This is a genomic window from Aestuariibaculum sp. YM273, assembly GCF_030908365.1.
GTDB classification, from domain to species: Bacteria; Bacteroidota; Bacteroidia; order Flavobacteriales; family Flavobacteriaceae; genus Aestuariibaculum; species Aestuariibaculum marinum.
In genome coordinates this window covers 2265344-2726716 of record NZ_CP133090.1, presented here as the reverse complement: position 1 = coordinate 2726716, position 461373 = coordinate 2265344, and the positions used below count along the sequence as shown (strand labels likewise).

The 461373-nt window shown below is 35.7% G+C and carries 414 protein-coding genes, 7 tRNA genes and 1 riboswitch (2 of these 422 only partly in view); of the genes, 230 read left to right on the top strand and 191 right to left on the bottom strand.

All coding sequences use genetic code 11. The features are described from left to right. On the top strand, nucleotides 1–756 hold the 3' portion of the coding sequence (locus RBH94_RS11740) for a hypothetical protein (RefSeq protein WP_307881067.1). Its footprint begins 366 nt before the window's first position; only the last 756 of its 1122 coding nucleotides appear in the window; the start codon falls outside the window, past its left edge; the stop codon is at nucleotides 754–756. Nucleotides 757–833: 77 nt separating this feature from the next. Here the strand turns inward: RBH94_RS11740 and RBH94_RS11735 are convergent, their stop codons facing one another. Genes RBH94_RS11735 through RBH94_RS11720 form a run of 4 tightly spaced genes read right to left on the bottom strand, consistent with a single transcriptional unit; the run spans nucleotide 834 to nucleotide 6318 of the window. Further along, nucleotides 834–2291 (bottom strand): lipopolysaccharide biosynthesis protein, encoded by a 1458-nt coding sequence (locus RBH94_RS11735; protein WP_307881066.1) that lies wholly within the window; start codon nucleotides 2289–2291, stop codon nucleotides 834–836. Then, nucleotides 2292–3569, bottom strand: a complete 1278-nt coding sequence (locus RBH94_RS11730; protein WP_307881065.1) for a glycosyltransferase family 4 protein — start codon at nucleotides 3567–3569, stop codon at nucleotides 2292–2294. It lies immediately after the preceding gene. Further along, on the bottom strand, nucleotides 3562–6003 hold the full coding sequence (locus tag RBH94_RS11725) for a YfhO family protein (RefSeq protein ID WP_307881064.1): 2442 nt from the start codon (nucleotides 6001–6003) through the stop codon (nucleotides 3562–3564). The genes RBH94_RS11730 and RBH94_RS11725 overlap by 8 nt, the downstream gene beginning before the upstream one ends. Before the next feature lie 30 nt (nucleotides 6004–6033). Next, nucleotides 6034–6318 (bottom strand): DUF4834 family protein, encoded by a 285-nt coding sequence (locus RBH94_RS11720; RefSeq protein ID WP_307881063.1) that lies wholly within the window; start codon nucleotides 6316–6318, stop codon nucleotides 6034–6036. A gap of 155 nt (nucleotides 6319–6473) precedes the next feature. Here RBH94_RS11720 and RBH94_RS11715 point away from each other — a divergent pair, with 155 nt between their 5' ends. Next, nucleotides 6474–7475, top strand: coding sequence for a transporter (locus RBH94_RS11715; protein WP_307881062.1), 1002 nt, complete (start codon nucleotides 6474–6476; stop codon nucleotides 7473–7475). Nucleotides 7476–7497: 22 nt separating this feature from the next. Continuing rightward, nucleotides 7498–8616, top strand: a complete 1119-nt coding sequence (locus RBH94_RS11710; RefSeq protein WP_307881061.1) for a GNAT family N-acetyltransferase — start codon at nucleotides 7498–7500, stop codon at nucleotides 8614–8616. Nucleotides 8617–8675: 59 nt separating this feature from the next. Here RBH94_RS11710 and RBH94_RS11705 read toward each other — a convergent pair whose 3' ends face one another. The 3 genes from RBH94_RS11705 to RBH94_RS11695 all read right to left on the bottom strand — a co-directional run bounded on the left by RBH94_RS11705 (nucleotide 8676) and on the right by RBH94_RS11695 (nucleotide 13385). After that, nucleotides 8676–9935: an aminotransferase class I/II-fold pyridoxal phosphate-dependent enzyme gene (locus RBH94_RS11705; protein WP_188224657.1), complete on the bottom strand. Its 1260-nt coding sequence runs from the start codon at nucleotides 9933–9935 to the stop codon at nucleotides 8676–8678. 258 nt (nucleotides 9936–10193) lie between these two features. After that, on the bottom strand, nucleotides 10194–11234 hold the full coding sequence (locus RBH94_RS11700) for a PLP-dependent cysteine synthase family protein (protein WP_307881060.1): 1041 nt from the start codon (nucleotides 11232–11234) through the stop codon (nucleotides 10194–10196). Between the two features lie 78 nt (nucleotides 11235–11312). Continuing rightward, entirely contained in the window at nucleotides 11313–13385 is a 2073-nt protein-coding gene (locus tag RBH94_RS11695; protein ID WP_307881059.1) for a S9 family peptidase, read from the bottom strand. Nucleotides 13386–13519: 134 nt separating this feature from the next. Between RBH94_RS11695 and RBH94_RS11690 the strand changes: the two genes are divergently transcribed. Then, the gene (locus RBH94_RS11690) at nucleotides 13520–13843 is read left to right on the top strand and encodes a YbaB/EbfC family nucleoid-associated protein (RefSeq protein WP_307881058.1); all 324 of its coding nucleotides are present in this window, start codon (nucleotides 13520–13522) and stop codon (nucleotides 13841–13843) included. A gap of 2 nt (nucleotides 13844–13845) precedes the next feature. On the opposite strand, the gene RBH94_RS11685 is transcribed toward RBH94_RS11690, so the two are convergent. Further along, entirely contained in the window at nucleotides 13846–14862 is a 1017-nt protein-coding gene (locus tag RBH94_RS11685) for a low specificity L-threonine aldolase (RefSeq protein WP_307881057.1), read from the bottom strand. 136 nt (nucleotides 14863–14998) lie between these two features. On the opposite strand from RBH94_RS11685, the gene prfB reads away from it, so the two are divergent. The 5 genes from prfB to RBH94_RS11660 all read left to right on the top strand — a co-directional run bounded on the left by prfB (nucleotide 14999) and on the right by RBH94_RS11660 (nucleotide 21329). Next, a protein-coding gene (gene prfB, locus RBH94_RS11680) for a peptide chain release factor 2 (protein ID WP_307881056.1) occupies nucleotides 14999–16109 on the top strand; the annotation gives its coding sequence in 2 pieces (ribosomal slippage) (nucleotides 14999–15061 and nucleotides 15063–16109; 1110 coding nt in all). Further along, nucleotides 16106–16720 (top strand): HAD family phosphatase, encoded by a 615-nt coding sequence (locus RBH94_RS11675; protein WP_307881055.1) that lies wholly within the window; start codon nucleotides 16106–16108, stop codon nucleotides 16718–16720. The genes prfB and RBH94_RS11675 overlap by 4 nt, the downstream gene beginning before the upstream one ends. Further along, nucleotides 16717–17058: an arsenate reductase (glutaredoxin) gene (gene arsC, locus RBH94_RS11670; protein WP_307881054.1), complete on the top strand. Its 342-nt coding sequence runs from the start codon at nucleotides 16717–16719 to the stop codon at nucleotides 17056–17058. Before RBH94_RS11675 ends, arsC begins: the two co-directional genes overlap by 4 nt. A 66-nt stretch (nucleotides 17059–17124) precedes the next feature. After that, on the top strand, nucleotides 17125–18681 hold the full coding sequence (locus RBH94_RS11665; protein WP_307881053.1) for a VCBS repeat-containing protein: 1557 nt from the start codon (nucleotides 17125–17127) through the stop codon (nucleotides 18679–18681). Nucleotides 18682–18782: 101 nt separating this feature from the next. Beyond that, nucleotides 18783–21329, top strand: coding sequence for an outer membrane beta-barrel protein (locus RBH94_RS11660; protein WP_307881052.1), 2547 nt, complete (start codon nucleotides 18783–18785; stop codon nucleotides 21327–21329). 78 nt (nucleotides 21330–21407) lie between these two features. Here RBH94_RS11660 and RBH94_RS11655 read toward each other — a convergent pair whose 3' ends face one another. The 3 genes from RBH94_RS11655 to RBH94_RS11645 all read right to left on the bottom strand — a co-directional run bounded on the left by RBH94_RS11655 (nucleotide 21408) and on the right by RBH94_RS11645 (nucleotide 22887). After that, on the bottom strand, nucleotides 21408–21584 hold the full coding sequence (locus RBH94_RS11655) for a hypothetical protein (protein ID WP_188215779.1): 177 nt from the start codon (nucleotides 21582–21584) through the stop codon (nucleotides 21408–21410). Between the two features lie 123 nt (nucleotides 21585–21707). Beyond that, nucleotides 21708–22151: an SRPBCC domain-containing protein gene (locus RBH94_RS11650; RefSeq protein ID WP_307881051.1), complete on the bottom strand. Its 444-nt coding sequence runs from the start codon at nucleotides 22149–22151 to the stop codon at nucleotides 21708–21710. Nucleotides 22152–22245: 94 nt separating this feature from the next. Further along, nucleotides 22246–22887: a peroxiredoxin gene (locus RBH94_RS11645; protein ID WP_307881050.1), complete on the bottom strand. Its 642-nt coding sequence runs from the start codon at nucleotides 22885–22887 to the stop codon at nucleotides 22246–22248. Between the two features lie 176 nt (nucleotides 22888–23063). Between RBH94_RS11645 and fumC the strand changes: the two genes are divergently transcribed. Then, complete coding sequence (fumC, locus tag RBH94_RS11640; RefSeq protein ID WP_307881049.1) at nucleotides 23064–24461, top strand: class II fumarate hydratase; 1398 nt, start codon at nucleotides 23064–23066, stop codon at nucleotides 24459–24461. 165 nt (nucleotides 24462–24626) lie between these two features. Here the strand turns inward: fumC and RBH94_RS11635 are convergent, their stop codons facing one another. Both RBH94_RS11635 and RBH94_RS11630 read right to left on the bottom strand, forming a co-directional pair. Then, a complete protein-coding gene (locus RBH94_RS11635) occupies nucleotides 24627–25202 on the bottom strand; it encodes a Crp/Fnr family transcriptional regulator (RefSeq protein ID WP_307881048.1) in 576 nt (191 codons plus the stop codon). Between the two features lie 274 nt (nucleotides 25203–25476). Continuing rightward, nucleotides 25477–26361, bottom strand: a complete 885-nt coding sequence (locus RBH94_RS11630) for a chromosome partitioning protein ParA (RefSeq protein ID WP_307881047.1) — start codon at nucleotides 26359–26361, stop codon at nucleotides 25477–25479. Between the two features lie 107 nt (nucleotides 26362–26468). Here RBH94_RS11630 and RBH94_RS11625 point away from each other — a divergent pair, with 107 nt between their 5' ends. Next, the gene (locus RBH94_RS11625) at nucleotides 26469–27491 is read left to right on the top strand and encodes a formimidoylglutamase (RefSeq protein ID WP_307881046.1); all 1023 of its coding nucleotides are present in this window, start codon (nucleotides 26469–26471) and stop codon (nucleotides 27489–27491) included. On the opposite strand, the gene RBH94_RS11620 is transcribed toward RBH94_RS11625, so the two are convergent. Further along, nucleotides 27488–28075: an NUDIX domain-containing protein gene (locus RBH94_RS11620; RefSeq protein ID WP_307881045.1), complete on the bottom strand. Its 588-nt coding sequence runs from the start codon at nucleotides 28073–28075 to the stop codon at nucleotides 27488–27490. The two genes, RBH94_RS11625 and RBH94_RS11620, sit on opposite strands and share 4 nt — an antisense overlap. A gap of 238 nt (nucleotides 28076–28313) precedes the next feature. On the opposite strand from RBH94_RS11620, the gene RBH94_RS11615 reads away from it, so the two are divergent. Continuing rightward, nucleotides 28314–28544, top strand: a complete 231-nt coding sequence (locus RBH94_RS11615; RefSeq protein WP_307881044.1) for a hypothetical protein — start codon at nucleotides 28314–28316, stop codon at nucleotides 28542–28544. A gap of 64 nt (nucleotides 28545–28608) precedes the next feature. Here RBH94_RS11615 and ettA read toward each other — a convergent pair whose 3' ends face one another. Further along, nucleotides 28609–30300 carry an energy-dependent translational throttle protein EttA gene (ettA, locus tag RBH94_RS11610; RefSeq protein WP_307881043.1) on the bottom strand — a complete coding sequence of 564 codons (1692 nt, stop codon included), beginning with the start codon at nucleotides 30298–30300 and terminating at the stop codon, nucleotides 28609–28611. 1 nt (nucleotide 30301) lies between these two features. Beyond that, nucleotides 30302–30484, bottom strand: coding sequence for a CAL67264 family membrane protein (locus RBH94_RS11605; protein ID WP_188215789.1), 183 nt, complete (start codon nucleotides 30482–30484; stop codon nucleotides 30302–30304). A gap of 487 nt (nucleotides 30485–30971) precedes the next feature. Between RBH94_RS11605 and RBH94_RS11600 the strand changes: the two genes are divergently transcribed. Then, on the top strand, nucleotides 30972–32156 hold the full coding sequence (locus RBH94_RS11600) for an MFS transporter (protein WP_307881042.1): 1185 nt from the start codon (nucleotides 30972–30974) through the stop codon (nucleotides 32154–32156). A gap of 66 nt (nucleotides 32157–32222) precedes the next feature. Here the strand turns inward: RBH94_RS11600 and RBH94_RS11595 are convergent, their stop codons facing one another. Genes RBH94_RS11595 through RBH94_RS11585 form a run of 3 tightly spaced genes read right to left on the bottom strand, consistent with a single transcriptional unit; the run spans nucleotide 32223 to nucleotide 33972 of the window. Next, the gene (locus RBH94_RS11595) at nucleotides 32223–32945 is read right to left on the bottom strand and encodes a pirin family protein (RefSeq protein WP_307881041.1); all 723 of its coding nucleotides are present in this window, start codon (nucleotides 32943–32945) and stop codon (nucleotides 32223–32225) included. Between the two features lie 19 nt (nucleotides 32946–32964). Then, the gene (locus tag RBH94_RS11590; RefSeq protein ID WP_307881040.1) at nucleotides 32965–33402 is read right to left on the bottom strand and encodes a MarR family winged helix-turn-helix transcriptional regulator; all 438 of its coding nucleotides are present in this window, start codon (nucleotides 33400–33402) and stop codon (nucleotides 32965–32967) included. Between the two features lie 24 nt (nucleotides 33403–33426). Beyond that, on the bottom strand, nucleotides 33427–33972 hold the full coding sequence (locus tag RBH94_RS11585) for an NADPH-dependent FMN reductase (RefSeq protein WP_307881039.1): 546 nt from the start codon (nucleotides 33970–33972) through the stop codon (nucleotides 33427–33429). A 155-nt stretch (nucleotides 33973–34127) separates the two neighbouring features. Here RBH94_RS11585 and RBH94_RS11580 point away from each other — a divergent pair, with 155 nt between their 5' ends. Then, nucleotides 34128–35756, top strand: coding sequence for an acyl-CoA carboxylase subunit beta (locus RBH94_RS11580; RefSeq protein ID WP_307881038.1), 1629 nt, complete (start codon nucleotides 34128–34130; stop codon nucleotides 35754–35756). 58 nt (nucleotides 35757–35814) lie between these two features. After that, on the top strand, nucleotides 35815–36237 hold the full coding sequence (locus RBH94_RS11575) for a DoxX family protein (protein WP_307881037.1): 423 nt from the start codon (nucleotides 35815–35817) through the stop codon (nucleotides 36235–36237). 52 nt (nucleotides 36238–36289) lie between these two features. Here the strand turns inward: RBH94_RS11575 and RBH94_RS11570 are convergent, their stop codons facing one another. The 9 genes from RBH94_RS11570 to ung all read right to left on the bottom strand — a co-directional run bounded on the left by RBH94_RS11570 (nucleotide 36290) and on the right by ung (nucleotide 45671). After that, entirely contained in the window at nucleotides 36290–36652 is a 363-nt protein-coding gene (locus RBH94_RS11570) for a hypothetical protein (protein WP_307881036.1), read from the bottom strand. 8 nt (nucleotides 36653–36660) lie between these two features. After that, nucleotides 36661–38424 (bottom strand): signal peptide peptidase SppA, encoded by a 1764-nt coding sequence (gene sppA / locus RBH94_RS11565; RefSeq protein WP_307881035.1) that lies wholly within the window; start codon nucleotides 38422–38424, stop codon nucleotides 36661–36663. A gap of 99 nt (nucleotides 38425–38523) precedes the next feature. Further along, complete coding sequence (locus RBH94_RS11560; protein WP_307881034.1) at nucleotides 38524–39588, bottom strand: AMP-binding protein; 1065 nt, start codon at nucleotides 39586–39588, stop codon at nucleotides 38524–38526. Next, nucleotides 39572–40756 (bottom strand): type II CAAX prenyl endopeptidase Rce1 family protein, encoded by a 1185-nt coding sequence (locus RBH94_RS11555; RefSeq protein ID WP_307881033.1) that lies wholly within the window; start codon nucleotides 40754–40756, stop codon nucleotides 39572–39574. Before RBH94_RS11555 ends, RBH94_RS11560 begins: the two co-directional genes overlap by 17 nt. A 3-nt stretch (nucleotides 40757–40759) precedes the next feature. Then, a complete protein-coding gene (locus tag RBH94_RS11550; RefSeq protein WP_307881032.1) occupies nucleotides 40760–41797 on the bottom strand; it encodes an o-succinylbenzoate synthase in 1038 nt (345 codons plus the stop codon). Continuing rightward, nucleotides 41798–42475 carry a metal-dependent hydrolase gene (locus RBH94_RS11545; protein ID WP_188223834.1) on the bottom strand — a complete coding sequence of 226 codons (678 nt, stop codon included), beginning with the start codon at nucleotides 42473–42475 and terminating at the stop codon, nucleotides 41798–41800. A gap of 43 nt (nucleotides 42476–42518) precedes the next feature. Further along, complete coding sequence (gene menA / locus RBH94_RS11540; protein WP_307881031.1) at nucleotides 42519–43421, bottom strand: 1,4-dihydroxy-2-naphthoate octaprenyltransferase; 903 nt, start codon at nucleotides 43419–43421, stop codon at nucleotides 42519–42521. A 1-nt stretch (nucleotide 43422) separates the two neighbouring features. Further along, entirely contained in the window at nucleotides 43423–44262 is an 840-nt protein-coding gene (locus tag RBH94_RS11535) for a 1,4-dihydroxy-2-naphthoyl-CoA synthase (RefSeq protein WP_307883161.1), read from the bottom strand. A gap of 740 nt (nucleotides 44263–45002) precedes the next feature. Continuing rightward, nucleotides 45003–45671 (bottom strand): uracil-DNA glycosylase, encoded by a 669-nt coding sequence (ung, locus tag RBH94_RS11530; RefSeq protein ID WP_307881030.1) that lies wholly within the window; start codon nucleotides 45669–45671, stop codon nucleotides 45003–45005. Nucleotides 45672–45761: 90 nt separating this feature from the next. Between ung and RBH94_RS11525 the strand changes: the two genes are divergently transcribed. Next, nucleotides 45762–47255, top strand: a complete 1494-nt coding sequence (locus tag RBH94_RS11525) for a YfcC family protein (protein WP_307881029.1) — start codon at nucleotides 45762–45764, stop codon at nucleotides 47253–47255. Here RBH94_RS11525 and holA read toward each other — a convergent pair. Next, nucleotides 47252–48256, bottom strand: a complete 1005-nt coding sequence (holA, locus tag RBH94_RS11520) for a DNA polymerase III subunit delta (protein WP_307881028.1) — start codon at nucleotides 48254–48256, stop codon at nucleotides 47252–47254. The genes RBH94_RS11525 and holA overlap by 4 nt on opposite strands. Nucleotides 48257–48359: 103 nt before the next feature. Here holA and RBH94_RS11515 point away from each other — a divergent pair, with 103 nt between their 5' ends. From RBH94_RS11515 to RBH94_RS11500, 4 genes are all read left to right on the top strand, one after another. Next, nucleotides 48360–48806: a type I restriction enzyme HsdR N-terminal domain-containing protein gene (locus RBH94_RS11515; protein WP_307881027.1), complete on the top strand. Its 447-nt coding sequence runs from the start codon at nucleotides 48360–48362 to the stop codon at nucleotides 48804–48806. Then, nucleotides 48803–49798, top strand: coding sequence for a glycosyltransferase family 2 protein (locus RBH94_RS11510; protein WP_307881026.1), 996 nt, complete (start codon nucleotides 48803–48805; stop codon nucleotides 49796–49798). The genes RBH94_RS11515 and RBH94_RS11510 overlap by 4 nt, the downstream gene beginning before the upstream one ends. Before the next feature lie 88 nt (nucleotides 49799–49886). Next, a complete protein-coding gene (locus RBH94_RS11505; RefSeq protein WP_188223827.1) occupies nucleotides 49887–50726 on the top strand; it encodes a flagellar motor protein MotB in 840 nt (279 codons plus the stop codon). Between the two features lie 135 nt (nucleotides 50727–50861). Next, complete coding sequence (locus RBH94_RS11500) at nucleotides 50862–51308, top strand: SRPBCC domain-containing protein (RefSeq protein ID WP_307881025.1); 447 nt, start codon at nucleotides 50862–50864, stop codon at nucleotides 51306–51308. Between the two features lie 19 nt (nucleotides 51309–51327). Here the strand turns inward: RBH94_RS11500 and RBH94_RS11495 are convergent, their stop codons facing one another. Next, nucleotides 51328–51948: an L-threonylcarbamoyladenylate synthase gene (locus RBH94_RS11495; protein ID WP_188223824.1), complete on the bottom strand. Its 621-nt coding sequence runs from the start codon at nucleotides 51946–51948 to the stop codon at nucleotides 51328–51330. Between the two features lie 257 nt (nucleotides 51949–52205). Next, nucleotides 52206–54569, bottom strand: a complete 2364-nt coding sequence (locus RBH94_RS11490; RefSeq protein WP_307881024.1) for an ATP-dependent helicase — start codon at nucleotides 54567–54569, stop codon at nucleotides 52206–52208. A 141-nt stretch (nucleotides 54570–54710) separates the two neighbouring features. Here RBH94_RS11490 and RBH94_RS11485 point away from each other — a divergent pair, with 141 nt between their 5' ends. The 3 genes from RBH94_RS11485 to RBH94_RS11475 are packed head-to-tail and all read left to right on the top strand — an operon-like array spanning nucleotide 54711 to nucleotide 58076. Next, entirely contained in the window at nucleotides 54711–55979 is a 1269-nt protein-coding gene (locus RBH94_RS11485; protein WP_307881023.1) for an amidohydrolase, read from the top strand. A gap of 13 nt (nucleotides 55980–55992) precedes the next feature. After that, a complete protein-coding gene (locus RBH94_RS11480; protein WP_374047666.1) occupies nucleotides 55993–57537 on the top strand; it encodes an FMN-binding glutamate synthase family protein in 1545 nt (514 codons plus the stop codon). Between the two features lie 17 nt (nucleotides 57538–57554). Continuing rightward, a complete protein-coding gene (locus tag RBH94_RS11475) occupies nucleotides 57555–58076 on the top strand; it encodes a hypothetical protein (RefSeq protein ID WP_307881021.1) in 522 nt (173 codons plus the stop codon). Nucleotides 58077–58132: 56 nt separating this feature from the next. Here RBH94_RS11475 and RBH94_RS11470 read toward each other — a convergent pair whose 3' ends face one another. Genes RBH94_RS11470 through RBH94_RS11460 form a run of 3 tightly spaced genes read right to left on the bottom strand, consistent with a single transcriptional unit; the run spans nucleotide 58133 to nucleotide 61910 of the window. Continuing rightward, nucleotides 58133–59041 (bottom strand): patatin family protein, encoded by a 909-nt coding sequence (locus RBH94_RS11470; protein ID WP_307881020.1) that lies wholly within the window; start codon nucleotides 59039–59041, stop codon nucleotides 58133–58135. A gap of 3 nt (nucleotides 59042–59044) precedes the next feature. Continuing rightward, a complete protein-coding gene (locus RBH94_RS11465) occupies nucleotides 59045–59947 on the bottom strand; it encodes a patatin family protein (RefSeq protein WP_307881019.1) in 903 nt (300 codons plus the stop codon). A 1-nt stretch (nucleotide 59948) separates the two neighbouring features. Next, the gene (locus tag RBH94_RS11460) at nucleotides 59949–61910 is read right to left on the bottom strand and encodes a M1 family metallopeptidase (protein WP_307881018.1); all 1962 of its coding nucleotides are present in this window, start codon (nucleotides 61908–61910) and stop codon (nucleotides 59949–59951) included. A 135-nt stretch (nucleotides 61911–62045) separates the two neighbouring features. On the opposite strand from RBH94_RS11460, the gene recG reads away from it, so the two are divergent. From recG to RBH94_RS11435, 5 genes are all read left to right on the top strand, one after another. Then, a complete protein-coding gene (recG, locus tag RBH94_RS11455; protein WP_307881017.1) occupies nucleotides 62046–64148 on the top strand; it encodes an ATP-dependent DNA helicase RecG in 2103 nt (700 codons plus the stop codon). 80 nt (nucleotides 64149–64228) lie between these two features. After that, nucleotides 64229–64669 (top strand): hypothetical protein, encoded by a 441-nt coding sequence (locus RBH94_RS11450; RefSeq protein ID WP_307881016.1) that lies wholly within the window; start codon nucleotides 64229–64231, stop codon nucleotides 64667–64669. Nucleotides 64670–64713: 44 nt separating this feature from the next. After that, entirely contained in the window at nucleotides 64714–65295 is a 582-nt protein-coding gene (locus RBH94_RS11445) for a tRNA-(ms[2]io[6]A)-hydroxylase (RefSeq protein WP_307881015.1), read from the top strand. Nucleotides 65296–65619: 324 nt separating this feature from the next. Next, nucleotides 65620–67785 carry a DNA mismatch repair protein MutS gene (locus RBH94_RS11440; protein ID WP_307881014.1) on the top strand — a complete coding sequence of 722 codons (2166 nt, stop codon included), beginning with the start codon at nucleotides 65620–65622 and terminating at the stop codon, nucleotides 67783–67785. A gap of 37 nt (nucleotides 67786–67822) precedes the next feature. Beyond that, nucleotides 67823–68242 carry a thiol-disulfide oxidoreductase DCC family protein gene (locus tag RBH94_RS11435; protein ID WP_307881013.1) on the top strand — a complete coding sequence of 140 codons (420 nt, stop codon included), beginning with the start codon at nucleotides 67823–67825 and terminating at the stop codon, nucleotides 68240–68242. Nucleotides 68243–68245: 3 nt separating this feature from the next. Here the strand turns inward: RBH94_RS11435 and RBH94_RS11430 are convergent, their stop codons facing one another. The 4 genes from RBH94_RS11430 to aroC form a co-directional block, all read right to left on the bottom strand. Next, a complete protein-coding gene (locus RBH94_RS11430; protein WP_307881012.1) occupies nucleotides 68246–68860 on the bottom strand; it encodes a YiiX/YebB-like N1pC/P60 family cysteine hydrolase in 615 nt (204 codons plus the stop codon). Between the two features lie 9 nt (nucleotides 68861–68869). Further along, nucleotides 68870–69688 (bottom strand): sulfurtransferase, encoded by an 819-nt coding sequence (locus RBH94_RS11425; RefSeq protein WP_307881011.1) that lies wholly within the window; start codon nucleotides 69686–69688, stop codon nucleotides 68870–68872. Between the two features lie 4 nt (nucleotides 69689–69692). Next, nucleotides 69693–71012, bottom strand: coding sequence for a dicarboxylate/amino acid:cation symporter (locus RBH94_RS11420; protein WP_307881010.1), 1320 nt, complete (start codon nucleotides 71010–71012; stop codon nucleotides 69693–69695). Nucleotides 71013–71157: 145 nt separating this feature from the next. Next, complete coding sequence (gene aroC, locus RBH94_RS11415; protein WP_307881009.1) at nucleotides 71158–72222, bottom strand: chorismate synthase; 1065 nt, start codon at nucleotides 72220–72222, stop codon at nucleotides 71158–71160. A gap of 185 nt (nucleotides 72223–72407) precedes the next feature. On the opposite strand from aroC, the gene RBH94_RS11410 reads away from it, so the two are divergent. After that, nucleotides 72408–73253, top strand: coding sequence for a UDP-2,3-diacylglucosamine diphosphatase (locus RBH94_RS11410; RefSeq protein WP_307881008.1), 846 nt, complete (start codon nucleotides 72408–72410; stop codon nucleotides 73251–73253). A 3-nt stretch (nucleotides 73254–73256) separates the two neighbouring features. Here the strand turns inward: RBH94_RS11410 and RBH94_RS11405 are convergent, their stop codons facing one another. Beyond that, complete coding sequence (locus RBH94_RS11405; protein ID WP_307881007.1) at nucleotides 73257–76184, bottom strand: FAD-binding and (Fe-S)-binding domain-containing protein; 2928 nt, start codon at nucleotides 76182–76184, stop codon at nucleotides 73257–73259. Between the two features lie 145 nt (nucleotides 76185–76329). On the opposite strand from RBH94_RS11405, the gene RBH94_RS11400 reads away from it, so the two are divergent. Both RBH94_RS11400 and RBH94_RS11395 read left to right on the top strand, forming a co-directional pair. Continuing rightward, on the top strand, nucleotides 76330–76821 hold the full coding sequence (locus RBH94_RS11400; protein ID WP_307881006.1) for a hypothetical protein: 492 nt from the start codon (nucleotides 76330–76332) through the stop codon (nucleotides 76819–76821). 121 nt (nucleotides 76822–76942) lie between these two features. Beyond that, nucleotides 76943–77314, top strand: coding sequence for a VOC family protein (locus tag RBH94_RS11395; RefSeq protein ID WP_307881005.1), 372 nt, complete (start codon nucleotides 76943–76945; stop codon nucleotides 77312–77314). Between the two features lies 1 nt (nucleotide 77315). On the opposite strand, the gene bshA is transcribed toward RBH94_RS11395, so the two are convergent. The 8 genes from bshA to RBH94_RS11355 form a co-directional block, all read right to left on the bottom strand. Next, nucleotides 77316–78452 carry an N-acetyl-alpha-D-glucosaminyl L-malate synthase BshA gene (gene bshA / locus RBH94_RS11390; RefSeq protein WP_307881004.1) on the bottom strand — a complete coding sequence of 379 codons (1137 nt, stop codon included), beginning with the start codon at nucleotides 78450–78452 and terminating at the stop codon, nucleotides 77316–77318. A 22-nt stretch (nucleotides 78453–78474) separates the two neighbouring features. Next, complete coding sequence (locus RBH94_RS11385; RefSeq protein ID WP_307881003.1) at nucleotides 78475–81393, bottom strand: glycoside hydrolase family 3 N-terminal domain-containing protein; 2919 nt, start codon at nucleotides 81391–81393, stop codon at nucleotides 78475–78477. A 165-nt stretch (nucleotides 81394–81558) separates the two neighbouring features. After that, nucleotides 81559–82044 carry an ABC transporter ATPase gene (locus tag RBH94_RS11380; protein ID WP_188223802.1) on the bottom strand — a complete coding sequence of 162 codons (486 nt, stop codon included), beginning with the start codon at nucleotides 82042–82044 and terminating at the stop codon, nucleotides 81559–81561. Nucleotides 82045–82087: 43 nt separating this feature from the next. After that, nucleotides 82088–82882, bottom strand: coding sequence for a (Fe-S)-binding protein (locus tag RBH94_RS11375; RefSeq protein ID WP_307881002.1), 795 nt, complete (start codon nucleotides 82880–82882; stop codon nucleotides 82088–82090). 30 nt (nucleotides 82883–82912) lie between these two features. Further along, a complete protein-coding gene (locus RBH94_RS11370; protein WP_307881001.1) occupies nucleotides 82913–83287 on the bottom strand; it encodes a hypothetical protein in 375 nt (124 codons plus the stop codon). A gap of 8 nt (nucleotides 83288–83295) precedes the next feature. Then, nucleotides 83296–84603 (bottom strand): (Fe-S)-binding protein, encoded by a 1308-nt coding sequence (locus RBH94_RS11365; RefSeq protein ID WP_307881000.1) that lies wholly within the window; start codon nucleotides 84601–84603, stop codon nucleotides 83296–83298. Nucleotides 84604–84609: 6 nt separating this feature from the next. After that, nucleotides 84610–85542 carry an MlaD family protein gene (locus tag RBH94_RS11360; RefSeq protein ID WP_307880999.1) on the bottom strand — a complete coding sequence of 311 codons (933 nt, stop codon included), beginning with the start codon at nucleotides 85540–85542 and terminating at the stop codon, nucleotides 84610–84612. A gap of 50 nt (nucleotides 85543–85592) precedes the next feature. Further along, the gene (locus RBH94_RS11355) at nucleotides 85593–86714 is read right to left on the bottom strand and encodes an N-acetylmuramoyl-L-alanine amidase (RefSeq protein ID WP_307880998.1); all 1122 of its coding nucleotides are present in this window, start codon (nucleotides 86712–86714) and stop codon (nucleotides 85593–85595) included. A gap of 197 nt (nucleotides 86715–86911) precedes the next feature. On the opposite strand from RBH94_RS11355, the gene RBH94_RS11350 reads away from it, so the two are divergent. Beyond that, on the top strand, nucleotides 86912–89689 hold the full coding sequence (locus RBH94_RS11350; protein ID WP_307880997.1) for a putative LPS assembly protein LptD: 2778 nt from the start codon (nucleotides 86912–86914) through the stop codon (nucleotides 89687–89689). Nucleotides 89690–89722: 33 nt separating this feature from the next. Beyond that, nucleotides 89723–90103, top strand: a complete 381-nt coding sequence (locus tag RBH94_RS11345) for a RidA family protein (RefSeq protein WP_307880996.1) — start codon at nucleotides 89723–89725, stop codon at nucleotides 90101–90103. Nucleotides 90104–90110: 7 nt separating this feature from the next. Here the strand turns inward: RBH94_RS11345 and RBH94_RS11340 are convergent, their stop codons facing one another. Further along, nucleotides 90111–91526, bottom strand: coding sequence for a hybrid sensor histidine kinase/response regulator (locus tag RBH94_RS11340; protein ID WP_307880995.1), 1416 nt, complete (start codon nucleotides 91524–91526; stop codon nucleotides 90111–90113). 135 nt (nucleotides 91527–91661) lie between these two features. Here RBH94_RS11340 and RBH94_RS11335 point away from each other — a divergent pair, with 135 nt between their 5' ends. The 5 genes from RBH94_RS11335 (at nucleotide 91662) to RBH94_RS11315 (ending at nucleotide 100701) form a co-directional block, all read left to right on the top strand. Then, the gene (locus RBH94_RS11335) at nucleotides 91662–92702 is read left to right on the top strand and encodes a GMP reductase (protein ID WP_307880994.1); all 1041 of its coding nucleotides are present in this window, start codon (nucleotides 91662–91664) and stop codon (nucleotides 92700–92702) included. A gap of 24 nt (nucleotides 92703–92726) precedes the next feature. Continuing rightward, on the top strand, nucleotides 92727–93731 hold the full coding sequence (locus RBH94_RS11330; protein WP_307880993.1) for a sugar kinase: 1005 nt from the start codon (nucleotides 92727–92729) through the stop codon (nucleotides 93729–93731). A gap of 172 nt (nucleotides 93732–93903) precedes the next feature. Then, on the top strand, nucleotides 93904–97227 hold the full coding sequence (locus RBH94_RS11325) for a DUF2126 domain-containing protein (protein WP_307880991.1): 3324 nt from the start codon (nucleotides 93904–93906) through the stop codon (nucleotides 97225–97227). A 13-nt stretch (nucleotides 97228–97240) separates the two neighbouring features. Then, on the top strand, nucleotides 97241–99796 hold the full coding sequence (locus RBH94_RS11320; RefSeq protein WP_307880990.1) for a circularly permuted type 2 ATP-grasp protein: 2556 nt from the start codon (nucleotides 97241–97243) through the stop codon (nucleotides 99794–99796). Between the two features lie 2 nt (nucleotides 99797–99798). Beyond that, complete coding sequence (locus RBH94_RS11315; protein WP_307880989.1) at nucleotides 99799–100701, top strand: transglutaminase family protein; 903 nt, start codon at nucleotides 99799–99801, stop codon at nucleotides 100699–100701. Here the strand turns inward: RBH94_RS11315 and RBH94_RS11310 are convergent. The 5 genes from RBH94_RS11310 to RBH94_RS11290 form a co-directional block, all read right to left on the bottom strand. Beyond that, nucleotides 100698–101918, bottom strand: a complete 1221-nt coding sequence (locus RBH94_RS11310; protein WP_307880988.1) for an ATP-binding cassette domain-containing protein — start codon at nucleotides 101916–101918, stop codon at nucleotides 100698–100700. The genes RBH94_RS11315 and RBH94_RS11310 overlap by 4 nt on opposite strands. Before the next feature lie 22 nt (nucleotides 101919–101940). Then, complete coding sequence (locus RBH94_RS11305; RefSeq protein WP_307880987.1) at nucleotides 101941–102804, bottom strand: N-acetylglucosamine kinase; 864 nt, start codon at nucleotides 102802–102804, stop codon at nucleotides 101941–101943. A gap of 90 nt (nucleotides 102805–102894) precedes the next feature. Continuing rightward, nucleotides 102895–103896 (bottom strand): type I glyceraldehyde-3-phosphate dehydrogenase, encoded by a 1002-nt coding sequence (gene gap / locus RBH94_RS11300; protein ID WP_188223787.1) that lies wholly within the window; start codon nucleotides 103894–103896, stop codon nucleotides 102895–102897. Between the two features lie 17 nt (nucleotides 103897–103913). After that, on the bottom strand, nucleotides 103914–104900 hold the full coding sequence (gene pfkA / locus RBH94_RS11295; RefSeq protein WP_188223786.1) for a 6-phosphofructokinase: 987 nt from the start codon (nucleotides 104898–104900) through the stop codon (nucleotides 103914–103916). Nucleotides 104901–105065: 165 nt separating this feature from the next. After that, a complete protein-coding gene (locus RBH94_RS11290; RefSeq protein WP_307880986.1) occupies nucleotides 105066–109451 on the bottom strand; it encodes a translocation/assembly module TamB domain-containing protein in 4386 nt (1461 codons plus the stop codon). A 259-nt stretch (nucleotides 109452–109710) separates the two neighbouring features. On the opposite strand from RBH94_RS11290, the gene tsaD reads away from it, so the two are divergent. The 10 genes from tsaD (at nucleotide 109711) to RBH94_RS11240 (ending at nucleotide 119691) form a co-directional block, all read left to right on the top strand. Further along, nucleotides 109711–110733 carry a tRNA (adenosine(37)-N6)-threonylcarbamoyltransferase complex transferase subunit TsaD gene (gene tsaD, locus RBH94_RS11285; RefSeq protein WP_307880985.1) on the top strand — a complete coding sequence of 341 codons (1023 nt, stop codon included), beginning with the start codon at nucleotides 109711–109713 and terminating at the stop codon, nucleotides 110731–110733. Between the two features lie 28 nt (nucleotides 110734–110761). Further along, a complete protein-coding gene (locus RBH94_RS11280; protein ID WP_307880984.1) occupies nucleotides 110762–111400 on the top strand; it encodes a peptidylprolyl isomerase in 639 nt (212 codons plus the stop codon). Then, nucleotides 111400–112116 (top strand): 16S rRNA (uracil(1498)-N(3))-methyltransferase, encoded by a 717-nt coding sequence (locus RBH94_RS11275; RefSeq protein WP_307880983.1) that lies wholly within the window; start codon nucleotides 111400–111402, stop codon nucleotides 112114–112116. The genes RBH94_RS11280 and RBH94_RS11275 overlap by 1 nt, the downstream gene beginning before the upstream one ends. Before the next feature lie 6 nt (nucleotides 112117–112122). Further along, nucleotides 112123–112764, top strand: coding sequence for a DUF4159 domain-containing protein (locus tag RBH94_RS11270; protein WP_307880982.1), 642 nt, complete (start codon nucleotides 112123–112125; stop codon nucleotides 112762–112764). Between the two features lie 11 nt (nucleotides 112765–112775). Then, nucleotides 112776–113270, top strand: a complete 495-nt coding sequence (locus tag RBH94_RS11265) for a hypothetical protein (protein WP_307880981.1) — start codon at nucleotides 112776–112778, stop codon at nucleotides 113268–113270. A 36-nt stretch (nucleotides 113271–113306) separates the two neighbouring features. Further along, entirely contained in the window at nucleotides 113307–113804 is a 498-nt protein-coding gene (locus RBH94_RS11260) for a TrmH family RNA methyltransferase (RefSeq protein WP_307880980.1), read from the top strand. A gap of 84 nt (nucleotides 113805–113888) precedes the next feature. Continuing rightward, nucleotides 113889–116240: a glycoside hydrolase family 95 protein gene (locus tag RBH94_RS11255; RefSeq protein ID WP_307880978.1), complete on the top strand. Its 2352-nt coding sequence runs from the start codon at nucleotides 113889–113891 to the stop codon at nucleotides 116238–116240. 14 nt (nucleotides 116241–116254) lie between these two features. Beyond that, nucleotides 116255–117340: a glycoside hydrolase family protein gene (locus RBH94_RS11250; RefSeq protein WP_307880977.1), complete on the top strand. Its 1086-nt coding sequence runs from the start codon at nucleotides 116255–116257 to the stop codon at nucleotides 117338–117340. A gap of 77 nt (nucleotides 117341–117417) precedes the next feature. Beyond that, nucleotides 117418–118506, top strand: a complete 1089-nt coding sequence (locus RBH94_RS11245) for an AI-2E family transporter (RefSeq protein WP_307880976.1) — start codon at nucleotides 117418–117420, stop codon at nucleotides 118504–118506. Nucleotides 118507–118512: 6 nt separating this feature from the next. Then, a complete protein-coding gene (locus tag RBH94_RS11240; protein ID WP_307880975.1) occupies nucleotides 118513–119691 on the top strand; it encodes a class I SAM-dependent methyltransferase in 1179 nt (392 codons plus the stop codon). A 6-nt stretch (nucleotides 119692–119697) separates the two neighbouring features. Here RBH94_RS11240 and RBH94_RS11235 read toward each other — a convergent pair whose 3' ends face one another. Next, the gene (locus RBH94_RS11235; protein ID WP_188223777.1) at nucleotides 119698–120153 is read right to left on the bottom strand and encodes an RNA methyltransferase; all 456 of its coding nucleotides are present in this window, start codon (nucleotides 120151–120153) and stop codon (nucleotides 119698–119700) included. Between the two features lie 88 nt (nucleotides 120154–120241). Continuing rightward, entirely contained in the window at nucleotides 120242–121735 is a 1494-nt protein-coding gene (locus RBH94_RS11230) for an aspartyl protease family protein (protein ID WP_307880974.1), read from the bottom strand. A gap of 268 nt (nucleotides 121736–122003) precedes the next feature. Here RBH94_RS11230 and RBH94_RS11225 point away from each other — a divergent pair, with 268 nt between their 5' ends. Beyond that, complete coding sequence (locus RBH94_RS11225; RefSeq protein ID WP_307880973.1) at nucleotides 122004–122750, top strand: GDSL-type esterase/lipase family protein; 747 nt, start codon at nucleotides 122004–122006, stop codon at nucleotides 122748–122750. Between the two features lie 73 nt (nucleotides 122751–122823). On the opposite strand, the gene RBH94_RS11220 is transcribed toward RBH94_RS11225, so the two are convergent. From RBH94_RS11220 to RBH94_RS11170, 11 genes are all read right to left on the bottom strand, one after another. Further along, nucleotides 122824–124575: a RagB/SusD family nutrient uptake outer membrane protein gene (locus RBH94_RS11220; RefSeq protein ID WP_307880972.1), complete on the bottom strand. Its 1752-nt coding sequence runs from the start codon at nucleotides 124573–124575 to the stop codon at nucleotides 122824–122826. A 32-nt stretch (nucleotides 124576–124607) separates the two neighbouring features. Beyond that, nucleotides 124608–127766: a SusC/RagA family TonB-linked outer membrane protein gene (locus RBH94_RS11215; RefSeq protein WP_307880971.1), complete on the bottom strand. Its 3159-nt coding sequence runs from the start codon at nucleotides 127764–127766 to the stop codon at nucleotides 124608–124610. A 20-nt stretch (nucleotides 127767–127786) separates the two neighbouring features. Then, nucleotides 127787–129247, bottom strand: coding sequence for a fasciclin domain-containing protein (locus RBH94_RS11210; protein ID WP_307880970.1), 1461 nt, complete (start codon nucleotides 129245–129247; stop codon nucleotides 127787–127789). Nucleotides 129248–129282: 35 nt separating this feature from the next. Beyond that, nucleotides 129283–130962, bottom strand: coding sequence for a fasciclin domain-containing protein (locus RBH94_RS11205; protein WP_307880969.1), 1680 nt, complete (start codon nucleotides 130960–130962; stop codon nucleotides 129283–129285). An 11-nt stretch (nucleotides 130963–130973) separates the two neighbouring features. Further along, a complete protein-coding gene (locus RBH94_RS11200) occupies nucleotides 130974–132464 on the bottom strand; it encodes a RagB/SusD family nutrient uptake outer membrane protein (RefSeq protein ID WP_307880968.1) in 1491 nt (496 codons plus the stop codon). A gap of 12 nt (nucleotides 132465–132476) precedes the next feature. After that, nucleotides 132477–135755 carry a SusC/RagA family TonB-linked outer membrane protein gene (locus tag RBH94_RS11195; RefSeq protein WP_188223769.1) on the bottom strand — a complete coding sequence of 1093 codons (3279 nt, stop codon included), beginning with the start codon at nucleotides 135753–135755 and terminating at the stop codon, nucleotides 132477–132479. Nucleotide 135756: 1 nt separating this feature from the next. Continuing rightward, the gene (locus RBH94_RS11190; protein ID WP_307880967.1) at nucleotides 135757–137991 is read right to left on the bottom strand and encodes a fasciclin domain-containing protein; all 2235 of its coding nucleotides are present in this window, start codon (nucleotides 137989–137991) and stop codon (nucleotides 135757–135759) included. 336 nt (nucleotides 137992–138327) lie between these two features. Further along, on the bottom strand, nucleotides 138328–139500 hold the full coding sequence (locus tag RBH94_RS11185; RefSeq protein WP_307880966.1) for a DUF4998 domain-containing protein: 1173 nt from the start codon (nucleotides 139498–139500) through the stop codon (nucleotides 138328–138330). 326 nt (nucleotides 139501–139826) lie between these two features. After that, nucleotides 139827–140003, bottom strand: a complete 177-nt coding sequence (locus RBH94_RS11180; protein WP_188223766.1) for a histone H1 — start codon at nucleotides 140001–140003, stop codon at nucleotides 139827–139829. Between the two features lie 136 nt (nucleotides 140004–140139). Next, a tRNA-Arg gene (locus RBH94_RS11175) sits at nucleotides 140140–140213 on the bottom strand. Between the two features lie 73 nt (nucleotides 140214–140286). Continuing rightward, nucleotides 140287–140360, bottom strand: a tRNA-Arg gene (locus RBH94_RS11170). Nucleotides 140361–140556: 196 nt separating this feature from the next. On the opposite strand from RBH94_RS11170, the gene RBH94_RS11165 reads away from it, so the two are divergent. Further along, on the top strand, nucleotides 140557–141114 hold the full coding sequence (locus RBH94_RS11165; RefSeq protein ID WP_307880965.1) for a YeeE/YedE family protein: 558 nt from the start codon (nucleotides 140557–140559) through the stop codon (nucleotides 141112–141114). Between the two features lie 3 nt (nucleotides 141115–141117). Then, nucleotides 141118–141531: a DUF6691 family protein gene (locus RBH94_RS11160; protein WP_188223714.1), complete on the top strand. Its 414-nt coding sequence runs from the start codon at nucleotides 141118–141120 to the stop codon at nucleotides 141529–141531. A 61-nt stretch (nucleotides 141532–141592) separates the two neighbouring features. On the opposite strand, the gene RBH94_RS11155 is transcribed toward RBH94_RS11160, so the two are convergent. The 7 genes from RBH94_RS11155 to RBH94_RS11125 all read right to left on the bottom strand — a co-directional run bounded on the left by RBH94_RS11155 (nucleotide 141593) and on the right by RBH94_RS11125 (nucleotide 147176). Further along, the gene (locus RBH94_RS11155; protein ID WP_188223713.1) at nucleotides 141593–141868 is read right to left on the bottom strand and encodes an ATP-dependent Clp protease adaptor ClpS; all 276 of its coding nucleotides are present in this window, start codon (nucleotides 141866–141868) and stop codon (nucleotides 141593–141595) included. A 103-nt stretch (nucleotides 141869–141971) separates the two neighbouring features. After that, nucleotides 141972–142808, bottom strand: a complete 837-nt coding sequence (prmA, locus tag RBH94_RS11150) for a 50S ribosomal protein L11 methyltransferase (RefSeq protein WP_307880964.1) — start codon at nucleotides 142806–142808, stop codon at nucleotides 141972–141974. A gap of 126 nt (nucleotides 142809–142934) precedes the next feature. After that, nucleotides 142935–143684 (bottom strand): triose-phosphate isomerase, encoded by a 750-nt coding sequence (gene tpiA, locus RBH94_RS11145; protein WP_307880963.1) that lies wholly within the window; start codon nucleotides 143682–143684, stop codon nucleotides 142935–142937. Nucleotides 143685–143732: 48 nt separating this feature from the next. Then, entirely contained in the window at nucleotides 143733–144221 is a 489-nt protein-coding gene (locus RBH94_RS11140; protein ID WP_307880962.1) for a TlpA disulfide reductase family protein, read from the bottom strand. A 19-nt stretch (nucleotides 144222–144240) separates the two neighbouring features. Next, nucleotides 144241–145317 (bottom strand): ABC transporter permease, encoded by a 1077-nt coding sequence (locus tag RBH94_RS11135; RefSeq protein ID WP_307883160.1) that lies wholly within the window; start codon nucleotides 145315–145317, stop codon nucleotides 144241–144243. Between the two features lies 1 nt (nucleotide 145318). Then, nucleotides 145319–146638, bottom strand: a complete 1320-nt coding sequence (locus tag RBH94_RS11130) for a BT_3928 family protein (protein WP_307880961.1) — start codon at nucleotides 146636–146638, stop codon at nucleotides 145319–145321. Nucleotide 146639: 1 nt separating this feature from the next. Further along, on the bottom strand, nucleotides 146640–147176 hold the full coding sequence (locus tag RBH94_RS11125) for a DUF1599 domain-containing protein (protein WP_188223708.1): 537 nt from the start codon (nucleotides 147174–147176) through the stop codon (nucleotides 146640–146642). 195 nt (nucleotides 147177–147371) lie between these two features. Between RBH94_RS11125 and folP the strand changes: the two genes are divergently transcribed. The 3 genes from folP to RBH94_RS11110 are packed head-to-tail and all read left to right on the top strand — an operon-like array spanning nucleotide 147372 to nucleotide 149701. Next, nucleotides 147372–148199 carry a dihydropteroate synthase gene (gene folP / locus RBH94_RS11120; protein WP_307880960.1) on the top strand — a complete coding sequence of 276 codons (828 nt, stop codon included), beginning with the start codon at nucleotides 147372–147374 and terminating at the stop codon, nucleotides 148197–148199. 5 nt (nucleotides 148200–148204) lie between these two features. Then, entirely contained in the window at nucleotides 148205–148879 is a 675-nt protein-coding gene (locus RBH94_RS11115) for a hypothetical protein (RefSeq protein WP_307880959.1), read from the top strand. Between the two features lie 36 nt (nucleotides 148880–148915). Then, nucleotides 148916–149701, top strand: coding sequence for a diadenylate cyclase (locus RBH94_RS11110; protein ID WP_307880958.1), 786 nt, complete (start codon nucleotides 148916–148918; stop codon nucleotides 149699–149701). On the opposite strand, the gene RBH94_RS11105 is transcribed toward RBH94_RS11110, so the two are convergent. The 3 genes from RBH94_RS11105 to RBH94_RS11095 form a co-directional block, all read right to left on the bottom strand. Further along, nucleotides 149698–151467 (bottom strand): ABC transporter ATP-binding protein, encoded by a 1770-nt coding sequence (locus RBH94_RS11105; RefSeq protein ID WP_307880957.1) that lies wholly within the window; start codon nucleotides 151465–151467, stop codon nucleotides 149698–149700. The two genes, RBH94_RS11110 and RBH94_RS11105, sit on opposite strands and share 4 nt — an antisense overlap. Beyond that, on the bottom strand, nucleotides 151467–152210 hold the full coding sequence (truA, locus tag RBH94_RS11100) for a tRNA pseudouridine(38-40) synthase TruA (protein WP_307880956.1): 744 nt from the start codon (nucleotides 152208–152210) through the stop codon (nucleotides 151467–151469). Before truA ends, RBH94_RS11105 begins: the two co-directional genes overlap by 1 nt. Before the next feature lie 188 nt (nucleotides 152211–152398). Then, nucleotides 152399–153412: an FRG domain-containing protein gene (locus RBH94_RS11095; RefSeq protein ID WP_307880955.1), complete on the bottom strand. Its 1014-nt coding sequence runs from the start codon at nucleotides 153410–153412 to the stop codon at nucleotides 152399–152401. Between the two features lie 133 nt (nucleotides 153413–153545). On the opposite strand from RBH94_RS11095, the gene RBH94_RS11090 reads away from it, so the two are divergent. Continuing rightward, nucleotides 153546–154043, top strand: a complete 498-nt coding sequence (locus tag RBH94_RS11090; protein ID WP_307880954.1) for a metallophosphoesterase — start codon at nucleotides 153546–153548, stop codon at nucleotides 154041–154043. Nucleotides 154044–154209: 166 nt separating this feature from the next. On the opposite strand, the gene RBH94_RS11085 is transcribed toward RBH94_RS11090, so the two are convergent. Then, entirely contained in the window at nucleotides 154210–154620 is a 411-nt protein-coding gene (locus tag RBH94_RS11085) for a DUF4293 domain-containing protein (RefSeq protein ID WP_307880953.1), read from the bottom strand. Between the two features lie 198 nt (nucleotides 154621–154818). On the opposite strand from RBH94_RS11085, the gene rho reads away from it, so the two are divergent. Continuing rightward, nucleotides 154819–156510 carry a transcription termination factor Rho gene (gene rho, locus RBH94_RS11080; RefSeq protein WP_307880952.1) on the top strand — a complete coding sequence of 564 codons (1692 nt, stop codon included), beginning with the start codon at nucleotides 154819–154821 and terminating at the stop codon, nucleotides 156508–156510. 79 nt (nucleotides 156511–156589) lie between these two features. On the opposite strand, the gene RBH94_RS11075 is transcribed toward rho, so the two are convergent. The 5 genes from RBH94_RS11075 to proS all read right to left on the bottom strand — a co-directional run bounded on the left by RBH94_RS11075 (nucleotide 156590) and on the right by proS (nucleotide 159292). Further along, the gene (locus RBH94_RS11075) at nucleotides 156590–156946 is read right to left on the bottom strand and encodes a hypothetical protein (protein WP_307880951.1); all 357 of its coding nucleotides are present in this window, start codon (nucleotides 156944–156946) and stop codon (nucleotides 156590–156592) included. A gap of 196 nt (nucleotides 156947–157142) precedes the next feature. Continuing rightward, the gene (rpsT, locus tag RBH94_RS11070) at nucleotides 157143–157394 is read right to left on the bottom strand and encodes a 30S ribosomal protein S20 (RefSeq protein ID WP_188223696.1); all 252 of its coding nucleotides are present in this window, start codon (nucleotides 157392–157394) and stop codon (nucleotides 157143–157145) included. Nucleotides 157395–157421: 27 nt separating this feature from the next. Then, a tRNA-Glu gene (locus tag RBH94_RS11065) sits at nucleotides 157422–157493 on the bottom strand. Nucleotides 157494–157592: 99 nt separating this feature from the next. Then, a tRNA-Glu gene (locus RBH94_RS11060) sits at nucleotides 157593–157664 on the bottom strand. A gap of 149 nt (nucleotides 157665–157813) precedes the next feature. Continuing rightward, nucleotides 157814–159292 (bottom strand): proline--tRNA ligase, encoded by a 1479-nt coding sequence (gene proS / locus RBH94_RS11055; protein ID WP_307880950.1) that lies wholly within the window; start codon nucleotides 159290–159292, stop codon nucleotides 157814–157816. 99 nt (nucleotides 159293–159391) lie between these two features. On the opposite strand from proS, the gene RBH94_RS11050 reads away from it, so the two are divergent. From RBH94_RS11050 to yidD, 5 genes are all read left to right on the top strand, one after another. Continuing rightward, nucleotides 159392–160546 carry a hypothetical protein gene (locus RBH94_RS11050; RefSeq protein WP_307880949.1) on the top strand — a complete coding sequence of 385 codons (1155 nt, stop codon included), beginning with the start codon at nucleotides 159392–159394 and terminating at the stop codon, nucleotides 160544–160546. A gap of 26 nt (nucleotides 160547–160572) precedes the next feature. Continuing rightward, a complete protein-coding gene (locus RBH94_RS11045) occupies nucleotides 160573–162090 on the top strand; it encodes an OmpP1/FadL family transporter (RefSeq protein WP_307880948.1) in 1518 nt (505 codons plus the stop codon). A 222-nt stretch (nucleotides 162091–162312) separates the two neighbouring features. Continuing rightward, nucleotides 162313–162990, top strand: coding sequence for a GTP cyclohydrolase I FolE (gene folE, locus RBH94_RS11040; RefSeq protein ID WP_240571338.1), 678 nt, complete (start codon nucleotides 162313–162315; stop codon nucleotides 162988–162990). A gap of 31 nt (nucleotides 162991–163021) precedes the next feature. Further along, nucleotides 163022–164503, top strand: a complete 1482-nt coding sequence (gene cysS, locus RBH94_RS11035) for a cysteine--tRNA ligase (protein WP_307880947.1) — start codon at nucleotides 163022–163024, stop codon at nucleotides 164501–164503. Nucleotides 164504–164605: 102 nt separating this feature from the next. Continuing rightward, a complete protein-coding gene (gene yidD, locus RBH94_RS11030) occupies nucleotides 164606–164827 on the top strand; it encodes a membrane protein insertion efficiency factor YidD (RefSeq protein ID WP_188223689.1) in 222 nt (73 codons plus the stop codon). 158 nt (nucleotides 164828–164985) lie between these two features. Here the strand turns inward: yidD and RBH94_RS11025 are convergent, their stop codons facing one another. Next, nucleotides 164986–166449 carry an aminoacyl-histidine dipeptidase gene (locus RBH94_RS11025; protein WP_307880946.1) on the bottom strand — a complete coding sequence of 488 codons (1464 nt, stop codon included), beginning with the start codon at nucleotides 166447–166449 and terminating at the stop codon, nucleotides 164986–164988. Nucleotides 166450–166628: 179 nt separating this feature from the next. Here RBH94_RS11025 and RBH94_RS11020 point away from each other — a divergent pair, with 179 nt between their 5' ends. The 5 genes from RBH94_RS11020 to RBH94_RS11000 all read left to right on the top strand — a co-directional run bounded on the left by RBH94_RS11020 (nucleotide 166629) and on the right by RBH94_RS11000 (nucleotide 174160). Continuing rightward, on the top strand, nucleotides 166629–167696 hold the full coding sequence (locus tag RBH94_RS11020) for a DUF3810 domain-containing protein (protein WP_307880945.1): 1068 nt from the start codon (nucleotides 166629–166631) through the stop codon (nucleotides 167694–167696). A gap of 76 nt (nucleotides 167697–167772) precedes the next feature. Further along, nucleotides 167773–170739: an amidohydrolase family protein gene (locus RBH94_RS11015; protein WP_307880944.1), complete on the top strand. Its 2967-nt coding sequence runs from the start codon at nucleotides 167773–167775 to the stop codon at nucleotides 170737–170739. 10 nt (nucleotides 170740–170749) lie between these two features. Beyond that, nucleotides 170750–172048 (top strand): amidohydrolase family protein, encoded by a 1299-nt coding sequence (locus RBH94_RS11010; protein ID WP_307880943.1) that lies wholly within the window; start codon nucleotides 170750–170752, stop codon nucleotides 172046–172048. Nucleotides 172049–172124: 76 nt separating this feature from the next. Continuing rightward, entirely contained in the window at nucleotides 172125–172922 is a 798-nt protein-coding gene (locus RBH94_RS11005) for an RNA methyltransferase (protein ID WP_307880942.1), read from the top strand. A gap of 5 nt (nucleotides 172923–172927) precedes the next feature. Continuing rightward, nucleotides 172928–174160, top strand: coding sequence for a M48 family metallopeptidase (locus tag RBH94_RS11000; protein ID WP_307880941.1), 1233 nt, complete (start codon nucleotides 172928–172930; stop codon nucleotides 174158–174160). 102 nt (nucleotides 174161–174262) lie between these two features. Here RBH94_RS11000 and hutI read toward each other — a convergent pair whose 3' ends face one another. Genes hutI through hutH form a run of 3 tightly spaced genes read right to left on the bottom strand, consistent with a single transcriptional unit; the run spans nucleotide 174263 to nucleotide 178996 of the window. Continuing rightward, on the bottom strand, nucleotides 174263–175501 hold the full coding sequence (hutI, locus tag RBH94_RS10995; RefSeq protein WP_307880940.1) for an imidazolonepropionase: 1239 nt from the start codon (nucleotides 175499–175501) through the stop codon (nucleotides 174263–174265). Beyond that, nucleotides 175501–177498, bottom strand: a complete 1998-nt coding sequence (locus tag RBH94_RS10990; protein WP_307880939.1) for a urocanate hydratase — start codon at nucleotides 177496–177498, stop codon at nucleotides 175501–175503. Before RBH94_RS10990 ends, hutI begins: the two co-directional genes overlap by 1 nt. A 7-nt stretch (nucleotides 177499–177505) precedes the next feature. Then, complete coding sequence (gene hutH / locus RBH94_RS10985) at nucleotides 177506–178996, bottom strand: histidine ammonia-lyase (RefSeq protein ID WP_307880938.1); 1491 nt, start codon at nucleotides 178994–178996, stop codon at nucleotides 177506–177508. Between the two features lie 93 nt (nucleotides 178997–179089). Between hutH and RBH94_RS10980 the strand changes: the two genes are divergently transcribed. From RBH94_RS10980 to RBH94_RS10965, 4 genes are all read left to right on the top strand, one after another. Further along, on the top strand, nucleotides 179090–179983 hold the full coding sequence (locus RBH94_RS10980) for a LysR family transcriptional regulator (protein ID WP_307880937.1): 894 nt from the start codon (nucleotides 179090–179092) through the stop codon (nucleotides 179981–179983). A gap of 224 nt (nucleotides 179984–180207) precedes the next feature. Then, nucleotides 180208–182016 carry a DEAD/DEAH box helicase gene (locus tag RBH94_RS10975; RefSeq protein ID WP_307880936.1) on the top strand — a complete coding sequence of 603 codons (1809 nt, stop codon included), beginning with the start codon at nucleotides 180208–180210 and terminating at the stop codon, nucleotides 182014–182016. A 100-nt stretch (nucleotides 182017–182116) separates the two neighbouring features. Further along, entirely contained in the window at nucleotides 182117–182881 is a 765-nt protein-coding gene (locus RBH94_RS10970) for a carboxypeptidase-like regulatory domain-containing protein (protein ID WP_188223677.1), read from the top strand. A 158-nt stretch (nucleotides 182882–183039) separates the two neighbouring features. Further along, complete coding sequence (locus tag RBH94_RS10965; protein ID WP_307880935.1) at nucleotides 183040–183786, top strand: hypothetical protein; 747 nt, start codon at nucleotides 183040–183042, stop codon at nucleotides 183784–183786. On the opposite strand, the gene RBH94_RS10960 is transcribed toward RBH94_RS10965, so the two are convergent. Continuing rightward, nucleotides 183783–184442 carry an RNA methyltransferase gene (locus RBH94_RS10960; protein WP_307880934.1) on the bottom strand — a complete coding sequence of 220 codons (660 nt, stop codon included), beginning with the start codon at nucleotides 184440–184442 and terminating at the stop codon, nucleotides 183783–183785. The two genes, RBH94_RS10965 and RBH94_RS10960, sit on opposite strands and share 4 nt — an antisense overlap. Before the next feature lie 61 nt (nucleotides 184443–184503). Here RBH94_RS10960 and RBH94_RS10955 point away from each other — a divergent pair, with 61 nt between their 5' ends. Both RBH94_RS10955 and RBH94_RS10950 read left to right on the top strand, forming a co-directional pair. Further along, nucleotides 184504–185178: an NAD-dependent deacylase gene (locus RBH94_RS10955; RefSeq protein WP_307880933.1), complete on the top strand. Its 675-nt coding sequence runs from the start codon at nucleotides 184504–184506 to the stop codon at nucleotides 185176–185178. A gap of 213 nt (nucleotides 185179–185391) precedes the next feature. Further along, nucleotides 185392–185796 (top strand): Hsp20/alpha crystallin family protein, encoded by a 405-nt coding sequence (locus RBH94_RS10950; RefSeq protein ID WP_307880932.1) that lies wholly within the window; start codon nucleotides 185392–185394, stop codon nucleotides 185794–185796. 1 nt (nucleotide 185797) lies between these two features. Here the strand turns inward: RBH94_RS10950 and RBH94_RS10945 are convergent, their stop codons facing one another. From RBH94_RS10945 to RBH94_RS10930, 4 genes are all read right to left on the bottom strand, one after another. Continuing rightward, nucleotides 185798–186181: a DUF3037 domain-containing protein gene (locus RBH94_RS10945; protein WP_307880931.1), complete on the bottom strand. Its 384-nt coding sequence runs from the start codon at nucleotides 186179–186181 to the stop codon at nucleotides 185798–185800. Then, nucleotides 186171–186953: a HipA family kinase gene (locus tag RBH94_RS10940; protein ID WP_307880930.1), complete on the bottom strand. Its 783-nt coding sequence runs from the start codon at nucleotides 186951–186953 to the stop codon at nucleotides 186171–186173. Before RBH94_RS10940 ends, RBH94_RS10945 begins: the two co-directional genes overlap by 11 nt. Before the next feature lie 82 nt (nucleotides 186954–187035). Beyond that, nucleotides 187036–188484 carry a sulfatase gene (locus tag RBH94_RS10935; RefSeq protein WP_307880929.1) on the bottom strand — a complete coding sequence of 483 codons (1449 nt, stop codon included), beginning with the start codon at nucleotides 188482–188484 and terminating at the stop codon, nucleotides 187036–187038. 89 nt (nucleotides 188485–188573) lie between these two features. Beyond that, a complete protein-coding gene (locus RBH94_RS10930) occupies nucleotides 188574–190211 on the bottom strand; it encodes an ABC-F family ATP-binding cassette domain-containing protein (RefSeq protein ID WP_307880928.1) in 1638 nt (545 codons plus the stop codon). A 184-nt stretch (nucleotides 190212–190395) separates the two neighbouring features. Between RBH94_RS10930 and RBH94_RS10925 the strand changes: the two genes are divergently transcribed. Together RBH94_RS10925 and RBH94_RS10920 are read left to right on the top strand one after the other, a co-directional pair. Then, entirely contained in the window at nucleotides 190396–190983 is a 588-nt protein-coding gene (locus RBH94_RS10925) for a hypothetical protein (protein WP_307880927.1), read from the top strand. Nucleotides 190984–191081: 98 nt separating this feature from the next. After that, a complete protein-coding gene (locus RBH94_RS10920; RefSeq protein ID WP_307880926.1) occupies nucleotides 191082–191684 on the top strand; it encodes a hypothetical protein in 603 nt (200 codons plus the stop codon). 3 nt (nucleotides 191685–191687) lie between these two features. Here the strand turns inward: RBH94_RS10920 and RBH94_RS10915 are convergent, their stop codons facing one another. Both RBH94_RS10915 and RBH94_RS10910 read right to left on the bottom strand, forming a co-directional pair. After that, nucleotides 191688–192920, bottom strand: a complete 1233-nt coding sequence (locus RBH94_RS10915) for a glycosyltransferase (protein WP_307880925.1) — start codon at nucleotides 192918–192920, stop codon at nucleotides 191688–191690. A gap of 49 nt (nucleotides 192921–192969) precedes the next feature. Then, nucleotides 192970–193443: a heme-binding domain-containing protein gene (locus RBH94_RS10910; RefSeq protein ID WP_307880924.1), complete on the bottom strand. Its 474-nt coding sequence runs from the start codon at nucleotides 193441–193443 to the stop codon at nucleotides 192970–192972. Between the two features lie 53 nt (nucleotides 193444–193496). On the opposite strand from RBH94_RS10910, the gene RBH94_RS10905 reads away from it, so the two are divergent. The 3 genes from RBH94_RS10905 (at nucleotide 193497) to RBH94_RS10895 (ending at nucleotide 195680) form a co-directional block, all read left to right on the top strand. Further along, the gene (locus tag RBH94_RS10905; RefSeq protein WP_307880923.1) at nucleotides 193497–194072 is read left to right on the top strand and encodes an adenylosuccinate lyase; all 576 of its coding nucleotides are present in this window, start codon (nucleotides 193497–193499) and stop codon (nucleotides 194070–194072) included. 64 nt (nucleotides 194073–194136) lie between these two features. Further along, nucleotides 194137–195480, top strand: coding sequence for an adenylosuccinate lyase (gene purB, locus RBH94_RS10900; protein ID WP_307880922.1), 1344 nt, complete (start codon nucleotides 194137–194139; stop codon nucleotides 195478–195480). Between the two features lie 5 nt (nucleotides 195481–195485). Beyond that, on the top strand, nucleotides 195486–195680 hold the full coding sequence (locus tag RBH94_RS10895) for a hypothetical protein (protein WP_307880921.1): 195 nt from the start codon (nucleotides 195486–195488) through the stop codon (nucleotides 195678–195680). A gap of 55 nt (nucleotides 195681–195735) precedes the next feature. Here RBH94_RS10895 and RBH94_RS10890 read toward each other — a convergent pair whose 3' ends face one another. The 4 genes from RBH94_RS10890 to RBH94_RS10875 form a co-directional block, all read right to left on the bottom strand. After that, nucleotides 195736–196278 (bottom strand): DUF4252 domain-containing protein, encoded by a 543-nt coding sequence (locus RBH94_RS10890; protein WP_307880920.1) that lies wholly within the window; start codon nucleotides 196276–196278, stop codon nucleotides 195736–195738. Between the two features lie 19 nt (nucleotides 196279–196297). Beyond that, a complete protein-coding gene (locus RBH94_RS10885) occupies nucleotides 196298–196888 on the bottom strand; it encodes a DUF4252 domain-containing protein (RefSeq protein WP_307880919.1) in 591 nt (196 codons plus the stop codon). Nucleotides 196889–196989: 101 nt separating this feature from the next. Continuing rightward, nucleotides 196990–197472: a hypothetical protein gene (locus RBH94_RS10880; RefSeq protein ID WP_307880918.1), complete on the bottom strand. Its 483-nt coding sequence runs from the start codon at nucleotides 197470–197472 to the stop codon at nucleotides 196990–196992. Continuing rightward, nucleotides 197459–197968: an RNA polymerase sigma factor gene (locus tag RBH94_RS10875; protein ID WP_188223659.1), complete on the bottom strand. Its 510-nt coding sequence runs from the start codon at nucleotides 197966–197968 to the stop codon at nucleotides 197459–197461. The genes RBH94_RS10880 and RBH94_RS10875 overlap by 14 nt, the downstream gene beginning before the upstream one ends. 145 nt (nucleotides 197969–198113) lie before the next feature. Between RBH94_RS10875 and RBH94_RS10870 the strand changes: the two genes are divergently transcribed. From RBH94_RS10870 to RBH94_RS10860, 3 genes are read left to right on the top strand one after another with little or no spacing between them, the layout of a single operon-like run. Further along, on the top strand, nucleotides 198114–199634 hold the full coding sequence (locus tag RBH94_RS10870) for a S41 family peptidase (RefSeq protein WP_307880917.1): 1521 nt from the start codon (nucleotides 198114–198116) through the stop codon (nucleotides 199632–199634). Between the two features lie 56 nt (nucleotides 199635–199690). Next, the gene (locus RBH94_RS10865) at nucleotides 199691–201181 is read left to right on the top strand and encodes a S41 family peptidase (protein WP_307880916.1); all 1491 of its coding nucleotides are present in this window, start codon (nucleotides 199691–199693) and stop codon (nucleotides 201179–201181) included. Next, the gene (locus RBH94_RS10860) at nucleotides 201174–201890 is read left to right on the top strand and encodes an ATP-binding protein (protein WP_307880915.1); all 717 of its coding nucleotides are present in this window, start codon (nucleotides 201174–201176) and stop codon (nucleotides 201888–201890) included. Before RBH94_RS10865 ends, RBH94_RS10860 begins: the two co-directional genes overlap by 8 nt. Nucleotides 201891–201980: 90 nt before the next feature. Here the strand turns inward: RBH94_RS10860 and RBH94_RS10855 are convergent, their stop codons facing one another. Then, on the bottom strand, nucleotides 201981–203852 hold the full coding sequence (locus RBH94_RS10855) for a TonB-dependent siderophore receptor (RefSeq protein WP_307880914.1): 1872 nt from the start codon (nucleotides 203850–203852) through the stop codon (nucleotides 201981–201983). Nucleotides 203853–203919: 67 nt separating this feature from the next. Then, nucleotides 203920–204106: riboswitch (cobalamin riboswitch) on the bottom strand. Between the two features lie 57 nt (nucleotides 204107–204163). Here RBH94_RS10855 and RBH94_RS10850 point away from each other — a divergent pair. The 14 genes from RBH94_RS10850 (at nucleotide 204164) to RBH94_RS10785 (ending at nucleotide 216010) form a co-directional block, all read left to right on the top strand. Next, the gene (locus RBH94_RS10850; RefSeq protein ID WP_307880913.1) at nucleotides 204164–205330 is read left to right on the top strand and encodes an ABC transporter substrate-binding protein; all 1167 of its coding nucleotides are present in this window, start codon (nucleotides 204164–204166) and stop codon (nucleotides 205328–205330) included. Further along, nucleotides 205331–206362 (top strand): iron ABC transporter permease, encoded by a 1032-nt coding sequence (locus RBH94_RS10845; RefSeq protein ID WP_307880912.1) that lies wholly within the window; start codon nucleotides 205331–205333, stop codon nucleotides 206360–206362. A gap of 14 nt (nucleotides 206363–206376) precedes the next feature. Beyond that, nucleotides 206377–207171: an ABC transporter ATP-binding protein gene (locus RBH94_RS10840; RefSeq protein WP_307880911.1), complete on the top strand. Its 795-nt coding sequence runs from the start codon at nucleotides 206377–206379 to the stop codon at nucleotides 207169–207171. A 116-nt stretch (nucleotides 207172–207287) separates the two neighbouring features. Then, nucleotides 207288–209012 (top strand): hypothetical protein, encoded by a 1725-nt coding sequence (locus RBH94_RS10835; RefSeq protein ID WP_307880910.1) that lies wholly within the window; start codon nucleotides 207288–207290, stop codon nucleotides 209010–209012. Nucleotides 209013–209080: 68 nt separating this feature from the next. Beyond that, the gene (gene rmuC, locus RBH94_RS10830) at nucleotides 209081–210460 is read left to right on the top strand and encodes a DNA recombination protein RmuC (RefSeq protein ID WP_307880909.1); all 1380 of its coding nucleotides are present in this window, start codon (nucleotides 209081–209083) and stop codon (nucleotides 210458–210460) included. 249 nt (nucleotides 210461–210709) lie between these two features. Continuing rightward, entirely contained in the window at nucleotides 210710–211246 is a 537-nt protein-coding gene (locus RBH94_RS10825) for an acyl-CoA thioesterase (protein WP_188224370.1), read from the top strand. A gap of 133 nt (nucleotides 211247–211379) precedes the next feature. Beyond that, nucleotides 211380–212213, top strand: coding sequence for a DUF4382 domain-containing protein (locus RBH94_RS10820; protein WP_307880908.1), 834 nt, complete (start codon nucleotides 211380–211382; stop codon nucleotides 212211–212213). Between the two features lie 173 nt (nucleotides 212214–212386). Then, nucleotides 212387–212776, top strand: coding sequence for a hypothetical protein (locus RBH94_RS10815; RefSeq protein WP_307880907.1), 390 nt, complete (start codon nucleotides 212387–212389; stop codon nucleotides 212774–212776). A gap of 16 nt (nucleotides 212777–212792) precedes the next feature. Continuing rightward, nucleotides 212793–213365: a T9SS type A sorting domain-containing protein gene (locus RBH94_RS10810; protein ID WP_307880906.1), complete on the top strand. Its 573-nt coding sequence runs from the start codon at nucleotides 212793–212795 to the stop codon at nucleotides 213363–213365. A gap of 34 nt (nucleotides 213366–213399) precedes the next feature. After that, a complete protein-coding gene (locus RBH94_RS10805; RefSeq protein WP_307880905.1) occupies nucleotides 213400–214245 on the top strand; it encodes a DUF5777 family beta-barrel protein in 846 nt (281 codons plus the stop codon). Between the two features lie 11 nt (nucleotides 214246–214256). After that, the gene (locus RBH94_RS10800; protein ID WP_307880904.1) at nucleotides 214257–214619 is read left to right on the top strand and encodes a hypothetical protein; all 363 of its coding nucleotides are present in this window, start codon (nucleotides 214257–214259) and stop codon (nucleotides 214617–214619) included. A 20-nt stretch (nucleotides 214620–214639) separates the two neighbouring features. After that, nucleotides 214640–215011: a hypothetical protein gene (locus RBH94_RS10795; RefSeq protein WP_307880903.1), complete on the top strand. Its 372-nt coding sequence runs from the start codon at nucleotides 214640–214642 to the stop codon at nucleotides 215009–215011. A gap of 44 nt (nucleotides 215012–215055) precedes the next feature. Continuing rightward, nucleotides 215056–215598 carry a YceI family protein gene (locus tag RBH94_RS10790; protein ID WP_307880902.1) on the top strand — a complete coding sequence of 181 codons (543 nt, stop codon included), beginning with the start codon at nucleotides 215056–215058 and terminating at the stop codon, nucleotides 215596–215598. 40 nt (nucleotides 215599–215638) lie between these two features. Next, a complete protein-coding gene (locus tag RBH94_RS10785; RefSeq protein ID WP_307880901.1) occupies nucleotides 215639–216010 on the top strand; it encodes a 6-phosphogluconate dehydrogenase in 372 nt (123 codons plus the stop codon). Between the two features lie 46 nt (nucleotides 216011–216056). On the opposite strand, the gene carB is transcribed toward RBH94_RS10785, so the two are convergent. Further along, nucleotides 216057–218909 (bottom strand): carbamoyl-phosphate synthase large subunit, encoded by a 2853-nt coding sequence (carB, locus tag RBH94_RS10780; protein ID WP_307880900.1) that lies wholly within the window; start codon nucleotides 218907–218909, stop codon nucleotides 216057–216059. Between the two features lie 112 nt (nucleotides 218910–219021). Further along, nucleotides 219022–219183: a 50S ribosomal protein L34 gene (rpmH, locus tag RBH94_RS10775; protein ID WP_042495769.1), complete on the bottom strand. Its 162-nt coding sequence runs from the start codon at nucleotides 219181–219183 to the stop codon at nucleotides 219022–219024. A gap of 296 nt (nucleotides 219184–219479) precedes the next feature. On the opposite strand from rpmH, the gene RBH94_RS10770 reads away from it, so the two are divergent. After that, complete coding sequence (locus RBH94_RS10770; RefSeq protein WP_307880899.1) at nucleotides 219480–220055, top strand: DUF2892 domain-containing protein; 576 nt, start codon at nucleotides 219480–219482, stop codon at nucleotides 220053–220055. A 76-nt stretch (nucleotides 220056–220131) separates the two neighbouring features. On the opposite strand, the gene RBH94_RS10765 is transcribed toward RBH94_RS10770, so the two are convergent. Together RBH94_RS10765 and RBH94_RS10760 are read right to left on the bottom strand one after the other, a co-directional pair. Then, nucleotides 220132–221052, bottom strand: a complete 921-nt coding sequence (locus RBH94_RS10765; RefSeq protein ID WP_188224381.1) for a lytic transglycosylase domain-containing protein — start codon at nucleotides 221050–221052, stop codon at nucleotides 220132–220134. A gap of 36 nt (nucleotides 221053–221088) precedes the next feature. After that, nucleotides 221089–221754, bottom strand: a complete 666-nt coding sequence (locus RBH94_RS10760) for an alpha/beta hydrolase (RefSeq protein ID WP_307880898.1) — start codon at nucleotides 221752–221754, stop codon at nucleotides 221089–221091. A 180-nt stretch (nucleotides 221755–221934) separates the two neighbouring features. Here RBH94_RS10760 and RBH94_RS10755 point away from each other — a divergent pair, with 180 nt between their 5' ends. Further along, the gene (locus RBH94_RS10755; RefSeq protein ID WP_188224382.1) at nucleotides 221935–222231 is read left to right on the top strand and encodes an N-acetyltransferase; all 297 of its coding nucleotides are present in this window, start codon (nucleotides 221935–221937) and stop codon (nucleotides 222229–222231) included. A gap of 74 nt (nucleotides 222232–222305) precedes the next feature. On the opposite strand, the gene RBH94_RS10750 is transcribed toward RBH94_RS10755, so the two are convergent. Continuing rightward, entirely contained in the window at nucleotides 222306–222812 is a 507-nt protein-coding gene (locus RBH94_RS10750; protein ID WP_307880897.1) for a hypothetical protein, read from the bottom strand. A 95-nt stretch (nucleotides 222813–222907) separates the two neighbouring features. Beyond that, nucleotides 222908–224239: a tRNA (N(6)-L-threonylcarbamoyladenosine(37)-C(2))-methylthiotransferase MtaB gene (gene mtaB, locus RBH94_RS10745; protein ID WP_307880896.1), complete on the bottom strand. Its 1332-nt coding sequence runs from the start codon at nucleotides 224237–224239 to the stop codon at nucleotides 222908–222910. 310 nt (nucleotides 224240–224549) lie between these two features. Here mtaB and RBH94_RS10740 point away from each other — a divergent pair, with 310 nt between their 5' ends. Then, nucleotides 224550–226118 (top strand): ABC transporter substrate-binding protein, encoded by a 1569-nt coding sequence (locus RBH94_RS10740; RefSeq protein ID WP_307883159.1) that lies wholly within the window; start codon nucleotides 224550–224552, stop codon nucleotides 226116–226118. A 30-nt stretch (nucleotides 226119–226148) separates the two neighbouring features. Here the strand turns inward: RBH94_RS10740 and RBH94_RS10735 are convergent, their stop codons facing one another. The 3 genes from RBH94_RS10735 to RBH94_RS10725 form a co-directional block, all read right to left on the bottom strand. Next, complete coding sequence (locus RBH94_RS10735; RefSeq protein WP_307880895.1) at nucleotides 226149–227063, bottom strand: hypothetical protein; 915 nt, start codon at nucleotides 227061–227063, stop codon at nucleotides 226149–226151. A 65-nt stretch (nucleotides 227064–227128) separates the two neighbouring features. Beyond that, complete coding sequence (locus RBH94_RS10730) at nucleotides 227129–228304, bottom strand: GlmU family protein (protein WP_307880894.1); 1176 nt, start codon at nucleotides 228302–228304, stop codon at nucleotides 227129–227131. 128 nt (nucleotides 228305–228432) lie between these two features. Continuing rightward, on the bottom strand, nucleotides 228433–228684 hold the full coding sequence (locus tag RBH94_RS10725) for a type B 50S ribosomal protein L31 (protein ID WP_188224387.1): 252 nt from the start codon (nucleotides 228682–228684) through the stop codon (nucleotides 228433–228435). Nucleotides 228685–228840: 156 nt separating this feature from the next. On the opposite strand from RBH94_RS10725, the gene RBH94_RS10720 reads away from it, so the two are divergent. From RBH94_RS10720 to RBH94_RS10690, 7 genes are all read left to right on the top strand, one after another. Then, nucleotides 228841–229371: a DUF4199 domain-containing protein gene (locus RBH94_RS10720; protein ID WP_307880893.1), complete on the top strand. Its 531-nt coding sequence runs from the start codon at nucleotides 228841–228843 to the stop codon at nucleotides 229369–229371. 41 nt (nucleotides 229372–229412) lie between these two features. Next, the gene (locus RBH94_RS10715; RefSeq protein ID WP_307880892.1) at nucleotides 229413–230363 is read left to right on the top strand and encodes a glycosyltransferase family 2 protein; all 951 of its coding nucleotides are present in this window, start codon (nucleotides 229413–229415) and stop codon (nucleotides 230361–230363) included. Nucleotides 230364–230540: 177 nt separating this feature from the next. Continuing rightward, nucleotides 230541–232271 (top strand): phospho-sugar mutase, encoded by a 1731-nt coding sequence (locus tag RBH94_RS10710; protein WP_307880891.1) that lies wholly within the window; start codon nucleotides 230541–230543, stop codon nucleotides 232269–232271. 177 nt (nucleotides 232272–232448) lie between these two features. Next, nucleotides 232449–234275 (top strand): ABC transporter ATP-binding protein, encoded by a 1827-nt coding sequence (locus tag RBH94_RS10705; RefSeq protein WP_307880890.1) that lies wholly within the window; start codon nucleotides 232449–232451, stop codon nucleotides 234273–234275. A 160-nt stretch (nucleotides 234276–234435) separates the two neighbouring features. Next, nucleotides 234436–234987 (top strand): RNA polymerase sigma factor, encoded by a 552-nt coding sequence (locus tag RBH94_RS10700; protein ID WP_307880889.1) that lies wholly within the window; start codon nucleotides 234436–234438, stop codon nucleotides 234985–234987. A gap of 30 nt (nucleotides 234988–235017) precedes the next feature. Continuing rightward, entirely contained in the window at nucleotides 235018–235515 is a 498-nt protein-coding gene (locus RBH94_RS10695) for a hypothetical protein (RefSeq protein WP_307880888.1), read from the top strand. Between the two features lie 9 nt (nucleotides 235516–235524). Further along, entirely contained in the window at nucleotides 235525–235971 is a 447-nt protein-coding gene (locus RBH94_RS10690) for a hypothetical protein (RefSeq protein WP_188224393.1), read from the top strand. A 33-nt stretch (nucleotides 235972–236004) separates the two neighbouring features. Here the strand turns inward: RBH94_RS10690 and RBH94_RS10685 are convergent, their stop codons facing one another. After that, on the bottom strand, nucleotides 236005–237051 hold the full coding sequence (locus RBH94_RS10685) for an oxidoreductase (RefSeq protein WP_307880887.1): 1047 nt from the start codon (nucleotides 237049–237051) through the stop codon (nucleotides 236005–236007). Nucleotides 237052–237157: 106 nt separating this feature from the next. On the opposite strand from RBH94_RS10685, the gene RBH94_RS10680 reads away from it, so the two are divergent. The 4 genes from RBH94_RS10680 (at nucleotide 237158) to purL (ending at nucleotide 244115) form a co-directional block, all read left to right on the top strand. Then, nucleotides 237158–238372, top strand: a complete 1215-nt coding sequence (locus tag RBH94_RS10680) for an RsmB/NOP family class I SAM-dependent RNA methyltransferase (protein WP_188224395.1) — start codon at nucleotides 237158–237160, stop codon at nucleotides 238370–238372. A 53-nt stretch (nucleotides 238373–238425) separates the two neighbouring features. Beyond that, nucleotides 238426–239415, top strand: a complete 990-nt coding sequence (locus RBH94_RS10675) for an endonuclease (protein WP_307880886.1) — start codon at nucleotides 238426–238428, stop codon at nucleotides 239413–239415. Nucleotides 239416–239475: 60 nt separating this feature from the next. Further along, the gene (locus RBH94_RS10670; RefSeq protein ID WP_307880885.1) at nucleotides 239476–240336 is read left to right on the top strand and encodes a fructosamine kinase family protein; all 861 of its coding nucleotides are present in this window, start codon (nucleotides 239476–239478) and stop codon (nucleotides 240334–240336) included. A gap of 116 nt (nucleotides 240337–240452) precedes the next feature. After that, a complete protein-coding gene (gene purL, locus RBH94_RS10665; protein ID WP_307883158.1) occupies nucleotides 240453–244115 on the top strand; it encodes a phosphoribosylformylglycinamidine synthase in 3663 nt (1220 codons plus the stop codon). A gap of 67 nt (nucleotides 244116–244182) precedes the next feature. Here the strand turns inward: purL and RBH94_RS10660 are convergent, their stop codons facing one another. The 4 genes from RBH94_RS10660 to pflB form a co-directional block, all read right to left on the bottom strand. Beyond that, on the bottom strand, nucleotides 244183–245439 hold the full coding sequence (locus RBH94_RS10660) for an OFA family MFS transporter (RefSeq protein WP_307880884.1): 1257 nt from the start codon (nucleotides 245437–245439) through the stop codon (nucleotides 244183–244185). A gap of 38 nt (nucleotides 245440–245477) precedes the next feature. Beyond that, nucleotides 245478–246980 carry a DUF3360 family protein gene (locus tag RBH94_RS10655; RefSeq protein WP_307880883.1) on the bottom strand — a complete coding sequence of 501 codons (1503 nt, stop codon included), beginning with the start codon at nucleotides 246978–246980 and terminating at the stop codon, nucleotides 245478–245480. 69 nt (nucleotides 246981–247049) lie between these two features. After that, nucleotides 247050–247805, bottom strand: coding sequence for a pyruvate formate-lyase-activating protein (gene pflA / locus RBH94_RS10650; protein ID WP_307880882.1), 756 nt, complete (start codon nucleotides 247803–247805; stop codon nucleotides 247050–247052). Between the two features lie 84 nt (nucleotides 247806–247889). Beyond that, nucleotides 247890–250115, bottom strand: a complete 2226-nt coding sequence (gene pflB / locus RBH94_RS10645) for a formate C-acetyltransferase (RefSeq protein ID WP_307880881.1) — start codon at nucleotides 250113–250115, stop codon at nucleotides 247890–247892. A gap of 417 nt (nucleotides 250116–250532) precedes the next feature. On the opposite strand from pflB, the gene RBH94_RS10640 reads away from it, so the two are divergent. Together RBH94_RS10640 and RBH94_RS10635 are read left to right on the top strand one after the other, a co-directional pair. Continuing rightward, a complete protein-coding gene (locus RBH94_RS10640) occupies nucleotides 250533–252380 on the top strand; it encodes a sulfatase-like hydrolase/transferase (RefSeq protein ID WP_307880880.1) in 1848 nt (615 codons plus the stop codon). Nucleotides 252381–252382: 2 nt separating this feature from the next. After that, complete coding sequence (locus tag RBH94_RS10635) at nucleotides 252383–253966, top strand: sulfatase (RefSeq protein WP_307880879.1); 1584 nt, start codon at nucleotides 252383–252385, stop codon at nucleotides 253964–253966. A gap of 91 nt (nucleotides 253967–254057) precedes the next feature. Here the strand turns inward: RBH94_RS10635 and ppdK are convergent, their stop codons facing one another. Further along, the gene (gene ppdK / locus RBH94_RS10630) at nucleotides 254058–256793 is read right to left on the bottom strand and encodes a pyruvate, phosphate dikinase (protein WP_307880878.1); all 2736 of its coding nucleotides are present in this window, start codon (nucleotides 256791–256793) and stop codon (nucleotides 254058–254060) included. A 229-nt stretch (nucleotides 256794–257022) separates the two neighbouring features. Between ppdK and RBH94_RS10625 the strand changes: the two genes are divergently transcribed. The 8 genes from RBH94_RS10625 to RBH94_RS10590 all read left to right on the top strand — a co-directional run bounded on the left by RBH94_RS10625 (nucleotide 257023) and on the right by RBH94_RS10590 (nucleotide 268623). Beyond that, a complete protein-coding gene (locus tag RBH94_RS10625; RefSeq protein ID WP_307880877.1) occupies nucleotides 257023–258792 on the top strand; it encodes a long-chain fatty acid--CoA ligase in 1770 nt (589 codons plus the stop codon). A 208-nt stretch (nucleotides 258793–259000) separates the two neighbouring features. Continuing rightward, the gene (locus tag RBH94_RS10620) at nucleotides 259001–259459 is read left to right on the top strand and encodes a MarR family winged helix-turn-helix transcriptional regulator (RefSeq protein WP_188224404.1); all 459 of its coding nucleotides are present in this window, start codon (nucleotides 259001–259003) and stop codon (nucleotides 259457–259459) included. A 14-nt stretch (nucleotides 259460–259473) separates the two neighbouring features. Continuing rightward, the gene (locus RBH94_RS10615) at nucleotides 259474–261882 is read left to right on the top strand and encodes a 3-hydroxyacyl-CoA dehydrogenase/enoyl-CoA hydratase family protein (protein WP_307880876.1); all 2409 of its coding nucleotides are present in this window, start codon (nucleotides 259474–259476) and stop codon (nucleotides 261880–261882) included. A gap of 6 nt (nucleotides 261883–261888) precedes the next feature. Then, nucleotides 261889–263079: an acetyl-CoA C-acyltransferase gene (locus tag RBH94_RS10610; RefSeq protein WP_307880875.1), complete on the top strand. Its 1191-nt coding sequence runs from the start codon at nucleotides 261889–261891 to the stop codon at nucleotides 263077–263079. Between the two features lie 22 nt (nucleotides 263080–263101). After that, nucleotides 263102–264913, top strand: coding sequence for an acyl-CoA dehydrogenase family protein (locus RBH94_RS10605; protein WP_307880874.1), 1812 nt, complete (start codon nucleotides 263102–263104; stop codon nucleotides 264911–264913). A 96-nt stretch (nucleotides 264914–265009) separates the two neighbouring features. Next, a complete protein-coding gene (locus RBH94_RS10600; protein ID WP_307880873.1) occupies nucleotides 265010–266344 on the top strand; it encodes a M28 family metallopeptidase in 1335 nt (444 codons plus the stop codon). A gap of 60 nt (nucleotides 266345–266404) precedes the next feature. Next, entirely contained in the window at nucleotides 266405–268048 is a 1644-nt protein-coding gene (locus tag RBH94_RS10595; RefSeq protein WP_307880872.1) for a M1 family metallopeptidase, read from the top strand. A 5-nt stretch (nucleotides 268049–268053) separates the two neighbouring features. Further along, nucleotides 268054–268623, top strand: coding sequence for a YdeI family protein (locus RBH94_RS10590; RefSeq protein ID WP_307880871.1), 570 nt, complete (start codon nucleotides 268054–268056; stop codon nucleotides 268621–268623). 10 nt (nucleotides 268624–268633) lie between these two features. Here the strand turns inward: RBH94_RS10590 and RBH94_RS10585 are convergent, their stop codons facing one another. The 5 genes from RBH94_RS10585 to RBH94_RS10565 all read right to left on the bottom strand — a co-directional run bounded on the left by RBH94_RS10585 (nucleotide 268634) and on the right by RBH94_RS10565 (nucleotide 275595). Further along, nucleotides 268634–269911, bottom strand: a complete 1278-nt coding sequence (locus RBH94_RS10585) for a glycosyltransferase (protein ID WP_307880870.1) — start codon at nucleotides 269909–269911, stop codon at nucleotides 268634–268636. Nucleotides 269912–269929: 18 nt separating this feature from the next. After that, a complete protein-coding gene (locus tag RBH94_RS10580; RefSeq protein ID WP_188224413.1) occupies nucleotides 269930–272005 on the bottom strand; it encodes an HAD-IIB family hydrolase in 2076 nt (691 codons plus the stop codon). 226 nt (nucleotides 272006–272231) lie between these two features. After that, nucleotides 272232–273698 carry a sigma 54-interacting transcriptional regulator gene (locus tag RBH94_RS10575; RefSeq protein ID WP_307880869.1) on the bottom strand — a complete coding sequence of 489 codons (1467 nt, stop codon included), beginning with the start codon at nucleotides 273696–273698 and terminating at the stop codon, nucleotides 272232–272234. 3 nt (nucleotides 273699–273701) lie between these two features. Next, nucleotides 273702–274829 carry a VWA domain-containing protein gene (locus tag RBH94_RS10570; RefSeq protein WP_188224415.1) on the bottom strand — a complete coding sequence of 376 codons (1128 nt, stop codon included), beginning with the start codon at nucleotides 274827–274829 and terminating at the stop codon, nucleotides 273702–273704. 88 nt (nucleotides 274830–274917) lie between these two features. Beyond that, the gene (locus RBH94_RS10565) at nucleotides 274918–275595 is read right to left on the bottom strand and encodes a Crp/Fnr family transcriptional regulator (RefSeq protein WP_307880868.1); all 678 of its coding nucleotides are present in this window, start codon (nucleotides 275593–275595) and stop codon (nucleotides 274918–274920) included. A gap of 109 nt (nucleotides 275596–275704) precedes the next feature. On the opposite strand from RBH94_RS10565, the gene RBH94_RS10560 reads away from it, so the two are divergent. The 9 genes from RBH94_RS10560 to RBH94_RS10520 all read left to right on the top strand — a co-directional run bounded on the left by RBH94_RS10560 (nucleotide 275705) and on the right by RBH94_RS10520 (nucleotide 284953). Continuing rightward, a complete protein-coding gene (locus tag RBH94_RS10560; RefSeq protein WP_307880867.1) occupies nucleotides 275705–278074 on the top strand; it encodes a heavy metal translocating P-type ATPase metal-binding domain-containing protein in 2370 nt (789 codons plus the stop codon). A gap of 81 nt (nucleotides 278075–278155) precedes the next feature. After that, nucleotides 278156–278344 (top strand): cbb3-type cytochrome oxidase assembly protein CcoS, encoded by a 189-nt coding sequence (gene ccoS / locus RBH94_RS10555; RefSeq protein ID WP_307880866.1) that lies wholly within the window; start codon nucleotides 278156–278158, stop codon nucleotides 278342–278344. A gap of 5 nt (nucleotides 278345–278349) precedes the next feature. Further along, nucleotides 278350–280542: a cytochrome-c oxidase, cbb3-type subunit I gene (ccoN, locus tag RBH94_RS10550; RefSeq protein ID WP_307880865.1), complete on the top strand. Its 2193-nt coding sequence runs from the start codon at nucleotides 278350–278352 to the stop codon at nucleotides 280540–280542. 5 nt (nucleotides 280543–280547) lie between these two features. Then, nucleotides 280548–280733: a CcoQ/FixQ family Cbb3-type cytochrome c oxidase assembly chaperone gene (locus RBH94_RS10545; protein ID WP_307880864.1), complete on the top strand. Its 186-nt coding sequence runs from the start codon at nucleotides 280548–280550 to the stop codon at nucleotides 280731–280733. Continuing rightward, nucleotides 280730–281614 carry a cbb3-type cytochrome c oxidase N-terminal domain-containing protein gene (locus tag RBH94_RS10540; protein WP_307880863.1) on the top strand — a complete coding sequence of 295 codons (885 nt, stop codon included), beginning with the start codon at nucleotides 280730–280732 and terminating at the stop codon, nucleotides 281612–281614. The genes RBH94_RS10545 and RBH94_RS10540 overlap by 4 nt, the downstream gene beginning before the upstream one ends. A 40-nt stretch (nucleotides 281615–281654) precedes the next feature. Then, a complete protein-coding gene (gene ccoG, locus RBH94_RS10535) occupies nucleotides 281655–283079 on the top strand; it encodes a cytochrome c oxidase accessory protein CcoG (RefSeq protein WP_307880862.1) in 1425 nt (474 codons plus the stop codon). A gap of 13 nt (nucleotides 283080–283092) precedes the next feature. Continuing rightward, nucleotides 283093–283539, top strand: coding sequence for a FixH family protein (locus RBH94_RS10530; RefSeq protein ID WP_307880861.1), 447 nt, complete (start codon nucleotides 283093–283095; stop codon nucleotides 283537–283539). After that, nucleotides 283539–284240, top strand: a complete 702-nt coding sequence (locus RBH94_RS10525) for a sulfite exporter TauE/SafE family protein (RefSeq protein ID WP_307880860.1) — start codon at nucleotides 283539–283541, stop codon at nucleotides 284238–284240. The genes RBH94_RS10530 and RBH94_RS10525 overlap by 1 nt, the downstream gene beginning before the upstream one ends. Before the next feature lie 269 nt (nucleotides 284241–284509). Next, nucleotides 284510–284953 carry a pyridoxamine 5'-phosphate oxidase family protein gene (locus tag RBH94_RS10520; protein ID WP_241739554.1) on the top strand — a complete coding sequence of 148 codons (444 nt, stop codon included), beginning with the start codon at nucleotides 284510–284512 and terminating at the stop codon, nucleotides 284951–284953. Between the two features lie 23 nt (nucleotides 284954–284976). On the opposite strand, the gene hemN is transcribed toward RBH94_RS10520, so the two are convergent. Beyond that, nucleotides 284977–286341 carry an oxygen-independent coproporphyrinogen III oxidase gene (hemN, locus tag RBH94_RS10515; protein WP_307880859.1) on the bottom strand — a complete coding sequence of 455 codons (1365 nt, stop codon included), beginning with the start codon at nucleotides 286339–286341 and terminating at the stop codon, nucleotides 284977–284979. 122 nt (nucleotides 286342–286463) lie between these two features. Between hemN and RBH94_RS10510 the strand changes: the two genes are divergently transcribed. The 10 genes from RBH94_RS10510 to arsB all read left to right on the top strand — a co-directional run bounded on the left by RBH94_RS10510 (nucleotide 286464) and on the right by arsB (nucleotide 294688). Beyond that, nucleotides 286464–287087, top strand: coding sequence for a YceI family protein (locus RBH94_RS10510; protein ID WP_307880858.1), 624 nt, complete (start codon nucleotides 286464–286466; stop codon nucleotides 287085–287087). A 93-nt stretch (nucleotides 287088–287180) separates the two neighbouring features. Beyond that, entirely contained in the window at nucleotides 287181–287711 is a 531-nt protein-coding gene (locus RBH94_RS10505; protein ID WP_307880857.1) for an RNA polymerase sigma factor, read from the top strand. A 1-nt stretch (nucleotide 287712) separates the two neighbouring features. Next, the gene (locus tag RBH94_RS10500; protein WP_307880856.1) at nucleotides 287713–288513 is read left to right on the top strand and encodes an anti-sigma factor; all 801 of its coding nucleotides are present in this window, start codon (nucleotides 287713–287715) and stop codon (nucleotides 288511–288513) included. 375 nt (nucleotides 288514–288888) lie between these two features. Further along, on the top strand, nucleotides 288889–289314 hold the full coding sequence (locus tag RBH94_RS10495; protein ID WP_307880855.1) for a hypothetical protein: 426 nt from the start codon (nucleotides 288889–288891) through the stop codon (nucleotides 289312–289314). 140 nt (nucleotides 289315–289454) lie between these two features. After that, nucleotides 289455–290369, top strand: coding sequence for a hypothetical protein (locus RBH94_RS10490; protein ID WP_307880854.1), 915 nt, complete (start codon nucleotides 289455–289457; stop codon nucleotides 290367–290369). Nucleotides 290370–290503: 134 nt separating this feature from the next. Beyond that, nucleotides 290504–292027, top strand: a complete 1524-nt coding sequence (locus RBH94_RS10485; protein ID WP_307880853.1) for a sulfatase — start codon at nucleotides 290504–290506, stop codon at nucleotides 292025–292027. Nucleotides 292028–292161: 134 nt separating this feature from the next. After that, nucleotides 292162–292491, top strand: coding sequence for a helix-turn-helix transcriptional regulator (locus tag RBH94_RS10480; protein WP_307880852.1), 330 nt, complete (start codon nucleotides 292162–292164; stop codon nucleotides 292489–292491). A gap of 31 nt (nucleotides 292492–292522) precedes the next feature. Then, nucleotides 292523–292990, top strand: a complete 468-nt coding sequence (locus tag RBH94_RS10475) for a DUF6428 family protein (protein WP_307880851.1) — start codon at nucleotides 292523–292525, stop codon at nucleotides 292988–292990. 31 nt (nucleotides 292991–293021) lie between these two features. Next, a complete protein-coding gene (locus RBH94_RS10470; RefSeq protein WP_307880850.1) occupies nucleotides 293022–293639 on the top strand; it encodes a low molecular weight phosphatase family protein in 618 nt (205 codons plus the stop codon). Nucleotides 293640–293641: 2 nt separating this feature from the next. Next, complete coding sequence (gene arsB, locus RBH94_RS10465) at nucleotides 293642–294688, top strand: ACR3 family arsenite efflux transporter (protein WP_307880849.1); 1047 nt, start codon at nucleotides 293642–293644, stop codon at nucleotides 294686–294688. A gap of 349 nt (nucleotides 294689–295037) precedes the next feature. On the opposite strand, the gene RBH94_RS10460 is transcribed toward arsB, so the two are convergent. From RBH94_RS10460 to RBH94_RS10445, 4 genes are all read right to left on the bottom strand, one after another. Further along, entirely contained in the window at nucleotides 295038–297272 is a 2235-nt protein-coding gene (locus RBH94_RS10460; RefSeq protein ID WP_307880848.1) for a TonB-dependent receptor domain-containing protein, read from the bottom strand. Nucleotides 297273–297285: 13 nt separating this feature from the next. Next, on the bottom strand, nucleotides 297286–298575 hold the full coding sequence (locus tag RBH94_RS10455; protein WP_307880847.1) for a lipopolysaccharide assembly protein LapB: 1290 nt from the start codon (nucleotides 298573–298575) through the stop codon (nucleotides 297286–297288). 84 nt (nucleotides 298576–298659) lie between these two features. After that, nucleotides 298660–299214 carry a DUF4331 family protein gene (locus RBH94_RS10450; protein ID WP_307880846.1) on the bottom strand — a complete coding sequence of 185 codons (555 nt, stop codon included), beginning with the start codon at nucleotides 299212–299214 and terminating at the stop codon, nucleotides 298660–298662. A 29-nt stretch (nucleotides 299215–299243) separates the two neighbouring features. Continuing rightward, the gene (locus RBH94_RS10445; RefSeq protein WP_188224439.1) at nucleotides 299244–299930 is read right to left on the bottom strand and encodes a DUF4331 family protein; all 687 of its coding nucleotides are present in this window, start codon (nucleotides 299928–299930) and stop codon (nucleotides 299244–299246) included. Between the two features lie 144 nt (nucleotides 299931–300074). Between RBH94_RS10445 and RBH94_RS10440 the strand changes: the two genes are divergently transcribed. Beyond that, a complete protein-coding gene (locus tag RBH94_RS10440; RefSeq protein WP_307880845.1) occupies nucleotides 300075–301250 on the top strand; it encodes an LETM1-related biofilm-associated protein in 1176 nt (391 codons plus the stop codon). 3 nt (nucleotides 301251–301253) lie between these two features. On the opposite strand, the gene RBH94_RS10435 is transcribed toward RBH94_RS10440, so the two are convergent. From RBH94_RS10435 to RBH94_RS10410, 6 genes are all read right to left on the bottom strand, one after another. After that, nucleotides 301254–302012: a LytTR family DNA-binding domain-containing protein gene (locus RBH94_RS10435; protein WP_307880844.1), complete on the bottom strand. Its 759-nt coding sequence runs from the start codon at nucleotides 302010–302012 to the stop codon at nucleotides 301254–301256. A gap of 57 nt (nucleotides 302013–302069) precedes the next feature. Further along, nucleotides 302070–302384 (bottom strand): 2TM domain-containing protein, encoded by a 315-nt coding sequence (locus RBH94_RS10430; RefSeq protein WP_307880843.1) that lies wholly within the window; start codon nucleotides 302382–302384, stop codon nucleotides 302070–302072. Continuing rightward, nucleotides 302371–302733: a 2TM domain-containing protein gene (locus RBH94_RS10425; protein ID WP_307880842.1), complete on the bottom strand. Its 363-nt coding sequence runs from the start codon at nucleotides 302731–302733 to the stop codon at nucleotides 302371–302373. Before RBH94_RS10425 ends, RBH94_RS10430 begins: the two co-directional genes overlap by 14 nt. Before the next feature lie 17 nt (nucleotides 302734–302750). Continuing rightward, nucleotides 302751–304091 carry a 2TM domain-containing protein gene (locus tag RBH94_RS10420; protein WP_307880841.1) on the bottom strand — a complete coding sequence of 447 codons (1341 nt, stop codon included), beginning with the start codon at nucleotides 304089–304091 and terminating at the stop codon, nucleotides 302751–302753. Between the two features lie 273 nt (nucleotides 304092–304364). Continuing rightward, nucleotides 304365–305111 carry an energy transducer TonB gene (locus RBH94_RS10415; RefSeq protein ID WP_307880840.1) on the bottom strand — a complete coding sequence of 249 codons (747 nt, stop codon included), beginning with the start codon at nucleotides 305109–305111 and terminating at the stop codon, nucleotides 304365–304367. A 100-nt stretch (nucleotides 305112–305211) separates the two neighbouring features. Further along, nucleotides 305212–306219 carry a DUF6340 family protein gene (locus RBH94_RS10410; RefSeq protein ID WP_307880839.1) on the bottom strand — a complete coding sequence of 336 codons (1008 nt, stop codon included), beginning with the start codon at nucleotides 306217–306219 and terminating at the stop codon, nucleotides 305212–305214. 216 nt (nucleotides 306220–306435) lie between these two features. On the opposite strand from RBH94_RS10410, the gene RBH94_RS10405 reads away from it, so the two are divergent. Then, on the top strand, nucleotides 306436–306930 hold the full coding sequence (locus RBH94_RS10405; protein ID WP_188224528.1) for an RNA polymerase sigma factor: 495 nt from the start codon (nucleotides 306436–306438) through the stop codon (nucleotides 306928–306930). Between the two features lie 3 nt (nucleotides 306931–306933). Next, nucleotides 306934–307566, top strand: coding sequence for a hypothetical protein (locus tag RBH94_RS10400; RefSeq protein ID WP_307880838.1), 633 nt, complete (start codon nucleotides 306934–306936; stop codon nucleotides 307564–307566). Nucleotides 307567–307707: 141 nt separating this feature from the next. Here RBH94_RS10400 and RBH94_RS10395 read toward each other — a convergent pair whose 3' ends face one another. The 10 genes from RBH94_RS10395 to RBH94_RS10350 all read right to left on the bottom strand — a co-directional run bounded on the left by RBH94_RS10395 (nucleotide 307708) and on the right by RBH94_RS10350 (nucleotide 319034). Then, nucleotides 307708–308286 (bottom strand): pseudouridine synthase, encoded by a 579-nt coding sequence (locus RBH94_RS10395; protein WP_307880837.1) that lies wholly within the window; start codon nucleotides 308284–308286, stop codon nucleotides 307708–307710. A 1-nt stretch (nucleotide 308287) separates the two neighbouring features. Beyond that, on the bottom strand, nucleotides 308288–310615 hold the full coding sequence (locus RBH94_RS10390) for a type IA DNA topoisomerase (protein WP_307880836.1): 2328 nt from the start codon (nucleotides 310613–310615) through the stop codon (nucleotides 308288–308290). An 82-nt stretch (nucleotides 310616–310697) separates the two neighbouring features. Then, nucleotides 310698–311702 (bottom strand): glycoside hydrolase family 43 protein, encoded by a 1005-nt coding sequence (locus RBH94_RS10385; protein ID WP_307880835.1) that lies wholly within the window; start codon nucleotides 311700–311702, stop codon nucleotides 310698–310700. A 72-nt stretch (nucleotides 311703–311774) separates the two neighbouring features. Next, complete coding sequence (locus RBH94_RS10380; protein WP_307880834.1) at nucleotides 311775–312383, bottom strand: hypothetical protein; 609 nt, start codon at nucleotides 312381–312383, stop codon at nucleotides 311775–311777. 63 nt (nucleotides 312384–312446) lie between these two features. Then, on the bottom strand, nucleotides 312447–313685 hold the full coding sequence (locus RBH94_RS10375) for a multidrug effflux MFS transporter (protein WP_307880833.1): 1239 nt from the start codon (nucleotides 313683–313685) through the stop codon (nucleotides 312447–312449). Nucleotides 313686–313771: 86 nt separating this feature from the next. Beyond that, nucleotides 313772–314647, bottom strand: a complete 876-nt coding sequence (locus RBH94_RS10370) for an AraC family transcriptional regulator (RefSeq protein ID WP_307880832.1) — start codon at nucleotides 314645–314647, stop codon at nucleotides 313772–313774. A gap of 6 nt (nucleotides 314648–314653) precedes the next feature. Further along, nucleotides 314654–315220 (bottom strand): pentapeptide repeat-containing protein, encoded by a 567-nt coding sequence (locus RBH94_RS10365; protein WP_307880831.1) that lies wholly within the window; start codon nucleotides 315218–315220, stop codon nucleotides 314654–314656. A 165-nt stretch (nucleotides 315221–315385) separates the two neighbouring features. Continuing rightward, nucleotides 315386–317497: a DNA helicase RecQ gene (gene recQ / locus RBH94_RS10360; protein WP_307880830.1), complete on the bottom strand. Its 2112-nt coding sequence runs from the start codon at nucleotides 317495–317497 to the stop codon at nucleotides 315386–315388. Nucleotides 317498–317536: 39 nt separating this feature from the next. Next, complete coding sequence (locus tag RBH94_RS10355; RefSeq protein ID WP_307883157.1) at nucleotides 317537–318334, bottom strand: 1-acyl-sn-glycerol-3-phosphate acyltransferase; 798 nt, start codon at nucleotides 318332–318334, stop codon at nucleotides 317537–317539. Between the two features lie 52 nt (nucleotides 318335–318386). Further along, entirely contained in the window at nucleotides 318387–319034 is a 648-nt protein-coding gene (locus RBH94_RS10350; RefSeq protein ID WP_307880829.1) for a CoA pyrophosphatase, read from the bottom strand. Between the two features lie 5 nt (nucleotides 319035–319039). Between RBH94_RS10350 and RBH94_RS10345 the strand changes: the two genes are divergently transcribed. The 3 genes from RBH94_RS10345 to RBH94_RS10335 all read left to right on the top strand — a co-directional run bounded on the left by RBH94_RS10345 (nucleotide 319040) and on the right by RBH94_RS10335 (nucleotide 322610). After that, the gene (locus RBH94_RS10345) at nucleotides 319040–319738 is read left to right on the top strand and encodes a peptidylprolyl isomerase (RefSeq protein ID WP_188224517.1); all 699 of its coding nucleotides are present in this window, start codon (nucleotides 319040–319042) and stop codon (nucleotides 319736–319738) included. Nucleotides 319739–320782: 1044 nt separating this feature from the next. Next, a complete protein-coding gene (locus tag RBH94_RS10340; protein WP_307880828.1) occupies nucleotides 320783–321778 on the top strand; it encodes a hypothetical protein in 996 nt (331 codons plus the stop codon). Between the two features lie 250 nt (nucleotides 321779–322028). Then, nucleotides 322029–322610 carry a hypothetical protein gene (locus tag RBH94_RS10335; RefSeq protein ID WP_307880827.1) on the top strand — a complete coding sequence of 194 codons (582 nt, stop codon included), beginning with the start codon at nucleotides 322029–322031 and terminating at the stop codon, nucleotides 322608–322610. Nucleotides 322611–322756: 146 nt separating this feature from the next. Here the strand turns inward: RBH94_RS10335 and RBH94_RS10330 are convergent, their stop codons facing one another. After that, nucleotides 322757–323362, bottom strand: a complete 606-nt coding sequence (locus tag RBH94_RS10330) for a trimeric intracellular cation channel family protein (protein ID WP_307880826.1) — start codon at nucleotides 323360–323362, stop codon at nucleotides 322757–322759. Continuing rightward, nucleotides 323362–324081, bottom strand: coding sequence for an RDD family protein (locus RBH94_RS10325; RefSeq protein WP_307880825.1), 720 nt, complete (start codon nucleotides 324079–324081; stop codon nucleotides 323362–323364). Before RBH94_RS10325 ends, RBH94_RS10330 begins: the two co-directional genes overlap by 1 nt. A 24-nt stretch (nucleotides 324082–324105) precedes the next feature. Between RBH94_RS10325 and RBH94_RS10320 the strand changes: the two genes are divergently transcribed. The 7 genes from RBH94_RS10320 to RBH94_RS10290 all read left to right on the top strand — a co-directional run bounded on the left by RBH94_RS10320 (nucleotide 324106) and on the right by RBH94_RS10290 (nucleotide 330338). Further along, nucleotides 324106–325089 carry a stage II sporulation protein M gene (locus RBH94_RS10320; RefSeq protein WP_307880824.1) on the top strand — a complete coding sequence of 328 codons (984 nt, stop codon included), beginning with the start codon at nucleotides 324106–324108 and terminating at the stop codon, nucleotides 325087–325089. Nucleotides 325090–325127: 38 nt separating this feature from the next. Beyond that, entirely contained in the window at nucleotides 325128–325808 is a 681-nt protein-coding gene (locus RBH94_RS10315) for a hypothetical protein (RefSeq protein ID WP_307880823.1), read from the top strand. Beyond that, nucleotides 325808–327013, top strand: coding sequence for a DUF4350 domain-containing protein (locus tag RBH94_RS10310; RefSeq protein WP_307880822.1), 1206 nt, complete (start codon nucleotides 325808–325810; stop codon nucleotides 327011–327013). The genes RBH94_RS10315 and RBH94_RS10310 overlap by 1 nt, the downstream gene beginning before the upstream one ends. A gap of 2 nt (nucleotides 327014–327015) precedes the next feature. After that, complete coding sequence (locus RBH94_RS10305) at nucleotides 327016–328083, top strand: MoxR family ATPase (RefSeq protein ID WP_307880821.1); 1068 nt, start codon at nucleotides 327016–327018, stop codon at nucleotides 328081–328083. A 22-nt stretch (nucleotides 328084–328105) separates the two neighbouring features. After that, on the top strand, nucleotides 328106–328465 hold the full coding sequence (locus RBH94_RS10300) for a DUF805 domain-containing protein (RefSeq protein WP_307880820.1): 360 nt from the start codon (nucleotides 328106–328108) through the stop codon (nucleotides 328463–328465). Nucleotides 328466–328474: 9 nt separating this feature from the next. Further along, the gene (locus tag RBH94_RS10295; RefSeq protein WP_307880819.1) at nucleotides 328475–329806 is read left to right on the top strand and encodes a DUF58 domain-containing protein; all 1332 of its coding nucleotides are present in this window, start codon (nucleotides 328475–328477) and stop codon (nucleotides 329804–329806) included. Nucleotides 329807–329915: 109 nt separating this feature from the next. After that, nucleotides 329916–330338 carry a DUF2141 domain-containing protein gene (locus RBH94_RS10290; RefSeq protein ID WP_307880818.1) on the top strand — a complete coding sequence of 141 codons (423 nt, stop codon included), beginning with the start codon at nucleotides 329916–329918 and terminating at the stop codon, nucleotides 330336–330338. A gap of 67 nt (nucleotides 330339–330405) precedes the next feature. On the opposite strand, the gene RBH94_RS10285 is transcribed toward RBH94_RS10290, so the two are convergent. Further along, nucleotides 330406–330876, bottom strand: coding sequence for a Dps family protein (locus RBH94_RS10285; protein ID WP_307880817.1), 471 nt, complete (start codon nucleotides 330874–330876; stop codon nucleotides 330406–330408). Between the two features lie 119 nt (nucleotides 330877–330995). Here RBH94_RS10285 and RBH94_RS10280 point away from each other — a divergent pair, with 119 nt between their 5' ends. After that, on the top strand, nucleotides 330996–331943 hold the full coding sequence (locus RBH94_RS10280; RefSeq protein ID WP_307880816.1) for a hydrogen peroxide-inducible genes activator: 948 nt from the start codon (nucleotides 330996–330998) through the stop codon (nucleotides 331941–331943). A gap of 30 nt (nucleotides 331944–331973) precedes the next feature. Here the strand turns inward: RBH94_RS10280 and RBH94_RS10275 are convergent, their stop codons facing one another. Then, a complete protein-coding gene (locus RBH94_RS10275) occupies nucleotides 331974–332171 on the bottom strand; it encodes a hypothetical protein (RefSeq protein ID WP_188224504.1) in 198 nt (65 codons plus the stop codon). Nucleotides 332172–332626: 455 nt separating this feature from the next. Between RBH94_RS10275 and RBH94_RS10270 the strand changes: the two genes are divergently transcribed. Next, the gene (locus RBH94_RS10270; RefSeq protein WP_307880815.1) at nucleotides 332627–335617 is read left to right on the top strand and encodes a T9SS type A sorting domain-containing protein; all 2991 of its coding nucleotides are present in this window, start codon (nucleotides 332627–332629) and stop codon (nucleotides 335615–335617) included. Nucleotides 335618–335679: 62 nt separating this feature from the next. Here RBH94_RS10270 and RBH94_RS10265 read toward each other — a convergent pair whose 3' ends face one another. After that, nucleotides 335680–336480: a TIGR00266 family protein gene (locus RBH94_RS10265; protein ID WP_307880814.1), complete on the bottom strand. Its 801-nt coding sequence runs from the start codon at nucleotides 336478–336480 to the stop codon at nucleotides 335680–335682. Between the two features lie 72 nt (nucleotides 336481–336552). Continuing rightward, a complete protein-coding gene (locus tag RBH94_RS10260) occupies nucleotides 336553–337008 on the bottom strand; it encodes a DUF4442 domain-containing protein (protein ID WP_307880813.1) in 456 nt (151 codons plus the stop codon). Nucleotides 337009–337154: 146 nt separating this feature from the next. On the opposite strand from RBH94_RS10260, the gene RBH94_RS10255 reads away from it, so the two are divergent. The 4 genes from RBH94_RS10255 to RBH94_RS10240 all read left to right on the top strand — a co-directional run bounded on the left by RBH94_RS10255 (nucleotide 337155) and on the right by RBH94_RS10240 (nucleotide 340698). Continuing rightward, complete coding sequence (locus RBH94_RS10255; protein ID WP_307880812.1) at nucleotides 337155–337592, top strand: DUF4870 domain-containing protein; 438 nt, start codon at nucleotides 337155–337157, stop codon at nucleotides 337590–337592. Between the two features lie 111 nt (nucleotides 337593–337703). Continuing rightward, nucleotides 337704–338048: a PadR family transcriptional regulator gene (locus RBH94_RS10250; protein WP_188224499.1), complete on the top strand. Its 345-nt coding sequence runs from the start codon at nucleotides 337704–337706 to the stop codon at nucleotides 338046–338048. Further along, nucleotides 338041–339867, top strand: coding sequence for a PspC domain-containing protein (locus RBH94_RS10245; protein WP_307880811.1), 1827 nt, complete (start codon nucleotides 338041–338043; stop codon nucleotides 339865–339867). The genes RBH94_RS10250 and RBH94_RS10245 overlap by 8 nt, the downstream gene beginning before the upstream one ends. A 102-nt stretch (nucleotides 339868–339969) precedes the next feature. Next, on the top strand, nucleotides 339970–340698 hold the full coding sequence (locus RBH94_RS10240) for a head GIN domain-containing protein (protein ID WP_307880810.1): 729 nt from the start codon (nucleotides 339970–339972) through the stop codon (nucleotides 340696–340698). Between the two features lie 81 nt (nucleotides 340699–340779). On the opposite strand, the gene RBH94_RS10235 is transcribed toward RBH94_RS10240, so the two are convergent. From RBH94_RS10235 to RBH94_RS10215, 5 genes are all read right to left on the bottom strand, one after another. After that, complete coding sequence (locus tag RBH94_RS10235) at nucleotides 340780–342210, bottom strand: alpha-L-fucosidase (protein WP_307880809.1); 1431 nt, start codon at nucleotides 342208–342210, stop codon at nucleotides 340780–340782. 12 nt (nucleotides 342211–342222) lie between these two features. Continuing rightward, nucleotides 342223–344337, bottom strand: coding sequence for a glycoside hydrolase family 2 protein (locus RBH94_RS10230; RefSeq protein WP_307880808.1), 2115 nt, complete (start codon nucleotides 344335–344337; stop codon nucleotides 342223–342225). Between the two features lie 250 nt (nucleotides 344338–344587). Next, nucleotides 344588–345163: a YceI family protein gene (locus RBH94_RS10225; protein WP_307880807.1), complete on the bottom strand. Its 576-nt coding sequence runs from the start codon at nucleotides 345161–345163 to the stop codon at nucleotides 344588–344590. A gap of 141 nt (nucleotides 345164–345304) precedes the next feature. Then, nucleotides 345305–346576, bottom strand: coding sequence for a hypothetical protein (locus RBH94_RS10220; protein WP_307880806.1), 1272 nt, complete (start codon nucleotides 346574–346576; stop codon nucleotides 345305–345307). Nucleotides 346577–346616: 40 nt separating this feature from the next. After that, entirely contained in the window at nucleotides 346617–347201 is a 585-nt protein-coding gene (locus RBH94_RS10215; RefSeq protein WP_307880805.1) for a YceI family protein, read from the bottom strand. 385 nt (nucleotides 347202–347586) lie between these two features. Here RBH94_RS10215 and RBH94_RS10210 point away from each other — a divergent pair, with 385 nt between their 5' ends. Continuing rightward, on the top strand, nucleotides 347587–348063 hold the full coding sequence (locus RBH94_RS10210; protein WP_307880804.1) for a hypothetical protein: 477 nt from the start codon (nucleotides 347587–347589) through the stop codon (nucleotides 348061–348063). A gap of 11 nt (nucleotides 348064–348074) precedes the next feature. Next, nucleotides 348075–348200 carry a hypothetical protein gene (locus RBH94_RS10205; protein WP_307880803.1) on the top strand — a complete coding sequence of 42 codons (126 nt, stop codon included), beginning with the start codon at nucleotides 348075–348077 and terminating at the stop codon, nucleotides 348198–348200. A gap of 3 nt (nucleotides 348201–348203) precedes the next feature. Here RBH94_RS10205 and RBH94_RS10200 read toward each other — a convergent pair. After that, nucleotides 348204–348278: transfer RNA gene (locus tag RBH94_RS10200), tRNA-Pro, on the bottom strand. A gap of 113 nt (nucleotides 348279–348391) precedes the next feature. Then, nucleotides 348392–349366, bottom strand: a complete 975-nt coding sequence (gene trxB, locus RBH94_RS10195) for a thioredoxin-disulfide reductase (protein ID WP_307880802.1) — start codon at nucleotides 349364–349366, stop codon at nucleotides 348392–348394. Between the two features lie 167 nt (nucleotides 349367–349533). Here trxB and RBH94_RS10190 point away from each other — a divergent pair, with 167 nt between their 5' ends. Next, a complete protein-coding gene (locus tag RBH94_RS10190) occupies nucleotides 349534–349980 on the top strand; it encodes a hypothetical protein (protein WP_307880801.1) in 447 nt (148 codons plus the stop codon). 47 nt (nucleotides 349981–350027) lie between these two features. Here RBH94_RS10190 and RBH94_RS10185 read toward each other — a convergent pair whose 3' ends face one another. Both RBH94_RS10185 and RBH94_RS10180 read right to left on the bottom strand, forming a co-directional pair. After that, nucleotides 350028–350696: a bifunctional 4-hydroxy-2-oxoglutarate aldolase/2-dehydro-3-deoxy-phosphogluconate aldolase gene (locus RBH94_RS10185; protein WP_307880800.1), complete on the bottom strand. Its 669-nt coding sequence runs from the start codon at nucleotides 350694–350696 to the stop codon at nucleotides 350028–350030. Nucleotides 350697–350707: 11 nt separating this feature from the next. After that, complete coding sequence (locus RBH94_RS10180) at nucleotides 350708–351754, bottom strand: sugar kinase (protein WP_188224455.1); 1047 nt, start codon at nucleotides 351752–351754, stop codon at nucleotides 350708–350710. A gap of 153 nt (nucleotides 351755–351907) precedes the next feature. Here RBH94_RS10180 and RBH94_RS10175 point away from each other — a divergent pair, with 153 nt between their 5' ends. Then, nucleotides 351908–352936, top strand: coding sequence for a LacI family DNA-binding transcriptional regulator (locus RBH94_RS10175; RefSeq protein ID WP_307880799.1), 1029 nt, complete (start codon nucleotides 351908–351910; stop codon nucleotides 352934–352936). Between the two features lie 67 nt (nucleotides 352937–353003). On the opposite strand, the gene RBH94_RS10170 is transcribed toward RBH94_RS10175, so the two are convergent. Then, complete coding sequence (locus tag RBH94_RS10170; protein WP_307880798.1) at nucleotides 353004–353351, bottom strand: cupin domain-containing protein; 348 nt, start codon at nucleotides 353349–353351, stop codon at nucleotides 353004–353006. Between the two features lie 180 nt (nucleotides 353352–353531). On the opposite strand from RBH94_RS10170, the gene RBH94_RS10165 reads away from it, so the two are divergent. Beyond that, nucleotides 353532–355049, top strand: a complete 1518-nt coding sequence (locus RBH94_RS10165; protein WP_307880797.1) for a T9SS type A sorting domain-containing protein — start codon at nucleotides 353532–353534, stop codon at nucleotides 355047–355049. Between the two features lie 117 nt (nucleotides 355050–355166). On the opposite strand, the gene RBH94_RS10160 is transcribed toward RBH94_RS10165, so the two are convergent. Then, nucleotides 355167–355241: transfer RNA gene (locus RBH94_RS10160), tRNA-Pro, on the bottom strand. 226 nt (nucleotides 355242–355467) lie between these two features. On the opposite strand from RBH94_RS10160, the gene RBH94_RS10155 reads away from it, so the two are divergent. From RBH94_RS10155 to RBH94_RS10085, 15 genes are all read left to right on the top strand, one after another. Next, nucleotides 355468–357666, top strand: coding sequence for a TonB-dependent receptor domain-containing protein (locus tag RBH94_RS10155; RefSeq protein WP_307883156.1), 2199 nt, complete (start codon nucleotides 355468–355470; stop codon nucleotides 357664–357666). A 6-nt stretch (nucleotides 357667–357672) separates the two neighbouring features. Then, a complete protein-coding gene (locus RBH94_RS10150; RefSeq protein ID WP_307880796.1) occupies nucleotides 357673–358794 on the top strand; it encodes a PQQ-dependent sugar dehydrogenase in 1122 nt (373 codons plus the stop codon). Between the two features lie 8 nt (nucleotides 358795–358802). Further along, the gene (locus RBH94_RS10145) at nucleotides 358803–359201 is read left to right on the top strand and encodes a cytochrome c (RefSeq protein ID WP_188224264.1); all 399 of its coding nucleotides are present in this window, start codon (nucleotides 358803–358805) and stop codon (nucleotides 359199–359201) included. A gap of 67 nt (nucleotides 359202–359268) precedes the next feature. Next, on the top strand, nucleotides 359269–359874 hold the full coding sequence (udk, locus tag RBH94_RS10140; protein WP_188224265.1) for a uridine kinase: 606 nt from the start codon (nucleotides 359269–359271) through the stop codon (nucleotides 359872–359874). A 2-nt stretch (nucleotides 359875–359876) separates the two neighbouring features. Further along, nucleotides 359877–360200: a septum formation initiator family protein gene (locus RBH94_RS10135; protein WP_307880795.1), complete on the top strand. Its 324-nt coding sequence runs from the start codon at nucleotides 359877–359879 to the stop codon at nucleotides 360198–360200. Then, entirely contained in the window at nucleotides 360193–361563 is a 1371-nt protein-coding gene (locus RBH94_RS10130; protein ID WP_307880794.1) for a methylmalonyl-CoA mutase subunit beta, read from the top strand. The genes RBH94_RS10135 and RBH94_RS10130 overlap by 8 nt, the downstream gene beginning before the upstream one ends. Before the next feature lies 1 nt (nucleotide 361564). Next, on the top strand, nucleotides 361565–362155 hold the full coding sequence (locus tag RBH94_RS10125) for a hypothetical protein (protein WP_307880793.1): 591 nt from the start codon (nucleotides 361565–361567) through the stop codon (nucleotides 362153–362155). A gap of 3 nt (nucleotides 362156–362158) precedes the next feature. After that, nucleotides 362159–364279: a methylmalonyl-CoA mutase gene (gene scpA / locus RBH94_RS10120; RefSeq protein ID WP_307880792.1), complete on the top strand. Its 2121-nt coding sequence runs from the start codon at nucleotides 362159–362161 to the stop codon at nucleotides 364277–364279. Nucleotides 364280–364398: 119 nt separating this feature from the next. Further along, entirely contained in the window at nucleotides 364399–365163 is a 765-nt protein-coding gene (locus RBH94_RS10115; protein WP_188224270.1) for a ParA family protein, read from the top strand. A 2-nt stretch (nucleotides 365164–365165) separates the two neighbouring features. After that, on the top strand, nucleotides 365166–366074 hold the full coding sequence (locus RBH94_RS10110) for a ParB/RepB/Spo0J family partition protein (protein ID WP_188224271.1): 909 nt from the start codon (nucleotides 365166–365168) through the stop codon (nucleotides 366072–366074). After that, nucleotides 366064–366678, top strand: coding sequence for a DUF5683 domain-containing protein (locus RBH94_RS10105; RefSeq protein ID WP_188224272.1), 615 nt, complete (start codon nucleotides 366064–366066; stop codon nucleotides 366676–366678). Before RBH94_RS10110 ends, RBH94_RS10105 begins: the two co-directional genes overlap by 11 nt. 2 nt (nucleotides 366679–366680) lie before the next feature. Beyond that, complete coding sequence (dapB, locus tag RBH94_RS10100; RefSeq protein ID WP_188224273.1) at nucleotides 366681–367385, top strand: 4-hydroxy-tetrahydrodipicolinate reductase; 705 nt, start codon at nucleotides 366681–366683, stop codon at nucleotides 367383–367385. Between the two features lie 67 nt (nucleotides 367386–367452). Further along, nucleotides 367453–369033 (top strand): signal peptidase I, encoded by a 1581-nt coding sequence (gene lepB / locus RBH94_RS10095; protein WP_307880791.1) that lies wholly within the window; start codon nucleotides 367453–367455, stop codon nucleotides 369031–369033. 15 nt (nucleotides 369034–369048) lie between these two features. Then, the gene (locus tag RBH94_RS10090) at nucleotides 369049–369675 is read left to right on the top strand and encodes a WbqC family protein (RefSeq protein WP_307880790.1); all 627 of its coding nucleotides are present in this window, start codon (nucleotides 369049–369051) and stop codon (nucleotides 369673–369675) included. Next, nucleotides 369675–369983, top strand: a complete 309-nt coding sequence (locus tag RBH94_RS10085; RefSeq protein WP_307880789.1) for a DUF6122 family protein — start codon at nucleotides 369675–369677, stop codon at nucleotides 369981–369983. The genes RBH94_RS10090 and RBH94_RS10085 overlap by 1 nt, the downstream gene beginning before the upstream one ends. On the opposite strand, the gene RBH94_RS10080 is transcribed toward RBH94_RS10085, so the two are convergent. The 8 genes from RBH94_RS10080 to RBH94_RS10045 form a co-directional block, all read right to left on the bottom strand. Further along, the gene (locus tag RBH94_RS10080; protein ID WP_307880788.1) at nucleotides 369984–371012 is read right to left on the bottom strand and encodes an endonuclease/exonuclease/phosphatase family protein; all 1029 of its coding nucleotides are present in this window, start codon (nucleotides 371010–371012) and stop codon (nucleotides 369984–369986) included. It abuts the gene before it with no gap. 29 nt (nucleotides 371013–371041) lie between these two features. After that, nucleotides 371042–371884 (bottom strand): rhomboid family intramembrane serine protease, encoded by an 843-nt coding sequence (locus RBH94_RS10075; protein ID WP_307880787.1) that lies wholly within the window; start codon nucleotides 371882–371884, stop codon nucleotides 371042–371044. Then, on the bottom strand, nucleotides 371884–372630 hold the full coding sequence (locus tag RBH94_RS10070) for a rhomboid family intramembrane serine protease (protein ID WP_307880786.1): 747 nt from the start codon (nucleotides 372628–372630) through the stop codon (nucleotides 371884–371886). Before RBH94_RS10070 ends, RBH94_RS10075 begins: the two co-directional genes overlap by 1 nt. A gap of 3 nt (nucleotides 372631–372633) precedes the next feature. Beyond that, entirely contained in the window at nucleotides 372634–374640 is a 2007-nt protein-coding gene (mutL, locus tag RBH94_RS10065) for a DNA mismatch repair endonuclease MutL (protein WP_307880785.1), read from the bottom strand. Between the two features lie 3 nt (nucleotides 374641–374643). Beyond that, a complete protein-coding gene (locus tag RBH94_RS10060) occupies nucleotides 374644–374928 on the bottom strand; it encodes a riboflavin synthase subunit beta (protein ID WP_307880784.1) in 285 nt (94 codons plus the stop codon). Nucleotides 374929–374945: 17 nt separating this feature from the next. Continuing rightward, a complete protein-coding gene (locus RBH94_RS10055) occupies nucleotides 374946–375200 on the bottom strand; it encodes a hypothetical protein (RefSeq protein WP_307880783.1) in 255 nt (84 codons plus the stop codon). 161 nt (nucleotides 375201–375361) lie between these two features. Continuing rightward, nucleotides 375362–375847 (bottom strand): 6,7-dimethyl-8-ribityllumazine synthase, encoded by a 486-nt coding sequence (gene ribH, locus RBH94_RS10050; RefSeq protein ID WP_188224283.1) that lies wholly within the window; start codon nucleotides 375845–375847, stop codon nucleotides 375362–375364. 3 nt (nucleotides 375848–375850) lie between these two features. Beyond that, nucleotides 375851–376630 carry a tetratricopeptide repeat protein gene (locus RBH94_RS10045; protein WP_307880782.1) on the bottom strand — a complete coding sequence of 260 codons (780 nt, stop codon included), beginning with the start codon at nucleotides 376628–376630 and terminating at the stop codon, nucleotides 375851–375853. Nucleotides 376631–376771: 141 nt separating this feature from the next. Here RBH94_RS10045 and recF point away from each other — a divergent pair, with 141 nt between their 5' ends. From recF to RBH94_RS10020, 5 genes are all read left to right on the top strand, one after another. Next, nucleotides 376772–377851, top strand: coding sequence for a DNA replication/repair protein RecF (gene recF, locus RBH94_RS10040; RefSeq protein ID WP_307880781.1), 1080 nt, complete (start codon nucleotides 376772–376774; stop codon nucleotides 377849–377851). Between the two features lie 5 nt (nucleotides 377852–377856). Next, nucleotides 377857–378537, top strand: a complete 681-nt coding sequence (locus RBH94_RS10035) for a 2'-5' RNA ligase family protein (RefSeq protein ID WP_307880780.1) — start codon at nucleotides 377857–377859, stop codon at nucleotides 378535–378537. Nucleotides 378538–378575: 38 nt separating this feature from the next. Then, on the top strand, nucleotides 378576–378872 hold the full coding sequence (locus tag RBH94_RS10030; protein WP_240574914.1) for a DUF721 domain-containing protein: 297 nt from the start codon (nucleotides 378576–378578) through the stop codon (nucleotides 378870–378872). Between the two features lie 98 nt (nucleotides 378873–378970). Further along, nucleotides 378971–379162, top strand: a complete 192-nt coding sequence (locus tag RBH94_RS10025; protein WP_240574913.1) for a cold-shock protein — start codon at nucleotides 378971–378973, stop codon at nucleotides 379160–379162. A 155-nt stretch (nucleotides 379163–379317) separates the two neighbouring features. After that, entirely contained in the window at nucleotides 379318–379509 is a 192-nt protein-coding gene (locus RBH94_RS10020) for a cold-shock protein (protein ID WP_188216976.1), read from the top strand. 77 nt (nucleotides 379510–379586) lie between these two features. Here the strand turns inward: RBH94_RS10020 and RBH94_RS10015 are convergent, their stop codons facing one another. Beyond that, nucleotides 379587–380006 (bottom strand): nucleoside-diphosphate kinase, encoded by a 420-nt coding sequence (locus RBH94_RS10015; protein WP_188224288.1) that lies wholly within the window; start codon nucleotides 380004–380006, stop codon nucleotides 379587–379589. Between the two features lie 170 nt (nucleotides 380007–380176). Here RBH94_RS10015 and RBH94_RS10010 point away from each other — a divergent pair, with 170 nt between their 5' ends. The 5 genes from RBH94_RS10010 to RBH94_RS09990 are packed head-to-tail and all read left to right on the top strand — an operon-like array spanning nucleotide 380177 to nucleotide 384379. After that, nucleotides 380177–381196, top strand: coding sequence for a bifunctional oligoribonuclease/PAP phosphatase NrnA (locus RBH94_RS10010; protein ID WP_307880779.1), 1020 nt, complete (start codon nucleotides 380177–380179; stop codon nucleotides 381194–381196). Further along, complete coding sequence (gene gldI / locus RBH94_RS10005; protein WP_307880778.1) at nucleotides 381189–381734, top strand: gliding motility-associated peptidyl-prolyl isomerase GldI; 546 nt, start codon at nucleotides 381189–381191, stop codon at nucleotides 381732–381734. The genes RBH94_RS10010 and gldI overlap by 8 nt, the downstream gene beginning before the upstream one ends. Before the next feature lie 49 nt (nucleotides 381735–381783). Continuing rightward, nucleotides 381784–382911: a peptidylprolyl isomerase gene (locus RBH94_RS10000; RefSeq protein WP_307880777.1), complete on the top strand. Its 1128-nt coding sequence runs from the start codon at nucleotides 381784–381786 to the stop codon at nucleotides 382909–382911. Nucleotides 382912–382953: 42 nt separating this feature from the next. Next, nucleotides 382954–383883, top strand: coding sequence for a prolipoprotein diacylglyceryl transferase (gene lgt / locus RBH94_RS09995; RefSeq protein WP_307880776.1), 930 nt, complete (start codon nucleotides 382954–382956; stop codon nucleotides 383881–383883). A gap of 1 nt (nucleotide 383884) precedes the next feature. Next, a complete protein-coding gene (locus RBH94_RS09990) occupies nucleotides 383885–384379 on the top strand; it encodes a DUF192 domain-containing protein (RefSeq protein ID WP_307880775.1) in 495 nt (164 codons plus the stop codon). Here the strand turns inward: RBH94_RS09990 and RBH94_RS09985 are convergent. The 5 genes from RBH94_RS09985 to RBH94_RS09965 form a co-directional block, all read right to left on the bottom strand. Further along, on the bottom strand, nucleotides 384376–386748 hold the full coding sequence (locus RBH94_RS09985; RefSeq protein ID WP_307880774.1) for an outer membrane beta-barrel family protein: 2373 nt from the start codon (nucleotides 386746–386748) through the stop codon (nucleotides 384376–384378). The two genes, RBH94_RS09990 and RBH94_RS09985, sit on opposite strands and share 4 nt — an antisense overlap. 136 nt (nucleotides 386749–386884) lie before the next feature. Beyond that, entirely contained in the window at nucleotides 386885–389878 is a 2994-nt protein-coding gene (gene secDF / locus RBH94_RS09980) for a protein translocase subunit SecDF (RefSeq protein ID WP_307880773.1), read from the bottom strand. 215 nt (nucleotides 389879–390093) lie between these two features. Then, complete coding sequence (locus tag RBH94_RS09975) at nucleotides 390094–390711, bottom strand: hypothetical protein (protein ID WP_307880772.1); 618 nt, start codon at nucleotides 390709–390711, stop codon at nucleotides 390094–390096. Between the two features lie 72 nt (nucleotides 390712–390783). Further along, nucleotides 390784–391710: a malate dehydrogenase gene (locus RBH94_RS09970; RefSeq protein WP_307880771.1), complete on the bottom strand. Its 927-nt coding sequence runs from the start codon at nucleotides 391708–391710 to the stop codon at nucleotides 390784–390786. A 204-nt stretch (nucleotides 391711–391914) separates the two neighbouring features. Then, nucleotides 391915–392931, bottom strand: a complete 1017-nt coding sequence (locus RBH94_RS09965) for a DUF6588 family protein (RefSeq protein ID WP_307880770.1) — start codon at nucleotides 392929–392931, stop codon at nucleotides 391915–391917. Nucleotides 392932–393258: 327 nt separating this feature from the next. Between RBH94_RS09965 and RBH94_RS09960 the strand changes: the two genes are divergently transcribed. Together RBH94_RS09960 and RBH94_RS09955 are read left to right on the top strand one after the other, a co-directional pair. Further along, the gene (locus tag RBH94_RS09960) at nucleotides 393259–394023 is read left to right on the top strand and encodes a membrane metalloprotease (protein ID WP_307880769.1); all 765 of its coding nucleotides are present in this window, start codon (nucleotides 393259–393261) and stop codon (nucleotides 394021–394023) included. 28 nt (nucleotides 394024–394051) lie between these two features. Next, complete coding sequence (locus RBH94_RS09955; RefSeq protein ID WP_307880768.1) at nucleotides 394052–394621, top strand: porin family protein; 570 nt, start codon at nucleotides 394052–394054, stop codon at nucleotides 394619–394621. Nucleotides 394622–394691: 70 nt separating this feature from the next. Here the strand turns inward: RBH94_RS09955 and gyrB are convergent, their stop codons facing one another. After that, nucleotides 394692–396641 carry a DNA topoisomerase (ATP-hydrolyzing) subunit B gene (gene gyrB, locus RBH94_RS09950; RefSeq protein ID WP_307880767.1) on the bottom strand — a complete coding sequence of 650 codons (1950 nt, stop codon included), beginning with the start codon at nucleotides 396639–396641 and terminating at the stop codon, nucleotides 394692–394694. A gap of 426 nt (nucleotides 396642–397067) precedes the next feature. Between gyrB and RBH94_RS09945 the strand changes: the two genes are divergently transcribed. The 5 genes from RBH94_RS09945 to RBH94_RS09925 all read left to right on the top strand — a co-directional run bounded on the left by RBH94_RS09945 (nucleotide 397068) and on the right by RBH94_RS09925 (nucleotide 404332). Then, nucleotides 397068–398333: a porin gene (locus tag RBH94_RS09945; protein WP_307880766.1), complete on the top strand. Its 1266-nt coding sequence runs from the start codon at nucleotides 397068–397070 to the stop codon at nucleotides 398331–398333. 287 nt (nucleotides 398334–398620) lie between these two features. Beyond that, nucleotides 398621–398890, top strand: coding sequence for a hypothetical protein (locus RBH94_RS09940; protein WP_307880765.1), 270 nt, complete (start codon nucleotides 398621–398623; stop codon nucleotides 398888–398890). Between the two features lie 3 nt (nucleotides 398891–398893). Further along, the gene (locus RBH94_RS09935) at nucleotides 398894–400294 is read left to right on the top strand and encodes an amidase family protein (protein ID WP_307880764.1); all 1401 of its coding nucleotides are present in this window, start codon (nucleotides 398894–398896) and stop codon (nucleotides 400292–400294) included. After that, complete coding sequence (gene gatB/aspS, locus RBH94_RS09930; protein ID WP_307880763.1) at nucleotides 400294–403626, top strand: bifunctional amidotransferase subunit GatB/aspartate--tRNA ligase AspS; 3333 nt, start codon at nucleotides 400294–400296, stop codon at nucleotides 403624–403626. The genes RBH94_RS09935 and gatB/aspS overlap by 1 nt, the downstream gene beginning before the upstream one ends. A gap of 178 nt (nucleotides 403627–403804) precedes the next feature. After that, nucleotides 403805–404332, top strand: coding sequence for a DUF2911 domain-containing protein (locus tag RBH94_RS09925; RefSeq protein ID WP_307880762.1), 528 nt, complete (start codon nucleotides 403805–403807; stop codon nucleotides 404330–404332). Nucleotides 404333–404382: 50 nt separating this feature from the next. On the opposite strand, the gene RBH94_RS09920 is transcribed toward RBH94_RS09925, so the two are convergent. After that, nucleotides 404383–404709 carry a DUF202 domain-containing protein gene (locus RBH94_RS09920; RefSeq protein ID WP_307880761.1) on the bottom strand — a complete coding sequence of 109 codons (327 nt, stop codon included), beginning with the start codon at nucleotides 404707–404709 and terminating at the stop codon, nucleotides 404383–404385. A gap of 47 nt (nucleotides 404710–404756) precedes the next feature. Then, nucleotides 404757–405386 carry a 7-carboxy-7-deazaguanine synthase QueE gene (locus RBH94_RS09915; protein ID WP_188224313.1) on the bottom strand — a complete coding sequence of 210 codons (630 nt, stop codon included), beginning with the start codon at nucleotides 405384–405386 and terminating at the stop codon, nucleotides 404757–404759. 188 nt (nucleotides 405387–405574) lie between these two features. On the opposite strand from RBH94_RS09915, the gene RBH94_RS09910 reads away from it, so the two are divergent. The 7 genes from RBH94_RS09910 (at nucleotide 405575) to RBH94_RS09880 (ending at nucleotide 412119) form a co-directional block, all read left to right on the top strand. Continuing rightward, on the top strand, nucleotides 405575–407107 hold the full coding sequence (locus RBH94_RS09910; protein WP_307880760.1) for a helicase HerA-like domain-containing protein: 1533 nt from the start codon (nucleotides 405575–405577) through the stop codon (nucleotides 407105–407107). A 48-nt stretch (nucleotides 407108–407155) separates the two neighbouring features. Next, nucleotides 407156–407707, top strand: a complete 552-nt coding sequence (locus RBH94_RS09905; RefSeq protein WP_188224315.1) for a hypothetical protein — start codon at nucleotides 407156–407158, stop codon at nucleotides 407705–407707. A 5-nt stretch (nucleotides 407708–407712) separates the two neighbouring features. After that, entirely contained in the window at nucleotides 407713–408687 is a 975-nt protein-coding gene (locus tag RBH94_RS09900; RefSeq protein ID WP_307880759.1) for a YitT family protein, read from the top strand. A gap of 18 nt (nucleotides 408688–408705) precedes the next feature. Next, nucleotides 408706–409077 carry a cupin domain-containing protein gene (locus RBH94_RS09895; RefSeq protein WP_307880758.1) on the top strand — a complete coding sequence of 124 codons (372 nt, stop codon included), beginning with the start codon at nucleotides 408706–408708 and terminating at the stop codon, nucleotides 409075–409077. Beyond that, nucleotides 409078–409902 carry an alpha/beta hydrolase gene (locus RBH94_RS09890; RefSeq protein WP_307880757.1) on the top strand — a complete coding sequence of 275 codons (825 nt, stop codon included), beginning with the start codon at nucleotides 409078–409080 and terminating at the stop codon, nucleotides 409900–409902. Nucleotides 409903–409941: 39 nt separating this feature from the next. Next, nucleotides 409942–410757 (top strand): 23S rRNA pseudouridine(2604) synthase RluF, encoded by an 816-nt coding sequence (gene rluF, locus RBH94_RS09885; protein ID WP_307880756.1) that lies wholly within the window; start codon nucleotides 409942–409944, stop codon nucleotides 410755–410757. A gap of 357 nt (nucleotides 410758–411114) precedes the next feature. Beyond that, entirely contained in the window at nucleotides 411115–412119 is a 1005-nt protein-coding gene (locus RBH94_RS09880; protein WP_307880755.1) for a MauE/DoxX family redox-associated membrane protein, read from the top strand. Nucleotides 412120–412206: 87 nt separating this feature from the next. On the opposite strand, the gene folD is transcribed toward RBH94_RS09880, so the two are convergent. The 3 genes from folD to RBH94_RS09865 all read right to left on the bottom strand — a co-directional run bounded on the left by folD (nucleotide 412207) and on the right by RBH94_RS09865 (nucleotide 416409). Next, entirely contained in the window at nucleotides 412207–413082 is an 876-nt protein-coding gene (gene folD / locus RBH94_RS09875; RefSeq protein WP_307880754.1) for a bifunctional methylenetetrahydrofolate dehydrogenase/methenyltetrahydrofolate cyclohydrolase FolD, read from the bottom strand. A gap of 46 nt (nucleotides 413083–413128) precedes the next feature. Beyond that, complete coding sequence (gene ffh / locus RBH94_RS09870) at nucleotides 413129–414457, bottom strand: signal recognition particle protein (RefSeq protein WP_307880753.1); 1329 nt, start codon at nucleotides 414455–414457, stop codon at nucleotides 413129–413131. A 200-nt stretch (nucleotides 414458–414657) separates the two neighbouring features. Continuing rightward, nucleotides 414658–416409, bottom strand: coding sequence for a hypothetical protein (locus RBH94_RS09865; protein WP_307880752.1), 1752 nt, complete (start codon nucleotides 416407–416409; stop codon nucleotides 414658–414660). A 113-nt stretch (nucleotides 416410–416522) separates the two neighbouring features. Between RBH94_RS09865 and RBH94_RS09860 the strand changes: the two genes are divergently transcribed. The 3 genes from RBH94_RS09860 to RBH94_RS09850 all read left to right on the top strand — a co-directional run bounded on the left by RBH94_RS09860 (nucleotide 416523) and on the right by RBH94_RS09850 (nucleotide 420343). Further along, nucleotides 416523–417038, top strand: coding sequence for an RNA polymerase sigma factor (locus tag RBH94_RS09860; protein WP_307880751.1), 516 nt, complete (start codon nucleotides 416523–416525; stop codon nucleotides 417036–417038). Between the two features lie 67 nt (nucleotides 417039–417105). Beyond that, on the top strand, nucleotides 417106–417999 hold the full coding sequence (locus RBH94_RS09855) for a FecR family protein (RefSeq protein ID WP_307880750.1): 894 nt from the start codon (nucleotides 417106–417108) through the stop codon (nucleotides 417997–417999). Nucleotides 418000–418039: 40 nt separating this feature from the next. Next, on the top strand, nucleotides 418040–420343 hold the full coding sequence (locus tag RBH94_RS09850) for a TonB-dependent receptor plug domain-containing protein (RefSeq protein ID WP_307880749.1): 2304 nt from the start codon (nucleotides 418040–418042) through the stop codon (nucleotides 420341–420343). A gap of 56 nt (nucleotides 420344–420399) precedes the next feature. Here the strand turns inward: RBH94_RS09850 and RBH94_RS09845 are convergent, their stop codons facing one another. After that, nucleotides 420400–423036, bottom strand: coding sequence for a valine--tRNA ligase (locus RBH94_RS09845; protein WP_307880748.1), 2637 nt, complete (start codon nucleotides 423034–423036; stop codon nucleotides 420400–420402). 309 nt (nucleotides 423037–423345) lie between these two features. Here RBH94_RS09845 and RBH94_RS09840 point away from each other — a divergent pair, with 309 nt between their 5' ends. Beyond that, a complete protein-coding gene (locus RBH94_RS09840) occupies nucleotides 423346–423771 on the top strand; it encodes a DUF1573 domain-containing protein (protein ID WP_188224327.1) in 426 nt (141 codons plus the stop codon). 48 nt (nucleotides 423772–423819) lie between these two features. On the opposite strand, the gene RBH94_RS09835 is transcribed toward RBH94_RS09840, so the two are convergent. Further along, nucleotides 423820–425160, bottom strand: a complete 1341-nt coding sequence (locus RBH94_RS09835; RefSeq protein WP_307880747.1) for an aspartyl protease family protein — start codon at nucleotides 425158–425160, stop codon at nucleotides 423820–423822. Nucleotides 425161–425286: 126 nt separating this feature from the next. On the opposite strand from RBH94_RS09835, the gene RBH94_RS09830 reads away from it, so the two are divergent. The 4 genes from RBH94_RS09830 to RBH94_RS09815 all read left to right on the top strand — a co-directional run bounded on the left by RBH94_RS09830 (nucleotide 425287) and on the right by RBH94_RS09815 (nucleotide 428890). Beyond that, a complete protein-coding gene (locus RBH94_RS09830; protein ID WP_307880746.1) occupies nucleotides 425287–426477 on the top strand; it encodes a pyridoxal phosphate-dependent aminotransferase in 1191 nt (396 codons plus the stop codon). Continuing rightward, nucleotides 426477–427490, top strand: coding sequence for a UDP-N-acetylmuramate dehydrogenase (gene murB, locus RBH94_RS09825; RefSeq protein WP_307880745.1), 1014 nt, complete (start codon nucleotides 426477–426479; stop codon nucleotides 427488–427490). The genes RBH94_RS09830 and murB overlap by 1 nt, the downstream gene beginning before the upstream one ends. A gap of 65 nt (nucleotides 427491–427555) precedes the next feature. Then, nucleotides 427556–428086 carry an RNA polymerase sigma factor gene (locus tag RBH94_RS09820; RefSeq protein ID WP_188224331.1) on the top strand — a complete coding sequence of 177 codons (531 nt, stop codon included), beginning with the start codon at nucleotides 427556–427558 and terminating at the stop codon, nucleotides 428084–428086. 12 nt (nucleotides 428087–428098) lie between these two features. Further along, nucleotides 428099–428890 (top strand): anti-sigma factor, encoded by a 792-nt coding sequence (locus tag RBH94_RS09815; protein WP_307880744.1) that lies wholly within the window; start codon nucleotides 428099–428101, stop codon nucleotides 428888–428890. A 94-nt stretch (nucleotides 428891–428984) separates the two neighbouring features. Here RBH94_RS09815 and aqpZ read toward each other — a convergent pair whose 3' ends face one another. Then, nucleotides 428985–429674: an aquaporin Z gene (gene aqpZ / locus RBH94_RS09810; protein WP_307880743.1), complete on the bottom strand. Its 690-nt coding sequence runs from the start codon at nucleotides 429672–429674 to the stop codon at nucleotides 428985–428987. Nucleotides 429675–429823: 149 nt separating this feature from the next. Between aqpZ and RBH94_RS09805 the strand changes: the two genes are divergently transcribed. The 7 genes from RBH94_RS09805 to RBH94_RS09775 all read left to right on the top strand — a co-directional run bounded on the left by RBH94_RS09805 (nucleotide 429824) and on the right by RBH94_RS09775 (nucleotide 437139). Then, nucleotides 429824–430027, top strand: a complete 204-nt coding sequence (locus tag RBH94_RS09805) for a membrane or secreted protein (RefSeq protein ID WP_188224334.1) — start codon at nucleotides 429824–429826, stop codon at nucleotides 430025–430027. Between the two features lie 6 nt (nucleotides 430028–430033). Beyond that, nucleotides 430034–431146, top strand: coding sequence for a glycosyltransferase (locus RBH94_RS09800; protein ID WP_307880742.1), 1113 nt, complete (start codon nucleotides 430034–430036; stop codon nucleotides 431144–431146). Next, nucleotides 431137–431682, top strand: coding sequence for an RNA polymerase sigma factor (locus tag RBH94_RS09795; protein WP_307880741.1), 546 nt, complete (start codon nucleotides 431137–431139; stop codon nucleotides 431680–431682). The genes RBH94_RS09800 and RBH94_RS09795 overlap by 10 nt, the downstream gene beginning before the upstream one ends. Nucleotides 431683–431684: 2 nt before the next feature. Next, the gene (locus RBH94_RS09790; protein WP_307880740.1) at nucleotides 431685–432929 is read left to right on the top strand and encodes an NRAMP family divalent metal transporter; all 1245 of its coding nucleotides are present in this window, start codon (nucleotides 431685–431687) and stop codon (nucleotides 432927–432929) included. Between the two features lie 47 nt (nucleotides 432930–432976). Then, nucleotides 432977–433855, top strand: coding sequence for a lipoyl synthase (gene lipA / locus RBH94_RS09785; RefSeq protein WP_307880739.1), 879 nt, complete (start codon nucleotides 432977–432979; stop codon nucleotides 433853–433855). 3 nt (nucleotides 433856–433858) lie between these two features. Continuing rightward, nucleotides 433859–434869 (top strand): type I glyceraldehyde-3-phosphate dehydrogenase, encoded by a 1011-nt coding sequence (gap, locus tag RBH94_RS09780; protein WP_307880738.1) that lies wholly within the window; start codon nucleotides 433859–433861, stop codon nucleotides 434867–434869. Between the two features lie 80 nt (nucleotides 434870–434949). Then, a complete protein-coding gene (locus tag RBH94_RS09775; RefSeq protein ID WP_307880737.1) occupies nucleotides 434950–437139 on the top strand; it encodes an ATP-binding protein in 2190 nt (729 codons plus the stop codon). On the opposite strand, the gene lpxK is transcribed toward RBH94_RS09775, so the two are convergent. Then, nucleotides 437140–438165, bottom strand: coding sequence for a tetraacyldisaccharide 4'-kinase (lpxK, locus tag RBH94_RS09770; protein ID WP_307880736.1), 1026 nt, complete (start codon nucleotides 438163–438165; stop codon nucleotides 437140–437142). Nucleotides 438166–438286: 121 nt separating this feature from the next. On the opposite strand from lpxK, the gene RBH94_RS09765 reads away from it, so the two are divergent. The 3 genes from RBH94_RS09765 to msrA all read left to right on the top strand — a co-directional run bounded on the left by RBH94_RS09765 (nucleotide 438287) and on the right by msrA (nucleotide 440947). Continuing rightward, nucleotides 438287–439381 (top strand): Nif3-like dinuclear metal center hexameric protein, encoded by a 1095-nt coding sequence (locus RBH94_RS09765; RefSeq protein ID WP_307880735.1) that lies wholly within the window; start codon nucleotides 438287–438289, stop codon nucleotides 439379–439381. A gap of 3 nt (nucleotides 439382–439384) precedes the next feature. Next, nucleotides 439385–440167: a zinc ribbon domain-containing protein gene (locus RBH94_RS09760; protein ID WP_188224343.1), complete on the top strand. Its 783-nt coding sequence runs from the start codon at nucleotides 439385–439387 to the stop codon at nucleotides 440165–440167. Between the two features lie 123 nt (nucleotides 440168–440290). Then, entirely contained in the window at nucleotides 440291–440947 is a 657-nt protein-coding gene (msrA, locus tag RBH94_RS09755) for a peptide-methionine (S)-S-oxide reductase MsrA (protein ID WP_307880734.1), read from the top strand. 128 nt (nucleotides 440948–441075) lie between these two features. Here the strand turns inward: msrA and RBH94_RS09750 are convergent, their stop codons facing one another. Further along, nucleotides 441076–441495, bottom strand: coding sequence for a (4Fe-4S)-binding protein (locus RBH94_RS09750; RefSeq protein WP_307880733.1), 420 nt, complete (start codon nucleotides 441493–441495; stop codon nucleotides 441076–441078). A 114-nt stretch (nucleotides 441496–441609) separates the two neighbouring features. Between RBH94_RS09750 and kynU the strand changes: the two genes are divergently transcribed. The 7 genes from kynU (at nucleotide 441610) to RBH94_RS09715 (ending at nucleotide 448718) form a co-directional block, all read left to right on the top strand. Then, nucleotides 441610–442881, top strand: coding sequence for a kynureninase (gene kynU, locus RBH94_RS09745; RefSeq protein ID WP_307880732.1), 1272 nt, complete (start codon nucleotides 441610–441612; stop codon nucleotides 442879–442881). Then, nucleotides 442874–444295 carry an NAD(P)/FAD-dependent oxidoreductase gene (locus RBH94_RS09740; protein WP_307880731.1) on the top strand — a complete coding sequence of 474 codons (1422 nt, stop codon included), beginning with the start codon at nucleotides 442874–442876 and terminating at the stop codon, nucleotides 444293–444295. The genes kynU and RBH94_RS09740 overlap by 8 nt, the downstream gene beginning before the upstream one ends. 10 nt (nucleotides 444296–444305) lie before the next feature. Next, nucleotides 444306–444710, top strand: a complete 405-nt coding sequence (locus tag RBH94_RS09735) for a RidA family protein (protein ID WP_307880730.1) — start codon at nucleotides 444306–444308, stop codon at nucleotides 444708–444710. After that, nucleotides 444710–446149, top strand: coding sequence for an aldehyde dehydrogenase (locus tag RBH94_RS09730; protein ID WP_307880729.1), 1440 nt, complete (start codon nucleotides 444710–444712; stop codon nucleotides 446147–446149). The genes RBH94_RS09735 and RBH94_RS09730 overlap by 1 nt, the downstream gene beginning before the upstream one ends. A 36-nt stretch (nucleotides 446150–446185) precedes the next feature. Beyond that, nucleotides 446186–446968: an SDR family oxidoreductase gene (locus tag RBH94_RS09725; protein WP_307880728.1), complete on the top strand. Its 783-nt coding sequence runs from the start codon at nucleotides 446186–446188 to the stop codon at nucleotides 446966–446968. 93 nt (nucleotides 446969–447061) lie between these two features. Then, the gene (locus RBH94_RS09720; RefSeq protein ID WP_307880727.1) at nucleotides 447062–447598 is read left to right on the top strand and encodes a 3-hydroxyanthranilate 3,4-dioxygenase; all 537 of its coding nucleotides are present in this window, start codon (nucleotides 447062–447064) and stop codon (nucleotides 447596–447598) included. 34 nt (nucleotides 447599–447632) lie between these two features. Further along, on the top strand, nucleotides 447633–448718 hold the full coding sequence (locus RBH94_RS09715; RefSeq protein ID WP_307880726.1) for an amidohydrolase family protein: 1086 nt from the start codon (nucleotides 447633–447635) through the stop codon (nucleotides 448716–448718). Nucleotides 448719–448756: 38 nt separating this feature from the next. Here the strand turns inward: RBH94_RS09715 and RBH94_RS09710 are convergent, their stop codons facing one another. Genes RBH94_RS09710 through RBH94_RS09700 form a run of 3 tightly spaced genes read right to left on the bottom strand, consistent with a single transcriptional unit; the run spans nucleotide 448757 to nucleotide 451513 of the window. After that, entirely contained in the window at nucleotides 448757–449512 is a 756-nt protein-coding gene (locus tag RBH94_RS09710) for a LytTR family DNA-binding domain-containing protein (protein WP_307880725.1), read from the bottom strand. A 13-nt stretch (nucleotides 449513–449525) separates the two neighbouring features. Then, nucleotides 449526–451043, bottom strand: a complete 1518-nt coding sequence (locus RBH94_RS09705) for a sensor histidine kinase (RefSeq protein ID WP_307880724.1) — start codon at nucleotides 451041–451043, stop codon at nucleotides 449526–449528. Nucleotides 451044–451093: 50 nt separating this feature from the next. Continuing rightward, nucleotides 451094–451513, bottom strand: coding sequence for a hypothetical protein (locus RBH94_RS09700; protein ID WP_307880723.1), 420 nt, complete (start codon nucleotides 451511–451513; stop codon nucleotides 451094–451096). 316 nt (nucleotides 451514–451829) lie between these two features. Here RBH94_RS09700 and RBH94_RS09695 point away from each other — a divergent pair, with 316 nt between their 5' ends. Next, nucleotides 451830–452471, top strand: coding sequence for an O-methyltransferase (locus RBH94_RS09695; RefSeq protein WP_307880722.1), 642 nt, complete (start codon nucleotides 451830–451832; stop codon nucleotides 452469–452471). Between the two features lie 143 nt (nucleotides 452472–452614). Here RBH94_RS09695 and RBH94_RS09690 read toward each other — a convergent pair whose 3' ends face one another. From RBH94_RS09690 to RBH94_RS09670, 5 genes are all read right to left on the bottom strand, one after another. After that, nucleotides 452615–452902: a twin-arginine translocase TatA/TatE family subunit gene (locus RBH94_RS09690; protein WP_188224357.1), complete on the bottom strand. Its 288-nt coding sequence runs from the start codon at nucleotides 452900–452902 to the stop codon at nucleotides 452615–452617. Between the two features lie 114 nt (nucleotides 452903–453016). Beyond that, entirely contained in the window at nucleotides 453017–455323 is a 2307-nt protein-coding gene (locus RBH94_RS09685; protein ID WP_307880721.1) for a M1 family metallopeptidase, read from the bottom strand. A 108-nt stretch (nucleotides 455324–455431) separates the two neighbouring features. Beyond that, on the bottom strand, nucleotides 455432–455935 hold the full coding sequence (locus tag RBH94_RS09680) for a DUF6702 family protein (protein ID WP_307880720.1): 504 nt from the start codon (nucleotides 455933–455935) through the stop codon (nucleotides 455432–455434). A gap of 72 nt (nucleotides 455936–456007) precedes the next feature. Continuing rightward, nucleotides 456008–456808, bottom strand: coding sequence for a carboxypeptidase-like regulatory domain-containing protein (locus RBH94_RS09675; RefSeq protein ID WP_307880719.1), 801 nt, complete (start codon nucleotides 456806–456808; stop codon nucleotides 456008–456010). 88 nt (nucleotides 456809–456896) lie between these two features. After that, nucleotides 456897–457694, bottom strand: coding sequence for a hypothetical protein (locus RBH94_RS09670; protein WP_307880718.1), 798 nt, complete (start codon nucleotides 457692–457694; stop codon nucleotides 456897–456899). Nucleotides 457695–457867: 173 nt separating this feature from the next. On the opposite strand from RBH94_RS09670, the gene pepE reads away from it, so the two are divergent. Then, nucleotides 457868–458575 carry a dipeptidase PepE gene (gene pepE / locus RBH94_RS09665; RefSeq protein ID WP_307880717.1) on the top strand — a complete coding sequence of 236 codons (708 nt, stop codon included), beginning with the start codon at nucleotides 457868–457870 and terminating at the stop codon, nucleotides 458573–458575. Between the two features lie 136 nt (nucleotides 458576–458711). On the opposite strand, the gene RBH94_RS09660 is transcribed toward pepE, so the two are convergent. Then, a tRNA-Gly gene (locus tag RBH94_RS09660) sits at nucleotides 458712–458784 on the bottom strand. Between the two features lie 322 nt (nucleotides 458785–459106). Here RBH94_RS09660 and RBH94_RS09655 point away from each other — a divergent pair. Both RBH94_RS09655 and RBH94_RS09650 read left to right on the top strand, forming a co-directional pair. Next, nucleotides 459107–459562, top strand: coding sequence for a GNAT family N-acetyltransferase (locus RBH94_RS09655; protein WP_307880716.1), 456 nt, complete (start codon nucleotides 459107–459109; stop codon nucleotides 459560–459562). A gap of 42 nt (nucleotides 459563–459604) precedes the next feature. Further along, nucleotides 459605–460372, top strand: a complete 768-nt coding sequence (locus RBH94_RS09650) for a M48 family metalloprotease (RefSeq protein WP_307880715.1) — start codon at nucleotides 459605–459607, stop codon at nucleotides 460370–460372. A gap of 64 nt (nucleotides 460373–460436) precedes the next feature. On the opposite strand, the gene RBH94_RS09645 is transcribed toward RBH94_RS09650, so the two are convergent. Next, nucleotides 460437–460823, bottom strand: coding sequence for an ankyrin repeat domain-containing protein (locus RBH94_RS09645; RefSeq protein WP_307880714.1), 387 nt, complete (start codon nucleotides 460821–460823; stop codon nucleotides 460437–460439). A 252-nt stretch (nucleotides 460824–461075) separates the two neighbouring features. Here RBH94_RS09645 and gpmI point away from each other — a divergent pair, with 252 nt between their 5' ends. Then, nucleotides 461076–461373, top strand: the start of a protein-coding gene (gene gpmI / locus RBH94_RS09640) for a 2,3-bisphosphoglycerate-independent phosphoglycerate mutase (protein WP_307880713.1). 1220 nt of this gene lie beyond the right edge of the window; 298 of the gene's 1518 nt are visible here — the first part of the coding sequence; the start codon lies at nucleotides 461076–461078; the stop codon falls past the right edge of the window.

Sequence of the window (461373 nt, the reverse complement as noted above, 5' to 3'; positions counted from 1 at the left end):
GTAAATATTAATTATAACAATTATGGTTACGTAACTCGAGTTGGAGGATTATATGTACATTATAACAGATACAATGTATTTTCACACTGTACCGGGTATATTAATGTGTATAACAGGCGTTATGTTTACAGACCTTGGCACCGTTATTACAGTGTTCCGGCTCGTAATTACTGTGTAGTCTACAACAGACCTTACAGACAATATTATAAGCCTGTACGTTACAAATACCACAGACCGTATTACAATAATTATAGACCAAGAACTGCTGTTGCTAACAGACATGGAAACACTATTAAACGCAACAGAAGTTATGCAACTGTAAATAGAAGCCCTAAAAATGTAACACATGTTAACAGAAATGCCGGCTCAAATCGTTATATTGCAGATAACAGAAATTATGGCAACAAAACAGTAAATAGAAGCTCTAATAGGACTTATCGTCCGGAAGGAAATCGCAATAATAATGTTTCCAGAGGTAACCAGGCGGTTAGAAATAATACTTCTAGAAATTACAAGCAAAATCGAGTAGCTGAAAAACCAAACAGGAATAATACTCGTATATATAACAAAAGTAAAACAAATACTAGAAAACCATCTCAAGTAGTAAATAGAACAGTTAGTAAATCGAAAACAACAAATAATCGAAAAGCTAACGTTTACAAAGGTTCTAGAAATAAGCCGATGGCTTCAAACACGAGAGGTAGTAGTAATAGAAATAATAACAGATCGACTAATTCTCATAACAGACGATCTTAAAAATTTTGGTTGGTTAGTTTAGAAATCCCTTCGATATGTTCGCCCTAAAGCAACTTCGAGGGGGTTTCTTTTTTGTATTACTTTAGTTTAATAAATCGATCCAGAAGCGACGAAATGTTCTCCGATAGTTTAAACTTATGAATTACATAAATATAACTCACTCCAATTAGTGTAGATTTTAAGCCAATATTTACAATAGGATGAAAATTAAAATCCCAAAAATAAAATAAAAGTACTCCCGATACTATTACCAATCCAGTTTTTAAAGTATTAGCTGTAAAAGGTAATATCCTGAACTTCTTATAAACAAATAATAGTTTAATGGTATTGTATAAAAACATTGCTAAAAACGTTGCTAAAGCAGCTCCGTTAATCCCTAATAACGGAATAAAAATTACATTCAGCAACACCATCAAAACTACCAGAATAACACCAAGAATAAGTACCATTCTGTAATAATCACTATTAAATAAAATGGCATTATTGCTTCCTAAAAGGGCATCATACAATTTAGCCAAACTAATAATAATGATAACAAACAAAGCATCGCTAAACTCCTCTGGAATGATATGATACAACTGCTTTATATTTAAAACTATCAGTAAAAATATTAATCCGCTCACTACAAATAAGGTTAAAGAGCTACGCTTAGATAAATCGTCGAGCGATTTGATATCTTTTTCATTAATGTATTTAGCTGAAAGCGGCAACAAAATTTGATGCATAGAGCGCTGTGGTACAGCAATAACTGCCGCTATAAAAATCGCTACGTTATAATAGGCAATCTCTTCAATAGGAATGTATTGCCCTAACATCACCTTATCAACATCTAACAATACAGTTGCAATAGAACCTGCTATAATAATAAGAAAAGAATACTTTAAAATATTACTTAAATTATTCACCTTCCTAAAGGTTAACACAGGCCATTTAATAGTAAATGCATAAATCTTCATAACAAGCATACGCAAAATGTAAACGAGAACAATACCTTGCATAAACTGCTCAATATCTATCACTTCAAAATGTAGCAAAAACAAAAGTACCATGGCTCCTACTCTGTGAAACACTTCTTTCATAAAATTACCAAACACGGTTTGCATCTGTACTTTTGCCCATGCAAAAAACACTTCGAAATATGCTAATGCAACAGCAATAATAAACGTATGCCAAAGGTAATTTTTAATAATACTATTCTCCTGAGATAAAAAACCGGAAATGGTATCATAGCTAAATATGCCTAAAACAGTTAAGGGTATGATAACTACTATAGGTAAAAAAAGCATTAAAGTTAAAAAGCTATTAAGAGATACTCTTGTCTTAAAAGACGAATAAAACTTTACAATCGTATTATGCACCCCAAAAGCCATGACAGGCATAATGACATAAGCCAGTGATAACATATAACCGACCATACCGTAGTATTCGTCGCTCATAAACTTAGTATACAGAAACAAGGTATTAATAGCCCCTATAAAAAAACCCAAGTAGGTAGAAATAATGTTTTTTACAGATTGTGAAGCAACAATACCCATTTAAATCAATTTAGATAAAGATTTGGTTAACGCCTTCCGACTATACTTTTGCAGCCCAATGGCATGCACTTGTAATTCGTTATTTTTAAAAGCCTGATAATGCTCTAAAATAACTGATTTTAATGAATTGTAATTGTTATAATAAAAGTAGTTGCCTGTATTGGTTTCTTTTAAAATTTTCTCGACATCGGAATCTTTAGGTCCTAAAGCAATAATCGGGCGATTGGAAACCATATACTCGAAAAGCTTTCCGGGAATAATACACTTTGTCTCTTCTGAATCTATTTCGATTAATAGCAATAACTGTGATTGCTTCTGATGTTTTACCGCCTTGCTGTGCGACACATAACCAATATTCTTGATACAATTATCCAATCCGTATTTGTACATGCTTCGCAGCACATCTTCACTTACAGCTCCTATTAAATTCAGCTGAAAATCTCGAGCAAAACTATCACTCGTATTTCGTAAATCGCGTAACACTCGCCACAATACTTCCGGATTACGTTTCGATAATAACGAACCTATATGGGCTAAAGAAAACTTAGAATCCATGGTAAACTCTTGCTGGGCCTCGTAATCATAACCATTCGTGATCACATGAATAGGCTTTCTTGTAATGGTTTCAAACTCTGTTTTCGTTGTAAAACTCGTTACAATAACGTCATCGGCAGAATTTAAAACTTCACGCTCCAAATCCTTATGTTTTTTAGCTGAAGACGACATTAACTTTAGTTGTTTATGATACCCGATTGTTGTCCATGGGTCTCTAAAATCAACTAACCATTTTACACCCAACTTAACTTTTAACTGCAAACCAATTAGATGCATGCTGTGAGGAGGACCTGTTGTTATGATGGTCTCAATACCTTCCTTTGCAATATATGCCGAAAGAAACTTAACCGAAGGTGTTACCCAACCCGTTCTGGCATCAGGAATAAAAAAGTTTCCTCGAACAAACAGCATCAGTTTTTCTACAAAACTTTGCTTTTTTTGTTCAGGAATAATGCCTTTACTAATGGCTTTAGAAGACTTTTTCGAAAAAACCCCTGCTAACTTATAAGGTTCTTTAATTGGTTGTTTAAGGATGGTTGCATTATTAGGAACTTCTTCTAATAAACTTTCATCAAGAAGTGGATAATTCGGATTTTCAGGAACATAAACTATAGGCTCAACATCAAACTCAGGTAAGTATTTCACAAACTTTAACCAGCGTTGAACACCTGGTCCTCCTGCAGGAGGCCAGTAATAGCTTATTATGAGTACTTTTTTAGGCACTAATTTCCTGTTTCTTTTTAAACTCGTAAAATAATCCTCCAATCAATAGCAAGGCAAAAAGTAATGAACCTGCTAAAGTAATAGTACTTCCCGTTTTCACCACATCTGGGTCGAACTTAAACTCAATCGAGTGTTTTCCTTTAGGAATTTCCATACCTCGTAAGGTATAATCTACGCGAATATGAGATACCTCTTTACCATCAATAAATGTTTTCCATCCGTTTCCATAATAGATCTCTGAAAAGACCGCAAAACCATCATGATTGTTATCAGATTGATATTTTAAATAATTCGGTTGGTGTTCAACTAAAGTAATTGTAGCTGTCGAATCTACAGTAAACTTAGGAATCGTTCCCGAAGTAAAAGCATCACCATGATCATTTATATTTAAAACGGCTTGTTTTTTATTATCCAGTTTATCTAAAGCAAGAATTTCGTCATTAGGATTATCAACGGTTTTAAAGCTTTCTATAAACCAGGCATTACCGTTAGCTTCGTCGTTTACATAAGGAAACATCTGCCCCTCTTTATCTTGAGCAATAATGTATTTTGTATTTAATAAGTTCAATACTTTCATGTTGTTTTTCGCAACATAAAACTCAAACACATCATTATATCGGCGCAACTCAGCGGCATTATATCCGGTTAAGGAATTATGAAAATACGAAGGCTTTGATGGGCCTGATACTAAATCGTAAACCCTGAAATGTCCTTCATCTTTTAAAATTTCCTTATCAATAGCATTAGCTGTAAACGGCTTATCAACTTCTCTCGCAGATACGAAATCCTCATTGTTTACATAACGTCTGTCTACGCCAACTAAATCAAATAAAATCAATGCCGTAAAAATTATGATTACAGATTGCTGTTTTAATTTTTCTTTTAAGAACATATATACGGCTCCAGCCGATAACAATACCAAAATTAAGGTTCTGATGGTGTCATTAGTAAACAAGGTTTTTCTATCAGCTTTTAGAGCATCAACAAAATCTTGTCCGTAATTCTGACGGTAAAAACCATCATTTACACCAACAAAATCGAATAATGTAGATTTGAATATCAAGAAAATTAAGGCTAAACCAGTGGTAATTCCTGCAGTATACTTTAAAGCCTTTAGCTTTTCTTCTTTAGTATGTTCATCTTTAAATAACTTTACCAATCCAAAAACAGCCATAACCGGAACACATAGTTCTAATATTACCTGTATAGATGTAACCGCTCTAAACTTATTGTACAACGGTACATAATCGATAAAGAAATCGGTTAGAAACCCTAAATTCTTTCCATAAGACAAAAATAATGAGAACACCGTTCCACCAACAAGCCACCATTTTAAACGGCCTTTGACTAAAAACAAAGCCAAGACAAATAAAAACAGAACGACAGCTCCAATATAAGCTGGGGCCTCAACAATAGGTTGCTCGCCCCAATACATTGGTGCACGTTTAGCTTCTTGCGCTGCTTGTGTAGTGGTTGCTCCTAGTTTTCTAAAAGCATCATAGGTTGCAGAATCTTTACCGACATCTTCTCCGTTACCTCCTCCCATAAATCTTGGAATATACAGATTGAAGGTTTCGGCAATACCATAGCTAAACTGCGTAATATAATCTTTATCTAATCCAGTGGTTGCTACTTTTGGTGAACCATCAGGATTAATAGTTAATTCACTTTTTCCGCGTTTACTTTCCTTTACATATTCCTGAGTTGCTAAAATGTTTGTAGCATTTAATGCTATTGATAACACAACTGCGCCAACTAGAACGGCAATAGCCTTAAAAAAGGCTGGTAAGGTTTTCTTTTTATAAGCATCAACCAAGTAAGCGATTCCTAAAATAATGACTAAAAACAGCAAGTAATACGTCATTTGAAAATGATTTGACACTAACTCCAGCCCCATAGCCACGGTGGTTAGTAAAAATCCTCCTATATATTTTCGTTGAAAGGTTAAAATAATGCCACTTAGCACCAACGGCATATATGCGATGGCATGAGCCTTACTGTTATGTCCAACCCCAAGAATAATAATTAAATAGGTAGAAAAGCCAAAAGCTAAGGCGCCCAAAGCGGCTAGTTTAAAATCGACTTTAAGTACAAGAAGTAATATGTAAAATCCTAAAAAATATAGAAATAAATAATCGGCAGGGCGCGGAATAAAACGTAAAGCTAAATCTAATCGTTTAATATAATTATGAGGATATTTTGCCCCTAACTGATAGGTTGGCATCCCGGCAAAAGCACTGTCTGTCCAGTACGTTTCATTACCCGTGGCCTCCCTAAAATCATTTTGTTGCTTACTCATGCCAATATACTGCATGATATCGCTTTGAAAAATTTTCTTTCCTTTTAATACCGGGTTAAAATAGGCTAATGCTACAATAACAAACCCTATAACAACTAATAAATGTGGAAGTACTTTTTTTAATGAAAATTGCATGAAAATGGTTTAAATCAATGAGTGCGAAAATTAGTCAATTTCTTCGTAATCCACATATTCACCAACCTCTTTATTTGAAGATTTTCTATTAGGCATTTTATCTATGGTAACTTCACCTTCCTTTTTAGATGGTTCTTTACGGCTTTGTTGTTGAAAATTACCAAATTGCCCTCCAAATCGTTCTTCAGCTTTTTTCGAAACGTATTTTAAAAGAAACGGTGTTAATAGCCTGGAAATAATTTTTATCCCGTAATACACAAGGATAATTATCAAAATCATTCGTATCAATCCGTTCACCGATGCTTGCTGTGTCATAAAATTATTTTTAACAAAAATACAATTCTGTATGCTTAAAAAACGTTCAAAAATGATAAAAAATCTATAAAATCTCTATATTTGGAATGCCTAAAGCGGTATGAATACAGCATTCGTTTTATCCTTTTGATACTGCGAAAATTAAACATTTTATTATGAAGCTAATCAAATCTACTCTGTTTATTTCACTTAGTTTAATCGCCGCCAAAGGCTTTGCTCAATACACCGATGTTATAAATTCTAACCGGCCAGGAGCCTCCAGAAGTGCCTTTTCTGTTGGAACAAATGTGGTACAATTTGAAGCTGGACCTTATTTTATAAATGAAAAAAGAACACCGGCACCTAGTTACGAAGTTGAAGGTTTTGGTGTTGATTTTGCTGCACGCTATGGTTTATTATGGGAACAACTAGAGTTAAATCTGGAAGGTACATTTCAAAGTGACACCAAAACATATACGTCGACAATAGATTCTGAAGACAAACGCGCCAACTTCAAATACCTAACCATTGGTGCCAAATATTTGGTTTACGATCCATATAAAAATGCAGACGACAAACCCAATTTATACAGTTGGAAAGCTAACCATGGCTTTAAATGGAGTTCTCTTATTCCTGCAGTTTCAGTTTATGCAGGCGTAAATTATGATACCGACAAAAACCCGTATACCGATGTAGGTATCGAAGGTTTCAGTCCTAAGGTCATGATTGCAACACAAAATAATTTCGCCGGAGGTTTTGTATTTATCATGAACTTCATAAAAGACCGTATTGGTACCGACCAGTCCGACTTTCAATATATTTTAACCTTAACCCATTCCTTTAGTCCAAAATGGGTTATTTTTGCAGAGACGCAAGGCATAAAAAGTGATTTCTATGCCGATAACCTATTTAGATTTGGTGGTGCTTACCTATTGAGTGAAAACTTTCAGTTGGATACCGCCGTAACGCTAAATACAAAAGATACACCGTCTGTTTTTGGGGTTAATTTTGGCATGTCGTACCGTTTAGATTTTCATCAAGATCCTTACAAGGATATCGATAATGGTACATCAGCCGAAGATGAGGGCAAACGCAGATCTCGAAGAAACAAGAACAAGAAGGGTGATGCCGACTTGATTAAAACAAAACAAAAACGCGAAACCGTAGACTTTAACTAACACTTCGGTTTTAAACCACTTTATGATTACACTAAAAGAAGTTAAAACTAAAAAAGATTTAAAAAACTTTGTAAAGTTTCCTTTCAAGCTATACAAAGATTCCAAATACTGGGTACCACCAATTATAACTGAAGAAATGAAGACTTTCGATGTTAACGAAAACCCAGTTTTTAATGATGCCGAGGCTACCCTTTTTCTGGCTTACAAAAATAATGAAGTTGTTGGTCGTGTAGCCGCTATGATAAACTGGCTTGAAGTTAACGGACAAAACATCAAAAAAATGCGCTTTGGCTGGTTTGATTTTATTGACGATTTGGAGGTCTCTAAAACCCTATTAGAAAAAGTAGAGGAAATTGGTCGTGAACACAATTTAGACTACACCGAGGGCCCTGTTGGGTTTTCTAATTTAGATAAAGTTGGGGTGATGTATGACGGGTTTGAAACAAGAGCGACTATGGTAACCTGGTATAACCACTCATACTACATTAAACATTATGAAGCTTTAGGTTATAATATTGAAAAATCGTATTCCGAAAGTAGTTTTTCATTTAGTAATGTTGACCCAAAGGTATTTGTAAAACTTAACGACATTGTAACGAGGCGTTACCAGTTAAAAGCTTTGAACTTCACAAAAACATCTGAAGTTATGCCTTATGTAGATCGCATGTTCGATTTATTTAATGACACTTATGCTAAACTATCGTCGTTTGTTGCAGTTACCGATATTCAAAAAGAATATTTCAAAAAGAAATTTATCGGATTTGTTAATCCTGAATACATTAAATTTATAGTAGACAAAGATGATAATTTAGTAGCATTTGCTGTTGTTCTTCCTTCATTTGCAGAGGCTTTACAGAAAGCTAAAGGAAAATTATTCCCGTTTGGGTTCGCTCATATTTTACGAGCCAAAAAGAATAGTAAAAGTGCTATTTTCTATTTAATTGGTGTTCACCCAGAGTATCAAAACAAAGGCGTTCATGCCCTAATTTTTAATGAATTCTACGATACATTTAAAGAAAAAGGCGTTGAAACCTGCGTGAGAACACCAGAGTTAGACGATAACATAGCTATAAAACAAATATGGAAGCATTTCGATGCTACGGTTTACGCTAAACGACGAACCTACAGAAAAAATTTATAAGCATAAAAAAAGCGCCGTTATTTCTAACGGCGCTTTTTTATTATTTAATAACCGGACTACTACTCACCCATAGCTGCAACTACCCCTGCAGATAAACGCTTATACGTTCCGTTTTCTAATCTCTCTCTAATACCATCAAAAGCATCTAAAGTAACTCTAACATCTTCTAATGTATGTGTCGCTGTAGGTATTAATCGTAATAAAATTAATCCTTTAGGAATTACAGGATACACTACTATAGAACAGAAAATACCATAGTTCTCACGTAAATCCTTAACTAAAGCCATCGCTTCAGGAATACTTCCTTTTAAGTACACTGGTGTTACGCAACTTTGTGTTGTTCCGATATCGAAACCTCTTTCTTTTAAACCAGATTGTAATGCATTTACATTTTCCCAAAGTTTATCTTTTAACTCTGGCATGGTTTTAAGCATTTCTAAACGCTTTCTTGCCCCTACAACTAATTGCATTTGTAATGACTTAGCAAACATTTGAGAACGTAAGTTGTACTTTAAATAATCTATGATTTCCTGATCTGCTGCAATAAATGCACCCGTACCAGCCATAGACTTAGCAAATGTTGCGAAGTACACGTCAATATCATCCTGAACTCCTTGCTCTTCACCTGCTCCTGCACCGGTTTTACCTAAAGTACCGAAACCATGTGCATCATCAACTAAGAACCTGAAGTTATATTTCTTTTTAAGCGCCGCAATTTCTTTTAATTTACCTTGCTCACCACGCATACCAAACACACCTTCTGAAATCACTAAAATTCCACCTCCGGTTTGTTCAGCCATTTTTGTAGCACGCTCTAAGTTTTTCTCTAAACTTTCAACATCATTGTGCTTATAAGTAAAACGTTTACCCATGTGTAAACGAACACCGTCAATAATACATGCATGTGCATCTACATCGTAAACAATGATATCATCTTTAGAAACCAATGCATCGATAGTCGATACCATTCCTTGGTAACCAAAGTTTAATAAATATGCTGCTTCTTTATTTACAAATTCTGCTAACTCTTTTTGAAGTAACTCATGAAGGTCTGTATGACCAGACATCATTCTTGCTCCCATTGGATACGCCGATCCGTATTCTACACCAGCTTCTCCATCTACTTTACGAATTTCAGGGTGATTAGCTAAACCTAAGTAATCGTTTATACTCCAGGTAATCACTTCTTTCCCTTGAAACTTCATTCGGTTAGAAATCTGACCTTCTAATTTTGGGAATACAAAATAGCCTTCAGCTTGAGATGCCCATTTACCTAACGGACCTTTGTCTTTATAAATTTTTTCAAATAAATCCTTCATTTATTATAAATCTTATTGCTATTAAATTTAAGCTTTAACTATTAACTTGAAGTGGCTTTTATTTAGGAAACACGAGGCTTACCCCTTGTTTTAGCCTGTTAAAAGAAAGCTTTATAGTTCTTAGTTAGCTGCTGCAAAATTAAATATTTAAATTCTTTGTACATAATTTTTAGGGTTCAATTATTTACAAAAAAAATAAAGAGATGATTTCTTGTTTTTGAAACAATTATCATCTCTTTATATATATTGTTTTTGCACTTATTTTACGTACTGAATATTTTCTGCAGTAACCTCATTTTGAGCGTCGAAAAAGCCTTGATCCTGCATCCATTTATCACTGTATACTTTACTCATATATCGCGATCCATGATCTGGAAATATAACAACTACCTGATCTCCTTCTTTAAACTCTCCTCTTTCGTCTAGTTGCTTTATGGCTTGCATAGCCGCTCCTGAAGTATAACCTGAAAACAACCCTTCGGTTCTTGCCAGTTCTCTCGCGGTATGAGCACTTTCCTCATCGGTTACTTTTACAAAATCATCGATAATATCGAAATCTGTAGCACCAGGAATTAAATTTTTACCTAAACCTTCTATACGGTACGGGTAAATTTCATTTTTATCAAACTCTCTAGTTTCGTGGTATTTTTTAATTACAGACCCAAAAGCATCAACACCAATTATCTTAACGTTTGGATTTTGCTCTTTTAAGTATCTTGCCGTTCCTGAAATTGTTCCTCCGGTACCACTACAAGCTACTAAATGCGTGATTTTACCTTCGGTTTGATTCCAGATTTCCGGACCTGTTGAATCGTAATGCGCATCAATATTTAATTCATTAAAATACTGATTGATGTAAATCGATCCAGGAGTCTCCTCATGGATACGTTTTGCTACTTCGTAATACGATCTTGGGTCATCTGCAGGAACATGAGCAGGGCAAACATATACTTTTGCTCCCATGGTTTTTAACATGTCTATTTTATCTGGTGAAGATTTAGAACTTACTGCTAAAATACACTCATAACCTTTAATGATACTTACCATGGCTATACTGAAACCAGTATTTCCTGATGTTGTTTCAATAATGGTATCGCCTGGTTTTAAAATACCTTTCTTTTCTGCTTGCTCGATAATGTAAAGTGCTGTTCTGTCTTTAGAAGAGTGCCCAGGGTTAAAAGACTCTACTTTTGCGTAGAAGTTACCTTTAAAATTTGAGACCATTCTATTAAGCTTGATTAGCGGGGTGTTCCCCACTAAATCTAATACATTGTCGAAAACCTGTTTTTTGTTTTTCATAAATGCTTTTTATAAGCTACGGTAATATTACTGAAAATATTTGCAACCTAAAACCTGACAAAAATAAGTTTTTTTTTTTTACTGACCATAACTTGCCTCTAAATCTAATAAAAAGGCATATTCTAAGGCCACTTCTTTTAGACTTTCAAAGCGTCCTGAAGCACCACCGTGACCAGAATCCATATCGGTGTGTAATAACAATTTATTAGAATCGGTTTTTAATTCTCGTAACTTCGCTACCCATTTTGCCGGCTCCCAGTATTGCACCTGTGAATCATGAAGTCCAGTTGTTACTAAAGTATTTGGGTAAGCCTTAGCGTCTACATTATCGTATGGTGAATATGATTTCATATAATGATAGTATTCCTCTTCATTCGGATTTCCCCATTCGTCATATTCTCCTGTTGTTAACGGTATAGAATCATCCAGCATGGTTGTTACCACATCTACAAAAGGTACTGCTGCAATAATCCCATGATATAATTCGGGATTCATATTCATTACAGCTCCCATCAACAAACCTCCGGCTGAACCTCCGTAGGCATACAAATGGTCTGCCGACGTATAATTTTCTTCTATTAAATATTTCGAACAATCGATAAAATCGTTGAAAGTATTCAGCTTGGTTAACAGTTTTCCTGTTTCATACCAGTCGCGTCCTAAATACTCGCCTCCGCGAATATGAGCAATCGCATAAATAAACCCACGATCTAATAAACTTAAACGTACCGATGAGAATGACGGATCGATAGTGTGACCATAAGAACCATAAGCATATTGTAACAACGGACTTGTGCCATCTAGCTTGGTACCTTTTTTATAGACTAAGGAGATTGGCACTTTTGCACCATCACGAGCTGTTGCCCAAACACGTTTAGATTCGTAATTATTCTTATCGAATTTACCTCCTAAAACTTCTTGTTCCTTCTTAATCTCTTTGGTTTTGGTTTTGAAATTATAATCCACCACAGAACTTGGTGATGTTAGCGAATTATATCCGTAACGCAACACATCACTATCAAAATCCGGATTATTACCAATATATGTCGTGTAAGTCTCACTTTCAAACGGTAAATAATAATCTTCCTTACCGTCCCAACTCATAATTCTAAGATTATTCAATCCGTTTTCACGTTCGTTAACGACTAAATAATCTTTGAAAATTTCAATATCTTCTAGTAGAACATCTTTACGATGCGGAATAACTTCTTGCCAGTTTTCAATACTTGTAGCATTTTCATGCGTTTTTAAAAGTTGAAAATTGGTAGCGCCATCATTATTTGCGATAATATAAAACTGATCATTATAATGTGCTATGCTGTATTCTAAATCACGTTGACGCTCCTGAAACATTCTAAATTCACCATCCGGAGTATCGGCATTTAAAATACGGTATTCGGTAGTTAACGTGCTTGAAGATCCTATAACGATGTATTTCTTAGATTTCGTTTTATACACAAACGTGTTAAAGGTATCATCGGTTTCATGAAACACCTCAACATCATCTTTAGCCTCTGATCCTAATTTATGCTTCATTATTTTACTAGAACGAAGGGTTACTTCATCTTTTATACAGTAAAACAAAGTTTTATTATCACTTGCCCAGGTGCTGCTACTGGTTGTGTTCTCGATTTTATCAGGGTAAATTTCACCAGTTACCAAATTCTTAACTTGAATAGTGTACTGGCGTCTTCCAACGGTATCTAATGAAAAACTTGCCATGGTGTTATCCGGGCTGATAGAAATACTTCCTAAATTGAAAAACGAATGCCCTTCCGCCATAACGTTACAATCGAACAAAATTTCTTCAGGAGCATCTAAGGTTTCCTTCTTTCTGGCATAAACGGGGTAATCCTTCCCTTTTTCGTAACGTGTAATGTACCAATAGCCATTTAACTTGTAAGGAACTGTAGTGTCGTCTTCCTTAATTCGGCCTTTCATCTCTTCAAATAACTCCTTTTGAAATCCTTCGGTATGAGACATGACTGCTTTGGTATAGTCATTCTCTGCATTCAAATAATCAATCACTTCCGGATTTTCTCTTTCATTTAACCAATAGTAATTATCTATCCTTACGTCGCCATGCATTGTAAGTTCTTTTGGTTTTATGGTAGCTTTTGGTGGAGTTGCTAAAACTTTACTTTCTGTCATTTTCGCTTCTTTTTTACACGAGTTCGCAAAAATAATGCTAATGATTAATATAATGTTGAAGTTTTTCATTTTTCAAGGAATTTAATTTCAATTTAGTCTTGAATCCCTAAATTTGTCACAAAAAATCACACACTATGTTTGGAGATATGATGAATATGATGGGAAAACTTAAAGAAACCCAGCAAAAAGTTGAAGATACAAAAAAACGTTTGGACACTGTTTTAATTGATGAGTCTAGTAATGACAACAAATTAAAAATTACATTAACAGCAAACCGAACTATTAAATCTATTGACATTGACGATGAGCTTCTAGAAGATAAAGAGCAACTTGAAGACTATTTAATTCTAACTTTAAACAAGGCTATTGAAAAAGCGACTAAAGTAAACGAAGCTGAATTAGCTGCCGTTGCTAAAGAAGGTATGCCAAACATACCCGGTATGGATTTGTTTAAGTAAATCTAAAAAGTTTGGAGACACTCCAAAACTTTTTCATGCATACTATTGGTATAATCGAGGTGAGTTACCATGCGTAGCTTACCTCCACCCATACCAATAATATGAATGTTATTTTCTTCTAATTTGTTTAGGAAAGCATTCTCATCAACATCGGCGTGCAATTCAAAAATAACAATGTTTGTTTCGATCGCCTCTACAGATTTTACCGCTGATAATTTACCAAGCGCTTCTCCTAACTCTTTAGCCTTTTTGTGATCTTCTGCTAAACGATTAATGTTGTTATCTAAAGCATACAACCCGGCAGCCGCCAGATACCCCACCTGACGCATATTGCCACCAAATATTTTACGGACTCTTAAAGCCTCCTTCATTATATCGGCATCTCCTACTAAAACCGACCCCACAGGGCACCCCAAACCTTTACTTAAGCACACCGAAATCGTATCGAATACATCGCCATATTGTTTGGGTGTTTCATTTTTTGCAACCAACGCATGCCATAATCGCGCACCGTCTAAATGAAATCCGAAATTATGGGTATTGCATACTTCCTTTATCTTTAATAATTCTTGGTAATCCCAGCACGCACCACCGCCCTTATTAGTCGTGTTTTCAACTTCTACCAAACTGGTTTTTGCATAATAATAAGCATCCGGATTTATAGCTTCTACAACCTGATCTGCAGTAAACATACCTCGATTGCCATCTATCAATTTACAGGACACGCCACTATTAAAAGACGCTCCGCCCGATTCATAATTATAAATGTGAGCATACTTATCACAAATCACCTGTTCTCCCGGATTGGTATGTAATTTTATAGCCGTTTGGTTAGCCATCGTACCACTCGGAAAAAACAGCGCCTGCTCTTTTCCGAACATGTCAGCAATTCGTTTTTCAAGGATATTCATGGTTTCATCCTCGCGGAAGACATCATCCCCAACTTGTGCTTGCATCATAGCTTCAAGCATGTCTTTACTTGGTTTTGTAACGGTATCGCTGCGTAAATCTATTTTCATCTAAAAAAGAAATTAAAAGCTAAATTGTCGAGTAAAACTATAAAATTATCTCAACAATACTTTTCTGCTCTTCCTTTAAATTTTATTTTTGTTGAAAATAAAAGCCAATACTTGGCGAATACTATAAAATTGACATATGATAACTTCCGATCAAATTAAAGATCTTAACACCCGCCTTGATAAACTAAGGCACTATCTTTGACTTAGATAGAAAACTTATTGAAATACAAAACGAAGAAGAAAAAACCTTTGACCCCGATTTCTGGAACGATCCAAAAGCTGCCGAAGCTATTATGAAATCGCTTCGTGTGAAAAAAAAATGGGTTGAAGATTACAATACCATAAAAACACTTATTGAAGATTTAGATGTTCTTTATGAGTTTTATAAAGAAGGTGAATCTACCGAAGAAGATGTACAAAACCAGTACGATAAAGCTTCTGTGCTTTTAGAAGATACTGAGTTTAAAAACATGCTTTCAGATGAAGGTGACAGCCTGAGTGCCGTATTGCAAATTACCGCTGGTGCCGGTGGCACTGAAAGCTGCGACTGGGCAAGTATGTTGATGCGCATGTACCTAATGTACGCCGAAAAAAGCGGATTTAAAGTTAAAGAATTAAACTTTCAGGAAGGTGATGTTGCCGGGATAAAAACCGTAACTCTAGAAATCGAAGGCGACTTCGCGTTCGGTTGGCTTAAAGGTGAAAATGGTGTGCATCGCTTAGTGCGTATTTCTCCATTTGACAGCAACGCTAAACGTCACACCAGTTTTGCTTCGGTTTACGTGTATCCTTTAGTTGACGACACTATTGAAATTGAAATCAACCCTGCTGATATTGAAATTACAACTGCCAGATCAAGTGGTGCCGGTGGACAAAACGTGAATAAGGTAGAAACTAAAGTTCAGTTAACGCATAAACCTACAGGTATTCAAATTTCATGTTCCGAAACCCGTTCGCAACATGATAACCGTGCACGTGCCATGCAAATGCTTAAATCTCAACTTTATGAAATTGAACTGCAAAAGCAAATGGCGCAGCGTGAAGATATTGAGGCTAGTAAAATGAAAATTGAGTGGGGAAGCCAGATTCGTAACTACGTCATGCAACCCTATAAATTGGTTAAGGATGTTAGAACAAGTCATGAAACAAGTAATGTAGATGCCGTTATGGATGGAAATATTGGTCCGTTTTTAAAAGCCTATCTCATGATGATGGGACAAAAAGTTGAAGACGATAACACACTATGATAGATACTATAATTTTCGATTTAGGCGGCGTACTAATTGACTGGAACCCTGAGTATGTGTTTTTAGAAGCCTTTAATGGCGACAAAGAAAAAACGAAATGGTTTTTACAAAACATTTGCACTGGCGACTGGAATGAAAATCAGGACGCTGGCTATCCACTAGCTCAGGCCACCGAAGATTTAGTTAATAAACACCCTGAATACGAATCTTATATACGTATGTTTTACGGTGATTGGGAAAAAATGCTAGGAGGAGCCATCGAAGGCACAGTAGCTATCTTAGACAAGTTCATTCAGTCTAACAACTATAAAGTGGTCGCTTTAACCAATTGGAGTAACGAAACCTTCCCTATCGCCCAAAGACGATTTGAATTTTTAAAGTGGTTTGATGGTATTGTGGTTTCTGGAGATGAAAACACCAGAAAACCTTTTAAAGACATTTACGACATTACGTTAAACCGTTTCAATATAAATCCTGAAAACGCGCTTTTTATTGATGACAACCTCCGAAATATCGAGGCTGCAAAAGCATTAAAAATAAACGGAATTCACTTTAAAAATCCTGAACAATTAATTGACGAATTAAAATCTTATAATATTCATATCTCATGATTAAAATATATCACAACAACCGATGCAGTAAATCTCGTTTAGGTGTACAATTTTTAGAAGATGCTGGTAAAGACTTCGAAATTGTAAAATATCTTGAAAACGTTCCTACCGAAGCCGAATTAACGGAAATTATTAAACTTCTGGGAATTACTCCAATGGAATTAGTTAGAAAAAATGAAGCCGTTTGGAAATCCGATTACAAAGGAAAAGACTTGAGTGATTCACAAATCATTAAAGCTATGGTTGAAAATCCGAAATTAATAGAGCGCCCTATAGTCATAAATGGCGATAAAGGCGTGGTTGGAAGACCAACAGAAAAAATTGCTGAAATTTTTTAAATTCTGAAATCATATTTAGGAAGGTTTTTATTTATATTTAATTTTTTAAAACTGACCTTCCTAAGTATGAAAAAAGTATTGGCTTATGTCCTTCCCTTGGTAATGCTATCGGCATTACTTTTTTTTACCCTTAAATCATATTCTAAAACAACTACAGTACCGGTAACTAAATTAGAAAACACCGAACAATTGAGCGGACGGGAATTAGCGAAAAGATACTGTACCATGTGTCACCTTTTTCCAGAACCAAATTTATTAGACAAAACCACCTGGACAGATAAAGTTTTGCCAAACATGGGACTTCGTTTAGGGGTTAAAGATTCAAAAACAGACCCTTATAAAGATTTAGATCCCAAAGAAATTCAAATTATAAAAAGCCTGAATATCTTTCCGAATAATCAAATTATTCTGGATGATGACTGGGAAAAAATTGTAAAATACTATAAAAGCGAAGCACCCTCAAAACTTCCGGTTGCTAAAAACAATACGCCTGTTAACAACAATTTAATGCCTTTCGAAGCCCAATATATCACCGTAGGCGATAACAAAATGCCAATGGTTACCATGTTGGAATACAATAAAAAAACTTCAGAATTATATATTGGAGATTTCAACAACCTCTATGCCGTAAAAAACACAGGAGAATTAACGGGCCATTGGAAATTAAACAGCCCCGCCACTCATGCTGAATTTCGAGATAATAAATCGCCTTTAATTTTAGGTATAGGTCATTTTGCGCCGTCAGACCAAGAAAAAGGTGTGCTAGCGAGCCTCTATCCTTCTCAAAACAGTAACGATAATATTTTTATTCAAAACTTAAAACGGCCTGTACATTTTGTTACTGGCGATTTAAATAATGACAATAAAAAAGATGTAGTTGTTTGTAATTTTGGAAATTATACGGGTAAACTAGCCTGGTACGAGGATTTTGATGTTAATAAGGAACATGTACTAAGTTACCTTCCCGGAGCTCGTGTAGCCTATATAAAAGACATGAACAACGACGGTAAACCAGATGTAGTTGCTCTAATGGCTCAGGCTTTTGAGCGCGTTTCCATTTTTTACAATCAGGGTAATGGTATTTTTGAAGAAGATAAAGTGGTTGAATTTCCACCTGTATACGGTGTTAGCTATCTGGAACTGGTAGATATAAATAAAGACGGATTTAGCGACCTTATTGTAAGTAACGGGGATAATTGGGATTTATCTCCTATAGAAAAACCCTATCACGGATTTAGAATTTACCTAAATGATGGTAAAAACCATTTTAAAGAAAGCTACTTCTACTCTTTTAGTGGATGTAGTAAAGTTATGACCGGAGATTTTGATAGCGATAACGATTTAGACATTGTAGCCATTTCATTTTATTCACAATTAGATAAACCTAATGAAAGTTTTGTTTATCTGCAAAATGATGGCAACATGAATTTTACGGCATCGCATTTACCTCAGGCAAAAGATGGAAAATGGCTAACTATGGAAATTGCCGATTTTAACAACGACAAAAAAGATGATGTTCTCTTAGGGTCGTTCATCTATAATATATCAGAAATGGGGAAAGCAGCGACTTCTGCTGGTCACGCTAACTTCTCGCAGGTGCTTTTACTAACGCAAAAAAAATAACTACTTGGTAACCTCTGGTTAACTTGCTAATTAACTTTATTTTAACAAAACCCTACTAAACTTATATGTTTTTTTGAAGTCTAATACTTTAAAAAACAACTATGACCAAATATCTACTAACTGTCTTTTCAATTTTTGGCTTGACATTTTCACTTATTGCCCAACCCAAAAGCACAGATCCTGTCGCTGAAAAAAATATCATTATTACAGGACGTGTAATTGATAAAGACCTTAAAATGCCTTTAGAATATGCAACTGTTGCCTTTTTCAGTAAATCTGAAAATAAAATTGTAGACGGCTGTATAACAGACACCAATGGTAATTTTAGTATCCCTGTTGCTAAAGGTATTTATGATATTACTATCGAATACATATCTTACAAAAAAGTTACGCTTAGCAATAAAAACCTAACTAAAAACGAAGATTTAGGAACTATTGGCCTTATTGAAAACTTGTCTGCTTTAGACGAGGTTGAAATTATTGCTGAAAAAACTACGGTTGAAATAAAACTCGACAAAAAAATATATAACATTGGTAAAGATTTAACCACTGCCGGAGGAACGGTTAGCGACGCTTTAAACAATGTACCGTCTGTATCTGTTGATGTTGAAGGCGCCATTAGTTTAAGAGGAAATGAAAATGTTAGAATTTTAATTAACGGAAAACCTTCTGCTATGGCAGGATTTGGCGACACTAATATATTCAGTCAGTTACCGGCTGAAGCTATCGAGCGTGTTGAAGTGATAACATCGCCTTCTGCAAGATACGACGCCGAAGGTACTGCGGGTATTTTAAATATCATTTTAAGACAAAAGGAAACATTAGGGTTTAACGGATCTTTTAACTTAACGCTGGGAAATCCAGATAATGTAGGAGTATCTGCTAATTTAAATTACCGTACAGAAAAATTCAACCTGTTCTCTAATTTAGGGTTCCGTTATTCGGCACCTCCAAGAATCAGCTTTAACGATAGTAAATACTCGGCAACAACCGTAGACGGTGTAACTACTAATCCGGAATACGAAAGAATCATTGAAGATCAAAAGGTCGATCGCCTTAATAGAAATTACAATGCCAATACAGGAATTGAATATTTCTTAAGTGATAAAACTTCTGTAACGGCTAGTTTATTCTATAATTTTGGTAACGACGACGATTTATCGCTTAATACCAGTGATCGTTACAACGGCGGAAGTATCGTTGAAAAAACCTTAAGAAGTGAGCAGGAAAGTGAAGATGATAATAAATACCAGGTTGCGTTAAACTACATTACAAAGTTTAACGATGACGGACACCAATTAACGGCCGACTTTCAATATGAAAATGGTTCAGAAGATAAATTGACAGTTATTAACGAAGATTATATTGACACTGACAAAACAAACCCTGATTCTTTCCAAAATGAGAATGTTTTCACTGTTGAAGATGAAAAAGAGTATTTATTACAAGCCGATTATGTGTTACCTATAAATGATAAATCGCGTTTTGAAGCTGGTTATCGGGGAAATTTCAGAAATAAATTAACCGATTACGTGCTACAACAAGAAGACATAAGCGATGGTAGCTACTTTGTTAACGACACATTAACGAACATTTTTGATTATACCCAGAATGTAAATGCCCTGTATACGCAATACGGAACCAAATTTGGAGAGTTCTCTTTCTTATTGGGTTTACGCCTGGAAAACACACAGCTTAAAGGCGATATTGACTCTCGTTTAACAGAAGAAGAGCTGCAAACAGCCTTTGGATATCCTATTGATACTTCATTTGATAATAATTATTTAGGACTGTTCCCTACAGTGAATTTGATATATAATTTAGCTGGAGGTAGTGAAGATTCAGAAGAAAATATTTCATTTGGTTATAACAGACGTATTAACAGACCTAATAGCTGGTTTATAAATCCGTTCCCATCGCGTTCAAGCCGAACAACGGTATTTCAAGGTAATCCTAACCTAGAGCCTGCCTTTGCAAGCGCCTTTGATATTGGATACTTAAAACGCTGGGATAAATTAACTTTAACCTCTTCTATCTACTACCAATACGAAACAGACTCGTTTGAATTTATTCAGGAAAACACCGGATATTATACTTCTGATGGTATTCAAATTACTCGAAGAATCCCTATAAACCTATCGAACAATACCAGAACGGGTGGTGAAGTTGGTGTTATGTATAACCCTGAAAAATGGTTACGCATTAATTCTAGTTTTAACTTCTTCCAGTTTGAAAAAGAAGGAGAATTTAATGGTATTGATTATGGCACTAAAAACACAAGTTGGTTCGCACGTTTTAGCAGTAAAGTAACACTTCCTGCAAGTATTGATTGGCAAACTAATATGAACTACCGTGGCCCGAGTGCTACCGCTCAAGGGGAAACCGAAGGTATTTTCTCTATAGACCTAGCCTTTAGTAAGGATATCTTCAATAACAATGCTACGGTTTCGTTAAATGCTAGAGATTTGTTGAACTCTAGAAAACGTAAATCGACAAGATTCACTGAAGGTATTGAAACCTACAGCGAGTTCCAATGGAGACAACGTCAGGTTAATCTATCTTTAATTTACAGATTCAACCAACAAAAGAAACGTGAACGCCCTAACGGTGGCGGAGGCATGGACGACGATGATATGGGAGGTTTTTAAAACAACCTCCTCCAACAAAAAAAAGGGAAGCTAAATATTATTAGCTTCCCTTTTTTATTAATATGTTGTCAAAAAATGTTAGGCGTTTTGACGCTTAGCTTTTTTCTCTTCTCTAATTTCTTTCATTCTTTCAATTAAAGCGCCTCCAATCCAGTAAGGAATTACGAACGTTAATAAGAAAATCATTAACCAAAACCCTATGGTTAAGATGGTTAAAAATGCTAAAAATCCTAAATATTGGTCAAAATCGAACATAATTGTTAAGTGTCTTTTTAAAAATATGTAGCAAAGATAGTATAAAGCTTTTTGTAATACAATATGAATCTAAAATTTATTAACAGAGTTTTCAAGATTTACAACCTTCATATTACAGTTAGCTCAGCTATTTTCAGATAACTCTTTTACTATTTGAAGCGCTTCAACAAACGTTTTCTCGAAATACGACTGATATTCCTCGATGGTATCTAAACCAACCTCTAGAGTCGTCAGTGCATTTACTTCTGTTAATGTATAATCTTCTTTAGCACCCAACCAATCTTTGGTCTTTTCATCTGGAGGCAACTCAATACCTTTCTCAAACATGCCTAAATGTTCAATGCCCATAAATTCGTTGGTGATCCTTTTATAAATTCTGCTCACCATACCACTGCCCTCTCCATTTACAAACAAAGCCTTGCTTCCTTCCTGCCAATCTGTTTTTACTTGCGAATCTTCACTAAAAACCTTAGTCCATTTCGGATAGGTTTCAGCTCCCCAAAGTACTTCCCAAACCTTAGATTTTTCAGCACTAATTTCAACCTTGAAATTTACCCTCTGTAACATGATTGAACTGTATTAAAATGATATCACTAAAATTATGACTTAATTTAATAAAAAAAGCACCGACTTTAATTATCGATGCTTTACAATTTAAGTGTTAATCTAAATTGGGTTGTGGTGTTATCCTTAAATAAGGCTTAATTTCTTTATGTCCTTTTGGGAATAAACTCGGAATTTGGTCATTGGTAATCGCGGGTGAAATCACAACGTCTTCGCCACTTTTCCAGTTAGCAGGTGTTGCTACTTTATGATAAGCAGTTAATTGCAAACTATCTATAACTCGTAACAATTCTTCAAAATTTCTTCCCGTTGAAGCCGGGTAAGTAATAATTAATTTAACTTTTTTATCATCCCCAATAACAAACACCGAACGCACAGTAAATTTTTCGCTGGCATTAGGATGAATCATATCGTATAACTCAGACACTTTTCGGTCTTCATCTGCAATAATTGGAAAGTTTACGGTTGTATTTTGTGTCTCGTTTATATCGTTTACCCACCCTTCGTGCGACTCTAAACCATCTACACTTAAGGCTACAACTTTAACATTACGCTTCGCAAATTCATCCTTATATTTTGCCACCGTACCCAATTCTGTTGTACACACAGGTGTGTAATCTGCCGGATGCGAAAATAAAATCCCCCAACTATCTCCTAACCATTCATGAAAATTAATATCACCTTCGGTTGATTTTGCTGTAAAATTAGGGGCTGTATCTCCTAATCTAATTGTTGCCATAATTAATATATTTTATAAATTTTAATTCCTACTAAACTAATCAATTTAATAGAATTAATAAAGAGATTTTAACTTTAAATTTTCAAGATGAAAAAATTTAATAAAACTAACTTTTATCATGCCTTTAAACCTTCTAAAAAACTTAACTTTGTTACTTTAATCAAATCATTATTACGATGAGTTTTAGAATAGAAAAAGATACCATGGGCGAGGTTAAAGTACCTGCCGATAAACTTTGGGGCGCACAAACCGAGCGTTCAAGAAACAATTTTAAAATAGGACCTGCAGCATCTATGCCTTTAGAAATTGTTTACGGATTTGCTTACCTAAAAAAAGCAGCCGCTTACACCAACTGCGAATTAGGGGTTTTACCAATTGAAAAGCGCGATTTAATCGCTGCTGTTTGTGATGAAATTTTAGAAGGAAAGCACGATAATCAATTTCCTTTAGTTATCTGGCAAACCGGTTCAGGAACCCAAAGTAATATGAATGTTAACGAAGTTATCGCTAACCGTGCTCAACAATTAGCAGGCAAAGTTATTGGTGAAGGCGATAAGGTTATTCAACCAAACGACGACGTTAACAAATCGCAATCGTCTAATGACACGTTCCCTACCGGGATGCACATTGCAGCCTACAAAAAAATTGTAGAGGTAACATTACCAGGTGTAAAACAATTACGCGATACACTTCAAAAGAAATCTGATGCTTTTAAAAATGTTGTTAAAATTGGACGCACGCACCTTATGGATGCGACGCCATTAACTTTAGGGCAAGAGCTTTCTGGATATGTAGCGCAATTAAATTACGGTATTAAAGCATTAGAAAACACTTTACCTCACTTAAGTGAACTAGCTTTAGGAGGTACTGCTGTAGGTACCGGATTAAATACGCCTAAAGGATACAGTAAACGTGTGTCTGAATATATTGCTCAGTTTACAAAATTACCGTTTGTAACGGCTCCTAATAAATTTGAGGCGCTTGCTGCTCACGATGCTTTAGTTGAAACTCACGGGGCGTTAAAGCAATTAGCAGTTTCTTTAAATAAAATCGCTAATGATATCAGATTAATGGCTTCAGGTCCAAGAAGTGGAATTGGAGAAATAATTATTCCTGCTAACGAGCCTGGAAGTTCTATTATGCCAGGAAAAGTAAACCCTACCCAGTGTGAAGCTTTAACTATGGTTTGTGCTCAGGTTATGGGTAACGATGTAGCGGTTTCTGTTGGTGGTTTACAAGGACACTACGAGCTTAACGTATTTAAACCAGTTATGGCTGCCAATGTATTACAATCGGCGGAGCTAATTGGTAATGCTTGTGTAAGTTTTGATGAAAATTGTGCAGTAGGTATCGAACCAAACCAAGAAGTTATTACAAAATTACTTAATAACTCTTTAATGCTTGTTACTGCTTTAAATACAAAAATTGGATATTACAAAGCAGCTGAGATAGCTAATACAGCCCACAAAAATGGAACCACTTTAAAAGAGGAAGCCGTTAATTTAGGGTATGTAACTGCCGAAGATTACGATAACTGGGTAAAACCAGAAGACATGGTTGGAAGCTTAAAATAAAAGACATCCAAACCTTATAAAACAAAAAAACAGGTCATTTAAATGACCTGTTTTTTTTATTGGTTGGTTAGCTATTAATCTTTCCTTGTTAGTTAATTAGGTATACTTAAGAAAGGAATTCCTGCCAAATATATTACTTAACAGCCACCAATCAATTAACAAATGTTAATTGATTTCATTTTTTTTTCGTATTCGACTCAATTGAACTGGTGTAATACCCAAATACGATGCTATATGATATTGTGGTATAATTTTGTCTACATCAGGAATTTGTCTTTGTAATTCTAAATACCTGTCTTTAGCTTCAAGTGAAATTAAATCCACCAGGCGTTTTTCATACAACACATAAAACGATTGCAGTACTTTATTATATAGTTTGCTAACCGATAAATTTGTCTCGGCTAACTCCATGACTTTTTTAAAATCGACTTCATGAATTTCACAATCCGTAAGTGTCTCAAACACAAATTGTGAGGGTTGGTTTTTCATTAAAGCGGTTAACGAGCCAAAAAAACTATTGGACAGGTAAAAGCTTTTATTAAACTCCTTTCCTGATTCGGTACAAATATAACACCTAACTACCCCTGAAAGTAGTAAATATACCTTATTGGGAACTTCGTTTAACTTAACCAGTTGGGTACCTGATTTTAGTGTTTTTAACTCCGACACTTTTAAAAGTTCTTCAAATGTTTCACTAGAAATATTTGAAAAAGAATTTAAAATTTCTTCTTCTAATTGCATTCTATTAAAAGGTTTTCAAGCATTAGTACATGCTTATTTGGTATTAGTTAGTTATAACAGATGCATTATTTAACAAAAGGGATGAGTTGCTATTAATCTCCTAAGTCATACATATGCAGTGCATACCATCAAATGTATAAGTTATGCTGTTATATCACAACATTTAATTTGAATTTCGAGCAAGAGCAAAATAATTTCTTTCAAACGAAACATTATTGTATGAAAAAACCCCAAGCTTTCACTTGAGGTTTTATACGATTTGGGTTATATATGTTTACTTAAGCGTAAATTCTGATGTAGATACTAAATCTTTTTCATTAAAAACATTCACAATGTAACGACCTTTATCAAATTTTTCATCGCCATTAGGGGCGATAAATTCGCATACATTTAAGTTTGAATTTTCATAGTTAAACTTACTAATTACACTATAATTTAAAGTAACATCATCAAACTGTACTTGCTCGTTTAAACCAATGATATTGTTTTTAGGATCGATTACCTGAATATATAATTCCTGATCGCCGGCTTGTACCAATTTATTTTTAGCAACAATAAAACATACTCTTACTTTATCACTACGTCCTGCACGCTCTGTTGGGATAACTTTACCAGATGTTCTTACAATAACACCAGAAGCTTTTAAATCTACCGCAGAAAGCACCGCTGCATTAGAAACAACTTCTGCTAAAGCTGTATTTTGTAATAATAACGAATCGTTAAACATGGTACGTTCCTCCAGGCGCACACGGGTACTATCTAAAGAGGTTGCTAAATAAGCATTCTGTACTTTTAAAGAATCGTTTTGAGCTAACAACACATCCATCTCTTTTTGTAAAGACACATATTTTTGCTTGTATCGCCATAAGCTTTTCACGTTAGTTTCAGAGATTTTTAATGAATCCATCAACCCTTGAATACGTGCTCGGGCTTCTATTAAATTTTGGTTGGCAACTTCATTTTCACCTATAGCTTCATCATACTGACTCGCCATTAAGCTTAATTCATCCATCACTTTTTGTTTTTCTTCTGTTAAGTCCTTTTGAACTTTGTTACTCTCCTGGTACAAGTTCATTGAATAGAATGCTGTTCCTAAAAATAGAACTACTGCAATCCCCAACGCAACCTTCAAACCGATACTGCTTTTGTTGTTTTCCATAATTGCTTGTTTTTAATGATTAAAATCTACGTTATTTAATATTTTTTACTTTTATAATGCCACAAATAAATAATGATGTAATTTCGTTTCAAAATTTATTTACTCACATGGATAAACTCATTTTATTCGATAAAAATAGTTTAAATAAACTATTAAACAAACGTTCTGGTGAATCCAAGTTTGGTCAAGACATTCAGCTCTTAACCAGCATTTCAAATATATACGACCAACTTAAAAGTTTGGACGTCAAGCATGTAATTATTGGTTTACCAGAGGATGTAGGAGTGTTCGCTAATCATGGTAAAACAGGCACTTCTAAAACGTGGGAAATTGCCTTAAAAACCCTATTAAACATACAAAGTAACGAGTTTACAACACCTCAAAACGTTTTAATTTTGGGACATTTAGATTTTTCTGAAGAATTAGAAAAATTATCTCTTTTAAATCCTGATAAGAAGAAAAGTTTTGTAAAAGCCAGAGAGATTGTAAAAGAAATAGACGCTCATGTCTCTTTTTTAATCAACCAAATTGTGAGAGCTGGAAAGAAGCCAATTATTATTGGTGGCGGACATAATAACGCCTACGGGAATATAAAAGGAACAAGTCTAGCTTTAGGAAAACCCATCAATGTGGTAAATATGGATGCGCATTCCGATTTTAGAGCTGAAGAAGGTAGACATAGTGGTAACGGTTTTAGTTATGCGTATTCTGAAGGCTTTCTAAAAAACTATTCTATTTTCGGATTGCAACAAAATTACACCTCAAGGGGTCTTTTTAAAACTTTGAAAAAGTTAGATAATATACATTACACTACCTTCGAAGATATTGAAGTGACTCACAAAATAAAATTCTCAGTAGCTTTAAAAGAGGCTCTAGATTTTGTTAGCAGTAGTCCTTATGGTATTGAAGTGGATTGTGATACAATTGAAAATATACCAAGCAGCGCCATGACACCAAGTGGTTTCTCTGTCAATAATGCCAGACGATTTGTTAGTTTTTTTGGAGAGCACTCTAATGCCAGCTACTTACACATTTGTGAAGCAGCTCCAAGCCCTGAAACGGCATCGCAAGTTGGTAAACTTATCACGTATTTAATAACCGACTTTATCAGTGCACAAAACAACCTTTAGTTGTTTTGTGCTTCCATTAGGTTATGAATTAAAGCATATTGCAACAATACAATCGTTCTGGTGTCATGAATTTTACCAGAATTCAACATATTAATAGCTTCTGAAAAAGGTAGCTCAAGAACCTCAATATCTTCATGTTCGCTATCTAAACCTCCTCCGTCATTCACCTTCATATCATCAGTATATTCACCTATAAAAAAATGCATTTTCTCTGTCATTACTCCGGGAGAAGAATACGCTTCATATACCTTCTTAACCTTTTTTAATCGGTAGCCCACTTCCTCTTCTGTTTCTCTTATAATACAAGCTTCTGGATTATCTTTATCTAACATACCTGCACAAATTTCCACCAGATAGCCATCGGTATTATCATTCATAAACGTTGGCATTCTAAACTGTTTGGTTAAAATAACCGTCTGTTTTTGGGGATTATACAATAAAATACCGGCACCATCCCCTCGATCGTAAACCTCGCGCATTTGAGTAACCCATTGGCCATTACTCATTAAATACTTAAACGTAAGTTTATTTAATATATAGTAATTATCAGATAACAACTGGCTGTCTATATCTTTTACACGCATGTCTTTCATTATTAAAAATTGATTATAAATCTATTGAAAAGATAATGCTTTTTAATAAATTTTTAAGCCATTTTTAGTCTGCCTATTTCACCGAAATACCTTTAAAAATAAGGGCATTACGGAAAAAACAAATAATAAACTTCTTACATTAAAATTTATAACAATATCATTTTTAATTATTTAATCAACAAAATATAGTATATTTGATTAGCTATTAAATCATTCTAAAGCATCTATTATGCTACCTATTAAACTATCGGCGTCTAAGCTTTTACTAAGCCAAATAGACATTGTGACTGTGCTTGTTATAGTCGTTGTATTTTTTTCGATACTTCTTGTTTTAGGTATTAGAAAGTCCTACAAATTAAAAAAGGAAAATGAACGTCTTGATAAGATAAGTGAAGAAATGGCTCGTAAAGAAGAAAAATATACAGATTTTACCGAAGGCCATATGTACAATAACAATTAAACTTGATAATATAAAAAAAGCCAGCTTTTAGCTGGCTTTTTTTATATCAAATGACTCTACTAAATTAGCGAACCAATTTTTTGTATTTAATACGTTTTGGTGTTAAATCGCCACCTAAACGTTTCTTTTTATTTTCTTCGTATTCGCTAAAGCTTCCTTCAAAGAAATATACTTGAGAATCGCCTTCAAAAGCTAAAATATGTGTACAAATACGATCTAAGAACCAACGGTCGTGAGAAATCACTACGGCACAACCAGCAAAGTTTTCTAAACCTTCTTCAAGCGCTCTTAACGTATTTACATCAAGGTCATTGGTAGGCTCATCCAGTAACAGTACGTTTCCTTCTTCTTTAAGTGTCATCGCTAAGTGTAAACGGTTTCGTTCTCCACCCGATAACAACTTCACTTTTTTATTCTGTTCACCTCCAGAAAAGTTAAAACGACTTAAGTAGGCTCTGGAGTTCACCTCTTTTCCACCCATAAATACCAATTCCTGCTCATCACTAAAGTTTTGCCAAATGGTTTTCTCCGGATCTATATTCGAATGACTTTGATCGACATATGCAATCTTAGCCGTGTCCCCGACTTTAAATTCACCTTTGTCTGGTGTTTCTTCCCCCATAATCATTCTGAAGATGGTTGTTTTACCAGCACCATTCGGACCAATAACCCCTACAATCCCAGCTTGTGGTAAGTTAAAGTTTAAGTCTTCATAAAGTAACTTATCGTCATAACCTTTGCTTACACCAACGGCTTCAATAACATTGGTTCCTAAACGAGGTCCGTTAGGGATATAAATTTCTAACTTCTCGTCCAGTTGTTTCTGGTCCTGACTTAATAATTTATCGTAGTTTTTTAAACGCGCTTTTTGTTTGGTTTGACGTCCTTTTGCTCCCTGACGTACCCATTCAAGCTCACGCTCTAACGTTTTTTGACGCTTAGAAGCCGATTTACTTTCCTGCGCTAAACGCTTCGCTTTCTGGTCTAACCAAGATGAATAGTTCCCTTTCCAAGGAATTCCTTCCCCTCTGTCTAACTCTAAAATCCATCCTGCAACGTTATCTAAAAAGTACCTATCGTGCGTTACCGCAATTACGGTTCCTTTGTATTGCGCTAAATGTTGCTCTAACCAGTGTACCGACTCAGCATCTAAGTGGTTGGTAGGCTCATCCAGTAATAACACGTCTGGTTCTTGTAATAACAAGCGACATAAAGCCACACGACGACGCTCTCCTCCAGAAAGTACACTAATCTTTTTATCCCCATCTGGCGTACGTAACGCGTCCATAGCGATTTCTAATTTGGTGTCCAGTTCCCAGGCGTTAGAAGCATCAATCTGATCTTGAAGTGCTGCCTGACGGTTCATTAGCTTTTCCATTTTGTCTGGATCGCTATACACTTCTTCCAAACCAAACATATCGTTAATTTTATTGTATTCATCAAGAATAGCTACCGTTTCAGCGGCACCTTCTTTTACAATTTCCATAACGGTTTTATCCTCATCTAACTGTGGTTCCTGCTCTAAATACCCTACCGAATAGTCTTGTAAAAAGGTTACATCGCCTTGATAATTCTTATCTAATCCGGCAATAATTTTAAGCAAAGTGGATTTACCAGAACCATTTAAACCAAGAATCCCGATTTTTGCTCCGTAAAAAAAGCTTAAATAAATATTTTTTAAAACAGGTGTATTTGCACCTTGAAATGTCTTGGTTAAACCAGACATCGAGAAAATTACTTTCTTGTCGTCACTCATATTATACTCTACCTTTTAAAGCATTAAAAACCCAGGCAACTGCAAAAAACCCGATACCAACGGCTGCAAAACCCCAACCTGCTACGTCATCGTATCTAAACGCTCCAAGAGCGATTAAACTTAAACCTACAAAAATCATAATCCAAGTTGCCCATGATAACACGGTATTTTTATTCATTGCCATAATTAATTTTATTTTAGTCTTAGGACGCATCCTTGCTTCACAAGGTCAGGTTTTACGCTGTATCTTTTTACTTGTTCTCGATACAATTCGCTTAAAACGAATCACTCGAACTGACGTAAAAAGGATGCCACTTCAACCCTTTGCGCAAAATTTTAAAGGACAAATATCGTACTTTTAACAGGAATTGGAAAACTTATAAATTAATATTATTTCTTTGTTAATTCTAATCCCTCTTCCACTTCTGTTTCTATTTTCATTTTCAAATGAATAACTTCTTTAATTTACATTTTGTTCCCTAGGAAACTATTTCTTAAGAATACATTAATTTTCCTAGGAAAATAATTAATTAAAACGAACAGAACTGGTTTTATATTCAATACTTCTTAATTAACATTTATTTTACCATTTATAATGCTTTAGCACCAGTATTTACAACTACTTTTGTGGTTTGGTTTTCACCAGAAATAAATTATAAAAATCATTTTTTATGAATAAATCCTTATTGTCTTTAGCCATTGGTGGATTTGGAATCGGACTCACAGAATTCGTCATCATGGGGATTTTACCTGATGTCGCTTCTGCCTTTTCTATTAGCATTCCGCAGGCAGGACATTTTATATCGGCTTATGCTTTAGGCGTAGTTGTTGGTGCTCCTCTCCTAACAGGCTTAGGGAGTAAATGGCCAGCGCACAAAGTGCTTTTAGGTTTAATGCTTTGGTTTACGGTATTTAATACGCTTTCAGCATTTGCAACAGGATATACCTCTTTTTTAATTTTGAGATTTTTATCGGGGCTACCCCATGGTGCATTTTTCGGTATTGGAGCCGTCGTTGCAGGAAAATTATCGAAACCTGGAAAAGAAGCTCAAGGCATTGCTATCATGTTTAGCGGATTAACCATTGCCAACCTTTTAGGGGTACCGCTTGGAACTTATTTAGGTAAACATTTTAGCTGGAATACCTCATTTCTTATGGTGGGCATTGTTGGTATATTGGCAGTTACCGGAGTAAAACTGTGGATGCCTGTATTGAAACAATCATCTGAAAACAGTTTTATTAGCGAATTTAAAATATTTAAACGTGTAGAACTTTGGCTGATTATCCTACTAACTACTATCGGAACTGGTGGATTCTTCGCCTGGTATAGCTACATAGCACCATTAATTACTGAAGTTGCCGGACACCCGGACGAAATGGTATCTCTTGCCATGATACTTGCGGGATTAGGTATGGTAATCGGTAATTTTATTGGCGCTAAAATGTCTGAAAAATTTGGTCCGATGCAGGCCATCATTATTACGTTAATCCTTATGGTTAGTGCGTTAGCGCTTAACACCTATCTAGCACATGATAAAATTCTTGTTTTAGTAATGACCTTCTTAATTGGGACGATAACCTTTTGTATTTCAACACCAATTCAAGTCGCTATTATAAGAGCTTCTAAAGGTTCTGAAACCTTAGGGTCTTCGCTAAATCAAAGTGCTTTTAATATTGGTAATGCTTCCGGTGCGTATTTTGCCGGATTGCCAATTGCCATGGGTTTTGGGTATACAGCAGCCGATTGGGTTGGTGCTGCTATGGCTGGAACAGGAATCATTATTGCTTTGATTATTATGGCACTCCGACAGAAACAGACCAAACGCAAAAAAACGGTTGAAGCATGCTATTCTTAAACCATTAAAATAGACAAAAAAAAAGCCCGACCAAGTTGGTCGGGCTTTTGCTATTAATCAACATATTTAGAATTCCATAGGTACTTCAATAAATAAAATACTGGAATCTTCTTTTGTTTCTATTTCAAAATCTAAAGCTTCAGAAACACCTATAGCATCTCTTGTTTGCAAAATATTTCCATCAATAACAAACTCTCCATAGACATTCATGACATAAACACCATGCTTATCGCTTTTCAGACTGTAGTTAAACGTTTGCCCTTTATCTAAATCTATTCGAGATAATACAGCATCTTGATGAATTTTTAAACTACTTTCATGATTCTCGTCAATGGAAGTCACTAAAGTTTGTAATTTGTTCTTTCTTTCTGTTTCATCAAATGATTTTTGATCGTAACGCGGTGCTACATTTTGTTTGTCTGGAAACACCCAGATTTGAAATAAACCTAAATGCTCTTCAGCTGAACCATTTATTTCTGAATGTTGCACCCCAGTTCCTGCAGACATGACCTGTACTTCTCCTGGCAATACGGCTTGCCATTCGTTATGCATTGAATCTCTGTGCTTCAGTACACCTTTTAACGGAATGGTAATGATTTCCATATTGTCGTGAGGGTGCGTACCAAAGCCCATACTCGGTGCTATCATATCATCATTCAAAACACGTAAAGCACCAAAATGTACTTTCTCAGGGTTATAAAAACCTGCAAAACTAAAGGAATGATTCGCCTGTAACCATCCGTGGTTTGCAAAACCTCTGCTATCTGATTTGTGAATTACTGTCTTCATTTTAAACTTTCCTTTCTTTTTATCTCATTTTATCAAGCAGATGACTTAGGTGTTCTGCTTCTTCTTCGGTAAGGTTTTTAATTAAATCTTTATTGAAATCATCTGGAACCGATGCCAAAAGTTTCAATCCTTTTTCTGTTATGGCTATCTTCACCACACGCCTATCATGCGCACACGGTAACCGCTCAATAAAATCTTTAGCACATAATTTATCCATTAGTCTTGTCGCATTAGGTGCACGCTCAATCATACGGTCTTTAATCACCTGAACGTTTAGCGCCTCTCCTGCTCCTCTTAAAATACGAAGGATGTTATATTGCTGAGGCGAAATACCATAAGACTTAAAAAATTCGTTTTGGCAACTTGAAATCCAATTCCCTGTATAAAGAATATTCACCAACGCTTTTTGCTTATTATTTGCAAACTTCGAATTTATCTCTTTGGCTAAATCTCCCATAACTTTTAACAATTTGTGTTTTACTTACACAGTTTCTACTTGTAATTTACTTTGAAACTGTTCAACTGCATTCTTTAATTGCGTATTATATTCTTCATTTCCAATTTTTCCATTAGCAAAATTATTTCCGAAAAATGGCAATGAAAACACCTCTATAATATCGGCATCATGCCAAGGAAATCTACTTTTCGCTACATCTAATACCGATGCTCCTCCTCGCCCTCCTGGCGACGTTGCCATTAATAACATAGGCTTATCGAAAAACGTTTTTCCTTCAATTCTGGACATCCAGTCAAACAAATTTTTAAATACTGCTGTATATGCACCATTATGCTCTGCTAACGATAACAAAATACCATCTGAATTTTTAATATATTCAATAAACTTGTATGCGTTTTCAGGAATACCATGTTCATTTTCGTAGTCAATACCATAAAGTGGTAACTCAAAATCATTCAAGTCTAAAATAGTCACTTCTGCACCTTCTACTAAACTGGCTGCATAGGTTACTAATTGTTTATTAATGGATTGCTTACTATTGGTTCCTGCAAAGGCTATTATCTTTTTCATAACTATATATTATATCTTAAATCTTTGTCAAAGATATGAAAAATAAATTTACATTCCAAGGAAACTATTTCTAAGGAATATATTTTAGTATAATCTTAACATTAGCTTTAAGTTTAATTTGAAACTTTTGTATTTTAGCCACAAATTACACGTCAATGGATTTAAACTTCAATAAGAACGAAGATTACAATAAACTTTTAGTATCACAACTTAAAAAACGGCTAGCTAAAGTACATTTAGGCGGCGGTAAAAAGAGCATTGAAAAGCTTCACAGTAAAGGGAAGATGACCGCTAGAGAGCGTATAGATTATCTGTTAGATGCTAAAACTAAATCCATTGAAATTGGCGCCTTTGCTGGTGAAGACATGTACGAAGAGCACGGTGGCTGTCCATCGGCAGGTGTGGTTGTAAAGATAGGATATATTAAAGGCAAACAATGCATCGTCGTGGCTAATGATGCCACCGTAAAAGCAGGTGCCTGGTTTCCTATTACCGCTAAAAAGAATTTAAGAGCTCAGGAAATAGCCATTGAAAATAAACTACCTATCATCTATTTAGTAGATAGTGCTGGCGTGTATTTACCATTACAGGATGAAATTTTTCCAGATAAGGAACACTTCGGGCGCATTTTTAGAAATAACGCCATTATGAGTAGTATGGGTATTACCCAAATTGCTGCCGTAATGGGAAGTTGTGTAGCTGGTGGTGCCTATTTACCAATTATGAGTGATGAAGCTTTAATCGTAGATAAAACAGGAAGTATCTTCTTAGCCGGAAGCTATTTAGTGAAAGCTGCCATTGGTGAAACTATAGATAACGAAACTTTAGGAGGCGCTACAACCCACTGTGAAATTTCCGGTGTTACCGATTATAAAGCTAAAGACGACAAAGACGCTTTAGACACCATAAAAAACATAGTCGATAAAATTGGTGATTACGACAAAGCCGGATTTAACAGAGCTGAGCCGCAAAAACCAAAGGAAAACCAAGATGATATTTTTGGCATATTGCCAAAATCGAGAGCCGATCAATACGACACTTACGAAATCATTAAAAGGTTAGTTGATAACTCAGAATTTGATGAATATAAAGCAGGTTATGGAAAATCCATCATTACCTGCTACGCCCGCATTGACGGTTGGGCTGTTGGTATCGTAGCCAATCAGCGTAAACTGGTAAAAACCAAACAAGGAGAAATGCAGTTTGGCGGTGTCATTTACAACGATAGTGCTGATAAAGCCACACGATTCATTGCGAATTGTAACCAAAAGAAAATTCCCTTAGTATTTTTACAAGACGTTACCGGGTTTATGGTAGGTAGTAAAAGTGAACACGGTGGTATTATAAAAGATGGCGCTAAAATGGTTAACGCAGTGAGTAACTCAGTAGTCCCTAAATTTACAGTTATTATGGGAAATAGTTACGGAGCAGGAAATTACGCGATGTGCGGAAAAGCATACGATCCTAGATTAATCGTTGCCTGGCCAAGTGCTGAATTAGCCGTAATGAGTGGGAATTCGGCTGCGAAAGTCTTACTTCAAATTGAAACTGCTTCACTTAAAAAGAAAGGAGAAACCATTACTCCTGAAAAAGAAAAAGCCCTTTATAACGACATTAAATCGAGATACGATGCGCAGGTATCACCGTATTACGCAGCAGCACGCATCTGGACGGATGCTATTATTAATCCGTTAGACACCAGAACATGGATTAGTATGGGTATTGAAGCGGCAAACCATGCGCCTATTGAGAAACCTTTTAACCTTGGTGTGATACAAGTTTAATTGGCTTTTATGCTTTATTTTTTGTATCTTATTAATTGAAAATCAACAACTTTTAATTATGGATACAATAAAAACACTTAATAAGTGGGCCAATGCGCATACTTATTTGCCTTTGGATATATTACGTGTTGCTCTTGGTGTCTTTCTGTTTATTAAAGGCATTAGTTTTATGTCTGACAGTATGATGCTAGTCGAACTTTTTAAACCTATGCAAAACTGGGCTGGCGGTATGGTTGCCATACATTATGTGGCACCTGCTCATTTTATAGGTGGCATGCTCATTGCTTTTGGTTTACTTACCCGTTGGGCAATTATTGGACAATTACCTATTTTAATTGGTGCAATACTCATTAATTTTGTTGGAGAAATGCATTCCGGAAATTTAATTCTTGCACTTATTACATTTGTAGTGTGTATATTTTTCCTGTTCTACGGTTCGGGAAAACACTCTTTAGATTATTACTTTAAAATGCAACAATAAAAAAAGAGCGACCAAATGGTCGCTCTTTTTTTTTTATTATGTTTTATCTTTTTCAACCTATTATTTTTCCAATTATTACAACAAGAATTATTAGTCCAAAAAATACACCCATTACTAAAATCAACATTTTACTGATATTCCTTTGAAAACTAAAATCAGTAATCATTAGAGATTCCATTGTTGCAACAATTCCTGTTTCTATCAACACTAGGTCTACGGTTTTCATATCTGAATCAAGAAAAAAATACCTAATCCCTCCATCAATTGATGGCTGTTCGTTAATATTTGAGTAATATCTGACTCCCCTACTTCTTAATTCCTTTTCGAAAATGATTTGATCTTTCAATAGTACATAAAGTTTATAATGCTCTTTTAATTTTATGTCGAAATTATCTTCATCTATTCTCGATGTCATAAAAACACTTATTTAATATCTACATCATAAGGTAATAACAACTGAATACCTTTACGCTGTGTGGTTGTTTTTACTTGCTTTAATAAGTTGTAAGCCTCCTCTCCTAGCTCCTCTTTCATAATATCTTCTTTAGCTTCAGCTAATCCAAATTGTCTTAAAATCTTATCTAAATCTTTCTTATAAATTGGAAACTCTTTAATATTATATTCTGAAACACCAGCAGCTTCAGCAGCATATTTGAGAGCTAAATCTAGCCCTCCTAATTCATCTACTAAACCTATTTTTAAGGCATCTGCACCTGTCCAGACACGGCCTTGAGCAATTTCCTTTACCTTATCCTGCTCCATGCCTCGCCCTTCGGCTACACGTCCGGTAAACAACTCATAAATGCTTATAATTTCTTCTTTTATAAAATCGTGTTGCGTGTCATTTAACGGTTCAAAAAAGCTATAGGTAACAGAATTTTTATTCGTTGATACCTGCTCGGCGTTGATTCCCATTTTCTCGGCTAAAGCATTTCCGTTTGGCAACATTCCAAACACACCAATACTTCCTGTTATAGTTGTTGGTTCGGCTATAATTTTATCAGCATTACACGCTATGTAATACCCTCCGGATGCAGCCAAATTACCCATAGATACAATTACCGGTTTTAACTTTTTAGTCAATTCTATTTCACGCCAAATTAACTCACTTGCTAAGGCACTTCCTCCCGGAGAGTTAATTCGTAAAACAACTGCTTTAATCTTATCGTTTTGTCTGGCTTCCTGCAGCGACCTTGTCATTACACCTTGACCAACGGCCCCCTCTTCGCCTTCTCCATAAATAATTTCACCTTCAGCATAAATCACGGCAATCTTATTTTTACTGTAGTTGGTCAACATATTAGTGGCCGTATATTCAGCATAATCAAAAATAGAAACCATCTCCAACTTTTTTGAAGCTTCAGTTCCTGCAGCCTTTTCTAACCCGGCTAGATATTCGTCGTGATAGGCAATTTTATCAATAAGTTTGGCTTGCTTTGCTAGAGGAGCATTTCGTGCTAACAAACTATCTGCAATACCATTTAATTGTTCGGAGGAAACACCTCTGCTTTGTGATATTTCAGATTTAATTTCAGACCAGATAGAATTTAAAAACACTTCTACCTGCTCTCTGTTAGCTTCACTCATTTCGTTTTCAAGGAATGGCTCTACGGCACTTTTATATTTTCCGAAGCGTACCACTTCCATTTTCAATCCTGTTTTTTCCTGAAAATCTTTAAAATACAATTGCTCCGAAGACAAACCTTTAAACTCCATCATCCCGGCAGGATTCATAAAAATTGTATCGGCAATGGAACTTAAGTAATAATCTTTCTGTGTATAAATATCGGCGTATGCGGTTATAAATTTCCCTGACTCTTTAAACTCTATTAAAGCGTCGCGAATGGCTTTAGTCTGAGATATTCCTGCATTAATAAAATTATTATCAATTGAAATTCCTTTTATTTTATCATCGGTTGCGGCATAATTTATGGCGTCGATAATATTAAAAAGTCCATTTTTATCATCCTTATTTAAAAATTCGTACTGTTCAAATTCTGTTTTTCCGGCATAGTCTTTAATTGGAAAATCGAGTTTTAAATCGAGTACCGAATTAGGCTTTACTCTTACGATTTCTTCTGATGAGGAGCCAAAAACAAGTCCGACAACAACAAGTAATACAACACAAATACCTAAAAATACAAAGATACCTGTAACGGTCGATAACACGCGTTTGATAAAGTTCATATAAATTAATTTTCTATTTATTAATTAACAAAGGGGAATTCTAATTGCCCTACAAGGACAACTATTAGTATTAAAAAATGGGTTCTTGTTACAAGAAACTTATTTTTTTATTAACGCCAATGTATTTTTTCGTTGAATTTTACCTGAAGAGGTTTCAGCAAATTGCTTAACTGCATAAATAGCTTTGGGTTTTTCAAATTTATCTAAAGTCGAAAACACTTCCGAGTTCAATTCGTTTGATTTACTTTCAATAACTAAAATAAGTTGTTCGCCTAATTCATTATTAGGTTCTGAAGCTACAAAAAATCGACTCATGATTTTACCCTGAAGTTTAGCTTCAATCTGCTCTGGAAAAAGTTTAACACCTCCAGAGTTTATGACATTATCGAAACGCCCTAACCATTCAAACTCCATCTCCGAATGAATTTTAACAATGTCGTTCGTAATGATTTTCTCCTGACATAATTTAGGAGCTTCAATCACTAAACAACCCCGATCATCTTGAGAAATAGTAACTCCCGGTAGGACCTTGAAATGAGGCTTTGAATTTGACGTATTATTAACGGGTTTCAAAGCGATATGTGTCACCGTTTCTGTCATCCCATACGTTTCGAACACCTTGGTTTTTAATGTTTGAATACTTGTTTTTAAACTGTTTGAAACCGGAACACCACCAACGATTATGGTTTTTATATTATCGACTTTATCCAATACCTTTTCTAACTGCATAGGCACCATAGCACAAAAATCATAATCCTTATTTGTATCGAATTCCAAATTGGAAGATGGCTCTACAATATCGAGTTCTAACCCTAAAATCATAGCTCTAACCAACATCATTTTCCCAGCGATATAGGTTACCGGTAGACATAATAAGGCCTTATTACCAGGCACCAAACTAAAAAAGTCTCCGGTGGCCAAAACCGAATTTACCATCGCCTGTTTCGATAACTCCATTGTTTTTGGTGTTCCTGTCGACCCAGATGTTTTCACCTTTATAGTTTCACTATCATCTAACCAATCAAACAAAAAATCACCAATTTCTCTTTCAAAAGATTTACCTTCCTTAACAAAGTCGTATGCTAGTTCTATTAAGTATTCTCTTGAATAATGAAATCCGTTAACCTTAAATTTTAGATGGATATTTTTAAATGTCGGTACCATGTCCAATCGTGTCTATTTCTGAAGTTAATAATGCTGGTTCTTCAACCTTTCCGAATAGTTTTTCTTTCCAACCGGTCCATTTATAAATTCTCGAAAGAATGAATAAAATGATAGGAAAAACTATAAATACCGGAACAAAAATTTCGCTTAATGCCGTTTCTGAAGGATCGGACATATCCTTTAAAATGGAATGCGTTTGAAACGCTGTCCAGTCGGCTGTAACTAAAAGCGCTGTAAACAAATTATTCGCAGCATGAAAGCCTAACGACAGTTCCATACCTTCATCCATTAAGGTCATAATTCCTAAGAATAATCCTGTACCAATGTAATAGACCATAATCATTGGTCCTAGTTTTTCAACTTCAGGGTTTGCAATATGCAACAATCCAAAAACAGCTGATGTTATAATTAATGGTGTTGAATTTCTTCTAAGTATGTAGTAAATTCTATTATATATATTTGAATTCATTAAACGATCTATGTGCTTAGAATTAAATATAAAGACACCTAATGCGAATAATAAAAGAAATTCTAATATCCCAAACACAAATGAAATTGTTTCTAGACTATTGGAATAGATCAAAACTAAAACAACTAATAAGATATACCCTAAAACCAAAGGAAACCTTTTAGTTATTGTAGAAACGCCTATTCCCTGCATTAAATAGCCTCTAAACATATACTCCTCAAAACTGGTTTGTAACGGCACAAAAATGATAGCTATTATACAGAGTATAATAAAGGGTTTTAATTGAAAATTGAGTTCATAATTTTCAGGAGTCATATAATAATCAACTATTACCAAACCACTTGAAATGATGCCCCAAAAGAAGAAAATGAATAACACACGTTTCCAGTCAATTTGTTTTCTTGACGTTGTTAGTTGTGTAAACGATTGTTTATGAAGATATTTTGTAACCAATAACAAAGCTACCAAACCAACCGCAAAAGACAACAACATCAAGAATAAATTCAGGTTTGGTTCTAAATAACTCATCATAACGGATTGATTCAATTCCGATGGATTTTTACCGTCTTTAAAAGCCTTTATCATCACTGCTGCCGTAAATGGCACCTGACCAATAAACACGCCAACAACAATAATAAACACCCCTATAATGTAACGCCACCAATCGTGCAACGTGTTAAATGCCTGAGCTATATACATCCTTTATAAATTAAAGTTCCAGTTTAATTGATTATTATATGTTAATGCACCATTAATGACTTCTAACGGTGAGTCGAAATTATTTGTAAACAGTCCCCCTGTACCTAATCCTTGTGGTAAAGGGCTTTGTTTTTGATAAGTGTATTGTGCTATGGCATTAAGCCCAATATTACTTTCTAAAGCACTTGTTATCCACCAATCAATATTATTATTTTCTGCAATAGAAATCCACTCATCACTGCCTTTAAAACCACCGACTAAACTCGGTTTTAAAATAATATACTGCGGATTTATTGTTTGTAGTAACTTCTTCTTTTCTGTTACATGAAAAACACCAATTAATTCTTCGTCTAACGCAATAGGTAACGGGGTTTCGTCACAAAGTCTTACCATGTCTTCAATCTGCCCCTGTTTAATGGGTTGCTCGATAGAATGCAGTTCTAAGTCCGATAATACTTTTAGTTTTTCTAAAGCTTCGGAAGGTAAAAAAGCCCCATTGGCATCCACTCGTAATTCAATATCCTTTGCTGAAAACTCATTTCTAATAGATTTTAACAAATCGACTTCTGATTGAAAATCGATAGCACCAATTTTCATTTTAATACAAGAAAAGCCAGCTTTTAGCTTGTCTTCTATTTGCTGCTTCATAAAATCTTCAGACCCCATCCAGATTAATCCATTAATCGCAATCGGGTCTTGTTCTTGTGTAAATTTTGAAGGAAACAACTCAAAACCATTTTGGCTTTCTAAAGATTTGAAAGCCATTTCTAAACCAAACTGAATACTTGGATACTCTATTAATTCAAATAGCAACTTGTCTAAACCTAAATGAATATTCTTGCAGGTCCATTTTAATTTGTCTTCGTAATCTGGTTTATCATCCGCAGACAATCCCCTAAACACGCCACATTCCCCTACTCCGGTTTTTCCGTTTTGATTTAAAATAAGAAACCAAGTTTCCTTGGTTCGTAACACGCCTCTGGACGTACCAGAGGCCTGCTTAAAATTTAATATGTATTTCTTATACGAAGCGTTTATCATCTATAACTCTATACTTTCTCCAATTTCCAACAACATTAAATCTTTGTCGTTATCGAAAAATTTACGCTTTGCTTCTTCATGATCTATTTCTATATATCCAAACGTATCGAAATGATAGCCTAACACCTTATCACACTCTACAAAATCACTGGCGGTAATCGCATCATCGATTCCCATTGTAAAATTATCGCCAATGGGAAGAATGGCTAAATCTAACTTAATACGCATTGGAATTAATTGCATATCGTAAGTCAACGCCGTGTCGCCTGCAATGTAAATGTTTTTATGTTCGCCTTCGATAACGAAACCTCCTGGTTGTCCGCCATAAGTTCCATCAGGGAACGATGATGAATGTAAGGCAACAACATATTTTACCGTACCAAATTCAAAATCCCAATGACCACCGTGATTCATTGGATGCGCTTCAAACCCTTTATTTTGGTAATAGGTTGCTATTTCAGCATTTGAAACAATAACTGCATTTGTTCGTTTTGCAATTGCTTCAACATCTAAAATATGATCCTGATGTGCGTGTGTCACTAAAATATAATCGGCTTTTAACTCGTCGATATTAATGTGAGAAGCCTTCTCGTTAGCCGAAATAAAAGGATCTACAAGAATATGAACATCATTAACTTCTATACCTAAACTAGCGTGGCCGTAAAATGTAATTTTCATCTTTTATAATCTTAAAAATTGAATACAGAAAAATACGAAAAATCTATAACAAATGTCCAATTCCCATTAACACCGCCAACAACACTGTTGTTAGTGCCACCTTCTTTAATTCCGGATCCAATAATTTTGAATCTTTATTGGTTAATATCGTTTTGATATGAAGGATTAAAGGAATGTAAGCAACAAAAAATATCAAATTGAATATCGAAGTGAAATATAAAATTCCAAATAAAGCTGATAATACAATTGCTCCTCCAACAAGAAACAGTTGATATTTTTTAGCATTGGCAATGCCCAGCTTAACCGCTAAGGTAATTTTATTCGATTTAACATCAGACTCGATATCTCGCATGTTATTGAGGTTAAGTACCGCAGCACTCAACATACCAACTGTAATGGCAGGTAAAAACACCACATGATCAATAGTTTTGGCATACAATACATAACAACCGATAACACTAATTAGTCCGAAAAATATAAAGACATAAACATCTCCTAACCCTTTGTATCCATAGGCATTATTCCCAACGGTATATTTAACTGCTGCAATAACACTGGCAATTCCTAAAACAAAAAATAATAAGGTTAGTAAAAAGTGATTCACACCAAACGATACAAAAATTAAAAAGAACGCCAAACCAATTGAAATAAGGACATTCAACTTTATGGCATTAAACATTTGATCTGGAGAAATATCACCTGATTGAATGGCGCGATCGGGACCTATTCTATCTTTATTATCAGTTCCCTTTACACCATCACCATAATCGTTAGCCAGGTTTGAAAGGATTTGAAAACTCAAAGTTGTTAATATTGCTAAGCTAAAAATTAACCAATTAAAATATCCGTTATAAGCCGCCAAACAAGATGCTAGTATAATTCCGGAAATTGATAAAGGCAGCGTTCGTAAACGCATAGCTGAAATCCAAACAGAAATATTCTTCATATTATGGAATCCATTTTTTAGCAAAATTAGGCTTACGTTTTTCAAGGAAAGCATTTCGTCCCTCAACAGCCTCATCGGTCATATAAGCTAAACGTGTTGCTTCTCCGGCAAACACCTGCTGACCAACCATACCATCATCGGTTAAATTCATAGCGAACTTCAACATTTTTATCGATGTTGGTGATTTGGCCAATATTTCCTGAGCCCATTCGTAGGCGGTAGATTCTAATTCATCATGAGGGATTACAGCATTAACCATACCCATTTCATAAGCTTCCTGAGCAGAATAATTACGTCCTAAAAAGAAGATTTCACGAGCCTTTTTCTGTCCTACCATTTTTGCCAAATAAGCTGACCCATAGCCACCATCAAAACTGGTAACGTCTGCATCGGTTTGTTTAAAAATAGCGTGTTCTTTACTGGCCAAAGTTAAATCACAAACTACATGTAAGCTATGGCCCCCACCAACAGCCCAACCCGGAACCACAGCAATAACTGCCTTAGGCATAAAACGAATTAAACGTTGAACTTCTAAAATATTTAAACGGTGATACCCATCTTCGCCTACATACCCCTGATGTCCTCTGGCCTTTTGGTCTCCCCCTGAACAAAAACTCCAGATGCCATCTTTTGTAGACGGGCCTTCGGCAGACAATAATACAACACCAATGTTAACATCTTCATTAGCATCATAAAAAGCATCATATAATTCACTAGTGGTTTTTGGTCTAAAAGCGTTACGCACATTAGGTCTGTTAAATGCTATTCTGGCAACACCATTACATTTTTTATAGGTTATATCTTCGTATTCTTTGGCAACTTTCCAATCTATTTGCTCCATCATTTTATATTTTAGCCAAAAATAAATTATATTTCGTTAATACCCTTATTTCGTTTTTAAAAATCACTTTTAACAAATCGTGTTTTTGTTAATTTATCATCACAGAAACAATAACACACACGTTTTCAGAATATAACACAACAATTCACCTTAATTGTAATACTAAAACTACCTTAAAACATCAAATAGAAGTACATTTTTATGTAAGAATTAAAAACTAAAAGAAATCAAATTTTCTGAATTATTTACATTTTTATAAGAAAAAACCAAAACAAACCGATTAAAAAAATAAATAAATTAAAATATTAACAGAATTTTCCGAATATCAAAATAAGTAGAACTGCGTATTGGTTTGTAGTCCTTTAATGAGTAAATTTGCTCTAGTTTAACACTTAACGATAAAATAACACGCTTTAGCTATGTTTTATTTATCTTGTCGTTAATTCCAAACCCAATTGCCTATGTTAGTGACTATTACTCTTTGTGTTACATTTCTTGTAATCGTAAACTTTTTACTCTTAAAATTTAGTTGCAACAAAACCCCAAAGCAAACCAAAGTGAACAAAATGCCTGTAATTATTCGATCTGAAATATCTTTGGATCAAGAACAAGCATTAGCTCCTACCGGGAGTTAATTAAAGTATTTTGCAAAAGCAACTTTATTATGGTGTTCAACAAAATGAAAGTGTAACTTTTATGAATTTTCATAAAGGTTACACTTTTTTATTTTTATAGTGGTTTCACGACCAAACTATAGGCTGACCACCTGACTCTTTTAAAATTTCATTGGATTGACTAAAGTGTCTATTTCCAAACCAATACCCTCTATTAGCACTTAAAGGTGAAGGGTGTCCGCTTGTTAAAACTGTATGTTTCTTAGCATCTATCAACTTTGCTTTCTTTTTAGCATAACCTCCCCAAAGTAGAAATACTACATGTTCCCTATTATCACTAATTGTTTTTATTACAGCATCTGTAAAGGTTTCCCATCCTTTTTTTTGATGGCTCCCAGCCTGATGTGCTCTCACTGTCAGCGTTGCATTAAGTAATAACACCCCCTGATTTGCCCAACGTTTTAAATTACCACTCTTAGGATAAGCTATTCCTAAATCTGACTCTATTTCTTTAAAAATATTCACTAATGATGGCGGATGTTTTACTCCTTCATTAACTGAAAAACATAAACCATTAGCCTGACCATCATCGTGATAAGGATCCTGACCAAGAATAACCACTTTTACCTCTCCAAACGTACAATGATTAAATGCATTGAATATTTGATCTTCCGGCGGAAAACAAATGCCAGATTTATACTCTTCTTCAACAAACCTAATTAAAGATTTAAAATAAGATTCGTTAAATTCACTTTCCAGATAAGGCTTCCAACTATCGTGCAATCGTAATTTCATAACCACGTTTTAAAATGCAAATAAAATAATACTATCTTTAATCCCAATAAATTTGCACTACTAAACTGTTATAATTTTTCAAACTGACCAATGAAAAAACTGAAATTCCCAACGGCTCAAACCATTTTACTAATAATTGCAGCTTTAGTTGCGGGACTCACATGGTTAGTACCTTCTGGAGAATTTGACACCCTTACATATAACACTTCTGAGAATACCTTTACTAAAACCAGTTTAGAAGAAACTACAACTTTACCTGCTCGCCAGGAAACTCTGGATGCATTACAAATTAAAATTCCATTAGAAAAATTCACTAATGGAGATATTTGGAAGCCCATTGGTATACCCAACACCTACAAAGAAGTTGAAGCTTCACCTCAAGGTTTTACAGCCTTCATTCAGTCACCAATTAAAGGTATTATTGAAGCATCAGATATCATCTTTCTAGTTTTATTTATTGGAGGCCTTATTGGTATAATGAATTTCACAGGAGCTTTCGATGCCGGTATTAATTGGCTGGCTCATGCCTTAAAAGGAAAAGAATTCCTCTTAATTATTATTGTAACCATGCTTATTGCAATTGGAGGAACAACCTTTGGGCTAGCCGAAGAAACCATAGCTTTCTATCCCATTCTTATTCCTATTTTTTTAGCTGCAAATTACGATGCCATGGTTGCCTTGGCTAGTATTTATATAGGTTCATCTATTGGAACGATGTGTTCTACAGTTAATCCGTTTAGTGTAATTATTGCTTCAGATGCTGCCGGAATTAACTGGACAACCGGATTAACAGCACGTTTTGTTATTCTCGTAATTGGCACGCTTATTTGCATATTGTATATTATTAGATATGCTCAACGCGTTAAAAAAGACCCTTCGAAATCTATAATTTTTAATCAGAAAGAATCTATTGAAAAAATGTTCGGCAACACGACAAATGCAACGGTTGTTTTATCTGCGCGACTGCGTCTTATTTTATTTGTTTTCGCCATGTGCTTTGTAGTTATGATTTACGGAGTATCTAGTGAAGGATGGTGGTTTTTAGAAATGACCGTTGTATTCCTTGTAGGATCGATAATTATAGGATTATTAGGAAAAATTAAAGAATCTACTTTTGTTGATGTTTTCGTAAAAGGCGCTAGTGATTTACTAGGTGTTGCTTTAATTATAGGAATTGCCAGAGGCATTACTGTGCTAATGGACGACGGACAAATCAGCGACACTATGCTGTATTATGCTAGCACAGCTACCAACGGCATGAATAAAGGTCTTTTTGTTAATGCACTCCTCTACATTTTTGGAGGACTTTCATTCTTTATTCCTTCATCTTCTGGTATGGCAGTATTAACCATGCCAATAATTTCACCCTTAGCCGACGGTGTAGGAATAGGACGAGATTTAGTTGTGAATGCCTATCAATATGGCATGGGACTTTTTGCTTTTATTAACCCGACAGGATTAATTTTAGCGTCGCTGGCAATTGTAAAAGTTGGTTACGATAAATGGCTGAAGTTTGTGACACCTTTGGTTATCATTTTAACTATATTTATAATGATCGCTTTAACCATCGCCGTCTATATTTAAGCTAGTATTTTCACTAATAATTCTTTCAGTAAATCACCTTGTGGAACAGCATTAGCGCCAACACCTTTACTTTTTACATCAAAATCTCTTAGCGTTGCCACAACCATACTTACCTGACGCATAGGGTAATTTCTTGCTGCTGCAACATACTCATTTACAAAATACGGATTGATTTTTAAGGCTGAAGCAACATTTCTTGGAGACTTATCTTTAAGTCCGTGGTAGTGTAATAACTGAGAAAAGAAGTTAAACAACAACGACACTGTAACCACCATAGGATTATCCTTAGGATTATCGGCAAAATATTTTACAATGCGATGCGCCTTCATAACGTCACGTTCGCCAATAGCCTTTCTCAACTCAAAATTATTGAAGTCTTTACTTATCCCTATATTTTCCTCAATATGCTCGGGTGTAATCTGACTTCCATTAGGTAGAATAATTTTCAGTTTTTCAAGTTCGTTATTAATCTTGCTCAAATCTGTTCCTAAAAATTCGACCAACATCTGAGCTGCCTTTGGTTCAATACTGTATTTCTGAGAAGCTAATACGCGTCGAATCCAATCGGCTACCTGATTCTCATAAAGCTTTTTACTTTCATAAATCACCCCGGTAGTTTTCAATGTTTTATAAAGCGTTTTACGCTTATCAATAGTTTTGTATTTATAATTAATTACTAAAACGGTAGACGGCTGCGGATTTTTAGCATAATCAGCTAACTTTTCTATTGTACGTGATAAATCCTGAGCTTCTTTTACAATTACCACCTGATGTTCTGCCATCATCGGGTAACGCTTAGCATTACTTACAATATCATCAATAGTAATATCTCGACCATAAAGCACCATTTGATTAAAACCACGTTCTTCTTCAGCTAAAACATTTTCCTCGATAAAGTCCGAAATTCTATCAATATAATAAGGCTCCTCTCCCATTAAGAAGTAAATAGGTTTCAGGTTCCCGTTTTTAATATCAGTTACTAATTGTTTTACGTCGTCCAAAATTGAAAAAATCCAAAATTATAAATACAAAACCCCAAAAACTGGTTTGGTAATTTGGTATTTGATTAATGTACATTAACTTTGAAATTATAAAAGAACAGCATTGCAAGATCTTAATTTTCCAAAGTTTTCGTTTCGACTCAAAAGTAGCGAAAATAAAATTTCTATATTCGATTGTATTCGTAAAAAGTTTGTGGTTTTACAGCCAGAAGAATGGGTAAGACAACATTGCCTAATGTATTTAATGGAGGTAAAAGGTTTCCCTAAATCGCTAATTAACATTGAAAAAGAACTCATTGTAAACGATTTAAAAAAACGGTACGATATTGTTATTTTTAATACAGACGGAAGTATTCATCTTATTGTAGAATGTAAAGCCCCTTCAATAACCATAAATCAACAAACCTTCGACCAGATTGCACAGTATAATCAAGTGCTTAATGCAACCTATTTAATGGTGACTAATGGATTAAATCATTATTATTGTCAAATGGATTTTGTTAATGAACGTTACGATTTTTTAAGAGACATACCCGATTATAGCCTATGAAATTAGCTGTTGTTATATTAAATTGGAATGGACAAAAACTTCTGGAAAAGTTCTTACCTTCGGTAGTAGCTTTTTCTAAGGAATCAGATATTTATATCGCTGATAATGCATCAACTGATAACTCTATAGAATTTGTTCGCAATAAGTACCCCATAATTAAAATCGTAAAGAATGTTGAAAATGGCGGGTATGCTAAAGGTTACAATGATGCTCTGAAACATATTGATGCCGATATCTTCTGCCTGCTAAATAGTGATATTGAGGTTACCGAAAACTGGCTTACCCCAATCATAGATATTTTTAACACAGAACCCAATACGGCCGTTATTCAGCCAAAAATACTGGATTACAAAAACAAATCTCAGTTTGAATACGCAGGTGCTGCTGGTGGTTTTATAGACAAGTACGGTTACCCATATTGCCGCGGAAGAATATTCGATACTATCGAGACTGATAAAGGACAATATAATGACACCGCTGAAATACTTTGGGCTTCTGGTGCTTGCTTATTTATAAGACGGGAGGTTTTTAATGATTTAGAAGGCTTCGACGCCTCCTTTTTTGCGCATATGGAAGAAATTGATTTATGCTGGCGCGCCAAGAACTCAGGTTACACTATTAAATACGTCGGAGCATCAACGGTTTATCATGTTGGAGGAGCTACCCTAACGACACTTAACCCTAAAAAGACGCACCTAAATTTTAGAAACAGTTTATACACGCTTACTAAAAATGCTACTGGACCAATATTTTTAAAAATTTTAGTCAGATTACTTTTAGACGGTATTGCTGGCATAAAATTTGTTGTCGAGATTAAACCAAAGCATACTTTGGCAGTCTTAAAAGCACATTTCAGTTTTTATGGCCACTTAAGTAAGCTATTAAAACAACGAAAACAATTAAAAAATAAAGTAAAATATTACGAACGAACATCCATTGTTATGGATTATTTCGTAAATAGAAAAAGACACTTCAAAAATCTGGGGAAATAGTTGATAAAAGTTTGCTTAAAGTTGTTAAATCGACCGTTTTTTACATATTTTTGTGGTAATAACTTAAAATATTAATCCTTAAATAATTATGAGAAAAGTCCTATTACTTGGCGCTTCAGCGATGCTTGTGCTAAGTTCATGTGTATCAAAAAAACAGTTTACAGATCTTGAAGCAAAATATAAAGAATCTCAAGATTTACTAAATTCTGCAACCGTAAAATTAAACTCTTGTTTAGAGGAGAGAGCTTCTGCTTCAGCTAGAGCAAAAGCACTTGAAGAGCAAGTAACAGATTTAAGAAGCTATAACGAAAACTTACAGGTTTTATCTGCTAAAGGAGCCTCTAACATCGAGAAGACTCTAGAAAGCATGAAAGAGAAAGATTTAAAAATCAACCGCTTACAAGATGCTCTTACTAAGAAAGACAGTGTAACCTTAGCGCTTGTTACTAGTTTAAAACGTGAAGTTGGAATCAACGATCCAGACATCGAAGTTAACGTTGAGAAAGGTGTGGTTTACATTTCTATCGCAGACAAATTATTATTTAGAAGTGGTAGCTACAATGTAACAACTCAAGCTAAAGATGTATTAGCTAAAGTTGCTAAAGTTGTACAAAGCAAGCCTGATTTCGAATGTATGGTTGAAGGACACACTGATAACGTACCTTACAAAAGCAACGGTGTAATTTTAGACAACTGGGATTTAAGTGTTAAACGTGCTACTTCAGTAGTTAGAGTTTTAGAAGACTTAGGTGTTAACCCAAGCCAGTTAGTAGCTTCTGGACGTGCTGATTACGTGCCATTAGTAGAAAACAACACTGCTGAGAACAGAGCTAGAAACCGTCGTACTCGTATCTTAGTATTACCAAAAATCGATCAGTTCTACGATATGATCGAAAAAGAAATGAAAAACTTAGAAGCTGGTAACTAATCCGTTTTCTAACATAACATTGAAAAGCCCGACCAAATGGTCGGGCTTTTTTATTAAATCATCTCCCTTTGTTCCTTTTTTAAAAATCAACATTATTTATTATATTGAAATCCTAATCATTACAAAATCAACCTAATGCCAACTAAAACCAACCGAGAAATTTACAACGAACGTATACTAAAAGCCCCTGTAGACAAAGTATATCAGGCCTTTTCTAATCCGTCGCATTTAAAAGAATGGTGGGGTCCCGAAGGATACACCAATACGTTTCATGAATTTGACTTGCGTCCTGGTGGTAAATGGTCGCTAACCATGCATTCTCCAACCAAAGCTAATTACGAAAACGCATCTATCTTTAAAACTATTAGACCACAAAAATTAGTGTCATGGAGCCGTACTTCGCACCCAATATTTGATATGGAAATAGCCTTCGAAAAGCTAAATGATTCAGAAACCCAAATCTCTTTTAGAATGATTTTCGATTGCCCAAATACCTGTGAAAAAATAAGAGTGTTTGCAGGACCTAAGAATGAGGAAAATTTCGACAGATTAGAAAAAGAACTTCCTAACGTTGAAATCTAAAACTAAAATAGCCTCATAGTTATAGCACTTCTAAACTTCCTTTACCCTCCCTAACTATTATTACTGGGTCTTCAGACATATCAATGACTGTTGAAGGGTTATTATCTCCATAACCGCCATCAATAACAACATCTACCAAATTATCCCATTTTTCCAAGATAAGTTCCGGATCAGTTGTATATTCAATCACCTCATCTTCATCGCGAATAGATGTCGAAATAATAGGATGACCTAACTTCTTAACAATCTCTAAAGCGATTTTATTATCTGGTACACGAATACCAACTGTTTTCTTTTTCTTAAATGGATGCGGTAAGTTTTTTGAACCCGGCAAGATAAATGTATATGGTCCCGGAAGCGCTCGTTTTAAGACCTTAAAAGTTGATGTATCAATCTGTTTTACATAATCGCTTAAATGACTCAAATCATGACAGATAAATGAAAAATTAGACTTCTCCAGTTTTACCTGCTTAATACGCGCCACCTTCTCTAAAGCCTTAATATTACTTATATCACAACCCAATCCATAAACCGTATCGGTTGGATAAATTATTAATCCGCCACGTTTTAAAACATCAACAACTTTTTCAATTGCTTTCGGGTTAGGATTTTCTTCGTAAATTTTTATAAACTCAGCCATAGGTACTGTATATTCTCTTCAAGTAACAAGTTAGCGACATTTTTTCAATTGTAAAACAATATTTTTAGCTCAAGTAAACATTTACATAATACGAAATAAAAATCTTACTTTTTATTTGTCTTTTCTGAAGTATTTAAGTAAATTTATTCAGAACAAACAATAAAAATATTTCGATTACTTATAGAGTGACTAACTTAAAAAGCCTGGGCTAAAAACACAGGCTTTTTTTATTAAAGTTTGAAACTTTTTGTAAGGTTTTATCCTATAACATCTAGTTTTGCAAAACGTAAAAGCAATTTCTTAACCCCAACTTGCTGAAATTTAATTTCAGCTTTCACGTCGGCTCCTGTGCCTTCTATTTTTAGGACTTCACCTTTACCGAAACGCATATGATTGACAATATTTCCCGGCACTAATTTACCATCAAACAAATTAGCTTCTTGTCCAGATGAACTTGACGACTCCACCTTTGTTAACTTTTTAGGAGCATTCGGTTGAAACTTTGGTTGTTCCTTTGGAGCACTCCCCTTTTTAAGATTTGCCTGCTTAGCTGGTTTAAATCGAATATTATTAGAGGCTACATTTTGTCTTGTATTCGGACTTACATCTCCAAAAATATCGGCATCGAGCATCGGGTTGATACGACGCTCTTCAATTGGTGTGGTAATATCTAAATACTGCTCATCTATTTCTGAAATAAATCGACTTGGATCGGCATCTACCAATTTCCCCCAACGGTATCTGGATAAAGCATACGTTAAATACGCCTGTTTTTTTGCACGCGTTAATGCCACATAAAATAAACGTCGTTCTTCTTCTAGCTCACTACGTGTATTCATACTCATGGCACTCGGGAATAAATCTTCCTCTAAACCGACTATAAACACATGAGGAAACTCCAATCCTTTTGCTAAGTGAATGGTCATTAAAGCCACGTGATCAACATCTTCCTTATCAGAATCTAAATCGCTTGACAGTGCCACATCTTCCAAAAATTCTGCTAAAGATGCCGTTGCATCAGCCACTTCTCGCTGCCCCTCAACGAAATCCTTCATACCATTCAGTAACTCTTCAATGTTTTCCATACGAGTTACACCTTCTGGCGTGGCATCTTTCTTAAATTCTTTAATTAATCCACTGGTACGGGTTACGTGTTCAGCCAATTCGAATACATCGGCATTTTTATTCATTACCTGATAACTTTCAATCAGGGTTACAAAATCCTGTAGCTTTCCTTTCGTTCCTGAGTTAATTTTAACATCAGCCTTATCGATATTTTTCATCACCTCAAAAATGGAACGGTTATAACCATTAGCAGCCACGACCAATCGATCTACTGTAGTCGCGCCTATACCACGAGGCGGAAAGTTTATCACGCGCTTTAACGCTTCTTCATCGGCAGGATTGATGATTAATCGTAAATACGAAATGACATCCTTAATCTCTTTGCGTTGATAAAACGATAAGCCTCCATAAATTTTATAAGGAATATCACGTTTTCGCAACGCATCCTCAATAGCTCTCGACTGCGCATTCGTTCTATATAAAACGGCAAAATCTTTATTATCCAGTTGCTCATTCATTTTAGTTTCCCAAATGGTACTAGCCACATAACGCCCCTCATCACCATCGGTTAATGAACGATTGACTACAATTTTACCTCCTTCATCGTTAGCGGTCCAAACGACCTTATCAAGCTTGGTCTGGTTTTTATCAATAATGGAATTGGCAGCGTTTACAATATTCTTAGTCGAACGGTAATTCTGTTCTAATCGGAACAGTTTTACATTATCATAATCTTTCTGGAAATTTAAAATATTATTGATATTCGCACCACGGAAGGCATAAATACTCTGCGCATCATCCCCAACCACACAAATATTTTGAAACTTATCAGATAAAGCCCGTACAATTAAATACTGAGAATGGTTGGTATCTTGATACTCGTCTACTAGTATGTAACGAAATCTATTTTGATACTTCATCAGCACCTCTGGGAAACGGGTTAAAAGCTCGTTGGTTTTCAATAATAAATCATCGAAATCCATAGCACCGGCTTTAAAACAACGGTCCACATAGGCTTTATAAATATCTCCCATTCTCGGACGTCTCGCCATAGCATCGGCTTCCTGTAATTCAGAATTCTGAAAATAAGCACGTACCGTTATCAAACTGTTTTTGTATGACGATATTCTGGAACGAATAGATTTTGCTTTGTAAATATCTTTATCAAGCCCCATTTCACGAATAATGGAACCAATTAATTTATCTGAATCCTGAGAGTCATAAATCGTAAAATTGGTTGGATAGCCTAATTTATCAGCTTCAATACGTAAAATCTTAGCAAAAATCGAGTGAAACGTCCCCATCCATAAATTTCTGGCTTCGCTTTGTCCCACAATAGCAGCAATACGTTCTTTCATTTCACGCGCAGCCTTATTGGTAAAGGTTAACGATAAAATATTAAAAGCATCAACCCCTTGACTCATTAGATAAGCAATTCTATAGGTTAACACACGTGTTTTTCCGGACCCCGCACCTGCAATCACAATCATTGGTCCATCTTTCTGAATGGTAGGTGCTAACTGCGCCTCGTTTAACTGACTTAAATACTTCTCCAAAATTAATTTCGATTTTAAGGGCTAAAATTAAACATTGCCAACCGTTTAATTAAATGGTTTTATTAATAATTATAAACAATTACTGCCGTTCCCTTTATTTAATTTTAAATATATTTATGAAACAATCTAAACCACCTGTCTATGAGGATTTTCAATTTACTTCTTGCATTAAGTATTTCTAACTGTTTTGCTCAAACCTCATTAGATAAAGACATCAAAGGTATCGAACCCAAAATTATTGAATGGCGACATCATTTTCATCAGTATCCAGAACTTTCCAACAGAGAATTTAAAACATCTGATAAAATAGCTAAACACTTAAAAGACTTAGGAATTGAAGTAAAAACAGGAATCGCTAAAACCGGAGTTGTAGGTATTTTAAAAGGTAAAACCACTGGAAAAGTGGTCGCGTTAAGAGCAGATATTGATGCCTTACCGGTTACCGAACGTAATGACCTTCCGTTTAAATCTAATGAAACTGCTGAATTTTTAGGAAACACCACTGGTGTTATGCACGCTTGCGGACACGATAGCCATATTGCCATACTCATGGGCGTTGCCGAAATATTATCTAAACATAAAGACAAGATAAAAGGAACGGTTAAATTCATTTTTCAACCTGCTGAAGAAGGTCCGCCGCCCGGAGAAGAAGGTGGTGCCAAATTAATGATTAAAGAAGAGGTGCTAAAAAACCCTGATGTTGACGCCATTTTCGGGTTACACATAAAATCTGAAATACCTGTAGGCCACATACAATACAAACCAGAAGGTATTATGGCATCCGTTGAACGTTTTGTAGTTCATGTAAAAGGGAAACAAACGCATGGATCTACACCTTGGACAGGAATTGATCCTATTTATATTTCCGCTAAAATTATTGATGGTTTTCAGAGTATAATAAGTCGAGAAACCGACCTTACCGATGCTCCTGCAGTAATTACCGTTGGTAAAATAGAAGGCGGTGTTCGCTACAATATCATTCCTGAAAATGCCCAGCTCACCGGAACCATTAGAACTCTAAACCCTGCAACCAGAGAACGAATCATTCAACGCATGACAGCTATGGCTTCATCTATTGCCGAAGCTTATGGTGGAGAGGCCACTATGGAATTTCGAAATGAAGCTGCCGTAACCTATAATGATGAACGTCTTGTAAACCTCATGCTCCCTACCTTGCAACGCGAAGCCGGCGATGATCACGTTAAACTTACTAAAGCCGTAACTATTGGTGAAGACTTCTCGTTTTATCAGGAAAAAATACCAGGGTTTTACTTTTTCTTAGGAGGTATGACCCCTGGAAATCAAGCTGCTTTCCCCCATCATACGCCAGATTTTATGATTGATGATGCTGGTATGTTGCTTGGTGTAAAAGTGATGACTAACTTAGCCATTGATTATTTAAACAACTAAATTGATTTATTTTATGGATTTTATTTCAGGTATCAGCTGGTGGATGTGGATTTTAATTGTACTGCTCATTGTTGCTATTCGCGATATTTTTATTCAAAAAGCGCACACCATCAGTCACAATTACCCCATTGTTGGTCACCTTCGGTATATGCTTGAAAAAATCGGTCCAGAACTTCGACAGTATTTAGTGGCTAACAACCGTGAAGAATTACCTTTTAACCGTATTGAACGCGGTTGGGTTTACGCCTCAGCAAAACACGAAAACAACTATGAAGGTTTTGGTACCGAACGCGATATTTACGCACATCAGCATATTTTCATAAATAATGCCATGATGCCCTTCAAACCAAAAGAAAACCACCCGAACGAAATAGACAAAACCTTTTTGCCCTGCGCTAAAGTTATGGGGCTTCACAATAAACGTAAAAAACCATTTCGACCGGCATCGGTTATTAATGTTTCGGCGATGAGTTTTGGTTCCCTTTCGGCCAAGGCTGTTGAATCTTTAAACAAAGGGGTTAAAATGGCTGGCGCTTATCATAATACGGGTGAAGGCGGACTCTCGCCTTACCATAGTTATGGTGGTGATGTTATTTTTCACTTCGGAACCGGGTACTTCGGGGTTCGCAATGAAGACGGTACATTTTCATTAGAAAAGCTGGTTAAACTCGTAGAAGACAACCCGTCTATCCGTGCTATCGAAATAAAGCTCTCACAAGGTGCTAAACCAGGCAAAGGTGGTGTGTTACCAGCTTCAAAAATTACAAAAGAAATTGCAGCCATTCGTCATGTAGAATTAGGTAAAGATGTGTTATCTCCACCCAACCATTCCGCATTTACAACCATTCCGGAAATGGTTGACTTTATTGAAAAAATAGCTGAAGCCACCGGTTTACCTGTGGGTATAAAGGCAGCTATTGGCAAACTGGAACAATGGGAAGAACTTGCAGATCTCATGATAAAAACCGGTAAAGGCCCTGATTTTATAACTGTTGATGGTGGCGAAGGTGGTACCGGAGCTGCCCCACCTAGTTTTGCCGATCACGTGTCTCTGCCTTGGGTTTACGGATTTAGCGACCTATACAAACTTTTTCAACGCAAAGAACTCACCGATCGAATTGTATTTATTGGCAGTGGCAAATTAGGGTTTCCAGCAAAAGCAGCAATGGCTTTCGCAATGGGAGCAGACTGTATTAATGTAGCTCGCGAAGCCATGATGAGTATTGGATGTATTCAGGCGCAAGTTTGTCACACTAATCGCTGCCCGAGTGGTGTTGCCACGCAAAGTAAATGGCTACAAAGCGGTATTGATCCCACATTAAAATCGGCACGACTTGCACAGTATTTTAAAACCTTTAGAAAAGAATTTATTGAAATTACGCATGCGGCAGGTTACGAACACCCTTGCCAATTTAAAATGAGTGATATTGAAATTAATGTAGACGACCACAACTTGTCTAAAGAACTAAACAAAACCTATATGTACAACAAAACGCATGTACCATTTACAGACATGCAAGATTTAAAAGATTGTATATATTTGGGAGGGAATAATTAAACTTAACACGACTTTATATGGATTCGTCAAGAATTATCGATTTACTATTATTTGCTATTCCGTCCTTAATAACCGGACTTATAGCCTATTACTTTTTTAAAGAGCATACAAAAAATGAAGATGGCCGCAGACGTTTTTTATTACACAAGGATTTACAGGTAAACGCTTTACCTACCCGACTGCAAGCCTACGAACGCATGACGTTATATTTAGAGCGCATCACGCCGTCTAAACTGTTACTTAGAGTAGCTCCAACCTCATTGGATAAAAACGCCTATGAAAGTATGCTTATTCAAGCTATTGAATCGGAGTTTGAACACAATTTAGCTCAGCAAATTTACGTAAGTGAAGAATGCTGGAATATTATTAACACAGCTAAAAATGCCACTATTCAATTAATCAGAAAAGCTAGTTTACTGGAAAAAACAGATACTGCCGAAAAACTACGTGAAGTGGTATTAACCGAAATGTTAGAGCGCCGTGCCCCAAGCGATTTAGCACTATCATTTATAAAAGAAGAAGTTAAAGATATTTTATAACAAATATACTCTTGTAAACTGCTAAAAAGACAACCTTAATAAGTTGTCTTTTTTTTCTACTTTACATCACTTAACTCATGTTTACTTTCATGTTTTTGTTTGGCATATTCAAAACCATCTTCCCACCACTTAGTCATTAACTTTTTACTAAATATCAAGGAGTTTTCAGTAAGTTGTGTTGGTGTATAATATAAATTCAGTTTAACATCGCGGTGTTTGGCTGCAAGTTTACCAATGGCTATATCAGCCTTTTCCACCTGATCTAAAAGATGCCCAAACAGGTTAATCATCAAGGAGAATGGATTTTTCCCTAAAACTTTGTTGTATTCCAAATTTTCACTTTCAAGCACAATAGCATCAACTTCGGTGGCTCCACGAAGAATGGCCTCCCGAATCGGAATTACACATCCCAATCCGCCATCGGCATACTCAAAACCATCACGTTTTACCAACGACATAAACGGAATATAATTGCAGGAAATCCATATCCAGTCGCAGAATTCTTCGTAACTAAAATCATTAATCGACTTATATTCCACCCTATTTTTAGACAGGTTGGATACGGTAACCACGACATCTTCCTTGGTATCTCGAATTAAATTAAATTCGTCTTCTCTAAAATGCTTTTTAATATGGCGACGTAAAGCATGACTCTCACCAAAGGTGCGCTTTCGCTTTATAAATTGTAGTATAGAATTAAAATAATTGATAGACACGTATTCCCTTCCATCCTTTTTATGCTGTACAAAGGGGTTTATACTAAAAATGGTACTTTGCTTTACATTGGTAAAAATCTCATGAAGCTTAGCTACATTGTTTGCAGCTAAGTGAGGTACCAACAAACTTCCCGTTGATGTGCCAAGAAACATGTCGTATTCTTTACCTTGTTCTTCCATTAAATACTGCGCTACACCACCAGCAAACGCTCCTTTACTTCCGCCACCGGAAATCACTAATGCTTTCATATATTAATCTTCTAATGCGCTTACTTCTTTATTTTTAAACTTGGCAAAATTATAACCACTTTGCCACCACTCCGTCATTTTCTGTTTATTAAAAATTAACGAATTGGTTGTTAATACTGTTGGCGCGTAGTAAAAATTGATAATAGCATTGTTGTGATTAGCCACGTGCTTACCAATTTTTATGTTTTGAGATTCGATTCTATCGAGCATAAATGTGAACATATTAGTCATTAAAGAAAAGGGGTTTTTTGAAGGTAAACGGTTGTATTGCGTTACTTCGGTTTGTAAAATAATGGCATCGACTTCTTTGGCGCCGCGATTTATAGCTTCCTCTATAGGCACCATATTTCCTAAGCCACCATCGGCATATTCGCAGCCATCTTTTTTAACTAATGTCATAAACGGTGTATAATTACTGGAAATCCATATCCACTCGCAAAATTCATCGTAGTCAAAACCCTTAATACTTTTGTATTCTACATGATTGAGTGAAATATTAGATACTGTTACGACAATATCTTTGGTAGACTGTTTTAAAATTTTAAAATCTTCGGGCGTTAAGGTTCGCTTTATTAAATCTTTTAAATGGTAACTTTCTCCAAATGTCTTACTACCGCGCAACATATTCAAAAGCACATTAAAGTGATTGATCGCAATATTTTGACTACCGTGTTTTTGTTTTACTACAAATGGGCAAACACTAAAAATATCACTATTCGTTACACTGGTATACACATGTTTTATACGATCAATTTCCTTTAAAGCAAGATGAGACACGAGCAAACTTCCGGTTGATGTACCAATATAAATCTGGTAATCACGATTCATCTCTTCGATAAGATACTGCGCCACGCCACCGGCGAATGCACCTTTACTTCCTCCTCCTGAAATGACTAACGCCCTCATCTTAATTTGAATTTATGGCTTCTAACATGGACTTTGAAAACTTTGAAAATTGCCAGTTATGATGTTTTGTTCCTTGCTTTAAATTGTCTTTACATTGCTCATTACACGCTTGTATTTGCTTTAAATACATAAACGCATTCTGTCGGATATCGAAACTATATTTCGGCGAGGTATAATCTATTAATTCTTTAAAGTATTCCGATTTATTTTCTGGTTCAAAATTTTCCGTAATTATCGCTAAGGTTAGCCAAAGCATTCGAACATTTTTATCATGAAATCCAACAATTCCTTTTATCTGATTTAAATAGTTGTTTCGCGTCTGCGGAAAGTTGCGCCATAAATTCATTAAAGCCACTTCAATAGTCACATACGATTCATCTTGAAGCAATGACTCATAATCCTGTTTTAATCGTTCAGGAATCGTAGAAATTGATGTTGCTATGGCTTGACGCACTTTTATAGGGCTTTTAAAATTATCTGATGTAATTTGATTTGGTATTTGCTCAATTACCTTAGCCATCGCCTCATCTGAAATCCATGAATTTAAATATTCTTTACACTTGGAAGTATACAATTCACAATCTACCATAAGATACTCTTGAATAAACACCGATTGTTTTAAACTTTCTAACATCAAGTTATAATTTAAATCTTTGTTTTCCAACCAAAGTTTAACAAACTTACTTAAATCTTGTTTGCTTGCTTGTTCTACCTCCCTTATAAAATCTTCAGTTTGAACATTTTTAAAAGCATTTTTATTTAAATAATGCTTTACGGCCTCCCTGAATGCTTCATCGCCAACCTGCTCACGAAGCAAATGTAACACCCATGCGCCTTTTTTGTAGAAGGTAGTACTGCTGGACTTCGGATTTAAAAGTGCCGTGCTTCCTCCCGATTTATCCTGCACATCCAGCTCCTGCAAATATTCGTATAAACGCCAGTAATAATAATTATCTCCAAACACGTCTCGCTCAGCTAACAACGCGTAATACGTTGCAAAACCTTCCTGCAGCCAGTGGTGAGTTCCTGAAGTTTCGGTTACCAAATCACCAAACCATTGATGCGCCAACTCGTGCGCATTCACATTTACATAGTTTTTATCTACAAAAGCGGTATCATTAACAACAAAAGCATCTGAAAAAATAGTCGCACTGGTATTTTCCATACCCGCATATAAAAAGTCTTTCACCGGAATTTGCTTGTAGTTTTGCCACGGGTAAGGCACGCCGATTTCACCTTCCAGAAAATCAAACATCTGCTTGGTGTATCGGTAAGTCGGTTCGAATTTTAAAGAATCTTTCGGATAGTAATACATTTCTAAATGAACACCCCTTTCTGAATATTCGATTTGTTTATCGTATTTACCTATTACCAAAGCTACCAAGTAACTTGCCATAGGTTTTTGCATATCGTAATGCCAGGTCATTGTGGAATGGCTGATTTGTTTTTCTATTAATTTACCGTTAGCGATAACCTCGTAATTTTTATTAAATATGATGCTTAAATCGAACTCTATTTTATCGTTCATATCATCAATACTCGGCAACCAGTTACTCGTATATTTCCCCTGTCCCTGTGTCCAGATTTGTTTGTTTCCTTCCGGATATTCCCAATCAATAAAATACAATGCTTTCTTAGGTTGAGCTTTATATTTAAAACTCAAATCATATGTTTTTCCTTTTTTGAATTTATGCTTTATCCATAGTCTTTTTGAATCGTTTCTAAAATCTACTAGGTTCCCATTTAACATAACCTGTGAGAATTCCATACTAACCGCATCTAAAAAAATGGAATCCGTAGATTTCAAAATTTCTAATGAATAATCCACTTCTCCCAACACCTTTTTCATTTCAGGTTGAAAAGACACCGAAACAGCTGCCCTTTTAAAATCTACAACATCTATTTGTTGGGCAAATAAAAAACCGGAAATAAAAAAAATAAGGGCTAGTAGGTTCGATTTCATCTATACAAAAGTTCATAATATAATGTTGGACAATAGCTTAATTGTTCATGCTAATTGAATACAACAAGGATTAAGCCAAAATACGTAAAATTTCTATTTTTTGAATTGCTTGAAAAGGTTTAAATTCGTTCCGTCATGGCAATAAATCTACAAACTCCTATCGATTATTTAAAAGGCGTTGGCTCCAGCAGGGCCGATTTGCTTCGCAAGGAATTAGGTATTCATACCTATCAGGATTTAATGAATTTATTCCCAAATCGCTATATTGATCGCACCCAATATTACAAGATCAACACATTACCACACAACAATGCCGATGTGCAGGTTATTGGTAAGATTGTGTCGTTTTCTGAAGTCGGACAAAAGCGTGGTAAACGTTTGGTTGCGAAATTTCAAGACGACACAGGAACTATGGAACTGGTTTGGTTTCGTGGTCATAAATGGATAAGAGAAAGTTTAAAACTGAACACCTCTTATGTTGCCTTTGGAAAAACTAACCGTTTTGGCAGTACTTTTTCCATGCCACATCCGGAACTGGAACCTTTAGCCGAACACGAAAAGAATTTACGCTCGGCCATGCAGGCCGTTTATCCGTCTACCGAAAAGTTATCCAATCGAGGAATTTCTAATCGAGTGATGAGTAAAATCATTCAGCAATTATTTGTTGATGCCAATGGAAAATTTGATGAAACCCTTCCTAAATCTTTACGAAAAGAATTGAACTTAATTGGTAAAAGTGAAGCGCTTTTTAACATCCATTTTCCGAAGAGTCCGGAGCTGTTAACCAAGGCACAATTCCGACTAAAATTTGAAGAGCTTTTTTATATTCAGCTACAGCTGATTATTAAAAATTTAGCCCACAAATCGAAAATTAAAGGTTTTCCTTTTGAACAAATTGGCGAACATTTTAAAACCTTTTTTGAAGAACATTTACCCTTCGATTTAACCAATGCACAGAAACGTGTACTAAAAGAAATACGTGCCGATTTAGGCAGTAATGCCCAAATGAATCGTTTGTTGCAGGGTGATGTGGGTTCCGGAAAGACCATTGTTGCGCTAATGTCAATGTTAATGGCGCTTGACAACGGTTTTCAAGCCTGTTTAATGGCTCCGACTGAAATTTTGTCAGTCCAGCACTATAACGGATTACTTGAATTATGTAAAGATCTGAAAATCAGAATAAAACTTTTAACAGGTTCAACTAAAACTTCAGAACGAAGAGAAATTTTAGAATCTTTAAAAAATGGCGAGCTAAACATCATTATTGGCACTCATGCGTTACTTGAAGACAAGGTAGAATTCCATAATTTAGGACTTGCTATTATCGACGAGCAACATCGTTTTGGTGTAGCACAGCGCAGTAAATTATGGCATAAAAATTCGACACCACCACACATTTTAGTGATGACCGCCACCCCTATTCCGCGCACCCTGGCGATGTCGGTTTATGGTGATCTTGACATCTCGATTATTGATGAATTACCGGCTGGAAGAAAGCCTATTAAAACCGTACATCGTTACGATAAAAACAGGCTTAATGTTTTTCGATTTGTGAAGGATGAAATTGCTAAAGGCAGGCAGGTGTATATTGTATATCCGTTAATTCAGGAAAATGAAAAAATGGATTACAAAGATTTGATGGACGGCTACGAAAGTATTGCTCGCGATTTCCCCATGCCCGATTATCAAATTTCTATTGTTCACGGTAAAATGAAACCCGCCGATAAAGATTACGAGATGCAACGCTTTATTAAAGGCGAAACACAAATTATGGTAGCTACGACAGTAATTGAGGTTGGCGTAAATGTACCTAATGCTTCAGTAATGATTATTGAAAGTGCCGAACGTTTTGGATTATCGCAACTCCATCAGTTACGTGGTCGTGTGGGGCGTGGCGCCGAACAGAGCTATTGTATTTTAATGACCGGGCATAAACTGAGTAACGACAGTAAAACCCGACTGGAAACTATGGTAAAAACCAGTGATGGTTTCGAAATTGCTGAAGTCGATTTAAAACTTCGCGGTCCTGGTGATTTAATGGGTACTCAGCAAAGTGGGGTACTCAACCTGAAGATAGCAGATATTGTAAAAGACAAAGACCTATTACAACACGCACGCTATCATGCAAAAAAGATACTTAACGACGACCCTAAATTAGCATCTGCAGATAACGCTGTGGTTTTGGACACTTACCGAAAGCTTAGTAAATTTAAAAACATCTGGAATTATATTTCCTAAGAATTCTATTTTTAAATTTAAAAAAGCAACATTTCTCACGCAACCAACTACTGATTCTTTCATCTTAAAAGAAAAATACTATGAGAATTCAACTATTCCTTATAGCTACACTTTCCTTCATGTCAAGTTGTGATAATAATCATGAAACTCAACCTTCATGTACAGAGTTTGGTGAATGTGATACATGCATAATTATTGACAAAAACCTTTTTAACACTACGAATACAAACAATTACAATATTCAAAATATAGAAGTTAGTGAAGATTGTTTAGAAATATCATTTTCTTCATCTGGATGCGATGGTAATAGTTGGGAAGTTGCTTTAGTAGATTTAGATGCTGTTTCAGAAACTACCATACCTCAAAGAGAATTAAAACTAAACCTTGAAAATAAAGAAGCGTGCGAAGCTTACATAACTAAAACAATTTCGTTTAATCTGAAGCCACTTCAATTAAAAAATTATAATCAGATAAAATTAAAAATAGAAAATTATAGTTCTTTAATTACCTACGAATATTAAATGAGAATTGTTCGCAAACTTTTATTTTTACAAAAAGTTTAATCATGCTTCATTTACAATTGGAAACCGACCCTCGATGGGCTAACCTTGCGGAATCAAATATAGAAGAAATACTTACCGACCATGCCTGGTGTGAGCAAAAAGCAGCAACCAGCGCTATAACGTTAATCACTCAAAATCCCGAATATCCGGATATGGTTACCGAACTTCTTGAAATCGCTCAAGAAGAACTGGAGCATTTTCAAATGGTTCACGACATCATTAAAGCCCGTGGTTACGAATTAGGCCCTGAACGCAAAGACAGCTATGTTCATGAGCTTTTTAAATTCATGAATAAGGGCGGAAACCGTATTCAGCGTATGGTAGACAAATTACTACTATCTGCCATGATTGAAGCCAGAAGTTGTGAACGCTTCAAATTATTATCAAATACCATTAAAGATGAAGAATTAAGTAAATTCTATTATGACTTAATGGTTAGTGAAGCCAGCCATTATACCACATTTATCACTTTCGCCAGAAAATATGGAAAGGGTGTTGACGTAGAAAAACGCTGGAAACAGTTAGTAGAATTTGAAAGCAAAATTATTAAAAGCTACGGCACGGGAGAATCGCTTCATGGCTAAACCAAGATTTTAATCTTAATTATCAAGTAAACTTGGGGCAAAACAAAGCTCAACCTAAATACATTGAGCTTTGCAAACTGTTCTATAGTTTGATTGATTGATGACGATTTTTAAAAAACTTACATTTGTATTTTCAAACAGCATCTTCATACTCAACTTTGCATTGGTAAGGTATTCACTATTTCAACACGCATCTGTTATTCTTTTGTTAAAGAACGAGTTGCAAGTGTTAATTAACATTTTTTAAGACAAAGAATTACCTCTTCAGATTTATATACATATTACGTAACTTTGCGGCTTTCGTATTCATATTTATAGCACAGAATGATTAACATTCACAACAAGACATTACAAGACTTAGAATTCCCAACCGTTTTACAACAAGTTAGCGAACATTGTATCACGCCACTTGGGAATGAAAGAGCTTTAGAAATAGCCCCTTACAGAAACAAAACGGAACTGTTAAACAGTTTACAGTTAACCTACGAATATGTCTCGTCGTTTGCTAACGACAACCGTATTCCTAACCATAGTTTCGATACCATATCTAAAGAAATAAAGCTTTTAAATATAGAAAACACCTTTTTAGAAGTTCACAGTCTAAAAAAAATAGCTGCTATTTCAACAACATCTAACGAGATCGTTTTATTCCTCAAGAAATTTGAAGAATACTATCCGCAACTTCATGAATACGCTTCTCATATTGAAGTCACTAAAATTATCATTGATAAAATCAATGCTATTATTGACCGCTTTGGAGATATTAAAGACAATGCTTCCGATAAACTTTACGACTTACGTCAGTCTATCAATAAGGTAAAAGGGCAAATAAACAGTAGTTTTTCAACAGCCTTAAACACCTACCATGGTTTAGAGTATTTAGATGATATTCGGGAGTCTGTTTTAGAAAACCGACGTGTATTAGCCGTAAAAGCCATGTATCGACGTAAAGTTAAAGGTACAATTTTAGGCAGTAGTAAAACAGGTAGTATTGTATATATGGAACCTGAAGCCACCCTGAAATATTCGCGAGAGCTCAACAATTTAGAATACGAAGAAAAAGAAGAAATCACTAGAATTTTAAAAGAAGTTACCGAGTACATTCGTCCTTTTAATGAGTTGTTTGCTAAGTATCAGGAGTTTTTAATAACCATCGATGTGATTTCGGCAAAAGCCAAATACGCTCAATCTTTAAACGCTATTCTTCCAGAAATTACTGAAGATCGAAGTATGTTCTTGCGTGAGGCTTATCACCCTCTATTATATCTTAATAATCTAAAAAAGAAGGCTAAAACTTTTCCTCAAACTGTAGAACTAAAGCAGAACAGCCGCATTATTGTCATTTCCGGACCTAATGCTGGTGGTAAAAGTATCACCCTGAAAACTGTTGGTTTATTGCAGGTTATGCTTCAAAGTGGTATGCTTATCCCCGTTCACGAGCGCAGTAAAGCTTGCTTGTTCGATCGCGTAATGAGTGATATTGGCGATAACCAATCGATAGAAAATCATTTAAGTACTTACAGCTACCGATTAAAACAGATGAACTATTTCTTAAGGAAATGTAACAAAAACACCCTGTTTTTAATCGATGAGTTTGGTACAGGTAGTGATCCTGAATTAGGTGGCGCTCTGGCGGAAACGTTCCTTGAAGAATTTTACCATCGTGAAGCCTTTGGAATTATCACGACCCATTATTCCAATTTAAAAATATTAGCTAATGAATTGCCATACATGCTGAATGCCAATATGCTTTTTGACGAGCGTACACTGGAGCCGTTGTTTAAATTAGTGATTGGACAAGCAGGAAGTAGTTTCACATTTGAAGTGGCTCAGAAAAACGGCATTCCATTCGGATTGATAAACCGCGCTAAGAAGAAGATTGAACGCAGTAAAGTGCGTTTTGATGCTACGATAGCCAAGCTACAAAAAGAACGTTCTAAACTTGAGAAAACAGGTCAATCGCTAAAACTGAATGAAAAGAAAAAAATTGAAGAAGCCGATAAACTGGAAGAAATCAATACTCGCATTCAAAAGAAACTGGAAAGTTACCAAGAACTTTACGACAGTAATCAGCGTTTAATTTATCTGGGACAAAAAGTTGACGATTTAGCCGACAAGTATTTCAATAATAAGCAAAAACGCGCCCTAATGGACGAGTTGTTTAAATTGGTTCAGGTTGAAAACTCAAAACGTAAAAAGGTTAATAAAAAGGAAAAACAAAAAATAAAAGCCAAAGAAAACAGAGTTAAAAAAGAAGTTGAGAAAAAGGTTGTAGTTATTCGCGAAAAGAAAAAGGAAGCAAAACAAAAAGCGATTGAAGCACCAAAACCAAAACCGATTTTAACTATTGGCGACCGCGTACGTTTGGAAGAAGGACGAGCGGTAGGTACCATCGATAAAATTGAGAAAAACAAAGCCGTGGTTAACTATGGTATCTTTACAACCAATGTAAGTTTAGATCAGTTAGAACTTGTTGAACGCGTAAAGTAGTTCAACAGGTTTTATCTTTATTTTTTACCTTTAAAACATGAAGGTCGCTATCCCCATAAACAAACAATTGATTCTTTTTGACGGCGTTTGCAATTTGTGCAACTCCAGTGTTAACTTCATTATAAAACATGATAAAAAAAACGCATTTTTATTTACGCCACTTCAAAGTCATTTAGGAAAGCAAATAATAGAAGAATACAACATAGACACCAATAAAACAGACTCCATTTTACTTTATATTCCTAAAAAAGGCATCACGTATAAATCGACAGCTGCTTTAAAAATTGCATCGCACTTAGGCTTTCCTGTAAAAATACTTTCTGTATTCCTAATTATTCCGACATTCATTAGAAACTGGGTTTATGACTTTATTGCAAAAAACCGCTATAAATGGTTTGGTAAAAAAGAGACTTGTATGATTCCTTCTCCGAAATTAAAAAGTAAATTTTTAAAGTAAATCTTAAAGTGTTCCCAAAATTTTAATCTTTTTAGATAGCGACATGCCGCCTGGATTACAGCCTGGTTGCCCTTCCGGCACTTCCATATTTAACTTCTTAAAATAATCTTCCCAAACTTTAAAATAGACATCAGAACCGGGTGCTTTATAAGTCATTGGAAATAGTTTAAAGAAGGGTTTTCCATTAGCATTTAAAAAACAATCATAAATTAATTCTGAACAATAGTACTTATCGTTATCATACAAATAATTTACATCATATGGCTTTCCCAGTTGCCTTTCACCAAAAGCAACAGCTTCTGAAATTAAATTTCTGTATCGCTTTTTTAAACGTCCAACATACATTGGGTTTTTCGTCTTTAAAACAAAAGCATCATATGGTGTTAAGCTAACTTCTGTCCCGCTGGCCTCCAGTACATAACGTTTCTTACCCTGAATAATGACCATCCCCATATGGTTAAAATCATTCCCCTGATAACCTTCAGTCACCTGATTAATCGCATCACACAAAGGTCCGCAATCGATAGATTGAAAAATTAAATCACCGTTTTGCAATTGAATAGTTTGAGCATAACCCAAGCAGACAAACAGAAAAAAAGGTAAGAATAAAGTTCTCATAAATTGTTTTTAACTTTCGGTTAGGCTGCCCCATTCCGTCCACGAACCATCGTAAACCGAAATGTTTTTATAACCACTAAGCTCTGCACCTAAAGCGAGTACACAAGCGGTAATTCCTGAACCACATGAAAATATAATTGGATCTTCTTTCTTCGCTACCACGGCAAACATAGATTCTATATCCTCTTTCGATTTTAATTCTACATTGTTCAATAAATCCGTGAATGGCAGATTCACCGAATTTGGAATCGTTCCCATGCGCAAACCTTCGCGAGGCTCAGGTTCTTCACAATTAAAACGTGCTTTAGAGCGCGCATCAACAATGACGTGAGATTTGGTTGATGATGCTCTCTGCATATCCTCAAAAAACCTCATAGCTTCATTATTCAATTCAGCTTGAAAATTTCCTTTAGCACCGTTAAATGGAGTCATCGCTTCTGTAGGATAATTAGCTTTTTTCCAAGAAGGCAATCCACCACTTAAAACTGCCACATTATCGTGACCAAAAGCTTTAAACAACCACCAAACACGTGCCGACGAATAAATTCCTTTGTCGTCATAAACTACAATGGCATTATCCTTATTTATTCCTAAAGCTTGTGCTTCGTTTTCGAATTGCTCTGTTGATGGAAAAGTACTTGGAAATGGTGCCCCCAGTTCACTAAACTTATGCTTTATATCGAAAAACCTTGCCTTTGGAATTTGCTCTTGAGATGCATCAAATACCTTATTAATGGTTCCGTCTAAAATCACCAGGTTTTCAGCGCCCAGTTGATTATACAGCCAATCTACTGTTACAGATGGTTCTCTTAAAACAAGCTTAGCCATGCTTTTATTGCTTTAAATTATCGTCCCAGTTTTTAACGTGAGGCTCGTGTAATTTATCTAAAGATTTTGCTACCAAAACAGACACCGTAGCATCTCCGGTAACGTTTACAACCGTTCTACACATATCTAAAGGTCGGTCTACCGCAAAAATAAGCGCTAAACCAATTGGTAGTAATTCCGCTGGAAAACCAATAGATTCTAAAACAATCACTAACATAACCATTCCTGCACTTGGTACTGCCGCACTTCCTATGGAAGCTAATAACGCCGTAGCGACAATAACCAATTGATTAGAAAAGGTCAATCCTTCTGGCCAAATTACCTGCATAATAAATACTGCTGCAATACCCTGATACAAACTGGTACCATCCATGTTTACGGTTGCTCCAACGGGTAATACAAAACCAGACACTTCCTTATCTACTCCAATATGTTCTTCAACACGCTCCATAGTTACCGGTAAGGTAGCCGCACTAGAACTGGTTGAGAATGCCAAAAGTTGCGCCGGACTAATTTGCTGTAAAAACCATAAAGGTGATTTTTTTGCATAAATACTTACCAACAACAGGTAGAAACAAATCATTATAAATAAGCCACCAACAACGCAACCAGCGTAATATAATAGTTTGATTAAAATCTCGATGTCATCAAACGCTATAATGACGTTTGCTAATAATGCAAATACGGCATAAGGCGCAAATAACATGATTAAATCAACCATTTTCATCACGACTTCATTCAGTGAATCAAAGAAGTTTACCAACGGCTTAGCTTTTTCTTCAGGAATTAACAAAAGACAAATACCAACAAACATAGCGAAGAAAATAACCTGTAACATAGATGCTTCAGCAAACGACTGAAAGATATTGCTTGGAAAAATATCGACTAATGCTTGTAAGGGCCCAGCGTCTTTTTGAGCTGTTGCTTTTGCTAATTTATCAGCAACCCCCGCATCATTTTCATATTTAGCCTTAATTTTTTCAATGGTATCCTGAGGCATACCTTCACCAGGTTTTACAACATTTACAATGCTTAACCCAATAACGATAGCTACCAGAGTGGTAAACACATAAATACTTATGGTACGTAATCCCATGGATTTAATTTTGGAAATATCTTTTAAATCGGATATTCCTTTAATTAACGATGCCAAGATTAATGGAACTGCGATTAACTTTAAAAGATTGATAAAAATGGTTCCGAAAGGCGCAACCCAATCGGCCACAAAACCTTTACCGCCATCGATACCGTTCATAATGAATCCGAAAATGATTCCTAGAACCATACCTATTATAATCTTCCAGTGTAATGCTAGTTTTTTCATATTGTAAATGTCTTCTGTTTGGGATGAAGTTACTAAATATTATTAAAATAAATCGGAGCCTTAGCCCCGATTGAAGTGATATCCTTTTTATGCCTTAAACAACAAGATTAAGGCTTATAAAGATTTAACGGAAAGCGGGAAACAGCTACATATGAATTGCCTTATTCTGTAACCAGAAATCAGCAATAACTAAGGCTGCCATCGCCTCTACAATAGGCACCGCACGGGGAACCACGCAAGGATCATGTCGCCCTTTACCTTGCATTTCAACCGTGTTTCCGTCTTTATCTATAGTCTCATATTTTTGAATTAACGTCGCGACAGGTTTGAAGGCTACATTAAAGTAGATATCCATACCATTGCTTATACCGCCTTGAATTCCTCCTGAATAGTTTGTTTTTGTAGAGCCGTCGTTGTTAAACGCATCGTTATGGTCGCTACCGTACATGGTACTTCCTTCAAAACCACTACCGTATTCAAAACCTTTTACAGCATTAATAGATAGCATTGCCTTCCCCAATTCGGCGTGTAATTTATCGAATACCGGCTCGCCTAAACCAATTGGTACATTTTTAATCACACAGGTTACAACGCCTCCAACCGTATCGCCTTTTGAGCGTACTTCCTTGATGTAAGACTCCATTTTTGCTGCCATGTCGGCATCCGGACATCTTACAATATTAGATTCAATTTGCGTTAAATCTAATTCAGTATGTGGTTTCTCAAGTTTCATGGTCCCAACAGCCGATACATAAGCAGAGAACTCAATGCCCTTTAGCATTTGTTTAGCAACAGCCCCTGCTACCACTCGGCTTGCAGTTTCACGCGCAGAACTGCGTCCGCCACCACGGTAATCTCTAAACCCGTATTTTTTATCGTAAACGTAATCGGCATGACTAGGTCGATAACTTTCTTTTATATGCGAGTAATCGTGAGATTTCTGATTGGTGTTTTCAATTACAAACCCAATAGATGTTCCCGTTGTTTTTCCTTCAAAAATTCCTGAATGAAACTTTACCGTATCCGGCTCTTTGCGCTGTGTCACAATAGCCGATTGCCCCGGTTTTCTGCGATCTAACTCTTGTTGAATCGCCTCTAAATCTAACTCAATTCCAGAAGGGCAACCATCAATAACCCCACCTAACGCAGGACCATGAGATTCGCCATAAGTTGTTAATGTAAACAGTTTTCCGAAGGAATTTCCAGCCATGTCTTTAATTTTGCTTGCTAAAATAAATTTATTCTTAGAGATACGAAAATGAAATTGAATGAAACCCACACAAAACACATAAAACAGATAACACAGCCTTAACAATATCCTGATATTTAAATAAATACCAGATAATGATTAGGTAATATCTGTTTCCGTATTTTACATTTAAATATTTTAAACACTTGAAGATTAAAAGAAAAATAGAAATCGCCGTAATATCAGATGTACATTTGGGCACTTATGGGTGTCACGCCAAACAGCTGTTAACCTACTTAAATAGTATCACGCCTAAAAAATTAATTTTAAACGGCGATATTATTGATGTATGGCAATTTAGTAAACGTTACTTTCCAAAATCACACTTAAAAGTGATAAAAAAGATTATGGATATGGCGGCCGATGGTGTTGAAATAATTTATATTACCGGTAACCACGATGAAATGCTCCGTAAATTTAGCGGCACATCTATTGGTAACATTTCAATTGTTGATAAACTGGTTTTAGAACTTCACGGAAAAAAAGCCTGGTTTTTTCATGGGGATGTGTTTGATGTTTCTATACAAAATGCGAAGTGGCTAGCGAAACTTGGGGGTTATGGTTACGACCTACTTACTTTACTTAACCGCGGTGTTAATTGGTATTTAGAAAAACGTGGTAAAGAGCGCTATTCCTTATCTAAAAAGGTAAAAAACGGTGTGAAAGGTGCTGTAAAATATATTGATGACTACGAAAAAACCATATCTGATTTAGCCATTGAAAATGGTTACGACTATGTCATTTGCGGTCATATACACCAACCTAAAATGGAGTATATTGAAAATAAATACGGAAAAACAGTATATCTAAACTCCGGTGACTGGGTTGAAAATTTTACCGCCTTAGAATACCAATTTAAACGCTGGAAAATTTACAATTACAGTAACGACAAACTAGCTCCGTTTTATCCTGACGAAGAATTTGAAGATAAAGAAATCAAGGATTTAATTGCTGCTATAACCATCGTGGAGCAACAAAAAAAGAAGTCTTAAATATTAAATTAAGGCTTCTCGTAAAATCGTTACAGGATGTTTTGCTTCCCGACCTGTTCCATCTTTAATCTGATGTCTGCAACTGGTTCCGTTTGCCGAAATAATAGTTTCAGTTGATGCTTTTCTAACAGCAGGAAACAGGGTTTGTTCCCCTACATTCATGCTCACATCATAATGTTCCTTTTCGTAACCAAAACTACCCGCCATACCACAACATCCGCTTGGTATAATAGTTACTTTATAGTTTTTAGGAAAATTCAAAACATCGAAACTCGACAATTGATTTCCCATTGATTTTTGATGACAATGCCCGTGAAATTTAATAGTCTTAGATTCTGAAGTAAACTGTTCCGGTTTAATATTACCTAGTTTAATTTCCTGCTGAATAAATTCTTCAATTAAAAACACATGCTTAGAAACATATTCCGCTGAAGTTCTATCGTCTGTCAATTTTAAATATTCATCTTTAAAGCCTAAAATAGCAGAAGGTTCAATTCCGATTAGTGGCGTCTCCGCTGTAACTAAATCTTTAAAAACAGAAACGTTTGTATTTGCCACTTTTTTAGCTTGTTCTAATAATCCTTTTGATAAAAATGTACGTCCTGACTCAACATGATTAACAACCTTCACTTGATAATTTAACGCAATAAGTAATTCAAAAGCATCAATACCGATAGGTGTATCTAAATAATTCAAAAACTCATCATTAAAAAGATAAACTGTTTTAATAGGTTTACTTACATAGGTTTTATCATCAAGCCTTTTAAATACCTTTTTAAAACTTCTTTTTGAAATTAATGGTAACTGCCGTTCTTTGGCAATTCCAAAAGTCCTTTTTAGTACAGACGATGTAAATCCGTTTGAAAACATAAAATTAGTAAGCCCAGGGAATGCACTTCCAAAACGATTCAACTTATTATTATAGGCAAACATTTTCGTTCGCCACGATACCCCATTAGCTTTTTGATACTGGTATTGGAATTCTGCTTTTAAGGTTGCGACATCCACACTACTTGGGCATTCGCTGGCACAAGCTTTGCAGCTTAAACACAAATCGAATACGGTTTTCAACTCCTCATAATCGAATTTATTATCCTTATCGGAATTGGTTAAAAACTCACGTAAGGCATTCGCTCTGGCTCTGGTAGTATCTTTTTCATGACGGGTCGCTCTATAACTCGGACACATAACGCCTCCAAATTCTGGTAGCTTCCTGCAATCTCCCGATCCATTACATTTTTCAGTCTCTCTAAGAATACCCAAAGAAGGTGAAAAATCCATTAAAGTCTTAATTTCCGGTTCGTTTCTATCTGGTTGATAACGCAAACTTTTATCCATTGGTAAAGCATCTACAATCTTTCCGGGATTAAAAATATTATCGGGGTCGAAAGCTTGTTTGATTCGTTTTAATATTTGATAATTGATATCGCCTATCATTAACGGAATAAACTCGGCACGCACAATTCCATCACCATGTTCACCACTCATCGATCCACCGTATTTCTTGACTAAATGCGCTACATCGGTTGTAATCTTTCTGAACAACCCAATGTCTTCAGAGGTTTTTAAATTCAAAATGGGGCGCAAATGCAATTCCCCTGCTCCGGCATGCGCATAATAAATAGCTTCTTGATTGTAGCCTTTCATTAATGCTGTAAACTCCGAAATATAATTCGATAAATCTGGCAAGGCCACAGCAGTATCTTCAATACAGGCTGCCGATTTTTTATCTCCTACAATATTCCCTAACAATCCTAGTCCGGCACTGCGTAAAGTATTGGCACGATTGATATCTTCACCCACCAATTTTGGATACGCATAACTCAATCCGGATGCCTTTATACTTTCTACCAATTGACTGGCTAAAACTTCAACCTCAGCTTTGGTATTGGCACGCACCTCACACATTAAAATAGCTTTGGGATCTCCTTCAATAAATCGACGATTCTCCTGCTGAGTTCTGTTATTTTTTGTACAATCAAGAATGGTTTTATCCATCATTTCGCAGGTGTACAAATTATGCGCCATGGTTAACTCAACAGCATTCAAACAGTTCTCTATACTGTTAAAGTGCGCAGCCACCATCACACTTTCCTGTGGAGGTAATTCGTCTAATTTTAAAGTAATCTGGGTTGAAAAAGCTAGTGTTCCCTCACTTCCGGTCAATAACTGACACATATTAAAATCACTTTCTGAATCACTAAAAATATTAGACTTTATCAGTTCATCTATAGCATAGCCTGTATTGCGCCTATGAATTTCAGGTTTTGGAAACTTATCTTCAATTTCCTTCTGCACGCCCTTAGAGTTTAAAGCGCCGTAAATACTTCTATAAATATGACCTTCTAAAGAATGTGCTTTAGCTTTTTTATGAAACACTTCATAAGTTACTTCGCCAAACACTGCTTCATTTCCATCACTTAACAAGGCCTGAATCTCAATTACCTTATCTCTGGTTACTCCATATTGAATGGATGTCGTTCCTGATGAATTATTCCCTACCATTCCGCCAATCATGGCACGATTAGATGTAGAGGTTATCGGACTAAAAAATAATCCGTAAGGCTTTAGATAATTATTTAATTCGTCTCGAATAACACCTGGTTGTACGGTTACGGTTCTAGCTTTTTCATCAAAACTTAAAATATTTGTAAAATGTCTTGAAACATCTACTACAATGCCCTTTCCTACACATTGTCCTGCCAAAGATGTTCCTGCTGTTCTGGGTATTAAAGACGTGTTATACTTCTTTGCAAACTCAATAAGTAACTTTATATCTTCCTTATTTTTTGGATAAGCCACTGCTTCGGGCAACATACGATATATCGATGCATCGGTTGCATAAATTGCTTTTATTAATTCATCAAAATATAATTCGCCAGATAATTTTTCGCTTAGTACCTGTAAATGTGCAGTTAAGGTGTTTTGCATGATTGCCTTTTCAATAATTCCTAAAAAAGATAAATATAATTACAATTTTCATCATATTTTTACATTTAGTTATGGAGTACGAAAATTATAATCTTTTTATTAAAAATCTTCGTATATTCATTTTATAAACAAAACTTAAAACTTTATGAAAAAATTATTTTTATTAGCATTTGCAGTATTAGGATTTGTATTTGTCTCGAATGCACAGGACATTTCAAAACACGCCTTAGGTTTAAGACTTGGAGATAGCGATGGTTTCGGAGCAGAAATCTCTTACCAACATGCATTAGGTGGTGCTAATCGTATTGAAGCAGACTTAGGCTGGAGAAGTAGCAACAACTGGGATGGCTTTAAACTTACCGGTTTATACCAATGGGTTTTTCCTTTAGAAAACCGTTTTAACTGGTATGTTGGTGCCGGTGGAGGTCTTGGTTCTTATAGCTGGGATAATGATAAATATCCTGATTTAGACGATGATAGTGAAACTTTTATTTTCGTTGCTGGAGATTTAGGTATCGAATACAGTTTTGACATTCCATTGATGTTATCTTTAGATTTCAGACCTGAATTAGGTTTTGGTGATTTTAGAGATGACTTAGATTTTGATATCGCTTTAGGTATTAGATACCAATTCTAATCGAAACAATATATAAATAGAAAAGCGCCAACATTGGCGCTTTTTTTATGCTAATACTTTTTAAACCCCTCATTTAAAACCATATTGTTACCTTTATAAAACTAACCATAAATCATTAATTATGACATTAGGAGCGTTTTCAATTAGTTTAAGTGTAAAAGATATAAAAGCTTCAAAACACTTTTATGAAACCTTAGGTTTTTCTGTTTTTGCAGGAGATATGGATAAAAAATATCTTATTATGAAAAACGGCAATGCCTTAATTGGTTTATTTGAAGGTATGTTTGAAAATAATATTCTAACCTTTAATCCTGGCTGGGATGAAAATGCCAAACCCTTAGATACATTTGACGATGTTAGAACCATTCAAAAACATTTAAAATCTTCTGGTATACTTTTAAAAAGTGAAGCCAATGAAACAACGTCCGGACCTGCAAGCTGTGTGGTATTAGACCCGGATGGCAATGCTATTTTAATAGATCAGCATGTTTAGATTAAAGTACTAAACACTTCGCTAAAGTATCCTCATAAATTTTCTCATATTGTGGCACAATCGTATGTACATCGAACTTTAAAGCAGTTTTACGAGCATTTTCTTTAAAGGTTTTTAATCGTTCTTCATCACTTAAAATGTATAACGCATTTTTAGTCATATCTTCAACATCACCTACATCACTTAAAAATCCTGAAACACCTTGAATATTAACCTCAGGAATACCCCCGGTATTACTTGAAATTACCGGTACCCCAGAGGCCATTGCTTCCAATGCCGCCAGACCAAAACTTTCGGTTTTTGATGGTAATAAGAACAAATCACTAAACCAAAGCACTTTATCAATCTCGTTACTCTTTCCTAAAAAGGCAACTTTATTGTAAATGCCAAGTTCTACGCAACGTGCTTCTATCCTTTCACGCTCTGGTCCTTCTCCAACTAACATCAATTTAGCTGGCATTTCTTTTTGAATATTATAAAAGACCTCAATAACATCATCAACACGTTTAACCTGTCGTAAATTACTAATATGCGTTATAATCTTTTCGTCATCTTTTGCCATTAAACTACGCTGACAATCTGAAAACAACACATTATGCTTATCTAAATCAATAAAATTGGTTACTACGTTAATTTCATTCTTAATATCAAATAAGCGTAAAGTGTCATCCTTTAGGCTTTGAGATACCGCTGTAACAGCATCCGATTTATTAATACTGAAGGTTACCGCCGGTCTGTAGAATGGATGACTTCCCACTAAAGTAATATCGGTACCATGCAAAGTTGTTACAATAGGCACATAAATATTCTCTTCAATAAGCATCTTTTTCGCCATATATGCTGCATAAGCATGCGGAATCGCGTAATGCACATGTAAAATCTCAATACCATGTAGTTTTACCATATCAACCAATTTGCTTGACAAAGCCAACTCATAGGGCTGATAATGGAATAACGGATATTCCGGCACATTCACTTCGTGATAATGCACATTGTTACTTACCAACTCCAACCTAACCGGTTGGTTGTAGGTAATAAAATGAATTTCATGACCACGTTTAGAAAGTTCTAAACCTAACTCTGTAGCAACTACACCACTACCTCCAAACGTTGGGTAACAAACAATACCTATTTTCATTTTCTTTTTATAACTACTTTCTTTAATCGATAATGGCTTGATATATTAAGCTTTGAATATCGGTTCTAATATTTTCTTTTAACAGCAGATTATGATCTGCATTGGGGTAAGTTCTATTTGCCAAAAATACGTAAACTATTTCTTTTTCCGGGTCTGCCCAGGCATAAGTTCCGGTAAACCCAGAATGCCCGAAACTTGAAAAAGACACGCAACCACAGGTTGGTCCGTCGCCACTTAACTGCGGTTTATCGAATCCTACGCCCCGTCTATTGTCTTTAGAACTATAATAACTTGTATTAAAACGGTCTACGGTTTCTGGTAATAAAAACTGCTTTCCGCCATAATACCCCTTCTGTAAATACATCTGCATAATTTTAGCCACATCGTTAGCATTACTAAAAATGCCTGCATGACCGCCAATACCATTTTGCATAGCGGCCCCCATATCGTGAACGTACCCATGTACTTCTCTATATCGGTAATAATTATCGACCTCGGTAGGCACAATTTTTTTATTACTAATTTTATGGTATGGGTTGTACAAGGTATAATTTGCTCCTAAAGGCTCATAAAAATGACTTTGTACTAACTGCTCTAAAGTTCTGTCGTAATAGGTTTCAATAAATTTCTTTAAAATGTAATATGGAAAGTCACTGTAGCGATATTTTAACTTCGGAAGGAGTTCTGACTCCCTGATTATCTTTTGAATAGAATCGGGATAATCGGAACGTAAATACATATTTTTAGCCACTTCTACATCAAACTCCTTACTGCGTACTTTTCTGTAATATGTATCGCTTGGGCGTCCACTTTCTGAGTCTAAGGTATGATAATAAAATGGTTCCCAAGGACTTAATCGTGCGTAATGCGATAACATTTGCTTTATGGTTACATCTTCCTTATTTGAACCTTTATATTCCGGCATTAATTCACCCAATTTAGAGTCTAATGAAATGATTCCCTCTTGCTCCATTTCCATAACCAATGGTAACGTTGCTAATATTTTTGTGAGTGAAGCCACATCATAAATATCGTCCCAAGCTACTTTCTCTTTTCCTTCGTAAGTATGCTTTCCAAAATTCTTATTGTAGATGATTTTTCCTCGTCTTGCCACTAACAGCTGAATTCCTGGGGTCATTTTTCCTTTAATCGCCTTATTGGCTAACGAATCAATTTTATTCAATTTCTCAGAATCAACACCAACACGCTCCGGTATAGTATATCCTAAACGCTTAATGGCATGCCTGTGAATACCATGCCCCACAGGAAAGGTTTGACCAATAGAGACCGGTAAAACACCTACCGCATCGATAGCACCAAAAATTAACTGCGCTGACTTTTGCTGTGCAATTTCGCTATTTTGGTAACTTACAATGATACTTTCTATATTAGTTATCGATTTTAAACTCGTTAAGGCATAAGGTTTTACAAAGGCATCTAAAATCACAGTATGCGATTTCGATATATTGTCTATCCATTGTAATTCATCTTCTGTAAATTCATAGCCTTTCCATGGGTTAGCATTCGAACGATGAAATCCAATTATCACTGTATTGTAATCCTGTAATTTAGCCGTTAACCCATCTAATGTAGGCGCTTCAATTTGGTGGACTTTGGTATACTTTTTTAATTCGTTGAAAAATGGCTTACCATCATCATCTCCCAAACCAACGTATGCAATAGTTCTAGTTTCCAGCTGTTGAATAGGCAACAAATCTCTTTCATTCTGCACAATAGTAATCGCATTTTCTAAGAGCTCCTCATAAAGAAGATCATCTTTAAGCCGGTTTAAATCTTCAATTAAATGCTTTAAAACAATAGGTTTATATTTATTTAATCCCACTTTAAATTTTGCCATAAGCACTTTCTTTACCGAATACGCCAAGCGCTCTTCTGAAATCTCTCCAGCATAATACGCCTCCGCAATTTTAGAGACACCAATACCTACATCTTCAGACATCAACATTACATCGTTCCCTGCTTTAAAAGCCGCTAAGTCGATATCTCCGGTCTCACTAAAGTTTGCCGCTCCTTTCATGGTTAAGGCATCTGTAAATGTCAAACCTTGAAATTGTAATTTTTCTTTTAAGATATCGGTAACGATATGTTCTGATAGCGATGACGGATAACCTTCACGAGGTTCTAAACTAGGTACATTTAAGTGGGCTACCATCACACTGGAAAGCCCTTCTTTTATGAGCTTTTTATACGGATACAACTCGATTGAATCGATACGTTTTTCATCAAAACTAACCGTTGGAAGGGTTTTATGAGAATCCTGATCGGTATCTCCGTGCCCCGGAAAATGCTTGGCATTTGCTAAAACACCTGCACTTTGCATCCCTTTCATAAAGGCAGAGGCCTTTTCGGTTACATTATCGCGGTCTTCACCAAACGAACGGTTTCCTATAATTGGGTTTTTAGGATTGGTGTTAATATCTACTACCGGTGCAAAATTGAAATGTACCCCTAAGCGTTTACAATGCTCCCCGATTTGCCTTCCGGCTTGTTCTACTAGTTTATTATCCTTAATCGCTCCAAGCGTCATATTCCAGGGAAACGCATAGGTAGAATCCAGGCGCATGCTTAAACCCCATTCGGCATCCATTCCAACTAACAACGGTACTTTCGACAAGGCCTGCAGTTCATTATCTAATTTTGCTTGACGAACTGGCCCTCCCAAAGAATAAATAACCCCACCTATCTGGTATTCCTTTATAAGATCAACTATTTTCTTTTTTGTTGCCTCATCCTGATTAGACATTACCTGAACCATATACAACTGCCCTATTTTTTCCTTTAAGGACATAGAATTGTATATACTGTCTACCCACCGTTGTTGGGCATGACCATCTGGTGTTAATAACGGATTTGTAGAATCCTGAGCAAAAAGAGTTGCGGTAATAAAGAGGGTAGTAAGTATAGAAACGATTTGACGCATAAAAGTGGATTAATTATGATGTTATTACTTGCATAAATATGCCGTAATAATCATGCCAAAATAACACTTTTAGTAGTAAAATAGAAGTATTTTAATATAGATTTATCCTATTCAAATTTCCTCGAAATATTTAACAGAACTATTAATTCATAAAACCCTAGGTATCTATTTTAAAAAACGGCTGTGCCAGCTCTCGCTTGCGGGCACTTCCCAGTTTTCATTAAAATCGGCAATATTTGCTACCAGATTATTGAAAACTATGGTGTTTTTAGAAACCGCTTTATCCTTAGCCATCTGTTTAAAATCGGTAAGTGATTTATAAGCAATATATTCACCCTGTTTATAAGACACGTTCATCTTATCCATTAAATCAACCTTATAGTCTTGTTCCAGTTCCTGAATAAAACGTACCGATGCATCAATTGAGCATCCTGTAGCTTTATTCAAATTCTGATTTAACCCTATAACAATAAAACGTTTATATTTTATAAGATATCCGGCATTTAAATCGCTACCATGAGCCGTCCAGTTCTCTAAGAATACGTTTAATTTTTCTTCTATTTCTCCGATTTCCGCTTCAGTAAATGAGCGGTTAGCCTGGTATATCCAAACTCGAGATTCTTCTGGTAATGTATTAAAATCTACTAGCATTTTTTTTGTTTTTAAGACGCTTAGCCTGCGCTCAGCTTACATTTTATTCTCCTTGTGCATTGGCAATTAATTCTGCCACGTCTAATACCGATATATCGGCTTCTTTTTCTTTGACTTTTACGCCATCGGTCATCATGGTATTACAATACGGACAACCGGTAGCTATAATATTTGGGTTGGTTTTAAGAGCATCTTCGGTTCTTAAAATATTAATGTCTTTATCTCCTTTTTCTGGTTCTTTAAACATTTGGGCTCCGCCTGCACCACAACACAATGCTGTTTTGCGGTGGCGTTTCATTTCAACCAACTCAACACCTAATGTTTCTAATAAAGCTCTGGGTGCTTCATACACATCATTAGCGCGACCTAAATAACACGGATCATGAAACGTAATGCGTTTTCCTTTAAACGCATTATCTGACTCTACTTTTAAACGTCCTGAAGTAATTAAATCGTTTATAAATTGTGTGTGATGCAAAACCTCATAATTCCCTCCTAATTGTGGGTATTCATTTTTTAAAGTATTATAAGAATGTGGACAAGCCGTAACGATGCGCTTTACCTCGTAAGCATTTAGAATTTCGATATTTGTAACCGCCTGCATTTGGAACAAAAACTCATTTCCTGCACGTTTAGCTACATCACCTGTACAACTTTCTTCAGTTCCTAAAACTGCAAAATCGACATTAGCCTTATTAAGAATCTTAACGAATGCTCTGGTTATTTTCTTAGCTCTATCGTCGTAACTTCCGGCCGACCCCACCCAAAACAAAATTTCGGGTTGTCTGCCTTCGGCCATACATTCTGCCATGGTTGGAACATTAAGTACTTCGCTCATTAGATATTCTTTTTAATAAAGACCATGTCTTTAGTTTCGTTGTTCGTTTATCGTTAAAACAGAATCCTGCATCATGTTATCTTCACGTAACCTTGCAAAATCTTTTTTTGCTATTCTAATGTAGAGGGCGTGCCGAAAAACACCGCTGGGCATTCTGAATTTCTTATTATTTCTAACCAGATAAGTTCGCCTAAGCGCCTCGTTGCCTATCTGTTCTTTTTGAAATTTTGTGCAATAATCACAAAATACCTTTTTCACTCTTATATCCTGAGCCCAATAGTTTTGATATTCGACTTCGGTATATACCTTAATTTGTAAAGAATCCTTTTGATATCCAACTTGCCCAGCAACGCTTTTCAATAAAAACATAAAAATAAACGTTAGTATGGCGGTTGAATATTTCATCTGTTCATCTATTCGTCTTTCCAGTTTAAACGGTCCATTTGGTTATATGGCCAAGGAGCTCCGTTGTTTTCAATATTAGTCATCATATTATTTAACTCAGTTGGTGCCGCACTTTGCTCCATAACCAAATAACGACGCATTTCTAAAATTATTGACAACGGATCGATACTTACCGGGCAAGCCTCAACACAAGCGTTACATGTGGTACACGCCCAAAGCTCTTCTGTTGAAATATAATCGCCCAATAATTGCTTACCGTCATCTTTAAACTCCCCGTTATTCGCATCGATATTCTTACCTACTTCCTCTAAACGGTCGCGGGTATCCATCATGATTTTACGAGGCGATAATTTTTTTCCTGTTAAGTTCGCCGGACACTCACTTGTACATCGTCCACACTCGGTACAGGTATAGGCATTTAATAACTGTACCCAACTTAAATCCTGAACATCACTAGCTCCGAATTTCTCCGGCATCGCCGCTTCGGCACCTTCAGCTAGTGCTGCAAATGGATCGACGTTTGGATCCATCATCATTTTCACCTCGTTGGTAACCGATTCTAAATTATTTAATTGCCCTTTTGGCGCTAACTTACCGTAATAGGTGTTTGGAAATGCCAACAGGATATGTAAATGCTTTGAAAAATATAAATAATTCAAGAACACTAAAATCCCAACGATGTGTAACCACCAAGCGCCGCGCTCAATAACATGAAGCGAGCCTTCTGATAATCCGTTAAACCAAGGCGCCATGTACTGACTAATAACATTACCTGAATTCATGGTTTGAAAATGCACATCGGTCGCATTCATGACTAAAAACAAGGTCATTAACACCATTTCGAAATACAAAATGAAGTTACCGTCATTCTTAGGCCAACTAGTCATTTCGGCTTTCCAGAAACGCTTAAGTTTAATAATGTTTCTACGAATCCAGAATACTATTACCGATACAAATACTAATAATGCTAATATTTCAAAAGCGCCAATTAAAAATCCGTAAGTGGCTCCGATTCCTGAAAATATTCGATGCGTACCAAACAACCCATCGATTATAATTTCTAAAACTTCAATATTGATAATAATGAAGCCCAAATACACAATAATATGTAAAATACCTGCTACCGGCCTACGCACCATTTTACTTTGGCCCAGGGCAATCATGGCCATGTTTTTAAAACGCTCTGATTTATTGTCGCTTACATCGACATCGCGTCCTAATTTAATATTACGTATTAGCTTTTTTACATTCTTAGCAAAATAGCCAATACCTGCAGCTAATATGATAGCAAAAAGTATATTTGGCAAGTATTCCATTAGTAATTAGTTGGTTTCTTCGTTGGTATACGGAATTTCTTTTTTCGATAAAATTCTGAAATAACGTTTTGGGTGTAATTTAATATCTCTTAGCAACTCTTCCATTTCCTTGGTTGCGCCTTCTATATTGTTATATAAACCTTCGTCTTTTAGCAATTTACCAAGTGTACCTTCGCCTTGATCTACTGAGGCCAGTACACTTTGTAAGCTTTCTAAGGTTTTATTTAATGATGCGATGGTAGCTCCCATATCAGCCTCCTTTAAATCGGCTAACATAATAGATAAATCCTCGCTCGATGTTTTGAAGTTACCTAAAGTGGTTTCAATAGTTTTTTTATTATCAACTAAATACCCATTTATGTGTAACGAAGTTGCTTCGAAAGCCTTTAAGGTTTCATTTAACTGAGCTACGGTATGTTTTAAACCTGTTTCAGACTGGTCGTTAACCACTTTATTTAAACTCACAATTAAAGAGTCGGCCGATTTTAAAGTAGAATTTAAATCCATACTTAACCCTGAAAAGTTTTTAGACAGACTAGTTACCAATCCCATTTCCACTTCAGATTTTAATTTATCTCCTGGTTTAGCCTGCTCGCCTTCTTCACTAACTAAAATGGCTAATCCGTTGCCGCCCATTAGGCCTGTTTCATACATCCTAATAGTAGAATTCTTTGAAAATCTTAAATTCGGATTGACAGTAAAAGCCACATGGGTTTTTCCGGTTTCAAAATCGTAAGAGATATCCTGAACTTTCCCAACCGTATTACCTTTTACCGTAACTATTGAAGATTTGGTTAATGCGTTATAATCAAAATCTGTGTAGTAAAGATCTTCTGCTTCCAGTAAATTCTGTCCTTTTAAATAATTGTAACCAAAAACAAAAAGAACAATTCCTAATACTACTAATAAGCCTGTTTTAACTTCTCTTGATATTTTCAAAGTATATGATTTAGTTGCACAAATTTAAAATAAATTTAAAAAGAATGCTTTTAATTAGCTGTTGTTTTTAATGCTTCGGCTAAGCTAATTTTTTTACCATCTTTAAAAGCAACAATAAAACTAGATGAATATCCCTTTTGTTTCGCGACCTCCTCTAACTCTTTTATTTTGTTATAGTCTGAAGTACTGGCATAAAAATATTTATATAAACTTCCTTCTTTCATTCTTGAAATATCATCTAACCCTTTAAAGTTATAAGGCTTTGTTTCTAACGCTTTAGAACTTGCTGCAATTTGAATTTTAAAAGTAATGTCTTTATGAATATCTTCAATCTTCGGCTGGGCTCCATCATTATTGGATACAGACTCTTCTATAAACGCATACTCCCCTACATTACCATCAATAATGTGTTTATATTCTAATATAGCGTCGGCAACAGCATTAGACATTTCACGTTGACCTTTAGATGAATTTAAATATCCTCCCTCTTCTCTATATGTTAAAAACCCCGTTTCAATTAACACACTTGGCATTACCGTTTGATGCAACACAATAAATCCTGCCTGTTTTACACCTCGGTTTTTACGTTTCAGTTTATCTGTGAATTTCTTTTGAATTAGGCTTGCCAACTGAATACTTTGATCTAAATATTCTTCCTGACTTAATAAAATACTCATTACCGATTCCGGTGAATTCGGGTCAAAACCACTATAATTTTTCTCATAATCACTCTCAAGGAAAATTACCGAGTTCTCCTTTTTAGCTACCTCAAAATTGGTTTGATTTCTGTGCGTTCCTAACACAAAGGTTTCTGTTCCGTGCGCCGCAGAATGATGGGCATTACAATGTACCGAAACAAATAAATCGGCATCGGCTTTATTAGCAATTTGTCCACGAACAAATAAATCTACAAACACATCCTTTTTTCGGGTATAAACCACTTTAATATCGGGGTTCTTTTCAATCATCTTCCCGACTTCCAAAACAATTTTTAAGGCAATATCCTTCTCCTTGTAACCATTACCCATATTCCCAGGATCATGCCCCCCGTGACCAGCATCTAATACCACAACAAATTTACCTCTATCCGCACCTTTATCAGATGTAGTGAAAGAAGAAAATGTTAATAGTAGTATAAAAGATACGAAAAGTAATAGGCTGTTCGTTTTCATTTGGTAAATCATATTATCTTAAAAAATTATAAAATATGGCACAATTATGGCTGCAACTCTGGCTGAGACATAAAAATAAGACTATTTTAAAATTTAACGATTAAAAAACACCCTTTATTACACTAATAATTTGCGTGTTCTTTTAATTTTAAAATTTAATTAAATTATAAATCAATCACAGAAAAATATATGTAATTTTGGCTTTTCAAAAACCGAGCCATACTTTTACAAAAATACATTTAAAAGCGTTGCATACAAACAACTTTAAAATACTTTTTGCATTAAGTTTTACAGTGTTTATTAACACGTTAAGCTTCGCGCAAGACATCCCAAAAAAGGGTAAATCTATTGAACGAAGCACCGAAACCGTAACCATTAATGCAGATAGTATTATTGCCCCAGAACTATCGGAGAAATCGCAGGATACTACCCTGACCGATTCTGTTAAACCTAAAAAAGAATTATTAGAGCATACGGTAAAATACCATGCTACCGATTATACTAGATTCAACAAAACAGAGCACAAACTCTATTTACATAACGAAGCGAGTATTGATTATGGTGACATGAATATTAAAGCCGGAACCATAATTATTGATTATACAAAAAACACCGTACACGCCAAAGGAATCACCGACACTATAAACGGTTACACCCAAAAACCAGTATTTACCCAGGGAAGTAACGTCGTTGAACCCGATTCCATAATATTTAATACAAAAACAAAAAAAGCCTTAATTTATAACTCACAAACCGAACAAGGTGAAGGCACCGTTATTGCCAAAGTCACCAAAAAACAAAACGACTCGGTTTACTTTTTAAAAGAGGCGAAATACACCACTGCCGAAGACCTTGATGACCCTGAATATTACTTCAGGCTTCGCAAGGCTAAAATTGTACCAGGAAAGAAAATTGTAACCGGGTTTACTAACCTTTATATTTACGATGTTCCAACACCGGTGGCTTTACCTTTTGGTTTCTTTCCGCAGTCTGAAAAACAAACGTCTGGACTTATTATTCCAAGTTTTGGTGAGCAAAATAATCGAGGGTACTTTTTACAAAATGGGGGGTATTATTTTGCCATTAGCGATTACGTAGACTTGGCCGTTTTAGGGGATTATTACACCAACGGTAGTTATGGTATGCGACTGGAAAGCACCTATGCTAAGCGTTATAAATTTAGAGGTAATGTCGGTTTTAGATATGAAAACTTAATTACCAGTGAACGCGGTTTCCCTGATTATGCAAGAAACACCATTTATAACATTCGCTGGTCCCACAGTCAGGATTCTAAAGCGAGTCCGAATTCCAGATTCTCGGCTTCTGTTAACTTAGGTAGTAGTAAATATTACCGAAACTCGATTAACCAGATCAATTCCGGATCGTTCTTAAACAATACCTTATCATCATCGGTATCGTATTCTAAAACCTTTTTAGGCGAACCTTCTGTGAATTTCAGTTTAACAGCAACACATTCGCAAAATACGAATACCGAAACCATAAACATGACCCTACCTACTTTTCAAGGGAGTGTTGGTAGAATTTATCCGTTTGTACCCAAAACGGGATCTAAAAAAGGTATTTTTCAGAACATCAATTTACAATATAGCGTTCGAGGAGAAAACCGAATCACAACAACCGACGAGTTCTTCTTTAAAAGCGAAATGTTTGATGATGCTCGTGCCGGATTTCAACACAGTATCCCTTTAAGTACCAACTTTAAATTATTCAAATATTTTAGTGTTAGTGCCAGCACTAATTACAACGAAGTTTGGACCTTTAAAACAGAAAAAGAAACCTATAACGCAGCCGAAGGAGAAACCGAAACAGAAACGTTAAACGGATTTGACGCGTTCAGAACTTATAATTTCAGCTCCAGTTTAGGAACAACGCTTTACGGAATGTTTAACTTTGAAAAAGACGGAAAAGATAGAAAAATTAAAGCCATTCGTCACGTAATGCGCCCTTCTGTTAGTTATAACATCAATCCTGCGTTCGATAAATATTACGAATCTGCCGAAGTTGTTAATGCTGATGGTTTAACCCAAGGTGAACTTGATGCTATTTATGAGACTGTAGATTTAGAGTACTCTCGTTTTCAAAATGGTATTTTCGGTTCTCCAAATAAGACCTTTTCCAGTTCAATGGGTATTTCCGTTTCTAACAACTTAGAAGCGAAAGTTCGCGATAGAGATTCAACTGCCAAGGAACCTAAAAAAGTGGTGTTATTAAACAACTTAAACTTTTCTACGTCGTATAATTTCGCAGGAGACTCGTTACAGTGGAGCCCCGTGAGAATGAGTGGTGGCACTCAGTTATTTAACAACAAAATGAGTGTTAACTTTGGTGCTACATTAGATCCTTATGCTTTAGATAACAACAACAGAAAAATTGATAAATTCAACATCGATAACGGCGGAAGTCTTTTCAGATTAACCAGTGCCAACCTGACGACAAGTTGGTCTATTTCCAGTAAAAATGGTAAATCGAGAGATAAAAGCAATGACCGCGGTATTCAGGAAAATATTAGAAGTGGTGGTCGAGATGACGATATGTTTGGGGTTTCTGAAGATTTTGCGAACCAACAGTTCAGTGAAGAAGGTGAAGAAAGTGATGAGAGCGAAAATGGCTTATACAGCTATAGCATCCCTTGGAGTTTACGTATAGCCTATGCTGTTAACTACTCTAATTCCAGAAGAGAGAACCAAATTTCATCACATTCCTTAATGTTTTCGGGTGATGTTAAACTATCCGATAAATGGTCTATAGGATACTCTTCAGGTTACGATTTAAAGAATGCCGGTTTCACCTATACGCAATTGCGTTTTGAACGTGATTTGAAAAGTTGGCGTATGAATTTTAGCTGGGTTCCTTTTAGTGACAGAACCTCTTGGAATTTCTTTATCGGAATTAAATCAAGTATGCTAAAAGACCTAAAATACGAAAAACGCAGACAGCCAGACATTCAGTTATAGTCTAAAAATAGTATTTCTTAAAATATAAAAGACATGAAAAAAATAATTACAACCACAAAAGCTCCTGCACCAATTGGTCCATACAATCAGGCTGTTTTAAGCGGAAATACCCTTTATACTTCAGGACAAATTGCTTTAAATCCAGAAACAGGAGAATTGGTTTTAGATGATATTAAAATCGAAACCAAACAGGTTATGGAAAATCTTAAAGCCGTTTTAGAAGCTGCAGATATGACTTTTGAAAACGTTATTAAAGCCTCAATTTTCATTAGTGATATGGGCGAATTTGTAAACATTAACGACGTTTACGGAAGCTACTTTAATGAAGCAACGGCTCCCGCTCGTGAGACCGTACAGGTGGCGTGTTTACCTAAAAATGTAAATGTAGAAATTAGCGTGATTGCAGTTAAATAAGCTGTAATTAACTTACCTTTTTTTCAGCTAAAAGGTATTTAACCAGAATATCTTTTAGCTTATAAACATCTATTGGTTTTGATAAAAAAGCGTCTAAACCAAATGCTTTCACTTTCAACTTATCTTCTTTAAAATCACTTGCCGAAACAGCTATAATCGGTGTTTCGTTAGCTTTATATTTCTTAGTATTCTTTATTGCCTTTGTGGCCTCAAACCCATCTAGGTCGGGCATATATAAATCCATAAAAATCAAATCGAAATCCAGAATTTTATACAGTTCTACAGCTTCAACGCCATTTTTCGCAAATGTACAGTCGACACCTTGTTGCTCAAGTAAATATTTAAGCACACGACGATTCATACGGCTATCTTCTGCTACTAAAACATTTCGCTTTTTGGTTAACAAAGGCTTAAATGCTTTCGTATCAGCCTTAACATTTAAAGTCTTTTTAAGTTGTAAACTGAAATAAAACGTAGTGCCTTCGTTTTCCTGAGTTTCGATTTTCAACTCCCCTCCCATTAGTTTTACCAGCTTATGACAGGTAGACAACCCCAAGCCACCACCTCGATATTCTTTTCTTAAAACTGTAGACTCTTTTTTTGAAGTGTTAAAAATCTGTTTAACCATATCTGTTGGCATACCAACTCCAGTATCCTTCACGTAAAAGGTTACAATTTGTTCATCATCTATCGCTATGGTTTGATCAATAATAATGGAAATTTCACCTTTATTGGTGAACTTAATCGCATTATTTACAAGATTGATTAATACCTGTTGAATTCTTAAACTATCTCCTATTAAGGAAAACTTGGAATCCTCAGATTTTAAAAACTGATAATTGAATGTCAAGCCCTTTTCCCAGGCCTGATAATCGAATACTTTAAATAAACTGGCTAACTCGGCATTTAAGTTAAAAGCAACTTCATTTAAAACAATATCACTGCTATTAACTTCATAATTACTCGAAAACATATTAACCAGTTGATGCATATATTTCGATGAAATATTAGCAATTTCCAATTTCACATGTTGCGATTCATCCAGATCAGTCTTCTTTAACATATCCATCATCCCTAAAACTGTACTCAGTGGTGTTCTTAATTCGTAACTAATATTAGCTAAGTACTCAGCACTAAAATCGGCTTCTCTATTCGCTTGTGTTAACTTCTGCTTTAGGTCATCAATTAACACCATAGAGTGTTTACGCTTGGCTCTGTTTTTTAATTCATTTTTATGAAAATACTGAAGCAATAAAATCTGAATTACTACCATTCCAAACAATAGTAAAGCGATAGTCTTCACAAGAAGTTTCTGCTCTATGAAACAATATCCCAAAAAAATAACACCAGCAATAAACGCCAGTATAATCGAAGAAATTGCGGTTTTTAATCTTACCGGTTTTTTGCTTGGGACAAATCGCATTTAAAAAGTGTTTTAACAAACATATCCATAATTATACGAATTAACAAGTGTATTACAGGCATTTAAGTCTGTATAATTATTTTGTTTTTTTTAAATTTATAACAAGATACATTTCCTAACCCTAATCATCAAAATATGCGTATAGAATATGATATAAAACTTGGATTTAAAGATGTTATGATTCGCCCGAAACGTTCTACTTTAAAGAGCAGGTCGGAAGTTAGCTTAGAACGTGAATTCAAATTTTTGCACAGTCCGTTAGAGTGGACAGGTATCCCTATTATGGCAGCAAATATGGATACGGTGGGCACTTTTGAAATGGCGAAGGCGCTATCGGAAAAACAACTCTTTACAGCCATACACAAACATTATTCTATTTCAGACTGGAATGTATTTTCATCAAATTCTCCAGAAAACATCGAAAATTATATTGCTGTGAGTACAGGGATTAGCCAGCAGGATTCTGAGAAACTGGCTTCCATTTTTAAGTTTAATCCTTATCTAAAATTCATTTGTATTGATGTTGCGAATGGGTATTCTGAGCATTTTGCCGAATTCGTAAAGAAAACTCGCGAACAATACCCCGATAAAGTTATTATTGCCGGCAATGTAGTAACAGGCGAAATGGTTGAAGAACTTTTACTTTCTGGAGCCGATATTGTTAAAGTTGGTATTGGTCCGGGGTCGGTTTGTACAACTCGTATTAAAACCGGTGTTGGCTACCCGCAACTATCAGCTATAATAGAATGTGCCGATGCTGCTCATGGTTTAGGCGGACAAATTATAAGTGATGGTGGTTGTACTATTCCGGGTGATATCGCCAAAGCTTTTGGAGCTGGTGCCGATTTCGTTATGCTTGGTGGTATGCTGGCAGGACATACCGAAAGCGGTGGAGAATTAATTGAAAAAAACGGTAAACCTTACAGAAAATTCTATGGGATGAGTTCATCAACTGCTATGGAAAAACACGTGGGTGGCGTTGCCGAATACCGCGCCAGTGAAGGTAAAACAGTTGAAGTGCCTTATCGTGGAGATGTTGAAAATACCGTTCAGGATATTCTTGGCGGATTACGTAGTACCTGTACATATGTAGGCGCTCAACGCTTAAAAGAATTAACCAAACGAACCACATTTATTCGTGTAAACGAGCAGGAAAACAGAGTTTATACCGAATAACCAAAATAACAAACCACTAAACTAATGAAACAAATCATCACATTTGGAGAAGTATTAATGCGCTTATCTCCCGAAGGAAATAAGAAATTTATGCAGGCTAATTTACTTGAATTTTACTTTGGCGGCACAGAAGTTAACGTCGGTATTTCAATCGCTAATTTCGGAGAAAAGGTAAAACATATCAGCTGTGTTTCAGACGATTTTGTTGGAGACACAGCCATTTCATACATTCAAAAGTTTGGAGTTAGCACCTCGGCTATCGCCAGATCTGATCGTCCGCTTGGCGTTTATTTTCTGGAAGTTGGAGCTGTGATGCGCCCGAGTTCAATTTCCTACAATCGGTCGCATTCCTCATTCGCCGATATCCGACCTGAAATGGTAGACTGGGAAAATATTTTAAGAAAAGCCAAATGGATACACTGGACGGGCATTACACCAGCCCTAGGAAAAGGCGCTTACGATACTCTAAAAGCCGGACTGCTTTTAGCAAAAGAAAAAGGTATTCAGGTGTCTACCGATCCTACCTACCGAAAAGGTTTATGGAAATATGGTGAGAATCCAAAAGATGTGCTTACAGACCTAATCTCGCTTTCTACCATATTTATTGGTGGCGTTAATGAAATTAATGAAGTATTGGATACCAACTTTTCATATTCCAACGACGATTTCATAAAAGCATCGCAACAACTTATGCAACGCTTTCCTAACATTGAAAAAGTATTCGATAAAATAAGAACACCTATAAACGCATCGTGGCATAAAATCAGAGCCCGCATGTGGAACGGTAAAGAATTCCGGGAAACTACGGATTTTGACATCACCCACATTATTGATCGCATTGGTACCGGCGACGCTTTTGCTGCCGGACTTATTTACGGTTTACAGTCTTTCGATGATTGTAAAGCCATGGAATTTGCGAGTGCAGCCTGCGCTTTAAAACACACCTACGAAGGCGATGTTAATTATGCCACAGTAGACGAAGTTACAGCGATTTTAAACGGCGATGTTTCCGGTCGAGTAAACCGATAGCATTTGCAGATTTTATTTTGGTTTACCTCAAAAAATCAAGGTCAAAATTATTTACACAACAATTTAAATCACAGAAATTTAAGCATTTTACATTCTTAATCGTTTTTTAACACTCTCGGTCTTATTTAGTCAAAAAAACACTTAAATTGTATTACAATTTAATCGTAACTCTATGGCTTTAAAGATTGTAATCTCTCATAAAACAAAATACAAATACGACCGTCCAGTTTCCCTTTCTCCCCATATTTTTAGATTACGCCCTGCACCACACAGCAGGACCCCTATTGAATCTTACAGTATAAAAATTGAACCCAAAGAACAGTTTTTTAACTGGCAACAAGATCCGTTTGGAAACTATGTGGCTCGACTAGTATTTCCCGAGAAAACCAGAGAGCTTTCTGTAGATGTCGAAATTATTGCTGACTTGCAAACCATTAATCCGTTTGATTTTTTTGTTGAAGAGTACGCTGAAGAATACCCTTTTAAATACGACAAAACCGTTAAGAAAGAATTACTTCCTTATCTGGAAATAACCGATGATGGTCCGCTTTTAAAGAAGTTTCTCAAAACCATAGATTACTCACCAAGAAAAACCATTTTCTTTTTAATTGATCTAAACAGGAAAATTTACGAATACCTGAATTACAATATCCGTATGGAACCGGGAGTTCAGTCCTGCGAAGAGACCCTAAAACTCAAAAACGGATCTTGTCGAGATTACGCCTGGTTATTGGTACAGGCTCTGCGCCATTTAGGTTTTGGTGCGCGCTTTGTTTCCGGATATATTGTTCAACTTAAATCCGATGAAAAATCATTAGACGGTCCTTCAGGCCCTGAAGAAGATTTCACCGATTTACACGCATGGGCGGAAGTTTACATTCCCGGAGCCGGCTGGATTGGTTTCGATGCCACCTCTGGACTTTTAGCTGGCGAAGGACATATTCCTTTAGCCTGTACACCTTCATTTGAAAGTGCTGCACCGGTGGTTGGTATGACCGACAAATGTGAAACCGAATTTGAATTTGAAAACACCGTAACCCGTATTTTTGAGTCTCCACGTGTAACAAAACCCTATACTGAAGAGCAGTGGAATGCCATTTACAAATTAGGCCATAAAGTTGAAAAACAGCTTCAAAAAGGTGATGTTCGCTTGACCATGGGTGGCGAACCTACCTTTGTATCTATTGACGACATGGAAGCTCCTGAATGGAACACCGAAGCCGACGGTCCTCATAAACGAGAATTGGCAAAAAACCTATCTGCCAGACTTTACGATTCCTTTGCTAAAGGTGCTATTATTCATCAGGCACAAGGCAAATGGTATCCTGGCGAGCCTTTACCAAGATGGCAGATTGAAATCTGTTGGCGTAAAGACGGGAAGAAAATATGGAATAATAAAAAACTCTTTTCTATATTTTCAGAGAACACTAAAATCCCGAAAAATGCCGATAAATTGTTTTTACAAACTCTTACAAAACATTTAGGGGTAACTGACAAAACCATTATACCAACCTACGAGGATTCTTTCTATTTCTTGTGGCAGGAAAATCAGATGCCTTTAGATATTGACCCAACCAAGGAAGACGGTAATATGTTGGTTAAGGAAAAACTTCAGCAACTATTAAAAGACGGTACTTCTAAACCTACCGGATACGTTATTCCACTTAATAATACGGGTAACGAATGGTATACTTGTAACTGGGCTTTTAGAAGACAACACCTGTTTTTAATTCCTGGCAATTCACCTATTGGATTACGTTTACCACTGGACTCGTTATTAGTGAAGCCAAACGATGAAGAATTCCCCGTATACCAACCCGATAATTTCTCCAAAAAGAAAACTTTACCAAGTTTCCAGCGCATTGTTTCAAAGCGTATAAAAGAACTTGAGAAACATGGTATCCCAAAAAAGAAAACAAATTATTTTATAAGAACTGCGTTGTGCGCAGAAATTAGAGATGAAAAACTACACCTATTTTTACCGCCTCTAGATAGCATTGAAATCTTTTTAGATTTAATGGCTTCCATTGAAGCAACTGCAAAAGTCTTATCCATTCCAGTAGTTTTAGAAGGTTACGATGCGCCAAAAGATCATCGGTTAGATTCCTTAAAAGTAACGCCTGACCCTGGAGTTATTGAAGTTAATGTGCAACCCGTTAAAACCTGGGAAGAACTGTGTCACAACACTTTTACACTTTATGGTGAAGCAAAAAAATCACGACTTGGTACCGAAAAGTTCATGCTCGACGGTAAACATACGGGTACTGGTGGCGGTAATCATGTCACTTTGGGAGGCACCTCCCCAGCTGATAGTCCATTATTAAGAAAACCGAGTTTACTAAGAAGCCTATTGACATTCTGGCAACACCACCCTGGATTATCATATCTATTCTCTGGGGCCTTTATAGGAGCAACCAGTCAGGCTCCCCGCATTGATGAAGCACGTATGGAAAATTTGTACGAACTGGAGATTGCGTTCAGCCAGATTCCAAAAGGTGGCGATGTTCCGTTCTGGTTAACCGATCGGTTATTTCGCCATTTATTAACAGATTTAACGGGGAATACCCACCGCGCAGAATTCTGTATCGATAAATTATATTCTCCAGACTCGTCGTCTGGTCGTTTAGGTATTTTAGAGCTCCGTGCTTTCGATATGCCGCCGCACCCGCAAATGAGTTTAATGCAAAACTTACTGGTTAGAACCTTAGTGGCCTGGTTCTGGAAGAAACCTTACGAACACAATTTAGTACGCTGGGGTACAGAATTACATGACAAATTTTTAATTGAACACTTTGTTCGCGAAGACATTAAAGACATCGTTAATCAACTAAATCGTGCCGGATATGCGTTTAAGGAAGACTGGTTTAATCCATTTTTCGAATTCAGATTCCCACTACATGGCATGGTTGAAATCAATAACATTCATTTAGAATTACGTGCTGGAATTGAACCCTGGAATGTTTTAGGAGAAGAAGCTACAGGTCAAGGTACGGCGCGTTACGTCGATTCATCTGTAGAGCGCCTTCAGGTAAAAGTAAACAACTTTAACAACGACCGTTATGTTTTAACCTGTAATGGCATAAAGGTTGATTTAAAAAGTACATCAAAAAAGGAAGAATATGTTGCAGGTGTACGTTATAAGGCCTGGAACCCTTACTCGGCATTGCATCCTACTATTGGTGTGGATACACCTTTAGTCTTCGACATTGTTGATACCTGGAACAGAAGGTCTATTGGGGGGTGCACTTATTTTGTTGCACATCCTGGTGGACGCTCATACGATGCCTATCCGGTAAATAGTTTTGAAGCTGAATCGAGACGCATCAGTCGTTTTTGGGAATTCGGGCATACCCAAGGCGAAGTTGAAAACATTTCGCAGGAAAAAGACAAATCAACCAAACGCGTTCAAGAGAAAGAAAGTTCAAAAAAATTCAGTTTTAAGGTGTTACCCACTAATTTAGAATTTCCAAATACCTTAGATTTGCGAAAGAAATAAACTAAACTAATTCATGACCACAGATTTAAACATACTATTTCAGAATTATTTTTCGAAAGAGAAAAATTATGATGAAGCCTTAAAATCTGATATGTCCATAAATCCAAATTGGGAAAAGTTACTGAGTAATATTTCCGAAATGGATATAAATACATTAACCGTAAAACAAGATGAAATTAACTGGTTAATGGATGAAAACGGTGTAACTTATAATGTATACAACGATCCGCAAGGTATGCAACGTACCTGGGATTTAAACATCATTCCATTCCTTATAAACCAAGAGGAATGGCGCACCATTGAAAAAGGCATTAAACAACGTGCCGAACTTTTAAACTTAGTTTTAAAAGATATTTACGGAAAACGAGATCTTATAAAAAAGGGAATTATTCCTCCTGAAGTCATTTTTGCACATCGCGGTTTTTTAAGACAATGTGACCAGATTCAATATAAAGCAGCTAAAAACATTTTAATCTATTCGTCTGATTTAGCGCGTGGTCCAGATGGACGTATGTGGGTTGTTAACGACAGAACACAAGCGCCCTCAGGAATGGGCTACGCCTTAGAAAACAGGTATTCTATGAATCGGGTTTTACCTGATTTATTTAAAGGTATTAATGTAAAACAGCCTTCTGGATTCTTTTATGATTTTAATCAGATGCTTATTGAGGCAGCCCCTCAAAACAAAGAAAATCCCAGCATTGTTATTTTAACGCCAGGTCCTTTAAACGAAACTTATTTTGAACATGCATACATGTCTTCTTTTTTAGGTTACCCTCTAGTTAATGGCAACGACTTGGTTGTTAGAAATGGGAAAGTGTATTTAAAAACACTAAAAGAACTTAAGCAAGTAGATGTTATTTACCGTCGTGTTGACGATGTATTTATGGATCCTTTGGAGTTACGAGAAGACTCCTATCTGGGGGTTACCGGTTTACTGGATGTTGTACGCAATCAAAATGTGGCTATTGTAAACCCTATTGGAAGCGGCGTTTTAGAAAATTCTGGTTTAATTCCGTTTATGAATGCTATTTGTAATTATTTCTTCGATGAAGATTTAATACTTCCACAAATAGCTTCCTGGTGGTGCGGACAGGAAAAAGAACGTGACTATGTCTTTAAAAACATAAAAAATCTAGTGGTTAAACGCATTGACCGTTCCAACCGCGAAAGCTTATTTTTCTGTGAATTTCTTGACACCAAAGCCCTTGAACAACTCAAAAAGGATATTTCCGCTAATCCTTATCGCTATGTAGCACAGGAGAAAATTACGTTTTCGACTTCTCCCGATTTTGTAAATAATCATTTAGAAGCTCGAAAAATTATGTGTCGCACCTTTGCCATTTCAAAAAAGGAAGGTTATAAAGTTATGCCAGGAGGTTTAGTGAGAGTAGCTCCTGAGCGCGAAAACCTATTTGTATCAAATCAACGCGGTGGCATGAGTAAAGATTTATGGGTCTTATCAGATGAAATTCAAAGTAACATCAAACATTACGCCTGGGATGACACCTGTAAAATTTCAATCTCCGATATTAATGATTTGCCTAGTAATACTGCTGAAAACTTATTTTGGTCGGGACGCTATTTAGGGCGTGCATTGGTTACTGCCCGGTATATCAGGATGGTACTTAATAAAATGACCAATGAGCAATATAACGCTTCTAACAGCAATTCTGAAAGTTTAAAATACTTGTTACAATCGTTAACTAACATAACCTCTACATTCCCCGGTTTTGTTGGAAAGCATAGTGATGTATTATTAGAAAACCCGCTACCCGAAATCATTTCTCTGATTTTTGATAAACAACGTATGGGTAGTTTAGCTCAAACCTTAACCAGCTTCAACAACTCTTACTATTCGTTGCGTAACCTTTGGTCTAAAGATATGTGGCGCGTGTTTGATACCATCAAAAAATTATGGAGAAAGTTTGAATTAGCAGATGAATATACCATACCTGCACTTACAAAATTACTTGACCGCACCATTACACGATTAATTGCGTTTATGGGCTTAATAGAAGAAAGCATTCTGGTACAGCAAGGGTTATTACTCTATTTTATAGGTTTACAAACCGAACAAGCCTTGATGCAAGTTTCTAAATTCAGATCTTTAATGGTATTTAACTACGATGAACGCCTGCAATATGACATCCTGGAATCTTTATTAACCAGTGATGAAAGTCTAAATATTTACCGTTATAGTTATCGATCGTATTTAAGTCTTGAGAACGTTATTCATTTAACACTACTTGATAAGGAATATCCAAAATCCCTGACATACAGACTTAAACGTATTCAAAAAGATGTTGACCGCTTACCTCACTCAGAATTAATTGGGTTTTACACCGAATGTCAAAAGCTAATTGCTACGGCAAACAATAAGATACAAAGTCTAAAAATTGTAGATTTAATGGCCTTAAACGAAGACCAAACTCTTCGAGAAAAACTAGACGAAGAACTATCCGATTTAAGTGATTTGCTACATGAAACTTCTTTAGCGATTTCCAGTACGTATTTTAATCACTCATACAAACAAACGCAATTGGTTAACCAAAATTTCCCATTATAATTATGGTATTTCAAGTTTCACATACTACCAGTTACGATTACGAAAGTGATGTTACATTTTGTCACAACATCGCCACACTCAAACCAAAAACGTTAGCAGGACAAACGCTATTGGATTATAAACTGGAAATCACACCAACACCTTCTGAAATAACGGAGCGCATAGATTTCTTTGGTAATTACATTACTCGGTTTTCACTACAAAAAGAGCATAAGAAACTAAAAGTTACGGCTACCAGTAAAGTGTTACGAAACTTTAATGACCAACCGGATATAACCGCATCGGAAAAAGGAAAAAACATAACACTCAATGAAGCCTTAAAGGCTCTAAAAAGTAACGACGAACATATTATTGATGCCCGTCAATATATTCTAGAATCTATTTTAATTGCTAAAATAACTCCTGAAATTAAGGCTTACGCTGAAATATCCTTTAAACCAAACCGGTCGATATTTGATGCTGCGGTAGAACTCATGCAACGCATATATACTGAATTTGATTTCGACCCAACATTTTCCAATGTAGCAACCCCCATACATGAAGTGATTAAAGCCAAAAAAGGTGTCTGTCAGGATTTTGCTCAAATTGCTATTGCCTGTGTGCGTTCGGTTGGTTTGCCGGCACGATACATTAGTGGGTATATAGAAACTTTACCTCCGCCTGGAAAAGAAAAATTAATAGGAACTGATGCTTCACATGCCTGGTTCTCCTTATACATCCCGGGGTTTGGCTGGGTTGATTTTGACCCTACTAACAATCAAATCCCAAAAAACCAGCACATTATTGTGGCCTGGGGACGTGATTACTATGATGTACCACCGTTAAAAGGCGTTATTTATAGCACTGGAAAAAATAAAATGAATGTCGCTGTAGATATCAGACCTTTTGAAGACGTCAACACTTAATCAATTACTTGACCAATAGACCCTGTTTCATGAGGTGTTAATTGATAAACCAAATCTGGATTTAGACCAGCTTCTTTTCGATGTGACACATATAAAATAGCTGTTTCGGTTTCCGATGCTATTTTATTTATAAGTTGCGTAAACAGTCTCACATCAGTATCATCTAAGCCATTAGTCGGTTCGTCTAAAATTAATAAAGGCGGATGCTTTACCATAGCACGAGCTATTAAAACCAAACTTTGATACCCTCTAGACAAGGATAAAAAGTCTTGTTTTCTAATATCGAACATCTTTAAAACACGTAACCAATGCTGAGCAATTTTAATCTGTTCGTTTGTGGGCGTTTTATACAACCCAATGGTATCAAAAAAACCAGAAACAACCATATTTCCAATAGAATCCAGACGCGTAAAACCACGTAACATATCAGAAGAAAAATAACCAATGTTCTGTTTAATCTCCCAAACACTCTCTCCACTTCCCTTCTTTACGCCAAACAATACAATATCCTGACCGAAGGCTTTTGGGTTATCTCCAAAAATCATACTTAAAATAGTACTCTTCCCAGAACCGTTTGGTCCCATTAACTGCCAGAATTCCCCCTTCCTAATTTCCCAATTGATATTATTTAAAATAGGACGATCTCTATAATCTACTGATACATTGGTAAATTTTACTATCGGATTAATGTTCTCTGAAATTGGTCGATAAGCTTTAGGTAATTCTACAACAAAAGCCTCATTTTTAATTTCAGTATCTCCTTCCTTTTTAAACTCAATAAGCTCATTTTCTTCTAAATGATACACCTGATTGATGAACGATAAAATATCATCCTGACGCTTGGTTATTTGTAAAATTCGAACCCGGTCACTCAACTCATTTAAGGTTTGCGTTATTTGAGATTGCGCTTCAATATCTAAATTCCCGAAAACGTTATCTACAATAATAGCTTCAGAATTCTGAGATATAATATGGTTTAAAAGTGCTTTTTTTCGCTCCCCCTGCGAGGACTTCTCCAAAGAATTTCCTGTGGGAGTAACCACATTGCACGTCCCATGGATGCGTTCTTCCTGAATTAATTTATTAATCGTTATTTCAGAAAAAAGCGCCGCTTTAGGTTTTGAAAAATCACTTAATACAATTCCTCTTTGAATACGCTCAATAAAATCCTGTTTATGATCTTTATTAGAGATATAAACTGCAATATGCTTATTCAAAAGGTCTTTAGTTTTAGAAGTTTTACTTTAAATTTTTAACATGAAAATCTACCAAACCTTCAATTGGTCTCCGCTCAAAGTTCCCCACTGTAAAGCCCATTTCTTTGGCAACCTGCTTAATTTCATCTTGAGCAAAATAAGCTATTGAACCTGCAAAATGAACTGGTACGGTTTTCAATTCTTCAGCATACTGGAAAATCATGGTGTCGGCAAACAAACGAATTCCTTTCTTAATTAATTCCACACAGTATTCTGAATCTTTATTCAAGAACATAAACTCAGCGAAATGCGCCAGATAAGCATTCGGGTTTGGCTTTTTGTACATATTGTACTTAATATAGTCTGTATCCATATTGTATTTGCTTTCAAAAGCAACATGGATATTTTCAGGCATTTTGTTGAAGTAATAATCACGGATTAATTGGCGCCCATAGTAATTCCCTGAAGCGTCGTCCATAATAGAATACCCTAACGAATTAACACGTTGATGCAACATTTTACCATCGTAATAACTACAATTAGATCCTGTACCTAAAATACATACTACCGCAGCTTCGGTATCGGTATTAATTGTAGAAAACACAGCAGCCATAGTATCTTCGTGTACGTGCACATCTGCATTTACAAATACTTCCTGTAAAACGCCTTTAACTACATTTTGTGGTTTTTCGGTTCCACAACCTGCTCCATAGAAAAACACGTGAGACACAATCTTTCTATTAGCTTTTAAGTCCTCATGACCTTTAATAATCTTCTTTATTTTCTTATCGGATATAATTTCTGGATTAAGCCCCTTTGTGCGCATCTTTTCCAGCATTTTATTTCCATTTCTATCTACTGCTATCCAATCTGACTTCGTAGAGCCACTATCAACAATTAAAATCATGAGTTTTTAAATAAAAAACTCCACAGACCGTTGTTCTTTTAATACAATAACCTGTGGAGTTGTTAATACTATTACAATATACTTGTTAAATTATATTTTGCTTATGTGTTGAGCAAGGTCAATTAATTTAGTTGAATAACCAAATTCGTTATCGTACCAAGATACTAATTTAAAGAAATTATCATTTAAAGCAATACTTGCTTCTGCATCGAAGATACTTGTCATTGACTCAGATACGAAATCCTGAGAAACAACAGCTTCTTCAGTATATCCTAACACACCTTTTAATGGTCCGTCTGCTGCTGCTTTTAAAGCTGCTTTTACTTCGTCCCAAGATGCTGCTTTTTCAGTTCTTACTGTTAAATCTACTACAGAAACGTCTGGAGTTGGAACACGGAATGCCATACCAGTTAATTTTCCGTTTAATTCAGGAATTACTTTACCTACAGCTTTAGCTGCTCCAGTAGAAGAAGGAATGATATTAGCTAATGCACTACGACCACCTCTCCAGTCTTTTCTTGAAGGCCCATCAACAGTCATTTGTGTAGCAGTAGTTGCGTGTACAGTAGTCATTAAACCTTCTACAATTCCAAAGTTATCGTTGATTACTTTAGCGATAGGTGCTAAACAGTTTGTTGTACAAGACGCGTTAGATACGATAGTATCGGCTGCAGTAATTTTATCGTGGTTTACACCCATTACAAACATTGGTGCATCTGCAGATGGTGCAGAAATAGCTACTTTCTTAGCTCCAGCAGTAATGTGCGCCTGAGCTTTATCTAGAGTTGTAAAGATACCGGTACAATCTAAAACAACCTCAGCACCTACAGCATCCCATTTTAAATCTTCTGGGTTACGCTCTGCTGTAATTCTGATTTCGTTTCCGTTTACTACTAAGTTACCGTTTACGATATCAACGGTTCCATTAAATCTACCGTGTACAGAATCATACTTTAATAAGTAAGCTAAGTGCTCTACATCTAATAAATCGTTAATACCAACTATTTCTACATCTGGTCTTGCAGCTGCTACTCTAAAGGCTATTCTACCTATTCTTCCAAATCCGTTGATTCCTAATTTTAATTTTGACATAATCTTTGTTATAAATGTTAAGTGCTCATGATATCTGAAACACGCAATAATTCTAAATTTATTTTTGTTTTACCCTTAATGGCTTTTTCTATTGGAGTTAATTCCATTTTTCCGTTTAGTAAGCCAACCATATAATTGGTTTCTCCTTTTAATAGGGACTCTACAGCCTTTACTCCCATTCTACTTGCAAGCACACGATCGAAACACGATGGTGCACCTCCACGCTGCATATGACCTAACACAGAAACTCTAACATCGTAACCTTCCATGTTTTGATCGACGTAGTCTTTAAGTTCGAAAATATTCTTTCCTATTTTATCACCTTCTGCTACAACTACGATACTTGAAGACTTTCCGGATTTTCTACTTTTGTTTAACGATTCTACTAAACGATCTAAACCTAAGTTTTCTTCTGGAATTAAAATTTCTTCGGCTCCACCAGCTATCCCCGTATTTAATGCGATATGACCTACATCACGTCCCATAACCTCAATAAAAAATAATCGGTTATGTGAACTCGCAGTATCACGAATTTTATCAATCGCATCCACTACAGTATTTAAAGCAGTATCAAAACCTAAAGTATGTGTGGTTCCGTAAATATCGTTATCAATTGTACCTGGAATTCCCATTACAGGAAACCCGAACTCCTGATTGAAAATCATAGCTCCGGTAAACGATCCGTCTCCACCAATAACCACTAAACCATCAGCTTCTACATCAAGAAGTTTTTGATAAGCTTCTTTTCTACCTTCCTCTGTTCTAAAACGGTTAGATCGTGCAGATTTTAAGAATGTTCCTCCTTTATTAATAATGCCTTTCACACTACGCGCTGTAAGTTCTTCGAAATCGCCATCAATTAAACCTTCATAGCCTCGAAAAACTCCTAAGCATTGTATATTATGGTAAGAGCAAGTTCTAACAACTGAACGAATGGCTGCATTCATTCCCGGAGAATCTCCTCCAGAGGTCAAAACTGCTAGTTTCTTTATTTTATTTGACATAAATTGATTAGTATATGAGAGTAAAATTAGTAAAGAAAAACCATATATCTATGGCATTTATTGCATTTTAATGAGCCTTTTAAAACTATAACGTTTTAGTTAATAAAAAAAACAAATTATAGCTGAAAAATTATGATTTCCGAAATGTAAAGGGGTGATTTATTTCTACTTAGAACTTTTTACGCTAATAAATTCAGGAATTGCACTCTCTTCCTCTTTTTCTGTTTTTTCGATAAGCACAGGATCTGGTTTTTCAGATTTTTTAAATAAACTTTGAATCAACTCTTTGAAGGTATCGAAATCGACATTATATGAAACCCCTATACCTTGAGTATAACCAATAGCTTCACCAAAATTCCGAATACTATTTTCTCGATTAAATACGGTTGCTGTTAAAGTTCCGTCTTCGTTTAGCAGAAAATCAATTTCAACATCTCCCGCAATAACGGTTTCAGTTGCTCCGGCACCTCCAACCGGCACCCCTACTTTACCATTAATTAGCACGCGATCTGTAATTTTTGTTTGCAGGGTTACCCCAAAACGGTCTCCAGTTTGGTAATCTGGTCTATTAGCTCCTGCTTCATAATTTAACCCCACATTTAACTTACTATCGCCTGAAGTAAAGATACCATTAATGATACCATTAAGTCTGTCGGCAATGGTTCCTGAGAAATTAAGTTCACTAAGGCCTCTGGAGAACGACCCTGTAGAAATTAAATATAGCGCCTGATTTTGACGATCATCGGGAGATTCTAGACTATATTGAAGCTCAGATTTAATGGTTGAATTTACATTAGGGAACTTAAAACTAAACTCTGGTGTAGGCTGCTCGAGATCTCCTGTTAAATCGATATAAAGTTCAACAGGTATACTCCTATTAATTGGATTTTCCAGTAAAGGCGACGGATTGGTCTGCTCTTTCAGTACCGCCTGCATATTAATTTGTGCTTTTAAAGGGTCGCCTTCCCAAGCGATAGTTCCTCCGGGCTGAACATTAAACTCCTTTTGAATTAATCCGCCGTAGGCGAAATTATAAACCCCTTCGAATACTGAGAAATCTCCCCACATATTGAATTTACCGTTCGTATTGATTTCTACAAGTAAACCACCACTACCGCGCCCCTTAAGCGAATGCCCTGAGTTTTTATCAATAATTATCTCTAACTCGGCATCTTGAGTAACATCCAGATCAAAATCTAATTCTAATCCCTGTATTTCATTAAATATGATTTCTTTACCACTACGGCGCGCTTCTTTTTCTTCTTTGGTAATAAAATGAATATAGGTATTATCTCCAAAAGATTCGGTGTCGCTTAACGGAATTTTAAAAATCGTTCCGGGTTTGGTTTCTCCCTGAACACTAATTATTAACTGCTCAGTTGGGCCTTTTAAAGAGGCATAACCACTCATAAATGCCGTGCCGTAGTACAAGGCATCTTCTTTTTCTTTTGTATCTAAAACTAAAAGATTCGGTGTAATTATTTCTAAATCGAGATTCCAATTTGAAAAATTAACGTGACTCACCGATCCGTTTAACTGCCCTTTTGAATTGTACTTACTGTCAGTAATCGGAATTTTATTAAATGTAAAGGTTTGATCAGTTAAAGACACCGATGCGTTTTGTGCAAAATCATAATCTACATTTAAATACGGAATACCTAAACCGGCATTATTTAAGTTTAAATCACCATTTATATCTGGTTTATTTAAATTGCCAACAACGTGTACTACCCCGGTTGCTAAACCTCGAATATCAGACAACACATCTTGAAGTAATGGATTTAACGGCTTTAAATTAAATTCGTTAAATTCCAAATTCACATCAATGCTCGACTCATTTCCTAGAGCATTGATATCACCAACCGCTCTAAAGGATTTTTTCTCGTCGTCTTTAATAGATATGTCGACGTTGTAATTGGTAAGATTTTCATTTCCGGTAATGGAAGCATCAAACGAACCTAAATCGAAACGATTTACTTTAAAATCTTGAATAACCACTGTTGAATTCGGCAAATAACTTCCGTTTTGCTGTAAAATATCCAGCTTACCATTAACATGTCCCTCTAAAGACAAACTATCAATATCCGGAACAATTTTAGACAGGCTCACATTTTTAAAATCGAGTTTTATATCCTTTTGCGTTGAGTCTTTAACAAAGCCAGAGAGCCTGACTTGTTCATCGCCATGTGTAACCACGAATTTATTGATATCGAAAGTAGAAACTTCCTTATCAAAAGACACTTTATTATTCTGATCATTATTCTCGTTAATATACCAGGTGTAATCTTTTATGGTGAAATCTGACTTTTTAAAACCAACTACCGATTTATTTTCTTCATTTATAGTGTGGTAAAAACTCAGATTAAAAATGTCCTTATTACGCTTTCCACCCTGAAACTCTGTTCGCATAAAAAGCGTGTCATTAACGGTTACATTAATCAAACTAAATTTAGATACATCGTAATATTTGGTATTTAAACTGTCGGCTTCAACATACGTATTAAAAAGCGGGTTACTATTATCAACCTGAAGTTCAATATTATTAACAAAATAGTCGAGTAATTTAATTTCCGGAGACTTAAATGTCAACCTAAACTGACTCTCATCACTCTCCACCCTTCCGCGAATAAAGGTATTTTTTCCTAATTCTACCTCCGGATAAAACACCTCAATAATTTTATTATAAATTTTAAAATTAAAGTCTATGCTTTGGTCTATGGATACTTTATAGGGTTCGTAATTCGTATAAATGTACCCCAGTGAATTTTGAAACAATTTCTTTAAATCTCTAAAACGGAAGCTTCCTTTTAATTCTCCTTCTACAATATCGGGTGAATTAATACCAATGTAACGCATGTTATTTTCAAACCGCGAAAAGATTTCAAATTTATCGAAGGTGTAAGTATCATTCTGATTTTTATACGATGTATTCTCGAATACCACTCTACCATATGCATCGTCATAACCGCTGGCATTCATATTCATTTTAACATCGCTTCTAAAAATAGAAATGCTGTCCTTTTTAACGAAATTCAATACATTTAAATTGGCGTAGCTGACATTCGCAACAAAATCGTACTTGCTTACAGCATCAGAGAAATCGACCAACCCCAGAAAATTCATTTTTAAATTTCTATCGGTTGAAATCAGGTTACCATCAAAAATCTTATTTCTTACATTACCGGCAACTTTAACCCCTTTGTAATTATAACCATTATACATCATTTCATACACATCTCCCTTCACTTGTGTATTAATGGTTTCTGTAACAAACCCTTTTCCTTTTACATCAAAATTTAGAGACGCTTCACCAACATCTGGTGATTCTAAAAATGTACCAAAATCGAACTTTTCAAAAATAACATTCCCCTTATAAGAAGCGTTATCAATATCGTTGATAGTTGTAATTTCCAGATCGGAATCCACCATACCTAAATCGGTATCAATCTTAACATCTGCTATAACTGTTGAAGCCGTTACTTGCGTATTTCCTGTAATTTTGAATTGCCCCAATCGGTCTAATGACGATGGCAGCGAAGCCCCTAAAACATTTGGAAGTAAAAATTTTAAATCGCTGTATGTCGAGGTTAAGTTAGAAAGATAGGCATTCATTGAAAAATCTCCTACTTCCTTACTGAATAAATTCTTAAAATTAATATTTCCATAAACTCTGGTGTTTCTATTGGTACGAAGTCTTAAATTTTTAGTCTGTAAATCGTTTAAAGTCCCAGATAAATCGACACTAAAATTAGCTTCCTGGCCTTTACCAAATTCATCATAAAATGTATTAAGTTCATCTAATAATACCGAAGAATCTTCAAAACTAGCAGTCACTAACACCTTATCTGTAAAATACTGTAAATCTTCACGCAAATACTCGAATTTTAAATCGCCCTTTAATCGTGAATTCGGGGTCTTTATATCAAGGTTTGCGAAGGTCATATCAGTTAAGGTGTAAGCAAAATTGGTAGTTAAATTTTTCACTGTAACACCTCGACTATCTTCAAAATTCAACGTATTTATTCGGGCACTTACATCACTTCCGTTTATTAGAAAATTAGTGGCATTGATATTTAAATTATAAAATTCTAGAACTTTTGTGTTTTCATTATTTTCATTTAGCAACCTAAACACCCCGTCATAAATAGACACATCGCTGGAGGACATTAAAAAACTACTCTTTTCTGTTCTGGGGTTATCGTCTTCAAACCTCTTAACAAAAACATCTAAATTGGTTTCCGTGGCATCTTTATAGGTCACAATATTAAAGACTAAACCCTCCAGATCAATATCACCAAAGGCCAGTTGACCATTTATAGCATTTCTCACACTTATTATGGAGGTGTTTAATTCTGAAACACTAATTAAAGTATCCTGCTTATAATCCTGTATATAAATATCTTTCAACTCAATATCGCCATTGAGTTGCATACTAACCCGATCGATATTTATATTCGTCTTAAACTCATTATTAAGCTTTTTTGTTGCATAATTACCCAGCTGAGTTTGCACAAAAGGAATGGTTAGCACCAAAACCAAAATGATGAACATAAGCACAAATAGTGCTAAAAGTTTTAGTATTATTTTGAGGACTTTCCTGATATGTAGCTAAATTAAATTATTTGAAAAACAACGTTCTGTTTATCATTCATAGGTTTACCTTTAACTCAACTATCAAGCAAACCATATTCACCATTTTTACATTTCTATTAATAAAATAATTAAGTAGTTTTGTAATTACGATGAAAACAATAAAACAGATGGCTTATTGGTTTTCAAAATTAACAATTATTATGCCTAAATCTTATTAATGGCTACACAAAATATTTACATTCTTGGAATTGAGTCTTCCTGCGACGATACTGCCGCGGCTGTAATGCATAACGGACGTATTTTAAGTAACATTATAGCAAACCAAAAAATACACGAAGAATACGGTGGTGTTGTGCCCGAACTAGCCTCCAGAGCCCACCAGCAAAACATAGTTCCTGTTGTGCATCAGGCCTTAAAGAAAGCTGGAATTACTAAAGAACAATTAAATGCTATTGCCTTTACAAAAGGGCCCGGACTAATGGGATCTTTGCTAGTAGGAACTTCTTTTGCTAAATCTCTGGCCTACGGTTTAGATATTCCGTTAATTGATGTCAACCACATGCAAGGTCATATTTTAGCGCATTATATTGATGAAGACGGTTTTGAAAAACCTCCTTTTCCATTTTTAGCCATGACCATTTCAGGTGGACATACCCAAATTGTGCGCTGTGACAGTTATTTCGATATGACCGTAATTGGTGAAACTATTGATGATGCCGTTGGAGAAGCCTTTGATAAAAGTGGAAAGATTCTTGGGTTAGGCTATCCTGCCGGTCCTGAAATAGACAAACGTGCTAAATTAGGAAATCCGAAAGCCTTCAAATTTACCAAACCAAAGGTAGATGGATTAAACTTTAGTTTTTCGGGGTTGAAAACTGCTATCTTATATTTTATTCAAAAGGAAACTAAAAACAACCCTAATTTTATTGAAGAGAACCTAAACGACATTTGCGCCTCTATTCAATACACCATTATTGAAATTTTAATTGATAAATTAAAAAAGGCCTCAAAAGAAACCGGTATTAAACATATTGCGATTGGCGGTGGTGTTTCGGCAAATTCGGGTATTCGTCAAGCTTTAAAAGATGGTGAGAAAAAATTTGGATGGACTACCTACGTTCCTAAATTTGAATTCACAACCGATAATGCTGCTATGATTGCCATTGTTGGTCATTTAAAATATTTAGAAAATGAATTTGCCGACCAAAATGTGGCAGCTTCAGCTCGATTAAAAATCTAATTTAAATTATAAACCCCAAACTACCTCTATGATTAAAAAACTACTTACCTACAGCTTGTTTTGTTTAACAATTTCAGTTTTTGCTCAAACCTCAACTGAAGACGATTTAATTACTATTGAAAGCACAAAACAAGTTGACTCGTTTTTACAAACCAAAAAGCACAAAGGCAACAAAATTGTAACCTTTAATGAAGAGAAGCACAAAACAATTTTAGCAAAAGAGCTTTTCAGCATGTCTCGAGGTGCTGTAAAAACAAAAGAAAATGAATATGAAAAAACCTTCTATAAGGTTCTTGAAAAAAACAAAACACCGTATTACAGAGTAAGCTATATTTACTTAGATGGCTCTAAATATACAGAAGCTGATATCGCAAGTTTAAGGTCAACTATCGTTTCAAAATATAATAATGGTATTCCATTTTCGTATTTAGCAAAACAATATTCAATGGATGCTTACGCTAAAAAAGGCGGTGATTTGGGATGGTTTACCACAGGTAAAATGCCCGTAGAATTTGAAGCTGAAGTGATTAATGGACATCACAGCTTAGATGATATTTTCAGTGTAAAAATCCCAGAAAGGAAGGCGCACTATTTAATATTACAAACACATGAACCAAAACAGATTGCCGAAATAAAAGTTTTAAAAATTGTTGAAGCTATACACTAATGCAGTTATTTTATAATCCAGACATTACCGAAAATACGAATCAATTTTCTTTTGAAAAAGAAGAAAGTAAACACATTGTAAAGGTGCTCCGAAAAAAAATTGGAGACACCTTACACATTACCAACGGAAATGGCTGGCTATTTACTGCTGAAATTACTGTGGCCGACATAAAAAACTGTCTGGTTAACATTACCTCAAAAACGTTACAGCCAAAGCGCAATTGTAATTTGCATTTGGCTGTCGCGCCAACAAAAATGAACGATCGCTACGAGTGGTTTTTAGAAAAAGCAACCGAAATTGGTATTGAAAGCATTACTCCTGTGTTTTGCGACCATAGTGAACGCAAAGTCATAAAAGCTGACAGATTTGAAAAGATATTACAATCGGCAACCAAACAGTCCTTAAATTGTTACATGCCAAAACTCAATGAAGCTATATCTTTTAAACAGTTTATAACTCAAACATTTGAAGGTGATTTGTTTATTGCGCATTGCGAAGAAACCGATAAAAAATCATTAAAACAGGAATTAAAACCCAATACAAATGTTACCATTTTAATTGGCCCTGAAGGTGATTTTAGTAGTAAAGAAATTGAATTGGCTATTGCTAATAAATTTATTCCTGTAACTTTGGGAGAAACCAGATTACGTACAGAAACAGCTGCGATTGTAGCTTGCCACAGTGTCGCTTTTGTAAACGAAACTATTAATGAGTAATTAATTATGAAACGAGTTTTATCGACATTCGCTTTACTATTATCCTTATGCGGATTTGCACAAGAACTCGCTTTTGTAAAATATAAAGGGGGTGGCGACTGGTATGCCAACCCTACTTCACTGCCCAATTTAATTGCCTTTTGCAATGAAAACATCAACACACAAATCAATCCGAAACCACAGACTGTTGAAGTGGATAGTCCGGATTTGTTTCAGTTTCCATTCGTTCACATGACGGGGCACGGTAATGTTTTTTTTAGTGATAATGATGTAGAAAACCTTCGAAACTATTTAATCTCCGGTGGTTTTTTGCACATCGATGATAATTACGGTATGCAACCGTATATTACCAAAGAATTAAAAAAGGTTTTTCCTGATAAAGATTTGATTGAATTACCTCCGAATCACGAGATTTTTAATATCGCTTATCCTTTTCCTAATGGTTTGCCTAAAATCCACGAACACGATGGAAAACGACCTCAGGCCTTTGGTTTATTCCATGAAGATCGATTAATCTTATTGTTCACTTTTGAAAGTGATCTAGGTGATGGTTGGGAAGATCCTGCAGTTCATAACGATCCAGAAAATGTTAGAGAAAAAGCCCTGAAAATGGGCGCTAATATTGTAAAATACGCTTTCGAACATTAAGTATAAATTCAATGGAGAATTTTAAATGGAACGGAGAAAAAACTATTGAAGGAATTGATTCTAATATTTTTTTGATAGGAAAAAAATTTCATGAAACATCAAAGTTAATTGACTCATATTTCCTTGAACCAAAAGTTGTTAATTTAGCCTTTTCAATTGAATTATACCTTAAATCACTAAACACGAAGTACAGTTATTCAAAAAAGGGCAATTCAGTATTACCTATCCTCAACAGAAATCTTATAAAAATTCCCCGACACAACAAGCACCAATTAAATAAAATATTCAAACAACTAAATGAATCTGATCAGATCAACTTGATTATGTTGTATTCAGAAAAACATAATTCTGATCTAATTGAAGATTTAAGTAAACTTAAGAATACATTTATTGATTTTAGATACTCTTTTGAAAAAGAAAGTTTAATTATAACAGAATCTCTATTAGAAAGAATAGCTTCCTTCCTAAAAGAATATGTAGAAAATAAAATGAAAAGTAGTGGATAAAACATCTCTTTAATTTTCATAAAACATAACGTTCAAATGCAACTCACCCATTACACTTCAAACTTTAATAAACATACGTTTCCAATTACAGTAATTGGAGATAACGTCACCAACGCTCCAAACATTGGAAGCTTATTTAGAATGTGTGATGCCTTTGGTGTTGAAAAATTAATACTTTGCGGAAAAGACATAACCTTAGGGCGAAAAACAGCTAAAACTTCCCGTGCTACTGAAAAAGTTGTTCCGTTTGAAATTTGCGAATCGGCTTTAGAACAAATAGAAAATCTAAAAAAAGATCATTTTATTATAGCTCTTGAAATTACAAGTACAAGTCAACCTATTCACACTTTTAAACTTTCTTCTGAAAAACCCATTGTTTTAGTTATTGGCGATGAAAATTTTGGAGTTTCAGAAGCCATTTTAAATAATGCTGGTGCCATTATTCATATCAATATGTTTGGACAAAACAGCAGTATGAATGTGGTACAAGCCACAAACATAGCGTTATACGAAATAACCAAGCAGCTTTTGTAAAAAAGTACACCTCAAAGAAGAATATATTCCCCTCTTTTTTATTTATTTTTAGCTTCTTTGTAAATAAAAACTAACGATCTAGAAATGAATTTCCCATTAAAAACGAACCTCAAGTTAATCTATCTTTTAACACTTTTATTTGCTTCATTCTGTAATGGACAAGAACACCTACTCTGGTATGATCAACCTGCCAGTAACTGGAACGAAGCGCTCCCACTAGGTAACGGTAAAATTGGGGTTATGGTTTTCGGGAATACCACCAATGAACGGATTCAGTTAAATGATGATTCTATGTGGCCTGGCAATGATCCAGATTGGATAGAACCAGAAGGTAACAAAGAAGACCTTGAACATATTAGAGAATTATTATTTAAAGGAAATAACGAAGCTGCCGACAGTTTGTTTGTTGCTAAATTTTCAAATAAAACCATTGTAAGGTCTCACCAAACATTAGGCGATTTATTTATCGATTTCAAACATGATAACATCACCGATTATCGTCGTGAACTGAATCTTGAAAATGCCACCTCACAGGTTTCTTTCAAATCTAATGGCTATGTATTTACCGAAAACATTCTGGTATCCCATCCGCATAAAGCGATTGTTATTGAATTAAAAACTGAAAACCCAAAAGGGATTACCGCTAAACTAAAACTAAGTCGTCCTAAAGATGCTGGTTTAGAAACAGCAAAGTCATTCACGACAAAAGACGGACTTCTTCTTATGCAAGGGGAAGTGACGCAACGTGAAGGCAAGTTTAATTCACAACCTAAACCAATTACTCACGGGGTAAAATTTGAAACTGCTTTAAAAGTGATTAATGGGTCTGGAAGTGTTTTAACTACTAGCGATTATTTAGAACTGAAAAACGTAAAAAAAGCAACTATTTATATAGTTAATAACACATCATACTATTTTGATGACTACAAAAAACAAAATCGAAAGAACTTAAAAGCTATTGGCTCTAAATCTTTTGAAGAGCTTAGAAAACCTCATATAGAAGATTACCAGGAGTTTTATTCAAGAGTGAAACTTCAATTAAATAACGACAATGATTATAGCAATATTCCAACAGACCAAAGAATAGAAGCAATTAAGAATGGAGCTATTGACACGGGGTTAGAAACTTTATTATTTAATTACGGACGTTACTTATTAATATCATCCTCAAGAGAAGGCTCGAATCCTGCTAATTTACAAGGCTTATGGAATCAACATATTAAAGCTCCCTGGAATGCCGATTATCACGCTAACATTAATTTACAAATGAATTATTGGTTAGCCGATATGACCGGACTTGGAGAACTTAACAATCCGTTTTTTGACTATGTCGATATGCTGGTTGAAAATGGAAAAACTACAGCCAGTAAAAACTTTGGTTGTTCAGGGGCATTTATCCCACATGCCACCGACTTATGGGGGCCAACCTGGTTACGCGCTCCTACCGCATTTTGGGGGTGTTCCATGGGAGCTGGAGGCTGGCTCATGCAACATTACTGGCAACATTATAGATTTACAAAAGATAAAAACTTCTTACAAAAGCGTGTATACCCTGCTCTTAATGAGATTACAAAATTCTATAGTGATTGGCTTATTGAAGATCCTCGAGATGGTTCTTTAATTTCAGCGCCCTCCACTTCACCTGAAAACCGATTCATTAATGAAAAAGGAAATAAAGTAGCCACTTGCCTGGGTAGCGCTATGGACCAACAAGTCATTCATGAAGTTTTTGAAAATTACTTAAAAACCTGCGCTATTTTAAATATTCAAAATGATTTTGTTGAAAAAATAAAACAGCAGAAAATTCAATTGCGCCCTGGATTTGTTTTAGGAGATGACGGAAGAATTTTGGAATGGGACCGGACTTATGAAGAACCAGAACCGGGACACAGACATATGTCTCACTTATACGGATTTCACCCAGGAAACAGTGTTACAAAAGAGAGCTATCCAGAGCTTTTTGATGCTGTTAAAAAAACTCTAGATTACAGATTACAAAACGGAGGTGCAGGTCCAGGATGGAGTCGAGCCTGGTTAATAAATTGTAGCGCCAGACTTCTTGATTCTGAAATGGCTCATGAACACATCCAACTACTGTTTAAAAAATCTATAGGTAAAAACCTTTTCGATTTACATCCACCCTTTCAAATTGATGGTAATTTTGGTTATACAGCAGGCGTTGCCGAAATGTTATTACAGTCGCATGAAGATAACGTTATTCGTATTTTACCAGCCTTACCAAAAGCCTGGAAAGATGGATCGGTTAAAGGCTTAAAAGGACGAGGTGGGTTAACTTTTGATATTGTTTGGCGTAATAACCAATTAGAAAAGTTAACGATAACATCTAGATACGACCATCAATTCAAATTAATTTATCAGGATAAAGTACAAAACCTTCGACTTAAAAAAGGAGAAACCTTTGTTCCTGTATTTTAAAAATTTTTAATTAAATGAAAATAACTGTCTTGAATTTAAATAAAACTAATATCCTAAAAACTATTTTACTTCTGCTTTTAACCAATATATCTAATGCCCAACTTAAATTAAAGTCATTTGCCGACCAATGGGAATTTATTGGTATTGCTGTAGAGGAGCCCGGGTATACCATCTGGGGAACTTCTCCTATTATTGACGAGGACGGTAAAACCCACCTGTTTGTGGCCAGATGGCCAGGAAATACTGTTGAACCTGGTTGGAGAACACATAGTGAAATTGCACACTATATTGGAGACTCACCCGAAGGTCCATTTAAATTTGTTGACATTGCCGTTAAAGGCGAAATAGAAGACGAATTAACATCAACTAATTCTCAATTTAACAAAAACATTTTTGCCCCTCACAATCCTACCATTAAGAAAATAGGTGATGTCTATGCATTACTTTATATTGTTAACAATGGAATAAAAGAACACCCATCAAACCAATATATTTGTCTATCAACTTCAAAAAGCTTAAACGGCCCATGGAAACCTGTTAATACGGACGGAGCTCTTTTACGACCTTCAAAAAACGAAGACTACTGGAACTATAATGCCAGTAATGGGGTTAACAATCCTACTCTATTACAACATCCTAAAGGTGGATTTTTCCTGTATTATAAATCGGAAAAAGCAAGAATGGGCTTAGCTGTAGCCGAACATCTGGAGGGGCCATATGTGCAAATGCCTTTCCCTGTAACTGTAAACGACAGAAATATTGAAGATGGTTACGCATTTATGTTTAATAATAAATTTGCCCTATTAACAACGGATAATCATGGCATAATAGAAGAAGGAGGAGGTATTCTCTGGACATCGAATGATGGTATTCACTTTGATACAAATGAAAAAGGGTTCCATCGTATAAACGATTATACTCCTATAAATATGAAAGACGTTAAAGTGCATTATGGTCCTAAGAACAAATCTTACGCAAAATTTGAACGGCCGCAGATTTTAACATTTAACAATAAGCCTAAATATTTATATGTTGCATCAGGTACTAATATCTATGGAGGTGACGCACCTGTAAGCTATGTTTTAAAATCTAAAAATTAATTATGTATCTAAAAACAAATATGATAGCGACAATTCACATTTAATCCTTGTATTTAGTTTTTAATTATATTTACTAAATGAATTCAAGAATCATTGCTAACGGTATTTTAAGAGCTATTGCCATTTTATTAGGTGTGGCGTTACTCCTCTTCTTTCTTTATAAAATTCAATCGGTAATTAGCTATCTCATTATTGCCTCGGTTATTTCCTTAATTGGGAGACCTATCGTGATGTTTTTAACGAATCGGTTAAAATTTAAAAGTACCTTAGCTGTGGTGTTTACCATAGTATTTTTATTAGGTACCGTTATTGGGCTTGTAACCATGTTCATCCCTTTAATAATTGAACAAGGGCATAAATTATCTTTGCTTAACATCAATCAGTTACAAACCAATATTAATAATTTATATAGCGAAATTATTAATTATTTCGACTTAAGAAAGATTGATGTGCGTCAATCTCTTGAAGAAACTAAACTACTATCCAAGCTTGATTTATCCTTAATTCCTTCCTTTTTAAATACAGTAATTAGCGGATTAGGTAGTTTTAGTGTTGGATTGTTTTCTGTTTTATTTATTTCCTTTTTCTTTTTAAAAGACAGTAAATTGTTCGAGCATGGCATCTTAATATTTATCCCAGACAATAAAGAAACACAGTGGAAAAACTCTTCAACAAAAATTAAGGATTTACTATCCAGATATTTCGTTGGTTTAATTCTGCAAATATCTATTTTGTTTGTAATCTACACCACAGGATTACTAATCGTTGGTATAGAAAACCCAATTGTCATCGCTTTTTTATGCGCTTTACTAAACCTAATTCCTTATGTTGGACCATTAATAAGTATGGTTTTAATGCTAACATTAACCATGACCAGTCACTTAGGAGAAAATTTCAGCCAGATTATATTACCCAAAACATTCTGGGTGTTTATCGTATTTTTAATAGGTCAATTGGTTGATAATTTTTTCAGTCAGCCTTTTATATTTTCAAAAAGTGTAAAATCACATCCATTGGAAATTTTCCTTGTAATTTTAATTACCGGTATTTTATTTGGGGTAATTGGGTTAATTTTGGCCATTCCTGCGTATACCGCAATGAAAGTTGTTTTAAAAGAGTTTTTATCTGAAAATAGCATCGTAAAAAAGCTCACTAAAGATTTATAATCCCAATTGAATACTGAAATTCTAAATAGTGAAGTCCAAGAATTTATTAATACCCATTTAAATTCTGATATCACTGCGTTAATTTTTAAAGGTTCGCCGTTTCCTTCTATTGACATCAAAGATTTTGTGGAACAAATAGAAGCAAAAAAACGCTGTGAAAAAAAATTACCGTCTTGGTTTAATACCAAAAACATTTATTACCCAAATAAATTAAACATAGAACAAACATCATCTGAAATTACTGCTGAATACAAAACAAGTTTAATTTCAGGCGAGTCTATAATTGATTTAACCGGTGGTTTTGGGGTAGACTGTTTCTATTTCTCAAAAGTGTTTAAAAGTGTTGAACATTGTGAAATTAACAAATCGCTTTCTGAAATAGTTGAACATAACTACAAAAAACTAAGAGTAAATAATGTTCATAACCATGCTGCTGACGGTATGCAGATGCTCGAAAACAATAATAAAACCTACGACTGGATATATATCGACCCGTCAAGACGCCATGATAGCAAGGGTAAAGTATTCTTCTTAAAGGATTGCCTGCCTAACGTTCCAGAACATTTAGACCTTTTATTTAAACGGTCAAAAAACATATTAATAAAAACATCGCCATTACTCGATTTCTCAATTGGCATCGATGAATTGAAGTTTGTTAAAAGCATTCATGTTGTAGCCTTAAACAACGAGGTTAAAGAACTCCTTTGGGTTTTGGAGGCGGGTTTTACAGGAGATATTTCCATTGATACGGTTAATCTTAAAAATGACCAAAAGGAAGTATTTAATTTCTCTTTTGAAGTAGAAAAAACTTTAGATTCCAATTATAGCGTCCCCCTCTCCTATTTATACGAACCAAACAGTGCCGTTTTAAAGGCTGGTGGTTTTCATTCAATTAGTAACCAATTGAAAGTTGATAAATTGCATAAACACTCTCATTTATACACAAGTGATAAAGCTATAGATTTCCCCGGAAGAGGTTTTAAAATTGAATCAACTATCGCCTATAACAAAAAAGAACTTAAAAAACTTGGGATAACAAAAGCCAACATCACCACTCGAAATTTCCCTGAAACAGTTGAACAACTTAGAAAAAAGTTCAAAATTAAGGATGGGGGAAACATCTACCTTTTTTTCACCACAGATTTAAATGACACTAAAATTATTTTAGTAACCAGTAAATTATAACTCCGATCAAGATCTCGGTTTATCAATACCTCTATCATACATTACGATACTTCCGGCGACAGATACATTTAAACTTAATTCCGATTTAAATTTTACTAAAAAATGAGATTTTTCAATGGCTTGTTTAGACAATCCGTGATCTTCGGCTCCTAATAAATACACACAACGTCTCGGGTGATGAAAGGTTTCCAATGGCACAGCTTGATCGGTAAGCTCCACCCCTACTAATCTCGCACCTTTAGGTAAGTTATTAAAAAAATCGTCAAAGGTTTCATAATGAAAATAAGGCATCGCCTTTACTGCATTGTGCGTATCACAAGCCTGCTTAGCATATCGATTACCGATTGTAAAAATAAAACTAGCTCCTAAATTTTGAGCTGAACGCCATAACACCCCTAAGTTTTCCGGAGTTTTTCCGTTCTGAATTCCTATTCCAAAAAACTCGTTTGTAAAATTATCCATACCGCAAAAGTAACAAACATTTAAAAGAAAAAGCGGCCTTAAAATTAAATTCAAAGCTGCTTTTAAATTTTCAAAACCTATGCTTTTTTTAAAGGATTACTTCTACAGGTTTTCCTTTTCTCAATACTTGTAACTTTAAACTGTCCTGTTGTTGTAACTTAGAAATCTTTTGATCATCTAACTCCTTTGCAGAAATACCTTCAATACTTATAATGCGGTCCCATATTTTCAACGGATCTTCCTCACCGGCATCTGTACCTTGTTCGGTAGTTAAGTTTCGTTTTACAGCCAATACATTGTTTATATAACCAACTATGTAATTGTCTATCACGAAATCTAAGGGCAACATAGTTTCTGGGTTCATTTTGGTGTATAAATTATAAGTATTCAAGTCGATAACCCAATTAAATCGGCGCAAAAACTGAATACCAATAGACCCTAATACATTATGGCCTTTATGCCTGCCTTCTTCATACGATTCTACTGCCAAACTCGCTTTACTAAATGTTAGTCCGGCGAAAGAAATGCTATCCGTAAGCCCTACTTGTACTGGAGATTGATGCCCGACACTCTTATTTACTGTATTATATAGAGGTTTCATACTCTTGATTAGCAAACTTTCGTCCTCTAATTTTGTTCCAGAACCAAACATAATAGCCTGATAGCCTGCCCCTGCATCTAAAATAAATTCTGATTCAAAAGTATTTCCTCCTGAATTGATAGTAATGGGAATAGTTGGAATCCCTTCGGAATATCGAAATTCTGTCGAGTTATAATCTTTAAAAAAGCTGTTCTCTCCAAAGGAATACAAAATAATTTCATGGCGCTCGAAATTCACTTCCGTAATATAACTTCTAAAAAAGTTTGAACCACCAAGAATGCCATCTATCCCAGGTCTTATTTTTGGAAAGAGAACTAAATTTTGATTTTTTAATACAAAACCATCCAATTTTAAAGTATTTCCTGAAGAAAAATTAACTTTCATTTCACCTCCTGGAACAAAAACATTACGTTCTTCTGTTATTTTAATTCCTATTTCATCTTTTAAATTATCTGTTAATGCCATTCCATCAGCTCCGGTATCAAATAACATATTTAACACTCGATCTGAATCGTTTAATTTAGCTTTTATAATTATTGCACCTCGGTCATAAATGAAAGGGAAAGTTGCTATTTTTTTTGATTCTCCATATCGATTAAATCCAAATCCTTTTTGATCTAAATAATCTGAGTATAATAATTTTCCATTCCTTGAAAAAACGACATTAGAAACAATCTCTTTCTCCCCAAAAACATAATGCACGGTACAAAAACGTTTTCCGTTTTCTTCAGTTACGGCATCCCAATACATTGTGCTGGGTTTATTTACTTTTTCAATGACATCTACAAAAAATTTTGTTGCCATTGGAGCCTGATATACCCCTAATCTAAAATCTTTCGAAACAAAATCTCCAATCAATGATTTGTCTCCCTTAAGTAAACATGCTTTATAGGTGTTAAGTGTTTTAAACTCCTGTTCTGTGCCTTGTGAAAAGCTATTAAGCGTCATTAGAAATGATAAGATAAATACGGAAATCTTCATAAATTTAGTTTATTGATTAAATATAAAAGGGTTACAACCAGGGTAACCCTTTTTACTTCTACACTTTTCTTGAGTGACTAATTCAAATTTTATATATTATGAAAAAATATAGTTCAGTGAGAAGCCTAAAAACCAATTGCCTCAATTTTCCTCTCTCATAAAAAATATTGGCTTATTGATTTTTATATATTACGGTCGTAAATTTAAATACCCTTATACCTATTTTTAATTTTATGATAATTTTATGATATACCCTGTTACCAAAAAAATGAATAAACAAATATTAACTCCGTTTTTATCGATCGTCTTTATTTTTCAGACCTTAGCACAATCTTCAGAGATTTCAAAACTTTACCCTTCAAAAGAGATTACTTCAAAATATCATAACAACTGGACACAAAAACACTATAAAGCGCGTATTACACATTTCAAAAATACACCTTTAAAGTTTGGAGACATTGTTTTTATTGGAAACAGTATAACGGAACAAGGTAGAGATTGGAATGAAAAATTTAATACCCTTAATATTAGTAATCGCGGAATTGCCGGCGATGTTACTGATGGTGTTTTAAAACGCTTAGATGAAATCACTTATTTTAAACCTAAGGCGGTTTTTATTCTTATTGGAATAAACGATTTGTCAAGTCTTCATTATGAAGACACCGATAAAAGATTTAAATACATTAAGCTTGTCCCCTCTTCAAAATACATTGCTAAAAACATTTTAAGGATAGCTAAAAAAATCAATAGAAAATCTCCTCAAACCCTAATTTACGTTCGTACCATTTTACCAACCCGACGCGATTATTTAAAAACGGATATTATTGCAACCAATAAGTATATTACAGAGTACGAAAAGAAAGGCTATTACAAGGTTATAGATTTGTTTGCTGAATTTACGGACCCTAACGGCAGTTTAATTAAAGAATTAACTAAAGATGGAGTTCACCTAAATGAGAAAGGTTACACAAAATGGTCTTCTTTTGAACACCCTTTAATTAACAGTTTAAAATAGTATTTATAAAAAAACTCTAAGACTATCTATGTCTTAGAGTTTTTAAAGAATAAACTTTGACTAATTCTTAATTTTATTCATCTTCTTTCCATACAAATGGTAAATACCAATTGTTTGAACTCATAAGTTTACTGCGCACTTCGCCTGCCCTAGGATTACCATCTTTGTATAACTTATTATACACCTTATCTGCTAAAAAGCCCGGATCATTACGACGCAATGCCACACGAACAAGATCTCCCCAACGATTTCCTTCAAAGGCTAATTCAAGAGCACTTTCTTTTATTAAATTATTTTCGATAGATATTAAACTATCTCCCATAACCTCAGCACGCTCAACATAAGCTCTTCCTCTTAAACCTGAGTTACGATACCAATCTCCCCTGTAAAAAGGAAAATCTCCTTGTCTTGCATCAAAATCGTATGGAAACGGTTGATGTGTTTGCTCTATATCTGTAACATCGGTTACCCCATCAACGGTATAAGCACTCTGAATTCCAAAATTCAATAAGGCATCAGCTATTTTATGTTGATTGTCTCTGTTGGCGGCTTCAGAATATCTTAAATGTAATGTTGCTGCTCTATATAAAAACCAATCCCCTCCAGTTTGAAATACATCAAACGGTAATTGCGTATCTGTATTAATATATTTAAACAAATACTTCATAATTACGGGCTGACCATTTATCATGTTATAAGAGAATTTCTGTCCACGTGCATCATAAGGGAACCCATTTCTTTGTACTTCACCATCCCATAGCTCCATTGCACTTTCTGAAGGTTTCACTAAATATTCTCCTCCTTGATTTGAAAATAAATCTACAAACGGATTTTGAGGTGCAAAATTACTATCGAAAGGCATAGACCAAATCCATTCTGTATTCCATAAAACGTCTTTTTCTCTAGCGAACATGGAACGCCAACCTTGTGTATTATTATTTACTAGGGCCTGCGCATCTTGCTCTCTATATCTGATATACCCAACAGCTAAATCGTTATTACTGGCAATTTCCGCCCATTTTATACGATATACGTCATAACGTTCAGAATCGCTACCACTGTTGCTAGCGGTTTCCATTACTGTTTTGTAATGGGAAGCCGCTGCGGTATAATTATTTGCCCACAAATTTAAATCGCCTAATAAACACTCTTTATTAATGAAGAATTTTGCCGTATTATAACCATCAACATCAATTACTAAAGTACTATTTGCATTGTATGGGCTTGTATATGGTAAAGATTCTGTAAAGTCTACCAGTTCATTAATAAGCTCTGTTAACTGCAATCTTGGATATAAATTTTCGTTTTTAACATCATCTATATTGGTTATAGGCTCTGTAATATATGGCACTTCACCATAATGCATTCCTAATTGCAAATACAACCAACTACGAAGGGTTCCAATATCTGAATAGCGCTCATTAAACTCGCTTTCATCCATCTTATTTTCCTGGTTCATAATGATGAAGTTTTTTAACGCATCATTACAATTATTAATGACTTCGTAAAAGTCTTTTGGGTTTGCATAAGGATTATCTTCAGTTACCGAATGCTCATTAATTTGCTGCAGATACATATCGGCATTATCGGTAGGGCTCATTAAATCGGCTCTCAGCTCATTTAATATAATGTGCTTTTTAGCTAAGCCCATAAATTTACCATATATCCCAACCACGGCAGCATCGGCATCGAAAACATCACGATATACCTGATCACTGTTTAATTTATCTTTAGGTTCTATATCTAGATAATCTTGACAAGAAGTTAGGCTCAAGAGAGCTGCTAAAGCTCCTAATGTGATTTTATTTCTAGTTATTTTTATCATTGTCTTCATGTTTTTCTCTAAAATTAGTTTCATTACAATCCTAAGCGTAACCCTAGTTGAACAGTCGTGAATTGTGGAATAAGCCCGATATCTGCTCCTTGTCCGAAAATTGAAGAAGTTGCACTAAACTCCGGATCGTACCCTAAATAATCGGTTATTGTAAACAAATTGTTTCCACTTGCATATAATTTTAAGTACTTCACCAAGTTAGACTCTATAGCTACATCGTAAGACACCATTAAGGTTTTTAATCTTAAATAAGAGCCATCTTCTATCCAACGACTAGAAAAAGACGCATTCCCCATTGGGTCTCCCCAAGTTGCTTTTGGAATTGACGTTTCCTGTCCCTCAGCAATCCAGCGATTGTTAATTGCAATACTCTGGTTATCGAAACTACTCATAGACTCTAAACTTCTGCGCACTCCATTGTAAATATCGTTCCCTACAGAGAAATTAAATAATCCTGAAATAGTGAATTTTTTAAATGTTAAGTTAGCACTTACGCTACCTGTTAAATCTGGATTTGGGTTACCAATAATTTTACGGTCTTTTTCATCTATAATTTTATCTCCATTAAGATCCTCGAAAATAACATCTCCACCTCCAAAAGGCACTAATGTTCCATTAGATAAACGACGTGATAAACCGTCTGCATTGGCTTGCGCCGTGGTACTGTAAACACCATTCGCTTGATAACCATAGAATAAATTCGCATCAAGACCTTCATGCGTAACATAAGTTGCTCCTCCAAAATTAGTTATGATACGATCGTTTGGAATGTTTAAAACTTCGTTCTCGTAGGCACTTAAGTTCACTCCTAAATCGAACTGAACATCGGGTGTATTTATAAGGCGACTATTAAGTCCTAAATCGAAACCTTGAGTTCGCATACTACCACTATTGGTAGCCATATAATCAAAACCAGAAGTCGTATTTGTTGACTCATAGATTATCATATCTGTGGTTTTATTAGAATACACATCAAAAGTTGCGTTAAGGCGTTCATTAAATAAAGCCACATCTAATCCTAAATCAAATTTTGTTACCTTTTCATGTTTAAGATTTGGATTTCCAATGTTTCCTCTAACCAAGCCTTGCATTCCCAAAAGGTTTTGAGATACATATAACTGTTGGGCTGTATAGTTTCCAATATCGTCATTACCACTAACTCCTACTGAAGCTCTTAATTTTAAAAGATTAATGAAGTTTGAATCCTTTAAAAAGCTTTCTGATGAAATTAACCAACCTGCCGAAACAGATCCCATGGGTGCAAAATTTACCGTTTCACCAAAACGACTTGAACCATCGTAAGCGGTATTAAGTGTAACAAAGTATTTATTTACATAATTATAATCTAAACTTAAATAGTTATTTACCCATTTCCAGTCTCCTAACTGACCTCCAACATACCTTAACAAGTTACTTCCAGACCCTACTGTTGTAAAATCATCGGTTGCTGAATTATACCCTAATCCTAAATCACTTTCAGATTCGTTAGACTGGGTACGCGATCCCAGACGTACATCGAAATTGTGTTTAAAATCTATACTTTTTGTATACGACAAATAAGCGTCGGTAAACAGAGAATAGTAACGTTGTACTTCACTACCGCTTCGGTTACCAGCTATAGCTGTTGGTAATGTAATATCAGCTACACCAAAATCTGGAATAAAGAAACGCTCACGCTCTTTATTATAATTTAAACCTATAATTAAATTCGCTTTAAATGCATCACTAAAAGTATAATCGAAGTTTAGGTTTCCGAAAAAGCGATAATTCTTATTTATTCCAAATCCGTTTTCTAATATCGAAACAGGGTTTCCTATATTAAACATATCTACATCGGCCAAGTTTGGAGACACATCTCCTTGTTCATCAATTACATTAACCGCTGTAAATGGTGATTTGGTTAAGGCTAAATGCAAAGGACTTGTTTTATACGCAGCCCCTTGATCATATAAATTTTCTTCGTTAAAAATAAACGATAGATTGGCATCAACAGATAACTTATCGGTTAATCGTAATGCTGCATTCAACCTTGTACTATAGCGTTTAAGATTCGACTCCCCTAGAACACCTTGATTGTTTAAAAAGCCTACCGAAAGCCCGTATTTAGCGATGTCATCTCCACCTCGTACTTTCAAGAAATAATTCTGATTGGTACTACTTTTAAATACCTGATCTTGCCAGTTTGTTACATTGTGATATGGGTAATAATTAAAACCTTGCGGATTATCGTTTACCCATGGCATACTAGCGATTTGTTCCTGACTATCACCTCGAGACGCCATTAATTGTGTTAAATAAGGTCTGAATTCCCAAGGACGCATAACGGGTAACTGTTTTGGATCTTCGTTCATACCGCTATACATGGTAAAATCAATTTTAGTACTTAATTCAGTTGGGCGGGTTGTTGTAATGATAATCACCCCATTAGCACCCTTTACCCCGTATATTGAGGACCCGTCTTTTAGCACGGTAACATCTTCAATATCTTTAACATCAATTAAAGCTAAAGGAGAAGAACTATTGTACTGAATAATTCCAGAACCGTAATCTTCATCATCATAGACCATACCATCAACAACAATAAGTGGTTTATTGGTTGCATAAAGTGAGTTAAAACCTCTTAAGGTTAAATAAGCACCTGCACCAGGCACACCTGATTTCCCGACACTGTTAAGTCCTGCTATTCGACCTTGCAAAAAGTTTCCAACAGATTGATTTACCGGGTTACCCCATTGATCTTTATTAAAATCTAATACATTGGCTGCTTTAGAATTTGAATATTGACGTTTTTCGCTTCCTGGTAAATTTGCGTTTTGGTAAAACTGAGAATAATTATCTTCAAACAGACTAATTTCCAAGCCTGTTTCTCTTTTATTTAAAGGCACCACTTTTGTTTGATACCCTTCAGCACTCAGCATTAATAAAGCATTTAAATGAGGAACTTTAATTGAGAAATTACCATCATCGTCTGAAATAGCTGCAGAAAAATCTTTTACAGCAACATTGATTCCGGAAATTCCTTCCCCTGTTTTTGCATTTTTAATAAGGCCTTTTATTTCGATACCTTTATTGGTTTGGGTACTTTCTGCATTAGAACCTGAATCCTGCGCATAAAGATTTCCTATAGCCCCACCAAATAGAAGTATACAAAGTAGACCGGTTAGTTTAAATATTTTGAGCATAATAGTTGGTTTAAAAGACATTATTTAATAACTGGTACTAGTTTAATATAATCTAAGGTTAACGTGTTCACTCCGTTACTTCCTGAATTGGCAGCGATTAAAGAAATCAAATCTAAATCTCCTGCCTCTTCCAGCGTAAACTCCCCAATGTATATCTCATCATAAATATTTGGAGGAACATCTGTGTAGTCTAACGTTGCTATCGGGTCTACAACTTCTCCCAACTCATTAAACATTCCTCCAAAACGTAAACGTTGTTGAAATGTGTTAGATTGGATATCGTTTATAGCTCTCCAATACACTTTATAAGTCGTACTGTATAAATTACTCGCACCGTAATAGATAGAGAATAATGGTTCTCCATGATTCTGTACCATAATGTCATTAAACATCACTCCATACAAATCTTCCTTTTCTCTGTAATAGGTGTTTCCACGCTTATCACCTTGACTAAAACCACTTGGGTTCTCTCCTTCAATTTGTTTCGTTAGAAGTCTCGTCTCTAAAGGCACATCCATAGCACCTACCATGTATAAAACACCATTACTTAAAGGTACTTGTTGAATAATATTGTCTTTATTAATTGGTACTTTTACCCCAAACCTTGAGACTAATGTATCCGGTAGGTTTTCCTGAGATATAGACTTGTGAAACGCAAAATCCCTTGTTGTGAAATAACTTGCATAGGTTGTAGTTGAATCTGCATTACTTTTTGTTAAATAAGGCTCTAGCTTCTGAACTTCGGTATTGAAAGCATCATCTTCCAATAAAAAGAAAGTGTATTTATTATTTTCATTATTTAAATTATAAACATTCTTTAAATAGGAATTCGTTAAAGAATCGGAATACACACCAGGCATGGTCTCTGCCATAGCTTTAGCCGTACTATCAGACTGATAAATATTAAATTCATTAAGCGATAGTAAATAGCTACTCATAGCATTACTTCCATTCATACTTTTAATGTACTCCCAGATATTAGATCTTGGTACCAATGCATCGCTTACAATGTGATACACTCCATTTGAAGTATATTGATCTGCAGTGACTACCGAAGCACCATCCATAACCTCGCCCCCTATAAACTCAAGGTTTTTAGTAGACAACATTTTTACAGTTACCGTATCTTGATTTGAAACCGAACCAAAAGCGGTAAGCGCTATATGGTTACTTACAAATCGCTTTTTACTGTTTAAATTTACCAATTCGTTGGCTGGTACTGACGCCATGGCTTCATTTGTAGGCGCCCAAACCGTGTATGTCTTTGTATTGGCAAGTACACGATCGTATCCTGTTTCTGTTAACAACTTACCAAATTCTGAAGTTTCAGAAATACTGGTAAGACGCTCTCCTAAGTTCTGCTTTAAATTATCGTCAGAACTCTCAGCATGGTCGTCCCATGGATCGGAACATGAAACGACTGCCATAAGAGATAAACTTGCTAATATGGCTTTAGAATATTTGTTTATTGATATCTTCATCCTTATTGGATTAGTTTAGTTAATATTATGCCTTTTTATTCGTAGATTAATCCGTCTCCTCCGGCTTCGAACTTAGGATACAACTGATCCATATCTACCGGTCTAAACTCTACAACATCAAACCAACTGTTACCTCCAGCGTAAGCTAAAGACTGTAACCTGAATTTGTGTCTTCCTGTCGTTTCTACATTAATAACACCTAATAATCTACAGTTATATCTTGATGAAAATGGAGAAATATGACGTTTATACCCTTGCGACTCTAAAACACGCTCTGGTGTACTACTATCTCCATACTCCTGCATATTAAAGGTTCTTGCTAATTGCGTATCATTAAAATAGGCTCTAACTGAGTTAGGTGCTCTGGAATTTTGACGCCACGAAATCCACACTTTATACTGACCTTTAATAATTACTGGTGTGTTAAATTCTATGTTATTGATAAAGCCATCACGTAAACGTAAAATATCAAGAAAATCGCCATGCCAGCCCGGTCTACTTGAACTACCTAAATCATTACATACATATGTAATAGTCGGGCTACCCTCCCAGGTCACATCAGCCAATTCAGCATCTGAAAGTGCAGCAAACATTCCGGGCACTCTAAACACGGAACTTAATTGTCTGAACTCAGGCTGATCTGCTAAATCGAAATATACTGGTGCAGGCAAACGCTTTTTAATAAAATAATTCTCCTTAATTAAATGCAACACCCCATTAGATGCTGTTTCATCACTTGGTTCTCTGTCTATTTCAACACCTTTTTCAAGTATACCATTAAACGTTTCTTCGTTGATTAAAAGCGTATCTGCTGCCAACTTAATACTAATTACTTCTAAAGGTGCTTTAGTTAATAATGCCGGCGTAACCGCTAAATCTGCTAGATAATTTAAACCAGGAGAAATTCTATAAGCCATAAACAAGTTCAAACTGTCTTCTGGATTCATAGGATCATCTAAATGGCTATATCTCGCTTTTAAATCATCTAAGTTATTGTATCCCGCCTCTTCAAAAACGGCATTGGTTTGCGCTATAACACTTAAATAAGATGGCACACTATCTACATAAGTAATCGGGCGATCAAGCTCCTCATACCAACCAGTAGCTTTTAAAGCTTCAGTAAATAATGATAATGAAGGATCACTTTCAATAGTTTCTGCTAGAGTTTTTGTAGCAACTCTTAACACCTCATCAATTTCATGTATAATTCCGTTTCCAACTTCAACATTTGAAGTTATAATTTTTGCTGATTTATTTACTGTTATACTCGATCCATCTGCACTATTAACAGCTCCAGTAATAAGGAATTGTCCCTGCATACTAGGTGTGGCAATTTTTCCATCGGTAAACGAAGTAGTAACAATTTTTTGTTCTAAAATATGCAACTTAGCAAGCTCTTGAAGATCTTCAAGAGGCACACTTGACAGAGTACTGACTCCTAAATCGGCCATGTAAGCTTCAACTGCTTCATTTGTTGGCAGGAACAAGGTATATGTTCCATACGTATTCATAAACGAGGCATAATCGGTAATATCTAAAATTTCAAGAAACAACGAATATTGTTCTGTATTGGCTCTTAAAAACTCTGTGATATTCAAGGTCTCATCAGTCGACTCTTTAAACTTTTCCTCCGAGCAGTTATATAAAACTACCGTAGCAATAAGAGTCAAACACACAAATCGTAACACACTGGGTAATTTGAATATATTTTTCATGACACAATTTTTTATTTGTAAAACGGATTTTGCACAAGGGCTTTGTTAGTATACAGCTCATATTCATTAATTGGTAAATAATGGCTGTTAGGATCCTGTAATTTTGCAACAATACTTTGCTGTTGGTTCGCTGGAGCAGATTCAATAGCTACATTTAAGATAATGTCTATGTATGCATAATCATCCTTTCTGGCGTTACGCAATACATCAAACCATCGTTTACCTTCAAAGGCAAGTTCTCTCGCTCTTTCGGCTAAAATATACATACGTACACCATGTTTATCGGCTCCTGTTACTTGTTCTTCTGTAAGTTCAATTGCTAATCTAGACTCACGAATCTCATCTACAATCTCTAGAGCCTCATCGCCTCTATCTAATTCGTTAAGTGCTTCAGCTTTCATTAATAACACATCTGCATAACGATACACGAACCAATGAGTATCAGATTCCTGATTTGATTTTCTTTGATCTACATTTAGACCTGTAAATTTGTAGATTTCATTCGTACCCGGAACTAATGAAGCGCGCTCTCCACGAACATCTTTATTTTCTGGGTCTTCAAAATCTAAACCGAAAACATCTTCTAATACACTTGCATCGGCTAAATACTCTGGTCTGTTTAAAAATATCTCATTAAAAGGTCCTCGATTTTCTGGTGTATATTGAAATTCGAAAATACTTTCTGTAGAATTTCCTCTGGCAAATACAGTGGTGAACCAAGATGGACCTCCTGGTATCAACTCGTAACCTGCCGAAGAATTCACAACCTCATCGGCGGCCATTAAGGCATTGGTATAATCTTCCTGCCATAAATATACATCGGCTAGCATCGCATTTATAGCATCTTTTGTTATGCGCCCCTTGTTTGAAGGAATATCTCCATAATCTTCAACCGCTGAATTTAAAGCTGCTTTTAAGTCTGTAACGACCTGAGCAAAAATAACCTCTTGTGTTGATGTTGGTATTTGGAAATTATCATCGTCAGATAAGGTTGCATCTAATTTTAAAGGCACGTCTCTAAACGCTCTGGCCAAAGTAAAATATAAATATGCTCTTATCGCTAAAGCTTCAGATAAATACTGATCTAATTGTTGTTGGGTAAAGGTTGGGTCTAAGGCTAAAACATCTGGAGCCAAATCGATGACCGTGTTACAGTAATTAATAACCGTATAAAAAGCCCCCCACGAAGCAACAGAATTTACAGGTAAAATATTAGAAGTTATAATATCTCTTTGATCATCACTGGAAAAAGCACCAGCACCAACCATTCCTCCTCTAAGTTCACCATACATAAAACTGTATTCTGCTATAGTTGTTCCTGATCCCGGTGTATTTAATAATCCGGAATAAATACCTATAACTGCGGCTTGAACATCTTCTTTCGTTTTCCAGAATTCGTCACGAGTTGTTCCGTTTTCCGGTTGCAAGTCTAGATAACTGTCGCAGGCCTGTGTTAGACAAACAACAATTAATACTAGGCTATATATTATTTTTTTTCTCATGTTGAATAAGTTTTAAAATCTGGTTCTTAATCCTAAAGTGAAACGTCTGGTTGGTGGTGTTCGAGAATTGTCTATTGATATTCCAAATACACCTGGAGCTCCTCTTCCTACTTCTGGGTCCTGACCACGATACTTCGTAAAAGTCATGATGTTATCAGCTGTAAAAAACAAGTTCAAATCGTCTAATTTTATACTTTTCAAAAACTTCTTACCAAAATTATAACTAAATGTTGCCGATCTGAACCTTAAGAAAGAGGCATCCTCTACATAACGGCTAGATCCTAACCAGTTATAACCGCCTCTGTAAACTGCACGAGGCATATCGGTTACATCTCCTGGATTTCTCCAACGCGATAACACGGCTTTACTCTGGTTATCAAAACCATACATATTAGTCGTAATCATATCGGTTCCGTTTATAATATCGTAATCTAAACGGTAGGTAAAGAATAATTGTAATTTAAATTGTCTGTTGTAAGAGAACGACGGACCAAAACCTCCACTAAACTTAGGATTACTATTACCTAAGTAAACAATATCTCTACTATCAATATTACCATCTTTATTAATATCCTCATAAATTGCATCACCCGGTTGGAATGTATAGTCGATATTAGGATAATTAAAACGCATATACACTTCTTGTCCGTTAGGCCCTACTATAACATTGCCATTAGCATCTAAAGCCTTTGTAGATTCTAGGTCTGGATAAACTCCTTTAAATCTGTATCCGTAGAACGACCCAAATGGATTATCAACCTGTAAGAAACGCTTATATTCTCCGTTACGATCAATATTTCCACTTTCGTTAGGATAGAATTCTGAAATTTCGCGAATAACATTTTGGTTTCTTGAAATATTAAAGTTGAAATCTACTGTCCATTTATCATTTTTAAATGGCGTCGTATTTAAACCTATTTCCCATCCCTGGTTATCTAAAGTACCTACGTTTTGATCGGATAAATTTGAGTAACCTGAAACCGTTGTAATATCAATATTTCTAAATAATAAATCTTTTGTTCTATTTTTATAAATATCAATATCCATCATGACACGCTTATCAAATAACTGAATATTAAATCCTAAGTTTTTACCTATAAGTGTTTCCCAACGTAAATTATTTAACTGAATATTTGCCGGGTAAATACCATTAAGACCTAAGTACTCCGTTGGGTAATTACTATATATATTAAAATAACGGTAATCTGATCTTGGTGCTCGTCCCGACTGTCCTAAACTGGCACGCACACTAAAGTCGTCTACCCAGTCTAAACTTTCCATAAACTTCTCGGCAGACACTCTCCAACGCGTAGATACCGAAGGAAACAGAGCATAGCGATTGTCCGGACCAAATTTAGAGTTACCATCGGCACGTAAACCAACATTAAATAAATAACGGTCATCATATCCATATTGCGCATTAATTAACGCTCCAACGTTTCTAGATTGTCCGTTATAAGTGTTTAAAACTAATTCTGAATTCTGAGTTCTTGATGGCACCGAAGGGTCTGTTAACAATGATGATGCTGTGTTTGATGTTAACGCTTCATGCGTTTCAACACGTACATCATTTGATTGTAACGATAAAATAGATTGAAAACTATGTTTTTCACCCAATTGCGGTGTATAAATAAAGTTCGTTTTAGTGGTTATACTCGTAACGTCTACATCAGAATCTGCTGCACGGTTTACAACAGTTTCTGTAAATGGTCTACCTGTTGCATTTTGAGGTAAAAACGATTTTGCTTTAGTACTGTTAAAATCATACTGAATATCGAAGGTTGATATTAAACGATCTGGTACTAAATCTACTTTTAAATTAAAGTGAGGTACAATACGCTCTCCTATTTGATTATTTGTAGCAAACTCTGCCATGGCAACAGGATTATAAGTTCCTGAATATTGCCCCTGAATATTCTGTGCTGGTGAAAAATAGTTAGGGGTTATATCTCCTACATCATCATACTCGTAAATACTCATGTTTGGCATTTTAACGTATGCTACACTTCTTATTCTGTCAGCCCCATTACTTGTTCCATTTACATAGTTTCTATCGGTATCTGAATGTGTATAAGAGATATCAGCTTTAAAGCGAATACGATCTGACACGACATAATCTAAATTTAAACGTCCGTTAATACGCTCATAAGCCGTTCCTTTCGTTACCCCTCTTGAGTTATAATAACCCACCGAAGAATAATAACGTGCACGTTCACCACCACCTTGAAGAGAAATATTATGTTCTCCCGTAAGTCCGGTTTGCGTAATGGCATCTACCCAGTCTGTATTATTACCATAATTTTTATAGTAATACACCTCTTGCGGATCGTATTGAAACTCAGGTAATGATGTAGGAAGCGGTGTTCCCGTACGGTTCATATAGGCTTCTGGTATTAACTGCGAATACTGGTCTCCGTTTAACATTGGAATGGTATTCGGCATTTGCATATAAGTCCCTGTAAACGTGTATCCTATTTTAGGAGACCCTACAGATCCACGTTTGGTATTAATAATTAAAACCCCTGCTGCTGCACGAGCACCCCACATTGCGGTTGCTGCTGCATCCTTCAAGATGGTTATACTTTCAATATCAGATGGTGCCACGTTTAACAGTGCTGCATAGCCTTGCTGATCGGCCGTTCCAAAGTTAAAATCTTCAGGAATAGATGTTTCATAAGGCATTCCATCAACTACAATTAACGGATCGGAAGACCCATTAATAGAAGATGTACCCCTAATACGAATCTGCATTCCCGCACCCGGATCTCCTGAGTTTGCGGTAATATCAACCCCTGCAACACGCCCTTGAAGCGCTTCATCAATCGATGCGGCCTGAGTATTTTCAATATCACTAGCTTTAACAGTTACCACACTGGTTGTTAAATTACGCTCGGCTATGTTTAAAAGTCCGTCGTCGGAACCTTTTGAGCCGGTAATAACGATTTCATCTAAACCTTCAACTTTTTCAACCAGTTGAATATCAAAATTTCGTCTATTACCAACCTCTAAAACCTGGGTCGTATAACCAATGGTTGATATTACTAATTTATTATTTGTACTCTTTATACGGATAGCGAAGTTCCCGTCGAAATCGGTAACAACACCCGTTATGGTTCTATTTTCGGCATCCTGCTCAATTACAGTTGCCCCTAAAATTGGTTCTTTAGTTCCAGCATCGATAACTTGACCTCTTAACACCTGTTCTGAAGATTGTGCAGACAGTTGGAATGATGTAAAGAAAATCAATACCAGTGAAAAACTATAAAGTAAGTTGGTTATATTATATTTCATTTTATTCCGTGTATAAAAGATAATTATCTACTAAGTGAATAAGTGTACGATCGGCCAAGTGGTTACTTTCTAACGGAATGTAGTTAGCGATTCGGTTACCTTCATCAACAAAGCTTAAATCTCCAGGCGCTGAAACGATATTTACATATGTTTTTTCTCCAAACTCTGTTTTAAGTAGTGTTTCGGTTAATCCATTGATTAAACCATCATCTGACGCCGTGCGCGTCGCCAAGAAGTGATATTTCACGAAGTTCGCTATACCTTCTCTTTCTGTATCATTAGCAGGTACAAAGTTTGGATCGCCAGTTACAGCATCTCCTGGTAAAACACCGTCTATAACAGCTTGTCTAATTGCACTATTACTAGGAATTACAAAAGTGAAAGGTGTTCCTAATTCTATGCCATCAATTGCACCAGAAGCTTCATCGTAAAGTCCACTGCTTTTTAGAAACTCAAAGAAAAAGGCATACTGAGAATCGGTTTCGGTAGCAATTGCCGCTAAATCGACACCTTGAAACTCTTCACTATATTCTAAAACATTGTCTATATAATAGGTACGGCCATTTCTCTGATCTTCATACCCTAAAATATTCACTTTATTATCTAACACCTCATTACCTGCTGCGAATACTTGTCCGCTCTCCCACTTAATGTATTCTCCAGGCAGATCAAAATCTCCTGATCTAATAATTCCTGAACCAGATAAATCATTAAGTTCCATATTTGGTGTAGGCACTATACCATTGTATAAGACCCTTGCAATTCTGGCACGAGCTAAACTTCCTCTTACCTCATTTCCTGTTTCGGGAGATACATAAACCCACTCAGAGCGATTAATATCGTAATCATAACCCAAATTCATTAACACTTCATCTGAAGGTAAGAACAGTGTATAGTTGCTATAAATGTTACTCGCAATCTCGCGGTAGCCAGACCCATCATTAAATAAACGTGTCGCTAATGTAAACCCTGGATCTAAATAAGCTGAGGTATAGACACTGTAGAATAAATTAGATTCCTGAATCTTACTTGAGCCATAAAAGAATCCATTACTAAGTAACTTGGCTTCTATAACATCGGTATCCATGTCTATTCGAATATCCTCATCGAGAGCGTTACTGTAACCTGATACTTTTGAAGGCCAAACAGCTCCTTGTACCATGTGAGCATTGAAGAAATCTTCAAAAATGTATTTAGGTAATTTATCTAAAGCTTCATAATTTTTCAATAAAACTTCATCAACAAAAACCTGTAAAGCAGCATTTTCCGGAACAATTAAAGTATAAGCATCACTTTGTCCGTCATTATCTGTTGCTTTTAAGAAGTTCTCATTATTAGGAGAAAATGATAAAGCCGGATCATATACCTTTACATACACCTGATCTGAACTTCTGGTGTAATTTTGATATGTTGTTGTGGCTTCTTCGTCAAACACATAGTTTATTAAATTATCTTCTAACAAGTCATAAAACAAACTGTAGTTTGGACTTTCCTCTAATTTTTGATCGATGTTTAAAGGCGGTAAAGACACCTTATTGACTTCATGAATAATCCCGTTTTCTGCAACTATATCCGCATTAACAACTTCTCCTCCTAACACATTAAATCCTGTGTATGTGGCATTCGGAAAAAAGAAATTATAATCGTAACTACCTAAAGTTGTTGCGTTCATATATTCTTCTACAAAATAAGTAATGTACTTATTGTTATTATCGCCTGGAATATAAGGATCTCCTCCTTCAACATTGTTACGGTTAGAACCAACAACAATCATAGGAGAACCATCTACAACTTTTTCTTGAAAGCCATCATAATAGGCGGTTCTTCGTCTAAAGGCAAGATCTTCCTCCCAGCCAATATTAGATTGATAATCGGATAATCGTTCAGTACGAAAGGCATTATATATAAGAGCATACTTTACAATTTTGGATGCGGTTAAAGAATCTATGCTCGACGCATCAGAAATGCCCTGTTCTTGAAAATAATCTTCAAAAGCAGCATCATTAGGAGCCATCATAGTCCAGTAACCTGCCTTTCCAAGAATATCCTTATACCCGGCAATTTCAATAAGTTTGGTTAAATTTTGGAAATTACCTTGAGCTTCTAACTGCTGGTAAATAGGAGGTTCAAGATCATCAGGTCTTGCGTAATACTCATCTACTTCTTTCTTACTACAATTGGTAAGAAAAAAGATAAGTGGTGAAAATAGCAAATAATAGCGTATTATTCTCTTCATTATAGTTTGACTTATTTAGGTTGTTAAAAAATAAAAAGCGGCGGTTATACCGAATTTTAGAAAATAGGGATGTCTTCTAGGAAATAGATAATTAGTTTTTGGTTAATAATTTAGTTTAGTTGTTGTTTTGGTTTCAGGGTTATCGATTGCATAACCCTGAAACTGTTAAATGTATTAGCTACATTTATTATTCAAATTAAAAGTTAAAATTTTGTTAATCCATCCTGCACTATCCTGCTTAACCGCTGATTTTGTAGGTGAATTATTTATAATTTGATATAAAAAATCGTATTTAGAATTACTCTATAATTTAACAAACGTATTGGAATAGGATACCTAATCAGATAATCCTAAAGACCATGAAGTTATATTACAAAAGAAATTTCCGTTTTGGGTAGCTACTTCGCCGATACAGATTTCAGAACTCTCATCTAACACAAAATCTACGGTATAAGTTCCTGGAGTTCCTATTCTCTGATAGCCAATTACCTCAGATGCTGATTCTACATCAACCACATTAGGTATGCCCATATTTCCTTTGGTTATAACGAAATATGCGCCATCAGGGTTTGCATCATGATTGGTACTAAGCACCTGTATTGTTAACCTGTAATTAGCCGGTTCTGCAGCAATTACCTGATAAATTTTTCCATCAACAATATAAGGCGACCCCCAACCAGATTCTAAATTGAAAATATTACCATTCCACTCGTCCCAGCCACCAAGACCTCCATGATTTTTGGCAGCATCGTTAGTAATCCATGGAGCTGCTAAAGTTCCCCAGCGTCCGCTTACTTGTTCTGCTATAAACGGAACAGCTGCATTACCTAGCTCAGGTAAAACAAAAGGTTTATGTGTTGTGTAATCTGTATATAATGTATCGAGGCTTAAAGGAGAAAATAAATAATAGGAACGATGCTTTAAAGTAGAACCACTTTTAAAATCCGAGATATTTAATAAATCACTACTTGTATTGATTGTAAGTTCCTTTTCTACATCTTCGTTATTTGTGTAAACTAATTCTGTACCTAATATACCCGTTGTTAAATCGGTAGATTCAAAATTTATACTTAAAAAACTATCCTTAAGGTCACTTGACAATAACGTCCTGTTTGTTATACCTTCAACATAGCTAGCTCCATAAACTTCGGTCCCTGCCGAAATTAAACCAGAACTTTCTCCTTTAGTATTAACTGATTTAGCTTCGAAAATATAAAGTTTCTCTTGTAGATTATCTATTTGCACAGAAATAGCTCCATCAACAACTGGTACGGTCACAGACTCTGACTGATCATTCCAGTAAATCACAACTTCAGATATATTAGGGTTATCGATTACACCTTCGATTAAAACCATATTTAATCCAGGTCTAACAACAAAAGACTCTAATGCACCTATAGAATCGTCATAATTATTAATATCGGGGTATTCTTCCGAACCACATGACAACATCCCCAAAGTAAGGGATAAAAAGAGTAGTGTTATTGCATAATTAAGTTTAAATTTCATTTTAATTAGTTTAGTTATTTGGTTATAGTTGATTTATTAAGCATAAATGTATTCTATACAGTTATAAATACTATCCTGTAGTATCCTGTACTTAATACATTTGCACCAATTTTATGATAATTTTCCCAAAAGAATATCATTATATGGAAACCTGAGATAATTAAAAAAGTAACACTTTGAAGATATTTAGTGCAACTACGCCGTAGAAAAAGAAATCTCCCAAATTTAAGTTTTAATCAAAAAAAACAATTAATAGTTGAAAGTAGGTATAAAAAAATCCCTTTAAAAAAATTAAAGGGATTCACTCTATCAGTACTCTGAAAAAATTATTTCTTAGAAGCTTCTAAAGATACTTTTCTAAATTCTTTCATTAATTTAGTCATCTCTAAAGTCGCTTTACGAGCTCTTGTTCCTGCAGCTTTATTTCCACTTTCTAATTGTGCATTAGAATCTTTAGCAAAAGCTTCAAATTGCTCATTGATTTGTTCTAAAAGTTCTTTCATGTTTTCAAGGTTTTTGATTAATGTCAGCGAAAATAGAATAAAAGATAATACATCACTAATAAATACTACATTTTTATTCTATTTGATTTATATCCTAAAAACAAAAAAGCTCCACTATTTCTAGTGAAGCTTTAAGTGATCGCGACAGGATTCGAACCTGTGACCGTCTGCTTAGAAGGCAGATGCTCTATCCAGCTGAGCTACGCGACCTAATTACTATTTTCTTTAATTTAAAATGTGTAAATACAGAATAAACCATAATTACACATTCAAATCTTACTCGTGACCACGCCAGGATTCAAACCTGGAACCTCTTGAGCCGTAATCAAGTGCGCTATTCAGTTGCGCCACGTGGCCGTTTTTTGTGGGTGCAAATATAGAACTTTTATTAAGTTACCACCAAATTATTTTCAATTATTTTTTGATTTTTTTTATATAAAACCAATAACCTTATAACAATCAAATATTTACTTAAAATCACTACTTTTGTTTGGTAACATTTATTACATAAGGAATACATAGTTCCCTTATTTTTGCGGCAAAAATTGTTTAAATGGATTATATTTTAAGCCCTTGGCCATGGTTTGTTTCTGGCCCACTTATTGCCATAGTTATGGCATTACTCTTATATTTTGGTAAAACCTTTGGTATGTCGTCAAACCTGAGAACCATGTGTTCTATTATAGGTGCCGATAAATTTGCAGATTTTTTCAAATTCGATTGGAAAAGCCAATTATGGAACCTTACCGTAGTAGCAGGTACCGTTATTGGTGGATTTATTGCAACGCATTATTTGTCTGATGACAGTATTACTGATTTAAATCCAGCAACAGTTGCTGAATTACAGCAAATGGGTTTTGAAAATCCCGGAAAGACCTTAGTTCCCAACGAAATGTTCGATCTAGAAGCCATCTCTTCTATTAAAGGATTAGCGCTTTTAATTATTGGAGGTCTTTTAGTTGGTTTTGGTACGCGTTATGCTGGTGGATGTACATCAGGGCATGCCATTACAGGTTTAAGCAGCTTACAAAAACCATCATTAATCGCTGTGATCGGATTCTTTGTTGGAGGATTAATTATGACCAACCTTATTTTACCTTTAATTTTTTAGTTTATGAAGTTTTTAAAATTCTTATTAGTCGGTATATTTTTCGGAATTGTATTAACCAAATCTGAAGCGGTTTCTTGGTACAGAATCTACGAAATGTTCAGATTCCAATCCTTCCACATGTATGGTATTATTGGTACTGCCATCGCCTCTGGGGTTATCTTTTTACAATTGGCAAAAAGAGGGCATGTTAAAAATACATATGGCACAGAAATCTTTGTTCCTAAAAAGGACAAAGGATTTCCTCGTTACATTATAGGAGGTATAATCTTCGGATTTGGATGGGCTTTAGTAGGTGCTTGCCCAGGACCAATGTATATCCTTTTTGGAGCAGGATACTACACCATTGCTATTGTTATATTAGCAGCGATAGTAGGTACATTTATTTACGGTGTTTTAAAAGATAAACTCCCTCACTAAAAAGCATTATTACACGTACACCTTCAGAATTTACTTTAATAAATTCTAAAGGTGTATCGTGTTAAACTATTTCTGCACTTAATCCGGCATCAAGTAACATCGAGCAACGCGGCTTTAAATCGTCGTAAGCCCCTGTTTTAACCGTACATTTTCCTTTATAGTGCACTATAATTGAACATTGTTCTGCTTGCTCTGCTGTATGATCGCAGGCATAGATAAGTGTTTCAATAACATGGTCGAAGGTATTAACGTCATCGTTATACAAAACAATTTCGTTTTGCGTTAACACCTCTTCTTCCAGTAGTAATTCTTCTAAGGTTTCTTCTCTAGTACTCATACACATTAATTTAACTCATTTACAGAGATTTCAAACTTTTTAAATTGCATTAAGGTTACAGGTGTTTTAAAAAAACACCTCTAACTACCTGCAAAACAATATGCTAATTTAAAAATTTTAATGCAACCCATTGATTTCTCTCGAATTTTTCAACAAATTTTAACATTAACTTTTCGCACGCCTCCTGAATAACCGGAATATCATCGTTATAAAATCCACTTAAAAACAAAGTCCCGTTTTCATTTAAACACGATACATAAGTTGACATATCCTGTAATAAAATATTACGGTTAATATTAGCTATAATCACATCGTACTTTTTACCTTCTAAAACACTGGCATCGCCTTCTATTACCGTAATATGCCCGCAATTGTTGCGTTCTACATTTTCTAAACTGTTTACATAACACCAGTTATCATAATCTACAGCATCGATAGGTTTTGCCCCTTTCATTTCGGCTAAAATGGCTAAAACTCCTGTACCACAGCCCATATCTAAAACCGATTTATTAGTGAAATCGTTTTTTAGAATATGCTGAATCATCATATGGGTCGTTTCGTGATGCCCGGTACCAAAACTCATTTTAGGCTCAATAATAATATCGTACTTCGTATTTGGATTCTCATGAAATGGCGCACGTACCGAACATACATCGTCGACAACTATTGGGTTAAAATTCTTTTCCCACTCTTCATTCCAGTTGGTTTGCTCTATTTCATTAAAAGTATAGTCGATTTTAAACTCATCGGAATTTAAAATTTGAACATCGTTTAAAATCTCTGAATTCCATTCCTCCTTTTGAATATATGCTGTTACACCAGTTTCTGTTTCCACAAAGCTTTCAAATCCGGCGAAGCCTAATTCGGCAATCAAGATTTCTACAGCGGGTTGTAATGGTGTTACAGTAAATTCGTATCCTATATAAATGATGTTTGACATAATTTATTTTATATTAAAACCTCATGAATTTAAAATTCATGAGGTTGATTTTATTTTGTGTTAAAAATTTTTCAGGTCTAATTAAACTCCCAAAAGTAAACTAATACCTAAAAATTATATTTTGAATTAAAATGCGTTTACAATAGCGAAAAAGTCTTCAGCGTTTAATGAAGCGCCTCCAATTAATCCACCATCTACGTCTGGCTTAGAGAAAATTTCTACCGCATTGTTAGGTTTCACACTACCTCCGTAAAGAATAGAGACAGAATCAGCTACGTCTGCACCATACTTATCAGCTAAAGTTTTTCTAATGAACGCATGCATATCCTGGGCTTGCTCTGGGCTTGCTGTCTCTCCTGTTCCGATAGCCCAAACCGGTTCGTAGGCTAAAACAATGCTTTTAAAAGCATCAGCTTCAAGATGAAATAAAGCATTTTTAATCTGGCTTTCTACAACATTCTCTTGGTTTCCTGATTTTCTATCGGCTAATTCTTCACCGAAACAAAAAATAACACGCATATCGTTCGCTAAAGCTGCATCAACCTTTTTAGCTAACATCTCATCAGTTTCATTGAAATACTCACGACGCTCGCTGTGTCCTAAAATCACAGTTTGTACACCTACACTTTTAAGCATAGAGGCACTCACTTCTCCGGTATACGCTCCGTTTGCTGCAAAGTGCATGTTTTGTGCGATAACCTCAACACCTGAACCTTTTAAGCTGTTATATGCCTGATATAAGTTGGTTGCCGTTGGGGCTACCATAACTTCTGCATTAGATGTTTTTGTTTGTGCTTTTAAACTTGTAATTAACGATTCGGTTTCGCTTAAATCGTTATTCATCTTCCAATTTCCTGCTACAATTTGTGCTCTCATGTTAATCTTACCCTGTTTAGTTTAAGGGATTTTTTTATTAGTCGTTAGTTATAAAATTTCTTTAATACGCTGGTCGTCAGCTTCAATAGCTTTAAACAGTTTTATTTTACCGGTTTTATCGACAACCATATATCTTGGAATCCAATCCAACTGAACGAAGGTTCCGAAAGGTCCTTTCCAGCCCGATTGCATAAAATAATGCTCTCCATTTACCTCATACTTTTCAATACCCTTTTTCCAGGCTTCCTTGGTTTTATCTAAAGACAAAAACAAATAGGTTACCTCTCCAAATTGATCTTGTAAGTCATGTACTTTAGGCATCCCTTTAATACAATCGCTGCACCAAGATGCCCAAATATCAATCACCACAGTTTTACCTTTATACTGTTTTATAATGTCTTTAAATTTTACAGTGTCACCATTTAGGTTTTCAAAGGTATCGTTTAACGCTTCTTTTGAAAATTTGGTAGGCTGATCTTGAGCCACACAACTTAACATACTGAAACAAAAAACAATACTTAATACAAATAATCTCATAGTTAATTTTAATTTGAGTCTATTGCAGTTTTACTTTTGGGTCTAACCAAACGTAAATAATATCTACAAAAATATTAATAATTATAAAGAGTAAGGCTATAATTAACACCGCACCCATAATTACGGGCAAATCTAGTGTATTTAAAGCATTTACTATTTCTTTTCCCAGGCCATTCCAGCCAAAAATATACTCTACAAAAACCGCGCCAGCCAACATAGACGCAAACCAACCGGAAATCGCCGTCACTACCGGATTCAATGCATTTTTTACTGCATGACGTTTTATGATTTGAAATTCACTTAAACCTTTGGCTCTTGCCGTTCGAATATAATCCTGGTTAAAAACTTCTAACAACGAATTTCGCATCAACTGAATTACCACAGCTAACGGGCGGATTCCTAAAACGACTGCCGGCAAAATTAAATTCTTCCATTTAATATGCATGGCTTCACCAAAATCGTCTAATTCATATAAACTCCCGGTCATTTCCAAATTGGTATATTTATGCAATACATAACCAAAAAACCAAGCGAACAGAATGGCACTAAAAAACGATGGTACACTCATACCAAACGTACTGAATATTTGAATGGTTTTATCTAACCAAGTATCTTTATACAACGCCGAAACAATACCTAATAAAATACCTAACACCATAGCTATAACAATAGATGATACCGCCAATACAAAAGTGTTCGGTAAGGTTTCAGCTAGTACCTGAGTGACTTTCTTTCCTTGCTTGGTAAACGATTCTCGTAAATATGGAAATTTTAAAACGACTGTGGTATTCCCTATTGTAAATAGTTTTACTGCCTTGTATTTACCGGGCTGTAAATACGTATAATCTCCTGGATTTGTAGAGTGTAATGATACCGGTGACAAATCATTCAGGTAATAAAGATATTGCGTACTTACAGGTTTATCGAATCCGTATTTTTGCTTGACGATGGCTAATTGATTACTGTCTTCATTTTGTCCCAGCATCATTTGCGCCGGATCTCCGGGAAGCACATTAAATAAAAAGAATATAACCGTTACTACACCAAATAAGGTGAGGCAAGCATAGGTGATTTTATTTAATAAGTAACTAATCAGATTATTCTTGTTTTAAAACTGCTTTTACTAACGAAGTATAGTTTGTTTTGTTGGCTTTATTAATTGAATCTAATATATCTCCCTCATTTCTTTCTTTCAGAACATATAACTCTTCAATATCATTTTCATCCAAAGCATCCAGATCTTCTTCTGTTGAAATCTCATTATCAATCAAATACAGTATTCCATCATCTTGTATTGGTTCTGGTTTTCTCTCCACTTTTGGTAACACTAAAGTTTCAATATCGTTCCAGTGTACTTTCTGCTGAACGGTTCCCTGGTCCATTTCAATGATTCCCGGATTCGATCTAACTACGGTTTTCAATGCTTTTTCATCACATAAATACCATTCGAAATCTAAACCATAAGTTTCATTAATTTTCTCCTTAGCGGCATCGCCAGAAGCCGTTAAACCGATAACCTTGTAACCTAAACCTTCAGCGCGTTTTGAAAATGCGGTAAGTTTTTCGGCTCCTGCCTTTTCAATCTTTTCTAAACTGTAGGATATAATTACAATAACATTATCCTCATGTAAAAAGTATTCTGTTAAATTATCACCGTTTGAATTTTCAATTGAAAAATCATAAATCGGAGGCTGGTAGCCTTCATCAATAACTTCTGTATCCACACTAATAAAATCACCCTCTACCGAAGGATAATCTCCCATAGTTTTAATAACTTCTTCTTTACCGTTTACATCAAATTTCCAGCTGTACTCAATAACCGGTTTAGGCGCATCATCAGGTGTAGACATGCCTTCTTCAATATTCGCTCCTATCTTATAAGCTCTGAAATCGACTACTGGTAAATGCATCAACACATGGAACCCTAACCATAAACAGAAAATAAAGCTCAATAATGCTAATACCGTTGTTGGTAATTGAGTAAAAACCGGCTTGATATATTTTTTACCAATGAATAATACTAAAATGAACACCAACAAAATAACGTCTTTGGTAAAACTCTCCCAAGGTGTTAATTTTAACGCATCACCAAAACAGCCACAATCCTTTACTTTATCGAAATATGCTGAGTAAAACGTTAAAAAGGTGAAGAATACAATCATCGCCAATAGACTCCAAACCGTAAATTTTGGTTTGTAACCAATGAGTAAAAACACTCCTAAAACAACCTCAAACACCACAACAAAAATGGAAATCATTAAGGCGTAAGGTTCTAAAAATGGTAAGTTTAATACATCAGGACTGAAATATTCCTGTAATTTATATGAAAACCCAAGTGGGTCGTTAAGCTTGATTAATCCTGAAATAATAAACAAAACACCGACAAAAATACGGCTTAGGGCAACTACAATTCTCATATTAAGCGTTTAAATGAATTAGAGCAAATACAGCATAATTAATCATGTCCTGATAGTTGGCGTCAATACCTTCACTTACAATGGTTTTACCGGCATTGTTTTCAATCTGCTTAACTCTTAATAATTTTTGTAAAATTAAATCGGTTAGGCTACTTACACGCATATCACGCCAGGCTTCACCGTAATCGTGGTTTTTATCTTCCATCAATTTTTTGGTGATAGCTACTTGCTTTTCATACAGCTCCGTAACTTCTTCAGTCGATAAATCCGGCTGATCGGCAATCCCCTTCTCTATCTGAATTAAAGCCATAATACAGTAATTGATGATTCCGATAAATTCACTTACTTCACCTTCATCAACTTTACGCACCTCGTTCTCCTGAAGGCTGCGAATACGTTGTGCTTTAATAAAAATTTGATCGGTTAACGATGGTAAACGCATTATGCGCCACGCACAACCATAATCAGACATTTTCTTGATAAATAAACTTTTACAGGTATCTATAACAGCATCGTATTGCTTTGAAGTATCTTGCATGTATAAAATTGAATTTTGGGTAAATTTCGCTTAAATTGTTTAAAGTTCAAAAGCTAGAGCCTTAAAGTTTATTTAATATTTATTTTATGATGAATACCTACCTGCAATTCTGTAATTTTACGGTGCTTTTCACCCTATACAACAAAGCCTTTTATTAAAAACCTTGTCGTATTATTAAGATTTAGAACATCAATTATGACCATAAACTGTAAAGGACAACTTATCGATTTATCAACGCCAAAAGTGATGGGAATTTTAAACATCACCCCTGATTCTTTCTACGATGGCGGAAAACATAAAAACGAAACCGACATTTTAAATCATGTGGAGACCATGCTTAACCAAGGGGCCACATTTATTGATGTTGGTGCTTACAGTTCTCGTCCTAATGCCGCTTTTGTTTCTGAAACTGAAGAATTACAACGCATCACCCCTATTATCGATTTAATTCTGAAATCTTTTCCAGACACTTTAATTTCTGTTGACACATTTAGAAGTGCTGTTGCCAAACAAGCTATCGAATCTGGAGCTGCTATGATTAATGATATTTCGGCAGGATTGTTAGATGAAAACATGCTGCCAATCGTAGCTGATTTGCACGTACCTTATATTATGATGCACATGCGCGGTACGCCACAAACCATGCAGCAATTCACGAAATACGACAACTTAACGAAAGACATTTTATTCTATTTTTCTGAACGTATTGCCGCTGCCAGAGCTTTAGGTATTATCGATATTATTGTCGATCCAGGTTTCGGGTTCTCAAAAACCTTAGAACAAAACTATGAATTGATGCAGCATCTCGAACTTTTTCAAATGCTAGACAAACCTATACTAATCGGGATTTCAAGAAAATCGATGATTTACAAACATTTAGATACCAATCCTCAGGAAGCACTTAACGGCAGCAGTGTATTAAATACCATCGCCCTGCAAAAAGGCGCCGGTATTTTACGTGTACATGATGTAAAGGAAGCTATAGAATGTGTGAAGTTAGTTGAACATTTAAAAACCTATTAAATGTTATGAAACACTTTCTTCTTCTTATCATTTCAATATTATTTGTGTCTTGCGGAAAAGAAAAATCGGTTTTATTGCCGGAAGTCAGTCATTCAAAAATCACAGAAATAAGTGATGTTTCACCAGCCTACCTGTTTTATGATATTACTCAAAAAGATAGTGTAGAACTTAATCGAAAAAACCTGATAAGCACCACAAACTGGCTCGTAAATATAGATAAGCGACTGACCTTAAATCAAGTGATTCCACACATAACATTTTTACAGAATAAAAAGAAAAAGGCCTCTCATAAAAACAAGGAAGCCCGGAATTATTATACCTGCAATAATACCAACAAAACAACTTTAGGTTTTATAGATTTTACAGATGTTGAATATATTAAGACTAACAAAAACTCAGTAAACTCCCTACTGCACCAAGATATTAATTCTCAGTTTATCTTCTTTTCTAAAACGGGCGAACTATTTATAATAACTCCAGATTTAGAGCCTTTTATAAAAGAAACAACAAAAGATCATTTGTTTGAAGATTTAAGAGCTACGTATTCATCAGGGAGCACGATTTCATTGCGATTTTCTAAAGATTTAACCTTTCAGGAATATATTAGTATAAAATCTATTTTAGAAAATATCGCCCCTGAAGACTTAAACATAGCTCACCAAGAATTCATTCAGGATTAATCTTATTTTTACTAAATTTACCAAAACCCATATGCCTTGGATATATTTAATGACCTTTTAAAATTTTCTGTTGTCGACATTATAGACGTCTTTTTAGTTGCCCTGCTGCTCTACTACGTTTATAAACTTATTAAAGGCACCGTTGCCATCAACATTTTTATTGGAATCATTATTACCTATCTTGTTTGGCGCCTTACCGAATTCCTGAATATGGAACTGCTTTCTGGAATTTTCGGAGGATTTATGAGAGTGGGAATTATTGCGCTAATTGTAGTCTTTCAACCTGAAATCAGAAAGTTTCTACTAATGGTTGGATCGACGAATTTTAATCGTCGTCGTAACTTTTTGAAGCAATTTAGCTTTTTAAAAACCGAATCCGCTGATGAAACCAATGTCGATGCCATTTTATCGGCTTGTACAAAAATGGGACAATCACGCACCGGTGCTTTAATTGTTTTCGAACGAAATAACAACCTTGATTTCTTAAGTTCAAGCGGTGATGAAATGAATATTAAGGTGACTCAACCTATTATTGAAAGCATCTTTTTTAAAAACAGTCCGCTGCATGATGGTGCCATAATAGTAAGTAACAACATTGTAAAAGCAACTCGGGTTATTCTGCCTCTAAACAACGAAAAAACAGTACCGAAACGCTTTGGTTTACGCCACCGTGCCGCTATTGGTGTCACCGAAAGAACAGACGCTTTAGCTTTAGTGGTTAGTGAAGAAACCGGACAAATGTCTTACTTTAAAGATGGCGAATTTATTGTGTTTGACAATACAGAAACCTTAAAGTCAATGATAAAAGCTGACTTAACTTAAACCACCTCCTCTTTTAAAAACTGCACCTCGTATAGGTTTTTGTAATACCCGTTTTCTTTTTGAAGTAATTCATCATGTGTGCCTTGCTCTACAATTTCACCGGAATCCATTACTAAAATTTTATCTGCTTTTTTAATGGTTGCCAGACGATGCGCAATAACAATAGAAGTTCTGCCTTTGGTAATTTTCTCGGTCGCATTTTGAATCAACTGCTCTGAATACGAATCTACCGACGATGTCGCTTCATCTAACACTAAAATACTAGGATTAGTTACATACGCTCGTAAAAACGAAATTAGCTGACGTTGCCCAGAAGACAACATCACCCCACGCTCTTTTACGTTGTAATGATAACCTCCTGGCAAACTGCTTATAAATTCATGTACTCCTATTTCCTTAGCCGCGGCTTCCACCTGAGCTTCGGTAATATCCGGATTGTTTAAGGTAATATTATTTAAAATAGTATCGGCAAACAAGAACACATCCTGCAATACCACAGCAATTTGTGTGCGTAACGACGCTAAAGTTACTGCTTTAATATCGACACCATCAATAGCTATAACTCCATCTTTAATTTCATAAAAACGGTTTAATAAATTGATAATTGTTGATTTCCCGGCTCCCGTTGCTCCTACAATAGCAATAGTCTCTCCTGCTTTAACATCAAAGGAAATTCCCTTAAGCACTTCTTCATCATCCACATAACTAAACACGACATTTTTAAAAGCGATATCCCCTTTAAAATGTTCGGCTATAATAGTTCCTTTATCATCAATTTGAGAAGTGGTATCTATAACCTTAAACACACGTGTCGCTGCTACCATTCCCATTTGAAGGGTATTAAATTTATCAGCTATTTGGCGCAATGGTCTGAACAACATAGGGATATACATTATAAACGCAATTAAATCTCCCTGAGTTACTTCATTATTCTCTAAAACAACACTTAAACCACCATACCAGGCTACCGCGCCAATACACACCGAAGACACTAAATCGGCCAGCGGAAAGAATATAGAGTTATACCAAACCGTTTTTAACCAGCCTTTTTTATGGCGTTCGTTGATTTCTGTAAATTTTTTGTACTCGACATCTTCACGAGTAAACAACTGAAGAATCTTCATCCCTGTTAAACGCTCCTGAACAAAAGAATTCAAATTAGACACCTCATTTCTAACTTCCTCGAAAGCGACTTTCATATACTTCTGAAAAATACGCGTGGCGTACATTAGAATAGGAAGCATTACAAACACAATTAAACTTAATCGCCAGTTGGTACTTACCATTACACCAAACACCACGACCATGGTTAAAAGATCTCTGAAAATCATAAAGAGTCCCTGCCCGAAAATATCAGCAATACGCTCCATATCTGTTACCGCTCTGGTAATTAATACCCCTACCGATGAATTATCGTAATACTTCATCTTAAACTTAAGCAGGTGATTAAATAATTTCACACGTACATCTTCCACCAGATTCTGTCCCAGCCAGGCTGCATAGTAAATAAATGCCAGCTGAAAGACCGTTTGTAAAATCAATACAGCAAACATGGCCAGTATGTAATACAGAAACGTTTCTGGTATTTTCACTTCAATACTGTTATCTATTGCGTACTTGGTAATATAAGGTGTAGCTGCACTAAAAATAGCCAGTAACACCACTAAAACAGCCAAGATCACAAAGACAAGTTTATATGGTTTTATGTATTGAAACAGACGTTTAAACAGAACAACGTCGAATATATTTTCTTTTGTTTTACTCATTACAGTTTTATATCGTTAGGATAAGCCACTTCGGTTAAATACAAAGCATGCCCCGGCACTGAATACCCGGCCTCACTTCTGTTTTTAGATTGTATTATGGTGTGCAAATCGTCTACAGCCAATTTACCTAAACCAATATTTACCATGGTACCAACAATAGCGCGCACCATGTTTCGTAAAAATCGATCGGCTTTAATAACAAAATGCAGCTCGTCATCTTTAAAAAACCATTCGGCTTTCATAATATCACAATTATACGTTTTTACATCGGTATTTACTTTAGAAAAACACTGAAAGTCTTTATAGTCGAATAAAATCCTACAAGCTTTCTGCATTTTTTCAACATCCAACTGTTGCTTAACGTAATATGCCGCATCAACATTAAACACATTCTTTTTTAAAGAGATCCGATACAAATACGCACGACTCAAGGCATCGAAACGCGCATGCGTCTCAGGTTGCACTTTAAAAATCTCATGAATCGCCACATCTTTGGGCAAAAACGCATTGAGCTTATAGGTTAAATGCGCTTCATCAATCTCAAGATCGGTATCAAAATGCGCAAACATTTGCGTGGCATGCACACCGGCGTCGGTACGGCCGGCACCAACAATAGCGATAGGTGTTTTTAGCAAGGTGCTTAAGCCCTTTTCAATGACTTCCTGAACCGAAATTGCCGTTGGCTGGTTTTGCCAACCATGATATGCACTACCATTGTAGGATAGCTCTATAAAATACCTCAAATTGCTTTAATCGTTTTGTTGAAATAGCAAAGATAGACAGTTTTGGTATTCCTGCGAAAATCACCGTCTTAATTCTATACTAAAAGATGGGTTTGGGCGTTACCCTTCGGGTCGGGCTATACGCTATTAGTTTGGCATAGGCCAAAGCTAGCCGCTACTATCCCTAACGCTATGAAACAGCGACTAACTTACTTTCTCACAACTCTCATTCTTTCCACCTCCTTTTTAATGCCTTCTAAATCAGGTTGAATTGTATACCAATTTATATCCATATTTTCCAATCGTTGAAATAATTGCCAAACAGCTTTATGAGACAAACTAAATAAACAAGGTTTCCCTATTTTTTTATCAACTAATAATTGGTTATCCGCTCTTCTTTTATTTTGATACAAGTATTTATCCAAACTTGTTATTTTACCCGAAACATCAAACAAACTGTCATCAATTGCTCTACCATAAAAATAATTGATAAACAATCCTTTTTGAGCAATCATATTTTGATTTTGATAACCTTGGACAAAAATCCTATCAATAAAAAAATCTTCTCTAGACAAGTCTATCAACCTCTCAGGAATCGCCCAAATTCCAATTTTTGAATCATCACCTTTTTTTGGGTGTTTTACACTCTCTCCCGCAAAGAACATAGCTACATTGGGGTTAAATGTGAAATCTAATAACCTTGTTGGAACACCGTAGTGTTGTGCCAAAGCCAATTCTTTTAATTGCGATTCCTTAGGAAAATCATCAATTAATCTTGAAGAAATAAAATTTTCATCTTCTAGAGAATTTATCAATTTAAAAGTTTCTTCCTCAATTTTATAACCTAAACCATTCAACCCTTTAATAAAATTCACAAAATCCTTTAACTCAGGTAAAACATGTCCGTTACCTGATTTTAAAACATTTAACTCATTTTCATTCCCTTCTAAGTTAAGATCACGGAAAGCTGACGGCAGAAGATCCCATTCAGCAAATTTATGCCCTCTAAAAACATATTTAGCTGGCATATTTAAAATATCTGTTTGGTATAATTCAGAAAAAGGATTATTAAAACATTCAAAAAAACAATCACAATCTTCTCCAAAATCATACAACCAATAGGTAGTTTTATCAACAGGAGAAACCCCCTGTATTGTTTTTCCATTCGAGTTTATTGTTGGCTCAAACTTTAATCTCATTTCAATCGGAAGTTCTTTATACATATTTCTGAAACTTAAAAGACATTTAGCAATTTACTGCAATTTTCCTACAACTTAAAACAAACTTATTAACGTTCATTAATACTTTTAAACAATTTAAAACTGTTACTTTTACACCCAATTTAGTATTCGGCACATGACCAACATCCTGTTACTTTCAGACACACACAGTTATATAGACGACGATATTTTAAAATATGTAAAGCAAGCAGACGAGGTCTGGCATGCCGGCGATATTGGTGATATAAAAGTTACCGATGCTATTAAAGCTTTAAAACCGTTGCGCGGGGTGTATGGGAATATCGATAACTCGGAAATTCGAACCGAGTTCCCGGAAAACAACCGGTTTATGTGCGAAGGTGTCGATGTGTGGATCACACATATTGGCGGTTATCCCAATGCGTATAACATGAGGGTTCGCGAGGCGATAAAAGCCAATCCCCCAAAATTGTTTATCTGTGGGCATTCTCACATTTTAAAAGTGATGCCCGATAAAAAATTAAATTTGTTACACATGAATCCTGGAGCAGTTGGTAAACACGGGTTTCATAAAATACGTACCATGCTACGTTTTACCATAGACAAAGGTAAAATTGATAATCTGGAAGTGATTGAATTTGAAAACAGGTATTAAAAGCCCTTCCTAAATCCTTCCCAAAGGGAAGGACTTTTGTTTCCACTTTAAAAAAACATCACAACTCGGAGTGTTTCCCTCCTTTGGAGGGACTAAGGGAGGCTTAAAAAAAAAGCCCAAGATCTTCACCTTGGGCTAACGCACTAATACTACTAAGATGTTAGGTTTATCGCAATCGATCTACAGATTTTACAAGATCTTCATCCTTTTTGATGGCCTTATTGGCTAAAGCCAGAAATACGATAGAAATGATAGGAAGAAGCATCCCAATACCTTTCTCAGAAACGTTAGTTTCTCCAGATACATTTAGAGATTGATACACAAAAAATCCTAGTAAAATAAAGTTTAATATGATGTTAAGTCGCCCCAACATAAATTGAGACTTCCTGTTTTTATACTTAAATATGGTTACCAACGATAAGGCTGCCGAAGCTACAAACATCGCCAAATACTTAATATCGTCTTTTGCATATACTACTACATCATCGTTTGTAACCCATAAATGGAATACAAATATTAACCCTGCAGAAACGCCTGCTGCAGCTAAAAGATATATAGATTGTATGCGTTGTAACATTGGTTTTTTTTAAACTCGAACGCAAAAATAACAGTTTCTTTTAAAATTTTACTACTAAAAATTAAAATAAAGTTGTATAATTGCATTAACATTTCTCAACAACCGCATTAACAGGTTGTTAATTCTTCAGAATAAAATCATTTTTTTTTCAGAATAACCCAAAATTTAAAATTCTAAAACATATTATATTAAACATCAATGTTTGAAATTTCTCAATTAAACGCAAAAAAGCTCTCTGATTTACAAGAGATTGCTAAACAATTGAACATCCCTAAGTATCGTTCATTAAAAAAAATGGATTTAGTATACCAAATACTAGATCGTCAGGCTGCAGACCCCAAAGCAGTAAAAGCTGTCGTTGAATCTTCTGAAACAGCTACAAAAGAACCAAAAACAAAAGAGGCCCCAAAGAAAGAAGAACCTAAGAAAGAGGCTAAAAAGCCCAGACAGCGTGTACAACGTACAAAACCGGCACCTGTAAAAAACGAAACAAAAAAGCAAGAGGAGACTCCAAAAGCAGACACTCCTAAGCCTGCTGCTAAAGCAGAAACACCTACACCTGCACCAGCTGAAAATAAAAGTGAAGCTAAACAAGAAAAAACAGCTAAACCTCATAATCAGCAGCAAGATCGTCAGAAAGACCATCAACATAAGCAAAACCAAAAGAAAGATAACCAGCATAAAAACCAGCATAAAAACCAAAAAGGTAACCAAAGCCATGTGGATGCGGGTAATAAGGATAACAGAAACCGTTACCGCGAGCCTGATTTTGAGTTTGATGCTATCATTGAAAGTGAGGGTGTTTTAGATATTATGCAGGATGGGTACGGATTTTTACGCTCATCAGATTACAACTATTTATCGTCTCCTGATGATATTTACGTATCACAATCGCAGATTCGTTTATTCGGATTAAAGAAAGGTGATACCGTTTTAGGAAACGTAAGACCTCCTAAAGAAGGTGAAAAATATTTCCCTTTAATTAAGGTCAATAAAATTAATGGTCAGAAGCCAGAAGTGGTTAGAGACCGTGTGGCTTTCGAACACTTAACGCCATTATTCCCTAGAGAGAAATTCAATATTGCCGAAAAGCAAAGTACGATTTCTACCAGAATTATGGACCTGTTCTCTCCTATTGGAAAAGGACAACGTGGTATGATTGTATCGCAACCTAAAACAGGTAAAACCATGTTACTTAAAGATGTGGCTAACGCTATTGCTGCTAACCACCCGGAAGTATACTTAATGATTTTACTTATTGATGAGCGTCCTGAAGAGGTTACCGATATGCAACGTAATGTGCGTGGTGAGGTTATTTCATCGACGTTTGACAAGGAAGCACACGAGCACGTAAAAATTGCTGATATCGTTCTTGAAAAAGCAAAACGCTTGGTAGAATGTGGTCATGATGTGGTGATTCTTTTAGATTCGATTACACGTTTAGCACGTGCTTACAATACGGTGCAACCAGCCTCTGGTAAAATATTAAGTGGTGGTGTTGATGCTAACGCTTTACACAAACCAAAACGTTTCTTTGGTGCGGCAAGAAATATTGAAAACGGAGGATCTTTAACCATTATTGCGACAGCATTAACCGAAACAGGTTCTAAAATGGACGAGGTAATCTTCGAAGAATTTAAAGGAACCGGTAATATGGAACTTCAGTTAGATAGAAAAATTGCTAATCGTAGAATTTTCCCTGCTATCGACCTTACCTCTTCAAGTACACGTCGCGACGATTTATTATTAGATGAAGCTACCATTCAACGTATGTGGGTAATGCGCAAGTATCTTGCCGATATGAACCCTGTTGAAGCGATGGAATTCATTAACGATCGTGTGAAACAAACCAGAAACAACGAAGAGTTTTTAATCTCGATGAACGGATAAAACCTTCCAGATATAAACACAAAAAAGCCTTTCTTTTCAGAAAGGCTTTTTTTTATACTTTAAAAGGAATTGTTAAATATTAAAAGTTATTTAACGCATCTCTATACGCCTTTAAGTCCGCGACGTTAATTTTATTATCAAGATTTCTCATTAACGAAATCACATATTTTAAACTATCTACAGGAGAACTCTCTACTGCAGCCTCTACTTCAAACTCATCTTCTTCATCTTCCGGCATAGGAATTAAGAACGTATCGTTTTCTTCAATGTGCTCGTAAGTTAGTCTTAATACCTTTACAACTAATGGAATTTGCTCTTCTAAGGCATACCCTCTTAGTTTTTTAATGTCATCAATTAATGTATCTGTATTGATTCCTGTCTGATCCAGATCGTTTACAATCTTATCAATTAACTTTATTGCTGTTGTATTTTCCAAAAGGCTAATATTATGTGATATAAATAATTAAGTTGTTCTATTTGCAAATTTAGAGGATTAGAAAACAATTTCAGCAATTTTTCTAATCATTTTGACCAATTATTTTAAGTAAATAACTCTGTTTATTCTAAAATTAAAACACAAAAAAAGCCTCTCTAAAAGAGAAGCTTTTAAATATTTTATTATGTTCAGGCTCTTAAAGCGCAGCTACGTGCTTAGCTAAACCAGATTTAAGGTTAGCAGCTTTATTAGCGTGAATAACGTTTTTCTTAGCTAATTTATCTAACATAGATACTACAGATGGAAATAAAGCTTCAGCTTCTTTCTTATCAGTTAACTCACGTAATTTCTTAATAGCATTACGAGTTGTTTTGTGCTGGTACTTATTAACTAAACGTTTAGCTTCGTTACTTCTTATTCTTTTTAATGCTGACTTATGATTTGCCATTTTCTTTTGTATATTATTAAAATATTGTAGCCCGTAGGGGAATCGAACCCCTCTTACCAGGATGAAAACCTGGCGTCCTAGCCGATAGACGAACGGGCCATTATTATTGTTTTTCGAGAGCGCAAATGTAAAACTTATTTCTTACACTCACAACTTCTTTTCAATAAATTAATGTACTTTTTTTTTCGAGAAAAATAGTAGCCCGTAGGGGAATCGAACCCCTCTTACCAGGATGAAAACCTGGCGTCCTAGCCGATAGACGAACGGGCCATGGTATCTTTGAAAGCGTAAACAATTTTACTACTTTAAACTTGCGATACTTTTCAAATAACTAGCAATTTTCTCGATTGCGGTTGCAAAATTACACCTTTTTCTGAATGCTGCAATACCTTAGCAAACTTTTTTTAAAAAATTTTCAATTAATAGGCTTTTGCAAATAACACCCGACCTTTAGAGGGCTTACCAGAATACACACACACACCTTCTTCCTCTTTCATTTCCAAAGGAATACATCTAATCGTGGCTTTTGTAAGCTCTTTTATCTTTTCTTCGGTCTCATTTGTTCCATCCCAATGTGCCGAGATAAATCCGGTTTTATTTTCTAAAACATCCTTAAATTCTTCGAATGTTTCTACTTCTGTAATGTGGCTATCTCTAAATTCTAATGCTTTATTAAATAACGTCTCCTGAATCTCTTTTAAAAGATCATCGATAGTGGTTGTTAAGTCATCTAGAGTCACAACAGATTTTGTTAACGTATCACGACGTGCTAGTTCTACTGTGCCATTTGCTAAATCTTTTGGACCTATAGCTATACGTAACGGCACTCCTTGTAATTCGTGTTGTGCAAATTTAGCTCCCGGACGTTGTGTGGTTCTATTATCGAACTTTACAGATATACCTTTAGCTCTTAAATCACTCATAATACCATTAGCGACTTCAGTAATCTTATCTAAATCTTCATCACTCTTATATATAGGAACAATAACAACTTGATTTGGCGCTAAGCTTGGTGGCAATACTAATCCGTTATCATCACTATGCGTCATGATTAAGGCACCCATTAAACGTGTAGAAACGCCCCAAGAGGTTGCCCATACATAATCTTGCTTACCTTCTTTACTTGCATATTTCACATCAAAGGCTTTTGCAAAGTTCTGACCTAAGAAGTGAGATGTTCCTGCCTGCAGTGCTTTACCATCCTGCATTAAAGCCTCAATACAATAGGTTTCCACAGCTCCCGCAAAACGTTCGCTTTCTGTTTTTACCCCTTGCACTACCGGAATCGCCATAAATTTTTCTGCAAAAGTGGCATACACATTATTCATGGTTTTAGCTTCTGCTAATGCTTCTGCTTTTGTTTCATGCGCTGTGTGACCTTCCTGCCATAAGAATTCTGCTGTACGTAAAAATAAACGCGTACGCATTTCCCAACGTACTACATTAGCCCATTGGTTAATTAATATTGGTAAATCTCTATACGATTGTATCCAGTTTCTGTAGGTGTTCCATATAATAGCTTCAGACGTTGGACGCACTACTAACTCCTCTTCCAGCCTAGCTTCAGGATCAACTCTTAATTTACCTGGTTTATCAGGATCGTTTTGTAATCTATAATGTGTTACTACAGCACATTCTTTTGCAAACCCTTCGGCATTCTTTTCTTCAGCTTCAAATAAACTTTTCGGAACAAACAATGGAAAATAGGCATTTTGGTGCCCCGTTTCTTTAAACATTCTATCTAATTCCGCCTGCATTTTTTCCCAAATGGCATATCCGTAAGGCTTAATAACCATACATCCTCTTACAGCCGAATTCTCCGCCAGATCAGCCTTTACAACAAGTTCGTTATACCATTTCGAATAATCTTCTGATCTACTGGTAAGTTTTTTACTCATATTAGTATTTTGGCACAAATATTGTGATTATGTTAAATATAAAAATAGTTCAGCAAAACTAACTATTTTTGTTATGTTCAACAATAAAAATCTAATGATATGCTATTTAACAACTACTTAATCAAGAAAATGCCAATTTTAGCCGTTTTAGGCTTGGCAATTGGCTTGTCTTCATGTGGTTCTTATCAATATGTTGGCGCTAATGATGGGATTTACGGAAGCACAGAACAATACGATCGCTACGAAGAAGCTGTTGTTGAAGTGCCTAAAGATAATTCTAAGAATGACTATTATTCTAACTACTTTAAAAATAAATCTATGGAAGCCGATTATATGATTTCCAGTAGTGAAATTTTTACTGATATAGATGATTACGAAACATCGGGTTACTCTGAGGATGATGCTCAGGCCAACGACTACCAAGGTTATGGTGGTTGGGGACAGGAAAACAGCAGTGTTACTATTAATTTTAATACCGGTTATGGTTATTGGGGTGATCCTTATTGGAATAACTGGGGTTGGAATTATGGTTGGAATTACGGCTACAACAATTGGAACTGGGGATGGGGATGGAATTCCTGGAACTGGGGCTGGAACAACTGGGGATACTACGATCCGTTTTGGTACGGCGGTTATTATGGCTGGGGTAATCCCTGGCGTTATGGCCACATAGGATATTACGGCGCGCCTTACGGAAGATATTATGGATATAACACCTACTATGGTGGTTACTGGGGAAACAATGGTATTTACGATAGAAGAAATATTGCCTATAGCTCTAGTAGAAGAGGTAGCTACTCTAACCGAGGAACTTCTACCCCAATTAACAGAAGAAGTAGTTATACGAGTTCAGACAGGACTTCTAAATACACTTCAAGAAGAAGCACTATAGATAGAAATGGTGTTAATGCAGATAGAAGAAGTTATAATACCAATGGCACTCGAAATTATTCAAGCAGTACCCAAAGACGCTCTTCGTCTACTTACACGCCATCAAAAAATTCGACATCAAGAGCCTCTTCTTCTAACAGAAGAACAACAACGACATCAAGATCTTACAATTCTTCCAACAGTAACAACAGTAACTATTCTAGAAGATCATCAGGAAATAAATCCTACACCCCAAGTAGAAATTATAGTTCGGGATCTAGTTCCAGATCTAGCTCTGGGTCAAGTATGAGATCATCGTCTGGAAGCAGTAGCCGTTCTAGTGGTGGTAGTTCTAGATCTTCAAGCGGTGGAAGAAGAGGATAAAAGCTTAAAAAAAGAAAAATTAAACTATGAAAAAGTTAAACCTGTTATTTATAGGTATACTCTCGGCATGCGCACTAAATGCTCAGGATATTAGTGATGCGTTGCGTTACTCACAAAGTGAAATTCAAGGAACAGCTCGTTTTAGAGCCTTAAGTGGTGCTTTCGGTGCGCTTGGTGGAGATATGAGTGCCGTGAGTTTAAACCCGGCAAGTTCGGCAGTATTCAGTGCGAGTCACGTATCGTTTTCTTTATCGAATGCCGATGTAAAAAATGAAACACAGTATTTTAACGGTAATAACAAAGTAAACAATTCAACGTTTGACCTAAATCAAGGAGGAGCAACTTTTGTATTTGCAGCAAGAAACAATTCCTCATGGCGAAAATTTGCATTAAGTGTGGCTTACGAAAAGACAAACAATCATGAAAATGTTTGGAATGCCATAGGTACAAACACTAACAACGACGGTCAATTCAGTAATTCTATAGCGAGCTACTTTTATGATTATGCCGACGGCATTCCTTTAGCGGAAATTTCTTTAAATGACCGATTTATAGAAGAAGCTTACCAAGATATAGGTGGAAGATATGGGTTTGCTCATCAACAAGCCTTTTTAGGTTATCAAGCCTATATTTTAGACCCTGTTACCGATAGTGATAACAATACCGAATATATTGCTAATGTAGCTACTGGAAACTTCATTCATGATTACTCTTATATCTCAACAGGTTATAACGGTAAAATTTCCTTTAACTTCGCTACACAATACGAGGACAAGTTGTACTTAGGACTTAACTTAAATTCTCATTTTATTGATTACGATCGTGTAACCAGTTTAATGGAAGACAATAATAACGGTGGAGATATTGAATATATTGATTTCGATAATACCTTATCTACTACTGGAAACGGGTTTTCGTTTCAGTTAGGAGGTATTTTAAAACTGTCTCAAGAATTTAGAGTTGGAGCCACTTACGACTCTCCTACCTGGTATACCATTAGAGAGGAAACCACGCAATACATCAACACCAATCTTGCAGATCCAGATGTAGACTACATTCCTTCAATTATTAATATTTATCCACAATACAGAATTCAAACTCCAGGAAAATTCACCGGAAGTCTAGCCTATATTTTTGGAACGCAAGGCTTGCTAAGTTTCGACTATTCTATTAAAGATTATAGTAACACGAAATTTAAACCGACATCTGATAGCTTCTTCGCAGATCAAAATGCTATTATGAACGATATTTTAACCACAGCCTCTACCTATCGTATTGGTGGTGAGTACAGAATTAAGCAATTGAGTTTACGAGGTGGTTACCGTTACGAAGAAAGTCCGTATGCCGACGGTATTACTGTTGGAGATTTAAACGGATTCTCTGTTGGTTTAGGTTATAGTTTTGGAAATACGAAATTTGATGTGACTTTCGACCAATCGCAACGTTCGTTCGAAACCCCATTATATAACGTTGGTTTAATAGATAATGCATCTATAGACCAAACCAATTCTAATATTACGTTTTCTCTAAGTTTCAACTTATAAAAACGTAATCAAACAATATTACAAAGAAGCTTGGATTACTAAATTCAAGCTTTTTTCATTTTTCATGTAATTAATACCTAGAAAAACAGACCTACTCTTTAAATTAATTGTGTAATAATACAAATCATAACAAAACTGTTTTGCTTATCTTTGCAAACTTAAAGTGATTTTTTTAGTTAATGATATGATAATCATTCAACTAAACAACAATGAAATGAACAGATGAAAATTGAGAATAACTTAGAAGAATTTGAATCTTTAGGAGACGACCACATTGGAACTTCATCAGACACCCCATTAAGAGGTGATGCTTTTAAATTGTCTAATGAAGAAAAAATAGAAATAATTAAAGACGATGTACGTCACATCATGGAAACATTAGGTCTTGATTTAACAGACGACAGCTTAAGCGGCACACCTAACCGCGTGGCAAAAATGTTTGTTAAAGAAATTTTTGGTGGTTTAGACCCAAAAAGAAAACCTAGTGCTTCAACTTTCGACAATAAATACAAATATGGGGAAATGCTGGTTGAAAAAAACATTACGGTTTATTCAACCTGTGAGCACCATTTATTACCAATCGTTGGTAAAGCGCATATTGCTTACATCTCTAACGGTTCGGTTGTTGGTTTATCTAAAATGAATCGTATTGTAGATTACTACGCTAAGCGTCCACAAGTTCAGGAGCGTTTAACCATCCAGATTGTTAAAGAGCTTCAAGAAGTATTAGGTACAGACGATGTTGCCTGCGTTGTAGATGCAAAACACTTATGTGTAAACTCAAGAGGTATTCGCGATATTGAAAGTAGTACCGTAACCTCAGAGTTTGGTGGTAAATTTAAAGAAGAATCTGTACGCAGAGAATTTTTAGATTACATAAAATTAGACACCAAGTTTTAAGTTAAACTAATTGCTTATCAACCCAACATCAATGCAACTTTTTCAAGATCAACAAATAAAAATATACAACTCCCTTACTGGTAAAAAAGAACTTTTCAAACCTATTAACGAAGGCCACATTGGCATGTACGTATGCGGACCAACGGTGTACAGTAATGTGCATTTAGGAAATGTGAGAACCTTTATGTCTTTCGACATGATTTTCAGATATCTAAAACATTTAGGGTATAAGGTTCGTTATGTAAGGAATATTACCGATGCTGGTCACTTAGAAAATGATGCTGATGCGGGTGAAGATAAAATCACTAAAAAAGCACGTTTAGAACAGATTGAACCTATGGAAGTCGTACAACGCTACACAGTAGATTTTCACAACATTCTAAACACCTTTAATTTCCTCCCGCCTAGTATTGAACCTACTGCAACAGGACATATTATTGAACAAATTGAACTTATTAAAAGCATCATCGATAACGGCTTTGCTTACGTCGTAAACGGATCGGTGTATTTCGATGTACATAAGTTTAATGAAAGTCATGAATACGGAAAATTAAGTAAACGTAAACTAGAAGATTTAATTCACAATACCCGTGAATTAGACGGACAGAGTGATAAAAAGAATCCGCAGGATTTTGCCCTTTGGAAAAAAGCCGAACCGCAACACATTATGCGTTGGCCTTCGCCTTGGGGAGACGGATTCCCTGGCTGGCATTTAGAATGTACTGCTATGAGCACCAAATATTTAGGGGATCGTTTTGATATTCACGGTGGTGGAATGGATTTAAAATTCCCGCACCACGAATGTGAAATTGCACAAAATGAAGCCGCTAAGGGTGAGTCACCAGTAAATTACTGGATGCATGCGAATATGTTGGAGTTAAACGGGCAACGTATGTCTAAAAGCACAGGAAACACTGTGAACCCTGATGAATTATTGTCAGGAAATAACAAGTTCTTCAGTAAAGCATATGCGCCAAGTGTTATTCGTTTCTTTATTGCACAATCGTCATACAGAAGTGTTTTAGACTTAACCGATGATGGTTTATTAGCCAGCGAAAAAGGCTTTTTCAGGTTAATGGATGCCATTAATCAATTAGATAGCCTACAAGCTTCTAAAGCCTCAACCATAGACATCAACGCATGGAAACAAGCGTGTTATGATGCTATGAACGACGATTTCAATTCACCTATCGTTATTGCGCATTTATTTGAAGCTGTAAAATATATTAACCAAGTTAAAGAAGGCGTTGAAACCTTAACTGAAGCTGATTTAGCATTGTTAAAGGAAACCATTAACATCTTTACTTTTGATGTATTGGGTCTTGAAAACGTGACTAAAAAAGAATCGGGTACCGATAAATTATCGGCTGCTGTCGATATACTAATTAAGTTGAGGCAGGAAGCCAGAGCTAATAGAGACTTTGCCTTATCTGATCAAATTCGTGATGAACTGGCAAACGCTGGTATTCAACTAAAAGACGGAAAAGACGGCACCTCATTTTCTGTAAATTAAATATTGTTGTTTGTGAGTCGTTAAGTTGAAAAAAACATTTTCAGTTTAACGACTTAGCAAACCAAAAAATAGAACCTGAAACAAGTTCAGGTTAACAAAAGCATGAAAAAACTACTTGTTGCACCGTTTCTATTGCTAATAAAGATTTACCAGACCTTTATTTCTCCTCTTACACCCGCAACTTGTAGATACACGCCTACCTGCTCACACTATAGTAAGGAAGCTTTACAAAAACATGGGTTATTTAAAGGCGGATGGTTAGCTATTAAGCGCATTTTTAGTTGTCACCCTTGGGGAGGCTCAGGTTACGACCCTGTACCTTAAATTGAATAGGATATAAAATAAAAAGCATTATTCTGAATGTTTCTTTTTAGAGACCGTTTGGGGCTTACTTTATGTTTCATTCAAAAAATGCTTTTCATTAAACAAATATGTAAAATATATCGATTAAACGCAAATTTATTCGACAAAATACATTGTAATTAATTTTTACCCGGAATATTTTTCAAAATTTCAAGAACAAAATTCCAGTACTTTTGAACTGATGAAATCTGTGCACGCTCATCAGGACTATGTGCGCCTTTAATATTTGGTCCGAAACTAATCATGTCCATTTCAGGGTAATTCTGTCCAAGAATACCACATTCCAACCCGGCGTGACAAGCAGCTACGTGCGCTTTTTCACCATTTAAATCTTCATATAATTTACTCATAACTTTTAAAATGGCCGAATCCATATTTGGTGCCCACCCTGGGTAATCCCCTGAAAATTCTACTTCACATCCGGTTAATTCAAACGTTGACCTTAAGGTGTTCACCAAATCCATCTTAGAACTTTCAACCGAAGAACGTGTTAAGCAACCCACATGAATGTTTCCGTCTTTTAAAACAACCTTAGCAACATTGTTAGATGTTTCAACTAGATTAGGAATATCTGCACTCATACGATACACCCCGTTATGTGCAGCATACAATGCTCTGGTAAACCCTTCCTGCACGCCTAAGTCCATAATTTTTTCTGGAGTCTCGCATCTAGAAACTACTATTTCTAAATCTGGCTCCATAGTTCTTAGTTCATTTTTAATGATATCTCCTAAAATCTTTGTTTCTAGTATAAATGCTTCTTCATGAATACCATCAATCGCAACAACAGCAACGCTTTCTCGAGGAATGGCATTACGCAGACTTCCGCCTTCTATTTTAGAAATTCGCAGCCCAAAATTCTCAAAACCATCAAATAACATGCGGTTCATAATTTTGTTGGCATTACCTAGACCTTCATGAATTTGCATTCCAGAGTGTCCTCCTTGCAGGCCTTTCACCTTAATTTCAAAACCTATTTTAAATTCCGGAGTGTCTTCCTCTTCATAAGTTCTTGTGGCTGTAACATCGATTCCTCCAGCACAACCTACACCTATTTCATCATCCTCTTCTGTATCTAGGTTCAATAAAATACCACCAGAAAGCAAACCGCCTTTTAAGCCCATTGCTCCCGTCATTCCTGTTTCTTCATCGATAGTAAACAGCGCTTCAATAGCTGGGTGAACAATATCTGTACTTTCTAAAATGGCCATGATGGTAGCAACACCTAAACCGTTATCGGCACCAAGCGTTGTTCCTTTAGCTCTTACCCAATCACCATCTACATACATATCAATGCCTTGCGTATCGAAATCAAAAACGGTATCGTTATTTTTTTGGTGTACCATATCCAGATGCGATTGCATCACTACGGTTGTTTTATCTTCCATTCCTTCAGTGGCCGGCTTTTTTATAATGACATTACCAACAGCATCTACTAAGGTTTCTAACCCTAAGTTCTCACCAAAATTTTTCATAAACGCAATAACACGCTCCTCCTTTTTTGAGGGACGTGGCACTTCGTTTAAATCGGCGAATTTATTCCATAATGCTTGGGGTTGAAGTTGTCTTATTTCTGAACTCATTTTTTATATAGTTTTAGTATTACAAAGGTAGCAAAAAGGCACCGAAATTAGCCTTTACTCCTGATGGAAGTGGCATCCTTTTTTGTAGTGAACGACAAAAAAGATATAACGTACAGCAGGAAGAAACCTTAACAAATAAACACCACGCATTGGGTACTTATTTTTATTATTTTTGACATATGCTGAAAAAGAAAAAGACCTTTATTGCCCTGCTTATTATTCCGCAGTACCTACTTATTAAACTACTGGCTCACCATCAAGAGTTTATTGAAACGTATTACAGTAACGGACTGTACCCCGTTATTTCTAAAATATTTCGATACACATTGGGATGGTTACCATTTTCGTTTGGAGATTTTCTATACGCATTTGCAATAATATATGCTTTGAGATGGCTTTATATAAATAGAACGCGCATTTGGAAAGACAGCATAAACTGGATAGTTGATATCGCTGCAGCGCTATCCATTATTTTCTTCTTATTTCACCTTTGCTGGGGGTTAAACTATCATCGATTACCGTTGCATAAAAATTTAAGTCTTAACTATGATTATACCACTGAACAATTGGTGAAGGTTACGGAAAAGCTAATTGAGAAATCGAATGAGCTGCATTTAAAAATCACCCATAACGACACCCTTAAAGTGACCATACCTTATAGCAAATCAGAAATTTTAGATTTGGCTCCAAAAGGTTATGAAAACTTAAAAACCATATTTCCGCATTTAGAGTATCATCCGAAAAGTGTAAAAACATCGTTGTTCAGTTACCCGTTAACCTATATGGGGTTTAGCGGTTATTTAAATCCCTTAACCAACGAAGCTCAGATTGATGGAATGATTCCTGCGATTAAATTCCCAACAACCTCATCTCATGAAATTGCGCACCAGTTAGGATATGCAGCAGAAAATGAAGCTAACTTTATAGGGTGTTTGGCAGCCATAAGCCATGATGATGTATATTTTAATTATGCCGGTTACACTTTTGGATTACGGTATTGCCTTAATGAAATATATTTTAGAGATGAATGTCTTTACGAGGATTTAGTTGCTGATGTTAATGAGGGTATTTTAAAAAACTACAAAGAAACTCGCGACTTCTGGGAGGCTCATGCCAATCCTTTAGAACCGTTTTTCAAAATATTCTATAGCAACTACTTAAAAGCCAACCAACAAAGTAAAGGCATGCAGAGTTACAGCTATGTGGTTGCCCTATTAAGCATCTACTTCGATGAAAAATCTTTATAAAAAGTTAAATATTACTGAATTTTATTCAATAGAAATCGATTTTTCATACATTTAAAACTTAACTAACCTATAACACATGCTGAAAAATTATTTAGCAAGTATGGCTATACTATTTTCAACAAGCCTATTTGCTCAGGATTATTTTCCAAAAAATGACGGTGTTCATACTATAAATAAAAATTACACCGCCTTAACAAATGCCAAACTATTTGTTACCCCAAAAAAAACTATTGAAAACGGGACTCTACTTATTCAAGACGGAAAAGTGGTTGCATCAGGTAATTCGGTAAGCATTCCCAAAAATGCTATCATTATCGATGTGGAAGGCAAAAGTATTTACCCTTCTTTTATCGATATCTTCTCTTCTTTCGGAATAGCAGCCCCAACTTCAGTTAGTTCTAGTCGCAGATCTAATCAATATGATGCTTCACGAACTGGGTATTATTGGAATGACCATATTCTTCCAGACCAACATGCCGTAGATCAATTCAGTTATAATACTAAAGAAGCAACCGAACTGTTAAAAGCTGGATTTGGAGTTTTAAATACTCATATTCCCGATGGCATTATTAGAGGTACCGGTGTTTTAATTACCCTAAATAATAACCAAGGCAACCAATACAGAATATTGGATGCGAATTCCGGACAATATTCCTCTTTTCAACGCAGTAAAACCTCTAAACAGGCCTACCCTAATTCTCTTATGGGTAGTATGGCATTATTACGACAGGTATTTATTGATGCCGAATGGTATGGCAGCGGGCATATAGATACCAAAGATTTGTCCTTAGAAGCCTTTAACGATAATAAAAATCTGGTTCAGTTTTTTGATGCCGGAAGTCGCGCTAACATTATGCGTGCCGATAAAGTTGGAGATGCTTATGGCGTACAATATGTTATGTTAGGGGGCGGTGATGAATACGAGCGTGTTACAGACATTAAAGCTTCTGAAGCTAAACTTATTATACCTTTAAACTTCCCCGACACTTACGATGTAGAAGATCCGTTTTTATCATCGGCATTAACTTTAGGTGATATGCGATCATGGAATCAAAGACCTTCAAATCCAAAAATACTTTCTGACAACGGTATTATCTTTGCATTCACCACGCATAGTACGAAATCTCTAAAAGAATTTAAATCAAACCTGTTAAAAGCCATTGAAGTAGGACTTCCAAAAGAAAAAGCATTGGAAGCATTAACAACAATACCGGCTCAACTTTTAGGAAAAGAACAAATCATTGGGTCGCTTGAAGAAGGACATCTGGCTAATTTTATTGTGACTTCAGGTGATATTTTCGATAAGAAAACCACCATCTATGAAAATTGGGTACAAGGCAATAAAACAGCATTCGAAGACATTAATAAAAAAGATATCAAGGGCGATTACAAGGTAACTTTAGGTAATGACGAATATAACATGTCTATTTCAGGTGAACTTAGCAAACCTAAAATTGAAATTAAACAAGACAATCAAAAACTGAAAGCGAAGTTAACTTATAAAGACGATTGGGTTCATATTGCAATTGCTTCAAAAGATTCTTTAAAACAGGAATTTATTAGAATTGCTGCTCTAGCTGAAAAAGACCGCATGCTTAAAGGAAAATATATTTTACCCAACGGCAGCGAATTTCCTTTTACGGCTACTGCGACAGAAAAAGAAGCTGACGAATCAAAAGCTGAAACAAAAACAGAAGACACTGCACCCCTTTTTCCTGTAACCTACCCAAACAAAGCATATGGCTTTTCCGAAATGCCGCAGACCGAAACCTTACTATTTAAAAATGCAACGGTTTGGACAAACGAAAAAGATGGCATTTTAGAAAACACCGATGTTTTAATTAAAGAAGGTAAAATTTCTAAAATCGGTAAAAATTTATCGAATGGTAAAGCAACCGTTATTGATGGTACGGGCAAGCATTTAACTTCAGGCATTATCGACGAGCATTCGCATATTGCTGCAGCGGCTATTAATGAAGCTGGTCAAAATTCATCGGCCGAGGTAAGTATTGAAGATGTTATCAATGAAACCGATGTTAATATTTACCGAAACCTTGCCGGAGGCGTGACTTCCATTCAAATACTACATGGTTCGGCAAACCCTATTGGAGGACGTTCCGCCATCATTAAATTAAAATGGGGAGAATCGGCAGATAACCTAGTTTACGACAACACGCCTAAATTCATAAAATTCGCCCTTGGTGAAAACGTAAAACAATCCAACTGGGGTAACGGCAGGTTTCCTCAAACACGTATGGGGGTTGAGCAAGTTTATATCGATTATTTTACCCGAGCAAAAGCATATGATGCTTTAAAGAAAAGCGGTAAACCTTTTAAAACCGATTTAGAACTGGAAGTTTTAGCTGAAATTCTAAATAAAGAGCGTTTTATATCCTGCCACTCTTATGTGCAAAGTGAAATTAATATGCTTATGAAAGTCGCTGAAAAATTCGATTTCAACATCAATACGTTCACCCACATCTTAGAAGGTTATAAAGTAGCCGATAAAATGGTAGAACATGGTGTTGGCGGTTCAACCTTTAGTGATTGGTGGGCGTATAAATTTGAGGTTAACGATGCCATTCCATACAATGCCAGTATTATGCATAATGCCGGGGTAACCGTAGCTATTAACAGTGATGATGCCGAAATGTCTCGTCGACTCAATCAGGAGGCTGCAAAAACTATAAAGTACGGTGGTGTTAGTGAAGAAGAAGCCTGGAAATTTGTCACGTTAAACCCGGCCAAACTATTACATCTCGACGATCGAGTTGGTAGTATTAAAGTTGGAAAAGATGCCGATGTGGTTTTATGGTCTCATAATCCGTTAAGTATTTATGCCAAGGCTGAAAAAACCATCATAGAAGGTGTTACTTACTTCGATATTGAACGTGATAAAGCCATGCGTGAAGCTATCAAAAAAGAGAAAAGTCAGTTAATCAATATGATGCTTCAATCTAAAAACAAAGGTGCTAAAACGCAACCGGTTAAAAAGAAAGAACATAAACATTTACACTGCGATTCTGTTGAAAATGAGATTTAAAAATATAAAGATGAAAACATTCTTAACCTATATAGCTTTTGTTTGCTCCATGACTGTAATGGCACAGCAAACACCTGCTTCTAAACAAACCAAAGACATTGCCATCATAGGAGCTACTGCTCATATTGGAAATGGTAATACAATTAATAATAGCACCATTATTTTAAGCGAAGGAAAAATAGTTAACATTGTTGACGGCGATGTGGTGAAGCTGAATTTAACCAACGTCGATGTTATAAATGCTGGTGGAAAACACGTTTATCCGGGATTTATCTTACCAAACTCCACCATGGGATTAGTTGAAATCGATGCTGTTAAAGCCTCTGATGACGAAAAAGAAATGGGGGCCTGGAATCCACACATAAGAAGTTTAATTGCCTATAATGCCGAATCTAAAGTTGTTGAAACCTTAAGACCCAATGGGGTACTAATCGGACAAATTACACCACAGGGCGGACGGATATCCGGCACCTCCTCAATAGTTCAATTTGACGCCTGGAACTGGGAAGATGCAGCGATTAAAGTTGATGATGCCATTCACCTAAACTGGCCGAGTAATTTTTCAAGTTCTCATGCCTTCTTTTCAAATACACGTACGGGAATTTCGGCTAATGAAAAATACGATGCACAGATAAAAGAAATCGAGACCTATTTTAAAAATGCCATAGCTTACAGTAATGGAGACAAACAACCTGTTAACCTTCCTTTTGCTGCTCTTGAAAACATTTTTAAAGGGACACAAAAATTATTCATTCATGTAAATGAAGAAAAAGGGATTATTGATGCTGTCAACTTCATGAAAACATTTCAACTTAACAATGTGGTAATAGTAGGGGCTAAAGAAGCTTATAAAACAGCTGGTATTTTAAAAGAAAATAACATTGCTGTGGTTTTAAATCGCGTGCACTCGTTACCTGACAGCGATGACAATGATTATAACTTACCATATAAAACTGCCCGTTTACTGGTTAATCAAGGCGTAACAGTTTGTTTAGATAGTAGTGGAGACATGGAACGTATGAGCTCTAGAAATTTACCATTTTATGCGGGCACAACCGTCACCTATGGGCTATCGAAAGAACAAGCTTTGCAATTAATTACGCTGAATGCTGCTAAGGTTTTAGGTATCGATAATGAATATGGATCCTTAGAAAAAGGTAAAAGTGCCACTTTATTTATTTCGGAAGGTGATGCTTTAGATATGAAAACCAACAATATTTCACATGCCTTTATTGATGGTAGGCAAATTAGTTTAGAAACCCACCAAACCGAACTTTGGAAGCGGTATTCTAAAAAACTGAAAAACTAATAATAAAAAAGCGAGCTAAAAGGCTCGCTTTTTTATTTAATTCAAGTCTTTTAAATATGTATTTTTGCTTCCAATTATGAGCAAGCAAATAACAAGCATACAGAATTCGTATATAAAACAACTGGTTCAACTTAAAGATAAATCGCGGGAACGTAGAAAATCCGGTTTATTTTTAATTGAAGGGGTTCGTGAACTTTCTTTAGCTGTAAAAGGTGGTTATCAACTTGATACTGTTTTATTTTACCCAGATTTAATTTCTGAATCTGAAATTAAGGATTTTGTTAACTCTACTATCAATCTTATTGAAATCTCGAAAGAGGTCTATGAGAAATTAGCCTATCGCGATACTACCGAAGGCGTTTTAGCGGTTGCAAAAAGTAAAATTCACAACTTTGAAACTCTAAAATTCCATACCAAAACTCCTCTAATTTTAGTTGCTGAAGCTCCGGAAAAACCAGGAAATATTGGGGCGCTCTTAAGAACTGCCGATGCCGCCAACGCCGATGCCGTTATTATCGCTAACCCTAAAGCCGATTTATACAACCCGAACATTATTCGTTCGAGCGTGGGTTGTGTATTTACTAATCAGATAGCGACAGGAACAACTGAAGATATCATTTCATTTTTGAGTTCTAACAACATTAATATTTACTGCGCTGCTTTGCAAGCTTCGGTTGATTATCACACTCAGGATTTCACCAAACCAACAGCCATTGTTGTTGGAACAGAAGCTACCGGATTAAGTGATACATGGCTACAACATTCTACGCAAAACATCATTATTCCAATGCAGGGCGAAATCGATTCTATGAATGTTTCGGTTGCTGCTGGTATTCTAATTTTTGAAGCCAAACGCCAAAGAAATTTCAAATAAAAACCATGACCTCGACTACTCTATTTTATATTATTATAGCCATAATTGTTATCAACTTTATCGTTGACAAAATTCTAGATGCTCTTAATGCTAAACATTTCAATGATGCTTTACCTGAAGACTTACAAGATGTTTACGATGAAACTGAATACAAAAAATCACAAAACTATAAAGCTACCAAGTATAAATTCGGCATTATAACCTCAACATTTTCTATTGTTTTAACCTTAGGGTTTCTATTGTTAGATGGTTTTGAATTTGTAGATGACATAGCCAGAACCTACAGTGAAAACCCGATTATTATTGCATTAATATTCTTCGGAATTATTATGATTGGAAGCGATATTTTAACCACGCCATTTTCATATTACAGCACCTTTGTAATTGAAGAACAATTCGGATTTAACAAAACAACACTAAAAACATTTATTCTCGATAAAATAAAAGGCTGGTTGATGATGGCTATTGTTGGTGGAGGTATTCTAGCTTTAATTATTTGGTTTTATCAGTCTACAGGAGAACAATTCTGGTTATATGCCTGGGGATTGGTTACCGTTTTCATAGTATTTATGAATATGTTTTATTCGAAACTTATCGTCCCTTTATTCAACAAACAAACGCCATTAGAAGCAGGCGATTTACGCGAGAAAATCTCAGCATATGCCAACACTGTTGGTTTTAAGCTCGATAAAATATTTGTGATTGACGGTTCTAAACGTAGCACGAAAGCCAATGCTTACTTCTCTGGATTTGGAAGCGAAAAACGCGTAACACTTTACGACACGTTAATTAATGATTTAGAAGATGAAGAAATTGTCGCCGTGTTAGCTCATGAAGTAGGACACTACAAAAAGAAACACATTATTTTCAATTTAGTATCTTCGGTTTTACTTACAGGAATTATGCTTTATGTGTTATCGATTTTCATTTCAAATCCGTTACTATCAAATGCTTTGGGCGTCAACATTCCGAGTTTTCATATTGGATTAATTGCCTTCGGGATGCTATACTCGCCTATTTCTGAAATTACGGGATTAATTATGAATGTATTCTCTCGCAAGTTTGAATACCAAGCTGATGATTATGCCAAAACAACTTATAAAGGAGAACCTTTAATTACATCGTTAAAAAAACTTTCGAAAAACAGCTTAAGTAATTTAACCCCGCATCCGGCGTATGTGTTTATGCATTATTCTCACCCTACCCTTTTACAACGCATTCAGAACTTAAAGAAGTAGACTTTTGAAAAAAGACAAAAAACATTCAAAATATCAATTAACGATAAAAATAAAGGCGTGTTATTCACACGCCTTATTTAGTTTAGTTTGGTAGTTAAACGTTTATACAATAGAGTGACCTTTTATATAAACCGATTCTATTTGATTTGCACCAAATGAATATGGGATAAAGTTATAAGAATTTATTGGTTTCGTCAAAATTAAATTAGCTTCTTTACCTACCGTGATACTTCCAACAGTATCCTGAAGTCCCATAGCATAAGCCCCATTAATAGTTGCAGCGTTTATAGCTTCTTCTGGTGTTAGCTTCATTTTTATACAAGCTGCCGATACGGCAAAATTCATATTTCCTGAAGGTGAAGACCCCGGATTATAATCGGTTGCTAAAGCCAAAGGTAGCCCTGCATCAATTATTTTTCGTCCTGGTGTATACGGAATACTTAAAAAGAAAGAACAGCCTGGCAGAGCTACCGGCATGGTTTTCGAACCTTTTAAAGCTTCAATATCTTCATCTTTCATTTCTTCTAAATGATCTACCGAAAGGGCTTCATGTTTTACGCCTGCCTGAACACCTCCAATTGAGGTAAACTGATTCACGTGAATTTTTGAAATTAAACCATGTTTCTTTCCCGCTTCCATAATGAACTCGGTATCTTCAACAGAAAAATAGCCTTCTTCACAAAATATATCGACAAATTCAGCTAAACCTTCTTCTGCGATTTTAGGCATCAGTTTTTCAACCAACATATTTAAATAGCCAGCTTTATCATTTTTATATTCCGTTGGAACGGCATGCGCGCCTAAAAACGTAGCTTTTATAGGTAGCTTGTAATTTTCCTTTAAACGCTTAATCACACGAAGCATTTTTAATTCGGAAGCTTCGGTTAATCCGTAGCCTGATTTAATTTCAACAGCACCCGTACCTAAAGCGATAATTTCATCTAAACGGACTTTGGTTTGATCGTACAAATCGTCTTCAGAAGTTTCCTGTAATTTCTTTGCCGAATTTAATATACCACCACCTTTAGCTGCAATTTCATGATAGGATAAGCCTTTAATCTTATCGACAAATTCACTTTCTCGATTTCCGGCGTAAACCAAGTGTGTGTGCGAATCGCACCAGGCTGGCAATATCATTTTTCCGGTAGCATCAACAACTTCATCGGTTTCAACATTCGGACATTCGGTCATTGAACCAAAATCTTTAATGATACCCTCTTCAACTAACAGATAAGCATTTTTTATGGTTGGTAAGTCGCTCATGGCTTTACCAGCAACAAAGTTTAAACCTGCTTCTCTTACCTGAAGTAATTCTTTTATATTTTTAAATAGTGTACGCATTAAAATAAGTTTTTCAGTAAATCGTCTGCTACTAAGTTAGGGATTGTCACCGTTAAATTTGGTGTACGCTCCATTTCGCGTTTTATAGCGAATAAGGCCTCATCGTTTCTTGCCCAACTTCTTCTAGCTATACCGTTATTCACATCGAAAAACAGCATATTTTTCAACTTAGCATCTGCTTCTGCCGACCCGTCTAATACCATTCCGAAGCCACCGTTCATAACTTCTCCCCAGCCTACACCACCACCATTGTGGATAGACACCCAGGTAGCACCTCTAAAGCTATCGCCAATTACATTATGAATCGCCATATCAGCCGTAAATTTACTTCCGTCATAAATATTTGAGGTTTCACGGTATGGTGAATCGGTTCCACTTACATCGTGGTGATCGCGACCTAATACTACAGGACCAATTTGTCCCGCTGCAACGGCATTGTTAAAGGCTTCAGCGATTTTAGCACGACCTTCTGCATCGGCGTATAAAATACGTGCCTGCGAGCCAACCACCATTTTATTCTTCTTCGCGTCTTTAATCCAGGTGATGTTATCCTGCATTTGCAACTGAATTTCCTCAGGTGAATTTTTCATGATGTCCTGAAGCACATTCATGGCGATTTCATCGGTTTTATCTAGATCTTCTGGTTTTCCTGAAGTACACACCCAACGGAATGGTCCGAAACCATAATCGAAACACATCGGTCCTAAAATATCCTGAACATAAGACGGATATTTAAAATCGATATTATTTTCAGCCATCACATCGGCACCTGCACGAGAGGCTTCTAATAAAAATGCATTCCCGTAATCGAAGAAATACGTTCCTCTTCCTGAATGCTTATTAATCGCATCGGCATGACGTCGTAATGATGTCTGTACTTTTTCTTTAAATACCTCTGGTTCTTCACGGATTAATCGGTTTGATTCTTCATACGATAATCCAACCGGATAATAACCACCTGTCCATGGAATATGTAAAGACGTTTGATCGGAGCCTACATGAATGAAAATATCTTCTTCATAAAAACGCTCCCAAACATCCACTACATTACCGATAAAAGCAATTGAAACCACTTCTTTTGCTTCCTGAGCGGTTTTTACACGAGCCACTAAATCATCTAAATTATCAACCAATACATCGACCCAACCTTGCGCATGACGTTTTGTGGCTGCTTTTTCATTTACTTCAGCTGCAATGGTAATACATCCTGCAATGTTACCTGCTTTAGGTTGCGCACCACTCATCCCTCCTAATCCTGCAGTTAAAAATATTTTACCTGCTGGCCTATCGCCTTTTGGTAATTTCTTTCTAAAGGCATTCATCACGGTAATGGTTGTTCCGTGAACGATTCCTTGCGGACCAATATACATAAACGAACCCGCAGTCATTTGTCCGTATTGCGTCACTCCAAGCGCATTGAATTTCTCCCAATCGTCCGGTTTTGAATAATTAGGAATCATCATACCATTGGTTACAATCACACGAGGCGCATTTTTGGAAGACGGAAATAATCCCATGGGGTGACCAGAATACATGTGTAAAGTCTGCTCATCAGTCATCGTTGCCAAATACTGCATCGCTAATAAATACTGTGCCCAGTTTTGAAACACGGCACCGTTACCGCCGTAAGTTATTAACTCTTCAGGGTGTTGCGCCACAGCAGGATCTAGATTATTTTGAATCATGAGCATAATCGCCGCCGCTTGAACCGTTTTTGCAGGATATTCTTCAATACCTCTCGCAAACATTTTATAAGCAGGCTTAAACCGATACATATAAATTCTTCCGAAGTCATTCAACTCCTGAGCAAATTCAGGAGCTAATTCTTCATGCCACGCTTTTGGAAAATAACGCAACGCATTTCGAATTGCCAATTGCTTTTCATCTTTGCTTAAAATATCTTTTCGCTTTGGTGCTCTATTGGCATCTGTAGGATAGTTATATTTAGGTGGTAATTCACTTGGAATACCTTGTAATATGTGTTCTTGAAATGTCATAGTTGGATTATTTTACAATGAATGACTGCGTTTTTACTAACTGAATTAAAGCATTGATATCATCTTTAAGAATACGATCTTCTTCTAACTTTGCTACTTTACTTCTAACTATTGCGAAGTTTTTCTCCAAGATAACCGAGAAGGTATTCGGACGACGGAATTCCATAGCCTGTGCCGCATACATTAATTCAATAGCTAAAATCTTTTCGATGTTTCCTAAAATCTGGTTGAACTTACGCCCTGAAATACTTCCCATCGACACGTGATCTTCCTGACCTAAAGACGTAGGCACACTATCGGCAGACGGAGGAAAACATAAGGATTTATTTTCGGTTACTAATGCTGCTGTGGTGTACTGCGGAATCATAAATCCACTGTTTAATCCACCACTTGCCGTTAATAATCGTGGTAAACCAAATTTTCCTTCAAGCAGTAAATAACAACGTCTATCGGCTATATTTCCTAATTCTGATGCTGCAATGGATGCATAATCTAATGCCATCGCTAACGGCTGACCATGGAAATTACCGCCTGAAATCGCTTCAGTTTCACTTAATACAATTGGGTTATCGGTTACCGAATTCATTTCAATTTCAGCTAATTCACTTAAATGATAATATGCATTTCTTGATGCGCCATGAACCTGAGGAATACAACGCATAGAATATGGATCCTGAACGCGCTCACAGTTTTCATGCGACTTGATATTATTTGAATTTTCAAACAACATGCGCATACGCTTTGCTACTTCTAAATTCCCTTGAAACGGACGAATACTATGTAATAATTCTTTAAAAGGCGATTCGCTTCCCTGATAACCTTCTAAACTCATGGCTCCGGCAACATCTGCTAAATCTAACAGATACTCCATTTTTTTCAGTCCTTTAATGGCATGCGACAGAATAAATTGCGTTCCGTTAATTAGGGCTAAACCTTCTTTAGCTGCCAGTTCGATAGGTTCCAAATTATGAGCTTTTAAAACCTCTTTTGCAGGAACAATGTCATCACCAACCCAAAATTCACCTTCACCGAATAATGGTAAAAATAAATGTGATAAGGGAGCTAAATCTCCCGAAGCCCCTACCGAACCTTGTTCAGGTACAACTGGCAATAAATCATTTTCTATAAAATAAATGATTCGTTCAATAACTTCAAGACGAATCCCCGAAAAACCTCTACTTAAAGCATGAGCTTTACAGATTAGCATGATTTTAGATAATTCCTTATCAATTGGGTTACCCACACCTACGGCATGTGTAATCAATAAATTTTTTTGAAGTAAACTAGTTTCTTCTGGCGAAATTTTCACATCACATAATGGTCCGAATCCCGTATTTATACCATATACAGCCTTACTAGAATTGGCCATAACTTCTACCTTCGCTCTACATTCGTTAACTTTTGCTATCGCATAATCGGTTAACACTCCCTTCATCTTTCCTGAAGCTATATCAAGAACCTTATCTACCGTTAGTTTATCGACGCCGTATACAAACATATTTATGTTATTAAGTTGAATTTTATTTATTTCTACAAAATTATCAATAAATTTGATACCTAATAATACCATTATTGCAAACTAATAATAACCATGAGTTATCAAATAGAATTTAGACATCTTAAATATTTCCTCGCCGTTGCAGAAACGTTACACTTTAGAAAGGCGGCTGAAAAGCTATTTATTTCACAACCGGGATTAAGCCGACAAATCAAAGAAATGGAAGATGGCTTAGAGGTGAAACTGTTTGACAGACACAACCGACAGGTGAAACTAACCCCGGCAGGCATCTATTTAAAAGAGGAACTCCATAAAAACTTAAAGAGTTTAGACGCTATTTTGCATCATGCTAAATTATTGGAAGAAGGTAAAGATGGTCAGTTAAATTTTGGTTATGTAGGTTCGGCTATGCAACATATTATTCCCGATTTATTATTGAAGTTCACCAAATCGCATCCTAATATTCTGTTCAGTTTAAAGGAAATGGATAACAACAAACAGATTGAAGGTTTAATTTCTCAGGATATTGATATTGGCTTTGTACGTCTGGAGCGTATTCCTAAAGGGTTAATGGCCACTCCTGTTTTAAAGGAACCGTTTTGTTTGGTGTTACCAAAAGAGCACCCTATTAATATGAATAACTTTGAAAACTTATCGCAATTAAAAGATGAGCCCTTTATTCTTTTCGATCCGGAATACAGTTCTTCTTACTATGAAAATGTGATGAATATTTTTCATCACAGCGGTTTTACACCTTTAGTATCTCACAATACCATTCACGCCGATTCTATCTACAAACTGGTTGAAAATAACTTTGGTATTTCTATTGTACCAAAATCACTTCAAAATCCTTCTATTTCAACTATTAAATTTATTGAATTAGATAACATTCCGCAGCGCACTACCCTTTCAGCAGTTTGGAATACAGACAATAGAAACCCCATTCTTAACAAAATACTTACTTTAATTCATAAAGAAATTTCATAAACACCTTAAAAACAAAGCAAACGACTAACATTTAACGAATAATTAATACCATTAGACACGTCACGTCAGTTGCTGTTAAAATAAAAAGTCTATCTTTGCCGCTTGAAATCCCGAAAGGGTTTATTCCTCAGAGTGAGGATGTGTTACTGGAAGTTTAGGTTTAAGTATGTCGATTCACTTCTTATGTAGCACTACATAACATAATCGAATACTTACATAAAAGAATGAGCACATTCCATGATTTAGGTCTTAACAATGACCTATTACAAGCTATTACAGATTTAGGTTTTGAAAAACCTAGTGAAGTTCAAGAAAAAGCAATCCCGTTATTATTAGAATCTGAAAGCGATTTAGTGGCTTTAGCGCAAACCGGTACCGGAAAAACGGCTGCTTTTGGTTTCCCAATGCTTCAAAAAATAGATTTAAATAGCCGTACTACACAAGGGTTAATCTTGTCGCCTACGCGTGAACTTTGTTTACAAATTGCAAACGAATTAAAAGCTTACGGTAAATATTGTAAGGGCTTAAATGTTGCTGCTATTTACGGTGGTGCCAGTATTACCGATCAGGCCAGAGAAGTAAAACGTGGCGCACAAATTGTTGTGGCTACTCCTGGTCGTATGAAAGATATGATTAGCCGTAACATGGTAGATATTACTAAAATTGAATATTCTGTTTTAGATGAAGCCGATGAGATGTTAAACATGGGCTTTAAAGAAGATATTACTGATATTCTATCGCATACACCTGCAGATAAAAGCACCTGGTTATTTTCTGCAACCATGCCTAAAGAAGTAGCTGCAATTGCAAAAAACTTTATGCATAATCCACAGGAAATTACAGTGGGTAATAAAAATGAAAGTTCTAACAACGTTTCTCATGAGTATTATTTAGTGAATGCCAGAGATCGTTACCAGGCTTTAAAGCGCTTAGCGGATGCAAACCCTGATATTTTTTCAGTAATATTCTGTCGTACAAAACGAGACACTCAAAAAGTTGCCGAACAACTTATTGAAGATGGTTACAACGCTGGTGCTTTACACGGCGATTTAAGTCAGAACCAACGTGATTTGGTAATGAACGCGTTCCGTAAAAACCAGATTCAAATGCTTGTAGCTACAGACGTAGCCGCTCGTGGTATTGATGTAGACGATGTAACTCACGTAATCAACTACCAGTTACCTGACGAAGTTGAAACCTATACCCACCGTTCTGGTCGTACCGGACGTGCTGGTAAAACAGGGGTGTCTATGGTTATCGTTTCAAAAAGTGAAGTTCGAAAAATAAAAAGTATCGAGCGCATCATTAAAAAGCAATTCGACAAAAAAGACATTCCGAACGGTATGGAAATTTGCGAAGTGCAGTTAATGTCGCTTGCGAATAAAATTCACAATACTGAAATCAATCACGAGATTGACAAATATTTAACCAGTATTAATGAATTGTTTGAAGATACAACTAAAGAAGAATTAATTAAAAAAGTGTTCTCTGTTGAGTTTACTCGTTTCTTTAACTACTACCAGAAAGCAAAAGACCTTAATATTTCGGAAGGTTCTCAAGATAGCGGACGCGAGTTTAAAGGTGGTAAAAACGATTCTACACGTTACTTTATCAATGTTGGAGGTAAAGATGGTTTCGATTGGATGAAACTTAAAGACTTCTTAAAAGAACAATTAGACTTAGGTCGTGATGATATCTTTAAAGTAGAAACTAAAGACAGTTTCTCTTTCTTTAATACGGAAAACGAACTTAGAGAAAAAGTGTTAGCCCACTTCACCGACTTTAAACAAGAAGGTCGGTTTGTAAATGTTGAAGTTTCTGAAAACCGTGGAGGCGGAGGAAGACGTGGCGGAAAACGTTCTGGAGGACCAAGAAGTGATAGACGAGGAGGTAATAAAGACTCTCGCCCAAGACGTTCAGGCGATTTCAAAGCTTCTAATGGAGAAAGATCTGGAAAATCAAGAAGACGTTCAGAAGGCGATTCAAAATCTAACAACTCTAAAATTTCAAGACCAAGACGTTCAAGAAGATAGGTCTGAATTTTGTTAATTTTAAGTCAAAAAAAATTATTGACGACTTGTTTTATTCATTAGTTTAGTACATTTATAGACGAATAAGCGTTATTTAATTTACATGAAAAATTACCTACTACTTTTCTTTTTATTAGTTTTTTCAACTATTAGTATAGCACAGGAAGCCGAAAAGGCTTTAGGAGTAGTAGTTAATTCTTCCGATGGAAAACCGTTGGAAAATGTAAACATCGTCAACCTGAATCAGGTTATAGGTACAGCGACAAATAAACAGGGAGAATTTGAAATTAACGCCAAACCTAATGACACTTTACATTTATCGTATTTAGGTTTTAAGTCCATTAAAGTTAGAGTTACTAACGACTGGCTTAAATTTGGTTCAGCCACTATCGAGTTAACCGAATTAGCTTTGGCGCTTGAAGAAGTTGTGGTAAACCAATTAAAATTAACCGGATATTTAGAAGTTGATGTTAAGCAGGTTCCTGTAATTAATGATAATTACAGATACCAGATTTCAGGATTACCAAGTACAGGATACGAAGCCAACTCGGCTGGAACCTTATCAAAAATTGTAGGATCCATATTTAACCCTGCCGATTTTTTACATCGTACCTTTGGTAAAAAGCCTAACGAAATGCGAAAGCTTAAAAAGATGAAGCAGGATGATGAAATACGTAACCTTTTAGCATCGCGTTTCGATCGGGAAATGTTAATGGCTTTACTAAATATTGATCGTGTAGATTTAGATGAAATTGTAAGTCAGTGTGATTATTCAAAAGAATTTATTCAAACAGCAAACGACTTACAAATTCTTGATGCTATTAGTGAATGTTACGAAGAATACAAGTTGTTAAACCGAGAACGATAACACAATAAAAATATAACTAAGAAGGAAGCCAAGTGCTTCCTTTTTTTTATCTATAACCTTTAAATTTTTGTTAACTAGAGCGTTAAACTTTCATAAAGCGCATTTCAACTTACTTACAAAATTCTAATTTAAACACGAATTAACTTACAACCGTGTTTATGAATAACATTACTTATCTTCTGTTTCTTATTCTTCCAATAACCATTTCTGCACAGCATGTAAACGGAAGGGTTTATAACGAAAAGTCTACCGCAAAAAGCATTGGTGTTTTTAATCTCACTACACGCCAATACACTTATACAAACGAAGATGGTGATTTTACCATTAAAGCAGCAGTTAATGATACCTTATTATTTTCATCTGAATTTTATAAACCGCAACAACTTATTGTTCAAAATAAACACTATAACATGACCAATGTTATAGAACTTACAACTCAGGTGAATACTTTAGGTACAGTCAGTCTGAGTCATACAGCTAAATTCAATGCTAATAAATATCAGGCTAATTTAGGGGAACAAATAGCAAACGACATAAAAAACCGGCCTTATTTATACAGTCCACCACCAAATCCGCAAGGCGATTTAACCTTACTAGTAGACCTGATTAGAAGCCTCTTTAAATCTAAAAAAGAAAAGGAAACTCCTCCTAAACCGATGACCTATAAAAACTTTTATGCCCTGTTCAATACCAATGGTTTCTTTTCGGAAGACTTATTGATAAAAGATTTAAATATTGAAAGAAAGCACATTCCTCTATTCTTCGATTATTGTGATGCCAAACAACTAAAAAGTGATTTACTGTTACCTGAAAATAAAATGATATTGCTAGATTCTTTAATAAAATTCAGTAGAACATTTAAAACACATATTGCTGAAGTTGATTCTACATTAATAAAAAACTAATTCTTATCCTTATAATAATGCCCTACAATATCGTCGTAACTTTTAATAGTCTTTTTAACCCAGTCTAAACGTTTTTCAAGTTTTTCTTCTTCGGTTAATTGCCAGTCGACGTTGCTTTGTTTTAATTTAGTTGTAACATGCTGAAGAATAATAGCTGCACTTACAGAAATATTTAAGCTTTCGGTAAAACCAGACATCGGTATTTTTAAATAACTATCGGCTGCATTTAAAACCTCATCCGACAGACCTTCGGTTTCTCTTCCAAAGAAAAAACAAGACTTTTTAGTCGCATCAAATTCATGTAGCTCGCAATCGTTAGTGTGGGGTGTCGTTGCCACAATTTGGTAGCCTTTCTGCTTTAAATCGGCTATACAATCCTTTACTGTATGATATCTGTTTAAATCAACCCATTTTTGAGCTCCCATTGCTATTTCACGATCAATTCGTTTAGAATTCCGCTCTTCAACAATATTCACTTCCTGTATTCCAAACACATCACAACTGCGTATCACGGCACTGGTATTATGCAGTTGGTAGACATCTTCAGTAGCTACAGTAAAGTGCTTGGTACGTTGTTCTAATACTTTATGGAATTTTTCTCGGCGAGAATCGGTTAAATACGTTTCTAAATACTCTAAAAGTTTTTCGTCTATCATGCGTCAAAATTAATAAATTTATACCTCCAAAGACATACCCTCATTCAGTAATTCTGTATAAATGAAAAAACATATTGTTGTACTTACCGGAGCAGGCATGAGTGCCGAAAGTGGCATTAAAACCTTTAGAGACGAAAACGGCTTATGGGAAGGGCATGATGTTATGGAAGTTGCAACACCTGAAGGTTTTAATGCGAATCCTGAATTAGTTTTAGAATTTTACAACCAACGCCGCAAACAGCTTTTCGAAGTAGAACCCAATGTGGCTCACAAAGCGATAGCCGAATTAGAAAAAGACTATCATGTTTCTGTGATTACACAAAATGTTGATGATTTACATGAACGTGCAGGGAGCAATCATGTCATTCATTTACATGGCGAATTATTAAAAGTAAGAAGCACTTTTGATGAAACAGATATTATCGACTGGACAACCGATTTAAAACTAGGTGATACCTGCCGAAAAGGGCATCAATTACGACCACACATAGTTTGGTTTGGTGAAGATGTTCCTATGATACCAAAAGCGATAAGCATTTGTGAAACAGCCGATATTTTATTGATTATAGGAACATCAATGCAAGTCTATCCTGCCGCTGGATTAAGACATTATATTCCTTCAGTTACACACACCTATTTTATAGATCCTAAACCGACCATACGAAGCGGTTCTAAATTAACTGTAATTGCTGAAAATGCCACGATTGGTATGAAACAACTTTTAGAGCATTTGTAAAACAAGCCTAAACCACTTTTCAAGACTCTGACAATTAACAAATTAAAATTAAGGTTTTAACATTTGTTAACTTGCATTTTATATTTTAATTGTTATCTTTAGAACTCTCTCCATGGTATAGAAAACATACCATTAACCCTGACCTTGAATGCGAGCTCTACGGCTTATGCAATTTCCTTTACCAACAAACGAACTAAAACAAACAACAACACCATGACTCCTAGTACTAACACAGACAAAAAACGGTCGTATTCATCGTATTACAACAGACAAGACTCAATTAAAAACGAAAAGTACAAACAAGAATTAAATAAAACTCCGGGGTTACCAAAAACCGACATTAAGGAGACCAACAAGACGTACCATTACGAATTAAAAATTCCTGGGTATGTTAAAGATGATTTTAATTTCTATATCGCCGGTGATAAATTAGTAGTTACTACGGAAAGAAGACGACACAATAAAGAAATTGAACCTAATACGCCTTCAAGACATTCATACTGTTATCCATCAGCACTTTTTAAACACAAATTTGCACTACCAGATAATATTGTTAGAAACAAAATAACCGTAGATTATTGTGATGAAGTTTTAAGTTTCGACTTATTTAAAAAATAATTTACAACACAAACTTTTCAAAAATTTCCTCTAAAGTCTGTTCTGGGTCTTTACAAAGTCCGGAATGGACTTCTGAGCTTTGTATAATAGTGCTTCGCGACGCTGTTAACCAATGAAATCGATCTGGTAACTCTAAAGCTCCAATACGCCCTCCCGCCGATTTACCTTCGCAAACCAATTTCCAGGCTTCAAGATATTTATTAATTAAACCGACATCTACATCCTTACAAAACGCTTTAAGCTTAGAATTGTCAACATAATATTTTACACCAAGAAACTTCTTTTGCTTAGCGTAAACAATAGCTCCTATATTAAAGAATTCGCCGCGTTCCACTTTAGGAACTAAACGAATAATAGCATATTCAAACTTAATTCTATCTTGCATCTTCAGCCTCTTTAACCAGTTTATCAATCATAGCTAATTTAGCCTGAAAGTATTCCATATAAGCCAATCGCATGTCTTCTGGGCTCATTTTTTCCGATTCATCTAACAACCAATCTTCCGGAATTAATGCTATAATTTCTCGTAATTTTTCACTAGAAAACGCCTTTTTAATCTCCTTAGCAGCCTCACCTAGTTTTGTAGCCCATGGCAATAACACATGATCTTTTATTAACGGAAACGTTCGAGTAAGGTGATTTTTGTACAAATCCCAATTGTGATGAAAATAAAAACTAGCCCCATTATCTATAACCCACAACTCGTTATTCCAGATGAGTAAATTTGTGTTTTTAACCGTGCGATCGATGTTACTGATGAGACTATCTAACAGAACAATTTTAGAAGCCGTAATAGCATCTACAGTATTGACTAACGGATCGAAAGTTATGGCTCCCGACAAAAAATGTAATCCGAGATTGAGACCAACACTAAATTTGAGTAAATCCTGAATTTCTTCGTCCGGCTCAGTTTTACTGAAAGAATCATCTAAATTCATAAAGACCAACTCAGGCACCTTTAAACCAAGTGTTCTGGCCAACTCTCCTCCCATTAGCTCGGAAATCAAGGCTTTTTTTCCCTGACCGGCGCCTCGAAACTTTAGTACATAAAGAAAATCATCATCTGCATTTACAATGCCCGGAAGCGACCCACCTTCTCGTAAAGGTTTTATATACTGAACCACATCAACAGTGCGTATGTCAATCGTTTTACTCATGAGGCAAAGATAAAAAGTAATAACTAACTAAGCAGCTATGAAAATGAAGAAAAGTATATGTTGCTACATGTTAGAATCTATATTATTCCTTATCCCAGAAACTCCCCTCTGCTTTCAGTTGTTTTTCAAACGCTTCAAAATCATTTAATAATTCTGAAACCAACTCTGGGTTGTCGTTGGCTACATCAATACGTTCACCTAGATCCTTTTCAACCTGAAACAACAAAGGGGTTTCTTTTGAAGCAACATAACCGTAATCATCACCAGTTTGGGAGCCTATACGTTTATGTAATTTCCAGGCATCTTTTCTAATGGCTGAAGGATAATTATCATCATAGGAATAGAAAAACTCAAAATCATCGAATTGAGATGCGGATGATTCGTTAAGTAGTAAATCACTAATATCGCGACCGTCAATCGTTCTGTCTTTTGGTAATTCAGCTCCTGTAATAGACAATATGGTAGGCAGAATATCTAAAGTACTAATTGGTGTTTGCTCATTTCTGTCGCCTTTAATTTTAGCTGGCCAGCTGATAATTCCCGGAACCCGATGACCACCTTCCCAAGTGGAGCCTTTTCCATCTCTAAAAGGTGTTGCATAACCTACTTTCAGACGTGTATCTCCATACTTTTCACTATCAGAACGCGTGCTCCATTTAATCCAGGGGCCGTTATCTGATGAGAAGATTACAATGGTATTCTCTTGAACACCAACCTCTTCAAGCGTACTACAAATTTCTCCGATTGCGGCATCTAACTCTTCCATGACATCTCCTAATTCACCATTTCGCGATTTACCTTTAAATTTATCACTTACAAACAAGCCCAAATGCGGCATATTATATGGGATGTAGGCGAAAAACGGATTCGACTTATTCTTTTTAATGAAGTTAACAGCAGCCTTAGTACATACCCCTGTAAGCGATTCTGAAGCCAGCGTATCTGAAGGTAAATTTTTTGCTAAAACCTTATAACCTTTTGCCGGGCTATGACCTTCATTATCACTTTGCAATAACATTGAATTATTATAATCGTGAGACACATTGGTACCTATCCACTCATCGAAACCATGAGCTAATGGCAAGGCATCGGGTGTAAAGTTATTCTTCTCGTTAGGTGTTCCTAAATGCCATTTTCCGAACATTCCGGTCTTATACCCTACTGATTTTAATCCTTCTGCTAAAGTCAACTCATTGGTATGAATATACTGTTTTGTTCCAGGTGCAATAACCCACCAGCCTAATCCTGAGCGTCCCGGATAACGTCCTGTAAGCAGAGAATATCTTGATGCCGAACAAGCAGCAGCCGTAACATAAAACTGGGTAAAGCTAACACCACTTTCTTTAAGTTTGGTGATGTTTGGTGTTTTTATTGTTGGGTTTCCATTATGTGCTACATCTCCATAACCACTATCATCAAGATAAAACAAAACCACATTAGGTTTGGAGGTATCAACTTGATCTATCTTAGACGTTGATGTATTACAAGAAAAAAACGACAGCGCTACTAAACAATAAAAAAGAGGTTTCATAAATTTTATTCTAAAAAGGGTATGTTTTAATGCACCCTAAAGTAAAATAATTTTATGGTTTACCTAATTTATTTAGACAGACGCCAGTTTTAAGCCTTTAAATCGATTTGTTTTAAACTCTCTATGCGATTACGTTTTAAGAAATCGTCGATAGTTTCAAAGTGTTCAATAACACGCTGGTCCTTGAATTCGAATACCTTTTGCGATAATCCTTGAAGAAAATCACGGTCGTGAGACACTAAAATCAAAGTACCATCGAAATTCTTTAAGGCTTCTTTTAGAACGTCTTTCGATTTTAAATCTAGGTGATTGGTTGGCTCATCGAGAATTAGCAAATTAACGGGCTCTAAAAGTAATTTTACCATGGCCAGTCGTGTTTTTTCTCCACCTGAAAGCACACCTACTTTTTTATCGATATCGTCACCTTTAAACATAAAACCTCCTAAGATGTTTTTTATCTGCGTACGAATATCGCCTTCGGCAACTTCATCAACGGTTTGAAAAATGGTAAGATTATCATCTAATAAAGAGGCTTGATTTTGTGCAAAGTAGCCCACTTTAACATTATGACCTAAACCACACTGCCCTTGTACATCAATCTCTCCCATAATCGCTTTGATCATGGTCGATTTCCCTTCTCCATTTCGTCCGACAAAAGCAACCTTTTCTCCTCTTGAAATAGACATATTAGCATCTTTAAACACCACATGGTCATCGTAAGATTTCGATAAATCCTTAACCGTTACCGGATAATCTCCGGAACGCGGTGCTGGAGGAAAACGCAATTTTAAAGCTGACGTATCAACTTCATCAACTTCAATAATTTCCAGTTTTTCAAGCATACGTTCACGCGAATTCACCTGATTGGTTTTAGAATATGTACCTTTAAAACGCTCTATAAACGCTTTCGTTTCAGCAATAAATTTTTGTTGTTCTTCGTAAGCTTTTAACTGATGTATTCTGCGGTCTTCACGCAATTGTAAGTAATGCGAATAGTTCGCTTTATAATCGTAAATACGCCCCATAGTCACTTCTATGGTACGGTTAGTAATATTATCGATAAATGCCTTATCGTGCGAAATCACCATAACAGCTTTGGCCTTATTAACTAAAAAGTCTTCTAACCAGATTACCGATTCGATATCAATGTGGTTGGTAGGCTCATCGAGAAGAATTAAATCTGGTTTTTGCAATAATATTTTAGCCAGCTCAATACGCATGCGGTACCCACCACTAAACTCGCTGGTTAATCGTGTAAAATCTTCGCGTTTAAACCCTAAGCCACGTAAAGCTTTTTCAACTTCGGCATCATAATTCACCTCTTCAAGCGCATAGAATTTTTCCCCTAGATCAGATACTTTTTCAATGATTTTCATGTAATCATCAGACTCGTAATCAGTACGGGTTTCCAGCTCTTTATTAAGACGATCCATTTCGTCTCGCATTTCAAAAATATGATTGAAAGCTTTTGATGCTTCCTTAAAAACCGTACAGTCGTCTTCAGTTAATAGGTGCTGTGGTAAATAAGCAATCACCACATCTTTTGGAAAACGCACAGCGCCACGTGTTGCCTTTTGCTCGCCTGCAATAATTTTCATCATGGTACTTTTCCCAGCACCATTTTTTCCCATTAAAGCAATTTTATCGTTCTCATTAATAGTAAACGACACATCACTAAATAAAGCACTTCCACCAAATTCTACTGCTAAAGCATCGACTGAAATCATATTCTGAATTTTAAAGCCGCAAAGCTAGGAAAAACCCCTTTAATAATCTACGATAAACTATTAAGGCAATGTTTATTTCAATTGAAAAATCACGACAGTCCCTTCTTAACATTTTAATAAAACTAGGATTACTTTAAGAAAAACCCGGAGTTATAATTTGCCGTATTAAAAATATACCCAACCAATGATTAAGAAAATTGCCTGCCTTTTACTAGCTTCTTTAATTTTAAACTGTTCGAATGAAAGCGATAACGATGTTTCTCCAGAAACACATGCTACCTTAAGAATGAGCTTAGATTACTGGAGCAACTTAAAGCATCTTCACAATGCATCTTATAAGTATACCGTAAGGACAAAAACCGAATTAGGTTACGACTGCAACACAACAATTACAGTTAAAAATGGTGAAATTATTTCCCGGTCATTTGAGGTTTACACACAATATGACGACGAGGCAAATTATCTGGATTTCGAAAACCGAATTATATTAAAATCGTTCTTTGAAGATAAAAATGCTATTGGAACACACAATTGCGCATCGAATGACGACGACAACAATAGTATTTCATTTTGTTACGCAGCACCAGCATTAACCATTGACGAGCTTTACAGCACGTGTTTAAAAAAATATTTATCGGTAAATCCATCATCTAACGAAATTACTTTTAACGTAGATGAAAAAAATATTCTTAAAGATTGCTATTACACTTCGAACTATAGTGAAGATGATAATTTCTTTGGTATAAAACTAACACATTTTGAGTGGCTTTAGAATAAGTCTCTAAATAACGAAAACCTATAGCCTAATGACTTGAATAAGCGCAACGTTTTTCTTATTTTTATAGCTGCTAAACAAATAAGATAGGATTTATGAAAAAGAAATTTGTTGCCCTTGCTTTGATTTTACTCACCTGCACCATAAATTTTAGCTGCGATGGTAACCGCGCTTCACAAGCCAAAAGCCTTTATAATTTTAAAATCAGTTTAGACTCTTGGAATAATTTAAAACATTCCAACGAGAATTCTTATAGTTATACGGTAAGTTCTCGGTCTGTATTTGGTTCAGGAACAAACACCTCTATTACCGTTTTAGATGGTAAAGTGACCTCCAGAGTTTACGAAGCTTATACCCTTTACAATGAAGTTTCTGGAAATTATTTAGGGTTCGAAAATCGCATTGTTCTTGAAGCCTACACTGAAAGTTATGAAACCTTAGGTACTCATACTTCAGGAGCTCCGGCTTTAACTATAGACGAACTTTACAATACGTGCTTAAGTGAGTATTTATCTGTTGATCCAGACGACAACCATGTTACATTTAACTATGATTCAAATAACATTATTGAAAATTGTTATTATGTACCAGATGGCTGTATGGATGATTGTGCTGTAGGAGTTTCGCTTTCTAATTTTGAATGGCTAACCGACAACCCTGTAAGTATTGCGCATAGCAAACAGGAAAATTTTAATTAAGAATTATTTATTCTTTTCTTCAATCCACTTGCTCATAAACTTGGTGCTTTGCATACTATGATGCTGAAGCATTTGCCCTGTGAAGTTACTTAAACGGTGTTGTTCTAAATTATCATTAGTTTTCTGTATGACTTTAGAAAATGCCATTTGATGTATTTCTGCTTTAAAACGACTATTGATGATGTTAAATCCGTTTTGCTGCTTGGCTTTCCAGAGGATTTTATTTTGGTATAAATCAACAGCCTTTTCGGCAAAAACTTTTGGATCATCTTCAATACATCCGTTTGCTTCTAATTCACCAAACATACCTTCTGCGGCAATATTTGACATGATGCATGGCGTTCCGTTTTGCATAGCATCTACCAGTTTACCTTTCAGTCCAGCGCCAAACCTCAATGGCGCCAAACACACTTTAGCCTGTTGCATCACCTGATGAACATCGTTTGCAAAACCTTTAATTAAAAACCCGTCTTTTGTATTATGCAACTGATTCACTTTTTGCGAAGCATACGCCCCGTAAATGTGCATTTCGGCATGTGGCAACTGCTTTCTAATTAATGGCCAGATGGTTTCCTTTAAATATAAAACCGCATTGTAATTTGGTTCATGTAAAAAATTGCCTATGGTTATAAAATGCTGACGTTTTTCAAATGTTGGTACTTTTAGAATGTGTTCTTCTGAAATATTATCAAGTAGAAAAGGTAAATAGACCAATAAATTACGGGGAACTTTAAATTCAGAAGTCAAGAGGTTTATTTCAGCTTCAGAAATCATTAATGTTAAATCACACCGGTAAATACTGGCTATTTCACGCTTAGCAATATCATTAAATAAGTACGTTTTTGAAAATGGCTGTTTATCTTTAAACGCCTGATGTCTTCCCTTTCTTAAGCAGTGTAAATCTTCGGTATCCAGAATTCGTAATGCACCGGGACATTCCTGAGCCACGCGCCACCCGAATTGTTCTTCAGTCATGAACCTGTCGAACACTACCACATCCGGATTTAAGTCTTTTACAAAAGCATTAAAACTAGAGTTATTCAATTCAATAAAAACCTGATTAATTCCAAATTCTTCAAGATTAACAGCATTATCGGTTTTAGCACAGGAACTGGCAAAGGTGATTTCATAATGTTCCGATTGAAAAAAATGAATCAATTGCATCATTCTGCTACCGGCAGCAGAACTTTTGGGTTCCGGCCAAACAAAACCAATAATTAAAAGCTGCTTACTCATGAAAAGCCATTTTTAAATTTTCAGCAAAAGTAAAAGAATAAAGTAAAACCTATTCTGGTTGCGGCATCATACTGTATTTAACACGTACCAACTTTGCCCAATCTATAACAGCCTTAATTTGATCTTCAGAAAGATTCGCTTCACTATGCGTAATGGTATATGATTTTAAAGGCATGCTTTTGTCTTCAACCATCTCAATAAGCTCTTCAAACTTGTGGTCTTTACGTTTTACTGAATTCCCTACCCAGTTCGATACATTAAAGTGTTTTTTTCCGTCTTCTATATGTTCGGCTAACCAATAATTTACAGGCGTAATATTATTGTACCAAGGGTATCGGGTTACATCACTATGGCAATCGTAGCAAGTTTCTTCTAAAATAGCTTTTACATCGGCTGGCGGATTGGTTTCTGCTAAAAACGGTTCTATAGAAGCCATATCTCCTTCATTTTTTTCAGGACCGAAAAATTGCGCGATAACAATTAAAACAAGAAGTGCCAGTACCATTTTTTTTAGTAATTTCATCTGTATATTATTTTACCATAGGTTTTGAAAGGTCTAAAATAGTAAATTATAGAATGACTTCAGACGAATTTTATAAAGAATTATCTTATATAACGGCAGCTCGTAACGACCGCTTACAGTTTAGTGAACTGGTATTAAATGACATGTCTTTATTTCCTAATTTAATAAGCATTTCGTTTATGGTTGACGACGCTACTTCTTCTAAAGCAACTTGGGTTTTAGAATTTGTCTGCCATGAATACATCTATGCCATCATTCCGTATTTAGACTTTTTCACCAACAACCTAAACAAAATTCATTTAGAATCTTCCATACGTCCCATAGCTAAAATATGTACTTTTATTGCCGAACGTTACACCTCGAAGCAACCCAACCCCATAAAAAAATCATTAGAGTCAAAGCATAAAGAAAAAATAATTGAAACCTGCTTCGACTGGATGATTAACGATCATAAAGTAGCTGCCAAAGTACATGCTATGGAAACCCTATTTTTATTGGGAAAAGAAACGCCTTGGGTACACCCGCAACTGTTAGATATTTTACAGCAAGATTTTCATCATCAAAGTGCTGCATTTAAATCCAGGGCAAAGCATATTTTAAATAAAATGAAGAAGCTTAAAAACTTATAACATTGGCCTTCGCTCTTATGGGTAAAAAAGCTATCTTTGCATCTTGAAAAAAATCAAACATCACATGTCATTATCACCACTTAACGCCATCTCTCCTATTGATGGGAGATACAGAAGTAAAGCAGAAGATTTAGCGCCTTATTTCTCTGAAGAAGCTTTAATAAAATATCGTGTTCTTGTAGAAATAGAATACTTTATCGCACTTTGTGAAATTCCTTTACCACAGCTTAAAGATGTAGATGCTTCTATTTTTGAAGATTTAAGAGCTATCTATAAAGATTTTTCTAGTGCTGATGCTTTAGCGATAAAAGACATTGAAAAAGTAACAAACCACGATGTTAAAGCGGTTGAATATTTCATTAAAGAAAAATTCGATGCTTTAAACTTATCACAATACAAAGAGTTTATCCACTTTGGGTTAACATCTCAAGACATTAACAATACCGCAATTCCATTAAGTATTAAAGAAGCGGTAAACAATGTTTACAATCCGGAATACACTTTAGTTTTAGACAAACTTAAAGCTTTAGCAAGTGATTGGTCGGGTATTTCTATGTTGGCAAGAACGCATGGTCAACCAGCATCTCCAACACGTCTAGGAAAAGAAATCGAGGTTTTTATTGTTCGATTAGAAGAACAGTTTAAATTATTAAAGGCAGTTCCTAACGCAGCTAAATTTGGTGGTGCTACAGGAAATTACAATGCGCATAACGTTGCTTATCCAAACATCGACTGGAAAGCTTTCGGAACTAAATTTGTTGAAAACACTTTAGGATTAAATCACTCGTTCCCAACAACTCAAATTGAGCATTACGACCATATGGCGGCTTTATTTGATACGTTAAAACGCATCAACAATATTATTATCGATTTAGACAGAGACATCTGGACGTATGTTTCTATGGATTACTTTAAACAAAAAATTAAAGCTGGTGAAGTTGGAAGTAGCGCTATGCCACACAAAGTAAACCCAATCGATTTTGAAAACTCTGAAGGAAACTTAGGGATTGCTAATGCAATTTTTGAACACCTTGCGGCTAAATTACCGATTTCAAGATTACAACGCGATTTAACAGATAGTACCGTTTTAAGAAACGTTGGTGTACCTTTCGGACATACTTTAATTGGTTTTAAGTCGACTTTAAAAGGTTTAGGCAAATTATTACTTAACGAAGCGAAGTTTGCTGAAGATTTAGAAAATAACTGGGCGGTAGTAGCTGAAGCAATTCAAACTATTTTACGTCGTGAAGCTTATCCAAACCCATACGAGGCTTTAAAAGGTTTAACACGTACAAACGAGAAAATCAACCAAAACTCTATTTCTAATTTTATTGATACCTTAGAGGTTTCTGATGCAATAAAAGAAGAATTAAAACGTATTACACCTAGTAACTATACTGGTATTTAATTTATATGCTAAACGACAAGCAATCGCTGCTGCTTTGCGGTTTATTAATAGGGATTTATTTTGTGTCCGGTGTGCTGGATATTTTAGATAATTATGCCATTAAAACCCTATTAGCTTTAATATTTTTTGCGGTTGTAGGAAATTTAGTTTATGTCAATTCGAAAACGCATAAGCAAAACGAATCTGATGATAATTCATAAAAAAAGGGTTGCCAAACGGCAGCCCTTTTTTACTTTAACATTTAACTTGATATAATTATTTAAAAAAGTTCATCACACTTTTCACTTGTTCTTCATCTATATCTGCTCCTTGCATAAGCCCTGCCAGAGTTACCATTTTTTGAGGATTCATATCGTTTCCTAAAACACGTGCAATACCGAATCCATATTCTTTCGAACTCCCAAAAATTACCACCTCATCAGCTTCATCGTCATCTCCTATATATTTCATAACAATTCTATTCCCACGGTCACTGAATTCGATTAAATCCAAGTACTTTTCGTTACTCAAAATGGCCTTTACTTTATTCACTTCACTGGTGTAAGCATCGACATTCGTACTATCAGACTTGTAGCCTAAAAAATTTAATCGACTTACCGAATTATAGGCTTCCTTTTGATCTTCAGTAAATTCCGAGGTATCGATATTTAACATGGAAATTGGAATATCCTGAGATATAAAACTTGCTGATTCCTGATGGTCTACAAAATAACTTTGTAAACTTGGGGCATTACCGCAACCAACTAAAGTTAGTGCGGCAATACAACCTGTGATGATATAATGAACTGTTCGTTTCATGATTGATTAGTTTTTAATTTTATTTCTTCTTCTCTAAATGCTCTCCTCCGGAAATATTCATTTTCTCGGTAAGCTTCGAGATTTCATTAAGATCGATATCTCCAGTTAAAGACACCACTACTGTTTCAAAACGGCGCTTTTTACCGTTAATTTCAACATCGCTATCAATCATTTTATCCATACCGTTTACAAAGATTAACAGTTCTTTTACGTGGTCGGCATCTTTACCTTCCTTAACATAAAACTTCACTTCAGAACCATCGTCCTTTACTTCCATCAATTCTTCAAGAGCACTGGAACGTGATTTTACCCATTTGGTAATATCTGATGAAATATTAGCATTATCGGTAGTAATGGTTTTAAAACTGGTAATACTTTTTACCATATCCATATACGCTTTGGCTTCAGGATCGTCAACATTAATTCCCATCTTGGCTATCATTTGAAACATTTTAGGTTGGATAGATACATAAGTAACATCTGAATTCTCGTTGTATTTTTCGAAAATATCTTTTTGAGCCGTTGCTGCCATAGGCAATAACATTAAGGCTAATACAAATACTAATAATTTGCTTTTCATCAACTGTTTATTTAAATTAATTGTTTTCATTTGTTTCTTTTTTACTGTTGTTTAAAGGTCAAATGGAATGCCTTAAATATCATTTTCACTTTGAATATTTAAGCGTTTGGCATTTCATAATGTTCGTTTTTTTACTGATTGGTTTTAAAAATAATTCGCGTTGAGTTCTCTAACTCATTTAAATAATTTAGTGTTTCATATCCTTTTTCGTATTCATTTAAATACCCCACGGATGAAACCCCTTTGTTAAAATGACCAGAAATCATAGCTAAAGATTTAGCCACTTCATTGTAGGCCTCTTGCGGGTCTTGGTATGTTCCTAAATCACTATCTGATTTTGAAAGCGATTTAAAATAAAACCCTACCATTAGAACAGCTACTGCAGCAACAGAAATCCATTTATAGTTATATACCTTCTTAGTTTTTAATGGAACGTGTTTTGTAAATTGTTCTTCCTGGCTTACTTTAAAGTAGGTAAACATAGACTTATACACCTCTAAATGTGGCGGTACTGTTTCTTGCGCAAAATAGTTTTTTAACAGCTGCTCCTCTTTTAGCGATGTTTCGCCATTATCGTACTTTTCAAGTAACTTTTCTATATTATTTAATACCATAATTATGTGTATTAGTCAATTTCTCTCTAATTGTTTTTCTCGCTCTGGATAAGGCTACGCGAACTGCTGTATTATTCATCTCCAGCATTTCGGCAATCTCATCTAAATCGTATTCTTCTATATCGCGCAGTTGAACAATAAGTTTTTGCTGCTCGGGTAGTTCTTCAATAATCTTAGACACCCAATTTACACTGTCATTTGCTTCAACTTGCTTTTGTAAAGATGTATTGCCGTCTTCGTAATTACTATGAACAATTTTAAGATTTTGTGCTTGTTTGGATTTTAACTTATCGAAACAAAAATTCTTAGTCATTGTCATAGAAAAGGCTTCTACATTCTTATACCCTTCTATTTTCTTTTTATTATTCCATAATTTCAACAAAACCTCTTGTGTGGCATCTTCGGCTTCCTCTGTAGATACCAGTAAACGTTTAGCTAAACGGTATACTTTATCTTTAAAAGGCATCACAATATTTAAAAACTCTGTCTGAGTCATTTCTAGTTTTGGTTTTGGTCGGTTAAAATAGTTTTATTCCTGCTATTTGATATTACGACGAACGACTTTATATTTTGTTACAAAAAATTTTAATTTACCTAATAATGTCGTTACATTTACAACATTTCACCCTTATTGTATTGTTATGAAGATAGTAAAATTGCCCATTACCCTACTATTTGCTCTTATTTTTGGATTATCATTTTTATTTAGTTGTACCGAAAACGAGGAAACTGTTATTCAGGAAACTGAAGAAACCGAAGAAACCCCTGTCACCTTAAACAATGAAATCAATGAATTTGTTTGGGCAGGTTTAAATGAAGTCTATTTATGGCAGCAGGATGTACCCGATTTAGCTGATGATAAATTCACAACTTTTGATGACTATTACACCTTTTTAAATGGCTATAATACTCCCGAAAGTTTATTTGATGATTTACTGTACCAAATAGATGTTGTAGATCGATTCAGTTATATTGTAGATGATTACGTAGCCCTGGAGAACTCTTTTCAAGGCACCTCGAACTCTAACGGTTTAGATTTTCAATTAGTACGTTTATCAGGATCTGATGATATTTTTGGATACATTCGTTACGTGGCTAATAATTCTGATGCGGCCTCAAAAGACATTAATCGCGGTGAGTTCTTTCTAAGCGTAGATGGCCAACAACTTACTGTAAACAATTATATCGATTTATTATTTGGTAACAATAACACTTATACCTTGGGTATGGCTAATATCACCAATAATTCGATTGCTTTAAACGGTAAAACAGTAGAATTAACTAAAACCGAATTTACCGAAAACCCTATTTTAATTAATAAGGTTATTGAAACCAGTGGCGTAAAAATAGGCTACTTGATGTATAACGGGTTTGTTGCAAATTTTGACACTGAATTGAACAATGCCATAGCTGATTTAAAATCTCAAAGTATTAACGAGTTAGTTTTAGATTTAAGATATAACCCAGGTGGTTCTGTAAGATCAGCGATTAATTTATCGAGTATGATTACAGGACAATTTGTTAATGAAGTATTTTCAACCGAAGTTTGGAATAACAGGTATCAAGAATATTTTGAGACCAACGATCCAGAATATCTAATCAATCGATTTACTTCTGAATTATCCAACGGGACAACGATCAACTCGCTTAATTTAAATAAGGTGTATATTTTAACAACCGATGGGTCTGCTTCAGCAAGTGAATTAGTCATTAATTGTTTACGTCCCTACATTGATGTTATTCAAATAGGAACTGCAACCACAGGAAAATATACCGCTTCTATTACCTTATATGACTCCCCTAATTATGGTCGCGATGATGCCAACCCTAATCATACTTACGCTATGCAGCCTTTAGTGCTAAAGTCCGCAAACAAAAACGGGGATACAGATTATTATGAAGGCTTAACCCCTGATTACACTATTACATATCAAACAGGATCAGGAACAGCTGAAGGTGAAAACTTATTAAATTTAGGAACTTTAGGAGACGAAAATGAAGTGTTTTTAGCAAAAGCAATCTCCTTAATTACTGGGGCTACCAGTAAATTCACCGATACTAAGTCTAAAGCAGGTATTGCGATTAAACCTATCGCCGATGCTAAAGATTTCACACCATTAGGAAAAGGCATGTACAAGAATCTAGAGCAACCTTTCAAATAAATCATCTATAATTCAGTTATTAGGGAGGTAGTAATAAAAAGACAAACTCATAAAATATGATGCGAAACATAAAAATCGTGGCACTTCTGTGTCTGATTTCTATTTTAAATATTAGTTGTTTTGAAGACAATGACGATAATCAAATTGCGGCAAATGCTATAAGTGATTTTGTTTGGAAAGGCATGAATGTTTTCTACTTATATAAAGATAACATTACCGACTTAGCAAACGACCGCTTTTCTTCAAATGCTGAATATGCCGCATATTTAAACAGCTATTCAAGTCCGGAAAGTTTATTTGAAAGTCTTATTTACGAACGCGAAACTGTAGATAAATACAGTTGGATTGTAGACGACTATATTGCTTTAGAGCAACAATTTCAAGGCGTATCAACCAGTAACGGTATGGAATTCAAATTGTTCCTTCAACCTAATAGTTCTACAGATTTGGTTGGCATTGTTCGTTTAGTCCTAAACGATAGTGACGCCGAAGCCAAAGGTGTGCAACGTGGTGATATGTTTAATGCCATAAATGGTGTACCTCTTACCACTGCTAATTATTCAAGCTTACTATCGGCTTCCAGTTACACCATAAACTTAGCGACATACAATGATAATGGCACTGCCGAAAACACAGATGACACTGTTGATGCTTCCGGAGAATCTATAGATCTTAATAAGCTTGAATACGCCGAAAACCCAATTTACTACACAAACATTTACGAAATTAATGGTCAAAACGTGGGGTATTTAATGTACAATGGTTTTACTGCAAATTACGACACTCAGTTAAATAATGTTTTTGCTAATTTTAAAGCTAACAATGTGCAACACCTTGTTTTAGATTTACGATATAATCCAGGAGGATCGGTAAACTCTGCTATTCTTTTAAGTAGTATGATTACAGGACAATTTAATGGTGAAATTTTTAGTACCGAACAATGGAACAGTGACTTTCAAACCGCCTTAGAAAATGAAGATCCAGAATTGTTAATCAATAGATTTAAAAATAATGATGACGGAGCTGCCCTAAATAGTTTAAATCTGGACAAAGTCTATATCATCGCTACCAACGACTCCGCATCTGCGAGCGAATTGGTAATAAACAGTCTCGATCCATACATTAACGTGATGCATATTGGCGATTATACCACAGGGAAATATCAGGCTTCAACAACGCTTTACGATTCTGAAAACTTTACACGCGAAGGTGCTAATCCTAATCATACCTATGCCATGCAACCATTAATTTTTAAATCGTTAAATAAGATTGGGAACACCGATTACGATAACGGGCTAACGCCAGACATATTAATGAATGAAAGCTATCTTAATCTGGGAGTTATAGGTGATGTTAATGAAACTTTACTTGCTACTGCTCTAGCCGATATTACTGGAGCAACCAGTAAACTTACTCAACTTAAAAGTACCACGGGTCCTTCATTTACATTTTTTGAAGACAGTAATAGTTTTGAACGTTTTGGCAACGAAATGTACGTTGATAAACCGTTACCCAATAATATTTTAAATCATACCATTCTTGAATAAACACAAAACCTACTTTAACTGGAGTTCGGGTAAAGACTCTGCCTTGGCCCTTTATCATTTATTACTAGACGAACAATATTCAGTTGATGAATTAATAACAACCATTAATACACATTACAACAGGGTGTCGATGCACGGTTTACGAAAAGAGCTTTTAGAAGCGCAAACCAGAGCCATAGGTATTAAATCAAGTTTTATTGAACTACCTGAGATGCCAGATATGGCAACCTATGAAATGAAAATGCTTGAAACCGTCCTTAGATTAAAGAACGATGGCTTTACACATACAGCCTTTGGTGATATTTTTCTGGAAGACTTAAAAGCCTATCGGGAAGCACAGTTGGCCAAACAAAATATCTCGGCAGTTTTTCCCATCTGGAAACGTGATACCAAGGAATTAATGCATGAGTTTTTAGACTTAGGCTTTAAAACAGTTATTGTGTGTGCTAATTCTAAATATTTTAATGAGGATTTCGTAGGAACCGTTATCGATAAGGATTTTATTGAGAACCTTCCTAAAGGTGTTGACCCATGCGGAGAAAATGGTGAATTTCATACCTTTTGTTTCGATGGTCCTATTTTTAATCACCCCATACCATTTAGCATTGGCGAAAAAGTATATCGAGAATACGATAACCCAAACACCGATAATTCGGTTTGCGAAAGTGACAAATACGGCGTTTGGTACTGTGATTTAATTCCAGATTAAATGAAAAATTTCAACTTTTCAGGGGGTATCAAGATATAAAAAAAGCGTTCAAAATTGAACGCCTTTTTCATTTCAAAAATATGAGTACATCTATAAATTGATGTTCAATCCTAAGTTTACATTTCTACCTTTTGTCGTGTACCCCATAACTTCAATATAATCTTCATTGAATATATTGGTTACACCTACAAAAAGTTTTAACCTGTTCTCTAATAATTTATGACTGAAATATAAATCAACTAAAGAAAAAGTATCTAAATCTACATCTTGGTAGGTTGAAAAATCGGTATCCATTCTGCTTCCTACAAACTGATAATTTAGAGACGCATAGGTATTCGAACTGAAATTATATCCTAAACCTGCATTGGCTTTATGCTTAGGTAAGCGTAAACGTGTTCCATCAATCAATTCAGTAAATGTATAATTTGCTGTAAACGAAACTGAGTTACACGGTTTCACCTCAGCTTCAACCTCAACACCTTGTACTTTAGCATCAGTAGCTGCGTTTTCATAACCTGTAGTATAAATAATAGTATTTTCTTCGTCTCTATGAAAATATAAAGCGCTTAAACGAATGCCTTTTTCTGTATTAAACTCTAAACCACCTTCCATGGTTAAATTTTCCTCTGGTTCTAAATCAGGATTGGCACCATAATAACCAAATAACTGCGATAAATTAGGAGCAATAAATGACGTTGCATACGATCCGAAGGCTTTTACATATCCTTCATTTAAAGACACACTATAAGACGGATTCACATTATACACCAGATTCGAACCATACTCACTATGGTTATTTAAACGAGCCCCAGCATTAATATTCAATCCGAAGGGTGACACATAAACTGCATTTAAATAAGGATCGGTGTTGGTATAACTTTCTTCCTCGACAAACAAACTTTTATATTCGGTATAATTTAAACCAGCAATCGTATAAAACGTTTCGTTAAACACATATTTATTGAATGCATCAACTACAAAACTTTCTGCTTCATTAGTTGTAGTGTAATCAGAAATACTTTCTCTGTCTATTTTAGAGTAAGCGGCATTCACCTGAACGCTTCCGTTGGCATAGGTGAATTTAGGCGAAATCCCTACTCGCGTTTGTTCACTATGGTATTCATCGTCGGTATCTGCTAAAGTGTAAGAAGGCGCAGGAAAACCATCGATATCGGTTTTCAATTTATCATAACTTGCAAATGCCGAAATATTAAAAGCATCACTAAACTCGTACCCTAATTTAAGGTTAGTATTAAACCTGTTAAATGCATCCGCCTCTGGGTTATCAGATTTGGCTGCCGATAAGCCATCTACAAAACGATTTCCAAAACTTGCCAAATAATTAAATTTGTTAGCCGTTCCGTTTACCGACACATTATTGGTAAAACTCGACGGATTATAATCTAAATCCTCCTGAGATTGATTTGTACCAATTACAGACATAAAATTTCCGGCAACCGTGTTGCTTGAAGCTTTTTTTGTGGTAATACTAATCACTGCAGTTGCTGCAGCATTACCATATAATGTACTAGCCGCTCCCTTTATAATTTCAATAGATTCAACGGTGTTTAAATCGAAAAGACGTAAGTCGAACTCATTAGACACCAAAGAAGGGTCGTTAACTGCAATACCATCTACCAAAATTAAAACCTGCCTTGTACTACCTCCACGTACATAGTATCCTAAATTCTGACCTTCAACACTTCTGCTTCCGTTAATTTCAATACCACTTTTCGTATTGATTAATTCTGCAATGTTTTTTCCTTGATTATTTTCAATGTCCTGCTTTGAAATTTTTATTACTGTTTTACCAGAATTTTCACGCTTTAATTCGAAACGCGAATCGGAAATAACAATCTCATCTAACTGTTCAATTGTTGCTACTTCCTGATGTTGTTGGGCAAAACCAACCATCGATATACCAAAACACAGTACACCAAAAACATTTGTTTTTTTGTTCATTTTAATGAATAATTGCTCGAGAACCGCATGGATTTACATACGTAAACTTTTATCCCGAAAGTTTAACTTTATTGTTTTGAAAACTGGCAGGTCTCCTGACTTGCGTCTTCATGCTGGTCTTCCCAAAGATTATTCTTCAGTGACATTGAAGTTTTGCATGAAGCTTGATAGCTTACAGTTGCGGGAACAGTTCTGGAATTACACCAGATTCCCTTTTAATTCGTTGGCGTGAAGCCAACAAAACCAAATTTCGAAGCAAAAGTAAACCTTTTTGTCTAATGTTTTATTCAAAAGATTAATTAATCTTACTTTTGACACAAATTTTAGGTATCGTGAAAAGAACGACTTATATACTGCTAATTCTTATAACGCTATTAGCTTGTAAAAACAAGGTTAAATCCATTGAAATTTCAGAACAAAATAGCACTGAATTTCCACTTAACTATGCAAAAGGCTTTTCTGTAAGTGCTACAGAGTATTATAAAACCTTAACCATATCCAATCCTTGGCCAAATGCAGACAAAGTCTACAAATATGCTTTAGTTGAAGAAAGTATCCTTCCTGAAATTACACTAAACCGTGATGAATTCGATGGTATCATCACTCTGCCCATAGAAAAAATGGTGGTTACCAGCACCACACATCTACCCGCTTTAGAACTTTTAAATGTTGAAAATACCTTGGTAGGATTTCCAGGAACAGATTTTATTTCATCTGAAAAGATTAGAGAGCTCGTTGACGCAAAACACGTTAGAGAACTCGGAAAAAACGAAGGTATAAACACCGAAGTCTTGCTAGCAACACAACCTGATGTGGTTATTGGTTTTGGTATTGACGGTAAAAACAAATCTTTAGAAACCATTAAAAAATCAGGAATTCCAGTAATTTTTAATGGCGATTGGGTGGAAAATTCTCCTTTAGCTAAAGCCGAATGGATAAAGTTTTTTGGGGTTTTATTCAACAAAAAACAACAAGCTGACTCTATTTTTAAACGTATTGAAACCGATTATTTAGAAGCCAAAAAACTGGCTAAAAACACACAAACCAAACCGACTATTTTAAGTGGCGCCATGCATAAAGATATTTGGTATTTACCTAACGGAACAAGTACCGAAGCCCAGCTTTTAGAAGATGCTCATGCGAATTACTTGTGGAGTGATTCTAAAGGGTCCGGAAGTTTATCCCTTAATTTTGAATCCGTATTTACAAAAGCCAAAGATGCCGATATATGGTTGAGCCCTTCTAATTATACAAGTCTGGAAAGTCTTAAAAACGGAAATCCGCATCATGCGACATTTAAGGCTTTCCAAACTAAAAACATTTACTCCTTCACAAATACCACTGGAGCAACCGGAGGTGTTTTGTATTTTGAGTTGGGCATGACCAGACCAGACCTGGTTTTAAAAGACCTGATTAAAATTTGTCACCCGGAACTCCTGAAAAATTATGATCTTTACTTTTTTAAACGCTTAGAATAATTGACGCCCATAAAAACATATAACGTTCCTTTTTTAGTACTTGCAATTTTGTTGGTATTATGCTTTTTCATCAATATAAGTTTGGGCTCTATTTACATCCCAATAAAAGATGTTTTTAATAGTTTAATAGGTACTGAAACATCACAGGAATCCTGGCATTATATTATTACTAATTACCGCCTTCCAAAAGCAGTTACCGCCATTTTAGTTGGATCGGGTTTAGGTATTTCAGGTCTTTTAATGCAAACCCTATTTAGGAATCCATTGGCCGGCCCCTTTGTTTTAGGTATCAGTTCTGGAGCAAGTTTAGGCGTTGCAACCATTATTCTTGGATCTGGGTTATTCGGAACCGCATTTGCTGTCTTTTTAATGTCGAAATGGAGTATTGTGATTGCAGCCAGTTTAGGAAGTTTTCTAGTTCTTTTTGCGGTTTTAATTACCTCTTTAAAAGTTAGAGATACCATGGCGATTTTAATTATAGGATTGATGTTTGCCAGCATTACAGCTTCGGTAGTAAGTGTCCTCTCCTATTTTGGTTCTGCCGAACAGTTACAACAATATATCTTCTGGGGATTTGGAAGTTTAGGTAATTTATCGTGGCATGAACTTTTAATATTTGCTATCATTTACAGCTTCGGACTGTTAATTAGTATCGGATCCATAAAATCATTAAACACCCTACTATTAGGTGAAAATTACGCTAAGAGCTTAGGATTAAATATTAAACGAAGTCGCTTAGCCATCATTATTTCTACCAGTTTACTAGCAGGAACCATCACTGCGTTTGCCGGCCCAATCGCCTTTATTGGTTTAGCTATTCCGCATTTAACAAGACAGATTTTCAACACTTCAAATCACAAGATATTATTACCTGCTGTGTTTCTATTCGGGTCAATCATCATGCTCGTTTGCGATATTATTTCACAGGTACCAAATAGTGATTTAACTTTACCTATCAATGCGATAACGGCGTTAATAGGCGCTCCGGTGATTATCTGGTTATTGGTTAGAAAACGTAAAATGATATTTTAAATAGAATAATTTAAGTGGAACACAACGAACATCATATCATTTTAAAAACCGAAAATTTAAGCATTGGTTACACCTCTAAAAAGGAACAAACCATTATTGCCTCAAACATCAATATTGAATTGCACAACGGAGAATTAATTGGGTTAGTTGGTGCTAATGGTATTGGTAAATCAACCTTACTTCGTACACTTACAAAAGTGCAAAACCCGATTGCAGGCCAGGTGCTCATCAACAACAAGTCCTTAGAAAAACAGAGTGCCATTGATTTAGCTAAGATTTTAAGCTTGGTATTAACCGAAAAACTCATTTCTAAAAACTTATCGGTTTTCGAATTAGTGGCCTTAGGCCGACAACCGTACACCAATTGGGTGGGAAATTTAACTTCTGAAGATGTAGCCATTGTTAATCAGGCTTTAGAGCAAACACATATTGAAGATATCAAACACAAAAAATGTTTCGAACTAAGTGATGGTCAGTTGCAAAAAGTGATGATTGCACGTGCCTTATCTCAAGATACCGACTTGATTATCCTGGACGAGCCAACCACACATCTCGATATGTATCACAAGGCCTATATTTTAAAACTTCTTAAAAAATTAGCTAAGGAAACCAATAAAACTATTCTATTCTCCTCTCACGAAATCGATCTGGCCATTCAATTGTGTGATAGCATGATTGTCATGACTAAAGACCATGTTGAAATGGATCAACCCTGCAACCTGATAAGAAGCGGTGCATTCGAGAAATTATTCCCAAAAGACCTTATTACTTTCGATGAAAACACGGGAAGCTTCAGAATTAAAAAGTAGCATGACTTTCTTATTATCAGTATTTTAACTAAATTTATAACAAGACTTCCTCATAATCAATCAGTATCTGCACCTACTATTTAGGTAAACTACAACAACCCTAACCGATTGATATTATGAAAACTAAACTAGCTATTTTGTTTACAGCCGTTATACTGTATGTAACTATTTCACATAAAATAAACCACGAAGAGGCATTTGACTATAGTCGTAAAATTGGTACTAACTCTATTAGTTGTACATCAACAGCCTTTCTATTGAATAACATAGACTCTACAAAACAGATTGCACCACTTTTTGAAAATCTGGGTAACCATAGCTATAAGGTGAGTACAACAAATGCACTAGCACAACGATTTTTCAATCAGGGTATTCGCTTAACCTATGCCTTTAACCACGCAGAGGCCCATCGTTCTTTTATGGAAACGTCAAGATTAGACCCTAGTTGTGCCATGGCATATTGGGGACAAGCCTATACTTTAGGACCAAATATTAATGATCCGCAACCCGATGATGAACGCAAAAACAAATACAACGAAGCAATTGCTCAAGCTTTAAACCAATCTAAAAATGCCACACCTAAAGAACAAGCACTCATAAAAGCCTTAACACATCGTTATTCCGAAGATTTAACCAAAGAAGTGAGTGAACTGAATATGGCGTACATGAAAGCTATGGAAAAAGTGGTTGCTCAATATCCTAACGATAGCGATATACAAACCCTCTATGCTGCATCGGTAATGAATACGGTACGATGGAATTATTGGGACAAAAATGGCAACCCTTCTCCAAATATCACTGAAGCAAAAATGGCATTGGAAAAAGCAATAAAATTAGACCCGGATAACCCTGGCGCTCATCATTATTATATTCATATGGTGGAACTACCAAAACCAGACATGGCAGTACCCAGTGCAGAAAAACTCGCCTCGTTAATGCCCGCTGCCGGACATATTGTACATATGCCATCCCATATTTACATAAGAGTTGGTCGTTATAAAGATGCCGTTGAAGCCAACCAAAAAGCCATTCTTGCTGACGAAGATTATATTTCACAATGCTTTTCGCAAGGCATGTATCCGTTAGGCTATTATCCCCATAACATTCATTTTTTATGGTCTGCATCCAGTTTATTAGGAAATAGCCAACTCGCCATTGATGCCGCTAAAAAAACCGCCGAAAAAGTACCCGTTGGCGAAATGAAAGACCTTCACTTTTTACAAAACTTTGCCTCTACACCACTATTGGCTTACACCCGATTTGGGAAATGGAACGACATTTTAACCTACCCAAAACCCAATGACGATATCAAGCATTTAAAACTCATTTGGCACTACGCCAGAGGGATTGCATTTACCCGAAAAAATAATTTAAAGGATGCCAAAGAAGAATTAGAAGCTATTGACGCTTTAGCAAACGATCCGGACATGGAAAACAATATTGCAACCGGTTTCGATAGCGGCACCACCTTAGCAAAACTGGCTTATGAAATTGTTTCAGGAGAAATTGCCGCAAGGACCAAAGATTATAACACAGCTATTACCCATTTTGAGAAAGCTGTTTCAATTGAAGACAATCTCATTTACAATGAACCTTCGGCGTGGCATATTCCGCCAAGACAAAATTTAGGTGCTGTTTTACTAAAAGCCAAACGATATTCTGAAGCCGAAAAAGTCTATAAAGAAGACTTGGTAAACTTAAGACAAAACGGTTGGTCGTTAATGGGGTTATACAATAGCTTGGTTGCCCAAGGTAAAACCAAAGACGCTAAAAAAATAAAAAACGAATTTAATAAAGCCTGGCAAGACAGTGATATAGGCATAACCACATCGGTGCTGTAAATAACTTTTAAAAATTCAACAGGATATACGTTCGTAAAAAATTTATCTTTGAATAAATTCTTTTTTACATGAACGACAACCTTATTCTTATTCTTGCCATAATCATTTCGGCGGGTATCGGTGCCTATATCGGTATGCTTATCAATAAATTAAAAGGAAAAAGTGAGTTGAGCACTTTAACCGAACGCAACAATACTTTACAACAGCAATTAGGTGATATTAAGCAGGCCGCGCAACAGGATCTCGATAAACAAACCGAATTGTTCAACAAACAGGTTACAGAATTCAAAGAAGCAATTTCTAAAATTGAGAATGAACGTGAAGATATTCGTCGCGAAAAAGAATTTTTAAATTCTGAATTGGCTATCAAAAACACCGAATTCGAAAATTTAAAACTTAAAAATGAAGAGCAAAAAAGTGAAGTAGAAAAGCTTCAGGAAAAATTCAGTAAAGAGTTTGAAAACTTAGCTAATAAGATTTTAGACGAAAAATCAGAGAAATTCACCCTTCAGAATAAAGAAAACCTAAAACATATTTTAAACCCCTTACAGGAAAAAATACAAGGCTTCGAGAAAAAAGTTGAAGACTCTCAAAAGGAAAGCATCAGTATGCATTCGGCTTTAAAAGAGCAGTTATTAGGATTGAAAGACCTGAATCAGCAAATGACTAAAGAAGCCACTAACCTAACCCGAGCTTTAAAAGGTGACAGTAAAATGCAGGGGAACTGGGGCGAATTAGTACTGGAACGCGTGCTTGAAAAATCGGGGTTAGAAAAAGATCGCGAATATTTTGTTCAGCAAAACTTTACTTTAGATACTGGTGCTCGCGTGTTACCGGATGTAGTTTTACACCTGCCGGATAATAAAAAAATGATTATTGACAGTAAGGTATCTTTAGTTGATTATGAACGTTTTGTAAATGCAGAAGACGAGGACAAACCTCAGTTTTTAAAAGCGCACGTCAACTCTATAAAAAAACACGTCGATCAACTTTCGGAAAAAAATTATCAGGATTTATACGATATCGAATCGCCAGACTTCGTATTAATGTTTATCCCTATAGAACCTGCTTTTGCTGTGGTGGTTAATGAAGATAATAGCATCTACAATAAAGCCTTTGAAAAGAATATTGTTATTGTTACCCCTTCTACCCTTTTAGCGACGCTTAGAACCATAGACACCATGTGGAATAACGAAAAGCAACAACAAAATGCGATTGAAATTGCTACGCAAGCTGGTCGTCTTTATGATTCATTCGTCAACCTTACGGATGAATTGATTAAAGTAGGAAAACAAATTGGAACCGTTCAAACATCGTATGAAAGTGCCATGAAAAAACTAACCGGAAAAGGTAATTTGGTGTCTCGCGTTGAAAAACTAAAAGTTTTGGGTGCTAAGGCTAGCAAACACCAAAATGAAAAACTCCTAAAACGAGCCGAAGAAGAATAAGCTTATTCATTAAAAATGGATTAAAACCATTAAAACACCTGTATTCCACAGGTGTTTTTTGTTTACATTATTTTCAAGGAGCCCTTGATATAATTGAGAAAATTATTCTAAATAAGTAGAATATTTCAGAACTCACGAAAAATATTTTTAGGTTAAGAATAACTCAAATAGATATGTTTATATTAGTTTTAAATAAGAATTTAAAGGTCTTAAAACAACTCCTATAAATCAATTAATAAGCCATTACACATGTTTAGAACTATTGAAGAATCACAGATTACAATTACTCAGTTAATGTTACCATCGAACTCTAATTTTAGTGGAAAAATTCACGGTGGTTACATTTTAAGTTTGATGGACCAAATTGCATTTGCCTGTGCCTCTAAACATTCCAGAAATTATTGTGTAACGGCTTCAGTTAACAAAGTAGATTTTTTAAATCCTATTGAGGTTGGCGAATTGGTTACACTTAAAGCTTCTGTAAATTTTACTGGAAGAACCTCCATGGTAATCGGGGTTCGAGTAGAATCGGAAAACATTCAAACCGGAGAAAAGAAACACTGTAACTCCTCGTACTTTACAATGGTTGCTAAAGATGAAAGTGGTAAAAATGTACCGGTTCCGGGTATTATTTTAAAAACCAAGGATAGTGTACGCCGTTTTGCCAGAAGTATTGAACGTCAGGAACAATCGAAACACCGAAGTTCTAAATATAAACCTTCAGGTTTTGTTATTGAAGATTACATCGAAATTGTGAAACAACAAAATGCCCAGGTTGAATTATAATTCACTATAAATCAATAATAATCAATTCTTAACAAATTTTATTTCATTTTTTTTCAAATCTAAGGGTAGGAAATTCTTAATGTAACTTGTTATATTAGTGAATCATTTAAAATAAACCCAAAATCTAAAAACAATGAATTTTAAAAATTTAAAGACCTACTTAATCATTGGTATTTCAATCATGTCATTAACATTTTTCAATAGCTGTAGTGACAACGATGGAGAAAGCTCCTCTCGCGTTCAGCTAAAATTAGTTGATGCCTCGGGTGATTATGAAGAGGTGAATGTTGTTATCACAGACATTCAGTACAATTCTACTGAAAATGAAGACGGTTGGCAAAGTTTTGCTCCAGCCGAAGCTTACCCGATTGAAGTTGACCTAACAGAACTTATCTCTGGGAATTCTCTTTTGTTAACCGATCAAATTATTCCTTCTGGAATGATGAAACAAATCAGACTTGTATTAGGAGATGGTAACACCCTTAAATTAGCAGGCGACAACACTTTAATACCTTTAAACACTCCAAGTGCTATGCAGTCTGGATTAAAACTAAACTTAAACACCGAGCTTGAAGGAGGATTTACTTATACTTTCATCCTTGACTGGGTGGTAAGCGAGTCTATTGTTGAATCTGGAAGCACAGGGTCATACAATCTTAAACCTGTAATTAAAGTAAATGCAGAAGTTAATTCTGGATCTGTTAGTGGAACTGTAGTTGAAAACATTGAAGAAGTTGAAACGCCTATGGCAGATGTTACAGTAGAAATTTACGACGCTGAAGACCTTAAAGTAACCGACACCATGACCGATGAGAACGGAAACTTCTTATTTCAAGGACTTGAAGGCGGAACTTACACGTTAAAAATAACTAGAGAAGGATACAATGCCTATTCTGCAGAAACAATGGTTATTGTTGGAGAAGTAACCGAAGCAGGAACAATTCTTTTAACAACTGTTACTCCATAATAATTTTATATAAACAAAATTTATAAAGGCTTTTAAGATAAATTACACATAATTATTCTTAAAGGCCTTTAGTTTTTTTATGGGCTGCCTGTTCTTGTTAACGTAAAAAAACGACTTTTTATATTAAAATAAGGCTTTTTTAAATGTCATTTATTTTCATTAACTTTAGTAAAATGAAGAAAAGGTATTACATATATATCCTTGCCTTATTTATTTTAGCGCTCTATTTTGGTTATAGTTATATATACCAAGATCACAGAAATATTGAAACAGAATCGGCCAATTTTGTCCTTGAAGCTTCTGCTTTCAGTGAAGCCTTTGTAAACTCCCCCAATCAAGCCGAGCTTAAATTTATCAATAAAACCATTGAGGTTACTGGTGTTATAACAGATTTAAACCAAACAGACATTACCCTAGACCAAAGTATTTTTTGTCAGTTTAGTACGGCTATCACCCCACCCCAAAAAGTAGATACAACCATTAAAATTAAAGGTCGCTGTATTGGTTACGACGATTTATTAGAACAGGTAAAACTGGATCAGTGTAGTATAGTTAAAGATTAATTTAAACAACTAACACATGAAAACATTTCTACTCCTTTTCGTATTAACCTCTTGGGGAATACAAGCACAAACTATTCACGAACTTGACTGGGATACATCAGTTGGAACTAGCTTAAATTTAACCCTAAAAGTTGGAGAATCTGTTCGATGGACTTGGACTGACAACTTACCGCATTCTGTGGTTAGTGAATCCGGAAGTACACAAGCTTTCGCAAGTCCTACACTTACTGGAAACGGAAACACTTATCTTTTTACATTTACTCAGGTAGGCACCAACCCTTATATATGTGGTGTTCATACCCAAACAATGGGAGGAATTATTACTGTTGAAGAAGCCTTAAGTGACAAAGAGTTTTCCTTAAAAAACATCGCCTTATCTCCAAACCCCGCCAAAGATTTCTTGACTTTAAACATCCCAAACGGATTAGATTTAAAAACAGTTACTATATACAATATTCTTGGAAAAGAGATCAACAGTATACCTTATTTGGGTAATAAAATTAATATTTCTAATTTAACCTCAGGGATGTATCTATTAAAACTAAACACATCTAATTCAAGTATAAGCAAGCGCTTTTTTAAGCATTAAACTTTTAAACATAATTAACTAAACTACTCGAAGTATGAAGCACCTACTTATTTTTCTTTTTTGTATTCCTATACTAGTTCATGCTCAGGATGATTTATTAGATGAGATAGATACTGATGTCTCATCGCAATACGCCTCGGCGGCATTCAAAGGGCTCAAAATTGTAAACTTTGAATCAACTAAACTCGTTGCAAAAGGCGAATTTACTTTTGTGGTAGCACACCGATTTGGGAGTTTAGAAAATGGGATCGACACCTTTTTCGGTCTGGATGACGCCGTAACCCGCTTAAATTTTATTTTCGGTATTACCGACGATTTAAACGTGAGTATCTCCAGAAGTTCCTTTCAAAAAATTTATGAAGCTGCAGCAAAATATACGCTTTTAAAACAGCAAAATAATGGTTTTCCATTTACGGTAGTAGGATACAATTCCATATTAATAAATACAGGACTGGAAAAAGACAACCTTCCGCTTTTAGAATTTAAACACCGACTAGGCTACACCGCTCAAGTATTGGTATCCAGAAAAGTTAATTCTAATTTATCCCTTGAACTGGCGCCTACGTTTTTTCATGATAATTACGTAGCTATTGATGTACAGGATAATTCTCAATTTGCTTTAGGTTTTGGTGGACGGTATAAACTAGGAAAACGCTGGTCTTTAAACGCCGATTATGGATGGCATTTAAACCGTGCCGACAATTCTCCGTTTAAAAACCCGTTATCTATAGGTATCGATTTAGAAACCGGAGGTCATGTATTTCAAATGCATTTTACCAATGCTCAGGGTATGAATACCAATACCTTTTTAGGTCAAAGCACCGGAGACTGGAGTGATGGTAATATTTATTTCGGATTTAACTTAAGTCGTGTATTTTAACCCTTTCTACTATGAAACCTTTATCTATAACATTAATACTTTTTTCTGTTTGCTTATTTAACTGTGCTAACGACAGTACAGATGATTTGTTAGACTCTACGCCATTACCAAATATTGTTACTTATAATGACGATGTAAAGACCATAATTGACAATAACTGCATTAGTTGCCATGCTAATACTCCGAACAGCGGAGCCAGCGTATCATTAACAACTTATAACAATGTAAAGTCTGCTGTGCAAAACAATAATTTAATAGGTAAAATTAATGGGACAGCTTCCGGAGGGCTTATGCCTTTGGGTGGCCCAAAATTACCACAAAACCTTATCGATCTCATTGAAAAATGGGAAACTGATGGACTACTAGAAAACTAAATAACTTTAAACTCTCTGCTATGAATTTTAAATCTCTTTTTTACGGTTTAGCGATAATGCTTTTTGTTTTTAACTGCTCAAGCAGTAGTGATGACGATATGACCTCTCAACCAGATCCTGACCCGGATCCAACACCAACGGAAAAAGTAACCTATGATGCCGATATTAAAAGCATAATATCAAGTAATTGTACATCTTGTCATGGTAGCACTCCATCAAATAGCGCACCAATGTCCTTAACAACCTATGCACAGGTATCTAGTTATATTGATGCAATTCTAGATCGCATTAATAGAACTGGTTCCGGTAAAATGCCGGTTAATGGCACCTTATCTGCAACAGATAAAAACCTCATTCAGCAATGGAAGGATGGAGGATTATTAGAAAACTAATTTTGTATTTGGCTTTTTTTGAATTAAAACAATAAAATATTACAATGAAATACCTAGTCTACTGCATGGCATTTATTAGTTTAAATGTTTTTGCTCAAGATAAATATTTAACAAAAACAGGTACTGTTGGTTTTGAAGCCTCAGTACCTTCATTTGAAGAAGTTAAAGCGACAAACAATTCGGTAACCGCCATTTTAAATGCTGATAATGGTGAGTTTGCAGCGCTTGTCCTTGTAAAAGGTTTCCGTTTTAAAAATGCTTTAATGGAAGAACATTTTAATGAAAACTATGCTGAATCGGACACTTACCCTAAGGCAACTTTTAAGGGAACAATCGACGATTTTAACGTTTCAAAAATCAATAAAAAAACTTCTTTTACCATCAGTGGAGCACTCAGCTTTCATGGTAAAACCAAAATCCTAAACAAGGTCCCAATTATTATTTCAAAAGTGAATGACATTCTTGAAATTTCAGGCAAATTTGAAGCAAATGCTTCAGAATTCGATATCAAAATCCCGAAAATAGTAAGTAATAAAATTGCAGAGGCCATTGCCGTTTCTTTCGACTTTAAACTTACAAAAAAGTAATTCCGATTTTATTATCTTTAGCCAATATCAAACCATTACCATGAAAAAATTTCTTTACAAGTTGATTGCTGCCATTGTTATTGTTACAATTGGATATTTTTGTTTTGTCTATTATGTACCCTACAGTGAAGGTGTTCGATCTGGAGACTTGATTAAATTCAGTAAAAAAGGTGTTTTTACAAAAACCTGGGAAGGTGAATTAAGTCAGGGGGTTTCTGAAGAACAACGCTTTGCCTTCTCGGTCGAAAAAGGCAACAAAAAAATAATTAATGATCTTCAAAAATACCAAGGTCGCTTTGTCAGACTCACTTATTTTGAGCGTTACCGCACCTTTTTTTGGCTAGGGGACACCAAATATTTTATCACAAAAGTTGAAGAAGATAAAGAACGACAAACATTATATAAGAAATAAAAAAAGCCGCTTTAAAAGCGGCTTTTTTTATAGTCATATTTTAAGATTATTTACTCAAGTACATCGTACGTCTTGAATATAAATCGTAAAATTCATCATCTTTTAAGCTATCAATGAATAAGATACTTTCTCCGGTACTCTTCATCTCAGGTCCTAATTGCTTGTTTACGTTAGGGAATTTATTGAAAGAGAATACTGGTTGCTTAATTGCATACCCTTCTAACTTCGGATTAAAGTTAAAATCTTTCACTTTCTTATCACCTAACATTACTTTAGTTGCATAGTTTACGTAAGGCTCTCCATAAGCTTTTGCGATAAACGGTACTGTTCTCGATGCTCTTGGATTAGCTTCGATAATGTAAACTTTATCATCTTTAATCGCAAACTGAATATTGATTAAACCAACAGTGTTTAGAGCTTTAGCAATCTTTTTCGTGTGATCTTTAATTTGCTCCATTACTAAATCTCCTAAGTTGAACGGAGGTAATGTTGCATTACTATCTCCCGAGTGAATACCACAAGGTTCGATGTGCTCCATAATACCTATGATGTAAACATCTTCTCCATCACAAATCGCATCGGCTTCAGCTTCAATTGCACCATCTAAATAGTGGTCTAATAACAATTTGTTGTTAGGAATAGTTCTTAGTAAATCTACAACGTGTTTTTCAAGTTCTTGTTTGTTGATTACAATCTTCATTCCTTGTCCTCCTAATACGTAAGATGGTCTTACAAGGATTGGGAAATCTAATTTATCAGCTACTTTTAAAGCTTCTTCAGCAGATTCAGCCGTATCGAATTCTGGGTAAGGAATATTATTCTCTTTTAATAAGGTAGAGAAACTTCCTCTGTCTTCAGCTAAATCTAAAGCCTGGTAGCTAGTACCTATAATTTTAATGCCGTAACGATCTAATTTTTCAGCAAGTTTTAAAGCGGTTTGACCACCCAACTGAACAATAACACCTTCTGGTTTTTCATGTTTAATGATATCGTAAATGTGCTCCCAGAATACAGGCTCGAAGTATAACTTATCTGCTGTATCGAAATCGGTTGATACCGTTTCTGGATTACAGTTAATCATGATGGTTTCGTAACCAGCTTCAGAAGCAGCTAATACACCGTGTACACAACAGTAATCGAACTCGATACCTTGTCCAATACGGTTTGGACCAGAACCTAATACGATAATTTTCTTCTTGTCAGACACCACACTTTCGTTATCTGCATAACGTTTTCCATCTGCAGTTTCCATATCACTCTCAAACGTTGAGTAATAGTAAGGTGTTTTCGCTTTAAACTCGGCAGCACACGTATCTACTAATTTGTACACACGGTTAATACCTAATTCTTCACGTTTATTATACACTTCACTTTCTAAACACCCTAACATGTGAGCTATCTGTCTGTCACCGTATCCTTTTTGCTTAGCTTCAAGTAAAAGTTCTTTATCTAGATTTTCAATAGTATACGTAGAGATTTCTTTCTGTAATAAGAATAACTCTTCATACTGCTTTAAGAACCACATATCAATCTTAGTGATTTCGTGGATTCTACTTAACGGAATACCCATCGCAATAGCATCGTAAATGGTAAATACACGATCCCAAGAGGCATGCGTTAATTTTTCTATAATTTGATCGTAGTTCTTGTTTTCTTTACCATCGGCACCTAAACCGTTACGTTTAATCTCTAACGATTGTGTTGCTTTATGAAGTGCTTCCTGGAACGAACGACCAATCCCCATAACTTCTCCTACCGACTTCATTTGAAGCCCTAAAGTTCTATCTGATCCTTCAAACTTATCGAAGTTCCAACGTGGTATTTTAACAATTACGTAGTCTAAAGTAGGCTCAAATAACGCCGAAGTAGACTTCGTAATTTGGTTTTGTAACTCATCTAAGTGGTAACCAATGGCTAATTTCGCAGCAATTTTTGCGATAGGATATCCTGTTGCTTTACTTGCTAATGCCGAAGAACGCGATACACGTGGATTAATCTCGATAGCAATGATATCTTCCTGATCGTCTGGAGATACAGCAAACTGTACGTTACATCCTCCTGCGAAATCCCCAATACTACGCATCATTAAGATGGCCATATCACGCATTTTCTGGAAGGTGCTATCGCTTAAAGTCATTGCCGGAGCAACAGTGATAGAATCTCCTGTATGGATACCCATTGGGTCCATATTTTCAATAGAACAGATAATCACTACGTTATCGTTAGCATCTCTTAAAAGCTCTAACTCGTACTCTTTCCATCCCATCATAGCTTTATCAATCATTACCTCGTGAATTGGCGATACTTCTAAACCACGAGTTAATAATTCATCGTAATCTTCTTCATTATATACAATCGCAGCTCCTGCCCCACCTAAAGTGAACGACGAACGGATACATAATGGGAAACCAAATTCCTGAGCAATTGTTTTACCTTCTAAGAATGAAGTAGCAGTTGCTTGAGGAGCCATTTTAACTCCAATTTTCTCCATCAATTCACGGAACTGCTCTCTGTCTTCGGTAATATTAATGGCATCAATATCAACACCAATAATTTCTACTCCAAAATCATTCCAAATTCCCTTTTCATCTGCTTCAATACATAAGTTTAATGCCGTTTGTCCTCCCATTGTTGGTAAAACAGCATCAATTTGCGGATGTTCTTTTAAGATCTTAACAATAGACTTGGTGTTTAGAGGTAACAAGTATACATGATCTGCCATTGAAGGATCTGTCATGATTGTTGCCGGGTTAGAATTGATTAAGATTGTTTCAATTCCATCCTCTCTAAGCGATCTTAGAGCTTGGGTTCCAGAATAATCAAATTCACATGCCTGTCCTATAACAATAGGACCCGAGCCAATTATTAATATCGATTTAAGTTTTGAATTTTTAGGCATTTTTCCTTTTTATGTATTGTATTTAAGTAATTTACTCTAATAAGTGATAAGTATGCATAAAAAAAGGCGTTACACTAAAGCAACACCTTTATATTATAACAATATTAAATCATTATTTTTTATGTCTAGTTTCAGTCGATACAGACAATTTTTTTCTTCCCTTAGCTCTTCTACGAGCAAGTACTTTTCTTCCATTAGCAGAAGCCATTCTTTCTCTAAAGCCATGTTTGTTTCTTCTTTTTCTTTTCGATGGCTGAAATGTTCTTTTACTCATTATCTTGTATCTTTAAAAATCTGAATTGTACTTAATTATTATCTCTTTGGGTTCCTCCAAAACTGAGCGCAAATATACAAAGAGTTTTTACATTGACAAACGTTATTTAAAAAAATATTTTGAAATAAATATTTTACGCTTCTTCATCAGAAACACAAGCCTATTTATTTGGGATAACCGGCTTCTTTTTGTTAATTATCTTTTATCTAATTTTGATAAAATTTTAGTTTATTTGCAAATCAAATAAAGGTAACAAGGTTTTAAAAAGCCTATTAAACACTACAAACCTAATAAAAATGTACAATAAAATTATAAAACTTATTATAGCTATCGGCATTTTCGGATATGCTATTTATCAATTTGTTGAGAACAATATAGGTAATGGTATTATGCTTATACTATTATCTTTAATATTTGTATTCCTATATTTTAAAAACGAATTTATTTTACTGGCATTTTTAAGATTACGTAAGCAGGATTTTGAAGGTGCTAAAAAATGGTTAGATAAAATTAAAAATCCAGAAAGTGCCTTAGTAAAGAAACAACAGGGATATTACAACTACCTTCACGGATTAATGGTTTCTCAATCTAATATGAATGAGGCTGAAAAATTCTTTAAAAAAGCCGTGAGTTTAGGTTTATCTATGGATCATGATTTAGCCATGGCTAAATTAAATTTGGCTGGTATTGCTTTTTCTAAACGCAGAAAACAGGAAGCTCAGAAATTATTAAGCGAAGCTTCAAAATTAGATAAACAAGGTATGCTTGCCGATCAAATTAAAATGATGAAGGATAATATGAAGCGTGCACAAGGTCCGAGCCAGCATTATGGTGCAGGCGGATCACTTAGAGCTCAAAAAAGAAGAGGTTAACAACAATTTATATTAATAAAAAAAAGCACATCTTACCGATGTGCTTTTTTTTTTATATCTATTCATTAAATTTATCTTAATTATAATATCCTTCTTTAGGAATATCAATCTTGTAAAGTTTTCGAGATCGATTGTTTAAATGCGGCTCTCTTAACCAAGGATTATGCAGTTTTAATATTTTGTAATTAATACCAAAGCTTTCGGCAAACTTTGTAAAATCGGTTACCGCTGTATCTACTTCCACCTTATATGTAGGTACATCCTGATACAAATCTTTTTCTCTAAAATTGAATCCGTACTTCGCTGGGTTTGATAAAATTTCTTTTAAAGCTACAATTCTGAATAAATAACGACCAGTTTCTTCTCCTAACAGTAAATCGTAATAATCTGTAACATTCTGTTCTTTTAAACGTCTTGCCACACCTGCATTACCCGCGTTATATGCTGCTGCTGCCAAAGTCCAGCTTCCCAAATTCTCTTTAGCATCTAATAAATACTTACATGCTACTTCTGTTGCCATTTCTAAATTATAACGTTCATCAACATTATCATTTACCTCTAAGCCATTTTCTCTTGCCGTTGCGGGCATAATTTGCCAAACACCTCTTGCTCCAGCCGGAGACACTACATTCATTAAACCACTTTCTATAACAGCTAAATATTTAAAATCATCCGGAACACCATGTTTCTTTAAAATAGGTTCTATTACCGGAAAATATTTGTTTGCACGTTTAAACATTAATAATCCGTTAGATTGCCAATAAGTATTTACCAACAATTCGCGATCCATACGTTCTAAAATGTCCGGATTTTTTAATGGTACTGGTTCTCCGGCAAATTCCAAATTACCAGGAACTTGAAGGGCATAAACATTATAATCGTTTATTAATTTTTTCTCAAAATTTTCATCGGTTGGAGCGTCTTGTAGAGCATAAATAAATAACGCACATAAACTTAATAAACCCACAAACGCCAAGGCTTTCTCTATAATCTTCATCGCTAAAAAGTTTTTCTCTAAAGGTAACAAAATTGCTTATTCTTCTAAAATAATCTTAGGTAAATTTTCATTGAACCATTTGTATTTATTGATAATCATAATATGAGTTCCTCCCTTTATAATTATACAGTTATTAATGTTTTTAATTGGAAATACCGAGTCGTTATCACCATGAATATGCACCAAACCTTCCGGAGCTACTTGCTGATTCCAGCACACCATTCGCTCAATAGCCCAACTTAAATAGTTACTATCATTAACGGACAAGTATTTTTTATACAACTCTAATCGTTTTGTCACGTTATTACCAAAGGCATATTTTGCAACCACATCAATTTTACTTGCCAATTGCGTTGGAACCAACTTATAAGCCATAGTTGTTTTGGCGATTAGCATTTGCTTAGGTAATTCACTTTGCTGCTTTACACTTGATACAATTATTAATTTTCTAACAGAAATATGCTTACTCATTTCCTGCACCAATACCCCTCCAAAAGACACCCCAACTAATACCACATTTTCAAAGTCGATGTGCTTGCACATACGCAAGGCATAATCACTAATCGATTCTTGTTTCTCTGGTATCATCCACTCTAAAAAATAAAGTTTAAACTCCGGTTCAGGTAACCTTATATATTCAAAAATTTTAGGACTTGCCGCCATGCCCGGCATCAAGTATATATGTATCGTTTCTACAGCCATATTCTGGTTATTGTTTATCGTTTAAAATACATTCAACAATCACAACAAGTAAAGCTTTATAACATAAGGCATTATGATAACATTTACTTTACATTAAGGATAATTTTTCGTAACTTGCAAAGCAAAGTTATATAAATAGCTCCCACTATTTAAAAGATTCCTAAGAAATAAAAACAAATCATGATTGATGCTGCAGAATTAATAGACAATGATTTTTTACGTCAGTTCGAACTGAAAATTGATAGCCACTTAGCTAAGATTGAGTACTCACTTCAAGAACGAAAGATTTTTTTAACCAAGCTTGTAATACCTGAAGAAATAAAAGATGATGAATTCAGGAAAGAATTTTTAGAAGCCGTGTTTAAATCAATTTCAGAGCGCAATTTAAGCGTTGTTCCTACAAGTCCTGAAATCGCTAAGTTTGTGAGAAGCAACCGAAAATACAAACGTATGTTACCGGTTGGTGTTAGAATTTAATTTAGAAAATTTAAAAACATAAAAAAATCCAAAACATTACGTTTTGGATTTTTCTTTATATTCTTTTCTTTGGTTTATTGCTTGGTATAAACCAAGGTAATATCCTTTGTTTCCAAGACATCAGTTTTAGCCATATTATGCACTTTCTGAGCATTTTTATAAACCATAGTTAGCGTATTTCCATTAATTATCGCTTCCCTATCATTGATAAAGACGCTAGATCCTTTATGCGCATAAGACGCAGCGAAACCAATAGAACCTTCCGTTTCACACTCTACCTGATAAACATACACCCCCAAAGCTTCATTTTTACTAATCATAACATTCGGATTAAAGGTTAAATTAGAAGCTACAGTTCCATCAACAGAAAATGTTAACATTTCCATTGCTTCACAAGGTATCTCTTCAATAAGATTTGTACTAAAAACAGCATCATTATTTAAATCTACCGGAATACCAACCGTCCAGGTTGTTAATTTCCATCCCCCTTCAAGAGGATTTTCTTCAACATCCACAGCCTCTGTACTACAGCCTGTAAATAATGTTAGGAATATAAATAGTATTGGAATCAATAATTTCATATAATTTGGGACATTACCTTGCTAAAATATGTGGTAACCGTCCAAACTAGAGAAAAAAACTGTTGAGATGCCTCTTTTTATCGATTAACTATAGGTTAAACCGCCAATTCATTAATAAAATCGAACCTTACCATACCATCGGTATCAATTTTAGTCAATTTTACGTCATGAAGCGTGTTTACCAATTCCGGATTCCATGGCGCTTTAACTTTTACATAGTTTTCAGTAAACCCATGAATATAACCTTCTTTATTTTCACCTTCAAACAAGACCGTTCTCGTTGTCCCTATCTGGCTTTCGTAAAAGGCACGGCGCTTTTTAACCGATAACCCTCTTAACATCTTACTGCGTTTAGAGCGAACATTTTTAGGTACAACACCATCCATTTCAGCTGCTTCAGTATTATCACGTTCTGAATACGTAAAGACATGCAGGTAAGAAATATCCAGCTCATTTAAAAAGTTATACGTCTCTAAGAAATGGTCATCGGTCTCTCCGGGGAAACCTACTATAACATCCACTCCAATACAAGCATGCGGCATAACTTCTTTAATTTTTGAAACGCGATCTACGTATAACTCACGCATGTAACGACGTTTCATCTTTTTCAATATAGCATTACTTCCACTTTGTAATGGCACATGAAAATGCGGCACAAATGCTCTGGATTTTGAAACCAGATCTATAGTTTCATTTTTTAACAGGTTAGGTTCTATGGAAGAAATACGTAAACGCTCAATACCCTTTACTTTATCCAATTCAGTAACTAAATCTAAAAAGGTGTGCTCGTGTTTTTTATTCCCGAACTCTCCCTTACCATAATCACCAATATTCACACCGGTTAATACAATTTCTTTTATGTTTTGAGCTGAAATTTCTCTGGCATTTTTAAGCACATTATCCATAGTATCACTTCTGGAAATACCACGTGCTAAAGGAATGGTACAATAGGTACACTTGTAATCGCAACCATCCTGAACTTTTAAAAAGGCACGCGTTCTATCTCCAATAGAATAACTTCCTACATAAAAATCGGCATCTTCAATCTCGCAAGAATGCACTTCACCTAAATCGTTTTTAGTTAAGTCGTTAAGATAGTCGGTGATTTTAAATTTTTCAGTGGCTCCTAACACTAAATCTACCCCATCTACATCAGCAAGTTCCTGAGGCTTTAATTGGGCATAACATCCAACGGCAGCAACAAAAGCATCCGGATTAACTTTTTGAGCCTGCTTTACAATACTCTTAAAACGCTTATCGGCATTTTCAGTTACCGAGCAGGTGTTAATCACATATATATCTGCATTTTCAGAAAAATCCACACGATCAAACCCTTCTTCAGAAAAACTTCTTGCAATTGTTGAAGTTTCCGAAAAATTAAGTTTACAGCCTAATGTATAAAATGCTACCTTCTTTCTTGAATCCATAACCTTTTTAAAAACGTGCAAAGATAAGAAAAAAAGAGCGTTTCTAGTCGAAACGCTCCGAATTTCAGGACATAACATAAATTATAAGCCCACAGTGAGAGACTTGAAAATAGGATTTGCCAATAATAGCAAATTTGCTTAACCACTAATTAAGACACACCTTTTCTTAAAAAGTCACTAAAAACAAAGATTAAACCTTAAAAATAATTTAGATATAGCACTCAAAACTGCTATTTTTGAAACACCTAATACTACCAATGTGATAAAAAAACAAGCTCGTCTTTTACCTTTTTTAAATTGTTTCACAGCAATTATTTTATGTGTTTCCTGTAATTCTAATCAGAAAAACAATAGAGATTATCTGGTTTTTAAATACAACGAACATAAAAACATAGGCTCCTTAGACCCTGCTTTTTCAAAAGACATTGCTGATATCTGGGCAACGAACCAACTTTTTAACGGCCTGGTGCAAATGGATGATGATATGCAGGTCCTTCCTTGCATTGCGAAACACTGGACTATTTCTGAAGATGCGTTGACCTATAATTTTACTCTCCGTAACGACGTGAAATTTCACAAGCATAACCACTTCGGAAAGGATTCCACACGAACCGTCGTCGCCAAAGATTTTGAATATAGCCTAAACCGATTATTAAACAAACAAGTGGCCTCACCTGGCAGCTGGGTTTTAAATAAAGTCGATAACTTCAAAGCTATTAACGACACCCTTTTTCAGATTACATTAAAACAGCCTTTTCCCGCCTTTCTAGGATTACTTACTATGAAATACTGCAGTGTGGTACCTGAGGAAATTGTAGAACTTTATGGTAGCGACTTCCGATCAAACCCTATTGGCACAGGACCTTTTAAATTCAAACGCTGGGAAGAAAATATAAAATTGATCTTCAGAAAAAATGAAAACTACTTTGAGAAAGACTTAAACGGCAATCAACTCCCCTATCTCGAAGCTGTTGCTATTACCTTTTTACCTGATAAACAAAGTGAATTTTTGCAGTTTACACAAGGTAATATCGATTTTGTGTCCGGACTCGATGCCTCGTATAAAGATGAAATTCTAACAGCCGATGGTAAGCTACGAGATATATACAAATCCGATGTTAATATGATTCGGGGCCCTTATTTAAACACTGAATATTTAGCCTTTTATATGGATGCCGAAGTTTCTGAAATACAATCAGAATACATTAGAAAAGCTGTAAATTTTGGTTTCGACCGAAATAAAATGATGATTTACCTTCGCAATGGTATTGGTATTCCTGCTAATGGCGGATTCATTCCAAAAGGATTACCGGGTTATGATGAAAGCGTTGGATTTACCTACCAACCTGAAAAGGCTAAAGCGCTAGTTTCAAAATTTAAATCTGAAACCGGTATAGAAAATCCAGAAATCACCATTACTACAACCAGTAACTATTTAAGCTTTTGTGAATATATTCAGCGTGAAATTCAAAAAACAGGGTTACAGGTTAACGTGGATGTGATTCCTGCCGCTACGTTAAAAGATGCCAAGGCCAATGGCAAATTAAATATGTTTAGAGCTAGCTGGGTAGCCGATTACCCCGATGCAGAAAACTACCTTTCTTTATATTACAGCAAAAACTTTGCGCCTAACGGTCCAAATTACACACACTTTAAAAGCGACACTTTTGATGCTTTGTACGAACAAGCCTTTACGGAAACAAACACTGAAAATCGAAAGTTGCTTTACACCAAAATGGATAGTTTGGTAATGCAAAAAGCCCCTGTTGTAGTTATGTTTTACGATGAAGTTGTTAGATTTACCAGAAAGGAGGTCGAAAATTTAGGCATCAACCCAACCAATTTATTAGACTTAAAAGAAGTAAAAAAGATCAGATAAATCAATTATAACTACTTTATGCGATATATATTAAATTGGTTTGAAGTAATAAATATCATCATCACCTTTGCCTCCTTCACGCTTGGAAGACACATATCCTGAATTTGTTACTAGATTTATAACAAAAGACAAGTCATCTGATCTGCTGTTTATAGGTTTTGGCAATTTTTCGGCACGTTCAAAATTTCCATCGGCGCCTAACCTACAACGATAAATATCATAGCCCCCATAACCATTTGGGTGGTTAGACGCTAAGTACAAGGTACCTTCCAAATCGACAAAAGGAAACATCTCTTTACTGTATGAATTCACCATGCTTCCTAAATTCTTTGGTTCACCATAAGAGCCATCATCTAAAACTTCAACTGTAAAAATATCAGATCCTCCGCGAGTAGTTTCTTTGCCTCCTCTAATATTTGATGTAAAATACAACACTTTCCCATCTGGACTTAAAGCGGGATGAGCATAAGAATACTTAGGGTTACAAAACGGAAGTACAACAAAATCCGTCCAACCAACACCTGCTTTAAAAACACCTCTTTTAATATGAAAGTTATCCTGCTTAAAGTTGCCTTTAGACATATCCTTAGAAATGTACTGTGTTGTTACATAAAGATACTTTCCATCAGGTGAAATAGAGGCACTTGTTATATAATCTAACTTATAAGACGAATCTATTTGTATCGGAGCATAAACATCAATACCTCCTGAAGAAGACACTGTTCCTTTAAATACGGTAAGAATCTCACGCCCTTGTGATTTTTGGACCCTTCCTTTATCGTTAAGTAAAAAGGAAGAAAAGATTATTTCATTAGCTGATGAATACATTAACCCGAAATGAGGATATTCTGAATTGATATCAACATTTGTTACGGTAAATATATCTGTTTGAGCAAACGAAAATGAGGCTATACTAAATAAAAAGCCAAAACATATACGAAACATAACTAAGGTATTTCTCTCAAATATAACAAATTGAATTAAAACACCTTAGCTAATTTTATTTAAGACTATTGACGTCTGTATTTTGTAGTCTCTTCGAAAATATGTTCAAAAATAGCTTTATCCTGTTCGGTTAACGGCAAATTACGTCTAGACATGACTACCTCCATCACTTCAAACGCTTTTCTGGTTGCGTAAGTTGTAAATCCTGAACTTCCACCCCAACTGTAACTAGGCACAAAATTTCTTGGAAAACCACTACCAAAAATATTTGCGCTTACACCTACAACCGTTCCGGTATTAAACATGGTATTGATACCGCACTTACTGTGATCGCCCATCATTAAACCACAAAATTGTAATCCTGTTTTAGCAAAACCTTCGGTTTCGTAATTCCAAAGTCTTACTTCGGCATAATTATTTTTTAAGTTCGAGTTATTAGTATCTGCTCCCAGATTACACCATTCACCTAACACAGAATTCCCTAAATACCCTTCATGTCCTTTATTAGAATAGCCAAAAATAACTGAGTTTTTAATCTCTCCTCCAACGGTGCTACTCGGTCCAACGGTAGTTGGTCCGTAAATTTTAGCTCCCATCTTTACTGTAGAAGATTCTCCTAACGAGAACGGTCCGCGAACCAAAGATCCTTCCATGATTTCTGCATCTTTACTAATGTAGATAGGTCCGTTACTGGCATTTAAAGTTACAAACTCCAACTTTGCGCCTTCTTCTATAAAAATATTCTCAGCAGCAATCACGTTGCAACTAGACGGAATAGGCTGTGAATGCCTTCCTTTAGTTACCAGATTAAAATCCTCCTGTAGCGCTTCACCATTTTTTGAAAATATATCCCAGGTGTTTTCAACTTTAATTAAGTCGCCTTCAAACTCTAAGGCTTCATAATTATCAAAGTTTATATCATCCTGCGTATCCTTTGTATGAAATGCGATAACATCTTCATCTTTAAAAACAGCCTGATTTTCCTGTAAATCTTTTACCAGTTCAACCAGTTCAAAATTTGGCAAAAACGAAGCATTAATCATGATATTTTCATCCATCTCCACCATCGGGTATTTATCAGATAAATAGTCTTCTGTTACAGTAGTAGTGGTAGAATCTAAAAAGGTTTCCCATTTTTCACGTATGGTTAAAATTCCAATTCTTATATCGGCAACCGGACGTGTAAAAGTAAATGGGAGTAAATTATTTCTGGACGGACCATCAAAAAGGATGTAGTTCATTATGTTACGAAGTATTAATTAAACCAAAACCACCTGTGTTTTGGCAACCCAAAAATAGCTTAATTGCCGAAAACAAAAAAGCCTTCACTATAAAATAATGAAGGCTTCTTATATATATTTTTCTAAGCTTATTTTTTAAACTTAGCGTATTTGTTTTTGAATTTATCGATACGACCAGCAGTATCTACTAATTTAGATTTACCAGTGTAGTATGGGTGCGATGTTCTTGAAATCTCCATCTTTACAAGTGGATACTCAACACCATCAACCTCAATAGTTTCGTTAGTGTTTGCTGTAGACTTTGTTAAAAATACATCATCGTTAGACATATCTTTAAATGCTACTATTCTATAATTTTCTGGATGTATACCTTTTTTCATCGCTAAAGCTTTTATTCTGTTCAATTTTGGAAGTGCAAAAATAAGCATTTTTTACAAACTACCAATACTTTTTATTATTTTTTATTTAGAATTAAGTTGTAACGATTTTCTATCTTTGACAACTAATCATTCAACTTACCTTATAAACGCAAAAATATGGAAAAATCTTTAAAATCTATAGCTACTAACTGGGGGCTTTTTCTTGGCGCCTTATTAGCTGGAATCACAGTTGTTGCTTATGCTGTAAACCTAGACCTATTAATTAATATGTGGGTTGGTATTTTTATTTTAATCGCCATTATTGTTTTCGGCATTATATCTGTAGTTAAAGTTAAGCAAACACAAGACAGCTATGCATCGTTTAAAGAAGCTTTCACAGCATTTTTTCTAACGGTATTAATTGGCTTAGCGATTAGTACTTTAGTGTCTTATTTATTATTTAATTTTATAGATACGGGTGCGGCTGAAGTTTTAAAAGAAAAAACCATAGAGCGCACCGTTGAAATGATGAAAGGCTTCAATACACCAGCTGATGCTCTTGCCGAAACCGTGGAACAAATGGAATCTCAAAATCAATATTCATTAGGAAATATATTTAAAGGGCTCGCTGGCTATCTGGTACTTTTTAGTATTATAGGACTTATCGTAGCCGCAGCTATGAAAAAAAGTAAGCCAGCCAATGAATAATTTAAGTATTTTTGATTTTATAATTATCTGAAAACATTTAAATGAATATATCAGTAGTCATACCACTACTTAACGAACAAGAATCTTTAACAGAATTACATGATTGGATTGCAAACGTTATGCAATCCAATCGTTTTTCATACGAAATCGTATTTATAGACGATGGCAGTACCGATGATTCCTGGCAAGTCATACAAGAATTAGCAAAACAAAACGACAGTGTAAAAGGTATTCGTTTTTCTAAAAACTTTGGCAAATCGCAGGCCTTACATGCGGGTTTTGAAAAAGCTCAAGGCGATGTCGTCATTACTATGGATGCCGATTTACAAGATAACCCTGATGAAATACCTGAGCTATACAGCATGATCACGAAAGATCGTTTCGATTTGGTTTCTGGTTGGAAAAAGAAACGCTACGATTCTGTTATTGCTAAAAATTTACCATCCAAACTATTTAACTGGGCAGCGCGTAAAACTTCTGGCGTAAAACTTAACGACTTTAACTGTGGTCTTAAAGCCTATAAGCTCGACGTGGTAAAAAACATTGATGTTAATGGCGAAATGCATCGTTACATACCTGTGCTTGCAAAAAATGCAGGTTTCACCAAAATAGGCGAAAAAGTGGTACAGCATCAGGCTAGAAAATATGGTGAAACAAAATTCGGAATGAACCGTTTTATTAATGGTTTTCTCGATTTAATTACCATCTGGTTTATCTCGCACTTCGGAAAACGCCCCATGCATTTATTTGGTGCTTTAGGCGTTCTTATGTTTATTTTGGGCTTTGCATTTTCATTTTATTTAGGCATCGATAAATTATTCTTTAATCCGTCTGGAAGATTGATTACTGAACGCCCGGAATTCTTTTTAGCCTTATCGACTATGATTATAGGCACCCAATTTTTTGTTGCAGGATTCTTAGGCGAAATGATTTTACGATCGAAACAGGATAAAAAACGCTATTTAATCAAAGACGAGACTTCAAATTTTTAACGAAATAAATTAATTATTGAGAATCCTTCAAATGTCTTAAAAATTGAGACTTACAAAGGATTCTTTTATTTTTTTTTAATAACTTTAAGACAGTTTCATACACTTCAAAAAGTGAAACCATTAAACTAAACTAAGTGCAATAATTTCTTTTTTGAAAATATATTTTTAAAACACATTATGATACACATCGAACCAAAAATTTTAGACCGAATTAACACCTGGTTAACCCCAACTTTTGACGAAGAAACACAAGATTTTATTAAAAACAGTATTGCTCACAATCCTAAAGATATTCAGGAGAGTTTTTACAAAGATTTAGAATTTGGTACTGGAGGTATGCGTGGTGTAATGGGCATTGGTACGAATCGTATTAACAAATACACCCTTGGCAAAAGCACGCAAGGTTTAAGCGACTATTTACACAAATCATTTCCAGACGAAACACCGAAAGCCGTAATTGCTTACGATTGTCGTCACAACAGTAAAACCTTAGCAAAGGTGGTAGCAGATGTGTTCTCTGCTAATGGTATTGAAGTTTACCTATTTGAAGACTTACGCCCTACTCCGGAATTATCATTTGCAGTTAAGCATTTAAACTGCCACTGCGGAATCGTGTTAACAGCCTCACACAACCCACCGGAATACAACGGATACAAAGTGTATTGGCAAGATGGCGGACAGTTAGTACCACCACAAGACGGTGAGGTCATTGCTATGATTAACGACATTGATTATTCCGATATTAAATTCGAAGCAAATGATACTTTAATCAACTATATAAGCGAAGATATTGATAATGCTTTTATTGAAGCTTCAGTAAAAAATGGTTGTGTTGGAGCTACACAGGCCGCTAAAGACGACTTAACTATTGTATTCACCTCGTTACACGGAACATCAATTACTGCTGTTCCTGAAACCTTAAAACGTGCCGGATACAAAAACGTACATATTGTTAAAGAACAAGAAGTACCAAACGGTGATTTCCCAACGGTAGCTTCACCAAACCCTGAAGAACCTGCGGCTTTAAAAATGGCTTTGGAATTAGCCGAAAAAGTAAATGCTGATATTGTTATAGGAACCGATCCGGATTGTGATCGTTTAGGGGTTGCTGTTAGAAACAGTGATGGCGAACTACAATTACTTAATGGAAATCAAACCATGCTAATGATGACCGATTTCCTATTAAAACAATGGAAATCTGAAGGAAAAATTAACGGTAAGGAATTTATTGCTTCAACCATTGTATCGACGCCAATGCTAAACAAACTCGCTGAAGCTTACAATGTAGAAAGTAAAATTGTTTTAACCGGTTTTAAATGGATTGCCAAATTAATTAAAGATTATCCGCAATTAGATTTTATTGGTGGTGGTGAAGAAAGTTTTGGTTTTATGGTTGGTGACTTTGTGCGTGATAAAGACGCTGTAACCTCAACCCTTTTAGCTTGTGAAATCGCAGCTATTTCAAAATCTGAAGGAAGTTCATTTTACAACGAATTAATTAAACTTTACGTTGAGCACGGGTGCTATAAAGAAAAATTAGTATCACTTACTAAAAAAGGGATTGAAGGCGCACAGGAAATCACACAGATGATGATTGATGCCCGTGAAAATCCGCTGAAAAAAATAAACGGATCAAAAGTGGTGAAGTTAGAAGATTACGACACATCTGTTGCGAAACACTTATTAACTGGAAAAGAAACAGCTATTGATGTACCAAAATCGAACGTTTTAATTTATTACACCGAAGATGGTAGTCAAATAGCATTAAGACCAAGTGGAACTGAGCCGAAAATTAAATTCTATGTAAGCGTCAATGCTAAATTGAATTCTGCTGAAGATTTCAAAAGTGTTGAAGCAGATTTAGATACGAAAGCCGAAACCATTTTAAAAGACATGAAACTTATTTAATTTTCAATACTGAAGAATTAAATAATTATCGAAACAAGCCTAGGAGCATATAAATTTAGATTATCGAGTCAAAAAAATGTTAAACAGATATATTTAATTTAAATAGCTATATCTTTGTAAAATATACATGCTTTTATGTTTTTCATAAAAGCATGTTTTTTTAACAGACCTTTTTAAATGAAGCAATTTTTCAACATTTTACAATATGCAAAGCCTTATAAAAGCTATGCTATTGGTCACATTATTTCTAATATATTTTATGCCCTTTTCGGAGCTTTATCTTTCGTAGCACTAATTCCTATGTTAGATATTCTATTCGAGAAGAATTCTAAAAAAATAACAGAAGCCCCTGTATACGAAGGCATCGGTCACCTTAAAGACTTTTACAAAGACTATTTGGCATATCAGGTTAATCAATATGCAGAAAGCGCCCCTCAAAAAGCATTATTGCTTGTTGTTGGTCTTATCATTATTTTATTCTTACTTAAAAACATCTTTGGGTATTTAGCCAATTACTTCATGGTGTTTTTAAGAAATGGCGTGGTTCGCGACTTAAGAAACAAAGTGTATGAAAAAACGGTAGAGCTACCTTTATCTTACTTTTCAGAGCAGCGTAAAGGTGATATTATGGCTCGTGTAACACAGGACGTTGCGACCTTACAATATTCTATGCTGCCAGCGTTAGAACTAATTTTCAGAGAGCCATTAATGATTATTTTCACAATAACAATGATGTTAATCATTAGTGCTAAACTAACACTTTTTGTTTTCGTTTTCATTCCGTTATCAGGTTTAATTATCTCTCGTATTGGTAGAAGTTTGAAGCGAAAATCAGACCGCGTTCAAAAAGAACAAGGCGTTCTTCTGTCAACCTTAGAAGAAACCTTAACTGGTTTACGTATCATTAAAGGGTTTAACGCAGAAGACAAGTTTAACAATAGATTCCAAAATTCAACAAACCGATTTTTCAACTTTTCAAACAAACTTTTAAATCGTCAAAATTTAGCGTCACCAACAAGTGAATTTTTAGGAATCCTTGTTATTTCTGTCCTTTTATGGTACGGAGGGCAATTAGTACTTGTTGACGGTTCTCTAGACGGAAGTTCTTTCATTGCTTATATTGGTTTAGCTTACAATATTATGGTTCCGGCCAAAGCCATTTCTCGTGGTTTATACAACATTAAACAAGGAGATGCTGCTGCCGAGCGTATTCAGGAAATCATTGATGCGCCAAACCCATTAAAAGACAAAGAAAACGCAACAGTAAAAACAGGTTTTGATGCGGAAATTGTTTTCGAAAACGTGTCTTTTAAATACGATAAAGATTACGTGCTTAAAAACTTTTCGTTAACCATTCCTAAAGGTGAAACGGTTGCTTTAGTTGGACAGTCTGGAAGTGGAAAATCTACTATTGCTAACTTGGTTACTCGCTTTTATGATGTAAACGAAGGGCGCATTTTAATTGACGGCGTTGATATTCGTGAGCTGACAACATATTCACTACGCAACCAATTAGGAATTGTTACTCAAGATGCCATTCTGTTTAATGACAGCATTAAAAACAATCTTAAGTTAGGTAAAGACAATGCTTCAGATGAAGAGATTATCGATGCTTTAAAAGTGGCCAATGCCTGGGAATTTGTTAAAGAATTACCTGAAGATATTGATACTAATATTGGTGATTCGGGTAATAAATTATCTGGCGGGCAAAAACAACGACTAAGTATCGCTCGTGCTGTGCTAAAGAGCCCTCCAATTATGGTACTAGACGAAGCAACCTCTGCTTTAGATACCGAGAGTGAGCGCTTGGTGCAAGTCGCTTTAAACAACATGATGAAAAATAAAACGTCTATTGTTATTGCGCACCGCCTATCTACCATTCAAAATGCAGATAATATTGTTGTTATGAGTAAAGGTGAAATTGTAGAAAAAGGCAAACATGCCCAGCTGATAGCAAAACAAGGTGTTTATCATAAACTTGTCGAAATGCAAAGTTTTGAATAAAGATACATCTTTGATAATATTAACAAAAAAGGATAGAGACTCGGGTTTCTATCCTTTTTTTTATTCAATGTTAGATTTAAAGAAACTTACCCAATTCATTTTAACTTATTTTTATAATCAACGCATTAAACTTTCTGTAATTTTATAGGTCTAATTTTTAATGCATTTTGTGATTGACGAAGATTTATTAATAGAGCAGTTAAAATCTGATTCAGAAAAAGAAGAAGCTTTTAGACACCTTATAACGCTTTACAAAGAGCGCTTGTATTGGCATATCCGAAATATAGTTAAGTATCACGACGATGCAGACGACGTTTTACAAAATACTTTTATTAAGATTTATAAAAATATTCATAATTTTAAAGGAGATAGTAAACTATTCTCTTGGATGTATCGTATAGCTACTAACGAGTCTATTACATTTATTAATAAAAATGCTAAGCGATTGCAAACCACTAACGAGGAGGTACAGCAATTAGCTATCAATAATTTAACATCCGATGTGTATTTTGAAGGTGATGCCATTCAGCTTAAATTACAAAAAGCTATAGCTACCTTACCAGAAAAACAACAATTGGTTTTTAATATGAAGTATTTTCAGGATTTAAAATTCAAGGATATGTCGGAAATACTAGAAACCAGTGAGGGTGCATTAAAAGCATCGTACCATATTGCAACAAAAAAAATAGAAGCTTATTTAACTAAAGATTAAACCTTTAGAAAAAAATAAAGTCTTACTTATATGAGTCAGGAAAAATTACATAATATCAATAATTCAGGATTTAAAGTCCCTGAGAATTACTTCGACACTTTAGAAGACAGGCTGTTTACTCAAGCCAAACTTAAAGCATCGGCAGATTCTTCTGGTTTTACAATGCCTGAAAATTATTTAAATACGCTGGAAGACAATATACTTAGTCAGGTTTCAGAAAAAGAAACAGCTAAGGTCATTCCGTTGTTTAGTAGAAAAAATCTACTTTACGCTTCAAGTATTGCTGCAGCCATTACCTTATTATTTACGCTTTCTATTCAAAACACCAAACCTATGTTAGATGGTGTAGACAATGAAACGGTAGAAAGTTATCTTTTAAATGAAGATATAGATTTATACGAAATAGCATCAACATTAACCGCAGAAGACCTGGCAAAAGAAAATTTTAAAGAAGTAAAAATTGATGAAACAACCTTTGAAGACTACATTCTTTCTGATGTAGACCTTGAAGGTATGATGACTAATTAAAAGTTTGTTATGATGAAAAAATTAATCCTCCCCATATTGATTCTTTTTATTTCAGCAAGTGTTTTTGCACAAGGCCATGGTGATAAATTTAAAGAACTTAAAATTCCATTTATATCAGAGCGCTTAAATTTAAGCCCTGATGAAGCTGAAAAGTTCTGGCCTATTTATAACAAGCATGAAGAAGTGTCATCGAAACTAAGAAATGAAATACACGGAATTCAGTACAAAATAAAAAAGAACACTAAAGATTTATCCAATGAAAAGGCAAAAGAATTACTTGAGAGTTTAAGCGCCTGCGAAAGAAAACGATTAGATGCTGATGATAAATTAGATCGAGATCTTCTTAAATTTTTATCACCCAAAAAGGTTTTATTGCTAAAAGGCGCTGAGAAAGAATTTAAAAAACGTCTCTTTGATAGCTATTTGGAAAAGAAATTAAAGTCAAAAAAACAATAAATAAAAAAAGGAGCTTTTTAAAAGCTCCTTTTTTTATTCCTTAAATGTTAGTTTCGCTATACGCTTAGTGCCTCCTGCATAAGCGATTGAGTCGTTTATAAATCGAATAGTATAAAAACTCTCATCACTTAAATGCGCCCACGATTCACCTCCGTCTTTACTATAATCTATACCTTTAAAGCCAACAGCAACCAATTCTTTTCCTTCACGTTTTGGTAAAAACTGTACACAACTCCTATAACCCGGCACTTGCTCATCAGCTACAATATTCCAGGTTTTACCACCATCAACCGTTTTTATTTTATTAGCTTTATTAGCATCTGGCTTTGTAAAATCACCACCAATAGCATAGCCTACATTTTCATCATAAAAAGCAATTGAATATATCCCTTCGGTTTCAGCATCCTGAATTACAGGTGTTTTTGTTACAATCCAAGTTTTTCCTTTATCTTCAGTAAAGTACACATTGCCTCTTGTCGTTGCTACCCAGGCTTTGTCCCCAATTACTGCAATATTAGTATTACTCGCAGCAAAAGCCCCCTCACCTTCTTCAGCTTGAGGAAGCTCCTCACATGAAACTTTATTCCATGTCTGTCCACCATCTCGGGTAATTATAATAGACAAGCATCCATTCACGCTATCTCCAACAGCTATGCCTTCGGCGTTATTCCAAAAGGTCATAGCATCATAAAACACACCTTCGGTTGTTTCTTTGTACACCAATTCCATTCTACCGTCATCGCCCGTTTTATAAAGCAATGCAGGATTTTCAATACTCAACATAAAAAAATCGGTTGCTGTATGTGCAACAGCTCTAAAATGAAGATTTAAAGAATCGTATTGCTGAACAGAAGTCTGCCACATTTTTGTATTCGGATTATACAATCCGAAAGTCCCATTGTTTCCAGCAAAAGCCAGACTTTTATCATTTAAAATTTCAATCGCTCGAACGCTTAACAACGAATCCTCCAGAATCGTTTCAACATCTACAGATTTAAAATCTCTTGCAATAAACTCAGCTTTTTGCTCACAAGAACATAAAGATATTACCAACAAAAAGGTAATTAACAAGTATTTCATAAGTCTTAATTTTTACTAAAAGTATAAAAGCTATGTAAATAAAAACTTAAAGCTATAAACAAATTAACTTTTAAATGTACCTTTGCAGCCTCATATTTTATATACAATGCGATTACACAGAAATTTATGCTTTGCAGTTATAGATGGTTTAACCCTAATCTTTAACGAAGGGAAATATGCCGATAAAGTAATTCAACAGCTTTTAAAGCGCGACAAACGCTGGGGTAGCCGTGACCGTGCTTTTGTGGCTGAAACTACTTATGATATTGTACGATGGAAACGCCTTTACGCTGAAATTGCTGAAGTTAAAGAACCGTTTGACAGAGATAACCTGTGGCGTATGTTTGCTGTATGGGCAACCCTTAAAGGTATTAAATTACCCGATTGGAAATATTTTGAAAACACCCCAACCCGCAAAATTAAAGGACGTTTCGATGAATTATCTAAAATTAGAAAATTCAAAGAAGCTATCCCAGACTGGATTGACAACTTAGGGGAAAAAGAATTAGGTGCCGCAGTATGGACTAAAGAAATTGAAGCTTTAAACGAACAAGCCGATGTTATTTTAAGGGTAAATACCTTAAAAACAACCAAAGAAAAACTTCAGGCTGAATTATTTGATAACGATATTGAAACCGAATTTTTAGCCAATTATCCGTACGCTTTAAAATTAAAGGACCGTGCAAATGTATTTTCTACTGAAGCATTTAAAAACGGACTTTTTGAAGTTCAGGATGCATCGTCTCAAAAAGTGGCCGATTTCTTAGATGTAAAACCAGGGATGCGGGTTGTAGACACTTGCGCAGGTGCTGGTGGTAAAACTTTGCATATTGCTTCTTTAATGGAAAACAAAGGACAAATTATTGCAATGGATATCTATGCTAACAAACTACATGAGCTAAAGCGTCGTGCCAAGCGTAATGGTGCTCATAATATTGAAACTCGTGCTATCGACTCTACCAAAGTGATTAAAAAACTTTACGATAAAGCCGATCGAGTGTTAATTGATGCGCCTTGTTCTGGTTTAGGTGTCCTGAGAAGAAACCCTGATTCTAAATGGAAACTAGAAGAAAGTTTTTTAGAAAAAATTAAAACTACGCAGCAAGACATTTTGCAACAATATTCAAGAATGGTTAAACCTGGTGGAAAGTTAGTTTATGCGACTTGCTCAGTATTACCATCTGAAAATCAACAACAAGTTGAAAAATTCTTAACATCAGAATCCGGAAAAGACTTTATATTTGTAAAAGACGATAAAGTATTATCGCACAAATCTGGTTACGATGGATTTTATATGGCCCTTTTAGAAAAGAAAGCCTAATTCAAAACATATACTGTTTCATCTGACCATCAAACACCTATAAATTGATTCAGATGAAACAGCTTTACTTGTTTTTTTCCTTCCTCCTTTCAACCTTTGCTTTTGCTCAGTTAACACCTCCATCGGAACTACAGGCTTATTACAGTGATGTAGACTTTAGTTTAACCGGTAATGCTTTGTATGATGACTTAGCGACAGCTACAATCGCCAAGCATACTAACTTTCTTTCCTATTCAGATAGACACGATTACCTTTATGATGCCGATGAAGACTTAAGTAACTCTAACAATGTTATTTTGGTTTATTCTGGAGAAAGCAGATCAAAATTAGAATATTTATCAGGCAATAATCCAAATACGCCTCAAACTTTTAACACGGAACACATCTACCCCAGATCATTATTAGATAACAGTAATGCTGAAGGCGACTTATATCATCTAAGATCCTGCGATATAGACATAAATTCCAACCGTGCCAACAAGCCTTTTAGCAGTGGTTCTGGAAGTTATACTTCCTACACGAATTCCTGGTATCCAGGAGATGAATGGAAAGGCGATGTAGCCAGAATGATTATGTATATCAATTTAAGATATAACGAACCATTTGAGGACGTTGGAACGCTTAACTTATTTTTAGAATGGAACGCTGAAGATCCTGTTTCTTCTTTTGAAGATCATAGAAATAGTGTGATTAGTGCCGTGCAAGGTAACCGAAACCCTTTTATAGACAACCCATATCTCGCGACTGTTATATGGGGTGGCACAACAGCTGAAAATACATGGGATGGTAACCTTTCAACTAACACCGCTTCTCCTCTTGACTTGACAGTTTTCCCTAACCCGGTTAAAGAACGCTTCGTTTACATATCTGCCACGCAAGAATTAGATGCAATAATCTATAATGTTTTGGGCAAAGAAGTTCTAAAACAACACCTAAATGAGAATACTAAAAAACTTGATATCAGCCAACTCACTAGAGGCGTTTATTTAATGAAATTAAGTTCAGATTCCGGCACCATTACGAAGAAACTGATAAAACAATAAATTGCAAATTCATCAACTTGAAAGACCATCTTATCGATGGTCTTTTTTTATTTTTATGGTATGACTGAAAAATTTGTTTTTCATATTTCAACCGTAATCAATGAATACATTGAATCGATACATGCTGTTTCTGGAGGAGATATTTCTTCTGCTCATAAATTCGTAACTTCTAACCAAAGTTACTTTCTTAAAACAAATACAGCCCCCAATGCTTTGCATATGTTTCAAACCGAAGCTGAAGCTCTTGAAACCATAGCTAAAACGAATACAATTGCTACACCAAATGTTATTGATTGTTCTACATTCGAAAACACATCTTATTTACTTCTGGAATTTATTGAAAGTAAATCCCCTTCATCAGAAGATTTTAAAACTTTAGGAAAGCGACTCGCGGCACTTCATCAAAACACCAATTCCTTTTTTGGTTTACAACAAGATAATTTCATTGGAAGCTTCAATCAGTCAAACACACCCACCGACTCTTGGAATACGTTTTATGTTAATGAGCGACTGTTTCCTCAATTACAATTGTCTATTAAAAAGCAACAGCTCTCTGCTTCAGATTGTCCTTCAAAAGAACAGATATTAAATAATCTTAAACCCTTATTTCAAAACATAACACCTTCACTTTTGCATGGCGATTTATGGAGTGGTAATTATTTAATTTCAGAAAACGACACGCCTTTTCTTATCGATCCGGCTATGTATTTCGGACATTCAGAAGTAGATATTGCCATGACTAAACTCTTTGGTGGATTCTCTGAAGACTTCTATAAAGCATATCACGATAGCATTCCTGCCGATGAATTCACTTTCAGTCGCATAGAGATTTATCAGTTGTATTACCTCTTAATTCACCTTAATTTGTTCGGAAAAAGCTACTACCCCTCAGTAATTAATTTACTAAAAAAATACTTTTAAAAGACCTGAAAATCACAGTGTAGATTATTCGAAAATGCTTTCATAAAAAAAGCCTCGTAAATGACTAAAAAAGTGTATTTTTGCATTTTCTAAATGACAACAATAATACATCTAAAATGATTCATTTCTTTGGAAACGTAACCGGTAAAGTTTTTGCCGTTCAAACAACAAAAGAATTATCAACCGAAACCATTGCAAAATTAACATGGTTATTTGGCAATCAGCCAAAAATAGAGCAAGCATCGCTGGATGCTTTTTTTGTTGGACCACGTGCGGCTATGATTACGCCTTGGAGTACCAACGCTGTTGAAATTACTCAAAATATGGGTATTGAAGACATCATTCGAATTGAGGAATTCGAAGCTGTTACTGAAGATTTTAAAGGGTATGACCCAATGATTTCTGAAAAATTCAACAGCTTAAATCAAGAATCATTCACAATAGATATCAAGCCAGAATCTATTCTGGATATTGAAGATATTGCGGCTTACAACATTCAGGAAGGGCTTTCTTTAAGTGATGAAGAAGTAGCTTACTTAGAAGGTGTTTCTAAAAAAATTGGTCGCCCGTTAACCGATTCTGAAGTATTCGGTTTCTCACAAGTAAACAGTGAGCACTGTCGTCACAAAATTTTCAACGGAACATTTGTTATTGATGGTGAAGAAAAACCGACATCATTATTCAAAATGATTCGTAAAACGTCTGAAACCAATCCTAACGATATCGTTTCTGCATATAAAGACAATGTTGCTTTTGTAAAGGGACCTGTTGTTGAGCAATTCGCTCCTAAAACTGCTGATAAACCAGATTTTTACGAAACTAAAGAATTTGAATCTGTTATTTCATTAAAAGCGGAAACGCACAACTTCCCAACTACTGTAGAGCCATTTAATGGTGCTGCAACAGGATCAGGAGGTGAAATTCGTGACCGTTTAGCTGGTGGTAAAGGCTCGTTACCTTTAGCTGGTACTGCGGTTTATATGACGTCTTACTCCCGTTTGGAAGAAAATCGTCCTTGGGAACAAGCTATGGATGAGCGCAAGTGGTTATACCAAACGCCAATGGATATCTTAATTAAGGCTTCTAACGGAGCATCAGATTTTGGTAACAAATTCGGTCAGCCATTAATCTGTGGTTCGGTATTAACATTTGAGCACGAAGAAGATGCCAGAAAACTAGGTTTCGATAAAGTGATAATGCAAGCTGGAGGTATTGGTTACGGAAAAGCTGAACAAGCTTTAAAAGATACCCCTAAAACCGGCGACAAAGTGGTTATCCTTGGTGGTGAAAACTACCGTATCGGTATGGGTGGTGCTGCGGTATCAAGTGCTGATACTGGAGAATTCGAATCAGGTATCGAATTAAACGCGGTACAACGTTCGAATCCTGAAATGCAAAAACGTGCTGCTAACGCGGTTCGTGGTATGGTTGAAAGCGATGAAAACTACATTGTTTCTATCCACGATCACGGTGCTGGTGGACACCTAAACTGTTTATCGGAATTAGTTGAAGAAACTGGTGGACACATCGATTTAGATAAATTACCTGTAGGAGACCCTACATTATCAGATAAAGAAATTATCGGTAACGAATCTCAGGAACGTATGGGATTAGTGATTGCCGAAAAACATATTGAAACATTACAAAAAATTGCCGATCGTGAGCGTTCACCAATGTATACTGTTGGAGACGTTACGGGTAATCACCGTTTCACTTTCGAGTCTAAGACCAACGGTCACAAACCAATGGATTTAGCCATGGATGATATGTTTGGAAGTTCACCAAAAACGTACATGCATGATAAAAAAGTAGCTCGCAATTATGCCGATGTTGCTTATAACAAAGAAAACTTCTACAATTATTTAGACCAGTTATTACAATTAGAAGCTGTAGCCTCTAAAGATTGGTTAACCAATAAAGTAGACCGTTGTGTTGGTGGAAAAGTAGCCAAACAGCAATGTGTTGGACCATTACAAATTCCATTAAACAACGTTGGTGTGATGGCCTTAGATTATAAAGGTAAGGAAGGTATCGCCACCTCTATCGGGCACTCGCCTATTTCGGGATTAATTAATCCGGTAGCAGGAAGTAGAAACTCGATTACTGAAGCCTTAACCAACATTATCTGGGCGCCATTAAAAGACGGATTACAAAATGTTTCATTATCGGCAAACTGGATGTGGCCTTGTAAAAATGAAGGTGAAGATGCGCGTTTATACGAAGCTGTTGAAGCGGTTTCAGAATTTGCGATCGACTTAGGCATCAATGTTCCTACAGGAAAAGATTCCTTATCTATGAAGCAAAAATATCCTAACGAAGAGGTTATTGCTCCTGGAACGGTAATTATTTCAGCGGCAGCAAACTGTATTGATATTAATAAGGTAGTTGAGCCTGTATTCCAAAAAGGTGCTGGTGATGTGTATTACATCAACCTATCTCAAGATAACTTTAAATTAGGTGGAAGTTCATTTGCTCAGGTGGTTAACAAAATTGGTAACGACACACCAAATGTTCAATCTGCTGCTTACGTTAAAACCGTATTCAACACCATTCAACAATTGATTCTTGACGGACAAATTGTTGCTGGTCATGATGTGGCTTCTGGTGGTTTAATCACGACGTTGTTAGAGTTATGTTTTGCTGACAACAATTTAGGTGCTGAATTAGATATCACACCTTTAGCTGAAAACGATTCATTTAAAGTGTTGTTTGCTGAAAATGTTGGTTTAGTCATTCAGTCTAAAGACGCTTCAATCGAAACGGCGTTATCTGCTGCTAATATTGACTTCTTCAACATTGGTAAAGTAACAGAATCTGATGTACTAAGCATCATCAACGGAACGGACGTATTTACCATGACGGTATCTCGTTTACGTGATATGTGGTACAAAACATCATTCTTATTAGATCAAAAACAAACGGCTAACGGTTTAGCACAAGACCGTTACAACAACTATAAAAATCAACCATTACAGTACACCTTCCCAAGTCACTTTACAGGGAAACTTCCTGTAATCGATGCCAATAAGCCAAGACCAAAAGCAGCGATTTTACGTGAAAAAGGAAGTAACTCTGAGCGTGAAATGGCCAATGCGATGTACTTAGCTGGATTTGATGTAAAAGACGTTCATATGACCGATTTAATTTCTGGTCGTGAAACGTTGGAAGACATTCAGTTCTTAGGTGCTGTTGGTGGATTCTCGAACTCTGACGTTTTAGGTTCAGCTAAAGGTTGGGCCGGAGCCATCAAGTACAACGAAAAAGCAAACGAAGTGATTAAAAACTTCTTCAAACGTGAAGATACGTTATCGGTTGGTATTTGTAACGGTTGTCAGTTATGGATGGAATTAGAATTAATTAACCCTGAGCATGATGTTCATGGTAAAATGGTTCATAATGATTCTCATAAACACGAAAGTTCATTTACTTCAGTGAAAATTCAAGAGAACAACTCGGTAATGCTTTCAAGCTTAGCTGGAAGCACTTTAGGAGTTTGGATTTCTCACGGTGAAGGTAAATTTAACTTACCAGAATCTGAAGACCAATACAATATTGTTGGTAAATACGCTTACGCGGAATATCCACACAATCCAAACGGATCGGATTACAACACCGCTATGCTATGTGATACAACAGGCCGTCACTTAGTAACGATGCCTCACATTGAGCGTTCTACATTCCAATGGAACTGGGCACACTACCCAAGCAACAGACAAGACGAAGTATCGCCTTGGGTTGAAGCTTTTGTTAACGCCAGAGAGTGGATTGAAAATAAGTAATTCAAAAGTCATAATACAAAAAACCTCTTCTTTAAAAAGAAGAGGTTTTTTTCCCAATAAATATAAATTAAGCCAAAGCTAATTCTTTCTCTTTCTTCTGTTGTGCTTTAACCACCAATTGCTTCATTAATAGCGATACAATAAAGGCTATTACGAACAATCCGGAAAAGACGGCTAAGGTTGTATCTAAAGATCCTGTCGCCGATTTAACCACATCGTAAATTGTTGGTCCTATAACACCGGCCAGTGCCCATGCTGTTAATACCATACCATGAATTGCACCTAACTGTTTGGTTCCAAACAAATCACCTAAAAATGCCGGTAATGTTGAAAAACCACCTCCATACATGGTTATCACAGTAAATAATATGACTAAGAATGTTAACTCAACAGATATTTTTGGTAGGAAATAAAATGCCAGTATTTGAAAAACAAAAAATACTATATAAGTATTAGCTCTACCTAAATAATCTGAAAGACTAGACCATAATAATCTACCAAGTCCATTAAACACCCCTATTAATCCAACAATAGCAGCAGCTTCCATTGGTGTATAATTTAATTTCTCCTGCATCATCGGGCTTGCTGCAGAAATAATAGCAATACCACATGAAATGTTTATAAACATCATTATCCAGATATAATAGAATCGTCTGGTTTTTAAAGCTTCATTAGCATCTATATTTGCCATATCGGCTTTAATGACTTTACCTTCGCCCTCTTTATATCCCTCAGGCATATATCCTACTGGAGGACGCTCGATATATCGAGCAGATGATAGAATAATTATCATATAAATTATTCCTAAAATATAAAATGCATTTGCGACTCCAACAGCATTAAATAACGACTGCATAATAGGCCCAAAGATTAAAGCTGAAAAACCAAATCCCATAATAGCCATTCCAGTTGCCAAACCTCTTCTGTCTGGAAACCATTTTACCAAAGTACTTACAGGAGTAATATACCCTAACCCGAGTCCTATACCACCAATAACACCGTAGCAAAGATAAAATAAGGTTAAGGATTCTAGTTGTACGGCCAATCCAGATCCCAGAATACCGATTCCGTAAAAAATGCCTGCCGTTGTTCCACTAACTTTAGGACCAACTTTTTCAACCCAACGACCTAAAAAGGCCGCAGATAATCCTAATAAAAGAATTGCGATTTTAAAAGCCCATTTTACAACACCTCCATCGACATCAAAAATATCTTTAACGGGGTTAGTCATTACAGAGTAAGCATAAACAGATCCAATTGAAATATGTATACCTACTGCAGAAGCTGCAATTAACCATCTGTTTTTTAACTTTTGCTCTTTCATATTGGTTTAGTTTAAGTCTGATTAGTTTATTTCATTTCCTATAAAAAAGATTGTATACCATAAACACCCTTAAACATCCCCACTGTAAATACAGCAGAAACACAAACTACAAGTATTGCTAATGGTATGACAAACTTATCGGCTATCGATAAATTTTTAGGTCTGTCTTTATCTCCTATTAAGCCATTATTATCTAAAAACATTGCTAACGCCCATGCTAATACTGGGTTGGTTACCATAGCTGTAAAAATACACACCCCGGCGGCCTGAGCACAGGTACTTTTTTTAACCATTTGTATACCCGCTTCAATCATAGGTAGAAACACACCAACAAGTAGCGCTATACATCTTACCGGAGGCCAGACAGCAACATCCATAGGGCTTCCTAGAAAGGCAACAGCCATCACCATAAGTCCTAGTAAAATAGCACCTGCCGGAATAGGTCTTTTCGCAATCGCTGCCGGAATCATATAGGTACCCCAAGAAGATGTAATATTTCCACCACCAACAGCGGTTCCAACCATTTGGCGGAACGAACACATCGTCATGGTATCATCGACATCCATTAATACTTTTTCTGTTTTTTTAGGATAATTCATCTCCTGAAAAATACGATGTCCTAAAAAGTCTGGAGACCACATCGCTACGGCAAGAATAGCAAAAGGTAAAGACGCTATAAAATGCTGAGCAGTAGGTAAACCAAGCATCCAGCCTTCTTCGGTGCTACCCCACCAATACGCAGGATTTAAATTAGGAAGTCCCATTTCTGTTGTAAACTGAAGGTCGAACCCTGCTCCGCTAATCAATGCTATAACTAAAGCTGCCGCTGCGGCCGCAGGTATAGCCAACCAGCGTTTATCTATTCGGGCTAAATAACTATATAAAATAACGGTTACCGCCAGAATAACCAATCCTAAAAATCCCATAGAACCTGCGGTTACGGTTTCAGATTCTAGTCCCATACCCCAGGATTGAATTGAATTTATCTGACTAATGGCTCCAGTAAATCCTAAAAAGATGAGTAATCCACCAGCAACGCCTTTACTGGTTAAATCCACCAGTCGTGAACCTAATTTAAAAACACTAAGCAAGAGTCCTAAAACACCAATTAAAATGGCTAACGCCAAAGGGTGAGCGCCTGCCAAAGCAATACTGGCAATTAAAGGAATCATAGGACCGTGATTTCCGGCCAGATTAGCTCTTGGATTTAAAAACCCGGAAGCCAGAATTACAAACAAAAACGCAGGTATAATCATTTCTACCCGCGATACTTCAATGGCAAATTCTTTACCTAAAGTTACATGATCCCATGCTTCAGAAAGACCGTTAGCCCAGGCCATCATTACAGAGGAATACATGGCAATAATACCAAGGGTTCCAGCTAATGCCGGCACTATATCTTCCCATTCAAATCTAAAATCTCTTCCTGGCAAATTAAGCCTGAATCGTTTAGGTTTCATGATTTGTAATTCATGATCCAGATATTCAGATCGACTTTCAAAATCTGAGGCCGGTCTGTGCGCTTCTTTATATGTTTTCATTCGAAATATTATTAAGGGTCAGTTGGTTTAATTTGATTATAAGTTTAGTTATATCTAATCCATTGCTTTTTAATTGACTTTCACTTCTTTAAAATAATTTTGTAATACTTGTACGGCATCGTCAATTTCTTCTTCAGTGTTTTCTCTGGCATCCTTTAATTCATACTCCCATCCTAAGGCTTCCCATTTATGGATACCTAATTTATGATAAGGTTGTAATTCAATTTTTTCAATGGTTTTATAGTTTTGGAAGTATTCTCCAAGTGCTCGCAATAACTCTGGTTTGTTGGTTATACCCGGGATAAGCACATATCTTAACCACATTGGTTTTCCTGAAGCTTCACGATGTTTAGCGAAATTGAATGTCGTTTCTTTATTTTTTACACCTGTTAATGCCTCAAACCCTTCTTCAGTCATGTGTTTTATATCTAACATCACTAAATCGGCGTAGCTATCAAGTAATTCTTCTGTAAAATGATTTAATATGCGTCCGTTGGTATCGATATTGGTATGGATACCTTCTTCCTTTAATCGTTTAAAAAAAGGAATTAAAGCCTTAGACTGCAATAAGGGTTCTCCACCGGAAACCGTAACACCACCTTTTTTTCCAAAATAAGGTTTTACTTTCAGCGCCATTTGAACCAAATCTTCAATGTGATATTCCTCTCCGCCATGGGTATCTATCGTATCCGGATTGTGACAATACTGGCATTTTAATTTACAGCCTTGTAAAAACACAACCATACGAATACCAGGCCCGTCATGGGTTCCAAAGGATTCAACAGAGTGAACATTTAATATATTATCTTGATAGTGTAGAGACATAACCTTTTAAGAATACCTGAAAGAAAGGTGTTTTGTCGACGCTTTCTCCCAGGTATTTCTGACTTAAATTGATATTAAAAAAGTTTACATGGATTCATGAAAAGAACGTGTAATAACTTCCAGTTGCTGTTCTTTTGTTAATCTTACAAAGTTTACAGCATATCCTGAAACACGAATGGTTAACTGTGGATATTCCTCTGGATGCTCCATCGCATCGATAAGGGTTTCCTTATTCAACACATTAATATTAACGTGATGTGCGCCTTTAGAAAAATAACCGTCTAAAATTGTTGTTAGATTCTCTATTCTTGTTTCTTCATTGTGTCCTAATGATTTTGGAACAATAGAGAAGGTATTTGAGATACCATCCTGAGAATCTTGATAATTAATTTTAGCCACAGAATTTAACGATGCAATAGCGCCTTTAGAATCTCTACCATGCATTGGGTTTGCTCCTGGTGCAAAAGGCACTCCTTTAGCTCTACCATCTGGTGTTGCTCCTGTTTTCTTACCGTAAACCACGTTAGATGTAATGGTTAATACCGATAAGGTTGGCTCTGCATCTTTATATACAGCTAACTGTTTTAATTCGTTGTTAAAATCGGCTACGGCATTAGCAGCTAAAGCATCTACACGGTCATCGTCGTTACCGTAGCAAGGGAATTCACCTTCAATTTTAAAATCGACAGTTAATCCTTCTTCGTTTCTAATAGGTTTTACTTTAGCGTATTTAATAGCTGATAATGAATCGGCAACAATTGATAAACCTGCAATACCGTAAGCAATGTTAATACTTGGGTTGGTATCGATTAAGGCCATTTGCGCTTTTTCGTAATAGTATTTATCGTGCATGTAGTGGATAATATTCATTGAATCGTTATACACTCGTGCTACTTGTTTCATGGCAATTTTAAAGTTAGCCATAACAGTATCATAATCTAAATACTCTCCTTCTAGCGGAGCAATACCATCAACCATTGGGGTTCCGGTCATTTCACAACGACCTTCGTTAATAGCTAACAATAATGTTTTTGCTAAATTGGTTCTGGCTCCAAAGAACTGAATTGATTTACCAATAGCCTGGTGAGATACACAACAAGCGATTCCATAGTCATCACTTCCTCTGCTCTTACGCATTAATGCATCATTCTCAAACTGAATCGATGAAGTATCAATCGCTACTTTAGAACAGAAATCTTTAAAGTTTTGTGGTAAATCATCAGACCAAAGAATCGTCATATTTGGTTCTGGTGATGGCCCTAAGTTATATAATGTATTTAAGAAACGGAATGACGTTTTAGTCACTTTAGTTCTGCCATCTTCAAACATACCACCAATTGCTTCGGTTACCCAAGTTGGATCTCCTGCGAAAATCTCGTCGTAAGCCCCCATTCTTAAGTGACGAACCACACGTAATTTCATTACGAACTGATCGATATACTCTTGAGCTTCCTGCTCAGTAATAAGTCCTTCTTCTAAATCGTTTTGAATGTATATATCTAAGAATGTAGACACGTTACCTAAAGACATTGCTGCTCCATCTTGTTCTTTAACAGCAGCCAAGTAAGCCATGTACGTCCATTGTACAGCCTCTTTAGCTGTTTCAGCAGGACGACTTAAATCTAAATCGTATTTAGCTCCTAAAACAATCATGTCTTTAAGCGCTCTGATTTGCTCTGCTACTTCTTCACGTAAACGAATAACAGCATCGGTCATTGGACCATTAATATTAGCTAAATCTGCTTTTTTGGTCTCAATTAAATAGTTAATACCATATAAAGCGACTCTTCTGTAATCTCCAATAATTCTACCTCTGGCGTAGTTATCTGGTAACCCTGTTAAAAATCCTAATGAACGGTATTTTTTAATTTCGGCGTTATAAGCATCGAAAACACCATCGTTATGTGTTTTAACATACTTAGAAAATAATTCGGTTAATACCTCGCTTGGTTGTAAATCGTGCTCTGAAAGTGCTTTTTGAACCACTTTAAAACCTCCGAAAGGTTTCATAGTACGTTTTAGCAACTCATCGGTTTGTAACCCAACAATAACTTCATTTTCTCTATCGATATATCCTGCATTAAAGGCACTAATTGTAGAAATAGTGTCGGTATCTACAGAACGAACCCCATTGTGCTGACGTTCTTCCTGAATAGCTTGCTTACAAACTTCCCATAATTTGAGTGTTCTTTCGCTAGGTCCTACTAAAAATTGATCTGTTCCATGATAAGGTGTGATGTTTTGTAATACAAAATCTCTAACATTGACTTGTTTTGTCCAAATTCCACCTTTTAAACTTTTTGTTTCCATTTTATGCCTGGTTAAATATTATAATAATCATTTATTTAAGCTACTTCAAAAGTAGAAACAAGACACTTCTAAAAAGATGACAATTATCATAAAACCAGTAAGCATCAACACTTTGGAATCAAAATTATTAACGAAAACGTTTGAATTAACCTCGATAAAAAATGAATAATTTACACTTTTATTCATTTTGCTTCAGAAAGAACAACATCCTATAATTTACACCTCATATTATTCATACTTTCGCAAAAAATCATTCGTTTTTCATAAAAATTAACAGATATAATAATTTTTTTAATAAAGTTGTTTAGGACTCCATAATAAACATTGGTCTAAAAAAATATGAAATCTGAGTTTTAATTTTAATTTTAGTCGCTATTATATTTTTAACCGAAAACCTAAAAACTTAATTGAATTAAAATGCATTTTATTTCAAATTCTTTAAAAAACTATTTCTCAGTCATTTTGGTTTTAACCGGAATGCACCTTTTTGCCCAATCTTCTAAAAATCCTAACGTTATTGTCATTTATACCGACGACCAAGGCGCTATCGATTTAGGTAGCTATGGTGCAAACGATATTTATTCACCAAATATTGACCAGCTGGCACAGGAAGGAACTCGATTTACCCAAGCTTACGTTGCCGCACCTGTTTGTGCGCCATCAAGAGCAGCACTTTTAACAGGTCGCTATCCTCAAAATGCAGAGTTAACCGGTAATACGTCAGCTGAACCAGGAAGTTCAGGGCTTCCTGCAGAGCAGTATACTTTAGCTGAGTTATTTAAAGATAATGGTTATAAAACAGGACACATTGGAAAATGGCATTTAGGAATGAATGAAGCTTCGAGTCCGAATGGACAAGGGTTTGATTATTCCTTCGGACACCTGAGAGGTTGTATCGATAATTATTCTCACTTTTTTTACTGGGAAGGTCCTAATACGCACGATTTATATGAAAATGGAAAAGAAGTGTTTTACGACGGGCAATACTTTCCAGATTTGGCTTCCGATAAGGCTATAAATTATGTTGAAGAACATAAAGATGAACCCTTTTTTATGTACTACGCCATAAATATGCCGCATTATCCCTACCAACCTACTCAAAAATGGCGCGATTACTATAAAAACATGGAAAAGCCGCGTGGCGATTATGCTGCCTTCATTTCAACCATTGATGAACGCATCGGAATTTTAATAGATAAATTAGATGATTTAGGTATACGTGAAAATACCATTATTATTTATCAATCTGATAATGGCTATTCTACAGAAACCCGAGCGTTTGGTGGCGGTGGCAATGCTGGACCTTACCGAGGAGCAAAAAGTAGTTTATTTGAAGGCGGTATCAGGCTCCCAACAATTATCAGCTGGAAAAATCATTTACCTGAAAACATTGTAAACGATGAATTTTTAATGAACATCGACTGGATGCCTACACTGGCTAAACTTTGTAAGCTTGATAAAATTGAAACCGAAATTGATGGTATCGATATGTCTGGGATGATTAAACGTCCAAATACGGCTTCAAAAAGAACCTCAGCTTTCTGGAAATACGGTAAGCAATGGGTAGTTAGAAAAGGCAACTGGAAACTTATTGGCTTTCCAAAAGACACCTCTCATAAAGGGGAATTAAACTTAGAGGAAGACGCCCTGTTTTTGTCTGATTTAAGTCAGGACGTTTCTGAAATGACAAACCTTGCATCAAAATACCCCGAAAAAGTTAAAGAGTTAACCCAGGAGTTTTTAGCATGGAAACACGGCCACGAAGAAGATATTCCGAAGAAAATAGAAAAAGTATCTAATTTAGCCGCTGGTGAAACCATTAAAGCGACATCGACTCTTAACAAATCATACAACAATGCTGATTTATTAATTGATGGCAAATTAGGCTATACCGATTATGCCTCAGGACAATGGGTTGGTCAAGAAGGTAAAAGTTTAGAATTCATTATTGATTTAAATACTGAAAAAGCGATCAAAAGTGTGAGTGTTAATTCACTTATCAATTCCGGCAACTGGATATTTCCTGTTAATGCTATGGAAATTAGCTTTTCAGACGATGGCAAAACATTCAATTCTTCAAAAGACATAAAAAGAGAAGAAAATAAAACAAAAACAGAAAACTCAACTGAGCATTTAACAATAAATGTGGACAAAAAAAGTCGATTCATCAAAGTTAAAGTTGAAGGTATTGGCAACTGTCCTAAAGGGCATCCTGGTGCTGGATTTCCTGCATGGTTCTTTATAGACGAAATTATTGTAGAATAATTATGAAGCCATTTAAACTAAATATAAATTCTTTTAAATTATTATTTGCTTTAAGTTTTGCTTGTCTTTTAGTCAATTGTAATTCTTCAAAAAAAGAAGAAAAGACCGAAAGGCCAAACATTTTATTTATCATGTCCGACGACCACACCTCACAAGCCTGGGGTGTTTACGGTGGCATTTTAGAAGACTATGTTCAGAATACAAATATTGAAAGACTGGCTGACCAAGGCATGGTGTTAAACAACGCCTTTTGTACCAATTCTATTTGTGTCCCTAGCAGAGCAACCATTCTTACAGGGCAATATAGCAACAAAAATGGGGTTTATACCTTAAGTGATGCTTTACATTCTGATAGTTTGAACGTTGCTAAAGTGCTACAAAAAAATGGATATCAAACCGCTATTATCGGGAAATGGCATTTAAAAGACGAGCCTTCAGGATTTGATTATTACAATATTTTGCACGATCAAGGACGTTATTGGGATCCTATTTTAAGGACTGCGGAAAATTTTAATAAGCCTGCCGAAGCATGGGATGTTCACAAAGGCTTTTCAACCAATGTCATTACCCAACTATCTTTAGATTGGCTGAATCAAAGAGATAAAGACAAGCCTTTTATGCTCATGACACATTTTAAGGCAACTCATGAACCCTTCGATTTTCCAGAGCGCTATAATCACCTGTATGAAAACATTGAAATTCCGGAGCCTGAATCTTTATTAGATTTTTCACCAGAAACTACGGGGCGTTCTATTATTGGTCAAAAACTTGAAAATTTAAGCTGGCGCTATGAGCAGGCTTCAAACGATCCTGAAAACTGGTGGTGCCATTACCCAGGCTTACCATTTTACACCAAAGGCATGGATAGTATAACAGCCAGAAAAGCAACTTATCAAAAGTTTATAAAAGACTTTATGCGTTCAGGCGCGGCAATAGATGATAATATTGGAAAGATTTTAGATTATTTAGAGACATCTGGTTTAGCTGAAAACACCATCGTAATCTATACAGCTGATCAAGGGTACTTTTTAGGTGAACACGGCTTTTTCGACAAACGTTTAATTTATGAAGAATCCCTTCGTATGCCTTTTGTTATTCGTTATCCGAAAGAAATTGAAGCCGGCGGTCGTTTAGATGATATTATTTTAAACATTGATTTTGCTTCGTTATTTGCCGATTATGCCGGCATAAAACTTCCTGAATCGTTTCAAGGACAAAGCTTTAGAAACAACCTTAAAGGCCACACACCTGAAAACTGGAGAACCTCAGCGTATTACCGCTATTGGACCAATCACCCGGAACGCCCAGGGCATTTCGGTATTAGAAATAAACGCTACAAACTGGCATTATTCTACGGACAATCGTTGGACATGACAGGCTCTTCAAAAGAAACTACCGAACCGGCATGGGAGTTTTACGATTTAGAAAAAGATCCGAAAGAAAATCATAATGCCTATAACGATTCAGAATACCAAGACATTATTAAGAACATGAAAGCTGAATTGATAAAACAACGTGAAGCCGTTGGGGACACTGATCAACAATACCCAACCATGCAGGAGATTTTCAAAACACACTGGAATTAATTAAGTCCTAATTATAAAAAGCAAAAAGGTCAGGAATGCGTTCCTGACCTTTTCTAATTTAAAACATAATCAACTCTAGTATATAAATATACTAAACTCTTCTTTCTGCTTTTATGGTGGCTTGCGCCGATACTAATCTGGCTATTGGTACTCTAAATGGCGAACAACTTACGTAATTCATTCCTGTGTTATAACAGAATTCTACTGAGCTTGGTTCTCCCCCATGCTCGCCACAAATACCAACTTTTAAATTAGGTTTTATACTTCTACCGCGTTCGGTTCCCAGTTTTACTAATTGTCCAACGCCTTCCTGATCAAGCACTTCAAAAGGATCAACTTTTAAAATCCCTTTTTGAATGTAAATCGGCAGGAACTTACCAGCATCATCTCTCGAATATCCAAACGTCATCTGGGTTAAATCGTTTGTCCCGAAAGAGAAGAAATCGGCGTGTTCTGCAATTTTATCGGCTAACAATGCAGCTCTTGGCACTTCTATCATGGTTCCAACAGAATACTCAACCTTATCATTTCGTTCTTCAAAAATAATCTTCGCTGTATCTCTAATAATACACTCCTGAGCGATAAACTCATCAACTGTACCTACCAACGGCACCATAATTTCTGGTTTACAAACAATACCGCGTTCTTTTAAATTAAGCGCCGCTTCTATTATGGCACGGGTTTGCATTTGTGTAATTTCAGGATAGGTATTCCCTAAGCGGCAGCCACGATGACCTAGCATAGGGTTGAACTCTTCCAGTTCTGCGACTTTATTTTTAACTGCTTGAAGTGGAATATGCATTTCCTCTGCCAGTTCTTTCTGCGTTGCTAACTGGTGAGGCACAAATTCATGTAATGGTGGGTCTAATAATCTAATGGTAACCGGAAGGCCTTCCATAGCTTCAAAGATGCCTTCAAAATCGGTTCGTTGCATAGGCAGTAAATCCTGTAACGCCTGTTTACGTCCTTTAACGGTATCAGCAAGAATCATTTCGCGCATGGCTTTTATTCTATCGACTTCAAAAAACATATGTTCGGTTCTTGTAAGTCCGATACCTTCTGCTCCGAAGGTTCTTGCTATTTTAGCATCTTTTGGTGTGTCGGCATTGGTACGTACTTTCATTTTAGCATACTTATTAGATAGCTTCATGATTTCTGCAAATTCACCGCTTAATTCGGGTTCTACCGTTTCTACTTTACCTTCGATAATATTTCCGGTAGATCCGTTTAACGAAATCCAATCACCTTCATGATATTCATGTCCATCAACCGTTAAGGTTCGTGCTTTATAATTGATTTTTAAAGCCCCTGCACCCGAAATACAGCATTTACCCATACCACGAGCCACAACGGCTGCGTGCGAGGTCATTCCGCCTCGAGCGGTTAAAATACCTTTGGCAATATGCATGCCTTCTAAATCTTCAGGAGAAGTCTCAATACGTACCAGAATACTACTTTTAAACTTGGTAGCTTCATCAGCGAAAAATACAATTTTACCAGTTGCTGCGCCAGGCGAAGCTGGTAACCCTTGAGCAATTACATGCGCACGTTTTAAAGCTTTTGTATCGAATACCGGGTGAAGTAATTCATCTAACTTATTAGGTTCAATTCTAAGTAGCGCTTCTTTTTCATCTATTAAACCTTCATTTAATAAATCCATTGCTATTTTAACCATTCCTGCTCCAGTGCGCTTTCCGTTTCTGGTTTGCAGAATCCATAATTTGCCTTCCTGTATAGTGAATTCCATATCCTGCATATCGCGGTAATGGTTTTCAAGTTTTTGTTGATAGCCGTCAAGTTCTTTAAAAAGGTCTGGCATCACTTCTTCTAAAGACGGATAATTTTCCTTTCTGTCTTCCTCTGAAATCTGAGCCAGTTCTGCCCAACGTTTAGATCCTAAAATAGTAATTTGTTGTGGCGTTCTTACTCCGGCAACCACATCTTCACCTTGTGCATTAATGAGATATTCGCCATTGAATACATTTTCACCAGTTCCGGCATCACGGGTAAAACAAACACCCGTTGCAGAACCATTTCCCATATTACCATAAACCATGGCTTGCACATTTACAGCGGTACCCCAATCTGCTGGATACCCATTCATGTTTCTGTAATACACAGCGCGATCGCCATTCCAACTATTAAATACAGCTATAATAGCGCCCCAGAGTTGTTCCCATGGATTGGTTGGAAAACTATGTCCGGTTTGTTTTTTAACAGCATCTTTAAAATCGTATACCAAATCTTTTAAATCCTGAACGCTAAACTCGGTATCTAACTGAATGCCACGTTTGCCTTTCAGGTTTTCCATGATTTCTTCAAAAGGATCAATATCGTCTTTTGAAGCAGGTTTCATTCCTAAAACCACACCGCCATACATTTGAATAAAACGACGGTAGGAATCCCAGGCAAATTGTTCGTTATTTGTTTTTTGAGCTAAGCCTAGTACTACTTCATCATTCAATCCTAAATTTAGAACCGTATCCATCATTCCTGGCATAGAAACCCTCGCTCCCGAACGTACAGATACTAACAATGGATTTTCCTTGTCGCCAAACCGGCTACCCATTAAAGTTTCAATATTTGTTATTGACGCTTCAACTTCATCTCTTATCATATCTATAACCGCGACTTCTCCCAGTAAATTATACTCGGTACAAACCTCGGTTGTTATTGTAAATCCTGGTGGTACAGGTATACCAATGGCACTCATTTCTGCCAAATTTGCGCCTTTACCTCCTAAAAGATTCTTCATTTTACTGTTTCCGTCCGCAACCTTATTACCAAACCGGTAAACTCTGGTTTTTTCTGCTTCAAGTAATTCCATAGTACTATCTCATTTAGTTAGACACTTTAGTGTGTCATAAAAGTACTTCATACAGACGGCCATTTAAATGATATAAATCATATTATAATCTATTAAATTTTATTATCAATACATTTATTGACATACCTTTGTAACAGGCATGAATTTTGCCATTGAAAACAAAAATGATTCAAATTTGAAAATCATTTTTAATTCTTTATTTTGCAGTACCAGAAACTAAGACTAAATAATGGCAAACGTTACCAGAATTTTTGACTTTCCATATTATCAGTTAAAAACTTATAATTTAGACAAAGCACTAACGACAAAATATAATGGTGAGTGGGTATCTATATCGACTCAGGAATTTATTGACCAGGCGAATGCTATTAGTCGAGGATTATTACGATTAGGCGTAAAACCAAATGATAAAATTGCCATTATTTCCTCGTCTAACAGAACCGAATGGAATGTTCTGGATATTGGCGTATTGCAAATTGGTGCACAAAATGTACCTATTTACCCAACAATTGCTTCAGAAGATTATGAATATATTTTAAATCATTCGGAGTCTACCTATTGCTTTGTTTCTGATATTGAAGTTTTAAACAAGCTAAACAGTATCAAAAAGAATACAAATCTATTGGGCGTTTATACTTTTGATGACATTGAAGACGCAAATCATTGGTCTGACATTTTAAAACTGGGTGAAGATTCAGGCAATCAAAACGATGTTGAACTTCTAAAAAGCGGTATTAAAGCTGAAGATTTAGCCACTATTATTTATACTTCAGGAACAACAGGAACACCTAAGGGCGTAATGTTATCTCACAACAACTTAGTTTCAAATGTACTAGATAGTGACCGCCATGTACCTTTTAAGCATGGAGAATCTAAAGGCCTAAGTTTCCTTCCTGTATGTCATGTATTTGAACGTATGATTTTATACCTATATATGTATTGTGGTGCTGAAATCTATTTTGCCGAATCTATCGAAAAAATGAGTGACAACTTAAAGGAAGTTAGACCTCATGTTATGACTGCCGTGCCGCGTCTTTACGAAAAAGTATATGATAAGATTATTGCCAAAGGAGCTGAATTAACCGGTTTAAAAAAGAATATTTTCTTTTGGGCTGTAAATTTAGGGCTACGTTACGAACCTTATGGACAAAATGGCTGGTGGTACGAATTTCAGCTAAAATTGGCGAGAAAACTCATTTTTAGTAAATGGCAGGAAGCTCTGGGAGGCAACATAGAAATTATGGTTTCTGGAAGTGCCGCCTTACAACCTCGATTAACTCGCATTTTTGCCGCTGCAGGACTAACCATTTTAGAAGGTTACGGTCTAACCGAAACATCTCCGGTTATTTCTGTTAACGATATGATAAACCATGGGTTTAAAGTGGGGACCGTTGGAAAAGTAATAGACAATGTTGACGTAAAAATTGCTGAAGACGGTGAAATTCTTGTAAAAGGCCCTAACGTGATGATGGGCTATTACAAAGATCCTGAGCGCACAGCCGAAGTGATGACCGATGGATATTTCCACACGGGAGATATAGGTGAAATAGACAAAGAAGGCTTCTTAAAAATTACTGATCGTAAAAAAGAAATGTTTAAAACCTCAGGCGGTAAATATGTAGCTCCTGCGCTTTTAGAAAACAAGTTTAAACAATCGCGTTTTATCGAGCAAATCATGGTTATTGGTGAAGGCGAAAAAATGCCGGCTGCTTTAATTCAGTTAAATTTCGATTTCGTTAAAGAATGGGGAAAACGTCATCATATCATCTTTAAAAATAATGAAGATATGATTACCAATCCTCAACTCTTAGAACGCATTCAGGCCGAAATTGATGTTGCCAATGTCGATTTTGGTAATTGGGAACAAATTAAAAAGTTTGAAATCACACCAGATGCTTGGTCTATTGACGGCGGACACCTAACCCCTACAATGAAACTAAAACGTAAGGTGATTAAAGAAATTTATAAAGACCTGATTGAGAAAATCTATCGCCCTTAATCCTTTTTTGAATTAATACGAATAGCTTAAGGTAACTTTGTTAAAATTCACACATTTATTATGCGTGCATAATAAATTTTTTTATATTTGAAAGAACCATCAAATTTATAAATTAAAATGAATTACACCCTAACACATTTCAATAAATCATATTTAGTTGCGACGTCTAACAACATCTGCCCCTATGTAAATCCATAAGCAATAACAGATGAAAGAAAAAACACCTAAAGAACCAACCATTGATTATGTATTAAGAACAACCTGGCTCACTGTACAAAAAATGTATAACGAAGAAGCTGCTAAATTTGGAAGTACCATGGCAACTGGTTTTACATTATTGAGTATAGATCCTGAAAAAGGAACGGCTTCAACCGCCTTAGGGCCAAAAATGGGCATGGAAGCTACCAGTCTCTCACGAATTTTAAAAACCATGGAAACCAAAGGACTCATAGAACGACGTCCCAACCCTGAAGATGGTCGAGGTGTTATTATTCACCTCACCGAATTTGGTCGCGAAAAAAGAGAGTACGCTAAAAACCAGGTTTTAATATTTAATAACACCATTAAAAACCACATTTCTGAAGACAAGTTGAAACACTTTTACGAAGTTACCGATTTGATCAACGAAATGATTTCAAATAAAAAAATATACAATCAAAACGATTAGAAGTATATAAAACCATGACTAAACGAAGAATTAAAAAAGTAGCCATTATTGGATCTGGAATTATGGGAAGTGGCATTGCCTGCCATTTTGCAAACATTGGTGTCGATGTTTTACTGCTCGATATCGTTCCACGAGAACTTAATGCTACTGAAAAGACCAAAGGTCTGACATTAAACGATAAAATTGTTAGAAACCGTATTGTAAATGATGCTTTAGGAAAGGCTCTAAAATCGAACCCCTCTCCTATTTATCATCAAAAATTTGCTTCGCGAATAACCACCGGAAACCTTGAAGACGACATTAGTAAAGTTGCCCATGTCGACTGGATTATGGAAGTCGTTGTTGAACGCCTTGATATTAAAAAACAAGTTTTCGAAACCTTAGACAAACATCGTACGCCGGGAACTTTAATTACCTCTAACACCTCAGGTATTCCTATTCATTTTATGATTGAAGGCCGAAGTGACGATTTTCAAAAACACTTTTGTGGCACACACTTTTTTAATCCGGCTCGATATTTAAAACTTTTTGAAATCATCCCAGGACCTAAAACATCTAACGAGGTTTTAGAATTCCTAAATGGCTATGGCGAACAATTCTTAGGTAAAACCTCTGTAATTGCTAAAGACACACCGGCTTTCATAGGTAATCGTATCGGAATTTTCGGCATTCAGAGTTTATTTCATCAGGTGAAAGAATTAGGTTTAACTATAGAAGAAGTCGACAAATTAACGGGGCCGGTAATTGGAAGGCCTAAATCAGCAACCTTCCGTACCGTCGATGTGGTTGGATTAGATACTTTAGTTCACGTTGCTAATGGCATTTATGAAAACTGCCCAAATGATGAAGCTCATGAGCTTTTCAAACTTCCGGATTTCATCAATACCATGATGGAAAACAAATGGCTGGGTAGCAAAACAGGACAAGGGTTTTATAAAAAAATAAAAAATGAAGATGGCTCAAGTGAGATACTATCGCTTGACCTCGACACTTTAGAATACCGTAAAAAGAAATCGGCTAAGTTTGCTACACTGGAACTTACCAAAACAATAGATAAGGTTATCGATCGCTTTTCGGTTTTAGTTAACGGAAAAGATAAAGCGGGCGCCTTTTACCGCAAAAATTTTGCGGCTATGTTTGCCTATGTTTCTAATCGTATTCCTGAAATCTCAGACGAACTTTATAAAATAGATGATGCCATGAAAGCCGGCTTCGGCTGGGAACATGGTCCGTTTCAAATCTGGGATGCTATTGGTGTAGAAAAAGGTATCGATATCATGAAATCTGAAGGTTTAGCACCTGCCGCCTGGGTGAATGAGATGCTTTCTTCAGGAAATAAATCATTTTACTCCGTTAAAGAAGGCGCAACCTATTTCTATAATATTTCAAGTAAGTCTCAGGAAAAAGTTCCGGGACAAGATGCCTTTATCATATTAGATAATATTCGAAAATCAAATGAGGTCTTCAAAAATACTGGTGTTGTGATTGAAGATTTAGGCGATGGTATTCTTAATTGTGAATTCCAGTCTAAAATGAACACTATTGGAGGGGATGTTCTTGCCGGATTAAATAAAGCCATTGATATAGCTGAAAAAGATTTCGATGGACTCGTTATCGGAAACCAAGGTGCAAATTTCTCAGTTGGCGCTAATATCGGCATGATTTTCATGATGGCTGTAGAACAGGAATATGACGAATTAAATGCGGCTATTAAATATTTCCAAGATACCATGATGCGTATGCGCTACTCAGCGATTCCAACCATTTCAGCGCCTCACGGCATGACACTTGGTGGTGGTTGTGAACTATCCATGCATGTAGATAAAGTCGTGGCTGCAGCCGAAACCTATATCGGTTTAGTCGAATTTGGCGTTGGTGTGATTCCTGGTGGTGGCGGTTCTAAAGAAATGGCACTACGGGCTTCAGATTCTTTCAAAAAAGGTGATGTGGAATTAAACACATTACAGGAATATTTCTTAACTATTGGTATGGCTAAAGTATCAACATCGGCTTACGAAGCCTTCGATTTAGGCGTGCTACAACAAGGAAAAGATATTGTTGTGGTAAACAAAGACCGACAAATTGCAACGGCTAAAGCGCATGCCAGACTACTAGCAGATGCTGGCTACACGCAACCTATAAAGCGTAACGATGTTAAGGTGCTTGGTAAACAAGCCTTGGGTATGTTTTTAGTCGGTACCGATGCTATGGAAGCTTCGAGATACATTAGTGAACATGACCATAAAATAGCTAACAAATTAGCCTATGTAATGGCTGGTGGCGATTTGAGTGAACCGACTCTGGTTAGCGAACAGTACTTATTGGATTTAGAACGGGAAGCCTTCTTAAGTTTATGTACCGAACGTAAAACTTTAGAGCGTATTCAACACATGCTAAAAACAGGTAAACCATTAAGAAACTAAACTAAGATGAAACAAGCATATATAGTAAAAGCATATAGAACGGCGGTTGGAAAAGCCCCTAAGGGTGCATTCCGCTTTAAACGAACCGATGAATTGGCTGCTGAAACCATTCAGTATATGATGAAAGAATTACCTCAACTCGATAAATCACGCATTGATGATGTTATTGTTGGTAATGCTATGCCAGAAGGGTCTCAAGGTCTTAACATGGCTCGATTTATTTCTTTAATCGGTTTAAATAGTGTTGATGTTCCGGGTGTTACCGTAAACCGATTTTGCGCATCTGGGATTGAAACCATCGGCATTGCAACAGCAAAAATTCAAGCAGGAATGGCCGACTGTATCATTGCAGGTGGTGCGGAAAGCATGAGTGCTGTACCCATGACAGGCTTTAAACCAGAACTAAATTACAATACCGTTAAAGCTGGTCACCCAGATTATTACTGGGGTATGGGAAATACAGCCGAAGCTGTTGCTAATCAATTTAAAGTGTCTCGTGAAGATCAGGATGAATTCGCCTACAATTCACATATGAAAGCTCTAAAAGCTCAAGCTGAAAACCGTTTTCAGGATCAAATTGTACCAATTGAAGTGCAACAAACATATATCGATGACAACGGTAAAAAAGCAACAAAAAGCTATACAGTTACAAAAGACGAAGGACCTCGTGCAGGAACCAATTTAGAAGCTTTAGCAAAATTACGTCCTGTATTTGCTGCCGGCGGAAGCGTTACAGCAGGTAACTCCTCTCAAATGAGTGATGGTGCGGCCTTTGTTATGATTATGAGTGAAGCTATGGTTAAAGAGTTAAATCTTGAACCTATTGCACGTTTGGTAAATTATGCTGCTGCAGGTGTAGAACCGCGCATTATGGGTATTGGTCCTGTAAAAGCCATTCCTAAAGCGTTAAAACAAGCAGGTTTAAAACAAGCCGATTTAGAGCTTATTGAATTAAATGAAGCCTTTGCGTCGCAATCCATTGCCGTCATCAGAGAATTAAACCTAAACCCAGATATTGTCAATGTGAACGGAGGCGCCATTGCCCTTGGTCACCCATTAGGCTGCACCGGAACCAAACTTTCGGTTCAACTATTTGATGAAATGCGTAAACGCAATATGACTGGTAAATACGGCGCAGTAACCATGTGTGTAGGCACAGGACAGGGTGCCTGTGGAATTTTTGAATTTTTAAACTAAAAAGAACTTAATACGATTTATTATGGAATCTACTAAACAAGATATTATTCGCGGCGGACAATTTTTGGTAAAAGAAACCAACTGCGAGGATGTGTTTACTCCCGAAGATTTTAGCGAAGAACAACGCATGATGAAAGATGCCGTAACCGAGTTTGTCGATCGCGAATTATGGCCTAACAAACCGCGTTTTGAAGCCAAAGATTATGCACTTACAGAATCCTGCATGCAAAAAGCTGCAGAAATGGGATTCTTAAGCATATCGGTTCCTGAAGAATACGGCGGTATGGGCATGGGATTTGTAGACACCATGTTAGTCTGCGATTATATTTCAGGTGCTACTGGTTCCTTTAGTACAGCCTATGGTGCACATACCGGTATTGGAACGATGCCCATTTTATTATATGGCACCGAAGAACAAAAACAAAAATACGTTCCTAAATTAGCTTCTGGTGAATGGTTCGGATCGTATTGTTTAACAGAACCAGGTGCTGGTAGTGATGCCAATTCTGGAAAAACCACCGCTACCCTTACAGAAGATGGTAAAAGCTATAAAATTAACGGTCAGAAAATGTGGATTTCAAACGCGGGATTCTGTAGTTTAATGATTGTTTTTGCCCGTATTGAAGATGATAAATACATTACCGGTTTTATTATAGAATACGATCCAGAAAACCCAAATGGTATTACCATGGGCGAAGAAGAACATAAATTAGGAATTCGGGCTTCATCAACACGACAAGTATTTTTTAATGATACCGTAGTTCCTATTGAGAATATGTTATCCGAAAGAGGAAACGGATTCAAAATTGCTATGAACGCCCTAAACGTAGGTCGCATTAAATTAGCAGCTGCCTGTTTAGATGCACAACGTCGTACCATTACCGAATCGGTGAAATATGCAAATGAACGTATTCAGTTTAAAACACCTATTTCAAGTTTTGGGGCCATGCGACAAAAAATTGCAGAAATGGCAACCAACTGCTGGGTAGGAGAAGCGGCAAGTTATCGTGCAGCAAAAAATATTGAAGACCGTATTGAAATAAGAAAGGCTGAAGGCAAAGACACGCATCAAGAAGCAGAATTGAAAGGTGTTGAAGAGTACGCCATTGAATGTTCTATTTTAAAAGTAGCGGTTTCAGAGTTTATTCAGCATTGTACCGACGAAGGTATTCAGATTTTTGGGGGCATGGGCTTCTCTGAAGATACACCTATTGAATCGGCTTGGCGAGATGCCAGAATTTCAAGAATTTACGAAGGAACCAACGAAATCAATCGTATGCTTTGCGTAGGTATGTTGATAAAAAAAGCAATGAAAGGCCATGTTGATGTACTCGGTCCTGCTATGGCGGTTAAAGATGAACTTATGAGTATTCCTTCTTTTGAATCTCCAGACTACTCAGCTTTATTTTCAGAAGAAAAAAACATCATTAAAAATCTTAAGAAACTGTTCTTAATGGTGGCTGGAGCTACACTTCAAAAATATGGCGAAGACATCGACAAACATCAACAACTCATGTTGGCTGCTTCCGATATTTTAATTCAAATTTACTTAGCTGAGTCAGCTATTCTACGTGCCGAAAAAATGGCTAAAAACGATGGTGAAGACAAAGCTAAAGAACAAATAGCGATGGCCAAATTGAATTTATTTCATGCCATCGATGTGATTGAAACCGCAGGTAAACACTCCATTATTTCAATTTCAACCGGCGACGAACAACGCATGATGCTTATGGGCTTAAAACGTTATATAAAATACGTCAACATGCCTAATATCATCGAATTAAGAAACGTCATTGCCGATAAAGTAATTACTGAAAACAAGTACTGTTTTTAAAAATATCTCGTGACTAATTCAATTTATAAAGGCGTTTCAATGTTATTATTGAGACGCTTTTATTTTTTTAAGTATTTTAGTAAAAATCATTTTTTCATGAAACTAACTACAACCTATATTTTACTTCTTTTCTCCTTTATCATTAATGCACAAACCAATCAAAAAATCTACGATATTATTGATGCAGTTTCGGCTGAGCGAATTGAAAAAGACATTCAAACTTTAGTAAATTTTGGTACCCGAAATACCTTTAGTGATACAATTTCAAACACCAGAGGTATTGGTGCTGCCAGACGATGGATAAAACAAGAATTTGAAAACATTTCAAAAGGTTGTGACGACTGCTTAGAAGTGTTTTATCAAAAAGATTTTGTGACCAAAGCAGGTAATAGTCGTGTGCCACATGATGCTTGGGTGGTTAATGTGATAGCCATACAAAAAGGAACCAAATACCCAAACAGCTATATTATTATGAGTGGGGATATCGATTCACGTGCTAGCGACACTATGGATTTTACAACCGATGCTCCCGGTGCTAACGATAACGCTTCTGGAATGACTGGAACCATGGAAGCCGCAAGGGTATTATCTAAGTACAAATTTGAACACAGCATTGTGTACGTTGGCCTTTCCGGTGAAGAACAAGGTTTATTTGGAGGTAAAGGTTTAGCCAATTTTGCCCAAGAGCACAACTGGAATATCGTAGGCGTTTTTAACAACGATATGATTGGAAATATTAAAGGGGTTGATGGGGTTATTGATAATCGAACCTTTAGGATTTTCTCAGAACCCGTTCCTGCCAACGAACCTGAAAAAACCAGAAAACTGCGACGTTTTTATGGTGGTGAAGTTGATGGTATCTCTCGGCAACTAGCCAGGTATGTTCATAAAACAACCAAAACCTATATGCCCGAAATGAACCCGATGATGATTTACAGGTTAGACCGTTTTGGTCGTGGTGGTCACCATCGCCCGTTTAACGATTTAGGGTTTCCTGCCATTCGCATTATGGAGGCTCATGAAAATTACACGCAACAACATCAGGATGTTCGCGAAGAAAACGGCATAAAATACGGAGATGTTTTAGAACATGTAAATTTTGAATATGCAAAAAAACTAACCGCGGTTAACGCCATTAATATGGCAAGTTTAGCTTCAGCACCTCCTGCCCCTATTGAAGTTGCTATAGGTGGCATTGTTGAAGCCTCGGCAAAATTAAAATGGAGTAAAGTTGAAGGTGCCAAAGGTTATAAAATATATTGGCGCGATACAACCTCTCCTACCTGGGATTACAGTCGATACGTCGGTGATATTTCTGAATTCACCTTAGAAGGCGTTGTGATTGACAATTACTTTTTCGGCGTTTCAGCAGTTAATAAAGATGGCTTTGAAAGTGTAGTCACATTTCCCAATGCTATAATTAGAAATTAACATAGATTTAGCATCTCTTTAAATAGGTTTTTAATTAATTTACGGTTTAAACTAATTAAAATGAACATCCGTTTTTTACTATTTTCTATATCCTTTTTAGCTTTATCGTTTTCGGCAAAAGCGCAGTTAATGACCGATAAGACTAAATTCACCCAACAAGACACCTTACGCGGAAGCATTACTCCCGAACGCGCTTGGTGGGATTTAACCTATTATCATTTAGATGTTGAAATAGCTCCTGACAAAAAGTTCATTTTTGGTAAAAACACCATTCAGTACACCGTTTTAGACCAACAAACCGTGATGCAAATAGACCTACAGGAACCTTTAAGAATTACTAAGGTTACTCAAAATGGAAAACCTTTAAAAGTAGAACATAACGGCAATGCTCATTTTGTAACACTCAAAAAGAAACAAACCGTTGGAAGCACAAAACAAATAGAAGTATATTACGAAGGACACCCTAAAGTCGCGATTAAAGCCCCATGGGATGGTGGGTTTTCATGGAAAAAGGACAAACACGGCAATCCGTTTGTAGCCACCTCTTGTCAAGGTTTGGGAGCCAGCGTCTGGTGGCCATGTAAAGATCATATGTACGACGAAGTCGATAGCATGGATATAAGCGTAACCGTTCCAAAAGGATTAATGGATGTCTCTAACGGACAATTTGCAGGTAAAACAGAAAATGAAAAAACAACCACTTACAACTGGACAGTAAAAAACCCAATCAACAATTACGGTGTTAATGCCAATGTTGGTGATTACGTGCATTTCTCTGAAATCTACGATGGAGAAAAAGGGCCTTTAAATATGGATTACTATGTCCTAAGAGATCATTTAGAAAAAGCCAAAGAACAATTCAAACAAGCCCCTAAAATGATGAAGGCTTTTGAATATTGGTTTGGTCCTTATCCGTTTTACGAAGACGGTTTTAAAATTGTTGAAACGCCATATTTGGGCATGGAACACCAAAGTTCGGTAACCTACGGAAACGGGTTTAGAAACGGTTATTTAGGACGTGACCTTTCTGGAACGGGCTGGGGATTAAAATTCGATTTTATCATTGTTCATGAATCGGGTCATGAATGGTTTGCGAATAACATTACTTACAAAGACGCTGCCGATATGTGGATTCATGAAAGCTTTACAAACTACTCCGAATCACTGTATTTAGAATATTACTTCGGAAAAGAGGCTGCTTCAGAATACGTTATAGGCATAAGAAAAAATATTTTAAACGACAAACCTATTATCGGGCCATACAATGTAAATAAAGAAGGTTCTGGCGATATGTACTATAAAGGCGCTAATATGATTCATACGCTTCGCCAATTGATTGAAGATGACGAAAAATTCCGCGGTATTTTGCGTGGTATGAATGAAACCTTTTATCATCAAACCGTAACAACACAACAAATCGAAAATTACATCAGCAAACAAACCGGATACGATTTACAGGAGTTTTTCGATCAATACCTGAGAACAACAAAAATTCCAACTCTAGAATATTCTGTTAGCGACAAAGAGCTTAAATTCCGTTGGACGAATATTATTGAAAAATTCGATATGCCTGTACGTGTTTCTCTTAACGGAAGAGGCCAATGGATTTACCCAAAAGCAGACTGGAAAACAATAACGCTTGACTCCTCGGAAAACACCTTTAAGGTTGATCCTAATTTTTATATTGAAACCAAAAAACTATAAATGATATGTTGCCTGAGCTTTACTTTAAAACGGATAAGGAATGGCGTAACTGGCTTCATGAAAATCATAATACAGCATCTGGTATTTATTTAATTTTTTTCAAGGTAAACCATGAAAACGATAGCATGCGATGGGAAGAGGCTGTTAAAGTAGCGCTATGTTATGGCTGGATTGATTCTACAGTTAAGAGTTTAGGTGATGGCAAACGCCGACAATATTTTACACCAAGAAACCCTAAAAGTGTTTGGAGTGCGGTCAATAAAAAATATATTGAAGCATTACTTGCTGAGGGTTTAATGCACAAAAGTGGCTTAGAAACCATTGAAAAAGCTAAAGAAAATGGCAGCTGGTCGGCATTGGACGATGTCGAAAACCGCATCATCCCCGACGATTTACAGATGGCATTCAACAATAATTTAGAAGCCTACAATAATTACCTCAATTTTGCACCTTCCTACCGAAAGAGTTATCTATACTGGCTGAATCAAGCCAAACGTGAAGCGACAAGAAAAAAGCGCATAACTAAAATCATTCAATTATGCGCTGACAATATAAAATCTAGAGGCTCTTACTAAACCGTTTTAACTAATAAATACTAGATTCTGCCGAACGCTGATTAATAGAGCTATTAAATATTGATAAAATACGTTTTGCTATTCCTGTCCATCCAAAATTACGACGTGCAAAACGAGCACCTTCAACCGATAATTCGTTTCTCAATTTAGGGTATAATAATGGCATCGACATCATTGCTCCAAATTCTACCGGACGATGCGGATCGGCAAATAACGCCTGATTACCAAAGTCAATTAAATCGTATAATCCGCCATGAACAGTAACCACACTTGGTGTACCACACGCCATAGCTTCAATAGCTACCATTCCGAAGGGTTCATAACGCGATGGCATTGCAAAAATATTCGCTGAGCGATATACATTGGCTAAATCTTCATCGGCTACGTAACTTTTCCAGGTAATTTTATCTAATATACCTAATTCTCCCGCCAGTTTTTTAAGTCCTGCAACCCCTTTATCATCTTGCTTTGAGTTATCTCCTCCAATGGCAGCCACAAGTCGGGCTTCCGGACAGAGTTCAAAAACGGTTGGTAATGACTGAATCAATAAATCATACCCCTTATTATGAGCCATACGCCCTAAAGCTAAAATATCGGTTGGCTGAATATCGTACTTCACTCTTATCTTATCGTTTTCTTTAGATGGTACCGGGAAAAATCTATTCTCATCAATTCCCGGAGGAATCATACCACAATTACGTGGCAACACATCGTATTGTTGTGTTAATAAATCGACTTGCGGTAAGGTGGTTGCAATAACATAATTACACATTTGATATACAAAATACTCCTTTCGAATACGTTCTTTAAAGCGATATTTCTTTTCCATGTCCTCTTCCTCCATATCACTTCCCATGGTATGCTGTTTCCACCAACCTAAAGAGTGTGGCGTATGCACATGACAAACACCTAATTCTTCAGCAATTTTTTGTCCTGCCCAACCAGCATCCCAGTAATGGGTATATACCACATCATACTTTTTTCTTTCTTTTTTAATTGCCGCAAGACAGTTAGTCACAAACTTTTTCAGGTGATCGTGCATATCTTCCTTTCTAATGAATTTTTTACCACCAAAAGGAATACGCCATACACTGTAATTCTCATCGACGTGATCATATTCTGGTTGGTCTTCAAATTGTCGGGTTACCAAATCTACCTTTTTTCCTAATCGACTAAAACGTTCTGCGAGCTCTAAAACATAAACTACTTGTCCTCCGGTATCAGGCTTTCCTAATTCGGCATTAGCACCAACGTATCCGTGCAAAGAGATCATTAAAATTGACTTCATATTTTTATATTTTAGTTATTAAATTACTTTTAAATCGTTACAAGCAGAAATGTACTGTGCTGCAGACCAGGCCTGATATGCTTTACCCATAGCCTTACCTGATGTACCATGAGCCCACTCGGTAAACTCCCATTCCTCGGTAAGTCCTTGTTTGTTAATTAAGGCGAGCTTGTATAATTCTGAAATGGCTACTTCGCGTAAGCCCAGCTTATTCACAAACTTCACCCAGAACCCACCAACGAAAGGCCAGATACCTCCATTATGATAGTGATGTGGCAGGTTTAAAAGGTTCACGGTGTAATATGGTCTCCAATCCGGATCGCCTGGTGTTACTACTGGATACACATTTCGAATAGGGAACGGATCGTTCACCCCAACTCCCAAAATAAATTTGAAGGTTTGATGTGCTTTTTCAGCATCTACTGTTCCGTGAAGAAAAGCTAAAACATTTCCAAATACATCACAGCGCCAGCTAAAATCGAACGGCGTTGTTTGTGCTATTAAATAAGAGGTATCACCAAGTGTAAACTGACGTTCGGCAAACGATACTGACTGAAATAATTTCTGTTGTGTAGAAGGCCAGAAGTTTTGAAGAATTTCCTTTTTAATAACCTGAGACCATCTGATATATTCTCCGGCTTCCTCATAATCACCGAGCATTTCAAGCATACGTCCGTAACATACATTAGCACGATACCATAAAATTTCGTCGTACAGAATGTTATAACTTCCACCGAATAAATCCGTCCAGTCACCTGCCTCAGGAATCTCCAGTAAAGCATCGTTATTACTATCATGTGCACCAAGCCAACGCATGGTTTCTTTAATATCTGAAATATACTTACGAAGAAAATCGATATCCTTCGTGACATTGACATATTCGTAAAAAGCAATCACGACCCAAATACCGCTATCGATAGAACAAATACCCCCTACCCCAGAATAATCAGCTACATTATCTTTAATGCGAACGTTTGATGGAATTTGTCCGTTACGTGAAATATGCTCGAAAAGCGTTACTAAAGTTTGCCTTTGACATTTATGAATCTCTTCATCATGAATAAGTGATAAAGACCCAATAACGGTAATTGCTCCATCACGAGCCCAAACACTGTGATAATTTTCATCGGTACCACTAGGGACATTATCTTTTATAGAACAGGCTGAAAATCCGAGCGGCGTTATATTCTTCTTTAACGCAATAATGGCTTTATCATAGCCTTCACGGATTAGTTCTAATTTTTCCTTGTCGTCATCTTCAGCAATATGACTCAACTCCTGCTGAATAAAATAATCATCGGTATGATCTTCTTCTAAGCAGGTTTTTGCTTCTTCAGGTAAGACTTTATAATAAATTAGACCTTCTACAACTCCATTTCCATGATCTCCTTCAGAATGATAAACCTGTCTGTATTTAGTAAACTTATACAGTTCTTCATGGGCATTTGCAACCACAATACCACGAATGCCTTTCATATTAAACATAGCCGAATCATTACCGCTATCACCAGCAACCAAAACATTTTCTGGTGTTAAATCTAATTTAGAAAGTAACCACTGTAGCGCATTGCCTTTATTCGCCCATTTTGGTAATACATCCAAAAATTTATTTCCGGAGTACACAATATTCACCAACATATTAGCCTTTGCAAAATCCGCTTCAATACTTTCAATGAGTTCATCGTTAGCATCGTGAAAAAAGTAGCTTCGTTTGTATGAATGTTGAAATTTTGCAGGCTGATCACTAATAGGATGGTCTATACTTTGAATTAGCTTTTCTACAGCATCTAAATCCCAACCTTCATCTAATACATCATTAAATTCTTTAACAACACACCCTTTGTTGCAATCGTAAATAAGCGTTCCAACTCCTCCAATAATATAGTCTGGTTTCGGGAGTACTCCCTTTTTTATAAGCCGAAGTACATCATCAATTAACCGTCCTGTATTATAGGTGAGTATAATACCTTCGGGCTTATATTTTTTCCAGATTTTTTTAAAATTACTTTTAAGTGTGTGAAATTCTATTAATGTGTTATCAATATCGAAAGAAAGGAGCTTGATAGGACTCTCATCTGTAAGGTTTGTTTCCATATTAAGAAATTCTGAAGCGTTTTATTTGTTTTTATGTAAAAAACCACGAAAAACACATGGTTTTTGCTTAATATACGCAAAAAATCACGAAAAACTACCCAAAAAAGTTCTTAAGAAAACCTGTCGAATAATTTTTTATTGGAATAAAAAAAATTGGTGGTTTAAAATACAGATTTGAAAATTAAACCACCATATACCATGAATATGAAAATGAGAAAAAACGGTATTAAATACCACTTATAAAACTGCCGTACGGGTCTTTAAACTGCATGCCTTCGGTGAAACGATGCTTACTTAACTGGTTAAATTCAGCAAGTCCCCAAAGCACAAATTCTTTTACAAAATAGCTATCTGTTTGATCTAAATTGGGCTGATATTTTCCTAATAAATCGTTTAAAGGACTCACTCCTTCTAGCAGACTTTTATATTCTTTATCTCTTAAACTATCTAATAATTCAAAACCATCCTTCTGATTAAAAAACCAGGAAATGATATCATCGTATGGTGTTTCTTCTTCCTGCTTCTTTAATTTTTCAATTTTCGGAAAGTATTGAACAAACAAACTTTTAACAGCTTCTCCTATTAAATTATAAGCCACCACAGCCGCTCCTTCCTGCTCACCTTCATATACCAACTCTACTTTTCCTGTAATAGAAGGAATGACTCCAAGAAAATCTGATAAACGCACCGTTGTTGTTTCATCGCCTGCAAACAACGCTCGGCGTTCTGCTGTGCTTAACAAATTCTCTAACGCCGTAATACTTAAACGTGCACTCACACCACTTTTGGCATCTATATAATCACTTTTACGAGCTTCAAAAACAATTTGCTCTAATAAATCACGAGCCAAGTCCGGTACGACAACCGTTTCCTTCTGGCTTTCTACGAGTTTGGCTTCCTGCTCTGTAATTTGACGAGCCGTTTCAATATTTACCGGGTAATGTGTTAAAATCTGAGAACCAATTCTATCTTTTAATGGGGTAACAATACTCCCTCTGTTAGTGTAATCTTCAGGATTTGCAGTAAAGACAAACTGAATATCTAAAGGTAACCGCAATTTAAATCCACGTATTTGAATATCACCTTCCTGCAATATATTGAATAAAGCCACCTGAATTCTGGCTTGTAAGTCCGGTAACTCGTTAATTACAAAAATAGAGCGGTTAGCACGAGGAATCATACCGTAATGAATAACTCGATCGTCGGCATAGCTCAACTTTAGGTTTGCTGCTTTAATCGGATCAACATCTCCTACAATATCGGCCACGGTCACATCTGGTGTGGCTAATTTTTCAGCGAAACGCTCACTTCGGTGTAGCCATGCTATAGGAGTCGTATCGCCTTTTTCCTTAATCAATTCCGTTGCATATCTTGAAATAGGCTTAAACGGATCGTCGTTAATCTCGGAACCTTCAACATAAGGAATATACTCATCTAACAAATTCAACATTAAACGCGCTAAACGCGTTTTGGCTTGCCCGCGTAATCCTAAAAGATTGATATTATGACGCGATAGAATAGCGCGCTCCAATTCAGGAATAACGGTGTTTTCATAACCATGTACTCCTTCAAAAGTTGTTTCCTTCTTTTTTATTTTCTGAACCAGATTATCACGTAACTCATCTTTTATCGATTTACTTGTATAACCTGAAGCTTTTAATTCACCTAATGTTTTTATATTTTCAATATTCATAAACTATCCTCTAATTCTTTTTTTTCTATTGGTTTCGTAATCTTCAAAAATCATTTCCCCTAGACCTTTAATACCTGTATAAAAGGCTTTGCCTTGATTAGCATAAGTAAACTCCCGAACAAACTGCATAAGGTAATTATCTTTAGCAATCATAAACGTGGTGATAGGTATGTGCAGACGACGGGCTTGCTGTGCCATAGCGTAACATTTATTAACGATGTTAGGGTTTAACCCAAAACTATCCTTAAAATACTCACCATTAGACAACCTTAAACAACTAGGCTTACCATCGGTAATCATAAAGATTTGTTTGTTGGTGTTACGTTTTCTTCGAAGTAAATCCATCGCTAATTGTAACCCGGCTACGGTATTGGTATGATATGGTCCGACTTTTAAATAGGGCAAATCTTTAATTTCAATTTGCCAAGCATCGTTACCAAATACTAAAATATCCAAAGTGTCTTTTGGGTAACGCGTAGTAATTAGTTCGGCCAAAGCCATCGCTACCTTTTTTGCCGGCGTAATACGATCTTCACCATATAATATCATACTATGGCTAATATCGATCATAAGTACCGTACTCATTTGTGATTTATGAAGCGTTTCTTCAACAACCAAATCACTTTCCGATAGGGTAAAATCTGAAATGCCATGGTTGATTTGAGCATTTCGTAAACTCTCGGTCATGGACACCTTATCCAGAGCATCTCCAAATTGATAGCCTCGAAAATCACCGGTATGCTCATCTCCAATACCTAAACCTTTGCTTCTGTGGTTTCCCTGACCACTCCTTTTAATTTTCCCGAAGATTTGATCTAAAGCCTGCTGTCTTATGGCACGTTCGGTTTTGGCAGTTATAGCCATACCTCCATTACCATCAGGGTCTATTTCTTCACGGATAAATCCTTTTTTAATAAGGTCTTCAATAAAATCGTCAATAGTGTATTCGGGCGTTGTTAGCTTGTATTCTTTATCAAGCTCGCGCAACCAATCGATCGCTTCATCAAAATCGCCGGAAGTATGCGTAATTAATTCTTTGAAAATTTCGAATAATGTTTCAAATGGCGATTGAGACGGCGCTTGGTACGACTTAAAAACAAAACCCTTTCTTGTAGTAATATCTTGTTTCATAGCTGTATAAAAATACTATATTTTTATACAACAAACATGATATATCAATTAGAAATATCTATGGCACATAGAGGAATGTTGATAGATTCTATTCTACGCGCTTCAATCCTTCTAAATCTTCAATCTTGATTTTTTTACCTGAAGTAGAAATTAAACCTTGTTTTTTAAACTGGGATAATACGCGAATAGCAGACTCCACTGCCGTACCAACAATATTAGCATAATCCTCGCGAGATAAAATAACGCTTAAGGTTTTATCTGGATTAGTACCAAAACTTTCATACAAATACACTAAAGTTTCCGCTAAACGCTGACGTACCGATTTTTGAGCCATATTGACAATAATATCATCAGCTTGTCTTAAATCGTTAGCCATATCTTTTAAAACATCTAAAGTAAAATTGGTGTTTTTTTGAAGATCACTAATTATTTCAGATTTTGGAATAAAGCACACTTCCATATCGTTTAAAGCCACTGCACTCAAATTAGCCGTTTCATCGGTTACTAACGAACGTTGCCCTAATAAATCACCTTTAACTACCAACTTAACAATTTGATCTTTACCGTTAGCACTTAATTTTGATAATTTACAGACCCCATCGCGAATACAAAAAACGCCATTTACCACATCGCCTTCTTCAAAAATAACTTCTCCCTTTTTGATTATTTTTGAGGTTTTACAACCAGAAATACGCACCAATTCGTCTTTGGTAAGCGATTTTAACGAATTAAACTGCTTAACAATACACTGTTCACATTTACTCATACCTGAAATTTCTAAGTCGTGTAAAATTATGAAAAATCATGATAAAAGTCATATATTGTAAGGAGTTCTTTTGAGAATTTTGTTACAGGTATAAAAATGAGCAAATTGTATGGATCAAGAACATTGTTTCCACTGCGGTGATATTTGTGAATCTCAAACAATCACATTCAGCGACAAAACCTTCTGTTGTAATGGATGTAAAACCGTATATGAAATTTTTTCTGAGAACGACTTAACCTGTTATTATGACTTACAGGCTGCACCGGGTGCAACACCTAAAGACATTGAAGGTAAATATGATTTCTTAACGCAGGAAAACATTATTGAAAAACTCACCGAATTTAATGACGGAAAAACCCAGATTACGACACTTTACATTCCGCATATCCATTGTAGTTCCTGTATCTGGATTCTTGAAAACCTCAATAAACTAAACCCTGGTGTTTCTGCGTCTCAGGTGAATTTCGGCAAAAAAAATGTGCGGGTTACCTATAATTCTGAGATTACTTCTTTAAAGGAAGTTGTAATTCTTTTAAGTAGTATTGGCTATGAACCGTACATCTCACTCGATGATTTTAAAACGGGAAAAGCTCAGGTTAACCGCTCGCTAATCTATAAGTTAGGCATCGCAGGTTTTGCTTTTGGGAACGTCATGTTTTTATCTTTTCCCGAATATTTTGAAGTGGGTGAATACTGGCTGGAACAATACAAACACTTGTTTCGATGGCTCATGTTTTCCTTTTCTTTACCGGTAGTATTTTATGCAGGGCAAGATTATTTTATTTCAGCATATAAAGGCTTACGCAAAGGACTTTTAAATATAGATGTCCCCATAGCTTTAGGTATTGCGGTCCTTTTTATCCGTAGTACCATCGATATTATATTCGATTTAGGTTCAGGATTTTTCGATAGTTTAACAGGGTTAATATTCTTTTTATTACTTGGAAAATTTTTCCAGCAAAAAACCTATTCATTCTTATCCTTTGAGCGTGATTATAAATCCTATTTCCCTATTGCTATTACCAAAATAGAAAACGGAATTGAAACACCAATACAGGTCTACGACATTAAACAAGGTGACCGATTGCTGATAAGAAACCAGGAATTAATTCCGGCCGATGGTATTTTAATTAATGGTAACGCCCAAATCGATTACAGCTTTGTCACTGGCGAATCGAAAACCATAAGTAAAGATTCTGGGGATAAACTTTTTGCCGGCGGTAAACAAACTGCGGGACTTATAGAAATGGAAGCCTTAAAATCGGTAGAGCAAAGTTACCTAACGCAACTATGGAGTCATGATGTCTTTAACACAAATAAAGAAGATCATTTTACAACCTTAACAAATGCTATTAGTAAGCGCTTTACTATTGCAGTGTTAACTATTGCCATTTTGGCAACTACCTATTGGTTGTTTGTTGATGCTTCTAAAGCCATGAATGTATTTACCGCGGTCCTTATTATTGCATGCCCTTGTGCTATTGCTTTAGCCGCGCCGTTTACTTTTGGAAATCTGCTTCGCATTTTTGGGAAGCTTAAATTCTACGTCAAAAATGCTTCGGTTATTGAACAATTAGCCGAAATAAACACGGTTATTTTTGATAAAACAGGAACCATAACATCTAATGAAAAAAGTATAGCCACGTATGAAGGTGATGTATTATCGACTTCTGAAGAAATTCTTTTAAAAAACACACTTCGTGGTTCTAATCACCCATTAAGCAGGTCGCTTTACGATATTCTTGATGAACATAATATTATTTCCTTAAATCATTTTGAAGAACATTTAGGAAAAGGGATTGAGGCCTCTTACCAAAACGAAAATATCAGAGTGGGCTCTGCTAGTTTTGTTGGTGGTAGCGAGACTTCGGTATTAAACACTTCTGTACATATTAGTACCAACAATAAATACAAAGGAAAATATACCTTTTACAATAGCTACCGAAAAGGCTTATCTAAATTATTCAATAATCTAAAAAAGGAAAATGATTTAGTCATTCTTTCGGGGGATAATGCCGGTGAACAGGAAAACCTAAAAAAGCTTCTGCCAGCAAAAACCAAATTGATTTTCAACCAAAAACCAGACGATAAACTCGAATACATAAAATACCATCAAACCGAAGGCGCCAAAGTTCTTATGGTTGGTGATGGATTAAACGATGCCGGAGCTTTAGCACAAAGTAATGTGGGGATTGCTCTTTCTGAAAATGTAAACGTCTTCTCCCCGGCTTGCGATGCCATTTTAGACGCTTCAAAATTTAATCAACTATACAATTTCATTAAAGCCTCTAAACAGGCGATAACTATAATTAAGTGGAGTTTTTTACTTTCTTTTTTTTACAACAGTATCGGACTCTACTTTGCAGTAACCGGCCAATTAGCCCCGGTTATTGCAGCGATATTAATGCCATTAAGTTCTATTAGTGTCGTGGTATTTACCACGATTGCTACAAATTTTATAGGTAAGAGAATAAAATAACGGTTAATTCCTTAAACATGACAAAAGTCATGTTTTAAGAGGTTTTGCCCGTTTAACTTTGAACCATAACTTCAAATAGGTATGAGTGTTATATATATGTTATTAGGAATTAGCATCGTGGTGGCTATTGTCTTCTTCGTTGCTTTTATTGTTGCTGTTAAAAAAGGACAGTACGATGATGATTACACCCCTTCGGTACGCATGCTTTTTGAAGATGAACTAGTAAAAGACCAATCGAAAACAACCATTAAAAACGAAAAGACCAATTAATTACTATGGAAGTACAACAATTTTACTACGACAACAAGATTGTTAAAAAATTCTTATTTGCAACCATGCTTTGGGGAGTTGTAGGAATGCTTGTAGGCTTGCTCTTAGCCTTTTTATTTTTGTTTCCAAACATGACCGACGGAATTCCCTGGTTAAGCTTTGGACGACTAAGACCCTTACACACCAACGCTGTTATTTTTGCCTTTGTAGGTAATGCCATTTTTGCCGGTGTGTATTATTCCTCACAACGCCTTTTAAAAACCAGAATGTTTAGCGATTTGCTTAGTAACATCAACTTCTGGGGTTGGCAATTAATTATTGTAGCTGCGGCAATCTCTTTACCTTTAGGATTCACAACATCAAAAGAATACGCCGAACTGGAATGGCCTATAGATATAGCTATTGCCTTAATCTGGGTTGCCTTTGGTGTTAACTTAATTGGTACTATTTTAAAACGTCGTCAGCGTCACTTATATGTGGCTATCTGGTTCTATTTAGCAACCTTTGTTACTGTAGCAGTACTTCATATCTTTAATAATTTAGAACTTCCGGTGAGTGGCTTAAAAAGTTATTCGGTTTATGCTGGTGTTCAAGATGCATTAGTACAATGGTGGTACGGACACAATGCCGTAGCTTTCTTCCTAACTACACCGTTTTTAGGGTTGATGTATTACTTTGTACCAAAAGCTGCCAACCGACCAATCTATTCATACCGATTATCTATTATCCACTTCTGGTCTTTAATATTTATCTATATCTGGGCTGGACCTCACCACTTATTATATACAGCTTTACCTGAGTGGGCGCAAAGTTTAGGAACTACGTTCTCGATTATGTTATTAATGCCGTCTTGGGGTGGTATGATTAATGGTCTGTTAACCCTTAGAGGGGCTTGGGACAAAGTTCGTGTAGATCCTGTACTTAAATTTATGGTGGTGGCGATTACCGGTTACGGTATGGCAACCTTTGAAGGGCCAATGCTATCTCTTAAAAATGTAAATGCCATTGGACACTTTACCGACTGGATTATTGCTCACGTGCACGTTGGTGCGCTAGCCTGGAACGGGTTCTTAACCTTTGGTATGATTTATTATTTAGTACCTAAATTATTCAAAACAAAATTACACTCTGTAAGTTTAGCTAATTTCCACTTCTGGATTGGAACCTTAGGGATTATTATGTATGCCCTACCAATGTATGTTGCCGGATTCACCCAGGCAAGTATGTGGAAACAGTTTAACCCTGACGGATCGTTAGTTTACGGTAACTTTCTGGAAACCGTAACTGAAATTATCCCGATGTACTGGATGCGTGCTATTGGTGGTTCTTTATATATTTTAGGAATGCTTGTTTTAGCTTACAACATTATAACTACCATTAGTAAGTCTAAACATGCCGTTACAGATGAACTAGCTGAAGCTCCTGCCTTAGAACGTGTTTCTAAACACAGAGTTGCAGGTGAAGGGTGGCACACCTGGTTAGAGCGTAAACCAATTAAATTAACCATATATGCTACCATTGCCATTTTAATTGGTGGTATTGTACAAATTGTACCAACTTTAATGGTCGAATCCAACATCCCAACCTTAACCAGTGTTAAACCATACACTCCTCTAGAATTAGAAGGTCGAGATATCTACATCCGTGAAGGTTGTGTGGGTTGTCACTCGCAAATGGTTCGTCCTTTTAGAAGTGAAGTAGAACGCTATGGAGAATACTCAAAAGCGGGAGAATTTGTATACGATCATCCGTTCTTATGGGGTAGTAAACGTACCGGACCAGATTTACACCGTGTTGGAGGTAAATATTCAGATAACTGGCACTTAAATCACTTGTATGATCCGCAAAGCACCTCTTCTGGGTCTATCATGCCGGCTTATCAGTGGTTAGTTAAAAATGAGCTGGACAAATCGAAAACCGAAGACAAAATGCGTGCGATGGTTAGCTTAGGAGTTCCGTATACCGAAGATGAAATTACCAATGCACAACAGCATATGTTAGATCAGGGAACTCAAATTGAGAAAAACCTGTATACCGATCCTGATTTTGCAGCAACTTACGAAGCTGACAAAAAAGCTGGTGGAGCAGATTTTGTTGAAATGCGTAATCGTGAAATTGTAGCCGTTATTGCCTACCTACAGCGCTTAGGAACCGACATTAAGGTAAAGGACTCTGAAATTTCATCAACTCAAAACTAAACGCTATGCTAAAATTCATAAAAAACCATATGGAGAGTATCATTGGGATAGAAATCTATCCCATCATCTCTCTGCTCATTTTTTTCATCTTTTTTGTTGTTCTTTTTTGGTGGGTTGTCACCGCTAAAAAAGATTATATCAAAACTGTTAGCCAAATGCCATTAGATAACCAAAACAACCAAAAATTATGAGACAATCTTTCCCTTCATGGCTAAGAGTTCCAATTATATTCTTTGCAATATTCTTCTTAGCCGAATATCTTATCGATTCCGGAGATAAACCGGCCTTTGTAGAATATCCGCTTTTAGCATTATTCTTACTGCTTATTCTATTCATTCTAATTGCAATGGAAGGCATTGTAAGTTCAATGAAATCTATACTTTATCACAGTTTAGACGAAGAAGCCAAAGCGCGTTTTGATGCCGAAAAACAAACACCGTCGAAATTCATCCAATGGGTTAAAAAGACCTACAAAGCGCTATCTGGAACAAAACCCATTGAACAAGAACATGAAATTATTCTGGACCACAATTACGATGGTATACAAGAGTTAGATAACGACTTACCACCTTGGTGGTTATACGGGTTCTATGCCTCTATTGTTTTTGCCGCAATTTATTTATTACGTTTCCACGTATTTAATGGCGAAGGGCAATACGAAGAATTAAATACAGAATATGCCGAAGCGCAAAAAGCAATTGAAGAATACAAAAAAACAGCTAAAGACTTAGTAGATTTTAATACCGTTGAATTATTAACCGATGCTTCAGATTTAAGTAACGGTAAAAAGATATTCGATGCCAACTGTGTGGCTTGCCATAAAGCTGATGGTGGTGGTGGTATCGGACCAAACTTAACCGACGAATACTGGATTCTTGGCGGTGGTATTAAAAATGTATTTAAAACCGTTTCTGAAGGTGGCCGTGATGGAAAAGGTATGATTGCCTGGTCTAAAAACGGATTAAAACCATCAGAAATTGCACAGGTATCAAGCTATGTTTTAAGCTTTCAGGGCACAACCCCTGCCGAGCCTAAAGCTGCTGAAGGAGAAATTTGGAACGACGAAAACTAAAACGTTAAACACCTAACAAAAAACCTAAAACCAAAACAACTTGGAAGCACCAAATAACGAATCGTTTAGAGATAGTATTGGCACCATGACCAGCGAAGGGAAGCGTGCCTGGGTGTACCCTAAAAAACCTAACGGCAAATTATACGAGTACCGCAAGATAACAAGCTACGTATTGCTGGCCTTTTTGTTTGCCGCTCCGTTTATTAAGGTCCAAGGAAATCAATTTTTGATGTTTAATGTTTTAGAACGTCGTTTCAATATTTTCGGTTTTCCATTCTGGCCACAGGATTTCTATTTGTTCGTTTTGTCCATGATTATAGGTGTCGTGTTCATCACCTTATTCACTGTGGCATTCGGGCGCGTGTTTTGCGGTTGGGTTTGTCCGCAAACCATATTTATGGAAATGGTCTTCAGACGTATTGAATACTGGATTGAAGGCGATCGTAATAAACAACGCAGGTTGGATAACCAAGAATGGAATTCCGAAAAAATAAGAAAGCGTAGCTTAAAATGGTTCATCTTTTTAGTCATCTCATTTCTTATTGCCAACATCTTTTTAGCCTATTTAATTGGTAGTGATAAACTATTACAATACATAGGAGAAAGCCCGTTTAATCATTTAAGCACACTTATTCCGCTTATTATTTTCACTGGGGTATTCTACTTTGTTTTTGCCTGGTTTAGAGAGCAGGTTTGTATTATAGCGTGCCCTTACGGAAGATTACAAAGTGTACTTCTTGATAATAAATCGATTGTAGTGGCGTACGACCATAAGCGTGGCGAAGGCGAAAATGGCAGAAAGAAATTCAGAAAAAATGAAGACCGTCAGGCTTTAGGCCATGGCGATTGTATAGACTGTTTACAGTGCGTTCACGTCTGTCCTACCGGAATTGATATTCGTAACGGTACGCAGTTAGAATGTGTAAACTGTACCGCTTGCATAGACGAGTGCGACCACATTATGGAAAGCATCAACCTACCTAAAGGGTTAATTCGTTATGCCAGTGAAGACGAAATAGAAAAGAAACAAAAATTTAAACTTACAGCCCGAATGAAGGGCTATATCGCTGTTTTAACTATTTTAATAGGCGTATTTACAGGGCTTCTGCTTCTTCGAAATGAAGTTGAAGCTACTGTACTGCGTTTACCTGGACAGCTTTACGAACGTAAAGGCGAAAATGTTATAAGTAATATTTTCACCTACAAACTGGTTAACAAAACAGTTAAAGAAATAGAGCATGTTAACTTTAAACTCAGAACGTTTAAAGGGGACATAAAACTGGTTTCGGCCAGCGACAATTTTAAAGTACCTAAACAAGGTATAGCCGAAGGCACTTTATTTATAGAGATTAACCAAAGTGAATTGTCTGGCGATAAAAACAAACTAACTATAGATGTTTACAGTGACGATGAGCTTATTGAAACAACGAGTGTAAACTTTCTAGGACCTAGAAGTTATAATTAAAAAATTAAGACAAATGAAATTCAATTGGGGAACAGGCATAATCTTAGCATTTGTGGGCTTTATAAGCTTTATCATGTATTTTATCATAACCATGAGTGTTGATAAAAAATATGATCACGATTTAGTAACTGAAGATTATTACGGGCAGGAACTGGAGTTTCAAAACGACATAAACAAAGAAAATAACGCTAAAAATTTAGCTCAAAATATAACTTACGACATATCGACAGAGGGGTTGATTATTAAATTTCCTAGTGACCTAGATTACACGAAAGTTACAGGCACAGTGTTCCTATACAGACCATCTAATAAACAATTCGACTTTGAAACGCCTATTTCATTGTCAAACTACAATTTGCTCATACCTGACAAACGTTTATTGGATGGTCGCTGGAACATTAAAGTTGATTGGAAATATAACGAAAAATCTTATCTCTTTAAAAAAGAAATTGTATACTAATGCTTTGGTCGGCAATCATATTCGGTATTTTAGGAAGCTTCCACTGCGTTGGTATGTGTGGTCCTATTGCCTTTATGTTACCTGTAGACCGCAGTAATTCTATTAAAAAAGTTGCTCAAATTTTCTCCTATCATATCGGACGTCTACTTGCTTATAGTATTATAGGCTTTCTTTTCGGTTTAATAGGAAAAAGCTTTTATCTGTTTGGTGTACAACAACAATTATCTATTGCTATTGGTGTTTTAATGATTGTAGCCATTCTTATTCCTACCAAACTATTTAATAAATACAATGCTTCAAAACCTATTTATAAAGGTGTTAATAAAGTAAAATCGGCTTTAGGGAAAGCGCTGAAAAAGAAAACAGCCGACACCTTTTTAACCATAGGTTTCCTTAACGGATTTTTACCTTGCGGTTTGGTTTATATGGCGGTATTCGCTGCCATTACCATGCCATCGGCGCTTCAAAGTAGTTTATATATGATATTGTTTGGTTTAGGTACTATTCCACTTATGACCTCTGCCATCTACCTTGGTAAATTTTTAAACAGTAATATCAAGCAACGTATACAAAAAGCCGTTCCTGTGTTCGTAGTGATTATAGGGCTTTTATTCATTCTGCGTGGTTTAGGTTTAGGCATTCCTTACTTATCCCCTAGCCCTGTTATGGAACTTGCCACGAGTTCTATAGATTGCCATTAAGAATCCTTATTCAAAATTGTAACCAACTGATTTTAATCATTTTTCACCTACAAGGTATTCTGTAATTTTAAACATGGTAAATTCTTGTGTTGAAAGATGAATGTTCCCTGAATCGATTTTACTCGATAATCGAGATTTAATTATTTTTGAAGTTTACTTCTAAATAAACCTTTTAACCTTATTATCACCTCTCGAGCTTTGCTCTAAGGTAAATTTCTATAAACGCATTAATGAGCCCACCAGATTAAAAACCAATAAAACTAATGCTCATGGAAACTTTAGATTTACAAAAATGCGAGTACATTTTACACAACAATTACGTTGGTCATTTGGCCTATATTTACAATAACCGACCTTTTGTGGTACCCATTACATACCTGTACAATAAAGACCGCATTATAATTGGATATTCAGGTGAAGGGCATAAAATTCAAGCCTTACGATTGAATCCGAATGTGGCTTTAGAAGTTTCTGAAATCGATGCGATAGACAAATGGAAATCGGTTGTAGTTCACGGTACTTACGAAGAACTTTCTGGTAGTGGTGCTAAAGCCATGTTACATGAATTTTCGTTAGGTGTAAAAGAAGTGATACTAAATAACGAAGGTCGTGATTTAGATTATATTCAGGAATTTTCGGCTAAGGTAGAAGAAGATTCGCCTGTTATTTACGCCATAAAAGTCGACGAAATAACAGGCAAACTCAGAATATAGTCACCACTGATAAATAACAAATTCTAAACAGTCATTGAAAACAACTGGGTGTCTGGTTGTTTTCGTTGTAATAGCACATCAAAAGCCATACATACATTTCTAACAAAAGGTTTGCCTTTTGATGTAACAACAATACTGCTCTTCTTAATTTCTATTAACCCATCTTGTTCCATTTCTGCCAGACGACTTAAGGCCTGGGGTAATTCTTCAAAATATAAAGTATCATCTGCCCAACTGGTTTCAAACTGACACATCAGGTTTAAAATATGTTTACGGATGATTAAGTCTTCAGTATTTAAAATATGTCCGCGATATACGGGAATACTATTTTCTTTTAATAATTGATAATACGCCTCAAGGCTTTTTTCATTTTGTCCAAACCCGTACCAGCTATCACTAATAGACGAAACTCCTAAGCCTATCATGGCTTGTGTTTTTGATGAGGTGTACCCCATGAAATTTCGGTGTAATTCACCAGAAATCATGGATTTGTAAAGGGTGTCTGTTGGTAAAGCAAAATGGTCCATCCCTATTTCGTGATAGCCGATATCGGTAAGCAATTGTTTTCCTAATTGATATTGTTCGCGTTTCAGTTCTGCCGAAGGCAAATCTTCATCGTTAAATCCGCGTTGTCCGTTTCCTTTTATCCAAGGTACATGGGCGTAACTGTAAAACGCTAAACGGTCGGGCAATAAAGCCTGAGTTTTTAAAATGGTTTCTTTAACGTGGTCTAAAGTTTGAAACGGCAAACCAAAAATAATATCATGACCTACCGAAGTATAGCCCACTTCTCTGGCTAATTCGGTAGCGCGTTTTACATGTCCGAAAGGTTGAATTCTATGAATCGCTTTTTGCACGGTTTCATTATAATCCTGTACACCATAACTCACGCGTCGAAAACCTACATTGTATAAAGCTTGTAAATGCTCTCGAGTTGTGTTATTCGGATGGCCTTCAAAACTAAACTCATAATGTTCTGCAACCTCAGCGTGTTTTAAAATTCCTTTTATTAAATAAGTTAAATGTTCCGGAGAGAAAAAGGTTGGGGTACCACCACCCAAGTGAATTTCTTTAATTACCGGTTTTTCATCAAACAACTCCAAATATAAACTCCATTCTTTTAAAACCGCATTAATATAAACAGGCTCAACGCTGTGTTGTTTTGTAATTCTCTTATTGCAACCACAAAATGTACATAAACTTTCACAAAACGGTAAATGTATGTATAAACTCAAGCCTTCGGTACTATTACTCGCTTGAAATGACTGCACTAAGGACGATTTCCATTTTTTTAAAGAAAACGTATCCTGATTCCAATAAGGTACCGTTGGGTAACTCGTATACCTTGGTCCGGCTACATTATATTTATTGGTTAGTTGTTTAAACATAGTTGCTTTTAAAATTCAAAAGTATCCTTATTCTTTTGTTAAAAACATGATATATGTCATGTATAAACATATGCAATTAGTATATTAGTGCTAAATTTTACATCTAAAAAAATTCTGATTACATGAAAAAAATAAGTTACCTGATTATTGTTTTGGCTTTAAGCATTGTAGCCTGTAAAGAAAATAAAAAAGAAACAACAACCGAAGGCAATATGGAAGTTGCTGCAAGCGAAAAATTTGTAGCTAAACCAGAAGCGACTTCTGTTAAATGGACCGCTTACAAAACAACCGATAAATTACCTGTTGGTGGTGAGTTTACGGTTTTAAAATTCGATGAAAAGTCTGGTGCTACAGCCGAAGAAGCTTTAAACAATTTAAACTTTTCAATTCCGGTTAGTAGCTTATTCACCAAAGATCCTTCTAGAGATGCTAAATTAAAAGAATCGTTTTTTGGGGCTATGCTTGATACCGACCTTATAAAAGGAACTATTAAAGTGGCTAACGGTAACTATGTAGCTACCTTAACCATGAACGGGGTGACTAAAGATTTACCCCTTACTGTTGAAATTACCGATGAACGTCGTGTAAAAATGACAGGAACCATGAATTTAGCAGACTGGGATGCCCTTGGTGCTCTTGAAAGCTTAAATAAAGTATGTTTCGATTTACATACGGGACCCGATGGTGTAAGCAAAACCTGGGAAGACGTTGCTATTGAAGTAAGCACTTATCTTCGTAAGAATTAACCTTACAAACGAAAATATTTTTATACGAAAAGCTACTTAAACAAGTAGCTTTTTCTTTTTAATTCCTTATTTTTCGGAAACTTAATCAACTATATGGAATTAGAAACCCTAATTGAAAACTTCAAGCAGAAGGACGAAAAAGCGTTCGAAACCCTGTACAATATGTATAGTGAAAGCATGCAAGGTGTTATCTACAATATTGTTCGCGATAAAGATATAGCCGAAGAAGTTATGCAGGATGTATTTATTAAAGCCTGGCATAATGCAAGCAGTTATTCTTCTGAAAAAGGCCGTTTTTTTACCTGGATTTTAAATATTGCAAGAAATGCAGCAATCGATAAAACACGATCTAAAGCATTTAAGAAAACCAAACAAAACCTTGATGCCGATTTTTTCGTAGATATTCTTGAAAGCAGCGACAGTTTAGATAGTTCAACCGACGCTATTGGAATCAAAACATTCGTAAAAAAACTAAAAGAAAAATGCAAGGCAGTTATTGAACTCCTCTATTTTAAAGGTTTCACACAAGTTGAAGCTTCTGAAGCTCTCGATATGCCCGTTGGAACTATAAAAACCCGAAACCGAAACTGCATTAAAGAATTAAGAAACATGGTATTAGAATAAGATGGATATACAAGCTTACATAGAATCTGGAATTTTAGAGCTATATGTAGCTGGTGCACTTTCTGAAAAGGAAAATAAGGAAGTGTACAATCTCATGCTACAATATCCTGAAATATCACAAGAAGTCTTAGACATTGAAAGTGCAGTAATTAAACTTACGGCATTAGTGTCTCCAGTAAAAAATAACGACAAAATTTTACAGGCTATAAAAGCCCACTTAGGATTAAACGGAACCGACAGTAAAGTTATATCTATGCCAAGATACAACTGGGTAACCTACACGGGTTGGGCTGCATCGGTAATTCTAGCTATGGGCCTATTCTGGACCGTAACTCAAAACAAACAGTTACAATCAGCTATTCAGATAAGTAAAACACAACAGGAACTATTAGAAACCCAAATTGCCAATGCGAATAACAGTTTGGAAGAAGCTAATACTTTAATTTCTGTTTTGAGAGATAATAACATAACTAAAATACCTTTAGCCGGTCAAGGAAATTTTGCCACTACCTATGCTAATGTGTATTGGGACAAAACTAACGATCGTATTTATTTAGATGCACAGGGCTTACCTGAACCTCCTGAAGGAAAAGTGTATCAAGTTTGGTCTTTAACTTTAAGCCCATTAACACCTACTAGCTTAGGCACTATAGACGATTTCATAACCGACGATAATAAAATATTTGAAATTGAAAACGCCAATGCAAGTGAGGCCTTTGGTATTACTTTAGAGCCAGCAGGCGGAAGTGAAACACCTACTATGGAATTCCTTTATACGCTTGGTGTAGTTAATGCGAGTTAATAAAAAAACCAATAATTAAATTCTTAAAAAATATCCTCTAACGCTTTTAGGGGATATTTTTTTATTAATACCCCGATTAAAAGCTTTAAAAATTGACCTTTTAGAGGTTTGGTTCGACATTCCTTCGGGAATTGTTCGGGTTTTCTTCGTAAAATAAGGGTTTTACCGAAGAATTCCCGAGGGAATATCGAATCTGTATCGAAGGAGACCTAAAAACGGAATGAGCATCTTCCAAACAAAATGGTTAATTTGATTATTCTAAAAATATAAGAAAGGCTTATTTTACACATAATTAAACTATTGTGTTTTTTATAAATTCCTGTAATGTCACGCAACCATTTTTTAATATTTGCATCTAAACCATAAAGCCTCGACATGATATTACGAATCTTACTATTTCCGGTATTACTCCTTTTAGTTGGTTGCGATACAAAATCTGATGATCCTATTACAGCCGACGAATCATTACTTCTGGGAAAATGGAAACATACCCAATCTTACATTAGTTCAGGTGGCCCTCAATATTGGGTAGATCAGGAAAACGGAAAAATTTTTGAGTTTTTTGAAACCGGTATATTTTCTTCAGATATGTTTGCTGAATGTTCGATTGGGGATTTTTCTATAGAAGAGCATCAATTAATATTAAAATATAACTGCCCGGACTTTGCTAGCGAAACCGAAAATGATGATGGCTTTATTACCTACACCTTAGAATTCTATTCAAATTATTTTATCCTTATTCCAACCAGCGGACCAGTTTGTATAGAAGGTTGCAGTTTTAAATATGAAAAGCAAAATTAAATCCAAACTTTAAAAACCTAAATAAAACTCGTATTCCTTTAACTCTTACTTTCAATTATTTTACTTTTGCTCTAAGTAAAACATTATAAAAAACACGAGGTGTGTAATCAGTTACACATCAATAAATAAAGAAAATGAGTATGAAAAATTCTAATTTTTCAAGACAAGAAGAAAATAATAATGTGTGGTTAACCAAGCAAGGCAGTAGCAATTTTAATATAACAGATTATGGAGTAACACCAACTGTCTTTAACACCGAAGCTGAGGTTGGTCAGGCCATGTTAAATGAATTATACAAAACAGCTGAAGCTAAAGAAGGTGATATTAATATTGCCCTTCTTGGTGGTCGAGGCGCACAACAATTGCATCGTTTACTTGGGGAATTAGCAGAATCTGGCGAACAAGATGATTTATTAGCACGATTAAATGTATTCACTCAGGATGCTTTAGCCCCTATGGGCATGGCAAATGGTCTAAGTTTTGTTCGTGATTTTGAGCGTATTTTAGGTGATGCTTTTTTCAAAAAAATTAAAAGCTTCACCCCTATGCAAACAGACACTAATGACTTAGAATCTGCTCTTATAGATTACCTAACAAAACTTGAAGAGCTAGGAGGATTAGACATCTTTTTTATTGGTCATGGTCCAGAAGAAAATGAAGCTTCTCACTTAGCGTATATTAAACCGTTATCGGGAGCGCAGCAGCATCATGTTGCTGGAATTATTCCTATTTCTAATAGTATTTTAGAACATCATATTAGCAAATTTAAAGCCGGCGGAAGTGTTGTAAGTGAAAGCGATGAGACAGAATGTCGCTCAGCACAATACATTCTAACCTTAGGCCCGGCAGCTATTTTACAAGCTAAAAAAGTGGTACAGTCTGTGGTGGACGCCGACTCTGCTCCCGCCAAAGTACAAACCTATGCTAATGTTTTAAACACAACATTAAGTTCTAATCCTGAAGAGGCAATGCATCAATTAAACGCTAACCCCGGCTTATGGATTAGATTACACGACAATGCTAAATCATTTGTGTTATCTAATTTAGGTGTTTAAATTAACAAGAATTCTCAATAAATTTCAAGCCTGTTTCTAGATAGAAACAGGCTTTTTTAATAGAAAATAGTATATTCACACCCAAAATTATTGTGTTCGTACACAGGATTAAAACAAAACCTAAGAATTTTATAATGAAAATACATTTTAAAAAATCGTATTTAATTTTAACCTTTTTGTCTACATTTTGCCTATCTGCCTATTCCTTTGCACAGAAAAAGCAACCAAATATTATCGTCTTTCTGGTAGACGATATGGGATTAATGGATACCTCTGTTCCATTTTTAGTAGACGCAAATGGTCAACCTAAAAAATATCCGTTAAACGACTTCTATATTACACCCAATATGGAAAAGTTAGCAAAGCAGGGTGTCCGCTTTACTAATTTCTATGCGCATTCGGTGTGTTCTCCAACACGTGCATCCATACTAACAGGTCAAAATTCTGCTCGCCATGGTACAACAAACTGGATTCATTTAGAGCATAATAACAAAAACAAATATGGTCCGTCAGATTGGAATTGGGAGGGTTTAAACAGTTCTTCTATTACCTTACCGCGCTTATTACAATCTAAAGGTTATAAAACAATTCATGTTGGAAAAGCTCATTTTGGACCTAATGGCTACGATGGTGAAAATCCAATTAATTTAGGCTTCGATGTTAATGTTGGTGGCTGTGGTGCAGGACACCCCGGGAGTTATTATGGTCGTGACGGCTATGGCAATCTCAACGGACAAAAATCTCGAGCTGTACCTGGGTTAGAAAAATATTGGAAGGACGATATCTTTTTAACAGAAGCTCTTACCAGAGAGGCAAATAATAAAATTACAGATGCTCATAAAGAGGGAAAACCTTTCTTCCTATACATGGCACATTATGCGGTTCATCAACCATTTCAATCTGATCCTCGTTTTGCCGAACACTATAAAAACTCTGGAAAAGATAAAAAAGCGCAAGCTTATGCCACTTTAATTGAAGGTATGGATAAATCTTTAGGAGATATCATCGCTCATGTTAAAGATTTAGGCTTAGGAGAAAATACACTTATTTTGTTTTTAGGTGACAACGGATCAGATGCTCCGCTCCCTATAACTAACGACTACAGTAGCTCTGAACCCTTACGAGGTAAAAAAGCGATGCATTGGGAAGGCGGTATGCGTGTGCCATTCATTGCTTCTTGGGCGACACCTAATAACAAAATTAAACTTCAAAAGGATTTAAAAATTTCTCAAAATCAAATGGAAAATCAAATGGGAACAATCTTAGACCTATTCCCTACCATTTGTAATTTAACAGATATCGATGTACCAGAATCTTACAGTTTAGATGGCTTCAACTTACAAAAACAACTAAAAGGTAAAACGAACAAAAAACGTGATAACACTTTTCTTAATCACTTTCCACACGACCATAGAACCCCTTACTTTACAAGTTTTGTAAAAGATAATTGGAAAGTTGTTTACCATTTTCAAATTGAAGGCTCACCAAAATATGAGTTATATAATTTAACTAACGATCCGTTTGAAGCTACTAACCTAGCTAATTCTAATCCGGAACAATTAAAAATTATGATGAAACTTTTACAGGAAGATATGGATGAAAAACAAGCGCTTTATCCTGAAAAAGACGGACAATTATTAAAAATTATTCATCCTTAAGAAAAACCAATCTTCATAAAAAAGCCTTGAAACCATATAAGTTTTGAGGCTTTTTTTATGCTTAAACCAAAAAATATTGAAAATAACTTTTCTCCATTTCATATTAATCGTAATATTGCAATAAAACAATTAATATGGGTTTAGCTAAAACTGAAATATTTACCGATTCGCAAAATGAAATTGCCTTATTTGCTAAGGCTTTCGGTCATCCGGCTCGTGTTGCCATTCTACAGCACTTATTTAAAATTAATACTTGTGTGTGCGGTGATTTGGTAGACGAAATTGGTTTAGCACAACCTACAATTTCGCAACATTTAAAGGAATTAAAACATTTAGGGTTAATTAAAGGTTCGGTTGAAGGTACCAGCGTATGCTATTGCATCAATCCAGAAGTATGGACTAAAATGAAAGTTGTAATGACTGGGTTTTTAGATCAGGATTTACCAAAAACATCCTGTTGTTAACCCTAAAACACAAAATTAAAATCATTGTATTATGAAACTATCAGAAGTAAAATCAGCACTGCAAAGTTTAGAAACCATCGCGTTTCAACTACCGAATGGCGACTTAGTACCAAGTCATTTTCACGTAACTGAAATTGGAAAAATAAGCAAAACGTTTATCGATTGTGGCGGAACTGTAAGACATGAAAACATTGTGAATTTTCAATTATGGAATGCTAACGATTACGACCACCGTTTACATCCTGAAAAATTATTACACATTATTGAGCTTTCAGAAAACACCTTGAATATTGAAGACGCTGAAATTGAGGTAGAATATCAGGGAGACACCATTGGTAAATTCGAATTGGATTTCGATGGCACTTCATTTTTACTAACCAACAAACAAACTGATTGTTTAGCAAAAGATAATTGTGGTATTCCTGCAGAAAAACCAAAAGTAAAATTATCAGAATTACAAGCAGCAAACACATGTGTTCCGGGAAGCGGTTGTTGTTAATTTATACATATTAAGAGATTATTTTTAAAACATGGCATTATACCAAAACATTGAAAAAACGTTACTAAACTTACCTACCGATACTGTAAGTGATGAACGTAAAACAACATTACAACCGTTAATAGACTTTATCCAGGACAAAGTTACTGCACAAAAAGAAGTACGTTTAAATTTTATTTGCACACACAACTCCAGACGCAGTCATTTATCCCAGGTTTGGGCACAAACAATCGCTCATCATTTTAATATAAAACAAGTATTCTGTTATTCTGGCGGAACCGAAGCTACAGCCTTATTTCCTATGGCTGCTGAAACATTGAAAAATACAGGTTTCAATATTCAAACAATTGCTGAAGGCAACAACCCTATTTATAGTATAAAATATGCTGAAGACGAACATGCGGTTATTGGCTTTTCTAAAACTTACGATGATGCGTTTAATCCGCAATCTGAGTTTGCTGCGATTATGACCTGCTCGTCTGCCGATAAAGGTTGTCCTATAATTTTAGGAGCAGAAAAACGTATCCCAATTACTTTTGAAGATCCAAAAGCGTTCGACAACACACCGCAACAAGCGGAGAAATACAACGAACGTAGTCTTCAAATTGCTACTGAATTATTCTATGTTTTTTCACAAATTAAAGCTTAATTATGGCTACAAAAAAATTAAGTTTTTTAGATAGAAACCTAACGCTATGGATTTTTGTTGCCATGGCCTTAGGTGTTGGTTTAGGCTATTTTTTTCCTAAATTTCCAGATATTATCAATGCGATGAGTAGCGGTACAACGAATATTCCTATTGCTATAGGATTAATTTTAATGATGTACCCGCCATTAGCAAAAGTAAACTACAGCTTATTACCTGCCGTATTTAAAAACACAAAAATCCTTTCGGTATCGCTAATTCTTAACTGGATTATTGGTCCGGTTTTAATGTTCATTCTAGCCATTACCTTTTTAAAAGATTACCCCGAATATATGGTGGGTTTAATTTTAATAGGACTGGCGAGATGTATTGCTATGGTTTTGGTTTGGAACGATTTAGCCGAAGGCAGTAGCGAATACGGCGCTGGTTTAGTAGCTCTTAACAGTATTTTCCAAGTCTTTGCCTATAGTTTTTATGCCTGGATATTTATTACAATCTTACCTCCTTACTTTGGCTTCGAAGGTGCTATTGTTGATATTTCTATAGGAACCATAGCTGAAAGTGTTGCTATTTACTTAGGTATTCCGTTTGCAATGGGTATTTTAAGCCGACAAATTTTAGTTCGGTTAAAAGGTGAAGAATGGTACACAAAAACATTCATTCCAACAATTTCTCCACTAACTTTAATCGCATTGCTATTTACTATTATTGTAATGTTCTCATTAAAAGGCGAACTTATTGTTGAAATCCCAATGGATGTTTTAATCATTGCTGTCCCATTATTGATATACTTTGCCTTAATGTTTATTATTGGCTTTTTCTTTACCAAAGCCATGGGTGGCACTTACGACAAAACAGCTTCGGTAGCCTTTACTGCTGCTGGAAACAATTTTGAATTAGCCATTGCTGTTGCTATTGCTGTTTTCGGATTAAATTCCGGACAGGCTTTTACTGGTGTTATTGGGCCATTAGTTGAAGTTCCTGCATTAATTTTGTTAGTACGCGTATCGTTCTGGTTGCGTAAAAAATACTTTGTAAACGCGGTAAATTAGCATTTATATAAAATAAAAGCGGCTCAACCACGAGCCGCTTTCCCTAACAAAAAACCCAAAAAACCAAATAGGACAACCAATCCTACCGGTCCCTTGAAAATCAATTTTCCTTTTTCATCTGTTAGTATTTATTATTTTTATAATAGTCAGATGTAATTTGCCAATAATCATCTAGGTTGATTTAAAAGATTTATCGTGGCTCTTTTCATAATTATTAACTCTTTGTTCCTTTTGTTAGCTGCTATTAATCAACTCTCGAAGGATTCTCTTTTCTGTACACCATCACTCTCTTCCTTCAGTTGTATTTGTTAGTAAGACACCCTTACTTTATTTTACCCTACCCTAGGTTTTAAAATTTATAAGAAATTGTTCCTTTTATAAAAAATGGCGTTCCTGACGTAAAGTGAATTTCTTCAACAGGAGCCGCTTCATTAAACAATCTCGATTCAGTCGCAAACTGTGTTTCATTCCACTCGGTATCGAATAGGTTTTCTACAATCACTCCTACTGTAACTTTATTAAACGTATAATTCGCGTTAAAATCGGTTACAAAATAACCTTTGGCTACAATACTGTTATCTTCATTTGCTGGTCGGTCATCAACATATCTATAGCGTAATCCCCCCGAAAACCCATCCAAATTATCTACCGCCAGTCCACCTGCCAAAGTAAAATCCGGTGCTAAAGGAATATAATTTTCTCCTTCAGGATCTTCAGTACTTCTGGCATGTGTTACAGTAGCATCAGAATCAAAATACAACCAATCGGTTAACTGGTAACGCAATCCTAAATCGATACCATAACGCTCCGTTTTTCCACTTGGTTCAACAATTCCGGCATCGCCCACATAAACAAACTCTTGCTCTAAAAACAAATACCATAATGCTGAATTAACAATTAACTTTGGAAACGGTTTCCAAACACTTCCTAAATCGGCGCCATATGAACGTGGTAAAATATCTTTCCCCATTTGGCTTACCACCACGCGCGTATCGTTGGAATGAAACCCTAATCCCGATTTTAAATACACTTGTAAATTGGTTAAAACATCATAATAGAAATTTAGTTTAGGACTTACAATGGTTTTGGTTTCGGCCTGTGTGCTATAAGTATCTTGTAGCTCATCATTATACATGAACTTAAAATAATCCAAACGTAAAGCCGGGGCTATTTTCAACTTCCCAAAATCGAATTGTGAATTGGTAAACAGCCCCATATTGGTTTGATTTAAATCCCCCAATTGTATTTGCTCTAAAGTTGTTTTTCTGTTTAGCGTATGCGATAACTCAATATCATTAACGATATCGTGACGCAAGCTAGCTCCTGAAGTCAATGTTAATTCTACATCTCCTAACAAGATTTGCTGACTTAAGGCAGTATTGAATCCGAATATATGACGATCTTCCTTTTGCTTGATTTGATCGCCATTTACAGGGTCTTCTAAAAAGAACGTAAAATTGGAATATAATTCAAATCCGTAATGCGAATAAAACGCATTGCTCTTCAGCATAGAATTATCCGAGATATGCTTATTAAATTCCACATTAAAATTAGTACGTTCGGTAGTCCCGCCTTCGGTATCATCAATAGCTCCAAAACGAGAAATGCTTCCATCATCGACAGCGCGCTGCGGAATTTGCCCCGAAGCATCCCAACGGCTCGTAAAGTGCGATAACGTAACCGATACCTTATCGTTGTTCGGTGAATAGCTGGTAAATTTCCCAAACAGATTTAACCGGTTGAAATTTTGTGGTGACTCGTAAGGTCCATCAGTAGCGATATATTCGGTAGCGATGTAGGCATTTTTATCGGCATCATGTTCCAGTAAATTGAACATTCCCAATGTTCGTAAGGTATTAAAATCGCCAATGGTTAAACCAACTGAACTTTCTTTTAAATAATCTTTAGTTGAAAAATCTACATAGCCAGCTGTGGCAAAATCACCACGTTCGGCATAATACGCCCCTTTTCCAAAATCTATTTTGTTTACCGTTTCCGGGATCACAAAGTGTAAATCGCTATACCCCTGACCATGCGCGTGTGATACCATATTTACCGGCATTCCATCGACTGACAGTGAAATATCGGTACCATGATCGATATCGAAACCACGTAAGAAGATCTGTTCGGCCTTTCCGCCTCCAGCATGTTGCCCGATTGTTAAACCCGGAACTTTTCTCAATATTTCCTGAGACGAGTTTACCGGATTTGTTTTTAAATCTAATCGGGAAATGGTACTCACCGGATTTACAGTTTCGTTAATGACTAATTCACTTAACTGAAAGGACTTCTCCTCTAGGGCAATAATTTGTTTTTTTTGAAAACAGGTACCATCGATTATGAAGAACTTATTTTTAAATCCTAAAAGTCCAATTTTCAAGGAATCGCCCACAGTGCAATTGTCTAGTACAAACAGGCCATTTTCTAAAGAATGGGCATGGCTTTTAGAGTTTAAATTATAGATATAGGCAGCCTCCAATGGTTGTTTCGCTTTATTAACCACAACACCTCTAATTTGTTGTGAAAAACTAAGCTTTGTACACATTATGGCTGAAAATAGCATCATCAGTTTTAATACGTTCATGATTGTTTTTGGGTTATATATTTTTGACATTTTTTTCGGTCAACGGACCTAATTCAAAAATACTTTCCAGCAAATCCTTTTTCAAGATTTTTGCTTCTTTTAACTTATTATTAGCTTTATATACTTCAGCCATATGTAGTAGAGTTTGGGGCTCATATGTTTGGTTCGCGACATGTTCTTTCATGATTTTCAAGGCTTTTCTTTTAAAGCCTTGTTTATAATAAGCCCAGGCTAGCAAACCATACGATTGTGGTGTTGGTCTATTAGTAACTTCGGTTTCTGCTATTGCTAAAGCTTCATTTAAATTTTCATTTATATCGGTATAGAGAATAATGGTATAGGTGTTATACATATCACCATAAAGCGGATTGTTTACTGCGATTTTGTAAGATTGCAATTCCTTTTTATACAGTCTTGAATCTTTCTTAAACTTTGCTATTTCTGCTTTTAACAGGTAATAATCTGGTGCATGATACGTTTGCGAAACCGTATTTAAAATACGAAGTGCTTCATCTGGGTTTTTCTCATAAGAATATACAATCCATGCAATACCGCGTTTGGCATAGGCATCATTCGGACTTAATTCTAAAGCTTTTAAAAAGTGATTGTACGAGGCTTCTATATTTCCACTATGTCCATAAAAATCTGCAAGGTTGGTGTAAATCCACTGCTTTGAAACTGCAAGGTTAGACTGTTCAGCTTTGACTTTGGCTTGTTCTAAATATTTGATAGCGGCATCTAAATTGCCACGGTGATCAGACCATTTCGCTACCCGAATGAGATAATCGAAATCGGCATCGTTACTAAACTTATCCAAATAACTTTTTGCTAAATCGTAATTTCCCAATTCTAAATGCACATCAAACAGCATTTTTTGAGTACCCTCTAGTTTATCGCCAATAGATTCTGCTTTTTCCAGTAGTATTAAAGCTTCCTTAAACTTATGCTGAGATATATAGTTGGCAGCAAGTCCTTTTAAATATGAGGTGTTCGAATAATTAGTTTTTATATTTAGAGTCTGGTAGACATTCTGAGCATCTTTAAGATATTCTATTTCTCCTGTTATTCCGAATAGCTGACTATATGCCGAAGCTATTTTTGATAAATAAGGAAATTGATTTGGGGTACGATCAAGCTTCTCTTTCCAAAACTTTAAATCATTTAAGGCTTCTTTTTTAGCCGTTTCATTGGTCGTTTCTAAATAAACATTATACTCCTGAGGATTTGTTATTTTTTTAGATATTATTGTACAGCTTGTTACAGATACAAGCAGGCAAAACACGGTAATACATTGTAGGTTCATTGTATTTGTTTTTAAGGTTATTGTTTGTTAGAGAAACTCAGAAACAAAGAGTAAATTCTTTGTTTCTGAATTAATTTTAAGCTTCTACCATGGTGAAGCTAGATATGGAAATGAGGCTAAAAAAGGCTTGTCATTGGCATCAACATTATCATCTGATAATCCAGGGTTCTCTGAAAAATCTTCTCCTCCGAAGATTAATAAGAGTTCTACCGTAATGACATCATCTGATAAATTTCTACCTGTCAACACATTAGTTCCATCGTAAAAAGTAGTGGTTCCATCAAGAGACACGTTCAACACATCTGTAGCGAGTACACTGGTAAACGTGGCAGCATCTAGCCCTAATGCGTTGGTATCTCCTGCATTAGCAAAAGCAGGGCTTAACCCTTCTAAATTGGTTTGAAACATACTTTGAAATGATGCGTTTTGCATAGATGGCACTGTAACATTAAACATATCTTTACTTGATGGCGACACAAAAACAGTATTTACTGCTGGTCTTCCCATCTGATCTTCCTGCATGTAGGTTCCTGCTAAATTCGGAAGTCCGTTTTCCATTTTCATATCATCGTCGTCACTACAATTGAATGCTACTAAAGGCATTACTAAAAGTGCTAGAAATAGTTTTATATTTTTCATAATTGTCAGTATTTCGTTTTTTAAGTTTTTTATTGCTTTCTTTTTGATTCCACCCAGGTGTTAATAGTTCCGCTACCACCTATTTGACTTTTCGGCACTTCAACTACAACAGACATTACATTGGTTCCTGCGAAAGTATCGGAAGCCATACCGTCTGGTAAAAAGGCGCCTTCTTCCATACCGTCTCCATCGTCGTCACCAGGCGTTACAATTTGTACATAGCGGGCAAAATCCATAAAAAACGGATCGTCTCTTGGCCCTGCGAATACTTTAACTCCGTTTTTCATCCCCATCATGGCATCAGATCCATACGGTGTAATATTAGCTACAGCAGCGTTATACACTTCGTTTGTCCCTACCATACTGTTTAAACCTGTTTGCATTGGCATTTTAGGTCCGATAACATACATTTTCCCGTCTTTAGGAATCGCCTGAATGACATAATCTTCAACATAATCGTTATCGCTATCAATGTTGAATTCAATCATAACACTTTCATCAAAACTTGCCGATGCTGTGTTTGCCGGACTTAATAAGCCCTGAACATTGGCTACAAATACCAGGTTGTTGGTATCTTCACCTTGAAAGGCATAAAAATCTGTAATGTCGCTAGAGCCACCCTGCACGGACGGTGCATCGATGTGGTCGGCTGCAACAACAAAGTAACTAGCTACTGCTACTACTCCAATTCCTAAAACTGTTTTTAACTTTTTCATACGTTTATTAATTAGTTATTTACTCGGTTCTCATGCATACCTACGCAAAAAAGAAAAACCCGGTTTTGTTAAAATTTTGTTAAAGAAAATAATTGCAAAATATTCCTTGAAAACATTACATTTACACGAACAAAACCACAAGCCATGAATCCGTCTGCAAATGGTTGGATAAAAAAACTACTAAGAGAAGTTGAGGCAAAGCCTGAATTTCTTAACCTTAGCGATAAAACCTTTTATACCGCTTTAAGAGATTGTGGGTTTATTTATGGAAGTAATTTAGATGTGGCTTTAAACATCCTTCCTAAAGAAGATCTGATAGAAGAAGAGCTTTGTAAAATAAATCATTGTTTAGCATTGCTACACACTTACCACAACGCCACTACTGAAACACCTTTTGTTGAAAGCGTTATTGATTTTTATACTGAAATAAGCGAAAGGAAAACTTCGTTTTTTGAAGATTTATTAGGCGGAAAAAAATCGGACGAACAATTAGAAAAGCTAATACACAAGCGTATTCAGATTGATGCTAATATCATCACAAAAAATTTTAACTACTTCATTATAAATGCGCTCTTATATATAGATGTGCTCGCTTATGATAATTATTTACGAGAGCAAACCATTTCAACGTCTTACATAAAAAACCTTGAAGCCTCTATTGAATGTGTCTCATTAGATGTTTTAAACACAAAGGAAGACAAGAATGCATATGATGAAAGTTTAATTCGGTTAATTGAATCTTCTCTTCGTTTTCAGGACCACACACATATTACTTACGAAGATGCCATTTCGAATATTAAGACACCTTTAGAAAAGCAATATATATTAGATTTGGCTTGTATGGCCGCCTGGACTGACAAAACGATTGATAGTACTGAAAAACGGTTTCTAATACAATTAGGGCGAGATTTCAAAATTGAAACCCAACTCATAAAACAATCGCTGGAAACGGTAAATAGCTTTTATACCACAAACAAAGAGAATATTGCCGTTTTAGGCTCTAAAAATATTGTTCAGAGTTTTTATAATAACTCTAGCAAAATGGTAAAAAAGTTGATTACCAGAAACAGAAAACGCTTGTATAAAGAGTTAAAGGACAGTAAAGAACTTATGGTACTTTTAACACAATCGACTGTGAGAGACTTAACTTCAGAAGAGCAAAAAAAAATTCAGGATCAATTACTGGATATTTTTAAATCTATACCAAGCCTAGCTATTTTTTTACTTCCGGGTGGTGCTATATTACTGCCTTTAGTTGTGAAATTTATACCAAAACTCCTGCCTTCTGCTTTTGATGAAAATCGCATTGATGAAGATTAAGTTTTAAGATTCCAACCACTCTTTAAAATCCTTAACCCGCTCACGCGCCACAATAACTTCATCGTCATTATAACTATTCAATTTTATTTGTAATCGCGAATTGGTATAACTTATCATATCTTTTATGGCATTAATATTCACAAAGAATTTTCGATTAATTCTGAAAAATAGTTGAGGCTCTAATTCACTTTCTAAACTTTCCAAAGTGTTATCTAACAAATAATTCCTACCATCTTTGGTATGAATATAAGACCCTTTATTTTCGCTGTAAATACATTCTATATCATCGACTGCAATCAATTTTAAATGTTGTCCCACTTTTACAGAAAATCGCTTTTTATACTCCCGGTCTATAGGGTTAACCAGTAACTTTTTAATATCATTAAAATCTAAAGACACTGATTGCTGTTGTGGTAAACGCTCCTTATATTTCTCAACAGCAGTTTTCAAATCGTCTTCATCAATAGGTTTTAATAAATAATCGATACTGTTTAGTTTAAACGCCTGAAGCGCATATTCGTCATAAGCCGTGGTAAAGATTACAGCACTTTTAATAGGTATTGTTTCAAAAATTTCAAACGACAAACCATCACTCAACTGAATGTCTAAAAATATTAAATCGGGATGCGTATTGGCGGTAAACCAGTTTAAAGATTCCTCTACTGAGTGCAACATAGTGCTCACTTCTATATCCAGCTTTTCCAACATACGCTTTAATCGGCGCGCCGATGGCTTCTCATCTTCTATAATAATAACGTGCATATATAAAATCTTAATTCTACTAAAAATATTAAACCACTAGTTCTTATCCTAGAACAACTATTCCCAACGATTAATTTTCTCTTTTTCAAGAAATGCCTTTATTTTACGTGCCTCCCAATCTTTCTTAAAAAGAATTTTCCCTTTAAATATATGCCAGCCATGAATGCCAATAAAAACAGTCCAACCTAACAGCACAATGATATCAAACCAAAAGAAAAAATCTTTATATGGCCCAGACATGATATACAAATTACATCCCAAAAGAGCTGCCAGTATAAAATACCCAACCAAATGAATGTAAAATATTTTTAAATTATATACCTTTTTTTGGGCCTTCAAGAATGCTTCTTGAGTTAGTTTATCGCTGTTCATTGTTATCTAAATTTATGTTTCTTTTTTCTTTCTCCATATACTCGGCAATCTTACGTTCTTCCCATTTTTTACCAAAAATAAAATCAACTCCATAGACACTTAAAAAATGAAATAACAAACCAATGCCCCAAAACAAAGGGGTTGCAAAAGTGCCAAAACTAAAGAACTCTCCTCCATTGGAAACAATAAGAATAATTATAAAAAGATTAACTATAATGTAACTTGCCAAGTGCCAGTAAAACCCTAATATTTTTTTCACCTTTTGTTTAGCCCGCAAGTAAGCATCCTCGCGGTAAAACCGTTCGTCTGAACCTTCGTTTTTATAAGATTCTAAATCGTAATTTTTCATAATATTTTTTAATTAAATTATTTCCATCGGGTATTTTCTTCCTCACGCATAAATTGCTCAATTTTTCGCTTTTCCCAGTTGCGACCTAAAAACTGATCGTTCACAAAAACTCTAAACGCTTGAATAACCAGACCTATTCCCCAACCAAACATAGGAAACCAAAACCACTGAAAGCCCCAGGATGTTTTATAGTTTACAAATATTAAAAAAGGAATTACTAAAAAATAAGATAACAGACTATAATAAAAGCCTTTAAGTTCGTCTACATGATTACGTGCTCTTACATAAGCATCATCTAATGATTGGTTTGATTGTGTTCTCATAACTGATATTTGTTTGGTTAGCATTGGTATTGCGACTACAAAACGGTTTGCTTCCTGATTGATGTTTATTTTTCTTGACGTTAACAGCTTATAACGCTGCATAATGTTATTAAGGCCAACGCCACTACTTTTCTTTACAATTTGCTTAGGCTGTAAATTATTTTCTACCACCAGAGTATTACCGTCTTCATAAATTTTAATATGCAACGGTTTTACAGGCGTAACCATATTGTGCTTTACAGCGTTTTCAAGTAGTAATTGTAGGGATAACGGTACCACTTTACTTTCCGGATTTGTAACCTGCTCAGGGATTGTAAATACAATACTATCTTCGAATCGCATTTTTAATAAAGACATATAGGTCTTTGCAAAATTGAGTTCCTCTTCAACAAGTACCAACTCTTTATTTTTTTGTTCTAAAACGTACCTGTATACTTTAGATAATCCTGATGTAAATTTCTGAGCATTTTCAGGGTTTTCATCAATTAAACTAGTCAATACATTTAAACTATTGAATAAAAAATGTGGATCTAACTGATTTTTTAAAGCATCGAATTTTGCACTTGCCGTACCCGCAATAACCTTCTGTTCTTTAATTCGGTTTTGCTGATATCGGTTATAGAAATAGATAAGATGAAAAATGACAACAATAATCAAGGTTATGATTAATCCGAAGCCATAATATTGAATTCGTTCGTGGTTTAAAAATTCCTGAAACGAATGGCCATTGTACCACACCGATGTTCCTGCCCGCAATACAAACAATCCGGAAAGGGTTACCACAACAGATCCTAGAATGCCTAGAATAATACGCTTAACAGATTCGGTAGATTTCCACTTTAAAGTTTCAAGATAACTGAAGAACAATAAATTAGAATATCCTAAAACAAATGAATACAGTTGATAGAATGCAAAGCTTATCAATGCTACCTTTACACTTACGAACTGCAATCCGTTTTCAAGTATATTGCCTACTAAAAAAACAGCGCATCCTATAAAAAATGTAATGATTATATTTTTGAATCCTTTGGTCATATTAAGTTCTAAATTGCTATCCTCGTTATCTTCGATATTATTATTCCTTAAATTTAGTAAAAGGAATCATAATCAATCTAACTACAGTACAAATTTGCGACCTTAACATGGGGTTCCGAAAAATGTTTTACCGAACTGTCATTTTTAATTACTGAATTGTGATAAGTGAACTATTAAGAACAAAAAAAGCCAATGAATACTGATGCAGCAATATTCATTGACTTTATTCATTACCGTTAAACCCAACGGTAATTATACTACATTACCCTTATATTATTGTGTAGCACTATATTTAAAAACAATCGGTACTGCATAGTTTACTTTTACAGGTCTACCGCGTTGTTTTCCAGGTTTCATTTTAGGTAATAAGCTAACGATACGCTCAGCTTCTTTTTCTAAAATTTTATCAGGGCCTCTAGATCTAATACTGGTTACATAACCTTTTTCATCAATAATGAATACTACCGTTACACGTCCACCAATAGCTAAATCAAGAGCTGCTTCTGGATAATGAAAATTATTTTTTACGTGTTCTAACATTTTAGAATTAAAACATCTCACAGTTGCTGCTTTAGATTTCCCTTCACATCCAGGAAACACGGGTACGTTTTCAATAACTGAAAATGGTACTTCAGCAACTTCTTCTACTTCGGTAACAGCAACATCAGAAACACCTAAGTCTGTATCGCCATATTCAACAATAGCATCTGTTTGAGTTACTTCAGTACTTTCAAAAACAGTTTCTTCTATAATTTCTTCATCCTCCACAATTTCAACACTCTCTGTTACAATAGCAGGAGGTGGTGGCGGTGGCGGTAAGGTTTGGGTAAATTGCACAATAGGAATTTCTTCCTCAGTTTGGGCCTGCATATTTACATAACCTATATCAACATCTTCTGTTTCATAGGTTCTATATTCTAAAGCTTGCCAAGACAAAAATAGCATGATATTAAGACCGATAGCAAAATATAAACTGCTGTTTCTGCCAATTTCTACATCGGGATTTTTTTTAGGTAACATAGCTGTTTATTTATAGTAGTAAAATTAACCTATACGCTCGATTACTACTATGACATTTATCATATATCACCTAGAAAATTTACTACATAAAACGTGAGTTTTAACCTTCTACTCGTTGCCTTCTAAGTAGTATTTTAGCATAGTCCCGACTTTCTTTATCACCGTAATCGCGGTAAGCACGTTGGGCCCATTGTAAAGCTAAATCGGTATCACCTAAAACCTCGTAAGATACAGCTATATTTAAAGCAGCACGTCCGGCCGATTTACTTCTTGGATTATCATTTATAATACGTTTCCAGACAGCAATGGCATCATTCCATTTAGCGACCTCTGCTGAGCGCCACCCAGCGCTGAATAAGTCTTTATCACGTCCTTTTCCTTTTTTATACATGTCTCGTTTTACACGATAATAACTTGGCAAAAACCTATTGATATAATCAAATCCGGCGGCATAGGCTGTTTCACTTAAGGCGTTCATTGGCGGCATCCCATTGACTAAATCGAAATTCATGTAGTGGGTTTGCTGAAACTGATCGATAACAGTTTTAGAATACGGGTCGTACAACCTCCAGTAACTTCGAACATTTACGCGAGCTCCGGTTGGAATTCTAGCACTTGGTTTTCCTGTGGTAATTACCGCATTAACCTGATCGACCACTGCCGAACGAATTAAATCGGAATTAGAATCGAAGTTTTCCAATACCAGTAACACATCGGCATTCGACTTTTCACATATTTGAGATACCTTATCCCATGGCAATAAATCGGGCGTGGTTCGTGTGCCTGTACCGTACAAACGTAGCGTGTCTGGCATAATAATTTGAACATGGCTCTTGTTGTGAATGCCATCGTACACCCCTTTCATAGCCTCGTCTGATGCAATTCTGTCCGATCCCATCACTTCCCCTGTGGTGATGGCCTCCATGGTCTCTGCGTTTTTATCTTCAACCTTTGTTAACGAACGGTTTACCAGAACCACATTCGACACATTCTCAGGTAGAATAACCGCTGGTTCCTGCGGATAATTTAAATACACATAGCCTGAAGTGCCGCAGGATGTCAAGCTCAAACCAAGTATTCCTATTAATAAAAAGTAGATGTTTTTCATGTCTTTTGGGTTTAAGTTTTTCAGATAAAAACAAGAAACATGCCATTTATATTTTAACGTCCTGTTTTACCGATTGCTATATTACTAATATTTTTAGTTTTAGCTTTTATTTAAACGGACTAACCATGTTTTATTCATATTATCAAAAATATTATTTTTATAACCTTGTAACGTTTTAAATTTTTAAGCTACTTACAGTATAACTAAACCACTAATTTGAAAAAAGAACTAGAACATAGTTTTGTTGAATTGCTAGAGAAGCATCAAAATATTGTACATAAAGTTTGCCGATTGTACACTAATAATTACGATGCACATAACGATTTATTTCAGGAAATAACCATTCAACTCTGGAAAGCTTACCCAAAATTCAGAGGTGATGCGAAATTTAGTACCTGGATGTATCGTGTAAGTCTGAATACAGCTATTACACTGTACCGAAAATCGAAACGCTCTGTCAAAACGCAAGACTTTGATGGTGTATCTTTTAAAATAAAATCTGAAGCTTATGACAATACCGAAGAGGAACAATTAAAAATTTTATACAAAGCTATACACCAACTTAACGATATAGAAAAAGCCCTTGTATTTCTGTATTTAGAAGACAAGGACTACCGAGAAATAAGTGAAACTTTAGGAATTAGCGAGGTGAATGCACGAGTGAAAATGAACCGAATTAAAACCAAACTAAAAACCATATTAAATCCGTAAGCTATGGATGAATTAGATTTACTAAAAAAAGACTGGAACAAACCGTCTGACCGCAATAAACTATCTGCAAAAGATATCTACCCGATGCTGCAAAAAAAATCGTCTTCTATTGTTAAGACCTTATTTTACATTAGCATCGCCGAACTTGCCTTTTGGATTGTTATCAATTTCATCCCGTATTTTGCTTCCGAAGGCTATAAAGCGAAACTCGATTCGGTATACACCAACGAATACGTATTTGGCACTATCACCACTATTAGTTACGGCATCATCTTGTTATTTATTTACCTGTTGTATAAAGCATACAGAGCTATTTCTGTTACTGACAGCATTAAAAACCTGATGAAAAGCATTATAAAAACCCGTAAAATAATTAAGTACTATGTGCTTTACAATTTGGTTGTCGCTGGAGTTTCGTTACTTATTGGGTTTTATTATGCCTTTACCCACGATCCCGAACTCACCGATAAGTTTGCCCATTTCACAACCAAACAAGTGGTAGTTACTTCTATGATTGTGGTTGTTTTCACCGTAGTTTTTATACTGATTTTATGGTTGTTTTACCGCCTTATTTATGGTTTATTACTTAAGCGTCTCAATAAGAATTACAGGGAATTAAAGAAATTAGAAATTTAATACTATTTCGGGCGTTCTTCTAAGGGTCGGGCTTTTCGCGCTACATGGTAGCTTGCTTCAAATACTTTCGTAATGACGATTTCCATTTTATAACAATAAGAGTTTATGAGTAATCCCTATTGCGAATAATGAAATTAAACATTAAAACTCCTCTAAAAGATCTATTGGTATAACCTCGCCAACCTGCATTTGTCCTAAATGTAAGTGTCCCACTCTAACGCGGACTAAACGCAATGTTGGAAAACCTACTGCCGATGTCATTTTACGTACTTGCCTAAACTTACCTTCATTAAGGGTAACCGATATCCAGGTGGTTGGTCCGTGACGCGCATCCCGTATCTTTTTCGATCGAGTTGGTAAATCAGGCTCCTCTTCAAGTTTAAACACTTTACAGGGTTTTGTCTGGTACTTCTTTCCATTAAAGCCTATTTCTACCCCATCAGCAATCTGTTGAACAGCTTCATCGGTTATGGCTCCGTCCACCAAAGCATAGTATTCCTTATCTACCTTTTTACTGTTTACAAAGTCACTGGTTTTGCCATCCGTTGTCAATAACAATAAGCCCTCCGATTTTTCATCCAAACGGCCAATGGCCATAATTCCTTCAGGAAAATCATGTAAACTACCTAGAAAGTTCTTTTTTTGTTGTTTGCTATCGTTACTGTAAAACTGACTTAAAAAGCCGAAAGGTTTGTAGATTATAAAGTGCTTGTGCTCCATATTACACATTTCCACTTAGTATACTATATACCAATTCCTTGGTTGGCGTTTGTCCGTTTATTTTTTCTTTCACAGCCTCAAACGTCATCACAAAATCACACCCCGATTTATAAGCACTGCATCCGTAAGCGGTTTTACCTTTTATAATGGTACCTTGCTTACATTTTGGGCATTTCAATTCATCGGAATTAGCTTCACCAGAGGTAGAAGACTTTACTTCTGAAGTTTTAAGTTTCCCTGTTTTCTTCGGTTCCAATTTCAATTTAAAGTCATCATCAAAACGTACCAATCCTTCTACTTTACCTGCATCGGTTTGAAAACCTTTTAAATTAACTGTCGACCCCTTTTGAAGTAATCGCACAAATTGCTTTTCGGAGATTTTCTTACCGCTAAACGAAAACGGCATCACAAAGTTACATCCCGACTTATATGCACTGCAGCCATACGCTGATTTCCCTTTTATAATGTTGCCTTGTTTACACTTCGGACAAGTTTCTGCAAGGATACCGGCCTGCTTTTTTTGTTCGGCTTTCGCCTCACGTTTTTTAACTGTTACGGCATGTGAAATATTCGCCCTTCTGGTCTCACTACGCACCTCATACACCAAAGCATCAACCATGCGCTTCATATTTTTTATAAAAGCTCCGGCACTATACTCGCCTTTTTCAATATCTTTCAGTTGCTTTTCCCAACTTCCTGTCAATTCCGCTGACTTTAATAAGTCATTCTGAATGGTTTCTATCAACTGAATCCCTGTAACCGTTGGCAACACCTGTTTTTTATTTCGCTTGATGTATTTACGCTTAAACAAGGTCTCAATAATATTGGCACGCGTTGACGGGCGACCAATACCGTTTTCCTTCATCAACTCTCGTAAATCCTCATCATCCACCTGCTTTCCTGCTGTTTCCATGGCACGCAACAACGAGGCTTCGGTATATTGATTTGGCGGCTTGGTTTCCTTTTCTAAAAATGAAGGTTCATGAAGTCCTTTTTCACCTTTTTCAAAGCTTGGTAGAATCCCGGATTCCTTTTCTTTTTTATCCGGACTTTCAAACACCACACGCCAACCTTTCTTTAGTATTTCTTTACCTGTAGTTTTAAACGACACCTTATCGGCTTCACCTATTACCGAAGTGTTGGCCACTAAGCAATCATCGTAAAACACGGCTATAAACCGTTTCACGATAATATCGTAAACCTGTTTTTGATTATACGGCAATTGTGATTGCATCCCCGTGGGAATGATCGCATGGTGATCGGTAACTTTCTTATCGTTGAATACTTTGCTGGATTTCTTTATTTTCTTCCCTAATAAAGGTTGCGTTAAAGTCGCATAATCTGTTAATTTTCTAAGAATACCTTCTACTTTAGGGTACACATCGCTTGGTAAAAACGTGGTATCTACCCTTGGGTAGGTTACAACCTTTTGCTCGTATAAACTCTGAACTATCTTCAAAGTATCTTCGGCTGAAAAACCAAATTTATTATTACAATACACCTGTAAACCAGTTAAATCAAACAGTTTTGGTGCATATTCCTTACCATCTTTCTTTTCAATGGAAACAATCTCGAAATCACTTTCCTTAACAAGATTGGCTAAAACCTCTCCTTCTTCTTTCTTAAGAAATCGACCTTCCTCACAACTAAACAAGGTATCGCGGTACAAGGTTTGTAATTCCCAATATGGCTGTGGTTTAAAGTTTTCAATTTCCTTGAAACGATTCACAACCATAGCCAACGTTGGGGTTTGTACACGCCCAATAGATAAAACCTGCTTGTATCCGCCATGTTTTAAAGTGTACAAACGCGTTGCATTCATACCGAGTAACCAGTCGCCTATCGCTCTTGAAAAGCCCGCGTAATAAAGGTTATCGTAGCTTTCAGATGGTTTTAAATTATCGAAGCCTTCCTTTATGGCCTCGGTGGTTAAGGATGAAATCCAAAGACGTTTCACTTCACCTTTGTAATTCGCTTCATTCATTACCCAACGCTGAATAAGCTCTCCTTCCTGCCCGGCATCCCCACAGTTTATAACCACATCGGCTTTTTCGAACAGACTTTTCACAATTTTAAACTGCTTTTGTATTCCTGAGTTTGCTACCACTTTTGTTTCAAACTTTTCAGGTAACATGGGCAGATTATTCAAATCCCAGCTTTTCCAATAAGGCTTATAATCGTTAGGTTCTTTTAGTGTACACAAATGCCCAAACGTATACGTTACTGCATAGCCATTCCCTTCGAAATACCCATCGCGTTTGGCATTCGCTCCTAAAACAGTGGCTATTTCTCGTGCCACACTTGGTTTCTCGGCTATACAGACTTTCATTTGGTTTCACTAAATAAGAGTCCGCAAAATAGCAATTTTGAAGTAGTTTTTGAAAAAGACTTTTCAGGAGTTATTAACGAATTTAATCACCAATAGACTGCATGAAATCAGGGAAACCACTTGGCGTCCATTTTACTACTCTGGCTCTGGTTGCACGATTTGGATCTGATAATTCATGGCCTTTAATCTCCTTATAATCACGTGCGTGATAAATCATAATTAAATCTTTACCGTCTTCTGAAGTGGTGAATGAATTATGCCCTGGCCCATAACGTTTTACATCTTCGTTGGTATAAAACACAGGTCCTGGCGATTTATTCCAGTTTTTAAGGTCTAAAAGATCCTTATCTTCATCAATCCACAACAGACCAACACAATAATTATGATTGGTAGCACTCGCCGAATAGGTTACAAAAATTCTACCGTCATGCTTTATAACTGCCGGCCCTTCGTTAACATTATATTTCATGCGTTCCCAGCTGAATTCAGGCTCTGTGATAACTACTTCTGGTCCTACCAATGTGGTTGGATTTTCCATTTCAGATAATACTAATCCTGTACCGTGTTCGCCACCGCGTACATTCTGAGCCCAGATCATGTAACGTTTACCTTTATGTTCAAAAGTTGTCGCATCTAAAGAAAACGACTCCTGTTTGGCTTTCACTTTACCCTCTTCTTTCCAGGTGCCTTGCATTGGGTCTTTAGAGGTATTTGATAAAGCCCACATTCTGATATTCCAGATATTTTCAGCTTCACCAGCGGCAAAATAAATATACCACACACCATCAATTTTATGTAATTCAGGCGCCCAGATATGATGCCCCATAACTCCGGTTTTATGCTTGGTCCAAACAACTTTTTCTTCGGCTTCTTTTAATCCGTTTATAGTTTTGGCTTGTCTAATAACTATCTTATCGTACTCAGGCACAGTCGCAATTAGGTAGTAGGTTCCATCATCGGCTTTAAACACCCATGGGTCGGCGCGTTCTTCAGCTATTGGATTATTAAATTGTTCATTCTGTGCAAAAGACTGTAATGAAAATATAGTCAGACAGGCTAATAAAAATAGTGGTGAAAAGAATTTCATATTTAGTTTAGTTTTAATCAAATATAATAAGAGGTAAATTTACACTTTTTATTAAAACTTCCTAATTACAGTTTAAAAACTATAGGTTTTAGGTGGACTAAAATTATCATCAAAAAGGATTTCGGCATGACCACTGGCAGCATCATAAGGTGCTTTTTCAACCATTGATGGATTGGATGGATAGGTTCCGTTTGTATAAGTCAGTTCTTTTAATTCTCCCTGAGATCTGGTTAAAATAATCTTCCAACCATTTTTCACCGTCTGCTCTACCCATAACGGGGTTCTGGTTACTGTAAACTTTGTGATGGTTTTTAACTCGGGGCTTAATAACAGAATGGTACATCCACCTGTTCCGCAAAAATAGGACGTCATAAAATTAACGAAGACTTCATTTTTACCGTCGTTATTCAAATCGATTTGATAAAGCTGAAACTTTCGTTGTGACGCATCAATAATATTCAAATCCCCTTCAGATAAATATTGGGTAGTAATAAAATCCTTTATTTGCTCTGCCAAAGCATCATTTACACTTTGGGGTGCATAGATTTCTTTTGGCATTTCTTTTTTAACCTCAACCTGTTCCACCGGCTGTTCTACAGGCTCAGTAACCTGATGTTCCTCCTTATTTTTACAGGCATGCAAGACACCAACAATGGCAAATAATAAAAGTTTTATTTTCATGAACGTATTAATTTAGAAAACTATCCTAAATTTAATCAAATTCATTTACAAATATCCATAAATTTATTCCTCAGCTGTATCTATAGCAAATACAGGACTGCTCTTCTTCACTTTTTTAGACATGAAAAAGAACAGATTTCCAATCAAGCTACAAGTGAACATAGCAACACCTATAGGCACTAAATCTTTAGAATGAAATAACGCTATTAAGGTTCCAGAAACAAAACCTAATAAAAACCTGAAGATTCCTAAGGTAGCATTGGCTGAACCGCTAACTTCGGGATTTATATTAAGAATCAAAGCTGTTCCGTTACCAAAAACCAGACCTAAACTACCAACATAAAATACAATTAACACAAATACACTCCAGAAGGATACATTTCCAGACTGCACGGTTAAAAACAGTAGAAACCCTGCCAACAGCTGCATGTATAAACCAATGCGCAATAAGCGTTTAGGCTTGTAGAATTTAAGCAGATAGGTATTTAATAACGATAATAAGATGTTTAATAAAATGGTTGCGCCGAATATTAACGGGAAATGTGCCTGATCGACTTTAAAATATTCCAGATAAATAAAGGACGAACTGGTAATGAAAATATACAGTCCGGACACCGGAAAGCTAATTGCCATAAGCATAATCACCGATTTTCTATCGGACAAAAATACTTTGTACTTTCCTAATAATTCTTTTGTATTAAACCGTCTGGAGATTAACTTATCTTCTCTGGATTCCGGAATAAGCATATAAAATAGCGTAAACAGAATTACCGCCCAGATAAACAAAAATAAAAAGACGCCTTGCCATCCATTATAATGAATAATTACCGAGCCAAACACTGGAGCAAACAACGGTGCCAGCATCATAATCATGGTTGTGATCGTAATCAGTTTAGCTACTTTTTCGCCTTTATACCAATCACGAATAAACAAATTCGCTGTAACTGTTGCAAAACCACCGCCAAAAGCCTGAAGTATTCTTAGCGCCAAAACACCCTCTATTGCAGAACAAAATGGTATAGTTAGTGCTGAAAGTCCGTAAAGTGTAATTCCTGTTAAAGCAACAGGTTTACGCCCAAAAGCATCCGACAACGGACCTCCAAAAAAATTACCAATAGAAAACCCCAGAAAATATAAGGTAATAGTTAATTCTATCACATTAATATCTACGCCAAAAAATGTCGCCATAAGCGGCATGGCAGATAGATACGAATCAATTGCAAATGGCGACAATGCTATCAATGCCGCCAAAAACAAAATGATAATTTTACTATTACCCTTATTAACTCTAAACTTTTTCATTTGCAATATTTTCCCTTCGGAAGATGCAAAGGTAGTTCGGTATGCCAGTTTAATAGCAATTCAAAATTAGGTGAAAATGATACTTTTTAAGGTAGTTTTCTAAAAACTGAAGGTGTCACGCCTTCATTATTTTTAAAGAATTTAATAAAGTTGGTCGCTTCTTCAAACCCCATAATCATTGATATCTCTTCAATAGATTTTGTGGTTTGTACCAGTAAAGACTTGGCACGAAGCATCTGATAATTGGTTAAAATCTGTTTGGCCGAACGACCGTTAGCCCGCTTAGTACATTCCGATAAATAAATAGGAGTAATATTGAGCAAACTCGCATATTCGGCTATAGTTTTATACTTCCCGGTTTCCTCCAACAACAGCTCTTCAAAGGCATTGGTGAGCTCTTCGTAGCGCTTCAATTTCACATTACCCGATTCGCCTTTTAAAATGCGCTTCATGTAATTCAACAGAATATTTAAATACGATTGAATAATCTCAACGCATTGGGCTTCGTTATTTTCGAACTCACGATGCATTGCTTCCAGTAGCTGTTTGATATACTGCTTTTCGTCTTTACTAATTTTAAACGACGGTTTGGTATTTAGTTTAAAAAACGGAAACTCATGCTGTATATCGTACTGGTGACGTTTGGGCGTAAAAAACTTGGCTTTGAAAAACACTATGATACCTACCGGTTTTTCCTTACGAATTACCGAAAGCGATTGCATAGGCGACGTGAACATAATAGAATCACTTAAGTCATTCATCTTGGTATGCCCTACCTGCACTTCATTCTTATTCTCCTCGTAAAACGTAATCTCGAAAAACCTCTTGTAATGCGGAAAGGTCTCTACTGTTCGCGCATAATCTAAATCGTCAAACTTTAGAATAAAGAAATCTGGTGACACGCTTTTTTTGGTCACATGGAGTTCGGTAAGTAGATCGTCTATGGTATCGAATACCTTCATAGAGAGTTATTCTATTTTTATTTGGTACGCCTCCAAGAGTCCAGAAACGCCTTCCAAAGCAAATTTAGCACCTTTCATTTTATTATGCTCAGGATGAATTCGATAATTTGTTGCTTTTCTAAAATCGGTATGTTCTAAAATGCTATCTTGAAATGTCGCCTCTTTAAAATCGCAACCGTTAAACACCACCCCACTTAAATCGGACTCGGTAAAATCGACATGCACACATTTACTGTTAGTTATTCGGCTTGTTTTTAACCCCACCTGATAAAAGGAAGAATGATCGAGTATGCAGTCATCGATTTTAATCTCCAGAGCAAAGGTGTTACAATACTCAAAATGCAACCCAAGCATTTTACAATCCTTAAACTCCACATCCTGAAAACTGGTATGCGTAATATTAGCCGAACTTAAATTGCAGTCGATAAACTCACATTCCAGAAACTTAATTTCAGACATAAAACTCTCCGAAAAATTACAATTAATAAACCTACAGTAATCGTAATCACCTTTTGGCAATCGGTTTATTGTAAAATCCTGTTTTTCGAAAACTTCGTCTTCTGTGATATGCATTGATTAACTTTATAATTATGTTGATGACCAGTCATGGTATTTAGAGATGCTGAAATAAATTCAGCATGACAGGTATTATGTTTTTCGAAGATAACAAGAAATGCAATAAATGACTACTATCACTTTAAATAGATACTGAAACAAGTTCAGTATGACAACCTACTCCTACCCTTTTTCAATCACACTCAAGGACAAACGGATTTTAAAATAATCCATTTGCTCGTTAAAGTAATCGAAATACTGTTTTAAGGCACTGGGTGCATCCAGTTCTTTATAGGCTTTTTTTACCGCAGCCACTTCACTTTTGGTAACAAAATCGTAGATATTAATGGCTTTACCGTCTTTGTACAACTTGGCGATATGCGAATAAATGGTTGGCGCTTTAAGTTTGCGCTTTATCGATATTTCTTCAACAGACAGCCCTTGCTTATAAAGGTCGTAAGTTACCAAATGCGTATCGGTCTTTTTTGGTTTCTTTTGCTTCGACCCCATAAAATCGAGAATCTCGGCAATAAACTCATCACCGTATACCTCAAGCTTACGCCTACCAACTCCACTGATGCTTAAAAAGTCGTCTTCACTCATCGGGCGTTCGCGTTCAATTTCTTTTAGAGTAGCATCACTAAATACCAGATATGCCGGAATATTTTCTTCTAAAGCGATTTTATAACGCAACTGACGTAAACGCTCAAAAAGGCCAGAGCCTTTGGACTTGGCAACTTTACGTTCTCGGGTTGCTGGTTTTATTTCGGCAACTTCTATCGGTTTGGTTAAGGATACTTTAAGTCCTTCAAACAGCACTTTTTTAGAGAACTCGGTGAGATGTAAAGCGTTATTCTTATGAAAAGCGATTTCACAAAACCCTTGATTAATCAACTGAATAATATAATGCTGCCAGTCTTTCCATGCGATATCTTTACCTATACCAAAGGTTTTTAGCTGGGTATATCCTTTATCAAGCACTGCTGCATTATGCGAACCCCGCAATACGTCAATTACCATCCCAACGGCTTCGGTTTCTTTCAGGCGATAGATTGCAGACAGCGCCTTTTGAGCTATAATAGTTCCATCGAAAAACTGTGGCGGATTTTTACACACATCACAATTTCCACAATTCTCAGCCAGTAACTCCCCGAAGTAACTCAGTAATATTTTTCTTCGGCAGGTAGTCGCCTCAGCAAACTGCTTCATGCGTTCTATTTTAGCAACCTGAACTTCCTCATTAGAAGTACCGTTAGCAAAATTTCGTAACTGAATCACATCGGCATAACTATGAAATAACAAGGCATGCGATGTTAATCCGTCACGTCCGGCACGACCAATCTCCTGGTAGTAACCTTCTATATTTTTAGGCATATTATAATGCACTACCCAGCGCACATTCGATTTATCGATTCCCATCCCAAAAGCAACGGTAGCACAAACAATTTGTGTTTTATCGAAAATAAAATCTTCCTGCACTTTGCTACGCTCATCAAAATTCAGTCCGGCATGATAGGCCTTTGCTTTAATACCGTTGTTAGCGAGTTTATCTGCCAGTTGCTCAGTTGCTTTTCGGCTTAAACAGTACACAATTCCTGACTGATTGGGGCGTTTTCTAATAAATTTCACAATCTGTGACACCCGATTATCGGCAGGACGTACCTCCAGTGAAATATTGGTTCTATCGAACGACGAAATAAACTGTTTGGCGTGCTCAATTTGCAGCTGCTTTAAGATATCGTCGCGTGTCGCCTTATCGGCAGTCGCGGTTAAAGCAATAAAAGGCGTATTGGGTAAACTGGCTTTTAAAAAGCCCAACTGCTGGTAACTGGGACGAAAATCATGACCCCACGACGAGATACAATGCGCCTCGTCAATCGCCACACAGCTAATGTAGGTTTCCTTTAATATATTCTGTAAACCGGCTAAGCTTTCCGGTGCAACATAAAGCAGTTTTAACTGTTTATCAACCACCTGCCCCATAATGGCCTCCTGCTCTTCAGCACTCTGGCTACTGTTAAAAAACGACGCTTTAATACCGTTGGCATTTAAGCCGTCCACCTGATCTTTCATCAGGGCTATTAAAGGTGAAATGACCAACGTGACTCCCGGAAACGACAATGCCGGTAACTGAAAACATATCGATTTTCCGCCACCTGTAGGCATAATTACCAAACAATCCTGTTTGCTTAATACCGTTTCTACAATGTCTTTTTGCTGTGCACGGAAACTATCGTAACCAAAATAATGCTTCAGGTTCGATACCACCAGATTTTGAAGGTTTGTAATTTGCATGTAGCTATGTCGTGAAGAGACCTCTGTAAATAGCTTAGCCTACCACTCTCTAAGTTTATTCAATTCTTCCTGAGCCTCTAATTCTTTTTGAGGGATTACTTTTAAAAACGAAGGATGCTGTTCAATAGCATATTCAATTTTCTTTACAATGTCATCGGTAGTTTCGTTATCGTAATCAATCTCTAACGGCGCTTTAATTTCCATCGATTGCAGAATGTTCTTCTTTTTAATGCGTAATCCTTTTTTATCGAACGAACGGCGGAACCCATCAATAACAATAGGCACCACTACTGGTTTATAACGTTTTATAATATGGGCTGTTCCTTTACGAATAGGCTTAAATGGCGTGGTGGTTCCTTGCGGAAAGGTAATAACCCAACCATCGTCCAGAGCTTTACCTATATTCGAGATATCACTCATACGTACCTGGCGGTTTACATCTTTCCCTTCCGATCGCCATGTACGCTCGATACTTACCGACCCCACATAAGCTAACACCTTAGGTAGTAAACCGGCTTTCATAGTTTCTTTAGCCGCTACATAATAGATATTGAGCTTTGGATTCCACAGGTAGCCTACATTTTTTATAGAATCGACACGGCCACTCAAACTCGCGTTAAACACGTGAAACATAGCCACCACATCGGCGAAATAGGTCTGATGATTAGAAATAAACAGCACGTTTTTATCCGGCAGGTTTTTAATAATTTCAGAACCTTCAATTTGTAGTTCGTTAAATCCGCGAAAGCGCTGATGCGTCATTGCACCAAGTACACGAATTAACCACTTCTTTATAATAAGTATATGCCCAAACGGATTTTTCTTAAACAACCCCATAAAATCGTGCCTCAAATATATTTAGTTAGCAGCTACAAATGTAATAAATCTATTAAACTACCATGGCCGATTTTAATAAGTCTTTTACTTCACTGAGCATCATGGCAGTAGCTCCCCAAACCACATGATTATTTAGTTTAAAGGCAGGCACCTCAACTTCAGGACTATAAGACGTTTGTACGGTTTTAGCAATTACGTTGGTATCGTCCAGAAAATCACTTAAAGCCACCTCAATAAGTGCCTCGACTTCTTCATCCTGTTTTATAAACTGCGGTGTTTCATGACAAAATCCAATAAAAGGAAACACATAAAAGTTGCTTGGCGGAATATACACTTCGGTTAACTGGCGCAACACGTTAATACTGTGTTGTGGCACCCCTACCTCTTCAAAAGTTTCACGAACGGCAGCCGCTTCAATAGACGGATCGTCGTCTTCCAGCTTCCCGCCGGGAAAGCCTACCTGTGCCGAATGCACCCCTTTGTACGTCTTCCGTAAGATTAATATAATATGCGTGGTATACGATCTATCGGGGTAAAACAAAGCCATAACGCCAGCCTGCCGTGCCTGTTTTACAGCCTCACGTTCCAGGCGTAATTCTTCACGACGAAACGTAGGAACCATTTTAAACTGCGCAGATTCGGCTGGTAGTGGTATATTTTTTATTTTTGAAGCAACTAATAAAAATTCATCAAAATTCATACACTATGCGCTTTATCTTGTTTTTATGTCTTTCCTGTTTATTTCTGAATTGTGAAGATAAACAATCTAAACAAAAAAATAAGACCGAAGAACCGAAGACTGAAACTGTAGCCAAGAAATCCAATCAGGTTGAACCGGAAAAACGTAAGTATCCAAAGTTAACCGATAAGAATGCTATGGAGTTCTTTTTAAAATACGGTGAAGAGAACAAGGAAAATAAAGTGCGTATTTCTACCGACTTTGGAGACATCGACATTTTACTGTTTGAAGAAACCAAATACCACCGTGCCAATTTTATCTTTTTAACCAAACAGAAATACTTTAACAACACCCAGTTTTACCGAGTAATTGACAACTTTATGGTACAGGCTGGCGGTAGTGACGATATAGAAATAGGCCATAAACGTGCTGATATAGGGCGCTATTTATTACCTGCCGATACCAAGCGTGGTTTTAAACACGACCGTGGAGTGATTTCTATGCCTAGTAGCGATATTGATAATCCGCATAAACTGGCATCGCCATATGAGTTTTTTATTGTACAGCAACATGGCGGATCGCACTTTTTAGATGGTGATTTCTCTATTTTTGGTCGTGTAACTAAAGGCATGGAGGTGATTGACAAAATTGCTGCCGTAGACACCGATGATGCCGACTGGCCTTTGAAGAACATCTACATTCGTAATGTTGAGATTATAGAATAAGCTTTGATGACGGGTGACCGAAGACGGGTGACGGGTGACGAATGCAGGAAGTGTTAGCTGTCATGCTGAATTCATTTCAGCATCTTTACGACATCTTGTTTAACCCCTATAATCGAAGATTCAGCGTAGCTAAACCAGTTCAGGGTAACATAGTTTATTTTTATTCAAAATGAAATTATTCCCTTAATACCTTTACTTTTTTGCATTACCCAAAAAAGTAACAAACCCTTCGACTCCGCTCAGGACAGGCAGCTAGACTTCAAATACTGTCATGCTGAATTCGTTTCAGCATCTCTACTACATCTTGTTTAGCCCCTGAAACCAGTTCAGGGTGACAAAGTCATTTCCCGTCAAAAATCAGAAATAATGAGTGAAGGCATGGAACTGCGAAGCGTAGCTTCAGGCATGCAATGCCGGGAACGAGTGGTGCGTTAGCAATTTCCTAGTTTTTGACTTGATTTTTGGTTAAGCTACGCTTGCTACTTTCGTTCAAAGTATACTTTAAACTCAGTAATGAATCAAGTCAAAATGAACAAGCAAAGAACAAAAATGAAACCATTTGACACAATATGAGACAGAATGAGACGATTTGACACAGTTTGAGACAATTTGGGACTGAAGCCAAAAAAACAGGGGTTTTGTTGCAGTTTTGTTCGAGGTTTGTTCAGCTCTCGTTCAGGGTTATATTTTCTAAACACACCTTTAGCTGAACAAAACAGCTATAAAAGTGCTGTTAAACTGGAATAACATGGTGTTGTGTATTGTTAATAACTCTTGACAACTGTACGTAAGCAAGCATAAATAACCACAAAATTAATAGCGGACAAATTAAAATATAGAGAAATGCCCTGCGCATAACAGCAACTATTAAGTAATTGTTTGTTATTGTCTATTTTTAAGGTTTCATGCAACAAAATTATGTAAAACATTAAGGGCAAATCATATATATTTTATACTAATTGTTATTTTGATTAATTCAATAAAACTTATTGTTAATTTTTACTAATTTTGTAAAAAAACTCCCAAATTAATTATTCAGTATCCATGAAGTTAATTTCTCCAAAATTCCCCTACATATTATTAGTAGCTATAACACTTTTGAATTTATTAAACTGCACATATGATTTTTCTGAAGATTATTTCGAAAAAATTAAAGTATATGAGCCTAATGTAATTGTAAAATTAAATGGCTTTACAAATGAAGAAGAAACACATGCCTCTAAAGTTGTAAAATATGCAATTACAGGCTTTGTAAGTAATGAGTTTGAAATGGTGGTAAAAGTTAATGACAAGGAAATATATAGGAGCTATGACAAAACAGGTGAATTTTACTTATATGTTGACGAGCTTGACGATGGCAAGCATAATTTAACAATTGAATATCTATTCCCTACCAATTCAGGAAGTTTAGCCAATGTTTTGGATGCTGAGTTTTATACTGGAGGCGCAGCTTATGTTTTTAATCTAGATAAAACATTGGCTACTCCATTAGGTATAGACTCCATAAATATTATTGAAGGATCTATTTATATTAATTTAAACCCTATTGTTGACTATAATTTTGTAGATGCTTTTTTAGTTATTAAAAATGAAAATGATTACATTATAGAAGAACGCCCTATTTCGCAAGAAGACTTGACAGACTTAGTTATACATGATGACAAAACGATTATTTACAACCCTAGTTACGCAATTAAAATTAAAAATGCATTTAGAGAAGATATCTCTGACTTTGTTTTACTTCCTACCGCTAAGATGAATTTCATTTTAGAGTATGTAAATTATTATGATCGTAAAATGACTTATAATGCACATCCGTTTTATGGTAATTTTGACACCATAATTATGGAATATTATGACGCTAATAACGGAGGAAACAAATACCATAGTATCAATCCATTGGGCGACGAAGTCATAATCCATCACAACTTTGGATGGTATACAAATATTAGCATCTACTATCCGATTCTAAAATTTTACAAAAATGGTATACAAATTGAGAGAATTGCAGATATAGATCATAAATTTCAAAACCTTTAGTAACACTTCAATTTACCATCTTGAAAAATAAGATAAATTTCAAGATTTAACCTTATATATTTCAATGAAATTATTTTTCTCCCCTAACAGTTGTGACATTAAAACAGGCATTTGTAAAACTGCGAATAAAAAAAAGATTCTCTTTTTTTTCCTCTTAACATTTGCATACCTAAATTTCACAAATGTCGAAGCACAAAATAATATATTAGGGATAGTTGAAATAAACTACAATACATTTTCACACAATAATTTGAGAGATTTTCAACAAGAACTTTCAGACGATATTAATGAAGTAGATTTACGTATTAATGATGATTTTGGGGCTAATATTGGGTATTCAATTGGAATAAAAGTAGAAGAGATTAACACACAGTTTTTTGCTTCCTATAATTCTACAGGTGGTAAATCATCATATTCAGATTATTCGGGTACTGTAAGGTTAACACAACTTTTAAAAGCCTATACTGTAGGAGCAGAATATCAATTTAAATTATCAAAAGAGAATAGCAAAACAATGTTCTACTTTGGAACTAGAGGTTTCTTCAATTACTCTCATCTAGACTTAGAAAGCTATTCAAAGATTTCAGACAATGTATCTCGTGAATCTATTGATTTCAACTCAATTGATATTGGGGTTGGATTCCGATTTATATATGACATTCCAATTTCAATTGCAAAATTAAGACTGAATATGGGTTATGATTTAGTGATGGGTGGAGATTTAAAATTCAAAGACAACAGAGATTATTCTTTAGAGGACGACCAAGGAGATAGAGTTCGAACTGGATGGAGTGGATTTAGATCTGGTATTGGAATTGTTATCCCTTTGTAATAGCAATTATTTAAGTAAGTAAAACTATAACTTTATAAAAAATGAAACCGTCCTATTTTTGGGAAGCTTACAAATTAGTTACCCTTGAAAAGATTGTTTCACTCTGCTATCGCTTCGTTCGCAATGACGATTCTGAAATTAGTTCTCTAATCCCTATAAATATTTGGTAAGGCAATTTTAAAACGCACCGCCAGTAATCGCGTGGCAATAATAATGACCCCCGAGGCTATAAACACGATTTTGTGATCTAACGATAAAGCACCTAAAGTAAAATACGCCATACCCCCCATAATACAACAGGTGGCATAAATGGTTTCGCGCCTAAACACTACGGGTATTTCGTTACATAAAATATCGCGTATTACCCCACCAAAACAGGCCGTCATGGTTCCTAAGGCTATACAAAGTATGGGGTGCAAATGTAACTCCACACCTTTTTCTAAACCAACTAAAGTATACAACCCTATACCAATGGCATCAAACAGCAATAAGGAGGTACGTAAATAGTTAAGTTTACTGCGAAACCCAATGGCAAAAATTGTGGAAGCGATAATCACATAGGTATACGTCAGGTCGTTCATCCAGCTTACCGGCGTATACCCAATGAGTAAATCTCGCAGGGTACCCCCACCTACCGAAGTGACAAAGGCAATAATAAAAATACCAAACACATCCATTCGCTTATCGAACGCCACTAAGGCGCCGGAAATGGCAAAGGCAATGGTTCCTAAAATGTCAATTATGTACAGCATTACATGTTTTGGGTATAAAAGTTATAATCTTTTAAAATCACATCAATAAACTCCATATCGGTTTTTTGTTTCACGTCTTTAATGCCTACTACTTCAACTAGTTTTTTACGCAAACGAATCAACGTCTGATAATCGCGTGTCGCCTTGGCCTGTGTAAAAGTTTCTTTAATAATGCGGGCATCATTATCGCTAAGTTTAATCACGTTCGGGTAGGTTGGTACATAATCGGCTTTCAACTCCTCCAGAATGGTGTGGTTAATGTTTATATTTTCCTTTAGGCTAATAACCGCCGTACCTGCCGCCATATCGCCCAGACGTTGCGACTTTTTATTGAGGATCATTACAAAAAAACCAAGTCCGAAGATAAAGACATCGACAATTCTAAAAAACCAGCGCACCACATAATCGGACAAGGACGCCTGATAGCCATCAATCTTCACCACTTTAATCTTTAGTGCTTTTTTACCAAGGGTTTGCCCTTGTAACGTCGACTCTAAAGCAAGGGTATAAAACATCACCGGAAAACTTAACACCGTGTTAATGGCAATCTGCGACCATCGGTCCATACCATTAAACACGCCAAACCCCTGACTTAAAATTAGAAAATATCCTATTTTAATAGCCCAATCAATGCCATATGCCAGCAAACGCTCTCCGGTACCGGCGGCATTGAAATTTATTTTCACATTTTGGGTCGTGTTAATTTGTAACTCTGACATTTTATATTTTAATTTATCTCCTATATGAGAGAAGTTTCATTCATCAAGCAAAATAAAGAAAAATGGTTAGCTTTCGAAAAAGCCATCTTTAATAATGACTTTAAAGATGCAGACGAACTGGCTTCTCAATACATTCATGTAATTAACGATCTGGCTTACGCACAAACCTATTACCCCAAAAGTAAGGTAATTGTTTATTTAAACCAGCTGGCCGCCAAAGCTTTTCAGAAAATTTATAAAACCAAGCGCGAAGACAGCAATCGTCTGGTGAGTTTCTGGAAAACCGAAGTGCCTTTAATCTGCTACCAGTACCGCAAGTTTATTTATGTGGCCTTCATCACCTTTTTTGCCTTTACCTTTATTGGAGCCATATCGGCTGCTAACGACGGTGAGTTTGTGCGTTCTATTCTGGGCGACGATTACGTAAACATGTCTATTGAAAATATTGAAGCTGGCGATCCCGTAGCTGTGTATAAAAGCGGAAGTAACTGGGGGAGTTTTATTGGTATTACCATAAACAACCTGAAAGTAGGTATCATATCGTTTATTCTTGGCGTGTTTGGAGGGATTGGTACCATATACATCCTGTTCAAAAACTGCATCATGCTGGGCTCGTTTCAGTATTTCTTTTACGAAAAAGACGTGTTCTGGGAGAGTGTGCGCGGTATCTGGATACATGGCGCTATGGAGATTTTCGCCATCGTTATTGAAGCCGCTGCCGGACTGATTCTTGGGGCGAGCATTCTGTTCCCGAATACCTATAGCCGTATGACCTCGTTTAAACAAGGGGCTAAAACCGGTGTGAAGATTCTCATCAGTACGTTTCCGTTTACCTTTTCGGCAGGCTTTCTGGAAGGTTTTATTACCCGTTACAGCAACATCATGCCTCATTGGCTGTCGGTAGGCATTATCCTTACCACTTTAAGTATCATCACCTACTACTACCTGATATATCCGTTTAAAATTCAGAAACAAATTACCCAAAGCCCCATATTGAATCGCCCTTGATATTAAAACAATTACATATTTACCTCCTGCTTATTTTGATGCTTTTCAGCCTTCAAACCGCTACAGGATTACCTGTACAGGAGCCGCAACAGGAACGTCAGTTTGATGAAAACTTCAAAGACCGTTACGACAGTGATACCTTTAACTATGAAGGTATTGATATGGTAGGCCATACAGAGGAAGGTTCAGGTGAATATGTAGATTATAAAGAGCAAAAGGTTAAGGTTAAAGAACAGAATAACGACAATTTCCTGAACATGAATTTAGGGCCACTGCGCTTTATATTCTACATCGCTATTGCATTAGCCGTAATTGCTTTGGTATACGTGTTATTTAAGGAAGGTGGCAATGGCTGGTTTCAGTCGAAACAAAACCGAAACATTGCACATCATCAGGAGATTACTTCCGAAAATATTGAGCATACCGACATTAGTCTATTGATTAAACAAGCCGAAGACCTTGGCGACTACCGACTGGCTATTCGTTATTTCTACCTGCTGGTATTGAAAAATCTGAGCTTAAAAAACCATATTAAGTTTGAAGACGATAAGACCAATAGCGAGTACCTGAATGAAATGAGTAACACTCCCTTCAGTGATAACTTTGCCTATACCTCCTATTTATACAACTACATCTGGTATGGTAAGTTTCCGGTAAACGAAGCGCAGTACAACAAAGCCAAAGGCAATTTTACAACCCTGTTAAACCTGGTGAAATAATGAAGAAAGTCTTACCATTTATCCTCATTATTGTCGTGCTGATCATTACTGCATCGGTTATGCTTTCGGTTCGCACCACTAAAGTAGTAGACTGGGAAGAATCGTTTAACGAAAAAAGCAACAAACCCTACGGCGTAAGTATTCTGTATAAGGAATTACCGAACCTGTTTAAAGATAAAAAGATTAGAACGGTGTACCATCAGCCGGCGAGTTACCTCAGTGTAAATAGCGAAGACGGTAACGGCAAACATATTGCCAAGGGGACATTTATGATTATTGGTAATTCTGATTATTTACTAGACGATTCCATTAATGAACTGATGCGTTTTGTGAGCGATGGCAACACCCTGTTTATTTCCGATTATGTGTATCCGCAAAAAATACACGACACCCTACAAATTGATATCGATTATATCGCCAACGAAAAAGATAGTATTTCGTATTTGTCTTTTGAAAACCGACAGTTAAAATCAACCAAGATAGATAGAAACGAAGGCGACAACTATTTCTCCGGTTTCGATTCCATAAATTGTAAAATTCTGGGCTATTCAAAGATTGACTATAAACACGTAAATTTTATTGAAGTGCCTTTTGGAAATGGTCATGTATTCCTTCATACCGAACCAAAGATTTTTACCAATTACAACCTGTTAAAGGAAGAGCGCTACCAGTATGTGGAGGATGTCCTCTCCTATTTACCGGATGCCGATCTTTACTTTGACTCGTATACCAAGATTCAGAAAAACTATTACGGTGAGGTGGAGAAAACCTCTAACCTCAGTTGGTTTTTAGAGCAAACTGCCTTCCGATGGGCCTGGTATACCGCACTCATCTTTACATTACTGTTCATGATTTTTAATGCCAAACGACGCCAACGCGTGATTAAAATCATCAAACCTTTACAAAATACCACAGTGGCCTTTGTGAAAACGGTTTCTAATTTATATTTTGAAACACAAGATCACAAAAACCTGATTGACAAAAAAATAACGTACTTTTTAGAAAAAGTAAGAAGCGATTATAATATCAATACCGATACGCTTGACGATGAATTTGTTACCAAGTTAGCTTCGAAATCGGGAAAGAAAAAAGAGGATATTAAACCGCTGATTAAATACATTAATTGGCTACGAACGAAAAGCGAATTTTTTGAAGAAAACCTAATCAAGTTAAACAGGCATATCGAAGCCTTTTACAACAACTAATTATGGAAGAAAACACACAACCCCAAGACCACAGCGACTTTTTACCAAAACAAGACGCGAACATAGCAACAGAAAATACCGATAATACAGAAGCTGATGGCTTAGAGTTTCAAAACCGCTTAGACCTATCGGAATTACAAAACAGTGTGCAAAACATTAAAGCCGAAGTGGGTAAAGTTATTGTTGGGCAAAAAGACATGGTAGATATGCTGATTGCTTCACTATTAGCCAAAGGACATGCCTTAATTGAAGGGGTTCCTGGGGTTGCCAAAACGGTAACAGCAAAGCTTTTAGCCAAATCATTAAGTGTTGGGTTTAGTCGTATACAGTTCACGCCCGATTTAATGCCAAGTGACATTTTAGGAACCTCGGTATTTAATTTAAAAGTTTCGGAGTTTGAGTTTAAGAAAGGCCCTATTTTCTCGAATATGATTTTAATTGACGAGATTAACCGTGCCCCAGCCAAAACACAGGCGGCGTTGTTTGAAGTGATGGAAGAGCAACAAATAACTATTGATGGGAATAAATACAGTTTGGATGCACCGTTTATAGTGTTGGCGACGCAAAACCCTGTAGAACAAGAAGGCACCTACCGTTTACCTGAAGCGCAGTTAGACCGATTCCTTTTTAAAATAGATGTGGATTACCCGAATCTGGAAGAGGAAATTGAAATACTGATCCGTGAGCACGACTTAAAAGAAAAAGAGAAAACAGCAACAATTACTTCCTTCTTAACCGCGGAACAAATTGTAACATATCAGAACTTGGTGAGTCAGGTGCTTGTTGAGCAACACTTATTACAATACATCGCCGAACTGATTGTAGCTACGCGTAACAATCCGTTTTTATATCTGGGCGCTTCACCTAGAGCTTCTATAGCCATACTAAAAGCTAGTAAAGCCTTTGCTGCGATGTCTGGTCGTGATTTTGTAACACCTGAAGATATTAAACGTGCTTCTGTTCCTGTGTTACACCACCGTGTGATTGTAACGCCAGAACGCGAAATGGAAGGCGTTACCAGCAAGCAAATCATCAAACAAATTATTGAAACGGTAGAAATCCCAAGGTAATAACTCACTTAACCTCAAACTTATGTTTAAAAATGTATTTTCATCAGAAGGAAGAATAAGAAGATTAGAATATGGATTATCCTATTTAGTCTACAGTATATTAACCTTCATCGCGCAGTTCACTTTACTTTATTTTGAAATTGATAATGCTGAATTATTAAGCTACATAGTTATAATACCCGCATTTATAGTGTTATGTATTCAAGGTGCTAAGCGCTGCCATGACCGAGGGAATAGTGGGTGGTATCAACTAATTCCGTTTTATAGTTTGTGGATGCTTTTTGGAGATAGTGATTACGGACCTAATGAATACGGACCAAACCCTAAAGGTTTAGGCAATCATGAATCGATTGATGAAATTGGAAAAACTGTAGAAATCTAAACATATAGCATGAAATTCTTTAAACCCTTTTACATACAACCTCGTTTTTTCTATGCTGGTATTGGCATGGTCGTGTTATTTGGTTTAAGTTATTTCATTCCTGTATTATTCAATATTGCACAGTTATCTATTTTAGTGCTAGTCCTATTATTTGTGATTGATTTCATTACGATTTTCATCGGAACACATAAAATTGAAGCCTCACGCATACTTCCGGACAAGTTCTCCAACGGTGATAATAATACGGTCAACCTTCAAATAAAAAACAACTACCCGATTTCGGTTCATCTGGAAATTATTGATGAAATCCCTGAGCAGTTTCAAAAGCGTGATTTTAAAATTAAACATCGTGTTGCACCAAGGCGCTCAAAAAACATCAGTTACCAATTACGCCCAACCGAACGTGGCGAATATCATTTTGGGAGTTTAAATGTTTATGCGACCTCAGTTTTAAATCTGGTGGCCAAGCGCTTCACCTTTAGTAGTGATGCTATGGTGCCCACCTACCCGAGTTTTAAGCAACTAAAAAAGTTCGAACTATTAAATATCAATCAAAACTCCTTAGAATACGGCTTAAAGAAAGTGCGCCGTCTGGGACACACCATGGAATTTGAGCAGATTAAAGACTATGTTTTAGGAGATGATTTACGTACCATTAACTGGAAAGCCACTGCCAAGAGAAACCAGCTTATGGTAAATCAGTTTCAGGACGAAAAATCGCAACCGGTATATTCTATTATTGATAAAGGGCGTATTATGAAAATGCCGTTTGATGGTTTAAGTCTGTTAGATTATGCCATTAATGCCAGTCTTGTAATTAGTAATGTGGTATTGAAAAAACATGATAAAGCGGGTATGTTATCATTTTCCAAACGCATAGACAATGTGGTAGTAGCCGAACGTCGCAGTTCACAAATGCAACTGATTCTTGAAGCGCTTTACAACGTCAACACCGATTTCTTTGAAAGCGATTTCAGCAGATTGTATGCCAATATAAAACGTCATATTACAAACCGTAGTTTGCTGTTAATGTATACGAACTTTGAAACGATGGATGGCTTAAACAGACAGTTACCTTACCTTAAAGCCATTGCCAAGAGTCATGTGTTGGTGGTGATTTTCTTTAAAAATACAGAGCTGGACACCTTAATAAAAACCAAATCCGAAACCGTACAGCAGGTTTACGATAAAGTGATTGCTGAAAAGTTTGATTTTGAAAAACGCCTGATTGTTAACGAACTAAAAAAATACGGTATCTACTCCATATTAACCACCCCAGAAAACTTAACCATCGATACCATTAATAAATATCTGGAAATAAAGTCACGAGGCTTATTATAACATTCGGTTTTCACAATTCATCAGGTTAAATCTACAACTGAGTCACTTCTTTTATAATTACTCCCGTTCATTACAGACTTTTGAAACATAAACCAATACAAAAGTCATTATGAAAACTATTTCAACACTTATTTTATTAGCGCTTTTTACCACATTAAGTTATGGTCAGGAAAAGGATTTAGGACACGATATTACCGTAACCATTGATAATGTTACCTCCAACGACGGACATGTCTTACTAGGATTACACACCAAAGACACTTTTATGAAAGGCCACGGGATTCAAAGCCTAAAAAGCAAAATTGAGGATGGCAAAGTTAAAGTGACCTTTAAAAATGTTACCCCTGGCGACTATGCTATCATGGCATTACATGATAAAAATGATAATGAACGTATGGACTTTGATTCCTGCGGTATGCCTCAGGAGCCTTATGGCATGTCTAACAACCCGATGAACTTTGGTCCGCCGCAGTTTCATTTGGCACAATTTAAAGTAACTGATGACAATTTAAACCTTGCTATTCGATTTTAGTTATGAAAATAAAAAGCCCTCAATATTTTGAGGGCTTTGCAATATAATCAATCTAAAATCTGATAGTTTAGCTTAACCAAGCTTTCATCATCCAAACTGTTTTTTCCTGCTCGGTAATAAAATCACTCATCATCGAGTTTGTACCTTCATCATTTGCATCGCCAGATTTATCTAAAATATCACGCTCTATTTTAAGTAATCCCGATAACGAATCAACAATTAATATCACTGCCTTTTCGTCCTGAGATATGTTTTTACCAACCGGTACTTGTGCATGAGCCGAATAATCTTCAAATGTATGGTATGGTGTTTCTCCTAATGTTAAAATACGCTCGGCTATCTCATCAACCTTTGCATTGGCATCGGTATACAACTCTTCGAATTTCACGTGTAAATCAAAAAAACGTTTCCCTTTTATATTCCAGTGAATCCCTCTAAGATTCTGATAGTAAATCTGAAAATTCGCCAATAAATGGTTTAAATCGTTTGCTAATTCTTTTGCTTTTACGGTATCTAAACCAATACTATTTAATGCCATATTTTTATTATTTAATTATATGTTTTGTTTTATTTACTACAAATTTAATCTATAAATAAGGTTACAAAGAATAAATTTTATTGATAGTTTTTATATCTTTATAGCCTAAATTGATACCAATGACAATTACACAATTATACTATGTTTTGGCGGTGGCCGAAAACCAGAATTTTACTAAAGCAGCCGAAAAATGCTTTGTAACACAACCTACTCTAAGTATGCAAATACAAAAGCTGGAAGATGAATTATCTATTCAGATTTTTGATCGCAGCAAAAAACCTATCGAGCTCACCGATGTTGGTAATAAAATAGTAACCCAAGCTCGAAATATTGTTAACGAATCTTACAGAATACAAGATATTGTCGATCAGCAAAAGGGCTATATTGGTGGAGAATTTAAATTAGGCATCATTCCAACAGTAATGCCTACCCTTCTGCCAATGTTTTTAAAAAACTTCATAAAAAAACATCCAAAAGTTAAACTTAAGATTGAAGAGCTAACTACTGATGAAATAATTGCACGTATTAAAGACGGTCATTTAGATGCAGCCATTGCTGCAACACCTCTAGAAGACAATGCTATAAAAGAACGCGTGTTGTACTACGAACCATTTGTTTCTTATATTCCTAAAAATCATAAACTACATACCAACAAAAAAATTGATATCTCTGAATTGGATGTGAATGATATGCTATTATTGGAGGACGGACATTGTTTTAGAGATGGGGTTTTAAACCTGTGCAAAGCCTTAAAAACACAGCCTGAAGAACAATTTCAATTAGAAAGTGGTAGTATTGAAACCTTAATAAAGCTCTCTGATGAAGGCTTAGGAATGACCCTGCTTCCCTACTTACACACCTTAGACATTAATGAAAAAGAAAAAGACAATTTACACTACTTTAAAGAACCATCGCCAGCCCGTGAAGTGAGTTTAATTTACCATAAAAGTGAGTTAAAAATGCAGATAATAGAGGCCTTACAAGATGTAATTCTTGGTGTGGTTCGAGGAGCCATCGCCTTTCAGGACGTACAAATTATAAGTCCGTTAGCATCCGGTAAAAAATAAAAAAAGGCGACCAATTATGGTCGCCTTTTTTTATGGTTTTAAGTATACCAGACACTGATTTAATTCTGGATTTTGCTGTATTAGAGACTGTATAAAAACCTTGAGCTCTTCTAACTCATAAGGTAATAAACGTTCAACAGCCTTTTGTACTTCTTTGCAAAACAAATTAGCATCAAAACTAACTTTATTCAGTATAGTTTTCGTATACTCTAGCATTGCTCTTGCCATGATTTATTAGGGATTTTAAGTTTCTATTTTGAAAGTAGATGTGTTTTATAGGCATTAAATTAAACTTTATTTAAAACACTTAAAAATAATAAAAAAAAGAATATATTGGTCGATAAAGTGTAAAATTTAACGGTTTAATAGTTTATTAACAATTTCGAAAAACTAAAACCTACAGTATATAAGGTTTTGCAAAGTTTATTGTTAATATTTTATTTTCTTAAAAAAAATATTAGTTTTACACTATAATTCTCTCAATCTCTCAAAAATTATGAAAACAACAACAATTGCTATTATCAAAAACATCGATACATAAGAAAGACTTTTGTAATTAAAAATACAAACAATGTGACCACTCTGTAAATAAGTGTGTCCTATTTGTATGCGGCCTAAGTATTACTATGCACGCATAATTATTGCTATTTAATTAACAAAAAATAAATCCTCTCTCAAATCTTATGAATGTTTTTAAACTATTCACGCTTGTCGGCGTTATGACGTTGTCCTATTTAACTCATGCTCAAACCGGACCGGGTGGTGTTGGTTCAAATGACGGAACTTCGAACTTAATTATGTGGTACCGCCCAGATTATGGGGTTACTACCACCGGAACTTTAGTCGACCAGTGGGGTAATTCAGCTGGTATTAATGATTTTGATTTAAGTGAATCTAATACCCAAAGACCTACCCTACTTTCCGGAACCCTTAATGGTATTAATGAAATACAGTTTAATGGAAGTAACAGATTACGTACAGGCTTAACGCTTAGTAGCTCAAATTTTATAACTGATGAAGCTTCTACGTTTGTGGTGGCAAAAGCCGAAAATACTTCTCAACAATCTTCCGTTTATACTACCGATCCTCTAGAAAATAGTACCAGATTTTCAGCACATATTCCTTGGAACGGAACAGTCTATTACGACATAGGTACTTGTTGTACCACCGACTCAAGAATTGAGGCTAGTGGTCTTTCCGGGCTTACAAATTATTCTATATGGTCCTATGATGCACATCCCTCTTCCGGAAAGCAACTATACAGAAACGAAAGCCTGATTGGAGATGAGAAAAACAGTTCAACCTATACTTCTTACACTTCACATCGTTTTAATTTAGGAGGTAACACTACCGGAACTGCTGGTTTTTCAGGAAATATGACTGAAATTATTGTTTTTAAAACCAAGGTAAATGAAACGCAACGCATTATTATAGACAACTATTTATCAGCAAAATACAATTTAGATTTAGATAGTTACGATTTCTATACACAAGACGATCCCGCAAATGGGAACTTCGATTATCACGTAGCCGGAATTGGAAAATATGGTAATTTTGATGAACATACCGATGCCCAAGGTACAGGCATTGTTAGAATAAACAATCCTTCAAAATTATCGAAAGGAGATTATTTATTTTGGGGTGAAGAAAATCACAATCCTACTTACACGTTTGAAACCAATACCATTAATTACACCGAACAGTTAAATTCTAGATGGCGTATTAGCCGATCTAAAAACGCCGGTAGTGTAACCGTTTCATTCGATATCAGTGCAATAGATTTATCCGGACTTCAAAGTTGCAGTTCTTTACAGCTTGTTATTGATAATAATGGAGACTTTTCTTCGCCAGAGAGAGTTTACGATTTAACAATTTCAGGACATACCGCGACTGCTAATCTAGTGGACTTCAAAAACGACGATTATTTTACAATCCGATACATGGACCAAATTGTTTGGGATGGCAACGTGTTTTACAATGGTTCTGGACCATCCAGTGCGCCTGACGCTTCAGACTCTTGCTATAAATTACTTATTAAATCGGGTGTTAATTCAGCTGATTTGTATTTCAACGCTCATGTAAGAGAAATTGAAATAGAGTCCGGAGGCATCTTAAATGTAATGAATGGCATTCTTGTTGAAGTTGACGATAAAGTTACCATTAATGGAAATTTTAACCTTGCTGGTGAAGCTCAACTTATTCAGAACCATAGAAACATAAGTTCAAATTCCGGAACAGGGTCATTAACAATAACACAACAAGGCACCTCCAATCTATACAATTATAATTATTGGAGTGCGCCAGTTAACAGAAGTGGTTTTTGGAAAGTCAATTATCTGGAGGATAATAATGGCATTATTAGTTTTATTGGTGGGTATAACGCAGATGCAACTACAAGCCCTATTTCCTTAAGTAAATATTGGCTTTACAGTTTTAATGGAACTTCAGGAAACTATTATTCTTGGAGAAAAATATATCCTAGTACTAATATAGCTCCCGGATTAGGATACACTATGAAAGGTTCTGGTTCATCTTCACCTGAACAGGAATATATTTTCAGGGGTATTCCTAACGATGGTGAATATAATTTTGATGTTACCGCTGGCAATGATGTGTTAATTGGTAATCCTTACCCTTCGACATTAGATGCCGATCAATTTATAAACGACAACCTATCTGTAATAGATGGTAAACTTTTATTCTGGGAGTCGTTTTCTACTAACAGCAGCCATATTTTAGCAAATTATGAAGGAGGTTATGCCACATATACCTTAATGATGGCAATTCCTGCTATTGCATCAACCGATTTAATTAGTGGCAAAGGAACAACTTCTAAACCTGAACCAACAAGATATATTGATGTTGGCCAAGGCTTCTTTGTCAATATTGAAAATTCAGGGACACTTAATTTTAATAATGCGCAACGTGCTTTTGCCAGAGAGTCTCTTGATGAAACTGTGTTTTACAAAACTACTACAAAGTCCAAAACAGCTATAGCAGAAGATAATAGACCTAAAATATGGTTCTCTTTTACCGATGCACTTGGATATACTAAAGTTATTGGTTTAGGATACGACAGTCAAACCACTTATGGATACGATAAAGGCTACGATGCTATTGCTTCTAGTTCTCAAAACGATTTACTTTGGAAATTAGAGGATGACCAAACCCTATCAATTCAAGCTTTACCCGAAATAAATATTGATGATAAGCTGCCTCTACATATTAGTATAAAAAATTCAGGGAATTATACATTTTCAATTCATAAAATGGAAAATATTCCTGATGACTTAAACATTTATTTACTAGATACTTATCAAAACACCTATTATAATCTGCGTGCTAATGATGTTAGTTTAAACTTAGATTCGAATACACCTTCAGATCGCTTTTCTATAACTTTTAAAGATGATACTACCTTAGCGATAAATGAATATAACGACGACAAACTTTATGTTCATTACAATAAAACTTCTGAGTCTTTAAGAGTTTACAACCTTTCAAAAGACATTTCTGAAATAGGTATCTATAACACTGTAGGGCGGTTAGTGAAACAAATCAGTTATTCTAATTCTACAGATATTTCACTTTCCGGATTAAGTAATGGTGTTTACTTTTTAAAAGAACTATCGAACAACCAAAACACAAAGGCCATCAGGTTTATAAAATATTAAATACTGCTAATAAAAAAAGGCTTGGAGTATCCAAGCCTTTTTTTATTATTCTACTATTTTAATTAAAATCTATTATCGCCATCTAATAAATCGCCTAAGCCACCAAGAATACTACCTTCTCCTTTATCTTTACCTCCCGCTTGTGGCGCCGATGCCAGTACACGACCTGCTAACCTACTAAATGGTAACGATTGAATGTATACTATTCCGGGCCCTTGAAGTTTTGCATAAAACAAGCCTTCACCTCCAAAAATAGTATTTCTGATTCCTCCTATAAATTCTATATCGTAATCTACATCCTGAGTAAATCCAACAATACACCCCGTATCTACTCGTAAAACCTCTCCCGGTTGCAATACCTTTCTAGCCATAGTACCACCGGCATGAACAAACGCCATACCATCGCCTTCAAGCTTTTGCATAATAAATCCCTCACCTCCAAAAAAGCCACGACCTAAACGTTTAGAAAATTCGATACCGATACTTACGCCTTTGGCTGCACATAAAAAGGCATCCTTTTGGCAGATGAATTTCCCTCTATATTCTGTTAAATCAATGGGAATTATTTTTCCAGGATATGGCGAAGCGAATGATACTTTACGTTTTCCTGATAGCACATTATAAAATGCGGTCATAAATAAACTCTCACCAGTTAGTATACGTTTACCGGCACCAAGAATCTTTCCCAAAAAGCCAGTATCTTTCTGTGAACCATCTCCAAAAATGGTTTCCATTTTAATACCATCGTCCATCATCATAAAACTTCCAGCTTCGGCTACAACGCCTTCCTGCGGATCAAGTTCTATTTCTACATACTGCATTTCTTCACCGTATATATTGTAATCAATTTCGTGTGCTGTCATTTTTTGTATTGTTTTTTGTTGATTCAGCTATAAGTTGAATAATTCCTTAATTTGTTACAATAGATTTTAAAATTATGATTTTACTTTAACACTCCATTCGAAAACGAACGAAGAAACTTCAACACCTTCACTATTCAATCCAACAGATCTCAATGTTACGGTTTGCCCTTCTCCAGTTTCAATGGCTTGACGCAAACAGTCGTCTATTAAATGACCATCATAACATGTAAAGGTTATTCTTCCTGTCGCTTTTTTTGTAAAAGTTGCTGTATTGGATGTTACCAACATGGAAATTTTCTTTCCTGAAGATTCTATTTTATCAATCATTAGTGCCCCTGTAGAAAGTTCGGCAGCCATGCCTTGTACTGCCCAAAACATGGAGCGAAACGGATTCTGGTTTATCCACCGATATTTTACAGAAACCACACATTTTTTATCGTCAATATACTTGGTTCGAACACCGCAAAAATAAGCCGAAGGCAGCTTAAACAAAGTGAAAGCATTTAGTTTTCTGGGAGTTATACTCATAACTATTTAGTCTTAGTTTTCACTAAGGTATGAAAATAATCTTTCCTTTTATTTGTTAAAATTTTGTTAATTTTAGGTACTATGCGTAACATAATACCTGTTTTAAGACATATATTTGCATAAGAAACTATTATATGTTTTAAATCATGTTAGACAAACACCAAAAAAACATCGCCACATTTATTCACTTATCAACCTTCAGCAGGTTTGTAATTCCTTTTGGAAATTTCCTTGGACCAATCATCCTTTGGATAACGAATAAAGATAAATCGGAGTTTATAGACGCCCATGGCAAACAGGCTATTAATTTCCAAATCAGCATTTTACTGTATGCTATTATTTTAGGCACCTTAACAATCCCATTTTTTGTTTTCAAATTATTTAGCGGTATTGATTTTATAGATTTTAATGGATTTCATTTCGATTTCCATAGTGCCTCACCACTATTATTTGTTGGTGGATTTTTAGGCGTTCTTGCTGTAATTGGTTTTATAATAGAATTAGTACTTATTATCGTAGCCAGCTTAAAAGCAAGAGATGGAGAATATTATCAATATCCGTTAACTATTAATTTTTTAAAATAATTTCATCAATCATATACTGAAAATTTTCATCAATCAATCAATCAATCAATCAATCAATCAATCAATCAATCAAAAAATGAACAGTTTCACAACCTTAAAATGCTTTAGAACATGAAGATAGAGAACACAAAAGCACAAATGCGTAAAGGCGTTTTAGAATTCTGCATACTATCGGTCTTAAAAGATGACGACGCCTATGTAGCAGAAATTCTAGATACCTTGAAGGACGCAAAACTGCTTGTGGTAGAAGGCACTATTTATCCACTACTAACAAGACTAAAAAACGCAGGACTTCTTAACTATCGTTGGGAAGAAAGTACTTCGGGACCACCCAGAAAATACTACGGTTTAACCGAAACAGGTAAATTATTTTTAAACGAATTAAACACCACTTGGAGCGAATTACAAAACGCCGTTAACATAGTAACCAACCAAAAAGCAAACAAAAATGAATAAAACAGTCAACATAAATTTAGCAGGTATATTCTTCCATATTGATGAAGATGCATACTTAAAATTACAACGCTATCTTGAGGCTATAAAACGTTCATTTACAGATTCTCAAGGGCGTGCCGAAATTATCGCAGATATTGAAGCGCGAATTGCCGAATTATTTAGCGAACGCCTTCAAAACGAAAGACAAGTTATTGGCAACAAAGAAGTGGACGAAGTAATCTCTATTATGGGACAACCGGAAGACTATTTGGTAGATGACGAAATTTTTGAAGACGAGCCACAGTCTGCTTCAACTAATAAATCGAGAGCTTCTAAAAAACTTTATAGAGACACTGATAATTCTTATATAGGTGGTGTATCGGCAGGTTTAGCACATTACTTTGGTATAGATGTGATTTGGATTCGCTTAGCATGGATTCTATTGGTACTTGGAGCCGGAACCGGAATATTACTTTATATTTTGTTATGGATTTTAGTTCCTGAGGCGAAGACTACTGCAGAAAAACTAATGATGACCGGAGAACCCGTAAACATTAGTAACATCGAAAAAAAAATTAAAGACGGATTTGATTCGGTAAGTGAAACGGTTTCTGGTGTCGCTAAAAATGTTTCAGATTCTGTATCCGGAGCAGCCAAGAAAGTGGATGTAAAAAAACAAGGCAATAAAATAAAATCGAGTTCAAGAACTTTTTTTGATACGGTTGCCGATATTATTATGTTCTTCTTTAAAATAATAGCCAAGTTTATCGGTCTTATTTTAATCTTAATAGGTGCTTCAACCTTAATCGCATTAATTGTTGGATGGTTTTCATTAGGCGCTATAGATGTTATTCCTGGTACCGATTTAGTTGGTATTGTAAATGCTGGAGGCACACCTGTATGGCTGGCATCACTTTTAGCCTTCCTTGCAGTTGGTATTCCGTTTTTCTTCTTATTCTATTTAGGATTACGAATACTTATTACCAACCTAAAATCCATCGGGAAAATAGCTAAACTATCACTTTTAGGGTTATGGCTGTTTTCTATAATTGGTCTAACAATTATTACCATTAAAGAAGTAAGTGAGCATGCTTATAATGAGCATTATATTGAAAAAATGACATTAGAAACCAAAGCTAATGACACCTTAATGGTAAGTTTTGCCGATAACGATATTTTTAAAAATCCGTTTTACCGAAGTAATGATTTCAAGGTTGCTACTAATGAAGAAGGTAAAAAGGCCATTTTCAGTAAAGATCTTAGAATCCAGGTGAAATCGACAACCGATAGTTTAGCATTTATTCGCATAGAAAAAAGTGCTGATGGAAGAAACTACGAAAAGGCTTTAGACCGTGCTAAAAACATTGAATACAGTTATACATTTAATAATCGGGAATTAGTTTTAGATCCTTATTTCACTACGCCAGTTTCAAATAAGTATTGTGAACAAGAAGTTTTAATCACCTTGTATTTACCCGTTGGAAGTGTTGTTTATTTTGCTAAAAACACCGAATCATTCTTAAATTACAGAACACATTCTAACAACATTGTGTCGTCTAATCAGGTGAATCATTATTTAACTGTTGACAGCGATGCTATTATTTGCGACACTTGCGAAACCGAAGAGGACGAGGAAAACGATGATATTGAAATTAACATTGATATGCCTCAGGTAAAAATTAACGACAAAGGCATTGAGATTAAAACCGGGGATAATCAAATTCTAAAAATTGACGAGAACGGCATAAATGGGAATTCTGAAAATGTACGAGTTAAAATCGACTCGACGGGTATTAACATCACATCAGATAAAGAAGAGGAAGAAAACGAAGATCAATAACAATTCATCATCAAAAAACAACAGTTCAATCATTTAAGTTATTCATCAAGACTATAAAAGAGGATATTTGAACTAAACAAATCAATCAAAAAACGAACAGTCATGACAACACTAATCAAAATCATCGTAACCACCATATTAAGCTTGAGTCTATTCTCTTGCAATTTCGATATTAACTTCAATTCCGGAGTAAAAGGTAATGGTAATGTAATTTCTGAACAACGCTCTATTAATGAACCTTTCACAGGCATTAAAGCTACAGAAGGACTTGACGTTTACCTAACACAAAGCGACAAGGCAGGAGTAACTGTAGAAGCCGATGAAAATTTACAAAGCCTTATTATTACCGAAGTTATTGATGGTACTTTAAAAATCCATTGTGAAAAGAACATTGGCAGATGTAAGTCTAAAAAAGTGATGGTGAGTTTTAAGGATATCTCCAGTATCAAATCCACGAGCGGTAGTGATGTATACTCCACCAACACGATCGTGGTTAATGATTTACAATTAGAGTCAACCAGCGGAAGTGACATGAAATTAGATGTCAACACAAATAGCTTAACTTGTAAAACAGCAAGTGGAAGTGATTTAAAAGTATCCGGAAACACAAAAAAACTAATTGTAGAATCTACCAGCGGTAGTGATTTTAAAGGCGCTAATCTTATTGCAGAATCTAGCCAGGTCAAAGCCTCTAGTGGCGCCGATATTACGGTAAATACTTCGAAAGAATTAACTGCCGATGCCAGCAGTGGCGCTGATATTAAATACTTAGGTGAACCTGAACAGGTAAACAAAAACAGTAGTTCTTCAGGAAGTGTAAAAAAACAATAACCACTAACCAACCCCTTATATACAAAAAAGGCTTCACAACGTATCGTGAAGCCTTTTTTGTTTATTAACTCAATGCAAATCTTAGGTCAACGCTTTTTGTTTAAACTTTTTAGAATCTTTATTTTCAAGTTCTATAATAATCACAAAAGGATCTTTACTTTTCCCTTTTACACCATCAATAAAATATTCACCATTGGCAATTTCTTCAAGGTTAAGTGATTTTTTAGATTTTGATAACAAGTAAGCCCTTTTTATAACACTGCCCTTTTTCAGTTTTACCCGATATTTTCCGTTAATTGGCTTGTTAAATACCACCATGTTAACGGTATCATCTGAATCGTTACTTTTTGTAAAATAACCCCAACTCTGCTTTTTTAAACCGGCATAACCACAATTGTAAATCACAGAGCTATTATCATCCATCGAATCTCCTATTTCTTTAGCCAATTTAACCTCTTTCTCCCTAAAGTTTCCTTCTCCTGTAGGTCCAAAATTCAATAAGAAATTTCCGTTTTGAGAGGTACATTGTACTAACATTTCAATAAGTTCATTAGGAGTTTTAATATGTGTTAAGGTCCAATCTTTATGGTATCCCCACTGGTTTTCAGGAATCGTCATACAACACTCCCAATCATTTTTAGTAACGCCAACATCCCATGGGTTTGGCAAACGACGTTCGTACCCAGATTCGTAATCTCCCATTAAAACACCATTAGAATCAAAATGACGACTACCATATTCATCGGCACGCATACGGCTAATAACAATAAGTCCCGGACACTTCTCTTTTAATTTTCTTTCTAAGTCATAGGAAAACTTACCATTATCTTTCCAACATTGATCCCAGGTACCATCAAACCATAGTCCTTTAACCGTTGGATAACGCTCCAATAGCTCTAATAACTGATTTTCGGTAAATGCTTTTAAACGCTCAAACGCCGCTTTATCTTCTTCTGTATTTAACTTGTAGCGCCAATCCGGATGGTGCCAGTCTAGCACCGAATAATACAGGTTCACATCGATGCCTTCGTCATTATAAGCTTTTATAAATTCACCTAATAAGTCTTTTTTGTACGGTGTATTTTCAATATCAAAATTGGTGTATTCACTTGGCCATAAACAAAAGCCTTCATGGTGTTTGGTTGTAATGGTTACATATTTTACGCCCATATTTTTCGCCATTTTAGCCCATTCTTTAGCATCGAACTTAACCGGGTTAAACTGGTATTGCAAAGAATCCCAGGTTGCTGTACTTATTCCTGCTGAACTCTTTAAAAACTCGGAAGCATACTTATAGGTTTTACCTTCCCAAATCCCTCCGGGAATAGCATATAACCCCCAATGAATAAATTGCCCAAAGCGATTAGATCGCCATTTTTTCATGGCTTCATCTTGTCGAGGCAACTCACCTAATTGCCCGTATTTTACTTCCTTTTTTATTGCATTTTGAGCTTGTAATTGAATTATTGTTAATAAAAACAAGCCAATACAAGTGATTGTTCTTTTTATCATTTTTTATAAATTTTAGAAACCAGCATGTACTTCTGTACTCTCTTTCATTTTAAAGTCCTTTGTCTTCTCTGAAGTAAAATGCCAAACAATTGAATCTTCAATTATTTCTCCATCCTTTTCAATAATTGCTCTAATTGTATTTTCACCTTTTGCTAAGGTTATGCTTTCAAAAATATAGTGTACATCGGTGGTTCCTATTATAGGTTGTGCTAATAGCTCTCCATTTAAATACACTTTTGGTTCCCCAAGGTTAGAGTAGACTTTTATATTAGTTGTTTGCTTTTCACGGTCCACCATTCGTCTTTCGGCTATATATAAAACCGGTTCTTCACTCCAGTTCGCTTTATACCAATAAAAGGCATCTTTTTTAATGGCCCTGTCGAAGGTTACCAAGCCTTTATGATTACGGGCTTCGATGCCCCCATTATTCCATTTTGGCACACAGAAATCGAACATATTCCATAAATAAGAACTTAATATATTCGGATTGTTTTTAATAATTCCCCACTGAACTTCGTGTGTTTTGGTTTGATAGGTTTCCGGGTAAAAAGGTTTCCAGTATTGCCAGGTATTTTCTATAAACTCGGTTTGATGATTAGGATTTCCTCCTGCTCCATATTCCGTGAGCATAATTTTATACTCAGGATAAACTGCTTTCAAGCCTTTAGCCCATTTTTCTAAATCGCCCATCTTACCTTCGTACCAACCATAGTATCTATTCATTCCCTGAATATCGGCATTTAAATTCACTGGATGATCCATATGCCCGTAACCATTAACTGCTACGGTATATCTGCCCGGGTCTTCACTCTTTGCCAAATCGTGCATTTCTTTGGTTAATTGTGACGTATAGTCGTACGGTTTATACACTTCGTTATGAAGCCCCCAAACATAAATAGACGGATGATTAAAATTCTGACGAATTAACTCTTTTAATTGTAATTTGGCATTCGCCCCTTCTTCGCCGCTAACGCGATTTACAAAAGGCACTTCAGCCCAAACCAATAAGCCGAGACTATCACACTTGGAATAAAAATAATCGGATTGCTGATAATGTGCCAAACGCACCGTAGTCACTCCCATTTCCATAATCATATCTAAATCGGTATCGTGATGTTCCTTTTCTAAAGCGTTACCTATTCCCCACCAATCCTGGTGACGACACACCCCATACATTGGGTATTTTTCATTATTTAAAAACACTCCTTTACCAGCAACAACTTCAACTTTTCTGATACCTAAAGGCTGTACAATTTCATCTAAAATTTCACCTCCATTTTTTAATGAAGTGACTACTTTATATAAATACGGATCCTTTCTACCCTGCCATAAACGCGGTTTATTAAGCGTAACTGAGGTAGTAAAAGTTTGTACTCCCTGAGGAGACAAAGATATTTGCTCTCTCCTATTAGCAACTAATTTTCCTTCTTGATTATAAATTTTGTTTTCTAATTGCAGTTCCTGAATATCTTTAAGGTTACTTGATAGTTTAACCTTTACCGATACATTCGCTTTTTTGTTATCTATTAACTCCTGAGAAATATAAACACCTTTTGAAGCATAATCGGTAACGTCTATATTTACCTGATTAGTGGTTATTAAGCATACCGGACGATGGATGCCGCCATACACCCCAAATAAATTATGATTAACAGGAATAACATCTTTACGAGCTTCATTATTTACTTTAAGTAAAAATTCATTTTCCTCTCCAAATTTAACTGCTTTTGTAATCTCGAATGAAAAGGCCGAATACCCGCCTTTATGGTTCCCTACTAAAACACCATTAATATATAAATCGGCCACCTGACCAACACCTTCAAATTTTAAAAACAAACGTTTATCTTTTAGTTTTGAATCAACCAAAAACGTCTTTTTATAATACGCGTCGTCTTCGTAAAACTTACCATGGTCTACCTGCATATCTTTCGCATTATAAGTATGAGGTATTTTAACGTCCTCCCATTTCTTGTCCCAGCTTTGCATGAAAACCAATTCGTTTTCAGAGAAAGGGCCTTTTTTAAATTGCCATCCTTCGTTAAACGATTCTACTTTACGACCGGTTTGAGAAAACCCGAATGGAGTAATTAAAATACCGAATAGTAATATGGTGATATTCCTTTTCAATGTTCCGTTTTTTAAATTCATTTTCAATAAGACTAGTTCTTACAAAAAAAGGTATTTAACCAATTCCTGGCGAGGTCATATCTTGCAGACTAGGTGTAAATTTTAATCAATTGAGACATATGTTTAAAAAAGGGTTGATATGTTTGACCAAACATTAGGTTAAACCATATCATTTGACATTTACGCATAAAAAAAGGCTTTACAATTATTTGTAAAGCCTTTTTTTATTTTTTATTTAAAACTATTTGATTTATTCCACGACTAAATTAAAATCTATGAATATTTCATCGTCGACAGTAATTAAACCAAACATCTTTTTGGGTTGTTCTAAATTATAATCACTTAAACATACTTTTAATCCTCCTTTTATTAATGTACTTCCATTACTATTAACAGTTACAGGTATTTTGTATTCTTTTCTAATGCCTGCAATTTCAACATCAACAAGGGTTTGAACATTTGTTTTATCTTCTAAACTACTTGTTTCTTTAAGGATTAGCTTAATTTGTGGATAAGTTTCTGATTTTAATATTTTTTGAAAATCTCGATTAATACCTTTTCCTCCGCAATCGAAACAACCACTATCTAAAACCAAAGCAGTTTCTTTAAATTTAAATTTTTCTCCGTTCGTAAAATAAGTTACATACACTGGATTTTTAAGCCGTTTAGAATCAAAAACACAACTAAAAGAATGCACATTGGTTGTTCCTTTAACCACTAGTGTACTTTTTGATGACACAACAACAGACGTGTTTTTAACCGCAGTATCCTTATTAGTAAAAGCTAATGCTGCTAGTATAAACACTATAAACACAACTCTTCTCATTTTTCTTACGTTTGTTTTCTATTATATTATAAAGATAATAAACAAGTCTCTAAAGTATCTAGTTAATACAAAGTTTAACTATTTTACAACACTTTAGAGACTTGTCTGACTACTTAGCTATTAATCGTTCTTATTTTTATTTTAGAAACTAATTACAGCTTCTAACATTGCTCCGTTGAATTTACCATCTTCTAACTGTCCTACAGGATAATCGTTATAGTTTTGGTTTACGTATTCAGCTTTTAATAAGATGTTTTTAGTCATAAACCAACCTGCACCGAACTGGTATCTATCAATAGTTACATCATCTCCACTAGCTAATTCTGCATCAACTAAGTTGTAACGTCCACCTACATAGAAGTTTTCATTTTGTCCGAAACGGTAGATTAACTCTCCTGCATATTGATTTGTGTTTCTTCTATCTGCTTCTGTTAAAGCTCTACCATTAGTCATTTCAATCGTTCCAAAAAATTCTAAACCTTGATATTTTACAAATGGATTAATCATAACAGCAGTTATTTTATTTCTGAATCCAGGGTCAAAACGACCTGATCTAAAATTTCCTTTGGCTGTTGCATCCACACCTTCCATTACAAAATAGTATCTAGATCCAGCTCTATCTGCTGTATATAAGTAGTTGTTTTTAACAAATCCAGTATTATACAAAGAGCCTGATAATCTAACTCTTAAATCGTCATTTAATTGTTTATCATACCCTAATTTCGCTAAGAATGCAGCTCCACCTGTAGTACCGTCAGAAGATTGTACATCTTGATTTAATTTACCATTAGAGAAACCAACCATACCGAATAATCCACTGTTACATTGGTAGTAAACCTCTGCTCCAATTTCAGTTGTAAATGCATCCATAATTAAGTTACCAACAAATGGATTGTAAATGGCTTGCGCATTATCTGTTCTTCTAAAGTGTGCATCACCGTAGTTATTCTCCATATGACCAATTCTAATAGTCGTATGTTTCATTAAGTCACTTAACAAACCTTCGCTAATAAAGTCTAATTTATCAATTTGAAAGTACCCACCTTTTACATATGGTTCCGGATGATGACGAGATGATAAATAGGTTCTTAAGTGCATACGAACACCATCTGCCAATGCTACATCTACATCTAAATTTGCAGTTGCTAAGTTAAAATTTGATCCTATTTCTTTTAGAGGCACAGCTCCCGAATTCTCATGATCTAAAGCTTGAAATTGTAAAGCAAAAGAACCTCCTACACGTACATTAAGACCATCAAAAGTTGAAATGGTATCTTTTGGATCTTCAAAGACATTTACCCCTCTTTGATCTGGTTGCCTGTAATTATCTAAATCTCTATAATTTTGCGCATAAAAACTAAGTCCTGCTAGTAAGGCTGCGCCTAAGATTGCATTTTTGAAAATTGATTTCATGATTTCTACTTGTTTAAGTTGTTAAGTGTTTTAAATTGATTTATTTAAATATGGTTGAATATTTCACTGTTACTTCGTCGCCTGTAGTAATGGTTCCGAACATGGCTGTAGGAGGATCTACTTTAAAATCGGTCATTTTGAAGGTTTTCTCGCCATCTAATGTAATTTTAGAACCGTTAATAGTTACTTTAAAATTCATTGGAACATTATTAGTTGTTCCGGCGATAGTTAAATCTCCTTGTGCTTTTACCTCAAAAACTCCAGACCCTTTATCTGTTACAGTATTAACTTTTGTTAATTTAAAGGTTATAGATTTGTGCTTACTTGAATTTAAAGCTTTATAAGTGTTTTTATCCATACCAGATTTTCCACTTTTTAAACTTTCTGTTACAATATTTAAACTAAGCTGATCTATTGTGCCCGCTTCTGTACTAGAAAAATTGATTTTACCAGATTGATTTTCGGCATCAATATGCCAATCGTGTAAACTTGAGGTTCCGTAAACTTTTAATGAAGATTCTTTGTTTACTAAGTTATACTCCTGAGCTTGAACCTGACCTAAACCTACAAATAGTATGACGGCTAAGCCTAACATTTTAACGCCTAATTTTCTAAATTTACTCATCACTTTTTATGTTTTAAATTATACGACAAAGATACATTGTACTTCAATTTTGAAACTATGATTTTTATCATGTTTCCGTTAAATAAATTTAATCAAACACTACCTAAAAGAACTTAAACAATTGATATTCAGTTTTATAATAATAATAAAAATATTACAAGACGCAAAGCAGATTTTGATGAATTTTTTATTTTTTTTTTTCATTTTTAACAAAAATGCAGGTCTAATTTTTACTTAAGATTCCAATAACAATCGAATAATTTACCCCTTAAACATTTCGTAGATAAAAAAATTAGTATCGAAATTGAAATAACACAACCTTTTAACTCTTACAAAAATATAATAAATTTACTACATATTAACCCAAATTAAACTTAACCTTATCATGAAACGCATTCTACTAATTATTGCGCTTTTTATTATTGCTAAACTTAGCGGTGCTCAAGAAGTCATTTGGAACACCTCAAATTATCAAAAAGGAATTTACAAAACTTATGCTGAGTTTATAACTAATAAACCTTCTTTAGATTACGATGCTTTTGAAATACAAGACAAGAAAGCTTCATGCGGTCTAACAAGTTTCAAAACATTAGATGTAAAACGTTTTAAAATAAAAAACAAAGAGGCAAAAAAAATAGAAGGTATTGTTGGTTTTAGTGATGGTACACATGTCTACATAAACCCTGCAGCATTAAATGGTTTAATCTCTAAAACCAATTTTTATACCGTTGAATTTTACCAGCAATTTGCATTTATAGAATTCATCAAAACCACAACCATTAGAAATGGATCCTATACCAGTAACAGCAACGATGCTGCCAAAGGCGTGTTTAACCTAAACAATGAAAAATTCTTGAATTGAATAAATTTAAAATGAAAGATATTTTAGAGAGTAATCCTGAACTACTTGAAGCATTCAAAAATGAAATCGGAAAAGAAAAAAAGGTAAAAGAGTATTTTATTAAATACATCAATAAACTTAACAAAAAAGACAGTTAGTTGTCGGGATGACAGGATTCGAACCTGCGACCACACGGCCCCCAGCCGTGTACGCTAACCGGACTGCGCCACATCCCGATATTGAAACTTATAATCAAAGAAAATACTTTTTAATAAATTTCAAAAACTTTTAAATAAAAACAAAAAGCCGAAGCATTTACTTCGGCTTTTTGTTTTTATAAATTTATACTTTACACTGCTGCAGAAGCCTCTACAGTTGCCTCTTTAGCAGCTAAATAACGTTCTGCATCTAAGGCTGCCATACAACCCGTTCCGGCTGCTGTAATCGCCTGACGGTATACATGATCGGCAGCATCGCCACTTACAAACACACCTGGCACATTAGTTTTTGCCGTTCCTGGCGTATTAATCACATAGCCTGTTTCGTCTAAGTCTACATAATCTTTAAAGATATCGGTGTTTGGCTTATGTCCAATAGCCACGAAGAATCCTGTTGCTGGAATCTCCTGTTTCTCATTAGTCTTATTATTATAAACTCGAACTGCCGTTACTACCTGTCCGTCGCCTATAACTTCATCGGTTTCTGTATTGAATAAAATCTCGATATTCTCGGTGTTAGCCACACGTTCCGCCATGATTTTAGACGCTCTAAACTCATCGCGTCTTACCAACATGGTTACTTTTTTACAAAGCTTAGATAAGTAGTGTGCTTCTTCACAAGCTGAATCTCCAGCGCCTACAATTACCACTTCCTGGTTTCTGTAAAAGAAGCCGTCACATACGGCACATGCTGATACACCTCCACCTAACTTCAAATATTTTTGTTCAGATTCTAATCCTAAATATTTTGCTGAAGCTCCTGTTGAAATAATAACCGTATCACAGTGAATTTCCTTTTCATCGTTTACCCATACTTTGTGTACATCGCCTGAGAAATCAACTTTTGTTACCCAGCCGTCACGAATATCGGCTTCAAAACGTTGCGCCTGTGCCTGTAACTCCATCATCATCTCCGGTCCTGTGATTCCTTGTGGATACCCTGGAAAGTTCTCCACTTCGTTCGTGGTTGTTAACTGACCGCCTGGTTGTGTTCCCTGATATAATACCGGACTCATATTAGCTCGTGCTGCATAGATTGCCGCAGTGTAACCTGCTGGCCCCGATCCTATAATTAAGCACTTTACTCTTTCTATTGTATCTGACATAATTGCTACTAATTTTAATTAAAACAAAAGTAGAATTTTTAACAGAAAACTTAAACTAAAGTTATCAAAAGATATTATCGGTTCATAATTAGTTGCTATCCTAATTCATTTTCACCACATTTTTTCGTAAATTGTAGTAATCAGACTAATAACCAAATAAGATAATTATGAAACCAATTCTATTACTTCTCTGTACTGCATTTTTATTGTCCTGTAACCAAACCCCTAAAGCAGAAACTTCTAAAGATCCTTCTCTAAAAGGGACCTGGAAAATGATTAGCTATCTCAATTATAGCGGTGATGGCTCTGTAGACACTATTATGACTTCTGAAAAATTCATACAAATGAAAATGTTTTCCGAAACCAAATTTATGTGGAATAGATTCACTACTTACGACTCAACTGAATGGTTCGGGAGCGGAGACTATACCTTTAAAAATGACACTTTAGCTGAGCATACAGAATATGGCTCTGAAGCATTACTTAGTGTTTTAGAGAAAGACAGTATACACCGCTTAGATATTGTTTTTATAAACGAAGACTCTTATATGCAAACAGAAAAAGATAGTCTGGGAAATCCCATTTATGGAGAGATTTACCATAGAATAAAATAAAAAAGGCTGAACACAAGTCCAGCCTTTTCATTTAGAAAATTTTACAATTATTTTCTAACAGATTTAATTATCTCTAAAGCAGCTTTTACATCCTGCTCTAATTTTGCATAATCTTTATTTGCAATAATGTCTTTTGAAATCAATTGAGATCCCATACCAACGCAAGTTACTCCAGCATCAAACCAACCTTTAAGGTTTTCTTCGGTTGGAGATACACCTCCTGTTGGCATAATGCTTGTCCAAGGTTGTGGGCCTTTAATCCCTTTTACGAATTTAGGTCCGTATAAATCACCAGGGAATAATTTAACTATTTCACAACCAAGCTCTTCAGCTCTAGCGATTTCAGTTAAACTTCCACATCCAGGCGACCATAATACCTTTTTACGGTTACATGCAATTGCGATATCTTCTCGTAAAACTGGAGTTACAATAAAGTTTGCACCTAAAGCCATATATAATGAAGCAGCAGCAGCATCGGTTACCGAGCCAACTCCCATAATCATTCCAGGAAGTTCTTTAATAGCGTACTTTGTTAATTCTCCAAAAACTTCGTGAGCGAAATCGCCACGTGCAGTAAACTCTAATAATCTAGCGCCACCATCGTAACACGCTTTTAATACTTTTTTACTTAACTCGATGTCGCTATTAAAGAATAAAGGAATCATTCCAGTTTCTTTCATAGCCTGAGCTACTTCTAATCTTGTATATTGTGCCATTGTATAATATTTTATCGAGCTACACGACCTGAAGCGTCACCACCCATTAATTTTTCAACTTCTGAAACAGTAACTAAATTCGCATCACCTTTAATCGTGTGTTTTAAACAAGAAGCAGCAACTGCAAAATCTAATGCATTTTGATCATCTTCCGGGTATTTTAATAATCCGTAGATTAAACCTCCCATAAATGAATCTCCACCTCCTACGCGATCAACGATATCTGTGATTTGATACTGACGTGTTTCGAACATTTTGTTTCCATCGTATAATACACCAGCCCAAGTATTGTGCGATGCAGAAATAGAACCTCTTAACGTAGTAATTACTTTTTTAGCTCTTGGGAATTTCTCCATCATTTGCTTACAAACTGATAAAAACGCCTCAGCTTTAACATCATGTCCTTGCGTTTGAACTGTAATTCCTTCTGGTTTGATACCAAAGTGCATTTCAGCGTCTTCTTCGTTTCCTAAAACAATATCACAGTAAGATGTTAACTCAGTCATTACAGCTTCTCTATGCGCATCATCACAGTATTTCCATAATTTAGCACGGTAGTTTAAGTCTGTTGAAATAGTAATCCCTTTTGCGCTAGCAGCTTTAACAGCCTCTAAACAAGCATCGGCAGCACCTTGAGAAATTGCAGGTGTAATACCTGTCCAGTGGAACCACTCTACTCCTTCAAAAACAGCATCCCAATCCACCATTCCAGCTTCAATTTCAGCCATAGCCGAGTGCGCTCTATCGTAAACCACTTTACTACCTCTTGATACGGCTCCAGTTTCTAAGAAATAAATTCCTAAACGGTCACCACCCCAGATAATTTTATCCACGTTAACACCACGTTTACGCATTTCCATCATTGCACATTCTCCAATATCATTTTTTGGTAAACGCGTTACAAAATCTACAGATACACCATAATTAGCTAATGAAACGGCAACGTTAGACTCTCCACCACCATACACAACATCAAAATTATCTGCTTGCGAAAATCTTTTAAATCCTTGAGGAGCCAAACGAAGCATGATCTCACCAAAAGTTACTACTTTACTCATTTTTTTAATAGTTATTAATTATTTATTCAAAATTTAGTTAAACGTTTAAGCAGTGTTTAGAAAAAAAAATTACCATTATCAAAATACTTAATTTTGATTATAAAAAGTATTACAGTAATTTTGCTTAAACGATTAAGCAAATATATAAAAAAATTGACCAACAAAAAAAAAACAACTATAAAAGACATTGCTAATGTTTTAAACATTTCACCGGCCGCAGTTTCTAAAGCTTTACACGACGATTCCCGCATTAGTGACAAAACCAAAGAAGCCGTTAAAGAGGTGGCTAAAAAACTAAACTACCAACCCAACCACCTGGCCAGTGCCCTTCGCCGTGGTAAAAGTAATCTGGTTGGTTTAATTGTACCGAGAACCAACAGCAACTTTTTTTCGTCAGTCATTCAAAATATTGAGGAGGTTTTAAACAAGAAAGGCTACAACATCATCATTACACAATCTAACGAATCTTTCAAAAAAGAATGTAGTAATATCGACACTTTGTTATTTACTCAGGTAGATGGTATTATCGCTTCTATGGCCAACGAAACTGTAGATTTAGATTATTACGAAAAAATAAAATCGAAAGGTATTCCGTTAATTTTATTCGACCGTGGTGAGAACGATTTAAATGTCGATTATATTGGAATTAATGACTACGATAGTAGCCATATGATTGTAGAGCATTTAGTTGAACAAGGCTGCAAACGCATAGCACATATAGGTGGCTACCGACATACCCGAATTTTCAATAACCGAGTTAAGGGCTACGTTGATGCCATTGATAAGTACAACTTACCTCTTGAAGACGAATTACTAATTGAAAGTAGTTTAACCATTGAAGATGGGAAAAAGCAAATGCAACAATTATTAGCCCTAGAAACTAGACCAGATGCTGTTTATGTAGCAGCCGACTACGCCGCTCTTGGTGCGCTACAAGCACTTGAGGAAGCACACGTTAGAGTTCCTGAAGACATCGCCTTGGTAGGCTTTGGTAATGAACCCTTTACTGCTCTAGTGGCGCCTTCAATTACAACGGTAAATCAGCATAGTGCCGAAATTGGAAAACAAGCAGCACTAACTTTTTTAGAACGCGTAAAAACACCTAACAAAAAGCAAACCCTGAATAAAGTCATTTTAGGTGCCGAGCTCATTGTTAGAGATTCATCAAATAAAAAGAAATAATACTATTGCAAATAAAAAAGGTTTCAAAATTTTTGAAACCTTTTTTATTCACTATACTGCTTTTATACTACTGCACAAAATCCTCACGAATAGGATTAAACACATCAATTAAAACACCAGCCTTTTTACAAACCGTACCATGCATGGTATTTGGTGGAATATAAAGTCCGTCACCTTCTTTCACTAATTTCACCTCATCTCCAACGGTGAATTCGAATTCCCCACTTGCTACATAGGTGACCTGCACATGTGGGTGTTTATGCATCGCTCCCACGCCTCCAGCCTCAAAACTTACATTCACCAGCATGATGTTGTCATCGTACCCCATTATTTTACGCTTTATTCCTCCTCCTAAGTCTTCCCACTCGATATCATCCCCTAATAAAAACACCTTACTCGCACCAAAATTTGCCATAATATTATAACTTTTATTCTTTATTTAAATTAATCTCATTTTAACAAAGATAACATTACAAAATAATTCCCTTTTTGAACAAATTTTATTTTTTTTCATAAAAAAGCAAGGGTAGTTAAATTTTACTGAGTAATACTTATATAAAACTTAATAAATCTAATTATCTAAACATTTTAATTTATGAAAAGAAAACTATTTTCTTGCTTAGCATTTGCGTTTGGGTTGGCTGCAACCGCCCAAAGTTCTTTATTATTTAACATCAATAAGTCTGGAGATTCAAACCCAGATCAGATGTTTTTATTTGATGGTAAAATTTACTTTCAGGCCGATACCGGCGATGCAACTAGCGACTATGCTGGAGGTAATGATATAGGTGACGAACTATGGGTTTTAGACCCAAGCGACCCTAACAACCCATCTCTAAGTTATATTGATATTGTTAGTGGCAGCGACAATTCTTCTCCAGAATATTTCTTCACACTAAACAACCAATTATATTTCAACCAGAGTGTTACAAATGTACCGCATGTTTTAAATGGTACTGGAGATGGTGCCGACCCTGTTTCTGGGTTAGTAGATGCTAGTGTAGGCGATTTAGATGATATGGTAGAATTAAACGGTGTATTATATTTTATAAACAATGCTTCTAACAAAGAATTATGGCAATGGGATGGTACAACTAACCTAGCCACCCGTGTACCAAGAGCAAATACAAACCAGGTAGAAAGCTTAGATTCATTTAATAGCCGTACTTCTTACTCAACACAATACATTAACGTACAAGCCCATAACGATAAAATTTACTTTACCGGTAACGTTTCTGAAAGCGGAACAGATAGTTATGGCGTTGAATTATACGAGTACGACCCGGCAACCGATTTATTTACAAGATTAACAGATTTACCAGGAGATGCAACCGATGAGACCTCTGAAGAATCAAGAATTTATAATATTGTTTTTTATGACAACCAAATTTATTTCGCTCGTAGAGACACAACGGCCCCAGGACAATTTCCAGTATATCTCCTTTACAGAACTAACGGCACTACAACGGAAGAAGTAACATCAGCAAGCAATGAATCGACTTATATACGTCCATTTTGTGTTTGGAAAAATGAGCTTTATTTAGGAGGTGAAGATAGTAACGGGTTTTTCCAACTATACAAGTACAACGCAAGTAATAATACAACTACACAAATTAGCACAAATACAACCAAAGACCACAATCCTTATCGATTTGTAACGCCAGATGATAATGACGACTATCTTTATTATAATGGTGAAACAGACTCTAGTAGCAGTGACAATCTACACAGAACAAACGGTACTACTACAGAAGTATTAGATGAAAACGTACACCTTTCATGGCCAGCTATAAAAGTTGGAGATATCCTTTATTTTGAAGGTGACAATGGTAGTGGAGATGAAATTTACAAATTAGATTTAAACACACTATCGGTATCAGATGTAAAACTTAAAGGTATAACAGGTGTTTACCCTAACCCGGCAAAAGACTTTATTATGGTAGACAAAACCTTAGTTGATGCCGCTTACAGCATTTACGACATTACAGGTAAAGTGGTTAAACAAGGAGTACTTAAGTCTCAAAGATTAGACTTTAACTTAAATACTGGTTTATACATTTTTAAAGCACAAACCGATTTAGGTTTCTTTGCTCAAAAAATTATCGTTAAATAATTTTACCTAAACCATACTAAAAATCCCGTTCAAGTTTTGAACGGGATTTTTTTATTTTAAATATCAATATCAAAAATAAAAAAGCCAAAATATCATTCGATATTTTGGCTTTTTTTGTCGGGGTGGCAGGATTCGAACCTGCGACCTCCTGCTCCCAAAGCAGGCGCGATAACCGGGCTACGCTACACCCCGAGTATAATGGTTATCTCATTACGGGGTGCAAATATACTTCTTTATATTAAATACACAACCCTTTTTTCTAAAATTTTATACCATTTCTAAGTTCATTTTTTAATTAACTTAGCCCAGCATCAACTAACTCTCTTTAAACTTGAACTTTACCACATATATTTTCACTTTTCCTATCATCATATTTTTTAATTCTAAAGGTTTATGTCAATCAAAAATCACGGGGAAAGTGGTTGATTTGGACACAAACAGCCCGCTGTCTCAAGTATCAATCATTCTTGAAAACAAACATGACACGGTTTATTCCAACAATCAAGGCCTGTTTAAAATAAAAACCTTCGGTTCTTTTGAGTTTTACAAATCAGGGTATTTTCATAAAACAGTAATTATTCAAGAAGACCATCCAATTATTCAATTACAAATCAACCCTTCTGAATTGCATGAAGTGGTAGTAAATGCAAACCAAATTGCAAAACCTTTAAATTCGTCTTACACCTCTTATAACATTATATCGACTAAAGACCTACAAAAAAACAACACAACCGACCTAGCTCCTGCATTAAATAAAGTTCCGGGGGTCTTTATGCAAAATGGAACATTAAACACAAACCGAATCACCATTAGAGGTATTGGTTCCAGAAATTTATACGGCACCAGTAAAATAAGGGCCTATTTTAAAGACATCCCCCTAACCTCAGGAAATGGTGAAACCACTATCGAAGATTTTGAGTTAACCGCTCTATCAAGAATTGAAATTATAAAAGGATCAGGGTCGTCTATTCATGGTGCCGGTTTAGGTGGCACTATCAATTTAATTCCTAAAACTGCAAGTTATAACCAAACTAACCTACAAAACACAACTACTTTCGGCTCTTTTGGTCTGTTTAAAGACGTTTTAAGTTTTGGCTCAGGATTAAAAAATTCGAGTATCAATACCGTTTTCAGTCACACCCAAAGTGACGGCTACAGAACCAATAATTCATACAACAGAAAAACTATTACCCTAAACTCTAATCATTATATTAATGAACGGAATGAAATTTCTATTCTAGGGAGTTTTATCGATTTAAAAGGCTATATCCCTAGCTCTATTAATGAAAACACCTTCTTAAACAGTCCTGAATCGGCAGCGTATACCTGGGAACAAGCTAAAGGCTTTGAAGACACCAAACGCAGTCTTCTAGGCATATCTTGGCATCATCAATACAACAATACTCTTTCACAAAAAACAAGTGTGTTTACCTCATTTAAAAACAGCTACGAACCGAGGCCTTTTAACATCCTGTCTGAAAAACTATCGGCTTTAGGAATTCGAAGTAGAATTTTAGGTGAGACCACTAAGTTTAAATGGACTATCGGCGCTGAATTTTTTAATGATTTCTATAAGTGGAAAACTTTCAAAAACCTCTATCAGGATTACCCTTCAGGCACAGGAAGTATTCAAGGCGATTTACTTTCAAACAATAAAGAAACCCGTTATTACTTCAATATATTTTTAGAAACCAATTATAGTATTAATGAGAAAACAATAGTCTCTTTTGGGTTGAATTTTAATAAAACATCCTATACACTCAATGATAATTTCAATAACGACACAAATCCAGATCAGTCTGGTTCCTATTCCTTTAAAAACATCCTCTCTCCTACGTTTGGCTTAACGCATAGCATTTCAGAAAACATCAATCTTTATTCTAATATCAGTCACGGATTTTCACCACCAACAACTACCGAAACTCTACTACCTGATGGATTAATCAATCCTAATATCAAACCCGAAACAGGCTGGAATTTTGAAATCGGGTCGCGGTCAACATTTTTTAACAACCGGCTATTATGCTATGTATCTGCTTACAGATTAAATATTTCAGATTTATTGGTTGCTAAGCGTACTGGGAATGATGAATACATAGGCCTTAATGCAGGTAAAACCCAGCATGATGGTATTGAATTGAGTGGAACTTTTAAATGGTTTAAAAACAAAACCTATCAATTAAATACGAATTTAACCTACTCGCTCAATCATTATAAATTTAAGGATTATGTAGATGGTGAGAACAATTATTCCGGTAACGATTTAACCGGTGTCCCCAACCACGTTTTTAATTTAGAATTGGATTTCAAAACCCCTCTAGGTTTCTATGGCAACTTATTGTTTCAAAACATTGGTAGCATACCTATCACCGATAGTAACGACTTATATACAGATTCTTACAACCTGACTAATTTTAAAATTGGATGGCTAAAAAAACTTAATAAAAAACTAAATATCAATGTTTTTTTAGGTTTAAATAATATCTTTGATACAGCCTATGCCTCTCAAATTCTTATCAATGCGACAGGTTTTAATGGCGCTCAACCCAGATATTATTACCCTGGAACCCCAGTAAATTACTATTCAGGTATTAATATCTCATACAACATAAACTAACAAGCTATGAAACGAATTTACTCCCTATTAACCCTATTAATAGTTTATAGTTCTTGCGCACAGCAGGCCGAATCTGAAATTAAAGCTGAATCACCTGAAAACATTGAATATGAAACCGAACTTGTTGTTCCCGATTTAAATATTGCATGGGGAATGGCCTTTCTTCCTGATGGAAGCATGCTTATAACTGAAAAATCTGGAGAACTTATTCACTTTAAAGACGGAACTAAAACTACAATTAATGGCTTACCTGAAATTTATGTACGCGGTCAAGGTGGCTTTATGGATATCAAGTTACATCCTGATTACAAAACTAATGGTTGGATTTATTTCTCGTATGCTTCTCCCGAAGGTGAAGGCGAAGGTGGCAATACGGCTATTATGAGAGCGAAATTAAGCGGAACATCACTAACAAATCAACAACAATTATACAAAGCAACCCCTAACACCACAAAAGGACAACATTTTGGTTCAAGGATTGAATTTGATAATCAAGGCTACCTGTTTTTCTCCATTGGCGAACGTGGTCAGCGCGATGTTAACCCACAAGATATTACTAGAGACTGTGGTAAAATTTATAGGTTAAATGCTGATGGAACTATACCTTCAGACAATCCATTTGTAAATAACCCAAATGCGAAAACCGCCATTTATAGTTACGGACACAGAAATCCACAAGGCATGACTAAACACACGGAAACCGGAGCAATCTGGACTCACGAACATGGCCCTCAGGGTGGTGACGAAATCAATATCATTGAAAAAGGAAAAAACTATGGCTGGCCTGTAATTTCCTACGGAATCAATTATAGCGGCACAAGCTTTACTGATATTACCGAAAAAGAAGGCATGGAACAACCGCTTTTTTATTGGGTACCTTCGATAGCGCCAAGCGGAATGACTTTTGTCTATTCAGATAAATACCCTAACTGGAAAGGAAACTTACTGGTTGGTTCTTTAAAATTTCAATATTTAGAACGACTCATTCTTGAAAATAACAAAGTAATAAAGCGCGAAAAACTTTTTGAATCAATTGGTCGTGTTAGAGATGTTCGACAAGCGCCAGATGGCTACATTTATCTTAGCGTTGAAGGCAAAGGCATATTTAAAATTGTTCCCAAAAACTAAAATATCCTATGAAATTTATCTTATTAAGCTTAATTATTACAGCTTCATCAATCACCTATAATTTAAAACAAACCCCTTTAGAAGAAAGCATAAAACGTGGCAGTGAAATTTATACAGACTTTTGCATGAACTGCCACTTACCAAACGGCGAAGGAGTAAAAAATGTGTATCCGCCCTTGGCCAAATCAGACTTTCTAGCCAAAAATCAAGAAGCCAGTATAAGAGCAGTTAAGTATGGTGTAAATGGAGAATTAAAAGTGAACGGTATGACCTATAAAAATGTAATGGCTCCCTTGGGATTATCGGATTCTGAAGTTGCCGATGTTATGAATTACATTAACAACTCCTGGGGAAACAAGAATAAAAAAATGATTACCAAGGAAGTAGTAGAGAAAATCAAAAAATAAACGCATTCTCGGTTAAATGTTTTACATTTATTTAAATTTGTAACAGGCTAATCAAATAAAATTACACATGCTTATTATAGGAATTGCAGGCGGTACGGGCTGTGGTAAAACCACCGTAGTAAACCAAATACTTAACGAGCTTCCGGAGGGTGAAATAGGTGTAATTTCGCAGGATTCGTATTATCAGGATACGTCACATTTAAGTTATGATGAGCGCGTTAAAATTAATTTCGACCACCCGCGCTCCATAGATTTCGAACTCCTGGAAAGTCACCTAAAAGAGCTGAAAGAAGACAAACCTATACACCAACCCGTATACTCGTTTGTTAAACATAACCGAACTGGAGATACGATTTTAACACACCCAAGAAAGGTTATGATTGTTGAAGGTATTTTAATTTTAACCAGTCCCGAAATCAGAAATATGTGTGACATTAAAATATTTGTGCATGCCGATTCCGATGAACGTTTAATTCGTCGTTTGAAACGTGATATTTCAGAGCGTGGTCGTGATTTAGATGAAGTTTTAGGCCGGTACCAGACCACGTTAAAACCCATGCACGACCAATTTATTGAACCCATGAAAGAATTTGCAGATATTATCATCCCTAACAATAAATACAACACTGTTGCGGTAGATATTGTGCGAACTATTATTAACAACCGACTTTAAGTATGGCGTTTTTTAAACATAAAATATTCAAACCCTTTAAAAACATATTCGTACTTATTATCACCCTTTTTGTTGTATGGATGCTATTTTTCGATGCTAACTCCTGGCTTATTCACAACGAATTAAATTCAGACATTCATGACTTGGAAGCCGAAAAGGAATACTATCAAAAGGAAATTGAAAAAGATAAAAAAGCATTAAAAAAACTAAGCACCGAAGAAGGTCTTGAAAAATTTGCCCGCGAAGAGTATTATATGAAACGTGACAGCGAAGAAATTTTCATTATCGAATACGAAGACAGTTTAAAAACACAAAACAATGACTAACGGACTATTTAGCGAATTTGATGATGTTTCTACCAAACAGTGGAAACAAAAAATTCAGTTCGAGCTAAATGGCGCGGATTACCAAACCCTTGTATGGCATTCTAATGATGATATTTCGGTAAAACCCTTTTACAATGCCGATGATTTAAAAGATCTCCCTTATTCACCAAATACAAATGCTACCAAATGGCGTATTTGTGACACTGTTTTTGTTAATGATGCTGAGATAGCTAATACAAAAGCCATCGAATCGATTAATCAGGGTGCAGAAAGCATTAAGTTTATCATTCCTAAACATGATATTTCTATTGAAACCTTATTAAAAAATATAGATTCGGAAACAAAAACTTTACACTTTGAATTACATTTTTTAAACCCAGAATTCACAAAACAGCTTTTTAAAACCGTTTCAAATAACCAACATTATATCCATACTGATATTATTGGCAAACTTACCAAAACCGGGAATTGGTTTAACAATATGAATTCAGACATCGAGAATTTTAAGTCAGTAGTTAACCAAACAAACACATTTAGTATTAATACTGGGCTTTATCAAAATGCCGGAGCAAATATGGTTCAGCAATTGGCTTATGCTTTAGCACATGCCAACGAATACCTAAATATATTGGATAACGAATGCTCATCTGAATCCAAACAACACACTAAAGTTCTCTTTAATGTTTCGGTAGGTAGTAATTATTTTTTCGAAATTGCTAAACTTAGAGCGCTAAGATTACTCTGGCAAACACTAGCTTCTGAATATCATCTCAATCCGGAATGTCATATTTTAGCAACACCTTCAAAACGCAACAAAACCGTTTACGATTACAACACCAATATTATACGTTCTACTACCGAAAGTATGAGTGCGATTCTTGGCGGCGCAAACACCATTTGTAATTTGCCATATGATGTTGTTTACCATAAAACCAATGATTTTAGCGAACGTATTGCCCGAAATCAACTCCTTATTTTAAAACACGAAAGTTATTTCGATAAAGTTAACAATCCGGCAGATGGTGCTTACTACATTGAATCTTTAACTAAACAGTTGGCCGAAAAAGCCCTGATTCTTTTTAAAGACATTGAAACCAATGGTGGCTTTTTAAAACAATTAAAAGCAGGCACTATTCAGCGAAAAATAAAGGAAAGCGCTCAAAAAGAGCAAGAACAATTCGACAAAAAAGAAGAGGTTTTAGTAGGAGCTAACAGTTACCAAAACCCCGACGATAAGATGAAACCTGAAATAGAATTGTACCCGTTCGTAAAAACCCATTTCCGAAAAACATTAATTGAACCGATTATAGAAAAACGATTATCTGAAACTATAGAACAACAACGCTTAAACAATGAAAATTAATATGAAATCAAATGTTATCCTTTTTGTATTTTTATTAGTCATCACTTTTTTTAGCTGTAAAAACGGCACCACTTTTACAGATTATAAGTATGCTGAGAATCCTGAAACTATAAATTGTCAAGGTTTAGATTCTAAGCTATATAAAGAAGCTTTATACGCCTTTGAAGCCGACATTGTTGCTTTTTACGGCAAAGACAAACCAAACACAACCCTAACACAGGCATATTATCAATTTTTGCGAGACACTAACGCAAAGCGTGTTAAGTATATAGAAATTGCTTCAGCACACACCTTAAAGGTTTTTGAGGCTTTAAAAAATGAAGCCGATTTATGGGATGCTGAAAACTCAAATAGCCATTTAAACTACAAGGGATCTTTAATGAACTGCGTAACTACCAATATCCATGACGAAAGTTTAAAAACAACATTAAACGCCCTGATCTCAACAAACAGCATGAGCCCGAAATTATTTGGCGCGCCCTTAATGTCTGGTTATCGAGGTATTTTATCAGATAAATATCTGGCAACTTATGTAGCTTTCGATTTGTTTTATGCGCACCTTTTCAATTTAAACAAGACGCCTCAGGCCTAATTCATGTCTAGAAAAAATCTTCAACATATCAGTATTAAATCAGAATACCAAAGCCTGAAATCCGAACCCCAAACGTTTGAGACCGCGGAGGGTATTTCTGTAAAATCAATCTATTCTGAACATGACATTGAAGATTTAGATTACCTTAATTTTGCTGCAGGCATTACCCCTAACCTACGTGGCCCCTACACCACCATGTATGTTAGAAAGCCGTGGACCATCAGACAATACGCTGGGTTTTCAACAGCCGAAGACAGTAATGCGTTTTACAAATGCAATTTGGCTGCCGGACAAAAAGGACTATCTGTTGCCTTCGATTTAGCCACACATCGTGGCTACGATTCCGATCACGATCGCGTGGTTGGCGACATAGGTAAAGCTGGAGTTGCGATAGATTCTGTAGAAGACATGAAACGTTTGTTCGATGAGATTCCCCTCGATAAAATGAGTGTTTCCATGACTATGAACGGCGCTGTGCTACCCATTATGGCATTTTATATTGTCGCAGCTGAAGAACAGGGGGTTCCTCAAAATAAACTCTCCGGAACCATTCAAAATGATATACTAAAAGAGTTTATGGTGCGTAACACCTACATTTACCCACCAAAACCCTCTATGAAAATCATTTCAGATATTTTTGAATATACTAGTAAGCACATGCCTAAATTCAATAGTATTAGTATTTCTGGGTATCATATTCAGGAAGCTGGCGGAACCGCAGATATTGAATTAGCCTACACCCTGGCCGACGGTCTGGAATACATAAAAACAGGTTTAGCAGCTGGCTTAAATATCGATGATTTTGCTCCTCGCTTATCCTTTTTTTGGGGTATTGGCATGAATCATTTTATGGAAATTGCAAAAATGCGAGCAGCCAGAATGCTTTGGGCGAAACTAATAAAACAATTCAACCCTAAAAATGAAAAGTCACTTAATTTAAGAACCCACTGCCAGACCAGTGGCTGGAGTTTAACCGAACAAGACCCGTTTAACAACATTGCCCGAACTACTATTGAGGCGACCGCCGCTGTTTTTGGAGGCACACAAAGTTTACACACCAATGCTTTAGATGAAGCCATTGCATTACCTACCGATTTTACAGCTCGTATTGCACGTAATACGCAACTCTTCCTTCAGAAAGAAACCAAAATCACAAAAACGGTTGATCCTTGGGCTGGGAGTTATTACGTTGAAAAACTTACGAACGACATCGCCGAAAAAGCCTGGAAATTAATACAGGAAATTGAAGATTTAGGAGGCATGACCAAAGCCCTTGAAGTCGGTATTCCAAAAATTAGAATTGAAGAAGCTGCAGCCAGAAAACAAGCACGAATAGATTCCAATCAGGATACGATTGTTGGTATTAACAAATACAAACTAAAAGAAGAAGCACCTATTAATACGCTTGAAGTAGACAACCAAACGGTTAGAAACGCTCAAATTGAACGTTTAAAGAAAATTAAAGCGAGTAGAAATACAGAAAAAGTAAATATAACCCTGTCAAATTTAAGCGAATGTGCCCGAACAGGACAAGGAAATTTATTAGCTTTAGCTATTGAAGCCGCTCGCGAGCGTGCTACCTTAGGTGAAATTAGTATGGCTTTGGAATCTGTTTTTGGCAGGCATAAAGCACAGATTAAATCATTTTCAGGCGTGTATAGTAAAGAAATTAAAAACGACGACACCTTTAAAAAAGCAAGAGAGCTTGCCGATGTTTTCGCAAAACAGGACGGCAGACGACCTCGTATCATGATTGCAAAAATGGGACAGGATGGTCACGACCGCGGCGCTAAAGTTGTTGCTACAGCTTATGCCGATTTAGGCTTCGATGTAGATGTTGCACCTTTGTTTCAAACTCCGCAAGAAGTAGCGAAACAAGCCGTTGAAAATGATGTACATATCCTGGGGGTTTCATCATTAGCTGCCGGACACAAAACTTTAGTCCCTCAGGTTATTGAAGAACTAAAACATTATGGCCGTGAGGATATTATGGTTATTGTGGGTGGTGTTATTCCAAAACAAGATTATCAATTTTTATTCGATACCGGTGTTGTAGCCGTTTTTGGTCCCGGCACAAAAATTAGCGAAGCTGCCATAAAAATTTTAGAGATTTTAATCGACTAACGGTTACTTTTAGTAACAAATTTCACCCGAAAAAATTATTAAAAGCCTCTGTTAACAAATTCCGTTTTTATTCCTAAATAATAGTTGTATTTTTACCCCTAATAAAACCAAATCAATTAATGGGTAAAATAATTGCAATTGCTAACCAAAAAGGAGGTGTTGGTAAGACAACAACATCTATCAACTTAGCGGCTTCTCTTGGAGTTTTAGAAAAAAAAGTATTACTTATTGATGCTGATCCTCAGGCAAATGCAACTTCTGGAATTGGAATGGATGTGGAAAGCGTAGAAGTGGGAACCTACCAACTTTTAGAACATTCGCATGCACCTAAAGAAGCCATTGTTAAAACCGACACGCCTAATCTGGACATTATTCCCGCGCACATCGACCTTGTTGCTATCGAAATAGAACTTGTTGATAAAGACCAGCGCGAATACATGTTAAAAAAAGCTTTGGTTGATATTAAGGATGATTATGATTATATCATTATTGACTGCGCACCGTCATTAGGTTTACTAACACTGAATGCGTTAACTGCGGCCGATGCTGTGATTATTCCTATTCAGTGTGAATATTTCGCCTTAGAAGGTTTAGGAAAGCTGTTGAATACGATAAAAAGTGTTCAAAAAATTCACAACAAAGAATTAGATATCGAAGGTTTATTACTAACCATGTACGATTCACGTTTAAGGCTATCTAATCAAGTGGTTGAGGAGGTTCAGAAGCACTTTAATGATATGGTTTTTCAAACCATTATCCAGCGGAATGTACGTTTAAGTGAAGCCCCAAGTTATGGCGAAAGCATAATTAATTACGATGCGGCTAGTAAAGGCGCAACAAATTACTTAAGTTTAGCTAAAGAAATTATTAATAAAAATGCATAAATATGGCTAAGGCAACAAAAAAACAAGCTTTAGGAAGAGGATTATCGGCACTCTTAAAAGATCCTGAAAACGATATTCAATCGGTACAGGATAAAGATGCTGATAAAGTGATAGGAAATATTGTTGAATTAGACATCGATTTTATAGAGGTTAACCCCTTTCAACCACGTACCAACTTTAGTGAAGAATCGTTACGCGAATTAGCATCTTCGGTAAAAGAATTAGGTATAATTCAACCTATTACGGTTAGAAAATTAGGGTTTAACCAATACCAGCTAGTTTCTGGTGAGCGTCGTTACAGAGCGTCGAAACTTATCGGGTTAGAAACCATTCCGGCCTACATTAGAATTGCCAACGATCAGGAATCTTTAGAAATGGCGCTTGTTGAAAATATTCAACGTCAGGATTTAGACCCTATCGAAATAGCTCTATCGTACCAACGTTTAATTGACGAAATCAACCTGACTCAGGAGCAAATGAGTGAACGTGTTGGTAAAAAGCGATCTACCATCGCCAATTACCTACGTCTTTTAAAACTAGATCCGATTATCCAAACCGGCATGCGCGACGGTTTTATCTCTATGGGACACGGTCGTGCTTTAATTACCATTGAAGATACAAGTGCCCAGTTGGATATTTACGAAAAAATACTATCTAATCAGCTTTCGGTTAGAAATACCGAGGAATTGGTTAGAAATTACGGAGAAACCAAAACGGTGCAACCGACTCCAAAAAAACAAACTGAAACTGTACCTACCTTCATAAAAGATGGCATTGGCGCTTTTTCTGAATACTTTGGTCATAAAATTGACGTTAAAGTATCTAAAAACGGTAAAGGTAAAATTACCATTCCGTTTCATTCAGAAGAAGATTTCAATCGTATAACAAAATTAGTAAAGGGTGCCAAATAAACTTTTTATAACAAGCGCATTAGCGTTTTTGTTTAGTTTGTGTGTATCAGCGCAGGAAAAAGACAACAAAAAACCCGAGCTTCCAAAAGAAGTGGTTGTTGATACGCTAGTGCAATTGCCTCAGGAATTCAATCCCCTATCGCCTGCAAAAGCTGCGTTTTATTCAGCTGTTCTGCCGGGTTTAGGACAAGCCTACAACAAGAGGTACTGGAAAATTCCTTTAGTCTACATTGGTTTAGGTACCGGCGTGTATTTTTATATTAACAATAACAAAGAATACAACCGTTATCGGGATGCTTATAAAAGCCGATTGGCCGGATTAGAAAATGATGAATTCTATTTTGATTCTGAAGGCAACAAACTAGATACACCTCGCGTAACCACAGAAGGTTTAGAACGCGGACAAAAATTCTATAGAAAAAATAAAGAAATTTCACTTTTAGTGACACTGGGCATTTATGCCTTAAATATTATTGATGCTAATGTTGATGCGCATTTAATGCAGTATAACATTGATGAAAATTTATCATTAGCACCACATTACAGATTTAACGAGATGGATGCAACAAGCAATCTCGGCCTAACATTTAATTTTAAATTTTGATTATGAAAATAGCTTTACTTGGTTACGGAAAAATGGGGAAAACCATTGAGCAAATTGCTATTAAACGCGGACATGAAATTGTTTTAAAAGTAGACAAGAATGATGATGCTTACGATATAACTCAAGCTGATGTTGCTATAGATTTTAGTATCCCAACGGTGGCTTTTAATAATATTACGAACTGTTTAAACAACGGTGTGCCAGTAATTTCAGGAACTACGGGATGGTTACAGGATTACGATAAGGCTGTGGAGTTATGTAAAGAAAAAGAAGGTGGATTTATCTATGCTTCAAACTTCAGTTTAGGTGTTAACATCTTTTTTGAGCTAAACAAAACCTTAGCCAAAATGATGAATACCCTTAAGCAGTATAATGTAACTATGGAAGAAATTCATCATACACAAAAGTTAGATGCGCCAAGTGGTACCGCCATTACGTTAGCCGAAGGTATTATTGAAAACCACAGTGGTTACGATAATTGGAAATTAGATGAAGCTGCTGAAAAAAGTCTTCCTATCGTTGCTAAACGTATTGAAGATGTTCCAGGTACGCATACTGTTAATTATGAAAGTGAAGTCGACACAATTACTATCGAACATACAGCACACAACCGTCAAGGCTTTGCTTTAGGTGCTGTTATTGCTGCCGAGTGGATTATTGGTAAAAAAGGCGTTTTCAACATGAATGATGTGTTAAATATTGGTTAATACCAGCATTTAACGTAACAATAGATGTAAGTTTAAACACTAACGACGTAAACAAAACAACATAGGTATGGCATTAATGCAATGGTTTATTTTCATCTTGATTATTCAGGTGATTCACGGTTTAGGAACTTGGAAACTTTATATTAAAGCAGGACGACAAGCCTGGGAAGCTTTTATTCCGGTTTATAACGCCGTGACTTTAATGAAAATAATAAACCGCCCTTGGTGGTGGACCATCTTATTATTTTTACCTATTGTTAACTTGATTATGTTTCCGGTAATCTGGGTGGAAACTGCCAGAAGTTTTGGAAAAAATTCAACTATAGACACGCTTTTAGCTGTTATTTCTTTAGGGTTTTATAACTATTACCTTAACTACGCTACCGAAGTTGAATACATAGAAGACCGAAGCTTAAAACCTAGAACCGATGTTGGGGATTGGGTAAGCTCTATTCTGTTTGCCATTGTGGCTGCCACTATTGTTCATACGTATTTTATTCAGCCATTTACTATTCCGTCGTCATCTTTAGAAAAGTCATTACTGGTTGGTGACTTCTTATTTGTGAGTAAGTTTCATTATGGAGCGCGTATCCCTATGACAACCGTTGCAGCGCCAATGGTACATGATACAATTCCTGGGCTTAAAAAGAAATCATACTTATTTGATGACCATTACGAGGATAGAAAAACCTCGTGGGAAAACAAATTACAATTACCGTATTTGCGTATTCCTGGTTTCGAGGATATTGAACGAAATGATATTGTGGTATTTAATCAACCAGCAGATACCCTGCTGGACATGAATGACTTTCATCCCGACAGAAACTATTACAAGCCTATTGATAAGAAAACCAATTTAGTAAAGCGTTGTGTTGGTATTGCTGGCGATACCTTAGAAATTCGTGATGGGTATGTGTTTATTAATGGGATGCAAAACCAATTACCTGACCGTGCGCATTTACAGTTTAGTTATTTGGTACAACCTAAAAGCACACAATTTAATCCTGCAGTTTTAAAACAACGCTACGATATTACCGATGGTTTTGGTATTATGAATAGCCAGAATACGTATTACTTCTCTGCAATTTCGGATGAAGCTTTAGCTCAATTCAAAAACAACCCGAATGTTCTTAGTATTACCCCTAACAAAAAAGCTAAAGGCGAACGCGATGCTTCTATATTCCCTCACGACCCGAATTATAACTGGAATGTCGATAATTTTGGTCCGGTAGTCATTCCTGAAAAAGGAAAAAGTATCGCTTTAAATATTGAAAATTTACCACTTTACAAACGTGCTATTAGCGAATACGAAAGTAATGACGTTGCGGTTAAAGGCAATCAGATTTTAATTAATGGTGAAGCTGCCACATCATATACTTTCAAACAAAACTACTATTGGATGATGGGAGATAACCGCCATAACTCAATCGATTCACGCTTCTGGGGCTTTGTGCCTTTCGATCACGTGGTTGGTAAGCCTGTATTTATCTGGATGAGCTGGGATGGAAAATCACCACGTTGGGACCGTTTCTTTACTACGGTTAGTGGTGAAGGTAAAGCGACGTCGTTCTTAATACCATTCCTGATTTTATTAGTTGCTTACTATATTTTCAGTAAATGGAGAGCGCGTAAAAAGGCAAATGCTTAATTAGTATTTTATTTCATGAACATTATCATTCACCCAACCTATTTCCCGAGTATTGCTCATTTTGTAGCGATTGCTAATGCAGGACAGGTAACATTTGAAGTTGATGATAATTTCTTAAAGCAAACCTATCGCAATCGGGCTTATATTTACGGTGCTAACGGAAAACAAACCTTAAATATTCCTGTAATTCACACACAGAAAAACAGACAAAAATATAAGGATGTAAAGATTTTCAATGAAGACAACTGGCAGAGTAATCATTGGAAATCTTTAATATCTGCCTACAGAACCTCTCCTTTTTTTGAGTTTTACGAAGACGAACTTAAACCTCTTTTCGAAACACCTGCAGAAAACATTTTAGATTTCAACCTAAAATGTTTCGAAGTGATTTGCGATTGTTTACAATTAAATATAGCACCTTTAAAAACAGAAGCATTTCAAAAAGACGTTGATAATAACACCACAGATTATCGTTATTTAGTTCACGCGAAAAAAGAACAAGAACAACCGTTTGAACCATATACACAGGTATTTGATGATAAACACGGATTTATACCAAACCTGAGTATTTTAGATTTACTCTTTAACGAAGGGCCTAATGCCTTAACCTATTTAGAAAATCAAACCTTAGCACCACGATAATGCTTCAATTCATTGCTCATTACGGTTGCCATGTGCTTTTACCTCTTGCCGTTGCTTTAATTTGGTATAAACCACAATGGATGTGGGCTTATTTCATCATGCTGGCTGGTTTTTTAATTGATATTGATCACGTATTGGCCACACCTGTATTTAGCCCAGGCCGATGCAGTATCAATTTTCATCCACTACACAGTTATTATGCTATTGCAGTATATGTGTTATTATTAATACCGAAGAAAACACAATTAATAGGCTTAGGCTTGGTTATCCATATTATTGCCGATCTGGTAGATTGTTCCTTTATGTAATTATTCCGGTTGAAGTGCCAGAGTCGCCATAATGGGATAATGATCGGAATAATGTTCGTTATATGATTTAAACCCATTTACTGTAAAAGCTTCATCTGAGAAAATATAATCGATTCTAACAGGAAAGAATTTAAAATCGTAAGTTCTTCCGAATCCGTTTCCGGCTTCTTCAAAAGTATCATTTAAATCCCCTTTAATTTTTCGGTATACATACGAATAGGCTGTATTATTGAAATCACCGCAAATAATCATTTTGTATTTACAGCTATTTTTATGCTTTAGGAACAACTCTGTTTGAAACTGCTGCATTGTAAAGGTCGAACCGACGCGGTTAATTAAACGCTCAGAATCTTCATTCTTTAAGCTTTCAATTTTTGTATCAATACGTAACGATTCCAGGTGCACATTATACACACGTATCGTATCTTTTTGCTTGACAACATCTACAAAAATGGCATTATTAGAGGTATTTGGAAACGCTACCGAACCGGAATTAATAATTGGAAATTTTGAGAATATTGCCTGTCCGTGTTTTAATTTGTTCCCCGATATATTTTCGAATTTATGCTTGTAAAACGACAAATCTACTTCTTGATGTGGATGGAATTCCTGAATACTTAAAATATCCGGTGCTTCCTGCTTAATAAAACTGACCATTTTGGTTTGCACATCCGTATCAGAAATCCAATCATAAACATTGAATAACCTCACGTTGTAATTCATAACCTTAATGTTGTTTGGGTCTTCTACTTTTTTTGACGCCGCAAACTTATATAACGACCCAAAACAGAAATAGCCTATAGCTAAAACAAACAGTGATAAGAAGAATTGTCTTTTTAGCCTTAATAACCAATATAACAAGAATAGAACATTGCTTAGCATTAAAAATGGCACCCCCAAATTCAGTACCGATAATACCGCAAAGGTCTTAGGTGGTAAAAACGGTAAGGCATAAGAAAATAAAAGCACCAAGGCTACTACAGCATTAATGAGGTAAATAAGTTTATTGATAGCGCTAAGGTTCTTCATTGATTTGTTACAGTCTTATTGGCATGATATTATTTACCTGCTCTGAATAAAAACTCTTTCTCTTCGGCTGTAAGACTATCGTAACCACTTTTACTTATTTTATCGAGAATAACATCAATTTTCTTTTGAGTATTAAACTCATTAAAATCGGCTTTAGTATACCCACCTACTTTACTTTTATTTTTATGAACCGTTTTTAAAGGTCCTTTTTTAGATAACTTAATATTAGAAAACAGGTTTACTAAACTTTCAAAACCGCGACCAATATCATTACCTTTTACTAATTGCTTAGCATAAAAATAGCCTAACAAAGCACCGCCTAAATGCGCCAGATTACCACCAGCATTTCCTCCGAACAACCCTAACATATCTAAAACAACAATGGCAGCGCCTACATACCACAACTTAAGATTAAAAGTAAAAAACCGAATATCCTGATTGGGCATATACGCACAAATAAAAATAAGTAATGCTCTAACAGCTGCTGATGCACCTACTAATGTTGAATTTGTTCCGAAGAAACCCGGAAATAAAGAATACCCTAACAAAAACAACACACCACCACTCATGGCTCCTAAAAAGTAAATATTAATAGCCATTTTAGCGCTGAATAAGTTTAAAAACATCCGACCAATAATATACAGCCAGAGCATATTAAACAAAATATGTAAGGGAGCGTAATGTAAAAAAGCATAAGTAATAATAGACCACGGTCTTACTATAAAGTTTTCAAAATTACTAGGTAATTCAAACCACACCAGATACTTTCGAAGTAATAAACCTATAATAAAAACAACCACATTTGTGGCTATTATTTTCTCCAGCACATTAAGTCGTGCCAACTTATATTTTACATCATCTAAAAGACTCATTAATACCAGCGGTTTTGGTTAAACTGATTCTTTTTCCAGTACCACATGATTATAAACCCAATAACAGCGCCACCTACGTGTGCAAAGTGAGCAACATTACCTTGACCGAATATGGAATTACCAGACAAACCAGATACTAAATCTAAGATAATAATTCCAGGAATAAAATATTTGGCTTTTATAGGAATAGGTAAAAAGATCATCATAAGTTCGGCATTCGGGTTCATCATACCAAAGGCTGCTAAAATTCCCATAATACATCCGGATGCCCCAACCATACTACCATTATAGACTGGAAAAATGGTTTGTAAATCGGATAATTGCTGATTCGTTACACTACTCAATACTTTATTCTCTTGTAACATCTGTGTAATCTGATCGGATGTTAACCCCGAAGCCATTAAATCATTAAAACTCGGAATAAACTCTACATAATAAAAGCCCAATTGTAATAACACGGCACCTAAACCAGCAGAAAAATAAATGAATAAAAAGCGCTTACTTCCTAAAACCTGCTCTACAGGTGTACCAAACATCCAAAGGGCAAACATATTGAATAAGATATGTGAAATGCCGCCATGCATGAACATATGCGTTACAATTTGCCATGGTTGGAACATGTCATTTTTCGGAAAATATAAAGCAAACCAATCATAAAACACACCATTACCAATAGCCATGGTCCCAATAAACATAATCACATTAATTATGATTAGGTGTTTTACACTTTCTGAAATTCGCATCATAGTTTATATAAATTTTTTATCTAACTCGTCCACAGTCATGGTTATAAATGTGGTACGGTTAGCTGGTGACACACTTGGTTCTTTACAAGCAAACAGCTGATTTACCAAATGCTCTTGTTCTTCTTTTTCTAACGCCTGACCGGTTTTAATCGCTAAACTCTTCGCCATAGACTTCGCCATTAAATCGGTGGCACTAAAACTACTATCAGGCACTTCGTTTTCAACATCGCTAATAAGCTGTTCTAAAATAATAGATACTTCGCTTTCGGGAACACTAACTGGCACTCCGGTAATCTCAACTAAACCGGCTTGAATCTTAGCGAAAATAAACCCGGTTTGTTCTAAGTCGTTCTTTAAATCACGAATAACCTGCATTTCCTGATTTGAAAAATGAAGCTGAAGCGGAAACAATAACTGCTGACTAACCGCTTCTTTCACCGTCATATTTCTTAAGAACTTTTCATACAATATACGTTGATGCGCCTTGTTTTGGTCGATAAGCAACATCCCCGATTTTATAGTACTTACAATGTATTTATTATGAAGCTGATACGTAGTTTGTTTCTGCTCTACTTTGTTCTCTTCGGTAAAGGCAGACATGGTTTCTTCCTCGGCTTCAAACTTTATATGATTAAAATTTTGAGGTTGCGGACTTACAAATTCGGTTTGAGGATTGGTTTCTTCATAAGTTTCCTCGTCTTCATATTCCTCCTCTTGTTCCGTCTGTTCTTCATGATAAACATGTTTCAACTCAGATTCGGGAGAGGGAATAAATTCTGAATTGGCCTTCTTATAAATATCATTATCCGAAATACCGACACCTAAATCTCTGGAAAGGCTATCCCAAGATACCGCCTGATCACTTTTTTGAGCAATGGCTCTTACAATAGAATTAACCTCTTCTTTAAACGGGTTGTAATCGCGATCAACTTCAATGGTAGGGTTCTTTACCGGTTTCTTTTCTAACTCGTAAGGTGTATCTAAACTCGCATCGCGATCAAAATCTAAAACCGGAGCGATATTAAATTGCCCTAAACTGTGTTTCACCGCCGAACGTAATAACGCATACAACGTATGTTCGTCATCAAACTTAATTTCAGTTTTTGTTGGGTGAATATTAATATCTATCGACTGCGGATCGACCGTTAATTTTAAAAAGTAACTCGGATTGGTTCCATTTTTCAACAAACCGTCAAACGCAGCATTTATTGCATGATTTAAATAAGCACTTTTTATAAACCTGTCGTTTACAAAAAAGTACTGTTCGTTACGGGTTTTCTTAGCAAACTCAGGTTTACCAACAAAACCGCTAACCTTTAATACTTCGGTATCTTCTTCCACCGGAACTAATTTTTCGTTAGTTCTTGTTCCAAAAATATTAACGATACGCTGCCTATAATTTCCAACCGGTAAATTAAACGTTTCGCTACCATTATTATACATAGCGAAGTGAATATCAGGGTGCGCCAAGGCTACACGATGAAATTCATCTAAAACGTGACGCAACTCAACATTATCGGATTTTAAAAAATTACGACGAGCGGGAATGTTAAAAAATAAATTCTTTACCGAAATAGAAGTTCCTGTAGGTGTTACCACTACTTCCTGAGCCACCACTTTACTACCTTCTATAGCAATGCCGGTCCCTACATCATCTGTTTCCTGTTTGGTTCGTAACTCCACATGGGCAATAGCAGCTATACTGGCTAAAGCTTCACCTCGAAACCCTTTTGTATTTAACAGAAATAAATCTTCTGCACTGCGTATTTTAGAAGTCGCATGACGCTCGAAACTTAGTCGGGCATCTGTAGCACTCATACCTTTACCGTCGTCTATAACTTGTACAAGCGTTTTCCCGGCGTCTTTTATAATTAGTTTAATAGTTGTAGCACCGGCATCAATGGCGTTTTCTAACAACTCTTTTACAACAGAAGCGGGGCGTTGTACAACTTCTCCTGCGGCTATCTGATTTGCAACATGATCGGGTAAAAGCTGTATAATATCTGCCATGAATTATTTAAAAAATATAGATAAATCGAAATCGATGATGAATAAAAATATAAGCACAAGAATAGCTACAATAATTAAAATACGTCGGTTAGCATCCTTATCCTGATTATGCTTTAAATCATCTAATGCGTTGATTAATTTTGTTTTCAAGTTGGTATTGCCACCAACGGTTTTTCTGTATTCGTCAAATTTATGTTTAATCTCAAAAGGGTTACCTTCCTCTCCTCCGTTAAAATAACGAGGTGTATAGCTAAATTTTTTGTTCTTACGTGTTTTAAAAATGCCCATAATGTCTAACTTTTAGGTTAATTGAATTTTGAATCTAATATGTACATACAAATCAATAACAATACCAAAATTAATAGTAGTGTTCGTATAGACATGGCACCTTTAACGCGTCGTTTTGAAGTTCTGGTTTGTTCCCACTTTGAAATGAAATCGTGTTTTTCAGGAGCTTCTCCATCAGTAACTTCCTCGTTTTCCTTAGAAAAACGCGGTCGATAATTAAAGGTTTTATTTTTACGCTGATTAAACAAAATAAATGAATACTTACTCTTCAAAAGTACTTAAAAATAGGCAGAATCAAGAAAGACTATTGCCAAAAATTGTTAACAGATATCCTGTTAAAATGGTTGAAAACAAAAGAGATGCTTAGTGATTTTATCGACTAAGCATCTCCTCTATTATTATTTACACCGCTAAAAACTACTGTAGCAGCGTCTTAGCTATTATTACGTAACTCTGCCATTTTAATCGCTGCAATGGCTGCTTCGGTCCCTTTGTTTCCGTGTTTCCCACCAGAACGATCAATAGCTTGCTGCATAGTATTATCGGTAAGCACACAGAAAATAACCGGTGTTTCGTGTAACACATTCAAATCTTTTATGCCTTGAGTTACACCTTCACATACAAAATCGAAATGCTTAGTTTCTCCCTGAATAACACTTCCTATTACAATTACTGCACTTACAATTTGCTCCTGCATTTTCTTTGCGCCATAGATTAACTCGAAACTTCCGGGCACATTCCAACGAATGATATTTTCAGGCAATGTTCCGTTTTCTACTAATGCATCGTAAGCTCCTTGATATAAGCCTTCTGTAATGGTATCATTCCATTCAGAAACAACAATCCCAAATCGAAATTTCTTCGCATTTGGGATTGTAGCTTTATCGTATTCTGATAAATTTTTATTTGCCGTAGCCATATGTTATTTGCTTGCCAATACCTCGGCTTTACCAATAAACACATCGATAGTGGCTGCCTCAGCAGAGTTTGGATATTCTTCTTTAATTCTGTTGAAGTAATCTAACGCCTTACCTGCTTTATCTAACTCTAAAGCAATAGCACCTGCTTTGTATAAATACATTGGCGTTGTATACTCATTATTACGCATTTTAGCCGCTTGCTCGTAGTAATCTAAAGCATCTTCAGGTTGGTTTAACTGCACGAAAGCATCTCCAATATTACCTTTAGCTAATGGCGCTAAAATTTCATCTTCACTTTTAAAATCACTTAAATACTCAATCGCATTTTTGTAATCTTTTAATCTTAAATAAGCTGTACCTGCATAATAGTGTGCCAGATTAGCCGATGCAGTTCCACTGTACTCTTCAATAATATCTAACATACCGTATTTACCTTCACCTCCGTTTAAGGCTAAGTTAAATAACGAATCCTTTTCTACACCGTTTACAGCTTGATCAAAATATTTTTGAGCTTGGAACATATCGTTCATTGCATTTTCCTGCTTAGGTTTTGCAATAAACTCGTTGTATCCTAAATACCCTAAAACAACAACTGCCACAACACCAATAAACATGAAGATATATTTTTGATTTTTCTCAACAAACTCTTCAGTTTTAGATGCTGTTTCGTCTAACGTATTAAATACCTCTGCTGTTGTAGAATCTTGTTCGTATACTTCTTCTACAACGTCATTTTCTACCTTCTTTTTCGGTTTATAACCTCTCTTGTTATATGTTGCCATGTATTTATTCTAAAGTTAATGCCTCGCAAAAATATAATTTTTCTTCATATACAAAAGGTTATTTATTTGTATTTTTTCAATAATTTGCACCTCCTTTTTAAAGAGTCGCAACTCCATAACATGCTTTAAGCTACTTTTTTTATGATTTTAAAATCACTTTCATTATTAAACTATAAAAATTTCGAAAGTAAGTCCTTCAATTTCAACGACAAAATAAATTGTATTGTTGGTAACAACGGTATTGGCAAAACTAATGTACTCGATGCCATTTATCATTTATCTTTCGGTAAAAGTTATTTTAATCCGGTAGCGACACAAAACATAAAGCATGGCGAAGAGTTTTTCGTAGTGAATGGCGACTATATAAAAGATGATAAATCTGAAAAAATAATCGTTAGTCTGAAACGCGGACAAAAAAAAGTTATTAAACGTAACGGAAAGATTTACGACAAGTTTAGCGAACATATTGGTTTTTTGCCTTTGGTAATTATCTCTCCAGCCGATAGAGATTTAATTATTGAAGGTAGCGACACCCGCCGAAAATTTATAGACGGGGTTATTTCGCAAAGCGACAAAGTGTATTTAAACAACCTGATTAATTACAATAAGATTTTATCTCAACGTAATGCCTTGTTAAAATATTTCGCACTAAATCATACGTTTAACAAAGAAACCTTAGAGATTTACAACCAGCAGTTAAACGATTACGGCTCACAAATTTTTGAAAAGCGAAAATTGTTTTTAGAAACTTTTATTCCCATTTTCAAAGAGCGTTATCAAGCCATAAGTAACGGCAACGAAAATGTGGAGCTCGAGTATAGCAGTGGTTTGTTTGAAGATGATTTAAACACCTTATTACAAAAAAGTATTAATAAAGACAAAGCCTTACAATACACAAGTGTTGGTATTCATAAAGACGATTTAAATTTTAATATAGAAAATCATCCCATAAAAAAATTTGGTAGCCAGGGACAGCAAAAGTCCTTTTTAATTGCCTTAAAACTGGCGCAATTCGATTTTATAAAAGCACAAAGTGGTGTCAATCCCATTTTATTATTAGATGATGTTTTCGATAAACTTGATGAAAATCGCGTAACGCAGATTATTAAACTGGTTGACGATGCTAACTTCGGACAAATATTTATAAGCGACACCCATGCCGAACGCACTGAAAATGCAGTAAAACAAGCCCATCAATCCTACGAAATATTCAGACTTTAAAGCCTATGAATCTCGAAGAGCATTACAACAATCTATACAACACATCTATTGAAAAAATAAAAAACGACACTTACCACATTGATACTTTAATCGACTCGAAAAGCGACAACCGATTTGGAATCACCTTATTATTAAGACCTTCGGAAGCTGTTAAAACCAATATTGAAACGTTTTTAAGTGAATTAAAAGCCATTGAACCCAATCAATATTACTACGAAAGTTCAGATATTCATATTACAGTTATGTCTATTATTTCTTGTTATAACGGATTTCAACTAAACCAGATTAACATTCAAGATTACATTGAGGTTATCAAACAAAGTTTAATTGAATCCCCGATTATTGAAATCCATTTTAAAGGATTAACAGCATCACCTTCCTGTATTATGCTACAAGGTTTTATGAATAATTCTGTATTAAATGATATTCGTGATAATTTGAGACAAAATTTTAAAACTTCAACTTTAGAACAAAGTATTGATAAGCGGTATACCATACAAACGGCGCACGCCACGATTGTTCGATTTAAAAATAAATTAGAAAATAAAAATGCATTCTTAAAAACCATTGAAGCTTTTAAACATCATGACTTTGGAACGTTTCAAGTCGAAAAACTAGAATTAGTTTACAACGATTGGTACCAGAAAGAAGCACTTGTTGAAAAGTTATTTCAATTTGAACTCTAAAACATAGTACCTTTGCCACTTCTCAAGACTCCAAATTCATGGCAAAACGCAATAACGAACATATTAGCATATCAGACGCTTTAAAAGAATTTGTAGAAACCAACAAATTAGAAAAAGGTTTAGATAAAGTCAATGTAGCCGATGCCTGGGCAGACCTTATGGGTAATGGCGTAAATAATTACACCCGATCGGTTAATTTAGAACGTGATACACTTTATGTACAACTTAATTCTAGTGTTTTACGAGAAGAATTAAGCTATGGAAAAGAAAAGATTATAGTAATGATTAACGAGGCTCTTGGTAAAGAAATTGTTAAGAAATTGATTTTAAGATAACTACGTTTGAAAATAAAAATAATAAAAGCCTTCGATTTCTAACAAGCTGTACTTATTTACATTACCTTTGACCTTTAAATTTTTTATATACAAATACAATGAGTAAAGGTACAGTAAAATTCTTCAATGATTCTAAAGGTTTTGGATTCATCGTTGAAGAAGACAACAACAAAGAACATTTCGTACACATTTCTGGACTAGTCGATGAAATTCGTGAAGGTGATGTAGTTGAATTCGATCTACAAGAAGGTAGAAAAGGATTAAACGCCGTAAACGTAAAAGTAATCTAATACATATACTTTAACAATTACAACAAAAAGGCTATCAATAATTATTGATAGCCTTTTTTTGTGCGTAAACTTTTATTAAAAATTTTACACAAAAAAAATAAACTTCAAAAAATTTTATACTACATTTAACTCAATTAATAACTAATATTTCAATTATGAGTACAGGAACAGTAAAATTCTTCAATGATTCTAAAGGGTTTGGTTTCATTATCGAAGAAGGTTCAAAAAAAGAACATTTTGTTCACATTTCAGGTTTAATCGACGAAATTCGCGAAGGTGATGAAGTTGAATTTGAACTGAAAGAAGGTAAAAAAGGATTAAACGCAGTAAATGTAAAAGTAATTTAATATATACTATTTAATTTTTTTAAGACACAAAAAATCCCGCTATTGCGGGATTTTTAATTTTATATAAAGCGGTTTAATTAAAACTGCTCTCTTCCTGCAAAATGGAATGCACCTTCAATAGCAGCGTTTTCATCGCTATCACTTCCGTGAACTGCATTTTCTCCAACAGAAGCAGCGTATAATTTACGAATAGTACCTTCGGCAGCATCTGCTGGGTTTGTAGCACCAATTAAAGTTCTGAAATCTTCAACCGCGTTTTCTTTCTCTAAAATAGCAGCTACGATAGGTCCGCGAGTCATAAACTCCACTAACTCACCGAAGAAAGGACGCTCACTGTGAATTGCATAAAATGCTTCAGCATCAGCTTTGGTCATTTGGGTTAATTTCATTGCTACAATTCTAAATCCTGAAGCTGAAATTTTTTCTAATATTGCGCCAATGTGTCCGTTTTCAACTGCATCTGGCTTTAGCATTGTAAATGTTCTATTTGTTGCCATTTTTAAATTTTAGTGTTATTCTTTTTATTTCATCTAAAGCATTCTTAAAATTGTATCTGCTATTCTAAAATACTCTACAATGAAGGTCTTTTAATTTTGCTGCAAAAGTACGCTATTTATCAATAAAAACAAGCCTATGTAATTTTAAAAAAATTGTATCTTCGTCATCTATGAAAAATGAAGAAATAAGCAACATAAAACAATTGTTATCTACTGAAAAAAAGATAGTTATTGTACCACATAAAAATCCCGACGGTGATGCCATAGGATCTACTTTAGGCCTTTACCATTATCTTTTAAAAAGCAACCATCAAGTTCATGTTATCGCTCCTAACGATTATCCGCATTTTTTAAAGTGGATGCCCGATGAAAACAAGGTCTTAAAATACGATACACAAAAAGCTGAATCAGACGAACTGATAAGTGATGCAGACATTATTTTCACTTTAGATTTTAACGCCTTAAACCGTACCGGTATTATGGAAGCAGCTTTAGCTGAAAGTACAGGTATAAAAATTATGATAGATCATCATCAGGCGCCAGACGATTACGCCTTGTACACCTACAGCGATGTAAGCATGAGTTCAACCTGTGAAATGGTATATCATTTTATTGATATGCTTGGTGATAAAAATTTGGTTGATGCCAATATTGCATCTTGCCTATACGCCGGAATTATGACCGATACAGGCTCTTTCAGGTTCCCCTCAACCACAAGTCAGACACATCGTATTATAGCCGAACTTATTGATAAAGGCGCAAAAAACTCAGATATTCACAATAATATTTATGATACTAACAGTTACCATCGTTTACAATTATTAGGTTGTGCTTTAACCAATTTAAAAGTCCTTCCAGAACACAGAACAGCGTTTATCACGTTATCTCAAACCGAACTTAACAAATACGATTACAAAAAAGGAGACACCGAAGGTATTGTTAACTATGGTTTATCTCTAGAAAATATTGTTTTAGCTGCTATTTTTATTGAAGATAAGCAGGAAGGTATTATTAAAATCTCCTTACGTTCAAAAGGTGATTTTTCAGTAAACGACATGTCAAGATCTCATTTTAATGGTGGCGGACATATCAATGCTGCAGGCGGACGAAGCGAGTTGTCTTTAAGCGATACGGTTGAAAAATTTATTAGTATATTGCCTAGTTATAATAAAGCCCTGAACAATGAATAAATTTTTAACTCTAACCTTAATAACTTTGGCGTTTGCTTGTAAATCTCCGGAAGCAAGACGACCTGTTTCAGTTAAATCAGGCTCTTTCATTGATGCCTCTGTGGAGCGCAACAAAAAGCTAAATGCAAAAGAACAAGCTCTGATCGAGAAATTCATGACACAAAAGCAGGACAACGAATACATCGCTTCAGAAAGTGGGTTTTGGTATTTTTACAACACTAAAACAGAAATTGATTCCTTACAAACACCTGTCTTTGGCGACATTGTAAACTATAACTACGACGTAAAAACTTTAAATGGAAACACCATTTATTCCTTTGATGATATAAAAACCCGCAATTATACCATTGATAAAGAAGAACTTTTTACCGGTTTAAGAGAAGGCTTAAAACTGATGAAAACCGGTGAAACCGTTACGTTTTTATTCCCTTCACAAAAGGCTTATGGTTACTATGGCGACCAAAACAAAATTGGAAGTAATACCCCGCTTATGTGTCAAGTAACCCTAAATTCTATAACCAAAACAGAAGACGATTAGTTCAATAAAATATAAACCAACTATTTCCCATAAACAATTAAAAAACCACATGAAACAGTTAAAAATTTCAGTTCAACTATTTTTTGTAGTTCTACTACTTGCTAATTTAACCTCATGTAAAGCACAATACCCTGAACTTGAAGATGGTATTTATGCTGAATTTGTAACCAGTAAAGGCGTTATGGTCGCTAAATTAACCTATGATAAAACACCGGTTACCGTAGCCAACTTTGTGTCTTTAGCTGAAGGCACCAATACGATGGTCGCCGAAAATTATAAAAAGAAAAAGTTTTATAACGGCACCATATTCCATCGTGTAATAGATAGTTTTATGATTCAGGGTGGCGACCCTATAGGTAATGGCTCAGGTGGACCTGGATATAAATTTACGGATGAATTTTCTCCAGAGTTAAAACACGATAAAGTAGGTATTTTATCTATGGCTAACTCTGGTCCTAACACCAATGGAAGTCAATTTTTCATTACCGACAGAGCTACACCCCACTTAGACAATAAACACTCTGTTTTTGGAGAATTGGTTATTGGATTAGATGTTGAAGATAGCATTGCCAGCGTAAAAACAGATATAATGGATGCACCAATCGACACCGTCTATATTAAAGAACTAAACATCATCCGTAAAGGTAAAGATGCCAGAGGTTTTGATGCTCCGGATATTTTTGAAAATCATTTTATTGAGGCTGAACGCCTAGAAAAAGAAAAAGCTGCAAAACACGCAGCATTATTAAAAGCTACTAAAGAAAAATTTGAGCACCAAAAAGCAGAAGCCACTACCCTGCCTTCTGGTTTAAAATACTATATCAGCGAAAAGGGCGATGGTAAAAAATTACCAACCACCGCCATCATTTTAACTGACTATAGTTTATATATGGAAGACGGAAAACTCTTTGACACAAGTAAATTAGAAGTAGCCGAAGCACACGATATGGTAAATCCCGGAAAACGTGATGCAGAAATGTACAGACCAATAGAAGCCGAAATTAGCCCAGATGCGCGTATGATTCCTGGTTTTAAAGAAGGCTTGCAGCAACTTAGCGTTGGCGATAAAGCTACCTTATTTATTCCGTATCATTTAGGGTATGGCGAAATGGGTAATCGCGGTATTCCACCTCGTGCGAACTTAATTTTTGAAGTTGAAATTATAGAAGCACTTTAAACCAAAAGAACAACTTACACCTATTCAAGAAAAACAAAACTTATGTACCTATTAAAATTTGATTGGAATCCCGTAACAGGCATCGATATCATTGGAAATTTCAAATTACACTTTTATAGCCTCATGTGGGTAACCGCATTCGTTTTAGGCTGGTTTATTATGAAACGTATTTTCACCAAAGAAAAAGTTTCATTGGAATATTTAGACCCTTTATTTATATACACTGTTCTGGCTACCATGATTGGGGCTCGTTTAGGACATGTTTTGTTTTATCAATCTGAATTAATTTCTGAAGACTTTTTCAGTATCTTTTTACCATTCCGATTTAAAGGTGGCATTGAATTTACCGGATTCCAAGGTTTAGCAAGTCATGGTGCTGCCATTGGAATTATTGTTGGTATGTATTTATATCGTAAAAAATACAATTACAAATCCTTGCTTTGGATTTTAGATCGCGTGGTGATTTCTGTAGCTTCAGGTGCTGTATTCATTAGAATAGGAAACTTTATTAATTCTGAAATTATAGGAAAGGTAACCGATTCTGCTTTTGGTGTACGTTTTATTCAAGACCAATATTACAAAAGTCAGATTGTACAATTAACAGGTATTAAAGATGTACAGGAAGCTTACCATGCTGTAACAACAAATCCGCAGTTTCAAAATTTACTTGAGGCCGTACCTTACAGACACCCGGCACAATTATACGAGTCGTTCTGTTATATTTTTGTATTCCTGATTTTATGGTTTTTCTACTCTAAAACCACGAAAAAAGATCAAACCGGATTTTTATTCGGCTTGTTCCTAATCTTACTTTGGACCATCAGATTCTTTGTTGAGTTCGTTAAAGAACCTCAAGGCGACGAATACATCAACTGGTTTGGGTTAAACACCGGACAATGGTTAAGTATTCCGTTTATTATTATCGGTCTGTATTTCATGTTTGTTTACAAACCAAAACAACCTGTTGTTTAACATGACCTTTAACAGTTTAAAAATATATTATTTCTTACTTTCAGCCTGTATTACATTAAATGTTACAGGCTGTAAAGAAGAAAAAAAAGAAGTAAAGCAAACCGAAATTACATTCACCAAAGAAGGTGAGCTTACCATTTTTAAGGCCGATTCTACGCAGGTAAAACTGGATATTGAAATCGCCGATACCGATTTCGACATTCAAACAGGATTGATGTATAGAGATGCCATGAAACCAAAACAAGGCATGCTTTTTATTTTTGACGATGTAAGAGAGCGTTACTTCTATATGAAAAATACCAGAATCGCTCTTGACATTATTTATATTGACGAAAACAACAAAATTGTAAGTTTTCAGAAAAATGCTAAACCTTTTGATGAATCCTCTTTACCGTCTAATGCTCCGGCAAAATATGTATTAGAAATCAATGCAGGACTGTCAGAACAATGGCAGTTGTCTGTTATGGACAGTATCGGGTTTACAAAAACACACTAATGGCGTCGGCCTCCTGAGTATTCCATAGCTTCCCCTTTTCCAAAGCCATAACTAAAACCTACAGAAAAAAAGCGACCGCGCATGCTTCTGTTATACGACAAAAACGTGTCTTGCGTTGTATAACTTTCTTCAATTTTGGAAGCAAAGACATCACGAATACCAATATTCAACACCCCTTTTCCTTTTAATATTTTTTTACGTAATCCAAGGTCTAAAAAGGCCATATCACTAACATCACTTTGTATGTTTTGATAGCCCGACTGATAATTTCCTGTGACCTCAAAATCGATACTCGATGGAAGTTTAAATTTAGCCATTAGCTTCGAGGTCCATTGATCACCTTTAAAATCAAAAACACGATCTTCAAAAGTACCATCGCGCTTAAACCCATTATAATTAAAATCGATATTCAAGGTTAACCATTGTATGGGACTGTATTTGCTGTTGAATTCGATACCATAAGTACTATTCGTTCCAATATTTTCAGGACGTGTTGTGTTTACGTTGTTCACCGATGTTGTTATACGCTCGACCACATCGGTTGTGTAACGATGATACACACCAAAATTAAGAGCCGTTTTTCCAATATCGAAAATACTAGTCACTTCATACGAGTTGGTAAATTCAGGCATCAAATTGGGGTTTCCCTGACGGATACTAAAACTATTTCTAATATTAAAAAACGGATTTAGATCCCATAATCTGGGTCTAAAGATACGCTTGGAATACCCCGCCTGTAACGAAACGACTTCTGATATTTTATAAGACGAATGCAAACTAGGAAACAAATTTGAATAATTCTGATTGTTCTGTTCATTAGTATTCTCCAGTAAGGTTTCTAAATCGGTTTGCTCCAAACGAAGTCCCGCCTGTATACCCCACTTCTCACCTTCATAAGCACCAGTAGCATAAAATCCCAACACCTTTTGGTTGTAATTAAAAATGTTCGTTAAACCTTCATCTGTTTCAAACACATCATTAATTAAATTTTCAACCTGATAATCGTTGCTAACATCATTTAAAACATACTGAGCGCCAGTTTCCATACGCCATTGCTCCGAAAACGGTTTGGTATAATCTAATTTAAAAGTATAGGTGTTTTCGCTGAAATCTGCTCTCGTACGTTGAACAGCATCTCTATCTTCTTCTGAAATTGTAGTATCATTAAATAAAGAAGACTGATCTTTTGCAAAGGAATGCCCTAAAGCACTGAATAGCAAATCATGGTCTTCATGATCTTCAAAATCCTTTTTATATTGCAATTCATATTGCCATTTCGGGTTGGTTGCTTCCGTAGTTTCATTACGCTTCCATGACGAGACCAATGCATCGTCGGCATCGTACAATTCAAAATTATTTTGAGATGGCTGATCTTCGACTTCATAAGCAAAATTTCCAGACAACGTAATGACATTATTAGGATTAACATAATAATCTGTGCCCAGAATGACATTATAAAACTTTTCGTTTCGATACTGCTTACCCGTGTTATAAAGTTCTGTGTTATTAAATAAATCGGTATTTCTGTATTCACGATCTCTTGGATAACTGCGTCTTCCTAACCCCAATTGTGTAAATAAATTAAACTTTTCAGAGCGTCTATTTAAACTTAAACCGATACTGTGGTTATCGGGAACACCTGTATTTAAACTCACCGAACCATTAAGCCCTTTCCGTTCTTCTTTTTTAATTATAATATTAATGATTCCAGACGTCCCTTCGGCATCGTACTTTGCTGAGGGATTGGTAATAACCTCGATACTTTCAATCATGTCTGCAGTAATACTACCCAAAGCGCCTCCTTCATCGGTAAGAATCGATGGTTTTCCATTTATTAAAACCTGTACGCCGCTACTACCACGCAAACTAATAATTCCCTCTATATTTACATTAACCGAGGGTACATTATTAAGCAACTCTAAAGCACTAGCTCCCGTACTGGCAATATCTTTTCCTACATTGAATATGCGCTTATCTAACTTAAATTCTGTTCGGGATGTTTCTGCCCGAACTACAACTTCATCCAATTGTGAGGCATCTTCCTCTAAAGCAATCGTTCCTAAATCGATTGTGTGATTTTTAAGCTTAAATTCTGTAAATGTTTTTGAAATGAACCCCATGTAAGTCACTTCTATATAAAAATCAGACGCTTTGGTTTCCACCATAAAAGCTCCATCATCTGCCGTAATACCTCCAGTTATAGCCTGTTTTGTTTTAGTATCAGCCACCACAATCGTCGCATAAGCTAAAGGCTGCCGACTATTTTTATCGACAACCACGCCTTTAATTTTAATATTTTGTGATAGACCGTTTACACCTAATAATAGAGCAAAACCAAAGACTATATATTTTAATATTTTTGAATTCATTTTTAAAACTTAGCCTTACAAAGATGACTAATTTTAATGGAATGCACGAAAAATTTAACGTATGACCTCTCGTTTAAAACCATAAAAAAAGCCTATCACGATGTGATAGGCTTCTCTATTTTAAGAACTAACTAAACTAGTTTTTCTTCTTTTTATCTTCTAAACGTTTTACCGTATCGAACATTACCGGCGTTGCGATAAATAGTGATGAATATGTACCAACAATTACACCAACAATTAATGCAAACATAAACCCTCTGATAGAATCACCTCCAAAGAAGAAGATGGCTAATAACACCACTAAAGTGGTTAACGAGGTATTTAATGTTCTACTTAATGTACTGCTTAATGATACATCAACCACTTTACCGAAATCCCATCCGGTATGCTCGTTAAAGTATTCACGAATTCTATCGAAAACAACCACCGTATCATTTAACGAGTAACCAATTACTGTTAAGATAGCCGCGATAAACGCCTGGTCAATTTCCATACTAAACGGCATAAACTTATAAGTTAATGAGAATACCCCTAATACGATTAATACGTCGTGGAATACCGCCGCAACAGCACCAAGAGAGTATTGCCATTTTTTGAAACGGAATAAGATGTAAAGGAACACTACGATTAACGATCCTAAAATCGCCCAGAATGATGCTTGTTTAATATCATCTGCAATAGTAGGGCTCACCTTGTAAGCTTCCATTAAACCGTTAACTTTATTTACGTTAGTATTATCAATAAACTCTTCGTACGTTAAGTCTCCTAAATAAGGCTGAATAGCATCGAATAATTTTGTTCTGATTTCTTCGTCTACTTCTTTACCTGTTTCATCAATTTTATACTTCGTTGTAATTTTTAAGCTGTTGCTTGCTCCTACAGTTTTAGCATCTGCACTATTAAATACATCAGGCTGTGATAAAACACTCTTTATTTCTGAAGCACTAACATCTTGTGGGAATACCACTCTATAGGTTCTACCTCCTACAAAATCTACACCCTGATCTAAACCATTAGTAAACAAAGAACCTAAACCTAACACTATAACAACACCAGAAATGATATAAGCCAACTTACGTTTCTTAAGGAATTCTATATTGATGTTTCTGAATAAATTCTTTGTAATTCCTGTTGAGAAATCTAGACTTCCACCTTTGTTTGCATACCAATCAATTAATAATCTTGTAATAAAGATTGCTGTAAATAACGATGTTGCAATACCAATTAATAATGTTGTAGCGAAACCTTTAATAGGCCCTGTACCGAATACGAATAATATTAACGCTGTTAAACCAGTTGTAATATTCGCATCTAAAATAGACGATAACGCATTGCTAAATCCATCTTGAATAGCTTCCTTCTGTCCTTTACCTTTGGCAAGTTCTTCACGAATACGTTCGAAAATAAGTACGTTCGCATCGACCGACATACCAATAGTTAATACGATACCCGCAATACCAGGTAACGTCAACACTGCTCCTAATCCTGATAAGATACCAAAGATTAATAAGATGTTTAATAACATCGCTACATCGGCAAAAGCACCACCTTTACCATAATAAACTACCATCCATACTAATACTAAAGCTAAAGCAATCATGAACGACATAGTACCACTATCAATTGCTTCCTGTCCTAAAGATGGTCCTACAACATCACTTTGAATAATGTCTGCAGATGCCGGTAATTTACCTGCACGTAATACGTTCGCTAAATCGATAGCCTCATTTAATGTAAAGTTTCCTGAAATTTCAGAATTACCTCCTGAGATTGGTCCCGTTGTTACACCAGGCGCAGAGTATACTACGTTATCTAAAACAATAGCTATTTGGCTTCCATTAGTAAATGCCTCTCCAGTCATTTCTTCCCAGATTTTAGCCCCTTTAGCATTCATTTGCATAGAAACTGTTGGCTTTCCTGTTGGTCCGTAGTTTTGACGTGCATCGGTTACTACAGCTCCACTTAATTGTGGCTCGTTATCTCTGTTTCCTGCTAAAGCGTATAAACCAACAACTTCACTGTTTGTTTCTGGTTTACCAAAAGCAAACTTCACGTAACGCATTTCTGCTGGAAGTAATGCTCTTACTTGTGGCATGTTTAAGTATTCTAATACTTGATCTTTGTCTGCAACTTCAAAGTAAGCTACAATTGGACCTCCTTGGTACCCTGGACCACGGATTAAATCGAAAATTGGGTTTACTGTATCTACAGCTGTAGAATCTGTAGTCGCATCACCTAAAAGATCGTCAATAGCATCTTCCTGTGCATCTTCCTGATCGTTACTTTCAACCTCTGCAGATTCAGATTTTGTATCAACAACATCCTTTAATGTTTCGTTTGCCTGAGTTAAGAATCCGAAGAACTGCTCTCCTCTGTACGCATCCCAAAACTCTAACTGAGCTGTACTTTGTAATAAAGCAGTTGCTCTTTCAATATCTTTAACCCCTGGTAACTCAACTAAAATACGCCCAGAAGTTCCTAAACGCTGAATGTTTGGAGATGTTACACCAAACTCATCGATACGCTTACGTAATACTTCGAAAGCCGAAACAATAGACTCGTCAATTTTTCTTTCGATAACCACTTTAACTTCATCGTCAGACATGCTTCCATCAATCTCACCATCTAAAGTTTTTGTGTAGAAAATATCTGGAGACGCTAATTTAGTATCTTCTTTAATTTTATCGAAAGCGATAAAGAAATCTTCTAAATATGTGTTTTGTGAATCTTTTTGTAATTCTGAAGCATCATCTAAAGCCTTATTAAATACAGGGTTTTTAGTATGATTTGCTAATCCCTTTAAGATGTCTTTTACAGAAACCTGAAGAATTACATTAATACCTCCTTTTAAGTCTAAACCAAGGTTCATGGCTTTTTGTTTCACTTCATTATAAGTGAATTTAGCGATACCGATATTAAATACCGTATCATTAGCAACAGCGTCTAAATAATTTAATTCTTCAGCACTACGCTTTGCTCTGTAATGGTCTTCCGTTTCCGGAACATTGTTAATGGCAACCTCTTCTGCCTTGCTCTCTATTTGGTTCGCTTTAAACGTGAATGATAGCTGATAAATACTAACCAATCCGAATAAAACTGCAAATAGTTTTACTAATCCTTTATTTTGCATGTTTTGTTGATTTTGTGTCTTGCTTATTGACGCCACCACAGGTGATGCAATAAACGTTGACACGCTTTTTAGTTAATTAAAATTGTAATTAATGGTGCTCCAAAAATGAATTCACTTTTAGAAGCTTTAAGTGTATAATTTGAGTTGTTGGGAAGCCTTTTTTAAAACAGAAGTATTACACAATTATGGATTGAAAAACCCAATTCTAACATGTTTTAAGCTAACCCCAAAGATATAGGGCCGGCTCGTACCTCTGGAATATTACCCGTTGTATTATCTATTGCAACGGCTATCTCTCTAAATACTTTTAACGCTACTTCAACACTAGTATGGTTGCTATTAACGTCTTCTAACGTATTAAAATAATAAGTATGAGGATTGTAAAACCTATCGAAGTCCTGTTTTGCACTCAGCATGTGTTTTCCTCCAAAACCAGACGGTGAATCGTTGGCTTTATGGATTTCAAAAACATCGAACTTATAGGTTTTTGAGTCTTTTTCTGATGGTAAATTATCGCCTTTAGTACTAGCGTAACCAATTTGTAACAAATCGTCTTCAGCAAGTAACGCTTTAATGCTGGCCACATCGGTTGCACTATAGTAAGCAATAACTACCTCTCCGTTTTGTAACTGCTTTACCTGAACGGCATCCGCGCCTATGGTTTGTAGTTGATGAGTTACTTCCTGAATAGCACTATGGGCTTCATCAGACGTTACCTCAACATCTGTGAATTGCAGCACAATCTCCTGGTTAGGCTCAGACGTTCTGTTCTGATAAATACCTAAAAAGGAAATTAATACGATTAAAGCACCAAAGTACCATTTTGTTCTCATGCGCCAAATATAAAAAAAAGACTGTATTTCTACAGTCTTTCCTTAAAATATCTAAAATTTTCTCTTAGTATCTTATAATTCAAGTAATCCATTGGTTTTTCTAACCCCTTCGGCACTTGATTGCATATGTGCTTTTTCGGCTTCACTTAAAGGAATATCAACAATACTTTCAATACCGTCTTTTCCTAAAATTACCGGAACACCAATACAGATATCTGATAAATTATATTCACCTTCTAATAAAGTTGAACACGGATATATTTTCTTCTGGTCGCAGGCAATAGCTTGCACCAATCCGCTTACTGCAGCTCCAGGTGCATACCACGCCGATGTTCCTAAAAGTTTGGTAAGCGTTGCTCCACCAACTTTAGTATCGGCAGCCACTTGCTCTAAACGCTCTTCCGTTAAGAATTCAGACACTTTTACACTATTTCTTGTAGCATGAGATGTTAAAGGCACCATTCCGGTATCGCTATGACCACCAATAACCATTCCGTCTACATCGCTAATAGGCGCACCCAGCGCTTCAGCTAAACGGTATTTAAAACGAGCTGAGTCTAAAGCCCCACCCATACCAATAATGCGATTTTTTGGTAAATTTGTTGTTTTGTGTACTAAATACGTCATTGTATCCATTGGGTTACTTACAACAATAATCATGGTGTTTGGTGAGTGTTCGATTAAGCTTGCTGCGACAGACTTCACAATACCAGCATTAATACCAATTAATTCCTCACGAGTCATACCCGGTTTTCTTGGAATTCCTGAAGTAATAACACAAATATCGCTATCTGCTGTTTTACTGTAATCTCCTGTTACACCCGTAATTTTTGTATCAAAGCCATTTAACGAAGCAGTTTGCATTAAATCCATGGCTTTACCTTCGGCATACCCTTCTTTAATGTCTACTAAAACGACTTCTGATGCAAAATTTTTAATGGCAATGTACTCTGCGCAACTCGCACCTACTGCTCCTGCACCTACTACTGTAACTTTCATATTTTAATGTTTTATAGTTTAATATTTTATTTTGAATTTTCTCAATGTTATAAAAAGATAGAACTTAGGAAATTGTTTAGCTAGGAATAGCTAAAAAGCTTAGGTTTTCCCTTCCAAATTTACGAATTAAAATACTCTAAATAAAAAAAGTGCAAGATTAAATCTTACACTTTTTGAATATATTTTTGTTATGTAAATTTTGACTTATCTAAACCCAAAATTTAGTCCTACAGAAAAGGCATTAAATTCGGCTAAATGGTATTCGGCATTAAATCTGAAAAATCCAATTTTTAATTTTGTCCCTACAGTTCCACGAAAACCAGACACCTTACTTGACACCGAAAATGGATCTACAATGTCTTCTGCTGTAATTAAACCATTAGACACACGATAAGTACCCAATAAATCAGATTCCGATTTTCCGTTAATATACCCAACACCTCCATAGAAATTAATAACGGGTAATTTAGTTGAAGCTATTAACTGAAATAACCAGGTGCTGGTATCGTTTTCTAACTTCTGATTTTCTCCATCAACACCAGAAGATTCTGTTAAATCGTAAGAAGCACCAAGGTGGGTGTAAGCTACTAACCCGGAAAGTGCCACTGGTAATAATTTATCGGCAGGCAACCATTTGGTAGCTTCAAACTGCAATCCAGCTCCATACATATTAAAGGCGACCTCATCGGTTTTTATTTCAGGCATAAAGCGCGCTTTCACTTCTATACCCTTAATAAGCCCCACTCCACCTTGAATAAACGCCGAAGGCAATAAATTCCCACTAGCATTACCTATACCTGAAGGTAACTCAATTTGTTCGGTTTGCTCTCCAAAAATAGGGTCATCATAGGTTATCTCTACCAATACATCTGGATTGTTCTCTCCTAAAGCCGTTGCCACATTCTGAGATGATGAACCACTTACAAAACGTACATTTTCGTAATCATTAGTATTCATCAAAAAAGACTTATCCGATTTACTAATTAGAGATGCATTGGCTATCACTGAAATTTCAAATCCTCCCAAAGGTTTAGCATCCGCCGTATTAAACCAATTGGCATTCATGCTATACATTAAACCATTGGTAGAAGGAGCTAAATAATCGTTAGTAAACCGTTGCGCGTCATCTATTCCCGCTGCAAGCAAGGCATCAACATCGTTTTGTGCTTTAGAAGTCCATACAGACAATCCTAAAAACACGAATAAAGCAATCTTTTTCATTGTTTAAGTTTAGGGTTATTACCAAAAGTAGAAAAAATACACCACACTATACGTTTCAACGTTTAAAATTAACATTTTAACGATTTTTATTTTACACTAAAACAGAAATCTGAAACTCACATTTGGAGTAAAGGGTAACGAAGTATTATAGGCACGGATGTCGGATGTCTTAGCGACACTATTAATATCCATTTTCAGAATCATGATAATTTGTATCCCATATTTCCTTAAAAAAATAAAACCACACTTATACTTTTAGCGTATGTTATAATAAAAACAGCCACCTCTTTTAGGTGGCTGTTTTTAAAAAAAGTTATATTTACAGTCATGAAAAACAAACTGCTTCTACTCCTTGCTGCTGTATTGGTTCTTAATTCGTGTACTAACGAAGATTCCAATAATTCTAACAATTACAAAATTGAAAACCAACAGTCAACAGGGAGTTCGGCTTACGACATCCTTTCTGATGACACCTACAAAAGTCTGATAATAGAATTAGTTTATGTTGAAGGTTTTGAACCAACAACAACTGCAGTAAATAATTTTAGGAATTTTTTAAATGACAGAATACACAAACCTAATGGTATTACTGTAGAAAGTCGTTCGATTCCCTCTCCTGGTGAATCTCCATATACCACCAAAGAAATAGCAGCTATTGAAGAAGACAATCGTACACTTTACAATACCGAAAATCAAATTGCTATTTGGATGTTTTTTGCCGATGGAGAATCTGAACAGAACGATGAGGACAGCGTTGTGCTAGGTACAGCCTATAGAAACACCTCGTTTGTTATTTATGAAGAAACCATTCACGGATACAGTGACAGTAGATACGAACCCAATCGTGGCACTTTAGAATCTACAGTAATTAACCACGAATTTGGTCATATTTTGGGTCTTACCAACTTAGGAACCGCCATGACCGAAGATCATGAAGATCCTGAACATGACAAACATTGTGATGTTGAAAGCTGCCTAATGTATTGGGCTGCCGAAAGCTCGGCGAACCTTGGTAACCTTTTTAACGCAGGAACAGTGCCTGAACTAGACCCAAAATGCTTGGCCGATTTACAAGCGAACGGCGGGAAATAACCCTTTAATTTTTTTTAACCTACAAATCATGAAAAATTTATTTTTTACAACCTTTGGTGCTTTATTTTTAAGCATAAGCACCTTTGCTCAAGATTCAAATTTTGGCATCAAAGGCGGTTACAATTTAGCTGCTGTACAATATGATGATGACTTTGAAACCGGACAACGTCACGGATTTCATTTAGGTATTTATGGTGAATCTTTTCTGAATGAAAATATAGCCTTACAAATTGAATTCCTATACTCTCAACAAGGTTATGAACTGGAAACCAATAATGCTACGTTTACTCAAAAGCTGGATTATTTAAATCTACCTTTAATGCTCAAGTTATATCCCGATAACAATTTCTTCCTTGAAGCTGGGCCGCAAGTAGGTTTAGCCATATCACACAAAGAGGAATATAAAGGCTTATTTTTTGATGGATTGATAGAAACCGAACCAGACAATTTTGATTGGGGTATAAATTTCGGCGCAGGTTTTAAAACAGATTCTGGCGTTTCATTTGGTGCCAGATACCATTTAGGAATGGGAGATATTTACGATGAAGGCAATCCGAAAAACCGCGTATGGCAGTTTTCAGTAGGTTTCGACTTTTAAAAACCGTTCTCTTTAAAAAACAAAAAGTCGCTTAAAATAAGCGACTTTTTAATTTTATAATAAAAACAGATTACGCATCAATATTAGCATAAACAGCATTCTTTTCAATAAAATCACGACGAGGTGGCACCTCATCTCCCATTAACATTGAGAAGATTCTATCGGCTTCCGTTCCATTATCGATTTGAACCATACGCAGTGTTCTGAATTCTGGGTTCATTGTGGTATCCCATAATTGTTCTGCGTTCATCTCTCCAAGACCTTTATAACGCTGAACATTCACACTACCTCCAAACTCTTCTGCAATCGTATCTCGTTCTTTATCTGTCCAAGCATATTGCTTTTTATTACCTTTCTTAACTAAGTATAAAGGTGGTGTTGCAATATATACGTGACCTTCTTCAATTAACTCTTTCATATAACGGAAGAAGAATGTTAAGATTAGCGTAGCAATGTGACTACCATCAATATCGGCATCACACATAATTACAATCTTATGATAACGTAATTTCGATAAGTTTAAAGCTTTACTATCTTCTTCTGTACCAATAGTAACTCCTAACGCAGTAAAGATATTTTTAATCTCCTCATTTTCGAACACCTTGTGAGTCATCGCTTTTTCAACATTCAAAATTTTACCTCGTAATGGTAAAATAGCCTGAAATGCACGATCACGACCCTGTTTTGCAGTACCACCTGCCGAATCTCCCTCAACAAGGAACACTTCACATTTTGCTGGATCCTGCTCTGAACAGTCACTTAATTTACCAGGTAAACCACCAATACTCATTACGGTTTTACGCTGAACCATTTCACGTGCCTTTTGTGCTGCGTGACGTGCCTGAGCCGCTAAAATCACCTTTTGCACAATGGTTTTAGCATCATCTGGGTGTTCCTCTAAATAATCGGCTAACATTTCAGATACTGCCTGACTAACACAAGCAGAAACCTCACGGTTACCCAATTTCGTTTTTGTTTGTCCCTCGAATTGTGGTTCTGCTACTTTTACAGATACAATAGCTGTTAAGCCTTCACGGAAATCATCACCGGCAATGTCAAACTTTAATTTGTCTAACATACCAGACTCATCCGCATATTTCTTTAAGGTATGCGTTAATCCACGACGGAACCCTGATAAGTGTGTTCCTCCTTCATGCGTATTAATGTTATTTACATAAGAATGTAAATTTTCAGCATACGATGTATTATACACCATAGCTACCTCTACAGGCACACCATTTTTCTCGCCTTCAAAAGAAATAACATGTTGCATTAACGGCTCACGAGTCGCATCTAAATACTTGATAAATTCTTTAAGACCTTCTTCTGAATGGAATGTTTCTCCTTCAAATTCTCCGTCTTCTTTTTTAGCACGCTTATCAACTAAATGAATCGTAATACCTTTATTTAAATACGCCAACTCACGCATTCTACTTGCTAAAGTATCGTAACTATATTCTAAGGTTTGCTGGAAAATAGTTGCATCGGGTTTAAACGTTACAATTGTTCCACGTTTATCGGTTTCTCCTATATTTTTTACTGGATATAACGATTTACCTCTTTCATATTCCTGTTCCCAGATTTTACCATCACGATGTACCGTGGCTTTAAGATGCTCTGAAAGCGCATTAACACAACTCACACCTACCCCGTGTAAACCACCAGATACTTTATATGAATCTTTATCAAACTTTCCTCCGGCACCAATTTTAGTCATTACAACCTCAAGCGCCGAAATTCCTTCCTTTTTATGTAAATCTACAGGGATACCACGACCATCATCTTCAACAGTAATCGAGTTATCTTCGTTTATAGCTACAGTTATATTGTTACAGTGTCCGGCTAAAGCCTCATCAATCGAGTTATCTACCACCTCATATACCAGGTGATGTAATCCACGAACTCCAACATCTCCAATATACATCGACGGACGCATACGTACGTGCTCCATTCCCTCAAGAGCCTGGATACTATCGGCCGAATAACCGTTCTTATTAAATTCTTCTTTTGCTTCGCTCATATTTCGAAATTATCTTAAATTTTAATCTAGTTATCGCATAAAAAAATGACGCACATGCATCATTTTATCAGTACAAACAAATATACGAAATAACAAGCCTTTCAAAAAGCTTTTTATCGACTTTATCCATAAATTATCAACAATTGTTAATTACTTAAAAACGTCTTAAATCGCTTAAAAAGCACCTTAAAATGGATTTTACTAATTTTAATCAATTCCTGAAATCTAATTTTTTACAAAATCCACTACAGCGCATTTAAACCCTTATTTTCTTTCTCTTAACCAACCAAAAAAACAGATTTTTGAATAAAATTCCGTCTATTTATTTTAAATGGCTTAATTTCATATCAAACATGATGTTTGTCACATTTTCATCATTTAGTTAGCTATAACTTTGCCTAAACTATAAAATAACTTACCACCGTTATGAAAATAAACAACCAGACCTTTACACTTTGCTTGATACTATCTTTAATACTTCCTGCAACCCTATTAAGTCAAGAAAATGAAAAATTTAAACCTACCTTAAACTGGAATATTACTTCGCAATTCTGGCTCAGGTATTCCGACTTGAATGACGGTTCTGAAATACATGGTGAACCGACCAACGAGTTTTTCGATATATCTATTCGTAGGTTACGTATTCCTGTATCTGCTCAAATTACCCCCAAAATATATGCTTACGCCATGTTTGGAGGAAATAATTACAACTTTAAAGGTGACACCTTCCCTATTGGAGTTTTAGACTTATATGCAGAATATTCTTTTGCTAAATATTTTGAAGTTGGCTTTGGAAAATCGGGTTGGCAGGGCTTAAACCGCTGGAATATTCGTTCAAGTAAAACATTAATGGGATTAGACTCTCCTTTATTTACTTTAAACTCTGTTGAAATTAATGATGACATAGGTCGCCTATTCGGGTTTTGGATTAAAGGTCAGGCTGGCAAACTCGATTATAGAATGACATTTAACAGACCTTTTTACGTACAAAAAATTCCTGATGGCGCTGTTAACTTTGCTAACAACAAACCCAGGGTAAAAAGTTCTGCCTATGTAAAATATCAATTCTTTGAACATGAATCTAACAAATCTGCCTATCAAACAGGTACTTATCTGCAAAAGAAAAAAGTCTTTAATATAGGAGGAGGTTTTCAATTCCAACCCGAAGCTATGAGTGATGGAGACGCGAACCTTGAGGACACTAACATTTACGACATTTCACATTTTGCAGCAGATTCGTTCTTAAATCTTCCGTTATCAAATGGCAATGCAATTACGGCTTATTTGGGCTATTTCAATTATGATTTTGGAAAAGACTACATTCGAAATGTTGGAGCGAATAACCCAACAACCGGAGGCGGAACCGACTTTAATGGTTCGGGTGTTGCATTCCCAATGATTGGAACAGGAACAACCTGGTACGGACAGTTTGGTTATGCCTTTAAACAAACCCAAGTTTTAAACCTTCCTACGGTTATCCAACCTAATATTGCTGTTCAACATTCTGACTGGGATGCTTTAAATGAAAATATGACGGTTTACGATTTTACGGTAAACTTCCTGGTAAATGGTTCTCACGGTAATAAATTAAGTTTAGGATATCAGCACCGACCTATCTTTGATGCTGTTACTTTAGAGCAAAAAGACTATAAAGGCATGGCAGTTCTGCAATATCAAATTTCATTTCACTAAAATCCATTTTAATAATTAAACCCAAACAACGTTTTCATTATATAAACATTAATTTATTTTCAACTTTTTTAATAAATCAATAATACCTCATCGTATACTTAAAAAAATAATGGAAAGTATGTTTATTCTCTATATATTTGAGAACGAATAAATAAAAATGACAGTAATTAATAACAATAATAATTTCAATAATCCTAGAAGTTAGGAGAGGAAGGTTATTGTTTAAAATATATGAAAAAGCCTTCCGAGTTCGGAAGGCTTTTTTTTAACCCATAAATGAATCAGACATGAGTAAAATTATGACCGTCGACATCTTGTCGAGTATTAAAGGAGCGCAGCCAAGTGAGGCTGTAAACAAATTATTTGATGTAATTAAAAATGCACAAGCAACAAATAACACCTCTTTTAATGATAATCGTAATAACTGCGTGTCGTTAGATGATTTAAGAGAAGACGAAGTGATTGAAAGTTCTTCAGTTGAAAAGCAAATCATCATCGAAAACTTCCCAAAAGAGAAAAAAGGCTATTTAGTCGTTTCTAAAATTATAGAAGAATAACACATGGAATCTCAAATACATAAAATTCACCAGCAACTTGCAAATAAAGAGATGTCCTGCGTTGCTTTGGTTACAGAAAAATTAAACGCTTTAAAAGCAAATACACACAATACCGTAAACGCTACTTTAGACGATTTAGCTCTTGATCTAGCGGCAAAAGTTGATGCTAAAATTGCCAATGGTGAACCTATTGGTTTATTAGAAGGCATCCCTTTTGGCATTAAAGATGTTTACATGCTGCAAGGCACAACTACAACAGCAAGTTCAGACTTGCTAAAAAACTACAATTCGGCGTACACCGCAACGGCAATTCAAAAGTTGCTTGATGCCGGTGCCATTCCTATTGTTAAAGAGAACTGCGATAGTTTTGGTCACGGGTCTTCAAGTGAAAACACCATTTTCGGATCGGTTAAAAATGCCATTAACCCAGACCTTGTTGGTGGTGGTTCCAGTGGTGGTTCTGCAGTAAACGTTGCTAAAGATTATACCGTATTTTCTATTGGTGGCGATACCGGTGGGTCTGTTCGTCAGCCAGCTGGTTACAACCATGTTTACGGACTAAAACCGACTTACGGACGTATTTCACGCTACGGCTTAATGGCCTATGCGTCGTCTACGGACTGTGTTGGCCCAATTGCTAAATCGGTTGAAGATATTCGTATTGTTTTAAACGTGATGAGTGGTAAAGATGTAAAAGATCAAACCACTTACGCTTCCGCGGAAATTAACGCCGATAGTATTACAGATACTTCGGAAATCAAATCGGTTGGGTATTTTAAAAACTTTATCGACAGTGAAGCGATTGACCCAAAAATTAAATCGGACTTTTTAAGTACGATCGAAAAAATTAAAGCCAAAGGTATCGAAGTTAAAGAACTGGATTTCTTCCAATCTGATATTTTGGTATCGACGTATTATACGCTTGCCATGGCCGAAACCGCCTCTAACCTGTCGCGTTTAGATGGTTCAAATTACGGCAACCGCATTGAGGATAAAAACTTAAAAGAATCCTATGCGGTAACGCGTTCTGAAAATTTTTCAGAAGAAACTAAACGCCGTATTGTTGGTGGAAACCAGGTATTATCACAAGGATTTTCAGATGAAATCTACTTAAAAAGTTTAGCACTTCGCGATGCCATTTCAGAAAACTTTGAAGACGATTTTAAAGATGTTGATATTATCTTATCACCTGTAACACCAAGTACACCGCCAGAAATTGGCAACAGTTTAAAAGATCCGCACGCTATGTATTTAAGCGATGCATACACGGTTGGTTTCAGCTTAGGACAATTACCAACTTTAACGGTTCCGCAAGGCACTGAAACGGGCTTACAAATTACAGCCGCAAAAACAAATGACGAACTTGTTTTGAAGTTTGCTAACTTCTTAAAAGATACGATATAATGGAATTAGAACAATTAGACGCGCTTTTAAAAGCCCACGAATTAGAATTGGTTATCGGACTGGAAACTCACGTGCGATTAAACACAAAAACCAAACTGTTTTGTTCTTGTCCTAACCAAGAAATTGAAACACCAAACCAAAATATATGCTCGGTTTGTACGGGTCAAATGGGTGTTTTACCTGCCGTTAATAAAGAAGCGGTAAAAAAGGCTATTTATTTTGGTAAGGCTGTAAAATCGACATTTGATAACGATGTGATTTCATGGGATAGAAAACACTATGAATATCCAGACAACCCGAAAAACATACAAATTACGCAGTTTCACAACCCGATAATTCCTGACGGACAAGTCTCTTGTTTCCGTAATGATGGGTCTCAGTTTACTGTAAACTTAACTCAGGTACATATCGAGGAAGATGCAGCGAAACTGATGCACGAAAAAACAGTTTCTTTGGTAGATTTCAACAAAGCTGGTGTGCCGCTTATCGAAATTGTTACAGAGCCTTGTATTCGACATATTGAAGATGCTTCAACTTATGCGCAATACATTCAGCGTATAGTTCAAAATTTAAAAATCTCTGAAGCTAACTTAGAAAAAGGCGAATTTAAGTCGGATGTCTCAGTGTCGCTTCGTAAAAAACATTCATATGCATTAAATCCGCGTACCGAAATAAAAAACTTAAACTCATTTAAGTTTATGGTCGATGCTTTAAAAGAGGAAGTTGAAAAACAACTGAATTATTACATTGAACATAAAGAGTTCAGACCCGATCAAACAACCGTGCTTTGGGATGCCGATTTAAAGCAAACCAAAACCATGCGTAAAAAGGAATACGAGGCCGATTACCGTTTTATCTCGGAACCAGACCTGCCTTTTGTTTGTATAAAAGATGTGGTAGAATCGATTGATGTTGATGTGAGTTCATTGCCTTTTGCGGTAGAATCCATTTTAATTAAAGGCGGCGTTTTACCTCAGGACGCTAAGTTTTTTACAGCAGATTCTTTACGTTCGGAAACCTTTGTGGCTATTAACGATGTTATTCAGGACCCGTCGTTTGTTGCAAAAACATTAACCAACAACATCAAACCTGAAGAATACGGAGACATTCACCGTGTTGAACATTTAATCGAAATTTTCCAGCTATTTAAATCGGAAAAAATCACCTCTGTTTTAGTTCAAAATGCGATTACTGAATATTTAAAAGACAGACATTTTGATTACAACCAATATTTTGATGAGAACACCATTTCTGAAGACAAAATTCAGGATGCCATTGCTAAAGTCATTTCAGAAAACGAAACCATAGCTAACGACATTAAAGAAGGAAACCAAGGTAAAGCTGGTATTTTAGTTGGAAAAGTGATTGCAATTATTGGTAAAGGCGCTTCAGGTAAAGTGATTCGTGAAGGCATTTTAAGTGCACTTCAAGCAAACACCTCAGCGAACGCTTCATCAGAAGCAACAGTAAAAACAAAGGCTGAAGCTCAAGCATCTTCTAAAAAGGACCAGGAAGAAGTTTTACCTGAAATCCCTATGGTCATTAAAGAAGAATATCGTACCCATTTAATTACCGATATTAATGATGACAGTATTACCCAGGAAGTCACTTTTGCTGGATGGGTAGCCAGCGTACGTGACCACGGCGAATTAATTTTCATCGACCTAAGAGATTCAAGCGCAGAGAAATTTCAGGTACGTTTAAGTCGCGAGTCCTTCCCTAACCTTGATGAACTGGTTCGATTAAAACCAGAGTCGGTAATCACGGTTTCAGGAACCATTGTTCAGCGTAAAGAAGATGATTACAATGCCGCGTTACGCACCGGAAAAATAGAACTTGAAGCTAAAGAACTTGATATTTTAAATCTTTCAAGAACACTGCCATTTGAAATAAAACGGGCGACTAAAACAAACGAAAACACTCGTTTTCAATATAAATATTTAGATCACAGAAATGACGATGTGCGTCGTACTATCGTGAACCGACATAAAGTAATTAAGCTGCTTCGTGACATCTTAGATGAGCAAGATTTCCTTGAAATAGAAACACCTATTTTAAGTGCCGGAACCGACGAAGGGGCTCGTGAATTTATTGTTCCTTCCAGAAAACAAGCTGGCTCATTTTATACGCTACCACAAGCGCCACAGCAGTTTAAACAAATGTTAATGGTGAGTGGTTATGAAAAATATTTCCAAATAGCACGTTGTTTTAGAGATGAAGACTCGCGTGGCGACAGACAACCAGAGTTTACGCAGCTAGACATTGAGGTGGCGTATGCCAGCATGCAACAAATCATCGATTTAAACACCAAAATGTTTAACGAGGTGGTGACTAAAATCTATGGTAACAAATGGAAACTTTACCCGTTTGAAGTGTTGACATACAAAGAAGCGATGGACAACTACGGTTGCGACCGACCTGACTTACGTTTTGGCTTAAAGCTTCAAGATATTACCGAAATTGTTAAAGACACCACATTCCAAGTGTTTAGTAAACCTATTGAAGAAGGTGGAATTGTAAAATGTATCAAGGTTACCGCTGAGGAGCAAGGTAAAAAACGCCTATCGAAAGGTCAAATTGAAAAATTAACTGGCATTGCTCAGCAACACGGTTTAGGTGGTTTAGCTTACATCATCGTGAATGAAGACGATTTACAATCGCCAATTATTAAGTTCTTAGGTGAAGATATCGCTGCAGGAATTATTGAAGTCACAAATGCTCAAGTTGGCGATATTGTATTCTTCTCGGCTGCCGATTATGCCACAGCTAACAAAGCTCTAGATGCTGTTCGTCAGGAATTAGGAAGTATGCTGAAATTAATCAACCCTAAGGAATTAAGACCAGCATGGGTAGTTGATTTCCCAATGTTTGAAAAAACCGACGAAGGTCGCTGGACCTTTACCCACAACCCGTTCTCGATGCCTGCCGTTTACGACATTGAAAAACACATGAATGGCAAAGAAGAAGAAATCGGATCGATAATCGCGCAACAATACGATTTAATTCTGAATGGTTATGAAATTGGAGGCGGTTCTGTGCGTGCGCACAAACCAGAAATTCTGGAAGCTACCTATAAAAACATGGGCTACAACAAAGATGAAATGATGAAGAGTGTTGGCACTATGTACAAGTCCTTCCACTACGGAGCGCCGCCACACGGTGGTATTGCCTGGGGTGTAGACCGATTAATGATGATTTTAGAAAAGAAAAACTCTATTCGAGAAGTCATGGCCTTCCCTAAAACAGGAACCAGCGAAGATTTACTGTTTGGTGCTCCCTCCATGCTTTCAGATAAAAAAGTAGAAGAAATGAATGTAAAAATCATGAAATAATAATGATTTAAACAGTTATAACTTAAAAAGCTTCAGAGGTTTCTGAAGCTTTTTTTTATTCTTCATTATTAAACAAATTCAAATTTTAACAGTCCCACCTAAGATTTAGAAAAACATTAAGAATATTTCAGCTTATCTTTAAATCAAATTAACAATTAAAACAACTAATATCAATTTTATGAAAAAATCAACTTTATTAACCACACTTGCCTTTGCTTTTGTGATGTTATTTTCAGTAAACTCTCAGGCCCAAAAATTTGCAAAATTAGACAAAAGTCCTTTGGACATCGCTTACTTCAGAACGAATAGAAATGCTGCTCCAATGGCAAAAGTAATATACAGCAGACCTCAACTTAACGGTAGAGCTTTAGCTACTTTAGCGCCTAACGGAAAAGTATGGAGAACCGGTGCTAATGAAGCCTCTGAAATAAAATTTTATAAAGACTCTAAGTTTGGAGGGAAAGATGTAAAAGCTGGAACTTATGCATTATATACGATTCCTGGGGAAAAAGAATGGACTATAATTTTAAGCTCAGACACCGATGTTTGGGGTGCTTACAATTACAAAGAAAGCAATGATGTGTTACGCGTAAAAGCTCCAGTAACTCAAGGGGAATCTATTGAAGCCTTTTCAATTGCATTCGACAATACCAATATGTTTTTAGCCTGGGGCACTACCAGAGTCGCTGTACCTATAAGTCAGTAATTTTAAATTTATTTGCATAGAAAAACGCCCTGAAAATTCAGGGCGTTTTTTTATGCACTCTTATCATCCAAATATTCAGAGAGGTAAAACAATCGTTTTAAACTCCGTTTAAGAATATAAAATCGGTAAACACCAATTATTAAAAACACAACAGAAAATACCAGTGCCGCAAAAGCCAAATATTTAAAATTAGGATAATCTTTAATTTGAAATAAAGCAAAACTCCCAATTAACATATACAATGACGACCGAATATACGATAACAACGTACGCTCATTTGCTAATCGGGTTCGCTCTATGGCCAACTGATCACGCAAAATAATACGCTCATCGGGTTTAAATTCGTGACTTCTGGGAATTAATTTCTTCCTTTTCATCAAGGCTTTCATTTTAAATGTTCACCTTAAAAATACAGTATTTTTATTTAAGGAATATTTAAATACTTATGGGTTTGTAAGGACACTTTCCATTTCGGGTGCTTCATCACATAATCTACAATTTCAGGAATCACCTTATCTCGTTTACTCCATTCTGGCTGCATATACAAAATACAATCATCATTCACTTTAGCTGCTTGCTCTTCTGCAAAACGAAAATCATCCTTGTTATAAATGATAACCTTTAGCTCATTTGCTTTAGCGTAAACTTCTTCGGTAGGCAACTTCATTTTTTTTGGCGACAAGCAAATCCAGTCCCAAATACCTGTTAATTTATAAGCGCCTGAGGTTTCAATATGCACCTGCATCCCTTCAGCTTTTAACTGGGTGGTCAAAGCGGTCATATCCCAGGTTAAAGGCTCTCCACCGGTAATTACAATGGTATCACTATATTTTTTAGCGTTCTCTACAATTTTAGTCGTCTCGGTTGGCGGATGTAAATCGGCATTCCAGCTTTCTTTTACATCACACCAGTGGCACCCCACATCGCACCCCCCAACGCGTATAAAATACGCGGCAGTACCTTTGTGGTATCCTTCACCTTGTATGGTGTAAAACTCCTCCATTAAAGGCAACATTTCGCCTTTATCTACTAATGTTTGTAATTCGCTTTTCATGGGTGCAAAGATACGTATTCATTTACTTTATTTAGTTTTTTTAGAGTTCATTTAACGTCTTTAAATATTTATCAAAATAAAGACATTCAACAACATGCAAAAAGCAGATTAAAACTAATGGCGATTCGTAAAAAACAGCTATTTTTTTCTTCTTCAATTTTCATGTATTTTTAACCAAAACAAAAGGTATGAGCAAAACAGACGATTTTTTAAAACACATAACAGAAGGGAACATAACTAAAGGCGATTTTATCCCTGTTGGCGCCGCGATGCTCGACGGTGAAACCATAACAGGTGCTCATATAAAAATACCTTTAAAAACCTTAAATCGTCATGGATTAATTGCTGGTGCTACAGGAACTGGAAAAACTAAATCGCTACAGGTTTTAGCCGAAAATTTAAGTGAACGCGGTGTACCGGTTTTGCTTATGGATATTAAAGGAGACTTAAGCGGATTGGCCAAGCCAAGCCCTGGGCATGTGAAGATTGATGAACGTATGTCTCAAATTGGTTTACCTTTTGAAGCCAAAGCATTTCCTGTTGAACTATTAACCTTATCGGAACAAAATGGGGTTAGGCTTCGTGCTACCGTTAGCGAATTTGGCCCGGTATTATTATCTCGAATTTTAGATCTTAATGACACGCAATCTGGCATTGTAGCAGTGATTTTTCAGTATTGCGACAACAATAAACTGCCTTTATTAGACTTAAAAGATTTCAAAAAAATATTACAATATGCGACCGATGAAGGCAAAGAAGAGTTTAGCGAAGCTTATGGCCGAATTTCAACTGCGTCTACTGGAGCTATCTTACGTAAAATAGTAGAATTGGAACAACAGGGTGCCGATTTGTTCTTCGGAGAAACCTCATTCGACGTTCAGGATTTATTACGCATTGATGACAAAGGAAAAGGCTATATCAATATTATTCGTTTGACTGATATTCAAGACAGACCAAAACTATTTTCAACCTTTATGTTGAGTTTATTAGCCGAAATCTATTCAACCTTCCCTGAGCAAGGTGATTCCGGAAGACCAGAACTGGTGATTTTTATTGACGAAGCACATTTAATATTTGATGAAGCTTCAAAAGCCCTCCTTAATCAAATTGAAAGCATTGTCAAACTGATTCGCAGTAAAGGCGTAGGACTATATTTCGTTACCCAAAACCCAACCGATGTTCCCGAAGAAGTTTTAAGTCAGTTAGGTTTAAAAATTCAGCATGCCTTACGTGCGTTCACCGCAAAAGACAGAAAAGCCATTAAGCTAACAGCTCAAAATTATCCAGATTCTGAATATTACGATACTGCAAAAGTATTAACTTCTCTTGGTACCGGAGAAGCTTTAGTTTCAGCTTTAGATGAAAAAGGGCGCCCTACGCCTCTTGCAGCAACGATGATGCGTGCCCCCATGAGTCGGATGGATATTTTAACAGACGACGAATTAAAAGAACTTCTTTCAACTTCTAAACTGGTCAAAAAGTACAACGAAACCGTAGACCGTGAGAGTGCCTACGAATTATTGAATGAAAAAATTGCGCAGGCCGAAGCTGATGAAGCCAAGGAACAAGCTAAAAAAGAACAGGAAGCATTAAAAAAGACTAAAAACTCATCATCAACAAGACGCAGAAGTACAGCTATGAATCCCGTGGTAAAAGTATTAACCAGTGCCACGTTTATTAGAAGTGTTTTTGGTATTTTAACTAAAATGATGAAAAAATAATACGACATTTGTCGCTTAAAACATAAAAAACAACCTATCTATCATTACATGAAAAAACTAATATTAAGCATCACCGCTTTATCTTTATTATTTGCAAGTTGTGGCAAAACGCAAGACCCTTTCGAAGTATCTAAACAACATGTAGGCTTATTAACAGATTCTACCCTTGTTAAGAACTTAAAAACCGTTTTTATTAATGATTCTATAACCGAAATATTTAATGACAATGGCTTTATGGGCGTTGGCAAAAGCATTGAGGTTTTCGATAAAGCAGGCAAAAAATTATTAATCTTAAATCCGGAATACAAATCGGATACGACGGCTGTTGTAAAGAGTGTTCAAATTATCGATCCGCGTTATAAAACCGATAAAAATATTACTACTAAAAGTACGTTTAAAGATATTAACGGTAGCTATAAAATATCGAGAATCGATAACTTAATTAATTCGGTTGTGGTTTCGGTAAACGAAATCAATGCCAGTTTTACAATTGACAAAAAAGAATTGCCTGCCAACATTAGGTTTGACATGAATCTGGATATTGAAGCGATGCACATTCCTGATAATGCTAAAATAAAATACTTCTTTATAAACTGGTAAATCCTATGAATCCGTTTCTATCTAAATTACTAGTCGATGTTGCTCGCAAAAAGCTAAAAAGCAAAAGCGTTGCTCCTGTGAGTAAACGGCAAATTGTACCATTGGTTAGAATATTTCAGGTAGAACTGGCTCATGCCATTAAAGAATATATTTTCATTATTATTGGTGTGTTTTCTGCCGGATTCGGATTAAAAGGGTTTTTATTACCTAATCATTTTATTGACGGAGGCGCCACTGGTATTTCGTTATTACTAAACCATGTGACGTCTCTCGATTTAAGTATCTTCCTTATACTTGTTAACCTTCCGTTTTTAATTTTAGCTTCAAGAACCATAAGCATTAAATTTGCGATTAAGAGTATTGCTGCTATTGCGTTCTTAGCCTTTGTGGTTCACTTTGTGGATTATCCCATAATTACTGAAGACAAACTTTTAATTTCCGTTTTTGGCGGTTTTTTTCTTGGTTTAGGTATTGGATTATCGGTGAGAGGTGGTAGTGTTATAGACGGCACTGAGGTTCTGGCTATCTACTTAAGCCGCAAGTTGTCACTAACTATTGGAGACGTTTTACTTCTTATTAACATTATAATTTTTTCGGTTGGCGCCTATATCCTTTCTATAGAAACGGCACTTTACGCAATTTTAACGTATCTTGCGGCCGCAAAAACTGTCGATTTTGTTGTTGATGGCGTTGAAGAATATGTTGGTGTTACCATCATATCAACACACCACGAGGAGATACGCCTTATGCTTACCGAAAAGCTACAGCGCGCCTGCACCATTTATGCTGGTAAAGGAGGATTTGGCTCTTCAGGAAAAAGCTATGATAAAGACATTATTTATACAGTAGTTACACGTTTAGAACTCGCCAAACTTCAAACTGAAATCGACAAAATAGACCGAAACGCCTTTATTATTATGGGAATTGTAAAAGACCTAAAAGGCGGTATGATTAAGAAGAAACCCTTACAGGGACATTAAATCGAAAACCAAAATATTTTGGCCAATAAAAAATACACCATACAAAGTAGTCCGTTTGTTGTACCCACAACCGATGGCAAAGTTATAAAAGAGCACTTTGGTGTTGCAACCGATGGTAATAAAAACATTAGCATCGCCCATATGAAAGCACCTGAGGGATGGAGTGAACCCTTTCAAACACCAGAATTCGACGAATACACCTTTATTATTTCTGGCAGAAAGCAATTTATTATAGAAGACGAAACCGTTGTTTTAGAGGCCGGACAATCCATAAAGATAGAACGCAACACCCGAGTACAATACTCCAATCCTTTTACTGAAGTCTGCGAATACATTGCCATTTGCACACCAGCATTTTCAATGGATTTAGTACACAGAGAAGACAATTAAATGAATAATACCCTTGTTAAAACCATAGGCAAACTTATAAATACAGTAAGTTACCTATCACCAAGCTATGCAGCTAAAAAAGCTGTAGATATATTTTCAACACCAAGAAAAGGAAAATTACACACCGAAGAATTAGAGTACCTTAAGCCTGCAACTCAAAAGACTTTTCAATACGATGATATCGATATTAAAACCTATTTCTGGCAAGGAACAAGAAAAACCATTTTACTAGTTCATGGTTGGGAAAGTAACACCTATCGCTGGAAAGATTTAATCGATATTTTTAAAGCAGAAGATTACAACATTGTGGCTTTAGATGCGCCTGGTCATGGAAATTCGGGACACAAAACATTTAATGCCGTGTTGTATTCTGAATGTATTAACATGGTGGCACAGGAATTTAAGCCAGATATTATTATTGGGCATAGTATTGGCGGCACAGCATCAGCATTAGCAACCAACAATCATAAACTTCCTGTTGAAAAACTAATTTTATTAGGAGCGCCTTCAAACTTTGACGAGGTTATAGACAACTACGTAAAGATTATGGGCTACAACAAAAGGGTTACAAAAGCCATGGATGCGTATTATTTAAAACACTTTGGAAAATTACCGAGTTTTTACAGCATCAAAAACTTTTCAGAAGATCTGGAAGCCGACGGCTTAATTATTCACGATAAAAAAGACCGCATTATTTCGTATCGCGATGCATTACATATCTCTAAATATTATAAAAATTCAAAACTCGTAAAAACCAAAGGCTTTGGCCACGGTTTAAAAAATGAAATTGTTTACAATCATATTTTAGAGTTTTTAAACGCTTAGAATTGTTGTATTTTTGCCCAAAATAATAATCACCTCTACATGTCGGAAGAATTAAAACGTATAAACAAATATTTAAGTGAAGTTGGATACTGCTCACGCCGAGAAGCCGACAAACTTATTGACGCCGGTCGTGTAACCATAAACGGTAACGTTCCTGAAATGGGTACTAAAATTGCAACTGGTGATGTGGTTTGCGTTGATGGTAAAGAAATAAAAGACACTAAGGAGAGTTTCGTTTATCTGGCATTCAACAAGCCGGTGGGTATTGTTTGTACGACTGACACCAGTGTAGAGAAAGATAATATTATAGATTACATTAACTACCCGAAACGCATCTTCCCTATTGGCCGATTAGATAAACCAAGTGAAGGTTTGATTCTTTTAACCGACGATGGCGATATTGTAAACAAAATTCTTCGTGCGAGTAACAACCACGAAAAAGAATATATTGTAACGGTAGACAAGCCTATTTCTCAAACCTTTATTGAGCGTATGGCTGGTGGTATTTATTTAGAAGATTTAAAGAAAACCACCAACAAATGTAAGGTTGAAAAACTAAGCACCTACGAATTTAAAATTATATTGACTCAAGGGCTAAACCGACAAATCCGTCGTATGTGTGCGTATTTAAATTACGAAGTGCAAACCCTGAAACGTGTTCGCATTATGAACATTAAACTAGATACTCCCGTCGGAGAATACCGTGAGCTAACCAAAGAAGAGTTTAAAGAACTAAACAACTTAATTAGTACCTCAACCAAAGTCTTCAAACCTAAAACAGACCGACGCTCTGGTGCTACTTCTGAAAGACCGCAGCAAAACGACAAAAGGCAACCGAAACGCAGAAAGCGTTAAAAACCCTACTTATTTTTATCGCTATCATTCTGAATTTATTTCAGAATCTGGCATCAGCACCTATTTTAGAACTTGAAATACTGAAATAAATTCAGCACAGGTAAATTCAGGTTGACAAGATATTTGACTATTCTATATTATACGCTTTTTCATACAACTAAAGTATACCCAGTAAGTATAAACTGAAATTATAATTTGGAAAACCCTAAATTAAATTAAGCGATTAGGCTTATTAATTTTTATAATATATTTTCACTGTGATAATCTTATTGAGGAATTAATTTATATTTAAATATGTATAACACTCATCAATTACATTATACAATAGTGAGACTTAATTTGTTATTAAACTTCATTATGTTGATTGCATGTAATAAACTTTGGATAAATAATAAATCTTTACCCATTTTCCCTTTAATTGATGATAAATGGCTTACCCCCGATTTTTTAGAAGCCCCCATTCTAATTATCTATGGCATACTCCATTTTCTTGCCTTGTTTAAGCCTAAAAAGATATTTATATGGCTTATTATCCTAATTTACATAGCACTAATTCTCAATGATCAAAACAGAATTATTACCTACCATTACCAGGTAATTATAGTTTTGCTTTTATTCTTATTCAACTCTCCTATTTATTTCTACAAAGGACTTTTTATTGGCATTTATTTTTGGGGTGGCATTCATAAATTTAATCCTTGTTTTTTTAATTATTTTTCCAACCAACATCTATTTGGACTGCCTGATTTTTTGAAGTTTGTTTTGGCTATTAGCATACCTACTATAGAAACACTCTTGGCTTTAGGTCTAATTTTTAGGTTGACCAAAAAATATGCTTTTTTAGGTCTTGTATCTATGCATTTACTTATTTTAATTTCAGTCTTTTTATTCTTTAAAAGTTATAATATAATTCCTTGGAATATTATCAACTGCTTAATTCTGTTTCACCTTTTCTGGAAAAACTCAAAAGTTCATTTTACTATAGAAAACTCAAAAATAGGAATGCCTAGTCTAATTTTGGCTATTACCATTTTTGCAGGTCCATTATGTAATAAAGCTAATTTATGGGATGAATTCCTAGCTTTTAAAATGTATACTTATGATGTGAATCAATTTTATTATGAAGTCTCTGACAAAGTTAAAACCAGCCTCCCTATAGAAATTCATCAATCTTACAGAAAAAATAAAAATGGTAAAACCTTATTTTATCTCTATGATTGGTTTTATCGTATTAATGGAGTACCCATGTATCCTGAAGAAAGAAATATCATTCGAATTGAACAATATTTGGAAGGTTACCTTCCATCAGGAGCACTGTTTAGTGAGGAATTAATTCTTAAGAATTATAGCTATTGTGAATAAAACATTATTTAAATTAAGCCTTAATTACAATAAAAAAGCAGCATTTAATAAAATGCTGCTTTTAAATTTTATAGAGTTTCTATATTTCTATCCGTGTCTTTCTCTTGCTAACAAGGTATTCTTAAGAAGCATAGCAATCGTCATTGGGCCTACACCTCCAGGTACCGGAGTAATATAGCTAGCTTTAGGGCTTACACTTGCAAAATCGACATCACCAGCTAAACGGTAACCCGCTTTTTTAGTGTCGTCTGGTACGCGTGTAATACCTACGTCGATAACCACAACACCATCTTTAACCATATCGCCGGTCAAGTACTCAGAAATACCAATCGCAGCCACAATAATATCAGCACCACGAGTGATTTCAGCTAAATTCTTTGTACGACTGTGTACAACTGTAACCGTTGCATCACCAGCCTTACGCTTCTGGCTCATTAAAATACTCATTGGGCGACCAACAATATGACTACGTCCCATAACAACCACATTTTTACCAGAGGTTTCTACGTTGTAACGCTCTAATAATTCCATAATTCCGAATGGTGTTGCCGGAAGGAACGTTGGTAAATCTAAAGCCATTCTCCCCACATTTGTTGGGTGGAAACCATCAACATCTTTATCTGGGTCGATAGCCATTAATACCTTTTGCTCATCGATGTGCTTAGGTAATGGCAACTGCACGATAAATCCATCGATATCATCATTGGTATTTAATTCGTGGATTTTCTGTAATAGAACATCTTCGGTAGTTTCCTCAGGTAAGTCTATTAAAGTTGAATGAAACCCAATTTTTTCACAAGCTTTAACTTTAGCGTTCACGTAAGTCATACTTGCTCCGTCTGTTCCTACTAAAATTGCCGCTAAATGAGGTACTTTTTCACCATTAGCAACCATATTGCTTACCTCAACAGCGATTTCCTCTTTAATATCGTTACTTACTTTTTTTCCGTCTAAAATGGTCATTGTCTAGATATTGTTGATAATTGAAATAACTTCTTAACTTAAAAAATTAACGCATGCCTCGCATCATACCCATCATCTTTTTAGCACCACCACCCTGCATCATCTTCATCATTTTGCTCATTTGGTTGAATTGCTTTAAAAGCTGATTAACTTGCTGTACCGAAGTTCCGGATCCTTTACCTATACGTTTCTTTCTACTCGCATTAATGATTGAAGGGTTGGTTCTTTCTTCAGGTGTCATCGAATAGATAATGGCTTCAATACCTTTAAATGCATCATCATCGATATCGACATCCTTTAACATTTTTCCAGCACCAGGTATCATACCCATAAGGTCTTTCATGTTACCCATTTTCTTGATTTGCTGAATCTGATTTAAGAAATCGTCGAAACCAAACTGATTCTTTGCAATTTTCTTTTGAAGCTTACGTGCTTCTTCTTCATCAAACTGCTCTTGCGCACGCTCTACTAACGACACCACATCTCCCATACCAAGGATACGGTCTGCCATACGTGACGGATAGAACACATCGATCGCTTCCATTTTCTCACCAGTACCAATAAACTTAATTGGCTTATTAACTACCGATTTAATTGAAATAGCCGCACCACCACGCGTATCACCGTCTAATTTAGTAAGGATAACCCCGTCAAAATTCAACACATCGTTGAAAGCTTTTGCTGTATTTACAGCATCTTGACCTGTCATAGAATCTACAACAAACAACGTTTCTTGTGGTTTAATGGCAGCGTGAATGTTAGAAATCTCGGTCATCATCGCTTCATCAACAGCTAAACGACCCGCAGTATCTATAATTACTACATTATGTCCGTTAGCTTTTGCATGTGCAATACCTGCCTGAGCAATAGCTACAGGATCTTGATTTCCCTTATCGCTAAAAACCTCTACACCAATCTGCTCACCAACCACATGTAACTGATCGATTGCCGCTGGACGATACACGTCACAAGCCACTAATAAAGGTTTCTTTGTTTTTTTATTTTTAAGGTAATTAGCAAGCTTACCAGAAAAGGTTGTTTTACCAGAACCTTGTAAACCCGACATTAAAATAACACTTGGTGTACCCGACAGGTTAATGCCTTCAGCATCACCTCCCATTAATTGGGTCAACTCGTCTTTAACGATTTTAACCATTAATTGTCCTGGCTGTAATGTGGTTAATACATCTTGCCCAAGCGCTTTTTCCTTAACGGTATTGGTAAATTGCTTTGCTATTTTAAAGTTAACATCGGCATCTAATAAAGCACGTCTTACTTCCTTCAGGGTTTCTGCTACATTGACTTCTGTAATACTTCCGTGTCCTTTAAGAACGTGTAAGGCTTTATCTAATTTATCGCTTAAATTATTAAACATAATTGTTATTGAAATTTTAAGAAGTGCAAATTTAGTGATTTGCTGTGTATTATAGAAGTATACTAATATAAAATATGGCACAAAAAAAAGGACTATCAAAATCACTACTTTGATAGCCCTTTCTGGTGAAAGCTTCCTTAAATAATTAACCTACTAATTTGAACAAAAAAGATAAGCTTTCAACCGGTAGCAGAGTTAATTTAATTCTTCTTTTCCAATACTAAAATGCGTTCTACTGCTCCTGAGGCACTAAAGTCTTTTAATTCTATTCGTGTGGTTGATACCTCTTTAATTCTCCAACGATGATTTAATACCGCAAACGGAGCTGTTTCTTCAAAACGCATTCCCATAAACAAAGCATCGTTTCGGTAAGCTAACCAAGACCCGTTGATAACGTTAGCTTCGAGGTCTGTTGCTTTTACTCGTCCTGTAACCATAAAATTGATCGTGTAATCACCATAATCAGAGGTTTTATCAACCTCGCCTTCCTGATACTTGGCCACTTCCCAATCTCCAATAATTAACAGAGCATCTATATATTTTACATCGTCGTCAAGCTCCGGACAGTGTCTTTTCAAGACCATTTTATTATTAGCATTCTCCAATTTAATTAATCCGGGCTCCAAGAATGTAATTAACCATTCCAGATTTAAATTCGGACGACCTTCAAAAGCTATTTGCAACATAAAACCTGCATCAACTTCAGTCACTTGATAGGTGCCTTCAACAAGCTCACCATTTATGCGAAGTTTCACCACATTTTCAGCATAGAATTTTAAAGGCGTGCCTATATATTCTTTTTCATTATCAACACCTTCAGCATATAAACGTTCAATACGCCAAAAACACTCTTTCAAATAATTCTCAATACGTTCTTTGGTATAATCAAAAACAATATCACAGTTTTTCTTTAAAATCACACGGTTACCTCCTGCCTGATATAATTTAATTCTTCCATATTCTAAATCGTAAACAAACCATTCTAAGCTAAAATCGACCAAGGTATCGAACTCTAATTTTATTAAAGCTCCATTATCGGTTACTCGGGTAGACCAGGTTCCTGTTAAGGTATCTCCACCTCTGGTGCGCACCTGCACCACATTTTCAGCTTTAAATACGATGGCATACTCCTGGTATTTCTCGCGCAAATCATCTTCATTTCTTTCAAACTCATGAACTACCCATGGACAAGTCTGTAATAAATTATCTAAGCGTTCTTTCGTAAAATCATGATCTCCATAATCGTTATCATCATCTTCATCACAAGCATTTTTTGCTTCTCTCATCACATTTCGTAATGCCAGGTTATTATTAACCTCAACGGTCGACCCATCATATAAAATCATAGTCACAGGAAAATTTAAACTAGCAATTACACCGCCCTCTTTCACTGTATGCATAAACTTGTACAATGCGCGATCGCCTTCAATGACAACATTATCAATAACTTGAAATTGAGTATCGTAAACCGAAAATGAAATAGGATACTGAAAATCGATACATTCAATATCGTCATCTTCCTCGTTATCGCCACGGCATTCCTGAGCCAATTCTATTAATTCTGCTTTCGATTCAATTACAATTTCAGTAAAATCGGAAGATGTTACTGTTATTGGAAACATAATTTCCAAATCACTGTATTCGTAATCAAACTCTTTAAATAAAGCGACAATAATTTTATAATCTTCGGTAGAATCTATAGTTATTTCTAATCCGTGAACAGACACTGTTATAGGTAATTCCACGGTTAAACAGCTTGCTCTATCAATAATATTATCCATAGAACCGTCTTTAGCTGAAGTTGCTTCTATTAAAACCGCAAGTTCTGAATTTGCTGTAATGGTTTCAGATTCTTCGGCAGTTGAAATATCGACAACTTCATCCTGGCAAGACGTCATTAGGGCAATGGCAAAAAAAGGCAGTAGTAAAAATAATTTTAGTTTAGCTTTCATGATATGTGATTTTGGTTATTCATAACTTTTGATAATAGAACAAGTTAACTTTAAAAATTCCTACCCTATACATTCTTTTTTTTTTATTTTAGTTAATCCAACTTAAACGGAATATGCCAAAATCTATACAGGACCATGTTTGCGAAGAACATATGTTTTCTTCAATTTTTAATAAGTACGCTAAAGATTTGCACAACTTTTTATATTATAAATTCGGGGAGCAATTACACCCTAAAGATAAAGTTCAGGAAGCCTTTGTTAAACTTTGGGAAAATTGCGCCAAAGTAACACCTGATAAAGCTAAAAGTTTTGTTTTTACCACCGCTAACAATTTAATGCTTAACGAAGCAGCCCACCAAAAGGTTATTTTAAAATATCAGGCGACAAAACCTAAAAGTTATACCAACGAAACTCCTGAATTCTTAATGCAGGAGAATGAATACCATAAAAAAATTCAACTCGCCCTGGCCAATTTAACCGATGCGCAACGAGAAGCTTTTTTGATGAATAGAGTTGAAGGCAAACGTTTTAAGGAAATTGCCGAGCTTTTAGATATTTCGACTAAAGCCGTAGAAAAACGTATTTATGGCGCTTTAGAGAAATTGAGAAAAGACATTAAAGAACTGTAATCTTAAAATTTAATTTTTAGGGTAGGAAAAAATAATAGTTAACTGTTATATAGACGTATAAGGACTTATGGAAAGAGAACAACTAATATCGAAATGGTTAAATAACGAGCTGAAGGATCAGGAACTTGAGGCTTTTAAAAAGCTTGAAGATTACAACGATTTAATTCAGCTGAATCAGGCTTTGCAGACGTTTAAATCTGAAGAATATGATACTGCTGAAGCCTTAGATCAGGTTTTAAATACTATTAACAGTTCGAAAAAGGAGACAGGATCCTGGACAAAACATATGGTACGAATTGCCGCTGTTCTTGCCATTTGCTTTAGTCTGTATTACTATACAACTTTAGACACCACCTACACCACAGATATTTCCGAAAAAACATATATAGAACTACCAGACCAGTCTACAGTAAATTTAAATGCTAAATCGACTTTGGTTTTTAATAAAAGTGATTGGAAAAAAGAACGTGAAGTCAACCTTTCAGGTGAAGCTTTCTTTAAAGTTGCCAAAGGATCTTCATTTCATGTGAAAACCAAAACAGGTATTGTTACCGTATATGGTACACAGTTTAACGTTAAACAACGTGAACAGTTTTTTGAAGTTATTTGCTACGAAGGTTTAGTTGGAGTGACCTATAATTCACAAGAAACTAAATTAAAACCTGGAGACAGGTTTTTAATTCTAGATGGGAAATTTATTGCTAATGAAAAAGAAAAAAATCTAGAACCTTCGTGGTTAAATGATGAAAGTACCTTTAAAAGTTTACCTTACAAACAAGTAATTACTGAATTCGAGAGACAATACGGTGTTACCATTAACTTAGTTAACATAGATGAAAACCAACTGTTTACAGGTAGTTTCACCCATACCAATTTAGACGTTGCACTAAAATCTATCACCGTACCGTTACATATTAACTATAGTAAAACAAACGACACGATAACATTAAAAGGTGAATAGAAAGCTTATTTTTTCTATTATTTACGGCTTATGTTTTTTGATGTTTTTACCTGTAAACGGACAAACCCATCAAGAAAAGGAATCCCTTTTTTCAATTTTAAAAAAACTTGAAGACCGTTACAATGTTAGTTTTTCATATGCAGATGCAGCAATTAAAGATAAAACTGCGGTATTACCAGATACCAACCTAACGCTTCAAGACGCTTTAAATCTTTTAAACACTCAAACTCAATTAGAATTTGAGGTTTTAGATAATCGGTTTATTGCCGTAAAAGAACGCATAGTATCAAACCAATCGTCATTTAAAACACAACGACTCGACGAAATCATTGTTTCAAAATACCTTACCAATGGTATTGAAAAATTAAACGACGGAGCCATTACCATAAACACGGAAGCCTTTGGTATTTTACCAGGTTTAATTGAACCCGATGTGTTACAAACCATTCAGGCACTTCCAGGAATTTTAAGCACCGATGAAACCGTATCAAACATAAATATTCGAGGCGGTACACACGACCAAAACCTATTTCTTTGGGATGGCATTAAGATGTATCAATCGGGGCATTTTTTCGGGTTAATATCGGCGTTCAATCCATACACGACCAAAAAAATAAACGTTTACAAAAACGGCAGCAGTGCCAAGTACGGCGATGGTATTTCAAGTGTTATCGATATGAAATTACACGACAATATCGACAATGAATTTAAAGCAGGACTTGGTTTCAACCTGATTAATGCCGACGGTTTTGCCAAAATACCCCTTTCAAAAAAAACCGAGTTACAAATATCGAGCAGACGTTCAATTACAGATTTGATAACCACACCAACCTACGACCAGTACTTTAAACGTATTTTTCAGGATTCCGATTTAACAAACACTTCCTCCTCTAATTCCATTTCGCAAAATGAAAAGTTCTATTTCTACGATGTCGCTTTAAAATTTCTTTACGACATCACCGAAAAGGACAAAATCCGATTTCATTTTTTGAATGTAAATAACTTTTTAAATTACGACGAACAATCGACAAACAACAATAGAGATGAAGCCTTAAACAGCAGTTTAAGACAAGAAAATTTAGCCACGAGTATTACGTATACCCGAGATTGGAACAAGACCTTATCAACCACCTCACAAATATATGTTTCCAACTACGATTTAGACGCGACTAATTTCGACATTATTAACAACCAACGCCTCATTCAGGAAAACGAAGTTTATGATGGTTCAGCTAAACTAGATATTAATTACAGCCCCAATTACCAGTTTAAAATAAACGGCGGCTACCAATTTACCGAGGTTGGCATTAGCAACTTAGAGGATGTTAACAACCCGTATTTTAGAAGTTATGTTAAAGAAGTGATTCGTAGCCATGCAGCTTATGCTGAAACCCAATACCTATCCAACAACGCACAAACAAAACTTCACTTAGGTGGCCGATTGAATTATTTCCCGAAATTCGACAAAATACTAATGGAACCCAGATTAAGTTTTAGTCAGCGTTTTCTAAATAATTTCAGACTGGAAATCCTAGGTGAATTAAAAAGTCAAACCACATCCCAAATTATCGATTTACAAAACGACTTTTTAGGCATTGAAAAACGCCGATGGGTTTTAGCTAATAATTACACGGAAGTAACAACGATAGACAACCAGACTATTTTCCCAGTTCCTATCTTAAAAAGCAAACAAGTGTCTACCGGAATACATTACAATAAAAACCACTTATTAATTAGTTTGGAAACCTACTTAAAAAACGTAGATGGTATCACCACAAGAAGCCAGGGTTTTCAAAACCAGTATCAGTTTGTACATGCGATTGGAAGTTACAATATTAGAGGATTAGATGTGTTAATTAACAAACAGTTTGGAAACACGGTAAGTTCATGGATTTCCTATTCTTACAGCACCAACGACTATACTTTCGATAGTTTAAATGATGGACAATCATTCCCAAACAATACCGATATTCGACATGCTGTTTCGTTTGCCAGCACCTATACTAATCGTAATTTTAAATTTGCCTTAGGTGTTAACTGGCATTCCGGGAAGCCAACCACATTACCAGATGCAAACCACAGTGCGGATGACGATGTGATTACATATGCTACTCCGAACAGTTCAAACCTAAAAGATTATTTGCGAACCGATTGCTCAGCAACCTATGCGTTCAATATTTCAAATGCTACAAAAGCTACAGTTGGCGCCTCTATCTGGAATCTTTTAAACCAAACTAACATCATAAATAGCTACTACACCTTAGATGACAGTAATACCGTAAATAAAATTGAAAATCACTCTTTAGGTATCACCCCTAATGTAAGTTTTCGGATAAGGTTTTAAACTAAAAAAGGCACATTTAAAAATGTGCCTTTTAATATTTCTATTTTTTTAAGTTTTTAGCTTAAACTTGCTAAACTCGCTTTTAACGTTTCTATTTTGGCTAAAGCATCTGCTTCTTTTTTCTTTTCTGAAGCGACTACCTGTTCCGGGGCATTACTTACGAAACGCTCGTTAGATAGTTTTTTCTGAACCGATTTTAAGAAGCCTTCCGTGTAGTTTAACTCTTCCGTTAATTTTTTAATCTCTGCTTCTACATCGATACTTCCGGCCATTGGCACAAAATATTCATTCGATTTTACACGGAATGTTAAAGCACCCTCAACGGCTTCAGTCACATATTCAATCGCTTCCAAGTTTCCTAACTTTTGAATGATCGCATCGAAGGTTGTACTTGTATTCCCATTGTTAATTACGGAGAAACCAATGGCATCTTTAAAGGCTATGTTCTTTTCCTTTCTAATATTTCTAATTCCTGAAACCACTTCTGAAGCAAAATCGAACTCAGAAATTAACGTGTCGTTTATTGGTTTCGCCTCTGGCCATTTTGCTACAATTAAGGCTTCCTCAGGGGTACGTTCTGCAATGTAATGCCAGATATCTTCTGTTAAGAATGGCATAAACGGATGCAAAATTTTCAAGTTATCTTCAAACGCAGCGATTAATGCCTTATACGTTGCGACATCTACCGGTTTTTGGTACGCTGGTTTTACGATTTCTAATAACCATCCAGAGAAATCATCCATAATTAATTTGTAAATCGCCATTAAAGCATCGCTTAAACGGTATTTACTAAAATGATCTTCGATTTCAACTAATGCTTTTTGGAATTTAGACGCATACCAGTCTAGAGCTATTTTACTAGATTCTGGCTGCGGAATGGTTTCATCTATTTCCCAACCATCAATCAATCGGTAGGCATTCCAGATTTTGTTTCCAAAACCTTTTCCTTGCTGACATAAGGCCTCATCAAACAATAAATCGTTACCGGCAGCACTACTTAACAGTAATCCTACACGAACTCCATCAGCACTATATTCTTCAATCAGCTTTAAAGCGTCTGGCGAATTCCCTAAGGACTTACTCATTTTACGACGTTGTTTATCACGTACAAGCCCCGTTAGGTATACATTATTGAATGGTTTTTCGCCTTTATACTCGTACCCGGCAACAATCATTCTGGCCACCCAGAAGAATAAAATATCTGGTCCTGTCACCAAATCATTAGTTGGATAGTAGTATTTAATATCGTCATTTTCAGGATGGCGAATACCGTCGAATACGCTCATTGGCCACAACCAAGATGAGAACCATGTATCTAAAGCATCTGTTTCCTGACGTAAATCTTCAGCTTTTAAATTTGTATTTCCTGTTTTTTCCTGAGCTAAAGTTAAAGCCTCTTCAGCCGTTTCAGACACTACAAAATCCTCTTTACCATCGCCGTAATAGTACGCAGGAATTTGTTGCCCCCACAATAACTGACGCGAAATATTCCAATCGCGGATGTTCTCCATCCAGTGGCGATAGGTGTTCTCGAATTTCTTAGGGAATAATTGAATATCGTTATCTTCGCCTAAAACCGCTTCAATAGCTGGTTTTACCAATTCTTCCATTTTCAAAAACCACTGATCGCTTAAGCGTGGTTCGATAACGGCCTTTGTACGCTCTGAGGTTCCTACTTTATTTACGTGCACTTCAGTTTTCACCAAAGCTCCTATTTCCTCTAATTCTTTAGTAATTGCTTTACGTACCACAAAACGGTCTTGACCTTCATAATGCAATCCATAGCTGTTAAGCGTCGCATCATCATTGAAGATATCAACTACTTCTAAACTGTGCTTATCACCTAAAACCTTATCATTTTCATCGTGAGCCGGTGTTACTTTTAAGCATCCTGTACCAAATTCAACATCAACATACTCATCCTCAATAATCGGAATCACACGACCACAAATAGGCACAATCGCCTTTTTACCTTTTAAATGTGTAAAACGCTCATCGGTCGGGTTAATACAGATAGCGGTATCTCCAAAAATAGTTTCAGGACGCGTGGTTGCAATGGTTAACACATCGTCGCTACCTTCAATTTTATAATTTAAATAGTAAAGGTTCCCTTGCTTTTCTTCGTAAATTACCTCTTCATCAGATAGGGTAGTTTTTGCTTCCGGATCCCAGTTTACCATACGGTAACCGCGGTAGATATAACCTTTGTTGAATAAGTCGACAAACACCTTAATTACGGCTTCAGACATATCATCATCCATCGTAAATTTAGTTCTGTCCCAATCGCAAGAACAGCCTAACTTTTTAAGTTGTTCTAAGATTACACCTCCGTATTCATGAGTCCAATCCCAGGCATGCTTTAAAAATTCATCGCGAGATAAATCGTTTTTATCAATACCTTGTTCCTTCAACTTTGCCACAACTTTAGCTTCGGTAGCAATTGAAGCATGATCCGTACCAGGCACCCAACATGCATTTTTACCCTGTAAACGCGCACGACGAATCAATACATCCTGAATGGTGTTATTTAACATGTGCCCCATATGTAACACACCCGTAACGTTTGGTGGGGGAATCACAATAGTGTAAGGTTCTCTTTCATCGGGCTCTGAATGAAAATAATTGTGTTTCATCCAGTAATCGTACCACTTACTCTCTACCTGACTAGCTTCATATTTTGAAGGTATCTGCATACTTTGGAATAGTTTTTGAATATTGAAGTGCAAAAGTACTCATATTTCTTTTTCTGTGAAAACTATATTAGCAGTAAGAAATAGAAGGACTTAATTTAACAGAATTAGAAAAAAATAATGAAAAGTATTACGTACTTTTATTTGCAATTAGAGATAAACATTAATGTAATACATCTAAAAATTTTGTAGAATGATTAAAAAGTAAGTATGTTTGATTTAGTTTTTAGGAAAATTTAGGACTAAAAAACCTTGATTTCTGCAGTAAACACGTATAAAACAAGAATATAAAACAATTAAAAAGAATAAACCATGAAACAGTTAATAACAATCTTATTTATCGGATTAATTAGTTTTTCAGTTAATGCTCAGGATAAAAAAGCGAAGATAGAATTCAAAACTGAAACTATTGACTACGGAACGATTGAAAAAGGCTCTAACGGTGTTCGTGAATTTGAATTTACCAACACAGGAGATGCGCCACTTATTATTTCAAAGGTATCATCTAGCTGTGGATGTACTATTCCTAAAAAACCAGATGGACCAATTTTACCAGGAAAAACTGGTGTGATTGAGGTAAAATACGATACAAACCGTGTTAACCCAATTAGAAAAACGATTACAGTGATTTCTAATGCTGAAACCCCAACGGTAGCTTTAAAAATTAAAGGTGAAGTGGTAAATAAAAAGTCGGCAGACACCATGCTTGAAAAGAAAAAAAGCATTGTACAACAATAGAACAAAACAATTTTACAAACTAAAGGCAGCTTAAAAAGCTGCCTTTTTTTATTCCAGAGGGTTTACTAAATCGAAATTATAACTTAAGTCTACACCATTACGCTCCACTTTTAACCGAATATGCTTTCCGGCATCTTCGTAAAACATTTCCATTATTTTTTGAAGTGTAAAATGATGCGCTGGTTTTCCATTTACAGATAAGATAATATCATCTATTTGCAATCCTGCTTTAAACGCGGGTGAATTTTCCCGAAGCTCTACAATGGCATAAATAGGCTTTAAAACCAATTTAAAATCTTCCGCGAAAAAAATCTGTTTCCCTTGTAAATTATTCCCATCGTCCTGCCGATTTTCTTTTTCTGCAATACGGCTCCTTGATTCTTTTACAAACCTAACGCCGTCATGGGCCAATTCTATTCCGCTCTTGTTATACCTAAAGTCGTCATTAAAATTACCATTCCTCTTTAAAACAACTTTGGCTTTCTGATAATCGAAAACAACATTAAAACGCATTAACACATTACCAGACAAACTCCCTGAACGTTCCCTGTGCTGCTTGGCATGTGCTATAAACAACGAATCGGGGTAAGCGACATTCGGTTTTTTTAATGTAAAACTATTTAAATGTAAAGCATCTATTTTGGAGCGTTTCCCATAAACACTCCCACTAAGACCATGCCCTAGAAAATCATAAAAAAAATGATTTCCCGAAGCTATACCTCGCTCAGCGTCTTCAAACAACCATAGCGCATCACTCCCTCCCGAATCAATCAACAACTTAACAGGTATCGCCTGTTCTTTAATATCTACTACGGCATTTAAATAAGGTTTATTATTATAAAATTCTAAATTAAAATCTTCACATTTTCTACATGCTTTGTATCGATATTCATCAGTGTTGGTAAGTCGTAAAAATCGTCGTGAATAATTTACTTCAACTACCAAATCCTTCAACAAATCGAAACCTATAATACCGTGAACAGGAACACCTAACTTGGGAGCTAAATTTAAATTGGCATCATAAATTGCATATAAATCCTGATTTAATTTAACCGCATCGCCTATTTTAAAGACATTATTTAACGATCGGTGTGCCATAATTCGCTCGCCTTCTCCCAGCCCTCGTAAATAAATCGTATCGGTATGTTTAATTTTTAAAGAATCGGATACATTTAAAAAATTAAACAATATAGGTTTGGTAACACCGGTATCTAAAAGAAAGGACAAATTCACGCCGTTTATTTCAACCGGAACAATAATTAGATTGTTAATGAGTTTAAATTTGACTTTATCAGATTGCTTTTTGTTGCGAACAACGAAGCTATTTTGAGAAAAATTATGAAAACCCAAGAAAAAAAGGAATACAATAAAAAGTACATATTTTTTCATGAGAATTTATTCGAATATTTGCCTATTCAATTTACAAATCTTTGAAACACAATACTTATTTTAGCCCAATTTTTAAATAAACTTTAATATAATTTTACCAACTTTGCGCCTCGTAACAACAAAATAATGCCAACTATATCAAAAAAAGGGCGATTAATGCCCGAGTCACCTATTCGTAAATTAGTACCTTTTGCAGAGCAAGCTAAAAAGGACGGTAAACATATTTACCACTTAAATATTGGTCAACCTGATATTAAAACTCCTGAAGTCGCCTTGCAAGCTGTTAAAGATAATACTGTAGAAATTCTTTCCTATTCGAGATCTGAAGGATCGGAAACTTACCGAACAAAATTAGCCGCCTACTATAAAAAACATGACATTGTAGTTAAACCGGAAGATATTGTGGTGACCACAGGTGCCAGTGAGGCTTTATTATTTTTATTCAGCAGTATTATGGATCCTGGAGATGAAGTTATCATCTCTGAACCTTTTTATGCGAACTACATCGCCTTTTCTACAGCAACAGGTGTTAATGTCGTTCCTGCTATTTGCGATATTGATGATAATTTTGCATTACCATCTATTGAAACTTTCGAAAAGCTAATTACTCCGAAAACCAAATCTATTTTAATTTGTAATCCGGGTAATCCCACAGGGTATTTATATTCAAAAGAAGAGATTAAACAACTCGCTGCTCTAGCAAAAAAACATGATTTGTTTTTAATTGCTGACGAAGTGTATCGTGAATTCGTTTACGACGGCGAAACCCACTACTCTATTCTTCAATTAGAAGACATGGACGAGCATACTATTCTAATCGATTCGGTTTCTAAACGTTATAGTATGTGTGGTGCACGTGTAGGTTGCTTAGTTTCAAGAAACAAAGTGGTATTACAGACCGTTTTAAAATATGCTCAGGCACGTTTAAGTCCGCCAACATTTGCTCAAATTGCCAGTGAAGCGGCTTTAGATACGCCACAAAGTTATTTTGATGATGTAATTGCCGAATATGTAGACCGTCGTGACACCTTAATTAAGGAATTACAACACATTGAAGGTGTAAAAGTAGGATCCCCTAAAGGTGCTTTTTACTGTATTGTTGAATTACCAATAAAAAATTCAGACGATTTTGCACAGTGGTTATTAGAGCACTTTGATGTTGATGGCGAAACAGTAATGATTGCGCCAGCCGGAGGATTTTACTCAACTCCAGGCTTAGGCCTAAACCAAGTAAGGATTGCTTACGTACTTAATAAAGAGAGCTTAATAAAAGCCGTTAACATAATTAAAGAAGCCTTAAAAGTTTATAAAGACTAGTGCATATTCAAGAAAATATATCCTTAAAACCTTTTAATACCTTTGGTATTGATGTTCGAGCAGATTATTTTGTTTCGGTGAGTTCTGTTGAAGAACTTAAATCCGTTTTATCGCTTCAAAACTACCCGAATAAATTAATACTGGGTGGTGGAAGTAACATGTTGCTAACAAAAGATGTTAATGCTCTTGTTATTCATGTAAATTTAAAAGGTATTGAAGTATTTAGTGAAAATGAACACGAGGTTTACGTTAAAGCTAACGCCGGTGAAAACTGGCATGAATTTGTACTGTGGTGCATTAACAATAATTACGGAGGCGTTGAAAATCTATCGCTAATTCCGGGTAATGTCGGGACAGCACCCATTCAGAATATTGGTGCTTATGGTGTAGAACTTAAAGATGTTTTTCATTCGTGCGAAGCCATAACTGTAGAAAACAGTTCTATTGTAAATTTTTCTAACGACGAGTGTAATTTTGGATATAGAAATTCTATTTTCAAACAACAGGCTAAAGGCAAATACATTATTACGAGTGTTACTTTTAAATTAAGTAAAACAAATCACCATTTAAACATCAATTACGGCACCATTGGATCGCAATTAAAGGCTATGCAGATCGACTCGCCAACAATTCAGGATATTTCTAAAGCTGTCATTGCTATTCGAGAAAGTAAATTACCAAATCCTAAAGACATTGGAAACAGCGGTAGTTTCTTTAAAAACCCGGTTATTCCAAAAACGGCATTTAATAAACTTCTTGCAAATTTTGAAGACATGCCTAGTTACCCTGTTTCAGATACCGAAGTAAAAGTTCCTGCCGGATGGCTTATTGAAAAAGCAGGATTTAAAGGAAAACGTTTTGGCGACTTTGGTGTTCATAAAAATCAAGCTTTGGTCTTGGTAAACTATGGAAATGCCAAGGGTGAAGACATATTAAAACTATCTAAACTAATACAAAATACAGTTAACCGTCTATTTAATATTAACATAGAAGCTGAAGTAAACATTATTTAATACAAAAGAAATTTCTAACTTTGGCGATATTTTGCCCCCAAATTTTCACTTTAAAACCATAAAAGTTGATATCATCTATAGAAAAAGAAATTGTTAATCTGCTAGAACGAGGCGACAAAAAAGCCATTTCCCTCCTTTACGAGAACTACGCAGATGCTTTATTTGGTGTTATAAAAAAAATAATATCAGACGATGATACTGCCCAAGATGTGCTTCAGGAAAGCTTTGTAAAAATATGGCGCTATTCTAAAAAATACGATGCCAAAAAAGCCAAACTTTTCACTTGGCTATACCGAATTGCCTATAACACAGCTATTGACAAAGTTCGATCTTTAAAAAATAAAGATGGAAATGAAGTCCAAATAGAAGCCACATACGTATATAAGTTATCAGCATCAGAGTTAAATCAGGATGTTTTAGATATTAAAAAGCATCTAGCTAGTTTAGATGAAAAGTATCAAATTGTATTAAAAGCACTCTTTTTTGAGGGCATGACACAGCAAGAAGCCAGTGACGAACTAGATATTCCGCTGGGTACTATAAAATCGAGATTAAAAATTGGATTACGCGAATTGAAAAAAATTTATAATCCTTAACTAAAAAAAGTCATGAATGCGAAAATAACTACTTTTTTAAATTCTGGCCTATTAGAAAAATATCTATTAGGTGAAACCACTGTTGCCGAAACAGAGATGGTTGAAACCTATATTTCAAAATATCCAGAAGTTCAAAATGCATACAACAATTTTCAAGACAATTTAGAGGTTGTTGCTAAAAGTCAAGCTGTAGAAGCTCCCGCAAGCATCTTAAATAGTATTTTAGATGAACTTGACGACGCTCCTGTGGTAGAAATGAAAAAACCTGCTAGAAATTACAAATCATGGTATAAATACAGTATTGCTGCCAGCGTTGCCGCCTTACTTTTTGCAGGAACCTCATATATTTTCTACAATCAGAATAAAAAATTAAGTCATGAAAACCAGGTTGTTGTTGATGAAATCTTCGATTTACGAAGTGACATTCAAATGAACAACAAAAGATTAGATGATTTAATGCAACAGTTTAAACAGCTTAACGACCCTGAAACTTATAAGTACATTATGCAGGGTAATAACCGTGCTAAAAACTTAAAAACGGTTGCTTATATCAATCCTAAGGACAAAACATCCATGATTGATGTGGTTTCTCTACCTCAATTGCCAGAAGAACAATGTTACCAAATATGGGCAGAGTTACAGGACAAAATGGTAAGCTTAGGGATTTTAAGTGAAACCGACAGACAACTTAGAAAAATTCCATATGCCGAAAACGCGCTTGGTTTAAACATTACCATAGAGCCTAAAGGCGGAAATACAACAGCCTCTTTAGATAATTCGGTTGCAGAAATCGATTTGAAATAGATTAATAGTCCCAAATCTCAAAAACAAAAAAAGCCTTATTAACATATCTTAATAAGGCTTTTCTGTTAAGCGCTATTATATCAATTCATAAAAACTAAGCCTCTTTATTTAATAGGGTTTTATGTAAAAAACCGGCAACCAATGCGCCTGCTATAGGTGCCAGCCAAAATAACCACAATTGACTAGTATAATCAGCTCCGGCAAATAAAGCCTGACTTGTAGAACGTGCCGGGTTAACTGAAGTATTAGATATTGGAATACTTATTAAATGAATTAAAGTTAAAGCCAAACCTATGGCAATGCCAGCAAAACCAGCCGGAGCTTTTGGGTAAGTGCTTCCTAAAATAATTAATAAGAAAAACATCGTGAGTACAAATTCGGCAATTAACACCGATACCATACCATAACCACCAGGAGATAATTCACCATAACCATTTGCAGCAAAACTGCCAATATCAACAAAGTCAGACTTTCCTGAAACAATTAAATACAACACACCGGCAGCTGCAATACCACCTACTACCTGGGCTATAATATACCCTAATAATTCTTTTACCGGAAAGACGCCACCAGCCCATAAGCCAATAGAAACCGCAGGGTTAAAATGCGCTCCAGAAATATGCCCTACTGCATATGCCATGGTAAGTACGGTTAAACCAAAGGCTAAAGCCACCCCTGCAAACCCAATACCTAGCTCTGGGAATCCGGCTGCGAAAATCGCACTACCACATCCGCCAAAAACCAGCCAAAATGTTCCAAAAAATTCTGCAAATAATTTTTTCATGAATTAAATAATTTAAAGGTTAACTACCTAAATATAAGAATTTTTACAACGACATGTAGTCCAAAATTTAATTTAGAAAGTACATTATCTTTTAATCTCAACTTCACATTCTATTCAAAAAGCATTATCTTTGCATAAAATATTTTCACATGAAACTTGTATTATTAACATTAGCATTGCTAGGATTAGGTGTCGCAGGTATAGCCATTAAAATTTGGGCTAAAAAAGACGGTAAATTTGCCGGTACATGTGCCAGCCAAAACCCAATGTTAAATAAAGATGGTGAAGCCTGTGGGTTTTGTGGAAAAACTCCCGATCAGTTCGATACTTGTAACGAACCTCAACACTCATAGTCCTATATGAGCATACTTGATTTTGTGTTCTACACGTTTGCTGTTGTAGTTTTTATTCAAGTTATTATATATTTAGTTGTTTTTGGCAAATTCGCCTATTTAAAACCTAAAAAAAAACATACTCAAAACCTTCCCGTTTCGGTAATTGTTTGTGCTAAAAATGAAGCTGAAAATCTAAGAACGTTTCTGCCATCTATCATTTCACAAAACTATCCCGATTTTGAAATTGTTCTTATAAATGATGCTTCCAGTGATGACACGCTTGAGGTCATGGAAGATTTCAAAACACGACATAGTAATATTAAAATTGTTGATGTAAAAAATATTGAAGCCTTTTGGGGAAATAAAAAATATGCTCTAACCTTAGGTATTAAAGCTTCAAGTCATGAGTATTTATTATTTACCGATGCCGACTGTAAACCGCTCTCTAAACATTGGATTCAAGAGATGAGTTCTTTTTTTAGTTCAAAGACATCTATTGTTTTAGGCTATGGGGCTTATGCCAAAATTAAAAATTCATTTTTAAACAAACTTATACGTTTCGAAACATTAGTTACAGCTGTTAATTACTTTTCTTTTGCCAAATTAGGCAACCCCTATATGGGTGTTGGCAGAAATCTTGCTTACACCAAAAAGGAATTTTTTAAAGCCAATGGGTTTATTCAACATATAAAAGTACGTTCGGGTGACGATGACCTTTTTGTAAATCAAGTAGCGACAAAACACAATACTGCAATTTGTTTTTCAAAAGACAGTTTTACCGAATCTGTTCCGAAAACCAAATGGAGTGCCTGGATTAGACAAAAGCGCCGTCATATTTCTACAGCGAAACATTATAAATTCAATCATAAATTATCCTTAACCCTGTTATACCTTTGTCAGGTTTTATTTTGGATTTTAGCCATTGGTTTATCTATAACAACATTCATGTGGCCATTTGTTGTTGGATTAATTGTACTGCGTTTTATTGTACAATATTCTGTTTATGGTATGTCGGCTAAAAAACTCAATGAAAGCGATCTTTTAATACTACTTCCTTTACTTGAAATCTTTTTAATTATTGTACAATTGGTTATCTTTATAAAAAATCTTACATCAAAACCCAATCATTGGAAATAAAAGATGCCATTATACGTGCTAAGGAAAACGACCAAAAAGCATTTAATTTTTTGTTAGATACCTTTTGGGATGATGTTTATGGCTTTCAGTTAAAGCGTATTCAAAATGAAAATGACGCCGAAGACATTACCATTCAGACATTTTCAAGAGCCTTCGACCGTATTGAAACCTTTGATGACAACTATAAATTTAAGACCTGGCTAATCACCATTTCTAAAAATATTCACATCGATTTACTTCGGAAAGAAAAAAATTCAATTTCACGAGTTATTTCGAATGATGACAAATCGGTGTATCAAATTTTAGATGAATCTCCAACTCCTGAAGATAAACTCATCACCGATCAGAATCTGGCAAAGCTACTTCGGGATATAAAAAAACTGAAACCCCACTATCAGGAAATCATCAACATGCGTTACTTTCAAGAGTTAAGCTACAAGGAAATTTCTGTTCAGCTTAAAGAACCTATAAATAATGTGAAAGTAAAACTTCTAAGGGCGAAAAAACTACTGGCAGAAATTATTCAGTCAAAATAAAAATGATTGCTAAGCTTAAAAATCTAGGTCCGGGTTTATTATTTGCTGGCGCAGCAGTAGGCGTTTCTCATTTGGTACAATCTACACGTGCTGGTGCCGATTTTGGAATGGGGCTACTTTGGGCTTTACTAGTTGTTAATCTATTTAAATACCCCTTTTTTCAATTCGGACCGCGCTATGCCACGGCCACAGGTGAAAGTTTATTAGAGGGCTATAAAAAATTAGGCAGAAGTATATTAACTATTTATTATATACTTAATCTTGCCACAATGTTTACCATTCAGGCTGCCGTTACCATTGTAACTGCTGGTTTAGCAACTAATTTATTTGGCAACTTTGGCAGTTTAAGTATTGGTGAAAAAATGATTTCCAGTACCGAAATTTGGACCATGGTTATTCTTTTAATTTGCGTTACCCTACTTACCATTGGCAAATACAAACTGTTAGACCGACTCATGAAAATTATTGTTATTACTCTAACCATAAGTACATTTGCTGCTGTTTGTATTGCCCTTTCTAAAACACACCAACCTATTTCTTTAACACAAATAATTCCGGATAATAGTTTAGACATCGCGTTCCTAATCGCCTTTATGGGGTGGATGCCTGCGCCTTTAGATGTGTCGGTTTGGCAATCGCTTTGGGCAGTTCAAAAAAACGAAGATACCAAACAATACACCCCTGAATCCTCGCTATTCGATTTCAATATTGGTTATTTAAGTACCATTGTTATCGGAATAGGCTTTTTACTTCTCGGTACTTTAGTGATGTATAAAAGCGGAGAAAGTTTCAGTCCGTCAGCCTCTGTATTTTCAGAACAACTTATTACATTATACACTAAAAATCTTGGAAACTGGGCTTATATTATCATTGGTGTTGCTGCGTTTACAACCATGTTTAGCACAACCTTAACCACACTAGACGCGTCACCAAGAGCGATGGCTAAAGCCACAAAACTCCTTTTCAAAAAAGAAACAAAATTAAACTACACGTTTTGGATGACGCTATTAACCATAGGATCTATTTATATCTTTTTCTTTCTAGCTTCAGAAATGGGAATGCTTATTCAAATTGCAACCATTCTTTCCTTTATAACAGCTCCATTTTTTGCAATCATCAACTATATTCTAATTTCAAGTAAACACACACCCAAAGCATGGCAACCATCAAAACAATTACACATATTAAGTTGGTTCGGAATTATCTTCTTAATAGGTTTTAGCATTTGGTATCTAAGCACATTATAGCCACTTTTTAAAAGAATACTTTGTATCTTTGTGCATTATTTTTCAATATGAATACAGAAAGCACTACAAATATATTACCGGAGAGAAAACCAAAACCAAAATGGTTACGCGTTAAACTTCCAACTGGAAAAAAATACACCGAATTAAGAGGACTTGTTGATAAGTATAAATTAAATACTATTTGTACTTCAGGAAGCTGCCCAAATATGGGTGAATGTTGGGGTGAAGGTACCGCTACCTTTATGATTTTAGGTAATGTTTGTACACGTTCTTGTGGTTTTTGCGGTGTAAAAACCGGTCGTCCGGAAACTGTTGACTGGGATGAACCAGAAAAAGTAGCACGTTCTATAAAACTCATGAACATTAAGCACGCGGTTTTAACCAGTGTAGATCGTGATGATTTAAAAGATATGGGAAGCATTATGTGGGCTGAAACCGTTAAAGCTGTTCGCAGAATGAACCCAGAAACCTCTCTAGAAACCCTTATTCCAGATTTTCAAGGTATCGAACAACACATCGACAGAATTATTGATGTAGCACCTGAAGTCGTATCTCATAATATTGAAACGGTGCGCCGTTTAACACGCGAGGTACGTATTCAGGCACAATACGATCGTAGTATGAGTGTTTTAAAATATTTAAAACAACAAGGACAACGTCGCACAAAATCGGGCATTATGTTAGGTTTAGGTGAAACGCGCGAAGAAGTTATTGAAACGCTTCACGATTTAAAAGCTAACGATGTTGATGTGGTTACTATTGGTCAATATTTACAACCAAGTAAAAAGCATTTACCTGTTCAGCAGTTTATTACGCCTGATCAGTTTAAAGAATACGAAGACATCGGAAAAGAATTAGGTTTCCGTCACGTAGAAAGTAGCGCATTAGTACGTTCATCTTACAGAGCTCAAAAACATATTAACTAAGGTATGATTAACATAGCTATCAATGGATTTGGTAGAATAGGGAGACGCGTTTTCAGACTATTACAAAATTATGAAAACGTTCAGGTAGTCGCAATTAACGATTTAGCTGATGTTAAAACTTTAAGTCATTTACTTAAATACGACAGTGTTCATGGTGGTTTTAACGGTACTGTTTCTTTTGAAGACAATCACTTTATTCTTAATGAAAAAAAGATTGCGCTTTTAAACCGTAACCATCCAAAAGATATTGACTGGACGCCATTCAATATCGATTTTGTCATTGAATCTACAGGTAAGTTTAAAACTGAAACTGAATTACAAAATCATATTATTAATGGCGCTAAGCGTGTAGTTTTAAGTGTTCCTCCTATTGACGATCATATTAAAACCATTGTCTTAGGAGTTAATGACGATAGCATTGATGGTACTGAAACTATAATTTCTAACGCTTCTTGTACCACCAACAATGCCGCCCCAATGATTGACATCATTAACAAGCTTTGTGGCATTGATCAGGCATATATTACTACGGTACACTCCTACACCACCGACCAAAGTTTACACGATCAGCCACATCGCGATTTAAGACGTTCGCGTGCTGCTGGACAATCTATTGTACCGACAACAACTGGTGCTGCTAAAGCCCTAACTAAAATATTCCCGGAATTGTCAGATGTTATTGGAGGCTGTGGTATTCGGGTTCCTGTAATTAACGGTTCGTTAACCGATATTACGTTTAATGTACAAAAAACCGTTAGTATTGAGGATGTTAATAATGCGTTTAAAGAAGCATCGTTAGCAGATTATAAAGGTATTTTAGAATATACAGAAGACCCAATTGTCTCAATTGATATTGTTGGTAACACACATTCTTGTATATTTGATTCAGGGATGACCTCTGTTATTGGTAACATGGTAAAAATTATTGGATGGTACGATAATGAGAGTGCATATTCACAAAGAATAATTGACTTGATATGTAATTTATCGAAAAAAAGTGCTTTTTATCGATAAATTATTTATATTTGTCGGTAAACATATCTAAAATGCTTCAAATTAAAAGTTACATAGTCCTACTACTATTGCTCTTTAGTATGTGCGTATCATCGCAGAATTCTGCGAATGATGACCCTGAGTTGATTCAAAATGAAATTAATTATCATATTGAAAATGCTCAAACTAATCTGGAAAACTTCAGCTATTACGAAGCTCAAAAAAACCTTGATTCTGCACTAAAGATTGCAGAAAACACTAACAGTAAAGAAAACATAGCCATAATTTATGCCTTAAAAGGAAAGCTTCAACTATATGTTGAAGAGCTTGAGCAGGCTATTAACTCTTTAAATAAAGCTGTTGAAATTCAGCGTACCATAAACGATAATGTTAATCTAGGTAAATCGTATAAAATTTTTGGCGATGTTTATGCCGCCAAAAAAATGTACTATCAAGCCTTAGATTCGTACAGAGCGGCAAAATCAAAATTTGAAGAAGAAGAATTACATGCAGATTTAGCCGATGTGCTTCTCGCTGAAGGTAAAACCTATTTGCTGCTAAAGAATTACAACAGAGCCCGAGATGTTATCGAACAATCCTTAGCCTTAGCACGTAAAAATGATTTATTAAAAATTCAAAGTGAAGATTTAGTTTATCACGCCATTATTTACAATAAACTAAAAAATAATGAAAAAGCTCTAACACTGGCTAACGAAGGTGTGGCTATTGCAAAGCAAGAAGGATATTTAAGTATTCTCGATAAAGGCTATTTAATACGAAGTGATATTTATAACGAACTTGAAAATTACAAAGCTTCAAGAGAGAATTTAAAACATCATATTGAAATTTCTGACTCTCTAGCTGGTATTAAACGTGCCAACTATTCTAAAGCTCAGGAAACGCAAGCTAAATTAGATTACGCACTTCAGGAAAATGCAAAATTATCGGAAGACAAGGAAAAAGCCGAAGACGATAAAAATTTAGGTACCTTAATCTCCATTTTAAGTGTTGCCTTAATTACCATCCTATCGTTATTAACACTGTCGCTGTATAAAAACAACAACATTAGATTAAAGACCAATAATATGCTCCACAAGAAAAACGGAGAACTTATTATTGCTAAAGAAAAAGCGGAATTAGCATCAAAAACAAAAGCTAATTTCCTTTCAACTGTAACACATGAATTGCGCACACCGCTTTACGCTGTAACAGGTTTAAGTAATATGTTACTAGAGGAAAACCCAAAACCTGAGCAAATTCAGCATTTAAAGTCCTTGAAATTCTCTGGAGACTATCTGCTGACTTTCATTAACGATATTCTTCAAATTAATAAAATTGAAGCCAATAAAGTAGACATTGAACCAGAACCGTTCAACCTTAAGAAAAAAATCAACAATATTATCCTCGCTTTAAACAATTCTGCTCAAGATAATAATGTAAAAATACATCTGGAATACGACACCACGCTTGGTGAAAACTTTATCGCCGATCAAATTAAAATATCTCAAATTCTTATTAATTTGGTTGGTAATTCTATTAAGTTTACTAAAGACGGTGATATCTGGATTAGAATCTATAAAATTGAAGAGAACGGTAACATCTACACCCTTCGCTTTGAGGTAGAAGATAACGGTATTGGTATAAGCCAAGAGAAACAGGACCACATGTTCGAAAGTTTCTCACAAGGATCAATTCAAATCAATCGTAAGTACGGAGGTACCGGATTAGGTTTATCTATTGTTAAAGGTTTAATAGATATTCTAAAAGGAAAAATTTACGTAAAGAGTGAACTTGGAAAAGGCACAACGTTCTACTTCGAAATTCCTTTAGAACATACTGCTACCGAAGAAAACTTAGAAAACAAGACCACCTATTTTAGTGGAAACCCTGAAGAATTAGACTTAGAAAACGTTAAGGTATTAGTTGTTGAAGACAATAAAATCAACCAGATGATTACTAAGAAAATCTTAACTAAGATGAAGCTGAATTGTGAGATTGTTGATAATGGTGAAGCTGCGGTAGATAAGGTTAAAACCAATAAGTACGACATTATTTTAATGGATATACACATGCCTGGTATTAGCGGTATAGAGGCGACTAAAATTGTTAGAACCTTTGATAAGGAGCTTACTATTTTTGCCCTTACAGCCGTAACTATTGAAGATAAAATGCATGAGTTTGAGGAAGCTGGATTTACCGACATCATTCCTAAACCTTTTAAACAGGAAGAGTTCGAGAAAAAGCTTTATAATGCATTGGCTTCAAATAAAGGAAAGTCTGAAACAGCTTAATCACTGTTTAACAAAATCTAAAATTAATTTATCAAAGACTTCTGGCCTATCAATTTTAGTTTTTATTGGCAGGTAATACAACTTACCTTTAAGTACATCATATTGTTTTAGTCGCATAAAATCTTTCTCAGTTGTTAAAATAACCGACTTTGTACTTAAGAATAAAATCTCATGATCCGTGAAATTATGATGATCATCAAAATCCAAATGATCGAAATTTCGCTGTTTATCCTTTAAATATTTCACCAAAGTATTGGCATTAGCAATACCGGTAACCAAGGTAAAATCATTAAAAGATTCCAAACTTACAGATTGATTCCATGAATGCACATGGGTATCATAAGCTATAGAACTAAAAAACACTTCCTGATTCTTTTCAGGCTTAATAGCTTTTATAATATGTGCTTTTCTAGCTTCACTTAAATTGTACGGACACTTAGTAATTACAATTAGGTTAGCACGTTTTGCTCCACTTCTAGGCTCACGCAAATTACCCGTAGGTAACATCCAGTCTTTGGTATAAATATTACTATAGGCTGATAATAAAATATTAAACCCGGCCTTAACTTTTCTATGTTGATAGGCATCATCTAATAATACAACCTCTGGAGATTTATCTAGGGATTGTAATTGCTTAATGCCGTTTCTGCGATCTGCATCGACAGCTACTAGAATATCATTACCAAACTTGTTATAGAATTGAAAAGGCTCATCGCCTAAGGTTTCAACGATAGATTGTTCATCTCCTAACTGAAAACCTTCGCTTTCACGCTTGTAGCCCCTACTCAACGTTGCTACAAAATAGTCATCCTTCAATAAATTAATTAAATACTCTATCATTGGTGTTTTACCGGTTCCGCCAACACTTAAGTTACCCACACATATCACCGGAAAATTATAAGATGTCGCTGTTTTTATACCTCTATCATACAACACATTTCTTAAACGGGTGATTAAATAATATACAGGTACAAACGGAAAGACTATTTTTCTAATTAACTTCATCAGGCCCCAATCTAGTTTCATTTTAACGTGGCAATATAAGCATTTTTCCTCTCATTAAATAAGCTTTTGGATTTCTAAAACTTAATAAATATTGCCTCAAAATGACTTAAAATTTTATCTTTGATATAAAGAAATCAATTTCATGATAATTCAAGATGTTATTAATCACTTGGAGACCTTAGCTCCTTTAGCTTACGCTGAAGATTTTGATAATGTCGGGCTGCTTGTTGGTGATAAAAAAGCGAAATTAACGGGCGTGTTAGTAACCCTTGACACTTTGGAAGCTGTTGTTGATGAAGCTATCGAAAATAATTGCAACTTAATTGTAAGCTTCCACCCTATCATCTTTAAGGGACTGAAGAAAATCACAGGAAAAACGTACGTGGAGCGCGTGGTTCTCAAGGCTATAAAACATGACATTGCTATATACACTATGCATACGGCATTAGACAATGCATTTCAAGGTGTTAACGACATGATTTGTAATCAGCTTCAATTAACTAACAAACAGGTTTTAATTCCGCAACCACAAACCATAAAAAAACTAACTACTTACGTTCCTAAAAATGAAGCCGAGCAACTTAGAGCAGCTTTATTCGAAGCAGGCGCCGGAACTATAGGTAATTATAGTAATTGCAGTTTTAATGTAGAAGGTTATGGTACTTTTAACGGTAACGAAAATGCAAATCCAACTATTGGAGAACCTGGCACGACACATACCGAAACCGAAACAAAAATAACCGTTACCTTTCCAAAGCATTTAGAATCTCAGATTCTGAAAACCTTATTTAAAAAGCATTCTTACGAAGAAGTGGCTTACGAGGTCATTACTATTGAAAATAAAAATCAGCATATTGGTATAGGAATGGTTGGCGAATTTGACCAACCAATGGATGAAAAAAGCTTTCTGACCTATATTAAAGATAAAATGAATACCGAATGTATTCGACATTCTGCTTTTTTAAACAAAAAGATTAAAAAAGTTGCCGTGCTTGGAGGCTCCGGAAGTTTTGCTATTGGCGCAGCCAAAGCTACTGGTGCTGATGCATTTATCACAGCCGATTTAAAATATCACGACTTTTTTACGGCGGAAAACAACATTCTACTAACTGATATTGGGCATTATGAAAGTGAACAGTTCACAAAAAACGGTTTAGTAGCGCATCTTACAAAAAAAATTACTAATTTTGCAATCATTTTATCAAAGACAAATACCAATCCTGTTAAGTATTTTTAAAGTATGGCTAAAAATAAAGAAGTAACTGTTGAAGAGCGCTTAAGAGCTTTATACGATTTACAACTCATCGATTCTCGTATAGATGAAATTAGAAATGTTCGAGGAGAACTTCCTTTAGAAGTTCGTGATTTAGAAGATGAAGTTGCCGGACTAAACATCAGATTAGATAAATTAGTTTCTAGTTTAGAAGTTATCGACAACGATATTACATCTAGAAAGAATCTTATTGAAGAAGCTAAAGCTTTAATTAAAAAGTATACTGAGCAACAAAAGAATGTTAGAAATAACAGAGAGTACAATTCTTTAACTAAAGAAGTTGAATTCCAGGAATTAGAGATTCAATTAGCAGAAAAACATATTAAAGAATTTAAAGTTCAAATCGAACAGAAAAAAGAAGTTATCGCTGAAACTAAAGAGCGTTTAAAAGAACGTGAAACACACCTTAAACACAAAAAAGGTGAATTGAACGATATTTTAGCCGAAACTGAAAAAGAAGAGCAAGCTTTAATTCAAAAATCTGAGGATTACAAAAACCAAATCGAAGATCGTTTAGTTTCTGCTTACACCAGAATTCGTCAAAACGTTAAAAATGGTTTAGCAGTAGTGCCTATTGAAAGAGGAGCGTCTGGAGGATCTTTCTTTACAATTCCACCACAGGTTCAGGTAGAAATTGCTTCTCGCAAAAAAATCATTACCGATGAGCACAGTGGACGTATCTTGGTTGATGCACAGTTAGCTGAAGAACAAAAAGAAAAAATGGAAAAATTATTCGCTAAAATAAGCTAATAACTTTCTAACTAAATATTTAAAAGCCTTTACCAAAATTTGAGTAAAGGCTTTTTTATTTTTTAACATTAAGGTTTTTCATATTCTAACGTCTAAACAAAAAAACGTAACAACTCGAAACCAATGAAACACCTTATTCTTACCCTTATGCTTTCGTTACTTATAAGCTGCCAGAATACTGCTCAGAATTCTAAAGCACAAAATGCCATAATACACGCCAACCCGGTTGAAGTCCCTATAAAAAACGGAAAAGCACGTGCTTATTTTGCCAGTGGCTGTTTTTGGTGTGTGGAAGCCATTTATGAAAGCATTAAAGGGGTAGATGAAGTGATTAGTGGATATTCCGGTGGACATACTAAAAACCCGACTTACGAAACAAACAACACAGGTAAAACGGGTCATGCCGAATCGGTTGAAGTGATTTACGATCCCGAAATTGTTAGTTTCTCAACCCTGGTAGATGTGTATTTTGGATCACAAAATGTGACTCAGGTTAACGGACAAGGCAATGATATTGGATCGCAATACCGTTCTATTATTTTTTATCAGAATGAAGCTCAAAAAGAAATCATTCTAAAGAAAAAAGCCGACTTATCTAAAAAGCTTAATGCCAAAATCGCCGCCGAAATCTATCCGTTTCAAAAATTCTGGAAAGCCGAAGATTATCATCAAAACTACGAACGCCTGCATCCTAACAATCCTTATGTGCGAAATGTATCAATTCCAAGACTGAATCGGTTTAAAGCTAAATTTCCTGAGTTGTTAAAAGAAAAATATTAAAACTTGAAATAAAAACATCCAAACCTAAAATATAATCGTATTTAATATAAAAGGATTGAGAATATTCCGCGTAAGCGTCTCTATATATTTAAAGCGCTTCAACTACATAGTTGAAGCGCTTTCTCTTTTTAGCCTTTAAAATTTTCCTTGGCATGCGAACCATCACAAAACGGTTTATTACCCGAATGTCCACACCTGCAAAATGCCGTTGTTTTATTTTTCACCTCCTGAGTGCCATCCTTGTGACTTATATGCAGCGTACCATAAACCAATAACGGACCATCTTCTAAAACCTCAACATGAGCTTCTAAAACTTCAGAGGTCTTATCTTTTTTATCGTTCATATAATAGCTTAAAGCTCCCGAAGGACAAGCCTTAACTTGGTCTACTAAAGTTTCTGTTTTTGCCGCATCAATATTAATCCATGGACGTACCATAGGCTGAAAAACACGAGGTAATCCTTTTGCACAAATCCCCGAATGAATACATTTTTCGGGTTTCCAAACAATAGTCACTTCTCCATTTGTATATTCTTTTATCTTACTCATAACTAACGTGTTTCATTAAATATACAAAATTTTGAAGTTGAAATCAGACTAGATTAACAACTTTATTCCTAACTTTAGAAGGCATAATTTTTTAGAAAACCAAAAGAAAATATTTTGTTCGACTATAAATCAGGTCTCGATTTTGCCAAAGAATTAGACCAAAAAGACACATTAGCACCTTACCGAAATCAATTTCACATTCCAAAAGATCAAAACGGAAATGATTTGATTTACCTCTGCGGAAATTCCTTAGGATTACAGCCTAAAACAACTAAAGCTTACGTTAACCAGGAACTTGAAGACTGGGCCAATTTAGGGGTTGAAGGCCATACCGAAGCCAGACATCCGTGGTTACCTTATCATGAGTTTTTAGCAGAAAGCATGGCTAAAGTAGTTGGCGCAAAACCTATCGAAGTTGTGGTGATGAACACGCTAACGGCAAACCTTCATTTTATGATGGTATCATTTTACCAACCAACACCAGAACGTTATAAAATATTAATAGAAGCCGACGCATTTCCATCAGACAAATATGCCGTAGAATCGCAATTACGCCATCATGGTTACGATGATAAGGAAGGTGTGATTCTTTGGAAAGCTCGTGAAGGCGAAGAACTTTTACGCTATGAAGATTTAGAAGCTATTTTAGAAAAACACGGTAACGAGATTGCTCTTATTATGATTGGTGGCGTAAATTATTATACCGGACAATATTTCGACTTAAAAAAAATAACTCAATTAGGACATCTATACGGTTGCATGGTTGGTTTCGACTGTGCGCATGGTGCGGGAAATGTGCCTTTAAATCTACACGATTCCGGAGCAGATTTTGCCGTGTGGTGTACTTATAAATATTTAAACTCTGGTCCGGGTAGTTTGGCAGGCGCCTTTGTACATGAGCGCCATGCTTACAACAAAAACTTAAACCGATTTACAGGTTGGTGGAGCCATAACAAACAAACGCGTTTTAACATGCGCGATGAATTCGACCAACTTCCGGGAGCAGAAGGCTGGCAATTAAGCAATCCGCCTATCCTGTCCATGGCTGCTATTAGAGCCTCGTTAGATATGTTCAACGAGGTGGGTTTTGAAAAACTTACTGAAAAATCTAGAAAACTAACGGGGTATTTTGAGTTTTTAATCAACGAACTCAACAACGAACACATTAAAATTATTACACCAAAAAGCAGTGATGAACGTGGTTGCCAGTTATCCATTCAGGTTAAAAATGCTGATAAAACATTACATCAAAAATTAACAGAAGCAGGAATTATTTGCGACTGGCGTGAACCCGATGTGATTCGCTGTGCGCCTGTACCGCTTTATAACTCATTTGAAGATGTGTATAAAATGGTTGAAATTTTAAAAGCTATTTTGAATGAATAAAAACCAAACCATACAAATTATAGGCGCCGGACTTTGTGGTTCACTGCTTGCTTTACGACTTGGACAACGTGGTTTTAAGGTTGAAGTTTTTGAAAAACGTCCCGACCTGAGAAAAGTAGACATCAGTGCCGGGCGCTCCATTAATCTTGCGTTTTCCAACCGAGGCATTAAGGCGATGAATCTGGTTGGTATTCAACATAAAGTAGAGCCACTTTGTATTCCTATGCATGGTCGCATGTTACACGATATAGAAGGCAATACCCTATTGTCGCCATATAGCGGAAAGGAGAACGAATATATCAACTCCATTTCCCGAACAGATTTAAATGCACTGCTTTTAGATGAAGCTGAAGCTTTAAATAATGTTACCATTCATTTTAACCATAAATGTACTTCGGTAGATTTTGAAAACAACAAATCCCATTTTTATAAATATGAAGATAAAACCGAATTTTCAAAACCAGCCGATGTAATTATCGGTACCGATGGTGCAGGCTCCGTACTACGAAAAAGCTATTATCTAGGAAAGAAATTTTTATTCAGTTTTTCGCAGGATTATCTGACTCATGGCTATAAGGAACTAAGCATTCTCCCTACTGAGAATGGCGGATTTAAAACTTTTAAAAACGCATTACACATTTGGGGACGTGATTCATTTATGCTGATTGCTCTACCTAATTTAGATGGCAGTTTTACGGTGACCTTATTTTTAATTTATGAAGATGGGGAGTATAATTTCAATAATCTAACAACTCCAGAACGCGTTACTGCATTCTTTTCAACTTACTTTAAAGATGCTTTAGAGTTGATGCCTAATCTGTTGGACGACTTTTTTAAAAATCCGACGTCACCTTTGGGAACTGTAAAATGTTCACCCTGGCATTATAAAGGAAATACCTTGTTATTAGGAGATGCTGCACATGCCATCGTTCCGTTTTACGGACAAGGAATGAATGCTTCCTTTGAAGATGTTACTGAATTTGATAAATTGTTAGATGAAAATTTCACCGATTGGGAAAGCCTCTTTAAAGCCTTTGAAACAGGTCGAAAAAAAGACACCGATGCCATTGCCGATTTAGCCATCGATAATTTTCATGAAATGAAAGGCCATGTGAACAATGCTATTTTCCGCGAAAAGCGTAACTTAGAAATGGCTTTCGAAAAAACATTTCCAGAAGCTTATGCCTCGAAATACGGCCTGGTAACCTTTAATGAAAACATAGGCTATCGCGAAGCCATGTTAAGAGGACGAGCTCAAGACAAAGCTATTTTAAACATGCTGACTGATGGCGATATAGAAACACCGCTTAAACTGGACAACAAAACCTGGCTTGAACACACCTTAAAACAAGTTCAGGCAGAAACCGAACATATTTTAGAAGAAGACCGTATTGCTAAAAATATGCATCACTAAAAACAAGACTATGAAAAGCGAAGCTGTAAAACCCCGAGGCGCCTATCCGCATACCAAACGTGTGGGCGATTTTATATTCGTTTCTGGAACCAGTTCCCGTCGACCTGACAATTCTATTGCCGGTGTTGATATTATTGACAATATGGGGACGAAACATTTAAATATTGAAGTTCAAACACGTGAGGTGATTAAAAACATAGAAAAGAATTTAGCCAAAAAAGGTGCTACACTTAAAGACGTAGTAGATGTCACTACCTTTCTTGTTAATATGAACGATTTTGCAGGCTATAATAAAGCTTACGCTGAGTTTTTTGATCAGGAAACCGGCCCAACAAGAACCACAGTGGCGGTTCATCAATTACCACATCCTGATTTGGTTGTCGAAATTAAAGTCATGGCTTATAAAAAACTGTAATGCTTAAAATTCAAAACTACATAAATGGCAATTTTCATGATCCATTATCTAATGAATGGTTAGACAACTATTGTCCTGCTAATGGAGAAATTTATGGTAGTTTACCCAATTCTGGGAAAGAAGATGTAGACAATGCATACATAGCAGCGCAATCGGCTTTTCCCGGTTGGTCGCAAACCTCATTAGACGAGCGCAGCCGTATTTTAATAAGAATTTCAAAAGGCATTGAAGCCAATTTAGATCGCTTTGCCGAAATGGAAAGTAGAGATAATGGCAAACCGTTAAGTTTAGCCAAAACTATTGATATACCAAGAGCTGCCAGTAACTTCCGTTTTTTTGCTCATGCCATCACTCAGTTTTCAAGTGAAAGCCACCAAAGTATTGGTCAAGATGCTGTAAATTATACATTAAGACAACCTATTGGAGTTGCGGGGTGTATTTCTCCATGGAATCTTCCGTTGTATTTATTTACCTGGAAAATTGCACCTGCGATTGCAGCTGGTAATTGTGTGGTTGCCAAACCCAGTGAAATCACTCCTGCAACAGCTTATTTACTGGGAGACATTTGTAACGAAGCAGGCTTGCCTAAAGGCGTTTTAAATATTGTTCATGGGGTAGGTTCTACAACCGGACAAGCCATTATTGAACATTCCGATATCAAAGCTATTTCCTTTACAGGAGGCACAAAAACCGGAGCACATATAGCCAAAACAGCTGCGCCATTATTTAAAAAATTATCTTTAGAACTTGGTGGTAAAAATCCGAATATCATTTTTGCCGACTGCGACTATAAGGACATGTTAGAAACAACGGTAAAATCGTCGTTTGCTAATCAAGGACAGATTTGCTTATGTGGCAGTCGCATTTTTGTAGAACGAACTATTTACGACCAATTTAAAACTGATTTTATAAACAAGGTAAAACACCTTAAAGTTGGACACCCCTCAGATAACAAAACAGATATTGGTGCATTGGTATCGAAATCACATCTTGAAAAGGTGCTAAGCTATATTGAAATTGCTAAAAAGCATCATACCATTTTATACGGCGGCAATAAAGTGACTGTTGACGGTTACGAAAATGGTTATTATTTAGAACCAACCATTATTGAAGTTGATAGTAATGATTGCCAGCTAAATCAGGAAGAAATATTTGGCCCTGTGGTTACTATGATGCCTTTTGATACCGAAGACGACGTGTTACAAATGGCCAATCAGGTAAAATATGGCTTATCGACTACTCTTTGGACTAACAATTTAAAACGCACCATGCGCTTAAGTAATCAATTACAAGCCGGAATCATATGGGTAAACACTTGGATGTTACGAGATTTACGAACGCCTTTTGGAGGCATGAAAGCTTCAGGTGTTGGACGCGAAGGTGGTTTTGAAGCCTTACGCTTTTTTACCGAAGCTAAAAATGTATGTATAAAATATTGACATTAAACTAAACCTTTGTAGATAAAATAAAACTAAATGAATTTAAACTTAAAAAACAAATACGCTTTAGTTTGCGGAAGTACCGCCGGAATTGGTAAAGCAACCGCCATAGCACTAGCCGAAGAAGGTGCCATAGTCACCTTAGTTGCTAGGAACCGGGACAAACTAAAACAAGTTCTTACCGAATTACCCAATAGCGACAAACACGATTTTATTGTTGCCGATTTCTCTAACCCGAGAGATTTACAGGAACAAGTTATTAAGTATGTTGAAAAACACCATGGATTTCATATTCTCATTAATAATACTGGAGGGCCGAGAAGTGGTGAAATTATTAACGCCAGTCTCGATGAATTCGATAATGCTTTTATTCAGCATTTAAAATGCAATCATGTGTTAGCACAATCGACCATTCCGTTTATGAAAGACGAAGGCTTTGGCAGAATTGTGAACATCATTTCTACATCGGTTAAAGAACCTATTCCCGGACTTGGCGTAAGTAACACCATTCGAGGTGCTGTGGGGAACTGGAGTAAAACACTAGCTACCGAAGTTGCCGCCTTTGGCATCACAGTAAACAATGTACTACCCGGTTTTACTGAAACAGAACGCCTAAACGAAATCGTACAAATTAAAGCCAAAAATGAAGATAGAACATTTGAAGACATGGCTGAAATTATGAAAAACTACACGCCTGCCAAACGTTTTGCTCAACCCGAAGAAACGGCTAATGCCATTGTATTCCTGGCAAGCGAAGCGGCTAGTTACATAAACGGAATTAACATTCCTGTTGATGGCGGACGCACAAAAAGTTTGTAACTTTAGAAAAGAATCATTGCGTGAGGGATTAAAACAAGCTACCATGTAGCGTGGAAAGCCCGACCTGAAGAGGCACGCCCAAAACATAAAACCATGAGCAAATTAGTTTCTCCTTTAAATTTTAAAGACTGGATTGAAGAACACCGACACCTTTTAAAACCACCGGTAGGCAATAAAGTAGTATGGAAAGATGGTGATTTTATTGTCATGGTTGTCGGAGGACCAAACAGCAGAAAAGATTACCATTACAACGAAACACCGGAATTTTTCTATCAAATAGAAGGTCATATTGTTTTAAAAATTATCGATAACGGCGAGCCCAAAGATGTTCATATTAAAGAAGGGGATATTTATTTACTGCCGCCAAAAGTTCCGCATTCACCGCAACGTGGCGCCAATACCGTTGGTCTGGTTATAGAATACAAACGCCCTGAAGGCATGAAAGATGCCCTGCTTTGGTTTTGCGAATCGTGCACCACGAAACTATATGGAGAAGATTTTACTTTAGATAATATTGAAACCGATATGCCTAAAATATTCGATAAGTATTACAATGACCTTGAAAAACGTACTTGTCCTAACTGTGGTTCAATTATGCAACCTCCTAAAAAAGTAAAAATAGAAGACTAATTACAGATTCTTAAACGCATTGAGAATATCACCTATGGAACAACGCAAACTTAGAATTAACGGACATTCACATCTTCTTCCTTACCCAGAAGAAATTCCTGATTTTATGCGTGAAAAAGGTATTTTTTGGGTTGATAAAGACCGAAAATTTATGCTTCAAAAAGACTGGAAACGCCCAGTTACAGACTCTAGTTTCTTCTTGCATGAAAAACTAGAATGGATGGAGCGTTACAAAATCGACCATGCTGTGGTTTTAAATCTGTCTCAACTTTACGGTAACGGTTTACGTGTCGAGGAAATGAAACAAGCCTTACGTTTTCAAAACGATTTTAATGCCCGTATTCAACACCAGTACCCGAGTAAATTTACCTGCGGTTTTGTAGTACACCCCGGATTTGTTAGAAGTGCTTGTTGGGAAATAGAGCGTTGTGTTGAAGAAAACGGCATGAGTCTTTTATGTCTGCCAACCCACTATATGGACTCCATAGGAACCTGGCGTTGTATTTTTGATGAAGAAAACGAACCCATCTTCGAACTGGCTAACAAATACAATCTGGCGGTTGAAATTCACCCGTATGATGGTGAAAAGTTTATAAAACTTGAAAATACATCCTGGCGTTTTCACCTCATCTGGATGTTAGCGCAATGTGCCGATGCTTATCATTTTTTAACCTTAAACGGCTATCAGGAAAAATACCCGAACATGCGCACGTGTTTCGCCCATGGTGGGCAGTTGGCACAAATTAACTTAGGTCGCAGAATTCAAGGGTTCGATGGCCGTCCGGACTTGTTCGAAGGCAAACACCACCCCAGAAAAGCTGTAGGTCATAAAAACATCTTTTTCGACACGCTGGTACACGATACCGGTTCTTTAGAATTATTGATAAAAAACCAAGGCGTTAAACAGGTCTTAATGGGCTTAGATGATCCCTATCCTCTCGGAGAAATGGAAAGCATTAAGCAATCGTCTTACCCCGGTAAAATTTTAGATTTAGCTATTGAACGTAAAATCATTTCGGAAAACGACCGTGATGCCATCTGGCAAAATAATGTAATTCAATGGTTGCATGGAGACGATGAAATCGCGAAACAAAAATTGGTTGATAGAATATTAGGATAACGAAATAAAAAAAGCTGGTTTAAACCAGCTTTTTTTATTTAAACCTCTATCCAATCTTTTATCGCCTGTAAATAACTTCTTCCTGAAGTAATTTGCGATAAACCTTTATTATTGAGTTTAATCGTATAACGGCTATTAAAATATTTTTGCACCTCTTCAACATGTTCGGTATTGATGATAATACTTCTGTGGACTCGCAAAAAATAATCAGGAAGTTTATCTTCCAATTTGGTTAAAGATTGTTCGGTTAAAAATTTTCCTTTTGAAGTGTGAACAGAAACATAACGTTCATCCGACTCAAAATAAGTAACATCTTCCAGTTTTATAAACATTAGTTTTTCATCCTTTTTTACCGTTAGTGAGGTCATTACTTTTTCGTCCTTCTTTTCGGTTAAGGTTTTAACCAAGTCTAAAAGTTGATGCGTTTCATATGGGGTTGTTCTAAACCGTTTTAATTTTTCAATAGTTTTTTCTAAACGTTCTAAACGCACGGGTTTTACTAAATAATCAACGCTGTTGGTTTCAAACGCCTGAAGCGAATATTGGTCGTAAGCCGTACAAAACACCACCATAGGCATATGCGTTAATTTTTCTAACAATTGAAAACCTGTCAAACCAGGCATTTCAATATCTAAAAAAATCAAATCTGGTTTTAGCGTATTAATCAACTCTTGAGCTTCTACTCCCGATTGAGCTTCGGCAATAATGACGATGTCGTTTGAAAAATGAGATAACAGTTTTTTTAATCGCAATCGTGCTGGCGGTTCGTCGTCTATTATAATCGTTCTAAACATGTTATTCATTTTTTTAATCCTTTTGATTGATACTGATACAAATTTGTTTTTCAGGAGTGTTACTCCAACTTAATTGCGCTTGATTGCTATAACTAAGCTCCAGCAAATCATAAACCGATTGTAAACCGTGCCCGCTGACTAAACCACCTGGGAACTCAGGCCCGTTATCGGTTACTTTTATAATGATTTGGTGGTTTTCCTGTTTTATATGTAAACCAATAAGCGCATTATCCTGAACTTTAGACGCACCATGTTTTACTGCATTTTCTAATAGCGGTTGAATTAAAAATCGAGGTATTTCAACATCTTGTAAACTTTCGTCGCATTCAATATTGAATTGTAAACGTTCGCCAAACCGAATTTGCTCAACTTCCAGATAATTATTAACCATTTCCAGTTCGTCTTTTATGCTGCTAAACTTTTCGCCTTTTCGGTTTATGGTGTATTTAAACAAATCGGAAAGCGCTAAGGCCATATGTTCGGTTTTTTCGCCATCTAATGTTGCCAGCCCAGCAATAGAATTTAAAGCATTGTATAAAAAGTGCGGGTTAATTTGAGAATGCAACAATTTTACCTGAGCATTGGCATTGAGTTCTCTTAGTTTTGTTAACTCTAAATCTTTTTGTTTGACTAAGTTTTCTGAGAAATGATTTAGGTAAATAAGGAGGCCTCTTCCTAACGCTAAAACGATAGTTAAAATAAAAGTTGGCAAATAAAACTCTACAAAACCACCACTCTTATCATTATCTAAATTTTTAAGAATTAAAATTATAGCAATTGGAAAATTGAACACGATAAACGTTAACACCACCTTAGAAATTAATTTCAAGGCAAAAGGGTTTAATTTATCTATTAAAAACTTTTCTATTATTAAAAAAAACAACGCACTTAATAAGGAAAATAGAATTGTAAAAAGCCATACATAAGTAAATATTTCAAGTGGAAGGTCGCTCCTTAATTGAGTTAAAGCATTTAAAATAACAACAACATCTACATAACAAAAAAGTATAACTGTAATCGGAACTAAATAGTCTAAATATCGGTATTTAAACTTGGATTTTTTATAAAAACTAACATAGAAAAGAAAAATAAAAACTGTAAACGCTATAACTAAGGCCCAAACTTTTTTTGCTGTAAAATCTTTATTAATAAAATTATTAGAATAAGCCCAAGTATATCTCGAATTTAGGTAGTTTTTAAATTGTTTAATAAAATCCTCTTCATAAAGTTTCTTCAATAAAAATTTGTCTGCGGTAGATAATTGGCTATTTCCTGGTTTATATGATTGCGTATAAAAAACGCCAACAGGCTCATTCTCATTATATCTTACATCTTTATATGGAAATATATAACATAAAGTTCTAAGCATTTCATATTTAATAAATGTTTTTCGTTTTTCAAACGGTAAGTCATTCCTTAAATCAAACCAAACCATATTGGGGAAGGAGATATAATGCTCCTTTCTTGGTGGATTTGTTCGCTCGATACTACTACCATCATCTAACAATGTCTTTATTCTTTCTCTATACACCCATTTTTCATTACCAAGGTCTTTGAATTGTAACCGAACAGTAATTAAATTTAATTCATCAAAAGGAATGTCTTTTCCGGAAAATTCATTCTTCTGTTTTCAGGTTTAAAGCGTTCGATCCTTAAATCATCTAAAGACTTTCCTATATAATTAGAAAATATATCTATTGTTCTATTGGGAATAATTTCTCGAAGTTCATCAATAACCTCTTTAACGATTAAACTATCTTCTATTGTTGCAGATTTAATATCAAATAAAATTGGATAATGCTTGTTTTGGTAATCTATCTTATAAACAAACTCTTCTTCTCCTTTTCCGCTGAACAAACGCTCTTTAATGTATTCCCAGTTATAATCTAATGGAGCATTCGGTTTCCTAAACCGTTCGGAGTCATTCCAAGATTTGGAATCTTTTAAAACAAAAACAGGAACAGCTAAAAGTATAGCGAGTAGTAGGATAAGTTTCTTCATGGTTGTAAATTTAAATATTTCTGCGCCAAAGAAAACTTACATGTGTAGCTTTTAAAAGAATATTCGGATGAACTGCACATACAAGTTTTAAACTGCATTTACCTTTACAAAAACCTAATTTAGATTAACGTCTCGATACAAACTTTTCTCATTTTCAATCGAAAAATCCACTCGACGTGACCTGAGGTCTTTTTTAGTTTAGAGTATCGTCAGTTCGAGTGGTTTTTGAGGTACGAAAAAATTGTATCGAGAACTTAATATGCTTCAATTTCACTCAAAAAAACTATTTTTGCAATCTCTTTTAAAAAACGTCAATATGTATTTTTTACCTGAAGATTTAGACGATTACGTTGTTACACATTCTGAAAACGAACCAGAATTATTGCAGCAGCTCACCCGTGAAACTTACCAAAAAATATTGCAGCCTATTATGCTTAGCGGTCCTTATCAAGGGCGTGTACTAAGTATGATTTCTAAACTGGTACGCCCTAAAAACATATTGGAATTAGGGACTTTTACAGGGTATGCGACGCTTTGTCTGGCTGAAGGTGTTCAAAAAGATGGTGAAGTCCACACGATTGATGTGAATGAGGAACTGGTCGATTTTCAGCGCAAATATTTTGATAAATCGGAGTACGGCCATCAAATAGTTCAGCATTTAGGGAGTGCGATAGATATTCTCCCTACAATGGACAAAACCTTCGATTTGGTGTTTATTGATGCTGATAAACCTAATTATGTGAATTACTTTCACTTGATTATTGACAAATTAAATCCGGGAGGGATTATCATTTCCGACAACGTGTTGTGGCATGGTAAAGTGGTAGAACCTTTAGACCCTAAAGACCATTCGACCAAAATTGTTTTAGAATATAATACGCTTTTAAAGGAAGACCCACGTATTGAAACAGTATTGTTACCTATTCGGGATGGCTTAACGATTAGCAGGAAGAAATAGAATTTATACTACCTAGACTTTTATTCTCTAAATATCTGATACTCTAAAATTCTAATAAGCGTTAGCGATTGAGGCTTTGTTGGAGCTCCTTGAAAAGAGCGACTGCCGAAAGCGCGACCCTTAGGTAACGCCCAAAAGATTATTTACATTTTACGTTTTACCGAACCTGCGAAGTCTTCAACATCGTCTTTTACGCTGTCGATTTCCTTTTTAATATCGGTTACAAAGCTGGTATCTATGCCGTTGCTTTCGGCACTTTTAGTGATTTCGTGTTTAATGTCGTTTGTCGCATTTTTAATGGTACGCATCCCCTTACCTAAACCACGAGCAATCTCTGGGAGCTTATCGGCTCCAAACACCATGATAGCAATAAATAGTATGAATGCTATCTCTGCCCCGCTTATGAATAAAAATGTTGTTTGTAGTATCACAGTACAAATATAGGAAGTTGTTAAGCAGATTAAAAAATATTCTTAACGGAAAATGTGTTAAGAGTTTCGTTAAAAAAAGAAAGCCAACACATTCGCGTTGGCTTTTCTTATGATTTATGATTTTATCTTTTGTTTAAACTGATCGAAATCACTTTTAACTTCCTTCTTAGGCCAGATGTTGTTTGTGGTATCGACATCGGCAGTTTCTTCTTTCGGATCGATTTCAATACTTACAATTTCTTTATCTGAAGCAATGGCTTTACTTACTTCGTTATCGTTTAATCTCCAGATTTGTGCCGGGTAAGTCACCGTTTCTGAAGTTCCATCGGCATAGGTATACTTCGCGATAATCGGCATTACCAATCCTCCTGGTTTTTCAAACGTAATGTTATAGAAGTACTTAGGTTCTTTAATGTTTTTACGCTCCTCCGGCGTAAAGTTGTCCATTAAATATTCTTTAAGCGATGTTGAATTATCAACTAAAGTTCCTTCTTTTAAATCCTCTGAATAATCTTCACTACCTTCTTCTACCATGAATACTAACGGCACTAAGTTATTAACCGAGCCTCCTGATTTTGCCAAATAGTCTTTTATGTATTTGTTAGGTTTTGAAGACACAAAGTATTTTTTAACATCTTTAATACCAATGTCTACCCAATCTGTAGTATAGAACCAACCTCTCCAGTACCAGTCTAAATCGAATGCCGAAGCATCTTCCATGGTTCTGAAGAAATCTTCTGGTGTAGGGTGTTTAAACATCCAACGGTGCGCATATTCTCTAAATGCATAATCGAATAATTCAGGTCCCATAACCGTTTCTCTTAAAATATTTAAGGCCGTGGCTGGTTTACCATACGCATTATTACCAAACTGGTATACGTTAATACCTTTACTCATGATAGGCGCGATAAAATTTTGGTCCCCCCCCATATAAGGTACAATCATTCTTGCAGGTCCGCGATCTGAAGGAAAATCATCATGACCAACAGATAAAGCTGCTGGATATTTTTTACCAAAATCCTGTTCTGCCACATACTGCACAAACGTATTTAAACCTTCGTCCATCCAGGTCCATTGACGCTCGTCGCTGTTTACAATCATAGGGAAGAAATTATGCCCAACCTCGTGAATAATAACGCCCATCATTCCGTATTTTGTACGGTCGCTGTAAGTACCATCAACATTTGGTCTACCGTAGTTCCAACAAATCATTGGGTACTCCATCCCCTGCTCTTTCGCATGAACCGAAATCGCTTTATGATAAGGATAATCAAAAGTCATTCTTGAATAAGACTCTAACGTACTACCAACCACTTTTGTCGACCAGTCTCCCCATAACGGATTTCCTTCTTTGGCATATAACGATACAGCCATCACATCGCGATCTCCGATTTTTACAGCCATCATATCCCAGATATATTTTCTTGACGTTGCAAAAGCAAAATCACGAACATTTTCGGCTTTTAACTTCCACGTTTTTGTGGTTTCAGCAAACTGACTTTCTTTAGCAGCAGCTTCTTCCTGAGTTACAATAACTACTGGTTTGTCGTAAGACTTTTGTGCCTGTTCGTAACGCTCCATCATTTTTTTAGAGAACACTTCTTTTCGATTGGTTAATCGACCGGTTCCATCTAAAATATGATCACTTGGAACAGTAATGTTTACTTCATAATCTCCAAATGGTAAAGCAAACTCCTCACGTCCCCAGAACTGCGTATTTTGCCAGCCTTCAACATCGTTGTAAACCGCCATTCTTGGGAAGAATTGCGCAATAATATAGGTTCTGTTTCCGTCTTTGGGGAAGTACTCGTATCCTGAGCGTCCACGACCATCAACATGGTCGTTAATATTATACCACCATTTTACGTTAAATGAGAATTTATCACCTGTTTCTAAAACTTCAGGTAACTCGATACGCATCATGGTTCTGTTAATCATATAGGTTAATGGATCTCCACTGGTATCTGAAACTTCTTCGATATTAAAACCACCATCGAATGGTTCTTTCATAAAGTTAGAAACAAACTGTGATGGGCGTAACACATCAGACACACCAGAACCTTCTATAAGCGGCGTTTTGGAATCTTTCGCTCTCATGTTCTGATCTAACTGAACCCATAAATATTTTAAATCGTCTGGTGAATTGTTAGTATAAGTAATGGTTTCATACCCTGAAATTGTTTGATTTTTATCGTCTAAAACGATATCCATCTTATAATCGGCTTGTTGCTGATAATAAGCTGTACCGGGAGCCCCAGATGCTGCTCTGTACATGTTAGGGGTTGAAAACTCATCATACAATTGCCTAAACTTATTGGTATTTGTATGCCCTTTTTTAATTTCCTGTTTTTCTTGCTCTTGTGCAAAAGCTGCAGCGGAAACAAAAAAAACAGACAGTAAATAATACTTAAATCTCACCATGTGAATAATGTTAATTTTTAAATGAATTTTAGTTGTGTTAAAAAATCATTAAATGATTATCACAAAAAACGCCAAATTGCAACGAATAATAAAATAAACAACTATTATTTAGTTAAATTTTAACAATACATTTGCCTTTTGTGGAAATAAGATGACGCTTTTTTGTTTTGAATTAATATTGGTCTTAACGATATTCTGTTGCTCACTGAAGACATCAAACAACACTTCGTTAGTAATTTCTATGGTTTCTATATGTTTCACATTTTCAATTTCTAGATAACACTTTGCGATATCTACGTCGTAAGCTTTACCTATAAAATTTAAGTTTGCAGGCTCTCCGTTAATTTTAATAACTAGCTTATCCTTTAAGTATTTTTCCATGTAAGCATCGACAGATTCAGATTCATTTTGTCCTGCCAGTGTTATATTTTCATCGTAACGCTCTCGTAACAGCTTTTCAAAATCATCAATAAATATCCTCGATATAATTTGAACCGATTGCTTCTCTTCTACATAATTTATCTGGGTTACACTAATGTAATATTTATGAACCGCTGTAAATGCGAAAAACGACAATGCGAATGCAAGAAGTGCAGCTTTTATAAATTTCATTTGCTCTATTAAGTTTTATACAAATTACGAATGTAAGTATTTAAATGCTTTCAAAAGGCGTACCAAACCGGATTAATCGTTTCCTTCTGTCCTATTTTGCATATAATCTCTATACTTACTTCTCAAAAATAACAGGATATTAAAATCGGTTTGGTTTTTACAGCGTTTAACAAAGTTAGGCGCATCGGCACAGTAATAGAAAAAATCCATTCTAGACGCTTCTTCTAAAGGATTAGACCTAAAAAAATCGGATGCTAACCGGGCTTTTATATTTCGCATGAGTCTATCTCGTTCCTCGTGATCTACACGAGCTTTAAGCATTTTCGTTCTTCCCGTAATGGCGTTTATTAAAGGATCGAAAGAACCGCCTCCTAAAAGCATACCCAGTATCATTTTAGGTTTAAAATCGCCGGCCTGACTTAGCCGTCGTTCACTTTGAGTTTTCTTTTTTCCAGTATAACCGGGAATACCTACATCGTAAAAATTAATAGGCGCCATACCATCAACATTGCCAATATCAGATAATAAATCTCCTGTTAAAACTTTTCCAACCACAACTTCATCTAACTCATTAACATGCTCTTCTAAAACGACCCGCATCGCCTTAAACAACATGACCTGATGATCTACCACCACATATTTGGTTTGATATTGAACCGACGAAAATTGAATGGTGTCATTGAGTTTGGCCTCAATTTTAAATTCACCAGTAGCATTAGTTATAGTAAATGCCTGTTCTGCTTTGTTAAGCACATGAATATTTTCTACATCTCCCAGACTATTTACCACCCCCGATATTTCAACAGCCTGTGAAAAACCGAAAAAGGTAAAAAGCATGAAACTTAGACCTATAAACTTTTGAACGATTGGCATCAATTTATTTAAAGTCCTAAAGAACGCCTAACATCTCTTAAATAAATTACAAAACGGATTTAAACTTTTGTTAAAAAGGATGTTAAGACTACTTTTCGTTTAAAAAAGCAACGCTTTTAGCATGCAGATGTTCTAAAAACTCCATTTCCTTACCATAACTTAATAAAGAATAATCGAAATCACTAGCCTGTACATAATGAATAAATTCTTCGACACGGTGCTCAGGAATACCAAAATTATCGGTTAGAAACGTAGAACTGAAATAATATTTCACAGACTCAAGAGGCACTTCAGGAATACCTTTTTCTTCTTTTTCAGGAGTTTTTGAACGGAATAACGGCAACAATAATTGATCGACCACATTAACAATATTAAGCCCATTAATCATGGTAATGTGTTGTGTTGGAGTGGCTATATTGTTGACCTGTGTTTGACTATCTGGTTTAAAATCAAACGCCTCCTTATTTTTAATTCCAAAATACAGCGCATCAAGCTTAGGTGTGAATTTTGAAGTCATTTCAATATCAGTTTGTAAATTTCCTGTAAGACTATTGGGCGAAAGAATAATTTCATCAAGCTTATTAATTTCTTCAATTAAAAAGATTTTCATTTGTCTGGACGCAATAATCGCTTCGTTAACTTCAAATTTTAAATTTTCAAATTGCAAAGCACTTACTTCAATTTTATCGTTTAATCGTACATCAATCTTAAACTCCCCTTTTTCATTGGTCACAGCCACTTTATTAGAAGACACATTATAAATTGTTATACCGTAAACGTCGTTACTTTCTACAATAATCTTCCCGTCTACCTCAATACGTTTAAAATCTTGAGAAAATAGGGTAAAACTGCTCACTAATAAAACCAAAAACAGGACTTTCTTCATGGGTTGAAAATTATAGTTTTTTAAAATTCATCTGAAATATCACTTTAACTAATTTCACATCGGTATTACAAGCTCAAAATAACATTTCATTCTTAAAAATAAGACTTTACCTTGAAATTTACTATGAAAACCAACAGAATATTTTGTGTAGTTTTGCCAAATAAAATAAACACATGAAAAATATAATTATTGCCAGTACCTCAACCATACACGGCAGTGGGTATTTAGAATATATATTAGACGAATTATGTATCCTTTTTAAAGAAGCCAACTCCATTTTATTCATCCCCTATGCCAGACCCGGAGGTATTTCGCATGATGCGTATACTGATACTGCAAGAACAGCTTTTGCCAAAATTAACAAAGCGGTTAAAGGCATTCATGAGTATGAAAATCCTGTGGAAGCTGTAACACATGCTGAAGCTATTTTTGTAGGAGGAGGAAATACTTTTGTTTTAACCGATCAGTTATACAGAAACCATTTAATTGAAACCATACGAGAAGCCGTAAAAAGTGGAACACCTTACCTAGGTACAAGTGCCGGAAGTAATATTTGCGGACTTACCATCAGAACGACTAACGATATGCCTATTGTTTATCCACCAAGTTTTAATGCTTTGGCCCTGGTGCCTTTTAATATTAACCCACACTACTTAGACCCTGACACCAATAGTAAACATATGGGTGAAACTAGAGAAACAAGAATTAAGGAATTTCACGGTTTTAATCCACAACCTGTTGTTGGTTTACGTGAAGGAAGCTGGCTACGAGTTTCTGTCGATTCTATTGTTTTAAAAGGGAAGTTAACAGCCCGTATTTTTGAAAAAGGAAAAACTCCATACGAAGCAGAACCTGATACTGAATTAAACACTTTGAAATAAAAAAGCATCCCAAACGGGATGCTTTCACAGGAAGTTATTCTTATTTTTGATTAACACTTAAAAATTAAACTTCTTCCTTTAAATTTTAACAACAAAAAAAAGCCTCGTCTATACCGATGAGGCTTTTCTTTTTTTGAGCGGGAGACCGGGTTCGAACCGGCGACATTCAGCTTGGAAGGCTGACGCTCTACCAACTGAGCTACTCCCGCATTGCGGTTGCAAATATATAAAAACCATTGAGTATTTCACAAATAAAAAATGTAACTTTTTTAAAAATTTTTCAATTAAAAAATTAAGCCCTTGATTTTGAATTCTTTTTGAAATAAAAAAAGTTCATCACAGCCTTTCATCTGAGTAAATTCGAGGTTTCAATGGTCTTTTCAAACTTAAATATTGCCCGAAAAATCATCATTCAATGTTTATATTAACAAATCTCTCTCAATATTTCCCACGATTTAAATAATTTCAATCTGAGAAAAGGTTCTGAGTTTTAATTTTGTTTAAGTTTGACTGAACAGATAATTACAATCCATGACTGAGCAACTGAATTATAACATTAGAATTATTGATGCCTCTGAAACAATTCCGGTTCGCCACCCTGTTTTAAGACCAGGCAAACCCATTGAATCCTGTAATTTTGACGGAGACGACCTAGAAACTACATTTCATCTTGGAATTTATTTAAACAATCAAATTGTTGGCGTAGTATCGTATTTTAAAAATTGTAACGATTTGCTAACCGAAAGCTCGCAGTACCAACTTAGAGGCATGGCTGTTTTAGAAGATTTTCAAGGCAAAGGGCTAGGTAATTTATTAGTTCAGCAAGGAGATTTGTTATTAAAGGAAAGACATATTAAAACACTTTGGTGTAATGCTCGTGAAGTTGCTACTACGTTTTACCAAAAGAATGACTTTACTATTATTGGAGATCCGTTCAACATCAAAGACATTGGTCTCCACTATGTGATGTACAAAACATTGACCTAAACTTAATTTTTGTAACTTTAATTATCTTCAATTTACTTAAAAATGAGAAGTAGAAATTTTAAATTCCGATTACTAATTGGCGTAGCAATTGCCTTGTTTTTTGTCGTTAAACGTTGTAGCCAACAAGAAGTGAACCCCTATACTGGTCGAACCCAAACCATATCAATGTCTGCCGATAAAGAAATAGCCATAGGTTTACAAAGCGCTCCGCAAATGGCACAACAATACGGAGGGTTACATCCCAACAACCAATTCCAGGCTTTGGTAGATAATGTTGGCAATAAACTTGTGAATAATAGCATTGCCAAAGAAACACCATACCAATACGAATTTCATCTACTTAACGACCAGAATACCATTAACGCCTTTGCTCTTCCGGGCGGACAAATATTTATTACTTATGCTCTATTTTCGAAGTTAGAAAATGAAGACCAGTTGGCGGGTGTACTTGGTCATGAAATAGGCCATGTTCTTGGTCGTCATAGTGCCGAACGCATTGCCGAAACCGAATACTGGCAAGGCTTAGCAACCGCGGGTTCGGTTGGCGCCGATATTGGAGACATGGTTGGTAGTATTGGTCAAAACACCTTACTCACCAACGGTCGAGGCGATGAACTAGAAAGTGACGACTTGGGTGTCAGATTTATGATAGATGCGGGCTACAACCCTGAAGAAATGATTGGTGTTATGGAAATTTTAAAAGCTGCTGCGGGCCCAAACCGAGTTCCTGAATTTCAAAGCACACATCCCGATCCCGATAATCGCATTGAGAAAATACAAGAAGCCATCAAAAAATATAAAAACCAGTAATAAAAAAAGCCCTGTAAAAACAGGGCTTTTTTGAGTGACTAACTCAAATAATTAAGTGCTATAATTATTTTTTTGATAATGCCATATCAATAACTTGTTGCGCATCTTTAGCGCCGTGTAATTCGGCATATTTTTTTGCTGTATAACCTTTTCCACATTTTGCTTTTAGGTCTGCGCCTTCAGTAATTAAAAGTTGTAAAATTTCAACACGGTTATATTTAGCAGCATACATAGCCGGCGTCATACCGTTAGATTTTTGGTTAACGTCTTCGCCTCTGGCTATTAATTTTTTAACGGTAACAATATCGCCTTTAGCGATCGATACACAAAAAGAGTTTACTTTAAAATACGTTACTTTGTTTGTTGCAACGTTAGGTTCGATTGTTTTTGCATTTACTGATGCTACTGATAAACATAATGCAATTGCTGAAAGAATGATTGTTTTTTTCATGATGAAAGAATTTTGATTTGATTAATGATTTTGTTTTTTGATTATATCTAATAGACGACGGTAAGTAACATATGTTACATTAAAACCATTCTTTTCTGCATTTTTAACATATAATTCACATTTCTTTAACGGAATCCATTTTTTTTAAATATCCTTCAAAAAAGCTCTAAAACAGGATGTTTTTAAGCCATTTCACCTTCTTTTTTTTAACAAACTTCAGTATATTTGATAGCTGAAAAAATTACACATATAATGAACAAAAAAGTTATCTTAATGATACTTGACGGATGGGGAAATTCTCCAGATCCTAAAGTTTCTGCAATCGACAATGCCAATACACCTTTTATAGATTCTCTTTATACAAAATACCCTTACGCTACCTTACGTACCGATGGTTTACACGTGGGCTTACCTGAAGGGCAGATGGGAAATAGTGAGGTAGGACACATGAATTTAGGTGCCGGACGCATTGTATATCAAGATTTAGTAAAAGTTAATTTAGCTGTTGAAAACAAAACCTTAAATACCGAAAAAGTATTAGTTGATGCTT

What these genes read in the sequence shown, in the direction of transcription:
- RBH94_RS10590 (WP_307880871.1), top strand. Translation starts at nt 268,054, where the DNA reads ATGTTGCCTGAGCTTTACTTTAAAACGGATAAGGAATGGCGTAACTGG.
- RBH94_RS11725 (WP_307881064.1), bottom strand. Translation starts at nt 6,003, where the DNA reads ATGCAATTTTCATTAAAAAAAGTACTTCCACATTTATTAGTTGTTATA.
- RBH94_RS11105 (WP_307880957.1), bottom strand. Translation starts at nt 151,467, where the DNA reads ATGAGTAAAACAAAAGAAAATATATTCGACGTTGTTCTGTTTAAACGT.
- RBH94_RS10210 (WP_307880804.1), top strand. Translation starts at nt 347,587, where the DNA reads ATGAAACGCATTCTACTAATTATTGCGCTTTTTATTATTGCTAAACTT.
- RBH94_RS11570 (WP_307881036.1), bottom strand. Translation starts at nt 36,652, where the DNA reads ATGACATCGAGAATAGATGAAGATAATTTCGACATAAAATTAAAAGAG.
- RBH94_RS10870 (WP_307880917.1), top strand. Translation starts at nt 198,114, where the DNA reads ATGAAGATAGTAAAATTGCCCATTACCCTACTATTTGCTCTTATTTTT.
- mutL (WP_307880785.1), bottom strand. Translation starts at nt 374,640, where the DNA reads ATGGCAGATATTATACAGCTTTTACCCGATCATGTTGCAAATCAGATA.
- RBH94_RS10165 (WP_307880797.1), top strand. Translation starts at nt 353,532, where the DNA reads ATGAAAAGAAAACTATTTTCTTGCTTAGCATTTGCGTTTGGGTTGGCT.
- RBH94_RS09645 (WP_307880714.1), bottom strand. Translation starts at nt 460,823, where the DNA reads ATGAAAAAAACAATCATTCTTTCAGCAATTGCATTATGTTTATCAGTA.
- RBH94_RS11015 (WP_307880944.1), top strand. Translation starts at nt 167,773, where the DNA reads ATGCTGAAAAATTATTTAGCAAGTATGGCTATACTATTTTCAACAAGC.
- RBH94_RS11465 (WP_307881019.1), bottom strand. Translation starts at nt 59,947, where the DNA reads ATGAGGGCGTTAGTCATTTCAGGAGGAGGAAGTAAAGGTGCATTCGCC.
- RBH94_RS11270 (WP_307880982.1), top strand. Translation starts at nt 112,123, where the DNA reads ATGAAACGAGTTTTATCGACATTCGCTTTACTATTATCCTTATGCGGA.
- RBH94_RS11560 (WP_307881034.1), bottom strand. Translation starts at nt 39,588, where the DNA reads ATGGTACCGACATTTAAAAATATCCATCTAAAATTTAAGGTTAACGGA.
- rpsT (WP_188223696.1), bottom strand. Translation starts at nt 157,394, where the DNA reads ATGGCAAATCATAAGTCAGCATTAAAAAGAATAAGAAGTAACGAAGCT.
- RBH94_RS10885 (WP_307880919.1), bottom strand. Translation starts at nt 196,888, where the DNA reads ATGAAAACAATTAATTTAAATAAACAGTTGATGAAAAGCAAATTATTA.
- fumC (WP_307881049.1), top strand. Translation starts at nt 23,064, where the DNA reads ATGAGTTTTAGAATAGAAAAAGATACCATGGGCGAGGTTAAAGTACCT.
- recG (WP_307881017.1), top strand. Translation starts at nt 62,046, where the DNA reads ATGGCAATAAATCTACAAACTCCTATCGATTATTTAAAAGGCGTTGGC.
- RBH94_RS10505 (WP_307880857.1), top strand. Translation starts at nt 287,181, where the DNA reads ATGGAATTAGAAACCCTAATTGAAAACTTCAAGCAGAAGGACGAAAAA.
- RBH94_RS11275 (WP_307880983.1), top strand. Translation starts at nt 111,400, where the DNA reads ATGCAGTTATTTTATAATCCAGACATTACCGAAAATACGAATCAATTT.
- RBH94_RS10240 (WP_307880810.1), top strand. Translation starts at nt 339,970, where the DNA reads ATGACAACACTAATCAAAATCATCGTAACCACCATATTAAGCTTGAGT.
- RBH94_RS10180 (WP_188224455.1), bottom strand. Translation starts at nt 351,754, where the DNA reads ATGAGTAAAGTAGTAACTTTTGGTGAGATCATGCTTCGTTTGGCTCCT.
- RBH94_RS11555 (WP_307881033.1), bottom strand. Translation starts at nt 40,756, where the DNA reads ATGTATATAGCTCAGGCATTTAACACGTTGCACGATTGGTGGCGTTAC.
- RBH94_RS11655 (WP_188215779.1), bottom strand. Translation starts at nt 21,584, where the DNA reads ATGTTCGATTTTGACCAATATTTAGGATTTTTAGCATTTTTAACCATC.
- RBH94_RS11320 (WP_307880990.1), top strand. Translation starts at nt 97,241, where the DNA reads ATGACCACAGATTTAAACATACTATTTCAGAATTATTTTTCGAAAGAG.
- RBH94_RS10420 (WP_307880841.1), bottom strand. Translation starts at nt 304,091, where the DNA reads ATGACCAAAGGATTCAAAAATATAATCATTACATTTTTTATAGGATGC.
- RBH94_RS11315 (WP_307880989.1), top strand. Translation starts at nt 99,799, where the DNA reads ATGGTATTTCAAGTTTCACATACTACCAGTTACGATTACGAAAGTGAT.
- RBH94_RS11025 (WP_307880946.1), bottom strand. Translation starts at nt 166,449, where the DNA reads ATGAGTTCAGAAATAAGACAACTTCAACCCCAAGCATTATGGAATAAA.
- RBH94_RS11215 (WP_307880971.1), bottom strand. Translation starts at nt 127,766, where the DNA reads ATGCTCAAAATATTTAAACTAACCGGTCTACTTTGTATACTTCTATTT.
- RBH94_RS11385 (WP_307881003.1), bottom strand. Translation starts at nt 81,393, where the DNA reads ATGCGTCAAATCGTTTCTATACTTACTACCCTCTTTATTACCGCAACT.
- RBH94_RS11195 (WP_188223769.1), bottom strand. Translation starts at nt 135,755, where the DNA reads ATGAAATATAATATAACCAACTTACTTTATAGTTTTTCACTGGTATTG.
- RBH94_RS10810 (WP_307880906.1), top strand. Translation starts at nt 212,793, where the DNA reads ATGAAAACATTTCTACTCCTTTTCGTATTAACCTCTTGGGGAATACAA.
- tpiA (WP_307880963.1), bottom strand. Translation starts at nt 143,684, where the DNA reads ATGAGAGCACAAATTGTAGCAGGAAATTGGAAGATGAATAACGATTTA.
- RBH94_RS09955 (WP_307880768.1), top strand. Translation starts at nt 394,052, where the DNA reads ATGAAAAATTTATTTTTTACAACCTTTGGTGCTTTATTTTTAAGCATA.
- ung (WP_307881030.1), bottom strand. Translation starts at nt 45,671, where the DNA reads ATGAAATTACGATTGCACGATAGTTGGAAGCCTTATCTGGAAAGTGAA.
- RBH94_RS09915 (WP_188224313.1), bottom strand. Translation starts at nt 405,386, where the DNA reads ATGAAAAGCGAATTACAAACATTAGTAGATAAAGGCGAAATGTTGCCT.
- RBH94_RS10965 (WP_307880935.1), top strand. Translation starts at nt 183,040, where the DNA reads ATGAATAACATTACTTATCTTCTGTTTCTTATTCTTCCAATAACCATT.
- gap (WP_307880738.1), top strand. Translation starts at nt 433,859, where the DNA reads ATGATTAACATAGCTATCAATGGATTTGGTAGAATAGGGAGACGCGTT.
- RBH94_RS10075 (WP_307880787.1), bottom strand. Translation starts at nt 371,884, where the DNA reads ATGAGTCTTTTAGATGATGTAAAATATAAGTTGGCACGACTTAATGTG.
- RBH94_RS10970 (WP_188223677.1), top strand. Translation starts at nt 182,117, where the DNA reads ATGAAAAATTACCTACTACTTTTCTTTTTATTAGTTTTTTCAACTATT.
- folP (WP_307880960.1), top strand. Translation starts at nt 147,372, where the DNA reads ATGACCATAAACTGTAAAGGACAACTTATCGATTTATCAACGCCAAAA.
- RBH94_RS11665 (WP_307881053.1), top strand. Translation starts at nt 17,125, where the DNA reads ATGAAAAAAGTATTGGCTTATGTCCTTCCCTTGGTAATGCTATCGGCA.
- RBH94_RS09655 (WP_307880716.1), top strand. Translation starts at nt 459,107, where the DNA reads ATGACTGAGCAACTGAATTATAACATTAGAATTATTGATGCCTCTGAA.
- RBH94_RS11375 (WP_307881002.1), bottom strand. Translation starts at nt 82,882, where the DNA reads ATGAGCGAAGTACTTAATGTTCCAACCATGGCAGAATGTATGGCCGAA.
- bshA (WP_307881004.1), bottom strand. Translation starts at nt 78,452, where the DNA reads ATGAAAATAGGTATTGTTTGTTACCCAACGTTTGGAGGTAGTGGTGTA.
- RBH94_RS09815 (WP_307880744.1), top strand. Translation starts at nt 428,099, where the DNA reads ATGAATGCGAAAATAACTACTTTTTTAAATTCTGGCCTATTAGAAAAA.
- trxB (WP_307880802.1), bottom strand. Translation starts at nt 349,366, where the DNA reads ATGTCAGATACAATAGAAAGAGTAAAGTGCTTAATTATAGGATCGGGG.
- RBH94_RS09880 (WP_307880755.1), top strand. Translation starts at nt 411,115, where the DNA reads ATGTTGATTGCATGTAATAAACTTTGGATAAATAATAAATCTTTACCC.
- RBH94_RS10805 (WP_307880905.1), top strand. Translation starts at nt 213,400, where the DNA reads ATGAAGCACCTACTTATTTTTCTTTTTTGTATTCCTATACTAGTTCAT.
- RBH94_RS11095 (WP_307880955.1), bottom strand. Translation starts at nt 153,412, where the DNA reads ATGTATAAAGAACTTCCGATTGAAATGAGATTAAAGTTTGAGCCAACA.
- RBH94_RS11545 (WP_188223834.1), bottom strand. Translation starts at nt 42,475, where the DNA reads ATGAAAATTACATTTTACGGCCACGCTAGTTTAGGTATAGAAGTTAAT.
- RBH94_RS09985 (WP_307880774.1), bottom strand. Translation starts at nt 386,748, where the DNA reads ATGAATTCAAAAATATTAAAATATATAGTCTTTGGTTTTGCTCTATTA.
- RBH94_RS10395 (WP_307880837.1), bottom strand. Translation starts at nt 308,286, where the DNA reads ATGGAGCACAAGCACTTTATAATCTACAAACCTTTCGGCTTTTTAAGT.
- RBH94_RS09650 (WP_307880715.1), top strand. Translation starts at nt 459,605, where the DNA reads ATGAGAAGTAGAAATTTTAAATTCCGATTACTAATTGGCGTAGCAATT.
- RBH94_RS10410 (WP_307880839.1), bottom strand. Translation starts at nt 306,219, where the DNA reads ATGAAAAACATCTACTTTTTATTAATAGGAATACTTGGTTTGAGCTTG.
- pfkA (WP_188223786.1), bottom strand. Translation starts at nt 104,900, where the DNA reads ATGTCAAATAAAATAAAGAAACTAGCAGTTTTGACCTCTGGAGGAGAT.
- RBH94_RS10510 (WP_307880858.1), top strand. Translation starts at nt 286,464, where the DNA reads ATGAAAAAAATAAGTTACCTGATTATTGTTTTGGCTTTAAGCATTGTA.
- carB (WP_307880900.1), bottom strand. Translation starts at nt 218,909, where the DNA reads ATGCCTAAAAATTCAAAACTTAAATCGATATTAATAATTGGCTCGGGT.
- RBH94_RS10570 (WP_188224415.1), bottom strand. Translation starts at nt 274,829, where the DNA reads ATGAAACAAGATATTACTACAAGAAAGGGTTTTGTTTTTAAGTCGTAC.
- RBH94_RS09890 (WP_307880757.1), top strand. Translation starts at nt 409,078, where the DNA reads ATGAATAATACCCTTGTTAAAACCATAGGCAAACTTATAAATACAGTA.
- rmuC (WP_307880909.1), top strand. Translation starts at nt 209,081, where the DNA reads ATGAACGACAACCTTATTCTTATTCTTGCCATAATCATTTCGGCGGGT.
- RBH94_RS10955 (WP_307880933.1), top strand. Translation starts at nt 184,504, where the DNA reads ATGAAAAAACATATTGTTGTACTTACCGGAGCAGGCATGAGTGCCGAA.
- gatB/aspS (WP_307880763.1), top strand. Translation starts at nt 400,294, where the DNA reads ATGGAATTAGAACAATTAGACGCGCTTTTAAAAGCCCACGAATTAGAA.
- RBH94_RS11185 (WP_307880966.1), bottom strand. Translation starts at nt 139,500, where the DNA reads ATGAAATTTAAACTTAATTATGCAATAACACTACTCTTTTTATCCCTT.
- RBH94_RS10540 (WP_307880863.1), top strand. Translation starts at nt 280,730, where the DNA reads ATGAGACAATCTTTCCCTTCATGGCTAAGAGTTCCAATTATATTCTTT.
- RBH94_RS11430 (WP_307881012.1), bottom strand. Translation starts at nt 68,860, where the DNA reads ATGAGAACTTTATTCTTACCTTTTTTTCTGTTTGTCTGCTTGGGTTAT.
- RBH94_RS10070 (WP_307880786.1), bottom strand. Translation starts at nt 372,630, where the DNA reads ATGATGCGAATTTCAGAAAGTGTAAAACACCTAATCATAATTAATGTG.
- RBH94_RS10730 (WP_307880894.1), bottom strand. Translation starts at nt 228,304, where the DNA reads ATGAACTACATCCTTTTTGATGGTCCGTCCAGAAATAATTTACTCCCA.
- RBH94_RS09790 (WP_307880740.1), top strand. Translation starts at nt 431,685, where the DNA reads ATGATTGCTAAGCTTAAAAATCTAGGTCCGGGTTTATTATTTGCTGGC.
- RBH94_RS09805 (WP_188224334.1), top strand. Translation starts at nt 429,824, where the DNA reads ATGAAACTTGTATTATTAACATTAGCATTGCTAGGATTAGGTGTCGCA.
- RBH94_RS10145 (WP_188224264.1), top strand. Translation starts at nt 358,803, where the DNA reads ATGAAATTTATCTTATTAAGCTTAATTATTACAGCTTCATCAATCACC.
- RBH94_RS10290 (WP_307880818.1), top strand. Translation starts at nt 329,916, where the DNA reads ATGAAAACTATTTCAACACTTATTTTATTAGCGCTTTTTACCACATTA.
- RBH94_RS10750 (WP_307880897.1), bottom strand. Translation starts at nt 222,812, where the DNA reads ATGAAATTATTGATTCCAATACTATTTATATTCCTAACATTATTTACA.
- RBH94_RS10085 (WP_307880789.1), top strand. Translation starts at nt 369,675, where the DNA reads ATGCTTCAATTCATTGCTCATTACGGTTGCCATGTGCTTTTACCTCTT.
- RBH94_RS11220 (WP_307880972.1), bottom strand. Translation starts at nt 124,575, where the DNA reads ATGATAAAAATAACTAGAAATAAAATCACATTAGGAGCTTTAGCAGCT.
- secDF (WP_307880773.1), bottom strand. Translation starts at nt 389,878, where the DNA reads ATGCAAAATAAAGGATTAGTAAAACTATTTGCAGTTTTATTCGGATTG.
- RBH94_RS10880 (WP_307880918.1), bottom strand. Translation starts at nt 197,472, where the DNA reads ATGGTATTAAATAATATAGAAAAGTTACTTGAAAAGTACGATAATGGC.
- RBH94_RS09990 (WP_307880775.1), top strand. Translation starts at nt 383,885, where the DNA reads ATGACCTTTAACAGTTTAAAAATATATTATTTCTTACTTTCAGCCTGT.
- RBH94_RS11630 (WP_307881047.1), bottom strand. Translation starts at nt 26,361, where the DNA reads ATGGAAAACAACAAAAGCAGTATCGGTTTGAAGGTTGCGTTGGGGATT.
- aqpZ (WP_307880743.1), bottom strand. Translation starts at nt 429,674, where the DNA reads ATGAAAAAATTATTTGCAGAATTTTTTGGAACATTTTGGCTGGTTTTT.
- RBH94_RS10470 (WP_307880850.1), top strand. Translation starts at nt 293,022, where the DNA reads ATGGCATTATACCAAAACATTGAAAAAACGTTACTAAACTTACCTACC.
- recF (WP_307880781.1), top strand. Translation starts at nt 376,772, where the DNA reads ATGATTTTAAAATCACTTTCATTATTAAACTATAAAAATTTCGAAAGT.
- RBH94_RS11125 (WP_188223708.1), bottom strand. Translation starts at nt 147,176, where the DNA reads ATGCAAGATACTTCAAAGCAATACGATGCTGTTATAGATACCTGTAAA.
- RBH94_RS10945 (WP_307880931.1), bottom strand. Translation starts at nt 186,181, where the DNA reads ATGCAAGATAGAATTAAGTTTGAATATGCTATTATTCGTTTAGTTCCT.
- cysS (WP_307880947.1), top strand. Translation starts at nt 163,022, where the DNA reads ATGCAACTTTTTCAAGATCAACAAATAAAAATATACAACTCCCTTACT.
- hutH (WP_307880938.1), bottom strand. Translation starts at nt 178,996, where the DNA reads ATGTTTGTATACGGCGTCGATAAACTAACGGTAGATAAGGTTCTTGAT.
- gldI (WP_307880778.1), top strand. Translation starts at nt 381,189, where the DNA reads ATGAATAAATTTTTAACTCTAACCTTAATAACTTTGGCGTTTGCTTGT.
- RBH94_RS10475 (WP_307880851.1), top strand. Translation starts at nt 292,523, where the DNA reads ATGAAACTATCAGAAGTAAAATCAGCACTGCAAAGTTTAGAAACCATC.
- ppdK (WP_307880878.1), bottom strand. Translation starts at nt 256,793, where the DNA reads ATGGAATTACTTGAAGCAGAAAAAACCAGAGTTTACCGGTTTGGTAAT.
- RBH94_RS10265 (WP_307880814.1), bottom strand. Translation starts at nt 336,480, where the DNA reads ATGACAGCACACGAAATTGATTACAATATATACGGTGAAGAAATGCAG.
- RBH94_RS09710 (WP_307880725.1), bottom strand. Translation starts at nt 449,512, where the DNA reads ATGTTTAGAACGATTATAATAGACGACGAACCGCCAGCACGATTGCGA.
- RBH94_RS10300 (WP_307880820.1), top strand. Translation starts at nt 328,106, where the DNA reads ATGTTTAAAAATGTATTTTCATCAGAAGGAAGAATAAGAAGATTAGAA.
- RBH94_RS10375 (WP_307880833.1), bottom strand. Translation starts at nt 313,685, where the DNA reads ATGAAAAAGTTTAGAGTTAATAAGGGTAATAGTAAAATTATCATTTTG.
- RBH94_RS11335 (WP_307880994.1), top strand. Translation starts at nt 91,662, where the DNA reads ATGCGTATAGAATATGATATAAAACTTGGATTTAAAGATGTTATGATT.
- RBH94_RS10785 (WP_307880901.1), top strand. Translation starts at nt 215,639, where the DNA reads ATGAAAAAATTTCTTTACAAGTTGATTGCTGCCATTGTTATTGTTACA.
- RBH94_RS11460 (WP_307881018.1), bottom strand. Translation starts at nt 61,910, where the DNA reads ATGAAATCGAACCTACTAGCCCTTATTTTTTTTATTTCCGGTTTTTTA.
- RBH94_RS10795 (WP_307880903.1), top strand. Translation starts at nt 214,640, where the DNA reads ATGAATTTTAAATCTCTTTTTTACGGTTTAGCGATAATGCTTTTTGTT.
- RBH94_RS11625 (WP_307881046.1), top strand. Translation starts at nt 26,469, where the DNA reads ATGGATAAACTCATTTTATTCGATAAAAATAGTTTAAATAAACTATTA.
- RBH94_RS10930 (WP_307880928.1), bottom strand. Translation starts at nt 190,211, where the DNA reads ATGATTTCAGTCGATGCTTTAGCAGTAGAATTTGGTGGAAGTGCTTTA.
- RBH94_RS10565 (WP_307880868.1), bottom strand. Translation starts at nt 275,595, where the DNA reads ATGAGTAAATGTGAACAGTGTATTGTTAAGCAGTTTAATTCGTTAAAA.
- RBH94_RS11265 (WP_307880981.1), top strand. Translation starts at nt 112,776, where the DNA reads ATGGAGAATTTTAAATGGAACGGAGAAAAAACTATTGAAGGAATTGAT.
- RBH94_RS11005 (WP_307880942.1), top strand. Translation starts at nt 172,125, where the DNA reads ATGAGCAAGCAAATAACAAGCATACAGAATTCGTATATAAAACAACTG.
- RBH94_RS11580 (WP_307881038.1), top strand. Translation starts at nt 34,128, where the DNA reads ATGGATTTAAACTTCAATAAGAACGAAGATTACAATAAACTTTTAGTA.
- RBH94_RS10225 (WP_307880807.1), bottom strand. Translation starts at nt 345,163, where the DNA reads ATGAGAAGAGTTGTGTTTATAGTGTTTATACTAGCAGCATTAGCTTTT.
- lgt (WP_307880776.1), top strand. Translation starts at nt 382,954, where the DNA reads ATGTACCTATTAAAATTTGATTGGAATCCCGTAACAGGCATCGATATC.
- RBH94_RS11260 (WP_307880980.1), top strand. Translation starts at nt 113,307, where the DNA reads ATGCAACTCACCCATTACACTTCAAACTTTAATAAACATACGTTTCCA.
- RBH94_RS11585 (WP_307881039.1), bottom strand. Translation starts at nt 33,972, where the DNA reads ATGAAAAAGATAATAGCCTTTGCAGGAACCAATAGTAAGCAATCCATT.
- RBH94_RS10435 (WP_307880844.1), bottom strand. Translation starts at nt 302,012, where the DNA reads ATGCACGTTATTATTATAGAAGATGAGAAGCCATCGGCGCGCCGATTA.
- hutI (WP_307880940.1), bottom strand. Translation starts at nt 175,501, where the DNA reads ATGCGTACACTATTTAAAAATATAAAAGAATTACTTCAGGTAAGAGAA.
- RBH94_RS10080 (WP_307880788.1), bottom strand. Translation starts at nt 371,012, where the DNA reads ATGAAGAACCTTAGCGCTATCAATAAACTTATTTACCTCATTAATGCT.
- RBH94_RS10400 (WP_307880838.1), top strand. Translation starts at nt 306,934, where the DNA reads ATGGATGAATTAGATTTACTAAAAAAAGACTGGAACAAACCGTCTGAC.
- RBH94_RS10460 (WP_307880848.1), bottom strand. Translation starts at nt 297,272, where the DNA reads ATGAACGTATTAAAACTGATGATGCTATTTTCAGCCATAATGTGTACA.
- RBH94_RS09910 (WP_307880760.1), top strand. Translation starts at nt 405,575, where the DNA reads ATGAGCAAAACAGACGATTTTTTAAAACACATAACAGAAGGGAACATA.
- RBH94_RS10760 (WP_307880898.1), bottom strand. Translation starts at nt 221,754, where the DNA reads ATGGCTGTAGAAACGATACATATATACTTGATGCCGGGCATGGCGGCA.
- RBH94_RS10215 (WP_307880805.1), bottom strand. Translation starts at nt 347,201, where the DNA reads ATGAGTAAATTTAGAAAATTAGGCGTTAAAATGTTAGGCTTAGCCGTC.
- purB (WP_307880922.1), top strand. Translation starts at nt 194,137, where the DNA reads ATGTCATTATCACCACTTAACGCCATCTCTCCTATTGATGGGAGATAC.
- RBH94_RS10035 (WP_307880780.1), top strand. Translation starts at nt 377,857, where the DNA reads ATGAATCTCGAAGAGCATTACAACAATCTATACAACACATCTATTGAA.
- RBH94_RS10090 (WP_307880790.1), top strand. Translation starts at nt 369,049, where the DNA reads ATGAACATTATCATTCACCCAACCTATTTCCCGAGTATTGCTCATTTT.
- RBH94_RS11340 (WP_307880995.1), bottom strand. Translation starts at nt 91,526, where the DNA reads ATGCGATTTGTCCCAAGCAAAAAACCGGTAAGATTAAAAACCGCAATT.
- RBH94_RS10660 (WP_307880884.1), bottom strand. Translation starts at nt 245,439, where the DNA reads ATGAAAGAGCAAAAGTTAAAAAACAGATGGTTAATTGCAGCTTCTGCA.
- RBH94_RS10595 (WP_307880872.1), top strand. Translation starts at nt 266,405, where the DNA reads ATGAACATCCGTTTTTTACTATTTTCTATATCCTTTTTAGCTTTATCG.
- rluF (WP_307880756.1), top strand. Translation starts at nt 409,942, where the DNA reads ATGTCGGAAGAATTAAAACGTATAAACAAATATTTAAGTGAAGTTGGA.
- ettA (WP_307881043.1), bottom strand. Translation starts at nt 30,300, where the DNA reads ATGAGTGACGACAAGAAAGTAATTTTCTCGATGTCTGGTTTAACCAAG.
- RBH94_RS10440 (WP_307880845.1), top strand. Translation starts at nt 300,075, where the DNA reads ATGAATCCGTCTGCAAATGGTTGGATAAAAAAACTACTAAGAGAAGTT.
- RBH94_RS10235 (WP_307880809.1), bottom strand. Translation starts at nt 342,210, where the DNA reads ATGATAAAAAGAACAATCACTTGTATTGGCTTGTTTTTATTAACAATA.
- RBH94_RS11380 (WP_188223802.1), bottom strand. Translation starts at nt 82,044, where the DNA reads ATGCTAGTAGATTTTAATACATTACCAGAAGAATCTCGAGTTTGGATA.
- RBH94_RS10605 (WP_307880874.1), top strand. Translation starts at nt 263,102, where the DNA reads ATGGAATCTACTAAACAAGATATTATTCGCGGCGGACAATTTTTGGTA.
- gyrB (WP_307880767.1), bottom strand. Translation starts at nt 396,641, where the DNA reads ATGAGCGAAGCAAAAGAAGAATTTAATAAGAACGGTTATTCGGCCGAT.
- RBH94_RS10270 (WP_307880815.1), top strand. Translation starts at nt 332,627, where the DNA reads ATGAATGTTTTTAAACTATTCACGCTTGTCGGCGTTATGACGTTGTCC.
- RBH94_RS11485 (WP_307881023.1), top strand. Translation starts at nt 54,711, where the DNA reads ATGAGGATTTTCAATTTACTTCTTGCATTAAGTATTTCTAACTGTTTT.
- RBH94_RS10765 (WP_188224381.1), bottom strand. Translation starts at nt 221,052, where the DNA reads ATGAAGATTATAGAGAAAGCCTTGGCGTTTGTGGGTTTATTAAGTTTA.
- ccoN (WP_307880865.1), top strand. Translation starts at nt 278,350, where the DNA reads ATGGAAGTACAACAATTTTACTACGACAACAAGATTGTTAAAAAATTC.
- lepB (WP_307880791.1), top strand. Translation starts at nt 367,453, where the DNA reads ATGGCATTAATGCAATGGTTTATTTTCATCTTGATTATTCAGGTGATT.
- RBH94_RS11675 (WP_307881055.1), top strand. Translation starts at nt 16,106, where the DNA reads ATGATAGATACTATAATTTTCGATTTAGGCGGCGTACTAATTGACTGG.
- RBH94_RS09750 (WP_307880733.1), bottom strand. Translation starts at nt 441,495, where the DNA reads ATGAGTAAGATAAAAGAATATACAAATGGAGAAGTGACTATTGTTTGG.
- RBH94_RS10820 (WP_307880908.1), top strand. Translation starts at nt 211,380, where the DNA reads ATGAATTTTAAAAATTTAAAGACCTACTTAATCATTGGTATTTCAATC.
- RBH94_RS11645 (WP_307881050.1), bottom strand. Translation starts at nt 22,887, where the DNA reads ATGGCAACAATTAGATTAGGAGATACAGCCCCTAATTTTACAGCAAAA.
- RBH94_RS10710 (WP_307880891.1), top strand. Translation starts at nt 230,541, where the DNA reads ATGATACACATCGAACCAAAAATTTTAGACCGAATTAACACCTGGTTA.
- RBH94_RS11160 (WP_188223714.1), top strand. Translation starts at nt 141,118, where the DNA reads ATGAAGTTTTTAAAATTCTTATTAGTCGGTATATTTTTCGGAATTGTA.
- RBH94_RS10170 (WP_307880798.1), bottom strand. Translation starts at nt 353,351, where the DNA reads ATGGCAAATTTTGGTGCGAGTAAGGTGTTTTTATTAGGGGATGATATC.
- RBH94_RS11050 (WP_307880949.1), top strand. Translation starts at nt 159,392, where the DNA reads ATGCTATTTAACAACTACTTAATCAAGAAAATGCCAATTTTAGCCGTT.
- RBH94_RS11720 (WP_307881063.1), bottom strand. Translation starts at nt 6,318, where the DNA reads ATGACACAGCAAGCATCGGTGAACGGATTGATACGAATGATTTTGATA.
- RBH94_RS11180 (WP_188223766.1), bottom strand. Translation starts at nt 140,003, where the DNA reads ATGAAAGAACTTTTAGAACAAATCAATGAGCAATTTGAAGCTTTTGCT.
- RBH94_RS10015 (WP_188224288.1), bottom strand. Translation starts at nt 380,006, where the DNA reads ATGGCAACAAATAGAACATTTACAATGCTAAAGCCAGATGCAGTTGAA.
- RBH94_RS10640 (WP_307880880.1), top strand. Translation starts at nt 250,533, where the DNA reads ATGCATTTTATTTCAAATTCTTTAAAAAACTATTTCTCAGTCATTTTG.
- scpA (WP_307880792.1), top strand. Translation starts at nt 362,159, where the DNA reads ATGTCTAGAAAAAATCTTCAACATATCAGTATTAAATCAGAATACCAA.
- RBH94_RS11400 (WP_307881006.1), top strand. Translation starts at nt 76,330, where the DNA reads ATGAAAAAATTATTTTTATTAGCATTTGCAGTATTAGGATTTGTATTT.
- arsB (WP_307880849.1), top strand. Translation starts at nt 293,642, where the DNA reads ATGGCTACAAAAAAATTAAGTTTTTTAGATAGAAACCTAACGCTATGG.
- RBH94_RS11550 (WP_307881032.1), bottom strand. Translation starts at nt 41,797, where the DNA reads ATGATAAACGCTTCGTATAAGAAATACATATTAAATTTTAAGCAGGCC.
- gap (WP_188223787.1), bottom strand. Translation starts at nt 103,896, where the DNA reads ATGTCAAAATTAAAATTAGGAATCAACGGATTTGGAAGAATAGGTAGA.
- RBH94_RS10865 (WP_307880916.1), top strand. Translation starts at nt 199,691, where the DNA reads ATGATGCGAAACATAAAAATCGTGGCACTTCTGTGTCTGATTTCTATT.
- lpxK (WP_307880736.1), bottom strand. Translation starts at nt 438,165, where the DNA reads ATGAAACTAGATTGGGGCCTGATGAAGTTAATTAGAAAAATAGTCTTT.
- RBH94_RS11020 (WP_307880945.1), top strand. Translation starts at nt 166,629, where the DNA reads ATGCTGAAAAAGAAAAAGACCTTTATTGCCCTGCTTATTATTCCGCAG.
- RBH94_RS09860 (WP_307880751.1), top strand. Translation starts at nt 416,523, where the DNA reads ATGCCAAAATCTATACAGGACCATGTTTGCGAAGAACATATGTTTTCT.
- RBH94_RS10525 (WP_307880860.1), top strand. Translation starts at nt 283,539, where the DNA reads ATGCTTTGGTCGGCAATCATATTCGGTATTTTAGGAAGCTTCCACTGC.
- RBH94_RS11115 (WP_307880959.1), top strand. Translation starts at nt 148,205, where the DNA reads ATGAAACACTTTCTTCTTCTTATCATTTCAATATTATTTGTGTCTTGC.
- RBH94_RS10275 (WP_188224504.1), bottom strand. Translation starts at nt 332,171, where the DNA reads ATGGCAAGAGCAATGCTAGAGTATACGAAAACTATACTGAATAAAGTT.
- RBH94_RS11155 (WP_188223713.1), bottom strand. Translation starts at nt 141,868, where the DNA reads ATGAGTACTAGAGAAGAAACCTTAGAAGAATTACTACTGGAAGAAGAG.
- RBH94_RS11290 (WP_307880986.1), bottom strand. Translation starts at nt 109,451, where the DNA reads ATGTTCATCATTTTGGTTTTGGTGCTAACCATTCCTTTTGTGCAAACT.
- RBH94_RS10150 (WP_307880796.1), top strand. Translation starts at nt 357,673, where the DNA reads ATGAAACGAATTTACTCCCTATTAACCCTATTAATAGTTTATAGTTCT.
- RBH94_RS09900 (WP_307880759.1), top strand. Translation starts at nt 407,713, where the DNA reads ATGAATCCGTTTCTATCTAAATTACTAGTCGATGTTGCTCGCAAAAAG.
- RBH94_RS11045 (WP_307880948.1), top strand. Translation starts at nt 160,573, where the DNA reads ATGAAAAAGTTAAACCTGTTATTTATAGGTATACTCTCGGCATGCGCA.
- RBH94_RS10295 (WP_307880819.1), top strand. Translation starts at nt 328,475, where the DNA reads ATGAAATTCTTTAAACCCTTTTACATACAACCTCGTTTTTTCTATGCT.
- RBH94_RS10455 (WP_307880847.1), bottom strand. Translation starts at nt 298,575, where the DNA reads ATGAACCTACAATGTATTACCGTGTTTTGCCTGCTTGTATCTGTAACA.
- RBH94_RS09700 (WP_307880723.1), bottom strand. Translation starts at nt 451,513, where the DNA reads ATGAAGAAACTTATCCTACTACTCGCTATACTTTTAGCTGTTCCTGTT.
- RBH94_RS10615 (WP_307880876.1), top strand. Translation starts at nt 259,474, where the DNA reads ATGACTAAACGAAGAATTAAAAAAGTAGCCATTATTGGATCTGGAATT.
- RBH94_RS10110 (WP_188224271.1), top strand. Translation starts at nt 365,166, where the DNA reads ATGGCTAAGGCAACAAAAAAACAAGCTTTAGGAAGAGGATTATCGGCA.
- RBH94_RS10255 (WP_307880812.1), top strand. Translation starts at nt 337,155, where the DNA reads ATGTTAGACAAACACCAAAAAAACATCGCCACATTTATTCACTTATCA.
- RBH94_RS10415 (WP_307880840.1), bottom strand. Translation starts at nt 305,111, where the DNA reads ATGTTACCTAAAAAAAATCCCGATGTAGAAATTGGCAGAAACAGCAGT.
- RBH94_RS10725 (WP_188224387.1), bottom strand. Translation starts at nt 228,684, where the DNA reads ATGAAAAAAGGTATACATCCAGAAAATTATAGAATAGTAGCATTTAAA.
- RBH94_RS11140 (WP_307880962.1), bottom strand. Translation starts at nt 144,221, where the DNA reads ATGAGATTATTTGTATTAAGTATTGTTTTTTGTTTCAGTATGTTAAGT.
- RBH94_RS11325 (WP_307880991.1), top strand. Translation starts at nt 93,904, where the DNA reads ATGGCTTTAAAGATTGTAATCTCTCATAAAACAAAATACAAATACGAC.
- RBH94_RS09905 (WP_188224315.1), top strand. Translation starts at nt 407,156, where the DNA reads ATGAAAAAACTAATATTAAGCATCACCGCTTTATCTTTATTATTTGCA.
- RBH94_RS10720 (WP_307880893.1), top strand. Translation starts at nt 228,841, where the DNA reads ATGGAAAAATCTTTAAAATCTATAGCTACTAACTGGGGGCTTTTTCTT.
- RBH94_RS10580 (WP_188224413.1), bottom strand. Translation starts at nt 272,005, where the DNA reads ATGGAAACAAACCTTACAGATGAGAGTCCTATCAAGCTCCTTTCTTTC.
- rpmH (WP_042495769.1), bottom strand. Translation starts at nt 219,183, where the DNA reads ATGAGTAAAAGAACATTTCAGCCATCGAAAAGAAAAAGAAGAAACAAA.
- RBH94_RS10935 (WP_307880929.1), bottom strand. Translation starts at nt 188,484, where the DNA reads ATGAAACCTCTTTTTTATTGTTTAGTAGCGCTGTCGTTTTTTTCTTGT.
- lipA (WP_307880739.1), top strand. Translation starts at nt 432,977, where the DNA reads ATGAATACAGAAAGCACTACAAATATATTACCGGAGAGAAAACCAAAA.
- RBH94_RS10585 (WP_307880870.1), bottom strand. Translation starts at nt 269,911, where the DNA reads ATGAAGTCAATTTTAATGATCTCTTTGCACGGATACGTTGGTGCTAAT.
- RBH94_RS10355 (WP_307883157.1), bottom strand. Translation starts at nt 318,334, where the DNA reads ATGGGGTTGTTTAAGAAAAATCCGTTTGGGCATATACTTATTATAAAG.
- RBH94_RS10010 (WP_307880779.1), top strand. Translation starts at nt 380,177, where the DNA reads ATGAAAAATGAAGAAATAAGCAACATAAAACAATTGTTATCTACTGAA.
- RBH94_RS11250 (WP_307880977.1), top strand. Translation starts at nt 116,255, where the DNA reads ATGAAAATAACTGTCTTGAATTTAAATAAAACTAATATCCTAAAAACT.
- RBH94_RS10060 (WP_307880784.1), bottom strand. Translation starts at nt 374,928, where the DNA reads ATGGGCATTTTTAAAACACGTAAGAACAAAAAATTTAGCTATACACCT.
- RBH94_RS11535 (WP_307883161.1), bottom strand. Translation starts at nt 44,262, where the DNA reads ATGGAGCAAATAGATTGGAAAGTTGCCAAAGAATACGAAGATATAACC.
- RBH94_RS11245 (WP_307880976.1), top strand. Translation starts at nt 117,418, where the DNA reads ATGAATTCAAGAATCATTGCTAACGGTATTTTAAGAGCTATTGCCATT.
- prmA (WP_307880964.1), bottom strand. Translation starts at nt 142,808, where the DNA reads ATGTCAAACATCATTTATATAGGATACGAATTTACTGTAACACCATTA.
- RBH94_RS09735 (WP_307880730.1), top strand. Translation starts at nt 444,306, where the DNA reads ATGAAAAGCGAAGCTGTAAAACCCCGAGGCGCCTATCCGCATACCAAA.
- RBH94_RS10675 (WP_307880886.1), top strand. Translation starts at nt 238,426, where the DNA reads ATGAAACAGCTTTACTTGTTTTTTTCCTTCCTCCTTTCAACCTTTGCT.
- purL (WP_307883158.1), top strand. Translation starts at nt 240,453, where the DNA reads ATGATTCATTTCTTTGGAAACGTAACCGGTAAAGTTTTTGCCGTTCAA.
- RBH94_RS09775 (WP_307880737.1), top strand. Translation starts at nt 434,950, where the DNA reads ATGTGCGTATCATCGCAGAATTCTGCGAATGATGACCCTGAGTTGATT.
- recQ (WP_307880830.1), bottom strand. Translation starts at nt 317,497, where the DNA reads ATGCAAATTACAAACCTTCAAAATCTGGTGGTATCGAACCTGAAGCAT.
- RBH94_RS10990 (WP_307880939.1), bottom strand. Translation starts at nt 177,498, where the DNA reads ATGACATTTCAAGAACACATATTACAAGGTATTCCAAGTGAATTACCA.
- RBH94_RS11715 (WP_307881062.1), top strand. Translation starts at nt 6,474, where the DNA reads ATGAAGCTAATCAAATCTACTCTGTTTATTTCACTTAGTTTAATCGCC.
- RBH94_RS10920 (WP_307880926.1), top strand. Translation starts at nt 191,082, where the DNA reads ATGAAAAAGAAATTTGTTGCCCTTGCTTTGATTTTACTCACCTGCACC.
- RBH94_RS10690 (WP_188224393.1), top strand. Translation starts at nt 235,525, where the DNA reads ATGATGAAAAAATTAATCCTCCCCATATTGATTCTTTTTATTTCAGCA.
- RBH94_RS11735 (WP_307881066.1), bottom strand. Translation starts at nt 2,291, where the DNA reads ATGGGTATTGTTGCTTCACAATCTGTAAAAAACATTATTTCTACCTAC.
- RBH94_RS10575 (WP_307880869.1), bottom strand. Translation starts at nt 273,698, where the DNA reads ATGAATATTGAAAATATAAAAACATTAGGTGAATTAAAAGCTTCAGGT.
- RBH94_RS11440 (WP_307881014.1), top strand. Translation starts at nt 65,620, where the DNA reads ATGATTAACATTCACAACAAGACATTACAAGACTTAGAATTCCCAACC.
- RBH94_RS11495 (WP_188223824.1), bottom strand. Translation starts at nt 51,948, where the DNA reads ATGGCTGAGTTTATAAAAATTTACGAAGAAAATCCTAACCCGAAAGCA.
- RBH94_RS10485 (WP_307880853.1), top strand. Translation starts at nt 290,504, where the DNA reads ATGAAAATACATTTTAAAAAATCGTATTTAATTTTAACCTTTTTGTCT.
- RBH94_RS11605 (WP_188215789.1), bottom strand. Translation starts at nt 30,484, where the DNA reads ATGGCAATGAATAAAAATACCGTGTTATCATGGGCAACTTGGATTATG.
- RBH94_RS10260 (WP_307880813.1), bottom strand. Translation starts at nt 337,008, where the DNA reads ATGAGTATAACTCCCAGAAAACTAAATGCTTTCACTTTGTTTAAGCTG.
- RBH94_RS10500 (WP_307880856.1), top strand. Translation starts at nt 287,713, where the DNA reads ATGGATATACAAGCTTACATAGAATCTGGAATTTTAGAGCTATATGTA.
- folD (WP_307880754.1), bottom strand. Translation starts at nt 413,082, where the DNA reads ATGACCATTTTAGACGGAAAAAAAGTAAGTAACGATATTAAAGAGGAA.
- RBH94_RS11210 (WP_307880970.1), bottom strand. Translation starts at nt 129,247, where the DNA reads ATGAAGATATCAATAAACAAATATTCTAAAGCCATATTAGCAAGTTTA.
- RBH94_RS11395 (WP_307881005.1), top strand. Translation starts at nt 76,943, where the DNA reads ATGACATTAGGAGCGTTTTCAATTAGTTTAAGTGTAAAAGATATAAAA.
- RBH94_RS10370 (WP_307880832.1), bottom strand. Translation starts at nt 314,647, where the DNA reads ATGAAGGTATTCGATACCATAGACGATCTACTTACCGAACTCCATGTG.
- proS (WP_307880950.1), bottom strand. Translation starts at nt 159,292, where the DNA reads ATGAGTAAAAAACTTACCAGTAGATCAGAAGATTATTCGAAATGGTAT.
- RBH94_RS11475 (WP_307881021.1), top strand. Translation starts at nt 57,555, where the DNA reads ATGGATTCGTCAAGAATTATCGATTTACTATTATTTGCTATTCCGTCC.
- RBH94_RS10890 (WP_307880920.1), bottom strand. Translation starts at nt 196,278, where the DNA reads ATGAAACGAACAGTTCATTATATCATCACAGGTTGTATTGCCGCACTA.
- RBH94_RS09855 (WP_307880750.1), top strand. Translation starts at nt 417,106, where the DNA reads ATGGAAAGAGAACAACTAATATCGAAATGGTTAAATAACGAGCTGAAG.
- RBH94_RS10960 (WP_307880934.1), bottom strand. Translation starts at nt 184,442, where the DNA reads ATGATAGACGAAAAACTTTTAGAGTATTTAGAAACGTATTTAACCGAT.
- RBH94_RS10045 (WP_307880782.1), bottom strand. Translation starts at nt 376,630, where the DNA reads ATGGCAACATATAACAAGAGAGGTTATAAACCGAAAAAGAAGGTAGAA.
- RBH94_RS10610 (WP_307880875.1), top strand. Translation starts at nt 261,889, where the DNA reads ATGAAACAAGCATATATAGTAAAAGCATATAGAACGGCGGTTGGAAAA.
- pflB (WP_307880881.1), bottom strand. Translation starts at nt 250,115, where the DNA reads ATGGAAACAAAAAGTTTAAAAGGTGGAATTTGGACAAAACAAGTCAAT.
- RBH94_RS11190 (WP_307880967.1), bottom strand. Translation starts at nt 137,991, where the DNA reads ATGAAGAGAATAATACGCTATTATTTGCTATTTTCACCACTTATCTTT.
- RBH94_RS11425 (WP_307881011.1), bottom strand. Translation starts at nt 69,688, where the DNA reads ATGGCTAAGCTTGTTTTAAGAGAACCATCTGTAACAGTAGATTGGCTG.
- RBH94_RS10715 (WP_307880892.1), top strand. Translation starts at nt 229,413, where the DNA reads ATGAATATATCAGTAGTCATACCACTACTTAACGAACAAGAATCTTTA.
- RBH94_RS11700 (WP_307881060.1), bottom strand. Translation starts at nt 11,234, where the DNA reads ATGAAAAACAAAAAACAGGTTTTCGACAATGTATTAGATTTAGTGGGG.
- RBH94_RS10000 (WP_307880777.1), top strand. Translation starts at nt 381,784, where the DNA reads ATGAAACAGTTAAAAATTTCAGTTCAACTATTTTTTGTAGTTCTACTA.
- RBH94_RS09730 (WP_307880729.1), top strand. Translation starts at nt 444,710, where the DNA reads ATGCTTAAAATTCAAAACTACATAAATGGCAATTTTCATGATCCATTA.
- RBH94_RS11705 (WP_188224657.1), bottom strand. Translation starts at nt 9,935, where the DNA reads ATGAAGGATTTATTTGAAAAAATTTATAAAGACAAAGGTCCGTTAGGT.
- RBH94_RS11635 (WP_307881048.1), bottom strand. Translation starts at nt 25,202, where the DNA reads ATGCAATTAGAAGAAGAAATTTTAAATTCTTTTTCAAATATTTCTAGT.
- RBH94_RS10025 (WP_240574913.1), top strand. Translation starts at nt 378,971, where the DNA reads ATGAGTAAAGGTACAGTAAAATTCTTCAATGATTCTAAAGGTTTTGGA.
- RBH94_RS10975 (WP_307880936.1), top strand. Translation starts at nt 180,208, where the DNA reads ATGAGCACATTCCATGATTTAGGTCTTAACAATGACCTATTACAAGCT.
- RBH94_RS11500 (WP_307881025.1), top strand. Translation starts at nt 50,862, where the DNA reads ATGCCAACTAAAACCAACCGAGAAATTTACAACGAACGTATACTAAAA.
- RBH94_RS10940 (WP_307880930.1), bottom strand. Translation starts at nt 186,953, where the DNA reads ATGAGTAAAACGATTGACATACGCACTGTTGATGTGGTTCAGTATATA.
- RBH94_RS10950 (WP_307880932.1), top strand. Translation starts at nt 185,392, where the DNA reads ATGACTCCTAGTACTAACACAGACAAAAAACGGTCGTATTCATCGTAT.
- RBH94_RS10320 (WP_307880824.1), top strand. Translation starts at nt 324,106, where the DNA reads ATGAGAGAAGTTTCATTCATCAAGCAAAATAAAGAAAAATGGTTAGCT.
- RBH94_RS10365 (WP_307880831.1), bottom strand. Translation starts at nt 315,220, where the DNA reads ATGCATATCACAGAAGACGAAGTTTTCGAAAAACAGGATTTTACAATA.
- RBH94_RS09850 (WP_307880749.1), top strand. Translation starts at nt 418,040, where the DNA reads ATGTTTTTACCTGTAAACGGACAAACCCATCAAGAAAAGGAATCCCTT.
- RBH94_RS09845 (WP_307880748.1), bottom strand. Translation starts at nt 423,036, where the DNA reads ATGCAGATACCTTCAAAATATGAAGCTAGTCAGGTAGAGAGTAAGTGG.
- RBH94_RS10030 (WP_240574914.1), top strand. Translation starts at nt 378,576, where the DNA reads ATGGCAAAACGCAATAACGAACATATTAGCATATCAGACGCTTTAAAA.
- RBH94_RS11405 (WP_307881007.1), bottom strand. Translation starts at nt 76,184, where the DNA reads ATGCAAAACACCTTAACTGCACATTTACAGGTACTAAGCGAAAAATTA.
- RBH94_RS11230 (WP_307880974.1), bottom strand. Translation starts at nt 121,735, where the DNA reads ATGAAGATTTCCGTATTTATCTTATCATTTCTAATGACGCTTAATAGC.
- RBH94_RS09970 (WP_307880771.1), bottom strand. Translation starts at nt 391,710, where the DNA reads ATGAAAGTTACAGTAGTAGGTGCAGGAGCAGTAGGTGCGAGTTGCGCA.
- pflA (WP_307880882.1), bottom strand. Translation starts at nt 247,805, where the DNA reads ATGTCTCTACACTATCAAGATAATATATTAAATGTTCACTCTGTTGAA.
- RBH94_RS09695 (WP_307880722.1), top strand. Translation starts at nt 451,830, where the DNA reads ATGTATTTTTTACCTGAAGATTTAGACGATTACGTTGTTACACATTCT.
- RBH94_RS11695 (WP_307881059.1), bottom strand. Translation starts at nt 13,385, where the DNA reads ATGACAGAAAGTAAAGTTTTAGCAACTCCACCAAAAGCTACCATAAAA.
- RBH94_RS10635 (WP_307880879.1), top strand. Translation starts at nt 252,383, where the DNA reads ATGAAGCCATTTAAACTAAATATAAATTCTTTTAAATTATTATTTGCT.
- RBH94_RS10020 (WP_188216976.1), top strand. Translation starts at nt 379,318, where the DNA reads ATGAGTACAGGAACAGTAAAATTCTTCAATGATTCTAAAGGGTTTGGT.
- RBH94_RS10245 (WP_307880811.1), top strand. Translation starts at nt 338,041, where the DNA reads ATGAATAAAACAGTCAACATAAATTTAGCAGGTATATTCTTCCATATT.
- RBH94_RS09725 (WP_307880728.1), top strand. Translation starts at nt 446,186, where the DNA reads ATGAATTTAAACTTAAAAAACAAATACGCTTTAGTTTGCGGAAGTACC.
- RBH94_RS11690 (WP_307881058.1), top strand. Translation starts at nt 13,520, where the DNA reads ATGTTTGGAGATATGATGAATATGATGGGAAAACTTAAAGAAACCCAG.
- mtaB (WP_307880896.1), bottom strand. Translation starts at nt 224,239, where the DNA reads ATGGATTCAAGAAAGAAGGTAGCATTTTATACATTAGGCTGTAAACTT.
- RBH94_RS10905 (WP_307880923.1), top strand. Translation starts at nt 193,497, where the DNA reads ATGACTTCAGACGAATTTTATAAAGAATTATCTTATATAACGGCAGCT.
- RBH94_RS10915 (WP_307880925.1), bottom strand. Translation starts at nt 192,920, where the DNA reads ATGAGTAAGCAGCTTTTAATTATTGGTTTTGTTTGGCCGGAACCCAAA.
- RBH94_RS10670 (WP_307880885.1), top strand. Translation starts at nt 239,476, where the DNA reads ATGACTGAAAAATTTGTTTTTCATATTTCAACCGTAATCAATGAATAC.
- msrA (WP_307880734.1), top strand. Translation starts at nt 440,291, where the DNA reads ATGAAACACCTTATTCTTACCCTTATGCTTTCGTTACTTATAAGCTGC.
- RBH94_RS10450 (WP_307880846.1), bottom strand. Translation starts at nt 299,214, where the DNA reads ATGAAAAATATAAAACTATTTCTAGCACTTTTAGTAATGCCTTTAGTA.
- RBH94_RS09800 (WP_307880742.1), top strand. Translation starts at nt 430,034, where the DNA reads ATGAGCATACTTGATTTTGTGTTCTACACGTTTGCTGTTGTAGTTTTT.
- RBH94_RS11620 (WP_307881045.1), bottom strand. Translation starts at nt 28,075, where the DNA reads ATGCGTGTAAAAGATATAGACAGCCAGTTGTTATCTGATAATTACTAT.
- RBH94_RS09720 (WP_307880727.1), top strand. Translation starts at nt 447,062, where the DNA reads ATGAGCAAATTAGTTTCTCCTTTAAATTTTAAAGACTGGATTGAAGAA.
- RBH94_RS09835 (WP_307880747.1), bottom strand. Translation starts at nt 425,160, where the DNA reads ATGAAAAAATATGTACTTTTTATTGTATTCCTTTTTTTCTTGGGTTTT.
- RBH94_RS09740 (WP_307880731.1), top strand. Translation starts at nt 442,874, where the DNA reads ATGAATAAAAACCAAACCATACAAATTATAGGCGCCGGACTTTGTGGT.
- RBH94_RS10330 (WP_307880826.1), bottom strand. Translation starts at nt 323,362, where the DNA reads ATGCTGTACATAATTGACATTTTAGGAACCATTGCCTTTGCCATTTCC.
- RBH94_RS10695 (WP_307880888.1), top strand. Translation starts at nt 235,018, where the DNA reads ATGAGTCAGGAAAAATTACATAATATCAATAATTCAGGATTTAAAGTC.
- RBH94_RS10755 (WP_188224382.1), top strand. Translation starts at nt 221,935, where the DNA reads ATGATTGATGCTGCAGAATTAATAGACAATGATTTTTTACGTCAGTTC.
- RBH94_RS09925 (WP_307880762.1), top strand. Translation starts at nt 403,805, where the DNA reads ATGAAAAAATCAACTTTATTAACCACACTTGCCTTTGCTTTTGTGATG.
- RBH94_RS10185 (WP_307880800.1), bottom strand. Translation starts at nt 350,696, where the DNA reads ATGGCACAATATACAAGATTAGAAGTAGCTCAGGCTATGAAAGAAACT.
- menA (WP_307881031.1), bottom strand. Translation starts at nt 43,421, where the DNA reads ATGAAGAATATTTCTGTTTGGATTTCAGCTATGCGTTTACGAACGCTG.
- RBH94_RS11575 (WP_307881037.1), top strand. Translation starts at nt 35,815, where the DNA reads ATGGATACAATAAAAACACTTAATAAGTGGGCCAATGCGCATACTTAT.
- RBH94_RS11435 (WP_307881013.1), top strand. Translation starts at nt 67,823, where the DNA reads ATGAAGGTCGCTATCCCCATAAACAAACAATTGATTCTTTTTGACGGC.
- RBH94_RS09975 (WP_307880772.1), bottom strand. Translation starts at nt 390,711, where the DNA reads ATGAGAACAAAATGGTACTTTGGTGCTTTAATCGTATTAATTTCCTTT.
- RBH94_RS10205 (WP_307880803.1), top strand. Translation starts at nt 348,075, where the DNA reads ATGAAAGATATTTTAGAGAGTAATCCTGAACTACTTGAAGCATTCAAA.
- RBH94_RS10790 (WP_307880902.1), top strand. Translation starts at nt 215,056, where the DNA reads ATGAAATACCTAGTCTACTGCATGGCATTTATTAGTTTAAATGTTTTT.
- RBH94_RS10130 (WP_307880794.1), top strand. Translation starts at nt 360,193, where the DNA reads ATGACTAACGGACTATTTAGCGAATTTGATGATGTTTCTACCAAACAG.
- RBH94_RS11365 (WP_307881000.1), bottom strand. Translation starts at nt 84,603, where the DNA reads ATGGAATACTTGCCAAATATACTTTTTGCTATCATATTAGCTGCAGGT.
- RBH94_RS10815 (WP_307880907.1), top strand. Translation starts at nt 212,387, where the DNA reads ATGAAGAAAAGGTATTACATATATATCCTTGCCTTATTTATTTTAGCG.
- arsC (WP_307881054.1), top strand. Translation starts at nt 16,717, where the DNA reads ATGATTAAAATATATCACAACAACCGATGCAGTAAATCTCGTTTAGGT.
- ribH (WP_188224283.1), bottom strand. Translation starts at nt 375,847, where the DNA reads ATGGCTACGGCAAATAAAAATTTATCAGAATACGATAAAGCTACAATC.
- RBH94_RS10310 (WP_307880822.1), top strand. Translation starts at nt 325,808, where the DNA reads ATGAAGAAAGTCTTACCATTTATCCTCATTATTGTCGTGCTGATCATT.
- RBH94_RS11600 (WP_307881042.1), top strand. Translation starts at nt 30,972, where the DNA reads ATGAATAAATCCTTATTGTCTTTAGCCATTGGTGGATTTGGAATCGGA.
- RBH94_RS09715 (WP_307880726.1), top strand. Translation starts at nt 447,633, where the DNA reads ATGGAACAACGCAAACTTAGAATTAACGGACATTCACATCTTCTTCCT.
- RBH94_RS11470 (WP_307881020.1), bottom strand. Translation starts at nt 59,041, where the DNA reads ATGAAAGCATTAGTGATTTCCGGTGGCGGAAGTAAAGGAGCGTTTGCT.
- RBH94_RS10305 (WP_307880821.1), top strand. Translation starts at nt 327,016, where the DNA reads ATGGAAGAAAACACACAACCCCAAGACCACAGCGACTTTTTACCAAAA.
- RBH94_RS10560 (WP_307880867.1), top strand. Translation starts at nt 275,705, where the DNA reads ATGGATCAAGAACATTGTTTCCACTGCGGTGATATTTGTGAATCTCAA.
- RBH94_RS10285 (WP_307880817.1), bottom strand. Translation starts at nt 330,876, where the DNA reads ATGGCATTAAATAGTATTGGTTTAGATACCGTAAAAGCAAAAGAATTA.
- RBH94_RS11235 (WP_188223777.1), bottom strand. Translation starts at nt 120,153, where the DNA reads ATGGATAATTTTACAAACGAGTTTTTTGGAATAGGAATTCAGAACGGA.
- RBH94_RS10350 (WP_307880829.1), bottom strand. Translation starts at nt 319,034, where the DNA reads ATGAATTTTGATGAATTTTTATTAGTTGCTTCAAAAATAAAAAATATA.
- RBH94_RS10425 (WP_307880842.1), bottom strand. Translation starts at nt 302,733, where the DNA reads ATGAAAAATTACGATTTAGAATCTTATAAAAACGAAGGTTCAGACGAA.
- RBH94_RS10385 (WP_307880835.1), bottom strand. Translation starts at nt 311,702, where the DNA reads ATGAAATTCTTTTCACCACTATTTTTATTAGCCTGTCTGACTATATTT.
- RBH94_RS09920 (WP_307880761.1), bottom strand. Translation starts at nt 404,709, where the DNA reads ATGAAAAGGAAGAAATTAATTCCCAGAAGTCACGAATTTAAACCCGAT.
- RBH94_RS09830 (WP_307880746.1), top strand. Translation starts at nt 425,287, where the DNA reads ATGCCAACTATATCAAAAAAAGGGCGATTAATGCCCGAGTCACCTATT.
- RBH94_RS11480 (WP_374047666.1), top strand. Translation starts at nt 55,993, where the DNA reads ATGGATTTTATTTCAGGTATCAGCTGGTGGATGTGGATTTTAATTGTA.
- RBH94_RS10530 (WP_307880861.1), top strand. Translation starts at nt 283,093, where the DNA reads ATGAAATTCAATTGGGGAACAGGCATAATCTTAGCATTTGTGGGCTTT.
- RBH94_RS11510 (WP_307881026.1), top strand. Translation starts at nt 48,803, where the DNA reads ATGAAATTAGCTGTTGTTATATTAAATTGGAATGGACAAAAACTTCTG.
- RBH94_RS11205 (WP_307880969.1), bottom strand. Translation starts at nt 130,962, where the DNA reads ATGAAAAATATATTCAAATTACCCAGTGTGTTACGATTTGTGTGTTTG.
- RBH94_RS11615 (WP_307881044.1), top strand. Translation starts at nt 28,314, where the DNA reads ATGCTACCTATTAAACTATCGGCGTCTAAGCTTTTACTAAGCCAAATA.
- tsaD (WP_307880985.1), top strand. Translation starts at nt 109,711, where the DNA reads ATGGCTACACAAAATATTTACATTCTTGGAATTGAGTCTTCCTGCGAC.
- RBH94_RS10735 (WP_307880895.1), bottom strand. Translation starts at nt 227,063, where the DNA reads ATGTTTCGTATATGTTTTGGCTTTTTATTTAGTATAGCCTCATTTTCG.
- RBH94_RS10340 (WP_307880828.1), top strand. Translation starts at nt 320,783, where the DNA reads ATGAAGTTAATTTCTCCAAAATTCCCCTACATATTATTAGTAGCTATA.
- RBH94_RS11355 (WP_307880998.1), bottom strand. Translation starts at nt 86,714, where the DNA reads ATGAAAACGAACAGCCTATTACTTTTCGTATCTTTTATACTACTATTA.
- RBH94_RS10445 (WP_188224439.1), bottom strand. Translation starts at nt 299,930, where the DNA reads ATGAAAAAGTTAAAAACAGTTTTAGGAATTGGAGTAGTAGCAGTAGCT.
- yidD (WP_188223689.1), top strand. Translation starts at nt 164,606, where the DNA reads ATGAAAAAACTACTTGTTGCACCGTTTCTATTGCTAATAAAGATTTAC.
- RBH94_RS11165 (WP_307880965.1), top strand. Translation starts at nt 140,557, where the DNA reads ATGGATTATATTTTAAGCCCTTGGCCATGGTTTGTTTCTGGCCCACTT.
- RBH94_RS10875 (WP_188223659.1), bottom strand. Translation starts at nt 197,968, where the DNA reads ATGACTCAGACAGAGTTTTTAAATATTGTGATGCCTTTTAAAGATAAA.
- sppA (WP_307881035.1), bottom strand. Translation starts at nt 38,424, where the DNA reads ATGAACTTTATCAAACGCGTGTTATCGACCGTTACAGGTATCTTTGTA.
- RBH94_RS09670 (WP_307880718.1), bottom strand. Translation starts at nt 457,694, where the DNA reads ATGAAGAAAGTCCTGTTTTTGGTTTTATTAGTGAGCAGTTTTACCCTA.
- RBH94_RS11130 (WP_307880961.1), bottom strand. Translation starts at nt 146,638, where the DNA reads ATGAGAATTGTAGTTGCCCTAAGCCGTATTTTTGTCGGTGTTTTGTTT.
- RBH94_RS11090 (WP_307880954.1), top strand. Translation starts at nt 153,546, where the DNA reads ATGACCAACATCCTGTTACTTTCAGACACACACAGTTATATAGACGAC.
- RBH94_RS11710 (WP_307881061.1), top strand. Translation starts at nt 7,498, where the DNA reads ATGATTACACTAAAAGAAGTTAAAACTAAAAAAGATTTAAAAAACTTT.
- RBH94_RS11370 (WP_307881001.1), bottom strand. Translation starts at nt 83,287, where the DNA reads ATGAAATATTCAACCGCCATACTAACGTTTATTTTTATGTTTTTATTG.
- RBH94_RS10855 (WP_307880914.1), bottom strand. Translation starts at nt 203,852, where the DNA reads ATGAACAAAAAAACAAATGTTTTTGGTGTACTGTGTTTTGGTATATCG.
- RBH94_RS09680 (WP_307880720.1), bottom strand. Translation starts at nt 455,935, where the DNA reads ATGAAATTTATAAAAGCTGCACTTCTTGCATTCGCATTGTCGTTTTTC.
- RBH94_RS09760 (WP_188224343.1), top strand. Translation starts at nt 439,385, where the DNA reads ATGGCTAAAAATAAAGAAGTAACTGTTGAAGAGCGCTTAAGAGCTTTA.
- RBH94_RS10600 (WP_307880873.1), top strand. Translation starts at nt 265,010, where the DNA reads ATGAAACTAACTACAACCTATATTTTACTTCTTTTCTCCTTTATCATT.
- RBH94_RS10430 (WP_307880843.1), bottom strand. Translation starts at nt 302,384, where the DNA reads ATGAACAGCGATAAACTAACTCAAGAAGCATTCTTGAAGGCCCAAAAA.
- RBH94_RS10625 (WP_307880877.1), top strand. Translation starts at nt 257,023, where the DNA reads ATGGCAAACGTTACCAGAATTTTTGACTTTCCATATTATCAGTTAAAA.
- RBH94_RS10125 (WP_307880793.1), top strand. Translation starts at nt 361,565, where the DNA reads ATGAAATCAAATGTTATCCTTTTTGTATTTTTATTAGTCATCACTTTT.
- RBH94_RS11200 (WP_307880968.1), bottom strand. Translation starts at nt 132,464, where the DNA reads ATGAGAAAAAAAATAATATATAGCCTAGTATTAATTGTTGTTTGTCTA.
- RBH94_RS09685 (WP_307880721.1), bottom strand. Translation starts at nt 455,323, where the DNA reads ATGGTGAGATTTAAGTATTATTTACTGTCTGTTTTTTTTGTTTCCGCT.
- RBH94_RS11225 (WP_307880973.1), top strand. Translation starts at nt 122,004, where the DNA reads ATGAATAAACAAATATTAACTCCGTTTTTATCGATCGTCTTTATTTTT.
- RBH94_RS09965 (WP_307880770.1), bottom strand. Translation starts at nt 392,931, where the DNA reads ATGAAAAAGATTGCTTTATTCGTGTTTTTAGGATTGTCTGTATGGACT.
- dapB (WP_188224273.1), top strand. Translation starts at nt 366,681, where the DNA reads ATGAAAATAGCTTTACTTGGTTACGGAAAAATGGGGAAAACCATTGAG.
- RBH94_RS09940 (WP_307880765.1), top strand. Translation starts at nt 398,621, where the DNA reads ATGAGTAAAATTATGACCGTCGACATCTTGTCGAGTATTAAAGGAGCG.
- pepE (WP_307880717.1), top strand. Translation starts at nt 457,868, where the DNA reads ATGAAAAATATAATTATTGCCAGTACCTCAACCATACACGGCAGTGGG.
- RBH94_RS10825 (WP_188224370.1), top strand. Translation starts at nt 210,710, where the DNA reads ATGTTTAGAACTATTGAAGAATCACAGATTACAATTACTCAGTTAATG.
- RBH94_RS11445 (WP_307881015.1), top strand. Translation starts at nt 64,714, where the DNA reads ATGCTTCATTTACAATTGGAAACCGACCCTCGATGGGCTAACCTTGCG.
- RBH94_RS10895 (WP_307880921.1), top strand. Translation starts at nt 195,486, where the DNA reads ATGCTAAACGACAAGCAATCGCTGCTGCTTTGCGGTTTATTAATAGGG.
- RBH94_RS11255 (WP_307880978.1), top strand. Translation starts at nt 113,889, where the DNA reads ATGAATTTCCCATTAAAAACGAACCTCAAGTTAATCTATCTTTTAACA.
- aroC (WP_307881009.1), bottom strand. Translation starts at nt 72,222, where the DNA reads ATGGCTGGAAATTCCTTCGGAAAACTGTTTACATTAACAACTTATGGC.
- RBH94_RS11280 (WP_307880984.1), top strand. Translation starts at nt 110,762, where the DNA reads ATGATTAAAAAACTACTTACCTACAGCTTGTTTTGTTTAACAATTTCA.
- RBH94_RS10980 (WP_307880937.1), top strand. Translation starts at nt 179,090, where the DNA reads ATGAGTTATCAAATAGAATTTAGACATCTTAAATATTTCCTCGCCGTT.
- RBH94_RS09865 (WP_307880752.1), bottom strand. Translation starts at nt 416,409, where the DNA reads ATGAAAGCTAAACTAAAATTATTTTTACTACTGCCTTTTTTTGCCATT.
- RBH94_RS11450 (WP_307881016.1), top strand. Translation starts at nt 64,229, where the DNA reads ATGAGAATTCAACTATTCCTTATAGCTACACTTTCCTTCATGTCAAGT.
- RBH94_RS10495 (WP_307880855.1), top strand. Translation starts at nt 288,889, where the DNA reads ATGATATTACGAATCTTACTATTTCCGGTATTACTCCTTTTAGTTGGT.
- RBH94_RS10700 (WP_307880889.1), top strand. Translation starts at nt 234,436, where the DNA reads ATGCATTTTGTGATTGACGAAGATTTATTAATAGAGCAGTTAAAATCT.
- RBH94_RS10115 (WP_188224270.1), top strand. Translation starts at nt 364,399, where the DNA reads ATGGGTAAAATAATTGCAATTGCTAACCAAAAAGGAGGTGTTGGTAAG.
- ffh (WP_307880753.1), bottom strand. Translation starts at nt 414,457, where the DNA reads ATGTTTAATAATTTAAGCGATAAATTAGATAAAGCCTTACACGTTCTT.
- RBH94_RS10685 (WP_307880887.1), bottom strand. Translation starts at nt 237,051, where the DNA reads ATGAAATACTTGTTAATTACCTTTTTGTTGGTAATATCTTTATGTTCT.
- RBH94_RS10135 (WP_307880795.1), top strand. Translation starts at nt 359,877, where the DNA reads ATGGCGTTTTTTAAACATAAAATATTCAAACCCTTTAAAAACATATTC.
- RBH94_RS10390 (WP_307880836.1), bottom strand. Translation starts at nt 310,615, where the DNA reads ATGAAAGTCTGTATAGCCGAGAAACCAAGTGTGGCACGAGAAATAGCC.
- RBH94_RS10250 (WP_188224499.1), top strand. Translation starts at nt 337,704, where the DNA reads ATGAAGATAGAGAACACAAAAGCACAAATGCGTAAAGGCGTTTTAGAA.
- RBH94_RS11010 (WP_307880943.1), top strand. Translation starts at nt 170,750, where the DNA reads ATGAAAACATTCTTAACCTATATAGCTTTTGTTTGCTCCATGACTGTA.
- RBH94_RS09935 (WP_307880764.1), top strand. Translation starts at nt 398,894, where the DNA reads ATGGAATCTCAAATACATAAAATTCACCAGCAACTTGCAAATAAAGAG.
- RBH94_RS11595 (WP_307881041.1), bottom strand. Translation starts at nt 32,945, where the DNA reads ATGAAGACAGTAATTCACAAATCAGATAGCAGAGGTTTTGCAAACCAC.
- hemN (WP_307880859.1), bottom strand. Translation starts at nt 286,341, where the DNA reads ATGTTTAAACAACTAACCAATAAATATAATGTAGCCGGACCAAGGTAT.
- RBH94_RS10545 (WP_307880864.1), top strand. Translation starts at nt 280,548, where the DNA reads ATGCTAAAATTCATAAAAAACCATATGGAGAGTATCATTGGGATAGAA.
- RBH94_RS10910 (WP_307880924.1), bottom strand. Translation starts at nt 193,443, where the DNA reads ATGAAATTACTAAAAAAAATGGTACTGGCACTTCTTGTTTTAATTGTT.
- RBH94_RS11305 (WP_307880987.1), bottom strand. Translation starts at nt 102,804, where the DNA reads ATGATTTTAATTGTTGATAGTGGCTCTACGAAGTCAGATTGGATAGCA.
- RBH94_RS09840 (WP_188224327.1), top strand. Translation starts at nt 423,346, where the DNA reads ATGAAACAGTTAATAACAATCTTATTTATCGGATTAATTAGTTTTTCA.
- RBH94_RS10800 (WP_307880904.1), top strand. Translation starts at nt 214,257, where the DNA reads ATGAAACCTTTATCTATAACATTAATACTTTTTTCTGTTTGCTTATTT.
- RBH94_RS10315 (WP_307880823.1), top strand. Translation starts at nt 325,128, where the DNA reads ATGCTTTTCAGCCTTCAAACCGCTACAGGATTACCTGTACAGGAGCCG.
- RBH94_RS09765 (WP_307880735.1), top strand. Translation starts at nt 438,287, where the DNA reads ATGATAATTCAAGATGTTATTAATCACTTGGAGACCTTAGCTCCTTTA.
- RBH94_RS11420 (WP_307881010.1), bottom strand. Translation starts at nt 71,012, where the DNA reads ATGAAAAAACTAGCATTACACTGGAAGATTATAATAGGTATGGTTCTA.
- RBH94_RS11660 (WP_307881052.1), top strand. Translation starts at nt 18,783, where the DNA reads ATGACCAAATATCTACTAACTGTCTTTTCAATTTTTGGCTTGACATTT.
- RBH94_RS10770 (WP_307880899.1), top strand. Translation starts at nt 219,480, where the DNA reads ATGTACAATAAAATTATAAAACTTATTATAGCTATCGGCATTTTCGGA.
- RBH94_RS10925 (WP_307880927.1), top strand. Translation starts at nt 190,396, where the DNA reads ATGATTAAGAAAATTGCCTGCCTTTTACTAGCTTCTTTAATTTTAAAC.
- RBH94_RS10190 (WP_307880801.1), top strand. Translation starts at nt 349,534, where the DNA reads ATGAAACCAATTCTATTACTTCTCTGTACTGCATTTTTATTGTCCTGT.
- RBH94_RS10520 (WP_241739554.1), top strand. Translation starts at nt 284,510, where the DNA reads ATGGAAACTTTAGATTTACAAAAATGCGAGTACATTTTACACAACAAT.
- RBH94_RS11505 (WP_188223827.1), top strand. Translation starts at nt 49,887, where the DNA reads ATGAGAAAAGTCCTATTACTTGGCGCTTCAGCGATGCTTGTGCTAAGT.
- RBH94_RS10345 (WP_188224517.1), top strand. Translation starts at nt 319,040, where the DNA reads ATGCGCTTTATCTTGTTTTTATGTCTTTCCTGTTTATTTCTGAATTGT.
- RBH94_RS10280 (WP_307880816.1), top strand. Translation starts at nt 330,996, where the DNA reads ATGACAATTACACAATTATACTATGTTTTGGCGGTGGCCGAAAACCAG.
- RBH94_RS10380 (WP_307880834.1), bottom strand. Translation starts at nt 312,383, where the DNA reads ATGAAAATAAAACTTTTATTATTTGCCATTGTTGGTGTCTTGCATGCC.
- RBH94_RS10705 (WP_307880890.1), top strand. Translation starts at nt 232,449, where the DNA reads ATGAAGCAATTTTTCAACATTTTACAATATGCAAAGCCTTATAAAAGC.
- RBH94_RS10835 (WP_307880910.1), top strand. Translation starts at nt 207,288, where the DNA reads ATGAAAACTAAACTAGCTATTTTGTTTACAGCCGTTATACTGTATGTA.
- RBH94_RS10220 (WP_307880806.1), bottom strand. Translation starts at nt 346,576, where the DNA reads ATGAAATCAATTTTCAAAAATGCAATCTTAGGCGCAGCCTTACTAGCA.
- RBH94_RS10620 (WP_188224404.1), top strand. Translation starts at nt 259,001, where the DNA reads ATGAAAGAAAAAACACCTAAAGAACCAACCATTGATTATGTATTAAGA.
- RBH94_RS11345 (WP_307880996.1), top strand. Translation starts at nt 89,723, where the DNA reads ATGAAAAAAATAATTACAACCACAAAAGCTCCTGCACCAATTGGTCCA.
- folE (WP_240571338.1), top strand. Translation starts at nt 162,313, where the DNA reads ATGAAAATTGAGAATAACTTAGAAGAATTTGAATCTTTAGGAGACGAC.
- RBH94_RS10325 (WP_307880825.1), bottom strand. Translation starts at nt 324,081, where the DNA reads ATGTCAGAGTTACAAATTAACACGACCCAAAATGTGAAAATAAATTTC.
- RBH94_RS09960 (WP_307880769.1), top strand. Translation starts at nt 393,259, where the DNA reads ATGAAAAACAAACTGCTTCTACTCCTTGCTGCTGTATTGGTTCTTAAT.
- ccoS (WP_307880866.1), top strand. Translation starts at nt 278,156, where the DNA reads ATGAGTGTTATATATATGTTATTAGGAATTAGCATCGTGGTGGCTATT.
- RBH94_RS10680 (WP_188224395.1), top strand. Translation starts at nt 237,158, where the DNA reads ATGCGATTACACAGAAATTTATGCTTTGCAGTTATAGATGGTTTAACC.
- RBH94_RS11330 (WP_307880993.1), top strand. Translation starts at nt 92,727, where the DNA reads ATGAAACAAATCATCACATTTGGAGAAGTATTAATGCGCTTATCTCCC.
- RBH94_RS11000 (WP_307880941.1), top strand. Translation starts at nt 172,928, where the DNA reads ATGACCTCGACTACTCTATTTTATATTATTATAGCCATAATTGTTATC.
- RBH94_RS11590 (WP_307881040.1), bottom strand. Translation starts at nt 33,402, where the DNA reads ATGGGAGATTTAGCCAAAGAGATAAATTCGAAGTTTGCAAATAATAAG.
- RBH94_RS11085 (WP_307880953.1), bottom strand. Translation starts at nt 154,620, where the DNA reads ATGTTACAACGCATACAATCTATATATCTTTTAGCTGCAGCAGGCGTT.
- RBH94_RS11685 (WP_307881057.1), bottom strand. Translation starts at nt 14,862, where the DNA reads ATGAAAATAGATTTACGCAGCGATACCGTTACAAAACCAAGTAAAGAC.
- RBH94_RS10490 (WP_307880854.1), top strand. Translation starts at nt 289,455, where the DNA reads ATGAAAAATTCTAATTTTTCAAGACAAGAAGAAAATAATAATGTGTGG.
- RBH94_RS10655 (WP_307880883.1), bottom strand. Translation starts at nt 246,980, where the DNA reads ATGAAAACATATAAAGAAGCGCACAGACCGGCCTCAGATTTTGAAAGT.
- RBH94_RS11525 (WP_307881029.1), top strand. Translation starts at nt 45,762, where the DNA reads ATGAAAAAACTGAAATTCCCAACGGCTCAAACCATTTTACTAATAATT.
- RBH94_RS10480 (WP_307880852.1), top strand. Translation starts at nt 292,162, where the DNA reads ATGGGTTTAGCTAAAACTGAAATATTTACCGATTCGCAAAATGAAATT.
- rho (WP_307880952.1), top strand. Translation starts at nt 154,819, where the DNA reads ATGTTTGAAATTTCTCAATTAAACGCAAAAAAGCTCTCTGATTTACAA.
- RBH94_RS09945 (WP_307880766.1), top strand. Translation starts at nt 397,068, where the DNA reads ATGAAAATAAACAACCAGACCTTTACACTTTGCTTGATACTATCTTTA.
- RBH94_RS11650 (WP_307881051.1), bottom strand. Translation starts at nt 22,151, where the DNA reads ATGTTACAGAGGGTAAATTTCAAGGTTGAAATTAGTGCTGAAAAATCT.
- RBH94_RS09675 (WP_307880719.1), bottom strand. Translation starts at nt 456,808, where the DNA reads ATGCCAATCGTTCAAAAGTTTATAGGTCTAAGTTTCATGCTTTTTACC.
- udk (WP_188224265.1), top strand. Translation starts at nt 359,269, where the DNA reads ATGCTTATTATAGGAATTGCAGGCGGTACGGGCTGTGGTAAAACCACC.